The organism is Nocardia brasiliensis (assembly GCF_042691675.1).
Lineage (GTDB): Bacteria > Actinomycetota > Actinomycetes > Mycobacteriales > Mycobacteriaceae > Nocardia > Nocardia brasiliensis_D.
On record NZ_CP170507.1, the window covers coordinates 2,956,371 to 3,408,397 of the forward strand.

At 66.3% G+C, this 452,027-nt stretch carries 435 protein-coding genes, 11 pseudogenes and 1 riboswitch (2 of these 447 cut by a window edge); of the genes and pseudogenes, 240 read left to right on the top strand and 206 right to left on the bottom strand.

Annotated features, from left to right (window positions below):
* On the top strand, positions 1–728 hold the 3' portion of the coding sequence (locus ACFK0J_RS13795; protein ID WP_378740055.1) for a hypothetical protein. It extends 157 nt beyond the left edge of the window; 728 of the gene's 885 nt are visible here — the last part of the coding sequence; its start codon lies beyond the left edge, outside the window; it ends in the stop codon at positions 726–728.
* Between the two features lie 27 nt (positions 729–755).
* On the opposite strand, the gene ACFK0J_RS13800 is transcribed toward ACFK0J_RS13795, so the two are convergent.
* Positions 756–1,853, bottom strand: coding sequence for a response regulator transcription factor (locus tag ACFK0J_RS13800; RefSeq protein WP_378740057.1), 1,098 nt, complete (start codon positions 1,851–1,853; stop codon positions 756–758).
* Positions 1,854–2,175: 322 nt separating this feature from the next.
* Here ACFK0J_RS13800 and ACFK0J_RS13805 point away from each other — a divergent pair, with 322 nt between their 5' ends.
* Entirely contained in the window at positions 2,176–2,379 is a 204-nt protein-coding gene (locus tag ACFK0J_RS13805) for a cold-shock protein (RefSeq protein WP_107655522.1), read from the top strand.
* A gap of 161 nt (positions 2,380–2,540) precedes the next feature.
* Positions 2,541–2,741, top strand: coding sequence for a hypothetical protein (locus tag ACFK0J_RS13810; RefSeq protein WP_378740059.1), 201 nt, complete (start codon positions 2,541–2,543; stop codon positions 2,739–2,741).
* A gap of 40 nt (positions 2,742–2,781) precedes the next feature.
* Here ACFK0J_RS13810 and ACFK0J_RS13815 read toward each other — a convergent pair whose 3' ends face one another.
* From ACFK0J_RS13815 to ACFK0J_RS13835, 5 genes are all read right to left on the bottom strand, one after another.
* Positions 2,782–4,836: a phosphocholine-specific phospholipase C gene (locus tag ACFK0J_RS13815; RefSeq protein ID WP_378740062.1), complete on the bottom strand. Its 2,055-nt coding sequence runs from the start codon at positions 4,834–4,836 to the stop codon at positions 2,782–2,784.
* 259 nt (positions 4,837–5,095) lie between these two features.
* Positions 5,096–6,949 carry a glycosyltransferase gene (locus ACFK0J_RS13820; RefSeq protein WP_378740064.1) on the bottom strand — a complete coding sequence of 618 codons (1,854 nt, stop codon included), beginning with the start codon at positions 6,947–6,949 and terminating at the stop codon, positions 5,096–5,098.
* Positions 6,949–7,710: a hypothetical protein gene (locus tag ACFK0J_RS13825; protein ID WP_378740066.1), complete on the bottom strand. Its 762-nt coding sequence runs from the start codon at positions 7,708–7,710 to the stop codon at positions 6,949–6,951. Before ACFK0J_RS13825 ends, ACFK0J_RS13820 begins: the two co-directional genes overlap by 1 nt.
* Complete coding sequence (locus tag ACFK0J_RS13830; protein WP_378740068.1) at positions 7,707–8,549, bottom strand: DUF692 family multinuclear iron-containing protein; 843 nt, start codon at positions 8,547–8,549, stop codon at positions 7,707–7,709. Before ACFK0J_RS13830 ends, ACFK0J_RS13825 begins: the two co-directional genes overlap by 4 nt.
* A complete protein-coding gene (locus tag ACFK0J_RS13835; protein ID WP_378740070.1) occupies positions 8,542–8,682 on the bottom strand; it encodes a hypothetical protein in 141 nt (46 codons plus the stop codon). Before ACFK0J_RS13835 ends, ACFK0J_RS13830 begins: the two co-directional genes overlap by 8 nt.
* A 294-nt stretch (positions 8,683–8,976) precedes the next feature.
* Here ACFK0J_RS13835 and ACFK0J_RS13840 point away from each other — a divergent pair, with 294 nt between their 5' ends.
* A complete protein-coding gene (locus tag ACFK0J_RS13840) occupies positions 8,977–9,702 on the top strand; it encodes a LuxR C-terminal-related transcriptional regulator (RefSeq protein ID WP_378740073.1) in 726 nt (241 codons plus the stop codon).
* Positions 9,703–10,136: 434 nt separating this feature from the next.
* A complete protein-coding gene (locus ACFK0J_RS13845) occupies positions 10,137–10,316 on the top strand; it encodes a three-helix bundle dimerization domain-containing protein (RefSeq protein ID WP_378740076.1) in 180 nt (59 codons plus the stop codon).
* Positions 10,317–10,330: 14 nt separating this feature from the next.
* Here the strand turns inward: ACFK0J_RS13845 and ACFK0J_RS13850 are convergent, their stop codons facing one another.
* Positions 10,331–10,666, bottom strand: coding sequence for an Lsr2 family protein (locus tag ACFK0J_RS13850; RefSeq protein ID WP_378740079.1), 336 nt, complete (start codon positions 10,664–10,666; stop codon positions 10,331–10,333).
* 295 nt (positions 10,667–10,961) lie between these two features.
* Between ACFK0J_RS13850 and ACFK0J_RS13855 the strand changes: the two genes are divergently transcribed.
* Positions 10,962–12,680 (top strand): hypothetical protein, encoded by a 1,719-nt coding sequence (locus ACFK0J_RS13855; RefSeq protein WP_378740082.1) that lies wholly within the window; start codon positions 10,962–10,964, stop codon positions 12,678–12,680.
* A gap of 759 nt (positions 12,681–13,439) precedes the next feature.
* Here ACFK0J_RS13855 and ACFK0J_RS13860 read toward each other — a convergent pair.
* Both ACFK0J_RS13860 and ACFK0J_RS13865 read right to left on the bottom strand, forming a co-directional pair.
* A complete protein-coding gene (locus ACFK0J_RS13860; protein WP_378740085.1) occupies positions 13,440–13,784 on the bottom strand; it encodes a hypothetical protein in 345 nt (114 codons plus the stop codon).
* Positions 13,785–13,883: 99 nt separating this feature from the next.
* Positions 13,884–14,282, bottom strand: a complete 399-nt coding sequence (locus tag ACFK0J_RS13865) for a hypothetical protein (RefSeq protein ID WP_378740087.1) — start codon at positions 14,280–14,282, stop codon at positions 13,884–13,886.
* 933 nt (positions 14,283–15,215) lie between these two features.
* Here ACFK0J_RS13865 and ACFK0J_RS13870 point away from each other — a divergent pair.
* Complete coding sequence (locus ACFK0J_RS13870) at positions 15,216–16,070, top strand: ParB/RepB/Spo0J family partition protein (protein ID WP_378740089.1); 855 nt, start codon at positions 15,216–15,218, stop codon at positions 16,068–16,070.
* Between the two features lie 615 nt (positions 16,071–16,685).
* Here ACFK0J_RS13870 and ACFK0J_RS13875 read toward each other — a convergent pair.
* Positions 16,686–16,925, bottom strand: a complete 240-nt coding sequence (locus ACFK0J_RS13875; RefSeq protein WP_378740092.1) for a hypothetical protein — start codon at positions 16,923–16,925, stop codon at positions 16,686–16,688.
* Here ACFK0J_RS13875 and ACFK0J_RS13880 point away from each other — a divergent pair.
* From ACFK0J_RS13880 to ACFK0J_RS13890, 3 genes are all read left to right on the top strand, one after another.
* A complete protein-coding gene (locus tag ACFK0J_RS13880) occupies positions 16,906–17,646 on the top strand; it encodes a hypothetical protein (RefSeq protein ID WP_378740094.1) in 741 nt (246 codons plus the stop codon). The two genes, ACFK0J_RS13875 and ACFK0J_RS13880, sit on opposite strands and share 20 nt — an antisense overlap.
* A 68-nt stretch (positions 17,647–17,714) precedes the next feature.
* A complete protein-coding gene (locus ACFK0J_RS13885) occupies positions 17,715–19,283 on the top strand; it encodes a M1 family metallopeptidase (RefSeq protein WP_378740096.1) in 1,569 nt (522 codons plus the stop codon).
* 150 nt (positions 19,284–19,433) lie between these two features.
* Entirely contained in the window at positions 19,434–20,246 is an 813-nt protein-coding gene (locus tag ACFK0J_RS13890; RefSeq protein ID WP_378740098.1) for a DUF1460 domain-containing protein, read from the top strand.
* 68 nt (positions 20,247–20,314) lie between these two features.
* On the opposite strand, the gene ACFK0J_RS13895 is transcribed toward ACFK0J_RS13890, so the two are convergent.
* Complete coding sequence (locus ACFK0J_RS13895; protein ID WP_378740100.1) at positions 20,315–20,926, bottom strand: hypothetical protein; 612 nt, start codon at positions 20,924–20,926, stop codon at positions 20,315–20,317.
* A gap of 193 nt (positions 20,927–21,119) precedes the next feature.
* The gene (locus ACFK0J_RS13900) at positions 21,120–22,766 is read right to left on the bottom strand and encodes a lytic transglycosylase domain-containing protein (protein ID WP_378740103.1); all 1,647 of its coding nucleotides are present in this window, start codon (positions 22,764–22,766) and stop codon (positions 21,120–21,122) included.
* Positions 22,767–23,212: 446 nt separating this feature from the next.
* Between ACFK0J_RS13900 and ACFK0J_RS13905 the strand changes: the two genes are divergently transcribed.
* Both ACFK0J_RS13905 and ACFK0J_RS13910 read left to right on the top strand, forming a co-directional pair.
* Positions 23,213–24,760, top strand: a complete 1,548-nt coding sequence (locus ACFK0J_RS13905; protein ID WP_378740106.1) for a beta-N-acetylhexosaminidase — start codon at positions 23,213–23,215, stop codon at positions 24,758–24,760.
* 36 nt (positions 24,761–24,796) lie between these two features.
* On the top strand, positions 24,797–25,945 hold the full coding sequence (locus ACFK0J_RS13910) for a hypothetical protein (protein ID WP_378740108.1): 1,149 nt from the start codon (positions 24,797–24,799) through the stop codon (positions 25,943–25,945).
* 71 nt (positions 25,946–26,016) lie between these two features.
* On the opposite strand, the gene ACFK0J_RS13915 is transcribed toward ACFK0J_RS13910, so the two are convergent.
* The 11 genes from ACFK0J_RS13915 to ACFK0J_RS13965 all read right to left on the bottom strand — a co-directional run bounded on the left by ACFK0J_RS13915 (position 26,017) and on the right by ACFK0J_RS13965 (position 37,625).
* Positions 26,017–26,244: a hypothetical protein gene (locus ACFK0J_RS13915; protein ID WP_378740110.1), complete on the bottom strand. Its 228-nt coding sequence runs from the start codon at positions 26,242–26,244 to the stop codon at positions 26,017–26,019.
* 70 nt (positions 26,245–26,314) lie between these two features.
* Positions 26,315–27,307, bottom strand: a complete 993-nt coding sequence (locus tag ACFK0J_RS13920) for an LGFP repeat-containing protein (RefSeq protein WP_378740112.1) — start codon at positions 27,305–27,307, stop codon at positions 26,315–26,317.
* Positions 27,308–27,642: 335 nt separating this feature from the next.
* Entirely contained in the window at positions 27,643–28,521 is an 879-nt protein-coding gene (locus tag ACFK0J_RS13925) for a glycosyltransferase family 2 protein (RefSeq protein WP_378740114.1), read from the bottom strand.
* On the bottom strand, positions 28,518–29,519 hold the full coding sequence (locus tag ACFK0J_RS13930; RefSeq protein ID WP_378740116.1) for a glycosyltransferase: 1,002 nt from the start codon (positions 29,517–29,519) through the stop codon (positions 28,518–28,520). The genes ACFK0J_RS13925 and ACFK0J_RS13930 overlap by 4 nt, the downstream gene beginning before the upstream one ends.
* The gene (locus ACFK0J_RS13935; protein ID WP_378740118.1) at positions 29,516–30,652 is read right to left on the bottom strand and encodes a glycosyltransferase; all 1,137 of its coding nucleotides are present in this window, start codon (positions 30,650–30,652) and stop codon (positions 29,516–29,518) included. Before ACFK0J_RS13935 ends, ACFK0J_RS13930 begins: the two co-directional genes overlap by 4 nt.
* Positions 30,649–31,752 carry a glycosyltransferase family 1 protein gene (locus ACFK0J_RS13940; protein ID WP_378740120.1) on the bottom strand — a complete coding sequence of 368 codons (1,104 nt, stop codon included), beginning with the start codon at positions 31,750–31,752 and terminating at the stop codon, positions 30,649–30,651. Before ACFK0J_RS13940 ends, ACFK0J_RS13935 begins: the two co-directional genes overlap by 4 nt.
* Positions 31,749–31,961 carry a hypothetical protein gene (locus ACFK0J_RS13945; RefSeq protein ID WP_378740122.1) on the bottom strand — a complete coding sequence of 71 codons (213 nt, stop codon included), beginning with the start codon at positions 31,959–31,961 and terminating at the stop codon, positions 31,749–31,751. Before ACFK0J_RS13945 ends, ACFK0J_RS13940 begins: the two co-directional genes overlap by 4 nt.
* Positions 31,962–32,231: 270 nt before the next feature.
* Positions 32,232–34,400, bottom strand: a complete 2,169-nt coding sequence (locus ACFK0J_RS13950; protein ID WP_378740124.1) for a catalase — start codon at positions 34,398–34,400, stop codon at positions 32,232–32,234.
* Positions 34,401–34,594: 194 nt separating this feature from the next.
* Complete coding sequence (locus ACFK0J_RS13955) at positions 34,595–35,992, bottom strand: MFS transporter (RefSeq protein WP_378740126.1); 1,398 nt, start codon at positions 35,990–35,992, stop codon at positions 34,595–34,597.
* Positions 35,989–36,189 (bottom strand): hypothetical protein, encoded by a 201-nt coding sequence (locus ACFK0J_RS13960; RefSeq protein ID WP_378740129.1) that lies wholly within the window; start codon positions 36,187–36,189, stop codon positions 35,989–35,991. Before ACFK0J_RS13960 ends, ACFK0J_RS13955 begins: the two co-directional genes overlap by 4 nt.
* A complete protein-coding gene (locus ACFK0J_RS13965; RefSeq protein WP_378740132.1) occupies positions 36,186–37,625 on the bottom strand; it encodes an amidase in 1,440 nt (479 codons plus the stop codon). Before ACFK0J_RS13965 ends, ACFK0J_RS13960 begins: the two co-directional genes overlap by 4 nt.
* 72 nt (positions 37,626–37,697) lie before the next feature.
* Here ACFK0J_RS13965 and ACFK0J_RS13970 point away from each other — a divergent pair, with 72 nt between their 5' ends.
* Both ACFK0J_RS13970 and ACFK0J_RS13975 read left to right on the top strand, forming a co-directional pair.
* Positions 37,698–38,123, top strand: a complete 426-nt coding sequence (locus tag ACFK0J_RS13970; RefSeq protein ID WP_378740134.1) for a MerR family transcriptional regulator — start codon at positions 37,698–37,700, stop codon at positions 38,121–38,123.
* Between the two features lie 157 nt (positions 38,124–38,280).
* On the top strand, positions 38,281–39,501 hold the full coding sequence (locus ACFK0J_RS13975; protein WP_378740136.1) for an MFS transporter: 1,221 nt from the start codon (positions 38,281–38,283) through the stop codon (positions 39,499–39,501).
* A gap of 160 nt (positions 39,502–39,661) precedes the next feature.
* Here ACFK0J_RS13975 and ACFK0J_RS13980 read toward each other — a convergent pair whose 3' ends face one another.
* Positions 39,662–40,513 carry a LysR family transcriptional regulator gene (locus ACFK0J_RS13980; RefSeq protein ID WP_378740138.1) on the bottom strand — a complete coding sequence of 284 codons (852 nt, stop codon included), beginning with the start codon at positions 40,511–40,513 and terminating at the stop codon, positions 39,662–39,664.
* 83 nt (positions 40,514–40,596) lie between these two features.
* On the opposite strand from ACFK0J_RS13980, the pseudogene ACFK0J_RS13985 reads away from it, so the two are divergent.
* Together ACFK0J_RS13985 and ACFK0J_RS13990 are read left to right on the top strand one after the other, a co-directional pair.
* Positions 40,597–41,559, top strand: a pseudogene (locus ACFK0J_RS13985) (bile acid:sodium symporter family protein); the annotation flags it as partial.
* 152 nt (positions 41,560–41,711) lie between these two features.
* Entirely contained in the window at positions 41,712–42,260 is a 549-nt protein-coding gene (locus ACFK0J_RS13990; RefSeq protein WP_378740140.1) for a cupin domain-containing protein, read from the top strand.
* Between the two features lie 39 nt (positions 42,261–42,299).
* On the opposite strand, the gene ACFK0J_RS13995 is transcribed toward ACFK0J_RS13990, so the two are convergent.
* The 6 genes from ACFK0J_RS13995 to ACFK0J_RS14020 all read right to left on the bottom strand — a co-directional run bounded on the left by ACFK0J_RS13995 (position 42,300) and on the right by ACFK0J_RS14020 (position 47,990).
* Positions 42,300–42,653, bottom strand: a complete 354-nt coding sequence (locus ACFK0J_RS13995; RefSeq protein ID WP_378740142.1) for an MmcQ/YjbR family DNA-binding protein — start codon at positions 42,651–42,653, stop codon at positions 42,300–42,302.
* Between the two features lie 65 nt (positions 42,654–42,718).
* Positions 42,719–44,158, bottom strand: a complete 1,440-nt coding sequence (locus tag ACFK0J_RS14000; protein ID WP_378740144.1) for an MFS transporter — start codon at positions 44,156–44,158, stop codon at positions 42,719–42,721.
* The gene (locus ACFK0J_RS14005) at positions 44,155–44,877 is read right to left on the bottom strand and encodes a tRNA-dependent cyclodipeptide synthase (RefSeq protein WP_378740146.1); all 723 of its coding nucleotides are present in this window, start codon (positions 44,875–44,877) and stop codon (positions 44,155–44,157) included. The genes ACFK0J_RS14000 and ACFK0J_RS14005 overlap by 4 nt, the downstream gene beginning before the upstream one ends.
* Positions 44,877–45,683 carry a 2OG-Fe(II) oxygenase gene (locus ACFK0J_RS14010; RefSeq protein ID WP_378740148.1) on the bottom strand — a complete coding sequence of 269 codons (807 nt, stop codon included), beginning with the start codon at positions 45,681–45,683 and terminating at the stop codon, positions 44,877–44,879. Before ACFK0J_RS14010 ends, ACFK0J_RS14005 begins: the two co-directional genes overlap by 1 nt.
* A 120-nt stretch (positions 45,684–45,803) precedes the next feature.
* A riboswitch (SAM riboswitch) is annotated at positions 45,804–45,923 on the bottom strand.
* 84 nt (positions 45,924–46,007) lie between these two features.
* Positions 46,008–46,595 carry a hypothetical protein gene (locus ACFK0J_RS14015; RefSeq protein ID WP_378740150.1) on the bottom strand — a complete coding sequence of 196 codons (588 nt, stop codon included), beginning with the start codon at positions 46,593–46,595 and terminating at the stop codon, positions 46,008–46,010.
* 183 nt (positions 46,596–46,778) lie between these two features.
* Positions 46,779–47,990 carry an MFS transporter gene (locus tag ACFK0J_RS14020; protein ID WP_378740152.1) on the bottom strand — a complete coding sequence of 404 codons (1,212 nt, stop codon included), beginning with the start codon at positions 47,988–47,990 and terminating at the stop codon, positions 46,779–46,781.
* 84 nt (positions 47,991–48,074) lie between these two features.
* On the opposite strand from ACFK0J_RS14020, the gene ACFK0J_RS14025 reads away from it, so the two are divergent.
* Both ACFK0J_RS14025 and ACFK0J_RS14030 read left to right on the top strand, forming a co-directional pair.
* Entirely contained in the window at positions 48,075–48,533 is a 459-nt protein-coding gene (locus ACFK0J_RS14025) for a winged helix-turn-helix transcriptional regulator (RefSeq protein ID WP_378740154.1), read from the top strand.
* Complete coding sequence (locus ACFK0J_RS14030; RefSeq protein ID WP_378740156.1) at positions 48,530–49,447, top strand: NAD-dependent epimerase/dehydratase family protein; 918 nt, start codon at positions 48,530–48,532, stop codon at positions 49,445–49,447. The genes ACFK0J_RS14025 and ACFK0J_RS14030 overlap by 4 nt, the downstream gene beginning before the upstream one ends.
* Before the next feature lie 59 nt (positions 49,448–49,506).
* On the opposite strand, the gene ACFK0J_RS14035 is transcribed toward ACFK0J_RS14030, so the two are convergent.
* Positions 49,507–50,205, bottom strand: a complete 699-nt coding sequence (locus ACFK0J_RS14035; protein ID WP_378740159.1) for a TetR/AcrR family transcriptional regulator — start codon at positions 50,203–50,205, stop codon at positions 49,507–49,509.
* A gap of 104 nt (positions 50,206–50,309) precedes the next feature.
* On the opposite strand from ACFK0J_RS14035, the gene ACFK0J_RS14040 reads away from it, so the two are divergent.
* A complete protein-coding gene (locus tag ACFK0J_RS14040) occupies positions 50,310–51,332 on the top strand; it encodes an oxygenase MpaB family protein (RefSeq protein WP_378740162.1) in 1,023 nt (340 codons plus the stop codon).
* 194 nt (positions 51,333–51,526) lie between these two features.
* On the top strand, positions 51,527–51,964 hold the full coding sequence (locus ACFK0J_RS14045; protein WP_378742831.1) for a hypothetical protein: 438 nt from the start codon (positions 51,527–51,529) through the stop codon (positions 51,962–51,964).
* Here the strand turns inward: ACFK0J_RS14045 and ACFK0J_RS14050 are convergent.
* Positions 51,918–52,130: pseudogene (locus ACFK0J_RS14050) on the bottom strand (SDR family oxidoreductase); the annotation flags it as partial. The gene ACFK0J_RS14045 and the pseudogene ACFK0J_RS14050 overlap by 47 nt on opposite strands.
* A 133-nt stretch (positions 52,131–52,263) precedes the next feature.
* Positions 52,264–52,572: pseudogene (locus tag ACFK0J_RS14055) on the bottom strand (LysR family transcriptional regulator); the annotation flags it as partial.
* A gap of 144 nt (positions 52,573–52,716) precedes the next feature.
* Here ACFK0J_RS14055 and ACFK0J_RS14060 point away from each other — a divergent pair.
* From ACFK0J_RS14060 to ACFK0J_RS14075, 4 genes are all read left to right on the top strand, one after another.
* Positions 52,717–53,004, top strand: a complete 288-nt coding sequence (locus ACFK0J_RS14060) for a hypothetical protein (protein WP_378740165.1) — start codon at positions 52,717–52,719, stop codon at positions 53,002–53,004.
* 73 nt (positions 53,005–53,077) lie between these two features.
* Positions 53,078–54,385 (top strand): low temperature requirement protein A, encoded by a 1,308-nt coding sequence (locus ACFK0J_RS14065; RefSeq protein WP_378740167.1) that lies wholly within the window; start codon positions 53,078–53,080, stop codon positions 54,383–54,385.
* 147 nt (positions 54,386–54,532) lie between these two features.
* The gene (locus ACFK0J_RS14070; RefSeq protein ID WP_378740169.1) at positions 54,533–55,243 is read left to right on the top strand and encodes a hypothetical protein; all 711 of its coding nucleotides are present in this window, start codon (positions 54,533–54,535) and stop codon (positions 55,241–55,243) included.
* Positions 55,244–55,416: 173 nt separating this feature from the next.
* Complete coding sequence (locus ACFK0J_RS14075; protein WP_378740172.1) at positions 55,417–56,790, top strand: serine hydrolase domain-containing protein; 1,374 nt, start codon at positions 55,417–55,419, stop codon at positions 56,788–56,790.
* A gap of 3 nt (positions 56,791–56,793) precedes the next feature.
* On the opposite strand, the gene ACFK0J_RS14080 is transcribed toward ACFK0J_RS14075, so the two are convergent.
* A complete protein-coding gene (locus ACFK0J_RS14080; protein ID WP_378740175.1) occupies positions 56,794–57,810 on the bottom strand; it encodes a hypothetical protein in 1,017 nt (338 codons plus the stop codon).
* A gap of 147 nt (positions 57,811–57,957) precedes the next feature.
* Here ACFK0J_RS14080 and ACFK0J_RS14085 point away from each other — a divergent pair, with 147 nt between their 5' ends.
* Positions 57,958–58,587 (top strand): TetR family transcriptional regulator, encoded by a 630-nt coding sequence (locus tag ACFK0J_RS14085; RefSeq protein WP_378740178.1) that lies wholly within the window; start codon positions 57,958–57,960, stop codon positions 58,585–58,587.
* Between the two features lie 14 nt (positions 58,588–58,601).
* Positions 58,602–59,267, top strand: coding sequence for a VC0807 family protein (locus ACFK0J_RS14090; protein WP_378740180.1), 666 nt, complete (start codon positions 58,602–58,604; stop codon positions 59,265–59,267).
* A gap of 301 nt (positions 59,268–59,568) precedes the next feature.
* Here ACFK0J_RS14090 and ACFK0J_RS14095 read toward each other — a convergent pair whose 3' ends face one another.
* Positions 59,569–60,114 carry a hypothetical protein gene (locus ACFK0J_RS14095; protein WP_378740182.1) on the bottom strand — a complete coding sequence of 182 codons (546 nt, stop codon included), beginning with the start codon at positions 60,112–60,114 and terminating at the stop codon, positions 59,569–59,571.
* A 254-nt stretch (positions 60,115–60,368) separates the two neighbouring features.
* Here ACFK0J_RS14095 and ACFK0J_RS14100 point away from each other — a divergent pair, with 254 nt between their 5' ends.
* Positions 60,369–60,578: a hypothetical protein gene (locus tag ACFK0J_RS14100; protein WP_378740184.1), complete on the top strand. Its 210-nt coding sequence runs from the start codon at positions 60,369–60,371 to the stop codon at positions 60,576–60,578.
* Positions 60,579–60,601: 23 nt separating this feature from the next.
* Here the strand turns inward: ACFK0J_RS14100 and ACFK0J_RS14105 are convergent, their stop codons facing one another.
* Positions 60,602–60,979: a hypothetical protein gene (locus ACFK0J_RS14105; RefSeq protein ID WP_378740187.1), complete on the bottom strand. Its 378-nt coding sequence runs from the start codon at positions 60,977–60,979 to the stop codon at positions 60,602–60,604.
* 353 nt (positions 60,980–61,332) lie between these two features.
* Here ACFK0J_RS14105 and ACFK0J_RS14110 point away from each other — a divergent pair, with 353 nt between their 5' ends.
* From ACFK0J_RS14110 to ACFK0J_RS14125, 4 genes are all read left to right on the top strand, one after another.
* Complete coding sequence (locus tag ACFK0J_RS14110) at positions 61,333–63,027, top strand: ABC-F family ATP-binding cassette domain-containing protein (RefSeq protein WP_378742833.1); 1,695 nt, start codon at positions 61,333–61,335, stop codon at positions 63,025–63,027.
* An 81-nt stretch (positions 63,028–63,108) separates the two neighbouring features.
* The gene (locus ACFK0J_RS14115; protein WP_378740190.1) at positions 63,109–64,425 is read left to right on the top strand and encodes a lipase family protein; all 1,317 of its coding nucleotides are present in this window, start codon (positions 63,109–63,111) and stop codon (positions 64,423–64,425) included.
* 60 nt (positions 64,426–64,485) lie between these two features.
* On the top strand, positions 64,486–64,803 hold the full coding sequence (locus tag ACFK0J_RS14120) for an ArsR/SmtB family transcription factor (protein WP_378742835.1): 318 nt from the start codon (positions 64,486–64,488) through the stop codon (positions 64,801–64,803).
* On the top strand, positions 64,800–65,501 hold the full coding sequence (locus ACFK0J_RS14125; RefSeq protein ID WP_378742837.1) for a cation transporter: 702 nt from the start codon (positions 64,800–64,802) through the stop codon (positions 65,499–65,501). The genes ACFK0J_RS14120 and ACFK0J_RS14125 overlap by 4 nt, the downstream gene beginning before the upstream one ends.
* Before the next feature lie 52 nt (positions 65,502–65,553).
* On the opposite strand, the gene ACFK0J_RS14130 is transcribed toward ACFK0J_RS14125, so the two are convergent.
* Both ACFK0J_RS14130 and ACFK0J_RS14135 read right to left on the bottom strand, forming a co-directional pair.
* On the bottom strand, positions 65,554–71,010 hold the full coding sequence (locus ACFK0J_RS14130) for a carboxyl transferase domain-containing protein (RefSeq protein ID WP_378740191.1): 5,457 nt from the start codon (positions 71,008–71,010) through the stop codon (positions 65,554–65,556).
* A 27-nt stretch (positions 71,011–71,037) separates the two neighbouring features.
* On the bottom strand, positions 71,038–71,196 hold the full coding sequence (locus ACFK0J_RS14135) for a hypothetical protein (protein WP_378740194.1): 159 nt from the start codon (positions 71,194–71,196) through the stop codon (positions 71,038–71,040).
* A 75-nt stretch (positions 71,197–71,271) separates the two neighbouring features.
* On the opposite strand from ACFK0J_RS14135, the gene ACFK0J_RS14140 reads away from it, so the two are divergent.
* Positions 71,272–72,075 carry a methyltransferase domain-containing protein gene (locus ACFK0J_RS14140; protein ID WP_378740197.1) on the top strand — a complete coding sequence of 268 codons (804 nt, stop codon included), beginning with the start codon at positions 71,272–71,274 and terminating at the stop codon, positions 72,073–72,075.
* Between the two features lie 35 nt (positions 72,076–72,110).
* On the opposite strand, the gene ACFK0J_RS14145 is transcribed toward ACFK0J_RS14140, so the two are convergent.
* The 4 genes from ACFK0J_RS14145 to ACFK0J_RS14160 form a co-directional block, all read right to left on the bottom strand.
* Entirely contained in the window at positions 72,111–72,242 is a 132-nt protein-coding gene (locus tag ACFK0J_RS14145) for a hypothetical protein (RefSeq protein ID WP_378740200.1), read from the bottom strand.
* 33 nt (positions 72,243–72,275) lie between these two features.
* On the bottom strand, positions 72,276–75,005 hold the full coding sequence (lanL, locus tag ACFK0J_RS14150) for a class IV lanthionine synthetase LanL (RefSeq protein WP_378740203.1): 2,730 nt from the start codon (positions 75,003–75,005) through the stop codon (positions 72,276–72,278).
* Positions 75,006–75,098: 93 nt separating this feature from the next.
* Positions 75,099–76,874 (bottom strand): GMC oxidoreductase, encoded by a 1,776-nt coding sequence (locus ACFK0J_RS14155; RefSeq protein WP_378740205.1) that lies wholly within the window; start codon positions 76,872–76,874, stop codon positions 75,099–75,101.
* Positions 76,867–77,754, bottom strand: coding sequence for a twin-arginine translocation signal domain-containing protein (locus ACFK0J_RS14160; RefSeq protein WP_378740207.1), 888 nt, complete (start codon positions 77,752–77,754; stop codon positions 76,867–76,869). Before ACFK0J_RS14160 ends, ACFK0J_RS14155 begins: the two co-directional genes overlap by 8 nt.
* 325 nt (positions 77,755–78,079) lie before the next feature.
* Here ACFK0J_RS14160 and ACFK0J_RS14165 point away from each other — a divergent pair, with 325 nt between their 5' ends.
* Genes ACFK0J_RS14165 through ACFK0J_RS14175 form a run of 3 tightly spaced genes read left to right on the top strand, consistent with a single transcriptional unit; the run spans position 78,080 to position 81,444 of the window.
* Positions 78,080–78,775 carry a TetR/AcrR family transcriptional regulator gene (locus ACFK0J_RS14165; RefSeq protein WP_378740209.1) on the top strand — a complete coding sequence of 232 codons (696 nt, stop codon included), beginning with the start codon at positions 78,080–78,082 and terminating at the stop codon, positions 78,773–78,775.
* Positions 78,772–79,626 carry a 3-hydroxyacyl-CoA dehydrogenase gene (locus ACFK0J_RS14170; RefSeq protein WP_378740212.1) on the top strand — a complete coding sequence of 285 codons (855 nt, stop codon included), beginning with the start codon at positions 78,772–78,774 and terminating at the stop codon, positions 79,624–79,626. Before ACFK0J_RS14165 ends, ACFK0J_RS14170 begins: the two co-directional genes overlap by 4 nt.
* Positions 79,627–79,674: 48 nt before the next feature.
* Positions 79,675–81,444, top strand: a complete 1,770-nt coding sequence (locus ACFK0J_RS14175; protein ID WP_378740214.1) for an oleate hydratase — start codon at positions 79,675–79,677, stop codon at positions 81,442–81,444.
* A 79-nt stretch (positions 81,445–81,523) separates the two neighbouring features.
* Here the strand turns inward: ACFK0J_RS14175 and ACFK0J_RS14180 are convergent, their stop codons facing one another.
* Both ACFK0J_RS14180 and ACFK0J_RS14185 read right to left on the bottom strand, forming a co-directional pair.
* Positions 81,524–82,882 (bottom strand): MFS transporter, encoded by a 1,359-nt coding sequence (locus tag ACFK0J_RS14180; RefSeq protein ID WP_378740216.1) that lies wholly within the window; start codon positions 82,880–82,882, stop codon positions 81,524–81,526.
* Positions 82,883–82,980: 98 nt separating this feature from the next.
* Positions 82,981–83,247, bottom strand: coding sequence for a F0F1 ATP synthase subunit C (locus tag ACFK0J_RS14185; protein ID WP_378740218.1), 267 nt, complete (start codon positions 83,245–83,247; stop codon positions 82,981–82,983).
* A 135-nt stretch (positions 83,248–83,382) separates the two neighbouring features.
* Between ACFK0J_RS14185 and ACFK0J_RS14190 the strand changes: the two genes are divergently transcribed.
* Entirely contained in the window at positions 83,383–83,994 is a 612-nt protein-coding gene (locus ACFK0J_RS14190; RefSeq protein ID WP_378740220.1) for a TetR/AcrR family transcriptional regulator, read from the top strand.
* Here the strand turns inward: ACFK0J_RS14190 and ACFK0J_RS14195 are convergent.
* A pseudogene (locus ACFK0J_RS14195) lies at positions 83,991–85,375 on the bottom strand (SulP family inorganic anion transporter). The gene ACFK0J_RS14190 and the pseudogene ACFK0J_RS14195 overlap by 4 nt on opposite strands.
* Before the next feature lie 220 nt (positions 85,376–85,595).
* Positions 85,596–86,051, bottom strand: a complete 456-nt coding sequence (locus ACFK0J_RS14200; RefSeq protein WP_378742839.1) for a DoxX family protein — start codon at positions 86,049–86,051, stop codon at positions 85,596–85,598.
* Between the two features lie 544 nt (positions 86,052–86,595).
* Here ACFK0J_RS14200 and ACFK0J_RS14205 point away from each other — a divergent pair.
* Positions 86,596–88,422: a BTAD domain-containing putative transcriptional regulator gene (locus ACFK0J_RS14205; protein ID WP_378740222.1), complete on the top strand. Its 1,827-nt coding sequence runs from the start codon at positions 86,596–86,598 to the stop codon at positions 88,420–88,422.
* Here the strand turns inward: ACFK0J_RS14205 and ACFK0J_RS14210 are convergent.
* Genes ACFK0J_RS14210 through ACFK0J_RS14225 form a run of 4 tightly spaced genes read right to left on the bottom strand, consistent with a single transcriptional unit; the run spans position 88,419 to position 95,449 of the window.
* Complete coding sequence (locus tag ACFK0J_RS14210) at positions 88,419–92,051, bottom strand: SDR family NAD(P)-dependent oxidoreductase (protein WP_378740224.1); 3,633 nt, start codon at positions 92,049–92,051, stop codon at positions 88,419–88,421. The genes ACFK0J_RS14205 and ACFK0J_RS14210 overlap by 4 nt on opposite strands.
* Positions 92,048–92,953 carry an arylamine N-acetyltransferase gene (locus ACFK0J_RS14215; protein ID WP_378740226.1) on the bottom strand — a complete coding sequence of 302 codons (906 nt, stop codon included), beginning with the start codon at positions 92,951–92,953 and terminating at the stop codon, positions 92,048–92,050. Before ACFK0J_RS14215 ends, ACFK0J_RS14210 begins: the two co-directional genes overlap by 4 nt.
* Positions 92,937–94,238, bottom strand: a complete 1,302-nt coding sequence (locus ACFK0J_RS14220) for a condensation domain-containing protein (protein WP_378740228.1) — start codon at positions 94,236–94,238, stop codon at positions 92,937–92,939. The genes ACFK0J_RS14215 and ACFK0J_RS14220 overlap by 17 nt, the downstream gene beginning before the upstream one ends.
* A complete protein-coding gene (locus tag ACFK0J_RS14225) occupies positions 94,238–95,449 on the bottom strand; it encodes a nucleotide disphospho-sugar-binding domain-containing protein (RefSeq protein WP_378740230.1) in 1,212 nt (403 codons plus the stop codon). The genes ACFK0J_RS14220 and ACFK0J_RS14225 overlap by 1 nt, the downstream gene beginning before the upstream one ends.
* A gap of 238 nt (positions 95,450–95,687) precedes the next feature.
* Here ACFK0J_RS14225 and ACFK0J_RS14230 point away from each other — a divergent pair, with 238 nt between their 5' ends.
* The 6 genes from ACFK0J_RS14230 to ACFK0J_RS14255 all read left to right on the top strand — a co-directional run bounded on the left by ACFK0J_RS14230 (position 95,688) and on the right by ACFK0J_RS14255 (position 101,354).
* Entirely contained in the window at positions 95,688–96,719 is a 1,032-nt protein-coding gene (locus ACFK0J_RS14230; protein WP_378740233.1) for an LLM class flavin-dependent oxidoreductase, read from the top strand.
* The gene (locus ACFK0J_RS14235; protein ID WP_378740236.1) at positions 96,716–98,806 is read left to right on the top strand and encodes an AMP-binding protein; all 2,091 of its coding nucleotides are present in this window, start codon (positions 96,716–96,718) and stop codon (positions 98,804–98,806) included. The genes ACFK0J_RS14230 and ACFK0J_RS14235 overlap by 4 nt, the downstream gene beginning before the upstream one ends.
* Entirely contained in the window at positions 98,799–99,977 is a 1,179-nt protein-coding gene (locus ACFK0J_RS14240; RefSeq protein ID WP_378740238.1) for a cytochrome P450, read from the top strand. The genes ACFK0J_RS14235 and ACFK0J_RS14240 overlap by 8 nt, the downstream gene beginning before the upstream one ends.
* A 102-nt stretch (positions 99,978–100,079) precedes the next feature.
* Complete coding sequence (locus tag ACFK0J_RS14245) at positions 100,080–100,376, top strand: hypothetical protein (protein ID WP_378740239.1); 297 nt, start codon at positions 100,080–100,082, stop codon at positions 100,374–100,376.
* A 256-nt stretch (positions 100,377–100,632) separates the two neighbouring features.
* The gene (locus ACFK0J_RS14250; RefSeq protein WP_378740242.1) at positions 100,633–101,016 is read left to right on the top strand and encodes a type II toxin-antitoxin system RelE/ParE family toxin; all 384 of its coding nucleotides are present in this window, start codon (positions 100,633–100,635) and stop codon (positions 101,014–101,016) included.
* A complete protein-coding gene (locus ACFK0J_RS14255) occupies positions 101,013–101,354 on the top strand; it encodes a helix-turn-helix domain-containing protein (RefSeq protein WP_378740244.1) in 342 nt (113 codons plus the stop codon). The genes ACFK0J_RS14250 and ACFK0J_RS14255 overlap by 4 nt, the downstream gene beginning before the upstream one ends.
* A 1,038-nt stretch (positions 101,355–102,392) precedes the next feature.
* On the opposite strand, the gene ACFK0J_RS14260 is transcribed toward ACFK0J_RS14255, so the two are convergent.
* From ACFK0J_RS14260 to ACFK0J_RS14285, 6 genes are all read right to left on the bottom strand, one after another.
* Positions 102,393–103,094: a VC0807 family protein gene (locus tag ACFK0J_RS14260; RefSeq protein WP_378740246.1), complete on the bottom strand. Its 702-nt coding sequence runs from the start codon at positions 103,092–103,094 to the stop codon at positions 102,393–102,395.
* A 113-nt stretch (positions 103,095–103,207) separates the two neighbouring features.
* Positions 103,208–103,648 (bottom strand): pyridoxamine 5'-phosphate oxidase family protein, encoded by a 441-nt coding sequence (locus tag ACFK0J_RS14265; protein ID WP_378740248.1) that lies wholly within the window; start codon positions 103,646–103,648, stop codon positions 103,208–103,210.
* Positions 103,645–104,802, bottom strand: coding sequence for a glycosyltransferase (locus ACFK0J_RS14270; RefSeq protein ID WP_378740250.1), 1,158 nt, complete (start codon positions 104,800–104,802; stop codon positions 103,645–103,647). The genes ACFK0J_RS14265 and ACFK0J_RS14270 overlap by 4 nt, the downstream gene beginning before the upstream one ends.
* 1 nt (position 104,803) lies before the next feature.
* Positions 104,804–106,000: a cytochrome P450 gene (locus ACFK0J_RS14275; protein ID WP_378740252.1), complete on the bottom strand. Its 1,197-nt coding sequence runs from the start codon at positions 105,998–106,000 to the stop codon at positions 104,804–104,806.
* A 17-nt stretch (positions 106,001–106,017) separates the two neighbouring features.
* A complete protein-coding gene (locus tag ACFK0J_RS14280; RefSeq protein ID WP_378740254.1) occupies positions 106,018–107,160 on the bottom strand; it encodes a cytochrome P450 in 1,143 nt (380 codons plus the stop codon).
* Positions 107,157–108,197 (bottom strand): methyltransferase, encoded by a 1,041-nt coding sequence (locus ACFK0J_RS14285; RefSeq protein WP_378740256.1) that lies wholly within the window; start codon positions 108,195–108,197, stop codon positions 107,157–107,159. The genes ACFK0J_RS14280 and ACFK0J_RS14285 overlap by 4 nt, the downstream gene beginning before the upstream one ends.
* A gap of 150 nt (positions 108,198–108,347) precedes the next feature.
* Between ACFK0J_RS14285 and ACFK0J_RS14290 the strand changes: the two genes are divergently transcribed.
* The 17 genes from ACFK0J_RS14290 to ACFK0J_RS14370 are packed head-to-tail and all read left to right on the top strand — an operon-like array spanning position 108,348 to position 123,346.
* Positions 108,348–108,671 carry a TcmI family type II polyketide cyclase gene (locus tag ACFK0J_RS14290; RefSeq protein ID WP_378740258.1) on the top strand — a complete coding sequence of 108 codons (324 nt, stop codon included), beginning with the start codon at positions 108,348–108,350 and terminating at the stop codon, positions 108,669–108,671.
* Positions 108,668–109,078 (top strand): cupin domain-containing protein, encoded by a 411-nt coding sequence (locus tag ACFK0J_RS14295; RefSeq protein WP_378740260.1) that lies wholly within the window; start codon positions 108,668–108,670, stop codon positions 109,076–109,078. Before ACFK0J_RS14290 ends, ACFK0J_RS14295 begins: the two co-directional genes overlap by 4 nt.
* Before the next feature lie 2 nt (positions 109,079–109,080).
* Positions 109,081–110,346, top strand: coding sequence for a beta-ketoacyl-[acyl-carrier-protein] synthase family protein (locus tag ACFK0J_RS14300; RefSeq protein ID WP_378740262.1), 1,266 nt, complete (start codon positions 109,081–109,083; stop codon positions 110,344–110,346).
* A complete protein-coding gene (locus tag ACFK0J_RS14305; protein ID WP_378740265.1) occupies positions 110,343–111,572 on the top strand; it encodes a beta-ketoacyl synthase N-terminal-like domain-containing protein in 1,230 nt (409 codons plus the stop codon). The genes ACFK0J_RS14300 and ACFK0J_RS14305 overlap by 4 nt, the downstream gene beginning before the upstream one ends.
* A 48-nt stretch (positions 111,573–111,620) precedes the next feature.
* Positions 111,621–111,947 carry an acyl carrier protein gene (locus ACFK0J_RS14310; protein ID WP_378740268.1) on the top strand — a complete coding sequence of 109 codons (327 nt, stop codon included), beginning with the start codon at positions 111,621–111,623 and terminating at the stop codon, positions 111,945–111,947.
* Complete coding sequence (locus ACFK0J_RS14315) at positions 111,944–112,459, top strand: SRPBCC family protein (RefSeq protein ID WP_378740270.1); 516 nt, start codon at positions 111,944–111,946, stop codon at positions 112,457–112,459. The genes ACFK0J_RS14310 and ACFK0J_RS14315 overlap by 4 nt, the downstream gene beginning before the upstream one ends.
* Positions 112,459–112,938 carry a DUF1772 domain-containing protein gene (locus ACFK0J_RS14320; RefSeq protein ID WP_378740272.1) on the top strand — a complete coding sequence of 160 codons (480 nt, stop codon included), beginning with the start codon at positions 112,459–112,461 and terminating at the stop codon, positions 112,936–112,938. The genes ACFK0J_RS14315 and ACFK0J_RS14320 overlap by 1 nt, the downstream gene beginning before the upstream one ends.
* A gap of 31 nt (positions 112,939–112,969) precedes the next feature.
* Positions 112,970–113,698: an SDR family NAD(P)-dependent oxidoreductase gene (locus ACFK0J_RS14325; protein ID WP_378740274.1), complete on the top strand. Its 729-nt coding sequence runs from the start codon at positions 112,970–112,972 to the stop codon at positions 113,696–113,698.
* Positions 113,698–114,069: an antibiotic biosynthesis monooxygenase family protein gene (locus tag ACFK0J_RS14330; protein ID WP_378740276.1), complete on the top strand. Its 372-nt coding sequence runs from the start codon at positions 113,698–113,700 to the stop codon at positions 114,067–114,069. Before ACFK0J_RS14325 ends, ACFK0J_RS14330 begins: the two co-directional genes overlap by 1 nt.
* Positions 114,066–114,386, top strand: coding sequence for an antibiotic biosynthesis monooxygenase (locus tag ACFK0J_RS14335; RefSeq protein ID WP_218476540.1), 321 nt, complete (start codon positions 114,066–114,068; stop codon positions 114,384–114,386). Before ACFK0J_RS14330 ends, ACFK0J_RS14335 begins: the two co-directional genes overlap by 4 nt.
* A gap of 2 nt (positions 114,387–114,388) precedes the next feature.
* A complete protein-coding gene (locus ACFK0J_RS14340) occupies positions 114,389–116,833 on the top strand; it encodes a PEP/pyruvate-binding domain-containing protein (protein ID WP_378740279.1) in 2,445 nt (814 codons plus the stop codon).
* Positions 116,830–117,789, top strand: coding sequence for an amidohydrolase family protein (locus ACFK0J_RS14345; RefSeq protein WP_378740281.1), 960 nt, complete (start codon positions 116,830–116,832; stop codon positions 117,787–117,789). The genes ACFK0J_RS14340 and ACFK0J_RS14345 overlap by 4 nt, the downstream gene beginning before the upstream one ends.
* 45 nt (positions 117,790–117,834) lie before the next feature.
* Complete coding sequence (locus tag ACFK0J_RS14350) at positions 117,835–119,040, top strand: FAD-dependent oxidoreductase (protein ID WP_378740283.1); 1,206 nt, start codon at positions 117,835–117,837, stop codon at positions 119,038–119,040.
* The gene (locus ACFK0J_RS14355; RefSeq protein WP_378740286.1) at positions 119,037–119,789 is read left to right on the top strand and encodes a VC0807 family protein; all 753 of its coding nucleotides are present in this window, start codon (positions 119,037–119,039) and stop codon (positions 119,787–119,789) included. Before ACFK0J_RS14350 ends, ACFK0J_RS14355 begins: the two co-directional genes overlap by 4 nt.
* A gap of 16 nt (positions 119,790–119,805) precedes the next feature.
* The gene (locus ACFK0J_RS14360) at positions 119,806–120,966 is read left to right on the top strand and encodes a nucleotide disphospho-sugar-binding domain-containing protein (RefSeq protein ID WP_378740288.1); all 1,161 of its coding nucleotides are present in this window, start codon (positions 119,806–119,808) and stop codon (positions 120,964–120,966) included.
* Positions 120,966–122,147, top strand: a complete 1,182-nt coding sequence (locus tag ACFK0J_RS14365) for a glycosyltransferase (RefSeq protein ID WP_378740291.1) — start codon at positions 120,966–120,968, stop codon at positions 122,145–122,147. Before ACFK0J_RS14360 ends, ACFK0J_RS14365 begins: the two co-directional genes overlap by 1 nt.
* A complete protein-coding gene (locus ACFK0J_RS14370) occupies positions 122,144–123,346 on the top strand; it encodes a DegT/DnrJ/EryC1/StrS family aminotransferase (protein ID WP_378740293.1) in 1,203 nt (400 codons plus the stop codon). The genes ACFK0J_RS14365 and ACFK0J_RS14370 overlap by 4 nt, the downstream gene beginning before the upstream one ends.
* A gap of 9 nt (positions 123,347–123,355) precedes the next feature.
* On the opposite strand, the gene ACFK0J_RS14375 is transcribed toward ACFK0J_RS14370, so the two are convergent.
* The 3 genes from ACFK0J_RS14375 to ACFK0J_RS14385 are packed head-to-tail and all read right to left on the bottom strand — an operon-like array spanning position 123,356 to position 125,639.
* Positions 123,356–124,150, bottom strand: coding sequence for a tyrosine-protein phosphatase (locus tag ACFK0J_RS14375; RefSeq protein WP_378740295.1), 795 nt, complete (start codon positions 124,148–124,150; stop codon positions 123,356–123,358).
* Positions 124,147–125,187 carry a methyltransferase gene (locus ACFK0J_RS14380; protein WP_378740297.1) on the bottom strand — a complete coding sequence of 347 codons (1,041 nt, stop codon included), beginning with the start codon at positions 125,185–125,187 and terminating at the stop codon, positions 124,147–124,149. The genes ACFK0J_RS14375 and ACFK0J_RS14380 overlap by 4 nt, the downstream gene beginning before the upstream one ends.
* Positions 125,187–125,639 carry an anthrone oxygenase family protein gene (locus tag ACFK0J_RS14385; protein ID WP_378740299.1) on the bottom strand — a complete coding sequence of 151 codons (453 nt, stop codon included), beginning with the start codon at positions 125,637–125,639 and terminating at the stop codon, positions 125,187–125,189. The genes ACFK0J_RS14380 and ACFK0J_RS14385 overlap by 1 nt, the downstream gene beginning before the upstream one ends.
* Positions 125,640–125,759: 120 nt before the next feature.
* Between ACFK0J_RS14385 and ACFK0J_RS14390 the strand changes: the two genes are divergently transcribed.
* The 4 genes from ACFK0J_RS14390 (at position 125,760) to ACFK0J_RS14405 (ending at position 130,023) form a co-directional block, all read left to right on the top strand.
* Positions 125,760–126,680, top strand: coding sequence for an NAD-dependent epimerase/dehydratase family protein (locus tag ACFK0J_RS14390; protein WP_378740301.1), 921 nt, complete (start codon positions 125,760–125,762; stop codon positions 126,678–126,680).
* Between the two features lie 18 nt (positions 126,681–126,698).
* Positions 126,699–128,009: a lipopolysaccharide biosynthesis protein RfbH gene (rfbH, locus tag ACFK0J_RS14395; RefSeq protein ID WP_378740303.1), complete on the top strand. Its 1,311-nt coding sequence runs from the start codon at positions 126,699–126,701 to the stop codon at positions 128,007–128,009.
* 257 nt (positions 128,010–128,266) lie between these two features.
* Positions 128,267–129,421, top strand: coding sequence for a sensor histidine kinase (locus ACFK0J_RS14400; RefSeq protein ID WP_378740305.1), 1,155 nt, complete (start codon positions 128,267–128,269; stop codon positions 129,419–129,421).
* Entirely contained in the window at positions 129,418–130,023 is a 606-nt protein-coding gene (locus tag ACFK0J_RS14405) for a DNA-binding response regulator (protein WP_378740307.1), read from the top strand. The genes ACFK0J_RS14400 and ACFK0J_RS14405 overlap by 4 nt, the downstream gene beginning before the upstream one ends.
* A gap of 2 nt (positions 130,024–130,025) precedes the next feature.
* On the opposite strand, the gene ACFK0J_RS14410 is transcribed toward ACFK0J_RS14405, so the two are convergent.
* Genes ACFK0J_RS14410 through ACFK0J_RS14420 form a run of 3 tightly spaced genes read right to left on the bottom strand, consistent with a single transcriptional unit; the run spans position 130,026 to position 133,401 of the window.
* Positions 130,026–130,976, bottom strand: a complete 951-nt coding sequence (locus ACFK0J_RS14410; protein WP_378740309.1) for an NAD-dependent epimerase/dehydratase family protein — start codon at positions 130,974–130,976, stop codon at positions 130,026–130,028.
* Complete coding sequence (locus tag ACFK0J_RS14415) at positions 130,973–131,956, bottom strand: Gfo/Idh/MocA family protein (RefSeq protein WP_378740311.1); 984 nt, start codon at positions 131,954–131,956, stop codon at positions 130,973–130,975. The genes ACFK0J_RS14410 and ACFK0J_RS14415 overlap by 4 nt, the downstream gene beginning before the upstream one ends.
* 5 nt (positions 131,957–131,961) lie before the next feature.
* Positions 131,962–133,401: an NDP-hexose 2,3-dehydratase family protein gene (locus ACFK0J_RS14420; RefSeq protein WP_378740313.1), complete on the bottom strand. Its 1,440-nt coding sequence runs from the start codon at positions 133,399–133,401 to the stop codon at positions 131,962–131,964.
* Between the two features lie 115 nt (positions 133,402–133,516).
* On the opposite strand from ACFK0J_RS14420, the gene ACFK0J_RS14425 reads away from it, so the two are divergent.
* The gene (locus ACFK0J_RS14425) at positions 133,517–134,161 is read left to right on the top strand and encodes a dTDP-4-dehydrorhamnose 3,5-epimerase family protein (RefSeq protein ID WP_378740316.1); all 645 of its coding nucleotides are present in this window, start codon (positions 133,517–133,519) and stop codon (positions 134,159–134,161) included.
* Entirely contained in the window at positions 134,161–135,174 is a 1,014-nt protein-coding gene (locus ACFK0J_RS14430; protein WP_378740318.1) for a zinc-binding alcohol dehydrogenase family protein, read from the top strand. Before ACFK0J_RS14425 ends, ACFK0J_RS14430 begins: the two co-directional genes overlap by 1 nt.
* A gap of 1 nt (position 135,175) precedes the next feature.
* Here the strand turns inward: ACFK0J_RS14430 and ACFK0J_RS14435 are convergent, their stop codons facing one another.
* From ACFK0J_RS14435 to ACFK0J_RS14450, 4 genes are all read right to left on the bottom strand, one after another.
* Positions 135,176–136,069: an esterase/lipase family protein gene (locus tag ACFK0J_RS14435; protein ID WP_378740320.1), complete on the bottom strand. Its 894-nt coding sequence runs from the start codon at positions 136,067–136,069 to the stop codon at positions 135,176–135,178.
* A 246-nt stretch (positions 136,070–136,315) separates the two neighbouring features.
* Positions 136,316–138,544: a catalase/peroxidase HPI gene (gene katG / locus ACFK0J_RS14440; protein WP_378740321.1), complete on the bottom strand. Its 2,229-nt coding sequence runs from the start codon at positions 138,542–138,544 to the stop codon at positions 136,316–136,318.
* An 11-nt stretch (positions 138,545–138,555) separates the two neighbouring features.
* Positions 138,556–138,993 carry a Fur family transcriptional regulator gene (locus ACFK0J_RS14445; protein ID WP_378740323.1) on the bottom strand — a complete coding sequence of 146 codons (438 nt, stop codon included), beginning with the start codon at positions 138,991–138,993 and terminating at the stop codon, positions 138,556–138,558.
* A gap of 157 nt (positions 138,994–139,150) precedes the next feature.
* Complete coding sequence (locus ACFK0J_RS14450) at positions 139,151–139,783, bottom strand: hypothetical protein (protein WP_378740325.1); 633 nt, start codon at positions 139,781–139,783, stop codon at positions 139,151–139,153.
* 215 nt (positions 139,784–139,998) lie between these two features.
* On the opposite strand from ACFK0J_RS14450, the gene ACFK0J_RS14455 reads away from it, so the two are divergent.
* Together ACFK0J_RS14455 and ACFK0J_RS14460 are read left to right on the top strand one after the other, a co-directional pair.
* Entirely contained in the window at positions 139,999–140,958 is a 960-nt protein-coding gene (locus ACFK0J_RS14455) for a M64 family metallopeptidase (RefSeq protein ID WP_218476564.1), read from the top strand.
* 117 nt (positions 140,959–141,075) lie between these two features.
* Positions 141,076–142,989, top strand: a complete 1,914-nt coding sequence (locus ACFK0J_RS14460; RefSeq protein ID WP_378740329.1) for a Xaa-Pro dipeptidyl-peptidase — start codon at positions 141,076–141,078, stop codon at positions 142,987–142,989.
* 164 nt (positions 142,990–143,153) lie between these two features.
* Here the strand turns inward: ACFK0J_RS14460 and ACFK0J_RS14465 are convergent, their stop codons facing one another.
* Both ACFK0J_RS14465 and ACFK0J_RS14470 read right to left on the bottom strand, forming a co-directional pair.
* A complete protein-coding gene (locus tag ACFK0J_RS14465; protein WP_378740331.1) occupies positions 143,154–143,708 on the bottom strand; it encodes a cysteine dioxygenase in 555 nt (184 codons plus the stop codon).
* A gap of 114 nt (positions 143,709–143,822) precedes the next feature.
* On the bottom strand, positions 143,823–144,731 hold the full coding sequence (locus ACFK0J_RS14470; RefSeq protein WP_378740334.1) for a LysR family transcriptional regulator: 909 nt from the start codon (positions 144,729–144,731) through the stop codon (positions 143,823–143,825).
* Positions 144,732–144,858: 127 nt separating this feature from the next.
* Here ACFK0J_RS14470 and ACFK0J_RS14475 point away from each other — a divergent pair, with 127 nt between their 5' ends.
* Positions 144,859–145,461 (top strand): DUF6506 family protein, encoded by a 603-nt coding sequence (locus ACFK0J_RS14475; protein ID WP_378740336.1) that lies wholly within the window; start codon positions 144,859–144,861, stop codon positions 145,459–145,461.
* Positions 145,462–145,473: 12 nt separating this feature from the next.
* On the opposite strand, the gene ACFK0J_RS14480 is transcribed toward ACFK0J_RS14475, so the two are convergent.
* Entirely contained in the window at positions 145,474–145,971 is a 498-nt protein-coding gene (locus ACFK0J_RS14480) for a MarR family winged helix-turn-helix transcriptional regulator (RefSeq protein WP_378740338.1), read from the bottom strand.
* Between the two features lie 190 nt (positions 145,972–146,161).
* On the opposite strand from ACFK0J_RS14480, the gene ACFK0J_RS14485 reads away from it, so the two are divergent.
* Complete coding sequence (locus tag ACFK0J_RS14485) at positions 146,162–147,580, top strand: hypothetical protein (protein ID WP_378740340.1); 1,419 nt, start codon at positions 146,162–146,164, stop codon at positions 147,578–147,580.
* Positions 147,581–147,641: 61 nt separating this feature from the next.
* Here the strand turns inward: ACFK0J_RS14485 and ACFK0J_RS14490 are convergent, their stop codons facing one another.
* From ACFK0J_RS14490 to ACFK0J_RS14520, 7 genes are read right to left on the bottom strand one after another with little or no spacing between them, the layout of a single operon-like run.
* A complete protein-coding gene (locus ACFK0J_RS14490; RefSeq protein ID WP_378740342.1) occupies positions 147,642–148,064 on the bottom strand; it encodes a RidA family protein in 423 nt (140 codons plus the stop codon).
* On the bottom strand, positions 148,061–149,704 hold the full coding sequence (locus tag ACFK0J_RS14495; RefSeq protein ID WP_378740345.1) for an AMP-binding protein: 1,644 nt from the start codon (positions 149,702–149,704) through the stop codon (positions 148,061–148,063). Before ACFK0J_RS14495 ends, ACFK0J_RS14490 begins: the two co-directional genes overlap by 4 nt.
* 34 nt (positions 149,705–149,738) lie before the next feature.
* A complete protein-coding gene (locus tag ACFK0J_RS14500; protein ID WP_378740347.1) occupies positions 149,739–150,914 on the bottom strand; it encodes an acyl-CoA dehydrogenase family protein in 1,176 nt (391 codons plus the stop codon).
* A gap of 5 nt (positions 150,915–150,919) precedes the next feature.
* The gene (locus ACFK0J_RS14505; RefSeq protein ID WP_378740349.1) at positions 150,920–151,771 is read right to left on the bottom strand and encodes an enoyl-CoA hydratase family protein; all 852 of its coding nucleotides are present in this window, start codon (positions 151,769–151,771) and stop codon (positions 150,920–150,922) included.
* The gene (locus tag ACFK0J_RS14510) at positions 151,768–152,379 is read right to left on the bottom strand and encodes a MarR family winged helix-turn-helix transcriptional regulator (protein WP_378740352.1); all 612 of its coding nucleotides are present in this window, start codon (positions 152,377–152,379) and stop codon (positions 151,768–151,770) included. The genes ACFK0J_RS14505 and ACFK0J_RS14510 overlap by 4 nt, the downstream gene beginning before the upstream one ends.
* A 1-nt stretch (position 152,380) precedes the next feature.
* Positions 152,381–153,166: an SDR family NAD(P)-dependent oxidoreductase gene (locus ACFK0J_RS14515; RefSeq protein ID WP_378740355.1), complete on the bottom strand. Its 786-nt coding sequence runs from the start codon at positions 153,164–153,166 to the stop codon at positions 152,381–152,383.
* Positions 153,167–153,171: 5 nt separating this feature from the next.
* Positions 153,172–155,511 (bottom strand): bifunctional salicylyl-CoA 5-hydroxylase/oxidoreductase, encoded by a 2,340-nt coding sequence (locus ACFK0J_RS14520; protein ID WP_378740357.1) that lies wholly within the window; start codon positions 155,509–155,511, stop codon positions 153,172–153,174.
* A gap of 214 nt (positions 155,512–155,725) precedes the next feature.
* Here ACFK0J_RS14520 and ACFK0J_RS14525 point away from each other — a divergent pair, with 214 nt between their 5' ends.
* Positions 155,726–156,664, top strand: a complete 939-nt coding sequence (locus ACFK0J_RS14525) for a helix-turn-helix domain-containing protein (RefSeq protein ID WP_378740359.1) — start codon at positions 155,726–155,728, stop codon at positions 156,662–156,664.
* A 66-nt stretch (positions 156,665–156,730) separates the two neighbouring features.
* On the opposite strand, the gene merB is transcribed toward ACFK0J_RS14525, so the two are convergent.
* The 3 genes from merB to ACFK0J_RS14540 form a co-directional block, all read right to left on the bottom strand.
* Positions 156,731–157,672, bottom strand: coding sequence for an organomercurial lyase MerB (merB, locus tag ACFK0J_RS14530; RefSeq protein WP_378740361.1), 942 nt, complete (start codon positions 157,670–157,672; stop codon positions 156,731–156,733).
* Entirely contained in the window at positions 157,669–158,073 is a 405-nt protein-coding gene (locus ACFK0J_RS14535; protein WP_378740363.1) for a MerR family transcriptional regulator, read from the bottom strand. Before ACFK0J_RS14535 ends, merB begins: the two co-directional genes overlap by 4 nt.
* Positions 158,074–158,173: 100 nt before the next feature.
* Positions 158,174–158,437, bottom strand: a complete 264-nt coding sequence (locus tag ACFK0J_RS14540; RefSeq protein ID WP_378740365.1) for an ATP-grasp domain-containing protein — start codon at positions 158,435–158,437, stop codon at positions 158,174–158,176.
* A gap of 100 nt (positions 158,438–158,537) precedes the next feature.
* On the opposite strand from ACFK0J_RS14540, the gene ACFK0J_RS14545 reads away from it, so the two are divergent.
* Complete coding sequence (locus ACFK0J_RS14545; RefSeq protein ID WP_378740368.1) at positions 158,538–158,879, top strand: hypothetical protein; 342 nt, start codon at positions 158,538–158,540, stop codon at positions 158,877–158,879.
* A 15-nt stretch (positions 158,880–158,894) separates the two neighbouring features.
* Here ACFK0J_RS14545 and ACFK0J_RS14550 read toward each other — a convergent pair whose 3' ends face one another.
* Positions 158,895–159,281 carry a VOC family protein gene (locus ACFK0J_RS14550; protein ID WP_378742841.1) on the bottom strand — a complete coding sequence of 129 codons (387 nt, stop codon included), beginning with the start codon at positions 159,279–159,281 and terminating at the stop codon, positions 158,895–158,897.
* On the bottom strand, positions 159,281–159,577 hold the full coding sequence (locus tag ACFK0J_RS14555) for an ArsR/SmtB family transcription factor (RefSeq protein ID WP_378740370.1): 297 nt from the start codon (positions 159,575–159,577) through the stop codon (positions 159,281–159,283). The genes ACFK0J_RS14550 and ACFK0J_RS14555 overlap by 1 nt, the downstream gene beginning before the upstream one ends.
* Positions 159,578–159,738: 161 nt before the next feature.
* On the opposite strand from ACFK0J_RS14555, the gene ACFK0J_RS14560 reads away from it, so the two are divergent.
* Entirely contained in the window at positions 159,739–160,209 is a 471-nt protein-coding gene (locus ACFK0J_RS14560; protein ID WP_378740372.1) for a DIP1984 family protein, read from the top strand.
* A gap of 326 nt (positions 160,210–160,535) precedes the next feature.
* Here ACFK0J_RS14560 and ACFK0J_RS14565 read toward each other — a convergent pair whose 3' ends face one another.
* Positions 160,536–160,826, bottom strand: coding sequence for a hypothetical protein (locus ACFK0J_RS14565; RefSeq protein ID WP_378740375.1), 291 nt, complete (start codon positions 160,824–160,826; stop codon positions 160,536–160,538).
* Between the two features lie 193 nt (positions 160,827–161,019).
* Between ACFK0J_RS14565 and ACFK0J_RS14570 the strand changes: the two genes are divergently transcribed.
* From ACFK0J_RS14570 to ACFK0J_RS14580, 3 genes are read left to right on the top strand one after another with little or no spacing between them, the layout of a single operon-like run.
* Positions 161,020–161,964 (top strand): metal ABC transporter substrate-binding protein, encoded by a 945-nt coding sequence (locus ACFK0J_RS14570; RefSeq protein WP_378740378.1) that lies wholly within the window; start codon positions 161,020–161,022, stop codon positions 161,962–161,964.
* Entirely contained in the window at positions 161,961–162,719 is a 759-nt protein-coding gene (locus tag ACFK0J_RS14575; protein WP_378740381.1) for a metal ABC transporter ATP-binding protein, read from the top strand. The genes ACFK0J_RS14570 and ACFK0J_RS14575 overlap by 4 nt, the downstream gene beginning before the upstream one ends.
* A complete protein-coding gene (locus ACFK0J_RS14580) occupies positions 162,716–163,627 on the top strand; it encodes a metal ABC transporter permease (protein WP_378740383.1) in 912 nt (303 codons plus the stop codon). The genes ACFK0J_RS14575 and ACFK0J_RS14580 overlap by 4 nt, the downstream gene beginning before the upstream one ends.
* A 42-nt stretch (positions 163,628–163,669) precedes the next feature.
* Here the strand turns inward: ACFK0J_RS14580 and ACFK0J_RS14585 are convergent, their stop codons facing one another.
* From ACFK0J_RS14585 to ACFK0J_RS14595, 3 genes are all read right to left on the bottom strand, one after another.
* A complete protein-coding gene (locus ACFK0J_RS14585; RefSeq protein ID WP_378740385.1) occupies positions 163,670–164,212 on the bottom strand; it encodes a DUF4142 domain-containing protein in 543 nt (180 codons plus the stop codon).
* Positions 164,213–164,396: 184 nt separating this feature from the next.
* On the bottom strand, positions 164,397–165,791 hold the full coding sequence (locus ACFK0J_RS14590) for a PQQ-binding-like beta-propeller repeat protein (protein ID WP_378740387.1): 1,395 nt from the start codon (positions 165,789–165,791) through the stop codon (positions 164,397–164,399).
* 73 nt (positions 165,792–165,864) lie between these two features.
* Positions 165,865–166,752, bottom strand: coding sequence for a hypothetical protein (locus ACFK0J_RS14595; protein ID WP_378740389.1), 888 nt, complete (start codon positions 166,750–166,752; stop codon positions 165,865–165,867).
* Positions 166,753–167,215: 463 nt separating this feature from the next.
* Here ACFK0J_RS14595 and ACFK0J_RS14600 point away from each other — a divergent pair, with 463 nt between their 5' ends.
* The 3 genes from ACFK0J_RS14600 (at position 167,216) to ACFK0J_RS14610 (ending at position 170,136) form a co-directional block, all read left to right on the top strand.
* Entirely contained in the window at positions 167,216–167,650 is a 435-nt protein-coding gene (locus ACFK0J_RS14600) for a hypothetical protein (RefSeq protein ID WP_378740391.1), read from the top strand.
* 105 nt (positions 167,651–167,755) lie between these two features.
* Complete coding sequence (locus ACFK0J_RS14605; protein ID WP_378740393.1) at positions 167,756–168,883, top strand: PLP-dependent cysteine synthase family protein; 1,128 nt, start codon at positions 167,756–167,758, stop codon at positions 168,881–168,883.
* Positions 168,880–170,136: an MFS transporter gene (locus ACFK0J_RS14610; RefSeq protein ID WP_378740396.1), complete on the top strand. Its 1,257-nt coding sequence runs from the start codon at positions 168,880–168,882 to the stop codon at positions 170,134–170,136. The genes ACFK0J_RS14605 and ACFK0J_RS14610 overlap by 4 nt, the downstream gene beginning before the upstream one ends.
* A 42-nt stretch (positions 170,137–170,178) precedes the next feature.
* Here the strand turns inward: ACFK0J_RS14610 and ACFK0J_RS14615 are convergent, their stop codons facing one another.
* Together ACFK0J_RS14615 and ACFK0J_RS14620 are read right to left on the bottom strand one after the other, a co-directional pair.
* Positions 170,179–171,924 (bottom strand): GAF domain-containing protein, encoded by a 1,746-nt coding sequence (locus ACFK0J_RS14615; RefSeq protein ID WP_378740398.1) that lies wholly within the window; start codon positions 171,922–171,924, stop codon positions 170,179–170,181.
* Positions 171,925–171,988: 64 nt separating this feature from the next.
* Positions 171,989–172,636 (bottom strand): response regulator, encoded by a 648-nt coding sequence (locus ACFK0J_RS14620; protein WP_378740400.1) that lies wholly within the window; start codon positions 172,634–172,636, stop codon positions 171,989–171,991.
* A 922-nt stretch (positions 172,637–173,558) separates the two neighbouring features.
* On the opposite strand from ACFK0J_RS14620, the gene ACFK0J_RS14625 reads away from it, so the two are divergent.
* The 4 genes from ACFK0J_RS14625 to ACFK0J_RS14640 all read left to right on the top strand — a co-directional run bounded on the left by ACFK0J_RS14625 (position 173,559) and on the right by ACFK0J_RS14640 (position 180,444).
* Positions 173,559–176,126 (top strand): serine/threonine-protein kinase, encoded by a 2,568-nt coding sequence (locus ACFK0J_RS14625; RefSeq protein ID WP_378740403.1) that lies wholly within the window; start codon positions 173,559–173,561, stop codon positions 176,124–176,126.
* Positions 176,127–176,898: 772 nt separating this feature from the next.
* Positions 176,899–178,479 carry a hypothetical protein gene (locus tag ACFK0J_RS14630; protein ID WP_378740405.1) on the top strand — a complete coding sequence of 527 codons (1,581 nt, stop codon included), beginning with the start codon at positions 176,899–176,901 and terminating at the stop codon, positions 178,477–178,479.
* 788 nt (positions 178,480–179,267) lie between these two features.
* Positions 179,268–179,783, top strand: coding sequence for a hypothetical protein (locus ACFK0J_RS14635; RefSeq protein WP_378740407.1), 516 nt, complete (start codon positions 179,268–179,270; stop codon positions 179,781–179,783).
* A gap of 109 nt (positions 179,784–179,892) precedes the next feature.
* The gene (locus ACFK0J_RS14640) at positions 179,893–180,444 is read left to right on the top strand and encodes a dihydrofolate reductase family protein (RefSeq protein WP_378740409.1); all 552 of its coding nucleotides are present in this window, start codon (positions 179,893–179,895) and stop codon (positions 180,442–180,444) included.
* 185 nt (positions 180,445–180,629) lie between these two features.
* On the opposite strand, the gene ACFK0J_RS14645 is transcribed toward ACFK0J_RS14640, so the two are convergent.
* Positions 180,630–181,649, bottom strand: coding sequence for an ABC transporter substrate-binding protein (locus ACFK0J_RS14645; RefSeq protein ID WP_378740411.1), 1,020 nt, complete (start codon positions 181,647–181,649; stop codon positions 180,630–180,632).
* 132 nt (positions 181,650–181,781) lie between these two features.
* On the opposite strand from ACFK0J_RS14645, the gene ACFK0J_RS14650 reads away from it, so the two are divergent.
* Both ACFK0J_RS14650 and ACFK0J_RS14655 read left to right on the top strand, forming a co-directional pair.
* The gene (locus ACFK0J_RS14650) at positions 181,782–182,822 is read left to right on the top strand and encodes a methyltransferase (protein WP_378740413.1); all 1,041 of its coding nucleotides are present in this window, start codon (positions 181,782–181,784) and stop codon (positions 182,820–182,822) included.
* Position 182,823: 1 nt separating this feature from the next.
* Positions 182,824–183,744: a hypothetical protein gene (locus ACFK0J_RS14655; protein WP_378740415.1), complete on the top strand. Its 921-nt coding sequence runs from the start codon at positions 182,824–182,826 to the stop codon at positions 183,742–183,744.
* A 13-nt stretch (positions 183,745–183,757) separates the two neighbouring features.
* On the opposite strand, the gene aztA is transcribed toward ACFK0J_RS14655, so the two are convergent.
* Positions 183,758–184,486: a zinc ABC transporter ATP-binding protein AztA gene (gene aztA, locus ACFK0J_RS14660; protein WP_378740417.1), complete on the bottom strand. Its 729-nt coding sequence runs from the start codon at positions 184,484–184,486 to the stop codon at positions 183,758–183,760.
* Positions 184,487–184,534: 48 nt separating this feature from the next.
* Between aztA and aztB the strand changes: the two genes are divergently transcribed.
* The 9 genes from aztB to ACFK0J_RS14705 all read left to right on the top strand — a co-directional run bounded on the left by aztB (position 184,535) and on the right by ACFK0J_RS14705 (position 193,690).
* Positions 184,535–186,523 carry a zinc ABC transporter permease AztB gene (gene aztB, locus ACFK0J_RS14665; protein WP_378740419.1) on the top strand — a complete coding sequence of 663 codons (1,989 nt, stop codon included), beginning with the start codon at positions 184,535–184,537 and terminating at the stop codon, positions 186,521–186,523.
* Positions 186,520–187,437, top strand: a complete 918-nt coding sequence (gene aztC, locus ACFK0J_RS14670) for a zinc ABC transporter substrate-binding protein AztC (RefSeq protein ID WP_378740421.1) — start codon at positions 186,520–186,522, stop codon at positions 187,435–187,437. Before aztB ends, aztC begins: the two co-directional genes overlap by 4 nt.
* A gap of 35 nt (positions 187,438–187,472) precedes the next feature.
* Complete coding sequence (gene aztD, locus ACFK0J_RS14675; RefSeq protein WP_378740423.1) at positions 187,473–188,633, top strand: zinc metallochaperone AztD; 1,161 nt, start codon at positions 187,473–187,475, stop codon at positions 188,631–188,633.
* Positions 188,634–188,826: 193 nt separating this feature from the next.
* Positions 188,827–189,624 (top strand): SAM-dependent methyltransferase, encoded by a 798-nt coding sequence (locus ACFK0J_RS14680; RefSeq protein WP_378740425.1) that lies wholly within the window; start codon positions 188,827–188,829, stop codon positions 189,622–189,624.
* A 216-nt stretch (positions 189,625–189,840) separates the two neighbouring features.
* Positions 189,841–190,701, top strand: a complete 861-nt coding sequence (locus ACFK0J_RS14685; protein WP_378740428.1) for a helix-turn-helix domain-containing protein — start codon at positions 189,841–189,843, stop codon at positions 190,699–190,701.
* Positions 190,698–190,904, top strand: coding sequence for a hypothetical protein (locus ACFK0J_RS14690; RefSeq protein WP_378740430.1), 207 nt, complete (start codon positions 190,698–190,700; stop codon positions 190,902–190,904). Before ACFK0J_RS14685 ends, ACFK0J_RS14690 begins: the two co-directional genes overlap by 4 nt.
* A gap of 98 nt (positions 190,905–191,002) precedes the next feature.
* Positions 191,003–191,872, top strand: a complete 870-nt coding sequence (locus tag ACFK0J_RS14695) for an alpha/beta fold hydrolase (protein ID WP_378740432.1) — start codon at positions 191,003–191,005, stop codon at positions 191,870–191,872.
* 366 nt (positions 191,873–192,238) lie between these two features.
* On the top strand, positions 192,239–193,156 hold the full coding sequence (locus ACFK0J_RS14700) for a thrombospondin type 3 repeat-containing protein (RefSeq protein WP_378740434.1): 918 nt from the start codon (positions 192,239–192,241) through the stop codon (positions 193,154–193,156).
* 102 nt (positions 193,157–193,258) lie between these two features.
* Positions 193,259–193,690, top strand: a complete 432-nt coding sequence (locus ACFK0J_RS14705; RefSeq protein ID WP_378740436.1) for a hypothetical protein — start codon at positions 193,259–193,261, stop codon at positions 193,688–193,690.
* A 1-nt stretch (position 193,691) separates the two neighbouring features.
* On the opposite strand, the gene ACFK0J_RS14710 is transcribed toward ACFK0J_RS14705, so the two are convergent.
* Both ACFK0J_RS14710 and ACFK0J_RS14715 read right to left on the bottom strand, forming a co-directional pair.
* The gene (locus tag ACFK0J_RS14710) at positions 193,692–194,084 is read right to left on the bottom strand and encodes a VOC family protein (protein WP_378740438.1); all 393 of its coding nucleotides are present in this window, start codon (positions 194,082–194,084) and stop codon (positions 193,692–193,694) included.
* 14 nt (positions 194,085–194,098) lie between these two features.
* A complete protein-coding gene (locus ACFK0J_RS14715) occupies positions 194,099–194,518 on the bottom strand; it encodes a VOC family protein (protein WP_378740441.1) in 420 nt (139 codons plus the stop codon).
* A gap of 292 nt (positions 194,519–194,810) precedes the next feature.
* Here ACFK0J_RS14715 and ACFK0J_RS14720 point away from each other — a divergent pair, with 292 nt between their 5' ends.
* The 6 genes from ACFK0J_RS14720 (at position 194,811) to ACFK0J_RS14745 (ending at position 198,798) form a co-directional block, all read left to right on the top strand.
* Positions 194,811–195,236: a hypothetical protein gene (locus tag ACFK0J_RS14720; protein WP_378740443.1), complete on the top strand. Its 426-nt coding sequence runs from the start codon at positions 194,811–194,813 to the stop codon at positions 195,234–195,236.
* A 153-nt stretch (positions 195,237–195,389) separates the two neighbouring features.
* Positions 195,390–196,127 (top strand): ANTAR domain-containing protein, encoded by a 738-nt coding sequence (locus ACFK0J_RS14725; protein WP_378740445.1) that lies wholly within the window; start codon positions 195,390–195,392, stop codon positions 196,125–196,127.
* A 3-nt stretch (positions 196,128–196,130) separates the two neighbouring features.
* Positions 196,131–196,481: a hypothetical protein gene (locus ACFK0J_RS14730; RefSeq protein ID WP_378740447.1), complete on the top strand. Its 351-nt coding sequence runs from the start codon at positions 196,131–196,133 to the stop codon at positions 196,479–196,481.
* Between the two features lie 146 nt (positions 196,482–196,627).
* Entirely contained in the window at positions 196,628–197,143 is a 516-nt protein-coding gene (locus ACFK0J_RS14735) for a hypothetical protein (protein ID WP_378740450.1), read from the top strand.
* A gap of 15 nt (positions 197,144–197,158) precedes the next feature.
* A complete protein-coding gene (locus ACFK0J_RS14740) occupies positions 197,159–198,328 on the top strand; it encodes a zinc-dependent alcohol dehydrogenase (protein WP_378740452.1) in 1,170 nt (389 codons plus the stop codon).
* Positions 198,325–198,798 (top strand): DUF1360 domain-containing protein, encoded by a 474-nt coding sequence (locus ACFK0J_RS14745; protein WP_378740454.1) that lies wholly within the window; start codon positions 198,325–198,327, stop codon positions 198,796–198,798. The genes ACFK0J_RS14740 and ACFK0J_RS14745 overlap by 4 nt, the downstream gene beginning before the upstream one ends.
* Here the strand turns inward: ACFK0J_RS14745 and ACFK0J_RS14750 are convergent.
* Positions 198,795–199,856: an NAD-dependent epimerase/dehydratase family protein gene (locus ACFK0J_RS14750; protein ID WP_378740456.1), complete on the bottom strand. Its 1,062-nt coding sequence runs from the start codon at positions 199,854–199,856 to the stop codon at positions 198,795–198,797. The two genes, ACFK0J_RS14745 and ACFK0J_RS14750, sit on opposite strands and share 4 nt — an antisense overlap.
* A 254-nt stretch (positions 199,857–200,110) precedes the next feature.
* Between ACFK0J_RS14750 and ACFK0J_RS14755 the strand changes: the two genes are divergently transcribed.
* Positions 200,111–200,674 (top strand): hemerythrin domain-containing protein, encoded by a 564-nt coding sequence (locus ACFK0J_RS14755; RefSeq protein ID WP_378740459.1) that lies wholly within the window; start codon positions 200,111–200,113, stop codon positions 200,672–200,674.
* A 21-nt stretch (positions 200,675–200,695) separates the two neighbouring features.
* Here ACFK0J_RS14755 and ACFK0J_RS14760 read toward each other — a convergent pair whose 3' ends face one another.
* From ACFK0J_RS14760 to ACFK0J_RS14800, 9 genes are all read right to left on the bottom strand, one after another.
* Positions 200,696–201,169, bottom strand: coding sequence for an iron chaperone (locus ACFK0J_RS14760; protein ID WP_378740461.1), 474 nt, complete (start codon positions 201,167–201,169; stop codon positions 200,696–200,698).
* Positions 201,170–201,277: 108 nt separating this feature from the next.
* Positions 201,278–202,102 carry a S1/P1 nuclease gene (locus ACFK0J_RS14765; RefSeq protein WP_378740464.1) on the bottom strand — a complete coding sequence of 275 codons (825 nt, stop codon included), beginning with the start codon at positions 202,100–202,102 and terminating at the stop codon, positions 201,278–201,280.
* A gap of 191 nt (positions 202,103–202,293) precedes the next feature.
* Positions 202,294–202,446 (bottom strand): hypothetical protein, encoded by a 153-nt coding sequence (locus ACFK0J_RS14770; protein WP_218476635.1) that lies wholly within the window; start codon positions 202,444–202,446, stop codon positions 202,294–202,296.
* Positions 202,447–202,474: 28 nt separating this feature from the next.
* On the bottom strand, positions 202,475–202,984 hold the full coding sequence (locus ACFK0J_RS14775) for a hypothetical protein (RefSeq protein ID WP_378740467.1): 510 nt from the start codon (positions 202,982–202,984) through the stop codon (positions 202,475–202,477).
* A complete protein-coding gene (locus ACFK0J_RS14780) occupies positions 202,971–203,606 on the bottom strand; it encodes a hypothetical protein (RefSeq protein ID WP_378740470.1) in 636 nt (211 codons plus the stop codon). The genes ACFK0J_RS14775 and ACFK0J_RS14780 overlap by 14 nt, the downstream gene beginning before the upstream one ends.
* 29 nt (positions 203,607–203,635) lie before the next feature.
* Complete coding sequence (locus ACFK0J_RS14785) at positions 203,636–204,157, bottom strand: hypothetical protein (protein WP_378740473.1); 522 nt, start codon at positions 204,155–204,157, stop codon at positions 203,636–203,638.
* On the bottom strand, positions 204,144–208,814 hold the full coding sequence (locus ACFK0J_RS14790; protein ID WP_378740475.1) for a glycosyltransferase: 4,671 nt from the start codon (positions 208,812–208,814) through the stop codon (positions 204,144–204,146). The genes ACFK0J_RS14785 and ACFK0J_RS14790 overlap by 14 nt, the downstream gene beginning before the upstream one ends.
* A gap of 37 nt (positions 208,815–208,851) precedes the next feature.
* A complete protein-coding gene (locus tag ACFK0J_RS14795) occupies positions 208,852–209,367 on the bottom strand; it encodes a YbaB/EbfC family nucleoid-associated protein (protein WP_378740477.1) in 516 nt (171 codons plus the stop codon).
* A 35-nt stretch (positions 209,368–209,402) separates the two neighbouring features.
* Entirely contained in the window at positions 209,403–209,729 is a 327-nt protein-coding gene (locus ACFK0J_RS14800; protein WP_378740479.1) for a WXG100 family type VII secretion target, read from the bottom strand.
* 151 nt (positions 209,730–209,880) lie between these two features.
* Between ACFK0J_RS14800 and ACFK0J_RS14805 the strand changes: the two genes are divergently transcribed.
* A complete protein-coding gene (locus tag ACFK0J_RS14805; RefSeq protein ID WP_378740481.1) occupies positions 209,881–211,788 on the top strand; it encodes a BTAD domain-containing putative transcriptional regulator in 1,908 nt (635 codons plus the stop codon).
* Here ACFK0J_RS14805 and ACFK0J_RS14810 read toward each other — a convergent pair.
* Entirely contained in the window at positions 211,785–212,390 is a 606-nt protein-coding gene (locus tag ACFK0J_RS14810) for a GNAT family N-acetyltransferase (RefSeq protein ID WP_378740484.1), read from the bottom strand. The genes ACFK0J_RS14805 and ACFK0J_RS14810 overlap by 4 nt on opposite strands.
* Before the next feature lie 83 nt (positions 212,391–212,473).
* Between ACFK0J_RS14810 and ACFK0J_RS14815 the strand changes: the two genes are divergently transcribed.
* Both ACFK0J_RS14815 and ACFK0J_RS14820 read left to right on the top strand, forming a co-directional pair.
* Positions 212,474–212,881: a heme-binding protein gene (locus ACFK0J_RS14815; protein WP_378740486.1), complete on the top strand. Its 408-nt coding sequence runs from the start codon at positions 212,474–212,476 to the stop codon at positions 212,879–212,881.
* Positions 212,882–213,365: 484 nt separating this feature from the next.
* The gene (locus tag ACFK0J_RS14820; protein WP_378740488.1) at positions 213,366–214,820 is read left to right on the top strand and encodes an MDR family MFS transporter; all 1,455 of its coding nucleotides are present in this window, start codon (positions 213,366–213,368) and stop codon (positions 214,818–214,820) included.
* 51 nt (positions 214,821–214,871) lie between these two features.
* Here ACFK0J_RS14820 and ACFK0J_RS14825 read toward each other — a convergent pair whose 3' ends face one another.
* The gene (locus ACFK0J_RS14825; protein WP_378740490.1) at positions 214,872–216,347 is read right to left on the bottom strand and encodes an ABC transporter substrate-binding protein; all 1,476 of its coding nucleotides are present in this window, start codon (positions 216,345–216,347) and stop codon (positions 214,872–214,874) included.
* A 311-nt stretch (positions 216,348–216,658) separates the two neighbouring features.
* On the opposite strand from ACFK0J_RS14825, the gene ACFK0J_RS14830 reads away from it, so the two are divergent.
* Positions 216,659–217,966 carry an LVIVD repeat-containing protein gene (locus ACFK0J_RS14830; protein ID WP_378742843.1) on the top strand — a complete coding sequence of 436 codons (1,308 nt, stop codon included), beginning with the start codon at positions 216,659–216,661 and terminating at the stop codon, positions 217,964–217,966.
* A gap of 28 nt (positions 217,967–217,994) precedes the next feature.
* On the opposite strand, the gene ACFK0J_RS14835 is transcribed toward ACFK0J_RS14830, so the two are convergent.
* The 3 genes from ACFK0J_RS14835 to ACFK0J_RS14845 form a co-directional block, all read right to left on the bottom strand.
* Positions 217,995–218,459: a hypothetical protein gene (locus ACFK0J_RS14835; protein WP_378740492.1), complete on the bottom strand. Its 465-nt coding sequence runs from the start codon at positions 218,457–218,459 to the stop codon at positions 217,995–217,997.
* A 149-nt stretch (positions 218,460–218,608) separates the two neighbouring features.
* On the bottom strand, positions 218,609–219,583 hold the full coding sequence (locus tag ACFK0J_RS14840; protein ID WP_378740495.1) for a Ppx/GppA phosphatase family protein: 975 nt from the start codon (positions 219,581–219,583) through the stop codon (positions 218,609–218,611).
* Positions 219,584–219,632: 49 nt separating this feature from the next.
* Positions 219,633–220,511 carry a helix-turn-helix domain-containing protein gene (locus tag ACFK0J_RS14845; protein ID WP_378742844.1) on the bottom strand — a complete coding sequence of 293 codons (879 nt, stop codon included), beginning with the start codon at positions 220,509–220,511 and terminating at the stop codon, positions 219,633–219,635.
* 278 nt (positions 220,512–220,789) lie between these two features.
* Here ACFK0J_RS14845 and ACFK0J_RS14850 point away from each other — a divergent pair, with 278 nt between their 5' ends.
* From ACFK0J_RS14850 to ACFK0J_RS14910, 13 genes are all read left to right on the top strand, one after another.
* Positions 220,790–221,623, top strand: a complete 834-nt coding sequence (locus ACFK0J_RS14850; protein ID WP_378740497.1) for an SAM-dependent methyltransferase — start codon at positions 220,790–220,792, stop codon at positions 221,621–221,623.
* Positions 221,624–221,652: 29 nt separating this feature from the next.
* Positions 221,653–222,114, top strand: coding sequence for a hypothetical protein (locus ACFK0J_RS14855; protein ID WP_378740500.1), 462 nt, complete (start codon positions 221,653–221,655; stop codon positions 222,112–222,114).
* Between the two features lie 61 nt (positions 222,115–222,175).
* Entirely contained in the window at positions 222,176–223,060 is an 885-nt protein-coding gene (locus tag ACFK0J_RS14860; protein ID WP_378740503.1) for an SAM-dependent methyltransferase, read from the top strand.
* Positions 223,061–223,372: 312 nt separating this feature from the next.
* Positions 223,373–224,209 (top strand): SDR family oxidoreductase, encoded by an 837-nt coding sequence (locus ACFK0J_RS14865; RefSeq protein ID WP_378740505.1) that lies wholly within the window; start codon positions 223,373–223,375, stop codon positions 224,207–224,209.
* Positions 224,210–224,300: 91 nt separating this feature from the next.
* Positions 224,301–225,350, top strand: a complete 1,050-nt coding sequence (locus ACFK0J_RS14870; RefSeq protein WP_378740507.1) for a 3-oxoacyl-ACP synthase III family protein — start codon at positions 224,301–224,303, stop codon at positions 225,348–225,350.
* Positions 225,351–225,353: 3 nt separating this feature from the next.
* Positions 225,354–226,295, top strand: coding sequence for a hypothetical protein (locus ACFK0J_RS14875; protein WP_378740509.1), 942 nt, complete (start codon positions 225,354–225,356; stop codon positions 226,293–226,295).
* 229 nt (positions 226,296–226,524) lie between these two features.
* Positions 226,525–228,561: a LuxR C-terminal-related transcriptional regulator gene (locus ACFK0J_RS14880; RefSeq protein ID WP_378740510.1), complete on the top strand. Its 2,037-nt coding sequence runs from the start codon at positions 226,525–226,527 to the stop codon at positions 228,559–228,561.
* Between the two features lie 126 nt (positions 228,562–228,687).
* Positions 228,688–229,314 carry a glyoxalase gene (locus ACFK0J_RS14885; protein WP_378740511.1) on the top strand — a complete coding sequence of 209 codons (627 nt, stop codon included), beginning with the start codon at positions 228,688–228,690 and terminating at the stop codon, positions 229,312–229,314.
* A 60-nt stretch (positions 229,315–229,374) separates the two neighbouring features.
* Complete coding sequence (locus tag ACFK0J_RS14890) at positions 229,375–229,806, top strand: pyridoxamine 5'-phosphate oxidase family protein (RefSeq protein ID WP_378740512.1); 432 nt, start codon at positions 229,375–229,377, stop codon at positions 229,804–229,806.
* 401 nt (positions 229,807–230,207) lie between these two features.
* Positions 230,208–231,914 (top strand): hypothetical protein, encoded by a 1,707-nt coding sequence (locus ACFK0J_RS14895; protein ID WP_378740513.1) that lies wholly within the window; start codon positions 230,208–230,210, stop codon positions 231,912–231,914.
* A gap of 19 nt (positions 231,915–231,933) precedes the next feature.
* Positions 231,934–232,419 carry a GNAT family N-acetyltransferase gene (locus tag ACFK0J_RS14900; protein WP_378740515.1) on the top strand — a complete coding sequence of 162 codons (486 nt, stop codon included), beginning with the start codon at positions 231,934–231,936 and terminating at the stop codon, positions 232,417–232,419.
* A gap of 83 nt (positions 232,420–232,502) precedes the next feature.
* Entirely contained in the window at positions 232,503–232,865 is a 363-nt protein-coding gene (locus ACFK0J_RS14905; protein ID WP_378740517.1) for a PadR family transcriptional regulator, read from the top strand.
* Positions 232,865–234,211 carry a permease prefix domain 1-containing protein gene (locus tag ACFK0J_RS14910; protein ID WP_378740519.1) on the top strand — a complete coding sequence of 449 codons (1,347 nt, stop codon included), beginning with the start codon at positions 232,865–232,867 and terminating at the stop codon, positions 234,209–234,211. Before ACFK0J_RS14905 ends, ACFK0J_RS14910 begins: the two co-directional genes overlap by 1 nt.
* A gap of 100 nt (positions 234,212–234,311) precedes the next feature.
* Here ACFK0J_RS14910 and ACFK0J_RS14915 read toward each other — a convergent pair whose 3' ends face one another.
* Positions 234,312–234,728 carry a hypothetical protein gene (locus tag ACFK0J_RS14915; protein WP_378740521.1) on the bottom strand — a complete coding sequence of 139 codons (417 nt, stop codon included), beginning with the start codon at positions 234,726–234,728 and terminating at the stop codon, positions 234,312–234,314.
* A gap of 158 nt (positions 234,729–234,886) precedes the next feature.
* Here ACFK0J_RS14915 and ACFK0J_RS14920 point away from each other — a divergent pair.
* A pseudogene (locus tag ACFK0J_RS14920) lies at positions 234,887–235,168 on the top strand (polyketide cyclase); the annotation flags it as partial.
* A 371-nt stretch (positions 235,169–235,539) separates the two neighbouring features.
* Here the strand turns inward: ACFK0J_RS14920 and ACFK0J_RS14925 are convergent.
* The gene (locus ACFK0J_RS14925; RefSeq protein ID WP_378740523.1) at positions 235,540–235,938 is read right to left on the bottom strand and encodes a hypothetical protein; all 399 of its coding nucleotides are present in this window, start codon (positions 235,936–235,938) and stop codon (positions 235,540–235,542) included.
* A gap of 344 nt (positions 235,939–236,282) precedes the next feature.
* Between ACFK0J_RS14925 and ACFK0J_RS14930 the strand changes: the two genes are divergently transcribed.
* From ACFK0J_RS14930 to ACFK0J_RS14945, 4 genes and pseudogenes are all read left to right on the top strand, one after another.
* Positions 236,283–236,852: a hemerythrin domain-containing protein gene (locus ACFK0J_RS14930; protein WP_378740525.1), complete on the top strand. Its 570-nt coding sequence runs from the start codon at positions 236,283–236,285 to the stop codon at positions 236,850–236,852.
* Positions 236,853–237,283: 431 nt separating this feature from the next.
* Positions 237,284–237,442, top strand: a pseudogene (locus ACFK0J_RS14935) (MvdC/MvdD family ATP grasp protein); the annotation flags it as partial.
* 30 nt (positions 237,443–237,472) lie between these two features.
* On the top strand, positions 237,473–238,129 hold the full coding sequence (locus ACFK0J_RS14940; RefSeq protein WP_378742845.1) for a hypothetical protein: 657 nt from the start codon (positions 237,473–237,475) through the stop codon (positions 238,127–238,129).
* Between the two features lie 251 nt (positions 238,130–238,380).
* Positions 238,381–238,941: a superoxide dismutase family protein gene (locus ACFK0J_RS14945; protein ID WP_378740527.1), complete on the top strand. Its 561-nt coding sequence runs from the start codon at positions 238,381–238,383 to the stop codon at positions 238,939–238,941.
* Between the two features lie 168 nt (positions 238,942–239,109).
* Here the strand turns inward: ACFK0J_RS14945 and ACFK0J_RS14950 are convergent, their stop codons facing one another.
* On the bottom strand, positions 239,110–239,547 hold the full coding sequence (locus tag ACFK0J_RS14950) for a hypothetical protein (RefSeq protein WP_378740529.1): 438 nt from the start codon (positions 239,545–239,547) through the stop codon (positions 239,110–239,112).
* 369 nt (positions 239,548–239,916) lie between these two features.
* On the opposite strand from ACFK0J_RS14950, the gene ACFK0J_RS14955 reads away from it, so the two are divergent.
* Positions 239,917–240,750 (top strand): alpha/beta fold hydrolase, encoded by an 834-nt coding sequence (locus tag ACFK0J_RS14955; RefSeq protein ID WP_378740531.1) that lies wholly within the window; start codon positions 239,917–239,919, stop codon positions 240,748–240,750.
* An 82-nt stretch (positions 240,751–240,832) separates the two neighbouring features.
* Here the strand turns inward: ACFK0J_RS14955 and ACFK0J_RS14960 are convergent, their stop codons facing one another.
* Complete coding sequence (locus tag ACFK0J_RS14960; protein ID WP_378740533.1) at positions 240,833–241,813, bottom strand: aldo/keto reductase; 981 nt, start codon at positions 241,811–241,813, stop codon at positions 240,833–240,835.
* On the bottom strand, positions 241,813–242,703 hold the full coding sequence (locus tag ACFK0J_RS14965; protein ID WP_378740535.1) for a DMT family transporter: 891 nt from the start codon (positions 242,701–242,703) through the stop codon (positions 241,813–241,815). The genes ACFK0J_RS14960 and ACFK0J_RS14965 overlap by 1 nt, the downstream gene beginning before the upstream one ends.
* Positions 242,704–242,832: 129 nt before the next feature.
* On the opposite strand from ACFK0J_RS14965, the gene ACFK0J_RS14970 reads away from it, so the two are divergent.
* Positions 242,833–243,273 carry an Lrp/AsnC family transcriptional regulator gene (locus ACFK0J_RS14970; RefSeq protein ID WP_378742846.1) on the top strand — a complete coding sequence of 147 codons (441 nt, stop codon included), beginning with the start codon at positions 242,833–242,835 and terminating at the stop codon, positions 243,271–243,273.
* Positions 243,274–243,278: 5 nt separating this feature from the next.
* Here ACFK0J_RS14970 and ACFK0J_RS14975 read toward each other — a convergent pair whose 3' ends face one another.
* Positions 243,279–244,058, bottom strand: coding sequence for a MerR family transcriptional regulator (locus tag ACFK0J_RS14975; protein WP_378740538.1), 780 nt, complete (start codon positions 244,056–244,058; stop codon positions 243,279–243,281).
* Between the two features lie 29 nt (positions 244,059–244,087).
* Positions 244,088–244,933, bottom strand: coding sequence for an alpha/beta fold hydrolase (locus ACFK0J_RS14980; RefSeq protein WP_378740540.1), 846 nt, complete (start codon positions 244,931–244,933; stop codon positions 244,088–244,090).
* A gap of 153 nt (positions 244,934–245,086) precedes the next feature.
* Between ACFK0J_RS14980 and ACFK0J_RS14985 the strand changes: the two genes are divergently transcribed.
* On the top strand, positions 245,087–245,704 hold the full coding sequence (locus tag ACFK0J_RS14985; RefSeq protein WP_378740542.1) for a lipase family protein: 618 nt from the start codon (positions 245,087–245,089) through the stop codon (positions 245,702–245,704).
* A 40-nt stretch (positions 245,705–245,744) separates the two neighbouring features.
* Here ACFK0J_RS14985 and ACFK0J_RS14990 read toward each other — a convergent pair whose 3' ends face one another.
* Positions 245,745–247,139: an MFS transporter gene (locus ACFK0J_RS14990; protein WP_378740544.1), complete on the bottom strand. Its 1,395-nt coding sequence runs from the start codon at positions 247,137–247,139 to the stop codon at positions 245,745–245,747.
* 113 nt (positions 247,140–247,252) lie between these two features.
* Positions 247,253–248,050: a hypothetical protein gene (locus ACFK0J_RS14995; RefSeq protein WP_378740546.1), complete on the bottom strand. Its 798-nt coding sequence runs from the start codon at positions 248,048–248,050 to the stop codon at positions 247,253–247,255.
* A 239-nt stretch (positions 248,051–248,289) separates the two neighbouring features.
* Between ACFK0J_RS14995 and ACFK0J_RS15000 the strand changes: the two genes are divergently transcribed.
* On the top strand, positions 248,290–249,615 hold the full coding sequence (locus ACFK0J_RS15000; RefSeq protein WP_378740548.1) for an alpha/beta fold hydrolase: 1,326 nt from the start codon (positions 248,290–248,292) through the stop codon (positions 249,613–249,615).
* A 19-nt stretch (positions 249,616–249,634) separates the two neighbouring features.
* Here ACFK0J_RS15000 and ACFK0J_RS15005 read toward each other — a convergent pair whose 3' ends face one another.
* The 5 genes from ACFK0J_RS15005 to ACFK0J_RS15025 all read right to left on the bottom strand — a co-directional run bounded on the left by ACFK0J_RS15005 (position 249,635) and on the right by ACFK0J_RS15025 (position 255,077).
* A complete protein-coding gene (locus ACFK0J_RS15005) occupies positions 249,635–250,792 on the bottom strand; it encodes an LLM class flavin-dependent oxidoreductase (protein WP_378740550.1) in 1,158 nt (385 codons plus the stop codon).
* 233 nt (positions 250,793–251,025) lie between these two features.
* A complete protein-coding gene (locus ACFK0J_RS15010) occupies positions 251,026–252,579 on the bottom strand; it encodes an FAD-dependent monooxygenase (RefSeq protein WP_378740552.1) in 1,554 nt (517 codons plus the stop codon).
* Positions 252,580–252,876: 297 nt separating this feature from the next.
* Positions 252,877–253,884, bottom strand: coding sequence for an alpha/beta fold hydrolase (locus ACFK0J_RS15015; RefSeq protein WP_378740554.1), 1,008 nt, complete (start codon positions 253,882–253,884; stop codon positions 252,877–252,879).
* A gap of 49 nt (positions 253,885–253,933) precedes the next feature.
* On the bottom strand, positions 253,934–254,425 hold the full coding sequence (locus tag ACFK0J_RS15020; RefSeq protein WP_378740556.1) for a DinB family protein: 492 nt from the start codon (positions 254,423–254,425) through the stop codon (positions 253,934–253,936).
* Positions 254,426–254,450: 25 nt separating this feature from the next.
* On the bottom strand, positions 254,451–255,077 hold the full coding sequence (locus ACFK0J_RS15025; RefSeq protein ID WP_378740558.1) for an SAM-dependent methyltransferase: 627 nt from the start codon (positions 255,075–255,077) through the stop codon (positions 254,451–254,453).
* Between the two features lie 87 nt (positions 255,078–255,164).
* On the opposite strand from ACFK0J_RS15025, the gene ACFK0J_RS15030 reads away from it, so the two are divergent.
* A complete protein-coding gene (locus ACFK0J_RS15030; protein WP_378740560.1) occupies positions 255,165–255,749 on the top strand; it encodes a helix-turn-helix domain-containing protein in 585 nt (194 codons plus the stop codon).
* 241 nt (positions 255,750–255,990) lie between these two features.
* Here ACFK0J_RS15030 and ACFK0J_RS15035 read toward each other — a convergent pair.
* A pseudogene (locus tag ACFK0J_RS15035) lies at positions 255,991–256,285 on the bottom strand (deaminase); the annotation flags it as partial.
* A 53-nt stretch (positions 256,286–256,338) separates the two neighbouring features.
* Here ACFK0J_RS15035 and ACFK0J_RS15040 point away from each other — a divergent pair.
* On the top strand, positions 256,339–256,962 hold the full coding sequence (locus tag ACFK0J_RS15040; RefSeq protein WP_378740562.1) for a TetR/AcrR family transcriptional regulator: 624 nt from the start codon (positions 256,339–256,341) through the stop codon (positions 256,960–256,962).
* A gap of 53 nt (positions 256,963–257,015) precedes the next feature.
* Positions 257,016–257,885: an SDR family oxidoreductase gene (locus ACFK0J_RS15045; protein WP_378740564.1), complete on the top strand. Its 870-nt coding sequence runs from the start codon at positions 257,016–257,018 to the stop codon at positions 257,883–257,885.
* A 6-nt stretch (positions 257,886–257,891) separates the two neighbouring features.
* On the opposite strand, the gene ACFK0J_RS15050 is transcribed toward ACFK0J_RS15045, so the two are convergent.
* Positions 257,892–258,140: a hypothetical protein gene (locus tag ACFK0J_RS15050; protein WP_378740566.1), complete on the bottom strand. Its 249-nt coding sequence runs from the start codon at positions 258,138–258,140 to the stop codon at positions 257,892–257,894.
* Between the two features lie 299 nt (positions 258,141–258,439).
* On the opposite strand from ACFK0J_RS15050, the gene ACFK0J_RS15055 reads away from it, so the two are divergent.
* Positions 258,440–258,817 (top strand): VOC family protein, encoded by a 378-nt coding sequence (locus ACFK0J_RS15055; RefSeq protein WP_378740568.1) that lies wholly within the window; start codon positions 258,440–258,442, stop codon positions 258,815–258,817.
* Between the two features lie 43 nt (positions 258,818–258,860).
* Positions 258,861–259,373, top strand: coding sequence for a DinB family protein (locus ACFK0J_RS15060; protein WP_378740570.1), 513 nt, complete (start codon positions 258,861–258,863; stop codon positions 259,371–259,373).
* 64 nt (positions 259,374–259,437) lie between these two features.
* On the opposite strand, the gene ACFK0J_RS15065 is transcribed toward ACFK0J_RS15060, so the two are convergent.
* Together ACFK0J_RS15065 and ACFK0J_RS15070 are read right to left on the bottom strand one after the other, a co-directional pair.
* Entirely contained in the window at positions 259,438–260,100 is a 663-nt protein-coding gene (locus ACFK0J_RS15065) for a TetR/AcrR family transcriptional regulator (protein ID WP_378740573.1), read from the bottom strand.
* A gap of 467 nt (positions 260,101–260,567) precedes the next feature.
* Positions 260,568–261,596, bottom strand: a complete 1,029-nt coding sequence (locus ACFK0J_RS15070) for a phosphotransferase (protein ID WP_378740575.1) — start codon at positions 261,594–261,596, stop codon at positions 260,568–260,570.
* A gap of 232 nt (positions 261,597–261,828) precedes the next feature.
* Between ACFK0J_RS15070 and ACFK0J_RS15075 the strand changes: the two genes are divergently transcribed.
* Positions 261,829–262,311: an SRPBCC family protein gene (locus tag ACFK0J_RS15075; protein WP_378740577.1), complete on the top strand. Its 483-nt coding sequence runs from the start codon at positions 261,829–261,831 to the stop codon at positions 262,309–262,311.
* Between the two features lie 20 nt (positions 262,312–262,331).
* Positions 262,332–262,568, top strand: a complete 237-nt coding sequence (locus ACFK0J_RS15080) for a hypothetical protein (protein ID WP_378740579.1) — start codon at positions 262,332–262,334, stop codon at positions 262,566–262,568.
* A 64-nt stretch (positions 262,569–262,632) separates the two neighbouring features.
* On the opposite strand, the gene ACFK0J_RS15085 is transcribed toward ACFK0J_RS15080, so the two are convergent.
* Positions 262,633–263,808 (bottom strand): serine hydrolase domain-containing protein, encoded by a 1,176-nt coding sequence (locus tag ACFK0J_RS15085; RefSeq protein WP_378740582.1) that lies wholly within the window; start codon positions 263,806–263,808, stop codon positions 262,633–262,635.
* Between the two features lie 413 nt (positions 263,809–264,221).
* On the opposite strand from ACFK0J_RS15085, the gene ACFK0J_RS15090 reads away from it, so the two are divergent.
* Complete coding sequence (locus tag ACFK0J_RS15090; RefSeq protein WP_378740584.1) at positions 264,222–264,647, top strand: hypothetical protein; 426 nt, start codon at positions 264,222–264,224, stop codon at positions 264,645–264,647.
* 70 nt (positions 264,648–264,717) lie between these two features.
* On the opposite strand, the gene ACFK0J_RS15095 is transcribed toward ACFK0J_RS15090, so the two are convergent.
* The 4 genes and pseudogenes from ACFK0J_RS15095 to ACFK0J_RS15110 form a co-directional block, all read right to left on the bottom strand.
* A complete protein-coding gene (locus ACFK0J_RS15095; protein WP_378740586.1) occupies positions 264,718–265,536 on the bottom strand; it encodes an alpha/beta fold hydrolase in 819 nt (272 codons plus the stop codon).
* 249 nt (positions 265,537–265,785) lie between these two features.
* Positions 265,786–266,136: pseudogene (locus tag ACFK0J_RS15100) on the bottom strand (alanine:cation symporter family protein); the annotation flags it as partial.
* A 13-nt stretch (positions 266,137–266,149) separates the two neighbouring features.
* Positions 266,150–266,560: a SulP family inorganic anion transporter gene (locus tag ACFK0J_RS15105; protein ID WP_378740588.1), complete on the bottom strand. Its 411-nt coding sequence runs from the start codon at positions 266,558–266,560 to the stop codon at positions 266,150–266,152.
* 153 nt (positions 266,561–266,713) lie between these two features.
* Complete coding sequence (locus ACFK0J_RS15110) at positions 266,714–267,682, bottom strand: Lrp/AsnC family transcriptional regulator (RefSeq protein WP_378740590.1); 969 nt, start codon at positions 267,680–267,682, stop codon at positions 266,714–266,716.
* A 117-nt stretch (positions 267,683–267,799) separates the two neighbouring features.
* On the opposite strand from ACFK0J_RS15110, the gene ACFK0J_RS15115 reads away from it, so the two are divergent.
* From ACFK0J_RS15115 to ACFK0J_RS15125, 3 genes are all read left to right on the top strand, one after another.
* Positions 267,800–269,239, top strand: coding sequence for an MFS transporter (locus tag ACFK0J_RS15115; protein ID WP_378740593.1), 1,440 nt, complete (start codon positions 267,800–267,802; stop codon positions 269,237–269,239).
* Positions 269,240–269,475: 236 nt separating this feature from the next.
* On the top strand, positions 269,476–269,991 hold the full coding sequence (locus tag ACFK0J_RS15120) for a hypothetical protein (protein ID WP_378740595.1): 516 nt from the start codon (positions 269,476–269,478) through the stop codon (positions 269,989–269,991).
* 255 nt (positions 269,992–270,246) lie between these two features.
* Positions 270,247–271,044, top strand: coding sequence for an SAM-dependent methyltransferase (locus ACFK0J_RS15125; RefSeq protein WP_378740597.1), 798 nt, complete (start codon positions 270,247–270,249; stop codon positions 271,042–271,044).
* 19 nt (positions 271,045–271,063) lie between these two features.
* Here the strand turns inward: ACFK0J_RS15125 and ACFK0J_RS15130 are convergent, their stop codons facing one another.
* The 4 genes from ACFK0J_RS15130 to ACFK0J_RS15145 form a co-directional block, all read right to left on the bottom strand.
* Positions 271,064–271,705, bottom strand: coding sequence for a response regulator (locus ACFK0J_RS15130; protein WP_378740599.1), 642 nt, complete (start codon positions 271,703–271,705; stop codon positions 271,064–271,066).
* Between the two features lies 1 nt (position 271,706).
* Entirely contained in the window at positions 271,707–272,867 is a 1,161-nt protein-coding gene (locus tag ACFK0J_RS15135) for a sensor histidine kinase (protein ID WP_378740601.1), read from the bottom strand.
* Positions 272,868–272,872: 5 nt separating this feature from the next.
* Positions 272,873–275,041: an MMPL family transporter gene (locus ACFK0J_RS15140; protein WP_378740603.1), complete on the bottom strand. Its 2,169-nt coding sequence runs from the start codon at positions 275,039–275,041 to the stop codon at positions 272,873–272,875.
* 92 nt (positions 275,042–275,133) lie between these two features.
* Entirely contained in the window at positions 275,134–275,382 is a 249-nt protein-coding gene (locus ACFK0J_RS15145) for a hypothetical protein (RefSeq protein ID WP_378740605.1), read from the bottom strand.
* 623 nt (positions 275,383–276,005) lie between these two features.
* On the opposite strand from ACFK0J_RS15145, the gene ACFK0J_RS15150 reads away from it, so the two are divergent.
* From ACFK0J_RS15150 to ACFK0J_RS15180, 7 genes are all read left to right on the top strand, one after another.
* The gene (locus ACFK0J_RS15150; protein WP_378740607.1) at positions 276,006–276,974 is read left to right on the top strand and encodes a hypothetical protein; all 969 of its coding nucleotides are present in this window, start codon (positions 276,006–276,008) and stop codon (positions 276,972–276,974) included.
* 89 nt (positions 276,975–277,063) lie between these two features.
* Positions 277,064–277,747, top strand: a complete 684-nt coding sequence (locus ACFK0J_RS15155) for a type 1 glutamine amidotransferase domain-containing protein (protein ID WP_378740609.1) — start codon at positions 277,064–277,066, stop codon at positions 277,745–277,747.
* Complete coding sequence (locus tag ACFK0J_RS15160; RefSeq protein ID WP_378740611.1) at positions 277,744–278,496, top strand: cupin domain-containing protein; 753 nt, start codon at positions 277,744–277,746, stop codon at positions 278,494–278,496. Before ACFK0J_RS15155 ends, ACFK0J_RS15160 begins: the two co-directional genes overlap by 4 nt.
* A 42-nt stretch (positions 278,497–278,538) precedes the next feature.
* Positions 278,539–279,078 (top strand): DJ-1/PfpI family protein, encoded by a 540-nt coding sequence (locus ACFK0J_RS15165; RefSeq protein ID WP_378740613.1) that lies wholly within the window; start codon positions 278,539–278,541, stop codon positions 279,076–279,078.
* On the top strand, positions 279,075–279,806 hold the full coding sequence (locus ACFK0J_RS15170) for an HAD family hydrolase (RefSeq protein ID WP_378740615.1): 732 nt from the start codon (positions 279,075–279,077) through the stop codon (positions 279,804–279,806). The genes ACFK0J_RS15165 and ACFK0J_RS15170 overlap by 4 nt, the downstream gene beginning before the upstream one ends.
* A 63-nt stretch (positions 279,807–279,869) precedes the next feature.
* A complete protein-coding gene (locus ACFK0J_RS15175) occupies positions 279,870–280,823 on the top strand; it encodes a LysR family transcriptional regulator (RefSeq protein ID WP_378740617.1) in 954 nt (317 codons plus the stop codon).
* 103 nt (positions 280,824–280,926) lie between these two features.
* Positions 280,927–281,604 carry a type 1 glutamine amidotransferase domain-containing protein gene (locus tag ACFK0J_RS15180; RefSeq protein WP_378740619.1) on the top strand — a complete coding sequence of 226 codons (678 nt, stop codon included), beginning with the start codon at positions 280,927–280,929 and terminating at the stop codon, positions 281,602–281,604.
* 17 nt (positions 281,605–281,621) lie between these two features.
* Here ACFK0J_RS15180 and ACFK0J_RS15185 read toward each other — a convergent pair whose 3' ends face one another.
* From ACFK0J_RS15185 to ACFK0J_RS15220, 8 genes are all read right to left on the bottom strand, one after another.
* A complete protein-coding gene (locus tag ACFK0J_RS15185) occupies positions 281,622–282,608 on the bottom strand; it encodes a glycine betaine ABC transporter substrate-binding protein (RefSeq protein WP_378740621.1) in 987 nt (328 codons plus the stop codon).
* Positions 282,605–283,342 carry an ABC transporter permease gene (locus ACFK0J_RS15190; protein WP_378740623.1) on the bottom strand — a complete coding sequence of 246 codons (738 nt, stop codon included), beginning with the start codon at positions 283,340–283,342 and terminating at the stop codon, positions 282,605–282,607. The genes ACFK0J_RS15185 and ACFK0J_RS15190 overlap by 4 nt, the downstream gene beginning before the upstream one ends.
* On the bottom strand, positions 283,339–284,613 hold the full coding sequence (locus ACFK0J_RS15195; protein WP_378740625.1) for an ATP-binding cassette domain-containing protein: 1,275 nt from the start codon (positions 284,611–284,613) through the stop codon (positions 283,339–283,341). Before ACFK0J_RS15195 ends, ACFK0J_RS15190 begins: the two co-directional genes overlap by 4 nt.
* Entirely contained in the window at positions 284,610–285,254 is a 645-nt protein-coding gene (locus ACFK0J_RS15200; RefSeq protein ID WP_378740627.1) for an ABC transporter permease, read from the bottom strand. The genes ACFK0J_RS15195 and ACFK0J_RS15200 overlap by 4 nt, the downstream gene beginning before the upstream one ends.
* A 145-nt stretch (positions 285,255–285,399) precedes the next feature.
* Complete coding sequence (locus ACFK0J_RS15205) at positions 285,400–286,338, bottom strand: TauD/TfdA dioxygenase family protein (RefSeq protein ID WP_378740629.1); 939 nt, start codon at positions 286,336–286,338, stop codon at positions 285,400–285,402.
* Positions 286,339–286,589: 251 nt separating this feature from the next.
* Entirely contained in the window at positions 286,590–287,783 is a 1,194-nt protein-coding gene (locus ACFK0J_RS15210) for a DUF6545 domain-containing protein (protein ID WP_378740631.1), read from the bottom strand.
* A gap of 1 nt (position 287,784) precedes the next feature.
* The gene (locus ACFK0J_RS15215) at positions 287,785–288,324 is read right to left on the bottom strand and encodes a hypothetical protein (protein WP_378740633.1); all 540 of its coding nucleotides are present in this window, start codon (positions 288,322–288,324) and stop codon (positions 287,785–287,787) included.
* A gap of 142 nt (positions 288,325–288,466) precedes the next feature.
* Entirely contained in the window at positions 288,467–289,030 is a 564-nt protein-coding gene (locus ACFK0J_RS15220) for a hypothetical protein (RefSeq protein ID WP_378740635.1), read from the bottom strand.
* Positions 289,031–289,518: 488 nt separating this feature from the next.
* Between ACFK0J_RS15220 and ACFK0J_RS15225 the strand changes: the two genes are divergently transcribed.
* From ACFK0J_RS15225 to ACFK0J_RS15240, 4 genes are read left to right on the top strand one after another with little or no spacing between them, the layout of a single operon-like run.
* Positions 289,519–289,971, top strand: coding sequence for a hypothetical protein (locus ACFK0J_RS15225; protein WP_378740637.1), 453 nt, complete (start codon positions 289,519–289,521; stop codon positions 289,969–289,971).
* A 12-nt stretch (positions 289,972–289,983) separates the two neighbouring features.
* Positions 289,984–290,295 carry a hypothetical protein gene (locus tag ACFK0J_RS15230; protein ID WP_378740639.1) on the top strand — a complete coding sequence of 104 codons (312 nt, stop codon included), beginning with the start codon at positions 289,984–289,986 and terminating at the stop codon, positions 290,293–290,295.
* Positions 290,292–290,609 carry a type VII secretion target gene (locus ACFK0J_RS15235; protein ID WP_378740641.1) on the top strand — a complete coding sequence of 106 codons (318 nt, stop codon included), beginning with the start codon at positions 290,292–290,294 and terminating at the stop codon, positions 290,607–290,609. Before ACFK0J_RS15230 ends, ACFK0J_RS15235 begins: the two co-directional genes overlap by 4 nt.
* Positions 290,610–290,612: 3 nt before the next feature.
* Complete coding sequence (locus ACFK0J_RS15240; RefSeq protein WP_378740643.1) at positions 290,613–291,569, top strand: hypothetical protein; 957 nt, start codon at positions 290,613–290,615, stop codon at positions 291,567–291,569.
* Here ACFK0J_RS15240 and ACFK0J_RS15245 read toward each other — a convergent pair.
* Positions 291,542–292,471 (bottom strand): cation diffusion facilitator family transporter, encoded by a 930-nt coding sequence (locus ACFK0J_RS15245; RefSeq protein WP_378740645.1) that lies wholly within the window; start codon positions 292,469–292,471, stop codon positions 291,542–291,544. The genes ACFK0J_RS15240 and ACFK0J_RS15245 overlap by 28 nt on opposite strands.
* A 106-nt stretch (positions 292,472–292,577) precedes the next feature.
* On the opposite strand from ACFK0J_RS15245, the gene ACFK0J_RS15250 reads away from it, so the two are divergent.
* From ACFK0J_RS15250 to narI, 5 genes are all read left to right on the top strand, one after another.
* Positions 292,578–293,570, top strand: coding sequence for an NAD(P)H-dependent flavin oxidoreductase (locus ACFK0J_RS15250; RefSeq protein WP_378740647.1), 993 nt, complete (start codon positions 292,578–292,580; stop codon positions 293,568–293,570).
* A 333-nt stretch (positions 293,571–293,903) separates the two neighbouring features.
* Positions 293,904–297,641, top strand: a complete 3,738-nt coding sequence (locus ACFK0J_RS15255) for a nitrate reductase subunit alpha (protein WP_378740649.1) — start codon at positions 293,904–293,906, stop codon at positions 297,639–297,641.
* 1 nt (position 297,642) lies between these two features.
* Complete coding sequence (gene narH, locus ACFK0J_RS15260; RefSeq protein WP_378740652.1) at positions 297,643–299,382, top strand: nitrate reductase subunit beta; 1,740 nt, start codon at positions 297,643–297,645, stop codon at positions 299,380–299,382.
* Between the two features lie 73 nt (positions 299,383–299,455).
* Positions 299,456–300,136 (top strand): nitrate reductase molybdenum cofactor assembly chaperone, encoded by a 681-nt coding sequence (gene narJ, locus ACFK0J_RS15265; RefSeq protein ID WP_378740655.1) that lies wholly within the window; start codon positions 299,456–299,458, stop codon positions 300,134–300,136.
* Entirely contained in the window at positions 300,133–300,873 is a 741-nt protein-coding gene (gene narI, locus ACFK0J_RS15270; protein ID WP_378740657.1) for a respiratory nitrate reductase subunit gamma, read from the top strand. The genes narJ and narI overlap by 4 nt, the downstream gene beginning before the upstream one ends.
* Before the next feature lie 431 nt (positions 300,874–301,304).
* Here narI and ACFK0J_RS15275 read toward each other — a convergent pair whose 3' ends face one another.
* The 6 genes from ACFK0J_RS15275 to ACFK0J_RS15300 all read right to left on the bottom strand — a co-directional run bounded on the left by ACFK0J_RS15275 (position 301,305) and on the right by ACFK0J_RS15300 (position 306,396).
* The gene (locus tag ACFK0J_RS15275) at positions 301,305–302,756 is read right to left on the bottom strand and encodes a nitrate/nitrite transporter (RefSeq protein WP_378742847.1); all 1,452 of its coding nucleotides are present in this window, start codon (positions 302,754–302,756) and stop codon (positions 301,305–301,307) included.
* A 232-nt stretch (positions 302,757–302,988) separates the two neighbouring features.
* The gene (locus ACFK0J_RS15280; RefSeq protein ID WP_378740659.1) at positions 302,989–303,171 is read right to left on the bottom strand and encodes a hypothetical protein; all 183 of its coding nucleotides are present in this window, start codon (positions 303,169–303,171) and stop codon (positions 302,989–302,991) included.
* Between the two features lie 21 nt (positions 303,172–303,192).
* Positions 303,193–304,128: a Vms1/Ankzf1 family peptidyl-tRNA hydrolase gene (locus ACFK0J_RS15285; protein WP_378740661.1), complete on the bottom strand. Its 936-nt coding sequence runs from the start codon at positions 304,126–304,128 to the stop codon at positions 303,193–303,195.
* A gap of 2 nt (positions 304,129–304,130) precedes the next feature.
* Positions 304,131–304,475 (bottom strand): DUF3140 domain-containing protein, encoded by a 345-nt coding sequence (locus ACFK0J_RS15290; protein WP_378740664.1) that lies wholly within the window; start codon positions 304,473–304,475, stop codon positions 304,131–304,133.
* A 92-nt stretch (positions 304,476–304,567) separates the two neighbouring features.
* Complete coding sequence (locus ACFK0J_RS15295; RefSeq protein ID WP_378740666.1) at positions 304,568–305,524, bottom strand: serine hydrolase; 957 nt, start codon at positions 305,522–305,524, stop codon at positions 304,568–304,570.
* On the bottom strand, positions 305,521–306,396 hold the full coding sequence (locus ACFK0J_RS15300; protein ID WP_378740668.1) for a LysR family transcriptional regulator: 876 nt from the start codon (positions 306,394–306,396) through the stop codon (positions 305,521–305,523). The genes ACFK0J_RS15295 and ACFK0J_RS15300 overlap by 4 nt, the downstream gene beginning before the upstream one ends.
* Before the next feature lie 165 nt (positions 306,397–306,561).
* On the opposite strand from ACFK0J_RS15300, the gene bla (ACFK0J_RS15305) reads away from it, so the two are divergent.
* The 4 genes from bla (ACFK0J_RS15305) (at position 306,562) to ACFK0J_RS15320 (ending at position 310,073) form a co-directional block, all read left to right on the top strand.
* Entirely contained in the window at positions 306,562–307,512 is a 951-nt protein-coding gene (gene bla, locus ACFK0J_RS15305) for a class A beta-lactamase (RefSeq protein WP_378740670.1), read from the top strand.
* A complete protein-coding gene (gene bla / locus ACFK0J_RS15310) occupies positions 307,509–308,450 on the top strand; it encodes a class A beta-lactamase (RefSeq protein ID WP_378740672.1) in 942 nt (313 codons plus the stop codon). Before bla (ACFK0J_RS15305) ends, bla (ACFK0J_RS15310) begins: the two co-directional genes overlap by 4 nt.
* A gap of 149 nt (positions 308,451–308,599) precedes the next feature.
* Positions 308,600–309,127: an RICIN domain-containing protein gene (locus tag ACFK0J_RS15315; RefSeq protein WP_378740674.1), complete on the top strand. Its 528-nt coding sequence runs from the start codon at positions 308,600–308,602 to the stop codon at positions 309,125–309,127.
* Positions 309,128–309,236: 109 nt separating this feature from the next.
* Positions 309,237–310,073 carry a sulfite exporter TauE/SafE family protein gene (locus ACFK0J_RS15320; RefSeq protein WP_378740676.1) on the top strand — a complete coding sequence of 279 codons (837 nt, stop codon included), beginning with the start codon at positions 309,237–309,239 and terminating at the stop codon, positions 310,071–310,073.
* 4 nt (positions 310,074–310,077) lie between these two features.
* Here the strand turns inward: ACFK0J_RS15320 and sigJ are convergent, their stop codons facing one another.
* Positions 310,078–311,022: an RNA polymerase sigma factor SigJ gene (sigJ, locus tag ACFK0J_RS15325; RefSeq protein WP_378740679.1), complete on the bottom strand. Its 945-nt coding sequence runs from the start codon at positions 311,020–311,022 to the stop codon at positions 310,078–310,080.
* 174 nt (positions 311,023–311,196) lie between these two features.
* Here sigJ and ACFK0J_RS15330 point away from each other — a divergent pair, with 174 nt between their 5' ends.
* Positions 311,197–311,637 carry a YybH family protein gene (locus ACFK0J_RS15330; RefSeq protein ID WP_378740682.1) on the top strand — a complete coding sequence of 147 codons (441 nt, stop codon included), beginning with the start codon at positions 311,197–311,199 and terminating at the stop codon, positions 311,635–311,637.
* 66 nt (positions 311,638–311,703) lie between these two features.
* Here the strand turns inward: ACFK0J_RS15330 and ACFK0J_RS15335 are convergent, their stop codons facing one another.
* On the bottom strand, positions 311,704–312,291 hold the full coding sequence (locus ACFK0J_RS15335) for a TetR/AcrR family transcriptional regulator (protein ID WP_378740685.1): 588 nt from the start codon (positions 312,289–312,291) through the stop codon (positions 311,704–311,706).
* 161 nt (positions 312,292–312,452) lie between these two features.
* Here ACFK0J_RS15335 and ACFK0J_RS15340 point away from each other — a divergent pair, with 161 nt between their 5' ends.
* The 6 genes from ACFK0J_RS15340 (at position 312,453) to ACFK0J_RS15365 (ending at position 319,252) form a co-directional block, all read left to right on the top strand.
* A complete protein-coding gene (locus tag ACFK0J_RS15340) occupies positions 312,453–313,397 on the top strand; it encodes an alpha/beta hydrolase family protein (RefSeq protein ID WP_378740687.1) in 945 nt (314 codons plus the stop codon).
* A 308-nt stretch (positions 313,398–313,705) separates the two neighbouring features.
* A complete protein-coding gene (gene argF, locus ACFK0J_RS15345; protein WP_378740689.1) occupies positions 313,706–314,725 on the top strand; it encodes an ornithine carbamoyltransferase in 1,020 nt (339 codons plus the stop codon).
* 232 nt (positions 314,726–314,957) lie between these two features.
* Entirely contained in the window at positions 314,958–315,410 is a 453-nt protein-coding gene (locus ACFK0J_RS15350; RefSeq protein ID WP_378742849.1) for a GtrA family protein, read from the top strand.
* Positions 315,411–315,448: 38 nt separating this feature from the next.
* Positions 315,449–318,304 carry an ATP-binding protein gene (locus tag ACFK0J_RS15355; protein WP_378740691.1) on the top strand — a complete coding sequence of 952 codons (2,856 nt, stop codon included), beginning with the start codon at positions 315,449–315,451 and terminating at the stop codon, positions 318,302–318,304.
* A gap of 109 nt (positions 318,305–318,413) precedes the next feature.
* Positions 318,414–318,809, top strand: coding sequence for a nuclear transport factor 2 family protein (locus ACFK0J_RS15360; protein ID WP_378740693.1), 396 nt, complete (start codon positions 318,414–318,416; stop codon positions 318,807–318,809).
* A complete protein-coding gene (locus tag ACFK0J_RS15365; RefSeq protein ID WP_378740696.1) occupies positions 318,806–319,252 on the top strand; it encodes an SRPBCC family protein in 447 nt (148 codons plus the stop codon). Before ACFK0J_RS15360 ends, ACFK0J_RS15365 begins: the two co-directional genes overlap by 4 nt.
* A 120-nt stretch (positions 319,253–319,372) precedes the next feature.
* Here ACFK0J_RS15365 and ACFK0J_RS15370 read toward each other — a convergent pair whose 3' ends face one another.
* Together ACFK0J_RS15370 and ACFK0J_RS15375 are read right to left on the bottom strand one after the other, a co-directional pair.
* A complete protein-coding gene (locus ACFK0J_RS15370; RefSeq protein ID WP_218476778.1) occupies positions 319,373–319,540 on the bottom strand; it encodes a DUF4236 domain-containing protein in 168 nt (55 codons plus the stop codon).
* A gap of 58 nt (positions 319,541–319,598) precedes the next feature.
* The gene (locus ACFK0J_RS15375; RefSeq protein ID WP_378740698.1) at positions 319,599–320,420 is read right to left on the bottom strand and encodes a DUF4189 domain-containing protein; all 822 of its coding nucleotides are present in this window, start codon (positions 320,418–320,420) and stop codon (positions 319,599–319,601) included.
* A gap of 415 nt (positions 320,421–320,835) precedes the next feature.
* Between ACFK0J_RS15375 and ACFK0J_RS15380 the strand changes: the two genes are divergently transcribed.
* Together ACFK0J_RS15380 and katG (ACFK0J_RS15385) are read left to right on the top strand one after the other, a co-directional pair.
* On the top strand, positions 320,836–321,240 hold the full coding sequence (locus tag ACFK0J_RS15380; protein WP_378742851.1) for a Fur family transcriptional regulator: 405 nt from the start codon (positions 320,836–320,838) through the stop codon (positions 321,238–321,240).
* A 35-nt stretch (positions 321,241–321,275) separates the two neighbouring features.
* Complete coding sequence (katG, locus tag ACFK0J_RS15385) at positions 321,276–323,501, top strand: catalase/peroxidase HPI (protein ID WP_378740701.1); 2,226 nt, start codon at positions 321,276–321,278, stop codon at positions 323,499–323,501.
* 83 nt (positions 323,502–323,584) lie between these two features.
* Here the strand turns inward: katG (ACFK0J_RS15385) and ACFK0J_RS15390 are convergent, their stop codons facing one another.
* The 5 genes from ACFK0J_RS15390 to ACFK0J_RS15410 all read right to left on the bottom strand — a co-directional run bounded on the left by ACFK0J_RS15390 (position 323,585) and on the right by ACFK0J_RS15410 (position 325,825).
* A complete protein-coding gene (locus tag ACFK0J_RS15390) occupies positions 323,585–324,064 on the bottom strand; it encodes a hypothetical protein (protein ID WP_378740703.1) in 480 nt (159 codons plus the stop codon).
* 84 nt (positions 324,065–324,148) lie between these two features.
* Positions 324,149–324,544 carry a PPOX class F420-dependent oxidoreductase gene (locus ACFK0J_RS15395; RefSeq protein WP_378740706.1) on the bottom strand — a complete coding sequence of 132 codons (396 nt, stop codon included), beginning with the start codon at positions 324,542–324,544 and terminating at the stop codon, positions 324,149–324,151.
* A gap of 47 nt (positions 324,545–324,591) precedes the next feature.
* Entirely contained in the window at positions 324,592–324,918 is a 327-nt protein-coding gene (locus ACFK0J_RS15400) for a hypothetical protein (protein WP_378740708.1), read from the bottom strand.
* A 257-nt stretch (positions 324,919–325,175) separates the two neighbouring features.
* Positions 325,176–325,373, bottom strand: coding sequence for a hypothetical protein (locus tag ACFK0J_RS15405; protein WP_378740710.1), 198 nt, complete (start codon positions 325,371–325,373; stop codon positions 325,176–325,178).
* Between the two features lie 77 nt (positions 325,374–325,450).
* Positions 325,451–325,825 carry a DUF1801 domain-containing protein gene (locus tag ACFK0J_RS15410; protein ID WP_378740712.1) on the bottom strand — a complete coding sequence of 125 codons (375 nt, stop codon included), beginning with the start codon at positions 325,823–325,825 and terminating at the stop codon, positions 325,451–325,453.
* Positions 325,826–325,962: 137 nt separating this feature from the next.
* Here ACFK0J_RS15410 and ACFK0J_RS15415 point away from each other — a divergent pair, with 137 nt between their 5' ends.
* The 5 genes from ACFK0J_RS15415 to ACFK0J_RS15435 all read left to right on the top strand — a co-directional run bounded on the left by ACFK0J_RS15415 (position 325,963) and on the right by ACFK0J_RS15435 (position 331,465).
* Positions 325,963–326,760, top strand: coding sequence for an alpha/beta hydrolase (locus ACFK0J_RS15415; RefSeq protein WP_378740715.1), 798 nt, complete (start codon positions 325,963–325,965; stop codon positions 326,758–326,760).
* A gap of 80 nt (positions 326,761–326,840) precedes the next feature.
* Complete coding sequence (locus tag ACFK0J_RS15420; protein WP_378740718.1) at positions 326,841–327,218, top strand: hypothetical protein; 378 nt, start codon at positions 326,841–326,843, stop codon at positions 327,216–327,218.
* A gap of 341 nt (positions 327,219–327,559) precedes the next feature.
* Positions 327,560–328,948, top strand: a complete 1,389-nt coding sequence (locus tag ACFK0J_RS15425) for a hypothetical protein (protein WP_378740721.1) — start codon at positions 327,560–327,562, stop codon at positions 328,946–328,948.
* A gap of 58 nt (positions 328,949–329,006) precedes the next feature.
* Positions 329,007–330,230, top strand: a complete 1,224-nt coding sequence (locus ACFK0J_RS15430; RefSeq protein WP_378740724.1) for an AAA family ATPase — start codon at positions 329,007–329,009, stop codon at positions 330,228–330,230.
* The gene (locus ACFK0J_RS15435) at positions 330,227–331,465 is read left to right on the top strand and encodes a VWA-like domain-containing protein (RefSeq protein ID WP_378740726.1); all 1,239 of its coding nucleotides are present in this window, start codon (positions 330,227–330,229) and stop codon (positions 331,463–331,465) included. Before ACFK0J_RS15430 ends, ACFK0J_RS15435 begins: the two co-directional genes overlap by 4 nt.
* Before the next feature lie 37 nt (positions 331,466–331,502).
* On the opposite strand, the gene ACFK0J_RS15440 is transcribed toward ACFK0J_RS15435, so the two are convergent.
* Positions 331,503–332,102: a TetR/AcrR family transcriptional regulator gene (locus ACFK0J_RS15440; protein ID WP_378740728.1), complete on the bottom strand. Its 600-nt coding sequence runs from the start codon at positions 332,100–332,102 to the stop codon at positions 331,503–331,505.
* A gap of 30 nt (positions 332,103–332,132) precedes the next feature.
* Here ACFK0J_RS15440 and ACFK0J_RS15445 point away from each other — a divergent pair, with 30 nt between their 5' ends.
* Genes ACFK0J_RS15445 through ACFK0J_RS15455 form a run of 3 tightly spaced genes read left to right on the top strand, consistent with a single transcriptional unit; the run spans position 332,133 to position 333,146 of the window.
* Entirely contained in the window at positions 332,133–332,483 is a 351-nt protein-coding gene (locus ACFK0J_RS15445) for a DUF6463 family protein (protein ID WP_378740731.1), read from the top strand.
* Positions 332,484–332,526: 43 nt separating this feature from the next.
* Positions 332,527–332,769 carry a type II toxin-antitoxin system ParD family antitoxin gene (locus ACFK0J_RS15450; protein WP_378740733.1) on the top strand — a complete coding sequence of 81 codons (243 nt, stop codon included), beginning with the start codon at positions 332,527–332,529 and terminating at the stop codon, positions 332,767–332,769.
* An 8-nt stretch (positions 332,770–332,777) separates the two neighbouring features.
* A complete protein-coding gene (locus tag ACFK0J_RS15455; RefSeq protein ID WP_378740735.1) occupies positions 332,778–333,146 on the top strand; it encodes a hypothetical protein in 369 nt (122 codons plus the stop codon).
* A 42-nt stretch (positions 333,147–333,188) separates the two neighbouring features.
* Here the strand turns inward: ACFK0J_RS15455 and ACFK0J_RS15460 are convergent, their stop codons facing one another.
* The 3 genes from ACFK0J_RS15460 to ACFK0J_RS15470 form a co-directional block, all read right to left on the bottom strand.
* Positions 333,189–333,683, bottom strand: a complete 495-nt coding sequence (locus ACFK0J_RS15460; RefSeq protein WP_378740737.1) for a hypothetical protein — start codon at positions 333,681–333,683, stop codon at positions 333,189–333,191.
* Positions 333,684–333,722: 39 nt separating this feature from the next.
* Positions 333,723–334,412: a glycoside hydrolase family 5 protein gene (locus tag ACFK0J_RS15465; RefSeq protein WP_378740739.1), complete on the bottom strand. Its 690-nt coding sequence runs from the start codon at positions 334,410–334,412 to the stop codon at positions 333,723–333,725.
* A gap of 135 nt (positions 334,413–334,547) precedes the next feature.
* Positions 334,548–335,417, bottom strand: coding sequence for a LysR family transcriptional regulator (locus ACFK0J_RS15470; RefSeq protein WP_378740741.1), 870 nt, complete (start codon positions 335,415–335,417; stop codon positions 334,548–334,550).
* A 104-nt stretch (positions 335,418–335,521) separates the two neighbouring features.
* Between ACFK0J_RS15470 and ACFK0J_RS15475 the strand changes: the two genes are divergently transcribed.
* From ACFK0J_RS15475 to ACFK0J_RS15495, 5 genes are all read left to right on the top strand, one after another.
* Positions 335,522–336,751, top strand: coding sequence for an NAD(P)/FAD-dependent oxidoreductase (locus tag ACFK0J_RS15475; RefSeq protein ID WP_378740744.1), 1,230 nt, complete (start codon positions 335,522–335,524; stop codon positions 336,749–336,751).
* A 91-nt stretch (positions 336,752–336,842) separates the two neighbouring features.
* Positions 336,843–337,316, top strand: a complete 474-nt coding sequence (locus ACFK0J_RS15480) for a carboxymuconolactone decarboxylase family protein (protein ID WP_378740746.1) — start codon at positions 336,843–336,845, stop codon at positions 337,314–337,316.
* Between the two features lie 13 nt (positions 337,317–337,329).
* Positions 337,330–338,157 (top strand): endonuclease/exonuclease/phosphatase family protein, encoded by an 828-nt coding sequence (locus ACFK0J_RS15485; RefSeq protein WP_378740748.1) that lies wholly within the window; start codon positions 337,330–337,332, stop codon positions 338,155–338,157.
* Positions 338,158–338,254: 97 nt separating this feature from the next.
* Positions 338,255–339,058 carry an aminoglycoside adenylyltransferase domain-containing protein gene (locus tag ACFK0J_RS15490; RefSeq protein WP_378740750.1) on the top strand — a complete coding sequence of 268 codons (804 nt, stop codon included), beginning with the start codon at positions 338,255–338,257 and terminating at the stop codon, positions 339,056–339,058.
* A 186-nt stretch (positions 339,059–339,244) separates the two neighbouring features.
* Positions 339,245–340,909: a hypothetical protein gene (locus tag ACFK0J_RS15495; protein WP_378740752.1), complete on the top strand. Its 1,665-nt coding sequence runs from the start codon at positions 339,245–339,247 to the stop codon at positions 340,907–340,909.
* Positions 340,910–340,939: 30 nt separating this feature from the next.
* Here the strand turns inward: ACFK0J_RS15495 and ACFK0J_RS15500 are convergent, their stop codons facing one another.
* Entirely contained in the window at positions 340,940–341,644 is a 705-nt protein-coding gene (locus ACFK0J_RS15500) for a DoxX family protein (protein WP_378742853.1), read from the bottom strand.
* Positions 341,645–341,937: 293 nt separating this feature from the next.
* Between ACFK0J_RS15500 and ACFK0J_RS15505 the strand changes: the two genes are divergently transcribed.
* On the top strand, positions 341,938–342,960 hold the full coding sequence (locus ACFK0J_RS15505) for an alpha/beta hydrolase (RefSeq protein WP_378740754.1): 1,023 nt from the start codon (positions 341,938–341,940) through the stop codon (positions 342,958–342,960).
* Between the two features lie 175 nt (positions 342,961–343,135).
* Positions 343,136–344,557, top strand: coding sequence for an MFS transporter (locus tag ACFK0J_RS15510; RefSeq protein ID WP_378740756.1), 1,422 nt, complete (start codon positions 343,136–343,138; stop codon positions 344,555–344,557).
* On the opposite strand, the gene ACFK0J_RS15515 is transcribed toward ACFK0J_RS15510, so the two are convergent.
* The gene (locus ACFK0J_RS15515) at positions 344,550–346,655 is read right to left on the bottom strand and encodes an AMP-binding protein (protein WP_378742855.1); all 2,106 of its coding nucleotides are present in this window, start codon (positions 346,653–346,655) and stop codon (positions 344,550–344,552) included. The genes ACFK0J_RS15510 and ACFK0J_RS15515 overlap by 8 nt on opposite strands.
* 286 nt (positions 346,656–346,941) lie before the next feature.
* On the opposite strand from ACFK0J_RS15515, the gene ACFK0J_RS15520 reads away from it, so the two are divergent.
* Both ACFK0J_RS15520 and ACFK0J_RS15525 read left to right on the top strand, forming a co-directional pair.
* Complete coding sequence (locus ACFK0J_RS15520; protein WP_378740759.1) at positions 346,942–348,018, top strand: alpha/beta hydrolase; 1,077 nt, start codon at positions 346,942–346,944, stop codon at positions 348,016–348,018.
* Between the two features lie 155 nt (positions 348,019–348,173).
* Positions 348,174–348,854, top strand: a complete 681-nt coding sequence (locus ACFK0J_RS15525; protein WP_378740761.1) for a hypothetical protein — start codon at positions 348,174–348,176, stop codon at positions 348,852–348,854.
* Here the strand turns inward: ACFK0J_RS15525 and ACFK0J_RS15530 are convergent.
* Entirely contained in the window at positions 348,851–350,245 is a 1,395-nt protein-coding gene (locus ACFK0J_RS15530; protein ID WP_378740763.1) for a condensation domain-containing protein, read from the bottom strand. The genes ACFK0J_RS15525 and ACFK0J_RS15530 overlap by 4 nt on opposite strands.
* Positions 350,242–356,595, bottom strand: a complete 6,354-nt coding sequence (locus ACFK0J_RS15535; RefSeq protein ID WP_378740765.1) for a type I polyketide synthase — start codon at positions 356,593–356,595, stop codon at positions 350,242–350,244. The genes ACFK0J_RS15530 and ACFK0J_RS15535 overlap by 4 nt, the downstream gene beginning before the upstream one ends.
* Positions 356,596–356,976: 381 nt before the next feature.
* Here ACFK0J_RS15535 and ACFK0J_RS15540 point away from each other — a divergent pair, with 381 nt between their 5' ends.
* The 5 genes from ACFK0J_RS15540 to ACFK0J_RS15560 all read left to right on the top strand — a co-directional run bounded on the left by ACFK0J_RS15540 (position 356,977) and on the right by ACFK0J_RS15560 (position 361,848).
* On the top strand, positions 356,977–359,208 hold the full coding sequence (locus tag ACFK0J_RS15540; RefSeq protein WP_378740767.1) for an MMPL family transporter: 2,232 nt from the start codon (positions 356,977–356,979) through the stop codon (positions 359,206–359,208).
* Between the two features lie 280 nt (positions 359,209–359,488).
* A complete protein-coding gene (locus ACFK0J_RS15545) occupies positions 359,489–360,622 on the top strand; it encodes an esterase/lipase family protein (protein WP_378740770.1) in 1,134 nt (377 codons plus the stop codon).
* A 351-nt stretch (positions 360,623–360,973) separates the two neighbouring features.
* Positions 360,974–361,126 carry a hypothetical protein gene (locus ACFK0J_RS15550; RefSeq protein ID WP_246634557.1) on the top strand — a complete coding sequence of 51 codons (153 nt, stop codon included), beginning with the start codon at positions 360,974–360,976 and terminating at the stop codon, positions 361,124–361,126.
* Between the two features lie 159 nt (positions 361,127–361,285).
* Entirely contained in the window at positions 361,286–361,639 is a 354-nt protein-coding gene (locus tag ACFK0J_RS15555) for a hypothetical protein (RefSeq protein ID WP_378740773.1), read from the top strand.
* Positions 361,612–361,848 carry a hypothetical protein gene (locus ACFK0J_RS15560; protein ID WP_378740775.1) on the top strand — a complete coding sequence of 79 codons (237 nt, stop codon included), beginning with the start codon at positions 361,612–361,614 and terminating at the stop codon, positions 361,846–361,848. Before ACFK0J_RS15555 ends, ACFK0J_RS15560 begins: the two co-directional genes overlap by 28 nt.
* Here ACFK0J_RS15560 and ACFK0J_RS15565 read toward each other — a convergent pair.
* From ACFK0J_RS15565 to ACFK0J_RS15580, 4 genes are all read right to left on the bottom strand, one after another.
* The gene (locus tag ACFK0J_RS15565) at positions 361,845–362,258 is read right to left on the bottom strand and encodes a hypothetical protein (protein WP_378740777.1); all 414 of its coding nucleotides are present in this window, start codon (positions 362,256–362,258) and stop codon (positions 361,845–361,847) included. The two genes, ACFK0J_RS15560 and ACFK0J_RS15565, sit on opposite strands and share 4 nt — an antisense overlap.
* Before the next feature lie 201 nt (positions 362,259–362,459).
* Positions 362,460–363,254, bottom strand: a complete 795-nt coding sequence (locus ACFK0J_RS15570; protein WP_378740779.1) for an SDR family NAD(P)-dependent oxidoreductase — start codon at positions 363,252–363,254, stop codon at positions 362,460–362,462.
* Positions 363,251–363,667 (bottom strand): hypothetical protein, encoded by a 417-nt coding sequence (locus ACFK0J_RS15575; RefSeq protein ID WP_378740781.1) that lies wholly within the window; start codon positions 363,665–363,667, stop codon positions 363,251–363,253. The genes ACFK0J_RS15570 and ACFK0J_RS15575 overlap by 4 nt, the downstream gene beginning before the upstream one ends.
* Positions 363,668–363,869: 202 nt before the next feature.
* Positions 363,870–365,069 (bottom strand): PucR family transcriptional regulator, encoded by a 1,200-nt coding sequence (locus tag ACFK0J_RS15580; protein WP_378740783.1) that lies wholly within the window; start codon positions 365,067–365,069, stop codon positions 363,870–363,872.
* Between the two features lie 437 nt (positions 365,070–365,506).
* On the opposite strand from ACFK0J_RS15580, the gene ACFK0J_RS15585 reads away from it, so the two are divergent.
* The gene (locus tag ACFK0J_RS15585; protein WP_378740785.1) at positions 365,507–366,913 is read left to right on the top strand and encodes a carotenoid oxygenase family protein; all 1,407 of its coding nucleotides are present in this window, start codon (positions 365,507–365,509) and stop codon (positions 366,911–366,913) included.
* Positions 366,914–366,982: 69 nt separating this feature from the next.
* Here the strand turns inward: ACFK0J_RS15585 and ACFK0J_RS15590 are convergent, their stop codons facing one another.
* From ACFK0J_RS15590 to ACFK0J_RS15605, 4 genes are all read right to left on the bottom strand, one after another.
* Positions 366,983–367,957, bottom strand: a complete 975-nt coding sequence (locus tag ACFK0J_RS15590; protein WP_378740787.1) for an alpha/beta hydrolase — start codon at positions 367,955–367,957, stop codon at positions 366,983–366,985.
* 220 nt (positions 367,958–368,177) lie between these two features.
* Positions 368,178–368,642 carry a nuclear transport factor 2 family protein gene (locus ACFK0J_RS15595; protein ID WP_378740789.1) on the bottom strand — a complete coding sequence of 155 codons (465 nt, stop codon included), beginning with the start codon at positions 368,640–368,642 and terminating at the stop codon, positions 368,178–368,180.
* Positions 368,643–368,736: 94 nt separating this feature from the next.
* A complete protein-coding gene (locus ACFK0J_RS15600; RefSeq protein ID WP_218476825.1) occupies positions 368,737–369,153 on the bottom strand; it encodes a CBS domain-containing protein in 417 nt (138 codons plus the stop codon).
* A 146-nt stretch (positions 369,154–369,299) separates the two neighbouring features.
* Positions 369,300–369,965, bottom strand: coding sequence for a TetR/AcrR family transcriptional regulator (locus ACFK0J_RS15605; RefSeq protein ID WP_378740791.1), 666 nt, complete (start codon positions 369,963–369,965; stop codon positions 369,300–369,302).
* On the opposite strand from ACFK0J_RS15605, the gene ACFK0J_RS15610 reads away from it, so the two are divergent.
* The 5 genes and pseudogenes from ACFK0J_RS15610 to ACFK0J_RS15630 all read left to right on the top strand — a co-directional run bounded on the left by ACFK0J_RS15610 (position 369,964) and on the right by ACFK0J_RS15630 (position 374,327).
* Positions 369,964–370,482, top strand: coding sequence for a hypothetical protein (locus ACFK0J_RS15610; protein WP_378740793.1), 519 nt, complete (start codon positions 369,964–369,966; stop codon positions 370,480–370,482). The genes ACFK0J_RS15605 and ACFK0J_RS15610 overlap by 2 nt on opposite strands.
* A 621-nt stretch (positions 370,483–371,103) precedes the next feature.
* Positions 371,104–373,071, top strand: a complete 1,968-nt coding sequence (locus ACFK0J_RS15615; protein WP_378740795.1) for a hypothetical protein — start codon at positions 371,104–371,106, stop codon at positions 373,069–373,071.
* Positions 373,068–373,859, top strand: a complete 792-nt coding sequence (locus tag ACFK0J_RS15620) for an ESX secretion-associated protein EspG (protein ID WP_378740797.1) — start codon at positions 373,068–373,070, stop codon at positions 373,857–373,859. Before ACFK0J_RS15615 ends, ACFK0J_RS15620 begins: the two co-directional genes overlap by 4 nt.
* 65 nt (positions 373,860–373,924) lie before the next feature.
* Positions 373,925–374,143, top strand: a pseudogene (locus tag ACFK0J_RS15625) (SAM-dependent methyltransferase); the annotation flags it as partial.
* Between the two features lie 28 nt (positions 374,144–374,171).
* Positions 374,172–374,327: a hypothetical protein gene (locus tag ACFK0J_RS15630; RefSeq protein ID WP_378743417.1), complete on the top strand. Its 156-nt coding sequence runs from the start codon at positions 374,172–374,174 to the stop codon at positions 374,325–374,327.
* Positions 374,328–374,408: 81 nt separating this feature from the next.
* Here the strand turns inward: ACFK0J_RS15630 and ACFK0J_RS15635 are convergent.
* A pseudogene (locus tag ACFK0J_RS15635) lies at positions 374,409–374,980 on the bottom strand (class I SAM-dependent methyltransferase).
* Between the two features lie 122 nt (positions 374,981–375,102).
* Here ACFK0J_RS15635 and ACFK0J_RS15640 point away from each other — a divergent pair.
* Positions 375,103–375,360: a hypothetical protein gene (locus tag ACFK0J_RS15640; RefSeq protein ID WP_378740799.1), complete on the top strand. Its 258-nt coding sequence runs from the start codon at positions 375,103–375,105 to the stop codon at positions 375,358–375,360.
* 188 nt (positions 375,361–375,548) lie between these two features.
* On the opposite strand, the gene ACFK0J_RS15645 is transcribed toward ACFK0J_RS15640, so the two are convergent.
* The 4 genes from ACFK0J_RS15645 to ACFK0J_RS15660 all read right to left on the bottom strand — a co-directional run bounded on the left by ACFK0J_RS15645 (position 375,549) and on the right by ACFK0J_RS15660 (position 379,577).
* Positions 375,549–376,217, bottom strand: coding sequence for a dioxygenase (locus tag ACFK0J_RS15645; protein WP_378740800.1), 669 nt, complete (start codon positions 376,215–376,217; stop codon positions 375,549–375,551).
* Positions 376,218–377,002: 785 nt separating this feature from the next.
* The gene (locus ACFK0J_RS15650; RefSeq protein WP_378740802.1) at positions 377,003–377,707 is read right to left on the bottom strand and encodes a hypothetical protein; all 705 of its coding nucleotides are present in this window, start codon (positions 377,705–377,707) and stop codon (positions 377,003–377,005) included.
* Between the two features lie 178 nt (positions 377,708–377,885).
* Positions 377,886–378,317, bottom strand: a complete 432-nt coding sequence (locus tag ACFK0J_RS15655; RefSeq protein ID WP_378740804.1) for a PPOX class F420-dependent oxidoreductase — start codon at positions 378,315–378,317, stop codon at positions 377,886–377,888.
* Positions 378,318–378,359: 42 nt separating this feature from the next.
* Positions 378,360–379,577 carry an MFS transporter gene (locus tag ACFK0J_RS15660; RefSeq protein ID WP_378740807.1) on the bottom strand — a complete coding sequence of 406 codons (1,218 nt, stop codon included), beginning with the start codon at positions 379,575–379,577 and terminating at the stop codon, positions 378,360–378,362.
* 58 nt (positions 379,578–379,635) lie between these two features.
* Between ACFK0J_RS15660 and ACFK0J_RS15665 the strand changes: the two genes are divergently transcribed.
* Positions 379,636–380,622, top strand: a complete 987-nt coding sequence (locus ACFK0J_RS15665; RefSeq protein WP_378740810.1) for a LysR family transcriptional regulator — start codon at positions 379,636–379,638, stop codon at positions 380,620–380,622.
* 137 nt (positions 380,623–380,759) lie between these two features.
* Here ACFK0J_RS15665 and ACFK0J_RS15670 read toward each other — a convergent pair whose 3' ends face one another.
* The 3 genes from ACFK0J_RS15670 to ACFK0J_RS15680 form a co-directional block, all read right to left on the bottom strand.
* The gene (locus ACFK0J_RS15670; RefSeq protein ID WP_378740813.1) at positions 380,760–381,497 is read right to left on the bottom strand and encodes an Ig-like domain-containing protein; all 738 of its coding nucleotides are present in this window, start codon (positions 381,495–381,497) and stop codon (positions 380,760–380,762) included.
* Between the two features lie 395 nt (positions 381,498–381,892).
* Complete coding sequence (locus tag ACFK0J_RS15675) at positions 381,893–382,624, bottom strand: alpha/beta hydrolase (RefSeq protein WP_378740815.1); 732 nt, start codon at positions 382,622–382,624, stop codon at positions 381,893–381,895.
* Positions 382,625–382,890: 266 nt separating this feature from the next.
* Complete coding sequence (locus tag ACFK0J_RS15680) at positions 382,891–383,697, bottom strand: AraC family transcriptional regulator (protein ID WP_378740818.1); 807 nt, start codon at positions 383,695–383,697, stop codon at positions 382,891–382,893.
* Positions 383,698–383,747: 50 nt separating this feature from the next.
* On the opposite strand from ACFK0J_RS15680, the gene ACFK0J_RS15685 reads away from it, so the two are divergent.
* Complete coding sequence (locus ACFK0J_RS15685) at positions 383,748–384,167, top strand: DUF2000 family protein (protein ID WP_378740820.1); 420 nt, start codon at positions 383,748–383,750, stop codon at positions 384,165–384,167.
* Here the strand turns inward: ACFK0J_RS15685 and ACFK0J_RS15690 are convergent.
* On the bottom strand, positions 384,150–384,734 hold the full coding sequence (locus ACFK0J_RS15690; RefSeq protein WP_378740822.1) for a GNAT family N-acetyltransferase: 585 nt from the start codon (positions 384,732–384,734) through the stop codon (positions 384,150–384,152). The two genes, ACFK0J_RS15685 and ACFK0J_RS15690, sit on opposite strands and share 18 nt — an antisense overlap.
* A 180-nt stretch (positions 384,735–384,914) precedes the next feature.
* Between ACFK0J_RS15690 and ACFK0J_RS15695 the strand changes: the two genes are divergently transcribed.
* From ACFK0J_RS15695 to ACFK0J_RS15710, 4 genes are all read left to right on the top strand, one after another.
* Positions 384,915–385,094: a hypothetical protein gene (locus tag ACFK0J_RS15695; RefSeq protein ID WP_378740824.1), complete on the top strand. Its 180-nt coding sequence runs from the start codon at positions 384,915–384,917 to the stop codon at positions 385,092–385,094.
* 328 nt (positions 385,095–385,422) lie between these two features.
* A complete protein-coding gene (locus ACFK0J_RS15700) occupies positions 385,423–385,827 on the top strand; it encodes a hypothetical protein (protein WP_378740825.1) in 405 nt (134 codons plus the stop codon).
* Positions 385,828–386,097: 270 nt separating this feature from the next.
* Positions 386,098–386,280, top strand: a complete 183-nt coding sequence (locus ACFK0J_RS15705) for a hypothetical protein (RefSeq protein WP_378740827.1) — start codon at positions 386,098–386,100, stop codon at positions 386,278–386,280.
* Positions 386,281–386,331: 51 nt separating this feature from the next.
* Complete coding sequence (locus tag ACFK0J_RS15710; protein WP_378740830.1) at positions 386,332–386,880, top strand: GNAT family N-acetyltransferase; 549 nt, start codon at positions 386,332–386,334, stop codon at positions 386,878–386,880.
* A gap of 119 nt (positions 386,881–386,999) precedes the next feature.
* Here the strand turns inward: ACFK0J_RS15710 and ACFK0J_RS15715 are convergent, their stop codons facing one another.
* The gene (locus ACFK0J_RS15715; RefSeq protein ID WP_378740833.1) at positions 387,000–387,152 is read right to left on the bottom strand and encodes a DUF2599 domain-containing protein; all 153 of its coding nucleotides are present in this window, start codon (positions 387,150–387,152) and stop codon (positions 387,000–387,002) included.
* Between the two features lie 640 nt (positions 387,153–387,792).
* On the opposite strand from ACFK0J_RS15715, the gene ACFK0J_RS15720 reads away from it, so the two are divergent.
* Positions 387,793–388,587 (top strand): acetylxylan esterase, encoded by a 795-nt coding sequence (locus ACFK0J_RS15720; protein WP_378740835.1) that lies wholly within the window; start codon positions 387,793–387,795, stop codon positions 388,585–388,587.
* Positions 388,588–388,770: 183 nt separating this feature from the next.
* On the opposite strand, the gene ACFK0J_RS15725 is transcribed toward ACFK0J_RS15720, so the two are convergent.
* The gene (locus ACFK0J_RS15725; RefSeq protein WP_378740836.1) at positions 388,771–389,274 is read right to left on the bottom strand and encodes a DinB family protein; all 504 of its coding nucleotides are present in this window, start codon (positions 389,272–389,274) and stop codon (positions 388,771–388,773) included.
* Positions 389,275–389,630: 356 nt separating this feature from the next.
* Positions 389,631–390,380 carry a methyltransferase domain-containing protein gene (locus ACFK0J_RS15730; RefSeq protein WP_378740839.1) on the bottom strand — a complete coding sequence of 250 codons (750 nt, stop codon included), beginning with the start codon at positions 390,378–390,380 and terminating at the stop codon, positions 389,631–389,633.
* Between the two features lie 110 nt (positions 390,381–390,490).
* Here ACFK0J_RS15730 and ACFK0J_RS15735 point away from each other — a divergent pair, with 110 nt between their 5' ends.
* Positions 390,491–390,958: a GNAT family N-acetyltransferase gene (locus tag ACFK0J_RS15735; RefSeq protein ID WP_378742857.1), complete on the top strand. Its 468-nt coding sequence runs from the start codon at positions 390,491–390,493 to the stop codon at positions 390,956–390,958.
* A 183-nt stretch (positions 390,959–391,141) separates the two neighbouring features.
* Positions 391,142–392,767: a PQQ-binding-like beta-propeller repeat protein gene (locus ACFK0J_RS15740; RefSeq protein WP_378740841.1), complete on the top strand. Its 1,626-nt coding sequence runs from the start codon at positions 391,142–391,144 to the stop codon at positions 392,765–392,767.
* A 20-nt stretch (positions 392,768–392,787) separates the two neighbouring features.
* On the opposite strand, the gene ACFK0J_RS15745 is transcribed toward ACFK0J_RS15740, so the two are convergent.
* Positions 392,788–393,609 carry a class I SAM-dependent methyltransferase gene (locus tag ACFK0J_RS15745; RefSeq protein ID WP_378740843.1) on the bottom strand — a complete coding sequence of 274 codons (822 nt, stop codon included), beginning with the start codon at positions 393,607–393,609 and terminating at the stop codon, positions 392,788–392,790.
* 211 nt (positions 393,610–393,820) lie between these two features.
* On the opposite strand from ACFK0J_RS15745, the gene ACFK0J_RS15750 reads away from it, so the two are divergent.
* Positions 393,821–395,140 carry an erythromycin esterase family protein gene (locus ACFK0J_RS15750; protein WP_378740846.1) on the top strand — a complete coding sequence of 440 codons (1,320 nt, stop codon included), beginning with the start codon at positions 393,821–393,823 and terminating at the stop codon, positions 395,138–395,140.
* A gap of 55 nt (positions 395,141–395,195) precedes the next feature.
* Here ACFK0J_RS15750 and ACFK0J_RS15755 read toward each other — a convergent pair whose 3' ends face one another.
* Complete coding sequence (locus tag ACFK0J_RS15755; RefSeq protein WP_378740848.1) at positions 395,196–396,272, bottom strand: fatty acid desaturase family protein; 1,077 nt, start codon at positions 396,270–396,272, stop codon at positions 395,196–395,198.
* Between the two features lie 303 nt (positions 396,273–396,575).
* Here ACFK0J_RS15755 and ACFK0J_RS15760 point away from each other — a divergent pair, with 303 nt between their 5' ends.
* Positions 396,576–397,352, top strand: a complete 777-nt coding sequence (locus tag ACFK0J_RS15760; protein ID WP_378740850.1) for an arylamine N-acetyltransferase — start codon at positions 396,576–396,578, stop codon at positions 397,350–397,352.
* Positions 397,353–397,502: 150 nt separating this feature from the next.
* Here the strand turns inward: ACFK0J_RS15760 and ACFK0J_RS15765 are convergent, their stop codons facing one another.
* Positions 397,503–398,507 carry an alpha/beta hydrolase gene (locus ACFK0J_RS15765; protein ID WP_378740852.1) on the bottom strand — a complete coding sequence of 335 codons (1,005 nt, stop codon included), beginning with the start codon at positions 398,505–398,507 and terminating at the stop codon, positions 397,503–397,505.
* 344 nt (positions 398,508–398,851) lie between these two features.
* On the opposite strand from ACFK0J_RS15765, the gene ACFK0J_RS15770 reads away from it, so the two are divergent.
* Entirely contained in the window at positions 398,852–399,667 is an 816-nt protein-coding gene (locus ACFK0J_RS15770) for an alpha/beta hydrolase (RefSeq protein ID WP_378740854.1), read from the top strand.
* A 105-nt stretch (positions 399,668–399,772) separates the two neighbouring features.
* On the opposite strand, the gene ACFK0J_RS15775 is transcribed toward ACFK0J_RS15770, so the two are convergent.
* The 3 genes from ACFK0J_RS15775 to ACFK0J_RS15785 are packed head-to-tail and all read right to left on the bottom strand — an operon-like array spanning position 399,773 to position 402,608.
* Entirely contained in the window at positions 399,773–400,378 is a 606-nt protein-coding gene (locus ACFK0J_RS15775) for a response regulator transcription factor (protein WP_218476883.1), read from the bottom strand.
* Positions 400,375–401,520, bottom strand: a complete 1,146-nt coding sequence (locus tag ACFK0J_RS15780) for a sensor histidine kinase (RefSeq protein WP_378740858.1) — start codon at positions 401,518–401,520, stop codon at positions 400,375–400,377. Before ACFK0J_RS15780 ends, ACFK0J_RS15775 begins: the two co-directional genes overlap by 4 nt.
* Positions 401,517–402,608, bottom strand: coding sequence for a hypothetical protein (locus ACFK0J_RS15785; protein ID WP_378740860.1), 1,092 nt, complete (start codon positions 402,606–402,608; stop codon positions 401,517–401,519). Before ACFK0J_RS15785 ends, ACFK0J_RS15780 begins: the two co-directional genes overlap by 4 nt.
* 441 nt (positions 402,609–403,049) lie before the next feature.
* On the opposite strand from ACFK0J_RS15785, the gene dpgA reads away from it, so the two are divergent.
* The 8 genes from dpgA to ACFK0J_RS15825 all read left to right on the top strand — a co-directional run bounded on the left by dpgA (position 403,050) and on the right by ACFK0J_RS15825 (position 415,240).
* Complete coding sequence (gene dpgA, locus ACFK0J_RS15790; protein WP_378740863.1) at positions 403,050–404,180, top strand: 3,5-dihydroxyphenylacetyl-CoA synthase DpgA; 1,131 nt, start codon at positions 403,050–403,052, stop codon at positions 404,178–404,180.
* A gap of 38 nt (positions 404,181–404,218) precedes the next feature.
* Positions 404,219–404,920, top strand: coding sequence for an enoyl-CoA-hydratase DpgB (gene dpgB, locus ACFK0J_RS15795; protein WP_378740865.1), 702 nt, complete (start codon positions 404,219–404,221; stop codon positions 404,918–404,920).
* The gene (gene dpgC / locus ACFK0J_RS15800) at positions 404,917–406,230 is read left to right on the top strand and encodes a (3,5-dihydroxyphenyl)acetyl-CoA 1,2-dioxygenase DpgC (RefSeq protein ID WP_378740867.1); all 1,314 of its coding nucleotides are present in this window, start codon (positions 404,917–404,919) and stop codon (positions 406,228–406,230) included. The genes dpgB and dpgC overlap by 4 nt, the downstream gene beginning before the upstream one ends.
* On the top strand, positions 406,227–407,090 hold the full coding sequence (dpgD, locus tag ACFK0J_RS15805) for an enoyl-CoA-hydratase DpgD (protein WP_378740869.1): 864 nt from the start codon (positions 406,227–406,229) through the stop codon (positions 407,088–407,090). Before dpgC ends, dpgD begins: the two co-directional genes overlap by 4 nt.
* A gap of 7 nt (positions 407,091–407,097) precedes the next feature.
* Positions 407,098–408,933, top strand: a complete 1,836-nt coding sequence (locus ACFK0J_RS15810) for a thiamine pyrophosphate-binding protein (RefSeq protein WP_378740871.1) — start codon at positions 407,098–407,100, stop codon at positions 408,931–408,933.
* A gap of 22 nt (positions 408,934–408,955) precedes the next feature.
* Positions 408,956–410,002: a ketoacyl-ACP synthase III family protein gene (locus ACFK0J_RS15815; protein ID WP_378740873.1), complete on the top strand. Its 1,047-nt coding sequence runs from the start codon at positions 408,956–408,958 to the stop codon at positions 410,000–410,002.
* Positions 410,003–410,019: 17 nt separating this feature from the next.
* On the top strand, positions 410,020–413,847 hold the full coding sequence (locus ACFK0J_RS15820; protein ID WP_378740875.1) for a type I polyketide synthase: 3,828 nt from the start codon (positions 410,020–410,022) through the stop codon (positions 413,845–413,847).
* A gap of 124 nt (positions 413,848–413,971) precedes the next feature.
* On the top strand, positions 413,972–415,240 hold the full coding sequence (locus tag ACFK0J_RS15825) for a multidrug effflux MFS transporter (protein ID WP_378740877.1): 1,269 nt from the start codon (positions 413,972–413,974) through the stop codon (positions 415,238–415,240).
* 149 nt (positions 415,241–415,389) lie between these two features.
* On the opposite strand, the gene ACFK0J_RS15830 is transcribed toward ACFK0J_RS15825, so the two are convergent.
* Positions 415,390–415,521: a hypothetical protein gene (locus ACFK0J_RS15830; RefSeq protein ID WP_378740880.1), complete on the bottom strand. Its 132-nt coding sequence runs from the start codon at positions 415,519–415,521 to the stop codon at positions 415,390–415,392.
* Positions 415,522–415,678: 157 nt separating this feature from the next.
* Here ACFK0J_RS15830 and ACFK0J_RS15835 point away from each other — a divergent pair, with 157 nt between their 5' ends.
* The 7 genes from ACFK0J_RS15835 (at position 415,679) to ACFK0J_RS15865 (ending at position 421,124) form a co-directional block, all read left to right on the top strand.
* Positions 415,679–416,722 carry a hypothetical protein gene (locus ACFK0J_RS15835; protein ID WP_378743419.1) on the top strand — a complete coding sequence of 348 codons (1,044 nt, stop codon included), beginning with the start codon at positions 415,679–415,681 and terminating at the stop codon, positions 416,720–416,722.
* A gap of 22 nt (positions 416,723–416,744) precedes the next feature.
* Positions 416,745–416,936: a GNAT family N-acetyltransferase gene (locus ACFK0J_RS15840; RefSeq protein ID WP_378742859.1), complete on the top strand. Its 192-nt coding sequence runs from the start codon at positions 416,745–416,747 to the stop codon at positions 416,934–416,936.
* 203 nt (positions 416,937–417,139) lie between these two features.
* Positions 417,140–417,730, top strand: coding sequence for a hypothetical protein (locus tag ACFK0J_RS15845; RefSeq protein WP_378740883.1), 591 nt, complete (start codon positions 417,140–417,142; stop codon positions 417,728–417,730).
* A gap of 338 nt (positions 417,731–418,068) precedes the next feature.
* Positions 418,069–418,635, top strand: a complete 567-nt coding sequence (locus ACFK0J_RS15850) for an FcoT family thioesterase (RefSeq protein WP_378740886.1) — start codon at positions 418,069–418,071, stop codon at positions 418,633–418,635.
* 26 nt (positions 418,636–418,661) lie between these two features.
* The gene (locus ACFK0J_RS15855) at positions 418,662–419,558 is read left to right on the top strand and encodes an SAM-dependent methyltransferase (protein ID WP_378740889.1); all 897 of its coding nucleotides are present in this window, start codon (positions 418,662–418,664) and stop codon (positions 419,556–419,558) included.
* Between the two features lie 123 nt (positions 419,559–419,681).
* On the top strand, positions 419,682–420,377 hold the full coding sequence (locus ACFK0J_RS15860) for a class I SAM-dependent methyltransferase (RefSeq protein ID WP_378740891.1): 696 nt from the start codon (positions 419,682–419,684) through the stop codon (positions 420,375–420,377).
* 57 nt (positions 420,378–420,434) lie between these two features.
* Positions 420,435–421,124: a hypothetical protein gene (locus ACFK0J_RS15865; protein WP_378740894.1), complete on the top strand. Its 690-nt coding sequence runs from the start codon at positions 420,435–420,437 to the stop codon at positions 421,122–421,124.
* Between the two features lie 68 nt (positions 421,125–421,192).
* Here ACFK0J_RS15865 and ACFK0J_RS15870 read toward each other — a convergent pair whose 3' ends face one another.
* Entirely contained in the window at positions 421,193–421,630 is a 438-nt protein-coding gene (locus ACFK0J_RS15870) for a MerR family transcriptional regulator (RefSeq protein ID WP_378740897.1), read from the bottom strand.
* A gap of 120 nt (positions 421,631–421,750) precedes the next feature.
* Between ACFK0J_RS15870 and ACFK0J_RS15875 the strand changes: the two genes are divergently transcribed.
* Positions 421,751–423,076 (top strand): flavin-containing monooxygenase, encoded by a 1,326-nt coding sequence (locus ACFK0J_RS15875; protein ID WP_378740899.1) that lies wholly within the window; start codon positions 421,751–421,753, stop codon positions 423,074–423,076.
* Between the two features lie 4 nt (positions 423,077–423,080).
* Here the strand turns inward: ACFK0J_RS15875 and ACFK0J_RS15880 are convergent, their stop codons facing one another.
* Positions 423,081–423,521 (bottom strand): pyridoxamine 5'-phosphate oxidase family protein, encoded by a 441-nt coding sequence (locus tag ACFK0J_RS15880; RefSeq protein WP_378740902.1) that lies wholly within the window; start codon positions 423,519–423,521, stop codon positions 423,081–423,083.
* Between the two features lie 35 nt (positions 423,522–423,556).
* Entirely contained in the window at positions 423,557–424,540 is a 984-nt protein-coding gene (locus ACFK0J_RS15885) for a helix-turn-helix transcriptional regulator (RefSeq protein WP_378740904.1), read from the bottom strand.
* A gap of 94 nt (positions 424,541–424,634) precedes the next feature.
* Between ACFK0J_RS15885 and ACFK0J_RS15890 the strand changes: the two genes are divergently transcribed.
* Together ACFK0J_RS15890 and ACFK0J_RS15895 are read left to right on the top strand one after the other, a co-directional pair.
* Positions 424,635–425,573 carry an alpha/beta fold hydrolase gene (locus tag ACFK0J_RS15890; protein WP_378740906.1) on the top strand — a complete coding sequence of 313 codons (939 nt, stop codon included), beginning with the start codon at positions 424,635–424,637 and terminating at the stop codon, positions 425,571–425,573.
* Positions 425,574–425,612: 39 nt separating this feature from the next.
* Positions 425,613–426,941 (top strand): MFS transporter, encoded by a 1,329-nt coding sequence (locus ACFK0J_RS15895; RefSeq protein WP_378740908.1) that lies wholly within the window; start codon positions 425,613–425,615, stop codon positions 426,939–426,941.
* Here the strand turns inward: ACFK0J_RS15895 and ACFK0J_RS15900 are convergent.
* Positions 426,827–428,116, bottom strand: a complete 1,290-nt coding sequence (locus tag ACFK0J_RS15900) for a serine/threonine-protein kinase (protein ID WP_378740910.1) — start codon at positions 428,114–428,116, stop codon at positions 426,827–426,829. The two genes, ACFK0J_RS15895 and ACFK0J_RS15900, sit on opposite strands and share 115 nt — an antisense overlap.
* 150 nt (positions 428,117–428,266) lie before the next feature.
* Between ACFK0J_RS15900 and ACFK0J_RS15905 the strand changes: the two genes are divergently transcribed.
* A complete protein-coding gene (locus ACFK0J_RS15905; protein ID WP_378740912.1) occupies positions 428,267–429,382 on the top strand; it encodes a BTAD domain-containing putative transcriptional regulator in 1,116 nt (371 codons plus the stop codon).
* Between the two features lie 84 nt (positions 429,383–429,466).
* On the opposite strand, the gene ACFK0J_RS15910 is transcribed toward ACFK0J_RS15905, so the two are convergent.
* The 3 genes from ACFK0J_RS15910 to ACFK0J_RS15920 are packed head-to-tail and all read right to left on the bottom strand — an operon-like array spanning position 429,467 to position 432,446.
* A complete protein-coding gene (locus ACFK0J_RS15910) occupies positions 429,467–429,829 on the bottom strand; it encodes a hypothetical protein (RefSeq protein WP_378740914.1) in 363 nt (120 codons plus the stop codon).
* Complete coding sequence (locus ACFK0J_RS15915; protein WP_378740916.1) at positions 429,826–430,740, bottom strand: GNAT family N-acetyltransferase; 915 nt, start codon at positions 430,738–430,740, stop codon at positions 429,826–429,828. Before ACFK0J_RS15915 ends, ACFK0J_RS15910 begins: the two co-directional genes overlap by 4 nt.
* A complete protein-coding gene (locus ACFK0J_RS15920; protein WP_378740918.1) occupies positions 430,737–432,446 on the bottom strand; it encodes an AMP-binding protein in 1,710 nt (569 codons plus the stop codon). The genes ACFK0J_RS15915 and ACFK0J_RS15920 overlap by 4 nt, the downstream gene beginning before the upstream one ends.
* A gap of 398 nt (positions 432,447–432,844) precedes the next feature.
* Between ACFK0J_RS15920 and ACFK0J_RS15925 the strand changes: the two genes are divergently transcribed.
* The 8 genes from ACFK0J_RS15925 to ACFK0J_RS15960 all read left to right on the top strand — a co-directional run bounded on the left by ACFK0J_RS15925 (position 432,845) and on the right by ACFK0J_RS15960 (position 440,782).
* Positions 432,845–433,168, top strand: a complete 324-nt coding sequence (locus tag ACFK0J_RS15925) for a hypothetical protein (protein ID WP_378740920.1) — start codon at positions 432,845–432,847, stop codon at positions 433,166–433,168.
* The gene (locus tag ACFK0J_RS15930; RefSeq protein WP_378740922.1) at positions 433,165–435,522 is read left to right on the top strand and encodes a hypothetical protein; all 2,358 of its coding nucleotides are present in this window, start codon (positions 433,165–433,167) and stop codon (positions 435,520–435,522) included. The genes ACFK0J_RS15925 and ACFK0J_RS15930 overlap by 4 nt, the downstream gene beginning before the upstream one ends.
* Before the next feature lie 129 nt (positions 435,523–435,651).
* Positions 435,652–436,236: a dihydrofolate reductase family protein gene (locus ACFK0J_RS15935; RefSeq protein WP_378740924.1), complete on the top strand. Its 585-nt coding sequence runs from the start codon at positions 435,652–435,654 to the stop codon at positions 436,234–436,236.
* Between the two features lie 61 nt (positions 436,237–436,297).
* Complete coding sequence (locus ACFK0J_RS15940) at positions 436,298–436,777, top strand: hypothetical protein (protein ID WP_378740926.1); 480 nt, start codon at positions 436,298–436,300, stop codon at positions 436,775–436,777.
* 76 nt (positions 436,778–436,853) lie between these two features.
* Complete coding sequence (locus ACFK0J_RS15945) at positions 436,854–437,012, top strand: hypothetical protein (RefSeq protein WP_378740928.1); 159 nt, start codon at positions 436,854–436,856, stop codon at positions 437,010–437,012.
* A gap of 576 nt (positions 437,013–437,588) precedes the next feature.
* Positions 437,589–439,502, top strand: coding sequence for a M61 family metallopeptidase (locus ACFK0J_RS15950; protein WP_378740930.1), 1,914 nt, complete (start codon positions 437,589–437,591; stop codon positions 439,500–439,502).
* Positions 439,503–439,922: 420 nt separating this feature from the next.
* The gene (locus ACFK0J_RS15955; protein WP_378740932.1) at positions 439,923–440,360 is read left to right on the top strand and encodes a DoxX family protein; all 438 of its coding nucleotides are present in this window, start codon (positions 439,923–439,925) and stop codon (positions 440,358–440,360) included.
* Positions 440,361–440,578: 218 nt separating this feature from the next.
* Positions 440,579–440,782, top strand: a complete 204-nt coding sequence (locus tag ACFK0J_RS15960) for a hypothetical protein (protein WP_378740934.1) — start codon at positions 440,579–440,581, stop codon at positions 440,780–440,782.
* On the opposite strand, the gene ACFK0J_RS15965 is transcribed toward ACFK0J_RS15960, so the two are convergent.
* Positions 440,760–442,469 carry a M14 family zinc carboxypeptidase gene (locus ACFK0J_RS15965; protein ID WP_378740936.1) on the bottom strand — a complete coding sequence of 570 codons (1,710 nt, stop codon included), beginning with the start codon at positions 442,467–442,469 and terminating at the stop codon, positions 440,760–440,762. The genes ACFK0J_RS15960 and ACFK0J_RS15965 overlap by 23 nt on opposite strands.
* Before the next feature lie 322 nt (positions 442,470–442,791).
* Here ACFK0J_RS15965 and ACFK0J_RS15970 point away from each other — a divergent pair, with 322 nt between their 5' ends.
* Both ACFK0J_RS15970 and ACFK0J_RS15975 read left to right on the top strand, forming a co-directional pair.
* Entirely contained in the window at positions 442,792–443,967 is a 1,176-nt protein-coding gene (locus ACFK0J_RS15970) for an FAD-dependent monooxygenase (RefSeq protein WP_378740938.1), read from the top strand.
* 170 nt (positions 443,968–444,137) lie between these two features.
* Positions 444,138–444,545 (top strand): hypothetical protein, encoded by a 408-nt coding sequence (locus ACFK0J_RS15975; RefSeq protein WP_378740940.1) that lies wholly within the window; start codon positions 444,138–444,140, stop codon positions 444,543–444,545.
* Between the two features lie 164 nt (positions 444,546–444,709).
* Here the strand turns inward: ACFK0J_RS15975 and ACFK0J_RS15980 are convergent, their stop codons facing one another.
* The 4 genes from ACFK0J_RS15980 to vanR-Sc all read right to left on the bottom strand — a co-directional run bounded on the left by ACFK0J_RS15980 (position 444,710) and on the right by vanR-Sc (position 447,630).
* Positions 444,710–445,015 carry a hypothetical protein gene (locus ACFK0J_RS15980; RefSeq protein WP_378740943.1) on the bottom strand — a complete coding sequence of 102 codons (306 nt, stop codon included), beginning with the start codon at positions 445,013–445,015 and terminating at the stop codon, positions 444,710–444,712.
* Between the two features lie 154 nt (positions 445,016–445,169).
* Entirely contained in the window at positions 445,170–445,787 is a 618-nt protein-coding gene (locus ACFK0J_RS15985; protein ID WP_378740945.1) for a class I SAM-dependent methyltransferase, read from the bottom strand.
* Positions 445,788–445,871: 84 nt separating this feature from the next.
* Positions 445,872–446,954, bottom strand: a complete 1,083-nt coding sequence (locus tag ACFK0J_RS15990) for a sensor histidine kinase (protein WP_378740947.1) — start codon at positions 446,952–446,954, stop codon at positions 445,872–445,874.
* A complete protein-coding gene (vanR-Sc, locus tag ACFK0J_RS15995) occupies positions 446,947–447,630 on the bottom strand; it encodes a VanSc-type vancomycin resistance response regulator transcription factor VanR (protein WP_378740949.1) in 684 nt (227 codons plus the stop codon). Before vanR-Sc ends, ACFK0J_RS15990 begins: the two co-directional genes overlap by 8 nt.
* A 146-nt stretch (positions 447,631–447,776) precedes the next feature.
* On the opposite strand from vanR-Sc, the gene ACFK0J_RS16000 reads away from it, so the two are divergent.
* Entirely contained in the window at positions 447,777–448,328 is a 552-nt protein-coding gene (locus ACFK0J_RS16000; protein WP_378740951.1) for a M15 family metallopeptidase, read from the top strand.
* A 14-nt stretch (positions 448,329–448,342) separates the two neighbouring features.
* Positions 448,343–449,692: a DoxX family protein gene (locus ACFK0J_RS16005; protein WP_378742861.1), complete on the top strand. Its 1,350-nt coding sequence runs from the start codon at positions 448,343–448,345 to the stop codon at positions 449,690–449,692.
* Positions 449,693–449,800: 108 nt separating this feature from the next.
* Here the strand turns inward: ACFK0J_RS16005 and ACFK0J_RS16010 are convergent, their stop codons facing one another.
* Positions 449,801–450,316, bottom strand: a complete 516-nt coding sequence (locus tag ACFK0J_RS16010; protein WP_378740953.1) for a hypothetical protein — start codon at positions 450,314–450,316, stop codon at positions 449,801–449,803.
* Between the two features lie 593 nt (positions 450,317–450,909).
* Here ACFK0J_RS16010 and ACFK0J_RS16015 point away from each other — a divergent pair.
* Positions 450,910–451,383 (top strand): annotated as a pseudogene (locus ACFK0J_RS16015) (phosphatase PAP2 family protein); the annotation flags it as partial.
* A 45-nt stretch (positions 451,384–451,428) separates the two neighbouring features.
* On the opposite strand, the gene ACFK0J_RS16020 reads toward ACFK0J_RS16015, so the two are convergent.
* Positions 451,429–452,027, bottom strand: partial view of a response regulator gene (locus tag ACFK0J_RS16020; RefSeq protein ID WP_378740955.1) — the 3' portion only. Its footprint extends 79 nt past the window's final position; only the last 599 of its 678 coding nucleotides appear in the window; the start codon falls outside the window, past its right edge; the stop codon is at positions 451,429–451,431.

A 452,027-nucleotide genomic window follows, 5' to 3' on the forward strand; every position in this document is an offset into this window, starting at 1 on the left:
AGCGGCGCTGGCCGAGCGGGCAGCAGTTGGCGATCGCCCAGGCCAAGGACCCGTACTGGAACCAGTTCGTGGAGACGAGCAGTTTCGAGGCGTTCGCCGAGTCGATGATGGTGGCGATCCACGAGGAAACCCACATGTGGGATCTCGACGGGTCGCGGACCGAATGGGACAAGTACACCGCGTCGTGGATCACTGCGACGCAACAGATCACGCGCATACCGCTGCATGGTGGCTTCCCGCGCAAGGAAATCCTGCCACTGATCAAGGACCGACTCAGTGAGGACATGGACAACATCTACCTGCGCGACCGGCAGCAGGGCGACTACCGCCTGCAGGGCGTGCTCGCCGAGCTGAACGCGGGCCTGATGGGACTCCCCGCGGTCACCGTGGTGCAGGAGTACATCAAGGGGATCGGCGCCAGCAACTCCCGTGATATCGCCGCCACCAACCTCAGGTACCTGTTGCTGTACTTGCGCGTGGCCAAGGACCGGCACCCCGACTACTGGGCCAAGATCAAGAACGAGCCCAAGGTGCGCGAGCTGGTCCTCATCCAGTTCCTGCGCACCGCCTACTGGCTGGAAAAGTCCGCTCCCTACAGCGGCAAACTCGGCAGCCCGAACGCCGACAAGATCACCGAAAAGAACTACGCCCCGGAGAACATCGCCATTGTCGAGGAGTTCACCGGCCGCAAGGTCCGTGTCGACGCCCAGAAGAACTGCACCACTTGACATTCCGCCGAGCCGAGCTGACCGCGATCAGCGCAGGAACCAGCCGGTGCCGCCGATCGGCACCTCGTTCTCGATGCGGGGCAGGTGCTGGTCGAAGAAGAGTTTGGCGGTCAGTTCGGCCCGGCTGCGGACTTCGAGTTTGCCGAAGACCCGCTTGATGTGGTCGTCGACGGTGTAGGCGGAAACCGTTAGCAGCCGGGCGATCTCGGTGCGGGCGAAGCCTCTGGCGAGTAGCCCGACGACATCGCGTTCCCTGCTGGTGAGGCGGTAGGTGTCGGCGATCAGAGCCGCGATTTCGACGGGTCGGGCGGCTTCGATGATGATCGACACCTGGTCGGCGGCGCCGGGGAGTTGCTCGGCGTGCAGGGTGAGCCAGCGGCCGGTGCGGGAGCGGATCCGATTGCGGGCGGGGCCTGGACGTGACCACGCCCGGTGGGCCAGCGTCAGTACGCAGAAGGGCAGTTCGCGGTGCGGGTCGATACCGTCATCGACCTGGGTGAGCCACCGCGCGGCGGCCGAGGACATGGTGGTCGGGTGCAGGTCGCGGTCCAGCAGAACCAGGCCGGGACCGGTGGCGGCGTCGTCGGCGGTGATCTCGGTGAGGACCATCTCCCTGCGGATCGCGGTTGCCACCGAAATGGTGGCATCGCCGATCAGTTGGGCGTCGGCGTCGGCGAAATCCGGTGCGTCCGCGCTGCGAAACAGCACCAACGCACCCCACACACTGGCATTGTCACCGAACAGCACGCGCATCTCCCGTGTCATGCCCGCGGGCACCAGGATCTCCCGATAATGCCTGCTTCGCTCCGGATGTCCGCCGGTGGCCGCGGTCAAGGTCATCGCTCGCCGACAGCTGCGGGCCAGAGTGGGCAGTGCGAGGGCGTCCTGCCCACCTGCCTCGATCTCGAGCATCGGATTCATGTACTCGAGCGGCAACCCCTCGCGATGCCAGCCGCCGGTCGGCAGGACCGAACCCGGATCGACGGTCAGTGCGCACCACGCGTCGAAGGGCACGGCCTCGCGCAAGCTCGCGCAGACGGCACGTTCGAGTTCGACGACACCGGAGACGGTGCGACAGGCACGCTCGACGCCCGCGGTCACCTGGTCCAGCGTTTTGGCCCGCATGCACCAAGTATTGTCCGCGGCGGCCCCGTCGTCGGCCGATTCGGCTGGCTGGCCAACCTCGCTGGGGCACAACGAGGTCGGGCTCGCATGATGTGGCAAGCGTTGCGGCCCTGGCGCATTGGTGCGGCCCGAACGATCATCGCTGGATCGAGGGGTCCGGGGGTCGCTCGGCGGCTCGGCGTCGGACCGTGGAGTGTCGGTTAGCTCACATACGGCGGTATTCGATAGGGAATCCGGCCGATCCGTGACATGGTTGTCCAGTGAGATCGGGCTTATCGAAGTGATTTGCCTGGCTCATCTACAGAAAAGATGAAGTAAAAACATGGCTCAAGGCAGTGTGAAGTGGTTCAACAGCGAAAAGGGCTTCGGCTTTATCGCACAAGACGGTGGCGGCGCTGACGTGTTCGTGCATTACTCCGCCGTGTCCGGCTCGGGATTCAAGTCCCTTGAAGAAGGACAGCGTGTGGAGTTCGAGGTCGGCCAAGGACAGAAGGGCCCGCAGGCCCAGGACGTCCGCGCCATCTGATCGACGCAGCTTGGTAAGGCCCCGCACCCTCTGGGTGCGGGGCTTTTGCGTTTTTTCGGGTAGTCGTACCGATTCGCGTCCGCGCCCCGCAGTGCGCCGGTATCGTCCGTGACCTGAGGCAACGCCTCTGCGGAACCACCGTCACTGCCGAGGAGGTCGCGATGCGGCGACACATCTCACTTCGCCCGCTGTGGCGTCACCTGTTGCGTGGCCTGATCCTGTGCGGCGCGTGCGCGGGCGGGTCGGCCAGCTCCTACCTCGAGTGGTCTCGGGCCAACCCCGCCGAACCTGCCGACCCGCAGGACGATTGCTGGGACTGGTCTGTGCCATACCAGTGGTACGACATGGCGCACCGCCGCTGAGTTACTCCGGTCGGCTGCGCGTGGCTCAGTTCGACCGGCGTCAACCGGTGACGCTCGGGTGGCCGTTCTCGATGTGCCCCCGGAAGTGCCGCTCATAGCTCGGGTCGACGTCCACCGTCAGGGAGAGGTCGTACCAGCCTTTGCCGTAGCGGAGCGCGTTCCAGGTATCGGTGGTGGTCTGTCCGGGCGCGATCGTGAAGGTCCACGGCCCGTCGGTGCGGTAGCTGTTGGCCCGCACGGTGACAGTGGCCTGCGCCTTGCCCTTGTTCGTCATCGACAGGTGCAGTTTGAGGTCGGGGGTGTAGGAAGCGGTCACCTCCAGCGGCGACGTCGAAGTTCCGGCGAGCCGCCACAGGAACCGATTGGGTCCGTGTATCGCGATGCCGTACTTCTTGTCGGCGTAGTTCTGGACGCTCCAGGTATCGGTGACCGTGGCTCCCGATTTCACGTCGTAGCGCCACGGCCCGTCGGTGCGCCCGTCGGCCCGATACGCCGCCAACTGCACATCGGCCGCGCCGGTGTTGCGGAACGTCGTGGTCAGTGCGCCATCCGGGCCGAGGATTCCGTTCACCACCGGGGCGTAGGGCAGCGGCCGGGCCGGCCTGGTCCCTGATTCCTGCTCCGGCGGCCGCTGGCTGCCCGCGGCGGGGGGAGCGGGTTTCGGCAGCGAACTCTGCGTCGCGTCAGCTTGTGCCCGAAGGGCATTGGCATCGGGCAGCAGCGGGATGGTGGTGTCGGCGGCGCTGAAATCGAAACACCCGGTGAGGTCGCCGCAGATGGAGCGGCGCCAAGCCGAGATGTTGGGTTCGTCGACGCCGGTCCACTTTTCCAGGAAGCGGATCACCGAGGTGTGGTCGTGCACTTGCGAATTCACCCAGCCGCCACGACTCCACGGTGAGATCACCAGCATGGGCACCCGGGGTCCGAGACCGATGGGCTGCCCGTTGACGTATTCGCCGGGCGTACCCGCCGGTGCCATCGGCGGCGGCACATGATCGAAGAACCCGTCGTTCTCGTCGAAGTTGATCAGCAGGGCTGTCGAGTTCCATAGATTCTGATTCCCCCACAACGCTTTCAGTACGGCGTGGGTGTAAGCGGCACCGTCGGCGGGACGGGCGGCGGGATGTTCGGAGTACCCGTAGGGAGCCACCACCCAGGAGACCTGGGGTAGCCGCCCGGCGGCGCAGTCGGCGATGAAATCCGACAGCACGTGCGCGACATTCTTGCCCTGCCCGGAATCGGGCTTCCAGTTCTGTGCGCCGAATACCTTTGCCCGCGAGGCGAGTTCGGTGTTCTTCGGATCGTGGTATGCGTCGAACAGCCACAGCGGGTTGTCGCCGTAGTCGCCGACGAAGGGGTGGCGGCCGGAGTCGTCGCCTACCTCGTCGTTGGCGTATACCTTCCAGGTGATCCCCTTGTCCTGCAGCCGTTCCGGATAGGTGGTCCAGCGATATACGGGGTTGTAGTTGGCCGGATTGCTGATCGCGGGGCCGCCGTATTGCCCTGCGGGATCTATGGTTCCGGTCCACTGATAGAGCCGGTTGGGTGTGGTGGGCCCGAGGACCGAGCAGAAGTAGTGGTCGCAGACGGTGAACGTGTCGGCCAGTGCGCGATGAAAGGGTATGTCGGCGGCGCTGAAGTAGCTCATTGTCATCTCGCCTTTGGCCGCGGTCCAGTCGTCATTCCAGCCGCCGCGCACCGCTCGATGCTGATCGGCCCAGCCGTGCGGCAGATCCCCGATGTCCTGGCCGTCGACGACGCCGGTGTCGAGATGAAAGGGCAGCAGGTAGCCGCCGTCGGACCGACCCGAATCCGGTTGAAAGTAGACATTGCGGCCGTCCGGCTTGACTACGGCGGTCGCGTCGCCGAGCCCGCGCACCCCACGCATCGTGCCGAAATAGTGGTCGAACGAACGGTTCTCCTGCATCAGGATCACCACATGCTCGACGTCACCCAAGGTCCCCTTCCGGCTCGGGGCCGCGAGCGCCTCGGCCATACCCGACGGCAGTGCCTGCAGCCCGCCGGTCAACGCGGCCGCGCCGAGCGCGCTCCCGATGAATCGCCTTCTGGGGAAACCCGAACCTACCTGGGGCACAGCATTCCTCTCGATCCGACATGGGATTGGCGTGCAGAGCAGAGAATGTGCGGAACTCTTCCGCGATGGTCTCGGTTGAAAATAGATTCGCGGTGAACGCCCTGTGGCGCGAAACAGAACGAGCGGGGGATAAGCCAGTTAGGGCAAAGTTCTGGTTAATTGTTGACGGATAGAGATGGAACTCTTCCGCCGATTCTGCCGCACCCAGCAGGTACGGTGGCGTTCTTTGGGGCTGGCCGCCCGGGCGAGTGCCTGGCGGTTAGCGCAGCTGCACGACCTGCTCGACGGCGAAGCGCCGGAGCAGTTCCGCTACGGCGGTCGGTGGCGCGTCGTGCGCACGCACGGCCATATCGGCGATTTCCTCGACGCTTCGTGTCCCGTCGCACAGCCCGAGCAGGTCACGGGTCGCCGGTGTCAGCCGGAATATGCGTCCCCGGAGACTTGGGCGCTTGTGGAACGCGCATACCCACGGCTCGCTGTCGACGATCTCACCGCGAGCCGTCAACGCATCCACGTCCACAGCGAACTCGGCTATTCGGAGCAGCGCGCTGCAAACCGGCCGCAACTGGCCGAAGTCTGGCTGTCGCGCAGCAACTGCCGAGCGGGGAAAGGCAGGTTCGACCGCGGCATGGTCCGTATCGACGGCGAGCCAGAGGCGATGCTGCTCGAAGCGGACAACTTCGCGAATGGTGTCGAGGGGATATTCCAGCTCGGCGTCGTCATCGATTGATTCGGCCAGCATTGCCGCGAAATCCTGCACACCGACGGGAGCGACCTGGCTCAGTAGCCGCTCGGCTCGCCCGTTCAGCAGGGCCATGGTCATCGGCATGTGCCGATGCAGCAACGGCAGCACGGCGTCGGCGGCGGACTGGGCGGGACCACCGTGCACGACGGCGTCGAACATCGCCGCATACGCGGCACCCAGTTCGTCATCGGCCGCCACCGGAAGCTGCTTGCCCGCCTGCCGCCCGAATTCGACCGCCGCCGCAGGATCCTCGATCACCTCGGCGAGCACCTTCGCCAATCCGTCGATATCGCGCGGATCTTCGACGACCCGCGCTCTGTCGCGCAACTCCGGCCAATGGGGTTGGGTACGAACCACTTCCGCGGACAGCACCGCGCAGGTGCCGCAGCTGAGCAGTTCCATCGGAAGCCCCGGCCGGTGCACCTCTACCGGAAAATTCCGCTCCAAACCGCACACCGCCGTGCACGCCCGCAACACCTCGGGCACCCGCCAGGGCGGCAGAAACGGAAGTGTCCACGTCACCTCGGTGAGCCCCAGTTCGTCTACCGCGGTGAGGAACTTCTCGCGCTCGGTACCGCCCGCCATGACGAGGAAGTTGAACCGCAGCCCGCGCCCGCGCAGCCGCGCGAGCGCTTCGATCAGGTCATACGATCCTTTGACGACGCCCAGTTTGCCGTAGACACCGATGGTGGCGACAGCAGGGTCGAGCGGGGAAGTGTTGCGCACCCATGGCGATTCACCCAACCGTGCGACGAGGGCGGTCAGGTCGGCCGCCGGACCATCCGGCGTGAACTCCGGCGGCAGCGCGGCCTTCGGTATGGGTGCGATCCGGTGCGGCGGAATGCCGAGGCCGGTCAGATTCCGGTCGCCGACGACGAGATCCGCGCGCCGCAACACTTCCCGGTAGGCCTGACCCAGCTCCGGGTGATCGAGTAGCCGGGTCCGGTCGCTGCCCGCGTGTTGGACGACGTGCGGCACCCCGGTCCACGACGCGGCCAGATGTGCGCTCAGCCCATAGGGTTCCAGATAGGCGGAGAACACCAGATCCGCGCCATGCAGCCGAATTTCCTCGGTGGCCAGTGCGGCGAGTTTGGTGGCGAACGGATTCGCGGCGGGAATGTACGCGCGTGCGCGCTCCCACTGTCCGGACGCGATCACCCGCACCGCACCGCCATTGGGAAAGGTCGCTGCGAGGCGCTGAAAGTCGCTGTCGTCGAACCAGATCCGATAGTCGTCCTCGACCTCGTCGGCGTTGGTCACGACATCCACCTGGTGGCCGCGTTCGGCGAGCGCCCGAGCCATCCGGTAGCAGTGCGCGCTCACCCCGCCCTGGATCGGCGGATACTTCATCACCGCGCAGATTCGCATCAGCCCGTCCCTTCGAACAGCCGTTCCTGCCGGGCAAACCGCACCACCGCCGCGGCCTCGGGCGGAAATGGCGCGCCCGTTCGCAGCACCCGAAAAGCCGTGTCGCCCAGGCGATAGCACGCCAGTGCCGACCGCCCGGCAACCTTCACCAAGGCGATGCGAATCGGATCTCCCCGCATGCCCTCGGGCACCACACCACTGCGCAGCCACTCGTTGTGCTGGGCAACCACATCACTGTCGAACTCGGCGAGCCGCACATGCGCCCCCAACACCGACGCGCCCGGCACCGACGCGCCCGGCGTGACGTTCGCCTGTTCGGCCGCGACGGTGGCCGCCGGGTCGAACAACAACTCCAGCCGCAGCACCTCGTACCTCGCGAGGTCGGCCATATCGTCCCGGCCACTGGTCACGAGATAGTCCAGAAACCTTGTCCCCTCGGCCAGAACTCGCTTGTGGTTCTGCTGGCCATCGGCGTGGGCCGGTGGATATCGACGGATGAACTCGTCGAGGAAGCCGTGCTCATGCGCCGCCGCCGACAGGGTCGCGGGCAGACACCGCGCCAGCATGTCCAGCCGCTTGTTGGTCACCGAGCGGACGTTGATGTCCAGCTGTGTTCGGTCGGCCGCGGCGAGCAAGTCCAGCTCGGCGCTGGAGAGCGCGAACCGCGCGGCGAGCTCAGCGGGCCGCTCAGCCAACATGGCCCGCGCGCTTCCGGTCGTCAGCAGCTCGGCCAACGCTCGCTGGAAACCGCTGCCGTTCACCGGCCCACCGCCACCGCACCGATCGCCGCCCTGGCCCGGCGCAGGTCGGCGGTGAGTTCATCGAAGTCGTCCGGAAACTCCTGGTCGCGTTCGAGAATGACGCAGCGCACCGCGGGCGCGCGCCCGGCCAGATAATCCAGCAGCTCCCACACTTCGCCGGGTACGGGCGCGGAATGCGAGTCGAGCAGCGTGCCGTCCGACCAGTACCCGCCCGCGAGGTGCAGCTGCACAACCCGTTCCAGCGGAATCGAATTCAGGAACTCGACCGGGTCGTACCGGTGATTGACCGAATTGATGAAAACGTTCGTGAGATCGAGAAGTAGTCCGCAGCCCGCCGTTTCGACCACGCGCGTGATGAACTCGGCCTCGGACAACTCGGCCGGGAAGTCCAGATGGTAGGTGATGTTCTCCAGCAGGAACGGCGTGCCGACGCGCTCCTGCACCTGGCGCGCTTTGCCCGCGATCTCCTCGGCCATCTCCCGCGTGCGCAGCAGCGGTGTCAGCTGTCCGATCGACACACCACCGGCCCGCGTGAACGACAGGTGGTCGCTGCACCACGGTGCGTCTACCCGGGCCACCAGGTCCGCGAGATCGTCCAGATAGCCGGTATCGAGCGGCCCTTCGGTGCCGATCGACATCTCGACCCCGTGTGGGGTCAACGGGAACCGGTCCCGCAGCAGTTCCAGTGGACCGCCTACCGGCGTCTCGAGGAAGTTCTCGGTAATGATCTCGAGGCAGTCGATCGACTCCTGGTTCGCCATGATCGCGGCGTCCAGTTCCCTGCGATATCCGAGACCGACTCCGAGCGCCGGCAGGCTGCCGAGGTCGAACTCACGCATAGCAGCGGCAGCAGGCGCCGCAACTGCAGCACGGCAGTACGCCCATGACGCGGTCCGCGGTTGCGCCCTCGTCCTCCACCAGCGCGACCCGCTCGAAGAGGTATGGATCGTTGATTTCCATTGTGACCGACACTGTTCTCACCTTTCGTCAGGTTTGCAGTAGTCAGCATGTGCCGGTCACCGACGGCCGACCAGGGAGTACGGCCCCGAGTGACCGGGAACTTTTCCCGACCGGCCGGGAAGGAGCTATTCGTACCGAATGGTCTGTCGAGAACCGCTGGGGGGCAGTCGATTTCGGGTTCGGTCAGCGGTCCGAAAGCTTCCCGTTCGCGTCTTGCCCAGGGCATTCTCAGGCAGCTGACCGGTCCGATCATTCGGTGCACGGAACCGGATCCACCAGTAGGCCTGTGCCAGGGGGTGATGAACTGTGCTGTCCGAGTCCACTTGCCGACAGCGAACCTTGGGGTCCGATCTTTCGGTACTCGACGATATCGGCTCGCCGCTGTCCGGCATATGCCGGTTGACCGTGGTGCTCGCCGATGACCACGCGGTCCTCCGGGCGGGGTTACGGTCACTGCTCAGCTCCGCCGACTGGATCACCGTCGTCGCCGAGACCGGCATTGACGGTGCGGTGCGGGAGGCGGTGCTGCACCGGCCGGACGTGCTGATTCTCGGTCTGTGGCGGCAGCCCGAAAGCGGTTCCGTCATCGGCGAATTGGTGCGGTCCGCGCCGGGCGTCGCGATACTCGTGTTCGGCATGGCCGAGGACGACGAGTCGGTATTCGCCGCTATCCGCGCCGGCGCGGGCGGCTACCTCCGCAACGCCGCGGAGCGTGACGACATCCTGCGCGCGATCTGCGCGGTGTCGGCCGGGTGGGTGGTATTCAGTCCGCAGATCGGCAGCAGGCTCGCCACCATGCTGTCCGGCTCCACTGGCCGGGCCCGCCCCTTTCCGGAGTTGACCGCACGGGAATTCGACGTGCTGGCCCTGGTCGCCGCGGGACTGCCGAACGCCTCGATCGCCGCCGAGCTGAACCTGGCACCGAAAACGATCAGCAACTACCTTTCCCGCATCTTCGCCAAGCTCGGCGTGGCGGACCGGGCGAACGCGATCGTCCGGGCCAGAGACGCGGGCCTCGGCAGCTCGCCTTGAACAATGCGGCACGCTCCTTACCGAATCCGCCTGCGCAATTCGACTTTTGTCCCGAGTAGCCGAGCACTGGTGACGGTAGTGGCCAAAGTATCAGGCAATCGTCCAGTTCGAACGAGTGGGAAGTTTCGGTCGAGCGGTCGGTGCTAGCTGTGACCTGTGGGAACGTCAAATAACGCCCCCTGCGGGTGATACCGGTTGCCGGGCACGAGATTCCATCAGCAAATTCGGAAATCGATCTTTGCTCGTCGCCATTGGCGAGGTAGAGTCCAACTACTTTCCTCGAGTCCCGAAGCGTGGCTCGCTCCGTATGGATGCTGACTCTGGAGGAATACATGCCTCTTTCCGACCGTCGTGCAGCGATCCACCTCTTGGCGCCGCCGACGAGCAGGTCAGATAAAAGCGCACCAGATCTGGCGTGGCAATGGGCGAAAACGATGACCGCCGGTCGCATGACCGCGCAACGGCTCAGTGCGGAATTCCCGACGGTGCCGCAGTCGGTGATCCACGCGGCCGTCGCGCAGGCGCACGCCGAACTGCACCCACTCTTGGCCGACTCGCTGACCGAAATGACCGAATTGCTTGCGCGCGAACGAATCCGGCGGATCGTAGGCTGAACCTCGCCGGGGACTTACCGGCTCGCCTTCTGATACGCCTCGACGACCTCGGCCGAAATCCGTCCCCGGCTCGACACATCGATACCCTTATCGCGCGCCCACTGCCGGATGACTCCGGTCTGCTCCCGACCGGCCGTCGAGCGCACGCGGCTGCTCGTACCCCGTGGTGCCCGCCCGACTTTGCGGGCGGCCGCTGTCCACTCCGCGAAGATGCCACGGAGCCGCTCGGCATTGCGTGCCGACAGATCCATCTCATAGGCGAGCCCATCCAAGGTGAAGCGCACCGTCTCTTCGGCCGGTGACTTGCCGTCGAAATCATCGACCAGTGTCACGACAACCTTGCGTGCCATCGAATTTCCCCTTCGTAAACGCTCGTATGTGTGGAAGCGATAATCGTAGACCGTCGCCTCGATTGCGCTAATTCAGGTAGTGCTCTACTCAGGTGAGAAAACCGGGCGTGCGGTCTGATGATGTCGAGAGTGTGTGTTCGCCGAAAGGCGGGGGAAATGTGGATGGCGAAATCGGTTGTGGGAGAACTCGCCACCGGAGCGGTCGGCGGCCAGCCCGCGGACGGCGCTGTAGCGGATCCGCACCGACTACGCGATATCGACGCGCCCGGCCACGCCGCGGCCGCATGGTGGAACCATGCGGGCCGACTTCACCAACGCGCCACCTCCGACACAGGTCGGCGGGCTTCGCGCGGTGCCGATGCACATTCAGAACCTGCGCGCGGTCCTCACCCTGGACGCCGCGACCGCCACCGGATCCGTCGAGGCGACGATGACCTATCTGGTCGGCCCGCACGCCGGGTCGCCGATCTTCGATCTGCGCCAAACCGTGCGGAGCTGTCTGCTCGACGGCGCGGTGATCGATCCGGCGAAGATCGCCGCGCGCGAGGTCGGCGCCGGGCCGCACAGCACGGTGCGGGTCGTCGGCGTCACGCAGGCCGCGAATTCGGTGCACCGGCTCACCGTGACCTACCAGTTGGCAACCCCGAACGCCGACCTCGGCGGTGCCTATCCGCCGGTACTGGACTGGTCGAACGGACGGCTCCGCTGGTCATTCGGCATGTCCGATCGCTACGCGGGCCGGTATCTCGAGGCGTGGTTTCCGTCGAATCTGCCCTTCGACCAATTTCCGTGGACGTTGGAACTGCGGCTCACCGGGACGACGATCGCGCACTCGCTCATCACCAATGGCGCGGCGACAGTGGTCGGCGTCAATGCGTGGTCGGTGCAATTCCCGGCCTGGTTCACCACGATGTCGTCGCTGCTCGAATTGCATCCGTCCGACGCGCTGGCGTTCCGGTCTTCGACCGTCGTGCTGCCGGTGTCGCGCCGCTCGGTGGTGGTGGAGACCTGGAAACTCGTCGGCGGTCCGGAGAACCTGCCCGCGATGAATGCTCGGATCCGTGCGCTGCTCGCGGACTTCGAGAACACCTATGGCGAATTTCTCGGCCCCAGATTCGTGTGCTACTTCCATGGTGCCGACGGCGGCATGGAATATGCCACCGCCGCGACAACTTCGGTGGACGCGCTCGATCACGAGGTGCTTCACTCGTGGTTCGCCCGCGGCATCAGTCCGGCGGCGCAGGCCGACGGGTGGTGGGATGAGGCGTACACCAGCTTCCACGACGACGGCGACAGTCGCACCGAGCCCGTGGATTTCACTCGGCCACCGGTAGCGCTCTGCTCGCGGCGGCCGTTCCAGCGCACCACCCCGACTTTGTCCGATGGCGAGGGCGGCCGTTTCTTCCGCGGTGTCGCCGAACGGATCGGCGCGGATCGGCTCCGTACCCTGATGGCGGAGCTGTACCGCGCCCGCCGTGGAACGCCGGTCAGTACAGCGGAGTTGGCGGCGCACCTCGTTACCCGGTCCGGGGCAACAGATCTCGTCGATGTCTTTCATAGGTTCGTGTACGGTTTCGCCGAGTCGACACCGGACGCCCGCGTCGAATTCGTTACCGCACAGGGACTATGGACCCGTCGCTCCGATGACCATGTCGGCACACATATCCCACCGGAAGCCGGACAGGACAACTGGTTTCACGCCCGAATACGCAATCTCGAGACAGCGGGGCCGTGCCGCCACTTCGTCGTCACGTTCGCCGTCCGGGCCACGACGGGGACACCGTCCATCTATCCCGCCGACTTCTTTCCCGCCCACACCGCCACACTAGGTTTCGATCTCGCACCGGGCCGGTGGCGGACCGTGTCGGCCCGCTGGCCCGCCGGTCAGGTGCCCGCCCGCGGCACCAGGGTGTCGCTACTGGCGTCCGTGCATGCGCGCCGCTCGCATCCGGCGTCAGGCACTCATGTGTGGGAGCAGGCGTCGATTGCCCAGCGCGACACGGCTATCGACTGATCGCGGAGCGTGCGGCGGCAGGGCCACCATACCGACCCGGCCGAACAGTCCCGGCGAGGGCGGGATGCCCAGCTCGGTCTAGAGCAGATCGGCGAACATGCGCAATTGCTTGCGTGCGCGGTGTTCGGCCTGCCCGGGAATTCGCGGGTCCTTCGAAGAGGAAGCGTCACCGGTTAACGCTCGGCGAATGCTCGGCACGTGCGAACCGGTTCAGGACGATCTGAAGTCGGCGGCGGCGTGGGGTGGGATGCAGCAGCGGTTCGGCAAACGGTGCAGTCTGACCAGTCATCGCCTCGACGCCAAGTCGGCCATCGACTGCGCGTTCGGCGATCCCCGCGATTCGGGATACCGGTCCTGGGCGCGCAACGTGGCGGTCTACCGATCTCGTAAACAGCGGCGGACGCTCAGCAGGCACTGCGGGCAGGCCGCCGACATCACCATCGCCGGACTCACCGGGCCGCAGATCGCCGAACTCGCGATCGACGCCTGCGGCAACGACATTGCCCTCGGGATCGGGAGCAACTTCGCCCACACCGATGTGCGGGGCGACCCCACACCTGGGCCTATTCGAGCGGTAAGGCCAACACCGACGTGTTGGGCGAGGGCCGATCGGTCGACCTGTACGCGAACGCGTCTGATCCCGGGCAGTGCGGTCAGGCGGAGGCCTACACCGATCACATCCACGTCGATCTCAGCTGGGAAGGCGCTCGTACGCCGAGCCCGTTGTTCGAGGGCCGGTCCCCGGCTGCGGGTGAACGGCTAACCGCCGGTGTTGATTCCGGTAGCGAACTTGACTACGACCTTGTCGCTGGTGACCTCTTGCACCGTGACGTTCACGCCGTCGGCGGGCTGCGTCTCACCTACCGGGACGCTTACCTCCTGGCCGGCCACCTTGAGGGTTACCGTATTGCCGTTCACGGCAAGCAGTTCGGCGTCCACCCCGAGAATGCTGGCCTTGGCGTCGACTCCGCGCGCGAAGTTGACTGTGCAGCCGCCGACGTTGCATTCGGTCTTGGTACCCGGGCCCTCGGTGGTGCAGGCGGCTACGCCGAAGGTGGCCGATAGGGCTAACACGAACACAGCCGTCAGCTGTCGAAGAGGCACGCGACCAGTGTAGAGCGAACCGAGGCGACTGTGCGGCACCTGACATATGTACATCGGACTACTAAGGTCCTTCGGTTCCGCACGCGACGGCAGGACTGTTCATTCCGCGGTGGGAACGGCGGTTTCGTGGACCGAGCGCCACTGGTAGCCGTGGTCGGCCCTGATCAGCACGGCGGTCACCAGTCGGCGGGTTCGTATGTCGCCCAGCTGATTTTCCGCCGCGAAGCGGACGGTGACGTTGGTGTCGCTGTGCGCGAGTTCTTCGATATCCGCGACCTCGATCTCCAGTCCCGGCTGGGTGTTGCGGGCCGGCCACAGCCCGGCCAGCAGGGTGTCCCGGTCGATGACCTGTCCGACCGTGGTCACCGACGAGAACTCCTCGTGCAGTGCGTTGGCGAACCGGTCGAACACTTTCGGGGGCGCGTTCGAGCCCATCCACTCGGCGAGGTCCCAGTGCAGGGCCGCGATCACGTCGGCCAGGTGGGGGTGTGCGGGCATAGCGGCAATCTCGGTCTCGGTAGGCGCGGTCGGCCGTGCCGGAGATCATATCCAGCGCAGCCGGCGGCACCGGTTTCCGGATTCCCCATAACCCTCTCTATGAAATATTCGTCGCGCGGACGCCGACCGGGTCGCGCGCACCGGCATTCCCGGGATGGGCGCGCGGCAAAATTCGCCAGCGGGCGTCGGAATCGCTTCCGGCGCAGGGACTCTCGTCGGGTGAGCGAACCAAGAGCGCTCCGTTCGTCGCATGGCTGACCGGTTGGTCCGATGATAGGATGGATCGGTGCTGAGCGTTGTTCGAATAGGTGAACTCTTCGGACGAAATGGTTTCGAGATCGGCGGAACGAGCCTCGTTGTTCGTGTGTGAGAGGGGACTTGAACGCGCAGACCGGATTCTCGTACCCGGGCCGCCTCCAGTGGGTAAACTGAGGTATTCCTTCGGGCGTACGGAATCCGCCGATTTGTTGTGACCTTGTCCCGGCTGGGTCAGGGTTTCTATTGTGTTGCCACCGCAGCGGCGACGCGCTTCAACCGCCGGATCCGGTGGCGGACAGTCGGTCGCGATCGATGGGGGAAGTGGTGCGATTCGAACCTCACCTGCGCCGATGCCTGTTACTCGGCCGCGCTGGAACCGGGAGTTTCCGAAATCGGAGTTCTGCTCTCCAAGTTAACACCAGTCACTAATAATGTGCGGGTCTTTCGGGGGCGATCCCCAGATTGCGAATGCACGACCATCTGACACCGTATTGTTGCCGCACCTCTGCCAATGTGAAATATTGCTGTCCGCGCTAGTTAGTCACCGCCGACCCGGCACAGCGGCGTGTCTACTGCACCGATTCGTTCCCCGCCAGTCGCGGTGCCTCGGATCGGCAGTGGCGGTGCGAATGTGCTACGGAATGTGATCTCGGCTTCGAACGCAGGAGTACCGCCGTGAATGAACACAGCAGGTTGAACGTGGACGACGATGCGAGTGTGGGGGTTGCCGACGTAGTCGTCGAAATCCCTATCGAGTCGATAGACATCGGTGGTGCGCTGCGGGTGCGCGCTGAGGACGCCGCGCACACCCAGGTGCTGGCGAATACCGAAGCGGAGCTCCCGCCGATCCTGGTACATCGCTCGACCATGCGGCTCATCGACGGCGCCCACCGTCTGAAGGCAGCGAAACTGAAGGGGGCCAGGTTGATTCGAGCACGATTCTTCGACGGCACGGACGAGGAGGCGTTCGTCCTGGCGGTGCAGGCCAATATCGCGCACGGCCTGCCGCTGTCGATCCTCGATCGCAAAGCCGCATCGCTGCGCATCATGCGGATGTACCCGCTGTGGTCGGACCGTAAGGTCGCCGAAGTGGCGGGACTGGACCACAAGACGGTCGGGGCGGTGCGCAGGCAGTCGTCTGGGGAGGTTCCCCAGACGAGACATCGATTAGGCCGGGACGGCCGGATGCGCCGGGTGCGCAGACCGGAGGTGGATCGCAAACGCCGCCCGAAAACCTGTGACGGCCCGGAGGGCGGGCCCGCCACGCCAGAGCCCGCGCCCGCGGATCGGGTGTGCCATGCCTCGGTGCTGCAGAGCCTGCGCCGCGATCCCTCGTTGCGGCTCACCGAAACCGGGCGCACGGTGCTGCGCTGGCTCGACGCCAGTCCGCGCACGCCGACCCAGTCCGCTGATCTGGCCGACCGGATCCCGGAGCACTGCCTGAATCTCGTGCTCGACATGGCACGGCAGAACGCGGCCAACTGGCAGGATTTCGCGACGCGAATCGGTGATCGTCTGCAATGCCGATGAGCGCGGATTTTACCTCGTAATACGGTGTGTAACTTGTGAATCGAATTATTGGATGCAGGCTACGCGCCGACGGCGGTTCTTCGGCGCCGTGATCCACATCGGTACGCCCTCCCTCCGGCATCGGTGCTTTTCGCCCGTGGCACAGACTTCGCGCACGGGCGCCGAGCAGGCTTTGCTCGCGGGTACCGCGTCGATTGCGGCACCGAAGGTCCCCCGGCAAGGGCGTCACGTAGTGGTATCGTCTTCGCACCAAACCTGCTGATTGCCTTCATATTCAGACGCATCTGCGGTGAAATGGATTGGTAAAGAGCGCAAGTGGGGAACACTGCGCCGGATTTCCGCCTTCCTGAACAGTCGATTCGCTCGCGGCGTGAGATCCCCAGTCTCTCCCCACTCGTAAGTACGGCCCCGTACGTGGTTCTACTTGGATATGAACCCCCTACAACGAAGAGCGGCTCGTTGCTCCGCTACAGCGGTGTTCGTTTTGGCGGCAACGGTTTTCGCCACCAGTTCCGGTGCGATGGCCCAGACGCCCGATACTCCATCCACGTCGCCGACCACCACGTCGCCGTCATCGACCACTCAGTCGCCGACCACCTCCTCGTCGCCGACAATTCAGTCGACCACCACCGAGTCGTCGACCACCCGATCGCCCTCGTCCACGACCCAGTCGCCGACCACCGAGCCGTCTACGACCACCCCGTCGCCGACGACCACGGCGACCACCTCGTCACCGACGACTACCCCGTCACCGACCACCACCCAGTCGCCGTCGCCGACAACGACCTCGACGCCGACCACTTCGCCCGCACCGGGCCGTTTCGAACTGCCCGCCGTGCCGAAGAATGTGTTCACCGATCCCGAGGGAACCGTCCGGCTGGTGATCCCGAACAACCCGCTGCCGGCTCCGCCGGGCATACCGTCCGGGGCCCCCGCCGCGGCGGAGGCACAAGCCGACTGGGTACAGGAGGTCTTCGGTGCCCGTTCGGTCGGCGACCTCGTTGTCGACTCGGTATCGCCGACCGACGCCGGGTCCACGGTTCGCCTGCGTCAGGAGATCGACTCGATACCGGTCTACGGCGCGACGGTGGCACAGACGCTCGCGGCCGATGGCTCGCTCGTCTCGGCGAGCGGCGAACTGTCCCAGCAGACGCAGGGCAAATATCCGGCCGGGGCGACGACACCGCCTGCCGAGGTATCGGCCACCGCAGTGCGGACGCTGGCCGAGCAAACCAAGACGCCGACCGACCAGTTTGCTGTTTTCGCGACGGTCGCCATGTGGTACGACCCGAAGCTCGCCGACCGAGACGCTCGCGCCGACCGGGATGCCGCTGCCAGTGTCGCGGTCCCGGGATTCAAGGTCGAACTCAGGCGCGGCGGCACGGCAGGCCAAGAGCCGGGAACATGGGTCGTCTTCGTCGACGCCAACAACACCGGCCGCGTGTTGGACACCTGGAGTGACGCCGAGCGCCGCGACCGTGTCGCATGCGACGCCAACCGGACGCGCGCCGACATCGACAGCCCGCGGGATCCGGCTGTGTGTGGCACGCCTCCCGGTGTCCGGCCCACCGGCTAGTCCCCGAGAGCTCATCGGTCTCCGCCGCCTGGTCGCCTGTCCTTCCACTAGCAAAAAGGTTGTTTCCCATGCGAATTCAAAAATGGTCGGGCAGGCGGGGCGCGGTACCCGCCGCGCTGCGCTCGCGGCCGGTCGCCGTGTCCGCGTTGGCGCTGGCGTTCAGCCTGACGGCCGGCGTTGCCGCGGTGGCCGATCCGCCGCCGCCACCGGATGCGGCCGGCGGATCGGCCACGGGCTCGGTGGATCCGACGCCGGGTGCCGACGGTCTCGGCGACCCCTACTACCCGAAGGACGGCAACGGCGGCTACGACGCGCTGCACTACGACGTCGCCATCGACTACAACCCGCCGACCCATCACCTCACCGGCAAGGCCACCATCACGGCGAAGGCCACCCAGAACCTGTCGGCGTTCAACCTCGACTTCGCTGGTCCGCCAGTCGGTTCCGTCGCCGTCAACGGTCTACCCGCTCGTTTCCAGAAGACCGGCGAGCACGAACTGGTGGTGACTCCGGGCGCGCCACTGCCGTTGGGGCAACCGTTCACGGTCATCGTCGACTACGCCGGAACCGCCCGCGACACCAAAGGCGACGGCTGGACCTATTCCCCGTCCGGTGGCGCCTTCGCCGCCGGTGAACCCCATTCGGCGACAACGTGGTACCCGCTCAACGACACGCCACTGGACAAGGTCACCTTCACCGTGCGGGCCACCGTGCCGACGGGCTGGGATGTGGCATCGAACGGACTCCGGGCGTCGGATGTGCCTGCCGGAGTGGGCAAGCACACCGTCACCTGGGAGGCGAAAGACCCGATCATCGGTTATCTGACGACCATCGCGATCGACAAGTTCACCCGACTGAGCCAGAAGTCCGGGAACACCCCCTTGGAAAGCTTCTTCGCCCCCGGCGCGGCCCAGCAGAAGCGGGAACTGGAGAAGAAACTCCCCGGCGTGCTCGCTTTCGGACAGCAACTGTACGGCGCGTATCCGTTCGAATCCGGCGGCGGCATCTATGTGGACACCGATCTGAGCTTCTCGCTCGAGACCCAGACTCGGCCGATCTACGCACCGTGGACGGACCTGAACACGGTGGTCCACGAGAACGCCCACCAGTGGTGGGGCAATTCGGTATCGATCAAACAGTGGCGCGATATCTGCTTGAACGAGTGCTTCGCCAGCTACACCGCCGACATCCTGTATCCGGAACGGGTCGAGAAGCGCAATGCCGACCGGATCTATCACCGGGCGCTCGCCGCGGCCGATCGGGCCGGTGTCTGGTCGACACCGCTGTACGACCCCGGTAAGGGCAAGGAGTTCAGCACCGTGTACTCCCGCGGCCCGCTGTTCCTGCACGCATTGCGCCGCACCATCGGCGACGACGTATTCTTCACCGCCCTGCTGGATTTCGCGCAGCAGCACAAGCACGGCAACGCATCGATCCCGGAGTTCCGCCAGTTCGTCCAGTCGCGCGCCAAGGAGAACTTGGACGGCTTCTTCAACGCCTGGCTCAACGGACGGCAGCGGCCCGCCGACAAATACCTTTACCCGGGCAGCCTGGGCGGGCAGAACAGGCAGGCTCCGCAAGCACCGGAGTCCGGGGACGCGCCGGACTGGCCGTTCGGCCGGGGCGATCGGAAATGACGCAGTCGCGAGGAATCCATAGGTAGTAGCACGTCGTGACCGGTGGGTCGCCGCAGGCTCCAGCGGCAACCCACCGTAGCGCGCACAGGTGTGACGGGTCGGGCTACCGTGTGGTGTATCGCCCGATCGTTCCCCTCTACTGGAGGCTTCTTGCGCACCATCGCTCGCGTAGTGCTCGTCATGCTGGTTCTCGTCGGTGGCGTGGCATCGACGCTGCCCGCGGCACTCGCTACGCCGAGCGCGGCGAACATCGACGCCGTCACCGCGGCGAAGATCGATGAGCTGCTGGCATTGCGCGCGGCCACGCCGGACGCGCGGAGCAAGGGCGAACTGGTCGAGCTGCTGTCCAGGCAGTTCCTCGGCACGCCCTACGGCGCCGACATGCTCGTCGGCTCGGCCACTCGGCCCGAACAGCTCGTCATCGACTTCCGCCGGGTGGATTGCTTCACCTATCTCGACTATGTCGAAGCGCTCAGCAGGTCTAACGACCGGGACCAGTTCGTGGCGAACCTGATCGAGACGCGCTATGCCGGGGGCCGGGTCGATTTCTCGCAGCGCAAGCACTTCTTCACCGATTGGGCGCACACCGCTCGCGTCGCTGCCACCGATGTCACCGCCGCGGTGAGCACCGATGCGGTCACCGTCACCAAGCACCTCAATGCGAAGGCCGACGGCGGTAATCACCTCCCCGGGCTGCCGGTGGTCGATCGCAACATCACCTACATCCCCAGCGCCGCTGTGAACGACACTGTGCTCGGCGCACTCCGTACCGGCGACTACATCGGCGCCTACACCGACCTACCGGGCCTGGACGTCACCCATGTCGGCATCGTCGTCACCACCCCCGCGGGCCCGCTCTTCCGCAACGCCTCTTCCCTCGCTACCGACAACAAGGTGGTCGACTCGCGCCTGGCCGACTACGTCCGTTCGGTCCCGGGCATAGTGGTGCTGCGGGCCCAGTAGCCGCCGGGAGCCGCCACCGGTCGGCCGGTGCCGACGGGAATGCGGATCGTCATGGGCCCGCGCAGGTCCTATTCCGCTGGAACCTGTTCGGCCGCAGGGGACTGTGGCACATCCTCGACGGCGGGCTTTTCCGTCTTGTCGAGCGATTCGAGCTCGGTACGCAGCTGCGCGACCTCGGCGGCGAGTTCGTCGCGCAGCTGTTCTCGTTCCAGCAGGCTGGTGCGCAGGCTGTCGATGGTGTCGTTCATGGCGGCCAGCTTCTGGTCGGCGCCGTCCAGGCGCCATTCGACGACCGCGCGGCGATCCACGTCGTCGCTGGCGTTGCGGACCCAGTTCACGACGTAGTCGAGCCAGTCGGGCTGTTTGGGCATCTCCTCGGCGCCATCCCAGCCGCGCCGGACGGCAGTCTTCGTGGCGAGAACCCGCTCGCCACCTTGCCCGGCCGCCGGTGCGGTCATCTGCACCAGGTTGAGCTTCCCGGCGCTCGTCACCACCGCGGTGAGGCGATAGCGCCCGGCCAGGTGCATCTTCAATTCCGCCGCGCCCTTCCCGTCGGCGTCCATCGCACCGAGCCACGGGCCGTCCGCCGCGTTGATGATCGACTCGAGCACCCCGAGCTGCCCGGCGGCACGGCGAACGCGGTTCGCGCGCTGGCGTAGCTCGTCAGGTGTGGCGGTCATCTGATCCCAGTGCATCGCACCTCCGCTTTCTCGTCGACCGGCTCCAGGGATGGGGAGTACCTACGAACGTACAGTTCGGGGGTTGCTCGTCCTGGCAACTCTCCCTCGTGGGGGAGCAGGGCCGAGAATCGACTGCTGCGAAAAGGGCGTAGCCGCGGATCAGGTTGGTTGGGGCTGAGCGTTCGTCGGACGTTCAGCGTGGCGGAGTGGGTGTGGGCGGCGGGGTGGTCTTGGGCGGCTGTGCGGGAGCGGGTGCTGCTGTGGTGGCGGGTGTTTGCGGCTTCTGCTCGGGGGCGGGGGTAGCCGGAGCGGGTGCGGGTGCCTGCTGGTTGGTCGGTTGTCCTGCCGTGGGCTTGCCGGGTGCGGGCGGCGCGGGCGCCGCTGGTGTCGGCGCTACCGACGGAGCGGGTGCGGGTGGCTTCGGCGGGGCGGGTTGTGTTGGCGTGGTCGGTGTTCGGGGTGCTTGTTGAGCGGGAGTCGGGGTGGTCGGGGCTGGTGCGATCTGCGGCTGGTTGCTCGATCCGGGGGCGGCCCGGCCGGAGGTGGACTGGGGAGGTGCCGCCGGTGTGGGTGTCGTAGATGGCTTCGGGGGTGGCGGTGTCGTCGGTGGGGCGGTCGTGGTCGGCTTGGCGGGTTCTGGTGTGGTGGTGGGTGTTCGGGGCGGTGGGGTCGTGGTCGGTGTCGCCGGCGCGGTGGTGGTGGGCCGCTGCGTGCTGGGCTGTGGCTGCTTCGGCAACCGCGGCGGACAGAAGATGCCGCACGGGATCGGCGCCCTACCCGGGACATTGATCGTCACGCGGATCGACAGCTGCAGCGTGGCGGTGGGGTGCGATCCCGTGGCCGTGGCGTCCGGTGCCGGTGTCGTGCTCGGCGGCTCCGTGGTCGAGTTGAGCGGCTCGGTACTGGAATTCGGCGGGTCGGCCGCGGGGTCCGCTGGGTCGGTGGCAGCGGCGAGCACGGTCGTTTCGCCGACGCTCATGCTCGACCCCGCCCCCTCCGGCATGTCGCCTTCCGGCGTGCTGCCCGGCGGGATGATTTCGTCGGCGACCTCGACCTGGACGGGTGTGCCGCCGGTCTTGTAGGCGTTGGACCAGCTCAACACCTGCGAGGCATAGTCGAGCGAATTGTTGTAGCGCAGCACGGCGCGCGTCTCCTGCGCCGGATCGCGCAGATCCAGCCCGCCCGAGCACAGGTACTTGCCCGCGGCCACCGTGGCGTCGAAAACGTTGTTCGGGTCGGAGGCGTTGTCGCCGTTACCGTCGGAGGCATAGATCGACCAGGTGCCGGGCAGGAATTGCATCGGCCCGACGGCGCGCACGTAGCTGCCGTCGGCGGCCTGGATTACCTCGTTGTCGGGCAGTGTGCCGTCCAGTGCCGGACCGTAGATGACGCCCGTGGTGGTGCCGTTGGCGTCGGTACGGCCGTTCCCGGCGTGGTCGGACTCCACCTTCCCGATGCCGGCCAGCAGGTGCCACGGCAGCCCGCAATCGGGTGTCGACGCCTGCAAGGTCAACTCGGCGTTGCGATAGGCGGCGAGCACGATTTCCGGAATGCCGCGGGTCCCATCGCCCGGCACCGAGATCTCCTGCAGCGGAATCGTGCCGTCCGGCAGCAGTTCCACCTCCGGGGGTGTAAGGGCCTGGAGCTGTTCCGACGGATCGCCGGTGGCAGAAGGGAGGTAAATCGATTGATCGGCGGCCGAATCCGCCCGATCACCGGGGCCGATCGCGGCCGTCAGTACGCCGTCGGCGGTGCCTGTGGTGGTATGCGCCGCCGACCCCGAGAGCAGCAGTCCGATCAATACCAGCGCGGATACGGAAGTGGGACCAGATATTCGCATCGGCACGCCAATCTCTCGTGGATGTCGAGCGCGGCGGCGACCGCTGTGCTGCCGCAACGACTCCCGAAATTCCGTCACCGACAGACATTGCCTGGCGAGACAATCCACACCGCGAGCTCACGCCGAATGACGCGGCCGAGCAAGGCCGAGAACTGTTGTACGAGCAGATGTCTCAGTCGCCGATCATGCTGCCGCCTTTTCCTGAACAACCGCGCTGAATCATGACATGAAAGACCTGCGCGGAGCTCCCCAGTAGAAGTGGGGAATAGGTAATGCGCGCAACGGCAGGTTGATCGGTGGCCAACAGCAGGTAACCAGTCGGTATCCCCAGTTGGTTTTGTCCCCAGTCAGAACTCGCGCTCTGCTCCATACTTCTCAGTGCCCTCTCGTTGTACCGGAGGTACACTATGCGGAAGTTTCTATCCCCCTTTGCATTCGGCGCAGCAGTGGCTCTGGCCACCGTGGTTATCCCCGGCCTGGCCGGTCCCGCTGTCGCCGATAACCCACAGACAACTGAACGCGCTGTCACCGAGATCGTGCCCGTGCCCGTCGAGGCCAAGCCCGACCCCGGCGCGAATTTCCGGCTCACCGCCGACAGCGTGATTCGCGCCGAGCACCAGGCCCAGGATGTCGCCAAATACCTCGGCAGCCTGCTGCGGCCCGCCACCGGCTTTCCCTTACCGGTGGTGGAACGGCACGACAAGGGCAAGCGCGGAATCACGCTGGATCTGGGCGATGCCGGTCCGCGCATCGGTGACGAGGGTTACCGGCTCACCGTGGCCAAGGACGGAATCACCCTGCGGGCGAACACCACGGCGGGGTTGTTCGGCGGCGTGCAGTCGCTGCGCCAGCTGTTCCCGGCGGATATCAACAAAACGACGGTGCAGAAACGGGATTGGACGGTCTCGGGCGGCAAGGTACTCGATTATCCGCGCTTCAAACAGCGCGGCGCGATGCTCGACGTGGCCCGGCACTTCTTCACCCCCGACCAGGTCAAGCGCTACATCGACCAGATCGCCCAGTACAAGATCAACACACTGCACCTGCACCTGACCGACGATCAGGGTTGGCGCATCGAGATCAAGAGCTGGCCGAAGCTCGCCGAGATCGGCGGCAAGACCGCGGTGGGCGGCGATCCGGGCGGCTACTACACCCAGGAGCAGTACAAAGACATCGTCAAGTACGCGGCTTCGCGGCACATCACCGTGGTGCCCGAGGTGGACATGCCCGGCCACACCAATGCCGCGCAGGCCTCCTACGGGGAGTTGAACTGCGACGGAAAGCCCGTGCCGCCGCGCACCGATATCGAGGTGGGCTACAGCTCGCTGTGCATCGCCAAGCCGATCACGTACAAGTTCGTCGAAGATGTCATCCGCGAGCTGGCGGCGATGACCCCCGGCCCGTACCTGCACATCGGCGGCGACGAGGCGCACGCCACCACGCCGGCCGACTACAAGACCTTCTTCGACAAGGTGACGCCGATGCTCGCCACCTACGACAAGAAGATGCAGGGCTGGCACAACGTCGTCGTCACCAACCCGCCGACCTCGGCGATACCGCAGTACTGGGATCCGAAGAACAGCAACGCCGACGTCGCCGCGGCGGCCGCGCGCGGCAACAAGATCCTGATGTCGCCGGCCAACAAGGCGTACCTGGATATGAAGTACCACAAGGATTCTCCGCTCGGCCTGCACTGGGCCGGCTACGTCGAGGTGAAGGACTCCTACAACTGGGATCCGGCCACCTATCTGCAGGGCGTTACGGAGAAGCAGCTCGCGGGCGTCGAGGCTCCGCTCTGGTCGGAAACCATTCGCACCAGTGCGGACATCGAGTTCATGGCGTTCCCGCGGTTGCCCGGTATCGCCGAGATCGGCTGGTCACCGGCCTCGACCCACAACTGGGACAACTATCGGACCCGACTCGCCAAACAAAGCCCGATCTGGACGGTGCAGGGGATCAACTTCTACCGCTCGCCGCAGGTGGATTGGAAATAACAGGATCGTGCCGACACGATCCGGAAGGAGTCAAAGATGTCGCCTTACCGAAGAACAATTATCGCCTGCGTCGCGCTACTGGCCGGTTTGGGAACCGTACTCACCCCCGTCACGGCGGCGGCCCAACCCGAGGTCGCCGCGGTCGACACCGATGGTGACGCGTTGCCCGACGAGTGGGAGAAGAACGGCTACGACGCCAATGGCGACGGGAAGATAGACGTCGATCTGCCCAAGATGGGCGCGAATCCGAACCACAAGGACATCTTCGTCGAGATGGACTATATGAACGGCCGCCTGGCGACGGGTGCGGCGCTCGATCGGATCGTCAAGGTATTCGCCGACGCGCCGGTGAACAACCCGGACAACCGTCCCGGCATCACCCTTCATCTGGACGCCGGGAACGCGCGGGGTGCTACTTATGACCTCGGTGGCGGAAACCAGGTTCCCTACGACAACGACCTGTCACCGGTGGACGACCAGGTCGCGGCGATCAAACGGACCCACTTCAACTCCGTGCGCTCGCGCGTCTTCCATTACATGATCTGGGCAGACGCCTACAACAACGGTTGCAGTAGCGGTATTTCGCTGGGCATTCCGGCGGACACGTTCGTTGTCTCGCTCGGCCCCAAGTGTGGCTGGAACCCCGGCGACGACGGGAATGTCGGCACGTTCATCCACGAATTGGGCCACAATCTCGGCCTGAAACACGGTGGCGTGGACCACGTCAACTACAAGCCGAACTACCTGAGCGTGATGAACTACAGTTTCCAGTTCTCCGGCGTGCCCAAGACCGACAGTAGTTCGTACTTCGGTTACTCCAGCGTGAATCCCCCCGCGCTGGACGAGAATGCGCTGCAGGAGCGCCAGGGCCTCGGCCCGGTGGCGGCCGGATGGCGGACGGTGTACTTCTGCCCGGACAACACGCGCAAGCGGACCCAATCAGCGGACCAGCCGATCGACTGGAACTGCAATGGGTCCATCCAGAGCAGTGCCGTGCGGACCAGTGTCAACAACGACCGGAATTACACCTCGCTGCGAGCTCAGAACAATTGGGCGTCAGTGGTATACGACGGTGGAAACGTCGGCCCGGTCAGCCGGGAATCCCGGCAGTTGCCGGAACAGTCCCCGGAGGAGATGACCAAGGAGGAGTTCGATCGGTTGCAGCACAGCCTGCACGACGAATAACGGTATCGCCTGAACGATTCCCGGCGGTGCGGCCTCGAGCGAGGCCGCACCGCCGGGAATTCTGCTGTCGGCTACCTGTCGACCGTCTGGCGGTTCTTGGTGGCCATCGCCATCACCGCGGTCAGTACCGCGCCGACGACACCGCCACCCGCGACCTGACCGATGACCTGCCCGAGATCGAGGCCGGAGCCGGTCGCCGCCTGGATGATCGCACCGGTGATACCGCCACCGACCGCGCCTGCCGCGCTATTTCCGGCGACGCCGAAACCCTTGCCCGCGCCGGCAATGTTTCCGCCCACGAGCCCACCTAGTACACCCAACAACCATTCCATTGTCGTTCCTTTCTAGTGGACCGATGAACCGTGCCGGTCAGCCGCGAGCACGCGGTGCGTCGCGATGCATTTCGTGCGCTCCAGCGACATTCGTCGCCCTGGACTGCGCGGCGCCGGTGGCATCGGATCGCGTGGTGGTGGCCGAGGTGTAGCCGCGGTTCGTGACGGGTGTCGTGCGGGTCGGCTGTGCCCGGCGGCCCATCAGGCCGAGCAGTCCGGCGACCACGGCCACGATGGCCAGCCCGATGGGGATGCCCCACCACCTGTTGATCCCGGAGCTCTCGGTGCCGGTGCCCTCGGTGTCGGCGGGGGCGTTGGCATCGGGGTTCGGCGCCGGGACCGGCTGCGCTTGATCAACCGAGCCGGTGCGGAAGCCGGGTAGGGCCGCGGCTAGTTCCGGCGGCATGGTCGTGGTGCCGTCGTTCTCGGACCATCGGATTTCGGTGCCCGCGGGGCCCTCGAAGGCCGCCTTCTCGACGCCGTTCTCGACCGTCATGTCCGATCGGGGGTAACCGAAAGGACCGTTCACCCCGCCGCTTTCGCGCCAGGCGGCGAGCACTTTGCCCTTGAGGACCGACGCTCCCGTTTCCGGCTTCCAGTAGATCGCGGCACCGCCGGGCTCGGCGAAATCGTTGAATCGGCCGATACCGTCGCCCGCGTCGGTCTCGTCATTGATGGGGAAACCCAGTGAGCTCGCCGGCCCACCGAGGGACTTGTATTTGTCAAGGATCACGCCGTACATCGCCTTTGCGCCGGTGTCGGGCGAGTAATAGATGACGCCGCCTTGATAGGCGCGCTCGGCTCCGCCCGCAATGTCGGTGGCCGGGCCGAGCGGGGCGCCGAGAAATGACCCTTCTCCGCCGAATTGGGTGTGGTGCGCGTCGATCGCGCTGATCGCCTCCGAAGATGGCTCGGCTACCGCAGTTGGTGCCGCGGCCAGCAAGCCGGCAGCGAGTAGCGCAAGGACATTGATTATGCGGGAAGTCCGTCGCGGCGTCTTCCCGCGCGGGGTATCCAACAATTCAGGCATGATCTCCTCGATTCGTCAGCGCGGTGTGCGGGCCGGCAAGCGCGGCCAGTCCACCGCTGGTGGTGAAGCGATTCGGTCCTCGGTGCCTTCGGCCTGGACGAGATCAATGGGGGAGCGGTCGCTTGCCTGCCCCGTACGGCTGAGATCTGGCAGTCAACCCGTCCTGGTCGAACTCGGACTGTTTGTCGGCGATATCAGCGTGCTTGGTGCGATCGAGCAGCTACAGCCGGGCAATTCCCCGGTTGCTTCGAGACCAAACATGGATTCTCCTGGAAATGGGCAGTCGGCGCCAGGGGGTACGACAAATCCCCGGGTAATTGCACGCGCGCTAGTTATCAGACGCAGCCGTTCCGGCCATTCGCGCCGCCGACGATAGGCGAGCAGAGTTCATCGGGACTACTCGACGAGGTGCGGTCCCAGGTGTCGGTGGCCGGGTTGTAGGCGATGTGTCCCGCGGCGGCGAAGCTGTCGAGCCATCCGCGCATCGGCCATCTACCCCACCGGCGATGGAAGATCGTGGCATTGGTCAGGATGTCGGCCAGGTGCTCGATCGGCGGGTCGGAGACCGGGTGATGCTGGTGGTAGGCGTCGGCGCCGCCGACCCAGCGCAGGCGCGCGCCGACGGCGGCGGCCTTGTGCGCGAAATCGGTGTCTTCGCCGCCGTAGCCGCGGTAGCGGGTGCAAAAGCCGCCGATGCGGCGCCAGGTATCGGTGGTGACGGCGAACGAGAGGGACCAGAAGAGGTCGAAATCGGTGCTGTCGGTGTGGGTGTGCGCGGGCGGGTCGGGTCGCGCCGGGTGCGGGTCGCGGTGGTCGGGCAGGCGCGTGAGGTCGTATCCGCTCGCGGGCGCCGGTGGCAGATAGGTGACGGGGCCGCACAGCAGCAGTGGTTCGGCGGACGCGGCGGCGCGGTAGCGGGCGATCAGGTGGGGATCGGGGATGCAGTCGACGTCGAGGAACACCAGCAACTCGGCGCCACGGTCGATGGCCGCGCGGGCACCGAGATTGCGGGCGGCGGCCAACGGAAACGGGTTTTCGGCGTCCATCCAGATGCCGTGCGCGGGTGCACGATGGGCAAGTGCGAGCACGGCGGGATCGCCCATGGCTACCACGATGTGGTCGCGGGGCCGTTGGGTGCTACGGGACAGGCCACGTATCTGGTTGCGTAAGTGCGCGATTCGATTGGCGGCCAGGGTGATGACGGCGGTTCTCACGCGGCGGGCCGAGAGGCGGTCCCGGCGACCCGGTCGATGACGCTCGCGGCGCGAGCGGCGGCACCGTTGGTTCCCCACAGCCGCCACCGGTCGGTGTCGAGGGTGCGGGCCGTTTCGATCAGCGCGGGCCAGTCGTCCACGGCGGGCCACCGGTCGACGGCTACCGCGAGACCGGCTTCGGCAAGGGCGGTGGCGGTGGCGTGTTGTTCACCGAACGGACGGTCCGCGGGAATGAGTACCGCGGGTTTGGCGGCGGCGGCTATATCGGCGACAGCACCTTGTCCCGCGTGCGAGACGATGATGTCGGCCGCACACAGATCCGGCCAGAGATCGTCGACCCAATCGTCCAATCCAGCGGTGCGCCAATGGTATTGCGAATGCCGCTGGGCGCATTCGCGAATCATCGCGGCGGTGAAGCTGCTGCCACCCGCGCCCGAAACCACCAGCACGGTGGGTCGGCCCCGCGCACCGTCGCGGGGCAGCGGCCTTCGTGCCGCGAATCGGCTGATACCGCCGATGTAGTGAGTCTTGTTCGCGTAGGCGCGCAACCACATCGGGTCGTACACCGCACGCGGCCATGCGGCGATGAGGGCGTCGGCGATGCGGTGCACCAGCTCGTGCGGGGTGTCGGTGCGCACGCCGGGCAGCACCATCGCGACGACCGGGATACCGTGCAGTCTGGCCAGCATCGCGACTTCGACCGAGACGTCGACGACCAGTGCGTCGGGCCGTTCGGCGGCGATCCACTGCCCAATGGTGGCCATCCGATCACGCAGGCCGTCATCGCCTTTGGGTACCCAGTGCAGAACTCCGTGGGCGGTAGGGTCGGTGACGGCGGGCGCCAGATTGTCCGCGGCGAGCGCGAGGGTGTGCTCGAAGCCCGTGTCGTCGACCGGCAACGAGGTCAGGACGGTGACCGGGGTGTCGAGCTGGGCGCAGATGCTTCGGGCGCGGAGCAGATGTCCGGCGCCCTGGTGATGGATGTAGTAGCCGATCACGCTGCCCCCCTTCGGGGTTCAGCCGATGTGCGGCCGGGTCGGGCCGACTTCCAGGCGTCGATGAGGCGTCGGTAGCGGTCGAGGTACGCATCGACCATCGCGTGGTGACCACACACCTCGGTCGCTCGGCCGCGGGCATGCGCACGCGACAGGGTGGCCGCCTGGGCCGCCCCGAGGGCCAGCGCTTCGACATCGCCCGGCGCGACGAGCCGACCACACTCCGAATCCAGGATCTCCGGAATGCCGCCCCGGTCGAACGCCGCGACCGGGGTGCCGCAGGCGAGTGCCTCGGCGACCACCAAGCCGTACGGCTCGTCCCACAGCGGGGTGACCAGCGCGGCCGCGCACGACCCGACCAGCCTGGCCAGCGCGGTCTGGTCCAAATGACCGTGATACTCCACCTCCGGGCCGAGCTGAGGTTCGATGGTGTCGTGGAAGTACCGGACATCGCTGATCGGACCGGCTAGGTGCAGCCGCCGGCGCGCGCGGTGCGCGGCCGCGATCGCGAGGTGCGCGCCCTTTTCCGGGGTCAGCCGCCCGAACCACACCAGGTCGCGGCCACCGGGCCCGACCGGCCAGGCGCGCAAGTCGATGCCGTTGGGGACGACGTCGACCCCGCGCACGACGTGGCGCCACGACCGGGCGGTGAACCTGCTGACGGCGACAAAGGCGGAGCCGATCCCCTTGCTGATATCGAGCGCCGATTCCAACCATGGCGTCGGGGGCGTGTGCAGGGTGGTCAGCATCGGGACGGGCAACGCGGGGGCCATGGCGAGCGGCAGGTAATGCAGGCTGTGATTGTGGATGATGTCGAACGACGTCGGCCCGGTCGCGCTGAGATCGGTCATCACTGTGAGGTAGGCGTGATGGTCGGCGAGGAATTGCCGTTCGGGCATCGAAGAATCGGTGCTGGCGGTGGCGCTCGGGCTGAAGGTCCGCACCCGCAATGTCGCGTCCGCCGCCGCGTGATCGCTGCCGTCGGCGGCGAACAGGGTCACCCGGTGCCCGCGCGACTGGAGGGCGCGCGCGAGATGCCACACGTGCGCTTCGAGCCCGCCCGCGAACGGTTGCTTGATCGGATGCCGGTTGGAGGCCAGCAACGCGATGGACAGGCCACTGCCTCCCGTGCTCATCGCGCAAGCACCTGTTCGTAGATGTTGCGGTGTGCCGCAGCGAGTTCCGTGCGTTCGGCACGACGCGAAGGCCAGTCGGCGCGACCGGCCCGACCTTCGTACACCGCGCGGACCGCCCGGTCCAGCGACTCGGCATCGAAATGTGTCTCGTCGAAATCGAAGACTTCGCAACGCCGTTGCTGACCGTAATAGCCGCAGCTCGGGACGATCACCGCCGTGCCGAGGTCGTAACAGGCTTCCAGCCAACCCGAATGGGTACCGAACCGGTACGGTAGCAATGACGCCGTCAGCGACGAGAGATACTGCCACAGTTGGCTATCGGTGAAGTACTCGTGCACTCGAACGTCGACGCCGTCGCGGCGGCCGAAGTCGACCAGTGCCGCACCGGTATCCGGGTCGTACCAGTGGTTTCCCGGTTCGAACAACTCGTCGTGCAGGTCGATGCGCAATACCGCGTCCGGTAGGGAACGGATCGTCTCGGCGAGGACGTCCAGGACCGGCAGGGGATCCATGTTGGCGCGCAGGCTCTTGGCATGTACACCTAGTACGAAGCGCTGGTCATTCGAACGCGGCGCTTCGATCAGTCCCCGTTTCACGACATGCGGGTGGCTCAGTACCCGAGGCGTACGGCTCCAATGCTTTTCGATTTCCGCCGCAGCACCGGGCGTCAGCGTGATCAGCTCGTCGGCGGCGGGAATCAAGACGTCCAGCTGTGCCCGATGTCCGCGCGGATCGGGCTGGTGCGGGTTGCGCAGATCGTGCACGGTGTAGACCAGTGGCTTGCCGTGGTCGCGCAATTCGCCGACGATGTCGGCCAGCACTTCGGTCTCGACCGAGTCGAAACCGAAGTGGATATGGAAGACATCGAACCGCTGATGATTGCGGCGGATCCACCGCGGGTCCAACATGACCGGTGGCCACCAGCCACCCGGGACCGTGCGGCCGTCGGCCGGGCGCGGGTCGGGCAACCGGACGACCTGGTCGTCGCGACCGACCGGAGCCAGATGGCGGACGTAGACGTGCGAGGCGGGGACCGACGCGACCCGCAGCGTCGCGCTCGGCGGCCGGGTCGGCGTCCGGTCCGGGATGGTCCGAGTCATCTCGGCGACAATTCCACTGGGACGGTGTCGGATTCGGGCTGGAAATCCCGTTCCAACTCGGTCAGCAGGACCGCGCTGCGCTGCCCGCCGCCGGTCGGCTCGACCTCGGCGTAGGGGACTGGGCTGTACCGGACCGCCTTGATCTGTACCACCTGGCGGTTGCCGTCCTCGTCGCGGCGGACCAGTCGACTACCTCGCGCGATCTGCATGGGATCCACCCTTTCCGGATGATCATGGTTCACGTCTTCCGGACCTACCCGGCGCGTCGCCGGTCAAACCAGCACGTGATCGGTCGTCGGCCATCTCACGCAGCATCGTGCGGTCCGCGATCGGCAGGTCTGGGTAACCCGTAAGTCGTCTGAATATTGTTCTGGCGCAAGACCACTCGCCGCACCCGCGGGTCGGCCGCGGGTGCGGTTGGTGCTGTCGTGGTCATCTGCGTCCCCGCCGGTGTTCGGGTCGCCCGGCGGGGTTACTGCTCAGTGGGCGTACTCGGCGGCCCTGGCCCAGACTCGGTGTTCGGGCAGCAGCGTCGCGATCCCGTCGAATGCCCTGGCGATAGTGTCCGCGCCCGCGACGCCCGCGGAGTTGTCGGTGACCCCGGCGGCGCGCACCGCGTCCGCTCCGTCGGGTGTGTAGGCGATGCCTTTGAGGTGGCGATGCGCCTCCTGCACGAGCGTGGTCAGCCGCAGGTCGCCGACGGTGGCCGCGACCAGGAGGGCGTCGAATTCGATGGAGCGGGCGGTGTCGAGCGTGCGCGAGACAACCACCTGCTGGGCACCGTTGCCGAGTTCGCCGCCGTGCGGCGCGATAACCAAGGGCGTCATCGACTGCTCGGCGATCGTGGCGACGGTGGCGGCCAGGTCCGCGAGGTCGGTCTTGTCGTCGGCGACGATGCCGATGATCCGGCCGTCGCAGGGCCACCGGCCACCGACCTGCGAGAGGGCGGGCGAGGCCAGCACTTTGACGTTCTTGCTGGGCTTTCCAGGCAGCGGCAGTCCCAGCCCGGTCGCAACGGTCTGGGCAAGCTGCTCATCGATCTGCCGCAGCACCGTCACGGCTCGCTGTTTGATCGCCTTCTCGTAGCACTTGCCCAATTCGAAGGTGTACGCCTTGGCGACGTGTGCTTGTTCGACCGGCGTCAGGCTCGCGTAGAAGATCCGCGCCGAGCTGAAGTGATCGTCGAAACTCTTCGGCGCTTCCCGGACCTTCCGCCCCGCAACCGCCTCCGGATACTCGATCAGCGCGGCGTCCTTGTTCCCCGCCAGGAACGGACAGCCGCCGTCGAGGCTGTTGGGACGGTAGGGCGCGACCCCGGCATGCCCCGCGGTCTGATGCATGCCGTCGCGGAACATGTCGTTGACCCCGACGTGCGGCCGGTTGATCGGAAGTTGCGCGAAGTTGGGGCCGCCGAGCCGGGAGATCTGGGTATCGAGGTAGGAGAACAGCCTGCCTTGCAGCAGCGGGTCATCGGTGTGGTCGATGCCGCGAACGAGGTGGCCGGGGTGGAACGCGACCTGCTCGGTCTGCTCGAAATAGTTCGTCGGGTTGGCGTTGAGCGTCATCGTGCCGATCACCTGGACCGGCGCCAACTCCTCCGGCACGAGCTTGGTGGGGTCGAGCAGATCGATGCCCTCGAAGGTCTGCTCCTCGGTGTCGGGAAACACCTGGACGCCCAGGTCCCACTGCGGGAACGCGCCGGATTCGATGGCGTCGGCGAGATCGCGACGGTGCATGTCCGGATCGACGCCCGCGGCAATCTGTGCCTCTTCCCAGAGCATGGAATGCACACCGAGTTTCGGCTTCCAGTGGAACTTCACCAAGACGGTCTTGCCGCGCGCGTTGATCAGGCGGAAGGTGTGGACGCCGAAACCTTCCATCATTCGGTAGGAACGCGGCAGTCCACGGTCGGACATGTTCCAGAGGGTGTGCGCGGTGGCCTCGGTGTGCAGCGTCACGAAATCCCAGAAGGTGTCGTGCGCGCTCTGCGCCTGCGGGATCTCCCGGTCCGGGTGCGGCTTCGCCGCGTGGATGATGTCGGGGAATTTGATGCCGTCCTGGATGAAGAACACCGGGATGTTGTTGCCGACGAGATCGAAGACGCCCTCATCGGTATAGAACTTCGTCGCGAATCCGCGGGTGTCGCGCACGGTATCGGCCGAGCCGCGCGAACCGAGCACCGTGGAAAAACGCACGAAAACCGGTGTTTCCTTGCCCTTTTCGAACAGCGAGGCACAGCAGATCTGCTCAGCGGCGCCATTGGCGGCGAACACGCCGTGCGCGGCCGCGCCACGTGCGTGGACCACCCGCTCGGGGATGCGCTCATGGTCGAAGTGGGTGATCTTCTCCCGGAGATGGTGATCCTGGAGCAGAACCGGCCCGCGCGGCCCGGCCTTCAGCGAGTGGTCGGTGTCGGTCAGTCGGGCACCCTGTGCCGTCGTCAGGTAGGCGCCCTGCTGGGCCATCGCATCGATGGGTGCGTCGACCGGCGTCCCGGTCGCGGTGCTCGGGCGCGGCGCGGCCTGATCCGGCTTCGGCGGAAGCGGTTCCCGGGGCTGGGTCGGCTCCTCCACCGGCACTGCCGCACTGGATGGCACGCCAGGGGCGATGGGCTGGGCTTTCGACTTCGGGCGTGAGGTTCGGGGCATTGGACAGCACCTCCTGTAATCGAACGAACACGAGGACGCCTTCGCGAGTGCATTCGCGAGAGCCGACCGGCGGCTCCGGCCCGCGGCTTCCACCAGGTCACATGACCGGCTATGCCCATCCGTTCGCACCGCAAACCGGTTCGCTGGAGCGGCACGGTTCGGAACGCCACCGTTACCGGCCCGCGTCCGCAGGATTACCGCGACCCGACCGGCCGACCGGGCATGCTGGCTGCCGCGACCAGGCACGCGACTACGAGGCAGCCGGTGCAGGCGCTGAAGGCGGCGGCGTAGCCGGACGCCAGCGCGATGGCGCTCAGTGCGGCGAGGCCAACCGCGCCGCTGGTCTGGCGCACCGTGTTCAGGACGCCCGCGGCGAGGCCGCTGCGTTCGGTGGGTACGCCGTCGGTGGCGGCCACGGTCAGTGGGGTGAACGCGGCGGCGGTGCCGAAGCCGAAGACCGCGCCCGAAACCAGCACGGACCAGAAGTAGGCGGCATCGACCGCGAGGCCGATGCTGATGCCCGCCAGGCCGGTCGCACCGATGGCGCAGCACAGCATGGTCGCGCGGCGTGCCCCGAATCGGACGGTGAACCCACCGGCCGAGCGGGCTCCCGCGACCATAGCCACGCCGACCGGCAGATATCCCACGCCGGCCAGCAGCGGTGAATAGCCGTGCACGTCTTGCAGATACAGCGAAAGCAGCACCGGACTCGCCAGGAAACCCGCACCGAGCAGGAACATCACCACATTGGCGCTGCGCACCGAGCGCAACCGGAAAATGTCGAGCGGCATCAGCGGATCGGCGGCCACGGCGTGCTGATGCACCGCGAACAAGGCGATCAGCACGAACCCGGCCAGTAGCGGCCCGAGCACCGACGCGGCCGACCAGCCCACGGCGGCCGAGCGCATGATCGCCTCCACCACACCCGAGATGCCCGCAGTGACCAGCACCGCGCCGACTACGTCCAGGCGTGGCCGATCAGCCGCCTTCGGCTGCCGCGGCAGCACGCGGACCGCTCCGACCATGCCGACCAACCCGAGCGGTGCCAAGACGAAGAACACCCATCGCCACCCCGCCAGCTCGGTGAGCATGCCACCGAGCACCGGCCCTGCCGCGGCACCCGCCGCGCCCACGGCACTCCAGGTCGCGAGCGCGCGAGCACGCGCGGACGGTGCGGTGAAGGTGGCGGTCAACGTCGCCAATGTCACCGGCATCAACAGCGCGCCACCGACTCCCTGCACGGCCCGCGCCGCCAACAACAGACCGGGAGATCCGGTACAGCCCACCGCGACTCGCGCGACCGTGAACACTCCGAGCCCGAGCAGCATGATCGCGCGGCGGCCGAAGACGTCCACACAGCGTCCGCCGAGCAGGAGAAATCCGGCGAAGGTGAGCGTGTAGGCGTTCACCGCCCACGGCAGTGCGGCGGGGGAGAAGCCGAGATCGGCGCGCAGGTCGGGCAGCGTGACCGAGACGATCGTCGCGTCCATGATCACGCAGAACGACCCGACGCAGGCCAACGCCAGCACAAGTCCCTCGTGCCGCGGGCGGCCGCCGCTCACCCGCTCCGCACCGCGCGTCGTCGTGCTCATCGGTCCCACTCCGCGGACCGCGTCGCCGCGCGGAACCGCAACGCGGGGTCGGCATATCGCGCGGCCTCGACGGTGTAGAGCGCGTTGATCGACGCCCGATAAGCCACGAAACCGGTTGCCAGCGCGCGGATCTCGGCCTCGGTCGCGGGCAGGCAGGCCGCGTCGAGGAGCGCGCGGACCGTATCCACCGAACTCATCCCGCCACCGCCGTCCGAGAAAGGGACGGTCGAGCTCGGTGCCAGTCCGTGTGCCGCTGATACGCCTCGCCGACCCGCAGGATGACGGGTTCGCCGAAGGCAGGACCCGCAATCTGCAGGGACAGCGGTAGTCCCGCTTCGGCTACGCCCATCGGCAGGGCCAGCACCGGGTTTCCGAGCCCGTTCCAGTACGGGGTGTGGATCAGCCGGAACAGGCGCTCGTCGTCCTGATGGCCTGCGTCGTCACCGAGTTCGTCGAGCCGTGGCGCACCGCGCGCGGCCGTGGGGCAGACCACCACGTCGACGCGCTGGAACAACTCGGCGATCGCGAGCTGGGCGATGCGCCGGACCCGTTGCGCCTGAACATAATCCGCCCCCGACACCAGCGCACCCTTGGCGAGCAAGCCGCGCGACGCCACGAAGTAGTCGGTCCACCGCCGGGACAGGTCCGTCCGGTGATAGGCGAGCCCCTCACAGGTAGCGGTGAGCAAGGTCGCCGTGATCGTTTCGTGCCAGTACGGCAGGACGACCTCTGCCAGGTCGGCACCGCGGGCGGCGAGCACCGCCAACGCCTGATCGAACACCGCTGCCAGCCTCGGATCGGCGTTCTCCGGGAAGTGTGCCTGCCGCACCACGCCCACCCGCACGCCGGTCAGGTCGGACGGGTCCCGCGCCGGATCGCCGCGGCGGGAATCGAAGTCGGGCGCGGCGACACTGTCCGGGTCGCTCGGGTGCGCCCCGGCGATGACCCGCAGCAGCTCCGCGCAGTCGCGCGCGGTGCGTGCCATCGGGCCGACCCGGTCCAGGCTGTAACCCAGTGGTACGCAGCCGGATTTCGGCACCAGGCCGAAGGTCGGCAGCAGGCCGGTGATGCCGCAGAACGCGGCGGGCATCCGAATGCTGCCCGCCGTATCCGAGCCGAGACCGGCCAGAAAGCAGCCTGTCGCGATGCCGCTGGCGGTACCGGAGCTGGAACCACCCGCCCAGCGGGTCGGGTCCCACGGATTGCGCGGCGCGGGGAACGGCCGGTTCGGATCCGGTATCCCGCACGCGAATTCCATCGTCGTGGTCTTGCCGGTGATGATCGCACCCGCGCGCTTCAGCCGGGCCACCACCGGTGCGTCGCGGCCCGCACCCCAGGCACGGTCGTGCACGGAACTCTGGGCGGTGGTCGGACCGTCGGCGTCGGCGATGGTGTCCTTCACCGCGACCGGGATGCCGTGCAGCATTCCCCGATCGACGCCGCGCGCCAGTTCCTCGTCGGCGCACCGAGCCCGGTCTCGGGCCTGGTCATCGAATCGGGTCAGGTAGATACCGAGTTCGGGGTCGTGCCGGTCGGCCAGCGCGATCGCGGTCTCGACGAGTGCGGTGCTCGTCGTGTCGCCGTCGCGCAAAGCGCGGGCTACCTCGGTGATGGGATACGGCTCTTGCGGCACTGTTCGCCTCCACGTGCTGAGTAGGTAAGGCAAACCTTGCCCGTTCAACCCGGGTTGAGGTCAACTAGTGCTATGCCAACACTGACGCCGATCGCCACCGTCGTACAGCACTTCGGCATTCCGCTGTCGACGTTGCACTATTGGGAACGCCGCGGGCTGATCATCGCGCAGCGCCGCGGCGGGCGGCGCTGCTACGACACCGACCAGCTCTATCGGATCGACTTGATCCGGCAATGGCAGAGCACCGGGTTGATGAGCCTGGACGAGATCGCCGTGCTGCTCAGCGCGCCCTCCGCCGCGTCGCCGGACGCGCGGTGGCGTGCGCTGGTGCACGCGCAACTGACCGCGCTCGAACACCGGATGGCCGAGCTCGACCGGGCCCGCGACTACCTGCACGTGTTGCTTACCTGCCCACACCGCGGCGAACTGGAACGGTGCCCGAACTACCGTGCGACGGTGTCACTTCCGGGCGGCCTCGGGAACGACGAGCTCGCCTAGGGAGCTGATTCGCGCCACGCGCGTCGACGGGACCAACCGTTCGCCTACTCGGTTGCGTAGATGAATTCCGTTGCGGCTCCGAGGGTTACGCCGTACCCATGGATGCTACGGAGTAGCGTGGTGGCAGTCGCAGCTGGTTACAGAATCGGACTCCGTCATGAAGAAGTTGCTGTCGTGGTCGGCCGTGCTCTGCTGGCTCACCGTCCTGCTCGAGGGCTACGACCTCGTCGTGCTGGGGGCCGTCATTCCCACGCTGGTCGACCAGCGCCACATCGGATTCACCGTCACCAGTGCGACATTCGCGGCCACCATGTCGCTGGTCGGGGTGGCCATCGGCGCGACGGGGTCGGGGCCGATTACCGATCGCTACGGTCGGCGTTGGATGCTGCTCGGCTCGATAGCGGTGTTCTCGGTGTTCACCGCCGCCATTCCGCTGGCCGGGTCGGTCGGTGTCTTCGCCGCGTTCCGGCTGATCGCCGGGTTGGGGCTCGGTGCGTGCATGCCGACCGCGCTGACCTTGATGGCCGAGCACATGCCGCCGGTCCGCCGGGCGTTCGCGAGCACGGTCACCATGACCGGCTATCACGTCGGTGCCGTGCTCTCGGCGCTGATCGCCCTTCGGTTCGTCCCGCACTGGGAGCCGATGTTCTACCTGGGCGGCGTGGCCGGACTGCTGTTGCTGCCGGTGGTCTGGGCCAAGCTTCCCGAGTCCGACGCCTACCTGGCGGTCAAGGCCGTACCGAGCAGAAGGCAACCCACCGTACTGCTCCAGCCGGTGTATCTGCGTGCGACGCTGGGGGTTTGGGTCGGTTCGTTCATGGGATTGCTGCTCGTCTACGGCTTGAATACCTGGCTGCCGAAATTGATGCGCGACGCCGGCTACAACATGTCCACCTCGCTGACCATGCTGCTGGCGCTGAACGTCGGAGCGATCATCGGCCTGCTCACGGCCGGGATGCTCGCCGACCGGCGGGGCATCAAGCCGACGGTGCTGGTGTGGTTCGGTGCGGCAGCGGTCTTTCTCGCGCTGCTGAGCGTCGAGGCGTCCAGCAGTCTGCTGCTCAACGCGGTGGTACTCGTCACCGGCATCTTCGTCTTCTCCGCCCAGGTGCTCATCTATGCCTATGTGACTCAGGCGTACCCGGCCGAAATACGAGCCACTGCACTGGGTTTCGCTTCCGGCGTCGGTCGTCTCGGGGCGATCTCCGGTCCGACGATCACCGGCTGGCTCATCGTCGTCGGCGCGGCGAACCCCTGGGGCTTCTATCTGTTCGCCGCCGTCGCGGTCATCGGGCTGCTCGCCATGTCCGCCGTCCCCCGTACCACCGTCGACGGCCTGGCCTCGGTCGAACCCGTCGCGTCGAGTCGCCCGAGATGAGGGGGCCCAGCACTTCCGCCGCTGGCTGACCACGATGCCGCACTCGGTCGCCGGTGCGTCCCCCTTCGATGTCGAGCGGCAACGCGGGGAGCTTCGATTGATCAGCGGATCGCGTTACGGCGCAGCGTAGTTCGCGGAGGACTGCGCCGGTTGGCGGCAATCAAAGTCCGTGTAGCCGATGCGCGTTGGCGGTGATGGCGTCGCGCAGCGCCTGTTCCGGGCCGGACAGGCGGGTGCGGCGGTGCAGGAGGACGAATTCGAGGTCACCGAGTGCGGGCAGGGTGGGATCGTCGATCGTGACCAGGCCATCGGGTAGCAGCGTCTCGGAATGCACGATGTAGCCGAGTCCGGCGAGCGCGGCGGCACGCAGTCCGAGCAGGCTGTCGCTGACGCAGGTGATGCGCCAGACGCGGCCATCGCGCTCCAGGGCTTGCAGCGCGATGCGGCGGGTGAGGCTCGGTGGCGGGTAGGTCACCAGCGGGACCGGGTCGCCCTGGGTAGTGCCGCCGGGCGGGCCCGCCCACACCAGCCGGTCGCGCCAGATCAACTCACCATGGCTTTCGCCGGGGAGCCGCTTTCCGAAGACCATGTCCAGGTCACCGGCGGCCATGCGGGTCTTCAGGGTCTCGCTCAGGCCGACGGTCAGCTCGAGGTCGATGCCGGGATGGTTGCGTCGGAATTCCAGCAGTACCTCGGGCAGGTCGCTGGCCACCAGGTCGTCGGAGGCGCCGAACCGGAGCAGGCCGGTCAGGGTGGAGTCGGAGAAGAACTGCTCGGCCCGGCCGTTCGCGGCGAGGATGGCGCGGGCGAAGCCGACCATCGCGACGCCGTCGGCGGTGAGGGCGAGGTTGCGGGTGTCGCGGCGCAGCAGGCTGCGGCCCGCAGCCTTCTCGAGTCGGGCGATGTGGCCGCTGACGGTGGATTGGCGTAGGCCGAGGATCTTGCCCGCGGCGGTGAATCCGCCCGCCCGTTCGACGGCGAGAAAGGTGCGCAGCAGCTCTGGGTCGAACACGCCTTAATCTATCACGATATCGGTTTACAGATATTCGATTGAGCGCCTTTCGCGATCGAATGGGTGCTCGTAGCGTCGGCGTCATGAAGTACCTCAACAAGTTCTACATCGACGGTTTCATGCTCGGCATCGTCGCGAGCGCCGTGCTGGCCAGCGTCTTTCCGGCGCAGGGCGGGGTGGCGGAGGTAGTCGACCGAGGTACGAAGGTGGCGATCGCGCTGCTGTTCCTGCTCTACGGTGCGCGGCTGGAACCACGGGAAGCGATTGCGGGGCTGCGGCATTGGCGGCTGCACACGGCGGTGCTGGGAGTGACCTTCGTGGTGTTCCCGCTCATCGGGCTCGCCCTGCGCGTGCTGGTGCCCTCGGTGCTGACCGAGGACCTGTACATCGGTGTGCTCTTCCTGTGCCTGGTGCCGTCCACCGTGCAATCGTCGATCGCGTTCACCGCGATCGCGCGCGGCAATGTCGCGGGCGCTGTCGTCAGTGCCTCGCTGTCGAATCTCGTCGGGGTGTTCGCGACCCCGCTGCTGGTGGTGTTGCTGATGAACACCACGGGCAAGGCCGAGGTGAAGGCGTCGACGGTGCTGGTCATCATGGTGCAGCTATTGCTGCCGTTCCTGCTCGGACAGTTGCTGCGGCCGCGGCTCGGCTGGCTGTTGCGGCGGTCGACGCCGTTGAAGGCGGTCGATCGGGGTTCGGTTTTCCTGGTCGTGTACTCCGCATTCAGTGCCGGTATGGCCGAACACATTTGGCGTGGACTGTCACCGCTGCGGGTGCTCGCGACCGCACTGGTGTGTGCCGGGCTGCTCGCGGCGGTACTCGGCGTGACCGCCGGAGTCGGCAAGCTGCTCGGGTTCGCCATGCCGGACCGCATCGTGCTGGTCTTCTGCGGATCGAAGAAGAGCCTCGCGACCGGGCTGCCGATGGCGTCGGTGCTGTTCGTCGGTCAACCGGTGGGCCTGATCGTCTTGCCGCTCATGATTTTTCATCAGATCCAATTGATCACCTGTGCCGTCCTGGCACAGCGTTACGCCCGCAGATCGGAGGTAACCGTGTGGAGCAAGAAACGAGAGGTGGAGAAGGGCGAATCACCAGGCGCAAAGCAATCGGTACCGGGGTGGCTGCGCTCGGCGGCGCAGCGGTCGCTGGTCTGGGGGTCGCGGCGATGAGCGGGCCGTCGGCCGCATCGGATCGACCGATGACGGATCTGGATACGAAGCTGGACAAGGACTCTCATCTGTTCCGGCTGAGCGCGGCCGAGCCGCTGCGCTTCGAGGGCGGGACCTTGCAGGGCGCGCACGAAGGAAACTTTCCGGTGCTGCTCGGTCAGGAGGCATCGGTCTACATCGCCCGGCTCGAGGTGGGTGGCATCCGGGAACCACACTGGCATCCGACCGCGTGGGAGCTGAACTTCATCATCTCCGGCCGGGCCGAATGGACCATTCTGGGGACCCATCCCGACGGCGACTACCGCAACGACAAGTTCGAGGCCGGGCCGGGCGATCTCGTGTTCGTGCCGCAGGGCTTCTTCCACTACTTCGGCAACGCCGATCCGGAGCAGATGCTGGAAGTGTTGGTGGTGTTCAACACCAGCGCCACCGAGCCCGCCGACGATATCGGTATCGTCGCCACGCTGAATTCCCTTCCGCGCGAGGTGCTTGCGGCCTCGTTCGGCATTCCGGTATCGGCATTCGATCAGGTGCCCACTGAGATCGAGCCGGTGGTGATCACCAGACGGCAACGGTGAGAGGGGTGGGCCGCCGATTAATTGGTCGGCGGCCCACCCTTATCGCATGGCTGCTGACGTACTGGGGTGATCGTGCAGAAACTTCGGCACGACCATCCGCCACGCATCCACGATCAACTCGCGCATCTCGTCCTTGTCGATCGCGGCCATCGAGCAGTCGACCCAGTTGTATCGCAGGTCCGACGCCCTGGGCAGGAAAAATTTGTCCGGCTCAGCGGCGACCAGCGCGGCCCGTTCGGCTTTGGGAAATGCGAACCCCATCACCGTTTCGTCCCGCGAGAACGCGATATACACGATCCGGCCCACCCGAAACTTGATGCGATCCGCCACGATCGCCTCGTACGAACGGGGGAGGGTGAGTGCCAGCGCACGCACGTCCGCGACGGTGATCATGCACCGATGATGCCACCGGGGACCGACAGGTTCGGGTAAAGCTCCCTGCGCACCGTCTACGACGGCTAGGTGGTCCCGGCATCGACGGAAACGGGTACAGCTGGGGCTCGGTCTGTTTCGGGGAGAGTGGTTTTGGACCGAATGGCTGTCAGGGCTACAACGACGACGGCGGCCACCAGGCTGGTTGTTGCGATGATGGCGGCCACTCTGCCGGTCGAGGCGCCGACCTCGTCGGCGAGGTCGAGGTCGGTATGCCCGAAGACCACGGTGGCCAGTGCCGCGCCGATGGCCCCACCCAGGTTGTGGAACGTCCACGACGCCCCCACCGCGAAGCCGGACCGGGTAGGCGGCACAGTCGAAATCGCCAGCACCGTAGCGGGTCCCAGCACCAAGGCCCAGCCCGCACCGAACAGGACGAGAGCGACCAACAGGACCGGCAGGTGGCTCCCGACCGCGGACCAGGCGATCCCAGCTCCCGCCAAGGCCAGCAGTCCGAAACCCCAGGGCAGCAACGAATGCGCGCCGAGGCGATCGACGAAACGGCCCGCCACCGGCGATGCGAGCGCGAGGGTGCCGCTGACGAGCAACAGCACGAATCCCGCCTGCCGTACGTCGAAGTCTCGGCCCTGGGTCAGGTACGTCGGAATCACCAGCAGCGCAGCGGCATAGAACAAGCCGAGGGAGAAGTCCGAGACGATCGCGGCGACGAACCTGCGATTGCCGAACAGCGCGGGATCGATCAACGGGTTCGCCGCGCGACGCTCCGCGACGATGCCGACCGCGACGGCGACGACCAGGACGACCGCGGCGAGCAGCACCCAGGGCGACAGCCACCCGCGTAGGTCGCCGAGCACGAAGATACCCACCGCCGAAACCACCGCGAGGGCGACAACGACCTGGCCGGGCCAATCGGTGCCGCCGGTGCGGTCGGGCAGCACCCGCGGGACCGCGAGGGCGATGGCGACGAGCGCCGCGATGCCGAGCGGAATGTTGATCCAGAAGATCGACTGCCAGCCGAGGCTGGGCACCAGCAGGCCGCCGAGCACCGGTCCGATGGCCAACCCCAACCCGTTCACCGAGTACAACCAGCCGATCGCCTTTCCTCGATCACCCTGCGGGAACAGCGATTCCACCAGTGTCGAGGTGCTCGTATACAGCACGGCGCAGGCGGCGCCCTGGACGAAGCGGGCGATGAGCAGCGTGCCGATCGACCATGATGCGGCCGCGCCCGCGGAGGCGATCACGAACAGGGCCAAGCCGAACAGCAACACTCGCCGACGCCCGAGTCGATCCGCGACGCGTCCCGCAGTGACCATGAACATCGACAGCGCCATGAGGAAGACGCCGAGGGTGAGCTCGGTGTTCGACGCACCCGCGTGTAAATCGTCGCCGATGGCGGGTAGTGCGGTGGTGACGATGGTCAGGTCGATGCACCCGAGGAACGACGCTACCGCGAGTCCGGCGAACCCGGCGATGCGCCGCTGGATGGGGATCTCGGTCGTCATTGCTCCGCGCCTTCCGCGTTGTGCAGCGCGGACTTTCGCTTCTTGAACCGCAGCGGGAGCCACGCGACCCGGTCCGGGTGCTCCGGTTCGACGAACAGTTCCCGGGTGCGCCCCATCGCCGCGGAGATCCGCTGCGGGTAGATCACATAATCGAAACCCTCGTGCGCCCACAATGGCATGATGATCGGGCATTCCTCCAAAAGGTATGCGCGGCAGGACTTCCGGACCGCGTTCTGATCGACATCCGGTTCCCGGGTCAGTCGGCGCTCGATGAAGCGGTCGATGGTGCTGTCGACGGCGTTTCGATAGAGGTCGTCGGTTTCGTAGGCGTGCTCGACCGCGTCGTACAGGTCGCCGTAGCGGGGATGGGAAAGCGCGAAGTCCCATCGCAAAATGTTGGTGGGGCAGTCGATCTGGTTCAGGTAGCCGATATTGCGCGCGATCCATTCGTCGCCCGCGATGCGGGCGCGTGCGTGCCGGTCGATATCGGTTCCGCCGCTGAGGTTGTGCCGTTGCAGGGTGTCCGCGACGGCGATCGCGCAGCGGCCGAAGTTCGAGCGGTTGATCAGATCGATTGTCGCCGCTAGCTTTTCGCCCTCATGGTAGTCCGCGCCGACGCTGACCAGCAGCACCGTGGAGCGACCTTCGGTGGTGATGGTGTCCGACCGTAGGTCGTATGCGGCTTTGTGCGACGCCGAGAGCAGCGTAGTTGTCGTCATCAGCTCCACACCTTCAACGACTCGGCCGGGTCGGTCACCCCGATGAACAAGCCGATGGTGATGCGGGGTCGGTCCTGCGACGGAGCGACGGCATGGACGCGTCGCGGGTCGATAAAGATCGCGTCGCCGACCTGCGGTGTGATCACCACGGCCGGGTCGCCGACGGATGCGCGGTCGATGCCGTACACCCGGTCACCGGACCGATCCCGATACTCGCGTTCGTCCGGGTAGTCGTCCCAGATCTCCAACTCCCCGCCCCGGTCCGGCACGTCCAGGTAGACATTGACCGACAGTTGGCGGCTGATACGAATATCGAAATCTTCCGGCAGGTTTCGGCCGATATTGTCCGTGTGCGGCTCCAGATCCACCCCCGCCAGCTGGTAGCGCGCGACGCCCGCGAAGAAGGCTTGCCCGGCGCGGCGGAGCAGACTTGCTCCGGACGGCCAGATTTCATCGAGCAGCAGCCGAAGGTCGTCCGCGGGATAGGAATACGGCGCGGCGATAGCGCGCAGCCGCTCGATATTGCGGTGCGCCTCGTCGAAGTACCGCTTGCGTCCGGCCTCGGTGTTCGTCTCCGAGAACGCGTGGCCGATGCGGCGGAACTGCGGGTCGGTGCCAAGCGGGCCGTGATCCTGCCTGCCGACGAACGCTTTTCGCAGGTGCGCGAGCGCGTCGGGCCGAACGAACCCGGCCAGTCGAACCGCGTGAACGTCGCCGTTCAACAGCGCCGTCAACGAGTCGTGATCGAATCCCTGCCTGGTGGTGTCCAACACGCGTTCTCCGAGAGATGGCGTGGCCGTAGTCATGTCGTTCCCCTCTGGTTGTCGCTCGATGGACCGGGCACAGGCCCGGGCATGAGAAATGAGGTGGTCCCAGCGGACATGGTTTCGACCCCCATCCCTCCAGAGGGCCCCACAACAGGAGGGGGCCCGCGCTTGCCCGGGCCGCATTACTGCGGCTCGGCCTGGTCTTGACCCGGGGCACCCCGCCGCGGTTGGAGGGTTGCCGGCCAGCTAGCCGGGGACTTGACGCTGGCACTCTTGACCTGAACTAAGAATCGCGCACGTCAGAAGCGCTGTCACGCTTTAGAATCGCGCTGAGTTTCTTCCCGAGGGGACTGGACTACCCGCTCAGCTCTGGGGCCAGATCACCTGGTCCGGCAAACACAGGCTCGCTGAGCGGGTGGTCGGTACGGGTCCGGTGCCGGGGGCGAAGGCCCATTGGGAGATCGGGCCCGCGGCCTTCCACTGCAGGACGCCCGCGGCGTCGGACACCACCTGGTACACCTGCTCGCTGCCGTCGATGAGCTGGGTGCCCACGCAGTAGTCGTTGTACTCAGTGCCCGGTTGCTGCGCTCCGGCACTGAAATTGCCTGCCGGATGGGTGCGAGAGCCCGGATTCGCCACGGAGCTCGGTGCGTCGACGGCCGCGCCACGGCGCCACAGCGGTGCGCCGCGCTGATCGGTGCCGCAGGTGAATTCCCGGCCACCGGCCACCACTGTCGCGCCCTGCGCATGACCTGTCCCGGCCCAGAGACAGTCGGCAGCGGGCGCCGCGGTTGCCCGGCCGGTGGCCACACCCAGCAGTCCCAACGCGGCCATCGCGGCGACCGAGACGGCTACGCCTCGGCGTAAACCTGTGGCGCGCTGCGGGGTGACGTCCGACCGGGGCGTTCGCGGTGCGTCCTGAGCGAGCGAATCGGTATCAACAAGGAGCATGTCCCGACGATAAAAATTCGCGACCTGCCACAACATCCCGCCGGAGCGCCATTCTCCGGCAATACCGTGGTGCTAGGGGTGTGCTCCCAGAGCTGGGGGCAACCCCTTACCCGAATCCTCCTGCGCCCCTAGGGAGGTAGCCGCGGTGTCGGGGGCCGGATCCGGTGGACCCGACCGCGCGGCTCATTGACGAGAGCCGACGGTCGGTTCCGCCGACTCGAGCTGCCGGGTAGTGCCGCGCAGCTGCGTCAGCCCCCACAAAGCCGATGCGCACAGCGAGTAAGCCGCGCCGAGCCAGCAGGATGCTGCCCATCCCCAGGCGGTGTACACCCAGGTCGTCGTGAATGCTCCGACGGCGGAGCCGAGGGAATAGAAGGTCATGTAGGCGCCGATGACGCTGCTGGCGCGGTCCGGATGCGCGGTGGTGAGCAGATGCTGGCTGCTGACGTGCACAACTTGGACGGCGAAGTCGAGCAGGATGATGCCGACGATCAGCAACCACAGGGTTGCTTCGATTCGGGCGATGAGCAGCCAGGAGATGGTGAGCAGCGCCAGTGACCAGCCGGTGATCGGCTGCGCGTGACCGGTATCGGCCCAGCGTCCGGCGCGGGCCGCCCCGAGGGCTCCGGCCAAGCCCGCCGAGCCGAGCAGGCCGATTTGGGTGGTGCTGAGGTTCCAGGGCTCGGCGCCGAGGGGAAGCGCGAGACCGCTCCAGAGGGTTCCGAAGGATGCGAAGAGAAACAGCGCGATCAGGCCTCGGCTCAGGAACAGTCCATCGGTGCGCGCGAGCCGCCCCATCGACGCCAGCACCTGGGAGTATCGCGCGCCCGAAGTCCTGATGTCGGGGGCGAGTTTCGTGCCGACTGTAAGAGCGAGCGCCATGCACAACATGGCGAGCAGCGCGTACACCGCTCGCCAGCCGAGCGCATCACCCAGCACACCCGCAAGGACGCGAACACCGAGAATGCCGATCACCACACCCGAGGTGACCGCGCCGATATTGCGGCCCCGCTCGCTCGGCGTGGAGACGGCGGCGACATAGGCGACGGTCACCTGCACGACGACCGCGAACACCCCCGCGACCACCAAACCCACCACCGCGACGACGCCGTTCGGTGCGCCGGCCACGATCGCCGCACCCACACCGGTGAGGACCAGATGTCCGGTGATCAGCCGTCGGCGGTTCACGACGTCGCCGAGGGGAACCAGCAGGACCAGTCCGATGAGGTAGCCGATCTGTCCGGCGGCGACCAGCCCGCCGAGCAGCCCGGATGCCAGTCCCAGGTCATCGCCTGCCGCTGCCGAGATCGGTTGAATCGCATAGATCGTCGCCACCGCTACCGCGGCCACCAGCGCTAGGACGAATCGCTGCGACGTTTTGATTCCGGTCGACACAATATCCTCCATTAGTAGCAAAATGCAACCAATTCAACCTAGGGCATAATGGTTTCAGATTGCAACTGAAACGGAGGAGAGTTCATGTCCACGACCCTCGGCGCTGACCGCGAGTGGACTGATCCCACCTGCCCCGTCGCGCGGACCGTCGACCTGGTGGGCGACCGGTGGAGCCTGTTGATCGTGCGTGACGCCATGGACGGCGCGGCGGCGTTCACCGAGTTCCAGCAGCGGCTCGGCATCGCCCGCAACATCCTCGCCGACCGCCTCCGCAAGCTCGTCGACCACGGCATTCTGACGACGACCACCGCCCCCGGCGGCAAACGGCACACCTACGAACTCACCGACGCCGGGCGGGATCTCTTCACCACCATCGTGGCCATGCGGCAATGGGGCGAGCGCCATGCTTTCACCGGCAACGAAGCTCACTCGACGCTCGTGGACTCCGTCGGTAATCCGGTCGCCGAACTGCGCCCCGAAACTCGGGAGGGAAAGCCCGCCACCGCGCTCACCACCCGGGTTCGCAAGGTGGGGGAGGCGTGACCGCTGTGGCTCCGGCCCATGCCGGGTCCGGACTCGCGCAGGTAGTGTCGGAGTGCGTGGCGTCCGCAGTGGTACTGGTAACTGGTTCTTCGGGTGTGGTCGGAGCTGCGGTCGCGCGTGAAATACACGCGGCGGGTTGGCAAGTGCGCGGCTGGGACGTCCGGCCCGGCCCGTGGACCACCCACCTTGGCGACTTACGCGATTCGCAGCTTCGGACGCAGGCCGTGCAGGATGTGGAGACTGTCGTACACACGGCCGCGCTGCACGCTCCGCATGTCGGCCACGTTTCCGATGACGAGTTTCGCGCCGTCAACGTGGACGCCACCGCCGCTCTGCTCGAGCAGGTGGCCGAATGTGGCGTCCGGCGAGTGGTTTACACCAGCAGCACCTCGGTGTACGGGCACGCACTGGTGCCGGACGACCGCGCGGTGTGGGTCGACGAATCACTGGAACCGCAGCCCCGCGACATCTACGACGAAACCAAGCTCGATGCGGAAGCGCTTCTCACGAAGGGTGATCACCCGTCGACGACGATCGTTTTGCGTATCGCCCGCTGTTTCCCTGAAACGCCCGCCATCCAGGCTGCACACCGGCTCTACCGTGGGGTCGACGTTCGCGATGTTGCCCGCGCGCACCGGCTGGCCGCGGAACACTCTCAGGTAACCGGGGTGTTCAACATCGCTGGCCCAATGCTGTTCCGCCGCAACGACACACGGGAGTTGTGGCGCGATGCGCCGCCACTGCTCGAACGACGGACGCCCGAGATCGTCACCTTGTTCCGGCGACAAGGCTGGCCACTGCCACCCACCATCGACCGCGTCTACGATTCCGGCAAAGCCCACCGACAGCTCGGCTACTCGGCCGCCTACGACGCCACAGCGCTCGCGACGGAGCACCCTTCCGGCCCTTGGTGAGCCTGCGAACAAGCGATTTGATCGCTGTGGTTCAGCGGAACTATCAGCAGTTCATGGGATTACGGGCTGAGTACCGGAACGATCACTTCGCTCAGTACCTGCCGTAGGTCACCTACGGGCGGTAGCGCGATGGAGCTGGTGAGCATGCGGAATATCCATTCGGCTATCGCCTCGGGATCACGCTGGGCGAGGAGCCCGATCTGCATGCCGAGCCTGAGTGGTGGGGCGAATCCGGCGATGAACTGGTCGCGTGCCGATGCCAGGCTGGTGGCGAGTTCGACTGTGGTGGAGTCCATCTCATCAGCCAATAGTTTCGCTACAACAGGGTGCGCTCGAACATATTCGATGGTGCCAGCCATCAGTTCCACGATCAATCCCGGCCACGGTGGTTCCCATTCGCGCTGCGTGAGGGTTGCCAGGAATCGATCGACCTCTCGTGCGAATAGTAAGCGCGAGATCGCATCGACGGTGCCGATCTTGCGGTAGACCGTGGCCCGGTTGTAACCCATCTCATTGGCGACGTCTTGAACGCTGGTGCGCGACAACCCATATCGAGCGAAGCATCGAGCCGCCGCGTCGAGGTACGGGTCCAGCTCAGGTGGCGGCGGTGGCGGCATCCCCTCGAAAATCGCGGTCAGGATCGGCGCGCGGTACCGCGATTTCAGCTCCTCCGTCGACAGCGAAGGCTTGTTGTTCGACATCGCACCAGCATAGAGCGCTGATGCGACAGAACGACAAAAGTGTCGCCAGTTGTGCATTGTCTCTGGTGTGCTTACTCTCGGAGATCCGGAGGCTCGGCAGGCCCGCCAGGCGGACCTGCCGATCGCTGATCCGGATCGCCCACTGGGACAAGGGAGTTCGTATGGACGCGATAGTGCGCGCCCTCGGCGGCAAAGGTGTCGTGGCGCTCGATCTGGCCAACGCGCCACGGAAGGACGACGGCTATTTCGGGCCGGGGTCGATCAGTTGGCGGGTCTACCAGAATCCGATGGTCATCGGTCTCGCCGGACTCCTCGGGTCGGTCATCGCGATGTTGGATCCGATCGGCGCGGCCGGTGTGGCGCAGAACAGCAGCTATATGAGCGATCCGCTGGGCCGGATTCGGCGCAGCAACGCCTATTTCATCGCCGCGGTATTCGGTGACACCGCGACGGCGGAGAAGGCGGGCCGGGATCTGTTCCGTCGCCATGCCCACGTCGACGGAGTTGTGCCCAGTACGGGGGAGTCGTACCGCGCCAACGATATCGAGGCGCTGAAGTACACCTACATCACCGGGTTTCCCTGTCTGTGGGATTGCTACACGGCCTTCAGTGGCGACAAGCCGACCACTGCCGACGAGCGTCGATTCTGGGACGAACACGTTGTTGTCGGCGAACTGCTGGGAATTCCGCGTGGCGTACTGCCCCGGACGCCGGAACTCGTGCACGCCTGGGTGCGCGACGCCGAGAAAAACATCATGGCCTACACCGAACCGGCGCAGGAACTGGTGGATTACTTCCTTCATCCACCTCTGACGCCCGCATGGCCGATGGCAATGGTGAATCCGTTCCTCCGTGCGGTGACCTGGGTGGCGCTATCGCGGATGCGGCCCGGCGCCCGCGAAGTCACCGGCATACCCGAGATGCGAGTCCGCACCGCGGCAGTGACACCGCTCGTGCGCAGAGCCGCCGCGCTGGCCGGACTGCCCGTGATCGACGACCTGGTGGCGATCGGCGGGTACGAGGCATGGGGCATACGGCACAACGCAAAGCGCCGACATCCCGGCACCGGACGAATTCCGTACGACCGCGACCTCGGATTGGCGCTACAGCAGGGCAAGGGCGGCACCCTCACCGCCGCATCTCCCGCCATCAGCGAGCCGGGACCCCGACAGGCGACCCGATGACCCCAACAGACGTGATCGCTCACGAACCTCTGCTGGACGACCGCCACTACCGCCACACACTCAGCGAGTTCTGGACGGAATCCCTTGCGCTGTTGGTGTTCCTACGCCACTTCGGCAGTACCTTCGCCTACGACCAAGCCGACGTGCTGAATCAGGCATTGGTGGAAATACAAGCGGCAAATATTCGCCCCGTCATGATCGGAGCCGGAACACCCCGCGCCGCAGCGTACTTCCGACGGGTATCCAACACGCGAGTACCGGTGTTGGCCGACCCCACCCTGACCGTTTACCGCCGACTCGGCCTGCGTCAATCCTCGCTCGCCTCGACCACGCCACGGTCCTCAGGCGATGGTTGGGCAGCAAGCACACTCGAATCTCTTTCGCAGACAAGGATCACGCCCGACAACTCGGCGGCTCGTTCCTCATCGACACCACGGGCACAGTCCTCGCCGAACATCGATCGATCCGCCCCAGCGAAGTCGCCGACCTTGCCGATATCCACCGGTACCTGGCTATCTCCCGAACACGACCCGAAAGCGCCTGACACCCAGCGGTTTTGGACCGCCGGGCGCCGCGGGCATCGAGTCAGCGGGTGGTGTAGCCGCCGTTGGCGAAGATCGTCTGGCCGGTGATCCAGCCGCCGTCGGTGGCGAGGAATCCCACCAGCGGCGCGATGTCCTGGATACTGGTGAGGCGACCGCCCATGGCCTGGGACTTGTGGAACTCCACCCGCTCCGGAGTTTCCTGCGGGTAGAAGAACGGGGTGTCCATCGGCCCGGGGGCGACATTGTTGACGGCGGTGTCGAACATCCGCCGCACATTCGCGGGCACGGTCAGGTCGGCCTGAAACTTGACCGCCTCGGCGCCCGCGGCTTCGATCGCGTGAGGAGGTCGCGGATGGCCGATCGAGTATGTGGCAGCCACACGGCCTCCGCCGTTGCGCGGCCGCTGCGTCACGGACCTGCCGGGCCAGCACGTGCCCGGCCGCCAGCAAGACCGACGCACCCTCGCGCAGCGCCTCTCCAGCCGTCGTGAGACGGATCTGCCGACCGGTGCGGTCGAACAGCGTCACGCCCAACTGGGCCTCCAGCTTGGCGACCGAACTGCTGACGGCCTGCTGGCTCAGATGCCACTGCTCGGCGGCCCGGCTGAATCCGGAGTATTCGGCGACACACAGGAATTGCTGCAGCCGCCGTGAGTCCAACGGCTCGTCGCTGGGCGACACGGCAGGATTGAGCATGCGCGGCATGCTACCGGTACCTACAAGCAGCAATTGTGGATAGCTAGGTATTTACTGTTTCCGATAGCTGGGCCGGAGATCTACCTTCGAAGAACGGCGTACAACCAAGGAAGGCGCCGCCCCGGCGCCGGAAGTGGAGACCGCATGAGCCGCACTACCGTCATCATCATTGTCGGATTCGTCGTCCTCGCCGTGTTCCTGCTCGTCGGCGCGGGGTTCGGGCGCCGCGGTATCCGCCGTGCCACCGAGGATTTCCTTCTTGTCTGGCTTGCCCTGGTCAGCGGCAACATGGCTGTCGGCGTGATCGATGAGGGCTACGGCGTGGTCGAGGAAATCCCGTTCTGGATCCTGAACTTCGTACCCGCCGCCGCCGTCGCGGTCTTCGTCCGCTACCTGGTGCGCGACCAGCGCCCCGCAGTGACAGCGGGATAAGCGGACCCGGACGTTGGTTCGCCGAAGCGTGTCCGGGCGGGCGGTGCGGGGTGTTTGCGGCATGCTTTCCCGGGTGAATGAGACTGAGCGTTCTGATGGCGTGGCCAATGCGGTCGCGCACCGTATTGCGCCGATGGTCGGGCGTGATCCGCAGGAACGAGGTAGGGCTTCCTCGCCGCTGGAGTTGTTGCTCGACCTGACGTTCGTGGTCGCGGTGGGTACTGCGGCGTCACAGTTCGCGGAGATGCTGGCGGAGGGGCGGGTCGGCCCGGCGATTGCCGCATTCGTCTTGGCGATGTTCGCGATCGTGGTGGCGTGGTTGAGTTTCAGCTGGTTCGCGTCGGCCTTCGACACCGACGATTGGCTCTACCGGGTGCTGACGATGCTGCAGATGGTCGGTGTGGTCGTCTTCGCCCTCGGGTTGCCCGCGATGTTCCATTCGATCGGGCACGGAGGGCGGCTGGAACTGCGCCTGATGGTGATCGGGTACGTGGTGATGCGGGTGGCGATGGTTCTGCAGTGGGCACGGGTGGCCCGGCAGTCTGCCGCGTTCCGTGGAGTTGGGATAGCGAACATCCGATGGATCGTTGTCGTCCAAATCGGTTGGGTGATAGTCGGATTCGCGCATCTGCCGATCGGTGCGGTCGTTGTCGGGGTGGTCGTGCTCGGGTTGTTGGAACTGTGCCTGCCGCTACTTACCCAAGGGGGCGCGGGCGGGACGCCATGGCATCCGCATCACATGGCCGAGCGATATGGCCTCTTCGCGATCATCACCCTCGGCGAGGGCGTGGTCGGCACGGTGGCCTCGTCGTCGGGGTTGCTCGGGGGCGAGGACGGGATGCAGTGGTCGGCCAACGCTGTCGCTGTCGTCGTGGCCGGTGTCGGATTGACCTTCGGTATGTGGTGGGTGTACTTCGCGACGCCGTTCGGTGAGGTGCTTGCGCGTCGTCGGCGCCGCGGATACCTCTTCGGGTATGGGCACATTCCCCTGTTCATCGGCATCGCCGGTGCTGGCGCGGGTCTGCATGTCGCGGGTCTGTACCTCGAACATCACGCCGAACTCGGCGAACTCGCGGTAGTCCTTTCGCTGTCGATCCCCGTCGGTCTCTACCTGCTGATGGTGTACCTGCTGCACACGGTCCTGCTGTCCGCCGTCGATCGATTCCATCTGCTGTTGATCGGCCTCACACTGGGCCTGCTGATCGCGGCGGGAGTGCTATCCGCGCTCGGAGCCGGGATCGCGATATGCCTGATCGTGGTGATGCTCGCGCCCTACGTCACGGTAATCGGCTACGAAACAGTCGGACACCGGCACCAGCAGCAGATGCTCTCCGCCCTCGGCGACGGCGACGAGTCGGACTCCGTCGTCGAGGATCGGTGAGGTACCAGGAGGCGTTGAGCGGCAAAGGGTTCCGCTCGCCCGCCAGACGGTATGAGGTGGAAGGTCGTTCTGGACCTGGATGGCGAGGGTGTCTAGGCTCGCTGGGTGCGATCGCCGGAACAGTTGAAACAGCGTTGGCTGACAGAGGTGGACCTTCTGTTCACCCGTCCCGAGATGTATGCCCGTGACGGTCGCGAGATGGAATCGGTAGCCGATCGGCGGCTGGGGGATCTGTGTTATCTGGATGGCCGGGACGACGAACGTGAACAGATCAAGGGAGTGTCGAGAGGTTTCGGAAAGCTCGGAGTAAACGGACCGTTCGCCGCGATCTTCGGCCAGGAACGTAGGTTCACGGCCGAGGTGGCGTCGGTGTACGCCGAGTTCTATCACCGCCTCGGATACTTGGCGGTGGATCGATTGCTCGGTCCGGCCGAGTGGCTGCCGATGACCCGGTTGCGCGAGTGGGCGGCGGATCGCGACGTACGTCGCAGCGAGGTCGAGGCCGCCTTCGGCGAACCGAGTCTGCGGGTGGCAAGGCGGGTGTTGTGTTATGCCCCGGCCGACGCTGGACAGTGGGTGTTCTTCGACTGCTGGGACGAGCCGGTATCGCGGTATGTACCCGGCAAGGGCCGCTTCGACGCGGAGGTCGAGGCCGATCCCTTGGTGCGTGATATCCGCACTCCCGCAGCTGGTTTCGAGGACGGGCTCATCCTGACCTTGTATGGCAAGGTGTTGCGCCGGGGACCTGGGTGGTGGATTCGGCATCCGACGGAGACGATGTCGGACGACCAGAAGGCAATCGCCGCACAGCTCAGACAGATCGAATCCGCGGACCCCGGACAGGGCCATCGCCGCTAGCGTCGGTCCTGGCTGCGGGGACTTGCGGAACGCGGTAGTTTCGTGCACGGCTTGACCGGATCTCGCCTCCGGACCCGGCGCTACCCCGACCACATACCGGGGCGCTGCCGAGATCGCGGATCGCAAGAGTCGGCACAGCTCCGATTATCGAGTGTGAGAAGGGAAGTCGCGGGATGCTGTTGCCATCGACCGAGCGGGCATTGTTGCATCGGGTCGCCGTCGAGCAGGCGAAGTATCGGGTGCCCTCGCTGATCGCCGCGGTGGTGCGGGATGGGCAGCTGGCTTGGTCGGGGGCCAGGGGGCGGGTCGGTGAGAGCCGACCGACCATCGACACGCAGTACCGCATCGGGTCGATCACCAAGTCGATGGTGGCCACCGTGGTGCTGCGGTTGCGCGACGAGGGCAAGCTCGATCTGGCCGACCCGCTGGCCAAGCACGTGCCGGGCGCGCCGCTGGGGGACCGGACGGTCGCCCAACTGCTCTCGCACACCGCCGGCCTGCGCGCGGAATCCCCCGGCGACTGGTGGGAGCGCACCGAGGGTGGGGATTGGGCGGAACTCGCCGACAGCCTGGACCGCGATGCGGGCAGCCAGGCCCTGTTGCATCGGGCAGGTCGACGGTTCCACTATTCCAACGTCGGCTTCGCCGCGCTGGGCGAGTTGGTCGCCCGGCTGCGCGGCCAAAGCTGGTTCGAGGCACTGCGCGCCGAGGTGCTCGCTCCGCTGGGCATGGCTCGCACCACTGTGTCGCCCGCCGCCCCGCACGCCACCGGCTGGGCGGTGCACCCCTGGGCGGACGTGGCACTACCGGAGCCATCGCACGACAACGGAGCGATGGGAGCGGCCGGTCAGCTGTGGTCGACGGTCCACGACCTGGCCCGGTGGGCAGCCTTCGTCGGCGGCGACGCCGGCGATGTGCTCGCGGCCGACACGCTGGCGGAAATGCGTGAGCCGGCCGCCGTCGAGGACGGCGACGAGTGGGCGTCCGGGTACGGACTGGGCCTGCAGTTGCAGCGCCGCAAGGGCCGCAGACTGGCCGGTCACACCGGGGCGATGCCCGGGTTCATCGCCACCGTCTGGGCCGACCCCAAGGACCAGACCGGTGTGCTGTTCCTGTCCAACACCACCTACGGCGGCATCCGGGGCAAGCTGGCCGACGGAATGCTGGACATCCTCGCCGAGCACGAACCAACCATGCCCGAAGAATGGCTGCCCGCACCCACCGTGGACCCGCAGCTGTTGGCGCTCACCGGAACCTGGTACTGGGGCACCGCCTCGATCGCGCTGCACCTGCGTGCCGATGGCCTGCTGGAGCTCAAGGCTCTCGCGCACGGCGGCCGGGAGTCCCGGTTCCGTCCGGAGGCCGACGGCTCCTGGACCGGGCTGGACGGCTACTACGCCGGTGAGCGCATGGAGGTTGTGCGTGACTCCGACGGCACGCCACAGCGGCTGGAACTCGTGAGCTACGTGTTCACCCGCGCGCCCTACGAACCGGCCGAGCCGATCCCCGGTGGGGTCGACCCGGCGGGCTGGCAGGCTCGGAGTTAGCCACTACTTCGGTGCGGGCGGGTTCCATCGCCGCGCGAGCTCGTCGAGTCGGTCGCGGATTCGCCGAATCCGTTTAGTGGGTGACGTTTTCGGGGAGAACAGCGAAACCGACAGCGGATTCAGTGGTGTTTGCGTGGGTGGTGGGACATGACCGGATTGCAGGACGCCGCCGAGCTCCGGCCCGTACCCCAAGTCGACCGCGATTCGGTCGGTCCGGTACTCGGCGCGGGCGACCAGCGGCCGCGATGCCAGTGCCACGACCTCGGGAACGAATCGCAGCAGCAACGCCGGCGCGAGGCCCACGATCACGGTGGCCGCCGCGACTGCCGGACATGCGACGAGGATTCTGGTGAGCACGGTCCAGCCGACGGAGAAGATCCGGGAGCTCCGGGCGGGCAAGCGTTGCGCGATCGTGTCGCCGACGGCGATCAGATCCAGACTCGACATGAGCGTCCGCTCGATCCCGACCACCGGGCAGTTGTAGTTGCGAAACACCAACTGCCAGAACGCTACTCGTCCCTGGACGCGTTGCGCGAGTTGATGAGCGAGCACGGCTTCCAACTCCCGTGGCGTGAGTCGCCGCAGTGCTTCGGGAGGTGTCGTGATCATTCGCCCGGGCGTCACCAATTGCCGGTCCGTCTTCTGTACCCACAGCGTGTAGGACGAGGCGGGCACGTCGGCCTGGCGCGCGACGTTCTTCCATGCGGCGATCAGTGTGCGCTGTTCGTCGGACGTGGGCTCCCGCAGACCGAAGATTCGCACCATCCAGCGGTGTTCCGCGCCTCGGAAACACACCGCGCTCCAGGCGGTGCACAGCAGAAACCAGGTCGCCGCGAGCACGCCCCGAACGCCGATTCCGAGCGCGAGGCCGAGTCCGTAGAGCAACACCGTCATCAACGCCGCGGAGGGTATCGCGGCCAGCAGCAGCACGATCCACGCCCGCACGCGGTCCGCGACCGACCGACGGGCAACCGCAGTTCCGCCTGGGTAATTCGCCTTCGCGATCACTTCGGAGGTCATGCCCGACGGTACAGCGGATGCCGGCCACGCCGCTGAACCGGGAGTGATCGCGCGATGGCCAACTACTTGCGGCTCGGGGGCGGGACGCCGGTTGCTCGGCTGCGTCAAATCTTGCTCGTGTAAGCAAAACGCGATACGGTCTTGCTCATGCAAGCAAGAAGTGGCTCGGGCAAGCAAGCCGGGCGGACATTCACCGAGGCGGCCCGGCGCGCGCAAATCGTCGACGCCGCGATCGAAGTGATCGCCGAGCACGGCCTTCCCAATACCTCGTTCGCGAAGATCGCGCAGCAAGCCGGGCTGAGCAGCACCGGCATGATCTCCTATCACTTTCGGGGCAAAAATGAGCTGATCCGCGAGGTGGCGGCCGAAATCGTGCGCGTGAACACCGAATTCGTCGTCGCCAAGCTCGAGCCCGAGGCCGGGTACACGGCCAGGCTGCGCGCCTACTTCACGGCCAACATGGCATTGCTCGACGAGTACCCCCAGCACCAGCGGGCGCTCGCCAGCATTGTCGCCAACGCCCGGACCGACGACCCGCGGCTGTTCGGCCTGATCGAGCAGGTCACCGAAATCGCCCGCGGTCAGGAGGAGTGGATCCGAGAAGCGCAGCGGGCCGGGGAATTTCGGGCCTTCGACCCCACGGTTATGGCGTTGGCCATTCGGGCCGCACGAGACGCGGCCGTTGCCCGCGCGGCGGACGATCCCGACTTCGACGCCGTGGCATGTGCCCGCGAATTGGGCGATCTCTTCGAACGCGCTACCCGCGAGCAGTCGTGATGACCGGAGCTCCGATGAACGCACCGCACACGCTTTCCACCGACCGCACGCCGGAGCAGAAACGTGCCGCAGTCCGCCGTCACCTGCTACGCCAGCTGACCTTGGAGTTGGTGATCCCACTCGGCGGTTACTACGCCCTGCGCGCAGCCGGAGTGAACCCGTGGCTGGCGCTGATCGCCCCCGCACTGCTCATCGGGGGGTTACTCGCTTATCACGCGATACGGCAGCGTCGCCTCGACACGATCGCGCTGTTCACCCTCACCATGATCGTGATCGGCACCGTGCTGACCCTGGTCACCGGAGACCCCCGCACGCTGCTGGTGCGCGACAGCTGGATCTTCGGCGTCATCGGACTGTGGATTCTGGCCACCCTGCTGACCCAGCGCCCGTTCATGCGCACTGCCTCCCGCGCGATCGTCACAGCCAAGGTCGGTGAAGAAGGCTACCGGCAGTGGGATGCGCGCTGGGACAACGATTCCCGGTTCCGCAACCACCTGCGCGTGTTGACCGCCGTGTGGGGCACGGCCTTCGCGGCGGACGCGCTGGTGCGGGTACTGCTCGCCTACACCCTCCCGATCGATTCGATACCTCTGGTGAGCACCCTGCAATGGTTGGCCGTCCTCGTCGCAGTCCTGATCTTCCACAACATCTACGTCACCAAACACGGACTGAAGGTCTGAGTAACCGCGGATGCGGCCTCTCGACATCCATGGCCGGGCCCGCCCAAGACCGTCGTCTAGTAGCGACGACCACTCCGGCGGACAAGCCGGTTCCACGCGGGCTGTTGCGGGACTCGATAGAAGTCCAAGGTCCGGAAATGCCGCGTGGCGCGCGTTGGTCAGCTATCTAAAATGGTTGCCCTGCAAAGCCTTTCAACGTGCGCTCATGATCTCACCGGCCGCGTCGACATCGACGGAGAAGACTCCGCCGATGTCGTCTACGGCTGGCTCGCAGCGAGGAGCTGGTCGAGTAGCGGAGCTGTTAGAGGGCGCAGCCGATCGCACGGGCATCCTCGAGCGGAACGCCGTGCCTGTTCACGCAGTCGATTGCGTCGTCGACCCCCATCAGGCGCCACCCCGCCGGTGCGGAGTACTTGAACATGTACACGACCGGGTGCAGGGTGCCCTCCGGTTGGCTCAGCGCCGTCGCGTAGTTCCCGCTGCACCGCGCATTCTGGAGATCGGCCAAGGGATACTCGGGTGATGCCGTCATTCGCAGCGTGGTGATGAGGTATTCGCGGGTAACCACGGCGCAAGGTTTGGCCGTCGTCGGCGCGGCCGTGGTCTTCGGCGTCGCCGAGGTAGCGGGCTCCGGCTCCTCGGCGGCAGGTGAGGTGGTCTCGACGGCGGGCGCCGTGGTCTCGGCCGTGGGCGCGACGGTTCCGGGGGTGGGGGCTGTGCCCCGAGCGGATGTGGAAACGGTGCTCGATGCCGAAAGAGCGGCATCGGAGGCGCCCTCGCCACCGCACGCCGTGAGAGCCACCGCGAGGGTGGCCGCCGCAGTCGCGAGCAGAACAGATCGGGTCATATTTCCTCCGCGCTAGAGGCCGCCCAACTGGCAGCCACTTCCAGATCATCTGAGTGCGTGGAGATTTCATTACAACCGCGAACTATGGTGGAACTCACAGGACGAATCCGAGGGGGACATCTTCGTGCACGCTCTGGGCGAGGCCGCTTCGACATCCGCACATGCCGCGTCAGTCAGCGCGCGCGTTCAGGACGCCATCGCGTTGACAAGAGGGATTGAGAGCCGAAGTTGCCGACGTGGATTACTGTGGCGGCGTGGGGTTTACCGAATATGGTCCAGGCGATGTCGTGTACTTTCCGGAGGGGCCGTTCAGCGGCGTCTGCGGGGTCGTGCGGGAGGTCTACCCCCGAAGGGCGAAGTTGCGCATCGACTTCGGTGAGGGGCTCGTCCACCGCGAAGGCGGGGTACTGCGGGAGCGGCGGCACACCCTGACCGTCGACTTCGACGAGGTCGAGCTGGTCTAGCAAGCGGCACGGTCCCGGCCGTCTCAGCGATGACGGAGACGGCGAAACTCGAGCGCGGAGCGGAGCAGCCACGGTGCGGCGAGCCCGGCAGCCAGCGCGGTCAGCGGCACGACGACCTGGCCCCAAATATCGCGGATCGGGTGGTAGCGCACGCCGCCGTGACTGATTTCGAGGTAGCCGAGTGGGCGTACGTCAGTGCCGCCGCCCACGCCGCCGCCCGCACCACCGAATCCGACGCCCGCACGCGCAACGGGGATGACGGTGATGCCGTCGACCGTGATCGGTTCGCCGAAAACTCTTGCAGCGCAAGCTTGTCGGCCGATAATGTCCAGGACTGCCGCAGCGGCATCGTCCGCATCGGGCCCAGCCGACAAGGAAGCGGGATCCGGTGATGCCTGCATGGTCGGGACCTCCGTAGCCGTCGAAAATGTTCGAGCTGAAGGCTAGCCGGAATCAACCAGATCCGGACACGCGGAGAGCTCTTCAGGTCAACGCGGTACTCGAGGCCCGCTGGGCGAGGGTTAGCGGCAGTGCTCGATAAATCGGTGGCAACGTTTTGGCGTGTCGGTTAGGGTTCCGCCCATGTGTATAGGCCCTGCGATGATCATGAAGCCCTGGTCGCTCCGCTGACGGCGGCGACCTGAAATCCAACTGAAGCCGCCGTCCGGGTAATCGCGCCGGGCGGTTTCGTGCTGTCCCGGCTCCATCCTCGAGCTGCGGAGAATCAGTGTCTATTTTCCATGTGGGCCGAAGTCTGTCCACACCTTCACACCAGAATTTCTCGTCCAGGGACCATCTGCCCGCGGGTGCGCATGCGCACATACGAGCGACCTCGATCCAGGTGACGCTCGGGTCGCGACCGGTGCTGGCGGACGTCTCCGTCACGGTGTCGGCCCGCTCGCGTCTTGCCATCGTCGGGGAGAACGGACGTGGCAAGACCACGCTGTTGCACGTGCTCGCCGGGCTACTGCCACCCGACAGCGGAACCGTCAGCCGAGTCGGCACGATCGGTGTTGCTCAGCAGGCCATACCTTTTCGGGAAGCCGAGACCGTCGGCACACTCGTCGCCGAGACCATCGAGCCCGCCGTGCGGGCATTGCGAGAACTCGACACCGCGACGATCTTGCTCGCCGACGGAGCACCGGGAGCCGACGACGCCTACGCGGCCGCCTTGGCGGCCGCGACCCGGCTCGATGCCTGGGATGCCGAACGCCGCGTCGACATCGCGCTGGCGGCGCTGCACGCGTGCACGGACCGAGAGCGCCCCTTGGCGACCCTCTCGGTAGGGCAACGCTATCGAGTTCGGCTGGCGTGCCTGCTCGGAGCCGCACACGACATCCTGCTGTTGGACGAGCCGACGAACCACCTCGACCGCGGCGGATTGGACTTCCTCACCGAACGTCTGCGGACCCACCCCGGCGGACTGGCCATCGTCAGCCACGACCGCGCACTCCTGCGCGATGTCGCCGACGAGTTCCTGGATCTGGATCCGAGCCAGGACGGACGTCCGCAACTGTTCGCCGGCGGCTATCCGGGTTGGCAAGAGGGCCGTCACCGCGCTCGCGACCGGTGGGAACAGGAGTACGAGGACCAACTCGCCGAGCGCGCGCGGCTGCGGGAAGCTGTCGCGGGCGCCCGCGACCGGCTCAGCACCGGGTGGCGACCCGACAAAGGACATGGCAAACATCAGCGTCAGTCCCGAGCGCCGGGCCTGGTTCAAGCGCTCAAACGACGCCGAGCCGACCTCGAGGCGCACACCGTCACCGTGCCCGAACCACCCCTGCGCCTGCGATTTCCCGACCTGACCGTCCGACCCGGAACGCCGCTGCTTCGCTGCGACAACGTCACCGTGCCAGGACGGTTGGATTCTCCCGTCACGCTTTGCCTGGAGGCGGGGGAACGTCTGCTGGTCACCGGGCCCAACGGTGCGGGCAAATCCACGCTGCTCGCGGTGCTCGCCGGTGAGCTGGAACCGTCCACCGGCAGCATCCACCAGCACGGAGCTGCCCGAGTCGCCCTGATCGGTCAAGAAGTTCCGGCCTGGGAGCCCGAGCTGACCGCACAGGAGCTCTATGACCGCCACATCCGGAGCCTCGCCCTGCACAACAACATCGAACCCTTACCACTGACATCGACAGGTCTGCTGGAGAAGCAATCGCAACGCACCCCTGTCGGCAGACTGTCCCAAGGGCAACAGCGCAGACTCCACCTCGCCATGCAACTCGCCGCCCGCCCGATGGTGCTGCTCTGCGATGAACCCACGAACCACCTTTCGGTATCGCTGGTCGACGAACTCACCGCCGCATTATCGGAAACTCCGGCCGCCGTTGTCGTGGCCACCCACGACCGGCAGATGCTCACCGATCTCGCACAGTGGCCCCATCTTTCGCTCGGAAACCCATTTAGGTATGTGCACAACGACCGACCGACAAAGCTGGGCGAATGTTGATAGCGGAACGATCTCACACCGGTGTCTACTGTCACCTGTCCGGGTACCGATGGGCTGGGTCACACGTGGAGATGAGGGTGCATGTTCGGGGTTCGTGAAAAATTCAGCTGGGCGGCGGTGCCATTGGCGGTGCTATGCCTGGTGGCGTCCAGTGCCGGTGTGGCCACGAGTGATCCATACCCGACATTTCCGCCCGATCAGAATCAGTTGCCGCAATTGCCGGCCGAACCGCAGCTTTACGATCTGCTGCCGATTCCGGTGCCTGCCGAGGATCCGTGGTACAACGATCCGGCGGACCTGGCCTCGTACGCGCCGGGGCAGATCATTCGTTCGCGGACCGTGCAGACCCGGATACTCGGCATTCCCTTCCCGGTGCACACCAAACAATTGTTGTTCCGCAGCAACGACATTCGCGACAATCCGATCGCGACTGCCACCTCGGTGATCACGCCGGGCATTCCCTGGTCGGGCAGCCCGCGCCCGGTTGTTTCGTTCCAGGAGGCGATCGACTCGACCAACTCGGCATGCAACCCGTCGTACACGCTGCAGGTCGGCACCATGAAAGAAGCCGCGCTGGCGCAATTCTGGCTGGCGCAGGGTTTCGCGATCAACGTCCCGGACTTCGACGGCAAATTCAATACCTTCAATACCTTCGACGAGGGCAAGATGGTGTTGGACAGCCTCCGCGCCATGAAAAATGATGCGGCGCTGGGTCTTACGGATTCCGGAATCGCGCTGTACGGCTACTCCGGTGGTGGCTCGGGTTCGATCCGCGCCGCCGAATTGCGCGAAAGCTACGCGCCCGACGTACGACTGCTCGGTACCGCGATCGGCGGCACCCCCGGTGACCTCCAGTTGCAGGCACGGTATGCGACCGAACAGCAACCCGGGCTCGCCGGAATCAGCAACTTCACCATGTGGCTCGGCTTCGCCGGGCTGTCCAAGGAGTTCCCCGAGGAATTCGATGCGACAAAGCTGCTGAACAAGGAAGGTCAAGCGATTCTGCGGGATATGCAGAGTCGTTGCGTGTACACGATCGCGCTGTCCGGCATGTATCGGCCCATCAGCGACTACTACCAGCCCGGCATGACGCTGGAATCCGTTCCCGGGGTGATGCGGGTGCTGCGGGAACAGAGTCTGGGCCAGCATATTCCGGACAGCCCGATCTTCTGGTGGCACGGGATCTGGGATGAGCTGATCCCCGCGTCGGTGGTGCTGCCGGTGGTGAACGACTACTGGAACCGCGGCGCCGACCTGCGGTTCTACACCATGCCGTTGCCCGAGCACATCGTCAACGCCGGTGCGGGCTGGCCGCCCGCGGTGGCCTGGATCAGTGCGGTGCTGCGCGGTCTGCCGCCGGGCCCGCGGTTCAAGGCGGACTTCCAGCTGCCCGGCTAGACGAGTACAGACTTTCCTGAATACAGAAATGGCTGTATCGTCCGGGGTGTGGACCTCTTGATGCATCGTGACGCGCTGTCCCGCTTCGGGTACGCGCTGTCGGACTCGACGCGGACGCAGATTCTGCTGAGCCTGCGCACCGCGCCGGGCTATCCATCGGAGTTGGCGGATCAGATCGGGGTGTCGCGCCAGATCCTGTCCAATCACCTTGCCTGCCTGCGTGGTTGCGGCTTGGTCGTCGCGGTCCCGGAGGGTCGCCGTAGTCGGTATGAGCTGGCCGATCCGCGGATCGGTCGTGCGCTGGACGACCTGGTCGGGCTGGTGCTCGCGGTCGACCCGGCCTGCTGCCCGGCCGCCGAGGCCGAGGAGTGCTGCTGATGTCGGAGCTCGGGATGCCGCTGGTCACGCTGGGGCCGAGTCCGGCCAGGAAGGCGGTGCTGGCGAAGCGGATCCGCTGGTTCGTCGCCGCGACGATCAGCTACAACGTGGTCGAGGCGATCATCGCCCTGGTCGAGGGCACTCGGGTGTCCTCGACGGCGTTGATCGGCTTCGGTCTCGACTCGGTGATCGAGGTGTCGTCGGCGGCCGCGGTGGCGTGGCAATTCGCCGGTCGGGATCCCGAAGCCCGGGAGAAGGTCGCGCTGCGGATCATCGCGTTCTCGTTCTTCGGCCTCGCCGCGTATGTCACGGTCGATGCGATCCGGGCCTTGCTGGGGATAGCGGAGGCCCGGCACAGTCCGGTCGGAATCGGTTTGGCCGCAGTCAGTTTGGCTGTCATGCCGGTGCTGTCATGGGCCCAGCGCCGCGCCGGGCGCGAACTCGGCTCGCTGTCGGCCGTCGCGGATTCCAAGCAGACCTTGTTGTGCACCTATTTGTCGGCGGTGCTGCTGGTGGGGTTGTTGCTCAACAGCTTGTTCGGCTGGTCGTGGGCCGATCCGATCGCCGCGCTGGTGATCGCGGTGATCGCGGTCAAAGAGGGCATCAACGCCTGGAAGGGCGATACCTGCTGCCCCAGCCCTATCGGCCGGGTGCCGGGCACTGACAGCAAGACCGACGCCTGCGATTGCTGCGATTGAGCGATACCGGTCGGGGTCGTCGAATTCGACGACCCCGACCGGGTATTCGGAACTACCGCAGCCGAGACTCGATGGCCTCGATGATGCGCGGGCGGAGTTCGGCGACGCTGATGACGGCGTCGACCGAGCCGACCTCGACGGCGCGCTGGATGTTGTGCACCCGGTCGAACTCCGCCGCTACCTCGCCGAGCTTCTCCGCGCGGACCGAGGAGCGGAGCTCATCGAGTTCGGCGGTCAACGTGCCGCGCTCGGCACCGGCGGCAGCCGCCGCCCGGGCCTCCAGGCTTCGCACGCGCGGGTCGGCCGCGGTGCGAGCGTTGACGTCACCGGAGAACACCACCGCCGCGGCGGGGGCGCCGCCGAGCACCGAGGCGAACGAACCCTCCAGTGCGAGAACGGTCATGTTCGGGTTGAGCGCCTTCGAGAACACCACGAACGCGCCACCGTGGTACCGCGAGATCACGCAGAACACAATGGGCCCACGGAAATTCACGATCGCCCGGCCGATCTCGGCGCCGTACTCCAACTGCAGCTTGCGCATCGACTCCGGTGAGCCGTCGAAGCCGGACAGGTTCGCGAGCACCACCAGCGGCCGGTTGCCGCTGGCCGCGTTGATCGCCCGCGCCGCCTTCTTCGCCGACCGCGGGAACAGCGTGCCCGCGGTGTAGGTGTCCGGGCCGTCGGTGGGCGGGAAGCCGCGCCGCGGCACCGACTGCGACTCGATGCCGAGCAGGCACACCGGCATGCCGCCGAGGTGGATGTCTTGCACCACCGCGGTTTCCGCGTCGGCCATCCCGGCCCAGCGTTCCAGTGCCGGATGGTCCTGATCGGACAGCGCCCGCATGATGGTCCGGATGTCGAACGGCTTCTTGCGGTCCGGATTCGCCGAGGCGGAGAAGACTTCGCCGACGGTGCTGAAATCGGTGCCGACGATATGCGGGAAATCGGAGACGTCACGGTCGATCGGGTCGGTCGTGGTCGCCCGCCGTGGCGAACTCTCGCCGGGTGCGACGTAGGTGTGGTCGTAGTACGACATCAGCACGCCCCGGGCGGCGCCCAGGCTCGGCGCCCAGTACTGCGCCTGCCCGTTCGGGCCCATCACCCGGTCGTAGCCGCCGATGCCGAAGTTGTCCTCGGCCGAGACGCCACCGGAGAAGTCGAGCGCGTCCTTGCCGGTGAGCACCATCGCCGAATCCGGCGTCATCACCAGGATGCCCTTGGTGTGCATGAGCATCGTCGCCTCGGCGTTCCAGTACGGCTGCGCGCCGACGTTGATGCCCGCGACCACGATATTGATCTCACCGCCGTCCTGGGTGAACTCGACGATCCGCTTGAGCGCCGCGGCCACCCAGTCCATGTTCTCGGTGCCCGAGTCCATCGAGATCCGGGCGCCCGCGGACAGCGCGTACCACTCCAGGGGCACCTGCATCCGCTCGGCCAGGTCGAGGGCGGCGATGACGCGGCGGCACTCCGGCTCCGACAGCGCGCCCAGCGACTTGGTCGGGTCGCCGAGCAGCACGACCCGGGTGACGCCCTGCGGGTGCCGCGGGGTCGGCGTGCTTACCACACCCGCGACGATCGCCGCGGTATTGCGGCCCTTCGGCCGGTCGACCGGCACCAGCGTGTTGGACGCGTCGAGGTCGTGCTCGACGAAATCGCCGAGCAACGCCGTGAGCTCGTACGGGTAGACGGTGTTGCGGCTGCTCGCGCGCAACACCTTCTGCCGGTAGTCGTCGACGGGTTCGACCGGCGCGAGCGACGGCTCGCCGATGGTCAGCTCGGTACCGCCGGTGGCGTCGAAGGAGATGCGCACGGTGACCTTGGTCAGCTCGCCGGTCTCCGGTTCGCGCTGCCGTGCGATGAACAGGATCTCCTCCAGTCCGACGCCCGCGGTCGTCGGCAGCACGCGCTCGGCGATCATCTCCAGCTCCGCGCGCGTGATCTCGCTCGGCGGCCAGACGTAGACCACGATCCGGTTGGTGTTGAAGCGCTTGCGCGACGGCCGCAGCGCGTGCGCGCGGCGGATGGAGTCGACGCAGGTGGCGATGGTGTTCTCGGCGGTCGGCAGGGCGAGCAGCCTGCCCTCGTGGTCGCGCAGCGCGGTCAGGTCGCGGACCTGTGCGAACACGATGAGTCGGTCGTCGGAGGGGTTCTCCCGCGCTACGCACTGGAAGAGGTAGACCTCCTCGTCCGAGGACGGCAGCCGGGTGAGGTCGAACTTGCTCAGCCGCTCCATCTGCATCCGCTGCGCGATATACGGGTGCAGGCCGCGGATCAACCGCTCCTCGATCATCCCGGTGGTCGACGGACGGAAGGTGAAGTGGTGGTGCATCACCGCGGCGCCGCTGCCCGCGACGGTGGCGGTGATCCGGCGGACCCGGCTCGGCAGCGGCTGCGCGTTGAGCACCTCGTGCAGCGCGGCGACCATCGCGTCGAAGCTCTCCGGCTGCTTCTCCCAGGCGAGGTAGATGTCGGCGTCGATGTCGTCCTCACCACTGGCCAGCTCCGCGAGCCCACGCAGCGCGCTGCCGAGTTCGTCGAAGCTCACCGCGGCCGAGACCACGCTCGAGCCGGTGCGCTCGGCGACCACGAAGGTGCAGCCCGCGACCTCGCGGGTGCGGACGGCGGTGAGTTCCTTGTTGCCGTAGTACCGCCTGGTCAGCACCTCCAGCATGATCGCGTTGTCCAGGTGGTCGCGGATCAACCGCTGACCGAGCAGCCGCACCAACGGCTCGGTGCTGCGCACCATTTCGGCGATGCGCTGGGCGCGGTCCGGCGAGTCCGGGTGTGCGTCCAGGTGGCGCAGGTGCTTGCGCACGTCGGCGTAGACCCGGGCGCGGTTGCGGCGCAACAGCGGCTGACCGAACCAGGCGAATACCACGCCGCGCGCGAGGTCGGCGACCACCGGGAAGCGGACCTGTGTCGCGGCCACCAGGCGCTCCAGCGCGAAACCGGCGGGCTCGCGCAGTACCTCGTCCGGCGGTGGTTGCCGCAGCCAGGTGTTCAACAAGGTCGTGACGACGGTGGCAGCGGCCGCCGCGCGCTGCTGGGCCAGGAAGATCCGGAACACCGCGGCTTCGAGCTCGGGGGAGCGCTCCAACTCGGTGACACCGTAATGCCCGAGCGCCTTGGCCAGCTTGGCCTGGAATGCCTCCGGCAGCCCGGCCCGCTCGACGTCGAGGCTCTGCAGGTAGGTGTGGAAGTACTCGCGGGCGCTGCGCACATGGCCGTCACCGCCGTCCTCACCGGCGGGCCGGTTGCGGCTCAGCTCGGCGAGGTCGGCGAACACGTCGATGAGTTCGAGTTCCTCGGACAGCGGCCGGTGGCCTTCGTCGGTGGCGGCGCGACGTGCGGCCAGGTAGTCGTCGAGCACCCGGTTGTCGTCGTGCGGATCGACGTCGAAACCGAGCAGCAGGCTGCGCAGGTCCTCCCGGCCGCGTGCGGTGCGCTCCCACGCCGGGATCGGCCCCGGCGCGGCGGGCAGGTCGAGCTCGACGGACTGGTAGGCCGAGGTGTCCTCGGCTTCGGCGCCGTCGGCGAGCGGCTCCAACCGCAGCAGCGGCGCACCGGTCTCCACCTGAGTGCCCACGGAGACCACGCACTCCTTCAGGCGCGCCCGGAACGGCGCCCGCAGCACCGTCTCCATCTTCATGCTCTCCAGTACCAGCACCGGCGCGCCCGCCTCGACCTCGTCGCCCACCTCCAGCGGCGTGGCCACGACCAGTGCGGGCGCGGGCGAGCGGACGACGCCGCCCTCGTCGCGGCTGACCCGGTGCGTCACCCCATCCACCTCGACCAGGTGGATCGGGCCGTGCGTGCCGGTGAGCAGGCGGTATCGGGTGCCGTTGACGACGATCTGCCCGGTGTGCCGGTCGAAGCGGTCGAGCTCGACGTCGGCGGTGCGCACGTCGTCACCCGCTTCGACGCCGACCCGGAACCGATCCGCGCCGACCCGCGCGACGCGCACCCGGTAACCGACGCCGCGCAGCTTGACGTCCAACGGCCGGCCGCTCTGGTGCTGCACCTGCGGGCGTCCGCCGAACGCCGTCGACAGCAGCCGCTGCCGTTCGACGCGTTCTTCTTCCTCGTACGCCTCGATGGCGGCGGCCGCCAGCGCGACGGCGGAGTGCCGGTGCGAGACCAGCCTGCCCTCGCCGCGGACGCGGTCGATCCAGCCGGTGTCGGCGCTGGCGTCGATCACCTCGGGCTGATCGAGCAGGTCGAGCACGAAGCTCTTGTTGGTCGCGCCGCCCTCGATGATCACCGTGGTCTGTGCCATCGCCCGGCGCAGCCGGCCGAGCGCTTCGTCGCGGTCGTGGCCATAGGCGATGATCTTCGCGATCATCGAGTCGAAGTCGGCGGGGATGGTGTCGCCCTCGCTGACACCGGTGTCCACCCGGATGCCGGGCCCGGCGGGCAGATCCAGCCGGGCGATGCGGCCGGGGGAGGGTGCGAAGTCGCGGTCGGGGTCTTCGGCGTTGAGCCGTGCCTCGATGGCGTGCCCGCGCTCCACCGGCGGCTCGCCTTCGAGCCTGCTGCCGGAAGCTACCCGCAACTGCGCCTTGACCAGGTCGAATCCGGTGGTGGACTCGGTGATCGGGTGCTCGACCTGCAGGCGGGTGTTGACCTCGAGGAACGCGAACTGCTTGTCGCCGGGGTGGTAGAGGAACTCGACGGTCGCCGCGCCGCGGTAATCGACCGCGATGGCCAGCCGTTCCGCCGACGCCTTGAGTTCGGCCGCCTGCGCCGGACTGAGCACGGGTGACGCCGACTCCTCGATGACCTTCTGGTTGCGCCGCTGCACCGAGCAGTCGCGGACGCCGAGCGCCCACGCGGTGCCCTGGCCGTCGGCGATCACCTGGACCTCGACGTGCCGGGCGCCGGTGACCAGCCGCTCCAGGAACACGATGCCGCTGCCGAATGCGCGCGCGGCCTCCTGGCTGGTGCGCTCGTAGGCGTCGGCGAGGTCGGCCTCGTTGGTGACCACGCGGATGCCGCGCCCGCCGCCGCCGGCGGTCGCCTTCAGCATCAGCGGGTAGCCGATCTCGGCCGCCGCGGCCAGCGCGGTGTCCAGGTCCTCGACCGCGCCGCGGCTCCACGGTGCGACCGGGACGCCGACCTGCTCGGCGATCAGCTTCGCGCCGATCTTGTCGCCGAGTTTGCGCATGGCGTCCGCGCTCGGCCCGACGAAGGTGACGCCGACCTTGTCACACAGTTCCGCGAACGCCGGGTCCTCGGCGACGAAGCCCCAGCCGACCCATGCGGCGTCGGCATTGGTCTCCAGTAGCGCGCGCTCGAGCACCTTCAGATCGAGGTACGGGCGCGCGGAGGCGGGACCGAGGTCGTAGGCGATGTCGGCCTCGCGCACAAAGGTGGCGGTGCGGTCGACGTCGGTGTGCAGTGCGACGGTTTCGATCGGCGTCGCGGTCTCGGCGGCAAGCTCCCGGACGGCGTGGATGAGCCGCATCGCGGCCTCACCACGGTTGACGATGGCGATACGGCTGAACAACTCGACAGCCCTTCCTCTCAAAGGCATTTAGCCCGCGTGGTGTGCGGCTTTAGCGTGCGTGTCGACCCGGTCCGAAACCACGCCGATGCGGCGGTGGCTCGATCCAGCACGGTAGGACACTACGGATACCGACTCGAGCGTAAGGGTTTTCGCCGCGAACACCCTGCCCGCAACGACGATACTCATCGGTAGCAGCGCAAATTCGATGCCCGGCGACCGAAAGTGGCCCGGAATCCGTGCTCGGCCGCGACAGGAGATGACATGAGCGAAGCCGATTCCTACATCATTCGCGGCGGGCGGCCGGGCCGGGAACGACTGCGCGTGCTGGCCGGAGTGCTGGCGCCGACGACGCGGGCGCTGCTCGAGCGACTGCCGGTCCGGCCGGGCGACCGATGCTGGGACGTCGGATCCGGCGGCGGGGACGTGACGGTGATGATCGCGGACATGGTCGGTCCGGCGGGCCGCGTCCTCGGCACCGACGTCGATCCGGCCAAGGTCGCGTTGGCTCGCGCCGAAGCGACCGCGTATCCGCAGGTGGAGTATCGAGTCGGCAACATCATGGGCGAGGGCCCGAACGAAACTTTCGATATCGCGCACGCCCGCTTTCTGCTCTCGCACCTGACCGACCCCGGCGCGGCGGTCGCCGCGATCGGCCGGACTCTTCGGCCGGGCGGCATCCTGGCCGTCGAGGACGTCGACTTCAGCGCACCCGTGTGCTGTCCGGACCTGCCCGCGTTCCGTGCCTACCACGATCTCTACATTCGCACCGGCCGCCACCGAGGGGCCGACCCGCTGATCGGCCCTAGATTGCCGCTGCTCCTGCACGAGGCGGGCTGCACCGACATTCATATCCGGATCAACCAGCTCGCCGAACCGGACCCGGCGATCAAGTCCATCCACGTGCTCACCCTGGAGAACATCGCCGACGCCGCACTTCAGGCCGGACTCACCAGCCCCGCCGAACTCGCCGCGATGCTCACCGACCTCCGTGCGGCAGTGGACGACTCGTCGATGGTGCTGGCCGCTCCTCGAATGGTCCAGACCTGGGGGCGAAAACCGGGATGAATGCCGCCAGGTCGCACCGTCCCGGCATGGCCGCACTATTCGGGGACAGCGGTGTAGTTGTCAGCCCATTCGAAACTGCGATAGTGGCTGCGGCAGCACATCTGCGGCTCCATCGACTGCTCTTCGGTTTCCGGCAGGTCCTGCAATTCCAAGACGTCGGTCTCCATGGTTCTCCTCTTCCTTTTCCGGTGTTCTTCCGATCATGGTGGCCCGTCGATGGATCGGCCGTGGTCGATCAGCCAGGAACGGGGACCGCCATGTCCGAGGCGCAGCAAGAAGTCCAGTACGCCGGCCAGCCCGACGTTGTAACTCGCGCAGACCTCACGCATCGTGTCGTCGGGAACCAGTAACCTGCCGTCCCGTTCGGCCGCACGGACATACAGGCAAGTAGCGATTTCCGCCGCCCACTGCCGATAGCGGTCCTGCCCGGTTGCCTCGGCGAGATCCAGCAGCAGTTCGGCGTTGCCCGATATGCCGTGGCAGGCACCGGTCCCGAGGCGCCACCGGTCCCGGTACACCCGGTGTCCCGCGCGTTCGGCGAACTCGCGGAACCGCGGTTCGCCGGTCGCCTGCCAGAGCCGGACGAGAAACGTGCCGACACCGGAGGTGCCGTTGCACCAGAAGTTCACATCGAGGCTGCCGGCCGTACTCGGACCTTTCGGCCAGCGTGCGCTGTCGCCCTGACATTCGGCCACCGCGCAGAGCGCGTGCCCGGCACCGAGCGCGATCTCGACCAGGTCGGGCTGATCCAGGACGGACCCTGCGGCGAGCAGAAAGGTCGCGTTCCCGGCGAGGCCGTGGCCGAAGCCGTAGGATTCCGAGCCCGCGAGTTCGTCGCGGAACTGCGGCCCGGCCAGCCAGTCCACTCCGGTTTCAGCGGTCTTGGTCACCTGGATCAGCCGCTCGGCGCACTCCATGGCTCGGTCGGCGAATCGCTGGTCACCGCTGGCCCGCCACAGCTGGAGCTGTGCCGAACCGGCACCGGCCAGGCCGTGACAGATATCCGGATTCGTCCAGTCCAGCGGAATGCGCAGCGCGTAGCCCAACGCACGCTCGGCCAAGGCTTCATCGCCCAGCGTCTGGGCAGCGGCGTGCAGCGCCCACACGGTTCCCGAGCGACCGAAATACAACCCGGGCAAGATCCGGCTCGGCAAGGTCAGTCGGTGGTCCAGCCAGCGTGCCGCGGTGGCCAATGCCGGTCTCACCCACTGCTCCCCGCAGCGCACCGCACGGTCGAGCACCGCGAGCACCCCGGCCCCGCCCAGCTGCACGTTGCACGGGTCGCCGGGCGGCAGCGCTTGCGGGCGCGGCCACAGGTACTCCCGATTCGGGGTCATCGTGTCGACCAGGTGAGCGAGTCCGTCCCGCAGCAGCCGGTCGCGATTCTCCTCGGACAGCGCTGGCCCCGGACGAGCCTGCGCCACAACGGGTTCGGTGTCGAGGAACGCCGCGGCTCGCGGCAGTGTCCACCGGTCCGGCACGTCGGCGGTGAGGCCGAGGATGACCGGGGCGAGTGCGTGCAGCGCGGGGGAGGTCGGCGCGGCCGCCTCGACGATCGCCGCGATCCGCGCGCCGGTCGGCCGAGCGACCGGTGCGTCGGCAGCCAGCACCGGGTTGATGCCACCGGCGATATACAGCAGGGTGGCGCCCAGGCTGAAGCAATCCACCTCCGGGCCGGGGGCGGGCAGTGGGATCGCGCTGTTGCGGCGGGGCTCGTCGAAGTATTCCGGCGCACCGAATCCCGGTGTGCCCGCGACATATGCCAGTTGATCGGCGTGGATCGTGCATTCCATATCGACGAGCACCGGGATGTTCTCGGGTGTCACCATGACATTGCCCGGCGTGAAATCGCGTAGTACGAAGCCCATTTCGTGTACCGCGCCGATCAGCCGGGTGAGCTCGCGCGCCAGCCGCCACACCTCGGTCACCGGCACCTGACCGTCACTCGGCCGAGCATGCACCGCGGGCCATCGTTGCAGGTTTGTGCCCGCGATCAGATCCTCGACGAGGAATATGTGCTCGGCAACCGCCACCACGTCGCGCACCGCCGGGGTGATCCGGGCGGGGCCGAGTTGGTCCAGGATGGCTGCCTCGTGCCGCAGCCGGTCCCGGACATCCTTGCCATCCGGATCCGTCGCGATATGCGGGCGTGCCTCCTTGAGCAGCACATGTTCGCCGGTGTGCTGGTCGTGGGCGCGATAGACGCCGCCGCGATTGGCGTGCTGGATGGCGTGGGTGACCAGGTAGCGGCCCGCGATCAGCACCGGATCGCCCCGCTTACGTCCGTGGGTCCGCGGCGGCTGGTCGAACGGTGGGCTGGCCCAGGCGGGCGGGGAGAACCAAGGGTTGCGCTCGTCGGCTACCGAGGTGCCGTCCGGCGCGGACAACTGCCCCTCATAGAACCCGGTGTCGTCGAGTCGGCTCGGTGCGACGAAACAGCCGAATCGGTAGTGCACCAGGCTGTCCGGCCGATAGCGCCGATCGGACAGAATCGCCGGACCGGCGAGCCCGAGGGTGGCCTCGTGCAACAGCTCGGCAAGCGCGCGCAGCTGATCGTCATCGATCGGGTACACCGTGAGGAACTTGCCCGACTGCGCCCGGTCGGCCCGACTCGCGTTGAGCTCGGCGACGATTCGCGGCGTCGCGGCGAACTTGAACGCGCACTCGTGCGCCACCAGCACCGGAACCGCGTTCGTCAACACCTGCGGCGCGGACACCGGAGTAGCGGACACATGCAACTTCCAGCCCTGCGCCCTGGACCGGTGCTCCGGCGGCGTCACCGTGCACCACGTGTCGCCTTCACGCAGCCGCCAGCGCGGGCCGATAGCCGATTCCGCCAGCACAGCCATGGCGATCGACCGATAACCCGATGTCACCGCCGAGCGCGGCGAGTCGGTCAGCACCTCGGTCATCGAACGGATGCCCCCCATCCAGTGCTCCAGAGCAAGATGATCCAGGAGACATTCGATGCTAGCGGCCGCCGGAGTGCCTGTCGCGACCATATTTCTGGTGTACGTGCGGGGTTAGAGCCCGAGTTCGGCCAGGCGGACGGTGATGCGCGGATCGGTCGTGACGATCGGCGCTTCCTTGTCCACCCAGGAGTCGCCGCCGAAATACCTGTGGAATATCCGCTCCGCCGTCCGGGTCGCCAGCGCCTGGGTGGACAGCGTCGGGTTGGGTCCGCCCAGGGAATTGGGTAACGCGGAGTTGTCGGCGATGAACAGCCGTTTGACCCAGCGGGCCTCCCCGTTGGCGTCCAGTACCGAGTTCGCTGCCGAGGTACCCATCCGCATGGATGAGTGCACGTGCAACAGCAGTGGCGCCCAGTCCATCCGGTATACCTTTTTCGCACCGGCCGCGCGCATGATCTCCGCGGCCCGCCACGCCATGAACTCCCGGTTCGCCAGGGTCTGCGACTTGCGTTGGCGCCGTGCGACATCGATCTTCGCGGGGGCGCCGTTCTCATCGGCGGGGAACAGAGACGGGGTGATCCGGTTGCGGGGTTCGACATGGTCGTCGGTGATGACCAGGAAGTTGAGCAGGTTGTCGATCCCGCCCGCCAGCAGATCCATCAGTTCGTGACCTACTAATCGGCCCGCCGGTCCGTCCCATGGGCCGTACGGGCCCCGGCCGTTGTCGTATACACCCCGAACCCCGCTGTCGGACAGACACATCGAGAATGCCTGGATCGCCGGGGTCAAGCCGACGTTCTCGATCCCGCCGCGACCGGGGAAATCGACGCGGGCAGCGGAGTTGGCGCCCTTGGAGTTTCCGGTGTATTCGTCGAAGCTGCCGACAACCCAGTCGAGGAAGTGATCGGTGTGCCCGCGGCCTACCCAGTCATTGGGGTTGGGCAGCCCGCTGTTGAACCACAGCCGCGGGCTTTCGGTCGCGCCGCCGGCCAGCGCCACCACCCGGGCGTCCTCGGTGAACTGCGCACCGGTGGTGTTGTTGCGCCAGCTCACCCCGGTCGCCACCACCTCGTTGCCGCGCTGTTCCGAATTGATCGAGGTGGCAAAGGAATCCGCGATCAACTCGACCGGTTTGCCGCTCGGCCGCACCGCGTCCGCCGCCAGTCCGAGCGGCACATAGCTGTTGTCCGTCGAGCGCTTGGCGGCCAGGTTGCGCGGCGCTCGCACCGGCTCATAACAGCCTTGAAAGCAGTGCCCGCAGAACGTGCAGCCGGTCGCGGCCGGATAGGTCAGCAGGTCGGCGCGGTCGGTGCGCCCGGCGTTGCCACCCGGCTGCAGGATCGCGTTCTGTTGCGGCCGAAAGGAAATGCCGGTCGTGGTCCGGGATGTCTGTACCGACAGGCCCACGTTTTCGCAGCCGCGGAAGGTGATGGCCTCCTTGGTGCCCATCGCCGCTGTTTGTACCGGCAAGGTTGCCTCGACCCACTCCAGGTAGGGCACGAATTCGTCATAGCTGAAGGGGAATTCGTGTTCTCGATCGTAGGCTGCCGCGTCCGGGCCCGAATAGCCCTGGAACACACCGGGATACGGTCGGGGACAGTTGCCGAAATAGTGCGCGGTGGTCCCGCCGACGCCGGCGAGCTGCCAGGCATAAAGGTTGGACGCCCATTCCCGAAACCAGCCGGGCTTCCGGCGATCCTGCGGTCCGAAGCGCAGATAGCCGTCGGTGGGATTGTTCGCGTCGTTCTCCGCGTGCGACCACTGCGACCGCGGATCGGCATGGCGCGGACCCGCCTCCAGCAGCAGCACATCCAGGCCACGCCCGGCCAGCTCCGCCGCGACGACCGGACCGCCCCCGCCCGCACCGATCACGATGACATCACGCATCCGCCCGCACCTCCGTCCGCCCCTGGTAGTAGCCGATCAACTCGGGATGACCCTCGACCAGCCCGTCCGGGCGGTAGCCGGTGAGCTCCCAGGACGGCGGTCGTCCGGTAACGGTGCGCGTCCTCGGGTCGAACATCTCCATCTCGGAATGCGCACTGAAGGCAGCACTTTCGAGGATGAGCCCGCCGGCGAACCGGAGGAAGCCGGTGCCCGAGCCGCGAAGAGGACCAGGCAGACCGCGGTCGACTATGGAGACCAGTTCCGGGATCGGGCGCTCCAGCAACTCCAGGACGCGACATTTGTCGCGCAGGCTCAATCGAGCGAACGGTGACCCCAGCGGTCCGACGAGGGTGCCGGGCGCGACGAGCACAGCCCCGAAGTTCAGGGCGAGCATGACCAGTACCGACAGCGGCAGTACCCGATCCGAAAACGTGTACCCGAGCGCCTGATCGATCCGCCTGCCTTGGTCCGGGGAAAGCCCGAGCAGCGGCGCCGGTATGCCGAGTTCGTCCAAGGCCTGCCCGAAAGCCAACGCCAACGGCCTGGACAACTGATCTCCGGTGGCCAAATAGTTGTCGAACAGCCCCATCATGAACTCGCCGCCGCCGACCTCGATCACCCCAGGCCCCGCCCGAGGCGTGCCCTGCACCCGCGACCACTCGTCCGGCCCCGGAAACACCATCACGCACACGCCGCGCAAGGTATCCAGCACCACGGCGTCGACAGCGGCAAGGGGACCGACCGGCTGAGCGTCCGCGATGCTTGGCGAAATGACCCCCGCCCCCAGCGATCCGGCCCCGGCACAGGCCACGAACCAGGCCACCCGTGTCAGGAAATCTCGCCGATCCAAAGCCGCAGCGGCATTGTTCTCGTCCGACATCGTAGGCTCCCACCGGAGTCCGAAATGACCTGAATCAACCGTATCGGCGTCCGGCCGCCGCCCCGGGCCGTTTGCCCGAAAATGTTCTCGTGCACAGCTGAAATGCTCGCCAATTGTGAACTGCACCAAAGCCTCTCGCGCGACCGTACCGGCCAGGGTCTGCCCGCCTTTTCGAGTGATCTCACAGCCCTCCGTACGGCTCACAGGGGTAGAGGCGCTGTGGAGTGTGTGGAGTTTCTGTGAAATCAGGGTCGGGGTTGCCCTTTGGGTAACTAGGAGTACGCTCAGAAATGAGTCCACTCATTATTGGGAGGTGCCGCAGTAGATGACCACGCCCGAAGTGACGCAAGTCGGCCGTCGGCTGCGCAATATGCGAGACAAGCAGTCCCGCATCTTCGCGGCCGCGGCGGCACTGTTCGCGGAACGTGGCTTCGACAGCGTCACCACGCAGGAAATCTCCGAGCGGGCGGACGTGGCCGCCGGGACGCTGTTCCGGTACGCCGCATCCAAGGGCGAGCTGCTGCTGATGGTCTACAACGAGGATTTCCGGGCGGCACTCGAGCTGGGTGATCAGGCATCGCGCGCCGAGGACGATCCGGTCCAGGCGGTACTTGCCATGGTCCGGCCGATTCTCGAAGCCGCCGACCGGCGTGTCGAGAACACCGTGGCCTACCAGCGTGAGCTGTTGTTCGGCGCACCCACCGAGCAGTACCGCGCGGAAGGTCTCGCTTTGGTCGCACGGCTGGAGGCGATGATCGCCGAGCGGCTCACCGCGGCCGCGGCCGGCCGCGCTGTCGACACGAAACACCTGTTCGCCCGCGCATTGCTGGCGGGTCGCAGTGTGTTCGCTGTGCTGCACCTCATCCTCGCCCGGCCGTCGACCGGGGCCCATCCCGGGCGGGACGCGACCGGCGACCTGCGAGATCAGATCGCCCAGATCGTCGCGGGTTTCCTCGCCTCGATCGGTGAAGTGGACGTCGAGGGGCGAACCTCGCCTCCGGCAGGAAGGAGTACGTCATGACCATCCGCAAGGTGACCGTCCTCGGAACCGGGGTCCTCGGTTCCCAAATCGCGTTCCAGACCGCATTCAGTGGATTCGACGTCACCGCCTACGACATCAACGACGATGCCCTGTCCGCGGCGCGCGATCGCTTCACCAAACTGGTGGCGATCTACCGGGACGAGGTGGACGGCGCGGGCGACGGCAAGGCCGAAAAGGCCGCCGAAGCCATCACCCTGACCACCGATCTCGCCGCGGCGGCGAAGGATGCCGACCTCGTCATCGAGGCGGTGCCCGAGGTGCTGAAGATCAAGCAGGAGACCTACCAGAAGCTGGGCGAACTGGCGCCGGAGCGAACGATCTTCGCCACCAACTCGTCCACCCTGTTGCCCAGCGACATCAAGGATTCCACCGGACGCCCCGACCGGTTCCTCGCGCTGCACTTCGCCAACGACGTATGGCGGTACAACACCGCCGAAGTGATGGGGACGAAGGAGACGGACCCGAAGGTATTCCGGGCGGTCGCCGAGTTCGCCGATGCCATCGGCATGGTGCCGATCGAGTTGCACAAGGAGAAGGCAGGCTATGTGGTCAACTCGCTGCTCGTGCCGCTGTTGAACTCCGCAATGGCCCTCAGCGCGGGCGGCTACGCCGACCCGGAGGCGGTGGACAAGACCTGGCGGATCGCCACGGGCGCCCCGTTCGGGCCGTTCCAGATGATCGACGTCATCGGCCTCACCACCCCGTACAACATCCTCGTCAACAGCAACGACGAGAACGGGAAGAAGCTCGCGGCGTGGCTGAAGGAGAACTACATCGACCAGGGCAAGCTCGGCGCAGCCAGCGGTGAGGGCTTCTACAAGTACTCGTAATCGCAAGCGCGGCAAGTCATTCCGAACCAGTTCGAGGAGAGGAGTCACATGTACTACAGCAGCGGCAACTACGAGGCCTTCGCCCGTCCACGCAAGCCGGCGGGGGTGGAAGACAAGACGGCGTGGTTCGTCGGCGCGGGGCTCGCCTCGCTGTCGGGTGCGGCGTTTCTCATCCGCGACGGTCAGATGTCCGGTGACAAGATCACCATTTTCGAGCAATTGAAGCTGCCCGGCGGCGCGCTCGACGGCATCAAGGAGCCGAAGAAGGGCTTCGTGATCCGCGGTGGCCGGGAGATGGAAAACCACTTCGAATGCCTCTGGGACCTGTTCCGGTCGGTCCCATCGATGGAGATCGACGGGGCGAGTGTCCTCGACGAGTTCTATTGGCTGAACAAGGACGACCCCAACTCGTCATTGCAGCGGGCCACCGAGAAGCGCGGCCAGGACGCCCACACCGACGGTCTGTTCACGCTGAGCAACAAGGCCCAGAAGGACATGATCAAGGTGTTCCTCGCCGCGCCCGAGGAGATGGAGAACAAGCGGATCAACGAGGTCTTCGGTGAGGACTTCCTGAAGAGCAACTTCTGGCTGTACTGGCGCACCATGTTCGCCTTCGAGGAGTGGCACAGCGCGCTGGAGATGAAGTTGTATCTGCACCGCTTCATTCACCACATCGGTGGGCTGCCCGACTTCTCGGCACTGAAGTTCACCAAGTACAACCAATACGAATCGCTCGTGCTGCCGCTGTACCGATGGCTGCTCGATCAGGGCGTGACCTTCCGGTTCGACACCGAGATCACCGACATCGACTTCCACCTCACCCGGGAACGCAAGCAGGCCACCAAGATCCACTGGGTATCCGAAGGTACCGAGGGCAGTGTCGATCTGGGGGAGAACGATCTGGTCTTCGCCACCATCGGCTCGCTCACCGAGAACTCCAACGAAGGCGATCACCACACCCCGGCGAAGCTGCTCGACGGTCCCGCACCTGCCTGGGACCTGTGGCGGCGCGTCGCGGCAAAGGACCCCGCGTTCGGGCATCCCGAGGTGTTCGGCGGACACATTCCGGAGACCAAATGGGAGTCGGCCACCGTCACCACGCTCGACGAACGCATCCCGAGCTACATCCAAAAGATCTGCAAGCGTGATCCTTTCAGCGGCAAGGTGGTCACCGGCGGCATTGTCACCGTGAAGGACTCCAGCTGGTTGATGAGCTGGACGGTCAACCGGCAGCCGCACTTCAAGCAGCAGCCGAAGGACCAGATCGTGGTCTGGATCTACTCGCTGTTCGTCGACGTGCCGGGCGACTATGTCAAGAAGCCGATGAGCGCGTGCACCGGCGAGGAGATCACCCAGGAATGGCTGTACCACATGGGTGTGCCGGAGGACGAAATCGCCGACCTCGCCGCGAATTCGGCAAAATGCGTGCCGGTGATGATGCCGTACATCACGGCGTTCTTCATGCCGCGCCAAGCCGGAGACCGCCCAGATGTGGTGCCGGCCGGCGCGGTGAATTTCGCCTTCATCGGTCAGTTCGCCGAGACCACCCGTGACTGTATCTTCACCACGGAGTACTCGGTGCGCACCGCGATGGAGGCGACCTACCAACTGCTCGGCATCGAAAGGGGAGTGCCGGAGGTCTACAACTCGACCTACGACATCCGCAAGCTGCTGGCGGCGACGAGCCGACTACGCGACGGCGACGAGCTGCACATCCCCGGACCCGACCTGCTGCGCAAGAAATTGATGAAGAAGCTCGATTCCACCGAGATCGGTGTGATGCTCGAAGAGTATGGGCTGGTTGCCGACAAGAAGTAGATTTCCCATCCCATGGCTGGCGGCTCGGCCCCTTCGAGCCGAGCCGCCGTATTCGGATGGCCCACCGGCAGTGCGGGATTCAGGTCGCGGGCGTCGATCGGCTCTTATCGGTCGGCACGCGGTCCGCCGTGTCTCGTGCGATATCGCGCAGATCGCGCCCACGAGTCTCGCCCGCCCACAGGAACGCACTCGCCGTACCGGCCAGTGTCAGGCACAGCAGCAGCGTGATCGGCACAGTCGACGGATAGCGGTGCAGCAGAGCGACTCCGATGATCGGGGTCAGCGAACCACCGACGATGGTGGCGAGCTGATAACCCAATGACGCTCCGGTGTAGCGCACTTCGCTGGGAAACAGTTCGGCGAAGAACGGCGCCTGCACACCGGTCAGCAAACCGTGCAGGGTGAGCCCGACGGTGATCACCACAGTGATCCGGGCCGGACTCCCACTGTCCACCATGGGTAATGCCGCCACTGCCCACGCCGCGATCAGCCCGGCGAGAAACACGCTGGACACCCGTCGTCCGTACCGGTCGCCGACCGCGCCACCGAGCACGATCGCGGTCGCCTGAAAGACCGAAGCGATGGTAATCGCGGTCAGCGCGGTGGATTTCGGCACATGTACCACCTGGGTGAGGTACGCGAGCAAGAAGATGCTGAACGTGTAGTACGTCGCCTTCTCGCCGACATCGGCGAGCGCGGCCATCAGCACCTGCTTGCGATAGCGGCTGAGGACGATCCGCAGCGGCGCGTGCCCGGTATGGGTCGCGGCGCTGCGCTGTGCCTCCAGGAAGATCGGCGATTCCTCCACCGCGTGCCGCAGCCACATCCCCACCAGGACAAGCACTATCGACAGCAGGAACGGAATCCGCCAGCTCCAGTCCTCGAATTCGGCGTTGGTGATGGCGAGGCCGAGGGCGGCGAGCACGCCGGTGGCCATCAGATTTCCCAGTGGCCCGCCGGTTTGCGGCCAACTGCTCCAGAACCCGCGGTGCGCCGCGGATCCGTGCTCGGCGACCAGCAAGACCGCGCCGCCCCACTCGCCACCGAGCGCCAGCCCCTGCACCAGCCGCAGCAGCACCAGCAGGATCGGCGCCGCGACCCCGATGCTGGCGTAGGAGGGGAGCAGGCCGATCGCGACGGTCGCGCCACCCATCAGCATCAGGGTGATCGACAGCGTGCGGCGGCGGCCGAGCCGATCACCGAGATGACCGAACAGCACCCCGCCCAGCGGACGCGCGAGGAACCCGACGGCGTAGGTGCCCATCGCCAGTAGGACGCCGGTCAGCGGATCACCGGCCGGGAAGAAGACCTTGTTGAAGACCAGCGCCGCGGCGAGGCCGTAGAGGAAGAAGTCGTAGAACTCGATCGTCGTCCCGGCCACGCTGGCGGCGACGATCCTGGCGAAGCGTGCGCCGGTGGCTGGGCTCGGGTTGCGCATAGTCGTGGTCCATCGCTGTCGTGCCGAAAGGTCTTGTACGACTATGACTTAGCGACCGACCGGGGATCGCTGATTTCGGCGACGGACGCGGTCGTGCCCTATTTGCCCGGCGTGGCGAACACGATCAGCGCCATGAAGGCCAGGTTGATGAAGTACGTACCCTCGACCAGGCCGACGGTGATGAGAAACGGGGTCATCAGGCGCTTTTCGGCCTCGGGTTGCCGGGTGATCCCGGCGAGCAGTTGACCGCCGGCGAACCCGTCGCCGAGGCAGGCGCCCGCGGCGGCGCCGCCCATCATCAGTCCACCACCGATGAACGCGCCCGCGGTGATGACCGCCCGCACCATTTCCGGATCGGCTGCCATGGCGGTTCCTCCCGTCGATGACCGCGCCGAGACGGCCGGTCCTATACTTTCTGCCACGATGCAATGCACTCGCATCGTAACCGGACCGGTTGGGCTATGGCAATGCGATCGCATTGCATAAGTGGAGAGGTGGACGTGCCGAAACAGGTGGACCATCACGAACGCCGTCAGCAGATCGCCGCGGCGGTATGCCGGTTGGCGGCGACCCGTGGGCTCGAGGGGGTCAGCCTGCGCCACGTCGCGGCCGAAGCGGGTGTGTCGATGGGCCGGATCCAGCACTACTTCAAGACCAAGGACGAGATGCTGCTGTTCGCCTTCGGGACGATCAGCGAACGCGTCGAACATCGCGTCGCCCAGGCGGTCGCGACCCTGCCGCAGCCGCCGGACGCGCGGTCGCTGGTGCGTGCGCTATTGGTCGAGATGATGCCGGTCGGCGAGCACGCCAGGGCCGAAATGCCCATGTGGATCGCCTTTTTCGCCCGTGCGGTGGTGGAACCGCGGATGGCAAAGCCGCTGCGCGAAGGCACCCGTTCCCTGCACGCGTTCGTCGACGAGCAGGTCGGCAACGCCCGCTCGGACGGCCAGTCCACGGACGCGTTCGATCCCGCTCGGGAAGCCGAAATACTGCTCGCCCTCGCCGACGGATTGATGATGCGCCTGATGGTCGGTGGGATCGAAGCCGATGCCGCGCTGGCGGCGCTGGATCATCAGCTGGACCGGGCGTTCGGATCCCCTGACCGCGGCTAGGCGGTGAGGTGCCCGCTCGAGCGATCGTGGCGTTCTTCGGATGCGTCGTTGAGTCCGACGATTTCCACGGTCTTGCCCTTGGACTCGTATTTGCCGGTGATCGCGTCCAGCGTGGCAACGGTGGAGGCGTCCCAGATGTGGGCTTCGGTGTCGGCTTCGCCCACCTTCACCACCTCGGTGAAATGCGCGACCCGGTTGGCGAACAGCACCATCGCGGTGAGTACCCCGGCGATCACGCCGTAGGCGAGGTTGTGGGTGGCCACGGTGACCGCGACGGTCACCAGCATGACGCTCGTTTCGGCGAGGGGCATGCGGCGCAACGTCTTCGGGGCGATCGAGTGCCAGTCGAAGGTGCCGACCGAGACCATGATCATGACCGCGACCAGGGCCGCCATCGGGATCAGCGCGACGATATCGCCGAGGCCGACGACGAGGATCAACAGGAACACCCCGGCCAGGAAGGTGGAGATCCGGGTGCGTGCTCCGGACACTTGACGTTGATCATGGTCTGGCCGATCATCGCGCAGCCACCCATGCCGCCGAAGAATCCGGTGACAATGTTGGCCACACCCTGGCCCCAGCCCTCCCGGGTCTTGTCGGAGTGGCTATCGGTGATGTCATCGACCAGTTTGGCGGTCATCAGCGATTCCAGCAGCCCGACCAGCGCCATGGCCAGCGCGTACGGTGCGATGATCCCGAGCGTTTCGACGGTGAACGGAACGTGGGGGAGCAGCAGTGTCGGCAGACTGGACGGCAACTCGCCTTCGTCGCCGACATTGGGCACATCGACGGCGAACGCCGCGGTGACGGCGGTCAGCACTACGATCGCCACCAGGGGAGCCGGGATCACGGTGCTGAGCTTGGGTAGCAGCACGATGATCAGTAGGCCGATCGCGACCATCGGATACACCAGCCAGGACACGCCGACCAGGTACGGCAGTTGTGCGGTGAAGATCAGGATGGCCAGCGCGTTGACGAAGCCGACCATCACGCTGCGCGGAATGAACCGCATCAGCTTCGCCACTCCGACCACACTCAACACGATCTGGATCACCCCGGCCAGAATGACAGTCGCGATCAGGTAGTCCAGCCCGTGCGCACGCACCAGCGGGGCAATGACCAGGGCGACCGCACCCGTTGCCGCGGAGATCATGGCCCGGCGACCGCCGGTGACCGCGATCGTCACCGCCATCGTGAACGAGGCGAACAGTCCGACCCGCGGATCGACACCGGCGATGATGGAGAACGAAATCGCCTCGGGGATCAACGCCAGCGCTACCACCAAGCCGCCCAGTACCTCGGTCCTGAGCAGGCGGGGGCTACGTAGCGCCGACAGGACCGACCCTTCGGTATTTCTGGTGACGGGTACGGGTGTCCCCATCGGCGGCTCCAATCATCGGGCGGCACCTGCGGTCGAGCTGCGACCGCAGGTGCACGAGTGAAATCGGGAGGCTGAGCAGCCGACGACGCGGCGAGATCGATGCTGGATATCACCGGCCACGCTGCCCGGTGACGAACTTCAGCTAACGCTCAGCGAGAAAACCCTACTCCCCTGCGCGGAGGTGGGTGCAAGTCCGCGGCGGCCTGAGGTGTCCCAGATCTCACCGAGGTGACGTAGTCGTCCGGCGCGCGATCACCGCGTCCAGCGACCATCGGCCCGGGCCGGTTGCGAGCAGGAAGGTCGAGCAGAGCAGGAGTGTCCAGTCGAGGCGGGCCTCGTGCATCATGTCCCAGAAGCCGTCGGCTTTCGGTTTGTCGGCCGACCGGCCCCACAGGATCGGGACTTTGGTCAGTGCGAGCGCCAGCACCATATCGATCAGCAAGGGGACTGCCGCGATTCTCGTCAGCAGGCCGACGAGAATTAGTGCGCCGCAGAGTGTTTCGGTCACTCCGGCCAGGGGGCCGAAGAACTCCGGCGCCGGAATGCCGATGGTGGTGAACCGTCCGGCCGCCTGCTCGGACGGTCGCAGGAACTTGAGGATTCCTTCGGACAGGAAGACCACGCCCACCGCCGCTCTGATCAGGATCGCAGCCGACGCGGAGCCGGGCTCGAACATCGTGCTCCGCGGGTTCACCGGGGATTCACCTCCTGAGTAGCTGGCTCGGTGGTGTAAGTGCCTCGCGCACAGCGTAAATCGCCGAGGGGCACCGTGGTGGTAAGACGGTGCGATCTGTGCGGCTTCGGTCCCGGCCGACGTCGGTCACATCCGACTGCGGCATTGTCGAAATCATTGCGATGCAAAGGATTGGCTTACCTTTCTCCATTGCACCGGGCTGGGTAATTCATCGGACACGATGGAATTGAAGGGGATTCGCCTATGTCACGGTTGTTTGAAATGTCGGAATTGACGTATTCGACGACATTCGCGGCTGCTGTAGCGATATGCCTGAAACTGCTGATAAGAACTTCTAATTCTGTTATAAGCAAGTCTGATTCGGCGAGTGTCCGATTTGCAACGGCTGCGGCGAGGTTAGGGACTGTAATTTGCATCACATTGTCCGATTTGCTGGTAGTCGTCCGTTTGAAGCCGTGTTCGAATGTGTTGAGCGGGGCTAACTATCAGGATTCAGTGGGGATTGCCAGAAGATCCAGGAGTTTGGATGTTCGTGTCAACGCTCGGCAGGCTGCAAGTCAACGTGGATGACGATGAGATTACGCCGACGGCGCCGAAGTTGCGCAGTCTGCTGGCCGTGCTCGCGGTCCGGCGAAATCGCATCGTGCCCACCGGCGTGCTGCTCGAAGAACTGTGGGACGAGGAGGCGCCGATCAGTGCGCTCGCCACCCTGCAGACCTACGTCTATCAGCTGCGAAAGCTGCTGCAGGCGCACGGTGCCAATGGCCGGGACGTGCTGCGGACGCATCCGCTCGGCTACGAAATACGGTTGGCCGACCACGAACTCGATATCGCGGTATTCGAGCAGCTCGCCCAGCGCGCACGTGACCAACTGGCCGACGGCGCGGTGGCCGAGGCGCTGTTGTCGGCGTCGAAGGCTTCGGCATTGTGCACCGGCACCCCGTTGTACGACATCTGCGCCGGTCCGATCCTGGAACCGGAGATCAACCGATTGCGTGAGTCGTTGTTGCAGGTCACGCAGTTGCGGGTGGAAGCGCGCATGCGGCTCGGCCATGATCGCGACCTGATCGCCGAACTGAAGTTGCTGTGCGGCGAGCATCCGTATCACGAGGGACTGCACGCCAATCTGATGACCTGCCTGCACCGATGTGGCCGCCGGTCGGAGGCGCTCGAGGTCTATCACCTGCTGCGCTCCAACCTGAGTGCGGAGCTCGGCATCGAACCGTCATCGGCGATTCAGGAATTGCAACGCGGATTGCTCGATGGCGCGATCGAGTCGCCGGGCGCCGACGATGTCCGCAATACCGTGGCACCGGCCCAACTTCCGCGCGATTTGTCTGATTTCTCCGGACGGGCCGAGGAAACCGAACGTCTCATCGAACTGTTCACCAATGAGGGCGCTGCCACGGCGGTCGTGGTCACGGTTACCGGTGGGCCGGGAGTCGGTAAGTCGGCGTTGGCGATACATGCCGGGCACAAGGCGCGCAGTTGCTTTCCCGATGGGCAGTTCTACGCCGATCTCCGGGAAAACGGGGGCGGGCCCAGCGGAATACTCGGCCGTTTTCTCAGGGCGGTGGGATTTTCGGCGGATCGACTACCGGATGATCTCGACGAACGCGCGGAATTGTTCCGCAGTTGGGCGGCCGGGCGCCGGGTTCTGATCGTACTCGACAATGTCACCGCCCGTGCCCAGATTCGACAACTACTAGCGGGTGGTCCCGGAAGCGCGGTGCTGATCACCGGCTCCTTTCATGCCGTCGCGGGTCTGGAAGGCGCGGTCCCGTTCGAACTCGACGCACCCGACGCGCAGCAGAGTCGCGAGATCCTGTCGTCGATCATCGGCGCGCAGCGCGTCGCTGTCGAAAGTGACGCCGCGGAACGGGTCATCGCGTATTGCGATCGAATTCCATTGGCGTTGCGCATCGTCGGTGCGAAACTGCTCACCCATCGATTGCTCTCGCTGTCCACGCTCGCGGACCGCTTGTCCGATCCACGGCGACGGTTGCAGCAATTGCAGTTCCTCGACTGGAACATGGGGCAGTCGGTCGCGGCGAGCTACCGGGAGCTGGACCCGCCCGCCCGTGCGCTGCTCGACGCCGCGGTCGCCGCCGGACTGAGCAGCCTGACCATGCCGCGGGCCGAGCAACTGTGCGCGGCCGAACAAGTGTGTGCCGACACGGCGGTCGAGCAGCTGATCCAGGTCGGGCTCGTCCGATGCGACTGGGGCGTGGGCGGGGTGGACAGCGTCGACATTCCCGAACTCGTTGCCTGTCATGTGAGCTCGCTGCTCAGCCCGAACATCGAGGCCCGCTACGTGGGCGCGCTGTCCGGCCCTACCATCGAAGCCTGCTAGCGGGCGGCGTGTAGTGCGCCCGCCAGGGCGCCGAGTGTCGGTGCGGCGAAGAACATCTCATGCGGTATCGCGGTATCGAGCGCGGCTTCCAAGCGGGCGTGCACCTGCACCAGCTGCACCGAGGTGCGGCCTAGATAGGTGATGGGGGTGTGGGTGGACAACCGCTGGCCGGTGAATCCGTCCAGGGCACCGATCATGCGGCCGAGGATTGCCGTGGCCTCCGGGGGGAGGTCCGGTGTGCGGGTCGTGTCGTCCGGTTCGGTGCGGGCGAGATCGCGGGTGTCGTCGATGAGTGCGCGAACGTCGGTGCCGCGGCGGTCGATACCGATCTGGTAGTCACCCGCGGGGCGGCGCAATGTCTCGATGGTCAGTTCGGTGGCCTGGCTCGGACTCAGTGCGAGGAAGCCACGCGCGGCGGCGGCGGTTTCGTAGCGGTTTCCGATGTTGACGCCGGTATCCCGCCACAGACTCCAGGCCACCCTGGTGACCGAGAGTCCTTCTCGCCGCAGTGCTTCGGCCAGCGCTCTGGACAGTGCGTTCGTGGCGGCATACGCCGCACAACCGGCGGCGGGGAAGTCGCCCATCAGCGAGGAACCGATGATCAGGTGCGCGCCGTGACGTCGCCGGATCAGCTCGGCGGCCACCCGGACACCACGAATATGGCTGGTGGCAGTGAGCTCCCAGTCGGTTGGCAGTTCCTCAGCGAGTGGGCGCATGCGGTATTCGCCCGCCAGATGGATCACGCCGTCGAGCGGTGCGGCCCATTGTGTTTCCGCCGCCGCGACGGCTGCTGCCACCGCCGCGTGGTCACCGATATCGATGGCGGCGTAGTCCGCCTGCTCGGCAGCGTCCCGCAGTCGACGCCAATTATCTTGCCTGGCGGCACTGTTCGGCCCATCGAGTGGTGTCCGGCCGAGCACGAGCAGCCGGGCCCGCAGCGTGGCGGCGAGGCGGCTCAGCAATTCAGTGCCGATGCCGCCCGCTCCACCGAAGACGACATAGCGGCCACCGGTCCGTAGTGGCCCGAGATCGGTGACCGGAGTTTCGACCCGTCGCAACGCGGGCAGGTATGGATGTCCTTGCCGCCACGCGATTTCGGGGTAGGCGGTGCGGTGGTCGGCGAGCGCGTCGGCGAGGTCGGTCGCGCAGGTGGCGGCGTTTTCCTCGGCCAGGTCGATATGCACCGCCCTGCTGCGGGGGTGTTCCCGGCGATAGACGGCGGTGATCGCCGCCGTTGCCGCGGCCGAGACCGCACCGGATTCGGCACCGGTGATCACGTGAGCGCCCCGGCTGACCGAGATCAGTCGAGGTTCGCCTGCTGTGCAGCTGCGGATGGCGCTCACCAGATGTCGTGCACAAGAGTCTGTTCCGGGCACCGAGCTCCACAGGTACAACACGGTCTCCGGCGCGCTGAGCTCGGAGCTCAAGGCGTGCCAATGCTCGTCACGATCCGGGTCGATGACGTAGCCGTCGTCGGTGCGCCGGAATGTCGAACCCTTTCGGACGAGGGTGTACTGCCCCGGTACCCGCCGGACGAAGTGTTCGGCGACGCCGAATTCGTCGGCGAACAGCACAGCGGTCCCTCGCAGGCCGGTGTCGGGGCGCGGGGCGGGCGGCACCGGCGCCCACCGGGTGACGTAGACGCAATTCGGTGTCGCGCCAGGCGCATTCCCCATTCCAGGGGCGGTGCGGCCGATCAATTCTCCGGCCGCCAGCCGCCGTGCCACCACCGCGCGCTGCACCTTTCCGCCTGTCGTGCGCGGGAATTCGGACTCGGTGACGGCGGCGATCATGGCAACCGGTAGACCGAGCCGGTCGGTGACCGCCGCCGCGATCCGGTCCGCGATCCGATCCTGGTCCGCGGAGTTGGTCGGCACGTAGCAGATCGCGAGCAGTTCGGTGCCCACCTCGGGATCGGGGATGCCGACCGCAGCGGCGAAACCACGTCGGACGCCATCGATGTCGTGCACCACCTCCTCGATGGTGTGGCTGTGATGCTTGGCGCCGTTGATCACGACCACCTCCTTGGCCCGGCCGGTGATCACCAGCTTGCCGTCGGCCAGAAACGCGAGGTCGCCGGTGTCGAACCAGCCGTCGGCGGTGAAGGCGGCGGCATTGGCCTCGGCGCTGTCCAGGTAGCCGGGCGTCACCCGCCGGCCGCGCACCTGTAGGCGGCCGACCGTGTACTCCCGCACAGTGTTTTCCGACGTCGGCACCGCATCGTCGACGATCCGTAACTGGCTGCCCGGCGCGGGCGCGCCCATGCTGACGTACTGGATCCCGTTGTGCGTCACGATGTTGTCGGCGGCGCAGAAATACGCGCACGACGCGGCCGTCGCCGTCTCGGCCATACCCCACATGTGTACGACATTCGCCGCGGTGATGCCGAATCGCGCCATCTGCCCGAGGAATTCGGTGACCACCGCCGGAATGCACTGTTCACCGGCATTGAGCAAAGTGCGCAGCGCGGACAGGTCCCAGTGCCGTTCCGGGGACTGCTCGAGCGCCGCGGTCAACATGCGATAGCCGAAGTTGGCCGACCAGGTGTGGGCGACCTGGTGTCGCTGCAGTACGTCGAGCCAGCGCAACGGATCCGCGGTGATGTAGTCGGTCGGCGCGTGCACGCCGGTGCAGCCGAGCACGGCATCGCGCAACAGGTACATCACCAGGGCGGGCGCGTGGTCGAAGGGAAGCCAGTTGAAGCTCGTCTCGCCACCACGGATCAGGTCGAGCTGGCGGGCGGCCAGGGCATTCTGGACGATCGCGCGATGGGTGAGCTGGATCAGCTTGGGGCGGCCGGTGCTGCCGGAGGAGAGCACCAGCAAGGCGACGTCGTTCGGGTCCGGGTCATGTACCGCTATATCCGCTGTTGCCGTTGACAGTTCGGCAATGGTGAACGCGACAACCGTACTGAGACTTTCGGCGACAAGGGACGAGGTGAGAACGGGAGCGCCGGACAGCCGTGCGGACAGTGCGGACAACGCGTCCGAATCGTCCGGCTTCGGTTCGGGCATGGTGACCGGAATCAGCCCGCCGAGCAGGCAAGCCCACACCGCGACCACATAGTCGTTCAGATCGCGTAGGGCCAGCACGATATTGGTGCCGGGGCCGAAACCGTGGCCGTGTAATCCCGCCGCGACCCGGAGTCCGTGCTCGAGCAGGTGCGCATACGACCGGTGGGTGTCCCCGTCGGGTCCGGCGACCACCACGCTGTGCGCAGTGGTGGCCGCTGCGCACAAGGCTTCCGGAAGAGTTAGGGGATCGGTCGGGGCCACAACGAGTTCCGGGCCTGTTGCCTGAGCGGGCGGGCGATTCTCGGGCACATCGGGATCCCGCGTCGGCCGAAAGCCGCTGATACGCCGGTATTCGAGCGGGTATCGCACCGGGACCCAGTTGTCGGCTGAGCCGGGCGCGGGCAGCGCGGCCGGATCTGGGTTCCCGTTCGGCAGCCGCGGAATTCGGCGCAGCACACGGACCGTGACGCCCGGCATCCGACTCAGCTCGCGCTGCACATGCACCGCATCGGCGTCGGCGGTCGTGACCACGTAGAGCTGGGAGGTACCGGGAATCGTGAGGCAGTCCAGCACATCCGGACGCGCGAGGACACTGCGGACGAGTTCGACGCTCATCGCGGTGCGGCGAGATCGTCGCGTGCCCGCGCCGGTGCCCAGTCGTCCCGAAATCGCTGTGCCGACCATTCCGAGACGACCCGCTGCCACAGCTGCGCTCGCTCATCGGGCGAGTCGGTGACCGCGAGGTGAAAAACCGTGGCCAGTGTCGTGAAGTAGTCGTCCTGGTTCTCGATCGTGCGAATGGTGCGGCCCGCGGCGGTGACCCGGGACAGCTGGCAGCCGATCAGCTCGTCGAAGCCGGATTCGTCATGGCATTTCACCCATCCGTAGCGGAAGAAGATCGCCATATCGGTTTCCGCCATGCGGGTGTACGTGTCGGCGACCTCGTCCAGTGCCAGTGCGGTCTCCGCGAAATCGACACCGCGGCAGGATTCACGGCGGTCGTAGTCGAATCGCCACCAGCGCGGGTCCAGGTCGGAGCGGCGCAGCCGGTAGCGGAAGTCCCCACGCTGGTACTCGCCTGCGACGAGGGGGAGTGGTCGACCGAATCCCTCGCCCGCCCCGACATCGAGCAGCCAGCGGCCCTCCGGATTGTCCGGTGTCGGCAGTTGATCGACGGTCAGCACGACATGCGTTCCGGTGGGTGGTTGGGCGGTCGCGGCGAAGCGGCTCTGCGTGGCGGCCGGATGTAGACGCGCACGGTATCCGAGGCGGTCGAGCAGCCAGCCGAAGGCGCCGTTGAGGTGGTAGCAGGTGCCGCCGAGGCCGTGGTCGACTATCCGAGTGACGGCGTCGTCCACCGCGATGGACGGTGTGTGCCACAGGGTTTCGAACGGGATGTGCGCGGCGTGTGCGGCGTGCAACTCGGCCAGCCCGGTCGCGGAGCACGGTGGGGCGGCATCGAATCCGAGTCGCCGGAGATACGCACCGACGCGTGCGTCATCAGTGGGCGCGGGCATGCTCGGCCTCCTTCGTCGCGACTGTGCACCGGTCCAATTCGGCCAGCCAGTGATCGCGCAACTGCTCGACGCGATCGCGGGTGAGAATGTCGGTGCGGTACCAGAGCCGTCCGCTCGGCCCTTCACCCGACCACACCTCGAGGGTCAGTTCGTAGGAGGATTCCCGCTTCGGCCGGTGCAGGTACTCGACCTGCGCACCGGCCAGCGCGAGTTCGACGCTGGCACCGCTCTGGGCGACGAAGCCGACCTGGCAGAACGGCATTCGCCGTGGATCGCGGTCGGGGTCGAGCCGAATGATCTGTTCCAGCGGCATGAACTGAGAATCCATCGCCCGCATCAGCCCGGTCGCCGCGGTGGCGAGGTCGGTGTGCGGATCGTCGTGCCCTTCGCGCTGGAACCGCAGGGCGATCGCCGAGGCGAAACAGCCGATGGTGTCCATACTCGACGCGACACCGCGGCCGGATACCGGCACACCGATCGCGAAATCGTCAGCGCCGGTTAATGTTCGCACTGCTCGCGCCCAGGCGGCCAGCATGATGATGCTCGGGGTCGTGCTGCCGACATTGCGGAAGGCGTTGTCGGGCAAGTCGAACCAGAGTTCGTCGACGGTGCCGACAGTGAGTTCGGCGGTGGCCGTGTCCGGATGCGGCAGCGGCAGATCCGGCACACCGACCAATTGCCGTCCCCATTGCATGAGTTCGTCCTGGTCCGTTGGCCCGGCCAACTGTTCCTGCTCGGCCCAGCAGGCGCGGAAGCTGGTCGGCGTGCGGGTGGGGATCGGTTCGCCGGTGCGTTCGCGCGTGTAGGCCGCACCCAGTTCGGTGCAGAGCACTATCGCCGACCAGCCGTCGAACGCGGTGTGATGCACGCTCACCACCAACAGGTGGCGATCGGCCTCATCGGTGCACAGCAGTGCGCGCATCGGCAACTCGGTAGCCAGCGCGAACGGTGTGGCAACGAAGTCGCGGACGACCGCGGCGTCCTCGTCGGGGGCCCCGACGAGTACGGCAAGCACTGATGGTGTCGACTCCGGCGCGGTCACCTCGATTCGGGTGCCGCGCTCCCCGACACGGATTATCTTGCTGCGCAGGGCTTCATGGCCCGCGATCACCCACTGCAACGCCCGGTCCAGTGCGTCGGGCGACAGCTCGCCGGTGATCCGGAAGACGAATGTGTCGATGCCGTCCCGGTAACCGGGTTGCTTCTGCTCCCGATACCAGAACCGCCACTGCGGCACCGGGAGTCCGGCCAGCCAACGAATGCCCGAAGTGTCGGCCTCGCTCATCACACGGCCTCTACCCGGTGGCCCGGTACGCCGTCGCGTGCGAGCTGTTCCAGTTGTTCGACCACGGCGAGCGGAGTCGGCCGCGCCAGCATATCCGCGCGCAAATCACTTGCGGCGAGGCGGAATTCGTCCTCGAACAGGCGCTGCACGGCGGCGTCGATATCGGTGTCGGCGATGTCGGCGCCGGGCAGGTTCAACCCGGCGCCGCTGTCGCGCACCTGGTGGCCGTGGAAGACCTCATCCGGCATCTGCGAGATGACCAGCTGCGGCACACCATTGATCAGCGCGGTCATCACCCCGCCCGCGCCGCCCTGGTCCACCAGCACCGAGCAGGTCGAGGCGAGGGCGTCCAGCGGAACCGGCCCGAGGTGGACCACGTTGTCCGGCACGTGCTCGAACAGCTTGCGCTGATCGTCGGTGACGGCGACCGCGAGTTCGACATCGCGGCGGGCGAGCGCGGCCACCACCCGTGGCGCGAGCACCATGTGATCGAAGCCGAGGCGGCTCTGGGATGTCCCCCAGGTGATGCCGATCCGGGGCCGCTCGGGTGGCGTCAACAGCCACGGCTCCAGCACCGCGGGGCCGTTGTAGGGGATGTAGCGGATCGGGCTTCGCGCCTGGCCGTCGGCGATCTGTAACCGGGTGGGTGCCGGATCGAGAGTGATATCGCCGTTCACCCCGATCCGCGTCAGACCGTACGGCGCCGCGAGGTCGCCGATGATGTCCTGTTCGAATTCCGCGATGGGCGCGGTGAAATCGATGCTCCACAGATGTCGGACGGTGGGTACGCCGAGCAGCGTTCCGATCAGGGGGCCGACGAACCCGGCCGGTTCGAAGACGACCAGGTCGGGACGCCAGCGCTCGGCGAACGCCACCGCGTCGGGTGCCTGCGCCTTGGCCGCGGCGGCCGCGAGCCGGAATCCGTTGAGCCGTCGTCGCCTGGCTCGTTCCGCGGCGACGGTCGGATCGGCGCTCGGTGCGGGCGGCGTGGGTTTCCAGGCGCGTTCGGCCAGTTCCTGGCGCAGCTTCGCGTAGGAATCGAAATCCGGGCCCGCGCCGAGCGCGGGCAGCCCGGCGCCGACGATCGTCGGCACCAGATCCGGATTGCTCACCACCACGACGTCATGGCCGCTCGCGCGCAACGCCCAGCCGAGCGGCACCATGGGGTGCAGATGGCCGGGCATGTTCCACGTCGCCAACAGGACGCGCATCTTCGCCTCCATCGGAGAGATTCGCGGCCGAATACCCGGCCCGCGAGAGTCCGTGCGCACAGGGTCCGTCGGTGCGCTCGAAGATCGCTCCAGCAGCGCTGTGTGTCCCGGCGCGCGGCGCGCGGGTCCGGCTGTCCTGAGATCCGATGCGCCGGTGTCGAGTACGGCACGGCCGATCCTCTAGTGCGACGGCGAATCGTTCGAGCGCGGCAGTGCCCGGCGCGAGGAGGAGGTTTGGATGCGGCTTGCGGTGTTTCTGTCCCCGCGGCACGCTCTGCGCATCGCCTCGGCCGCCGAACAGCTCGGCTTCGAGTACGCACTCGCGCCCGAGGGCTTCCGTGGTGATGCGGCGAGCGTGCTCGGGGCGGCGGCAGCGGTCACCACCCGGATCACCCTGGCTTCCGGCTTGATGCAGGCGCCGCCGCGCAGCCCGGTGCTCACCGCGTTGACCGCCGCCACCCTCGACGAACTCTCCGGCGGACGCTTCCACCTAGGACTCGGCGTGTCCGCCGCCGAGGTATCGCGCGGCTGGTATGGGGTGCGGATCGAACGCCCGCTGTCCTGGCTGCGGGAGTACGTGGAGGTGGTGCGGGCGGCGCTGTCCGGTGCACCGGTGCGATACGCGGGCGACCATTGGCGGCTGCCGCCGGACTCGGACGATGACGCGGCCGTCGCGCACTTGCGCGCGATCGAGCCACGTCCACAGCTGCCCATCCTGCTCGGCGGCGTGGGTCCTCGCGCCATCGAACTGGCCGGGGCCATCGCGGACGGCTGGATCGGCGCGTTCTGCTCACCCGAACGCATCGCGTGGGCGATGGACCACGTACGCGCGGGCCGCCGGAGTGCGGGGCTGGATCTCGACGGATTCCGGGTGCTGCCCTCGGTCCCCATCGGTCTTGGTCCCGACCCCGAAGCCGCTGCCATCGGATTGCGGCCCTACTACGCGAACTTTCTCGCGCTCGGCCGTGGTGCGGGCGCCTACGCGACCGTGGCGACCATCATGGGGTACGGCGAATACGTTCAGCAGGTCCACCACCTGGTGTCGATCGGGGATCGGGCCGCCGCGGCGGAGGCGGTTCCGCTCGAGTTGATCCAACGCACTGCTCTGCTCGGCGACGAAACCACCATCGCTGCCCGCATGGGGGATTACGCGGCAGCGGGTGTGACCACCTTGGGCCTGACCGTGCTCGCCCCCGGCTTCGATGATCAGCTGTGCACGCTGCGGGTTGCGGCGCGCGCACGCGTTCTTGCGCAAGGGGTTCGCTCGTGAAAGGGGCAATTGCCGATCAGGCGCTGTTGACCGGTGCCGACGCCGCGCCGCCCGAAGACTGGCCGCGCACGCTGCCTGCCGCGCTGGAACGGGCCGCGGGCACGGTGAGCCGGGGGATCACCTATGTCGATGAGGAAGGGCGGGAACGGTTTCAGAACTATCGGCATCTTCTTCGCGCGGCGAGATCGTCGGCGCGGCGACTTGCCGAGCGGGTAGCGCCTGGCACGCCCGTGTTGATCGCCGCCGGTGACGCCCGGGTGCAGCTGACCGCGTTCTGGGGATGTGTGATCGCGGGGGCGGTGCCCGTTCCGATGGGGGCCACCGGGGCGCTCGGTGACGCGGCGGCGGGCGGCGAGCGTATTCGTGCCGCGCATGAATTGCTCGGTGGCCCATTGGTTCTGGTCGACGAGGTGGTTGCCGCCGTTGCTGTCGCGTATCAGGTGTCGGTCGATGGGGACGGGGATGCGTGGAATGCCGATGGGCGGTCGTGGCATGGCGCGCCCGAACTGCCTGCCGCGCCCCGAGTAGCGCAGGATGTCGCGATCGGACTGCTCACCTCCGGGAGTACGGGCAAACCCAAATGCGTCTTGTTGACCCACGCGGCCTTGGCTCATCGGGCTTGGGCCGCAGCCGAATTCAATGACTTGCGGGCCGACGATGTGGCCTTGAACTGGATGCCGCTCGACCATGTCGGTGGCATCGTGATGTGGGTTGTGCAGGCGGCGTTTCTCGGGTGTTCGCTCGTTCAGGTGGATACCGCGCGCGTGCTCGGTGATCCGCTGACCTGGCTGGATCTGCTGGAAGCGCATCGGGCGAACACGACCTGGGCGCCGAATTTCGGTTTCGCGCTCGTCTGTTCGGCGCTGCGCCAGCATCCGGATCGGCGGTGGGATCTGCATCGGCTACGCCATGTGCTCGATGGTGGTGAGGCCGTGGTTGCGGCGGTGGCCGACGAGTTCCTTGGTCGGCTTGCGCCGTACGGGCTGTCGGTTGATGCGTTCTGTCCGGCTTGGGGGATGTCGGAAACCGGTTCCGGCGTGGTGTATTCGCGTTTGTCACGTGATGCCGAGAAGATCGCCGCGGTGCGGGTGCGGATGGATGGGCCGGACCAGCGGGTGTGGCGCGACCCGGATGTCGCGGCGTCGGACGTTCGCTCGGAATCCGCTGCGCCGCGAGTCCGGTCGGCTGCGGATGCCAAGAGCCAGGACGGGTGGCTGGAGCTGGCGGTGACCGGTGTGCCGGTGCCGGGGGTGCGGATTCGGGTCGTCGGACCCGACGGTTCGGTGCTGCCCGAGGATCGGCTCGGCACTGTGCAGGTGGGTGGCGCGACGCTGTTCGCAGGCTATTACGGCAGGGCACCGGTCGAGGGCTGGTTCACCACCGGTGACCAGGGGTTCGTCACGGGCGGAGCGCTTGTCGTCACGGGGCGAAACGATGATGTGGTCGTCATCAACGGCGTCAATATTCCGTGCCAGGAAATCGAAGCGGTGGTGGAGCGCGTCGACGGCGTGCTGGCGGGGTATGCGGCCTTCGGGGTGATCGAGGTGCCCGATGGCCCGCCGCGCCGGGTTGTGTTCGTCTGCGTGCGTGGCGGTTTCGAAGTTGCCTCGCGGATTCGCGAGAGTGTCGCGCGGCGCTTCGGGTTCGCGGTGGACGAGGTGCGGGTCCTACCCGAGGCCGAATTTCCGCGCACCAGCTCCGGCAAAGTGCAGCGTGCACGACTACGCGCGGATCACCGTGCGAGCCCGGCGGACGTATCGCCGCGGCCTGCCGCCCTGCCCGACTCTCGGCGAGATCCCTTGGCCGCGACGGTATCCGAGGTATGGGCGGGGCTGCTCGGTCTCACGGCCGCGCCGCGACCGACCACATCGTTCTTCGCCTCGGGCGGTACCTCGATGTCGGCGGTGCGCTGTGTGGCGTTGCTCGGTGCCGAACTCGACCGGCGGGTTCCGGTGGGCCTGCTCTACGAGCATCCGACCTTCGCGGAATTCGTTGCCGCACTGGGCGACAGTGCACGGCTGCCGCGCTACCTCATCGGCACCACCGCGGACAGGTCGCTCGTCGAACAAGGGGACCGACATGACTGAGGCAGTTCCGGCGTTCCCGCTCCGCCGTCCGAACCCGTTCGACCTGCCCGCCGAGTACCGGGAGATGCGCGAGGCGCAGCCGGTGCGCTGCGCCCGGCTGCGCAACGGCAAGCCGGTGTGGTTGGTGTCCCGCTATGCCGATGTCCGGGCCATCCTCACCGATCCCGGTATCAGCGCCGATCGGGCCGCACCGGGTTTTCCATTCTTGACCGAGGAATCCGAATACCTGCGCCATATAAAGGTTTTCGTCGGCATGGACGCGCCGGAGCACGGACCGAACCGGCGCATGTTCGCGCCCGAGTTCACCGCGCGCAATGTCGCCGCGCTGCGCCCCTACATTCAGCGCTGCGTCGACGAGCGCATCGATCGGCTCGTCGACACGGGCCCACCCGCGGATCTGGTCGCCGCGCTGGCGCTGCCGGTGCCCGCGCTGGCCATCGGCCGCATACTCGGCGTGCCCTCGTCCGATTCGGCTCTTTTCGAAGAGCTGACGGTGCGGGTGATCACCCACGGCGGCGCCGAACCCTTCGAGGCGCTGGTCGACTACGTCAAACAGTTGGTGCGCGCCAAGCAGGGCTCAACCGACGCCGATCTGATCGCCAGAGTCCTGCGCGAGCATGTGGATTCAGGCGAGCTGGAACTCCGCTCGATGACGATCGTGCTCATCCTCATCCTCCTGGCCGGTTACGAGACTACGGCCAACACCATCTCCCTCGGCGTCCTTGCGCTACTGCGTCATCCGGAGCAGTTGGCGGCCTTGCGCCGCAAGCCCGCCGCGATGCCCGCCGCCATCGCCGAACTACTCCGATACACCTCGGTCGCCGAACTCGCCACCTGCCGGACCGCCACCAGGGATATCGAGCTCGCCGGAACCACCATCAAAGCCGGAGACGGCGTCATTCCCTTGGCAGCCTCCGCCAACCGGGACGCCTCGATATTCCCGAACCCCGACGTCCTCGACATCCACCGCGACGCCCGCCGCCACCTGGCCTTCGGACACGGCCCCCACGCCTGCATGGGCGCGGCCCTGGCCCAACTCGAACTGGACATCGTCTTCACCACCCTCCTGACCCGACTCCCCGAACTGCGCTCGGCCGGCGAACTACCCGACACCGCAGTCAAATACGACTCGGTCCTATTCGGCCTGCACACCCTACCGATCACCTGGTGACCCGAAGCCCTGATTACTTGTGTCGTGAACGTCCACCCGTGCACTGGCACCATTGTTTTGTGGATCTGCCGCCTACCGGCAGACCATGCTATGGAGGGCAGCATGGCCGACAACCGCCAAATCGAGGCCGACGAACTCGACGCCATCGAGGCGAGATGCCGGGCGGCGAGCACACCCCCGTGGGAACCCTTCATCGAAGGGCGCGACCACGACAGCGGTGACACCTTCATCCGAATCGGCGGCCTCGACGACACCGAAGCGGACATGTACGTGTCACGCGCAATCGACCAACGACTCGTGCCCGCCTCTGCCGCAGACCACGACTTCATCGCACACGCCCGCACCGACATCCCGCGACTCATCGCTGAAATACGCCGTCTCCGCAGCGAACTCGCGTAGCCGGGTCCCGTGCCAGCCAGACATGGCCACGACAGCGGCCGCCGCTCGACCGGCCTCCGTTCGGGGACTCACAAGGCGTTTGCATGCCTCACAGGGCCTCCACCATCTGTAGGTCGTGCGGACGGTCTGTGAGATCCACGACGAGACCTGTGTTGGGGGCTGGGGTTGGGGCGCGCCTGATCAGGGGGTGTGGCCTCGTCGGGGGCGAGCGGCTGGCAACTTGCTGCATGTCGTTGACGACATATACCATGTCGTTATGGGCGAGCTGTTCACCGTCGAGATCGAGCCCGAGGTGCGGGACTGGCTGCAGGCGCTGCCGGCCAAGCATTTCCTCAAAATCGATGAATATGTCGGCCTACTCGCCGAACAGGCGGAGTCACTCAGCGAGCCCTACGCCCGATATCTCGGCGACGGGGTTCGGGAATTGCGTCCGACGATGGATGGTGCTGCCATTCGCATTACCTATTGGCTTGCACCCGGACGGCGAGCAATCCTCCTGACAGTGTTCCGCAAGACCCGGACCCGGGAAGACGCTGAAGTCAAGCGCGCAAAACTTGCCCAACAGGTCTGTCAAGTCGAACATGAACCTGCTCATCAAGAATTCACCCGCACAATCGAGAAAGGGGAACTGGACCGATGAGCCACACACGCTGGAAGACCCTCCGGGAACGCAAACTCGCCGAGGCCTACACCGAACCTGACAATGTTACCGATGCGCGCCGCGAAATCCGGCTCTCTATGGCACTGGCCCAAGCCGTCTACAGCCGACGGACCGAACTCGGACTCACCCAAGCCGAACTCGCCGAACGGGCTGGCCTGACACAAGCCAAGATCTCGCGTATCGAGGGCTCCGACACGGTGCCAACGCTGCCCCTGCTCGCCAAACTCGCCGACGCGCTCGACGCCACTCTCAACATCGCCCTCGATGCCGAAGACACCCGAGTGAATTTCACCAGCCACCACACCGACGCAGCCTGAACCCGAGCAATCGCTGTGAAACTCGCCTGCGCTGAACCGCTCCCGAGGTGAATCAGTGGACGCGAGTAACGGCAGGGGGATCACGAAGCCTCACCACGTGACTGAGAATGCGCTCAGCTCTCTCGCTACTCAGGTCTACGGAATTCATCCAGTGCTAATGACACCACATCGGTGAGAAAGGGGTCGGTCCTGTCCACTAGCGGTCAGCCACACAGACAGTTCCCAGCGATGTCGGGCAGGATGTCGCATGCGTGGCATCGCTCCCGTGGCGGCAAGCTTGGTGTCGGCGTCGTCGTCTCCACCAGCTGTTCCTGCACATATGGCTTGTAACGTGTCGGCTGAACCGCCACAGCCTGGTATGGAGGGGGTTCGTGGTGTCGACGTATCTCGGCGATCTTGTCGGCAGTTACTCCTTGGAAGTACTGCTGTGCCGCCGCTGCGCACTCCTCGTCGCTAGCGTGCGGCCGATCCTTGGTCCAAGTTGCAACGTACCGGTGGAAGACCCGGCCTTCAGAGCGGCGCATCCCGCTGCTCTGCTTACGCTCAACATCGAATCCCAAGTCTAAGTCGCCTCCTCGTATGCGGCTGCTCCCTCAGGGAGACATCCGACGGCCACCGCACAGCCTGGCAACCTCCCGACCGTCCCAGTCTAGAGCCGAAAGTGTGGTCTGGACACCTCCTTTCAGGGGCATGCTCAGGCCTCGTTCTTGCACTGGCAGCAGGTTCATAGCGGGGACGGTCGGCATCCGCACCGTCGCGGCCCCTTCCGATCGCTCCAACGTTCCTCGTCGCGCTCAACCTTTTTCAGGGTGGGGAGTCAGGTGAGCTCCGTCCTTAGACCAGGGTCCAGGGCACCGCCGCAGGAAGTCCGAGATCTGGAAGGGATCCGTGGGCGTGGGCCCTGGACTGGTGCGAATAGACAAGCCGGGCGTCAAGCGAAGCTGGCAGGCGCAGACTCGCATGATAGAACGAAGGCCCGGTCCGTCTGGGCAAGCCTTTCTGGTGGAGCTAAGCGGAATCGAACCCCGGCCTGCCTGATCAGGGGGTGTGGGCCTCGTCGGGGGCGAGGTCGGTGGGGAGTCGTTGTTGGACTTGGTCGACGATTTTCGACAGGCGGGGGATGCAGGTGAACATGATTGCGACTACTAGGACGACCATGACGATTGCGGCGCCGTTGGAGACCAGGAAGGAGCGGTCCAAGTCGGTGGCGGGGGAGCTGTAGACGATGGCTACTCGTAGGCCGGAGTCGAGGAACATGGTCAGTCCGACGCCTGCGGTCATCACGCGCTCGAGGCGGCGGAATCGTGGCTCCTCGTCCCAGGCGCGGTGGTAGGCGGCGGTTCGGCGGGGTTCGCCGCCGTTGGTGGCCATGGGGGTGGCGAGCAGGTACATGACCGGCTTGCCGACTACGCAGGTGAACAGGAAGAACGCGCCGGTGGTGAGCATGTACAGGGCGGGGCGGATGGCGGCGATGCGGGGGTCGTCGGTGACGAACGCCAAGCCGAGTGACACCGCCAGTTCCACGATGACCAGCGCGCCGATGACGTCCAGCGAGCGCCGCCGGATACTGCCCACGGTAGTGGTGATCGCGACGATGATGCCGGGGATGGCCAGTGACCAGATCTCGCTGAAGCCGACCGCACGCAGGGCGAAGTACAGCACGGTCGACACGATCACATTGCCGAACAATGGCAACAGTGCCTTGAACCTGCTCGTCTTCTTCGGCGTCGCGACCGTCATCGATGCTCCTGATCGGTTGTGGTGGTGGCAATTTCAGGCTATTGGGCGAGGTCGGCGCGGCGAAGTGACGAAACCGCCGACTTCGATGGGAGTTATCTCCTGTCCGGTCGAGCTCAGACCAGCCACCGGCCGCCCGACATCAACGTGCGATCGCCGATCTCGGCCATCGACTGCCATGCCTGAATGCGGTCGGGTCGCAGCCTGATCCCGACGCTGCCGGGCACCCGACGCCCCATCGGCAGCGCGTCGAGCAGTTCACCGATGGACGCGTCGGCTGCGCGTGGATCGAACAGGGTCGCCTCGCCGTCGATGAGCACGACGTCCCGGGTATCGCCGAGCGCGGCCCGGACCCGGCCGGACCCGTCGAGGCTGCGCGCGGTCCTGGTATCGGGTTTGGTCACCATCAGCAGGTCCCCGGCGCCGTAGACGAAGGCCAGCGGCACCAGATGCGGCAGCGAATCGGCCGCGGTGGCCAGCCACAGATGACCACCGCCGAGCAGTTCGAGAACATGATCTTTGCGGTCGGACAGTGCGCGCGGAGCCGCTGGCTTCACGGTGTCCCCTTTCCGAGGTTCAGTAGCTCCGGCGCGACCTGGGCGGGCGTCGGCTGTGCGCGCAGTTCGGCGCGGAGTTCCGCGGTGGCGATGCGCTCGGGACAGTCGCCGACCAGCCGCAGCACCAGCTCCCGTACCACCTCGCGATCGAAATCGGCGACCGGAAGCACCGCCGCCGCACCGGTGCCGCGCAGTTGTTCGGCGGGCAGCATGTGATGCGGAAACTGCGGCAGCAACAGCTGCGGAACCCCGGCATCGACCGAGGTGAGCATGGTGCCGAAACCACCTTGATGGATCACCAGCGCGCAGGAGGGCACCAGCAGGTGCAGGGCAAGTCCGGAGACGGCGCGCACATTGCTCGGCAACGGCCCGAGGTGCTCGATCTCCGCGGCCCGCACCGTCACCACCACATCGAGCTCGAGCCCGTCGAGTGCGGCCAGCACCTCCGGCAGCAGGAATTCCCCGCCCTGCGCGGTGACCGTGGTACCCCAGGTCAGACAGATCCGGGGCACGGTCGGCGGCTCCGCGAGCCACGCCGGAATGACCGCGGGGCCGTTGTACGGGATGTAGCGCACGGTGGTCGACGTGGTCTCGGTGGGGATCTGGAGTGAAGGCGGGCACGGATCGACCGTGCGGGTACCGAGTAGATCCGGCAAGGGGATGCCGAGTTGCGCGGCCAACGGCGCGACCAATTCCGGCGTGGCTTCCCTGGCCCGATAGGTCATATCGACGCCGTGGATATGCCGGATCGCGGGCACACCGAGCAGTCCGGCAACGAGCGGACCCGCGAAACTGGTCGGCTCGTAGAACACCAGATCGGGTTGCCAGCGCTGCGCGTAGTCGACGGTGTCGTCGAGCATCAGCCGCGCACGTTCGGCGAAAACCGCGAAAACCTGTGTCATCCTTGTGCGTTCGTCGACCTGCCAGATCTCGGCCGCGCGCGGCGCCGCCTCGGCTGTGCGGGCCCGGAGCGCCGAGTGATCGACGTCGTCACCGGCGGGGACGAAGACGAGGCCCGCGTCGGTGACGACGCGTTGCAGCATCGGCTGACTGGCCACCCGCACATCCGCGCCCGCCGCGCGCAGCGCCGACAAGACCGGAACCAGCGGCATGAAGTGTGAGGGCCACGCCCAGTTGACGACCAGAACGCGCATCTCACCACTCCACCGGGATGCCGAGGAAACCTTCCAGCAGCGCCCCCTCTTGCCGACGCAGCTCGGCCGCCGGAACCGCCAGCCGCAGCGTCGGGAAGCGGGTGAGCAGTCGGCCGACCGCCATAGTCAGTTCGGCGCGAGCCAGGCCCGCGCCGATGCAGAAGTGCGGCCCTCGGCTGAGGGTGAGGTGGTCGTTGTCCGGGCGGGTGATGTCGAATTCCTCGGGACGTTCGAACACCGCGGGATCGAAGTTCCCGGCGTCCACCGCCGGAATGACGCTGGTCCCCGCCGGAATGGTGTAACCATCCATGGCGATGTCGGCGGTGACGTAGCGCAGCATCGACACCGACGAGCCGACCAGCTTCCACCGCAACGCCTCCTCGACCGCGTCGGGGACCAGGCTGGGATCCGCGCGCAGCAGCGCGAGCTGATCCGGCCGCGACAGCAGCAGCGCCACGGTGCCCGCGAGCTGACTCGCGGTCGTCTCGTAGCCGACCAGCAGCAGCAGACGGCACCACCAGTGCAGCTCGTAGCCGGTCAGGCGGCCGTCGTCGGCGTCGTGCGCGGCGATCATCGCGCTGATCAAGTCGTCGCCGGGTTCGGCGCGCTTGGTCTCGATCAATGTCGCGATGTACTCGTTCATCTCCCGCATCGCCGCCCCGATCTCGGGACCGCTGAACTGGCTGACCGAGAGGAAGTGCTCGGTCCAGCCACGGAAGCGCGCCTCGTCCTGCGCGGGGACGCCGAGCAGTCGGCAGAGCACCCGGATCGGCAGCGGAAACGCCAAGGCCTGATTCAGATCCACCGGTCCGCCGTGCGCTGCCATCGCGTCAAGCAGTTCGTCGACGACCGTGCCGATGAACGGTTCCAGCGCCGCCACCCTGGCGGGGCTGAACGCCTGCATGACCAGCCGCCGCACCCGGGTGTGCTCCGGCGGGTCGGGGTCCATCCTCGAGTCCTGGAACATGCTGTTGTGCTTGCTGATTCGCGCGGCGTCCGGCCGGTTCAGATTGCGGCTCACCGCCGGATGCACCAGCAGCGCGCGGATATCGGCGTGCCGGGTGACCAGCACCGCGTCGTCCCCGCTCGGCAGCCGGACCGGAACCATCGGGCATTCGGACAATCCGAACAGCTCGCGCGGCGGTTCCAGCGCGGCAGGCCGGGTGAAGGGATAGTGGACGGGGTCTGCGGCGGTCATGTTCGCCTTCCTGCTGTTCACCACCGCACGGGAACCGTGCGGAAGCCCTGGAAGAAATGGTCGTCGACCCGGCCCAGTCGCTCGGCGGGCACCGCGAGCTCCAGCGTGGGGAAGCGTTCGATCAGCGCGCCGATGCCGAGTTGCAGCTGGGCGCGCGCCAGCGGTGCACCGGGGCAGAAGTGCCGGCCGACGCTGAAGGTCAGCTGTTGGCCGTCGCGGCGGGTGAGGTCGATGCGATCGGGTTCGGCGAATACCCCCGGATCGTGGTTGGCGCATTCGAGTGCGGGAATGATGCTGGTGCCTTTGGGGATAACGCGATCGTCGACGGTGACGTCCTCGGTGACGTAGCGCAGCATCGACAGCGAGGTACCGACCACCTGGCAGCGCAGCAACTCCTCGACGGCACCGGTGATGAGGGTCGGCTCGGCGCGCAGCAGCGTCAGTTGGTCGGGGTGGTTCAGCAAGAGCACGACCGCGCCCGCGATCTGGTTCGCCGTCGTCTCGTAGCCCGCGAGCAGCAGCAACGTGGACCAGAAATGCAGCTCGTCCGGGGTGAGGCGACCATCGTCGGCGTCGGTCACCGCGATCAGCGCACTGATCAGATCTGAGCCGGGATCCTGCCGTTTGCGTTCGATGAGCTCGCGCATGTAGTCCCAGGGCGGCCTGCTGGTGTCGCCGAAGTAGTGGCGTTCCCGCGCGGGAACACCGAGCAATTCGCAGATGACCTGGATCGACAGCGGAAACGCGAACGCGGTATTCAGATCGACCGGCCCGCCCGATCCGGTCGTCGCCATCCGATCGAGCAGTTCGTCGGCAATGGCCGCGATGCGCGGTCGCATCGTCTCGACTCGGGCGGCGGTGAACTCACGGGCGATCAGCCGCCGCATTCGGGCGTGCGCGGGCGGCGACATGTCGATCGGCCGCTGGAACACCTTCTGCGGCCGGGCGGTCATCTTGGCCACGCCGGTTCGGTTGCGGTCCTTGCTGATTCGCGGGTCGGCGAGCAGCGTGCGGATGGTCTGGTAGCGGGTGGCCAGCACCGCCTGATCCCCGCTGGGCAGGGTCACCACCGGAAACGGGTCGCGGTGCGCCAGCCGCAGCGCCTCGGGCTGGGTCAGGTCGGCGGGCCAGGCGAACGGGTAGGGGCAACTATCGGTCATTGCCGCTGCCTCGCTACCGGTTCGGCCTCGATCAGCCAGTGCGGCGGTGCGGTGCGGGTGGCACCGACGAGGTGGAAGTCGGCCTGCGCGAACAGTTCTCGCCATTCGTCGAGGTCGCGCTCCTTACCCCCGAGACTGACCGCCATGGCGATATCCATCGCCTTGCTGAAATGCCATTCGCCCGGCCCGGGCACCACGGCCTCGATTACGAAGACCCGTGCGTTCTCGTCGATTACGGCGCGAATACTGCGCAGGATGCGCAGCGCGTCGGCATCGTTCCAGTCGTGCAGGATCGCTTTCAGCAGATAGGCATCCGCCCCCGGCGGCACACTCTCGAAGAAGTCGCCGACCACGCAGTCCACCCGGTCGCGCACCCCGAATTCGGTCAGCACGGGTTCGGCGCCACCGATCGCGGATTCGGTATCGAAGAGCAGACCACGCTGCTGCGGATTGGCCGCCAGGATCGCCGACAGCAGCCTGCCCTGCCCGCCGCCGATATCGGCGATTGTCGCGAACCTGCTGAAGTCGTAGCCCGCGGCCACTTCCGGCGCGCGATTGCTCACCCCGGTCATCGCCCGATGGAAGACCTCCGCGTATTCCGGACTGTCCGCCATGTAGTCGAACCAGCCGCGGCCGCCGCGCAGGGCGGGTCCGGCGGGTTTGCCGGTGCGCAGCGTATCGGCCGCGTAGGCGAAGCAGTTCCAGACACTTTCCTCGCCGTAGAGGTAGGCCAGGTACCGCAGCGAGCCGTCCACGTCCGAACGCAGCAGCGTACCGGTTTCGGTGAGTTCGAACGACTTGTCCGGATGCTCGGTGAACACGCCGACCGCCGCCGCGGTGCGCAGGAAGCGGTAGAGCATGTCCGGGTCGGTCCCGGTGGCCGTGGCCAGCGCGCTCACCGGCTGCGGGCCATCGACAAGGTGATCGGCGATGCCGATTCGTGCCAGCGTGCAGATGGTCGCGGAGATCATCTTTCCGGCCAGCAATCCGAGTAGCTGTTGCTGGGCCTGCCCACCCGTGGTGGTCTCGGTCGACATGCGAGCGATCGTCGGTTCGCGCGCTCCACGATCGCTGGAGCAGCTCTCGACCTGCTGTCTTCGATCGGGTCCACAGTGCGGCTCGATCAGGAAGTGACAGAGTCCGGCGAATCTCATTGGGGGCGTTGAGCAACGTGAGGAGAAGCGAAGATGTCGGAGCTCAGTCTGATCGTGGCGCGGATGCGGCCAGGGGACAGCGAGCGGGTCGCCGAGCTGTTCGCGCGTTCGGACGAGACCGAACTGCCGCATCTGGTCGGGGTGCGGCGGCGCACGTTGTTCGCTTTTCACGACCTGTATTTCCATCTGATCGAGGCCGACGCGGCGGTGGCGGGCCGGGTCGCCGAGGTGCGGGACCATCCGCTGTTCCGGGAGATCAACGAGGGTCTGCTGCCGTTCATCGAGCCCTATTCGCCGAGCTGGCGCAGTCCGGCCGACGCGATGGCCCGGCCGTTCTATCAGTGGACGCGGCCATGACGCGGGTGGTGGCGGCGGCCGCCGTCGAGCCGAATCGGCGGCGTGGCGGCGACCTGCGCGTGCTGCTCAGCCCGCGCACGGTCGAGTCGACATCCGGATTTCTGGGTGTACTGCGGCTGGCGCCCGACGAGTTCGTCAGCGAGCACTACCACCCGTATTCGGAGGAGTTCCTCTACGTCGTCTCCGGTTCGCTGACGGTGCTGTTGGACGGCGAACCGCTCGAAGTTGCCACGGGCAGTGCGGTTTTCGTGCCGATCGGGGTGCGGCATCGGGTGGAGAACCGGGGTACGGTGCCCGCCGAAGCGGTATTCCAGCTCGGGCCGCTGGCGCCGGAGCCCGCGCTCGGCCACGTCGACACCGAGCCGCTACCCGATCCGGACGCCGCGCAGCCGCAGGTGACCGGATAACCATGGACGCGCGCACGCCGGTGATCACCGGAGTCGGGGTGGTGGCGCCCGGCGGTGTCGGCAGCAAAGACTTCTGGCAGCTACTGGTCGACGGACGCACCGCGACCCGGCCGATCACCCTCTTCGATGCGTCGGCCTTCCGGTCGCGGATCGCGGCGGAGGTCGATTTCGATCCCGCCGCCAACGGCCTGGACCGGCGCCAGGTCGACGAACTGGACCGGATGACCCAGTTCGCGCTGGTCAGTGCCGCGGAGGCGATCGCGGACAGTGGCATCGAGCTGTCCGAATGCGCTGCGGAAACCGCGGTGGTGATCGGCAGCGCGGTGGGTGCGACCACCAGCCTGGAGCACGAGTTCGTGAACATCAGTGGGTCCGGCGCGCGCTGGCTGGTCGACGCCGCGGCGCTGTCCGCGCAGGCCTACAGCTATCTCGTGCCGTCCGCCACGGTCGCCGAGGTGGCGCGGACCCTCGGCGCGGGCGGGCCGTGCGCGATGATCTCCACCGGCTGCACCGCGGGCATCGACGCGGTGGCGCACGCGGCCGAACTGCTCAGAGAGGGGTCGGCCGAGGTGGCCGTGGTCGGGGCGACCGAGGCGCCGATTTCGCCGATCTCCTCGGCCTCCTTCGACGCCATTCTGGCGACCACCGCCGACGATTCCGATCCCGCCGGCGCCTCGCGCCCGTTCGATCGCAGGCGCAGCGGTTTCGTCCTCGCCGAGGGGGCGGCGATGTTCGTCCTGGAGACCGCCGAACGGGCACGACGGCGCGGTGCGGATATCTACTGTGCCGTGGCCGGTGAAGGCCGTCAGGCCAACGCATTTCACATGACCGGGTTGCGTCCGGACGGGCTCGAGCTGTCCGGCGCCATCCGCGTCGCCCTGGACCGGGCTCGGCTCGACCCGACTGCCATCGACTACGTCAGTGCACACGGATCTGGTACCCAGCAGAACGATCGGCACGAAACCATGGCGTTGAAGCGAGCGCTCGGCCCGCACGCGTATCGGGTGCCGGTGAGTTCGATCAAATCGATGGTCGGGCATTCGCTCGGGGCGATCGGCTCGATCGAAATCGCCGCGTGTGCTTTGGCTTTGCGTCATCAGGTGGTGCCGCCGACCGCGAATCTGTACGAGCCGGATCCCTTCTGTGATCTCGATTATGTGCCGCGGACGGCGCGCGATGCGTCGCTGCGGACGGTGCTGACGGTCGGCAGCGGTTTCGGCGGATTCCAGTCCGCGATGGTGTTGGCCGAAGTGGGGGCCGTGCGATGAGTGTCGATGTGCGCTCGAAAACCGTTGCGGCGGTGGTGACCGGGATCGGTATCGTCGCCCCGACCGGTGTCGGTACGGACGCGCACTGGCGGGCGTGTCTATCCGGCGTGAGCGGAATTCGGATGAACGAGCAGTACCGCGACAGCGGGTACCTCAGCATTCTCCACGCTCCGGTTCCCGATTTCGTTGCTGCCGAACATATCCCGCGCCGGTTGACGGTACAGACCGATCGGTGGACCTGGTTCGGTCTCGCCGCGACGGCAGCGGCCATCGCCGACGCCGGTCTGGACCTGGCGGGCCTGCCCGCCGAATCAATCGGTGTGGTGACCGGAAGTTCCTCCGGCGGTAACGAATTCGGCCAGCGCGAGATCGCGAACTTGTGGGCCTCGGGCCCGGTAGAGGTCAGTGCGTACCAATCGATCGCCTGGTTCTACGCGGCGACGACCGGGCAGGTGTCGATCCGCAACGGCGCGAAGGGGCCGTGTTCGGTCGTGCTGACCGAGCAGGCGGCGGGGCTGGACGCGCTGGCGCAGGCGCGTCGGGAGGTGCGCCGCGGCGCTGGTTTGATGCTCGCGGGCGGAACCGAGGCTCCGCTGTCGCCCTACGCGTATTCCTGCCAGATGGCGGGCGGGTTACTCAGCGCGGCAACCGATCCCGCTCGCGGCTATCTGCCTTTCGACGCTGGCGCAATGGGTTTCGTACCCGGCGAGGGTGGCGCGATGTTCACCGTGGAGCCCGCCGACGACGTCACCGCCCGCGGCGGCGTCGGCTACGGCAGGATCGCCGGGTACGCGGCGGGTTTCGATGCGACTCCGGCGACCGGGACGGGTCTGCGCCGTGTTCTGGTGCGGGCCGTGGCCGATGCGGGCTGCGCCCCGGACGAGGTGGGTGTCGTCTTCGCCGACGCGATGGCGGTTCCGGAGCTGGACGCCGCCGAGGCGGCGGCCATCACCGCGGTATTCGGGCCGCGCGCGGTGCCGGTGACCGCACCGAAGGCGCTGACCGGACGGCTGTACGCGGGTGGTTCGGCCCTCGACGTCGCCACCGCCCTGCTGGCATTGCGCCATCAGACGATCCCGCCGACACCGGGCGAGATCACCTCGGCCTATCCGGAATTGGATCTGGTCATCGGCAGCCCACGGTCGCGACCGCTGCGGTACGCGGTGGTGCTCGCGCGCGGGCACGGCGGATTCAACTCCGCGATGGTATTGGCCGCGACGTCATGAACGCCTCGGCCGCAACGTATCGAATTTCGCGCAATAGGAGGGACAGCGATGGCTGAGTTCACGATCGAGGATCTGCGACCGATTCTGGTCCAAGCCTTCGGCGAACCGGACGAGGAACTCGGTGTCTCCGGTGACATCACCGCCATCGAATTCGAGGAGCTGGGCCTGGATTCGCTGGCGTTGATCGAGACGCAGGCGCTCATCCGGCGGCAGTTCGGCGTTCGATTGGCGGACGGGCAGATCACCGGGACCAGCACACCGGCCGAGCTGATCGCCGCGGTCAACGCCCTGCTCGCGGACGCTCCACCGGCGGCACTGACCAGTACGCCGACGGCACTGGTTCAGCGCGGCAACAACCCGGTGCCGCAGTCATGACCGGCGTCGACGCCGAGATCGGCACGGTTTTCCCGGACGCGGCCAGCGGTGGCCTGGTGACCGAGAACGCGGTGGTGATCAACGCCCCGCTCGATCGGGTCTGGGTCGATACCAACGACGTGTCCGCGTGGCCCGGGTTGTTCAGCGAGTACGCCGCCGTCGAAATACTCGATGAGCGACCGGATTACGTGCGCTTCCGGCTGACCATGCACCCCGACGCGAATGGCGCCGTCTGGAGCTGGGTGTCCGAGCGGCGCCTCGATCCCGACGCCCGGGTGGTGCATGCCCGGCGAGTGGAGACCGGCCCGTTCGAATTCATGTACCTGCGCTGGGAATACACGCCCGAGGCGGATGGTGTGCGGTTGCGCTGGCAGCAGCGCTTCCGGCTGAAGCCGACCGCCCCGATCACCGACGAGCAGATGGCCGAGCGGATCAACACCAACACGCCGCGGGAAATGAGCCGGATCAAGCAGATCCTGGAGGCGCGCCATGCCGCGGACGGAGCGGGCTGATGCCGACGGGTGCCGCGGGGCCGGTGCTTTCGGCGGTCGGGATCGCCGCCAACGGGCTGGCGACCGGGATCATGCTGGCCACGGTGATCGGCGTCGCGCCCTACCAGGGCGTGCAGTCTTACCGGGAATACGTTGCGGGAGTGCGGTTCATGTGGCCGCGCTTCGATCCGATCATGCCCGCGCTGAATCTCACCGCCTTGCTGGTGTACCTGGTGCTCGCGATCCTGGTCGCCGATTCCGCCCCGGTCCGGATCGGCTTCGGGCTCGCGGCGGCGCTGCTGGCCGGGACCGTGCTCATCTCGGTGACCAAGAACCTGCCGGTGAATCGTTATGTGGCGAGCCTGGATCCGGATCATCCGCCCGCCGACTGGTCCGACCGGGACCCGCGCGGGCACTGGCGGCGCTGGAATGTCGTGCGCACCGGGTCGGCATCGACCGCTTTCGTCATCGCGGTGCTCACCACCGCCTTCGCTGGGTGAATCCAGCTCGAAATCAAGAGGAGTCGAGATCATGAATGCGCTGGCGAACAAGACGGCACTGGTGACCGGCGGGGTACGCGGCATCGGCGCGTCGATCACCCGGACGCTGGCCGAGGCCGGTGCGCAGGTGATCGCCTGCTATCACACCCCCGGCGACCACGTCGAGGTGCTGGCGAAGGAACTCGCCACGATCGGCGGCGACCACCACCTGGTGCTGACCGACGTGACCGACCCGGATCAGGTGATCGCCTTGGCTCAGACCTGCCGGGAACGCTTCGGCACGCTCGACGTGGTGGTGAACAACGCGGGCGCGATCAGCCATGTGCCGTTCGCGGAATTGCCACTGGCCGAATGGCATCGGGTCATCGATACCGGATTGACCGCCGCGTTCCACGTCACCCAGCAAGTGCTGCCGTTGCTGGACCGCGGTGCGTCGGTGATCAATATCGGTTCCCGGGTCGCCACGGTCGGCATTCCGCTGCGCGCGCACTACACCGCGGCCAAGGCCGGACTGATCGGACTCACCCGGTCATTGGCGAAAGAGCTCGGCCCCCAGGGCATTCGGGTGAATCTGGTCGCCCCCGGAGTCACCGCGACCGAGGTGGAACTGCCCGCCGAGGTGATCGCTCGATACGAGGGGATGACCTCGCTGCGCAGGCTGGGCACGACCGCCGATATCGCCGCCGTCGTCGCTTTCCTGGCCGGTGACTGGGCCGCGTACGTCACCGGCGAGACCATTCATGTCGACGGAGGTATCTGATGACCGAGAGCACGGTTTTCCGGGTGATGCTGCGGATGGAGGTGAACCCCGGGCAGGAGGCCGAATTCGAGCGCGCATGGCTCGACGGCGCGTCGATCATCACCGGCCAGCCCGCCAATCTGGGGCAGTGGCTTTCCCGCAGCACCGAGGAGCAGGCGGTGTACTACATCGTCAGCGATTGGGTGGACGAGGCGTCGTTCCGAACTTACGAGCGCAGCGAGGAGCATCTGCACCACCGTTCCCGGCTGCACCCGTATCGGAGCAAGGGGTCGATGGCGGTGGCCACCGTGCTGCACTACCTGACCGGTGCCGCGTCGGCCGAAACGGACTCGGCCGGTGCGCCGTTCACCCGACAGCAGGCTCCAGCGTGACCGGACGCGTCCGGGTCCTGGTCTATCTGTCCATCACCGACGCCGACGCCGCGGCGGTCGAGGACGCCTACCACCGCATCAGCGCGGACCTCGCGGGCACGGCCGGGCTACTCGGCAACGAACTGTTGCGCGGTGCGGGCGACAGCGGTGCGGTGCTGAGCGAATGGGAATCGCTGCCCGCTTTCCGCGCCTGGGAGAGTGGTCAGGCACATCGCGGCGCCACCTCACCGCTGCGGCCGTATCAAGACGACTCCCGCGGCAAGGTGTTCGAAGTCTTCGAGGTGGCGGCCGCCCACCGAGCCCGACGATCGGAGTGAGCGTGGTCCACGTCATCGCGTTGTCGCAACTGGATATCGAGGACACCGGACGGGTCGGCCGAAAGGCCGCGGTGCTTGCCCGATTGCGGCGGGCCGGATTCCCGGTGCCGGACGGATTCGCGATCGACTGGCAGGCGGCCGAGGCGGGGGAGACCGCGGAATCCGTGCCCGATCTGGTCGCGGAAGTGGCGACGGCATTGGCCGAGCTGGACGCGGAAACGGTGGGCGTCGCGGTGCGCTCCTCCGGCATCGAGGAGGACTTGGCCGGGAAATCGTTTGCGGGGCAGTACGAATCGGTGCTCAACGTGCACGGTATCGATGCGGTGCTGGCCGCAGTGGACACCTGCTGGCGCTCGGCGCGCTCGCAACGGGTCGCGGTGTATCGCGGGGCCGACGATCGGGCGGGCGCGGCAGCGCCGCGGATGGCGGTGCTGGTGCAGCGGATGGTCGAGGCCCGCGCCGCCGGGGCGGCGTTCAGTGTGAATCCGGTGACCGGTGATCCGGCCGAGGCCGTGGTCAGTGCGGTGTCCGGCCTGGCCGAACAATTGATGGACGGCTCCGCGGTCGCCGACGAATGGTCCGTGCGGGACGGGCAGGCGGTGCTGCGTTCCGCGGCGGGCTCGGCGGGTCTCTCCGCTGCCGAGGCGGCTCAGGTAGCCGAGCTTGCCGTCCAGGTGGCGGCGGAATTCGGCACACCCCAGGATATCGAGTGGGCCTTCGACGAGACGGGGCTGTGGTTGGTGCAGGCCCGCCCGATCACCACACTGGCCGAGGCGGTCGAGCCGATTCCGATCCCGATTGTCGTGCCCGACGGGTTCTCGGTGAAGGATGCGCGCGTGTCCGCGCCGTGGACGCCCATTCAGGAATCGATCTTCCTGCCCGTCTTCGACGCCGCCGCACCTGGCGTTTTCGCCTTCACCACCGGAAATCGGTTGTCGGTGCACGCGATCGGCGGCTGGATCTACACCACGACACCGCCCGACACCATGCCCGCGTTGATCGAGCGCTTGGAGAAGATCGCCGTCGAGCTGGCCGAAGGGGCGCCGGAAAAGCTCGTCGCACAGTGGCATTCGGTGCAGCGCCGGGAGTTCACCGAACGGATCGATGCGTTGCGTCCGGTGTCGTTGTCGCTCGCCGAACTCGACGACGCGGCGTTCGGCACGTATTTCGCCGATCTGCTGGACCTGTTCAGCGAGCTGCACCTGGCGTACTTCCGGCTCACCGGCGCGGGAGTCTGCCTCAACGGTGAGCTGGGTGTGCTCACGAAAGAACTGCTCGGCTGGCCCGCCGCCGAAACACTGGGCCTGCGTGGCGGATTGACCGGCGAACACATGGCCGCGGCGGTCGGGCTCGGCGCGCTCGCTCGCCTGGCATCCGCCAGACCGGCGGTCCGGGAGGCCCTGGCCGCCGGAACTCGCGACGCCGCGGCCCGACTGCCGGAGATCGACGCCGAATTCGCGGCCGCGTTCGCCGACTACGTCCGCGACCACGGTCATCGCACCCTCGGATTCGATCTCACCGAGCCGACTTTCGCCGAGCAGCCGGAGATCCTGCTGAATCTGGTTTTCGCACAAATCGATTCGCCGTTCGACCTGGACGTCGAACGCGCGGCGCTGCGCACCAGGGTCGAGCAATCCCTGGCCGCCGCACAGGAGGGTCTGGCCGACCAGCCACCCGAGCGGCGCGAACAGTTCTTCCGCGCCGTAGCCGCGGCGGAAGCAGCCGCGCCGGTGCGCGATGAAAAGGTTTATCTCGCCGTGTCGGTATGGGCATTGGTGCGCTACGCGGTCCTGGATCTGGGACGACGGCTGGTCGCTCGCGAGGTGATCGGGCAGGTGGAGGATGTGTTCTATCTGGACCACCGGGATGCGCTCGCCGCACTTTCCGACGGCGTCGACCGGACCGGTGCGGTGCGAACGGGGCGCGGCAGACGCCTTTGGGCCGCTACCCATCCCGGGCCACCCACCTACGGGACACCGCCGCAGCCGATGACGCTGGAGCCCCAGATGACGCCGCCCTCCGCCGCGGCATCGCATGTCATGGACATCGCGACCTGGTCGATGAGCTTGTTCGGCGGGCAGCGTGACGGCGCGAGCGCTGCCGAGGGGACGTTGACCGGGGTCGCCGCGGCATCGGGCCGATACCGCGGCCCGGCCAGAATCGTGTTGGGGGCAGCCGATTTCGGCAAGATCCGGGCCGGTGACGTGCTGGTCTGTCCCGAGACGACCGCGCAGTGGTCGGTGGTGTTCCCCAGCCTCGGCGCGTTGATCGCCGACAACGGAAGTCTGCTCTCCCATCCGGCGATCATCGCCCGCGAGTACGGCATTCCGGCCGTCGTGGCGGTGACGGGTGCGACCGAGCTGCTGCGCGACGGGCAACTGGTCGAGGTCGACGGCACCGCCGGTGTGGTGCGGGTGCTCGATACCGAGGGCGGAGTACTGCGATGACCGCACCCGGCCGGATCGACGTGCACCACCACGCGATCGTGCCGCGAATCGCCGACCTGATGCGGCGGATGGGGGCGCCGTTCAAGATTCCGTGGACGCTGTCGGAGACCTTCGACGTGCTGGCCGAACAGCGCATCGACTATGCCGTGATCTCCAATCCCATTCCGGTCGAATACCTTCCGGACGCCGCCACCGCGAAATTCTTCTGCCGCGAGGCCAACGAAGCCGTCGCCGAATTCGCCGGTGCGCATCCGGGGAGATTCGGCTTGCTCGCCGCGCTACCGATCCCGCATATCGATGACGCGCTGGCCGAGATCGAATATTCGCAGGACATACTCGGCGCCGACGGGTTCGTGCTGATCCCGCATTCCGGCTCCGACTATCTCGGCGATCCGCTGTTCGAGCCGGTGCTCGCCGAACTGGACCGACGCCGCGCCGTCGTCCTGGTGCATCCGATGATGCCGCCGGATTCCGCGGGTTCCTCGGTCCCCGCGGTGCTGGCCGACTTCCTGCTCGACACCACCCGGGGCGCCATCGGTCTCGTGCTGTCCGACGCGCTGGACCGCTATCCGAACATCTCCTTCGTCCTCGCGCATGCCGGTGGCTTCCTGCCGTACGCGGCGTTCCGGGTGGAGGCGCTGGCGCACGGCTTCTTCGGCGCGGACCCGGTGCGGGTCCGCGATCAGCTCGGGCGCTTCTACTACGACACCGCGCTGGCCGGGCCGTCGGCGCTGCCGGGCCTGTTCGCCACCGTCGCGCCCGAGCGGATCCTGTTCGGCACCGACTGGTGCGCCGCGCCGCACGCCGCGGTCACTGCCGCGGGTGCGGCACTCGAGCAGCAGTACGCGCGGCTTCCCGGCGCGGCGGAGGCCGGTGCGCGCACGGCCCGCAGGCTGTTCACCGGCTGGTCCACTGGTGCGGCTCCCAGCCCGATTCCAGCGATGTTCGAACAGTAGCGGGCAGCGTTGGCCACGGCTCACTGCGAAAGGATCTGGTTGCGGATGCATGTGGTGATTGCGGGCGCGGGTGTCGGCGGACTGTGCCTGGCTCAGGGGTTGCGCAAGAACGGGATCGAGACCACCGTGCTGGAGCGGGACTCGTCGGCGCGCTCGCGGTTTCAGGGGCTGCGGCTGCGGATCGACGCGCACGGCCGCGCCGCGCTGTCGGCCTGCCTGCCCGAGAACCTGTACGAGCTGGCGATGGCCACCGCGAACCCGTTGTACATGTCGCGCGGCGTCGGACTGGACGAACAGCTGCGGGAGATCTTCTCGGTGGAAGCTGCCGGGACCGCCGTCGATCCGGCGCGGGCGAGCACCGTGGTCAATCGCCGGACACTGCGCCAGATCCTGTTGACCGGTTTGGCGAACAGTGTGCATTTCGACACCGCGGTCGTCGGGTACGAGGTCGGTGAGCGGGTCCGGGTGCACACCACCGACGGGACCACCTGGATGGCGGATGTGCTGGTCGGCGCCGACGGTATCGGCTCGGCGGTGCGCGGTCAGCTGTTGCCCGACGTCGCCCTGCTCGACACCGGCCTGCGGGCCGTCTACGGCCAGATGAACCTGGACGCGGCGGCCCTGTCGTGGGTGCCTGCCGTCTTGTTCGGCGGTTCCCGGCCGGTACTCGCGCCCGGACCGAAAACGATGGCGTGCGGCATCTTTCAGCCGCAGACCGAGGTCGACGAGGCGGTGCGGCGGTATGCCCCCGGCAGTGCGATCGATCCGGTGCAGAGCTACCTGAAGTGGACGCTGGTCGCGCCGAAAGAGGTGCTCGGCGTCGATGACGCGCGCTTCTTCGCGCTCTCGCCCGCTCAGCTGCACCGACTGGCGCTTCAGCACATCGAGGACTGGAGTCCGCTGCTGCGCCGCATCATGTCGGAATCGTTGGTGGACGACGTTTTTCCGCTCTCGATCCGGGTTACCGAGCCGGGAGCGGACTGGTCGCCGAGCCGGGTGACCTTGCTCGGCGACGCCATCCACGCCACCGCACCGGTCGGCGGCATCGGCGCCAACACCGCGCTGCGCGACGCGGCCCTGTTGACCGAACAATTGACGGACGCGGCGGTCGAGGGTGCGGATCCGGTCGCGGCGGTCGGCCGCTACGAGACGGCGATGCGGGAGTACGGCTATGCGGCCGTGCGCAATTCGCTGCACGGGTCCGAACAGCTGTTCCGGACCGGACCTCTGGTGAAAGGCGGTGCCCGATGAGCTCGACCGCGCTGACGCGCTATCCCGCGGTCGCCGCGGCGGCGCCGATGGCCCTCGATATGGCCGCGCCGGTGATCAGTTTCGTGGTGCTGCACTTGGTGTTCGGTGTCTCGCCGGTAATCGCGCTGTCGGTCGGCGCGGTGGTGGCCGGGTTGCGCACCGTGTGGCGAGTAGCCACCGAACGCAGAGTGAACGCGTTTTCGGTGATGATCCTGGTGATGTTGCTGGCCACGTTGCTGCTGGTGTTCATCACCGGCGACCCGCGGCTGGTGCTCGCCAAATCGGCGGTGATGCCGTTCGTCGGCGGCGTGTACGGGTTGATCACCAATTATGTCGGTCGCGCGGTGGTCTTCGATGTCGTCGCGCCGTTCGTCACCAAGGGCGATCCGCGGTTGATCGCCGCATGGGAGGGCGGGTGGAACCATGACGCGCACTTCCGGCGTCGCCTGCGGTTGATCAATCTGCTGTGGGGGCTCGGGTTCATTGCCTCGGCGGTGACCAGGGTGGTCATCATCTACAGCATGCCGCTGGATATCGCGGTATTCGCCGGGCAGCTGCCCACCCTGGTCACGCTGCCGGTGCTGATCTTCACGACCGTGCGGTTGGCCGGGCCGCTGCGGGCGGCGCTACGCCGCGACATCGACCACAAGGCCACCGAACGACTGCTTGTGCTCGAAACACCGGTCCGGCCACTAGGTTTCGAGCGGACTTCGATCGCGGCGGAGCGGGACTCCGCTGTCGACGCCTGAACGGGGAGGGCCGCATATGCGCGTCATCGTCTGCACCTGGGCGTGGCAGTCCCACCTGACCCCGCTGGTGCAACTCTGCTGGGGTCTGCGCACGAGCGGTCACGAGGTAGTGGTGGCCAGTTCGGCCGGATTGGTGCCCGCGATCCGGGCGACCGGGCTGACCGCTGTCGCCGTCGGCGAGGATGTGGATCTTCGCGCACAGGCCGGTAAGTACTTCACCTGGCTGGTGGATCGACCGGAACCGGTGCGCTGGAGCGATATCCGGCACTGGGGCGCGGGCAATGTCGCGACCTACCGGGTGATCGCGCAGCGATCGGTCGGCCCGCTGCTCGACTTCGCGCGCGGTTGGCGACCGGATCTGATCGTGTTCGACCCGACCACCTACGCGGGTCCACTCGTCGCGGCGGTGCTCGGCATTCCAGCGGTCCGCCACCTCTGGGGTATCGACTACACCCATCGGACAAGGGAATTCGAGCCGCTCGCACTGCGCGAACTGTGCGCGGAACTCGGCTTGGACAGCGTCGAGACGCTGGGCACGGTCACCGTCGACCCGTGCCCGGCCTCCTTGCAGTTCGACACCGGGGTGGACACCCTGCCGATCCGCTTCGCCCCCTACAACGGTCCGGCGGCGGCCGCCGATGTCGGACTGCCGCCGCCGCGACGGCCACGAGTCTGTGTGTTGGGCAGCAGTGCGGTCGAACAGCTTGCCGGACGCACCATCCCGTTCGCGGAGCACGTGCTGGCCGGACTGGCGGGACTCGACGTGGAGGTGGTGGCGCTGATGGATCCGGGCGCCGCCCCGAGCTTCGCCGAGGGCGAGTCGGTGACCTTCCTCGGGCCGACGCCGCTACATCTGCTGCTCGCGGACTGCGCGCTGGTCATCCACCAGGGTGGCGGCGGAGCGCTGATGACGGCGCTGTTCTACGGTCTGCCGCAATTGCTCACGCCGCTGTTCACCGATCACGTGGCCAATGCCGAACAGCTCGCCGAGGCGGGCGCGTGCCGCTGGTTGTTCGGCGGCACCCTCGAACCGGACGCGGTACGTACGGAGGTACGGCAGTTGCTGGCGGACACCGAGTTTCGCGGTCAGGCGCACCGGCTGCGCGACGAGATGCGGGCACAGCCGCCGGTCGGTGCGGTGGTCGGCGCGTTGGCGGACCTGGCCGGAGCGCGGTGATGGCCCGCATCGTCTTCACCACCCAGCCCGCCAGCGGACACCTGCGTCCGCTGGTGCCGATCGCCAGGGCCGCGCGCGTCCGCGGCCACGAGGTCGCCGTGCTCGCACCCCGGCCGCAAGCAGCGGAGATCGCCGCGTACGGGCTGCCGCATCTGGTCGGTGGTTACGACTGGCGCGCCGAGGTGGCGAATTGGCTGCCCGCGAACCTGCGCGAATTGGACTTCCTCGCCGCCGCCGAGGTGTTCCGGGTGCTCGGGCGCAGAATGTCGAAGGGCTTCGCCGGTCACATGGGGCAGGCCACTTGTGCGGATCTGCTGGCGATCGCCGAGGACTGGCGGCCGGACCTGGTCATTCGCGAACTGGATGAACTCGGCGGCTACCTGGCCGCGGAAGTACTCGGCATACCGCACGTCTCGATCGCGTCGTTCGGTGGTGTCGAGGCGATGGCAGGCGCCGAAATCGCGGTACGGCTGGATGAAGGCCGGGCGCGGTTCGGCCTGCCGCCCGACCCGTCCGGTGCGCGGCTCTACCACTATCTGCATGCCAATTTCCTGCCACCGCAGTACTCGGCGGCGGAGATGATCCTGCCGAACACCCGCTGCTACCGCCACCCGAACGCCGGTTTCCAGAGCGACCGGCTGCCGGACTGGCTGGCCGAACTCGACTCGACGCAGCCGTTCGTCTTCGCCGGTTTCGGCACTGTCGTCTATGGGTTGCCCGGCGCGGATACTTTCGTGCGCACGGTGATCGAGGCGTTGGGCCGGGTCGACTGCACCGCGGTGCTCGCGGTCGGCGCGGGCGGCAGCACCGATGCCTACGGCGAACTGCCGCCGAACGTCCGGCTGGTCGACTTCGTGGACCAGCCGCTGATGTTGGAGGGCGCCGACCTGTTCGTCACCCACGGCGGATTGAACAGCATGAAGGAAGCCATGCGGCTCGGCGTGCCGATGGTCAATATCCCGGTGCTCGATGACCATCGGCACAATGCCGCACAGGCCGAGGCGACCGGGACCACGGCCGTCGTTCCGTTGGAACAGTTTTCGGCCGACACCGTGGCGCAGGCCTGCGCTCGAACACTGACCGACCCGAACTTCCGCCGCTCGGCACGCAGGCTGCAACGCCGGATCCATGCCCTGCCCGGGGTGGATGTGCTGCTCGACGATCTGGAGGCACTGCTGTGACGAGTAAGTGGAGCGGGTCCGAACTCGCGATCTTCGGCGGCACACCCGCATTCGACACCCCGGTGCTCTTCGGCAGGCCCAATATCGGCAATCGGGCCGTGCTGTTCGACCGGCTCGACCGGATGCTGGACGCGAAATGGCTGTCCAACGGCGGCGAATTGAGCCGGGAGTTCGAACGCCGGGTCGCCGAGGCGGCGGGCACCCGCTACTGCGTGGCGACCTGCAACGCCACCTCCGCCCTCCAACTGGCCCTGCGGGCAGCCGGGCTGCGCGGCGAAATCATCGTTCCCGCCTTCACTTTCGCCGCGACCGCACACGCGGCGGCCTGGCTCGGGCTGAAACCGGTGTTCTGTGATGTCGATCCGCTGACCGGCAGCGCCGACCCGCGCAGTGTCGAACAGGCCATCACCGCCCGCACGACCGGCATTCTCGGCGTACACATCTGGGGTAGGCCGCGTGCGCTGGAGACCATGCAGGAGTTGGCCGACCGGTTCGGCCTCGCCCTGATCTACGACTCGGCGCACGCGTTCGGCTGCGGCTACGCGGGTCGGCCGATCGGCGGGTTCGGCACGGCCGAGGTGTTCAGCTTCCACTCCACCAAATTCGTGAACACCTTCGAGGGCGGCGCCCTGGTCACCAATGATCGGGAGATCGCCGAAACCGCCGCGCGGCTACGAAATTTCGGGATTTCCGGCGGCGATGACATCGCGGAGGTCGGCACCAACGCGAAGATGAGCGAGGCCGCCGCCGCCATGGGACTGACCTCGCTGGACTCGATGGACTACTTCGTGGCGCGCAATCGGGAGAACTATCACCGGTATCGGCAGGGCATGAGCGGCATCGCGGGGCTCTCCCTGCTCGACATCGACGAATCCGAACGTAGCAACTACCAGTACGCGGTCGTGGATTGCGATATCGATCGGATCGGATTGTCCCGCGATGATCTGCTCGCCGTGCTCACCGCCGAAAATGTTTACACCAGAAGATATTTCTATCCGGGCTGCCATCGGATGGAGCCCTATCAAACCGACCGGGCCTTCCCCGGCACCGATCGGGTCGCCCGCGACACCTTCGTCCTGCCGACCGGAGTGGATCTCGAACCCGGCCAGATCGACCGCATCTGCGGTCTACTCGGCGTGATCGCCGAGCACGGCTACGCCATCCGTGACGCTCTCGCGCGGACCGGACGAGCGGCGTGACGAGAACAGTCAGCGGGTCAGCAGAATGTCATGCAAACGGTGGAGCGTCGACTGAGTGACGCGTAGTCCGTCGCTGAGGTAGTTCTCGAAGCTCTGGTACGAGACGCGGATCTGGTCGAAGGCCGCGTCCAGGTATTCGGTGCGCGCGACCGTGCTGCCGTAGGCCTGGTTGGACAGCAGGAATTCGGCGTCCACATCCTGGCGGGCGACGCCGAGCAGCGTCATCAGGGTGGCCGTTGTCCAGCCGGTGACATAGGTGCCGGAGTTGCAGTGGTAGAGATAACCCGCTCGCCCGCTGTCCGACAGCGTGTTCAGCACCTGACCGAAGGCCGCTCGGTTCGACGGGGAGGTCACGTAACTGCGGAACTCGGCGATGGTGTCGGAATTCGGTTGGCTGAGTGGGGATCTCAACGGCGCTGGATCCGGATCGCCGACGGGGGCGATGATCGGTGTGGCGCCGGGCGGCAACCGGTCGGGGCCGTGGATGGCGCGCGACTGGGTCGAACGCAGGTCGGCGACGTGGTGCGGGCGTAGCCGGGTCAATACCGCGAACTGTTGGTCGGACAGTTGCGACAATGCGGCACAGCGATATACCGCTCCGGTGACGATGCGACTACCGCTATCGGTCGGATAGCCGCCGATATCACGCATGTTCAGCGAGATGTCGATGAACGAACCAGGCTGGGCGACGGCCGCGGGGGTGCGCGCGGCCGAACCGAGCGCAGCGGCGAGTCCCGCGGTTGCCGCCAGGCGCAATAACTTTCGCCGATCCAGCGGCGCTCGGTGTGGGGCGTACGCGGTCATCGGTTCGTTCCTGCTCCGGTAGCTGGTTTGTGGGCGATCAGTAAGGTGTCGGCGGAGCCGAGCGGCACGGTTTCGTGGCTGGTGCAGCCCGCGGCGGCCAGCCAGTCGACGGCCTCGGCCACCGGATATTCCGATCCGCCCTCGGTGACCAGCAGCATGTTGATGCTCACCAGCACTCGTGCCAGATCATCGGTACTTCCGGTGTACATCGCGTCGTAGATGAGCAGCGCACCGCCCGGTCGCACCGCCTGAAACGCTTTGGCCACCAACTTCGCTCGTTCGGCGCTCGACCAGTTGTGCAGGACGTGGCCGAGGATGAGCACGTCGGCGCTCGGCAGGGTGTCGGTGAAGAAATCACCCGCTACGAACTCGGCCCGGTCGGCGACGCCCTGCGCGGACAGGTGGGCGGTCAGCTCCGGTCCCATCGGGGCGAGATCGAAAACCGTTGCGCGCAGGCCGGAATGGTGGCGGAGCAGGATGCCCGCCAGGTTGCCGCGGCAGCCGCCGATATCGGCGACGGTGCGATACCGGGACCAGTCGAACACCTCGGCCAGCCGATGCGCGACCGGGGTAGAGGCCGAATCCATCATCCTCAGGTATTGCGCCCGCTGCCCCGGATCCGCCAGCATCCGCCGGAACGCGTCGGCTCCGGCCCCGGTCGCCTGCGGTCGACCCGTGCGCAGCGCCTCGGCGAGCGATCCCCAGGTCGGATACAACATGTGATCGGCGCGGCGCAGGAACCCGCCGAGGTATTCGGGTGCGCCGGGTACCAAGGTTTGCCTGACGATCGGCGAATTACGATATCCCGCTTCGTCTTCCACGAGCAGGTCGAGCAGCGCCAAGCCGCGCAGCAGGTCGCCGACGCCGCGCGGATGCAGGCCGGTGCCCGCCGCGATCCGGTCCGCATCGGCGGGCCCGTTGGCCGCGAGCCAGCCGAAGACACCGACTTCGTGCGCGGTCAACAGCAGCTTGGCATGACAGAAGGCATTGGCCAGTTGTTTGATGTCGGCGGCGTCGCGGAGCGTGGGCACGGTCATCACACGGCCACCGCGATCGCATTGGCGAACAGTCCGACCAGGGCGAACACCGTCCTTAAGGTGTGCAGGGCGCGCCAGCGCGTCCGCGGATCGTCCCATCTCGGCGGGATGTCCGCCGGATCGGTGGCGCGCGTCTGCTGATTGAGCGGCACATTGCCGAACTGCGAAACCAGGGAAACACCGAGTTGCGCCAGCGCCGCCAAGGCGAACAGTGGCCGGGTAGCCGCCGAATCGGTGTCGACCACGAGCACGACGTCCGCGCCGATACTGCACAGCACCAGCGGCGGCATGATCCGGTCGAAGTAGCGCCCGGCCAGCGTGTGCACCCGAATGTAATCCGGCGCGGGCAACGCGGTGAACACCGGGACCAACCCGATCGCCACCGCCACCAGCACACCGGCCAGTACACCGTTGCCGATCAGCACTACCACTGTCGCCACAACCCCGACCACGGATTCTCCCTTCCGGGTCTCACCCTGACAGGGCCGCATCGAGCGGCGCTGGATTCGCGCTCCGATCGTTCTCGATCCGCGGTCGCGACGATCAGCGCACCCAGGGAGCGGAGGACAGCGGTGGCGCGGACGGCAGTACTCATCGGCGGCACCGGGTATCTCGGCGGCGGGATCGGCCGGATACTCACAGCGCACGGTGTCGCGGTGATTTCGGTGGGCCGCGCCGAATTCGACGTCCTGACCCGGCCGGTCGCGGCACTGACCAGACTGCTGGCGGGTGCCGATCTCGTGGTCAACGCGGCCGGTGCGCTGTGGCAGGCCACGGATCAGGAGATGGAGATCGCCAATATCGTTCTGGTGCAACGACTCCTGGACGCCATCGACGCGATGGACCGACCGGTGCCGATCGTGCAGCTCGGCTCGGTGTACGAGTACGGGGCCGTGCCGCGCGGCCGGAGTGTGGACGAAGCCGCGACGCCGCGCCCGCAATCGGCCTACGGTCGCGGCAAGCTCGCCGCTACCGAATGCCTGACCCGGTGGCGCGGTCGCGGCGTGGTGCTGCGCTGCTCGACGGTGGTCGGGCCGCGCGCCCCGCGCGCGAGTCTGCTCGGCTCGGTGGCGCATCGGCTGGCCGAACCGGTCACGAGCCCGGCCGCGCCGAGCATCCTGGAGCTGCCGCCGTTACGTGGCACGGTCGACGTGCTCGACCTGCGTGATCTGGGTGCGGCGGTGCTCGCGGCCGATCACTGGCTGGCTCGGGGTGCCGGGGGCGCCGTCGACATCGTCAATGTCGCCTCGGGCGTTCGGGTGCCGGTCGAGTACGCCGTGCAGCGGTTGGTCGAGCTCAGTGCCCTGCCGGTGCGAGTGGTCAGCGCCGAAGGCCCGGGTTCGCCGCGGGCGACCCCCAACGGTGCGCCGTCGATCTCGATCGAGAAGGCGTATCGCCAGTGGGGGTGGTCACCGCGCTTCGATCTCGACGACGCGTTGCGCGAGCTATGGCGCTACACCAGCGAGGCTCGAACCGGTACGGGTAACAACTGATTCGTGCATGGTGAGCGGATGCCGGCGGATGACGCCGTTCTGGAATTGGTGCGTGAACTGCATCAGCGTCGGCGGCCCGCGACGTTCGAGCCGGGCGTGACGCCCATCTTCAGCTCGGGGGCGGTGCTGGACGCCGAGGACCGGGTCGCCCTGGTGGAGCAGGCAATGGAGTTGCGCATCGCCTCCGGTGCCACCGCGTTGCGGTTCGAGCGGTTGTTCGCGCAGGCCATCGGGGTGCGCCGGGCGCATCTGACCAACTCGGGTTCCTCGGCGAATCTGCTGGCCGTCGCGACGCTGACCGCCCCCGAATTCGAGGAGCGGGCGCTACGGCCGGGCGACGAGGTGATCACCGTCGCGACCAGCTTCCCGACCACGGTCACCCCGATCCTGCAGCACGGCCTGGTGCCGGTGTTCGTCGATATCGAACTGGGCACCTACAACACCACGGTGGACCGGGTACGCGCCGCCATCGGCCCGCGCACCAGGGCGATCATGATGGCGCATACGCTCGGCAACCCGTTCCCGGTGGCCGAGATCGCCGAACTCGCCGCCGCGCACGATCTGTTCCTGATCGAGGACAACTGCGACGCGGTGCTGTCCACCTATCAGGGGCAGACCACCGGCACCTTCGGCGATTTCGCGACGGTCAGCTTCTATCCCGCGCATCACCTGACCATGGGTGAGGGCGGCTGCCTGCTCACCGACAATCTGGCGCTGGCGAAAGTCGCCGAATCGATGCGCGATTGGGGCAGGGACTGCTGGTGCGAGCCGGGGGAGGACAACCGGTGCCACAAACGATTCGATCAGAATTTCGGCACGCTGCCGCCGGGCTACGACCACAAATACGTGTTCTCGCATATCGGATACAACTTGAAGACCACCGATATCCAGGCCGGGCTCGGCCTGAGTCAACTGCGCAAATTACCGGAGTTCGTCGCCGCCCGGCGGCGCAACTGGACTCGACTGCGCGAGGGACTGGCCGACGTGCCATGGCTGTTGCTGCCGCGGGCGACGCCGGGCAGCGACCCCAGCTGGTTCGGCTTCGTGCTGACCGTGGCCGAGGACGCACCGTTCGACCGGCGGGAAATCGTGCAGTTCCTGCTCGCGCGCAACATCCAGACCAGATTCCTGTTCGCCGGAAACTTGTTGCGCCAGCCCGCTTTCCGGCGGATCCCGCATCGGATCGCCGACCCGCTGACCAATAGCGACATTGTGACCGAACGGACCTTCTGGGTGGGCGTGTATCCCGGATTGACCGACGAGATGATCGATTACGTCGTCAGTGTCATCCGGGAATTCGCGCTCCGGCCGGTCGATCGGATCAGTTGACGCTCAGTCCTTGCGGTCCCGCTTACGACGCCGCTGAATGATCTGGGAAATGATGAACAGGGTGATCAGGATAATGGCGAGGATAAGCCCTTGCATCGGTCCACTCATATTCGTACCTTCCGCTGGACAATGTCGGCTACCTCGGAAAGTATCGGTGTGGCGCCCGGTCCTGGACAACAGAGGAAGGTCTGCAATCGGATCGGAGTTTTCTCCTACCGGTCGCCTGGGGCGGCGCTCGATCCCGGTAGATTCGGCGCATGCGACCGATTGATCGCGCGAAGGTGGTGATCGTCCGGGTACGCCGCCGGATCTGGAATCTGGGTGTCGGCGTCGGTGACACCGGGCCGGGCGGGCTGTATGTGTTGCTGGTCGCGCTGGCCCTGCCGTTGTGGAATGCCACCACGTTGCCGGTCGGCCGTCTGGTGCCGGCGGTTTGCGTCGTCGCGGTGTTCGGGGCGCTGTTCGTCTGGAGCCAGTCGGATATGGCAGACCGTCCGATGGGCTTCCGCATCGGACTGCTGGCGGCCATGACCGTGGTCGCGGGCGCGGGATCCGCTGCTTTCGGCACCTCGTGGGCGGTCACGCTGATGCTGACCGCGGTGGCGTGCGTCAATCTGCTGCCGCTGGTGCTCGGTTCGATACTGGGTGTGGTGTTCGTCTGTGCGACGGCATGGGTGATTTTCGGGCAGGGCGATGTCGCGATCGCGGTGCTCGGGGCTGGCATGATCGCCGTGCTGCGTGGTCGGCTGCTGCTGGAGATCGTCCAATCGCGCACCACCCGGCAGGCGATGGCCGCCGCCGCGGTCGGCGACGAACGTCTGCGGATTGCCCGCGATCTGCATGATCTGCTGGGCAACAGCCTGGCCACGATGCTGGTGAAAGCGGAAGTGGCGCAACGGCTCGCGCATACCGATCCGGATACCGCCGCCGCGGCCGCCGCCGATGTGCAGCAGGTGGGACGCCAGGCCATGCTCGAGGTGCAGGAGGCGGTGCGCGGGTATCGGACCACCACCCTCGCCGACGAGCTGGAGCGAGCCAGGCACAGTCTCGGTCTGCTGCGCGGCGGGCTGACGGTGACCGTGCCGGAACGGGTGTGGGATCAGCGGGTGGACACACTGCTCGGCTGGGCGGTGCGCGAAGCGGTGACCAATGTGCTGCGGCATGCCGACGCGAGCCGGTGCGCCATCACCGTCCGGGTGTCCACCACGCCGCCCGCGGTCGAGTTGACCGTGGACAACGACGAACAGTTCGGGCGCGCGTCCACCGGTGGCGGGCACGGGCTGACCGGTTTGGCGGAGCGGGCCGCGGAACTGGGCGGCACAGTGACCGCGGGGCCGACCGCCGACGGCAGCTACCGGCTGGCGGTATCGGTGCCGCTGCCCGCCGCGCGACCGGCAGAATCATCGGCATGATCCGTGTGGCGCTCGTCGAGGACCAGGCAACGTTGCGTGACGCCATTCGCACGCTGCTCGAACTGGAGCCCGATCTCACCGTGGTCGCCGACCTCGGCTCCGGGGACGGCGCGACCGAGGTATTCGAACAGACCCGTCCCGATGTCGTGCTGCTGGACATCGAAATGGGTGGCGAGAGCGGGCTCGCCTTGGCGGAAGAACTGGCCGAGCAGGCCGAGCCGCCATTGGTCATGATCCTGACCACCTTCGAACGCCCCGGCTACGTGCGGCGCGCACTGGAGGCCGGAGTGCGCGCCTACCTCACCAAGAACACGCCGGTCGGCGATATCGCGCAGGCGATCCGGGAAGTGATGGCCGGGCGCATGCTGATCGACGACCAGCAATTGCGGGCCGCGATGTCGGTGGGACACAACCCGCTGACCGAGCGGGAACGCGATGTCCTGGTCGCCGCCCGTTCCCACGACACCGTCGCCGAGATCGCCGCGCACCTGCACCTGTCGGTCAGCACGGTCAGCAACTACATCACCGCCGCGATCGCAAAGACCGGTTCCCGCAACCGCATCGAGGCCATCCGCTTCGCCGAAGACAACGGGTGGCTGTGAGATCAGCGGGCGACGCTGCCGGGTCGGCGGGAGAGGGTTCGCCAGTAGTCGTGTAGCGCTTGGTCGATGGTGCGGGTGACTTGCCAGCCGAGGGTTCGCTCGGCGGTTTCGGTGGCGACTTCGAGCCAGATGGAGCTGGTGCCGGGGGCGGTGGGGGCGGCGGGGGATTCGATGATGTCGGCGGGTACCTCGCTGATGGCGACCAGGCGGTCGACCAGCTCGCGTACCGAGAAGGCCTGGCCCCGGCCGATATTCACCACATCGGCGGTGGTTTGTGAGCGCGCCGCCGCGAGTACTGCGTCGGCCAGGTCGCGTACGTCGATGTAGTCGCGGTACGCGGCAAGGGGTGACAGTTCGATACGTGCGCGGCCGGTGCGGTTTTCGGCGAGAGCCGAGCCGACCTTCCCGATCAGGCTGCCGGTGTGCACGCCGGGGCCGATACTGTTGGTCGCCCGCAGGACGATGCCGTCTACCGCACCGCGGGCGCGCGCCGCCTGGACCAGCCTCGTCGCAGCTAATTTCGTTCGGCCGTAGGGGGATTCGGGTTCGGTCGGCACGGACTCATCGACCCGTCCCGCCGGCGGCAGCGGGCCGTACTCCATCACGCTGCCCAGGTGTACGTACCGTGGGCGCTGGTCGGGGAGTGCCGCCAGTGCGGTGAGGATGGTGGCGGTGGCGGTGACGAACGATCGGTAAAGCTGCGGTTCGTCCAGACCCCAGTACGAACCGGCCGCGTTCACCACCAGCGTCGGATGGTGGTGGCGCAGTAGCGCGGTCAGCGGTCGAGCATCCTCGGTGTCGAGGTCGAGCGAACTGTGATCCGCCTCGGTCGCGGCTCGGCTCGACACCGTGATGACCCGATATCCGTTGTCCCGCAACGCGGTGACGATATGCCTACCGACGAAGCCGGTGCCGCCGAACACGATGGCGATGTCCGGTACGGAATCGGTCATCGCGACCCCACACCCAGCACGGCCGCGGCCAAGGCCATGGTTTGCAATGTCGCTTCGGCGCTGAGCTTTCCGAGGTCTCCGCTTTCGTGCGCGTCGGTGAACTCCGTCAGGGTATTGCCGAACTGATCGTCGGGAGCCAGGTCGAGCTGTCGTATCTCGCCCGCGCGATCGAGGTGTACCCGCGGCGCGTGATCGTGCGGCAGGGTGAACGCCCGCTCCACCGACAGGCTGCCCTCGGTGCCGGTGAGGTGGTACTCGCACCGGTAGGGCGCGCCGATCGCGAATTCCAGATCCGCTTGCGCGCCATCGGGATTGCTCAGTCGCACCGAGTCCGCGGAATCGACACCGGGAAAGCGTGCGCTACGGCGCAACCGCGAATGCTCGACCCGCAGCTCAGGACCCAGGTAGAACAGTGCGGCCCGGAGCGCGTAGCAACCGAGGTCGGCGAGTGCGCCACCACCCAGATCCGCGCGGTAGCGGATATCGTCGGGGGCCAGCTCCGGGATGGTGAAACGCACGGTTAGCTGGCGGATTCGCCCGATCGCGCCGGATTCGACCAGCTCGCGCACCGCGGCGTGCTGCCGGTGCCGGGGAAAGGTCATGCATTCCATGAGTGTGCGTCCTTGCTGCGCGGCGAGGTCGAAAAGGCCGTGCGCCGTGGCTATTTCGGAACCGTCGGAGCAGGGCGACAGCATCGGCTTCTCGACGAGCACGTCCTTGCCCGCGAGCAGCGCCTGCTCGATCCAGGTGGCGTGCAAGGCGTTCGGCAGCGGCAGATAGACCGCGTCCACCGTGTCGTCCGCGAGCACCTGCTGGTATCCGCCGGAATTGGGCAACCCGTGCCGGTCCGCCCAGTGCGCCGCGCGCACCGGATCGCGGCTGCCGATCGCCACCGGTTCGGCGGCCGGATGGCGCAGCAACGCGGGCAGCATCCGCCGCTCGGCGATCCGCGCGGTCCCCAGAATGCCCCACCGCAGCATCGGCCTCACCAACTCGCCAGCAGACAGGCCATCAGGCTTCTGGCCTGCACATTCGCGTAGTTGCTGTGGATGAGCAGATTGGTGATCTGGGCCGGTGTCATCCACCGGAACCCGGGTGGCTCGGCAATCGGGAAATCCGCGGTGAGCAGGCGGATCTGGTAGAGATTGTCGGCGTGCTGGAACCGCCCGCCCTCCTCTGATTGCAACCCGCTGTAGCGCACCACGCCGAGGGCGCCGCCGATCACCTCGCGCAGGAACGTCGGTTGCCGATGCGCGGGCAGATCATGATGATTCGCCGGTTGACACTGCACCGAGGGCGCCAGTTCCGCGACATCGAGCACCCCGGCCTCCAATTTGGCGTTGACCAACAGATGCAGCACGCCATCGATCACCATGGCCAGGAAGACGGCTACGCCCTGGCCGACCGGAGCGAGCAGCGGCTGGGTCCACGAGTCGACCTCCCGCTGCCCCGCGCTCACCCGGGCGGCGACCACCCGGAAGTACTTGCCGCCGACATGGGTGATCTCGTTCGGTCCACGTCGCCAGTCGGCCACCTCGGCCAGCGGCATGAGTCGTTGGCGCAGTTCGTGCCGGGACTTGAGATCGGTGAGCCAGTGCAGGATTTCGGCCGTGCCGTGCCGGGCCGCCGCGCTGGGATCGAGCCCGCGGGCCAGCGCGCGGGTGAACTCGTCGCCCCGTTCGGCCCGCGCCGCATCGATCCGCCACGGCACACACGCCAGCACGGTGCGGGCGTCCATGTTGACGGTGTTGTCCTGCCGCAGCAATTCTCGGATGACCCCGAGGGTGAGCCAGCAGAAGCCGGGCATCGTCGGGACCGGGCCGGTGGCCTCCACGACCATGTTCCGATTGCGTTTGCGCAGAAACCACGCGCCCTGCTCGGATTGCAGCACATCGACCAGGACCGCATCGGGTTTCGCGTCGAGGAAGTGTTCCAGGTAGGGCACCGGCCGCCCCTGGTGCACGCGCAGGTAATTGCTGCGGGTCGCCTGCACGGTCGGCGACAACTGGACGCCGCCGATATTGCCCGGTTCGGCCTTGGCCTGCATCAGGAAATGCAGCACCCCGTCGAATTCCTTGACGACAATGCCCAGCACGCCGATCTCCGGCTGATTGATGATCGGCTGCTGCCAGTGTTCGACGAACCCGAAATCGGTACGCACGTCCAGCCCCTCGATGGTGAAGAACCGGCCGCTGTGATGGCGCAGATTGCCGTCGTCGTCGAACTCCCACCCGACGAGCTCGGTGAACGGTATCCGGTCTACCGTGAGCTGTTCGGTGCGGCGGCACGCGGCGAACCAGTCCCGGAACCCGGCGACCGAACACAGCGACGTCGCGGTGACCGCGGCCGAGCGAGCGAACCGCCAGGCCAGCTCGTCATTGATCGTCGCAACCGACTGATGCTCGATCTGTGCCGCTTTCCCCATGGGCACAGGGTCGGCTGGGGTCTTCGAGAACCACTGGGACGCGGATGGGACCACCGCCGCCGCGAGTGGAGCGGGACCGGACAGATCCTCTAGTGCGCCACCCTAACCTCGCCGCATGCACCACGCAGACAGTGACACGGTGCGGCGACCGGGCGCCGAACCGCCGAGCGCACCGCGCCCGGCGACCATCGTCGCGACCGAGCTCGGCATGCCGGACGTCTACCTGCTGCGGTCCCGGCGGTTCGCGGACCCGCGCGGTCGGTTCCAGGAGCTCACGCGGACAGACGTTCTCGAAGAGATCACCGGTTACCCGGTGCGCCTCGAGCAGGTGAACGTCTCGGTCTCGCACCGCGGTGTGATCCGTGGCATCCACGTGGTGGCGCGGGCGCCGGGGCAATCGAAGATCGTGACCTGCGTGCGCGGCTCGATGATCGATATCGCCGTCGATCTGCGGGTCGGCTCACCGACCTTCGGGCGTTTCGAGATGGTCGCACTCGATGACGAGACGTCGGCGAGCGTCTATCTCGGCCCCGGTGTCGGCCACGCGTTCGTGGCCACCGCCGAGCACACTTGTGTGCTCTATCAGTGTTCGACGCTGTACACGCCCGGCAGCGAGCTCGCGGTCAACGTGCTCGATCCGCACCTGGGCATACCGCTGACCACCGGCTTCGACCCGATCCTTTCCGAGAACGACCGCGCCGCACCGACGCTGGCCGAACTGCTGGCTCAGGACATGCTGCCGCGCTACAGGCCGCAATGATGCCGGAGGACACCGCCGCGATGGACGCCGTCTACTGCCAGCGCCCCGACCCCGCCGACCCACTCGCCGCGCTGCGGTTCGGTGAACGGCCGCATCCGGAACCGCCACCGGGCTGGACGACGGTGCGAATGCGCGCCGCGTCGCTGAATATGCGCGATATCGCGACCCTGCGCGGTGTCGGCGTCCCGTCGCAGGCCTATCCGCTGATTCTCGGCAACGACGGCGCGGGCACTCTCGCCGACGGTTCCGAGGTGGTGGTGCACGCGTCGGTCGGTTCGGCCGACTGGGCCGGACCGGAAGCCCGCGACCCGGATCGCGGGGTGCTCGGTGCCAACCATCAGGGCACATTCGCGGGCTACGCGACGATCCCGCTCCGCAACGCGGTGCCAAAGCCGCCCGAACTGTCCTTCGCCGAGGCCGCGTGCCTGCCGACGGCATGGCTGACGGCCTATCGAATGCTGTTCACCACGGCCGATATTCGACCGAGCCAGACCATCGTGGTGCGCGGGCGGCGTGGCCTCGGCAGCATCGCGACGGCGCTGATCGCGTTGGCCGCCGCGGCGGGCATCGAGGTCTGCGTGCGTGCCGATGCCGCCGATCACGCGTTGGCGTTGCGCAGCGGCGCGACCGTGGTCACGACTGCCGACGAGCCCCTGCCGCCCGACCTGGACGCCGCGTTCGACGCCGGTATCGACATCGCGGACTGGTGGTGGCCGATCGAGGCATTGCGGCCCGGCGCACCCATCGTCTGCTCGGGTTACCGCGCGGGCGCCATCACGGCGTTCGACTCCGTGGCGGCCGCGCGGGCACTGCACACCCTGGTCTTCGCCGAGCATCGCCTGGTCGGCTCCGGCATGGGCACCGCAGAAGACCTGTCCGCGCTGCTGGCCTTCCTGGTCCGCACGGGCCTGCGCCCGACCATCGCGCACGAATTCGCCTTGCGGGACGCGATAGTCGGCGTGCGCGCGATGCTCAGCGCGAGTACCACCGGCAAGATCGTCTTCGCGATCTGAACTAGCTGATCTGCGCCGATCCGGTACCGAAACCGCACGGGATCGGGGCCTGGTGCGCAGGGTCGAGGGCGTTGAGCACCAGCTGGATCGTGACGGGGTCGGCGGGCATCGTCATGTGCTCGGAAAAGTTGCCGGGGCAGAGATCTTGCAGCGTGATGTTGTCGACGTCGGGGCCGTCGAGGAACGCGGTGGTGTATGGCGTCGCGAACTCGTCGAACTTGGAGGCGATCACCGTATATCTGACACCGGGCAGCGTTTCGCCACCGCTATTGAGCTGTTGGATGAAATCCGACGAGGGCAGTTGTTCCGTGCATGCCGGGCACACCGCGTTGGTTACCGGTGGCGCCAAGGTTATCGGCAAGCCGATCAAACCCCAAGTGGTGCCGTGATTGTCCGGGGCGAGACCGACAAGTGTATGGACTTTGCTCGCTCCGCCGAGGTTCTTCATATAATAACGAGGCAGCATGCCACCCTGGGAATGGCCGACGATATCGACCTGTTGCGCTCCGGTTGCCGCGAGCACCCGGTCGACGAAATCCGAGATCTCTTGCGCCGAAACGCGCAACGGCCCCACACCCGAAATCGTGCCGCCGAGGCTGCGGCCGAAATCGAGGGCGTAGACGCAGTAGCCCGCCTCCGCCAGTCTCGGCGACAGGGCGAACCAGTTGTCCCAGCGATTCTCGAAAGTGCCGTGTGCCAACACAACTGGCCGAGGATGCGCGGCACTGGGCTTGCAGGACCAGTTGTTGGCGCCCGGCGGCGGTGGGACGACATCGGCATCGGAGGACGCCTCGACCGCCGTGGGGCTATCGGCAAAGGCGATGGTCGCCGACCCGAAAGCGAGCGCCAACGCGCACAGGCCGATTACTTGAATTTTGAAAAGAGATACACGCACTGGCCCTCATCTCCGATTCGACGGTACTGCTGCCGCGATATCGGCGGTCCATGTTCCGCGCTGAATCCTGGAACGCTGATGCTGCAAGGCAAGCAAAAATCGCTGGACTCTGTCAATGGCCAGTTGGGCGAATATCGGGTAAACGTAACTGCCGATAATGCCACGACACCCCGCGAGCTGCGTGAGCTCGCGGGGTGCCGTGGAAGGGTGGCTGACCAGCCGGACCGGCCGGTCACCGCGTCGTGATCAGACCAGCTCGAACCGGTCGAGGTTCATCACCTTGTGCCACGCGGAGATGAAGTCCCGGACGAACTTCTCCTTCGAATCGTCGGTCGCGTAGACCTCCGCCACCGCGCGCAGCTGCGAGTTGGATCCGAAGACCAGGTCGACGCGACTGCCCGTCCACTTGACCGCACCGGTGCCGCGATCGGTGCCGACGTAGGTCCCGTCGTCGGCCGCCGACGGCTCCCACTTCGTGCCCATATCGAGCAGGTTCACGAAGAAGTCGTTGGTCAGCGACTCGGGCGCCGAGGTGAACACACCGTGCGGTGACTGCTTGTGGTTCACGCCGAGCACGCGCAGACCACCGACCAGCACCGTCATCTCGGGAGTGCTGAGGGTCAGCAGATTCGCTTTGTCGATCAGCAGGTACTCGGCGGAGAGCCGGTTGCCCTTCGCGAGGTAGTTGCGGAAGCCGTCGGCACTCGGCTCGAGCGCGGCGAAGGACTCGACATCGGTCTGTTCCTGCGTGGCGTCCGTGCGGCCGGGCGTGAACGGCACCTCGACGTCGTACCCGGCGTTTGCGGCGGCCTGCTCGACCGCCGCGACACCACCCAGCACCACCAGATCGGCGAACGAGACCCGCGTGTTCCCGGTCTGGGCCGAATTGAACGACTCCTGGATCCGCTCCAGCGTCGGCAGCACCAGCGTGAGCTGGTCGGGCTCGTTGACCTCCCAGCCGCGCTGCGGCTCGAGGCGAATCCGCCCGCCGTTGGCGCCGCCGCGCTTGTCGCTGCCCCGGAACGACGACGCCGCCGCCCACGCGGTCGAAACCAGCTGCGCGACAGTCAGACCCGACGACAGGATCTGGCTCTTGAGGGCGGCGATATCATCGGCCCCGATGAGGTCGTGCGTCACCGCGGGGACGGGGTCCTGCCACAGCAGGGTCTCCTGCGGGACCAGCGGGCCGAGGTAGCGGACCTTGGGACCCATATCGCGGTGGGTCAGCTTGAACCAGGCCTTGGCGAACTCCTCCGCCAGCTCCTCGGGATGGTCGAGCCAGCGCCGGGTGATCCGCTCGTAGATCGGATCGACCCGCATGGACAGGTCCGTCGTCAGCATCACCGGCGTGCGGGTCTTCGACGGGTCGTGCGCGTCGGGCACGGTGCCCGCCCCGCCGCCGTCCTTCGGAATCCACTGCCACGCACCGGCGGGGCTCTTCGTCTTCTCCCACTCGTAGCCGTAGAGCGTTTCGACGAAGGTGTTGTCCCAGGTGATCGGGGTCGGCGTCCAGGTGCCCTCGAGGCCGCTGGTGATCGCGTCCTTGCCGACACCGGTGCCGAAGGCGCTCTGCCAGCCCAGACCCTGCTGCTCCAGCGGAGCGGCCTCGGGCTCGGGACCGACGAGGTCGGCCGGGCCCGCGCCGTGCGTCTTGCCGAAGGTGTGCCCGCCGACGATCAGTGCCGCGGTCTCGATGTCGTTCATCGCCATCCGGCGGAACGTCTCCCGGATGTCGTTGGCCGCGGCGAGCGGATCCGGATTGCCGTTGGGCCCTTCCGGATTCACGTAGATCAGACCCATTTGCACTGCGGCAAGGGGATTTTCGAGACTCCGGCTGCCGGTGTAGCGCTCGTCGCCGAGCCAGGTCTGCTCCGGACCCCAGTAGACGTCCTCCTCGGGTTCCCACTGGTCGACCCGGCCACCGCCGAAGCCGAACGTGCTGAAGCCCATCGACTCCAGCGCGCAGTTGCCCGCGAAGACGATGAGGTCGGCCCACGACAGCTTCTTGCCGTACTTCTGCTTGACCGGCCACAGCAGGCGGCGCGCCTTGTCCAGGCTCGCGTTGTCCGGCCAGCTGTTGAGTGGTGCGAACCGCTGCATGCCCGCACCGGCGCCGCCGCGGCCGTCGTTGATCCGGTAGGTGCCCGCGGCATGCCAGGCCATCCGGATGAAGAACGGGCCGTAGTGGCCGAAGTCGGCGGGCCACCAGTCCTGCGAGGTGGTCATCACTTCTTCGACATCGCGCCGGACCGCGTCCAGGTCGAGGGTCTTGAATTCCGCGGCGTAGTCGAAGTCCTCGTCCATCGGATCGGCCACGGCGGGGTTCTTCTGCAGGATCTTCAGGTTGAGCTGGTTCGGCCACCAGTCGCGGTTGCTGCCGCCCTCGGTCGGGTACTTGAGGCGACCGGTTACGGGGCAACCACTTTGAGCGGGCTCCGTGTTCGCCTCCGCGATGGGCGGGTGTTCCTGAGGCACAGCAGTTCCTTTCACGGTTGTGGCGCGGGTAGCGCCGTGCAGTCGGGGCAAAGGCCCCAGTAGATGACCTCCGCCTCATCGAGGACGAAGCCGTTGTCGTCGGCCGCGGTCAGGCAGGGTGCCCGGCCGCCGGCGCATTCGACATCGACGATGACGCCGCACGAGCGGCAGACGAGGTGGTGGTGGTTGTCTCCGACGCGTGTTTCGTATCGCGCCACGGTGCCCATCGGCTGGATGCGCCGGAGCAGACCCGCACCGGTCAGTGCCCGCAACACGTCGTATACGGCCTGATGGGACACCGTGCCGAGGGTCTTGCGCACGAGACCGAGGATCGAGTCCGTATCGGAGTGGGGATGCTCGTGCACGGCGGCGAGCACCGCGAGCCGCGGTGCCGTCACCCGCAGGTCAGCGCCGCGCAACAGGCGCTCGAGCTCCGAAATATTGGACACATTCAGAAGTATGATCGATTCAAGTCTTTTTGGTGCCCGATTCGGATATTTTGCTCGCCAGCCGGTTGCCGGTACTGCGTGCTCGATGGAAGAAGACCACGAAAGCGGTTGGTGCGGGCGGAGTTCGGGACAGATCGGTGCGGGGTCGGCCGGGTGGTCAGTCGCCGTGGAGGCCGAGGCCGTGTAGTTCCAGGGCGGCCAGTCGGCGGATTGTCGTGTTGTCGCCGCGGCGCCAGGCGTCTACCGCGTGCGGGTCGAGACGGTTGAGAGTGCGGAGGGGTTGGTTGGCGAGGGCGCGCAGCGCGAGGAGGTCCTGGCCGGACGGGTCGGTTCGGAGGCGGGCCGCTACCGCGGCTCGGCGGATCCAGCGCAGGCGCAGCGGAAGCCAGACGAAGAGTACGAGGCCGATCGGGACGATCAACGAACCGATGGCGAGCGCCATGGCTAGGTCGCCGATGAGGTCCTGCTGATCGCGTCCGGCCTCGGAGATCGTCCGGGCGGCCGCGGCGGTCCGTTCGAAGGGTGCGGTCAGCTCGTCGCCCACCATCGGCACCCGGCCCACCTTGTCGCCGACGGAATCGAGATTGTCGGCCATGCCATTGCCCGCGCCCTCCAGTTTCTGCCCAGGAACGGCGAGTTTGTGCACCAGATCGTGCAGCCACAGGGCGACCCGGACGGCGGCGTACACCCACGCCACCACGAGCAGATCCGTGACCAGTTGGCGGACGGCGACGGGGGCGCGATCGGCGTACATCTTCACCCGATCGGAATTCCCCGGTCGCTCGGTCAAAAACCGCGCCGGGAATTCCCCGCGCCCAGTACACATTTCGAGGACCAGGGGAGTGGCCGCGGGCTCCGGACGTCCATCACCTCCCCAGTTGTTCTCCAGTCGAGCGGACCGCCCGCGTCGGGTTCTACTTGTCATGAATTCGATACATCGAAGTGCGGCACGCTACATCGCCGCCGTCCGGATCAAATTCGCGAAACCACTCCAGGAGCTTCGCCATGCCATTGTTACGACGCCTGTCCGCAATCACGTTCGGCGCGTTGATGATCGCCGGACTCTCCGTGGCCACCGGATCGGCCACCCCGACCGAAGAGCGAGAAGTGTTCTCGCCGGACGGCACCATCAGCCGCGTTGTCGTTCCGGTTCCCGACCAACCGCCCGCGCCGCGATCCGCCCTACAGGCCGATGTCGTGCCGATCCAGCAGACCGGGCCGTCCAGCCAACGGTTCGATCTGGTGTTCGTCGGTGACGGGTACACGTCGAGTCAACTCGGCACCTACAAAGACCACGCGGTCAACCGGTGGAACGAGATCGTTCAGGTCGAACCGTTCAAGTCGTACAAGAACTCGTTCAACGTCTGGGCCGTCAACGTGGTGTCCCAGCAGTCCGGTGTGGACAACGATCCGCGCGGCACGTACCGAAACACCGCCCTGGACATGACGTTCTGGTGCGGTGGCACCGAGCGCCTGCTCTGTGTCAACGAGACCAAGGCGATCCAGTACGCCCGGCTCGCTCCTGAGGCCGACCAGGTGATCGCGCTGGCCAACACCACGAAGTACGGCGGCGCGGGCGGCCGGGTCGCGACCTCGTCCGGTGGGAATGCCGCGGCCGGACAAATCGTGCTGCACGAGCTCGGGCACTCGATGGCCGGGCTGGCCGACGAGTACGACTATCCCAACGACCGCTATACCGGGCGCGAGCCACGCGAGGTCAACGCGTCGACCTACACCAGCGCGCAGATGCAGCAGAACCGGACCAAGTGGTACCAGTACCTGGGCAAGCAGTCTCCCGACGGTGGTGTGGTCGGCACCTACGAGGGCGCGGTCTACCACAAGCGCGGGGTGTACCGGCCGACGCAGAACTCGTTGATGCGGTCGCTCGGCCGTGAGTTCAACCTGATCGGGCTGGACGCGATGAAGGCCGCGATCGAGCGGAAGAGCCCGCCGACCCAGCACTGACCCAGCACCGGGCGCCCGGCCGAATCGGCGGGGCGCCCGGGCAATTCCCTTGAGCCAGTAAGTATTTCGAGTCTCACACGGGAGCGTCTCGTGCTGAGGGGTGACAAGGAGAAGATTATGGCATCCAGTCGACAACACCGCAGGCGCGACCGGCGGCGCACCCGCGTGCGCTGGGCTGCCGCCAGCCGGACGGTGCTGATCATGCGGCGACTACCCCGACTCGCGCTGTTGGCCGTGGCCGCGGCGCTGCTGCTGTCCGGCGCGCCCGCGCTGGCGGACCCGACGGTCGAACCGGACGCCACGAGCGGCGAGGCTCAGCCGACGTTCAACCCGGCCGCGCCCATCCGCCAGGACCTCTGGGTGCGCGCGCCGATCGACAGCGACGGGGACCGCAAGGATGACGAGGTGCACGTCCAGGTCGTCCGCCCGGCCGGAGCCACCGGCAAGCTGCCGGTGGTGTACCAGGCGAGTCCGTACTACGCCGGCGGCAACGAGGTGCCCAACCACAATGTGGACGTCGAGCTCTACGTGCCCGACGGCCCCGACGCGCGGATGGCCAAAGCGCCCGGACCGCTGCGCGCGCGGGTTGCCGAGGATCTGAAGGCGGCGGGCATTACCGTCTCCGAAGGCCGGATCAGCTGGCAGTACGAGGAATTCTTCCTGGCCCGCGGCTACGCCGTGATGTACGGCGAGTCGCTGGGCACCGGTAAGTCCACCGGCTGCCCGACCTCGGGCGGGCGCAACGAGACCATCGGCGCGCGGGCACCCATCGACTGGCTCAACGGCCGGGCCAAGGCCCGCGACGGGCAAGGCAAAGCCGTCGTGGCCGATTGGGCCAGCGGCAAAGTCGGCATGATGGGCGTGTCCTACAACGGGACCCTGCCCAACGCTGTCGCCGCCACCGGCGTGCCCGGCCTGGAGGCCATCGTGCCCATCGCCGCCATCAGCAATTGGTACGACTACTACCGCGCGGCGGGCGCGGTGGTGGCACCGGGCACCTACCAGGGTGAGGACACCGACGTACTCGCCAAGTACGTCTACACCAGGGCTGATCGGCAGATCTGCCAGCCCGTCATCGCCGGGCTCGAGCGGGACCAGGACCGGGTCACCGGCGACTACAGCGCCTTCTGGAACGAGCGCAACTACCTCAACGATGTCGGCAAGGTGCGGGCCGCCGTGCTGGCCGTGCACGGTCTCAACGACTTCAACGTCAAGACCAAGCATGTCGCCCAGTGGTATGAGGCGATCAAGAAAGCCGGTGTGCCGCACAAGATCTGGCTGCACCAGTCCGGCCACACCGACCCGATCAGCCTGCGCAGGGACGAGTGGTTGCGCACCGTCAACCGCTGGTTCAGCAAGTACCTGCTCGGCAAGAACAACGGGATCGACCGGGAGCCCAAGGCAACCATCCAGCGGGAGAACAAGTCCTGGGTGAACGAGGCCGACTGGCCCGCCCCCGGCACCGCCGCCGCGACCGCGGTGTTCAAGCCTGGCGGCAGGGCCATCGGCGGACTCGCCACGGGTGGCGCCGAACTCGTCACCGAGTCCCTCGACGACGATGCGACCAAACTCGCCTCCGCCCTCGTCGCCGCGCCGAACTCGCCGAACCGGCTGGCCTATTTCTCCAAGGCCGCCACGACGCCCCTGCGGGTCAGTGGCACGGTCGGGGTCACCTTCCAGATGTCCTTCAAACGTCCGGCGGCCAATGTCACCGCGCTGCTGGTGGATCGGGCTCCGGACGGCAGCTCCCGGATAGTCACCAGGGGCTGGGTGGACCCGCAGAACCGCGGCTCGGAAAGCGACACCGAGCCGATCACCCCGGGTAAGGAGTACACGGTGAATCTGTCCATGCAACCGCACGACTACGTGCTGATGCGCGGACACAAGCTGGGCGTGGTGGTGTTGTCCAGCGACAACGAGTACACCCTTCGGCCCAAGCCCGGGCCCGGCTTCTCGGTGAACCTCGGCACCACCAAGGTCACCTTCCCCGTGGTCGGCGGCCAAGCAGCCCTCACTGCCGCGATCGGCTAGGCACAATCGGCCCGGTCGCACCCGATGCCGTCGGGTGCGACCGGGTCCAACTGTGGTCCGGTTGGGCCGCCGCGGGTTTCAAGCGGACGGGATTGCCATCAGGGTTGCCTGCATGCGCGCGATGGGGCGGCGCGGAAGGGGAGCTCGAGGACGACGTGCGGGGCTCAGTTCTCCGCGATGGGGAGTTGGTATTCGCGGCGCACGCTGGTCCCGAGTTTGCCGATGTGGGCGCCGTATATGTGGATCGAGAGCACGGGGGTGGCGCCGGTGTTGCGGACCAGGTGGATGTCGCCGGGCGGGGCGAAACCGCAGGCGGTTCCGGCGTGGTTGATCGCGTCGGCCGCCACGACGAGCCGGGCGTCGGGGCCCGCGCCGCGCAACTCGTAGCGGCGTTCGGTCTCGGCGCCCTCGTACACCCCGGCCACGCACCAGGCCACGTGGTCGTGGATCGGTGTCGCCTGCCCCGGCTGCCACACCAGCGCGACCACCGAAAAGCTTCCGTCGCTTTCGGTGTGCACAAGGTGCTGGCGATACCGATCCGGGTCGCCCTCGCGGTATTCGTCGGGCAGCAGGTCCGGCTGCGCCAGAAAGCCTTCGAGCCGGTCGGCGACGAGGCGCGCGGACTCGGCGGGCGGGCGTTCGAGCCGGACGACTTCCCGCACCGCGCAGACGAGATCGTCCAGGGCCTGGGTGGTGGGTGCGGCGGTACTGATGGACATGTTTCCGCTCATACCGACCAGCATGCGACTGGTCCAGCACTGCGGTCTATTCAGACAATGTTGCCGTTACCCAAGAATCGCTTATGGGTCGAACCGGGCGTGCCGCAATAGATTTCACTCACCGCGCATCTTGTCGGCGGCGAGCCGGAGTGCCTCCATCATCAGCCGGGTGACCGGAATCTTCTGGTGGCCGGACAGCGTGTACGCGGCCACCGTCCGTGAATCAGCGGGCAGCACAGGCCGACTGACGACCTTGGGGTGGCTGATGAACGATCGGACCATGCTCGGCATCACCGCGATGCCGGTGCCCGCGGCCACCAGGCTCTGCACGGCGAGATTGTCGTCGGTGGTGAAATCGATGTGCGGTTCGAAACCGGCGGTCGCGCAGGACTCGATGAAATGGCTACGGCAGCGCACACATCCGGCGATCCACCGCTCCTCGGCGAGCTGCGCGAGCTCGACCGACCGGCGCCTGGCCAGCGGATGCCCCTTCGGCAGCAGCACGATCAACGGGTCGTCGAGCAGTGAAATCGTGTACAGGTCATCGGCTTCCGGCTGTTCGCTCGGCGCGTCGTAGGTGAAGGCCAGCGTGATGTCGCAGTCCCCGCGGCGCAGCGCCTCCACCGAGTCCGGTGGCTCCGCGTCGATCAACTCGATCCGGATGCCGGGATGTCGGGACTTGATCGATGCCACGGCCGTCGGGATGAGCGTCGCGCTGGCACTGGGGAACGCGTAGACCCGGACGCGGCCGGACTTCAAGCGCGTGATGGCCGTCATCTGCTGCTGTGCCGCGGAGATAGCGCCGAGGATGCTGGAAGCGTGCCGTGCGAGCACCTCGCCCGCATCGGTCAGCCGCAGCCGCCTGCCCACCCGCATGAACAGCGGTGTGCCGACGGAACGTTCGAGTGCCTTCATCTGCTGGCTGATCGCGGGCTGGGTGTAGCCGAGGTTGCGGGCCGCCGCGGCGAACGAACCGGTCCGCACGACCTCATCGAAAACCCGAACGTACCGCGAGTCGAACATCGGTTCAGGATAAGCATTTCTTTTGCCTCCCATAGCAAGTCGCTCCCCGGTGGGAATATCCCCGAACCGCCCCCGGTTAAGCTTGGTATCAAGTAGTTTGATGACAAGCTAAATGGAGGAGATCGAGATGAGCGAGATCGTCGAGTTGTTCCTGTTCCTGGAGCCCGGCGCGAACCCGGACGAGGACCGGGTGGTCCAGAACTTCGGCGAGAGCGAGTCGCTGCTGGTCTGGGTACCGGACGGGGCCGCCGCCGCCAAGGTGGCCGCCGAAGAGGTCGCCCGCGGGGTGCGGCTGATGGAGCTGTACCGCGGCTTCGACCTCGAATCGGCCGCGCAGGTCATCGACGCGGTCGATGGTAGGGCCGCGGTCGGCGTGGCGGGTTTCGGGTTCGGCACCGCTACCGCCCGGCCCATTCGCGACTCCGCAACCATTTTCGTGGGTCACCCCAGTGCGGATCCGACGGTGCACCGGGTTACCCGAGCGCACGCTGGCGGCGGGCGCACCACGGCGGTCGCGGCACCGGATTCCGCCGCTGCCGCCGCGGTCGCGCGCGAACTGGCCGACCAGGGCGCCGAGCTGATCGAGATCTGCGGTGGCGCGTCCCTGCTCGCGGCGCGGGACGTGCGGGCGGCGGTGGGCGACCGGGTCGCGGTGAGTCTGGTGAGTTGGCCGGTCGATTCGATCGAACGCGCCGCCGCTTTCAAGGCCGAATTCGATGCGGCGCACTGAGTTCCGAAGCGGCTAGCCGTCTGCTTCGCTGTGCAACAGCAGGACTTTGAGGGAAGCCGCCAGCGCGTCGCGTTGCTTCGGGCTGAGCGGCTCCAGAAAGGCCTCGTCGGCGGCGAGCACGGCGTCGAGTGCCTCAGCCGCGATCTCTTCACCGGCGGGGGTGAGATGGATGTGCACGGCCCGGCGGTCCTTTGGGTCCGGCCGTCGCTCGATCAGTCCCGTTCGTTCGAGCCGGTCCAGCCGGGTGGTCATCGCACCCGACGTGATCAGGGCGGTCCGCGCGAGGTCGCGTGGGTTCGTGCCGTCGGGGTCGTTGCGCCGCCGCAAGGTGTTCAGTACATCGAAGTCGCCATAGCTCAGACCGAGTTGCTGGAGCGCGGCCACGATGACTCGCTGTCCGTGCGCGGCACACCGGAAGAGGCGGCCGACGACCTGTAGGGCGCTGACGTCGAGCCGCGGGTCCCGCGCGGCCCACTCGTCGACCATCCGGTCGATGGAATCCTCTGGCACAGCCCGACAGTAGCCGCTTCGGCCGGTGCGCCCGCCCACCGGCTGGGCGGCCGCCGCGGCGCCGATCAGCTTCGCACCGACAACTCGATAGCGAACCGCACGATGCCCCGACCATTTCGGGCTATGCCCTGACCTGGCCTCATGCTGAACTGGTATGAGCCTCAATGGGCCTCGATGGGAGGGGGAAACCATGGATTCGATCTTGTATTGGAATGGTGTCGCGCTGGAAGCGAACCGGGTCAGCCACAGCAACGGCGCCGGCGAACAGACCGGGCCGCCGCTCAGTGCCCGAGCGCTCGGGATCGTGCACCTGGGGATGTACGACGGGTATATCGGCGTGCTGGGTGACAGCGCGCAATACGGTCCGTACTTGCCGGATCTGCCGCCCGCGCCGCCGGGGGCGAACGCGGATGCCGCGGTAGCGGGCGCGGCGCACCTGACGCTGACCGCGTTGTTCCCGAGTCAGACGGCGGCGTTCGACAAAGCGCTGGCCGACGCGGGACTGAGCGGTCCCGGAGTCGAGGAAGGATTGGCGTTCGGCAGGCTGGTGGCCGAGCGAATCCTGGCCGACCGTGCGGGCGACCCGGGCGTGGGCGACGCCGGTTACCGTCCTTCGCTCGGGCGCTACCGGCATCGGCCGGACCCGTTCAATCCCGATCAGGGCTTCCACGGCCCGTTCTACGGGGCACGATCCAAGCTGTTCTCGGCGACGGAACGGCATGAGAACAGACCGCCGCCCGTGGGCAACGACGCGTATCTCGAAGTGCTACGCACCGTTCGGGTCACCGGAATCGCGCCGGAACTGCTGGGCAGTGTGCCCCAGTTCGTCATCGACAGCCTGCCGCCCGACCGTCGGCGCCGTACCGAGGAGCGAACGCTGATCGGCCTGTTCTGGGCTTACGACGGGGCGAACGGCATCGGTACACCACCGCGTCTCTACAACCAGATCGTGCGTAGGGTCGCCGAAGACCGCAACAACTCGACCCAGGAGAACGCGCGGCTGTTCGCGCTGATCAACGTCGCGATGGCGGACGCGGGAATTCTCGCTTGGGAGCAGAAATACGTCCACGACCTGTGGCGACCCGTGGTTGGTATCCGGGAACACGACCTGTCGATGGGACCGGCCGCCGACGACGCCGCCAATGACATCACTACCGATTGCCAGATCGACTGGCTGCCCCTGGGCGCGCCCGCTTCGAATTCGACCAACCGGAACTTCACGCCGAACTTTCCCGCCTATCCGTCCGGGCACGCGACATTCGGTGCGGCCGCGTTCCACATCGCGCGGCGGTTCTACGGCATCGCGGATGACGACATGAATCCGGACTCGCTGGCAGCGGGCCTCACCTTTGTCTCCGACGAATTGAACGGCATCACCAGGGACAACTCCGGCACCGTGCGGCCGCGGCACGTCCGCAGCTTCCCCGAGGGACTCTGGCAGATGATCGTCGAGAACGGGCGCAGCCGGGTCTGGCTGGGCGTCCACTGGGAATACGATTTCGCGCCGAGGCCGATCGAAATCGGTGGTCTACCCCTGGGACTCGCCATCGCCAACGACATCTTCGACACCGGGATGATGAAGTCACCGATAGGCCCCGCTAGCCGATAGGCCAACTCGCACGCCCGCTGGCATCGTCGGTCGTTCGACTTCGACGGGGGAGGCGAAACGATCAGCCAGCGGGCGCGCCGCCGGTGTCCGGCGGGTCCGGGATCACGGCGGTGACCTCGATCTCGATCTTGGCCTCCGTTTCGACGAGGCGGCTTACCTCCACGGCGGTCATCGCGGCGTGGAAGCCGCCGATGATCTCGCGGAAGGCCACCCCGATTTCCGGATACGCGCGCACGTACGCATCGACATCGGTGACATACCAGGTCATTCGCACGATGTGCGCGGGCTCGGCGCCTGCTTCGGCGAGCACCGCCACGATATTGTGCAGTGCTCGGCGTACCTGGCCCGCGATGTCGTGGGACCGGAAGACGCCGTCGGCGTCCCAGCCCACCATGCCCGCCACGAACACCAGTTCGCCGCGCGCGGCGACGCCATTCGCGTAGCCGCGTGGGCGCGGCCATCCCGGCGGCTGTAGCACCCTCATGGTGTCGCCGCCGAATCGCCTTGCCCCGCATCGGATTCGCGCAGCCGGAACCGCTGTAGCTTGCCGGTCGGGGTGCGCGGTAGCGCGTCGACGAAGGCGATGGCCCGCGGATACTTGTACGGCGCCACTGTCTGTTTCACGAAATCCTGCAATTCCTCGACCATCCTGTCGGTTGCCTCGAACTCCGGCCGCAGCACAACGTACGCCTTGACGATCTGACCGCGGTCTTCGTCGGGCACACCGATCACGGCGCAATCGGCGACGGCGGCGTGTCCGGCGAGGGCGTCCTCGACTTCGGGCGCGGCGATGTTGTAGCCGGCGGACACGATCATGTCGTCGGAACGTGCCTGATAGTGGAAGTAGCCGTCGGTGTCGACCGAATAGGCGTCGCCGGTGTAGTTCCAGCCATCGCGCACATAAACGGTCTGCCGCTCATCGGCGAGGTAGCGGCAGCCGGTCGGCCCACGCACCGCGAGCAGGCCGACCGCACCGGGCGGCAGCGGTTGCCCGTTCTCATCCACGACGCGCGCCTCGTACCCGGGTACCGGCAGGCCCGTCGCGCCGGGCCGGGCGTGCTCTTCGTCGGCGGAGATGAAGATGTGCAGCATTTCGGTGGCGCCGATGCCATCGATCAGCTCGATGCCGGTGGCCTCGCGCCATCGGGTGCGCGTGGTCGGTGGCAGCGGTTCCCCGGCCGACACGCATTTGCGCAGCGCGGTGCCGCGAAGTTCGGCGCCGTGCCGGGCGAGCATCCGGTAAGAGGTGGGAGCGGTGAAAAGCACTGTCGCACCGTAGTTTTTGATCGCCTCGAGCAGCAGCGCCGGGCTGGCCTGTTCGAGCAGCACCGCCGAGGCGCCGACCGCCATGGGGAACAGCAGCAGCCCGCCGAGGCCGAAGGTGAAAGCCAGTGGCGGGCTGCCGATGAACACGTCATCGGGCCGCGGCCGCAGGATGTGCCGCGGGAAGCAGTGGCAGATCGCCATGACATCGCGATGGAAGTGCGCGGTCGCCTTCGGCACGCCGGTGGTGCCGGAGGTGAAGGCAATGAGGCAGACATCGTCGGCGGCGGTGGCCACCGTCTCGAACCGGCCGCTCTGGCGCGTCATCAGCGCTTCGAGGCCGTCGTCGGCCTCGCTGTGGAAGTAGCGGACCCGGTCCAGGGTTGGGCAGGCCGCGACCACCTGCTCGAGCTGCCCGGCCACGGCTATGTCGCACAGTGCGTGCGTGATTCGCGCCTTGTCGACGATCTGGGTGAGTTCCTTGACGCGCAGCATCGGCATGGCCGTCACGGCGATGCCGCCTACCTTCATCACCGCGAACCAGCACGCCGCGAGCATGGGGTTGTTCGGAGCGTCGAGCAGCACCCGGTTGCCTGGCACCAGCCCCATCTCGTGCACCAGCACCGCCGCGATCCGGTTGGCCCGCTCGTACAGGTCGGCATAGGTCCACTGCGGTCCGCCGGGCGCGCGTACGCATGGGCGGTCGCCGTTGCCGTTGCTCAGCTGGCCGTCGAGTAGTTCACCGGCGCAATTGAGTTGGGCCGGGAAACGCAGTTCCGGCCGGTCGAAGACGAGGTCGGGCCACTGCTCGGGCGGGGGCAGGTTGTCGCGGGCGAAGGTATCGATGTGCGCGCTTGTCATGGTGGAACCTTGTGGGGGAGAAGGAGATCGGAAGTCACGACGCCGTATCGCGAGCAGCGTCACGCAGGAGCTCGCGGGCGATGATCAGTTGCTGCACTTCGGTGGCGCCCTCGTAGATGCGCAGCGCCCGGATGTCGCGATACAGCCGCTCGACCGGGCGGTCGCGGACCACCCCGAGCGCGCCCCACATCTGGACGGCCGCGTCGATGACCCGCTGGGCGCCTTCGGTCGCGGCCATCTTGGCCATGGCGGCCTCGCGGGTGACGGGTCGTCCTTGATCGCGCTGCCAGGCCGCGCGGTAGGTGAGCAGGGCCGAGGCGTCGATCGTTGTCGCCATCTGGGCGAGTTCGGCACGGGTCAGCTGGAAGTCGGCGAGCACCCCGCCGAACATGTGCCGCGAGGTGGCCCTGGCCAGTGCCTCCGCCATGGCCCGGCGGGCGAAGCCGACGGCGGCGGCCGCTACCGAGGTACGGAAAACGTCGAGTGTGCGCATCGCGATCGCGAATCCCCCGCCCGCGCTGCCGAGCCGCCGCGTCGCGGGCACCCGGCAGCCTTCGAAGGACAGCCGGGCGAGCGGGTGCGGGGCGATCACCTCGATGCGTTCGGCGATGTGCAGGCCTGGGGTGTCCGCGTCGACGATAAAGGCTGAAACGCCCCGTGCGCCTTCGGCTTCCCCGGTGCGGGCGAACACCACGTAGAAGTCGGCGATGCCGCCGTTGGAGATCCAGGTCTTCTCGCCGTCGATGACGAATCCGTCGCCGTCGGCGCGCGCGGCACAGGACAGCGCGGCGGCATCGGAGCCCGCGTCGGTTTCCGAGAGTGCGAACGCCGCGATCGCCGCACCGGTGGCCACCCGCGGCAGGTACCGGCGCTTCTGCTCGTCGGTGCCCGCCAGGCTGATCGCACCGGAGCCGAGCCCCTGCATCGCGAACGCGAAGTCCGCCAGCGCGTCGTGCCGGGCCAGGATTTCGCGGGCGAGACACAGTGCGCGGGTGTCGATTCGGTCGTGGCTGCCGCCGAATGTGGTGCCCGCGACGGTGTGCCGCAGCCAGCCCGCGTCACCGAGCGCGCGGACCAAGCGACGACAGCGGTCGTCGATATCGACGCCGGTGTCGTGGTGCAAGTGATCGGCGGCCCAAACATCCAGCGACGCAGCGAGTTTGCGGTGCGCGTCGTCGAAGAAGGGCCAGTCCCAGTGATCGCTGGACATGGCGGCTAGTTCCCTTCGAACTCGGGACGTTGCTTGGCGACGAACGCGTGATAGGCGCGCGCGAAGTCCTCGGTGAGCATGCACAGCGCTTGGGCCTGCGCCTCCGCCTCGATGGCTTGGTCCACGGACATCGACCACTCCTGGTGCAGCATGGTTTTGGTGATCCCTTGCGCGAAGGTCGGGCCCTCGGCCAACTGGCGCGCCAGCTGTCCGGCGGCGTCGAGCAGCTGCTCCGGTTCGGCCAGCTGGTTGAAGAACCCCCACGCGAACGCCTCGTCGCCGGTCATCGCGCGACCGGTGTACAGCAACTCCGACGCGCGGCCCTGCCCGATGATGCGCGGCAAGATCGCGCAGGCGCCCATATCGCACCCGGCGAGGCCGACCCGGGTGAACAAGAACGCCGTCTTGCTGCGGGCAGTGCCGACGCGCAGATCGGACGCCATCGCGAGGATCGCACCGGCGCCCGCGCAGGCCCCGTCGACGGCGGCCACGATCGGTTGCGGGCACGCCCGCATCGCCTTGACGAGATCACCGGTCATCCGGGTGAACAGCAACAGGTCCGGTGCCCGCAGCGCGATCAGCGGGCCGATGATGTCGTGCACGTCGCCACCGGAGCAGAAGTTGTCGCCCGCGCCGTGCAGGACGACGACGGTGACGTCGTCGGCATAGGCCAAGCGGCGGAACAGATCTCGCAGCTCGGCGTAGGAGTCGAAGGTCAGCGGATTCTTGCGCTGCGGGCGATCGAGCACGATCGTGCCGACGCCCTGGTGGACGTGCCAGCGGAAGTGCGTGCTCGCGTAGTCGGCGAGCGTCGTGCGGTTGGCCGCGCGTAGCGCGGGATCCAGATCCTGGGTCATGAGCGTCCCCGATGTGTCGATGAGCGAGCGTTCTTGCCGTCTTGGGCGGCGGTGTAATCAGTTCCGCCGAGATGGTCTGCTGTTCCGGCGGATCGGTCCGCCGTTCCGGCGAGGTGGACGCGGAGCCTGCCGAGCAGATCGAACAGCGCCTGCTCGTCGGTGCGGCCGAAACCGGCGAATATTTCGGTGAGCCACCGCTCGTGTTCGGCGGCCATCTCGTCGAACCGGGCGCGGCCGAGCTCGGTCAGCCGCACCAGTGTCGCGCGTTTGTCGACCGGGTCCGGGATCCGATCGACCCAGCCCTCGGCAACCAGCTGATCGGTCAAGCCTGTGACATTGCCGCCGGTCACCATCAGGTAGCGCGACAGCGCGCTCATCCGGAGGCCGTCGTGGTGCCGGTCGAGCTGGGCCAGATAGTCGAAGCGGGGCAGGGTGGTCGCGAAGCGTACTCGCAGCCGGGTGCGGATCTCCTGCTCTATCTCGTTGGTAGTGGCCAGCAGTCGCAGCCACAGCCGTACGTCGAGGTGATCGCCGGATACGGTGCGGGCCTCCATGCCGATGCGCTCGTCGCCGAGCACGCGTCCGGTGTCCGGGCGGCGGGTGTTCACCTCACATCACCTCCCCGCCGCTGAGCGAAATCGCTTGGCCGGTCAGCGAAGCGGCCGCAGCCGAGCAGAGCCAGGCGACGGTGGCCGCGACTTCCGCAGGCTCGATCAGCCGCCCCTGCGGGTTGTGCCGGATGAAGGCCGCCCGCGCTTCGTCGGCGCTACGGCCGGTCGTGTCGATCACGTGTGCCACGCTCTCCTGCAACAGGTCGGTGTCGGTGAAGCCGGGACAGACCGCGTTCACCGTGATCGGCGTGCCCGCGAGTTCCAGTGCCAGGGCACGGGTCAACCCGATCACGCCGTGCTTGGCCGCGGTGTAGGCGGTGACGTAGGGGTAACCGCGCAGGCCTGCCGTGCTGGCGATGTTGATCACTCGGCCGTGGCCCGTCGCGAGCATGTCGGTCACCGCGCTCCGGCTACACAGGAACGTGCCGGTGAGATTGACAGCCAGCATGCGATGCCACAGATCGTCACTGGTGCGTTGCAATGGCGCGCTCGCCGCTTGCCCGGCGTTGTTGATCAGGATGTCGACCGCGCCGTGGCGCTGGTGCGCGCAGACGAACGCGGTCGCGACGGCCGCCGGGTCGGTGACATCGCAGGCGACGGCGTGCGCCTGTGCCGACTTCGGCAGTCGCGCAACGGTTTCGGTGGCGCGATCCAGGTCGCGCGCCACCAGGGTGAGGCGAGCGCCCGCGCGCGCGAGACGGTCGGCGATGGCGGCGCCGATGCCGCGTGAGCCGCCGGTGACCAGGGCGTGCCGACCGGCCAGTGTGGTGTCGACCTCGGGCATGCCGGTCAGCCTTTCGCCGCCGCGGCGGCTTGCTCGCGTTGGATGTTCGCCTCGAATTGCCGCTTGGCGGCGCGGTATTGCTTGGGCCAGGTGAGTTCGGTGTAGCCGATCTTGGCCGCCTCGGTGAGCGTCCAGGCCGGGTTCGCCAGATGCGGGCGGGCGATCGCGCACAGGTCGGCTCGCCCGGCGGCCACGATGCTGTTCACGTGGTCGGCCTCGGAGATCGCCCCGACGGCGATCGTGGCGATTCCCGCCTCCTGGCGCACCCGGTCGGCGAACGGGGTCTGCCACATTCGCCCGAAGATCGGGCTTTCCTGCTTGGTCACCTGGCCCGAGGAACAGTCGATCAGATCGGCACCCGCCTGTTTGAACCATTGCGCGATCTCCACGGCGTCGGCCGGGGTGATGCCACCCTCGGCCCAGTCGTGTGCCGAAATCCGCACCGACATAGGCAGTTCGGCGGGCCACTCGGCGCGCACCGCCGCGAACACCTCCAGTGGATAGCGCAGCCGGTTCGGCAGTGACCCGCCGTAGGCGTCGGTGCGCCGGTTGGTCAGCGGTGAGATGAAACTCGACAGCAGATAGCCGTGCGCGCAATGCAATTCCAGCCAGTCGAAGCCTGCCTGGGCCGCCCGACGGGTGGCCGCGGCGAACTGCGCGGTCACCTCGTCCATGTCGGCCCGGGTCATCGCCCGCGACCACTGGCTCACCCCCGGCAGGTACTGCTGCGGCGAGGCCGAGATCAACGGCCAGTTCGGTTCGTCGTCCGCCGGGGTGAGCGGTTGGTCGATGCCGTCCCACATGCGCCGGGTGGAGCCCTTGGCCCCGGAGTGGCCGAGCTGCATGCCGATCTTCGCGTCGGAGTTGTCGTGCACCCAGTCGGCGATGCGCTGCCATGCCTGCCGCTGTTCGTCGGTGTACAGGCCTGGGCAACCGGGGGTGATCCGGCCCGTCGGACTCACGCAGGTCATCTCGGCGAACACCAGTCCGGCGCCGCCCACCGCACGCGCGCCGAGGTGTACCAGGTGGAAATCGCCGGGAACTCCGTCGACGGCCGAATATTGGGCCATCGGTGAGACGACGACCCGATTCTTCAGCGTCACCGAACGCGTCGTGTATGGCGTGAACATCGGGGGGACGGACGGCTCGTCGGCGGATCGGGCCACCCCGGCTCGCGCGTCGAACCAGCGCTCGTAGTCCTCCAGCCAGCCCTTGTCACGCAAACGCAGATTCTCGTGACTGATGCGCTGGCTGCGGGTGAGCATCGAGTACATGAACTGCTCGGGTTCGAGTTGGTCGCAATAGCGTTCGCCGCAGACCTCGAACCACTCCATGGCATTCCATGCGGCGTTTTGTAACCGCAGCACGTCGATCGACCGGGCTTCCTGGTAATGGGTGAGCACCGCGGGCAGTGCCGAGGGGGAGTCACCGTGCTCGCCGAATTGGCGCACCAGCTCGATGGCGTCCTCGAGCGCCAGCTTGGTGCCCGAGCCGATGGCGAAGTGCGCGGTGTGCACGGCGTCGCCCATCAGCACGACGTGGCTGTTGCCGTTGTGCAGCCACCAGCGCTCGCATGTGACCCGTTGGAAGTTCAGCCACGGGGACTCCGGGCGGTGGCGGGAGTTCGTCATCAGTTTCTCGCCCTGCAGATTGTCGGCGAACAACTCTTCGCAGAACGCCACCGACTCGTCCGGTCCGGCCTTGTCGAGTCCGTGCGCCAGCCACGCGTGTTCCGGGCACTCGACGATGAAGGTGCTGGTGTTCTCGTCGAACTTGTAGATGTGTGCCTGAATCCAGCCGTGCTCGGTCCGGACGAAGTCGAAAGTGAAAGCGTCGTAGAGCTTTTCGGTGCCCAGCCAGATGTAGCGGTTCGGGCGCTGCACGATGTCAGGTGCGAAGACGCCTTGGTGCCTGCCGCGGATCTTGGAGGAGATGCCGTCGGCGGCGACGATCAGGTCCGCATCGGAAAATTCGGTGTCGGAGTGGACCTCACGGTCGAACTCGAGCGTTACCCCGACCTCCTCGCACCGTGCCTGCAGGATGTTCAGCAGTTTCTTGCGGCCGATGCCGACGAAGCCGTGTCCGCCGGAGCGCAGGACGCGGCCCTTGAACCGCAGCTCGATGTCGTCCCAGTGATTGAAGGCCGTCTGGATCCGGTCCGCGGTGGGGCGATCCCACGCGCGCATGGTCTCCATCGTCGCGTCGGAGAAGACGACACCCCAGCCGAAGGTGTCGTAGGGGCGGTTGCGCTCGACCACGGTGACATCGTGTTCGGTGTTGAGTTGCTTCATCAGCAACCCGAAGTACAGTCCGGCGGGTCCGCCGCCGATGCACACGATCTTCATGTGCTCTCCTCAGGGAGTCGCGTTGGAAGTACTTTATCCCTAAAGCTTTAGATATAAAGCACTTTTGCCGGACTCCGGCCAAGTGATCCATGGTTAGGTGAAAGTTCGATTGATCTGGCGCAATTGAGCGATACCATCGTGATAGACGCGGTGTGGTTCGCCCAGGAACGGACAAGGCCCCGCCGAGGGTCTTCAAGCATCGGAGTAGCAGCTCATGGTCGCAGAACCGGTCCGGATCGGCGTCGTCGACTCACGTGTCGCCGAACGCGGTCCGACAGCGCTGCGGATCGCCGTCGGCGGTCAATTGCGCAAACTGCGCGAACAATGCGGCATCACCCGTGAAGCCGCCGGTGAGCACATCCGTGGCTCACACGCCAAGATCAGTCGGCTCGAACTCGGCCGGACCGGCTTCAAGGAACGCGACATCGCGGATCTGCTGAGCCTGTACGGCGTCACCGAGCCGGATCAGCGCGAAATGTTCCTCGGGCTGGCCCGCAAGGCCAATGAACCCGGATGGTGGCATCGGTACAACGACCTGCTGCCGCAATGGTTCGAGACGTATATCGGCCTGGAGGGCGCCGCGCAGACGATCAGAACGTTTGAGGGCCAGTTGGTTCCGGGCTTGCTGCAAATCGAGGACTACACCCGCGCGGTGGTCGCGGTCGGCCACGAGAACGCCGAGGCGGCGCGGCGAACAGAACAGCGCACCATGCGCCAGGAGTTCGACGCCCAGGCGGCACGGCGCGTGGAGCTGCGCGGTAAGCGCCAGGAGATCCTGGATGTGCAGGGCGGGCCCGCGCTGTGGGCGGTGCTGGACGAGGCCGTGCTGCATCGGCCGATCGGCGGCCGGAAGGTGCTGCGCGCGCAGATCGAGCACCTGGTGGAGATGACGAACAAGCGCAGTGTGACCATCCAGGTGCTGCCGTACCGGGCCGGTGGTCATGCGGCGGCGGGCAGCTCGTTCACGATGCTCCGGTTCGCCGAGCGCGAACTTCCCGACATCATCTATCTGGAGCAACTGACCAGTGCGCTCTATCTGGACCGTCCGGAGGACGTTCATCTGTACCGCGAAGTGATGGACCAACTGGCCGTGCAGGCCGAGCCGCCGGACCGGTCGCGCGAGTTGCTGATCGCCGCTGCCAAGGAGCTGTAATCGGTCTGGTCGCCGGACGCGCGAGTTCTCGCCTCCCGCTAGGTATTCGCCGGTGGCAAGCCGACGTCAGCGGCCGTCGGGCGTGCTGGTTGCGGTGAGCACGCGTTCAGCGATCGGTTGGAGCTGGCGGTAAGCGTCGGCCACGGTGAGCACGAGGCCGGTGGGGTGCTGAGCTTGCCAGGTAGTCGCGGCGCTGGCATCGGCGAAGTAGCGGCCGGGGTTGCACGTGGTGGTGCGGACCTTGGTGCGGTCCAGTTCGTCGGGGCCGGGCAGCGATATGACCGCGGCGGCGGGGTGTAGATCGGTGACTCCTGTCTCGGGGTGGACTGTCAGACGGATGGTGGTTCCGGTTGCCGCACAGGGAGATTCGACGGCAGCGGACCGATCGAGAATCGCCGGGAAGAGCAGCGTGTCGGCGGCGCACCAGGCGTAGAGCAGTCGGCCGTCGACGGTGAGCCGGTGCGGTGTCTCGTTGAGTGTCAGTCCCCATCCGGTGATGCGATGGTTCTCGTCGTATTCGATGTCGGCGGCGGCGGGTGCGGCCGCCAACTCGGTGGGGTCCACGCCCGCGGCCGCGGCGAGTTGTTCGACGGTGATGGGTGCGCCGAGCGCGAGCAGCCGTATCGCGGTGCGCAGGAGGGTGGTGCTGGTCGGTGTGTCGTCGGCGAACAATGTGTCGATGATCTGGGCGGTGAAGGGGGTGGCCAGCGAGCCGAGGACCGCGTGCAAGGCGGCGACCGATGGCGCCCCCTCGAACCCGCCGTCGTCGGACGGATGCAACCGGCACGACAGACTTCCGCTCCGGTCGCGCGCCGGGAATGGGTCTCGGCCATCGATGAGCAGGGTAGGGGAGCCGGTCATTCCGGCGGCGGCTGCTTCTGCCGGGTCATCGATCACCCGATGGGTGAACTCGACAGGCATCGAAAGTTCTTGTGCTGCTTGCTGAATTCGTCGTTCGAGCACGGGAACGTTGGGGCAGTCCGGGATCTGCAAGATCTCCAGCTTCATTGTCGGGCACCTTCGTCGTGGAGGGATTCGAGGATCGGGCAGTGTCGGTCGCGGCGGGGACGTTCGCAGGTAGCGGCCAACTCCGACAGCGACCGCAGCATGCGTTGCAGGTCGCTGATCCGGTTGGCCAGCAGTGCTATTCGCGCTTCGGCCAGTTGCCGGGCCGCGTCGCAATCGCCGAGGCCGCCGTCGGCGAGATGCAGCAGATCCGTGATCTCGTCGAGCGTGAATCCGAGCTCCTGGGCTCGCTTGACGAACCTGACGACGGTCACGGCGTCGGCGGGATACTCCCGATACCCCGACGGTGCGCGCGGCGGCTCCGCGAGCAGTCCACGGCGCTCGTAGTACCGCAGCGTCTGCGCGTTCACCCCGGCGCGGCTTGCCAGTTCACCGCTTCGCATACGCACATTCTCGACCCGGTACCCCGGTACAAGGTCAAGCGCGAGGTTCTGGCCGTGTTCGGCCGAGATCAGTACGGCAGGAGCGACTATCGGGGACGAGTCAGTTCGGGGTGCCCGTCGACCGGTCCGGGGTGTCGAGCAGCGCTTCGACGATCAGCTCCGGCCCAATGCTCGAGGGCAGGTCGGATACCTGGCCGTCACCGACTTCCACCACCCGCCGGACATTGTCCTCGCGCAACGCGAGATCCGTGGTCACCAAGCGGGCACCCAGTTGCGCGACGCACGCGGCGGCGCGATCCCACGGCGGCGCCGGACGCTCGCCCGGCGTGTCGGGATGCGCGCCGACCAGCAGCGGCGAGCGCATCTGCCAACGCCGAGTACGCGGACGAGGGGATCATCCTCAAACCGGCCCGCGCGCACGGGTTTTGGTTCGGGTGTCCAGTTCGGTCTGGCAGGGTTGAGGGGTGAGCGAGTTCAGCGATAGGGGCAAGCTGCTGACGTACCTGGTCGAGATTTCCGAGGCGGATCGCTTCAGTCCGCTGTGGTGGCAGGTGACCAATTCTGGTGGTGCGGCGCAGGTGGCGGCGGCGTTGATCGAGATGGCGGTGCGGCTGGAACTCGAACTTCCTTATGATCCCACCGATTTCCGGTGCTGGTATCGCTACGAAGTGCGCTGGCCGGATGGTGCGATCCTGGAAGGCTTCGAGGGTGCGGTGGAACCGCGGCTCATTCCCGATGATCTCCGTGCACTGGCTCGATCGGTGATCTCGGTGACCGTTCGTGATCTGCGTAGGCGTAACGGGTAACAGTGCTCAGGGCGACTACTTCATGGTGGCGAGTTGGATCAGGTTGCCGCAGGTGTCGTCGAGCACGGCGGTGACCACCGGCCCCATGTCGGTCGCGTCCTGGGTGAACTCGACACCGAGTCCCTCGAGCCGCTCAACCTCGGCGTACACGTCGTCCACGGCGAACTGGGTGAACGGGATGCCGTCGGCAGCGAGGGCCTTCTTGAACGGGCCGGCCGCCGGGTGGCCGTCCGGCTCCAGCAGCAACTCGACGCCGTCGGGGTCGGCCGGGGAGACCACGGTGAGCCAGCGGGCCGCGCCGGTGGGCACGTCGGTCTTCTTGATGAACCCCAGCTTCTCGGTGTAGAAGGCAAGCGCTTTGGCCTGGTCGTCGACGAAGACGCTGGTGATGTTGATGCGGATCACGGGTTCGGTTCCTCTCGGTCGATGGGCCACCGCTCGACGATGGAGCGCAGCGGGCTCGTGTCGATGTGGTGGAACTTGTAGCGGCCCTGCCGCCGGGTACGCACCAGACCGGCCTGTTCGAGGACCGCGAGGTGCTGCGAGATGGCTTGGCGCGAGGAGGCAAGGCCGTGCTTCATGGTCAGGCGGCCGCAGATCTCGAAGAGCGTCTGGCCGTCCTTGTCGGTCAGCTCGTCCAGGATGATGCGTCGGGTCGCGTCGCCGATCGCCTTGAACAGGTCGGGGTCTGCGTCCACAGCCCAACAATAGGCAAGTCTCTACTTGCCTGTCAAGGGAAGGGCGCATGGACTTGTTCGTCGTGCTGCTACGAAGTACGAGATCAGGTTTAATTCGCGTGACTCGGCCCCGGGAGATGACGCATACTCGACCATCGCGGTCGATATGGGAGGGCAGGGGTTTGAAGCTGGCAGAGGCGTTGTCGTTGCGCGCGGATTCGGTACGCCGGATCGAGCAGTTGCGCGCTCGGATCGTGAGCAGTGCCCGCTATCAGGAAGGCGAGGAGCCCGCCGAGGACGCGACCGCTCTGCTCGTCGAGGCCGGTGCGGTACTCGGTGAATACGAAACGCTGATCCGGCGGATCAACCGCACCAATGCCGCCGCGCGAATCGACGCGGGCGGCACGCTGACGGATGCGCTGGCTCGCCGAGATGCGTTGCGGCTGCGGCACTCCGTGCTCACCGCCGCGGCGGATGCGGCCGCGGGCCAGAACCAGTCCGGGTACACGCGTCAGCTGCGGTCCGAGCTGAAGATGCTGTCCGCCTTGCCGGTCGCCGAGCTGCGTGGGCAGGCCGATGAGCTCGCCAGGGAACTGCGCGAACTCGACGTGCGAATCCAACGCGCCAACTGGGAGGTCGATCTGCTGGACTGACCCGAAGAGGTGGAGCAGGTAGTCGTTGCGGAGGCGTGCACAACCCGCTGGGCCGACGGGCAATCGGCACCTTCTCGGCGCACGATGGGCAGTGCGGGGGGTTCGATTCCCCATTTCACATCGCAGCCCAGCATTGCGTACAAGTGACCGGGTACAGCACACAGCACACCACCAGGTGCAGATTCGTGACGACGAGGGCGGGTAAGGGGCACTCCACCTCTACTTTCGGCGATCAGCGCCCAGCAGGCTTCGCGGTCGGCGATCGCCGCGAGCAGGTCGACGAAAGGGAGGAGCGCTCGAACGGTCGAGCGCTCCTCTTTCATCGGTTACCGGTTCTTCTCGAGCACCGCACCCTCGGGGACGGGCTGCACTTCGCCGTTCTTCAAGACCAGCACGCCGGGACTACCGGCGGGCAGGGTGTAGCCGGGCAGATCGCGAGACAGGTCCTCGCGCAGGATCACGCGGTCGATGTCGTGACGCTGTTCGCCGTTGATGATGATCACCTTCTCCCCGGGCCCCGGATCGGCCGCCGCGGTGCCCGCGCCGGCCAGGGCCGCGCCTACTAACGCGGCGCCGCACAGGGTGGCGCCCAGCAACTGTGTCCTCGACTTCAGCATGTGTGAATCTCCTTGCCGTCGTTCGGAATTGCACTCGCGTGCATCGACTGCGGTGCAGTCGGTCCAGACCGTAAGACGGCAAGCTGGGCTGCGACTGGGCAAGGAGCTGTGAGTCGGCTGGGAGTACCGACAGGCACTGTTTCACATTATCGAACTTGTAAGTTAGGTGACCCGAAGATTATCATCTCCGTGTATGAGGGTTTGGCTCCACCGTTCGTCCGTTCCATCCGCACACCGATTTCTCGTGGCAATCATTGTGGGCGCCTTGGCTTTTGCGCTGACAGCTTGCGGCGGCGGCGATACCGAGCGGGCGGGCAAGCCGGTGGTGTTGACCACGTTCACCGTGTTGGCCGATATCGCGAAGAATGTGGCCGGTGAGCATCTGACCGTGGAGTCGATCACCAAGGTCGGCGCGGAGATCCACGGCTACGAGCCGACGCCCGGCGACATCAAGAAGGCGGCGAAAGCCGATCTGATCTTGGACAACGGGATGAACCTGGAGGCGTGGTTCGCCCAGTTCGTCGCCGATGTGAAAGTGCCGCACGTGGTGGTCAGCGCGGGTGTCGAACCGATGAGCATCGGCGAGGACGCCTACGCGGGCAAGGTGAATCCGCACGCGTGGATGTCGCCGCTGAACGTGCAGATCTACGTCGACAACATGGTCCGCGCGTTCGGCGAACTCGACCCCGATCACGCGACGGATTTCCAGGCCAACGGCGCGGCGTACAAGGCCGAACTCGGCAAGGTGCACGCCGAGCTGGTCCGGACACTCGAAGCGTTGCCGGTCAACGAGCGCGCCCTGGTGACCTGTGAAGGCGCGTTCTCCTACCTGGCCCGCGACACCGGGCTGACCGAGAAGTACATCTGGGCGGTCAACGCCGAACAACAGGCGACCCCGCAGCAGATCGCCTCCGCGATCGACTTCGTCAGGCAGCGCAAGGTGCCCGCCGTGTTCTGCGAATCCACGGTGTCCGACGCGCCGATGCAGCGGGTGGTGGAAGCCACCGGTGCCGCGTTCGGCGGTGTGCTCTATGTCGATTCCCTCTCGGCGGCCGACGGCCCGGTGCCCAGCTATCTCGCGCTGATCCGGCACGACGCGAAGACGATCGGCTCCGCACTGACCGGTGCCCGACCATGAACGCGCCCGCGGTCGAAATCCAGGACGTCACTGTCCATTACGGCGACGTGCTCGCGTTGGATCGCGTCGAGCTGACGTTGAAGGCCGGGCGGATCTGCGGTCTGATCGGAATGAACGGATCGGGCAAGTCGACCCTGCTCAAAACCATGATGGGCCTGGTGAAACCGGACCGGGGTACGGTGCTCATCAACGGCGGACCGCCCGCGGCGGCGCGGCGCGCCGGACTGCTCGGCTATGTACCGCAGGCCGAGGACGTCGACTGGAGTTTCCCGCTGTCGGTCCGCGACATCGTGATGGCCGGGCGGTACGGGCAGATGGGTTTCACCCGTCGCCCGCGCCGGGCCGATCGTGCGGCGGTCGCTACGGCGCTGGAGCGGGTGGAATTGACCGAGCTGGCCGACCGTCAGATCGGGCAGTTGTCCGGCGGACAGAAGAAGCGAGCGTTCGTCGCGCGCGGTATCGCGCAGGGCGCGACGATCCTGCTGCTGGACGAGCCGTTCGCCGGTGTCGACAAGCGTACGGAAGCGACCATCACCACGCTGCTCGGTGAGCTCGCCGCCGCCGGTGCGACGATCCTGGTGTCCACCCACGACCTGCACTCCCTGCCCAACCTGGCCGACGAAGCGGTGCTGCTGATGCGCAGTGTGCTCGAGCACGGTGACCCCGAAGTAGTACTGCGGCCGGAGAATCTGGCCAGGGCCTTCGGCTTGGATGTCATGAACCGACCGGCACCGGATCGAGCGTGCGACGAATGAGCTTCACCGAATTCTTCATCGACCCACTGGGTTACGAGTTCATGGTGCGCGCGCTGGCGACCACCGTGACCGCCGCCGCCGTCTGCGCGGTGCTGTCCTGCTGGCTGGTGCTCATCGGCTGGTCGCTGATGGGTGATGCCGTGTCACACGCGGTGCTGCCCGGCGTGGTGCTGGCCTACATTCTCGGGTGGCCGTTCGCGGTGGGCGCGGTGGTCTTCGGATTTCTCGCGGTCGGACTGATCGGCGTGATCCGAGATACCAGCCGAATCAAGGAGGATGCCGCGATCGGCATCGTGTTCACCACGTTGTTCGCGTTCGGGCTGGTGCTGGTGTCGGTGACGCCGAGCCAGACCGATCTCAACCACATCGTGTTCGGGAACCTGCTCGGCATCAGCCGCGGTGAAATGATCCAGATCATGATCCTGGCGGTGATCATCCTCGCCGCGCTCGGGCTCAAGCGCCGCGACTTCACCCTGTATGCCTTCGATCCCATCCACGCGCACGCCATCGGTCTCAACCCGCGGTTGCTCGGCACCGCTTTACTCGGCCTGCTGGCACTGACCGCGGTGGTGGCGTTGCAAGCGGTCGGCGTGGTCCTGGTCGTCGCGATGTTGATCATTCCGGGCGCGACCGCGTACCTGCTCACCGACCGCTTCGGTCGCATGCTGGTCATCGCGCCCGCCGTCTCGGTGTCGTGCGCGGTGACGGGGCTGTATCTGAGCTATCACCTGGACACGGCGTCGGGCGGAATGGTCGTGGTGACGCAGGGTGTGGCGTTCACCCTGGTCTATCTTTTCGCGCCACGGCACGGAATTATCGGTCGCCGCATTCTCGCTGCCCGACGGCGTCGGATCGATCGTCGGGAGGTCGGCAAGGAGACGGTGGCTCGACCTGTCGCGGCGACATAGCTATCGGGCGACTCGGCGTCGGCGCTGACGCCGAGTCGAGGGTCAGCAGCGGGTGAGTGCGTCGCGGACCATCATCAGGTGGTGTTCGACGATCGGCTTGGCGCTCCGGGCCAGCACGGTCACCTGTTCGTTGGAGCCGAACTGCATTTGCCGGGCGCCGGCTTGCAGCGACTGGATGTGGAACCCTTCCTGCATGCGCAGCCAGGACAGGTCGAAATCGCGGCCCATCTTCATGCCGGTGTTCAACAGTTGCTGGGTCTGGTCTTGATTCGGCGCCAGCGGCAACATGACCCCGTTCGGAATGGCGACCGCGGCGCCCATCGCGTCCAGGCGAGCGTGATCGGTCACCAGCATCGCGCCGATCTGGCGCACCTGCGGACAGGTGCCCATTGCCGCGGCACGGGTACCTGCCAGCATCTCGGTCAGATGTGCCTGGTGTGAGACCACCAGATAGGTGCTGTCCTGTGTCGGGAGCGCGACCGGCTCTGCCGTACCGACCGGCTCTGCCGTGCCGATTCCGCTGGTACCGAAGCCGAGCGCGACAGCCGAGGCCGCTGCCACCAACAGCCGGTGTAGTGATCGCATTTCGTTCTCCTGTCGTCGGGACTTTCGGTCCGTATGCCCATTCCCGCGCGTTGTACGCAACCGATTGAATTGCCGAATTCATTAGCGGCACTAGAGAAGTCAGACCTCGAAAGGCTGGTCCGTTAGTAATCAGCGCGCTGATCGGATCGGCGACTTCCGCGATTGGTAGCGATCGAAATGATTGCTAGGCGAGTGGACGCAGACCGATCATCGTGCGTGGGGCGGCGTAGACGTAGCGGGCATTGTTCTTCGCGACGAGCTCACCGCCGCCGGTGAGGGCGTCGGGGTCGGCGTTCACGGCGCGGAAGGGGATGTCCCATACGGTTTCGCCGGTTCGTGAGTCGATCGCCCACAGGCCGGTGCTGTCGGAGACAAGGACGACACGGTCGTCCGAGGCGTGGACGGTACCGAAGCGTTCGGGAGTGGTGCGCCAGAGCCGTTGGCCGGTGCGGAGATCCAGGCCCGTGAGGGTGCCCGTGGTGGTATCGCGGAGGAGGGCGATGTCGCCGAGCACAGCGGTCGCGGTACCCGCCGCGGCGGCGCCTTCGGCGTCGGCGGCAGTGTGGACGAGGTCGGGGCTGGTCCACCGCACGGTGCCGTCGCGGCGGTCATAGGCGGTGTCGGCCAGCAGGACCGGGATGGTGTCGTCGGTGGGACGGTCGAGGGTCAGATCGTGCACGCCCGCGCGATCGGTGCTGACGAGGATGCGCCCGGTGCGGTCCAGGATGTCGGTGCCGGTGACCCGGTAGCCGGGGCACTCGGTGTTGACGCGCAGCACGAGGGCAGCGAAAGTCACGACGGTGCGGGAACATCCACTCAGCTCGGTGGTCCAGGTCGGCGCGCCGGTGCCGAGGTCGAAACCGGCGAAGTCGGCGCCGAGGGTGAGCACGCCCTGCCCGTGCGAAACGTCCAAGGCATCGTAGGGGAGGTCTTCCCACGACGTGCCCATGGCGAAGGCTCGGGACCAGTACGCGTCCGGGTCCGCGAGCGTTCCCGCGTGCACGCGCACGTCATCGGACTCGACGTCACCTTCGGCGACATAGACGCGATCGTCGACGGTCGCGAGGGCGAAAACGTTCCAGGTCACCGGCGTTCGGGTGATCGCGCCGCCGGCAATGTCGTACCCGACTATCGCGGGAGTGTCGGCCGAAGGGGAAGTGAAGCACACGAGTTCGCCGTCGACCGGAGCGGCCGCGCAACCACCCAGTTCGGCGGCGGGAGAGTTCCAGCGCACCTTGCCGGTCGCGGCATCGATGCCGTACATCATCGGGTCACGCAACGACATGTCGTCGTCCGAGACGCCGATCACGGTCAGTAGTGTGTCCCCCGCGTCGACGAAACCCGCATTGCCGTAGTCGTATTCGGTGCCGCCGACGGGGTTGCGGAACTCGGCGGACGCCCGGCCATAGGTGGCCGCGGCGTCGACCGACCACGCGAGACCCGGTGCGGCGTCGGTGGTTCCGGTGATCTTGCGAGTGGTGTCTTCCGGGTGTAATAGCACCGCGACCGCGCCCGCGCTGGTGACGAGGGCGGCCACGGCGGCGAGTACCAGGTTTCGAACACCGGGCGGCCACGCCATCACAGCACCTCCAGTCGAACAGGCGGTGCGATCGAGTCCAATCGGGCGGCGGCCGGATTCACTGCGGCGGTGGTCATTTCGGCACGTCCGGTGTTCCGGGCGGGACCGGCGCCGTGACCCGTACGCCGGGTGCGGTCACCAGGGCAACGAGTTCGTCGATGGTCATCGGCACGGTTCCGCTGGAATCGTTTCCATCCAGTGTGTGGGCGACGTACGCCGTCACCGCACTGCCGTCGGGCACGTAGGCGGTGGCGCTGCGGGAGAGCGTACGGACGCCGTTGCTCTCCGACCAGGTTTCATGCGTGTCGACCGTCGTACCGTCGGCGAGTAGCCGTCGTTCATCGAGGTCGCCCGCGACACAGGGGGGAATCGGCGCCGTGGATTGCCGGACCGACACCGACAGCCAGCCCGTCTGATCGCCGCGCCGCAGCGTGGCGTGAGCGGTGGTGGAACCGCCGAATTCCGCGGATTTGTCGGAGTCACCGGAGGGGACGAAGATCGGCTCGAAGAACAGGGACTCGCCTTCGGGGGCGGCTTCGAGGATGATCCCACCGGGCAGCGCCTCGTGCAGTGCCCTCGACATCGCGACGGCCTTCGGTCCGGAAAACCACGGGTACGCCGGGTTGTCGTAACCGAATTCGTCCACTCCGAGAAAGCCGAACAACCCACCCGGCCGAGGCGGTTCGACGGTGGTGCAGCCGGGGATCTGCGTCGGATACGTGGCCGTCGGCGTGACGTAGGAGTACTCCGCCGGTTGTGGTAGCTCAGAGCTGGTCGGGGAGACCGGCGTGGTCGTCAGTTCCGGCTCGGGGTCGTGCAGGAGCCCGCCGACGATCACACCGCCCGCCACAATCGCCACGCACAGCAAACCTTGCGTCCACCCGGTGACCGCGCGCGACGGCTCGGTCGATCCGCCGTCGTCCTTCGTATCCGGCACGTGTTCCCCTCCGATCTCGCTCATCAGAGTAGCGGTGGTGTGCTGAACGGCGGCTTCGTCCTGTCGGTCGGCGGACGATCGCGCAGTTGATCACCGTGTCTGACCAGTTGGTGCGCCAAGGAACTGGGGATTCCGTCGTTGAATACCCGTACCCTGTAGCCGTATAATCAACCTAGCTATTGGGAATATCCTCTGAGCTGGTCTTATTCATGGAGGTTGCGGTCGAAATCGCGAACTATGCAGCCGGTAGGGTGTCGCGCCGTGAGCCCGGCGTCGGCCCGGCTTCCTTCTGGCTACGTACGCGGGGACAGTAGGTGGTGGTCGTGCAGGGAGTGTCACTCGCTCATCGTCGAACCTTTTCCAGGCGAAGCTGAACATGGTTGCGCACACCGAGTTCCGAGGAAGGAGCGCCGTCGATGCCGTGGCCGTCAGCGTCGTTACGACCATCGGAGTCTCCGGTGCGACTCGTCGGTATAGTCGGTGCGCAGTGAACCTCATCGGCCGGTTGGGATCTGCTCGCTCGGTGTTCGCGCTGCTCATGGCAGTGCTGCTGGCCGTGCCCATGGTCGACTGTGTGCTGCACGACGAGCAATCGCACACCTACGCTCAGCTGCCGCAGAGCTCGACTGCCGCACCCGCGTTCACCTCCCACGCCTCGGATCGTCACCACCACGGCGCCATCGGCGACAGCGGCGAAGATTGCGGCCAACACCTGACCCGCTGCATCGTCCAATCGGTGTTGCCCGGCGCAGCCACCATCGGTCTGCTGTTCCAGCTACTGATCGCATTCCTGGCCGCGATCGCCGGTGCCGCTTCGGCCACGCGGGTGGCGGCCAACGGCGTTCGCGGCCCACCGGCGACCGTCCCGCTCGCCGTCGAGGGGCGAGACATTCTCACCAAGTTCTGTATCTCCCGACGCTGATCGGTCAGCGCCACGCCGACATCTGTGGTTGTCGGCCGGTGTTCGCTGCCCGCTCGACGTCTGTGCCGTCGCCTCGCGGCGGTCTCGATACAGAAAGCGATACGCATGAACAAGATCGTGTTCGACAAGCCGAGGGAAATAGCGGCGGCACTCGCTGCCGCGCCGGGGGCCGCCCGGCACCTGCGCGCGCTGGTCGGAAATACCCCGGTGCTCTGGGTCGGCGCGCCGTTGGCCGCCGCGGGCCGCGGTTTCTGGGCCAAGCTCGAAGGCTTCAATCCCGGTGGCATGAAGGATCGGCCCGCCCTGCACATGGTGCGCCGCGCCGAGGAACGCGGGGAACTGGCTCCCGGCGCACCTATCGTCGAATCCACCAGTGGCACACTCGGGTTGGGTTTGGCGCTGGCAGGCATTGTGTACGGTCACCCGGTCACGGTGGTCACCGATCCGGGGCTCGAGCCGATCGTGGCTCGGATGCTGGCCGCCTATGGGGCACAGGTGGACCTGGTCGCACAGGCGCATCCGACCGGCGGCTGGCAGCAGGCACGCCGGGAGCGGGTGATCGAACTACTCGACCGCGAACCCGGCGCGTGGTGCCCGGACCAATACAGCAATCCCGACAATGTCGAGGGCTACCAATCCTTGGCGCTCGAACTAGTGGAACAACTGGGCGATATCGATGTCCTGGTGTGCGCGGTGGGCACCGGCGGCCACTCGGCCGGGGTGGCGCGGGTACTGCGCCGGTTCAACCCGGACCTGACGCTGATCGGGGTGGACACGGTGGCTTCGACGATCTTCGGTCAACCGGCCGGTCCCCGGCTGATGCGCGGCCTCGGCTCGAGCATCTACCCGGCCAATGTCGACTACGCCGCGTTCGACGAGGTGCATTGGGTCGCGCCCGCCGAGGCGGTGTGGGCCTGCCGCACCCTGGCCGCGACCCATCACGCCAGCGGCGGCTGGAGTGTGGGGGCGGTGGCGCTGGTAGCGGGCTGGGTCGCCCGCACCTACGACGCCGACGCCCGGATCGCCGCCGTGTTCCCGGACGGGCCGCAACGCTACTTCGACACCGTCTACAACGATGCCTACTGTGCCGAGCATTCGCTGCTCGACAGCGATCCGCCGCAGGCACCCGCTCTTGTCGCGCGACCAGACGAGCAGGTGATCCGTTCTTGGACTCGGTGCCGCACCGTCATCAATCCACGGGAAGCGGCCGCAGTGCGCGAGGTGGCGTTGTGACGGCTTTCAAACAGTTCCGCAGCTTCGATCTCGCCGCGCGACTGCTGATGATCAATCAGTTCGGCATCAATCTGGGTTTCTACATGCTGATGCCGTACCTGGCCGGTTACCTGGCGGGTCCACTGGGTTTGGCGGCGTGGGCGGTCGGCCTGGTGCTCGGCGTCCGGAATTTCTCCCAGCAGGGCATGTTCCTGATCGGTGGCACGCTGGCCGATCGGCTCGGCTACAAACCGCTGATCGTCGCGGGCTGTCTGTTCCGCACCGGTGGTTTCGCGCTGCTGATATTCGCGACGTCGCTGCCGTGGTTGCTGGTCGCTTCGGCGGCAACGGGTTTCGCCGGGGCGCTGTTCAATCCGGCGGTGCGTGCCTATCTTGCCGCCGATACCGGCGACCGCCGAGTGGAGGCGTTCGCCATGTTCAACATCTTCTACCAGGCGGGCATCTTGGCGGGGCCGCTGGTCGGGCTGGCACTGATGACCGTCGATTTCCAGGTGACCGCGGGCACGGCGGCGGTGGTCTTCGCGGGACTGACGGTGGCACAACTGTGTGCACTGCCCGCCCGGCGCGCCGAGGTTCCGGCCGAGCGGACTTCGGTGCTCGACGACTGGCGCACGGTGGTGGCGAACCGGCGGTTCGTCTGGTTCGCGCTGGCCATGATCGGCTCGTATGTGCTGTCGTTCCAGGTGTACCTCGCGCTACCGCTGCACGCGGAATTTCTTGCGGGCCAACACTCGCAGCTGCTCGTGTCGGCGCTGTTCGTGGTGTCCGGAGTGGTGGCCGTCGCGGGGCAGTTGCGCATCACCGGATGGTTCGAAGCGAGGTGGGGCACCGGGCGCAGCCTGGTGGTCGGCATGGGCGTCCTGGGCGCATCGTTTCTGCCGTTGATGCTGATCCCGGTGCCGGATCGGTTCGGTGCCGGTGCCGCGATCGGTGCGCTGCTGGTGTCGGCGGCGTTGCTCGCGGTGGGCACCGCGGCGGTCTTTCCGTTCGAGATGGACACCGTGGTGTCGTTGTCCGGTGGAAAACTGGTGGCCACCCACTACGGGTTCTACAACACGGTGGTGGGTGTCGGCATCCTGGCGGGCAACCTCGCCACCGGCGCGGTCGTCGGGGCGGCCCGGCAATTCGGCGCCGACTGGGCGGTGTGGTTCGGCCTCAGCCTGATCGGCGCGCTCGCGGCCTTCGCGTTGCACCGGCTCGACCGGGCGCAGCAGTCCGATGACGTAGTTCGGTCGACCGCGGTCCAGGTGTGAACACCGAGGCGGGCGCCCATTGCCGGGCGCCCGCCTCAGCGGTCAAGGTAGCGGTGCGGTCCATCGCAGGACGGAACCGCCGGAAGCACTGGGCTCGATGCTGAAGCTACCGCCCGCTTGTTCGGCCCGCGCGGCCAGATTCGCGAGTCCGCTACGGCGCGTGATGTTTTCGGGGACGCCGACGCCGTCGTCGGTCACCTCGATGCTGACCTCGTCCCGAACTCTGAGCTCGACCGAGACCGTGCTGGCCGACGCGTGCCGCACGACATTGCTCACCGCCTCGCGCAGCACGGCTTCGACGTCATCGGACAGCGGCGGGGCGAGCACGGTGACCGGACCGGCCAACCGCACGGTGGTGCGCAATCCGGTATCGGCGGTCATCTCGGCGATGATGCTGTGCAGGTGCTGGCGGTACTTCGAGGAATCGGCGGAGGTGTTGCTTTGCAGGTCGAAGATCGAATGGCGGATATCCTGCACGATCGCCTGGATGTCGTCGATGGTCTCGGTGAGCCGGGATTTGATCTCCGGTGTCTGGGTCCGCTGCGCGGTGCCCTGCAGCGATAGCCCCACCGCGAACAGCCGCTGGATGACGTGATCGTGCAGACCGCGGGCGATCCGATCGCGATCGGACAGCACGTCGAGCTCGCGCATCCGTTGCTGGGTGGCCGCCAATTGCAGGGCCAGCGCGGCCTGGTCGGCGATCGCGGCCATCATCGACTGCGCCGCGGCGTCCAATGGCGGGGCCGCGGTGGACCGCAAGGTGGTGAGGACGCCGATGACGGACTGGCCCGCGCGCAGCGGAAGGATCAGTGCCGGACCGAATTCCGGGACGGCATCGAGGAACTGGCCGTGGGTGAACTCGTCGAGGGCGACCGTGCGCCCCTGCCGGTACGCCTCTTGGTAATCGGTGCGCTCCAGCGAGACCCGTTGTCCGATCAGTGCCTCGGCGTCGGTTCCGGCTGCCGCGACGACCACCAACTCGGTGGCCTCCTCGGGCGGCATCTCGGGGTCTTCGGGTAGCGCGAGGAAGGTGCATGCGGAGTCGGTGAGTGTCAGCGCCCGATTGACCACGAGGGTGAGGACCTCGCTCGGTTCGCCGCCGGACAGGAGTTCGGTGGCCACGTTCCTGGTCGCCTCCAGCCACCGCATCCGCAGCTGGGATTGTTCATAGAGTCGCGCATTCTCGATCGCGATGCCCGCGGCGGCGGCCAAAGCCTGCACGACGACCTCGTCGTCCTCGGTGAATTCCAGCCCACCGGCCTTCTCGGTCAGGTAGAGATTGCCGAACACCTCGTCGCGGACCTTGACCGGAACGCCGAGGAAGGTGCTCATCGGCGGATGGTGGGCGGGGAAGCCGACCGACGACGGATGATCCGAAAGATTGGTCAGCCGAATGGGTTTGGGCTTTTGGATCAACAGCCCCAGGACGCCGTGGCCGCGCGGCAGGTCACCGATCAGGACGCGGGTGCGGTCGTCGATGCCCTCGTAGACGAACTCGGCGAGCCGCAGACTGGTCCGGTCGGTTTCGCGGACGCCGAGCGCACCGTAGCCCGCGTCGACCAGTTCGATGGCGGTGTGCACGATCGTGCGCAGAGTGTTGTCGAGGTCGAGGCCAGCGGTGATCACCAGCATGGCCTCCATCAGCCGGTCCATCCGGTCGCGGACGGTGACGATCTGCCCGATCCGGTCCTGGACCTCGTTCAATAGCTCCCGCAACCGCAGCTGCGAGAGCGTTTCGGTCACCTGCACGTGCCCGCTGGACGCCGTGTCGGACGGTCGGTGGTCCATGATCAGCATTCTTCCACGACCGGATCCGCGCCTTCCGGCCACGGAAAAGCCGCAGCTGAGCCGCCTAATCCTGGCTGTGCGGCGGCTGCAGCTTCGAGGCGATCACGGCGGCCTGGGTGCGGCGCTCGACGCCGAGTTTGGTCAGCAACCGGGACACATAGTTCTTCACCGTCTTTTCGGCCAGGAACATCCGGCCGGCGATCTGGCGGTTGGTCAGCCCCTCACCGAGCAAGGCGAGCAGCGTGCGCTCCTGGTCGGTCAGGGCGGCCAGTGGCCCGGTCTTGGCCTCGGTCTCCGACCGGAGCTTGGCCATCAGCGCGGCGGCGGCCCGGTTGTCGAGCAGCGACTTACCGGCACCGACGTCGCGGATGGCATCGATGAGTTCGAGACTCTTGATGTCCTTGACGACGTATCCGCTGGCCCCGGCCAGGATGGCGTTGAGCATGGCCTGTTCGTCGGTGAACGATGTCAAGATCAGGCAGCGCAGTGCCGGGTTCGCCGAGAGCAGCTCGCGGCACAGTTCGATGCCGTTGCCGTCGGGCAGCCGCACGTCCAGGACGACGACGTCGGGTCGCAACGCCGGAATCCGGGCGATCGCCTGCGCGTAACTGCCCGCTTCGCCGACCACCTCGAGGTCGGGTTCGAGCCCGATGAGGTCGCCCACCCCGCGGCGGACGATTTCGTGGTCGTCGACCAAGAACACCTTGATCATGGGCACCTCCCTCGCGTCATCCCATCAGCCTACGGAGCCGCCGGGCCCGCATTGCCCGAGTAGGACCTCGATTCGGTGACCGAAGTCCCTCGCGCGCTGATTCCAACCGGGGACTTCGGTCCCGAGCCGGGAGGGCCTTCGACCCTGTGCGCTCAAAAGTTGCGGTGATGGCATGGGCAGGACATCGAGAAAGATAGGCACCACCATTGACGCGTGACCTGACACAACGCGAAATACTCACCGACCTGGAGCGGGTGCGGATCCCGCGCTTCGAAGAGCAGCGAGACCGCGCCCTCGCCCGCGAGCGCGCCCGCCGGTAGTCCGGGCCGGGTTTCCAGCGGTGGGCCCTGGCCGCTCGGCGCTTCGTATGCGGCGACTGTATTGCTGAAAAGGTAGCGGAGCCTAACCATAAAATGGCGTTTGGAATTCGAAATGGTCATTTGTTCTGGACATTTGGAACGTTCCAATGGCCGGATGGGTGTCCAACTGATCATTTCGGTGCGGGCTGCTTCCGAGGTGAACGCGCCAGTACAGAGCGGTTTTTGGACGGCTGGGCGGGGGACTTGGACACCAATCTGGTTTCCCGGTAATGGGTTTGGGTCAATAGGGCTGGATATGGAGTGGTCGGGCGTGGAAGAATTGGCGAGCTTTCTGAGTTGATCTCGACCGCATCCGTGAACCACAGCGTGGAGTCCGCGAAGCACGAGGATCGCCACGCTCGACCGGTGCATCGGAGCCCCAGCAGTGGCCCGCCACCGGCCCCGGTGATCTCGCCGCCACCCGTGGAACTCCTTGCCCCACTAGAGGAGTGACCCGTGACTGTCGACGGCCTGCTACCAGTGGATGGCCCGCGCTTCGGCGTGCCGGTCGGGCAGCAGTGCGCCGTGGTGCCCGCCGCCCCGGATCATCGGTACCGCAGCCGGTGAGCGCGACGGCGGTCCGGGAAACGGTCGACGCGCTCGTGCTGAAGGCCGACACCGTCGAGGACTTCCTCGCGGTGATGCGCGCCGCGCAGGCGGCGTCCGGGCTCGCGCCGGGGCAGATCGCCAAGTTCACCAACATCTCCCGCAGCAGCATCTACAACTGGCTCCGGCCGGGCTACCCGTCGCTGCCGCGCAATCGTGCGCAGATGGAGTCGTTCTTCCGGGTCTGCAAGTTGTCCGATGGCGGGCTTCGGCGGGTGCTGGAGCTGTGGGATCGCCTGGACGAGGCGCGTACCGAATCCGCGCCGTGCACGTCGGCGAAGGCGGTGAAAGCGCAAGCCGCGCAAACGAACACCGGTGCGGGTGAGGCGCCTGCCGTAGTCGCGGCCCCGGTGCAGGTGGACAACCGGTTGTCGAACAACGACGTGGAACCGGTTGTCCCGGTGGTGGCGCAGCCGAAGCGGGCGTGGCAGTTGAGCTCGATCATCACCGCGGTCGCGACCGTCGCGGTCATCGTCGTCATGCTGGACGTGATCACTACGCCGCACCCCGACCCGGCGCTGTCGACCGCCGGACCGGAGCCGTTGCGCGGCGGGGCCTATGCGGCGGCGCTGGTCTGTGCGCTGCTGATCGTGGGACTCGGTGCGGGAGAGCGCAACCGGCGGATGGCGTGGGCGCGGCTGCGGAATCGGCCCGCCGTGATCGCGATGCTCGGCATGTCGTCGACCGCGGTTGCCGCGGTCGTGCCCTATGCCGCCAACCCGATGGTCGCCGCACCGGTCACCGCGGTGGTTGGCTCGGCCTGCACCGCGTGGTGGTTCGCGTCGCTGAGTATGCGCGGGGTTCGGCTGCTGATCACCGAGGTGCCGGTGGTGTCCGCGGTCTGTGCGCTGGTGGGCGCGATACCGGGCCTATGCCTGGGCGCCTCCGGGCTCCCGGTGGCGAGTGCTGTGCTGGCCGGTGTACTCGCCTCGGCGTCGGTCGTGCATTTGTTCGGTAACGCGGCTGCCGCGCTGGCCGAGCCGGTGGGCCGGGCCGAATTCTCGCGTACCGCACCGGTTGTGGAGCCGCCCGGTGTCGAGGACCTGACCCCGCCGAGCCTGGTGGGCCCGCCGTCGGTGGAGCGAATGTCCGCCGACTCGTCCGACGGCGTCGCCCATCGGGACGCGCGTCCGACACGAGCGGCATGTCGCCGACGGCGGCACCACACGGCGCACGAGTGCGGTGCCGACTGGCTGCACCGGCAACGGTTCTGTCCCGCGGTCGCGTCGAGGTCCGCCTACCGGGCGATACGGAAAGCCGTCGCCGCCGTCCTCGTGCCTCGTGCCGACACCACGGCCGGCCCCGCCGTAGTGCCGCGGACCGCGCGGGATCTGATCGAGACCTCGACTCAGCCGCTGCCGATGCTGCCGCGCCGCAAGCCACGGTCACGCGATATGCACGAACTGCTCGTCGGCGTGACCACCGCGCCCAAACTGGGTGCGCGGCGGGTTGATCCGGTGGAGTTCGTCGACGAGTCGGTCGAATCTCCGGTGCCCGCCTACGAAATCATCGAACGGATCAAACAGGAGCGCGAGCAAGCAGCCGATGCCGAAGCCGAGCATCCCTTCGTTTCCCGGCCGAAGGGTCTCGGGCGCCGGACCGGCACCCGGTTCGGGCCCTACGAGTTGCGGTCGCTGGTGGGCAAAGGCCGGATGGGCGAGGTGTACGAGGCCTACGACACGGTGAAGGACCGGCTGGTGGCGGTCAAGCTGCTGTCCGAAGCGGTCGCGCTGGATCCGGTGTACCAGTTGCGGTTCCGTCGCGAAACGCTGGCCGCTGCCCGGCTGACCGAGCCGCACGTCATCCCGATCCACGACTGGGGCGTGATCAATGGCGTGCTGTTCACCGACACCCGATTGGTCGACGGCACCGATGTGCGCACCGTGTTGCGCCACCACGGCCCGTTGAACGCCGAGGACGCGGTGGCCATCATCGAGCAGATCGCTGCCGCGTTGGACGCCGCGCACGCCGCGGGCCTGGTGCACCGCGATGTGAAGCCCGCCGACATCGTGCTCACCAATACCGGTGTCGCCTACCTCACGGACTTCGGCATCGCGCACATGGAAAACGACCGCGCGGTGGCTACCGGCGGGATGCCGGTCGACTCGTGCGATTACCTGGCGCCCGAGCGCTTCGGTTTCGGCCCGGTGCACGGCAGTTCCGATATCTATGCGCTCACCTGCGTCCTCTATGAAGCGCTCACCGGCTTGCCGCCGTTCCCCGCGGGCACCACGGCCGAGGTGATCCAGGGGCATCTCGCTGATCCGCCGCCGCGCCCGAGCCGTCGCGTGCCGAAGGTGCCCGCGGCGATGGACGAGGTGATCCAACGCGGTATGGCCAAGGACCCCGCCGAACGGTTCCCGTCTGCGACCGCGATGGCCCGTGCCGCCCGGATCGCCCTCGGCACGCCGATCCGCCCGCGGACCGTGCCGCCGCGCGAGAAGATCGTGCTCCCTCGGCGCGAATCCGGTACCGACGTCGAGTATTTCGACCCGCCACGGTCAGCGATCGCCGGACATCGTTGATCGCCACGGCCTTTCGCGTGACGAGTGGGGGCTGACCGTGCTCGGCACGGGCGAGCGAGTCCGATAGTTCGCTACAGATGTGCTGTGGTGTTGTGGTGCAGCGACCATTTCAGTTGAGGAAAAGGTTGCGTGCACCCTGGGTGGTGCGACGTCGGTTAGGGGGCGAGCGGCAGCGCCCGGTGCGGAATGCTCGTGCGACCGGTCGGCATTTGTCTTGTCGCACAATGGCTTTTGTCCAACTGGACTATGTTTGAGAATTCAATCGATGTTCAGAGGGCTTACGTCGCGTTCCAAATCGCTGGTCGGCGGGTTTCGGGTGGTCAGCGCGCCCGGTGGCGCGCGGCGTAGTTACACGTTTGTGATTTTTCGCCGATCGGGCTGGCCGTGGGCGGTAACGAGGTGGAAGACTGATTGTCACCCCCGTGCAGCGGGGGCCGCGCTCAGCGTAACCAGCTTGTAGCGCGAAGTGCCGCGATGGTCCCCCGAATAGGGCTGCACCCACAATGCTTTGGGAGTTCGCGAGGCACGCGAGGCTCATCCCGGGCTGGTACCCACATCACAGTGGATCCGGACCCGACGGTGCCGATCGGGGTGATCGGCAGGCAGCGTCGCGGCCCGTGGGCTCCTCCGTTACACAGGTTGAGGAGTTCGATGTGATCGGTCCTGCCGTGTCGGCCGCTGTGCCAGGGCACATGCGTCAGAGTGGACGTGGCGCAGGGCTCGGTCGCGAGCTACCTCGGATTCCGGATGGCGCCTACCGCTGTTCACCGCGGTGAGGGCCGAGGGGTCGGCGGCCGAGATGGTCGGCGCCGGACTGAAGCTCACGCTCGACCTCGACGTGGCCTCCTACGACGAGCTGCGCGCCGAGTTCCTCGCGATGACCGCCGAGGCGCAGCGGGCGTCAGGGCGCTCCAGGGCCGCTCTCGCCAAACTCTGCGCAGGCAGGCCGGGACGGCAAACCGTTTACAACTACGCCGGGGATCCGGCCTACACCAGCTTCCCCAAGCCCGCGCTTCTCGAAAAGTATTTGGCGTGCTGCGACTTCACCCCGGAGCAGGTGCGGTTCGCGGTGGCCCGGTGTGCGGAGATCAGGCGCCGCTACCCCGAGGCGGGCAAGTCGTCGCCGCGCAAGAAGGAGTCGCCCCGCGTCAGCGTTGAGCACCTGGGCGGCGGTTCCGGCCCGGCCCGGCCAGGCGGCTCACCCGCGGCGGGCGGGCAGAACGAAAACGCAAGACTGCCCGTCCGCGATGACGGGCCGCTGTTGTCGCAACCAGCGGGCTGGTCGACGCCGTGGCGCGGTTTGGCGCGCTTTCTGTCGTCGAAGAAGGTCACCGCATTCAGCTACCGCTATCTGGCCGACCCGCGGGTCATCAGGTCGTTGTCGGCCGCGACGTACGAGCCGCTCGCGTCCGAGGTGTGGCGGCCGAGCCACCTCGTCCCGCCGGTTGTCGAGAACACCGGTCCCACAGCGCCTTCGGATGCACCGCTGTCCCCGGTCGAAGATGCGAGTGAGCCCGCATCGACCGAGACGGTCATGGTGCAGTACGAGCGGCTGATGCGTGAGGTGACCGCGCAGGTCGAGGCCTGTGGACATGCCGCGGACCCGGGGCTGGCCGCGCTGCGGGCGATCGAGGGACTGGTCTTCCCGTTCCCGCACGAGGGCTCACAAACCTGGCTTGTCCGTGCGGCATTCAAGGCGATCGACCTGCCGCTGCCGCCGGAGATCCGGTTCGAATTGCCGGTGATGGCGGTCGCGGTGCGGCACGTGCACCTCCGGCCCGGCGACATCGTCTTCACCGAATCCGGTGTGCTCGGCATCTACGGCGGCAACAACGAATTGGTCTACCTGGGCCCTGGGGGTGCGCGGACCACCAGCGTGCTGCAGCCCGCGTTGTATGTGGCGGCGTGGCGGGTTACCGCCGTGCCCGCCCGGGACGGTCATGGGTTGGTGAGCAAGGTGGAGATGGTCGAGCACGACGGTGCGGGACGTCTCGCGCGGATCTATCGTCCGGGGGAACGACGTAGCGGTCGGCATCGCCGGTGCCCGGAGACCGCGGAGGTCGTCGCGATGGTGATCGAGGTCATCGAGGAGGCGAAGCGGCACGGGGTGGAGATGCCGCTGGCGGGGCGGGAGTTGTTCACGGCAGCGCTCACTCGGGGCATCGAATTCTCGTCGGTGACTACCGCGTGGAATCCGGAGCACGAACCGGTGTACCCGCGCGATGCGCGGTTGCGTGCGGTTCAGGTGGTGCCGACCGGCGGCCCGTCGACCGCTGCGGAACTGCTCAAGAGAAGGTTGTCGACGGTGCCTTCGGCGCGCTGGTCGGCGCGAAATCGCCCCGGTGTCGCATAGGCGGGACAGTCACGCGGAATCCTACTGCCGGGTGAATGTGGATCCTGAATGAATTTTCAATTATTCGTACCTTTGTGAAGCTGATGACTTATATCGTTCTGCGATTCAGAGCGGCGGACTGATTGCTGGGGGTGGACCTCCGCTTGCGGACGGGGGTCCACCGGTACACCCCGTTGCTCGGTCACATTCCCTTTGCGTGAGTCCGGGGGAGCGGGCGGGTGAGGATGTCATGGTGCCCGACTCGGACACAGTGAACCACGGACCCGGGAGTGGAACAACCCTGACATTCGTCCCCAACGCTGACTCGCCTGTGTCCTCTCGGTGTCCAAATTTCCAAATATGCTGGTAAACAACCATTTTGGCAGATTCCAAACGATTCCGTTTGGAATCGTCGACCGGGGTAGCGGTTGCTGGTTGGAATCATTTGGAATCGGATTTGGAATTCCAATAACTCGGCGAATCATGCGGGTTGGAAAGCGGAGTTCGGACTTGCGTGGACGGGTCCGGCGGGGTGCCGGAGTGTTTCTCTGTCGGCTGAACGACTTCCGGTATTCGGCTCAACAGGAACGTTGAAAAATGGCCTGAAGTAGTTATGATCGTGTCGTCGTCCCCGGTGGGGAAGGCCATGGGAGCACGAAACCTTGCGGATCGGGGCTCGCCAGGAATTCGAGAGAAGAAATGCACTTCATGTGCGTCGGTTACATTCCTGAAAGTGCGTGAGTCCGGTGTTCCGGCGTGGCGGTTCAACGCTCGAACACGGGCTCCTCGACGAGGAGTTCGAAACTCAGATGTTGAATTCTCACCGCGATCCCCTGAACACCACCGCGCAGCAGGCCGCGGGCGCGGAGGACGTCCAGGATCAAGTGCTCGCCGCCGCGACCATGTCGATCGTGCACATGCCGCAGCACCCGCAGTCGGCCACGTCCTCGATCTCGCCGGACCCGTTGGGCGAGGCCGCCGTCGGGTCGACCGAGTGCGACCGAGCAGAGCGGCCGCCTGGCCAGTCGTTGGTTGCGCCGTCCCCGGCGGCGCCGGCGACCGGCGACCGGCGGTCCGTGCCGACAAGGCCGATCTGGCGCAGGGTCAAAGTAGACATCCGGCTGGTGTCGGGCGGGGTGATGACCATCGTGGTGTTCGCCCAGATGGTCGCCGGTGGGTGGTGGCCCGACGACACCGCGGACTGGACCTTGGCGGGCGGTGCCACCGCGTTCGCCGTCCCGACCGGGTGGCGAATGCTCAAGGCCGTGTGGCGGCACTACGGCCCCGCCCGCTTCTGGATCTACTACGAGAAGAGCGGGCAATAAGCCTCCCCGGCCGCTCACCGGGGGTGACGAACCGACCGTAAACAAACCGTAAGGTGCTGGCTGCAGAGTCGTTCTCGACAACGCGCAAGAAACCGAAAGGAAAGCCGCCATGGGCACCATCGCAGTTCACGAGTTCATCGCACTCGACGGGGTGTACGAGGATCCGTCCTGGACCTTCGAGTACGGATTCGACCCGAAGATGGGGGAGACCCTCAGCGCCATCACCGCCAAGGCCGAAGCGATCCTGCTCGGCCGCAACACCTTCGAGATGTTCGCCCCGGCCTGGTCGACCCGCACGGTGGCGGACGACCCGGGTGCGCCGTTCTTCAACGACACGATGAAGTACGTGGTCGGCGCGCGGGAGCCCGAGGTCGAATGGGCCAACAGCACCCGCCTCGGCGCCTACGACCCGGACGTCATCCGCAAGCTCAAGGACGAGATCGACGGCACGATCTACATCAGCGGCAGCGGCACCCTGGTGCGCGCGCTGCTCGCCGCCGGACTGGTCGACGACCTGCACCTGTTCGTGTACCCGATCGCGCTCGGCAAGGGCGAGCGGCTGTGGAGCGACGGTGTCGACGCGACCAAACTCGCGCTCACCGAGTGCGAGACCTATGACAACGGCGTCGTTCACCTGCACTACGGCCCGGCCGCGGCCTGACGCCCCGGCAGCCGAGCCACCTCTCGTGCACACCGGCATCGGTGACAGTTCCCTGCTGTCGGTGCCGGTGTCTTCGTGCCGCACCAGCCAGGTGATCGCGGCCTCCGCCTTCGTGCGCCCAACTCCCGGCGATCGGCTACGTGCGGAACCTGTCCGCCGCTGGCGAAGCCCACAGTGTTTCCTCGTCAGGTCAGTTTGCCGGAGCGGCGAATGGCAGCGGCCAGGTCGTCGAGCAGCGGTGCGGTACCGGCGTGCGAGAACCGGTACACCGGCTGCCAGCCGGTGACCTGGTTGCCGCGCACCGCGGGCAGGCCGCGCCAGACCGGGTTGGCGGCAAGCGCTTCCGGTGTCAACGCGGCGGACCTACGGTCGAGCAGAATCAAATCGGCCGCATACCTATCGGTGTTCTCCCAGCTCAGTTCCTCGAAGAAACCGTCGCCGACGACGTGATCCGGGGTGACCATGCCCACCCCCAAGTGCGCGAAATAGCTCAGATCGGCGGACGCTTTCGGATCGGAGACGTAAAAGATGCCCGGCGTCGCCGACGCCGCCATGACCCGCAGTCCCGGCCGCTGCGCCACCGCGTCGCGAACCGCCTGCGCGGCCGCATCGAATCGCGTCTTGGCCTGAATGGCTTTGGGCGCGTTGAGATCTGCACCCAGCGCCTGAGCGAGCTCGGCGTAGCGCGCGATGGTCTCCGGCAGTGTCCGGCGCGCGACGCGCACCGCCGCCACGTTCGGATTGATCGCCAGAATCTTGGCCCTGCTCTCGTTCGGGATGTACCAGAGCTCGTCGGGCGCATACATATCGGTGACGAGGAGATCGGGTTCGAGTGCCGCGTACTTCTCGACATTGAACTCGCCCCAGTTGTTGCCGAGCACCGTCACCTTGCCGAGGTCGAGATCGCCCACCAGTGGGGCCGGTTCACCTGTCGCTGTACGTGTTTCGCCGAAGATCCCGACGATGCGATCCTGTAGACCGTAGTCCGCCAGCATCCCGGCGGCGCCGACGAAGGCGACGATCCGAGACGGGACCGCCGCGGTCCGGACGGTACTGTTGCGATCGTCGGTGAACGACCAACCGCCCGGCCCGGTGAACGGTTCGTCCACGGGGGACCGGCCGGTGCACGCCGTGACGGCGGCACCGAGCCCGACCGCGCAGGTGGTCGCGAGCAGGCGGCGGCGGGATAGCTGGATTGTGTCCATGGCGGCCATTAGAACCACCCGCCACAACTTAGGCAAGCCTCACCTGGATGAGGTTTCTCACGCCACCCTGGTCACATCGGCCGAAATTAGGGTAGCCTAACTAAGATCGACTACGGGGAATGGGGTGGCCCAATGAGCGAGACCATACAGCCGGAAATTCAGCCGGACATAGTGCTGCGGCGGCTGACGACAGGCTTCATGACAACCTTCGTGGTGCGTGCGGCGGCGGAACTCCGGCTGCTCGACGCATTCGGCGCAACACCTCGACCGGTCGGCGCGGTCGCCGAGGACTTGGCTGTTCCGCGAGTGACGCTGGTCCGGCTGCTGCGAGCACTCACCGCGCTGGGGCTGTTCACCGAACCGACGGTGGACTGCTTCGCGCCGACCCCGGCGGGCGAACTGCTGCGCAGCGACCATCCGCAGTCGTTGCACGCCTTCGTGGAAATGTTCACCGACCCGGTGATGACCAACGCCTGGCAGGATCTCGCGTCGAGCGTCCGCACGGGGAAGACGTCCTTCGACGAACGCTTCGGTGCGCCGTTCTTCGAGCATCTGAAGACCAAACCGGCCATATCCGCCTTGTTCAACGCCTCCATGAGTCAGGCGTCGCGGGTGGTTGCCGAGGCGCTGCCGAAAGCGTACGACTTCGGCCGTTTCAGCACGGTGCTCGATATCGGCGGTGGCGACGGCACACTGCTCGCGGGCATCCTGCGGACGAGCCCGCAGCTGCGCGGGGTCCTCTTCGACACGGAAGAAGGCAGCGCACAAGCACCGGAGCGGCTGGCCGAAGCGGGCGTGACCGAGCGGGTGTCGGTCGTCACGGGCGACTTCTTCACCAGCATTCCCGGTGGCGCCGACCTCTATCTGATCAAGAGCATCCTGCACGACTGGGACGACGACCGGTGCGTGCGGATCCTTCGGCAGTGCCGAGCGGTCTGCCCGCCGACGGGGACCCTGCTCATCATCGAACCGGTTCTGCCGGAACGGGTTACCGAGACGGTGCCGGCGGGTCTGTACCTGAGCGACCTCAACATGCTGGTGAACGTCGGTGGCCGGGAACGCACCTGTGCCGAATTCGCCGAGCTGTGTGAGCAAGCCGGATTCGTCCTCACCACCACGTCTCCGTTGTCAGCGGACGTCGGCTTCTGGTATCTCGAGGCGAAGGCCGCATGAGGTGCTGATCGGCCTGTTCACCGCCTTGCTGGCGTGCCTGGGATACGGCGTGGGCTCGGTCTTGCAGGCCTACGCCGCGCGTCGGTCGGCTGCCGCCGCGGCGGCGCGCGGTGCGGGCGGGCAGTTGACCGCAAACGGAGCGCCCACCGTGGCTGCCACGGTGGCGGCGGCGTTGACGGTGTGGTTCATCGTCGGCGCCGTCCTCGATGTGGTCGGCTTCGCCGGAAACGCCGTGTCCGCGCGCTTGATCCCGCTGTTTCTCTCGCAGACGATCATGAGCGCGAACCTGATCGTCACCGCGGTGCTCGGCGTCTTCGTGCTCGGCATCCGGTTGCACCCGCGCGACTGGATCGCGATCTGCGCGGTGATCGTCGCCCTCGCCGCCCTCGGCGCCGCCGCCGGACACGAGGGTGGGGGCAGCGACGATCCCGTGCTGCACTGGGGGGTGCTGATCGTTTCCGTGGCCGTGTTCGTGGTCAGTCAGCTGGTCGTGCGGCGTCTCGGCGCCAAGGGTGCGGTGGCGGCCGGGCTCGCCTCGGGTCTGCTGTTCGGCGCCCTGGCGATCGCGGTCCGCATCGTGCTCGGTGTCGATCCGCCGCATTTGTCCACGTTGCTCGCCGATCCGGCCGGATGGACGATCGCCGTTGCCGGGGTCGGCGGGTTCTACCTGCATACCGTCGCACTGCAACTGGGATCGGTGAACGGTGCCACCGCGGCGCTGGTGGTCGGCGAGACGGTGCTCCCGGGCATCGCGGGGGTGCTCCTGCTCGGTGACACCTCCCGGCCCGGACTCGGGTGGCTGGCGATTCTGGGCTTCCTCCTCGCTATCGGTGGTGCGGTCGCGGTCGCGGTATTCGGCAATGCGTCGCCGCCGCAGCACGCGGACACCGAAGACTCGGATCCGCAGCTGGCTCGTAGGTGAAGTCGGCGAACACCTACGCCGCTGGTCCCGCCCGGTCGACCGATGCGGCGTAAGCCACGGAATTGTGCTCGGCGAGGACGGTTTGCGGTCGACCGTCGGCGAGTACCCGGCCATCGCGCAGTAGCAGACAATGGTCGGCACGCATGGCCTCGTCGAGGTCGTGGGTGGCCTGCACGACCGTGACACCGTTGCCGCTGATCTCGGTCAACGCACGCGAGATCTCTTGCTGCGTCGCCGAATCCAGTCCGGCGGCCGGCTCGTCGAGGAGCAGCAGTTCCGATTCCTGAGCCAGTGCCTGGGCGAGCAGCGCGCGCTGGCGCTGGCCGCCGGAGAGGCTGTCGAGGCGGCGGCGCGCGAGGTCGCCGATATCCATTCGCGCCATACAGGTTTCGACGACGCTGTGGTCGTGGCGGGACAGCCGCCGCCACGGTCCGCGGTGCGCCCAGCGGCCCATGCCCACCGCCTCCCGGACGGTGAGGGGCAGCGTCGTGGGAACGGCGCTGTGTTGCACCACGAACGCGGGCCGACCCGGGGTCTGGTGTCGCACTGTCCCTTCCCGCGGTGGGACGACTCCGGCCAGCACCCCGAGCAGCGTCGACTTCCCTGACCCGTTGGCGCCGACCACGGCCGTGACCTGCCCGCGCGGGATCGTCGCGGTCACTTCGTGCAGTACGAGGTGGTCTGCGTAGCCGGCGGACAGTCCACTGATGTGGATCGCGGCCGGGTGGTCGATGTGTCCCATGTCACCTCACTTGTAATGATAATCATTATCATCATAGTGTGGCCCATCATGGAGTGGCTGTTCGACCCGTTCGAGGTGGCGTTCGTGCAAAGAGCGGTGTGGGGTGGGTTGCTGGTCTCCTGCGTATGCGCCCTGGCCGGAACGTGGGTTGTGGTGCGCGGCATGGCTTTTCTCGGTGACGCGATGGCGCACGGGATGCTGCCCGGTGTCGCGGTGGCGTCGCTGCTCGGCGGCAACCTGCTGCTCGGCGCCGCGGTGAGTTGTGCGGCAATGGCGTTCGGGGTGTCGGTCCTCGGCCGTAACCGGCGCTTCGCCGCGGATACCGGGATCGGCTTGTTGTTCGTGGGCATGCTGGCGCTGGGGGTGATCATCGTTTCCCGCTCCCAATCCTTCGCGGTGGACTTGACCGGTTTCCTGTTCGGTGACGTATTGGCCGTTGGCGAACGAGATCTCGGTTATCTGGCCGCCGCGTTGCTGGTCGCATTGGTGGTGGCGGTGCTCGGGCATCGAGCGTTCGTGGCGCTCACCTTCGACCCGCGCAAAGCGCACACCCTCGGTCTGCGGCCGAAGCTCGCGCACGTGGCATTGGTCGGCCTGGTGACGCTGGCGATCGTCGCGTCGTTCCACATAGTCGGGACGCTGCTGGTGTTCGGGTTGCTCATCGCGCCACCGGCAGCCGCCACCTACTGGGCCGACCGGATTCCGATGATCATGGTGATCGCGGCGTTGCTCGGTGCGCTGTCGACCGTTGTCGGCCTGCTGATCTCGTGGCATGCCGGTACCGCTGCGGGGGCCACCATCGCGTTGGTCGCGGTGGGCTTGTTCTTCGTCTCGGCCGTGGCCGCGACGTTGCGCGATCGGATCCGGCGTTCCGCCAAACCCATTGCGCTGCTGTCGGTCATCGCGGCCGCCGGGCCACTGGCGGGCTGCGGTTCCGGCGCCGACACGCCCGCTGTCGAGCCGACGCCGCACGGCTACGTCGCCGGAGCCGAGGAAGCGTCCGACGCGCAATCACGACTGATCCTGGGAGACAAGGGTTCCGGGGCAATTCGGGTGCTCGACCTGATCACCGAACAAACTACCGAGGCAGGCCGCGTGGACGGGCTGGCGGGCATCGTCACCGACGGCAGGTTCGCCTATGCGAGTTCGGCTGGGTCGGTGCGGATCGTGGACGGCGGTGCGTGGACCGTCGACCACGGTGACCACGTCCACTACTACCGCGCACCGGTCCGCGAGGTCGGCTCGATCGCCGGTGGCCGAGTAACGGCCGCGCACAGTGACACCGCCGTAATCGCACTGGCTGTCGACGGCGGCACGGTGCTGCTGGATCGGCCCGCACTCGACGGTGGGGCAGTCACCGAACGCGGTCGGATCAGCGCGGGGACCGCCGTGCCCTACGCCGAACATCTGCTGGTAGCGGGGGAGCGGGTCGAGGTCAGGACCCGCGATGGTGCGCCGGTGACGACTGTCGCCGAGCCCTGCCCGAGCGCGCGAGGTCAGGCGGTGACTCGCCGGGGCGTCGTCTTCGGTTGTGCCGATGGCGCATTGGTGGTGACCCGGCAGGACGGCGTCTTCTCCGGCGCGAAGATCCCTTATCCGCAACAGGTTCCGGAGTCCGATCGGGCGGTCGAATTCACCCACCGTCCCGGCAGCACCACGCTGACCGCCGTGGCCGGACAGCAGGGTCTGTGGTCGCTCGACGTCAGGAAGAAGGCATGGACCCTGGCGCCGATCGGTCCGGTGCGGGCCGTGAACACCGCGGGTGAGGGTTCGCCACTGCTCGCCCTCACCCGCGACGGTGTGCTGCACGGTATCGATCCCGAAACAGGCGCTGAGACACAGCGGATCCCGCTGCTCGCCGACCCGCTCGCAGACGACGCCGCAGCGCCGGTGATCGTCGTCGATACGAATCGCGCCTACGTCAGCGACGCACGGGCGCGCCGGGTGTACGAGGTCGATTACAACGACAACCTGCGCGTCGCAAGAACATTCACCCTCGATATCGCGCCGACCGACCTGGTGGAGACGGGCTCATGAGAACTGTGATCCGCGTACTGGCCGCGATGGCCGTCCTGCTGCCGGCGCTCACCGCGTGCACGAGCGACGGGCGCGACGGCACCGGAATCGTCGTCACCACCAACATTCTCGGTGATCTCACCCGCGCCATCGTCGGCGATGCCACCGAGGTAACCGTCCTGATGGCGCCGAATGCCGACCCGCACGCCTTCGCGATCTCGGCTCAGCAGGCGGCACAGCTCGAACGCGCCGGACTGATCGTGCACAACGGTCTCGGCCTGGAGGAGGGCGTCGCGCGCAATGTCGAGGCGGCCGAGCGAGCCGGTGTGCCGACGCTGTCCGTCGCCGACCGGGTCGATCCCATCAGTTACGTCTCGGACGAATCGGCCGGTCGGCCGGACCCGCATTTCTGGACCGATCCGAAGCGGGTGCGCCGGGCGGTCGAGGTGATCAGTGCCGGAATCGCCGACCACGTCGACGGCATCGATACCGGGAAGATCCGGGCGAATACCGACCGATACCTCGCGGAGCTCGACCAGCTCGATCAGTGGATGACCGAACAGTTCGCCACCATCCCCGCGGAACGTCGGAAGTTGGTGACCAATCACCACGTATTCGGTTATCTGGCACAGCGTTTCGGCTTCCAGGTGGTCGGCGCGGTGATACCCAGCGGAACGACCCTCGCCTCACCGAGCGCGTCCGACCTCAGCGCCCTCGCCGGCGCCATCCGCGCCGCCGGTGTCGGCGCGATCTTCGTCGACTCCGCCCAGCCCGACCGGCTCGCCAAGGTTCTCGTCGAACAGGCCGGTGTGCGCGTGCAGGTCATCGGCCTGCACACCGAATCGCTCACCGAACCCGGCGCGGGCGCCGGCACCTACCTGGAAATGATGCGCGCCAACACCGCGGCGATCGTCCGCGGCCTCACCGCGCCATGAGCACAGCACACCGCACGAGAAAAATGGAGCAGCACATGCATATTCGGTCACGAGCCACGAAAGCAGTGGCCCTGTCCGGGCTGATCGCCTCCGCCGTCGCTCTCAGTAGCTGCGGCGCAAAGGATTCCGATCACGCACACGAACCGGGCGCCGAGCCGATCGGGGTCACCTACGACGGCGGAATCTACCTGCTGGACGGAAAGTCGCTGGAGCAGTCCGGCGAGCTGAAACTCGATGGCTTCAACCGGCTCAACCCCGCGGGCGACGACCGCCACCTGATGGTGTCGACCAAGGACGGCTTCCAGGTCCTCGACGCCTTCGACGCGAAATTCACCGGTATCGAGTTCCCCGGCGAGAAGCCGGGTCACGTCGTTCAACATGCCGGGCGCACAGTGCTTTTCGCCGATGGCACCGGCGAAGTGACGATCTTCGACCCGGCGAAGCTCGACGGGGGCAAACCGGCCACCGAGGTCTATCGGGCCGCCGCACCGCATCACGGGGTGGCGATCGAACTGGCGAACGACGAACTCGTCGTCACCCTCGGGACCGAGGAAAAGCGGGTCGGCATCGCGGTATTGGACAAGGACCGCAAGGAGATCACCCGCAGCGAGGACTGCCCCGGCGTGCACGGCGAGTCGACCGCACAGGGCGAGGCCGTGGTGATCGGCTGCCAGAACGGCGTTCTCGTCTACCGCAACGGTGTCATCACCAAGGTGACCAGCCCGACCCCGTACGGCCGCATCGGCAACCAGTCCGGCAGCGCGGCCTCGCCGATCGTGCTCGGCGACTACAAGCAGGACAAGGACGCCGAACTCGAACGCCCGCACCAGATCTCGCTGATCGACACGGCAACGAACACCATGCGCTTGGTCGACATCGGCACCAGCTACACCTTCCGCTCACTGGCCCGCGGCCCGCAGGGCGAGGCACTGGTGCTCGGCACCGACGGCCGCATCCACGTGATCGACCCGGTCACCGCCACCGTCACCCGCACCATCCCGGTCATCGACCCGTGGCAGGAACCGCTGAAGTGGCAGCAGCCCCGCCCCGCCCTGTTCGTCCGCGGCGACACCGCCTACGTCTCCGACCCCACCAGCAAGAAGGTCTTCCGCATCGATCTGCCCACCGGCACCACCACAGCCACCGCAACCCTGCCCGCCACCCCCAACGAACTCAGCGGCGTCACCGGCCACTGACCTCTTCCGCCCCACGTTCCCGCCCCGGCTCGCCGCTCGCGAGCCGGGGCGGTCTCGACACTGGTTACATCTCCGCCAACCTGCGTGTATGCGACGTGTCAATCTTGTACTGTCGCAGTGCAGGTCGGATGCAACAACCCGCCGCGACACTGCTCTGTGTGCCGCCGTACGTGTGCTGAGGAGTCGAAACCCCATGTCAGATGAAGGTACGCCGACGATCCGAACGGATATTCCGCATTCGGCGCGCATTTGGAATTACTGGATGGGCGGTAAGGACAACTACGAAATCGATCAGATCGCCGGGGACGCGGGCAAGGAGATCGACCCCGATATCAGCACCATGGCGGTGCAGTCCCGCCAGTTCCTGATCCGTGCGGTCCGCTTCCTCGCCGGCGAGGTCGGCATCAAGCAGTTCCTCGACGTCGGTACCGGGCTGCCGACGATGCAGAACACCCACGAGGTCGCCCAGAGTATCGTGCCATCGGCCAAGATCGTCTACGTGGACAACGACCCGTTGGTGCTCGCGCACGCCAGGGCGCTGCTCAACAGCACGACAAATGAAGGTGTCACCACCTACGTCGACTCCGATTTCAACAACCCTGAGCAGATCATCGCCGACGCGCGCAATGTGCTCAATTTCGACGAGCCGATCGCCGTCATGTTCATGGGCGTGCTCGGCCACGCCGAAACCTACGATGACCTGCGGCGCATCGTGAGCACGGTGCTGGACGCCGTACCGTCGGGCAGCTACCTGGTGATGTGGGACGGCACCGACGACAGCGATGCCTACGTCAGGTTGTGCGCGGAGTACGCCAAGACCGGTGGCGCGCCGTACACCCCCCGGCCGCAAGCCGAGATCCGCGCGGTATTCGACGGTTTGGAGATGGTGGAGCCCGGTTTCGTGCCGATCACGCAGTGGCGTGTGCCGGAATCCGAAGTGGGCGACACCCGACCGATCTCGGCCTACGGCGCGGTGGCGCGTAAGCCCTAGTAGATCTTGAAGTCGCCGCCACGGTCTCCAGGAGACAGCTGATCGCCTGCGGACCGTGGCGGTTTTTTCACCTAGGTACCCGAATGTGCGTGCATTTGCGTGTACATCTGCAAGTACAAACACAGTTCCCGGTGCCAGACTGGACCCGTGAACGCAGATCGAAGCTTGCGATGCGCTGAGCCCACCAGCATCCGAGCCAGCACCACCATCGCGGATGTGCCCACGGTTCTTCGGCGGATGCTCGGCTCGCGGCTTCAGCAGCTACGCAAGGAACGAGGGCTGACCCAACAGGATGTCGGCGACGGCATGTGGGCCTCGGTATCGAAGATCAGTCGCATCGAATCCGGCATGGTCGGGCTCGATCGTCGCGGCGTGGTCGAGCTGCTGAAGTTCTACGGCGTCACCGATATCGAGGAGCACGACAAGTACCTGTCGCTGGTGCAGCTCGGTAATCAGCCCGGTTGGTGGCACCGCGACAGTGACTCGCTCCCCAAAGGATTCGAGCTGCTGAACTTGGAGTCGGCGGCCCGGACGATTCGCTGTTACGAACCCGCGGTCGCCCCGGAACTGCTGCAAACCGCTGAATACGCCAGGGCGGCACTCCGATTGAGGTATCCGGATCGCCCGGACACCGAGATCGATCGGTTGCTCACCGTGCGATTACGGCGGCAGGCGATCCTGGACCGCGCCGACCCGCCGTATGTGTGGCTCGTGGTCGAGGAGAGCGCACTGCGTCGTCGGATCGGCGGCGCCACGGTGTGGCGCGATCAGCTCCGCCATCTCCGGCAGGTGATACAGGCGGAGAACATCGTCATGCAGATCGTCGGCGATGCTGCCTTCGGTCCCGCGGTGATCGGGAGCGCTTTCCTGTACCTGCGCTTCATCGAACGGCAGCTACCGGACGTCGTGTGCGTATCGCAACCGACGAGCACGCTGTATCTGGAGAGCAGCGAAGACATCGAGCGTTATCTGCAAATCGTCGACCTGCTCGCCGCCCAGGCCGCACGACCGGGCGAAACCGCGAAACGGCTCGACGCGCTCATGACCGGATCGGAAGACAGGACGAAGCTCGCATGAGTCTGACGCCACCCGCGGGCGATCCCAGCCCGCAGCCGTCGGCGCCGCGCCCGACCGGCCCGCCGTTGCAAGAGTTGGCGGCGGCGGTGGTTGTTTCGGCGCCGGTAGGTTTCCTGATCGATTGGCCCACGGCGGTGCAGACGCTGATCACCGTGTTCGCCGCCATGCTCAGTGTGCGTCGAGTATCGGACCGCAGGTCGTAGACCGCCACGGGGCTGTGATCGCCAAATCATCGGCGCGAGTGCTTGGTTCGACGATTCGGGCCCGATGATTTCTCGGCGCGAAAGCCGTCCTTATCGATATGACGACACATACTCTCGCGACCCCCGAGTTCGACATCGCCTACGACGTGCACGGGCCGCTGCCCACCGCCGACGGACGCCCACCGTTGCTCCTGATCGGCCTGCCCATGGATGCCAGCGGCTTTCGCGCGCTGAGGTCGTATTTCCCCGATCGCACCGTGGTCACCTACGACCCGCGTGGCCTCGGCCGCAGCATTCGCAAAGACGGTCGGGTCGACCATGTGCCCACCGTGCACGCCGACGATCTGCATGCCTTGATCGAGGCGCTCGGCGCCGGTCCGGTCGAGATATTCGCCAGCAGTGGTGGCGGGATCGTCGCGTTCGCGCTCGTGACGGCCTACCCCGCCGATGTGACCACGCTGGTGGCCCATGAGCCGCCGCTCATTTCGGTACTTCCGGATGCGGCGGCTGTCGAGCGCGCCCGTGCCGGCTATCGCGACGTGTACGAGGCCAAGGGTTTCGGTGCGGGCATGGCGGCCTTCATCGCGATGACATCGTGGCAGGGCGAGATCACCGAGGAGTACTTTGCCCAGCCTGCCCCGGACCCAGCTGCGTTCGGGCTGCCGAACGAGGACGACGGCAGCCGTGACGACCCGCTGCTGTCGGACCGGTCGTGGGCGGTCAGCAGCTATCGCCCCGACTTCGCCGCGCTCGCCGCGGCGCCGACTCGTGTCGTGATAGCCGTGGGCGAGGAGTCACTGGGCACGTTCACCGGACGTACGTCGGTGGCCGCCGCCGAGCGGCTCGGTCAGCAGGCGATCGTGTTTCCCAGCCACCACGGCGGGTTCATCGACGAGGAATTCGGCTACGCCGGGCAGCCCGAGGCGTTTGCTCGCACACTGCGTGAGGTTCTCGACGGAAAGAAGTGATGCCGAGCAGCTGCTTCGAAATTTGCGCAACCGCCGTATCGATAGCGCAATTATCACGCACGAATCGGGGCAGTAGAGCTTTGATTCCGGCGCGCATTGGGTAAGTGGTATTTTCAGTTGTCTCACGAGAGTGCTGGCTTGTCCAATGCGCCTCTGAACTGCGGCGTTGCGCGCTGAAGGCTGCTTGCTCAGCTCATCTCAGTGCGCGGAGCATTGCATCCACTAGCGCCTGGAGCTCGATCATAAAACCTTCTCCATCTGTCTGAGACAGTGTATCGTTCTGCTCATCCCGACGCAATGGCGGAAACTCCGCTGCTTGCGCCCGGAATACGCACCATGTGCTGAGCAGATGAAGAAGGGCGCACCGTGGCAAGAGGTCGAAATACGAACTGGAAAGAGCCTGTTCTCCGGAGGCAGCGGCAACTCGTGGTCGCCGCCGTGGCGATCGCGGCCGGGGTGGGAATGGCTCCGGCGGTCACCGCCGCACCGAGCGTCCAGCCGGAGCCGTACCCCGACCCACCGGTGTGCGGAATGTGGGGATGCACCACCGAGGCGCCGGTCTTGCCGGTCGCGTACCCGGATCCCCGGCCATTGCCGGACGTGCCTGCCGACGGATGGACCATGGCGAACTCGCCACCGGCCACCGAACCGTTGTACTGGGCGGACTTCGACGGGGACGGCGCCGTCAACTGGTCCGACAACTGCGTACTCGTCCCCAATGCCGATCAATCACCTGCCGTCCGGCCCGAAGGTGCTCCGGCGCCGGTCAATCCGAGTTCTCATCGGCTTGCGACGGAGTGGAAAGACGCCAATCCGGGGGCGATGTACCGGACTTCGGACGAACTCGGTGCCGCGTGTTCGAACTACAACGACAACTGGCGGCGGACGGTCATGGCCTTCCGCGTCTCCAGCAACGATCGCAAGCGTCAGATCTTCGAGTTCCTCGGTCGAGGTGGGCCGCTGTTCGGCGAGGACACGCTCACCCTCGCGGTCCCTACCTGCTCGCGGCTGGATATCATCGGCAACATTCTCGAATGGGGATTCCGGCTGCCCGAAGGGCTGATCACCGAGCCGCTGAAGCGGATCCTCACGCCGCTGCTCACCGACCCATTCAGTTGCAGCACCGGGGTTTTGGCCCGGCTCGGCGAGGAACTCGGCCAAATGGTCTGGGCGGGCAAGCATTTGTACACACCGACCAACGAGGGCGGGGCGATCACCAACCGCTTCTTCGCCCCCGTCACCGAGGTGGGGGTGTTCGATCCACTGATCAAGATGATGCCGTGACTGTTTCCCGGTGGCACGGGGCAGACCGTCCAAGGGCGGGTCCGCACGGACGCTCGGTCTCCGTGGGATGGGCGGCAAGCCACCGCGATCGACTGGCGACAGGTGTCCGACACCGGCATCGGTCTGCAGGGGAACCGATGGACCATCACGGACGGACGGGCGACCGATCTGCTCGACGCCTTCGTCCGACTCGGCCAGGTCGCTGGGCCCGGGCTCGAAGGCCAGATCCTGCGCGCGCTACCGCTCGCGCTGGGTGAAGTCTGGCGATCCATCCCCATCTTGGCTCAGCTCGATGTGAACTACCTGATCTACGACTCGTGTCGGGCACTCCAAGAAGGCTTCACCGCCTGTACTGCCGAGATCGCCCTGCGGCGAATCAACGACGGCGAAACTCGCTGGTACCAAGAAGGATGGATGCCATTCGTCACCATCGATCCCAACATGCTCAACCAAACCGCTTGGGAAGCAACACATTTCAACGAGATCATGCCGGAGTTCTACAACCTGCCGCCGAATAACGGCGTCGACAACTAGCTCAGCGTTGGCTGATGCAGAAGGGCTGGCCGGACGGGTCGAGCAGGACCGTCCACTGTTCGCCGCCGGGTTGGAAATCCGGTTTGGTGGCACCGAGGTCCACCAGCCGTCGCTCGGCGTCGGCGACATCGTCGAAGCTCAGATCCAGATGGAAAGGCAGTTCATCGGCGGGCCAGTTCGGGGCACGGAATTGCTCGGCGGTGTAGAACACGTAGGTCGTCGTGCCGTCGGTGACCAAAAAGGCGACAGGAATGCCGTTCTCGTCCGGAAATTCCTGGGCGATCTGCCAACCCAGTGCCGCCGCGTAGAACTCGGCCAGCGCACGGCCATCAGCGGCCCAGAAGGCATAGGAGGCGACGGTCGCCGAAAGTGTCGAGCTGGAGTTACCTGACATGGCGAAACCTTCCTTCAGGCCTGGTTGTTGTACTGGCCGACCAGGTCGCTGTCGGCTCGGGAGTCGGCGTCGTTGATGCCGATGACGTATCCGTCGGGGTCGGCGATGTAGAACATCCGGGTGCCGGTGTGGTCGGTCATCGGCCCCTTGACGATTTCTGTTGCCGCGGTGCATTTTTCGAGCATCTCTTCGAAGTTCCGCACTTCGAGATAAAACATCCCGGTGAACCCCACCGGCTGCTCCTTCAGGGAAGGCAGCCAGGACTCGAGGTGTGCGTACCGGTACAACATGCCGCAAAACTGTCCATCGAACAGGACCATGTGAATGTCGTCGTCATCGGTCGCGGTCTGGCTGTCGACGACGAAGCCGAGCTGTTCGTAGAACGCCTTGCTGGTCGCTGTGTCCTTGACGCCTAAACATGGAGCGAACGGCATGGTCTTCTCCTTGTCGCTGATCGCCGCCGTTGGCGGCAGGGGTGTGAACGATATAAGTACATTTGTACCTTATGGAGGTTGCTGATGGTGTGCTGTGTGCCCTAGGTCGCATTGGGTACATAACTAGGCGCCATTGATGCTGCGGTTTCGCCGCAGGACTCGCGGGTACTCCGCGCCCGTTGGATTGCGACCGGTCGAGGAAGCGCCGTGGTGGAAGTACCGGGGATGGCCCGCCCGTCACCGGTTGAACAGCACCGTGGCGGGAAGTCAGGTACTGGCAGAGGAGGTATCAATGACGGAACAGGGCGAAAACACCTACGATCCGCCACAGGACGCCGGTACGCCGGACTCGGTGGAAACCGACCCGGCCGCGCTCAACAGTGCAGAGGACCTCGACGAAGACCGGTTGCGGGTCGATCCGCAAGAACGCGGGATGGATCCCCCTGAGCACTGGTCGGGTGTCACCAAGTACGGCATGACGCCGTGGGAAGAAGCCCACCCGCGACCATTGGATGAACGGTTGGCCGAAGAACAGCCCGACGTCACGGTGGAAACCGCGCCAGTGGAACCGGACTCGGCGCTATCCGATCCCGTCGGTCTCCGGAACAGCGACGATGACCTCACCATCAGCAGTTACGAAGAGGATCTCGGCATCGCCGCCGACATAGCGGGCGGGTCCGTACCTCAGGAGATCCGAGAACCCGCTGCCCCGGAATGACGTGCTCCCGGATCCGGCCCCGAGGATGATCGGTGGGCGCGGCAAGACAGCGACGCGCACCGTTTGCCGCGCCCGCGTATGGGCATTCCGCTAATGCTCGCGAGCTCGGTCGTGGTGCACGAGCCCGTCCCGTCGCTGGATCGAGGTGCCGAGATGTCCGGGGATTCGCCACCGAGTAATGCCGCCGACGAACTGGCGGCCGCCTACGCACACGCATCGGGACTGTTGCTGTCCGAGCAGACCGTGTCTACGGCGCTCGCCCAGATCACCTCGCTGGCCGCTGACGTGATCCCGGCCAGCTCCGGCTCCGGGATCAGTTTGCTGGACAACCAGGGTCGGCGGATCACCTCCGCGGCCACCGACCCGATCGTGGAATCCGCCGACACACTGCAGTACGGACTAGACCAAGGGCCGTGCCTGACGGCATGGAATGACCATGTGCTCGTCCGCGTCGACAACCTGGTCCGAGACGAGCGCTGGCCGGAATGGTCTTCGCGCGCAGTCGAATTGGGCATTGCTTCGGTGTTGTCGGCACCGCTGCTCACCGCGGGTGAGGCGTTGGGCGCGGTCAAGGTGTACTCCCGTAGACCGCACGCCTACACCGACGTCAGCGAAGATCTGCTGCGCAGGTTCGCCGAACTGATCACGATGCTGCTGGTCCAGTTGCACACCGCGCACTCCGCACAGCGGTTCAGCGCCGACCTCAAAGACGCACTCCAGTCGCGCGAGACGATCTCCTTCGCCCGCGGCGTGCTGATGGCTCGCGAGCACCTGGACCCCGATAACGCCTACCGGCGGCTGATCGAGCTGGCTCAGCACAGTCGTACCTCGGTACGGCAGGCTGCGGAAGCGATCGTCGCGTCGACCACGCAGCCAGCGGAAAGCGGCTGAGCCGTGCACGCCTCGCGCGAGGACGACTACCGAGACCGGCTGGCCGCGGCGTACAAGGCCAGTCAGCTGACGATGGACGAGTTGTGGCTGCGCTACTTCGCCCTCGGCGGCAACGTCGGCCGCATGGAAATCGAGGCCTACCTCAACGGACTGATGGCCCTGCCGACTCTGCAGCACGACGTTCTCGCGCACGCCATCAACGAACGTCTCGACGAAATCGCCCCCGCCCGCGCCCCCTACCTGCTCATGCGCCCGCCCAGTGTCGACATCGACCGGCACCCGGCCGACACCGAGCGGGCGGCGAACCCCTTCGCCGCGCCGCACCGGCAATCCGAGTCCGATAGCGAGGATTAGCGGTCGGTATGGACACGCCGGGGGACGTGCCGGTGCTGTTTGGCGGCTCAACCGCCGGGTAGGCCGTCGGGGAGTCGAACACGGTGAGCACCCACCGCGCCCGCACTTGACATGTGCCATAGAGCAAACCGTTCGAAGGAGCACTCGTGAACTACCTCGATAAGGCGAAGGAGCAGTTGACCGATCTGGTGGGCAAGGTGATCGACTCCGGCAGCAGCGGTGGCGGCACTCAGACGGTGACCATCAGTCGGCCGCGCGATCAGGTCGAGCAATTCTGGCGCGACCCCGAAAAGTTGTCCGTAGTGCTCGGCGATCTCGCCGAGGTCCGGTCGACCGGACCCACCAGCTACGAATGGATTCTGCGCCGGGGTGACGAATCCGTCACGTGGGACACCACCTTGGTAGCGGAGGAGGGCAGTCTGCGTTTCGTCCGCGCTGGGGGCAATGGTTCGTCCACCGAGGGTGTGGAGATCAAGCTGACATTCCGGGACGCACCCCACGACCTCGGTACCGAGGTGACCTTGCAGGTGAAGTCACCGGTTCCCGACTTGCTCACCGGCGCAGCCGCATTCAAGGTGCTCTACCGAGCGCGCGCACTGCTGCAGACCGGTGAAGTACCTACCCTCGCCCACAACCCGAGCGCGCGTGCGGCCGCTCACTGAACTGGGAGACGATCAATGCGTGCACTCTGCTGGAACGGCGTCAACGAACTCGCCGTCGAGACTGTCGACGACCCGTCGCTGCTCAACCCGCACGATGTCGTCGTACAGGTTCGATTGACCACCACGTGCGGTTCCGACCTGCACTTCATCGACGGCTACCTGCCCGGCATGCGCGAAGGCGACGTGATCGGGCACGAGTTCATGGGCGAGATCGTCGAAGTGGGCAACGAGGTCACCGCGCGCAAAGTCGGTGACCGCGTTGTCGTTCCGTCGTTCATCGGCTGCGGATCGTGCTGGTATTGCGATCACGAACTCTGGTCGTCGTGTGACACGACGAATCCGAACGCCGAACTGCAACAGCCGGTGCTCGGCTACCCGACCGGTGGGATCTACGGATACACCCACCCCTTCGGCGGTTATCAGGGCTCCCACGCGCAATACGTTCGGGTGCCGTTCGGCGACGTCAACTGTTTCGCCATTCCCGACGGCCTCACCGACGAGCAGGCGGTGTTCCTGTCCGATGCCGTGCCGACCGGTCTGATGGGTGCCGAGTTCTGCGACATCTCACCCGGCGACACGATCGCGGTATGGGGCAGTGGCGGTGTCGGGTTGATGGCCGGGCACACCGCCCGGCTGCTCGGCGCGGACCGGGTCATCGTCATCGATCGGTTTCCGGAACGGCTTGCCTTGGCGCGCAAGCAATTCGGTGCCGAGACCGTCGACTACACCGCGGTCGACAGTGTGCCGGAGGCGTTGCGGGAGATGACCGGTGGCCGCGGCCCGGACGCCTGTATCGACGCGGTCGGTATGGAAGGACACGGCACCGGACTACAGCAGATCTACGATCGCGCCAAGCAACTGCTGCGGCTGGAGACCGACCGCGCGACGCCGTTGCGCGAGGCGATCCTCGCCTGCCGCAAGGGCGGCATCGTTTCGGTGCTCGGCGTCTATGGGCTGACCGACAAATTCCCGATGGGTGTGGTGACCAACAAGGGTCTGACCATTCGGTCGTCGCAACAGTACGGGCAGCGCTACGTGCCGCGGATGTTCGATTACATCCAGCAGCGCGACCTCGATCCGTCGTATCTCATCACCCACGACATGCCACTAGAGGACGCGGTCCGCGGCTACGACATCTTCAAGAACAAGCAGGAGGGTTGTGTCCGGGCGGTTTTCCGCCCATGACCGAGAACAAGCGCAGCCTTGGCGGCTATGTGGCGACGATGACCCTGTACGCGATCGTCGTCGCCGCGGTCGCCCTGTTGGGAAATCTGACCAATCGGCAACTGCCCCGCGCCATGACGGTGCGCGAACTCGTCATCACCGCGTTCGCCGCACACAAACTTTCCCGCACCGTCACCAAGGCCGCGGTCACCGAACCCGTCCGGGCCCCGTTCACCCGACCGACCGACGACGACAGCGGTCCCGGCGAGGTGATGGAACAACCCAAGGAAGCCAACGGTATCCAGCGCAGTCTCGGTGAATTGCTCAGCTGCCCCTTCTGTTTCGACGTCTGGGCGATCACCGGCTTCACCGTCGGCCAGATATTCGCCCCACGGGCAACTCGCATGGTCGCGGACTCGATGGCGGCCCTCGCCGGCGCCGACTTCCTCCACCTCGCCTACGCGAAGGCCCAACAACTGGCCGAAGGTTAGCGCCTGCGGTGCTGGCTCTGGTGGGTCGGGAATCCGAGGCGAAACGGAGCTCGCCGGGGCGCGAGAGCCGGGCTGTTTCCGCACCGGCCCGTGCGCAAGCTGGAGGCGAGTTCCGTAGCCACGGCGATCGCGTCGTGTTTCGGTGACCAGCCGAGATCTCGACGCGCCTTGCCGGTATCGACCAAGCAGGCGCGGTCGGCCAACTGAAGCCAGCCTGAGTGCAATGGTTGTAGGCCGAGACGCCAACTGGTCCATGCCGTCGCGGTCAGCAACGGCCGCGGCACCGGCAGCCGGAAACCGCCGAACGTCGCGGCCAATATCGGGGCCGAAATGACCGGCTCGGCAGCGAGATTGAACGCTCCGGTCGCTTGTTCGAGCACAATCAGCCGGATCGCGGCGGCCACATCCTCGGCATGCACCAGCTGTAGCCGCAGGTCCTTCCACAGGGGTACCGGCAGCCAGCGGTGACCGATGAGGGATCGTGGCAGCCACGGGCTCAGCGCCCAGTCGGCCAACTCGGCGGCCGCAGCGCCTTGCGCAATACCGCACGGCCGCACCCTGGCGATTCGGATCGATGGGTGCGCGTGGACGAATGCGTCGAGCTGTGCCTCCAGTGTCGCCTTGCCGCCGCTGTAGGCGCTATGCGCTACCCCGGCCAGCGGCCATTGCTCGTCGACTCGTTGCCAGGGGTCCGCGGGCGTATACGCCGCCACCGAGGAAGCACACGTCAAGTGGGCCACCCCGCAAGCCGCCGCCGCGGCCAGCACATTCGCGGTGCCGATCAGGTTCGTCCGTTCCATGGGCGGGTCCGCGGTGTGCGGATGAATCGCCCACGCCAGGTGGACGACCGCATCCGCTCCAGCGAACGTCTCGGACAGAATCGGTATCGCCCGCGGGCCGCCGATGTCGCAACCGATCCAGCGGACCCCGGCGTACGGTGCGAGCTCGAGCTGCGGCGGGCGGCGGGCGACGCCCACCACCTCCCAGTTCTCGGCACGCAGCGAGCGCAACAGCGCGGTCCCCACATTCCCGCTCGCGCCGGTAACGACAACCTTCACCTGCCCGCGGGCCTTGCGGCTGCGCTTGCCGCGATCGCATCACGTCGACCGTGCCCGGTGCTCGCGGATCGTGTCACGTTCATTCGGGCGGCGTACCCGTTCCTCGTGACATGACGCGGGCACGGCCGAGTGCGCCGAGTGTCCTGGAGAACCTGGCCATTGCATGGTGTGCGGCGCGACGGTGGGGGTATGGCGGAAAGGACCGCGGGCAGCGCGGCGCGCGGGAGGTGTTCGGACGGACAAGGAGCGACGAGATGTCGACGGGTCAGGACCAGAGTGTGATCGAGCTGTTGGTGGATCAGCATCGGCAGGTGAAGGAATGCTTCGACCGGCTGAAGTCGGGCCAGGGGGCCAAGGAGGACCAGTTCCATGAGCTGGTGCGATTGCTGGCGGTGCACGAGAGTGCCGAGGAACAGATTGTTCATCCCGCTGCCCGCCGGGCCGAGGCCGGTGATGATGTGGTGCGGCAGCGGCTGGTGGAGGAGAGCGAGGCCAAAAAGACGCTCTCCGAGCTCTACGATCTGGGTGTCGAGCATCCCGACTTCGACAAGAAGCTGGCCGAATTCGCCGACGCGGTGCTCGAGCACGCCCGCCACGAAGAATCGGAGGAGTTCAGCGCGATGGCCGCGCACCTGTCTCCGGAAGAATTGCGGCGCATGGCCGGTGCGGTGCGTGCGGCCGAGGCGATCGCACCCACCCGCCCACACCCGGCCGCGGGCGAATCACCCCTGGCCAACCTGATCGCCGGACCGCCACTGGCGGTGTTCGACCGGGTCCGCGACGCCGTTCGCGACTGGCGCTCCGCTAATGACAAGTAGCACGGTCTTCGCTGTCCGGATTCAGCTGACCGCTTTCTTCACGAGCTCGCCGATTCGCGCCTCGTCGTCGGCGGTCAGTGCGGTCAATGCGAAAGCGGTTGGCCAGAGGGTGCCGTCGTCGAGATTCGCGATGTCGTTGAAGCCGAAGGTCGCGTACCTCGCTTTGAACTTCTCCGCGCTTTGGAAGAAACAGAGGACCTTGCCGTCCTTGGCGTAGGCGGGCATGCCGTACCAGAGTTTCGGCGAAAGCTCTGGTGCGTTGGCTTTGATGATGGCATGGAGGCGTTCGGCCATCGTGCGATCGGAGTCCGACATCTCCGCGATCTTCGCGAGCACGTCGCGTTCCCCATCCGCCTTCGCCGCGCGTGGCCCGCGGCGCGCCGCCGTCTTCAGTTCCTGTGCGTGTTCCTTCATCGCGGCTAGTTCCTCGGCGGTGAATCCCACCGAGGACTTGTTCTTCGCGGTGGCGTCCTTGTCGGACTTCTGAGCGCTCATTGCCGGTTTCCTCTCGGCCAACTTTCTTGGGGACGATCTCCATGCTATGGAGCGGAGGCTACAACCGGCTTCTTCAAAACTGATCAATTAATTGCTGTTGCGGGCCGCTCACAAACTGTTCGGCGCGGCGAGCACGGCGTTGAGTAGCTGGCCGAGGCGTTCTCCGGCGAGGCGGAGCTGGGCTTCGGCTATCGGGAGGAATTGGCGGGTGTAGTCGTCGCCGATGGTGGACGACGCCGGATAGAAGCCGGGGGTGTCGACGATCCGGCAGCTGTCCTGCGCCCAGCGGACGGGATCGGTGTCCGGTTGTGCCGCGGGCAGGTCGGGTGCGGGGAGCGCGAGCAGCCGCTGCGACTCTTCTTGGTCACTGGCATGGCGGGTGTCGAGCATTCGGCTGTCCCACACCGAGTGCAGGTTGGTGCTGTGACCGAGGTACTGGACCCGGAATTCGTTTCCGCCGCGATCGCGGGCGTACCCGGCGTGCAGCGGCTGATGGATGTCACCGACGAAGTGCACGACGAACTTCAGCGCCTGGCGCCGGTCGGCATCCGAACGGGTGCTGTCGGCCAGCGTCGCGGTCTGCGTTCGAAGAGCCTCGACGACGTTCTGCCCACCGTTGCCGTTCACTGCGGGATCGTATACGCAGCCGTTCTCGCCAATGTTGACGTAATGCCAAGGTGCCGAACGTTTCCCGAGTTCGGGGTCGTTGCGGCGCACGTCGTCGGCCCAGTTGGACACACCGGCGAGGGTGGGGTCGGGCTCACCGGACAGCAGCCGGGTGACCTCCTCCCGCGCCCCCGCGGTCAGCCGCAGGTCGGCAATAGCGCCGGTGGTGTTGTGACCCTGAACGCCCCACGCATTGGCCGAGGGTGGGACTGTCAACACCATTGCGGCAAACGCACACACGCTCACCAACACGGCTCTACCTCGCATCGAGAAATCCCTCCACGGCGCTTCGTGCGGCCTGGCGGCCGCCTCGGTGACGCTGATCCGCAGAACCCGCATCGCGGCATGCCGAAGCCCGAGTTCTGGTGCGTCTGTTGCGCACCCGAGTGTCCGGGATAACTTCTATTCAGAAGCAAACGCCAGGCGAAATCTTCGCGGCGAGGCCGTCCAGGAACGGGTCAGAAGCCGTGGAACTCCGCGAGTTCGATCGCCTCGTCGTCCCATTCCCGTTCGATCGCGAGGCGCTGCTCTTCCGGCAGGTCCGGGCGCCAACCGCGGCGGCGCCAGAATTCCTCGCGCTGTTCCCTGGTGAGTTCGGGGGTATCGCTCATGGTGTGTCTGCTCCTTCGGTCGGCGTGCTCAGCTGCGGCCGACAAAGGTCTGGTCGAGGAGTTCCCAGGCCAGGTCGGTGGCCACGGCGGCGAGCTCCGCACCATTGTTACTCGGGCCGAAGGCATCTCCCGGTAGCAGGCGGGCCGCGAGTTCTTGCAGCAGGCCACCGATGATCATGGCTTCCAGCCCGGTGAAGTGGACGTTTCGCTCCGGGCCGCCCGGACTGTGGTCGTCGCGTCCCCGGTCTTCGGCCAATTCCCGCCGCAGCTCGGCCGCCTCCTCGACGAGCGGCACCGGATGGGCCGTGCTGTCCACGTAGTTGAACCTGCTGCGCAGGTGACGTTCCGGATCGAGGGTCGGGTGCGGCAGTTCCGCCGGGGTGGTGATGGGTGCGTCGCCCGCGACGGTGAGATGCATGTCCACCAAGGCGTTTCGCAGCGTCTCCGGTTCCTCCTGAGCGTTGCCGATCGCGTCGAGGACCCGGATGGCAGTCTCGCGCAACAGTTCATACCGCGCGGTGCGGTCACCGTCTGCCATCGCCGTCGCCTCCCTGTGCCGAGTATCGAATGAGCGTCTTGTTCGCGGCGGCCAGCGCCGCGCGATCGATCGCGGCCAGCGATTCCGTGGCGCCGTCGCGCGTTCGATTCTGTTCGCGGAGATGGTGTTTCAGGGCGCGGGCGCGTTCACGGCTGCGCGGCAGGTCGGTGAGTAGCGCGTGCAGCTTGCCGACCCAGCGGTCGAGCGGGACCGGCTCGTCGAAGTCCTGCTCGACCAGGACATGTTCGACAAGCTCTGCCGGATAGCGGCTGGGGTCGGCCAGGAAGATGCCGATGCCACTGGTCGTGGGCACCAGGAGGGGGACACCCTCGAGTGCGGCGTCCAGGCCGACGGCCCCGAATCCCGTGGGGCGGACCGGCATGATGACCGCATCGGCCTGGGTCAGATCGGCCACGATGTCGGCTCGATCCACCACATAGGGTCGGACGTCCACCGCCCGGCCTGCTTCGCTGGACAGCAGTCGCCGCGCGCGGCCGACGATCTCCGGCGGCGCACCGCGCACGATCAACTCGACATCGAGCCCTTTACCGTTGACCCGCTGGATGATTCGCGCCGCCGCCAGCGCGCAGTCGCCGGATTGCTCGACGCGGCTGAAGGTCACGACGGTATGGCGCCGGTGCTCGGGCGCGGTCATCGGCGCCCGACAAAGGTTCGATCGAGCACGGCCGCGGCCAGTTCGGCGACTGCCGCGGCGAGTTGTTCGCCGTCACGGCTCGGGCCGAAGGCCGCTCCCGGCCGCAGCCGCGCGGCCAGTTCTCGCAGCAGGCCGCCGACGATCATGGCGCGCAGCTCGGTCAGCCGGACGTCGCGATCGGGATCACGGGGACCCGCATCGGGCAACTGGGGCGCGCCGAGGAGTCGATCGCGCAGATGGCCTGCTTGCTCGTCGAGCGGTATCGGATGTGCGATTTTGCCTGTATACGAGAGTCGGCTGAGCAAGTGCATCGCCGGATCCGGCGCGGACAGTGGATGGTCGGTGGGGACGGAACTGGGCTCGCCACGCACCGCCCGATGCAGTTCGGACAACGCACCGCGCAAGGTTTCCGGATTACTTTCCGGGTCATCCAGAACGGCGAGAACCCGGGCGGCCGCGTCCCGCAGTCGGTTATATCGTTCGGCCTGCGGCTCGGAGTCACTTTCAGTGATCGCCATCGCTGTCCCCGGAATCCTTTCGAGCTGCCTTGAATCGCGCCACGAAGGCTTTCTTATCCGCTTCGGTCGGCCCGGCCTCAGCATACGCGGACCACACTTCGAGAGCCTGTGCGCGCGTCAGCCCGGCGTTGGAGATGGCGGCGGCGAGCTCGCGAACATGCGGCTGGGTCGAGCGCTGGATGAACCAGTCCACTGCGGTGGGCAAATCCGGTTCGGTTTCCGGACCGCGGGTGGGGTGCGTCGGTTTGTCCTGATCGGGGAGGGGACGGTAGTCGGGTATCGGTCTTTCCGCCGGCGAGATAGCTGTTTCGCGGATGGTAGCCGCCAAGCGTTCCGCCGCCTCTTTCCAGGTGAGGTTCTGGTTACGCATCAACTCCTGGAGTTCGCGGGCGTACGCGTGCGCTTCGTCCGGGTCGGTGAGAACGGTCTGGAGTTTGTCCACCCACCGATCGACCGGTATGACTTCATCGAAGCCCTGCTCGACAAGAATGCGTTCCCCGACTTCGGCGGGGAACCGGCTGGTGTCACCGAAGAATCTGCCTGCTCCGCTCCCGCTGGAGATCAAGATAGGCGTGCCCGCGCCCGCCGCTTCGATCGCGACGAGACCGAATCCCTCGGCGCGTGAATTCATGATCACGACATTCGCGTTCTGTATGTCGGCAAGCAGCTGCCTGCGGTCGGTCGAGAACGGCTTGACCTCGACTTCGCGAGCCGCGATGCTCGACAAGAAATCTCGCGTGTCTTTCAGCTCTTTCGGGTCCACGCCGCGCACGATCAGCTCGACGTCGATTCCTCGAGCGTTCAATTCTCGGATCATTTGCGCGGCTTCGTTCGCACCCTTCTGCACGTCGTTGCGACCGAACATCAAGACCTTGAGCGGCCCCTCACCTTGCGGGCGCGGCACCTGCTCTGCGAAGGGAACACCGGGAATCAACTCGTGGACAACCGGATCGCTGCCGGACCTGCCTGCCAGATTGTGCACCTCTTCGACCAGCTTCGGGCCGACACCGACACTGATATCCGAAGTGGACACCAGATCGGTTTCCGCCCACTGGCGCGCGGGCCATTGGGGTCTGTCTTGTACGCGACCGAGGGCTTCGGTGGCCATATGTACGACGTGCACGAGCTTGGCGTCGGGGTAGAGCGCATCGCGTATTTCGCGCGCCGCATAGCCGGAGAACCGACTGTGGCCGATCACCGCGTCTACATTCGACGGCAGATCCTCGGGATCCGAGGTGAGGTGGAATTGGTTCCGCAGCTGTGGGTCATGGGTCCGAGGACCGATCACCGTGGCCTGACTGCCGTCGTTTTCCGGAACCGGATGCCCGACTCGGACGTATACCTCGTGGCCCGCTTCGGCAAGACCTTCCGCCAGGTTCTTGTTGACCGCGGGTATTCCGCCTTTGTCGAGTCCCCAGTCATCGCAGACCAACAGGATCCGCAGGCGCGCGTCCGACGTATCCACCTGCCGCGCCGGGTCCTCGTCGCCGACGCGTGGCACCGCCGGGTCGGACACGTCCCGCCCGATCGGTGACTCGGGCCGATCCCCGACGAATGCCTCGTGTGTCGCGACCGGACCGTCCTTGTTCAAGAAGACCGCCCAGGTGCCGTGCAGTTCCCTCGGCAGCCGCGGCGGGTGGCCGTGGAACAGTTCGGCGCCGGGGTCGACCACCCGAATCTCGTTGCCTTCCTTGGTCAACAGGTAGGCGTGCGCGCCGTAACGCTGGCCGGGACTGTCACCGCGATACTCGTCGATGACCAGCGCGGCCGCCTTGGGTTCCGCCATGGCGAGCAGCCGGGCGGCGATCGCATCGTGGTCGGGGTGCGGTACGAATCGCTCACCGACCGCCGCTTCCACGTCATCGATGTGGACACCGCGCGGCCCCACGGCGGCGTCGTCCACGTCACCGACGACGCGCCTGCCGAAGAATTCGTTGGCGGCGTCGATCGACTCCACGATGCATCTGTTGTGCGGTCGCTCCGAGTCGGCCGGTGCCGGAAGGTCTTGCGTCAGATGGGCGCGAGCCGCTTCCACGCCTTCGTCATAGGTGTCGACACGGCGTCCGGCGCCCGGCTCGTAGGTGCCGCCGAGCTTGTCCGGGTCGTGGGCCATGAACACCACGTCGGGGCGTCCGTCGTTATAGCGGCCGAAGGTCTCGTAGCTCCATCCGTCGGGGGCGTAGCGGTCGTCCCACGCGAGCCGCGCCACCGGCTCGAAACCGCACTCCGCGTACAGTTTCGGCAGCACGGTGTCGAAGCAGTCCAGCCGCCTGCCGCCCAGCATCACCGCGGTCTCGACCAGTGCGTGGGCCGCCTTGGGATAGTTCGTCACGTCCCGATGCGAGTACACCGACACGATTTCGTCGCCCTTGATGGCGATGCCCGCGGTGCCGTCGTCGCTGACCAGCATCCGCATTCCCTGGTATTCGCCCACCTCGTAGACGTGCACGGACGCGGCGAACTTGTTGTTCTCCTTCAGCTTCATCATCTGTTCGTGGAAAACGTTCGCGTCCGAGGGGCGCAGTTCGTACAGCTCGGGGACGCTGTTGCCCAACTGCCGCAGCTGCTCGGCGCGCTGCTCGGGCAGCGAATGGACGGCCACCGGGTCGACGGTGTGCTCACCGATCCGCAGCTGCGGGAGCGGCGCTGAATCGCCTTGCCGCCCAGCGTTTTCCGGCCCGCTAGCGGGATCGTCGGGGCGTGCCCCGATCGGTGAAAGGGGCCGGTCGTTCGTGATCACCCGCGGGCTGTCCGGCCCGGGCAGCACCGTGATCAGCTCGGGTCGGGAGGAGCTGCGCGGCGGGCTCGCTGTGGTGCCATCCGGTTGTGCGGCAATGGGTTTCGGTACCGCTTCGCCAGCTCGTGCTTCCAGGGGAACGCGTGGTCCGGCGTGCGGAGCCGTACCTGCTCGGTCCGCACCCCGGTGTCCTTCGGCGCCGGAGCCCGCGCGGTCGGCGCCCCGGCCGCCTTCCACACCGGCACCCGGGCGCGGGGACTCGGGCCGTGCCGCGGTAGATCTGTCGCCGGTGCCCTCCGCTGCGCCGGGGCGGGGACTTTCCGGTCGCGCATCGGGCTGGACCGGACGAGGCTCGGCTTGCGCCGGGCGCGGTTCAGCTTGCGCGGGACGGGGTTCGGCTTGCGCGGGACGGGGTTCGGCGTGCGCCTGCGATACCGGTCCCTTGCCATCGCCCGCGGCGTGCGGCGCGACCGGGGCTGCGTCGGTCGCCCGTGGCGCGGCGACATCGTGGCCGGGATCGCCTGACCGTGACACCGGTGCGGCGTCGTGCCCGGCGTCTCCCGCACGCGCAGGCGCGACATCGTGGCCGCCGTCGTCCGCCGCCCGTTGCGGTGCCGCCTCAGCTCGCGATACCGGTGCCTCCTCCGCGCTCTCGGCACGGACCGGGACAGGATTGTCGGCCGGTGCCTGCCGCGCTCCGTCATCCACCACTGGACGGGCTTCGGGAGCGGCGTCGTGGGTCGGCCTGGCCTGCACCTCCGCGCCGGGTGGCGGAGCCGCGCTGCCGTCCTGTGCGCCCGCCCGGCCGTTCCCGCCGGTACCGGCCGGCTCGTCGGCCGCGCCCGCGCGCGGCGGCGGATCGCCGTGCGCGACACCGTTTCCGCCGTGGTCGGCCCCTGGGACGCTGGACGATTCGCCGGTCTGCGCCGGGTGCACCCCGGGCTGGATCCCGAGCATCTTCGCGGCGCCGACATCTCCGGCCGCGGCGCGCATGCTCAGCTGTTGTCCGCGGACACCATGGATGCCACCGGCCAGCGCACCGCCGAGTGCGCCGGAGAGCATGCGCGGGTCGAATTCCCAATGGTTGGTAGCCAATCCGACCGCCGCGTACCCGCCCGCGACGCCGCCGATTCCGGCGACCGTGCCCGCGACGGCGGTCTTGCCCAGCGCACCACGCACCGTGGCGGACGGCCCGAGCATCTTGCCGACGCCGAGGCCGAGGGGGAAGGCGACCGCCGCGCTGGCTCCCGCCGCCAGCGTCGCGACACCCACTCTGTTCCAATCGATGTCGCTCGTCATGCGACCATCGGCGGTCATTCTGCGATGACCCTGGCCCGCCTGGTAGGCCTGGATGCCCAGTTCCTGAGCGAAGCCGAGCGCCACCTGGATCGCCACATTCACGCCGAGCGCTTTCAGGAACGACAGCGAAGCGATCTTCGCTCCCGCCTGGATCAGCGCCTGAAGCAGCTTCGAGACGATCATCCGGATGGCGATCTGGGTGGTCACCTGCATCGCCGGAATCGCCAGCGCACCCCACAGTGACGCGAGCGCCCAGGCGATCTGGATGGCGAGGATGACCAGCGTGGTGATGATCTGCAGCTTGGTGTATTCGATTTGAGTTCCGCCGTTTTCGGCGTAGTTGCCGAGTTTGACGAGCTGCTCAGCCAGTTTCTCGATCGAATCATCGCCGGAGATAAGCTTTTTCAGCTGCGCGACCGCCTCGTCGGCGCCATTGCCGTCGTAGTACTTCAGCGTCGCGTTCGCGGCGTTGCGCACATCGGGGACGATGGCCTGCAAGTCGGTGGCCGCGCGCTGCCAGTACTGCGCGAGCCGAAACAGCGCGTCCTCGTCGCCCTGCGGCCACTCGGAACCCGCGACCCAGCTGAGCCATTGGAGCCCGGACGGGATATTGATCGTCATCGGTCAGCGCTCCGCGTCGTCCCCGGTCTGTCGAGGCTCACCAGCTGGTATCCGTGGTCGCCGACGTCGGCCCCGACCGGGTGTGGTCGTATTCCTCCACATTGCGGAACTGCATGCCGTGCGCTTCGTCGGCCCCTTCGCGGGCCCGCGCCGCGGGCGGGGCGGTCGACACCTCAGGTGGCTCCGGAAGCAGCTCTGCCAGGTCGGGCAGGCCGGGAACGATCTCCGACAAGCTCGGCAACCTGGCCAGTTCCCGCTGCAGCGGCGCCATCAGCTCCGTCGCTTTGCGTTGCACGGTCGCGGCGGCCTCCTGCGCCGCGGCCGTGAAGGCTTGCGCGATCTGCTGATGGCCCATTTCCTCGATGCCCGAGGCGAATACCGTTTCGATCACCTTGCCCTCGGCGTCGACGGTGACGGTCACGCGTCCGCGCGCGGTGGACGCGGTGGCGGTCAGCTCCGCGCGCTGCCGCTGTGCCTCGGCGAGCTTCGCCATGTGCGTCTCGGCGGTATCGAGCAGCTCGGCCAGCCGAGCCTTCGCCGCCTCATTCGACATCCCCTACCCCCGTTGTGGTCAACCAGGAATCCGGCTCACTTGTAGCCACGGGCGGAGTGAGTGTCCTGCTGCTCCATGGCCTTGGCGGCATCGCGCAGACCGGTGGAGAACTGTTCCAGCACCTTCACTTTGGAATCCACGACCTCGTAGAGCTTGTCCCGCGCCCCCACGTAGCCCGGGCTATCGCCGCCGCTGCCGTTGGCGAACTGGTTTCCGATCTTGTCATTGCCCCACGGCGCGCCTTCCCCGTCGGCGGCGGAGCGCAGTCCCGACAGCACCTGCCGCACCCGTCCCGACACTGCTGTCAGATCACCGGCGACACCCCGCAACTCCCCGGGCTGTACCCGCACCTTGTCGGTCATCCAGATCCTCCTCACCCTGCTGCCATGACCATGAGTAGTTCCATACTGGAAGCCACCGCTTACGATCGACTTTCGATCGGCCTACGGTTCGACCGCGATAGCAAGATTTTGGGGGCAGGCCGGGCCGGTGCTGACGGCTTACCGTGACAAGATGCGGTTTTGCCTGCTCGGGCCGTTGGTGGTGGCGACCGCCGATGGCCGCCCGATCCGGATAACCGAGCTGAAAGTCCGTGCGCTGCTCGTCGATCTGCTGCTGCATGTAGGTCAGACGGTGACCACCGACCGGCTCATCGAAGATCTCTGGCACGACCGGTCCGGGCGACGGCTCGGCACCCTCCAGGTCAAGATCTCGCAGCTGCGCCGGGCATTGGAGGAGGCGCAACCCGGCGGTAAGAACCTGGTGACCTATCAGGGGCAGGGCTACGTTCTCGATATCGATCCGGAGGCGCTGGATACCCACCGGTTTCGGACGTTGACCCAACGGGCCCGGGTCGCGCCGAATCCCCGAGCCAGAGCGGCCCTGTTGACCGAAGCGCTCGCGCTGTGGCGTGGACCCGCGCTGGCCGACTTCGCCGACGAAGCGTTCGCCCAGTCCAGCATCGCGACCCTCACCGAGCAACGGCTGACCGCCTGGGAAGACCAGGCGCAGGCGCGGCTCGAACTCGGTGAACATCACCTGCTCGCCGATGAACTCGGTGAGCTCGTCGCCGCGTATCCACTGCGCGAACGCTTTCGTGAAGTGCACATCCGCGCGCTGTACCGCGCGGGTCGCCAAACCGAGGCGCTCGCCAGCTATCACGAGCTGCGTGAGCTACTGCGAGACGAACTCGGGCTGGAGCCGGGACCCGGACTGCTGACACTGCATCAAGCCGTCCTCGAGCATGATCCATTGTTGGTTACGGCATCGGCGGAATCCGCCGGATCCACCGCCGCACCGGCGCGAGTGCCCGCGCGGTCCGCGATCCCGGCCGAATTGCCCGCGGACACAGTCGCTTTCACCGGGCGGGACGAGGAAGTCGCCAGGCTGTACAACACGCTGAAGCCGCAGGGAGACGCCCCGCGAATCGCCGTACTGATCGGTGGGGGCGGCGTGGGTAAATCGGCGCTGGCGGTGCGCGCGGCGCGCCTGCTCGCCCCCGAGTTTCCGGACGGCCAGCTCTACCTCGACCTGCATGGACACACCCCCGGCAGCGAGCCCGTGTCCGCGAGCCAAGCGCTACCGCGGCTGCTGCGATCGCTGGGTGCGGAGCCGCCGCCCTCGGTGCGCGAGATCGATGAAATGGCGGGGCGATTGCGCTCGGCGGTGGCCGGACGGCGCCTTTTGTTCCTGTTGGACAATGCCAGGGACACCGGCCAGGTGCGACCCTTCCTGCCGGGCACACCGCACTGCTCGGTGCTGGTCACCAGCCGTCGTGCGCTCGCCATCAGCGATGCCTGGACTTGCCCCGTCGACACCCTCGGCGCGGCCGACGGACTGTCCTTGCTCCGCAAGCTCGCTCGACCCACCGGCGACGACGAGGGCGCCGAGGAAGTGGTGCGGCTGTGCCAGGGACTGCCCCTTGCCTTGCGGATCGCGGCGATCAGGCTCGAGTCCCACCCCACCTGGACCTACCGCACCCTCGCCCGACGCCTCCGCCCGGAACATCGCCGCCTGGACGAACTGAGCATCGACACCTTCAGTGTCCGAGCCAGTTTCGCCGCCAGCTACCACGAGCTGGCCGACGATCCGGGCCACGCCGCCGCACGCCTGTTCCGGCTGCTCGGCCTGCTCGAGGGTCCCGACATCGCGGCACCGGCCGCCGCGGCACTGGCCGGGGTATCCGAGCAAGAGGCGGCAACACTGCTCGACACCCTCGTAGATGCGCATCTGCTCCGCGAATCACCGCCCGGTCGATTCCACATGCACGACCTGATGCGCCTTTTCGCCAGGGAGCTCGCCGAAACGATCGAGCCACCCCAGAGCCGCCAGGACGCCTCGCTGCGAATCCTGCGCCACTACCGCGCCCGCACGGCCCACTCCCCACCAAAGCCCTCCCCACCCGAGATCCCCCAAACCTAGATCGCGCGGTCGTATTCGCGCGATGACGGGCCCTCCGCGTGCATCGAGTTCAGCCAATCATCGTGTCGCAGTTCGTATTCGACCTCGCCGTGTTCGGTTCCGGGCAGGGGGTCGTCGAAGTGGAGGTGGAAGGTTCGGAGGTGGGTCAATCCGGCCTTCTCCATTACGCGCCGCGAGGCGATGTTGACGGCCATGGTCTGGGCCCACACTCGGTGGACACCGAGTTCGGTGAATCCCTTTCGGATCAGCGCTCGCGCTCCCTCGGTCGCGTATCCGCGGCCCCAGACCGTGGCCGCGAGCCGATATCCGAGTTCCACTTCGCCGACGCTGCCGTCGTCCGGCGGCTGAAGAGCCAACCAGCCGACAAACTTTCCGGTGGATCGTTCGATGGCGGCCCAGCGGCCCGCTGGTCCCAGGCGATAGGTGCGCAGGATCGCGGGCAGCACCTCGTGCTCGATCTCGTCGCGTGGGGTGGGTTCGCCGGTCAGGAAACGCATGACCGCGGGATCGCTGTCCAACCACACCAGGTTGTCGACGTCGGACTCGCTGAATCTGCGCAGTACGAGTCGATCGGTCTCCAGAAACACGTCCACCAGCTGCATCCTGTACAGGATCGACCGTGCCGTCCACAGCATTTCCTGTCATGTGCGGCAGGCCGGTGCTCGTGGTTTGGGAGGATGTGTCCATGGCTATTTCGCTGGACCAGGCCGAGTCGGTACTCGGGGCCGCTCGGAAGACGGCGGTCGAGCTGGGGGAGACGGTGTCGCTGGCCGTCGTGGAAGTCGGTGGCAACCTGGTGGCCTTCGCACGGATGGACGGTGCCGCCGTGCATACCGCGGATATCGCGAAACGCAAGGCGGACACGGCCATTGCGCTGGGATTCGACACCGTGCACATGTCCGCTGCCGCACCCCGAGGGCAGTCACTGTTCGGTGGACCGCCTCAGTCGGGTTCGCACGCACTGGTACCGAACGGCGGTGGCGTGATCATCCGGGTCGGCGGCACGGTCATCGGCGCGCTGGGTGTATCCGGGGCGGACTCATCGATCACCGACCACCGGATCGGCACAGCCGCCGTCGCTCAATTGGACTGAACGTTCACCGCGCCACCGACTTCGACCCGGCCGCTCCCTATGTGCCGGGTCGGTCGTGCTGGAGGCGGGCAACCGCTTCGATCAGGACCCGGCGCGAGTTACGTGGACCCGCCCAGTGTCGCGAAACACGGCACTGGGCGGGTCGCTTCCCCGTACGCCGTGCGAACGCCGCCACGTCGCTCGGCGGATGTCAGCATAGAACAGTCGCCGTGCGGCTGTGCGCGGCCACGCCGTTGCGCGGATGCGTGACCAGGCTCACGATCCGCGTTCGCTGTCCTGCAGAAATGGCGTTGACCAGTGGATCTGCTCGAGATAGAGGCTGGATGGACAAGAAAATCGGGTGATCTTTGTCGGTGCCCACCGGAATACTGACGCGCGTCCGATGAGTTCGAGCAACCGATTCCGTCTCAACCACTGTGGCGCCGGGACCTCGAAGCTGTGGACCGCGCCCGTTCCTGTCAACGTTTCCTGCCGGAGGTACCCGATGCTCGCCGACCGTTCCGCTCCCGCCTCGGGAGGGCGGACCCCGACAGTCATCCGGGTGCTGGTGCTCGCGACCTTCGTGGTGATCCTGAACGAGACCATCATGATCAACGCGATCCCGCGCCTGATGGCCGACCTCGAGGTCACCGAGCGGGCGGCGCAGTGGGTGTCCACCGCGTTCATGCTCACCATGGCGGCCGTCATTCCGGCCACCGGATGGTTCCTGCAGCGAGTTTCGACCCGGCAGGCGTATTCCGTGGCGATGGGGGTCTTCCTGGCCGGTACCACGCTGTCGGCGGTGGCGCCGTCGTTCGCGGTGCTGCTGCTCGGGCGGATCATTCAGGCAGGCGGCACCGCGGTGATGATGCCGCTGCTGATGACCACGCTGATGACCGTTGTGCCCGAACAGGACCGGGGCCGGGTGATGGGTCAAGTCACCCTCGCCATTTCGGTGGCGCCCGCGATGGGTCCGGTGATTTCCGGGTTGGTGCTGCAGGTCGGTTCGTGGCGCTGGCTTTTCGTGCTGGTGCTGCCGATCACGGGCGTGATCACCTGGCTCGGTCTGCGCCAGCTGGAGAACGTCGGTGAACCGCAGGCCGGGGCGATCGACGCGGTCAGTGTGGTGCTCGCCGCGCTCGGGTTCGGTGGTCTGGTGTTCGGCCTCAGCCGGTTCGAAAGCGACAACCTCGCCGGTCCGGCGCTGATCGTCGCCGCGGGCCTGGCCCTCATCGCCGCGTTCGCCTTCCGTCAGCTGCGTTTGCAGCGCACCGGCACCCCGCTGCTCGACCTACGGGTTCTGCTGTCCGGCACCTACACCAAGGCGCTGGTGCTGATGTCGGTCGCGTTCATGGCGATGCTCGGTTCGATGATCCTGCTGCCGTTGTACCTGCAGAACCTCCGTGGTCTGAGCCCCTTGCAGACCGGCCTGCTGGTGATGCCGGGCGGGTTGGCGATGGGTCTGCTCGGACCGACCGTCGGTCGGCTGTTCGACCGGTTCGGCGGACGCTCGCTGGTGATCCCCGGGTCGATCGGTATCGCCGCGTCGCTGGCCGGGTTCACCCAGATCTCGATGACCATGCCGTACTGGCAGCTGCTCGCCCTGCACATCCTGCTGATGGTGGCGCTGGCCGCGACCTTCACCCCGGTCTTCACCCTCGGCCTCGGCGCGCTCCCGCAGCACCTGTACTCGCACGGCAGCTCCATGCTCGGCACCCTGCAACAGGTCGCCGCGGCCTTCGGGACCGCCCTCGTGGTGACGATCATGTCGGCCCGCAGCACCGAACTCATCGCCGACGGCACCGACCTCGTCACCGCCCACCTGGACGGCATGCGCCTCGCCTTCCTCGTATCCGCCGCCTTGGCCCTCATCGTCATCGTCATGGCGATTCTCCTCCCCAGCCGAGCAGCCGCCCCGGAAGAGTCCGAATCCGCAACCCCCGAATTGGTCAAGGGCTGAACGCAATTCAGCACACTGAAACCCCCGGCGCCTTCGCGTGCCGGGGGTTTTTCATCCGAGCGAAATCGAGGCGAGGTCTACACCCCGCAACGGCATTGCCGATACGTCACCCACCCGCTCTGCCCACACCGCATGCCCGTGCCCGGACCACAGCGGCGCTACCGGAAGATCGCGGAGCAGCTGATTCTCGGCGAGCCGGTACAGCTGGCCGTTTTCCGCTGACCCGCCTGCGGAATCGGCGGCAGCCAGCAGCTGGGCGAAGCCCTCGTCGGTGTACCCGGTGGCCTTCGCGAGCGCGGCGAGCAGTTCGTGCGGACTCGACGTGCTGTGCGATCGCGTCAGCAGGAGGGGCCCGTCCACCTGTTCGGCCTCGTCACCGCGCGGTCTCGCGGTCGCCTCCACCGCGAGCGCGGTGCGGAGCTGGTCGGTGAGTGGCCGTGCCCATCGCTCCTGCCCGGCACCGAAATACACCGTGACCGGACCGGTGAAGCTGACCTGGCCGAGCAGTGACTTCGCGGCAGCCTGGTCGTGTGTGCACGGTCGGCAGGTGGCGGAGCGCTCGCCCGGTGCCACGCCGGGCGGCAGTATCGCGCGGGCCGGATCGACCTGGTGCGCAAGGGGACCCGCCGCCAATGCCGCGCGGTCTACTGCCATGGCGAACGCGTAACGCACCGCCGCATCCTCGAAACGCTTGTCGGACAACGGAAACGCGAGATAACTGGCCTCCGGGAGCGGCCACATCGCGTGCCGGTCGCCGAAATCGTGGTGCATGGCCTCGTGCCGCTCGCCGGGAACCTCGGTGGCCAGATCGAGCGAACCCGCCCGCACTCGGTCGTACTGCGCGGCGGAATCACCCACCTCGAACTGGATCTCGCGTGCTTTACCGGTAGCTTCTCCGATCCGCACCAACCGGCCGCCCGAACCCGGCTGCCATGGTTCCGCCATCCGGAACGGCCCATTACCCACGGGCTTGGCGGCAAAGCCGACCCAATCACGGGAGGCCAGCACCGATGCGGGCAGGGGGAGGAGCGCCTGCGCGGCCAATATCGCAGGCACCTGGCCGAACGCTCGATCTAGCACGATCCGAAGGGTGCGTTCGTCGGGCGCGCTGATCTCCTTGGCGCGCAACACTTCGGTGAGCGCACCGGACCCGGCCCACCGCTCGTCCGCGACCGCGCGCCAGGTATCCACATAGGACTTAGCGGTGACCGGCGTCCCGTCGTGGAACCGGCCATCGGCACGTAGTTTGATTTCCCAAGTCACCTGGTCCGTGCTGGTAACCGAGTCCGCGGCCCGCGGGGTGCTCTGCCCGGTTGCCGCGTCGTAGTCGACCAGTGGCGTCCACAACGCGCCGACGAGCATTCGGCCCGCCTGATCGCGCAGATCAGCGGGAAGCAGACTGGCCGGTTCGCGGACGCCGACCGTGAGCACGCCCGGCTCGGGCGGTTCTGCTGATTCGGAGCAGGCGGTGCCACCGAGCAGGAGCACGGCCAACACGGCGATAAGCCGCAGCGCACGTTCAGCCATTCGGTCCCACCGCGCCGGTAGGTGTGCGCCGCATGGCCGATTCGCATGTCGAACGTGGAACACCAGGCATACCAACCTCATTCACCTCGCACCGCGCGAATCACACAGTTATACCCGGCGTCACGCGGACCACTACCCCAAAGTTGTTCCCCAGTTAGCGGTATCGCGATGTGGGTATCGCAGTTCACCCGCGCCGACATTTACAGTGAGGCATCTCGGCGACCAGGAATCCCTGGTCATCATCGGTTACGCCTCGCTGGGAGGTAGTTGTGCGCCGCTGGTTTGTTAGGTCGTCCCTGCTGTTGGTCACCGTGGCGGCCGCTCTCGCCGCCAGCACGTTGCCCGCCGTCGCCTGCGGGGAGGAAGACCGTCCATCTGCCACCGCTCCCCGAGTGACCGGCGCGCCCGGCGCGGAGAAGAACGTCAAGGCGGTCGGCAACGTCCCGGACGCACAGGGCGCGATCGCGCTGCAATTTCTCCAGTACGGCAACCGGGACGTCATGGTGGTCTCCGGCGAGTTCGGGGTGAAGACCTACGACCTCACCGCCAACCCGAAGGCGCCGAAGCTGATCGGGCAACTCAACATGCCAGGGATGTGGGAAACCGAGGACACCGAGGTCGACCCGGTGCGCAAGCGGGTCTTCCTGGCTCGCGACCCACGTGCCTTCGGCGGCAATGTCCGCACCGGCGAGTCCGGCATCTACATCGTGGACCTGGCCAATCCGGAGAAGCCGTCGATAATGAGCTACGTCAAGGTGCCCGCAGGCCATACCACCACGTGCATCAACGACTGCCAGTACCTGTGGACGGGCGGCCCGGCCAAGGCGGACAGCATGCCTGCCGAATGGGGCGGTCGCCCGATCTGGGTCACCGACATCAGGAACCCCCGCAAGCCGAAGGTCTTCCCCAACCCGATCGAGTTGGCGCGCAACGACGGCAAGACCGACTACGTACATGACGTCCAGGTGGACGAGACGGGTGTCGCCTGGGCGTCCGGCCGCGGCGGCGTGCGCGGCTACTGGACATCCGGCATGCACAAGGACCCGGTGACCGGCAAGCACCGGGTGGCGTCGCCGAGCGACCCGGTTCCCTACGCGGGTGGCGGGATCAAGGAGACGGCCGCGCCGTCCAAGTTCATGCACAACAGCTTCCGCCCTGTCGGCAACCGCGCGAAGGACGGCGGCGGCACCGGGAACTGGGGCAACGGGAATCTGATCTACGCCACCGAGGAGAGCTTCCTCGACGGCTGCGCGGGCGACGGCGTGCTGGTCATCGCATCGTTGGAAGGTTCTTACGGCGGAGCGGGCTGGCGCTCCACGCCACAGCAGCCATACCGGCTCAATACCGTCGGCACCTGGAGCGTGGCCGGGCAGGAGGGCAGCGACCCGGCGTCCGGTGACTGCTCGGCGCACTACTTCGACGTGCGGGAAAAGATCCTGGTGCAATCGTTCTACGCGCAGGGGACCAGGTTCCTGGATGTCAGTGACCCGACCAATCCCAAGCAGATCGCCTACTACCGGCCCGCCGACGCGGCCGCCTGGGCGCCGTACTGGCACCGGGGTCTCGTCTACGTCGCCGACAACAACCGCGGCATCGACATCCTCGAGCTCACCGCCTGACCGCGCGACGAAGGCTCGGGTTCGTAGCTCACGTGCTGCGCTGGCTCCCGGTGGAGACTATGTGATCCACGAGGTCCCGCTCCATATCGGCCAGCCACTGGAAGCCCTGCTTGGTGCCCGAGATCCAGGCCGCCGCCGCGGCGCCGACTATGTCGCGGTGGACCGGGGCATCGGGACGGCCGGGCGGCGGCGCCGGATCACTGCGCCGCGTGGTTTCCGGGCCGCGGCTCCCGGCGTCGGGCACGGCAGGCGTTTCGTCGCTGCCGATGTCGGGCTCGTGATCCGTCACGTCCGGTACCGCTCCCGGCGGGCTGACCGGCGGTGAGCTGAACGGACCGGTGGATTGTCCCAAGGCGTTGTGATCCCGGTTCGGCGTCGGCCCGCTCGGTCCGTCCTGGTCGGTGGCGACCAGGGCGGTGATCAACGCGGCTGTCGACACCACCGCCAATCGCAACGAGACGTCGGACTTTCGTGGTGCGCGGTGCTTACCCATCGGCTACTTTCCGTCGAGTTCCGTTGGGTGTGAAAGTTTAAGGTGCTCAGCCAATTCCGGCTAGAATTGTTAGTTGTTCTTCACGGAAGTTAAGTCCGGCGCTGATTGTGATCCGGCCTCGGCGCGAAATCACTTTATTGTTGCCACGGTCAGGGTCGATATAAACGTCGGCGAGCGGGTAGGACAATGGGGTCGATGGGCGCGGAGGCGGACAGGTGCTCGAGCATGACGCCTTCGCGCAGCGCCCACGGGCTCAGCTCGGCCGTGGTGATGCCCAACGACCGCATCGTCTCGTAGGCCACCACGGCGCCGCCGAGAATCTGGCCCGCCCGTGCCGTGTCCACCCCGCGGAACCGGGCTCGTTGCTCGGCGGTGGTGGCGGCCAGGCGCGGAATCCATTGCCGGACAGACTTTATCGCGATGACATCGGGCACCGGATCGCCTTTGCGCCCGCGGGCAGGCCGGCCCATCCGGGCGAGTTGTTTGAATACCTTCGACGTGACCACCGTATGCGGGTGCTCGTCATCGCACCGCAACGACGGCGCGACATAGCTGGTCTGCTGCCGGACATGCGTCTGGAGCCGGCGGAGCTGGTCGGGCGTCGGCGGGTCGCTGGTCAGAAACGACCGGCTCAGTTCACGTGCGCCCAGTGGCAGGGAGACCGCGATCTGGGGTGCGGCGCCGTCGCCGAGTACCAGCTCCGTCGAACCGCCGCCGATGTCGATGTTCAGCACCGTCCCGGCGCGCCACCCGCACCACGCGCGCACCGCCGCATAGGTCAACAGTGCTTCTTGTTCGCCGGTCATGAATCCCAGCACCAGCCCGGTCCGCGCCTGGATCCGGGCCAGCACAACATCCCGATTGCTCGCATCCCGGATCGCCGCGGTCACGTAGGGATACAGCAACTCCGCACCGGATCGCCGCGCCGCCGCTCCGGTCCGCGCGACGGCGCGCACGACTCGCTGGATACCGGCCTCGCCGATGGCGCCGTCCGCGCCGATCTCTTCGGCCAACCGGGTCGGCACCTTCACCGTGCGCACGTGGCGCGGCGCAGCGCCCGCCACCACATCCGCGACCTGCAATTGCGCCGAATAGGCCCCGACATCCAGCACGCCAAGCCTCATGGGCCCCGTATACCCCCGTTCGCGGACCAGTACCGTCCGGGCCCCGGGCCTATCCGGTCTCGCCCTCGGCTTGCAGGTCCGCCAGCAGGTCGACGAGGAAGTGCACGCTCTCCGGGGGTGTCAATGCTTCGACGCTGAGGGTGTTCATGACGGCCATGTACAGCTCGACGTCCTCGCGTTTGTCCAGGTAGAGCGAGCTGGTGAGTTGCTCGGTATAAACGATGTCCGGCAATTCGGGTTCGGGGAAGCGAAGGATGGTGAATGAATTACCGGCGGCCGAATATGCCAGTGCCGAATGCGGCAATACTTGGATCCGCACATTGGGCAGGCTGGAAACTTCGACGATGTGCTCGAGCTGCTCTCGGAAAACGTCCGGCCCGCCCACCTGCCTGCGCAGGGCGCTCTCGTCGATCACCGCCCACACCGTGGGCGCCGCAGCACGCGTCAGAATCTGCTGTCTGCGCATCCGGACCGCTACCCGGCGCTCGGTCTCGCTGTCGTTGCCGAGCGCGATGACCGTGCGCGCGTAGTCCGCTGTTTGCAGCAGACCAGGAACGAACATGGCTTCATAAGTACGTATCGTCGTCGCGGCGTGTTCGAGACCGAGGTACGTTTCGAACCACGCGGGCAGCAGATCGTTGTAGCGGTACCACCAACCCGGGTCGCTCGCACGGCGGGCCAGTTCCAAATACCTCTCACGCTCAGCGGGATCGTCTACTCCGTAGAGGGTGAGCAAGTCGCGAATATCGCGCTCTTTGAAGCCCGTTCGCCCGAGCTCGAGGCGACTGATCTTGGCGTGCGACCCGCGGATGGCATCGCCTGCCGCTTCTCGGGTGATACCGCAGCCCTGCCGGAGCTGACGCAGCTGGCTGCCGAGCGCTATCCGCAGAACTGTCGGACCACGTTCTGCCGCGACAGCCAATTCCATATCGCCGGTGTGGTTCTCGTCGGTCAAGACCGCCTCCGGTCGGTAGGAAATTTTACTGCCGCCTCGAACCTCCGCGGCGGCTGCTCGATCTTACTCAGCCACCTGCGGAAATCCGCCAGGCCCGCGGGCGATCGGTTCCATGGTGTCGAGGGCCTCCCTTGCCAGCGTGGAACTTTCACACCGACAACGCAATCATTCGTTCGCATTCCCGGGCGGGTCGCATAGGCGATGCGTAAAGTCACCCAACACGGCAGCCGACTGAGAAGGGACCAGCAGCCATGTCGTCACCGGACGATCGGACGCGGCTCGGCACGGTGGACCCGGCAACGCCCAGTATCGCCCGCGTGTACGACTACGCCCTCGGCGGAAATGACTGGTTCGAGATCGATCGCCAGGTGTACGAGCACATGAAAACCGTCGTTCCACACCAGGACGACGTGGGCGCGGCCAATCGGCGCTGGCTCGAGCGGGTGGTGCGCTATCTCACCCGCGTTGCGGGCATCGATCAGATACTCGACCTGGGCAGCGGCTTGCCGACCCGGAAGAACACGCACGAGGTAGCGCAGGAACTCGGCGCCGAGGTCGTCGTGGTGTACGTGGACAACGACCCGGTGTGCGTGGCACGCGGCCGCGAGCTGTTGGAAGCGAATGACTGCACCCATTTCCTCGACCTCGATCTGACCCAGCCGGATGCGGTGCTGGACGATCCGGCTGTCAACCGGTACCTGGATCTGGATCGTCCCTTGCTGCTGATGCAGTGCGGCACACTGCATCACGTCGACGACGACGGCGACCCGGCGGGAATCATGCGCCGGTACATCGACCGCCTCGCGTCCGGCTCGTACGTGATGATCAGCCACTTCTTCGACCCCGGAGCGGCGGACGAGCAACTGCACACCCTGGCCAGACGGGCCGAGCGAGCCTTGAACGAGGAGGGCCTCGGCACCGGACGGTGGCGCACCCGCGGCGAAATCGAGGCGTTCTTCGACGGCCTGGAGATGATTCCGCCCGGACTGGTGCAACTCGACGATTGGTGGCCGGGGGGACCCGCACTTCGCACCCGTTGGCCCGAGGAACAGCTCATCATCGGCGGCGTCGGCCGCAAACCATAATCCACTTCTCGAACACAACGGAGTTCGACATGGCAGCAGACCAGCAGATCACCGACGAAACTGTTCGCGACAAGCTCACCGACATTCTCACCTACACCAGCATCGATCTGGCGACGTCGAAAGACGGAATCAACTGGTGTTCGAACGCGTTTTTCGCCGAGTTGGACGGTGACCCTTTCCGTCTCACGCTGATCCTGGAGTCCGGCGGTCGAACGCTGGACCACCTGAGAGCGAATCCGAACGTGGGAGTGAAGGTTGTTCCCGCGGGCTTCATCAATCCGTTCGCGCAGGGGCTGGGGACGGTGGCCGTCCGGGATCCGGTGGATCGGGACGAGACTTTCCAGGCGTTGCTGCGCAAGGAACCACAGATCGAGCCGTTTCTCGCCACTCCCGTCGAGGCACTGGTCATCGACATCGAGTGGTGGCGGGTCACCCACGTGGGTGGCGGTCTTCTACCGGGACGAGTACTGCAACGAATCAGCTCGTCATAAGCGCCTGCCCCGGCTAATCCGCTCAGCGAGGCGGGTCACAATCAACTCCAGAGAGGTCGCCATGTCCGATTCCGCTCCCCAAACCGGCGTCCGCGCACCGGTCGGCGTGGACATTACGCGCGCCAGTATCGCCCGGGTATACGACGCCACGCTGGGTGGTAAAGACAACTACCCGGTCGATCGTTACGTCGTCGACAAAGTCGCCGAAGTCGCGCCGCGACAGAGCGATGTGGCGCGGATGAACCGGCGGTGGTTGCACCGTGCGGTGCGATATCTGGCGGGAACCGTTGGCATCGACCAGTTTCTCGATGTCGGCGCCGGGCTGCCGACGGTGGGCAATACCCACGAGATCGTGCAGCAGCAGAATCCCGAGGCGCAGGTGGTGTACGTCGACAACGATCCGGTGTGCAACGTGCACGGGCGTGTGTTGCTCGAACGCAACGAATACACCCATTTCGTGCCCGCCGACCTCACCGAGCCGAACACCCTGCTGACCCACCCCGAGGTCACCCCGCACCTCGACCTCACCCGTCCGTTGGCGCTGATTCTGTGTGGAATCCTGCACCATGTCGACGATGACCTCGATCCCGCGGGAATCATGCGCCAGTACATCGATGCGCTCCCGGTCGGTTCGTACGTCGCGATCACCCATTTCTGGGACCCGGCCGACGGCTCCGAAGCACACGAGATGGCGATAGAACTCCAACGTCGTTTCACCACACTGGGTTTGGGCTCCGGCTGGTACCGCACCCGCGAAGAGATCGCCTCCTTCTTCGGCGATCTCGAGCTGATCGAACCCGGACTGGTCGAACTCGACGACTGGTGGCCGATGGGGCCCGCACTGCGGCCCCGACTGACCGAAGAACGCCTCCTGCTCGGCGGCGTCGGCCACAAGACGACCAATTCCGTCGTCACCCCCTTGCGGCCGCGGGCCACGAACAACTGACCTGACCGCCGGGTACGAGGGTGGCCGGCTCGGCTGCCCGCGTGGGCAGAATCGAATGGCTTACGGGTAGCAACGTCCTCGACTCGGCGGCTTCGCCGAGCGCGCCGGTACCAGAGCGAACCCCTATAACCCCCTACCCGTAGCCACGCGACGGCGCCCACGGCAGCGCCGACGGCTCTCGGACGAGTGGAGTCGACCAGGCCCGACCTGCGCAATTGCGCAAATGTTTTCCCGTGCAGCATCTTTCGGCCCGGCTGCGCCGCTTGTTCGGTGCGGCGGACCAGCCGAAAACGTATGGCATGGTGGTCGGCTATGAAGACCATCCTGATCACGGGCGCGACATCGGGTATCGGCCTCGCGGCCGCACAGCAGTGCGCCGCGGCAGGCGATCGGCTGGTCCTCGTCGGACGGAATCCGCGGAAGCTGGCCGAGGCGGCGAGCCTCGTTCGGGCCGCGGGTGCCGGCGGCGTCGACACCCTCGAATGTGACTTCGCTGCACAGGCGTCCGTCCGTCAGCTCGCCAAAAGCGTGCTGGCGCAATATGACCGGCTGGATGTGCTGGCCAACAATGCGGGCGCCTATCACAAGGAGCGCGTCGAGACCGCGGACGGCATCGAGGCCACGTTCGCGGTCAATTATCTCGGCGGCTACCTGCTCACCGAACTGCTCACCGATCTGATGGTGCACAGTGCTCCCTCGCGCATCCTGTTCACCTCGTCGGTACTACATTTCGGCGCCACCCTGGATTTCGATGATCTCGGCTTCCAGCGAAAGTATTCGGGGGAGCAGGCTTATAGCCGATCGAAGCTGGCCAGCATCCTGTACGCCAGGGCGCTGGCGCGCCGCCTCGCGGGGACCGGAGTGACGGTCAACGCCTTTCATCCCGGCGCGGTGGCCACCGGGATCTGGGATTCGCTGCCCTGGTTCGGGCAGCCCTTGGTCACGGTGGCCAAGCGACTGTTCATGATCACCGTCGAAGAGGGTGGTCGTGCGCTGAGCTATCTCGCGACCGATCCCGAGGTCGCCGAGGTCACCGGCGCCTACTTCCAGAAGAACCGCATCAAGACTCCGTCGCGTCGTGCGCAGGACGACGCGCTCGGACAGCAGCTGTGTGAGGTGAGCGCGACCCTGGTCGAGCCTGCCGGTTAGGCGCAGCGGCTATGCAGTCCACGACAACGTTGTCGGAAGTCCAAGCGACATAACTTGTTTGTCATCGACTGATCTGCAGAAAGCAGGGGCAATGCAGCGTACGCGTTTCGAGTCGATCGGCTCGTACACTCCGGAAACCGTTCGTTCCACCGAGGAATTGATCGACAGTTTGGCAGTGCCGAGGTCACTGGATCTGGAGCGGATCACCGGAATCAAGAATCGGCGGGTATACAACTCGCATCCGGATCACTATGAATCGTCTTTCGAATTGGCGTTACAGGCCATCGACGATTGTCTGCGACATTCGGAATACAACGCGGACGAGCTCGACATCATCATCTCGGCCTCCATCACTCGCACGCGTGGTAAGGAAATCTTCTGCTACGCACCGGCATTCGCGCTGATGCTGGGCAACGCGATCGGCGCGACGGCGGCCGAACATTTCGACGTCTCGAACGCGTGCGCGGGCATGATGACCGGGGTGCTGGTGCTGGACCGGATGATCAAAGCCGGGGTGGTGCGCAACGGTTTGGTGGTCAGCGGCGAACAGATCACCCCGGCCGCGGAAACGGCGGTGCGAGAGATCAGTGAGCCCTACGATCCGCAATTCGCGGCACTGACCGTCGGCGACGCGGCGGTGGCCGTCGTGCTCGACGATCGCGGCGACGACCACGACGAAATCCACTACGTCGAACTGATGACCACCGCCGACGGGGCCGAGCACTGCCTCGGTATGCCCAGCGACCGGTCCAACGGCATCGCGCTCTATACCGACAACCGCGCCATGCAGAACGAGGGCAGGTACATGCAGGCAATCAACCGCATGGACACCTTCCTGAAGGAGACCGGGCGAACCTGGGAGAGCGAGAAATACGACTACTGGATCCATCACCAGTTCAGCGGCCCGGTCATCGATTACATCGGGCACCTGACCGAGCAGCATTTCGGCACCCCGATGCCGCAGACCCTGAATGTGCTGCACGACTACGGCAATACCGCGTCGACCTCGCATTTCCTGGTACTGCACGAGTATCTCGCGCAGCAGAAGATTCCCAAGGGGTCCAAGATCCTGATGATTCCCGAGGCGTCCGGGATCGTCTCCGGCCATCTCGCCGCGACCATTTCGCGTCTGGAGGCCTGAGCCATGGCTACCACGATCGTCGCGGCCGCGACCAACACCGACCTCGACACCGGCAGCTACTTCGAGCTGGCTGCTCGCGCGGCCCGCAGCTGCCTGGCGGACTCGGATGTCTCCGTCGACGAGGTCGGCATGCTGATCAACGCCGGAGTCTTCCGGGACGACAACATCTCCGAGCCCGCGGTGTCGGCGCTCATCCAGAAACGGATCGGCCTCGGTCTGGAATACCAGCCGGGCCGGGTACCGGCCTTCTCCTTCGACCTGATGCACGGCTCCACCGGTCTGCTGCACGCCATCACCACCGCCGAATGCTTCTTGGCCACCGGCGAAGTGGAGTACGCGCTGCTCGTGGCGGGGGATACCCATCCGTCGACCCAGCGTTATGTCGCCGGGTTCCCGTACACGACCGGGGCGGCGGCACTACTGCTCGGAAGCTCGCCCGCGGCAGGCGGATTCGGCCGTCTGTACACCAGGGAGACGACCGGAGAAGCCGACCCGTCGGCTTGGGTCGCGCTAGGCGAGGCCGGCGCGAACGGCCGCTCGGCCATGTGTGTGCGGCACGGTGCGGAGGATCCGATCGAGCTCGCGGCCGCGGCCGTGCGCGACTGTGTAACCGATGAAGACATCGACGGCGACGATTTCGCGGCGGGACGCGCGGTGCTGCTCGCTCCGGCTCCCGCACTGGGATTTCGTGCCCGCCTTGCCGAAACGCTGGGGCTGCGACCGGAATCGGTCGTCGGCGTCGACCCGGCGATCGGCGATCCGTACACGGCGGCACCGGTTCACGCGTATCTGAACGCGCGGGAATCCGGTGTGCTCGGCACGGTCGACACCGTGCTGTTCTTGGCGGCCGATGACGCGGCGGCAGCCTGTCTGGCCTACCATCCGCAGCCGAGAGCTGTTGCCACGGTGAGCGCGATCGGTGCCGCGGGGATCGAAAAGCGTTGATGTTACTCGAGTTCCGTCATATCGCCCGCTGTGGTCGTTGCGGCGATCTTGTTGCCGGGATCCGATGACAGGTCGCTGTCGGCGACCTACGCTAATGGCACCGGCTGGATCAATGGGGCGTCCGGATACGCCTCTGCTGCGACGATGCCGCATTTTCAGTGCACCCGAGCTCTCTTCGATGGTGCCCTTCCACAGTCGGGCACACCTCATCGACGAAGGGGGCTCGGATATGCACCCGCAGTTCTCGCTCCAGGGCGAAAAGTGTTCGACACTCACCCGATCCGGGGTCGGTCAGGCCATGGCCGTGCTGGGCAGCGCCAGCACGGTCGGCCTGGTCGCCGAACTGCTCGCCGCCGACGAGGCGGCGGTCCGTACGGCCGTCCGGCAGCTCGCCGCCGGGTCGTCCGCGCGGGCGCTCTTCGACGATCTCGACATCGGGGATCGGATCCTGCGCGACACTCCGGCGGAGGTCCGCCGGGAACTGCACTGCCGGGCCGCGAAGCTGTTGCACGACAGAGAGTTTCCGGCGGCCAGGGTGGCCGAGCATTTGGTCGCGGCCACTGCCGCCGATTACCCGTGGGCGGCCTCGGTGTTGCTCACCGCCGCCGAGGAGGCATTGGCGAACGACCAGATCGACCGCGCGGTGGATCGGCTGGAGTTGGCCTATCGCGCGACTCGTGACCCGGCCGAACGTGCCGAGATCGCGATCCGGCTGGTGCGCGCCGAATGGCGGCTCAGCCCGTCGAATCGGACGCGGAACTACAGCCGGGTGCGCGCGGCCATTCGCGCGAGCCGGGTACCGACGGCGCAGTTGCCCGCCGCCGTCATGTTCATGCTCTGGCACGGTCAGACGCAGCACGCCGACCAGGCGCTGGGCCAACTGGATTGCGGTCGGCTCGACGAGGCGGCACCGACGGTCGATTTTCTGTGCGCGTGGCTGCGGACCTCGCATCCGCCGCATGCGCACCGGCACCGGCGGCTTCTCGCGGCGCAGGCGCGGCGACGTCCGGCGCCCACGGAGCGTCCGTCACCGCACTTACTCGGCGCGGAGTTGCTGACGGGCTTGTTCACCGGGCGCCCGCTCGACGAAACCGTTACTCTCGCCCAGCGTTTGCTCACCCGTCATCGGCTCGCCGCCAGCACCGTGGAAACCCTCGCGGCAGCGGTACATTGCCTGATCTACGCCAATCGGCTGGATACCGCGGCAGCCTGGTGCGACTCGCTGCTGGCCGAAGCCGAGGCGCGTCAGGCACCGACTTGGCAGTCGATCTTCGCGGGCCTGCGCGCGGAAACCATGCTGCGCAAAGGGAATGCGCGGGCCGCGATCGATGACGCGGTGCTCGCGCTGAACTATGTGCCCGCCGCACACCTCGGTGTCTGGATCGGCACCCCGATCGCGGCGCTCGTGCGCGCCCTCACCATGGCGGGCCGGCACGCCGACGCCGAGGCGCAATTGCGAAGGCCTGTTCCCCGAGCCCTGTTCGAGTCCCGCTTCGGGCTGCCCTACCTGCACGCACGCGGCCACCACCAGCTCGCCGTCGCCCGCGCCGACGAGGCGCAGCGCACCTTTCGCCGCTGCGGCCACCTGATGCGTCGCTGGCAGATGGACTTCCCATGGCTGGTTCCGTGGCGCAACGACCTCGCGGCGGCCCACCTGGCGCTGGGGGAGCACCGGCACGCGCGCGCCTTCGCGACCCGTCATCTCGACCTGCTCGGCGCCGCCACCCAGCACCGCACCGGCGGTGTATCCCTGCGCTTGGTCGCCGCGACCGGCGACCGCTACCAACGGGTCCGGCTGCTCCGCGAGGCCGCCGCGATCGCCCGCTCCGGCGGCTGCGACCTCGAATTGGCCACCGCCCTGGGCGAACTCGGTGTCGCGCACCGCGCCGTCGGCGATCATGACAAGTCACGGGTGCTGATCCGCGAGGCGACCAGGCTCGCCGATTCGTGCGGCGCCGACCCGCTGCTGCACGACCTGGTCGGCGACCGCCCGCGCCGGACCGCACCGCACGTCCCCCACCTACGCAGGCCCGGCAACGGCCTGGACGCCCTCAGCCCCGCCGAACGCCGGGTCGCCGAACTCGCCGCCCACGGCAAACGCAACCGCGATATCGCCGCCGCCCTCGACATCACCACCAGCACCGTCGAACAACACCTCACCCGCGTCTACCGCAAGCTGGAGATCGCCCGCCGCACCGAACTGACCTTCGTCTTCGGCGCCGCCCGCCCCAGCAAGGCGGGCTCGTCCGTCTCCGCCACCGGCTAGCCCGGCCGGGAGCGGCACCGCTGACGCGAGATGCGCCGACCCGAGCCGGTTCGCGACGGAACGGGTGAACAGACCGGTCAGGAATCGAGAAGCGCCGGTCACCGAGCAGCGCTTAGCGTTACCGCCATGAACATCACCACTGATCAGACCACTATCGACGCCGTCATCCTGGAGGCGCCCGACCCCACCGCCGCCGCGGCGTTCTATGACGCCGCATTCGGCCTCGGCGACAAGGTGCGGGTCCGCCCGGCCGACGCGCCGACCACCGGCTTCCGTGGCTTCATCCTCTCGCTCGTGGTCTCGCAGCCGCGCACCGTCGACAGTCTCATCGGCACCGCGCTCGACGCGGGCGCGACGACGCTGAAACCGGCAGGCAAGAGCTTCTGGGGCTATGGCGGCGTCGTCCAGGCTCCGGACGGGGCGATCTGGAAGATCGCGACATCGTCGAAGAAGGACACCGGCCCGGCCACCCGGCAGATCGACGATTTCGTGGTGCTCCTCGGCGTCGACAATGTCAAGGCCACCAAGCAGTTCTACGTCGACCGCGGTCTGGTCGTGGCGAAGAGTTTCGGCAGCAAGTACGTCGAGTTCGACACGTCGTCGGTCAAGCTGGCGCTCTACGGGCGCCGCGCCGCCGCCAAGGACGCCGGCGTCCCCCAGGAAGGCACCGGGTCGCATCGGATCGTCATCGGCAGCGCTATCGGTCCCTTCGCCGACCCCGACGGGTTCACCTGGGAGGCCGCCGCGGCCTGAGGCGAGCGGGTGTCGGCGCGGTGCGGGAATAACGCCACCGGTCGGCATGTTCGAACGCACATGCCGAAACCGTTCACGGAGGCCGAACGTCAGGAATTCCTCGCGGGCAAGCACATTGCCGTGCTGTCGGTCGCGGCGACCGACGGGCGACCGCCCGCGACCGTCCCGATCTGGTACGACTACACCCCCGGCGGTGATATCAGGATCAATACCGGTGCCGAGCGCCGCAAGGCCAGGCTCATCCGGGAGGCCGGCGTCGTAACTCTTACCGTCCAGCGCGAAGAACTGCCGTACCAGTACGTCATTGTCGAGGGCACGGTCATCGACGCGACCACGCCCTCGCCGCGGGAAGTGCGGGAGGCCATCGCGATCCGCTACCTCGGCCCGGAAGACGGTCGCGCCTTCGCCGATCGCATGGACGGCACCAAGTCCGTCCTGTTCACTATCCGTCCCGACCGCTGGATCACCCAGAACTACTCGGGCGACCTCTGAAACCTGCGCGGGTGCGCGGAATTGCGCTTTAGGTCACACTGGACCCCTCTGAAATCGGTTGACATTCAACGTGTCCGAACACAACTTGTCGACGGCCGGAATGTGGTGACCCCAGCGGCATCGGAGTCCTCGGAAAACCGGTGGGCACAAAGGGATTCGCTCTGAGTGCTGGCGGTTGCCTGCGATCGTCAGCACCGGCAGACCGAAAACCGGCCGACCACGCGGTGTGTCGGTGTTCGGACAGTGCGATGAGCGGATGCTCGCACCGTGTGATCGAATGTGACCGGTAATGATGAGGATGCCGACGCATCAGGAGGACCGCGGCGGTGGGTCAGGTCGGTGCTCTTGTCGATCTATGCCCCGCGCGACTGGGATCTGATGGAAGGTATTGAGGTGTTGAGGTGTTGACAGCGCGGCTGCGGGCTTCGGCCGAGCCGTTGGCGGGAGTCTGGCAGCGGCACGGACGGTCGTGGTTTGCTCCGCTGGCGGCGCTGCTGGGCAGTGCGTTGCTGCTGGGCTGGCAGGCGAGCGAGTACGGCAACTGGATAGTCGACGACGCGGGCATCACCTTCGCGTACGCGCGCAGTGGCGCCGAGGGGCTGGGCCCGGTGCTCCAGCCCGGCGCGGCGCCGGTGGAGGGGTTCTCCAATCCCACTTGGCTTTTCGTGCTGGCAGTGGGCAAATGGTGTGGTCTTTTCGACCGAGGCTCCATTTTCGGCATCCCCGATTACGTCCTTTATCCGAAGGCGATCGCGCTGCTCTGCTGCGTGGGGATCCTCGCCGCCTGCTATGTCGCCGCACGGCGGATATCGCGCTGGCCCGCACTGGCCACGTTCGTGACCGGCGCGCTGTTGGCCGCGATCCCGTCCTTCGTGATCTGGTGCTTCTCCGGCCTGGAGAACGCGTTGTTCGCGCTCGCGGTCTGCGTTTTGGCGGTCCACCTGTTTCTGGCGGTGCTGGACGAGCGGCTGTGGACGCCGAAAGTGGCGGTGATAGCCGGTGCGCTAGCGGCGTTTGCGGCGTTGACCCGTCCCGACGGGCTGATCTACCTAGCCGCGTATCCCGTGGTTTCGGTGATTCTGGTTCGGCGCGCAACGCTGCCCGCCGCTCTTCGGTGTGGGTTGTATTCGGCGCTCGCGTTCGCGATCCCCTTCGGGGCCTATCTACTGTGGCGGATCGTCGAGTTCGGCAGGCTCGTGCCGAATACCGCGGTCGCCAAACATCAGGCGACACCGACCGTGCACGACCTGACCAGGGCAGGCGAACTGGTGCAGTATGCGGGCGCACCCGCGGTGATCGCGGGTATCGGAGTGGTCGGCCTTGCCCTGGGGTCATCGAGGAGGTGGCGTGACGGCGCTGTCGCGTTGTTGGCGCCGCTGGCGTTGGCGATGGTCGCCTACTGTGTCCTGCAACCGGACTGGATGGCGCAATTCCGGTTCGCCACCCCGGTGTGGGCGCTCGGCGCGTTCGTTGTCGTGATCTCGGCCGGGCAGTTGCTGGCGAAGCTGCACAAACGTGGTCGGGTTCTGGTCGTGCTGGTACTGATCGGTGCTCTGGTCCCGTCCGGCGTCGCGTTCGCCAACGCATCCGACTCGTTTCGCAGCAACGAGGATGTGCCGCTGTGCTGGATCGCTCTGCGGTTCGGCCGCCTCTTCAACGGCTACGCGGACATCGCCGGCGTACAGCAAGGCACATTGTTCGCTCCCGATATGGGCGGGAGTTCGCTGACATCGCGTTTGCAACTGATCGACATGGCCGGGCTCGCGGAAGCACGGATCGCGGACATCTATGCGGGCAAGGACCGCACCGACCTCAGCGACTACGTGTTCGAGGAGCGCAAACCCACGTTCGTGCACTCGCACGGACTTTGGTTGCACAATCAGGTGACCATCGACCCCCGGATCACCCGCGACTATTACCTGATACACCAATCCCCAGATCCTGCCCTGCCGGACGAGGACTGGATCCGTAAAGATGTGGTGCGCGACGAACAGCAGCTCCAAGAACTGCGCCAGTACGCCGGGAAGATGCTCCCACCGCTGTGGGGCGAGTATCGGAGGTCGGGTTGTGGGCCGACACTGCGTCCGGGCCAAACCCTGTCGAGCTGACGTAAGGTCGAGATCGCCCATGCAGGTTCGTGCATACCTTCCAGCCGACTGGCCGCAGGTCTGGCCGATTATCCGGGAAATAGTAAGGGCCGGTGACGCTTTCGTTTACGACCCGGCGATGACCGAGGAGCAGGCACACAACATCTGGGTGATGGGACCGCCTGCGATCACCCTCGTGGCCGTGGTCGACGATCGAGTGCTGGGTACCGCCAACGCGTACGCCAATCGGCCGGGGCCGGGCGCACACGTGTCGACCGCCAGCTTCATGGTCGCCGCCGATGCCCGCGGCAAGGGCGTCGGTACGGCCCTGTGCCGGTCCGTGCTGGCGTGGGCGAAGGAGCGCGGCTTTCTCGGCATGCAGTTCAACGCCGTCGCCGAAGCCAACCACCGGGCCGTCGATCTCTACCAGCGTCTGGGGTTCGAGATCGTGGGCACCGTGCCCGGAGCGTTTCGCCACCCCACGCTCGGCCGGGTCGGTCTGCACGTCATGTATTGCGAGTTCTGAGCCGTCGATCCGGCATCGATCCAGGTCCACCGCGCTGACGTCTGCTACCGTTGATACCTAGTAGATCTAGGTATCGGAGTCCGATGCATATCGACAAAGACTTGGTGGCGGCCTCGGCAACGCCGCTGGTGCTCGGGATACTCGCCGACGGCGAGTCGTATGGTTACGCGATTCTCAAGCGCGTCAACGAGCTGTCCGGCGGGCGTATGCAATGGACCGACGGGATGCTCTACCCACTGCTGCACCGGCTGGAACGGCTGGGCCATGTGACGTCGACTTGGCAGTCGTCGGACAGCGGGCGGCGGCGCAAGCACTATGCGATCACCGATTCGGGACGGGCCGCACTCGCGGAACGACGCACCCAGTGGGAGGTCGTGGCCGACGCACTCGGGCAGGTCTGGCGCAGCGTCGAACTGCCGCCGACGGTGGCGAAGGGATGGGCGTGATGGATACCGATGCGGAGCTGGAATCGCAGATCGGTCAGTGGCGCGGATATGTCCAGCGGCATGCCGCGATATCGACTGCTGACGTCGATGAGATGGAAGACCATCTGCGCGACCAGGTTTCGGACCTGGCCGCCGCCGGACTCGCGTCCGACGAGGCATTCCTGGTCGCGGTCAAACGCATGGGCAACGTGGACTCGATCTCCCGCGAGTTCGCGCGTGAACATTCCGATCGTCTGTGGAAACAATTGGTGTTGCTGCCCGCCGACCCGAAAGATACGGACGTTCGGCCCAAGCGTGAGTTGATCGTCGTGCTCGCCCTCGCCGTCGTCGCGGCGCTGGCCTTGAAGCTGGGCCTCGCGGTACTCGAGGATCTGACCTTCGCCCGCAATCTCAGCCTGCTCGTATTGCCGTTCCTCGCTGGATATTTCGCGTGGAAGAGACAGGTGACCTGGCGCGTCGCCGCCGCGTTGCTGGTGCCGTTCGCGCTGGCCGCCGTCATCCTGAACGTCTTTCCCTTCGACCCCGATGGAGCGACCGAGATCATTGCCGCGATCCACGCGCCGATCGCGTTGTGGTTCGTCGTCGGCCTCGCCTACGTCGGCGGCGAGTGGCGGTCCGACCGGCGCCGAATGGATTTCATCCGATTCACCGGCGAATGGGTGGTCTATCTCACGCTGCTCGCCTTCGGTGGCGGTGTGCTGATCGGCCTGACGGTCGGTGCGTTCGACACACTGAACGTGGACATCGAATGGGTCATCGAAGACTGGGTGCTGCCGTTCGGCGTCGCTGGTGCGGTGATCGTCGCGGCCTGGCTGGTCGAGGCCAAACAGAACGTCGTGGAAAACATCGCTCCCGTGCTCACCCGCGTGTTCACCCCGCTCACCGTCGTCATGCTGCTGGCCCTGCTCGCGGCGTTCGCGACCAACCGCAGCGTCATCGACGTCGACCGCAATCTGTTGATCCTGATGGACCTGATTCTCGTTCTGGTTCTCGGACTATTGCTGTACGCGATATCCGCGCGCGATCCGCGGCTCCCACCCGACACCTTCGACCGGCTGCAACTGATCCTCGTAATCAGTGCCCTAGCAGTCGATGTAGTGATGCTCGCCGCCATGCTCTCGCGTATCGCGGAGTTCGGTTTCACCCCGAACAAGGTGGTGGCGCTCGGTATGAACCTGGTGCTGCTGGTCAATCTGGTGTGGTCGGTGCGACTCGGTTTCGGGTTCATCCGTGGGCGGCGTGGTTTCGCCGACGTCGAACGCTGGCAGACCCGGTATTTACCGGTGTACGGCGCGTGGGCGACGGCGGTCATCGTCGTACTGCCGCCGATCTTCGACTTCGCCTGAAATCTCGGCCGTCCCACCATGTTTCGGGCCGCTGCGGACCCGGTACGCCGACTCCGGCCGGCGCACCGTCGTCGACTGCGATCGATCCCGCGCCTACCGGTTAGTGCGGGAACCCTACGGCCAGCAGGCTGCGCCCATCGGGCAGGCCGTACGGGTCTGCCGGGTTGACGATGGAGAGCAGGACGATCCCGTCTTCCGAGGCGGCGGTCTCGGCGATCACATCGGACAAGTCAGCACGAACGTCCGTGGTCGCGCCTTCGTCCTCGTCCTCGAAGTACGTCGAGAACGGGATGACGAAGGCCGTCCCGTGGTCGCGCCATACCGGATTCAGCATGCCGGGCAGCGGTGAGTCGCGCAGCGCGACCGTCTCCGAGTGGTTGAGTGCCACAGAATATGAACCGTTGTCCGTGTCGATCATCGCGGTGAACGCGGCGGCTTGACCCGCCCCGAAAGATGCCGTTACGGTGGCCAGCCCCGTCGCGATCCCCAACGTCGCGACGGTAGCGCGGATACGCATGAATAAACTCCAAAGTTATTACACGCCAACAGTAGTGGCGTTGGTCCCAATTGCGCCGAGACTCGACGCAAGCACAACGTAGCAAGATCGGCACAGGTCCGCGAAGTACGTCGGCTCCGCGACTGGGGCACGGCTGGGGCTCAGTGCGGTTACGTGGCGGTGACTATCGTGTGGTCAATAAGGTTGCGGTGCTCGACCCGCCGCGCGCCATTGCCTGGCTGACGGGGGAGGAGAAGGACGATGGTCACCTGGAGTTCGGCGGTTGGTTCTGGCGTTACGACCTGGTGCCGCTCGGTCCGTCCGAGACCGAGGTCACGCTCACCTATGACTGGTCGGCGGTGCCGCAGTACATCCGGGCGTACCTCCAGTTCCCGCCGTTCGGCTCTGAACATCTCACCAACTCGCTACACCACCTCGCTGAACTGACCTCCCGGACTTGAATGCCCGGCGGCTAGGCGCCTAGCGGGCGGCGTAGCGAATTACGGCGGGATCACACTCCCGCACCGATAGCCGCCAACCATCCCCCGAACGGTTTCGCTCGCCGCACAAAGCCAACGGCCCGACTACCTCGCCCCCCGCCCGTCCGCGCGGGTGCCGCAGCCTCATCGGCCTCCCGCGGAGGGACGCTTTCCGCCACGTGTCCAGGATACGACCGGTCTCGGTGTGCATCGGCGTATCACTCTCACACCGCGGCCTTCTCCGCAGTTCGGGCTGTCTGCTACGCGGTCGTATCTCGGGTTCGGCGGGTGGTGGCTGTGTCGCGGGGTCCGGGGAGGACCCCGCGATCAGTTGTGCTGCGCCCCGGCGTTGGTCAGGCGTTGAGGGCTGCGGTGATCTTGTGGGCCATCGCGGTCACGGCGGGGTTGGGCTGGGGCCTGGCGGTTCCGGCGGCGGCTTGGATCGCGACCAGGACGGTGGCGCGGAAGTTGTCGGCCTCGACCGGATGCTGCTGGCCGAGCAGACGCATGGCGGCGGTCAGGGCGGGCAGGACGTGGTCGGCGAGTTCGGGTACGGATTTGCCGGGCAGGTGGATGTCTTTGGTCTTGGCGGCCAGTACGTGCCCGACCAGTCCGGTTGCCGAGGTCAAGGCGATGGAGCCGTGGGTGGTGGCTTTGTGTGGGGCACCGGCGGCGCTCATCAGCGAGACTGCGCCGTAGGCGGCGGTGCGCAGGGTGGCCTTGTCCTGGTCGGTCAGGGTGATGGTGGACATGTCGTGTACTCCTCGAAATCGGTTGTGGCAGTGACTGGCTCCGTTGTCGGTGCCGGTCGCTGTGTTCGATGTACACACTCTCGCCGGACCGACTGACACCGCGCTGACACACACCTGGCGCTGCCCCTGACACCGCGCACGGCCACCGACGCACCGACAAGCCCCCTGGCAATTGATCGAATCGCAGCCCACGATTCCCGACAAAGCGACACCCCTGGACGGTGCAGCGGACTCGGGCAGCAGGGCGGTGCGTTATCGTCGATCCAAGGGACATGCCAGTTGCCCGACGGGCAGTCTGTCTTGGCGTCCAGCACTGACCTGAAGTGCGGTATCAGGGAGGAATTGTGGACATAACCGAGCTGATCCTCGACGACCACCGTGAGCAGCGGCGGCTGTTCGCGATCCTGGAGCAGATCGATCGCGCGGACACCGCCGTGCTTTCCGCGATCTGGGACAGGCTGGCCGCCTTCCTCGAGCTACACGCGCAGGCGGAGGAGGAAATCTTCTACCCCGTGCTGCTGCAGGCGGGTATCGAGGCCCGCCGCGCGGCCCGGGTGGAGGACGAGACACTCGACGCTATCCACGACCACAACGAGATCAGGGACGCGATCGCCGAGGTGGCGCGTCACAAGGTCGGCACCGACGACTGGTACGCGGCGGTCGCCGCAGCGAACTTGGCCAACAGCGACCACATGGCCGAAGAAGAACGCGAGGGCCTGACCGACTTCCGCCGCCTGGCCGGACTCTCGCAACGCCACCAACTTGCCGTAGCCTTCGCCGCCTACGAGGCCCGAAACTACGCCGGGGTAGAGCCGGTGGACAAGGATCCTGTCGACTACGTCCGCGCGGCAGAAAAAAACCTGGGAACCGCCACCACCGGATCACTCAGCGTCGGCAGCCTGAAGCGGAACTGACCCGGCAGCAGCAACCGGTAGGTGCGGAAAAGCGCCGTCGCGCAGCGCCTCTCGCCCGTGGGCCATGTCGACCGCCGGGCCGTAACTTTCGGTTCGTTGAGCGGAACGCTGTCTGGTCGAGGGCCTGGCTACCGGTGCCGTTCGAAGAGCTGCTGCACACAGTTCGAGAATGGGTCGCGACGCCGAAAGAAGATAGAGGTGAGCCGGACCGGAAACTCATGGCCTGCGCCACTTATTACCAGACTTACGTTTGGACCGGCACGACCTTGGACCCATGGGGTGCCGACTGTGACTGATTCATAATTGCCGCGGAGAGGCGCTGAGATGATTTTGATCATCAGTGATCGAAGGGACATCCACGCGTATTTCGTCGTCGTTGAACTGAAGGTGCAGATCTTTGCACCTTCTCCTGCGAAGACGGCTCCGTTGCGCAGAGCTCCGAGGTGCACGCGGTCTGGTACCGCAAGCCTGGCCTGCCTCGCCTCCATCCTGATACCGGACCCCACGAACGAGAGTTCGCTTTCGGTGAATCTCGCAAGGGTATGCGGGGGCTCTATGATGCACTTCGGCACGCGTATTGGATCAGTCCGCTGGACAACATCAACAAGGCATCGAACAAGCTGCGTCAGTTGCGCACGGCCGCTCGCTTGGGCTTCAACGTTCCCAAGACTGTTTACACAAATGATCCGACAACCGCGCGTGCATTCATAGCCAATAATGAAGGGGGTGTCATCTATAAGCCGGTAGGGGATGGGGCGCTGTTCGAGCGTGCGGGCAGGTGGGATCCGGGGACAGTCGTCGGCGAGATCTACGCATCATTGCTCGATAAGTCGACCGTTGAAGCAGGTATTTCCCGGTTTTCGGCGTGCCCGGTACTTTTTCAAGAGTACATCGAGAAAGATGTCGAGCTTCGCGTCACTGTTGTAGGCCGATCGGTCTTCGCGGCCGAGTTGCATTCCCAATCACATCAGGAAGCATCCGTCGACTGGAGACGAGGAGATGTGCTCACCATAGAACATCGCGTACACGAACTTCCCATCGCGGTGCGTCAAAAGTGCGTGAGCTTGGTCGAAGAGCTCGATCTGGAGTTCGGCGCCATCGATATGATCAAATGCAGAGATGGCCGCTATGTATTTCTGGAAATCAATCCCAACGGCCAGTACCTGTGGATCGAAGATATGACCGGGCTCAAAATCAGCAGAGCGATTGCTGAGCAACTCCAGCGCGGCCACGAGGAGGCAATTCGCCGCAGTCGTGCCTGTCAGATTCCGTGCTAGCTGCTGGTCGGCGGGGGAACCTCGCGTCGGCGGCGGGATGGTGTTGGTGATCTGCCAACATCGTCCCGTCGGTTCCGGCGCGGCCTCGCTGCGAGCAGGCCGGGTACCGGCCGCGAGCGGGTTCGCGACCAAATCCCCACTCACGCAACGCTATCGCTGAACCCGCTCGAACAGGGGCTGGAGGTTTCCGGCGCTGAGATTCCCCACATGACGCATTGACGTGGTTTGTTACCTCGGCGGAGCCTGGTCGCATGAATCACAAGCCATTCGTCCTCGGCGCCATTGCCGCCGTTCTCTTGATTCCCGCGACACCGGCGAGCGCCGGCGGACCCATCATTTCCGCGGGGACCTTCGCGCCGTGGCGGGACGGCGCCGTCGCCGTCACCTACGACGAGACGCTCGCCCCCGCCGGCAGCCGCGCCATGATTGTCGTCGTCAATGACGACAAGAAGTCCACAGCCATCCTGACCGTCAGCGGGCTCCTGCCGAACCGCGTCTACGGCTCACACGCGCACCTGAAGTCCTGTGGCCCGAAACCAGCTGACTCCGGCTTCCACTACCAGAACGTGGAGGACCCGAACGCCAAGGACAAGATGTCCATGGACGCGAGATATGCCAACCCGCAAAACGAGCTCTGGCTCGACTTCACCACCGACGAGCACGGCAGGGCCGCCCAGGTCTCCACCGTCGAGTGGACCTTCCGGAAGGGCCAACCCGGTTCAATCGTCTTGCACGAGAAGAAGACCGACACCACAGACGGCAACGCCGGCATGGCCGGCGCGAGGGTAGCCTGCCTGAGCGTCCCGCACTAGTTCCTCTCCGCCCGGTCACCACGCCGACCTCCAGTCGAACCCACACATCCACGACGGCAGCGATATCCGGCTCGGCAACGGCCGATACCCGATCACCGCCTGACCGATCCACTCGAGTCCGGCGCATGAACGTTATTGTGCAGTAGACGTTTTCGATGTTCCGATCGCTCAGCCGAGAGTGAATGTCGCGCGGCCCGCGATGTGCTCCAACTCTTGGGGCTGTGGATGGCTCATGTCGAGCGTGACGATCCAAGCTTCCACCCGCCCGGTGCCTGGCGCTGTGCCGAAACCGGTGATCACGCCGTCCGGCGCGTCGATGACGCCGTTCCCGTCGACGCGGTGCATCTGTCCGTCGCTGTAGCCGGAATCCAGGTTCCGAAAGCGCACCGCGACTCGATAAGGCTCGCACGACTGCCCGGTCTGGGTGATCTTCACTCGAACACCGAACGAACCGGACTGTGGCTGCGGCACGGTCTCGCCGTTGATGATCGCCGCGCAGTTACCGCCCGGGACTCGCGTGAGGGTCGGGGTGAACCGCACGACGGGGTCGGAGGGGATGGCGCTGGCGGATCCGGCGAACCCGACCACCGCGGCCGCGATCGTCACGGCGATCGCACCGGCCCGAACCGGGAACTGTTGTACGGAACCACGTTCAGACTCATGGCCGGTGTATCGGACTGAACCCGAGAGCCGTTACCGATCGCGGCGAAGCCGAAAGCGAGTCGGGATACCGGGTTTCACCGGAGGTCCGTCGGTAGGCACCGAACGTGGTTCCCAGGTGCGCCCGAAAGTGGCGGCGGCAGTTGACCGCCGAGGCGAGACCAACGCGAGCAACGATGGCTTTCGCCGAAAAGTCGGTCTGCTCCAACAGTGGTGCCAGTGATGCCGACACCCGAGGCGGCGATGGCAGAAATGTACCCAAGGATGTCTTTCCGGACTCTCGGCGCGGAGGTCGGCTTTCGGAACAGTGGTCGCATGAGTGAAACTCCGGAAGTGCTGAGGACTGCGGTTCAGGTCGACGATGAAACGGCCAGCTACCTGACCGTGGAACAGGATGGCCCCACCGTTTTGCTGCTGCACGGCACCTATTGGAGCCGGGTGTGGCTCCCGGTGCTCGACCGCCTCGCGGCGGCGGGTCTACGACCGGTAGCGGTCGATTTCCCCGGCCTGGGGCGCTCGGGCGGCGAGCTCACCCCGGAGACGGCCACGGTCCCGGCTCTCGCGGAATGGGTGCGGCGATTCGCCTCGGCGTTGCGGATCTCCGGGCCGATCGCCGTGGCAGGTCATGACATCGGCGGCGCCGTCGCCCAGCATCTGCTGGTCCACGATCGGTTCGACGTGTCCCGGCTGGCCTTGGTCAACTCCGTCGCCTACGACTCCTGGCCGTCGCCGCACGTGGCCCAGTTCCGGGACCCGGACCGCATCGCGGCGACCACCCCCGACGACCTACTCGCCGCCCGGCGGCAGGCGGTGACAACGGATCTGGCCGGTGCCGCTACCGAACAGCGAATCGCCGACTATCTGGATCCGTGGACCGATCCGCGGGTCCGCCGCTCCTGGCTGGCCATGGTGCGGGCGGCCGACAGTCGCTACACCCTTGATCTCGTTCCCGCGCTGCGACGGTCCACGGCGCCCAAATTGCTGATCTGGGGTGAGGACGACGCCTTCGAGAAGGTGGAGTACGCCGAGAAGTTCGTTACCGAGATCCCGCACGCCAGCCTGCACCGTATCCATCAAGCGGCGCACATCCCTACCGAGAACGCCCCTGGCCAGGTCGCCCGCGCCCTCATCGATTTCTGCACGACGTAAACCCCAGCACGACCGAAGGTTTGGGGCGACTGGAGGATTAGGTGGACCGAATCGCCTACGCGGGTGGTGTTCTGCCCCGGAACTATTGATGCCCGAGCACGACGTGCGGCCGGTACGGAGCCTGTAGCGTGGCGATCTCCTTCTCACTCAGCCGTATTCGCACTGCGGCAACTGCGTCCTCGAGATGTTTTGTCCTGGTCGCTCCGATGATCGGTGCGGTTACCCCCGGGCGACTGAGTAGCCAGGCGAGCGCGATCTGAGCCGACGGCAGGTCGCGCTCGGCGGCGACTGTGCGCACCGCGTCGACCACGTCGAAGTCGTCGTCGGTGTACATGGCGTCCGCGATGGGGTCGGAACCTGAACGCACGGTCGTCTGTTCGCCGCCACGTTCGCGGGAACCGGTCAGCAATCCACGTGCCAGTGGGCTCCACGGAATGATGCCGACACCCTGGTCTAGGCAGAGCGGGATCATCTCCCGTTCCTCCTCGCGGTAGGCCAGGTTGTAGTGATTCTGCATCGAGACGAACTTGGCCCAGCCGTGTGTCTCGGCGACGTGCTGTGCCTTGGCGAACTGCCAGGCGAACATGCTCGACGCGCCGATGTATCTGGCTTTTCCGGCAGAGACCACGTCGTTGAGCGCGTTCATCGTCTCCTCGATCGGAGTTTCGTAGTCCCAGCGGTGGATCTGGTAGAGGTCGACGTGGTCGACGCCCAGTCGGTCGAGCGAGGCGTCGATGGCGGCCATGATGTGCTTGCGGGACAAGCCCTTGTCGTTCGGGCCGGACCCCGTCGGGAAGTAGACCTTGGTGGCCAGCACGTAGTCGTCGCGGCGGGGAAACAGCTCGGCGAGCAACCGCCCGGTGATCAGCTCGCTGACGCCATCGGAGTACATGTCCGCGGTGTCGAAGAATGTCACCCCCGACTCGACGGCCTGCCGGACGATCGGCTCTGCGGCCTCCTCGCCGAGCATCCACGCCCACGAGTCGGGACTGCCATAGCTCATCATGCCGAGGCAGATCCGGGACACGGTGAGACCGGACGTGCCCAACCGGATGTATTCCATCAGTTCTCCTTGCTTTCCGGTATTTCCTGGTGAACCAAGACACCTCCGGCAATCAGCGCGATGCCGAGCAGCTCCTGGATGGTGGGGACCTGGGTGAGCACCACGATCCCGATCACCGTCGCGACCGCGGGCAGGATGCTCAGCATCAGTGCGAAGGTGTCCCGGCGTAACCGGGCCATGGCGAGTTGGTCGGTCACGTAGGGGATGACCGACGAGCAGATGGCCACGCCCACTCCGGCCAGCAGCGCCGCCGGGCTGGTGAAGGCGGGGACCGCGGCACCGAGGCAGAACGGTGTCGCGACCGCCGCGGCGATCAGCATCGCGGCACCGAGTTGGTCGATTCCGGCGAGCCCGCCGCCGGTGTTGGCGATCCGGTGGCCGAGGACCACATAGAGCATGAAAAAGGCGCAGTTGACGAACGCGAAGATGAACCCGAGCGGCTCACCGGCCAGCCGAATATCGACCAACGCGACCACCCCACTCACGGCGAGAACGAGGGCGATCACGTTGCGGCGGTTCCGCACTCCGATCGCGGCGAGCACGATCGTGCCGAGGAATTCGATCGCCCCGACGGTTGCCAGCGGCAGTCGCGCGATGGCCAGGTAGAACGTCGCGTTCATGGCCGCGAGCACCACCCCCAGCCCGAGCAGTACCCGCCGCTGCTCCGGTGCGAGGCGCCGGAACTGCCGCCATGGTCTGCGCCACACCGCGAATATTACTGCGGCACAGGCAATCCGCAGCCAGGCGACGCCGAGCACGTCCACCCGGGCGAACAGCAACACGGCGAAGGCGGGCCCCAGGTAGTGGAAGATCGCGCTGATGCCGAAGTACGCCGGCGCGGGCACCCGCGACGCCGTTCGCCGCGCGGCGATCTCGGGCGGTGTAGTCATGCGGAGTATCTTCCAAAGAAATACGCGCAGCCGGAATGGCACTATCCAGGAAGATGGCGTGAGTTGTCTGGAAAATTAAGGTCGAACGGCCGAGATGCCTTCACTGATCGATCTCGGCTGTTGGATGAGGTGAACGTGCGGTTGCTCAACGAGCTGCACGACAATCCGCGGCTGTCCATGTCCGAACTCGCTCGCCGAGTCGGCATGTCGGCGCCGGCGGTCACCGAGCGGGTGCAGCGGCTGGAACAGAGCGGCGTGATCACCGGCTTCCGGATGGAGGTCGACCCGGCCGCCCTCGGCATGCCCGTGACCGCGCTGGTCCGCATCCGCCCCGGCCCCGGCCAGCTGCCCAAAATCATTGCAGCGGCGCAGGATACCCCGCAGGTGGTCGAGTGCTTCCGCATCACCGGCGAGGACTGCTTCCTACTCAAGGTGCACGGTCCATCGATCGCTGAGCTCGAGGAGGTGCTCGACGCATTCCTCATGTTCGGCCAGACGACTACCTCGATCGTCGTGTCCGAACCGGTGCCGCGACGACCCCTGCCGATTCCCGTCCAGGACAGGCGATAGCGCCCTCAGCCGAGCGGTGGCGGGTCGACGCGCTCGAGGTGGGTCCAGCCGCGCCAGCCGCGGTGGGTCAGGAGCTCGATCAGTCGGCGGGTTGGTGGGGCGGTGTCGAGTGCGAGTGTGTCGAGTAGTGCGACCAATGTCGGTTCGATGTTGCCGCTGACGTAGTCCTCGCCCCGCTCGTCGGCGAGCTGAGTGAGGTAGGTGGCTAGTTTGTCGACCAGCTCGGTGAGGATTGGGTCGTTGTCGGTCTGGTCGAGGGCTTGGCTGAGGGTGAGGTAGAAGTCGATGAGTTGGGGGTGGGTGATTTGGTGCCGCTTGCGGGCGATCAACTCTGGGACTCGTTCGGGGGTGTGTGCGGCCAGTGGGATCCAGCCGTCGCGTTCGACCTGGACGATTCGCTCGTCGACGCCGAGTGCGCGTAATTGGTCGAGAAACTCGACTACCTCCGGTGGCAATGCCAGATTGTCGCCTGCGGCGAGGCGGGCGATTTGCCGGCGGTGCCGCTGTCGCTGCCGGATTTCCGCCCGCAGCCGTTCATCGATTTCCGCGACTGCTGTGGCGAACTCCTCCGTGTCGGCTCGGAGTAGCTCGCGCACGCGCGCCAGCGGGACCCCGGCCTCGGCGAGGGTCCGGATCTTTATCAGCTCGACCACGGCACCGGCGTCGTACCTGCGATAGCCGGAGTGGTCCCGCTCCGGCTCCGGCAGCAGGCCTTTGGCGTGATAGTGCCGCACCGCGCGCACGGTCACTCCGGCGTACGACGCCAGCTCGCCGATGGTCAGCATCGGTCCAGTCTCCCGGAGCTGGCAGCGGTTCAAGAACTCGCCTGGTCGACCGGAGTTCGCGCAGTCCGGATGAGCTGGGCGATTTCCGGTGCGTGGGTGACGACCAGTGCGTGCGTGGCATCGAGCCAGGAGGTGGCGATGTGTGGCCGCTCGCGGACGAGCCGTTCGATGCCGGCCCGCCAGAGCCGATTGTGCCGCGGTGCACGCCCTTCGGCGCTGTCACCGGCCATCGTGGTCGCCATGATCATGCGGATCGGACAGTCGATCTTGCGGTACCGCTCGATGATTCCGGATCCGACCACATCGATCTCGAGATCGATTCCGGACCGGATCACATCCAGCTCGAGATTGAGGTCGAGGATTTGCTGTGGGGTGAGCAGCACCTGATGCGAGGTGCCCCGCATGGTCTCCTGCCACGTCGCCAGGTTCTCCCACATTGCGCGGAACTCCGGCAGGTCGGCCTCGGTGATGAACGGTGCGGGCACCGGGACCGCGCCGTCGATGACAATGAGCTCGGCGACGCCGTGGGGATACTCGGCGGCGTAGTGCACGATCAGGTCCGCGCCGTACGAGTGGCCAGCGAGTATCGGTGCCGAGGGCAGGCCGCGGCGGGCCAGCTCCGCCAGCACGGCGACGAGATCGCCGAAGAAGGCATCGAAGGTGTACCGGTCCGCCGCCGAGGAAAAGCCGTGGCCGCGCAAGTCGAAGGTCACCACGTCGAAGTCGCGCCGCAACAGCTCGATGAGTTCGCGCAGTTCGGCTTGTGTGGAAGTCAGACCGGGGCACAGGACCAGCGTTCGCCCTGTGCCGCCGCGAGACACCGGGATCGTGACGCCAGCGTGGCGGACCGTGAAGTGCTCGGCTTTCGTAGTCATGCCAATCATGTTGAAGGGTTGACCCTGCGTCAGGGTCAACTGCCGGTTTCCGCGATCGCCGCCGAGCCGCGGGACTGGACTCGATCCTGCGGTCGGTCACCTCCTTTCGGGCGCGAGCGAGCCCACGACGTAATGGCCCCAGGTCTTGGGGCTTTGCGACGGGCAGCCCCACTGGCATCGTCCTCGGCCACCCTGCCGGTGGACGTGCCGTACTTCCGCCGACTCAATGCCCTCGGCTACGCGGTCGTTTCCACCGACTACCTCGGGATGAGCCCGGTCACCGATCAGGTGCACCCGTACCTGAACTCGCGCACCGAGGCCACCGCCACCATTGATATCGTCCGCGCCGCAAGGCAATTCACCGACACGGTGTCGAACAGCTGGGCGGTGTTCGGAGTGTCACAGGGCGGCCATGCCGCGCTGGCCACGGCCCGTCTGGCATCGACGTACGCGCCCGAACTCGACTTCCGCGGCGCGGCGGCATCGGCGCCGGGGTCTCAGCTCGAGTACCTTTTCCCGCTCGCCGGACCGCATATCCCACGTTCACCGCTGCTGGACAATTCGATAGCGGGCGCGGCGGTCCTCGTCAGTGCCTTCCTGGCCGGAATGTGGGCCACCGATCCGAGTTTCGACCTGACCCCATACCAATTCGACCTCGCCGGAACGGAATACGAGTACCGCACCTTCGACACCGATCACCAGGGGATCATGGGCCCAGGATTCGACGCCGGAGTGGAATTCTTACGCCGTGTCCTGCCGACCGGGTGGTAGTGGTCGGCAGGACCGGTTGTGGCACTGCGGCATCGGCTCGCTAGGCTGCGGCGGCGGTTTCCCGTTGCCGCTCCGCCCGGGTCGGCCAGCGCTGGTGTTCGGCGTCGATGACGTAGACGTGAGTGTGTCGGTAGTGGCGCTCGTCCACGCGGTCGGCGTCGGCCAGGCGGGCGGGCTCGATAGTGCCGACTAGATGCAGGTGGGTCAGCCGCTCGGGGTCGTGGCGTGGCCACATCCGCAGTACCACAATCATTCCCGCGCCTGCCAACACTGTCAGCGTTACCCAGGTGGTGGTTAGACCGGCGGCGGTGGTCAGCCATCCGGCGATCGGATAGGTGATCAACCAGGCCAGGTGCGACAGCGAGAACTGAGCGGCGAAGAGCGCGGGACGGTCGGCGGGTTGCGAGGAGCGGCGCAACACCTGACCGGTCGGCGTCAGCACTGCCGCGGTGCCCGAACCGATGATGGCCCACACCGCGATCGCGGCGCCCCATCGCCAGTCGCCACCATCGGCAACCGAGAGCGCGATGCCCGAGCCGAGTCCGATGATCAGTGTGCTAGCACCCGCGACCATCACCGGTCGGGCACCGACGCGATCGAGGACCCGGGGGAGCGCGAGCGCGCTGATCATGGTGCCGAAACCGTTGGCGGCCAGCAGCATTGCCACCCCGGGCTGGGTGCCGCCGAGGGTGTCGCGCACGTAGTTGACCGTATTGACCATGATCACCGATCCGGCGGCGGCGACCACCAGATTCAATCCGAGCAGGCCGCGCAGCCGCGGTGTGGCGGCGAAGATCCGCATGCCCACCGTGATCCGCTCCCGGAAGGATCCTCGAGTGGCAGCATCCGCGTTCGGGATGCGGGTGGTGATCACCAAGGCGGCCGAGACGGCGAATCCGATTGCGGTGCCGACGAAAAGCCAATGGAAGCTGATCACCGCCAGTGCCGCCGCGGCGAGCATCGGGCTGAGCAGGGTTTCCATCGTGGCGGCCAATTGCGCCGCCGAGAGCGCTCGGGTGTACTCGCGCTCGTCGGGCAGGATGTCGGGGATGATCGCCTGGTAGGTGGGAGTGAAAGCGGCCGAGGCGGTTTGCAGCACCGCGATCAGAATGTAGATCTGCCACACCTGGTCGATGAAGGGCAGTGCCAGCACTACCGCGGCGCGAATCATGTTGAGCGTCACTAGAAATGGCCTGCGGGGGAGCCGGTCGGCATAGGCCCCCACCATCGGCGCGACCGTCACGTAGACGAGCATCTTGATGGTCAGCGCGGTGCCGAGGACCGCGGCCGCCGCGCCTCCGGCGAGTTCGTAGGCGAGCAGCCCGAGCGCGACGGTGGTCAGTCCGGTGCCGAACAGGGCCGACACCTGGGCGGTGAACAGTCGGAGGTAGTCACGGTGGTGGAAGAGGGTGGCGAACATGGGCATGGAGCGCATCGGAAACACTTCCTAGGTACAGGTGGTGGCGGGTCACGGGCGCTGGGACAGTGGCACGCGCACATAGGGACTCCTCTCCGGAACGGATGCGCCCGCTCAACAGGTTTCGCTGATCAGGCGTCGACGGTCGGCAGGGTGAAGGCGGCCGTGCGGACGACGTCACCGTGCTTGAAATCCAAGAACAGCCGGTACATTCCGGGCCCGGGCACGGCCGTATGGAAAGTGACGTCTGGACCGGGTGCGGTCACCCCGTCGCCGGGTTCGCCGTTCGGGTGGACGTGCGCGTAGGCCAGATCGCCCGCGCGCAGGATCACCAAGTGGCCGTAGGCCGCCAGGTAGGGCTGCAGATCGGTGACCGGTGCCCCGTCCTTGCTCACGGTGAGCGTGAGCAGTCGACCCGCACCCGGGACCAATTCGCCGTCGAGGGTCACCTCGTATCCGTCCACGAGCGCGGTGCGCGCGGCCTGCGGGGCGGGGCGCGGCGCGTATCGGCCCGCTACGGCGAGATCCGCGCCGAGGGTGATGGTCTTGCCGAGCGCGCGCGGGGCGATATCGGTGAAGACGCGATAGGCGCCCGCGGCGGGGAGATTCAAGCGCACGACCCAGGTACCGTCCGCGTCGAGCTGCGGATGCACGTGCCAGAAGCCGGTCAGCTCGCGCTGCACCACGATCAGATGTAGCGCGCGATCGTGGATGGCGGTGTAGTCGGTGACCGGCTTGCCGTCCGGCCCGAGGATCCGGAACCGGAAGTCGATCTCCCCGGTCTCGGTGATCGGCTCCGTGAGCTGCAAGGTGTAACCGTCCTGGGTGATCAGGAGCCCGCCCGGCAGTCCACCGCCGTGCCCGGCATGGGCAGCGGGAGCCGGGTGGGCGGTGTGGTCGTGGTGATTGGTATGGGTCTGCGTGGTCATTGTCGTGGCCTTTCCGATCATGTTCTTTCTACGCTCAGAAACATATACCCCCATGGGGTATATGCCAAGCCGGTGTGTTGCGCCTCACTTGCCGCCTGAATGAAGACTGTTGTTGCCGGGTTACCGACATCTCGTGGCCGACCTGCGGGCAGCGGGACCAAGGCGAAAATGTGTGCGGCTGAGTGTTATTGCTCGCCGGTGAGCGGCAGTATGGAAGGCGGGCTACACCTGGGGGTGCCATGAACCACAAGTCGCCGGGACGTAACAAGCTGGTTCGGTATGCGCTGAGCATGCTGACGGCAGTCGTGGCGATACTTCTCGGCTGGGGCGCTGCGGTTGCCGCATTCTTCGGAGTGGGCTTCGTGACTGCCGCGATACCGGTTCTCTTGGGGGCGGCGATGTTCGGCGGTTTCCTCGTCTCGTGGGCGGCCGTCCGGATGATCGCGGGGTTCATGCGCCTTCCGCGCGCACGGTGGGTGGCCACCGGCGGCGCGGCCGCTGGTACCGCGGCGTTGCTGCTTGTCGCGTCGTTCATCGTTCTTCGTCCGCTGCCCAGTACGCCGGAGGCGCGGCAGGCGATGGAGCCGCCTGCCCGGGTTCAATATTGGACGCTGGCAACGGGATCGACAGTTGCGGTGCTCGAGATTCCGGCCGGAGGCCCGCCGCGCTCGGCCCCGATCGTCGTCGTCGGGGGCGGACCGGGGGAGGGGAATGTCGCGGACCGGTCCCTGACCGGATTCTTCGAGCGGTTCGCGGCGCTCGGCTACGACGTCTATTTCTACGATCAAATCGGCAGCGGCTTGTCCGAACGATTGAGCAACCCAGCGGAATACACGGTCGCTCGACATGTCGCCGACCTCGACGCACTTCGGCAACGCATCGCCGCCGACCGCATGATCCTGCTGGGTTCGTCATGGGGTGGCAGCCTGGTGGCGAGTTATCTGGCGCGCCATCCTGGTCGAGTCGATTGTGCGATCTTCACCTCACCGGCGCCGATCGACTATGCGCAGTGGCGCGATACCGATACCGGGTCGCCATCGTCACGGCTACCACCGCGACAGCGACAGGAAGCCGACGCACTGCTGCCCGGTTCGCCGCGGTTCATCCTCTGGTATCTACTCGGCGGCATCAATCCACGAGCCGCCCACAATCTCATCTCGGATCAAGAGGCCGACAGCTACTTCTCCACCTATCTGCACCTGGTTGCCCCCGCCATGGTCTGCGATCCGGCGAATCTGCCGACCGACCCGATGACCGGGTACGGCCTCTACGACAACGTCTTCACCGTCCGCGACGCCCGATCCGGCGGACAAAACCAAGTCCGCGACGCCCTCGCCGACGACCCGACACCGTCGTTGATCCTCACCGGACCATGCAATTACGTGCCATGGGAGGTGACCCGCCAATATCGGACCACCTTGCCCAACTCGGCTCTGGTGTGCCTGCCGAATTCGGGCCACGTCATCTATCTCGACCAGCCGAAGCCCTACTTCGACACCATCCGCTCATTCTTGCTGGACCAACCGCTCCCCGTCCCACCCTGGACCTCCACCCAGCCCTGCTGAACAAGGCGGCCTGGAGGTATCAGCTGTCGGCGACGGCTGTTCGGCGCCGCAATCGTGCCGCGAGCCACAGCACGACGCCGTAACCGAATGCCGCGTCGGCGGCGGATACGAGAGCAGCCGTGGGGAATACGATGGCGTGCCGCAATCCCGCGTCGGCGAGGGTGCGAATGCGAGCCAAAATCTCTGGGAGAGTGCCGATTACGAGCCAGTCGTGCAGCACTTCGTCGGGGACTTCCGCGATTGCCTCCTGCACCTCGGCCTTGGTGAGCTGGTGCGGCATCAGATCGATCAGGCCGCGGAAGCCCTCTCCGAAAGGGTGTTTCGTGCCGTAGCGCGCCCAAACCGCATCCGGTGCGAGCAAACCCAGGTAGCGCACGGCCGGGGCGCGCAGCAGTCGCCGGATCCCGGCATGGGTGCGCGCGGTGAGCATTTGGATCATCTGGGCGGGGACGATCACCTCGGGGTCGCGTCCGGCCGCGCGGGCGGCTGCGTGGACCAGCTTCAGTCGACGCTCGTACTCCTGCGGCGACATCGTTTCCCACGGATACCAGCCGTCGGCGTATCGCCCCGTCAGTTCGAGCATCCGAGGCCCGTGCGCGCCTATCCACAGCTGCGGCATCCGGTCCGCCGGAGCCGTCAAATCCATTGGTGCCCGGTCGATTCGGTAATAGCGTCCGGAGTAATCGAGGTATTCCGCCGCGGACAGTGACGCGCGAATGACCTGTAGTGCCTCCTCGAGGCGATCGACCGGCCGATTCCAGGTGAACCCGTACGGGTCGAGATTCTCCCGTTCGCCGGACCCGATCCCCAGTATGGGCGGCACCTTCGTCATATGCGCCAGCGTGAGAAACGTCTGCGCCAGCAGCACCGGATGCCTGCGGTGCGGATCGGTCACCCCGACCCCCAACTGCACCCGCCCCGCCCCGGCGGCCAGATGCGCCAGCAGCGGCGCATAGTCGAACTGCTCGTCCGGACTGCGAACCGTCTTCGCCTGCGGGGTGAAATCGGTGTCCCAGATGGCCCGCGGAAACACACTGATCAAATGATCCGGCGCCAGCACCGAATCCAGCCGGCCCAGCCGAGCCATCCGCACCACGAAGCGCGCAGCGCCCAGCGGCGGATTGACGCCGGTGAGCGTGCCCACTGCGAACGATCGCGAATCCTGCGAGTGCGACACCGTGGTCTCCTTTCGACCGGCATGCCCGCATCAGGCACCCCACCGATTATCCCGTCGGCCCCCGCGTGCGTCCGGTGATTCCACCGGCTCGATCACAGGAGCGGAACCTGCTGCGCGCGACTACGAGCCGTGCGCGGTCGAGTGGCGACGCTGGGGCGCATCTATCGAGGACTAGTGCACTGAACGTGTCGATCGCGGGTTGCGGCAGGATCGCGTTCGCTCGATGAGACGAGTCAATCCATCGGCGGCACTGTCGTTTCCAGCGGTGCGCCGAACCAGCGGGAGAGTGCTTCGCGCAGCGCGGGCGCGGCGATGTCGGTGGGTTGGTCGAGGGGTGCGGCCCAGGCGATGTGGGCGTCCGGGCGGATCAGGAGGGCGTCGGCTGGTCGGTGATCGGTTTTGGCCGGGTGGATCTCGATGCGGTGCTGCCAATGTCGGGCGATCTCGCGCAGGTCCGGGCGGTCGGCGAGGTCGAGGAGGATGGGCCGGGCGGTGTGCATGAGTTCCGCGACGCTGGTGATGCCCTGGTCGGTGTGCAGGGGGAGGTCGGGTGCGAAGGTGCCCGCCAAGGGGTGGTCGGACCCGGGCATCGGGTAGCGGATGTCGGTGGCGCCGACCAGGGCTCCCATGCGACGCAAGGCCGGTTCGTCTACGAGCAGTTCCTGGAAGACTTCCCGAAGTGCTTCGGCGGCCGGGTCCTGTCCGCGCCGCAGTGCCGCCTGGGCTCGGGTCTGCAGCCGTGCGCGTGCGCCGGCGAAGTGGCGTTCCTCGTGATAGGTGTCCAGCAAACCCGCCGGGGCCCAGCCGTGGATGTCGGCGCCGAGTTTCCAGGCTAGGTTGACCGTGTCGGTCATGCCGACGTTGAGCGCGGTGCCGGTGGCGGGGAAGAGATGGGCCGCGTCGCCGGCCAGCATGATTCGTCCGTCGCGGTAGCGTTCGGCCTGCCGGTCCTTGAAGGTGTAGCGGGTCAGCCGAGTGGGTTCTCCCAAGGGCAGATCCGAGCCGAGCACGCGGCGGGCACTGTCCGCGAGCTCGGTCAGGGTCAGCGGCTCGTCGTCGTCGTATTCGGTGGACTCGTCTTCGGTGGTTTGCAGGAACATCACCCCGGCGTTGACCGCGAACGCGAACACACCGCGGTCTGTTCGGGTGAAACCCGCATGGATCGTTCCCAGGCCGGGGACGTCGATATCCCCGTTGTCGAGCACGGTCACCGAATCATGCACGGTGACTTGCGCAAGCCTGTTGACCTCTGGATATGTGGTGCCGGAGAACGCGATTCCGGCCATGTCGCGGATTCGGCTGCGCCCGCCGTCGCAACCGACCAGGTATCGGGCGGTCACCCGGTACGGTCCAGCCGGGCCGCGCACGTCCGCGGTCACCGTGGCATCGTCCTGGCTCAGTCCGGTCACTTCGTGTCCGCGGCGGATGTCGGCGTCGAGTTCGCGCGCGTGTTCGTCTAGCAGTCGTTCGATTTCCAGCTGGGGGATCGGCAACGCCCGCATCGGCGGATCTTCGAGGTGCTTGAAGTCCAGATAGATATTGCCGAACGGGAATCGAGGAGCCAGATGGGGGTCGCTGCTGGCCGCTTCGAATCGGTCGAGCAAGCCTCGATAACGCAGCAAGTCGAGTATTCGCCCGCCGAGACCGCTGGCCTTCGGGGTGTCGCGGGGCTGTGGCCGGCGCTCGAGTACCAGCGTCCGCACTCCGGTCAGGCGCAGCTCACCGGCCAGCATCAGGCCGGACGGGCCCGCGCCCACGATGATCACGTCGGTGTCCGTTACTCGCAATTCGGTACTCCCATTTCCACAGGTTCTGGCGTCAGCCGGGCAATTCTGCGGCACGGCCCGGGTCTTGCCGCAAGCCCCCCGGTGCGCTATAAGTTGAGAATGGAGAGGAGTAAAGTGCTCTCCTTTCACTTTGCGCTCCGCTGTGGACCGGCAACTCCTCCAGCACCAACCAGGCCGCCGAGCACGGTGTCGCATGATCAACGGGACATGGCTGCGCCATTTCGCGAGTGCGGCCTCGGTGATGTCCCGTTGATCAGGCGGCCCAGACTGGTCTGGGCCGTACCCCTGGGGTCCGGGTCATCCATCGAGGAAACGCAGCAGCTCCGTAGTGACGAACTGGGGGTTCTCCTCGACGAGCCAGTGCCCCGCATTCGGCACATCCACCGCGCGCACGATGTTGGTTATGCGCGGGGCTGCGGTGGCTCGGACCGGGTCGAGCTGGCCCTGGGCGGCCATGAGCAAGGTCGGGACAGCTGTCGGTGCTGCCGCGATGGTGTCGCCGACGTCCTTGTCGAGGGCGCGGTAGAGCTCGAAGCCGCCCGACAGTGCCTCTGGTCGTCGGTAGGTCCGGGCGTACTCGTCGATTTCGGCGTCGGTGAACGGAGATCGATCCGAGGTGCCACCAAAAGCGGTCCCGCCGAACGAGACTTGGGGATAGAACAGCGCCAGGTACTCGCGGACGTCGTCGCTGACCACCGTCTCCGGGACTCGGCGTTGGGAGTGGAAAGCGATGTGCCAGCTCATTGACCGGTAGGTGGACGCGTCGATCGCGGGCCCTGGTAATGGCAGGTCGAGGTAGCCGAGGCGCGCGGTATCGGCGGGGAACTGGCTGGCGTACTGGAATGCCACCGCGGCGCCGAAGTCGTGCCCGATGACGCGGGCGTCGCGCACGCCGAGCCGGTCGGCGATCAGGGTGTGCACATACCGCGCCAGCGTGGCTTTGTCGTAGCCGGTCGGCGAGCCGGTGCTGTCGCCGAGGCCGGGAAGATCGATGGCGTAGACGGTGTGGTTTCGGGCGAGCGCCGGCATGATCGGCCACCAGCCGAACCAGGTCTGCGGCCAGCCGTGGAGCAGTACCACGGGCGGGCCGCTGCCGCCGGTCACGTAATGCATACGGACGCCGTCGACATCGGCGAACTCGTGCCGGAAGGTGCTCTCGAACTGCGGGTCGCCCTGGGTGGCGACCGCGTACGGGGGAACGTCGTCGGCCGCCGGGGTGGCGCAAGCCGCGGTGCCGATGGTGAGTAGGACGGTGAGCGCGGCGGTTGCCAGCGTCCGCGCGGATGGGCGGGAGCGCCGCGACAACGGCCGTGGTGCGGTGATCGTTCGTTCCTGTCCTGGAAGGTGATTGGAGTCAGCGCCCGGTCGCGCCGTCGATCAGTTCGCGGAGGATGTCCGCGTGACCGGCATGGCGGCCGGTCTCCTCGATCATGTGGGTGAGCGCCCAGCGAACGCTGGGAGCGGGGCGGTCCGGCCGCGGGCGGGGGATCGGTGCGCCGAGGTCGGTGCACCCGTCGATGACCTGGTTCGCGCGCTCGACCGTCGTGCGATAGCGGGCGACAACGTCGGCCACGCTGTCCGCCGGTGCGGCCTGGAATGTCGCCTGCCAGTTGGTGACTCGGTCCCCGAGGAAGGTCGAGCGCTCGACGAAAGTCAGGTGGTTGAGCAGGCCGAGCAGGTTCGTGCCCGACGGCACTCCGGCTGTTCGGACTTGTGGTTCGGGCGCATCGTCGACCTTCGCGACAATCGAGTTCCGGAGGTAGTCGAGAAATCCGCGCAGGATTTCGATTTCGCTGCTTCCGAGCCGGGGCGGTGGGATGTCGCGGCGGCGGGCGGCGGTGGGCATGGGGGTCTCCTTCGTCGGGAGCGGCTCAGGCGGTGCGGCGGATGAGCAGGACGTGATCGGTGACTTCGGCGGTGTGCCCGCCTGGGCCGGTCGCAATCCGGCGGGGCGCGTCGGCCCGTTCGACCTGCCACGTCGCCGGGTCCAGATCGATACCGGCGGCGACGTCCCGCGGGGTCGGGTACCGGACGTTCGGAACTTGGTCCCACCACCACGGTGCGGTGGAGCCGTGGTCGACGACCAGCAGCCGTCCGCCCGCGCGCAGCGCGTGCGCGGCCGCGCGCAGGACGGTTGCCCGGTCCAGGTCGAAAGCGGTGTGCAGGTAGTGGGCGCAGATCAGGTCGAATTGGCTCTGCGGGAAGGATTTACGCAGGTCATGCTGCTCGGCGACGACCCGGTCAGCTACGCCGCGCGAGTGGGCCAGGTCGGCGAGTCGCTCGACCGCCACGGCCGAGATGTCGACGGCCGTGACGTGCCATCCCCGGCGGGCGAGCCACAGGGCGTCGCCGCCATCGCCGCATCCGAGGTCCAACACCCGGCCGGGCGGCAGGTCCGTAACCGCTTCGGGGAGACGGTAGTTCGGCTGCGGGTCGGTGGCTGCCGGGCGGGTCGCGTAGACCTCGTCCCAGAACGTGACCGCGTCGGTGGTACCCATCGAGGCTCCTTCTGTCGAGACACGTTCAGTCTCGCCAGGCTCGCCACGGTTTGGCACGAAAACTTGCGGTTCTGGCAAGATCGTCGCGTGGACCGCGAAACGGAAGACGTGCTCGACGTCGTAGGGCCGCGGCTGCGTGCGCTGCGCCGCGACCGCGGCATCACCCTCGCCGACCTCGCGGCGACGACCGGAGTATCGGAGAGCACCCTGTCCCGGTTGGAAAGTGGTCAGCGCCGGGCGACCCTCGAGTTGCTGCTGCCGCTGGCCCGCACCTACGACGTCCCCCTGGACGACCTCGTCGGTGCCCCGCGCACCGGCGACCCTCGGATTCATCTGAAGCCGATCCGGCGGTTCGGCATGATCTTCGTTCCGCTGTCCCGGCGACCGGGTGGGGTGCAGGCGTTCAAAATGATCATCCCGGCTCGGCCGGAACCGCTGGAACCGACTCCGCAGACGCACGAAGGCTTCGAATGGTTGTACGTCCTCAACGGTCGCCTGCGGCTGGTGGTCGGCGAGCGCGACCTGACGTTGCCACCCGGGGAGGCAGCCGAATTCGACACTTCCCTGCCGCATTGGCTGGGTAGCGCCGACGGTGGAGCGGTCGAACTTCTCATCCTGTTCGGCCTGCAAGGGGTGCGTTCGCACGTGCGCCCCGGCGCAGCGCCCCGCTGACGGCGCGGGTTCAGAACCGGGCGCCGCCTAGCAACCAAGCGCCTCGTCGCCAGCGTTCCCGTCCCGGCGGGCGAACGCCATCCCCGCGGGCGACTAGCCCACAGAGAACTGATCTCCGCGCGCCGGGCTTCGAGATCTGGTCTCGGTCAACGATTTTCGGGCCGTACCCCCATCCGCGCGGCGGCCTTCGTTGGGGCTCCTTCACAATCTTTCGCCGTGGCCGTGGCCGTGGCCGTGCGCCGACCGGCGCGAAGGCGATATGCATCGTGTCGATCAGTTCGGCGTCGAGGAACTCCCGGACCGTGGCGACCCCGCCGCCGATTCGCACGTCCTTGCCGGTCGTAGTTCTTCCCTGGCCCTCGCTGCGGGCTGAATTTGTTGCGCCCCACGATTTCTGCGCCGATGTTGTTGGTGAGGTAGCGAGTGCAGTAGTCGTCGAGGCCGTAGGTTCCGCCGGGGTCGGTGCGGTTAAGCCAGTGGGCGGTGGCGCCCGCCCACGAGAAGAGCGCACCTGGATCGGCATGGCCGATGGTACGTCCCGCCGGGGACGCAGTTGCACGGCCTTACTTGAGTGAGTAAATTGTTACTTGTGCGAGTAATAGAGGAATCCGCACCGCTGTCTCCGGCGGCCGCGGAGCGGCGCAGGCAGATCGTGGCCGCGACGATCGAGGTGTTGGCCGAGTCCGGTTACGCGCAGACGTCATTCGCGAAGATCGCGAAGCAGGCCGGTCTCAGCAGTACGAGGCTGATCTCCTACCACTTCAGTGGCAAGGAAGAGTTGATGCGGGCCGTCGTGCTTGCGGCGAAAGACGCTGCGATGGAGTTCATTCGGCCGCGCGTTCTGGCCGCGCCGGGGCGGCGGGCATGGCTCGCGGCGTATATCACTGCCAATATGGACTTCATGCGAGAGCGGACCGCCGTCCTGCGAGCCCTGATCGAGCTCAACAGCAACGCGCGAGCCGCCATCGGGGAACCGTTCCTCGACGATACCGGCCTCGACTCGCCGCTGCCCCCGCTCGAGGAAGCCCTGCGTGACGGTCAGCGTGCCGGCGAGTTCGGCGATTTCGATCCCCACGTGATGGCAGTGGCGCTGCGTGCCGCCATCGACACCATCGCGATCCGGTACGCCGAACAACCGGCGATCGATGTCGAGTTCTACGCGACCCAGCTGGCAACGCTGTTCGATCGCGCGACCGCTGCCGAAAGCTCTTGAAAAGCTGATCTATTCGGGAAATGCTCGAACTATCGTCAACCGAAGGAATGGAAATGGAACTGCACTCCGGACAGGTCGCAGTGGTGACCGGTGCCGCCAGCGGGATCGGCCGAGCGGTGGCGCAGGCACTGTGTACGCGCGGATTACGAGTAGTGCTCGCCGACATCGACAGTGACGCGATAGCGAAAGTCGCCGACGAGCTCGGCCCCGATACCATCGCGGTGCCAACGGATGTCGCCGATCCGGCCCAAGTGCAGCGGCTGGCCGACACCACTCTGGAGCGCTTCGGCAGGGTCGACCTGGTGTTCAACAACGCCGGAATCGGTGTGGGCGGACCGATCTGGCTGGTGGAACCTGAAGACTGGCAACGAATCTGGTCGGTCAATGTGCAGGGTGTCGTGAACGGGATGCGCGCCTTCGTCCCGCACCTGATCGCGGCAGGGCGGGGACACGTCATCAATACTTCGTCGCTGGCGGGCGTCACGACCGGACTGTTCAACGCGCCGTACACCGCGAGCAAGCACGCGGTGGTCTCGTTGACGGAGGCACTCCACGGCGAACTGAGCGTGTTGGCGCCCGGGATCGGCGTCACCGTGGTGTGTCCGGGGCCGGTCGATACGCCGATGTTGCGCGGCGCAATCGACGGCATCGGATCACTGGTCGGCGAAGCCGATTCCGTTCCGCCGCAGCCCAGCGAGGGGTGGTTCGGCTCGCTCACCGCCGAACAATGGGAACGGTTCGTCCCCGCGCTCGGCGCGATCACCCAGTTGGCGGACGAGGTCATGCCCGCTGCCCGTGCCGCGGAGATCATTCTGGCCGCGGTCGAGGCGGACCGCCTCTACGTCACTACCCATCCGCACTGGGCGACACATGCCAGCGATCGAGTCGCGAAGATCGTTGCCGACATGCAGGCGTCCGGTTAGCCGCGGTTATTGCGCATCCACGGCGAGTGTCCCGAACCGGGTGACATTGGCGTGGTTGTGCCCGTCGGCGCTGGTGATCACGACCTCGGATGGGTTGGTGAGGGCGATGGCACAGTAGTTGTCACGATCTTGCTGAACACTGATGGACAGCAGGCGTCGATCAGTGGCCTGCTGCCACTCTTCCATGCAGTCGTACAACCCGCGCATGGAGGGATTTTCGAAGTAGACGAGATTGCGCTTGTTCATGTCCGACATGAGACCGGTCTCCATTCGTGTGTTAGGGGAGGCCGCGACGCCAACCCTTACATCCATCGTAGACGACCCGAAAAGTATTCTAACGCAATATGTTTCGGACTCTTGGTCGGATGACGCACTCGCGTGTGACCCGCCTCGGACCAAGTTCGGCCCGATGCACACAGAGGACGTCGACCCGTTCCCCGGACCCGGTGTGGCCGTGTGATCGAGCGTGTCTGGTGCTGCCAGAATCAATGGGCTGTGGTAATGGTTGAGGAAGAAACGGCCCTCGATGTGCGGGCCATGAGTTCGGGGGAGCTATGACAGCGATAGCCAAGTTCGGTGCGATTTCGCTCGACAGCAAGGATCCGCACCACCTCAGCCAGTTCTACCGTGCGTTGCTGGATTTCGAGGTTCGGTACGAATCCGAGGAGCTGGTTGTGCTTCAGGGTTCGGGGGTGATGCTGACGGTCGAGCGAGTGGTGGACCACCGACCCCCGGACTGGCCCGGCAACGAGGTGCCCAAGCAGATGCATCTCGATCTCTTCGTCGACGATCTGGATATCGCCGAGCGAGCGGCGATCGAGTGCGGCGCGAGCAAGGCTGGATTTCAGCCTTCCCCCGATCGCTGGCGGGTGCTCCTCGACCCTTCGGGACATCCCTTCTGCCTGACTCACGCACCTGACTCAGGCGAGTGAGTCACTGTGCTGTGTGTCGGCACCGGCCCGGCATGATGGCCGCATGGAGTCCAGCCAGCGAAGCGAGCCACCCCAAGTGGCCGGCGAGCGCGAGACGCTCACCGGCTTTCTGCAATTCCAGCGAGACACGTTGGCCTGGAAGTGTTCCGGGCTCACTCCGGAGCAGCTGCGGCGGCAGGCCGTACCGCCTTCGAAGCTCTCGCTCCTCGGGCTGGTCCGCCATCTGACCGACGTAGAACGAACATGGTTCACCCGTGTTCTCGCAGGCGTGGAGGCGCCGGCGCTGTACTGGCGCGAGGACCCCGCCGAAGACACCGACTTCGTTGTCGAAGACGCCGACCCCGACGAGTCGATGCGGTTGTGGCGCAACGAATGTGCTCGCTCCGATGAAATCGTGGCCGCTGGCAAGCCGCTCGACAGCGTCGGCGTCCGGCAACCGAGTGGCGAGACCTACACCCTTCGGTGGATCCTCACGCACATGATCGAGGAGTACGCCCGCCACAACGGACACGCGGATCTGCTTCGCGAAAGCATCGACGGCCGAACCGGCGAATAGCGGCGAGGCGACCGGTCTTGACCTCGAGTGCCTGGCGCGGACCAGGCGAGGTGCCGGGCGTGGGTCACCGAGCATCGGGCTCGGCGTTCCGGGGTCGGCTGTTCGATTGTGGTCGACGGGGGTTCTGTTGTGCCGGGTCGATTTCGAGTGCGAGTTGGAGTTGCCGGGCCCACCAATGCACGTGCGTGGTCGAGTCGTTTGCTGCGGAACCGGTGAGCCCGGCGCTGCGGCGGAAGTCGCTGCCGTAGAGGGCTTCTGTTGCCATGGCTTGGTGGAGGGCGGCGACTGCGTGGCGCGTGTCGTCGATGGAGCTTTCCGGTGGCCGAAGGCGATGGAGGGCGTCGACGACCGGGTCGAGCATGCCGCTGCCCGGGTCGTGCCATCCCGCAGCTCGCAACGCCACCGCTAGTTCGCCGTAGCCGCGCCGGTACAAGGTTTCGAGGGACTCGACGAGCTCGAGGAGGTCGGCGCCGTGGTCCAGCCACGCTGCGAGGACGTCCTGCAGCGCGGTGCGAAGCTGGCGTCCGCCGTGTCGAAGGAGCTCGGCGAGCAGCTTCTCGCGATTGCCGAAATGGTGCGTGACGCCGGCGTCGGTCATGCCGACCCGCGCGGCTACCGCGCGGACCTGCACGGCGGCAACGCCGCCCTCGGCGAGCAGCGAAGCGGCAGCGTCGAGGATCAACCGCCGAGCCTCGTCCGGCGGCCTTCGCACTCTCGAGGTGGTCACCGTCGGTATCCTACCTTGACACACCAAGGTCACTCTCCGTAATCTACCTTGGCAGGCCAAGGTAGAGCGAAGGCGAACGTCCCGGGTCGAAATCACAGTGTCGTGGGGGACGTTGGCCGAGTGGGAGTTGGAGCGCCTTGCCGCCTAGTAGTCCAACATCCTGCATTGCCGCTGCCGTTAACAGGAAAGACCGCTGCCTGCTGTATGGGAGGTGGGTGACCGGCTCACTGGAGGGGAGAGCCGGTCATCCGCCGCCATACGAAACTCCCGAATTGACCTGTCTGCCAAAGGTATTCGGAGGTGCCGCCTGCGTCACGGGCTGGCGGCGAGATGCGCCACTGTCGACCGGTACCGCGGAGTGGTTCGGCTCGGCTTCGATGGCAAGCCACCGGTCCCGGCCTGCGGCTGAATCTCTAGCGAGAAGCGTTGCGGTGCAGTGGATCCCGAGAAACCCACCGGGCGGCCCGCTATGGCCGTTGTGCGGGCAGTGGTAGCAGCTCCGGCCAACGAGCGAGCATGCCCTCGCGTATACCCTCGACAAGCCGCCCGAAGTCCTTCAGTTCGCCGCTTCCAGCGACCATCTGGCCGACAACCCGGAGACGGTGGAGCAGCCGCTGCCGGGCGGTCGCGGTACCCCATTCCCAATCTCGGTGCGGGACTTCGGCCAGGTGATCGATGGTCATCCGCTGAGCCCGCTCGACCAGGGCGTCGCCGCGTAGCAGCCAACCGGCGCACGCGTCGGTGAGATCGCCGGAAACCTCGATGCCGGTGGCGTTACGCCAGGCCGTTCGGTAGGCGCTCTCGGCCGCGTCCAGTAGTGCCGGAGCCGGTGCGGTGGCACACCAGCAGGTCGGGAAACCGATGCGAAGGTAGGCCAGTTCCACGAGTCCATTGCCCAACGTGGCCTGTTCGAAGTCGATGAACCGCACACCTGCGCTGGTGTGCATGTCATTGCCGGGGCAGGGGTCGCCGTGCAGCAGAGCATTGCTCGGCATTCGAATCAGGCGGTCCACCAGGCTGTTCAGCTCGGCTCGCACTCCGGACGGCATCGTCACACCGAGCGTTCGGGCCAGTCCGAGAAACGAGTCGATGTCATGGCGAGACGGACCCGCCCAGGTCGGCAGACCGACCGCGGCGTGGGTGCCGGGAGCCGCATGCAGCCGGGCCAGCGCCGTCGCGTAGTCGACCATCCAATCCTCGCGCGGCTCTTGGTGTTCCAAGTGCTCCAAGACCAGCACGCGCTCGTCCGGATCGGTACCGAGAAGCATCGGCACCACGGGCGGATCGACCCTGCCCGCGAGCTGCAACGCAGCCACCTCGCGGTCATACCCATCGCCGGCTTCCGGCCCGCCGACGAGCTGCTTGACCACCACAGGTGTGCCGGACAGCTCGGCCCGCCATACTCGTGACCGCGGACTGCTGCCCAATCTGCGAACCCGTCGGGGCGTACCCAGTTCAGCCCTGAGCTTGTCCCCGAACGGCAATGGTGACCACACGAGCCGATCCTTCCACGCGCGTGAACGCTATTGCAGCCAGAGGCACGGTGCGCTGGGCGCCTCGTTCGTCCAGTGGATGCACGAACCCGACGTGCTCCGCCGCCTGGTCGACTCCGCTGTCGTCATGAGATTCATTGCCCCGCAAGACGTCCGCCCATCATGGCCACTGCCGCAACTCGCCGCCTTGGTCCCGCACGGCACGTGTCGAGCACACCCGTGAACAGCGCCGCCAGTGCGTCAGAAGGGCGTTCAGTTCGTCGGCGAACACACCGAAGCGTTGATCAAGGCGCTGCTGCGCACTATCTGGGAATTGCAGACCGATGTGGAGCGCTGGCCCGCGTGGCAGCAACCCGTCACCAGCATCAAGCGGCTGGATCAGGGGCCGCTGCGGGAAGGCTCGCGTTTTCAGTGGGCGACGCCCGCCACCGCCACGACCCCCGCCACCACCCTGGTGATCACGTCCTCTGTGCAGCAAGTGCACCCCGACAGCTGGATTCGCTGGAGCGGACCCGCGGTCGGCGACGGACTGGGCATCGACAACGGCGTCCACGTGTGGACCTTCACCGAGTTCGACGGCGGCGTGCTGGTGCGCACCGAAGAGAACTGGTCCGGCGCACAGGTCGAAGCCGACGTACCCACCTCCACCGCATTCCTCGGAGCGGGCCTAGAAGCCTGGCTGAAGGACCTGAAGGCCGCCGCCGAAGCCCGCCGCTGAAGCCCTGCGACAACGTTGCGGTGGTCATCACGCTGATCGGCACCCTGCGCGACACCCGTCGGCGCGCACTGCGCTGGTGGGCTGCCGCCCTTGCCGCGGCCTACGCGATTCCACTCATTCTCTGGGCGATCGGACCCGAGCGCGCTCCCAGTCTCTCGAAGGACATGCACCCGCTCCTCGCCGCGCTCATCGTCGCCGTCGCCACCGGCTATCACGTCGTGCGCCTGCGCTCCCGAGCCCTGCGGCCCTCTGGATAGTCCACCAGCACAGCGGTATTCGCGCCACGACGACCGCTGCCGTGCCGCCACCACCAACTGATCTTCAGGTAGCAGTGCAGAGGGCAACGTCGACGACTCGCATGACATCGTCCGCGGCCCTGTCGGTCTCGGGGACCTGGTTGACGCTCACCGTGACCGAGCGGCCGTCGCTGGTGACGTCGCCGCGAGTCTCGAAACCGTCGATGTCACCACCGTGGCCCCAACTGTCTTTGCCGCACGGCAGTCGGCGATGTATCAGGCCGAGCCCGTAGCCGACCGGCGGTCCCGGATCCGTTGTGGGGACAGTGCGTTTCATCTCGGCCAGCTGCGCGGGTGGCAGCAGTATTCCGTCCAGGAGCGCGATGAAGAAGCGGTTGAGGTCCGCGCCGGTCCCGATCATCGCTCCCGCCGCACCTGCCGAGGACACGTTCTGGCTGGTGTAGTCGACCCGTTTGCCGCCGATTTCGCTGTAGCCGAGGGGATGTGGACCGCGGATGTCGGTTTCGTCAGGGTCCGGATAGTAGGTGTCGCGTAAGCCGAGCGGTTCGATGATGCGGCGGGTGATCTCCGCGCCGACCGAGCGTGCGGTGATCCTCTCGATCACCATTCCGGCGAGAACATAGTTGGTGTTGGAATATGCCCACTGTGTTCCGGGTTCGAAATCGGCAGGTGCGGTCAGGGCATTGCGCACCACTTCGGTCATATCCACGGTCTGCCACCGCGCCTGTTCGCTCGTGTAGTCGATTTGGCCCGGCTGAGGCGGCGCCCCGAGCTCTGCCGCGTAGTCCGGTAGTCCGCTGGTGTGCTGCAACAGGTTTCGGATAGTGATCCGGTTCCCGTCGATGCCCGGCCCACGAACGACACTTGGCAGGTACCGTTCTACCGGCGCATCCAGTTCGACCTTGCCCTCGGCGGTCAACTGCAGCATGACCGTCGCCACGAATGTCTTGGTATTGCTGGCGATTCGGACTCGGGCGTTGTCCTGGAAGGGTGTGCCACGTTCGAGATCGCCTAGTCCCGCGGAAGCGGTCCAGACTCGGCCGTGATCGGTGACAACGACTCGAGCGCCAGGCAAGTGGTGCTCTGAGATCAACTGGTGCAGGGCCGCAGTGACTTTCGCACGTCCGGCTTCGGCGGTCGGCTCGGTCCGATCGGTTGCTGTGGAACAAGACGCCGCCATGACGGCCACCAATGCTCCCACCACGGTGGCCGACAATCGATCGAAGTGTGGCAACGCCATATCGGTCCTTCCGGTCAGTGAGTGTGTCGTTCACAGCGCCTGCGCGCCTGCCCGGTTCGACTGAAGGTCGATAGGCGGTGGGTCCGCATAGCCAGGATCGTCTGTGCGGCAAGCGGGTTGGCCCGCCGACCTCGAGGCCAGGGGGGAGTTGCAAGCCTGGCGAGCAAGAACCGAGACCGGGGGGCTATTCGGCGATCAACCGATCCCACCTGCGGCGGGGTGCCCGTCCCGTCGGGGATAATCGCCTGTCCTCGACGGTAGGGGCAGTCGAGAATCAGGTATATCCCCCAACTAGCTGAGCTTTTCAGCTGATCGGCTGGACTCGAAGCCGCCAGTATGCCTGTGCGGGCTCCCGCGCGACGAGGAGAACGCGGTCGGCCAACTGGCGAAACACACTGCGCGGACTCGGTGTCTTGGGTGCGGGCGGAGCCGGTGGCACCGGTGGGGTCGGCGGACCGGTCGGTGGCTCTGGCGGAGCCGGTGGCGCGGGCGGTAACGGCGGTAACGGCGGTACCAACGGCTCAGGCACTGCGGGCGCTCCCGGCGGGGCAGGCGGCCTCGGCGGTAACGCCATCGCCGTCGATACCGGCGGTGCGGGCGGGCGTGCGGGCAACGGCGGCAACGCCTCCGGCGCTCACAACAACGGCGGCGCGGGCGCACGTGGCGGCAACGGCGGCAGCGGATCCGTCGGGACCGGCGGCGCGGGCGGTAACGGCGGCAACGGCGGAGCCAAGACCGGTAACGGCGTTATCGGTGCTTGCGGTCCTGCCGGCATCGGCGGCCCCGGCCTGGTCGCAGGCGCTCCCGGCAGCGGCGGCACCGGCACCGGCACCTGCTGAGAAAGGTTCCCGTAACTGAATACACCGAGCCACACCGCGCGATTGCGCCGTGTGGCTCGCTCAGCGGCGTTCAGGCCTTGATGAACTCGAGCAGGTCGGCGTTCAACTGGGCCGCATGAGTGATCATGATGCCGTGCCCCGTGGCCGGATACTCCTTGTAGACGCAATCCGCGAGCAGCTCTTTGGTGACGCGTCCGCAGAGCTCGATGGGTGCCGAGGCGTCGGCGTCGCCGTGAATCACCAGTGCGGGCAGCGTGATCGCGCGTAGCTCATCGCGCAGATCGGCGGTGTAGACGGTATTCATGATCTCGTCGGCCGCCAACAGCGAACAGTCCATGCATTTCTGGACCATCCACGCGATGCGCGCCGAGGACACCTGATTGCCGAGGTGGGTGGCGAAGAATGCCTGTGCGTTCTGTTCCATCCATAACGGTCTATCGGCTGCCCTCGCCGCATTCACGGCCTCGAAGACCGGCTGCGGAATGCCATTCGGATTGTCCGCGGCGTGGGCGAGATACGGCGCGGTCGCCGAGACCAGAGCAATGCGCGCGATCCGATCATTGCCGTGGCGAGTCAGATAGCGAATGAGTTCACCACCGGCCATCGAATGCGCGACCACGGTTACCCCGCGCAAGTCGAGGTGGGTCAGGAACGCGGCCAAGTCGTCGGCCAGCGAATCGTAGTCGTAGCCATGCCCCACCCAGTCCGATTTGCCATGCCCGCGCCGGTCGTAGGACAGGCAGCGCAGTCCGGCGCGGGTCAGCGGGAGCATCTGCAGTTCCCACGAGGTACTGCTCAGCCATCCCCCGGCCAGGAACAGCACCGGGTTCCCGCTACCCCAATCCTGATAGTGCAGCGTGGTGCCGTCGTGCGAGCTGAAGTATGGCATCTGGGTCTCTCCAATCATCCTGTGCCTGAACATCATCGACGACGCGCGATCATCAAGTCGATTACCTGATAGGTAATGAGATCTCGCGGCTTCCGGTAGCGGGTCCAGCCAGCGAGAACTACTGCGGCTCGAGTCCTGGTCGGCGAGCGAGACCCGGGCTGGTGGGCAACCCTGGTATCGGTCAGAGCTGCCCACCGCGGCCGCGAGAGGAACAATGGATTCACCGCTGTCGCAGCGGTTTTGGTCGGACTAGGCGGTTGTCCGCACCGGATCCTTGTCGGCCCTCGGTTCGTAGGTCTCCCAGAACGTCGCGCCGGGGATGTCCAAGGCTTTCGGATCGAACACGGGATCCAGGCCGGCCTTCTGTTGCCGCTCGTAGTCGCGCAGCGCCTTGTATGCCGGTTGCTGCAGGACGATGATGCCGATGATGTTGAGCCAGGCCATCAGTCCCACGCCGATATCGCCGAGGGTCCATGCCTCGGTCGCGGTCGAGACCGCGCCCGCTGCCACCGACGCCAGGATCAGCGCTTGCAGTACCAGGGTGGCGTTGGACCCGACGGTGCCGCGAATGAGCGGAACCGAGATCGGCGCGGCCTTGCCGCGTGCGATCGGGTCATGGCGATTCGGTCGCAGCGGTCAACTTGCCCTGCTGGTCGTTGTTGGCCAGTGCGGACAGTCTGTTTTCGACATGCGGCGGCAGGTCGGTGATGTTGAGCTGGGCGCCGTCTCTTTTTGAGTGGTCGATGAAGGTCAGCAATGCCTTCGCGCCCGACATATCCACGTATCCGACGTTGGCCAAGGACAGCGACAGTTCGGGATGGTCCGCGCGCAGCGTGGTGAAGCGGCCGTCGGCCGTTCTCCCACCGCTTCTGACGTTCACCACCGACCGGACGGTCGCACCGGCGCTGGCCAGACCGCCGAACAATCCGCTGGCGATATTGCCGAGTCCCTGGCCGATGAGTTCTTTGTTGCTGCGGTGCTGCGTGCCCGGGATGAACCGGATGAACGATCCGAGCCTGCACACATGCCGAGATTCATTGGGGCACTACGACTCCGGTCTCATCGTCGGCGCTGCACGCTGCGGTACCGACGTGACTGCGTGCCCTATATTGCCGAGCTGGGCGGCATGGGGCCGGGCATCGATTCGTATCGGAGTGCCGGGCGATTGTTACCTGATTCAGCGGAGGAGGTGGCCTAGGCGTTTGAACGTGCGTAGGACGGGGGTCGTTTCCAGGTGGGTGATGGCGGGCAGGGCGGCGACCTGGTTGGTGAGGTAGCGGTAGATCTCGTGGGAGTCCTTGCAGACCAAGGTCGCTGTCAGGTTGGTGGTGCCGGAGGTGGCGGCGACGAAGACGATGCCGGGGTGGGCTGCCAGTGCTGTTCCCGTCGCCTCGAGTTGGGCGGGCGGGACGGCGGCCCACAGGCGGGTTTCGGCGGTGTAGCCGAGGTAGGCGAGGTCGAACTCGGTGTAGAAGTGCAGGGCGCCGGTGGCGCGCAACTGGTCGATCCGGCGGCGGACCGTCGACACCGACCACCCGGTGGCGGTCGCCAGGTCGGCGAGGCCGATGCGGCCGTCCGCGGCGAGTACGTCGAGCAGGCGCTGGTCGTCGGGGTCGCAGTGCGGGAGGTCGGAGCCGGTGATGTTCGGGTCCGGGCCGAGTAGTTGTGCGTTGTCCGAGGGGAGCGTGTCGAGGATGCGGATCCGCCCGGGCGAACCGTAGAAGGTGTGCAGCAGGGAGTAGGCGGCGACGTCGAGCACCCGGCCGGTGCGTGGCAGGCGATCCAGGAGTAGTTCGGTGCTTTCCTCGGCCGCGCGTGCGCGGGTAATGCATTGCACCTCGGTGCCATTGGAGACGATCTGCACCCAGGCGGTGTCGGGGCGGCGCGCGAGTGCGGTGGCGACGGTAGGTGCGGCACCGGGGGCACAGCGCAGCCGCAGCATCCAACGGCCGTGACCGTAGTGGTTGGCGGGCGGCACGCCGACAACGCGTACCCGATCGGTCGAACGGAGCTTTCGATAACGACGCGCCACTGTCTGATCCGAGACGCCGAGTATCTCGGCGAGCCGACTGAACGGGGCACGGCCCTCCCATTGCAGCGCCTGTATCAGCTGCCGGTCGAGCTCATCGGCGACGTCGATTTCCACTCAGAGAAACCTAGTCCACGTCGAATATGCGTCAGAGATCGCTTGCTGACATGCCTGATCGCCTCGATCACCCGGAAAGTCGTCGAGAACTGATCACTGACGTCGGAAGGAATCTCGATGATGGGACGATGGCGACCGCTCACCGCGGTCTGCCTGGGCACGTTCATGCTGCTCGTGGACGTGAACATTGTGACGGTCGCGCTACCGGATATGGCCCGCGATCTCGACGCGTCGTTCGGCGGACTGCAGTGGGTGATGAACGTCTACGCCCTGGCGCTGGCGTCGTTGCTGATGGGTGCCGGAGCGGTCGCCGATCGAATCGGTCGGCGTCGGCTTTACCTCATCGGCACGGCGGTGTTCGCGCTGGCGTCGCTGGCTTGCGCGCTTGCCGGAAATACGGGGCTGCTCATCACCGCGCGCGCCGTGCAGGGGAGTGGCGCGGCGGCGATGTTCGCCACCACGGTGGCGCTGGTGAACTCTTCCTATCAAGGCCGGGATCGGAGCGTGGCGTTGGGTGTGTGGGCCGCGGTCAGTGGCGCCGCGTCCGGGATCGGACCGATCCTGGGCGGTTTGATCACCGAGCAGGCCGGATGGCGGTGGATTTTTCTGGTCAACCTGCCTGTCAGTGCGGTCGCGATAGTGATGACACTGCGCTCGGTGCACGATTCGCGCGACACCTCGGCACGTCCGGTAGACCTCCCGGGAGTGGCGCTGTTCGCTGTCGCCGCGGCGGCGCTGACTTATGGTCTCACCCGGGGCGCCGAGGACGGCTGGACAGACGCGGTGACGATGGGCGCTTTCGCGGCGGCTGTTGCGGCACTTGCCGCTTTCGCCGTTGTTCAGCTCCGCAGTGCCCACCCGCTGTTGGATGTCGAACTGCTCCGGCAGCGAGCGTTTGTCGGTGTGCTCATCGCATCACTGACGCTATCCGGGGCGGCGTTCGCTTCCCTGCTGTTCACATCCCTGTGGTTGCAGACCGTTCTCGACCTCTCCGCGATGGCGGCCGGACTGGCGATCCTGCCATTGCCCGCAGCGGTATTCATCACGTCGCTACTGGGCGGACGGCTGCTGCACCGAGTGCCCGCGCGATGGTCGATCGGAATCGGCCTGGCGCTGATCGGTATCGGCGGCCTGGCGCAAACAACCCTCGACACCGACTCGGACTGGACCGTCCTGCTACCGGGGTTGATGATCACCGGGATCGGTGCCGGGTTGGCCATGCCAGCCGTGACCGGCGCCGCGCTCGAGGCGGTGCCCGCCGAACGCGGCGGAATGGCCTCGGGAACGGTCAACGCACTACGCCAACTCGGTTACGCCCTCACCGTGGCAGTGCTAGGCGCGGTATTTCACGCCACCTCCACAGCCATCCCCACGCGCCCAGGTTTTGCCGCCGGATTGGACGCGGCTTACACCACTGCCGCGAGCATCGCGTTGGTCGGAGCCGCCGCTGTTATCGTCATGACCCGCCCCCGACGCGCCCCGGCGGTCCCGGCCGGTCTAATCGCGCCAGTCGATGAACCGGGAACTGGATTATCGATTGCTCCCGCCCGGAAATAGCAGAATGGTCAACCACCGCGCTCTTGCCAACCTGCCTCACTTCGCGGTGCCAGGTGGTCATCTGTCTGCACCGATCGGATCGCCGCTTGCGTGGCAACGCGTTTCGCCGCCGTACCTGGCGGCGGCACCCGAGCCGATCTAGTGGGACGGCTATGTAATACATTGTGGTGCAGCCCATCTCGGGGCCCCAATCGCCAACGACGGAGTAGGCGCAGGCGCATACTGTAGTAGTGTCAGTGGTTCTCGCGGCCGCCGCGATCGTAGTTTCACTCATTACGGTCGCTTACCAAGTGCGAAGCAATCGCAAGCAGGCACGGGAAAGTCATCGCGCGGAGCTGATCGCTTCGGCGTTTTTCGACCTGCTCGGCGGTTGGGCGCTCAATCGGAGGGCCCAGATCGAGCCTGCCGATCTCGAGCTACTACGAACCAGTGCGGCCCAGTTCTACACGGCGGCGTTTCGGTTGAGCGCGCTGGTAGAAGGCGAAACCCTGGAAGCACTCAAACGTTTCATGCGTGGTGGTGTGGACGAAAAATCGGAAGGTGAGGACTCGATGCAGGCCTTGTGGTCGCTGCACTGCACGGTCACCGAGTGTTTGGGCTACCGATCGGTGTCTCAGCGCGACGAGCTCGTCCAGATGTTCTGGCGCAGCGGCCGCAACGTTCCTTCGACGCTGCTCGGTTCGATCGAACCGACCTCCTTCGCAGATCTGTTGGCCGCCAGACCGGCACCGGTTGCCGACTCGGAATCGTGAGGCATCGGTCTGAGCCCCGCGAATTCCGGTCTGCGCCGGGTTCGCCGCAGGACGTCCCGGTGACGGATTCGACCCGACTCACCGTGGTGAGGTGAGGAAATGGCCGCGGTCGGGTTAATTCCTCGAAATCCCGCCCTCCTGCAAGTGTTGAACCTTGTACGGTCAGGGCATAGACACATGGCTGGACGCAGTGCGGCGTTGTCGGTGTGTGCTGCGGACGCCATGGAACCGATCACTGTCGGAGGAGTTCCCATCATGTCCGAGAAGCACAACCCGGAGATTCGCACCGATATCCCTGCCTCGGCGCGCATCTGGAACTACTGGATGGGAGGCACGGACAATTTCGAGATCGACCGGGTTATCGGCGATCAGAGCGCGGAGATCTATCCCGACATTCGCACAATGGCGGTGCAGTCCCGCCAGTTCCTCATCCGGGCCGTGAGCTGGGCCGCGCGCGAGGCGGGCATACGCCAATTCCTCGACATCGGTACCGGTTTGCCCACCATGCAAAATACCCACCAGGTCGCTCAGAGCATCGCGCCGGAGTCCAAGGTCGTCTACGTCGACCACGACCCGCTCGTGCTCACCCACGCCCGCGCCATGCTGACCGACACCACCAGCGAAGGCGTCACCTCCTATATCGATGCCGATTTCCGCACACCCGAGATCATCATCGCCGACGCCCAGAACATCTTGAACTTCGAATTACCGATCAGCGTCATGTTCATGGGCGTGCTCGGCCACATCGAATCGCACGATGAAATGCATCGCATCGTGCGGACGGTGATGGATGCGGTGCCTTCCGGCAGCTACCTCACCCTGTGGGATACCTCGGACGAGAACAAAGAGTTCGTGCACCTCTGCGACGAATACGCGAAAACTGGTGCGCTGCCGTACAATCCGCGCCCAGCCGAGCAGATCAAAGCCGCATTCGACGGCCTGGAGATGGTGGAGCCCGGTTTCGTGGAAATCACCGAGTGGCGCCCCGACAAGCCCGACACCGAGACCGGCCCCTCGGTGTACGCGTACGGAGCGGTCGCACGCAAACCATGATCTCTCCGTTGGCCGGGCACTACCCGTCGGTGGAACGGAACAGCAGGCCACGGTTCATGGCGACGACGACGGCATGAGTGCGGTCGCTGACATCGAGTTTGGCGAAGATGCGCAGGAGGTGGGTTTTCACCGTGGCCTCGGCGATGGTGAGGCGTTTGCCGATTTCGGGATTCGAGAGGCCGTCGGCTACCGCGTGCAGTACGTCGATTTCCCTGGCGGTCAGAGCGATCGGTTCGGGGCGGCGGATGCGGGCGACCAGGCGCTCGGCGATTCGGGGAGCCAAGACGGTGCGGCCGAGGGCCGCGGCCTGAACGGCTTCGACGAGTTGCTCGCGGGTGGTGTCTTTGAGCAGGTAGCCGATGGCGCCCGCTTCTACCGCGCGTTCGATGTCGGAATCGGTGTCGTAGGTGGTGAGGATCAGTACGCGGGTGGTGCTGCGACCGACGATCTCTCGGGTGGCGGCCACCCCGTCCAGCACCGGCATCCGCAGATCGAGCAGCGCCACGTCCGGTGCCAGCCGCTCGACGAGTTCGATCGCCGCGCTGCCATCCGCCGCTTCGCCGACGATCTCGATGGTCGGTTCGGCGGCCAGCAGGGCGACAATGCCCGCCCGCATCACCACGTGGTCGTCGGCGAGGATCAAGCGCAGCGGTACGGCCATGTCAGATCCCATCGTTCGCGGGTAGGAGGGCGAAGATTCGGGTGCCCTCGCCGGGCGAGCTGGTCACGGCGAGGTCACCACCGAGCTCGGCGATGCGGTTGCGCATGCCGTTCAGGCCGAATCCGCGTGCCGCATGCGGGGTGAACCCGTCTCCGTCATCGGTGATTTCGAGTTCGAGTCCGGCGAGGCCGCGGGCAAGGACAACGCTCACTGTGCTCGCCCCCGCGTGTTTGCGCACATTGGCCAGCGATTCCTGGGTGCAGCGCAACAGTGCGATCCGGGTGAGCTGGTCACATTCGACGTCCTGCAGTTCCGCGTGCACGATCAGCCCGGTGTCCTCGACGAACCGATCCAGCACGCGCCGCAGCGACTGCGCGATCGCACCGCCCGCCGCCGCGGTGCCGACGAGAACGCGTGCCTCCGTGAGGTTTTCGCGGGCGGTGCGCTCGATCGAGAGCAACTGTTTGGCACTCGTCCCCGGATCGGTGTCGATACCGCGCCGGGCCGCCTCCGCCAGCACGATGATGGAGGCGAAACCCTGGGCGAGCGTGTCGTGGATTTCGCGGGCGAGCCGTTCGCGTTCCTCCGCCGCGCCTTGGCGCTGGTGCGCCGCGGCCAACTCCGACTGGGTGCGTTCCAGTTCCGCGCTCAGCGCGCGGGCGCGTTCCCCGCCCTGCCTGACCACCCGGTCCATCCACAGTCCGAGCAGGGTGCCGCCGGCTAAGCCGAGCAGGGTGAACACGGCATTGCCTGGTGAAAAATGTGGCCCCGTGATGTTGCCGATCAGTGTCGCCGCCGCACCCGCGCCGGTCCAGCCGATCGCGCGCTGCGGGCTGGCGGTGTATATCCAGAACAGCGGCAGCGACACGATGAAGAATGCCGCGCCGCCGTCCAGCAGGATGGCCGACCCGCCGAGTACCAGGATCAGCAGAGCGAGGAAGCCGCTCGGCCGCACGACGGGATTGCGGGGGTACGCCAGCATGAGCAGATAGCCCGCGGCGAGCGCGGCCACCAGCACCCACGTCCCGTACTTCGTGGCGTCGGTCCGGTCGTGCACCGCGATCACCGGCGGACACAGGCCGAACAGCACCCAGCAGCCGATATACCACCGGCGCAGGGCCCGTATTCGGAACCGGTCGTCGGTACGCGGCGGCTGATCCATTCCGGTCAGCCTACTTTCACCGGCACGCGGCCCGCGCTGGTGACGGCAGGCCGGGCGGGCCACCAGGTTCGATCACCGAGCAGGAGCAGCAGCGCGGGCAGCAGCACGATCCTGATGACGAAGGCGTCGAGCAGCACGGCGGCCGCGAGCACGAACCCCATCTGCTTCATCTCCATGATGTGCAGCGGCACGAAGCTGGCGAAGACGGTGACCATGACGAACGCGGCACTGGTCACCACACCCGCCGAGCCGCCGACACCGGTGAGCACAGCCTGGCGGGTCGGCACACCGGCCAGCGCGATCTCCCGGATCCGGCTGATCACGAAGACCTGGTAGTCCATCGACAACCCGAACAGGATCACGAACAGCAGCAGCGGTATCCGGGAACCGATCGTGCCCGTCGAATCGAAATCGAGCAGACCTTCGGCCCACGTCTGCTGGAAGACCAGGGTCAGTAAGCCGAGCGACGCACCCGCCGAGAGCAGGTTCAGCACGACACCGACCAGGCCGAGGACAACGGAGCGGAAGGCCGCGACGGTCAGGGCGAAGGTCACCAGCAGCAGTGTCGCGATGATCAGCGGCAGCTTCCGCTTCTGGTGCTCCGGGTAGTCGGCGTGGCGGGCTACATCACCGGTCACCGCGAATTCCACCTCGGGCAGCGCGCCGACCGTGGCGGGCAGGTAGTCCGCGCGCAGTCGTGTGAGCGACTGCTGGGCGGCTCGGTCGCTGACGTGGTGTGGCACCGCCAATTCCAGCAGGCTGACTCGTCCGTCGGCTGAGGTGCGCAGTTCGGCGGTGCCCGCGAACGCTGGGTCGGTCGTCGCCCGTTCGGCCACCGCGCGCAGCGCCCCGGCCACCTCGTCGGCCCGTGCCGGGTCGGCAGCGACGACCACCTGATGCATCGACTTCAGTTCGGGGAAGGCGGCATTCAGCCGATCGAAGGTTTGCATGGCCGCGACGATGCGCGGGTGCGTCTCCCGCCCCATGTCGGTGAGCTGCAGGCCGAGCAGCGGAGCCGTGAGCGCGAGCAGGGCGAACACCGAGATAACCAGTGCGGCAACTGGATTCGCCGCCGTCCGGCGCAGCAGGAAACCGGTGATGCGGCCACCCTTCGTTTGCTCGCGGTGCGTAGCCGCGGGCCGCCCGGCGGCTTTGCGCGCTGCTCGTCGCTCGGCCCGATCGGTGAGCACCGTCAGCAGTGCGGGCAGCGCGGTGAGCGAGCTGACCACCGAGACCAGGGTGACGAGGATGGCGGCGGTCGCGATCGACGAGAAGATCACATCATCGGCGAGGTACATCGTCGCGGTCGAGACGGCGACGGCGAGCCCCGACACCACGACGGCCCGGCCGGAAGTCGCCGCGGCCAGTTCGACCAGCGCCCGCGAACCGAGCAACCCGCCGCCACGAGCCCGCTCCTCGCGCGCACGCTTCAGATAGAACAGGGTGTAGTCGACGCCGACCGCCAACCCGATCAGCAGGATGATATTGGTACCGATCCCGTTGTCGGGGAACACATGTGAGGCGGGCATCGACAACCCGATGGCCGCGACTATCGACGAGATGGCCAGCAGCAGCGGCACCAGCGCCATCGCCACCGAGCGGAAGACCACCAGCAGCGTGATCAGTGTTACCGGCAGCGCGATCATTTCGGTACGGGCCAGGTCGCGCCCGCGGAGCTCGTCGACACCGCTGCTGATGGACGGACTGCCGGTCTGCTCGATCCGCAGGCCCGGGTTGGCCCGCTGCACCTCGTCGGTCTGCGCGCGCAGCGGCGCGACATGTTTCTTGCCGTCGAGTTCCGCACCCGCCATGGTCACATCGACCCGGAGCGCCGTGCCGTCGACCGAATACACCGGTGCGGCTACCGATGCCACCTCGGGCAACGCCCGCATCCGGTTCATGATGTCTTGTGCGGCACTGTCGGCGGCGGCATCCAACCGCCCGGCACCGCTGATCAGTACCCGTTCCATCGGCCGCTGCGGTAGGCCACCGGCCGCGGCGATCGCCTCACCGCGGCCGGCCTCGCCGATCCAGAAATCCTCGGTGGCAGCGGGCTTCCCACCGATTCCGATCCCGGCTCCGAGGCACAGCGCCACGAACAAGAACCACCCGATAATGGCCCGCCACGGATGGTGAGCGCTCCAACCAGCTATGGCGACCAAACGATTTCGCATGTCGAGAATGCTGCTCGGTGACCTGGCACCGGCAACAGCCTCGACCGGTCGAACTTCGTGTCCACCGATCGGTGGACACGAGCGCTGGTCTATCAGCCGCCGGTCTTGGCGCCCGAGATCGATGCCGACAGACTCGCCAAGCAGGCTGCGAGGTTGATGCCCGGGTTCATGGGGTTGGTGTCGAGGCAATACTGCGGCCCCGCGACGGGCGCCGGCTCCGCGGCAGCGTGGGCCTCGAGCGGGATCTGCGCGCTCGCGGGCCCGAGTCCGGCCACGATCGCCGCGGCGACCACAGCGGTGCCGGTGCCGACGCGCAAGGTTGTTCGGAGGGTGTGTCGCATCTGTTCCTTTCGGCTTCGGAGCTTCCGAAGGCTGACAGAAATCTAGAACCACGATCGGCTGCCCGGTAACCCCGAAACTTCGGGGTGAGAGTCGTTGTGCCACTGCAAATATGGGCTTCGGAGTCGGTCCGGACACACTGGCTTCGCACTGCGCTGGGCCGGGACCGTCGGCGGAGCGCTCAGCTGGTGCACCGTCGGCTGCGATCCGGGTTGACCCCTCACCTGTGGTGCTACCGAGCGAGTTTCATCGAAGACACCACTCCCATCCGATGCCATCGCAGCCAGAACTCCGTAACTTCTTGGATGTCCAGTAAGGGCGGCGCACGGTATGTCCGGGAAAAGAGGTTCGGAAACGGTGTACGACTGTCGGGCAAGCCAAATGCATACCGCACGGTCGATAGTTTTACACCGACCGAGTGTCGGTAACAACAACAACTACTATGGCCCGGCCGTATTTCAGATTTGCCGCATTCTGCTGGGCCGCACCCCCGAAAGATCGGGGCTCGACGGCGAGCACCCGCGCCGCCTAGCATTACCGAGGGGGAATAGAAGGCCGTACCGCGGACGGTCTTGTTGCGGTGCGTCTACCATTGATCGATAGATTACTCCCGGGGGGAGAACCTATGACGACCAATCGTATCGATTTGTCGGCATTACCACCAGCAACTTTCGGTCCGGCGATGGGCATTCAGGGATTTGCCCTCGTCACCTACTTCGCATCCGATGCCTTGCATGGGATCGCCACGGCGATGTCGCTGTTTTCGCTGATACTGCTTCTCGCGGTTTCCCTGCTGCACGGCATCAAGTATGCGCGATATCCACGGCATGCGTTGCAGGATCTGCGAACGCCCGCGCTGATGTCGTTCTACGCTCAACCGGCGGTCACGATTTTGTTGGCGGCAGAGGTCTTTCACACATCCGCGGCGCGATTCGCCGCGGCGCTGACGCTCGTGGGTACCGGCCTCGCGGTGCTCACCGCGGCCGGACTGACGGTGGCGCGGACTCGAGCGCCGGATACACAAGTGACGCCGCCGCAGCTGATCCCGTGGATCGCCGTCTTGATGGTCCCCATTACCGCGCACGCCTATGTGGACGCGCGGTTGTGTTGGCTGGTAGTCGGTCTCGCCGTGGCGGGCATGGCCCAGGCGCACCTGGTTTCACCTGCAACTGGTTCAGTGCTTCCGCCGCAGTTGGCGCCGACAACCACGATCGACCTCGCGGTCCCCGCGGTGCTGTGTATCGACATAGTCGTGCTCACCCCCGGCAACCCGCTCGCCGTCATCATTCTCGGTGGCGCCTGCTATGTGCTGGTGCGGCAGCTGGCCCGGATCGACCGGTTGGTGTCGACCCCCTTCGGATTGTCCTGGTGGGCTTTCACTATGCCGTTCTCGGCACTGGTCCTGGCGCTGGCCGCGGTGCTCCGGCCGGGCGGGCCGTGGTGGTTCATCGTGTATTTCGGGGCGGTGGTGAACGGACTCATCGTTGCCTGGGTGAGTTTCCGGACCGTCGCCGGTCTATTTGCCGGACAGCTGATTCCGATGAAACAGGAACCGCTGCTGCTGCCTCGGAAACAAGCCGACGCTGCCGCATAACAACACCCACGGGTGTCCATCCAGAAATGCTTTAGAGCAATGCCTTCAGCGCGCCCTGTGCCGCTGAGTTTATTCGAGAAGGAAACATCGTGCGTAGTGCACTATTCGTCGTCACCAATGTGGAGCGGGTTCCCGGCTTCCCCAAACCCACGGGATTCGATATCCGTGAAGCGGCGGCCGTGTGGTCCGTCCTGCAAGACTTCGACTATCAGGTCTCGTTCGCCTCGCTACTCGGCGGCACCGCCAACGGTGTCCTGAAGGGCGAAATCACCGATCCCATCAATTCTTTCATCCATAGTTTCAGCGAAAACCTCGCCGTCCCGACGTCGACCGTGCGGTCGCACTTCGAACACCATTACGACCTGGTGTATTTCGTCGGCGGGCTCGGCTGCATGTGGGACTTTCCGTATAAGACCGACTTGCACACGCTGATTCACTACTCCCTGGTCCGGGGCGCCAGGATCGCCTCGATCTGCCACGGACCCGCGGCGTTCCTCGGCCTGACCGACACGCTGGGCACCGCGTTCACCGCCCGCCGACACCTCACCGCGTTCTCCGACGCCGAGGAAATCAGCCGCGGCGTGCTGGACCTGCTGCCCTTTTCGCTGCAGCAAGCGTTGATCGCCACCGGTGCCTACTACTCCCGCGCGGGGGACGGGCAGTCCCACGTCGTAGTGGACGGCCCGTTGATCTCCGCCCAGAATCCCGCCTCCCTCCCTGAATTCAGTGCCATTTTGGCCACGAACGCCGCCCTGGAAAGGACCATGCAATGACCACCGCCCTGGCACCACAACCGATGCAGGCCAGACGAATCGTCGTCGGCGCCAAGGCCGCCGATTTCGCGGCCATCCGCGATCTGGTCACCAGCGAGACCCCGATCCTGCACGAGTCGCACAGCGACGACCTGTCGCAGGTCGTCGTGAAGCCGTGGGGTCATGAGTCCCGCGTCTACGCCGATCCGGTCTACGACCTGTGGCACCTGTGCATCGTCGACGGCGCCGAAACGTCCATGCACGCGCACCTGCGCAAGACCACCGAGCTGTTGTGCCTGTCCGGTAGCGGGGTGTTCGACACCTTGGGTGGGTCCTACGAGGTCACGGCGGGGACAGTGATGACGATCGGCCCGGGAGCGTTTCACCGAACCCGTTCCACCTCTGCGGAATTGCATCTGATCGAGGTGGAGCACCCGCGCAACAAATTCGATCTGCTCCGGCTCGGCGACCGATACGACCGATCGAAGACCACCTACGAGTCCAAGGTCACCACCGCCGGGGAATCGAAACTGAAAGAGCTCCGCCAAGTTCCGCACACCCAGCTGCGTCGGATCAGTACCGCGGGGAAGTTCGAGTTCACCCTGCGCACCGGCATGGACATCTTCTACACCCCACGACCGAACGAATTGTTCTACGTGCCTACCGGATTCGAGGCATTCATTTCCCGCCATCCGGTGCTGCCATCGGTGCCCGGAGTCAAGACACCGGTGCTCACCGACCAAACGTACCTGGCGATCTCCGCCAGGTAATCCCTTCTGTTCCAACGAAATACGAAAGTAGGACCGATAACGATGCCACGCGCAGTCATCATCACCGCCCAGGGGTTCCAGGACCACGACGTCATCTACACCTGGTATCGCTGCAAAGAAGAGAACTGGGACGTAGACATTGCCACCAAGGACGGCCGGCCCGTCATCGGCAAGTACGGCACACCGCTGCCGATGGACAAGACCGCCGGACCGCTGGTGTCCTTCGACGACCTCGACGTCGACGAATACGACGCGGTGCTGCTCACCGGCGGACACGAAGCCCCCGACCGGGTGCGGCAGGACAAGCGCGCGACCGGCTTCGTCGCCGACATGGCCGCGACGGGCAAGGTGGTCGCCGGGCTGTGCCACGGGCCGTGGATCATGGTGAGTGCGGGAGTCCTGCACGGCCGCCGGGCCTGCGCCTACATCGGACTGCGTGATGACGTGATCAATGCGGGCGCCGATGTCGTCGATGCCGACGTCATCGTCGACGGCAACATCATCACCTGCTCGTACTACGCCTACGTCGGCAGGTTCATGCAGGCGGTGTTCGAGACCACCAAGAAATTGGCGGCGGCGTGAACCCCGCGCCGCGCCTATTGCTGCTGGACTTCGACGGAGTCATCGCCGACTCGGTCGACGAATGCGCCGCCGTCACCTGGTTCGCGGATCAGGAGCCGTCACAGCTGTCGCTGCGGCAGCAATTCGAGGCCATCCCGCCGACGTTCATCGACCGGTTCCACCAGCTACGCCCGTTCAGCCGGACCTTGGATGACTTCTTCGTCGCCAAGGCCGCTCCGGACGAACCGGTCACCAGCCAGGCGGAGTTCGACCGATTGAAGACCGCTATTTCGGATGCCGAGCGCAGTGACTTCGTCGCCGCGGCCACCGCGGTGCGGCACCGTTGGCGAGCTACCCGCCGTGGCGAGTGGCTCGGCGCGCACACCGTCTTCGACGGCGTCGCGAGGACATTGCGGCGCTACTCCGGCAACGTGTACGTCATCACGGCCAAGGACGCGGAATCGAGCATCGAGATCCTCGAGTATTTCGGCTTGGACAAACATGTCGCAGGCGTCATCGGCGACGTCAGCGACAAGGCGCTGGCGGCGCGGTGCCTGTGCCTGGGCCGTGGTGTGTCGACGGAGGAGGCGTTGTTCATCGATGACAACCTGACCAATGTCGCTCGGGTCCAGTCGGCGGGTGTGCCGAGCCGGTGGGCCCGGTGGGGCTGGACCACCGCCGAGCACGAATCCGCCGCGGTAGCACAGGGACTCGTTGCGATGGAGCTGTCGGAATTGGCCGCGCTATGAGGTGAAGCCGAGCTATGAGGTGAAGTGGTGAGTCGGGCGCCGTCGGTCGGCGAGACTGGGGGCATGACAGTGGACAAGCCCCCGGCCTTGGATGTGCTGCGGACGTTCCTCGCGGTCTATCGGACCGGAACGTTCACCGGCGCCGCCAAACTCCTTGCGGTTACCCAGCCCACCGTCACCAACCACATCGGTGCGCTCGAACGGCAGCTGGGTCGGGAGCTGTTCGAGCGCACTGCCGTCGGCGTGACACCCACCGCCTACGCGCACGAGATGGCCGCCGCGTTCGGTGACCAGCTCGACCAGATCGACCGTTTCTTCCTCGACGAGATCGCCGAGGCCGGGATCGTGCGGACGATTCATCTCGGCGGACCCGCCGAGTTCACCACCAGTTGCCTGATCCCGGCGCTGGCGCCGTACGGTGACCAGCTGCCGCGCATCGAGATGGAATTCGGCGACTTCGCCGATCTCATCGCCGCGCTTACCAGCGGTCGGCTCGACCTGGTCGTGTCGACGCTTCGTCCGCGCGACGAGGCGGTGCTGGCCTGGCCGATCGCCGACGAGGAATTCTGGCTGGTGTGCGCCCCGCAACTGGCGCCGACCACCCTGGAGCTGGACAGTATTCGGCAGCTTCCGGTGGTGACCTACCATCGCAGTCTGCCGATCGTGCGCCGCTATTGGACGACCATTTTCGGTGAGCTGCCGGATCTGCGGTTGCGGGCTGTCCTGCCGAACCTGTTCGCGTTGCAGGCCGCGGTCGTGCACGGCCTCGGGATGAGTGTGCTGCCGAGCTACCTGGTGCACGATCAGGTGGCAGCCGGAAATCTGGTCCGGCTCGACACCACCGATATCGCCCCGTTGAACACGTTGTATCTCGCCGCGCGGACCGCCGATCTCAATCGGAGATCCGGACTGCGCCGCGCGGCGGCGCTGATTGTCGAGGCCGTGAAGAAACATCAGAACGCCATCACCCCGAAGTCGGTTGGTTACGGCGACCGGGGTAATCGAGGTGGTCGATGAGGGCCATAAACAATCTGATCGGCCGCCCCGCCCACTCGTCGCTACAGTCGGATTTTGCGGGCTAGAGCCGCATTCCACCAACTCCATCCGGGGGCCATCAGCAATGAGCACCAAACGCGTTCTGTTCTTCCTGACCAGCCACGACGATCTCGGCGGAATTCGCAAGACCGGCTTCTACGTCCACGAGGCAGCGCGCCCGTGGAAGATACTGACCGAAGCCGGCTATACCGTCGACCTCGCCTCGGTGCAGGGCGGTGTGCCGCCGCAGGACGGCCGCGATCCCGACGATCCGGGCCAGGAGGAATTCTTCGCCGACCCGCGCATCGCGGCACAGCTCGCCGACACCAAGACCCCCGCCGACTACGACCCGGCCGATTACGAGGCCGTCGTCTACGTCGGCGGCCACGGCACCATGTTCGACTTCCCGGGCAACACGGCGCTGGCCGAATTCTCGGCCAAGGTCTATGAAAACGGTGGTGTCGTCGCCGCGGTGTGTCACGGTCCCGCCGGACTGCTCGACATCAAGCTCTCCGAAGGCGACTATCTCGTCTCGGGTAAGAAGCTGACCTGCTTCACCAACGAGGAGGAAGCCGCCGTCGGCCTGACCGATGTCGTTCCGCTCCTGTTGGAAACCGCACTCACCGAGCGCGGCGCCATCCACCAGCCGGCCGCCAACTTCACCGACAACGTCGTCGTGGACGGCCGCCTGGTAACCGGTCAGAATCCGGCCTCCGCCAATAGTTTCGGTGAGGCGATCGTCAAGGCGCTGGCCAATCGCTGACCGGTCGCGAAAACCGCCTACTCGATGAGCTTTTCGCTCTTCAGCCAGTCGTAGGCGACATCGGCGGGGTCCTCGCCATCGATGTCGACACGACCGTTGAGGTCCTGCATCAGCTCATCGGTGAGGTGGTCGGAGATTGTCCCGAGCAGCGGCCGTAACGAGGGGTGGCGGTCGATGACGGCGCCGCGCACGACCGCCGTGCCGCTGTAGGGCAGGAAGAATTTCTTGTCGTCATCGAGGACGACGAGGTTCAGGTTTTTGACTCGACCGTCGGTGGTGTAGATCATGCCGAAATTACAGGGGGCGCCCTTGGCCGTCGCGGTATAGACGACCCCGGCATCCATTCGAGTGACGTTACCGGAGGGGACGCCATTCGGATCGTTGTAGGGGATCCCATATTTCAGCAGCATCGGAATGAAACCATCGGAGCGGCTGAAGAATTCGTCGTCGACGCAGAACGTCCGGTCGGGGACCGGCAGCGCCGCCACGTCGGAGAGTGACTGCACCCGTAGGCGTTCGGCATTCGGCGTCGACGCGCCGAATGCGTACGTGTCGTTGAAGTTGGCGGGCGGCAGCCACTCCAGATTGTGGTCGCGCCGCTCGAGGTCGTGGACGCGCTGCCAGAGTTCGGTCGGGTCCGTGATCGTCTCGGTCTGGTTGTGGTAGTTGACCCAGCCGGTACCGGTGTACTCCCAGAGCACGTCGGCGTCGCCGTTGAGTTGGGCCTGTCGAGACGATGCGGAACCCGGCGCGCCGGTCATGTCTTTCACCTCGGCGCCCGCCGCGGCCAGGTAGGTCGCGGTGATCTTGCCGAGCAGTATGCCCTCGGTGAAGCTTTTCGAGGTGACGACCAGCTTCGCGCCGTCCAGTGGCTGTGCGCCGTCCGGCAGACGCGCATCGTGAAATGTTCCGGATGAACTGACCAGACCGCACCCGGCGAGCATCGGCATCGTCACGACGAGGGCGCACAGCAGTGTGACCAGTTGGGCGCGTGGCGATTTCATGAGATACCTCGTGGCGTCGCGGCGAGTTCGACGAGCCGGCCGAGCCAGTCGATGATCAATGCGAGCAGCCCGACGAGGACCGCGCCGGAGATGAGCAACTTGGGCAGGAAGAGGGTGACACCGGTGGTGATCAGCGTGCCGAGGCTGGTCGCGCCGATGAAAGTGCTCAGCGTCGCGGTACCCACCAGAATGACCAGCGCGGTGCGCACACCGTTCAGGATCACCGGCACCGCGAGCGGCAGCTCCACCTGAAACAACGTCCTGGCACCGGAGAAGCCGATGCCGCGCGACGCCTCGATCGTGCGCTGATCCACCTGGCGCAGCCCGACGATAGTGTTCTGCAGGATCGGCAGGATCGCGTACACGACGAGACCGACTATCGCCGTACGGAACCCGGTACCCAACCAAAAAGTGAACAACACGAGCAAGCCGACGGCAGGTGCAGCCTGGCCGATATTGGCGAAGTTGACGGCGACCGGTTCGAGCCGCTGCAACGCGGGACGGGTGAGCGCGATGCCGAGCGGAATCGCGACGACGACCACGATCAGCGTGGCCACCACGGTCAGCTTGACGTGTTCGAGGATCGTGGTCTGCAAGTTGGCCCAACCCAACGACGCCTGCTCGGTGGGCGTGAACGTCGCCGACCGATACCAGACGGCGTATCCGACCCCGAGGACACCGATGATGATCGGCTCGAACCACACGTCGATCGGGATGCGGCGCAACCGATTCACGACTGCCCGGCCGATCCGGGTTCGTCGTCGGCGGCGACCACCGGGGTCGGCGCCGGGTCGGTGCCGTCGACGTACGTCTCGTACGACAGCTCCGCCTCCTCCGAGCGCACGTCGGCGAGCTTGGCCTGGATCGTCTCGGTCACCGACCCGATGCTGAGCGAGCCGACGACCGCGCCGCGGCCATCGGTGACGAGCGCGGCGCCCTGGCTGGCCGCGAGCATGGCGTCGAGTGCGTCGTTGAGGGTGGAGGACCGGGCGACGACGGGCAATCGCCGATCGAGGAAGTCCGAGACCTCCGGTTTGGTCGCCACTTCCGCGAGGGAGGGCCACGACCGCGGCCGCCCGGCCTCGTCTACGACGACGACCCAGGTGTGTCCGGCGGCCTTCGCGCGTTCGATCACGGCCCGCGCCGGTTCGCCGATCCGAGCGGTGATCACCTTGTCGTAGGCGACATCACGCACCCGTGACACGGTCAGATACGCCAGCTTCGCGCCGGAACCGACGAACTCTTCCACGAACGGCGTTGCCGGATCGGTGAGGATTTCCTCCGGGCGCGCGTACTGCTCGACGTGGCCGCCCTCGGACAGGATGAGCACCTTGTCGCCGAGCTTGGTGGCCTCCTCGAAGTCGTGCGTGACGATGACGATGGTCTTGCCGAGTTCGTGCTGGATCGCGATCAGGCTGTCCTGCAACCGAACCCGGGTGATCGGATCGACCGCGCCGAAGGGCTCGTCCATCAGCAGCACCGGCGGGTCCGCCGCGAGCGCGCGGGCGACGCCGACTCGCTGCTGTTGTCCACCGGACATGTCCTTCGGCAGCCGGTCGGCGAAGGTCGCCGGGTCGAGGCCGACGAGATCGAGCAGGTACTCGGTGCGGTCGGCGATCCGCTTCTTGTCCCAGCCGAGCACCCGGGGGATGGCACCGACGTTCTTGGCCACCGACCAGTGCGGGAAGAGGCCGCCGGATTGAATGACGTACCCGATCGACTGCCGGAGTTTGTCGGGGTCCTCCCTGGTGACGTCGCGGCCGCCGATGAAGATTCGGCCTTCGGTCGGTTCGATCAGCCGGTTGATCATCTTCAGGGTGGTCGTCTTGCCGCAGCCGGACGGGCCGACGAACGCGACGATATCGCCTGCTTCGATCTCCAGGTCGAGACGCTCGACCGCGGGCTTGTCCTGGCCCCGATAGCGTTTGACGACCGACTCGAGGTGGATGGGCGCACCGGTCACGTTGCGCTCCGGAGCGGGCTGACTGGTCACCGCATCGGTCATGACAGTCCCTTCGCGATCGTGAGCCGGCCGAGCAGCACGAGCAGCGCGTCGAACACCAACGCGATGAGGACGATGAGAACGGTGCCGGTCAGCGCCATCTCGAGGGCGTTCGCGCCGCCGAGCCGGGAAAGGCCGTTGAAGATCAGCGATCCGAGGCCGGGGCCGAGCACATAGGCGACGATGGCGCCGACGCCGACAATCATTTGAGTGGACACCCGGATGCCGGTGAGAATCACGGGCCAAGCAATCGGCAATTCGACGGTGAGCAGAATGCGCCATCGCGAAAAGCCGATGCCGCGTGCGGATTCGACAATCGAGGCGGGCACCGACCGCAACCCGACGATCGCGTTGCCGATCACCGGCAATGCCGCGAAGAACGCCAGCATGATGAAGGACGGGACCACGCCGAGTCCGAAGGGGACCAGCAGCAACGCCAGCAGCGCCAGCGAGGGAATCGTCAGCGCGACCCGGCTCGAGGTCAGCGAGAGTGCGGCCAGCAGCGGGAGCCTATAAACCGCGACGGCGATCAGAACAGCGGCGACAGTCCCGACCAAGACCGTCTGAAACGCCAGGGAGGCATGCTGATACGTGAGAAACGCCAGAAATTCTCCCCGTCCACGGATATAGCTCCATAAGTTCACGCGATTCCCATCGTCAGGCGTACCTGTATGCGCGTAGTAACCGGGCGCGAGCCGTCAAAGATTAATCGATACAGCGCGTTCGGCTGCGTATGGCGCGCGGCGGGCGAATCGTCGGATTGTCGCGCTCGTTTCGCGCGGCGGAAAGTTATGCCGCCCGTGTCCGGGTGTCGACCGGCGAGTAGTACTCGGCGTTGCCCGCGATCACGGTGCTCGACGTGCCGTCGACGCCGACGGGAACGTGGCCGGCCAGCGTGATGCGGGTCAGCCTGCGGTGCTCGCTGCCGTCGTAGTCGTCGATGGCGTAGTGCTGCGTGGCGTGGTTGTCCCAGATGGCGACGTCACCGAGGGACCAATTCCAGCGAGTGGTGTGCTCCAAGCGCGTCACCCGGTCCTGGAACAGCCGGAACAGCGCCTGCGACTCGTTGCTCGGCAGGCCGACGATCTGCTTCACGAAGCACCCCAGCAGCAAGGCACGTTCGCCCGTCTCCGGGTGCACATGGACCACGGGGTGTTCGGTTTCGAAATACGTGGATTCGAACTCCCGCCGGTAGGCCCTGCTGTTCTCGTCCGGGTGGTCCTCCGCGTCGGCGGCGTAGTCGTACTGGTTGGTGTGCCGCGCGCGCAGGCTCTCGGCCAGCCGCCGCAGCGGTTCGGGCAGCGAGTTGTACGCGGCGACGGTCGAGGCCCAGGTGGTCGAGCCGCCGTAGCTGGGCAGCGAGACCGCGCGCAGGATCGATGCCTTCGGAACCCGATCGACGAAGGTGACATCGGTGTGCCACGCGTTGGCCCGACTGTGGCGGGAATCGATCGCCAAGCTCTTCACACCCGCCGAGGTCACAGTCGGGTGCGGGGTAGTCGGACTGCCGAGCAGCTGCGCGAATTCATACTGCCCGTCCTCCGTCAACTGACGCTGCCCGCGAAAGAAGATCACCTTGTGCTCGTGCAGTGCCGCCCGGATAGCGGCAACAGTCTCCCCATCCAACTCCCCACCCAGCCGGACCCCCTCCACCCGCGCACCAATGTGAGCCCCCAGCTTGACCACCCGCACACCGGTCCCGCCCTCACCTCTGTAATCGACAGACATACAAGGCCTTTCGCTCCACCCTGACAGTTGCCTCAGACGAAACCACCCCGGCCCCGGCACGACCAGCATTACGGTCACCCAGATCCGAACGGGCACGGTGGCCGGCCGAACTCGACATAGCCGATCGGCCACAGGCTTGGGCGTTCCGCCGCGTTCGCTCGATCGGCGTCACATCACCCGTGTCAGATCAGCCGAATATGAAGCCGCCAGGACAACTCGCGCCCGCTCGCGATGTGAGTGCCGCTGTCGCGTTAGGAGGCAGATGCTTGCGAGGTCTTGTTCGCCACGAGCAGAAGGACCTTCGCAGGCTCCCAGTAACGGAGCAGTGTTTGCTCGTCGGGTACATCGGCTTCGTGCGGTGTTGGCTCGCCAGCTGTTTCGTTGTCCTTGGGGCGGGCGAGTCGCTGGGTTGCCATGACCAGTTCGGCGACGAGGCGCATGTGTTCTTGGTCGTTCTCGGGGACGGTGGTCTCGATCAAGTCGTCGACGGCAACCGGAAGTGGTGCAACGAATCTGGCGATGATCTGTGCGGCATCGTGAATCTCCACCCGTCGGCGGTGTGCGCGCTCCTTTGGGGAGATGTGTCTGCGGTCCGCGGGTTTGAGTGGGAACACGACTTGCGGTGCGGCGGCGGTCAGATCGCGCCACAGCGGATTCAGGCGATGCGCGATGCGCGATTGGTGGTCCAGCCGCAGCAATTGCGCCACTGCCCGCGCCGACGAGGGCACGAACACCAGGGTCACAATTGCGGTGAGCACCAACCCGGGTTCCCGGGTGTCGAGCCCGTCGGTGGCGAGGCTGTAGGCATGGCGGGTGAAGTCGTTGCCGGCTCCGACCGCCCGCAGCGCCGCGAGGAACACGAACCAAGCGGTGGGGAGCGCGTAGATGGCGGCGAAGACGCACAGGATCGCCACCAGGATCCGGTCCCGCAGGGTCGTCGTGCGCGGCCACATCCTGAAGCCCATGCGCAGGACGGAAAACGAGATGACCACCGTCATCGCCGCATACAGTCCGACATAGACGCCGTATCGCCAGCCTCCGTAGTCCGCGATCGGGACTCCTTGCGCCTGCGCCGGACTGCTCACCAGTTGGAGTACTACAGTGAGAACCGTCGAGAGCCCGACCACGACCTGGAAGCGGATTCGATAATGGACGGGCCCGTATTCATGGAGTAAGACAAAACCCAGCCCGCACCCCCACGCCATCACAGAGCACCAGTGCCACACCGCGAACAGCGTCGCCGAGCCACCGGGTACGAACGCGGCCATGTGCGGAGCAATGGTCGGCAGCAACGACGTTGCTGTGTAGAAGCCCACCGTGGCGTTGATCATTCGATTGAGCGCGGACGAGCGCCGGACCAACGCAAGCCGGGTGACCGCGATGACAACAACGAACACCAGCACCGGGATGGTGACCCAGGCTGGGAATCGATCCGGCGCCCACATCTCAAAGCTCCTTGAGCAACCAGTCGCGGCGCGGTCCGCTGGTCCGAGTCTGGATCCCGATCAGCGTCGCGAGCAGTTCGGCCTCGTACTCTTCGGTTGTGGCGTAGCTGGATACCCCGCGGGCGGCCTGGACCTGAGAGATGTCGATGGCGCTCAGTTCGATTCCGGTGAGCACGGCCGCCAGCTCCGACCCTGATAACGACCTGTCCCCACCGTGATCGAGCAGCATATGACCGACCTCATGCAGACCGACATGCACCTGCACCGCGGGATCGGGAGAGCCGCGAAGAAAGATCACATCGTGGTCCTGGCACGCCAACCAAAGCCCGCACAACCCAACAGGCGCCGCCGAGGGCAGCGGTAATCGCATGATCCGCCGCCCTCGAAGACGCTCGACTGATGCGAAGAATTCCTCGGCTGTCCAGTCAGCGGGCAACTCGAGACGGTCGACCAGCGATTGCAGGCGAGCTCGCGTGGAAACCCCGCCTTGTCGAAATCCTGTCGCGAGCGTGGAAACCTTGCGCCATACAGGCTTCCGCATGTCCCCCCTAGCGCCTACCCGAGGCCGGTCAGTATCACCCGGCATGAATGCTACTCCGCGACAGCATGATTCGGATTCGTACGGGCGTGGTTCGGCGAACACGCAGCTGTCCGGCCGATCCCGGGCGGCTGTCAGAGCAGTGCTATCTCGATGGTGGATCTGGATCGGATTCGTGTGCGGCTTTGGTGGCGTTCTGCAACGTCTGCAGCAGTCGGTCGATCGCGACTTTCGGGAAGGTGAGCTGATAGCCGTCTGCGTGACTGCGGGCGCGCTTCAACTCGATACCGAGCCGGTCGAGCTCGGTCACCAGATCCACGACGGGTTTGTGCTCACGGTTGAGCTTTTGCAGAGCGTTCACACCGCTCTCGACGTCGTCGGGTTCGCCCGCTCCAGTGGGCTTTTCGCCGACGGCTGACACAAGCGTGCCGCCGTGGTACAGGACTGCGGTCGCGCTTCCGGCCGGTAGGCCGAAAGCTTCGAGCGCGCGGTTGTACTTTGCCTCGGTGGTAGCGCTGATCGTGTCGATCTGGCCGCCCTCGATGCGGGACTGCACATTGCGGGTAGGGCCACCGGCGTCATGGATGTGCTGGTGTGTGATGAGCTCGTCGGGCAGGTTTCGCTGCCGAAACGCTTTCATCTGCCGTCCGAATCGCTGACCGCTCGACTCGGCTTTCTCGGCACGCTCCAGACCGAACTCCGCGTTCATAGATGGCATCGTATCGCCTGGCCGGGCGGGGTTGGGCGCCATGCACACGCACTCCCTTTCGCACTCGCTCGGCCTAGCTCGTTGGTCCGCAGGGAGAGGCCACGCCGCCGCTCACGTCAAGCTACTACACCCGACGACCAAAGCGGTGCAGACCTTACGGTCGTCATGCACACGGATGCACATCAACGTATTGACATGAGAACACTCGCCACTTAAATTCAACGCGTGGGTGCGGACCTGAGCGGTGGGCACGAGGGGTGCCGCACCATCGCGTCTACCCAAGAAGGGTGGAACACGGGCGTTTCGATCCTGCGTATAAGGCGAGTGGGAGGCTCGTCGACGCGAAAGAACTGGCATCGACCCAACGGCGAGGCATCGAATGAGGCCAAACGTTCGTGTCCTGGCATTTCGGCCAGACCCTGATTTCAAGGATGTGACGCCACCTGCGCCTAATTGTCTACGTCTGATCTATGGGAGGAATTTCTCTAGTGGAACGAATTGAGGGGGAGCGCGATCGAGGAGGAATTGTATCTGTCGCCCAACTCGAAGCCGAAGGACAGGCACAAATCGCAGCCGCTCGCGCACGACTAGCAGAAGCGATACGCGCCGTCGGGACCGATTTTCGTGCACAGTCCGAGGACAGGCGCGCGACAGTGATCTGCGACGCCTTCGGCCGGGTCACCGACATCGCTCTGCCGAACGGATTCTCCGATCCACGCCGGAGTTCGTGGACGATCGAGGAGCACATCGACGCGACTTGCCGCGCGATCGCCGAAGCTGTAAACGATGCGCGCCACGGTGCCAGAGAAGCGGGCCTCGAACAATGCAAAGCGGCATTCCCCGGGTGGTTCGACCCGATGACCGATCTAGAACTGGAACCGAACCAACCGCAGGACGCCGAGTACGAGGACGACGACTACGGTTCGTCGCCACGCTGGTGAGGAGGAAGCACCATGAACAGCTATGACCAGATCTACCTGCAAGTGCGGGAAATGAACCGCCAGTGGCAGAGTCGGGTCGCAGAAATCCGCGCCGGAACGCCGTCGTCGCCTGCGGAACACATCGTCGTCATCACCGAAGAACCCGGCGGCGCGGTGTTGGGCCGAGTCGTGGTGGGTGGGCAAGGCGAGGTGTATTCGATTGACCTCTACGCCCACGAGGTGCAGGACATGCACTGCGAGCGGGTGGTCGCCGCGCTCTTGCCGACCATCAACGAAGCGTTGGAGCGGGCCTTCCGATCTCGGATGTCGGTGGGCGTGCGATGACAAGCTTCCGTGTTGTCACAGCGGCTTTGCGTAACCAAGCACAAACGGTCGAATCAGCGGCGCAGCGCTGGGAGATCGCGAAGAAATCTATTGAAAACCACCGGATGGCCGACGATGCCCTCGGGCTGTGGGCCGGCGATATTCCCAAATTGTTCAACGACACCCGTCAGGCCGTGGTTGACAGGCTCGCAGAGAGCGCCGAGACCATCAAGAGCGCCGCGACAGGCCTGACCAATGCGGCAAAACACTATGAGGAAGTCGACGCGAAATTCTACCGGCGTTTCGGCTATATCCAGGATGGGATCGGGAAATAGAGTATGGGCGAGATCGGCCAGTTAACCCAGTTGGTTGCGTCTGCTATCTACATGGAGGGGCGCGATCCCAATCATGCGGGCACTGGTGACACAGCGTTCCCGTGGGACGAAGCTGCCACCGTATGGGGGGCGGCTAAAAGGGCGGGAATCGACGCAGTCTGTACCTTGATCGACTGGGTTCGCGATCTGCTCGGCCACCCCGAGGCGATACCGCCGTTGACCAATGCCTGGCTGACCAGCAAAAAACAGATCAACGACTCTGCCAACGGTGCCACCGGGTTAGGTACCGCCAAGGACGACCTGCATGCCCGCTGGGAGGGCGAGGCAAGCAAGGCTGCGGGCCTGTACGTCACCAAGCTGATAGACGTGGCGGGGAAGACCGAAGAGATTCTCGGGAAAATGGCGACCACCATACATGAATTCAGCGGCATCATCACCAAAATCTATTTGGCCGCCCTTCGATTCATCTCTGAATGCGCAGGTGCAGTACTGAATTTCGCCAGCGGAATGCTAGAGAATTTTCCGAACCCGTTCGGTATGGCGTCCGAAGCGGTCGATGCGCTCAACCACTTTCGGGAGGCCGTCACGAAACTTGTCGAAGAGTTCACCAAACAGCGGCAGGAGACGCGTAACGTGATATTCCAACTGCAGTTGCAAGCGTCCGGGCTGGACGTCCCGGATAAGATCGCCGACGTCGCGATCAGTACCGCAGACGGCGATTGGAGACCCAAGCCGGCGCCCGCCCCGATGATCGCCGCGTCCACGTTGCTTATCGTTGCAATTCCGCATGCTTCGCGTAGGTCAACCCCGTTTGCCGAGACCACCCGAGGACAGGGGTCGGCGCTGTCGGAACGTGCTGCGGCAGCGCAATTGGGCTGCATCGTCATGCCGCAGTTCGCGTGGGGTTCGGAACCGGCTGTGCCGCAGTGTGTTCAGGCCGGTTCGGGGTGGGGGCGGTAGAGGTCGGGCTCGAGGTAGATGACGTTTGCGGTGGGGACGGCGGCGCGGACGCGGGCTTCGGCGGCGTCGATGGCGGTAGCGAGGTTGTTGATGGTGAGGTCGGGGCGGATGGCGACCTTGGCGGCGATGAGCAGTTCGTCGGGGGCGAGATATTCGGTGCGCAGGTGGATTACGCGGTCGATGTGGGTGCCGTCTACGAGGTTGGCGCGGATGGCGCGGTCTTCGTCGGGAGTGGCGCCTTCGCCGATGAGCAGGCTTTTCATCTCCACGATGAGGACCACGGCGATGGCGCCGAGCAGGATGCCGATCGCCAGGGTGCCGACGCCGTCCCAGCGCGGGTCCCCGGTCAGCACGGTCAATCCGACACCGGTGAAGGCGAAGGCGAGACCGACCAGCGCCCCGCTGTCCTCCAGCAGCACCACCGGCAGTTCGGGATTGCGCGAGGTGCGGATGAACTGCCACCAGCTCCCGCGTCCCTTGAGCGGCTGGGATTCGCGCCGCGCGGTGAGCAGACTGAAGGTCTCCAACACCATCGCGATGAGCAGGATGGCGATGGCGACCACCGGTGAGCTGAGCTCCTCGGGGCGGCGGATCTTGGTGATGCCCTCATCGATCGCGAACAGCGAGCCCATGGTGAACAGCACCAACGCGACCACGAACGAGTAGAAGTAGCGGTTGCGGCCGTAACCGAACTGGTGCACCGCGTCCGGCGGATGTGCGGCACGGCGCTTACCCAGCAGCAACAGACCTTCGTTCGCGGTGTCGGCCAGCGAGTGCATGGCCTCGGCCAGCATCGACGACGACCCCGTCAGCGCCGCGCCGACGAACTTCGCCAGCGTGATCCCGGCGTTGGCCGCCAATGCGGCGAGGATTGCTGTAGTACTGCTGCCACCCGTGGACATGGACGCCAACGCTACCGCCGGCAGCCCGCCATCCCGCGCCGACACGGACCGGCGCCACCAGTTCGCCACTGGCGGTGGCCCGGCGCGCTGTGTTGCCATAGTCGGCATGACGTCGACTGGAGTGGAATCGCTCGGCGGGCTCGCCACTGCCTGGTCGAGGAGCATGGGACTGCGGGCGCCGTTGGTGAACGCCCCGATGGGCGGAGTTGCCGGTGGCCGGTTCGCCGCCGCGGTGACGGCCGCGGGCGGGTTGGGGATGATCGGCATGGGCAGCGCCGGGTCGGCGCGGGCATTGGAACGGGAGCTCCATCATCTGCGCGGTGTGCGTGGTCCATTCGGGATCGGGCTGGTGGATTGGGTGGTCGCTGCCGAACCGGAACTGTTCGAGCTCGCCATGGCTGCCGCCCCGGCGTTGATCTCGGTGAGCTTCGGCACCGACCTGTCCTGGGTGGATCGCGTGCGGGATGCCGGAATTCGCACGGCCACACAGGTATACAACGTCGACGAGGCGCGGCGGGCCGAGGACGCGGGCATCGATGTCGTCGTCGCACGCGGCGCCGAGGGCGGTGGGCACGGCGCGGCGGAGATGGCGACCTTACCGTTGCTGGATGCGGTCATCGGCGCCGTGTCGATTCCGGTACTGGCTGCGGGCGGTATCGCGTCTCCGGCGAGCCTGGCCGGGGTACTCGTCGCGGGTGCCAGTGGGGTGTGGCTCGGTACCAGTCTGGCCGCGTGTTCGGAGTCGTTGCTCTCCGATGACGCCCGCCGGGCTCTGCTCGCGGCCGAGGGGACCGAAACGATCGTGACGCGCGCCTTCGACGTCGGCATGGAGTTGCCATGGCCGGCCAGGTTCCCCGCCCGCGTGCTGCGCAATGAGTTCGCCGACCGATGGACCGGCCGGGAACGGCGTCTGTCCGGCGACCGGCAGGCGAAACAAGCTTTGGCCACCGCGCTGGCCGCGGCGGATCCGAAGGTCGTTCCGGTCGACGCCGGAGAAGGGGTGGGGCTGGTTACCCGGGTGCAACCGGTGGGGGAGGCGATCGAAGAGTTGTGTATCGGTGCCGCACGATTGCTCGACGACCGGAAAGAACCGCGCTGACCGATCACCGCTGACGTGACGCGCGATCCGCGAAGCCGAGCGCCACCGTGTTAACAAATGTAAATCACCCGAGAACCCGTGGTTTCCAAGCGATCACAGGCAATGCGTCGAAAACTGTATACCGGCCGGTATTTCGGCTGGTCCGCGGCCTTTCGTGCAGGTCGGGCCGCTGCGCGAGATCATTCGTGATCGGCGCGCGATGACCGGCATATTGCCGCGGCCTCACAGCGCACAACGGGGCGTCGCGGGGTGTGAGGGAATAGTTTGGCGGCAGGTCCCAACCTCTTTACAGTCGGAGCACCAGCCCGATTTTCACAGCTCGAAGGGGGCGTCGTGGCGCATTCACGGACCGACCGACCATCCGCCGACGCCGGTGACGCACTCCTGCGATTGGGCAAGTATTTCCACCGGGGCGAGGTTTCGGCCGACCAGCGCACCTTGCACAAGACCGGCGGACGCGGCGCCGATGAGTTCTACCGGGACCGCTGGTCGCACGACAAGGTCGTGCGGTCCACGCACGGGGTGAACTGCACCGGCTCGTGTTCCTGGAAGATTTATGTCAAAGACGGTGTGATCACCTGGGAGTCGCAGCAGACCGACTATCCCTCGGTGGGCGCGGACAAGCCCGAGTACGAGCCGCGGGGTTGCCCGCGCGGTGCTTCGTTCTCCTGGTACACCTACTCGCCCGCCCGAGTTCGCTATCCCTACGTCCGTGGCGTGCTGCTGGAGATGTACCGGGAGGCCAAGTCTCGGCTCAAGGATCCGGTACTGGCCTGGGGTGAGATCGTCGAGGACGCCGCGAAGGCCAAGCGCTACAAGTCCGCTCGGGGCAAAGGCGGATTCGTCCGCGCCGAGTGGTGGGAAGCGGCCGAGATCGCGGCCGCGGCGCACGTCTATACGATCAAGCAGTACGGCCCGGACCGGGTGGCCGGCTTCTCACCGATCCCCGCCATGTCCATGGTCAGCCACGCCGTCGGCGCGCGCTTCATCTCGCTGCTCGGCGGCTCGATGCTGTCGTTCTACGACTGGTACGCCGACTTGCCGGTGGCTTCGCCGCAGGTGTTCGGCGATCAGACCGACGTCCCGGAGTCCGCGGACTGGTTCGACGCGGGCTACCTCATCATGTGGGGTTCGAATGTGCCGGTGACCAGGACCCCGGACGCGCACTACATGACCGAGGCCAGGTATCGCGGCCAGAAGGTGGTGGTGGTTTCCCCCGACTACGCCGACAACACCAAGTTCGCCGACGAGTGGGTGGCGGCGCGGCCGGGAACCGATGCGGCCCTTGCCATGTCGATGGGGCACGTGCTGCTCAAGGAGTTCTTCGTCGACAAGACGACCGCTCGCTTCACCGACTACGTCAAGCGCTACACCGATCTACCGTTCTTGATCACCCTCGACGAGCGCGACGGTGCCCATGTGCCCGGGAAGTTCCTCACCGCAGCCGATCTCGCGGCGGCCGGTTCGGTTGCGCAGGGGGCAGCCGAACCACGAACCCAGGGGGCCGAGGGTGACGAGTTCCGTACGGTGTTACTCGATTCGGACGGGAATCCGGTGGTGCCCAACGGGTCCCTGGGCGACCGGTTCGGCGCATCAGGTACCGGACGGTGGAATCTCGATCTGGCCGACGTCGACCCGCTGCTGACGCTGCACGGCCGTACCGAAGCCACTGCGGCCGTTCAGGTTCCACGCTTCGACACCGATGTGCCGGGCGTGCTCACCCGCGGCGTGCCGACGATCACCGTTGCGGGCAAACGGGTTACCACCGTGTTCGACCTGCTGCTCGCGCAATACGGTGTGGCGCGCGACGGGCTACCCGGCAACTGGCCGACGGGCTACGACGACGCCGCCGAGCCGTATACCCCGGCCTGGCAGGAGACCATCACCGGTGTCCCGGCCGCGCAGGCGACGCGGATCGCCCGCGAATTCGCCGACAATGCCGATCGTTCCGGCGGCCGCTCGATGATCCTGATGGGGGCGGGCACCAACCACTGGTTCCACTCCGACCAGATCTACCGCGCGTTCTTCACGCTGACCCTGCTCACCGGCTGTCAGGGCGTCAACGGCGGCGGCTGGGCCCACTACGTCGGTCAGGAGAAGTGCCGCCCGGTAACCGGTTGGTCCACGCTGGCTTTCGGCCTGGACTGGCAGCGGCCGCCGCGGCAGATGCAGGGCACCGTCTTCTGGTACCTCACCAATGACCAGTGGCGCTACGATCCGTTCACCGCCCAGACCTTTGCCTCGCCGTTGGGGGAGGGCCGGTTCGCGGGCCGCACCGCCGCCGACAATATCGCGCTGGCGAGCAGACTCGGCTGGATGCCCAGCTACCCGACATTCGACCGCAACCCATTGGATCTGGCGGACGAGGCCGAACGGGCGGGCAAGTCGGCGCCGGAGCACGTCGTGGACGAGTTGAAATCCGGCGACCTGCGATTCGCCTGCGAAGATCCGGACGCGCCCGAGAACTTCCCGCGCTGCCTGACGGTGTGGCGCGCGAACCTGCTCGGCTCCTCGGGCAAGGGCAACGAGTACTTCCACAAGCACCTGCTCGGCGCGGACTCCAATGTGCAGACCACCGATGTCACCGGCGTCCGGCCACAGGAGCTGGTCTGGCGCGAGCAGGCGCCGACCGGAAAGCTGGATCTGCTGCTGTCCCTGGATTTCCGGATGACCAGCACCACGCTGTTCTCCGATATCGTGCTGCCCGCTGCTACCTGGTACGAGAAGCATGATCTGTCCTCCACCGACATGCATCCGTTCGTGCACGCCTTCTCCCCGGCGATCTCACCACCGTGGGAGGCCAAGACCGATTTCGATGCCTTCCATCGGATCGCGCGCGGCTTCTCCTGGATGGCGGAAAAGCACCTCGGTGTCCGCAAAGACATTGTGGCGGTGCCGTTGCAACACGATTCGCCCGATGCCATGGCGCAGGCGGGCGGCCGGGTCCTGGACTGGAAAGCCGGTGAATGCGAACCGATTCCGGGCCGGACGATGCCCAAATTGGTAATGGTGGAACGGGATTACCCGAAGATCGCGGAGAAGATGGCAGCCCTCGGGCCGCTGATCGATACCCTCGGACTGACCACCAAGGGCGTCACGACCTATCCCGACGAGGAAGTGAAGTACCTCGCGGGCGTCAATGGCACCGTCGTTTCCGGTGTCGCCCAAGGGCGTCCGTCACTGGCCAAGGACACCCACGCCGCGGAGACGATCCTCGCGCTGTCCGGCACCACCAACGGCAGGCTCGCGGTACAGGGCTTCGAGGCGCTGGAGCGGCGTACCGGCACCGAGCTGGCCGACCTGGCCGCCGAACACGAAGGCAAACGAATCACCTTCGCCGACACCCAGGCTCGCCCGGTGCCGGTGATCACCTCGCCGGAGTGGTCCGGCAGCGAGACCGGCGGGCGACGGTACTCGCCGTTCACCATCAACACCGAACGGTTGAAGCCGTGGCACACCCTCACGGGGCGCCAGCACTTCTACCTGGACCACGACTGGATGCTCGAACTAGGTGAGCAGTTGCCGATCTTCCGTCCGCCGCTGGACATGACCGCGCTGTTCAGCGAACCCGATGTCGGTGCCGTGACCGACAAGGGCGTGACCGTCCGCTACCTGACCCCGCACTCGAAGTGGTCGATTCACTCGGCGTACCAAGACAACCTGCACATGCTCACGTTGTCCCGCGGCGGGCAGTCGATCTGGATGTCGGAAAAGGATGCGGCGAAAATCGGTGTCGCCGACAATGATTGGATCGAGGCGGTCAACCGCAACGGTGTCGTCGTGGCCCGCGCCATCGTGTCGCACCGGATGCCCGAGGGCACCGTGTTCATGTATCACGCACAGGACCGGGCGGTGGACGTGCCGCGCATCGAGGATCGGCCCGAGGTCAACGACGCGCGCGGTAAACGCGGCGGCATCCACAACGCTCTGACTCGAATCATGATCAAACCCTCGCACCTCATCGGCGGCTACGCGCAACAGTCCTTCGCGCTGAACTACCACGGCCCCACCGGAAACCAGCGCGACGAAGTCACCACGATTCGCCGTCGCTCGCAGGAAGTGGAGTACTGACATGCGTGTCATGGCACAGCTCGCCATGGTGATGAACCTGGACAAGTGCATCGGCTGTCACACCTGCAGCGTCACCTGCAAGCAAGCGTGGACCAACCGCGGTGGCACCGAGTACATGTGGTTCAACAACGTGGAAACCCGTCCCGGCCAAGGATATCCGCGCCAGTATCAGGACCAGGAGAAGTGGAAGGGTGGCTGGCAGCTCAACCGCAGGGGCAAACTGACCCTGAAATCCGGGTCCCGGCTCGAGCGCCTGCTCAACATCTTCGCCAATCCGGACCTGCCCACGGTGTCGGACTACTACGAACCGTGGAGCTACGACTACGACAACCTGCTGTCCTCGCCCGCGATGGACACCACCCCGGTCGCCCGCCCGAAATCGCTGATCACCGGCGAGAATACGAAGATCACCTGGGGTGCCAACTGGGACGACGACCTCGGCTCCGGTCCGGAGCAGGTCGGCAAGGATCCCCTGCTGTCGCGGCTGTCCGAACAGGTGAAGCTCGAGTTCGAGCAGACCTTCATGTTCTACCTGCCGCGGATCTGCGAGCACTGCCTGAACCCGTCGTGCGCGGCAGCGTGCCCGTCCGGCGCGATCTACAAGCGCGCCGAGGACGGCATCGTGCTCGTCGACCAGGACAAGTGCCGCGGCTGGCGGCAATGCGTCACCGGCTGCCCGTACAAGAAGATCTACTTCAACCATAAAACGGGCAAGGCGGAGAAGTGCACATTCTGCTACCCGCGGGTGGAAGTCGGCATCCCCACCGTCTGTTCGGAGACCTGCGTCGGACGGCTGCGCTACATCGGCGTCATGCTCTACGACGCCGACAAGGTCCTCGAAGCGGCGTCGGTGACCGACGACAAGGACCTGTACCCCGCACAGTTGGGCGTCTTCCTCAACCCGCACGATCCGCGCGTCGTTGCCGAGGCCGAACGAGCTGGTATCTCGCCGGAATGGATTCAGGCAGCGCAGGATTCGCCGATCTACAAACTGATCGTCGACTATCAGATCGCGCTGCCGTTGCATCCGGAATACCGCACCATGCCGATGGTCTGGTACGTGCCGCCGCTGTCGCCGGTGGTGGATGTGCTGTCGGAGACCGGCCACGACGGCGAGGACGCCAGGAACCTGTTCGGCGCGATCGACGCACTCCGGATCCCGGTGGAGTACCTTGCCGAGCTGTTCACCGCGGGGGACGTCGGGCCGGTGCGCGCCGCGTTGCAGCGGTTGGCCGGGATGCGAGCGTTCATGCGGTCGGTGAACCTGGGCGAGGAACCCGATCCGGCGATCGCCGCCTCGGTGCGGCTGGAGCCCGAGGAGATCGAATCGCTGTACCGCCTGCTGGCGATCGCGAAATACGAACACCGGTACGTGATTCCGTCCGGTGCGGGTTCCGAAGCGCACCAGTTGGACGCCCTGGCCACCGGCTGCAGCCTGGACAACGATGGCGGGCCGGGCATGACGGCGTTCGACACGATGGTGGAGAAGTTCCATCTGACCGACACCAATGGCGCTGCCCCGGCGGAGAAGTCGAACCGCGTCAACCTGCTCAACTGGGACGGCAAGAGCACCAATGGATTACTGCCATCGGCGGCTGACAGCACGGCCGGGAACGGCACCAACGGCGCGTCGGTAAACGGGACCAATGGCGCGAGCAAGAACGGGGAACGAACAACCGCTGGTAACGGAGTCGCACCCGACAGCACACCGACCCCGACCCCGACCGGAGCGCCCCAATGATCCGCAACGCCCCATCCGGCCGCCGACCGGACCGCGCGAATGGTTCCCCGCGGCTGTCGAGCGGCGAGTTGTCATGGCTCTGCTGAAGGTACGGCGCAGGCCGGAACCCGCGGTGCCGATCGCCGAGCGCGACCGGCGCCTGGTGTGGCGCATGGCCGCGTTGCTGCTCGACTACCCGCACCCGGAAACCCTCGCGATGGTGGACGAAATGGTCGCCGCCGCAGCGGAATTGCCGGAATCGGTGCGAAACGACCTGGTGGAATTCCTGGCCTACCTGCGGGCCGCCGCACCGCTGGACCTGGCGCGGCAATATGTCGAAACCTTCGATATGCGTCGGCGTTCGAGCATGCACCTGACCTTCTACGCCTACGGCGACACCCGCAAGCGCGGAATGGCGTTGCTCCGGTTCAAACACGCCTACCGGCATGCGGGCGTCGAGCTGGGTGATGAGGAACTGCCCGATCACCTGCCTGTGCTGTTGGAGTTCGCCGCGACAGTCGATCCGATCGGCGGTGAACGGCTACTCGGCGAACACCTCCCGGTTATCGAGCTACTCCGACTTTCACTGTCCGACAATGGTTCTCCCTACGCGGCTGTGCTGGCAGCGGTAGTCGCCACGCTGCCGCCGCTGACCACGGCGGACCGGCGGCGCGTCGCCGAGCTGGCCGCACAGGGGCCGCCGGAGGAAGAAGTGGGACTCGAACCGTTCGCCATGGACCCCACCATGTTCGCGCAAGGAGAAGGCCGCCGATGACCAGCACACTGTGGTTGACCCTGCCGTACGTGGCGTTCACCTCGTTCGTCCTCGGCCACCTCTGGCGCTATCGGAACGACCAATTCGGTTGGACCACACGCTCTTCCCAGATCTATGAGAGCCGTCTGCTGCGCCTGGGCAGCCCGCTGTTCCACTTCGGCATGCTCGGTGTCATCGGCGGTCATGTGATGGGCATCCTGATCCCCGAATCGTGGACCGCCGCCGTCGGCATCTCGGAGCACACCTATCACCTGGTCGCGGTCTCCGCGGGTTCCGTGGCAGGTGCGGCCGTGCTGGTCGGCGTCGCCATCCTGCTCTATCGCCGAATCACCGTGCCCGCGGTGCGGAAGGCGACGAGTGCGAGCGACAAACTGATGTACGTGTTGCTGGCCGCGGCGTTGATCACCGGCCTGCTCAATACCTGGGGCAGCAACCTCTTGTGGGGCACCTACAACTATCGCGAAACCGTTTCGCCTTGGTTCCGAAGCCTTTTCACCTTGAATCCGGAACCCGGCCTGATGGTCGGCACACCGTGGACCTTCCAAGCGCACGGCTTGGTCGTGCTCATCCTGATCGGGATCTGGCCCTACACCCGCCTGGTCCACATGTTCAGCGCCCCCATCGGCTATCTCACCCGCCCTTACGTCGTGTATCGCCGCAAGGAAACCAACGCCCCCGACACCCGCCGCTACGCGCGTGCCTGGGACGCTCCTGTCACGCCGGAGCACTGGCGCTGATCGCCACCGTCCCGGCCCGGCCGTTTCTGATCGGCGCGGTCGGGATCACAGCGTGACGGCCCGGCCTATCTGTTCAGCAGGCCCTGGTCCTGCAGATGCGTGAAGATCAGCTGATCGACCGGCGGCACGGAACCGCGATCGGCCCCGTCAACCAATCGATCTCGGCGATCTCACTTGCCGGTGCCGGACCGCCCTCGAAATCCGCTGTGTAGCAGGTCATTCGCACAACAGCACCGTCAGGATGGTCGCGCGCTTGCGCCTCGAAGGTGCCGATAGGTCGTAACCATATGATCGAAGGCTCGCTCAGCAGGCGGCGCGGGTAGGCCGACGACTCCTGTGGAATTGGAGTGGTACGGGCGATGAACGCGATACTGCCCGACGGCGGATAGCGTGCCGTCGGGCAGTAGTTGCGGGGTCGGTCGGTTCGTGCGTCAGGCCCGAGCGCGGGCGTTGTCCTCGACACTCGCCGCCACTTCGGCTTCCAGGACGAATGCCTCCGCCTCGACCACCACGTCGGCGTCCCGATGCGAGCTCGGCCGCCGCAGGAAGACCGACCAGACAACGAGGGCGCACACCACGTAGAAGACCATGAAAACCCAGAACGCGGTGGTCGCCGAGTTGGTCGACGCGTACGAGGAACGCAACACCAGGTTGATGCCGACACCGCCGAGCGCACCGATCGCGCCGACGAAACCGATCAGCGCACCGGACGTGTTGCGCGCCCAGGCGGCCTGCTCGTGGCGGGGGCGGGCCAGACTCTTGGACTTGGCCTCGAACACCGACGGGATGATCTTGGTGACCGAGCCGTTGCCGATCCCGGACAGGATGAACAACGTGATGAACCCGCCGATCAGCGTGGCCATGGCCGCACCGCTCGGCACGCCGCCATTGCGATCACCCAGGGTGCTCGCCGCCGCGACAACAACCGCGGCCACCATCATCGCGCCGAAGACGTACATGGTGACCTTGCCGCCGCCGATCCGGTCGGCCCATTTACCGCCGTAGGGGCGGGCCAGCGAACCGAGCAACGGTCCGATGAACGCGATCTGCGCGGCATGTAGCGCGGCCTGCGCGGCACTGTCACCGCCTGCTTTGAAGCTGATCTGCAGCACCTGGCCGAAGGCGAAGCTGTAGCCGATGAACGAACCGAACGTGCCGATGTACAGGAATGCGATCGCCCACGACTGCGGCACCTTCAGCGCCGCGACCATGTCGGACAGGTCGGCCTTCTGGTTGCGCAGGTTGTCCATGTACAGGGCGGCGCCGAGTGCGGCAAGACCCACCAGAACCAGATAGACCGCGCAGATCAGCGAGGCGTAGTCGTTGCCCAGGGTGGCGATGATCAGCAAGCCGAGCAGCTGGATGGCCGGTACGCCGATGTTTCCGCCGCCCGCGTTGAGCCCGAGCGCCCAGCCCTTGAGGCGCTGCGGGTAGAAGGCGTTGATATTGGTCATCGAGGAGGCGAAGTTGCCACCACCGAAGCCCGCGAAGGCGGCCACCACCAGGAACGTCGTGTACGAAGTACCGGGTTGATTGATGAAATACAACGTGAGCAGCGTCGGGATCAGCAACAGGACCGCGCTGAAAATGGTCCAGTTGCGTCCGCCGAACTTGGCGGTGGCCACCGTGTACGGAATCCGCAGGATCGCACCGACCAGGGTCGGCACGGCGACGAGGAAGAATTTGCCCGCCGGATCGATGCCGTAGGTCTCGGTCGGCATGAACAGCACCATGACCGACCAGATCGACCACACCGAGAAGCCGACATGCTCGGCGAAGACCGACCAGATCAGATTCCGCTTGGCGACGTCCTTACCACCGGCTTCCCAGGCCGTGACATCCTCGGCATCCCAGTTCTCGATGTCACGGTTACGCGTCAGCATGCTCAACTCAGGCCTCCCACAATCGGTTGTCTTCGACGGTAGGGAGCGGGTATTGCCGACATGATGCGCGAAATGACCGGGAGATCAACGGTTGCTCACGAGTCCGAATTGCGCCGCGTGAATCCGCCGCTAAGTTTCCGGCATGTGACGCACCGGTTTCCGGGCGTCACAAACCCCCGATCTCGAAAAGTATCGACCGGTGCGGGATTCCTCGGACCGAGCGGCCGCGCTGCTAACCTCCGGAATTCTGTTCCCGCACGCCGCGATCGCCCGTGATCTCGTCATCGTCGGCGGGCGGTTCCGGATCGCGCCATTCCTCGGCCCGGCTGGATCGGTTGCCGCGCAAGGTGCCTTGGAGTTCGTGCGCGAGTTGGTCGTCGCGTTTGGGTCCGTGCTTGCTGTTTCCTCGTTCCATCACTGCCTCCTCGGATTCGTCCTATCGGTGCCGAAGCAGCGCGCCCACGCCTTCCGGTATCGCACCTGCCTCATCGACGGGTGTGATCGCGGCCCCGCAGTTCAGGGCGGCGACGGGTAGCGCTTCGTCGGCCCGGCAGATGCTCGCGGCGCGGGTATCGCCGGTGGCCACCTGCGCTTCGTCTACCGGATGGATCGGCGCGGGCTCGGTTCGGACCAGACGATCACCGAGCGCGACCTCGTTGATCAGCAGTTGGTCCACATTCGCCTCGGCCAGCGCTGCCGTCGTCGCAGCCAACCCGGCGACTGCCAGCCCATCGGGCCGACCGCTCTCGGTGGCGAACTTCTCCAGCACACTGTGCTGTTCCTGTTCGGCCTTCGCGCTGACGATCGCGCGCACCTGTTCGTCGAATTCGGCCTGATCCGCGCCCGCGGCCCTGGCGCCGGCCTCGACCTGGACCACCTCGGCGCCGTGCGCGGGCAGCGCGTCGGCGAGCGCCGCACGGGAGGTGACTTCACCGCCGATGACGATGACGCGTGCGCGCACCTGCTCGGCGAGTCTGGTGACCTCGCGCGCCACCTCATCGATATTGCGGCGAATCTTCTCATCGACCCGATGCTGGATCGACCAGGCCGACCAGCCGCCACCATGACGGATCTTGTGCAGCGGATGGCCTTCACCCTGCACGGTTTCACCGACGACCGCGCCGGAAGAGTCGACCGCGTAGATATCGGAGCCTCGCCGATCGACCACCGCCACCACATGAGCGACCTGTCGGGCAGCCTGCTCCAACAGTGGCAGCACGTAGGGCAGCCGGGCAACGCGCACGATATCGCGCGGCGGCAGTTCCGGCAGCACCTCGTCGGCGAGCAACGTCTCGCGGTCGGCGATCAGGACGCGGCCGTATCGGCCCGGTACCGGCGGGGTGGCGAGCATCGCATCCTCGAGACTGTTCATGGTCACGGCCCCTTCAGTGGATCGTGGCCGACCGACATCAGCCGGTGCCGCCAATGCGCTTGTCCGGCAACCGGTTCCAAATCCGATCGGCGAGCGGCGGACACTTCGTCCACCACCGCTCGCATCGCGTCGATGTCCTCGGCGACCAGGTCGGTCCGGCGTTTACCGAGAATGGCCAGTACCCGCTGGCCGAGCTGCGGTCCCGAGCGGTCCGGCAATGCTTCCGCATCCGGACCGGCGCTCTCGGTGCGTAGCCAATCCCGCAACTCACGGGAGGACATGTTCACGACGCGATGGAACTCATCCCACAAATCGTCGTCGACGTGGGTTTCCGCCAACGTGCTCACCCCGTTTCGAATAGCGTTCGGAGATCATCCGGGCGCCTGTCGACTACCCGGAAGACGCACAGCAAAACCTGAGGCTCCGGTGGGGAATCCGGCTACCCGCCGGGAGAATTCAGCAGCGGGCGGCGCAGCTCGGTGACGGCGATGCGGGCGGCTTCGGCGATCGCGGCGTCGACGACGGGCAGGTGCGGGTTGGCGCGGGCGGCGCGGGTGAATACCGCTACCGCGACGGGGTGCTCCTCAGGAAACTCGACTACCGCGACCTCGTTGCGAATCGCGCCGATGGTGCCGGTCTTGCCCGCGACGGACACGCTGCGGTGCGGAAACGCGGCGGCGATGCGATGCGGCCAGATTTGCTGGCGCATAACCGATTTGACGAAGTCGGTCTGCGCCGTGGACAGCACGGACCCGGCCCAGACGGCACACAGGAAGCGGGTCATTTCCTCGGGTGTTGTCGCGCTCGCGTACGCCGGATCGTAGGCCGATACCGACCATGCCGCGTCATTGTCGGCCAGTGCCGCGAAGGCTTCGGCGGTGGTGTGGGTGTCGGTGTCCCGAACCAGGCTGTGGTGCACGTCGGCGGTGCCGCCGACCACCCGGGTCTCGGTGAGTCCGACCTCGGTGAGCAGGTCGTCGACAGCGGCCAAGCCGACCTCGCCGAGCAGCACATCGGCCGCGGCATTGTCGGACACCGTCATCATCGACTTCGCCAGGTCGCGTCGGCTGAGGGTGACCGGGTCGAGCAGTGCGGCGATTCCGGTCGGCCCCGGCGTGCAGTCGGCGGGATCCACCGTGAGCTGCGCGAGGGGATCGATCAGCCCGGTATCGACGAACCGGCAGAACGCGACGAACAGGGGCAGCTTATAGACCGATGCCGTGACCACGCGGGCTCGACCGTCGACACTGATCTCGGCGGCGGAGTCGTCACACCGGCGGGCGTGTAGCCAGCCGGTGCATCCGGCGTCGGCGAAGACCGCGCGGATGCGGTCCACCGCCGTGCGCTCCCACATCGCGGCATCCTTCGTCGAGTCGGTGCGTGCTGTTCCGCTCATCGCAGCCGCTCCCGGTACAGCACTCGATCGACCGCATCGGCGTGGACATCGGCCCCGGCTCTGCGGATGACGCGCAGCCGCAAGGCAATCGCCTGCGGAGCCATGCGCAACCAGGTAACACCCGGGGTGGGGGAGGGCGGGGTCGCGGTGAGCCCGAAGCTCGTACCGGCGGCGACCGCGGCGAGCGTGGCGCGGTCGTCGCGGGCTACCACGGTGGGCGCGTCCAGGCCGCGTTCCCGCAGCAGGTCCAGCACGGTGTCGAAGGCGGGCGGATTCGCGGCGCGCGGTGGGTGGGCGAAGCTCAGGCCCGCCAGCATTGGGAAGGTGGGGCGTTCGGCGACGGCGATGCGGTGATCCGACGGTACGACCAGCCAGCGCGGCACCTTCACGACGGGCCCGGTCGCGATGCCGTCGACCAGGGCCGGGTGCTCGATCACCGCCACATCGTGCAGTCCCGCGCGGACGTCGCCGACGAGGTCGACGGTCGCGCCGACCGTGGTGGACACCGCCGCGCCCGCACCGACCGTCGACCGCAATGCGGTCACGCAGGCCGTGATCACCCGGTCCGGCAGGGCGGCGGTCGCGCCCCAGTGCACCGCGCCACGGGCATTCGCGATGCGCTGCGACTCGGCGAGCAACTGCTCGGCGTCGTCGACGAGCAGGCGGGCCCGGGGCAGCAGTTGCAGGCCCGCCGAGGTGAGTACCGCGCCCTGGCGGGTCCGATGGATGAGCTCGACGCCCAGCTGCCGTTCGAGGCGGCGTAGTCCCTGCGAAAGCGGTGGTTGGGTCATCTCCAGCGCGGCCGCTGCCCTGCCGAAATGTCCCTCGTCGGCGATGGCGACGAAGAAGCGAAGGTGGCGGACCAGATCCATGCGGTCATTGAACCAGCAGGTTTCGGCGAAGCGGCGTCGCCGCCGGGACGCGGTCGGTGTCTCTGCCGTCCCATTCCCGGTGACCTGCGACGATAGTCGGATCGACTCGCCCGCGGCAGGGTCGGGTATTGGTCTGCGACGCGGTGGCGCTGCTGTGCTGTGGCGGTGATTTTCTCAGCACCTGCCCACCGTGCCCCGCTCATCCGCCGACGATGCCTCGCCGCGATCCTGGCGGTCTCCGCACTGTCGTTCACCACGGCGTGCGATTCCCGATCCGACCCGACGGTCACCCCGACCAGCGCAACCGCACCCGCCGCCACTCAGCCCTTCGCCGACATGGAGACGAAAGCCGGTGCGCGGCTCGGCGTGTACGCGATCGATACCGGCACCGGCCGCAGCGTCGCCTATCGGGACGGCGAGCGGTTCCCGATGGCCTCCACCTTCAAGGGCCTCGCCTGTGGCGCCCTGCTGCGTGACCACTCACTCGCTTCGGGCTACTTCGATCAGGTGATCCGCTATTCCCGCACCGAACTAGTCGAGTTCTCACCGGTGACCGAGAAGCACGTCGACACCGGAATGACCGTCGCCGAGTTGTGCCACGCCACCATTACCATCTCCGACAACACCGCGGGCAATCAGATTCTGAAACTCCTCGGCGGCCCCGCCGGCTTCACCGCGTTCCTCCGTTCGATCGGTGACGACGTCTCGCGACTGGACCGCTGGGAAACCGAGCTGAACACCGCGATCCCCGGCGACGTCCGCGACACCACCACACCCGCCGCACTGGCCGCTGACTACCGCACCCTCGTCCTCGGTGACACCCTCGCCGAACCCGAACGCGAGCAACTGAAGCAGTGGCTCATCGCCAACACCACCGGTGGCAAACGCATCCGCGCCGGTCTGCCCACGGACTGGACCATCGGCGACAAGACAGGTAGTCCCGCTTACGGCTCCGCCCTCGACGTCGCCATCGCCTGGCCGCCCGGCCGCGCACCGCTGGTCATTGCCGTTCTCACCACCAAATTCGAGCAGGATGCCGAACCCGACAATGCTCTCGTCGCCGAGGCCGCCCGGGCCGCGGTCGCGGAACTCGGGGTCACCTCGGGGGCTCGATGAGCCGTATCTCGACCGAACCGCCGGTCATTACTCGACGCGCGCTACTGGGGGCGATGGCGCTGTGGTCGTTGGCCGGTTGCACCGGGGGCGCGACGACGACCGCACCGTCATCGGATCGCTCCGATACCCTGGCTCCGCCCACTTCCTCGGATGATCGCCATGTTCGTCTGGTCGAATTGGAGGGACGGTACGGCGCGCGCCTGGGGGTGTTCGCGCTGGCCACCGGTACCGGCGCGACCGTCGCGCACCGTGCGGACGAACGATTCGCGTTCTGCTCGACTTTCAAAGCGCTGGCGGCAGCGGCCGTCCTGCATCGTAATCCGCTGTCGCACTTGGACACTCTCGTCAGCTACACCGAAGCCGATCTGATGAAGAGCGCCGTCATCACCCGGCAGCACGTTGCCACGGGTATGACGATTCGCCAGCTGTGCGACGCGGCGGTTCGCTACAGCGACGGCACGGCGGGCAATCTGCTGCTGCGCGATCTCGGTGGTCCGGCCGAGCTGACCGAATACGCGCGCAGCCTCGGCGACACGGTCACCCGGATGGACCGGATCGAACCGACAATCGCCGAGGCCGTGCCCGGCGACCCGCGGGACACCACGTCTCCGCGCGCCTTCGGCAGCGACTATCAGAAGATTCTGCTGGGGGAGACGTTGCCGCCCGAGCAGCGTGCTTTCCTGCGCGATTTGATGGAACGCAATGCGACTCCCGCAGGGGCCCAACGCATTCGGGCCGGTGTACCGCAGGGGTGGACGGTCGCGGACAAGACCGGCACCGGTGATTACGGCACGCTGAACGACATAGCGATCGTCTGGCCGCCGCAATCCGCGCTGCTCGTCATCGCGATCATGTCCAACAAGGCCGACCGGGACGCCAAGTATGAACAGTCGCTCCTCGCCGAGGCCGCCGCGTACGTCGTAGCCGCGCTCACCTGAAGACGGGGGTCGGTGGCCACCCTCTGGGGTGATTTCCGCACCCCCGGCGGCCGAGCCACCTCCCGAGGGTGTCTTTCGGATCGGTGGTGGTTGCTCGAACATTAGTTCGGACAAGCAAAGCAACCACTTCCACCAGAGGGATCGTCACTTTGACACACTTCATCAGCCGCGCGGCCGCAGCATTGTTCTTCGGGACCTTGACCGCCGTCGCCATCGTCGCAACTCCCGCGACCGCGAACGCCGCGCAGCCGGACGACATCGTCACGATCCAGCAGGTGTCCAGTGGGCGCTATCTCGACGCGTGGAACGACGGCACCCACGATTACAACGTCGTCACCCGACCGAAGCAGGGCGACACCAGCCAGCAGTGGCGCATCCGCTGGGACGACAGCGGCACCGGGACCGGCACGGTGCAGCAGGTGAGCAGCCAACGCTACCTCGACGCGCATGAGATCGAGTCGCTGGACTACCGCCTGGTCACCCGCCCCGTCCAGAACAACCCCACCCAGGTGTGGCACATCCGATCCATCGGCGGCGGGAAATACACGATGCAGCAGGCGTCCAACAATCGCTATGTGGACGCCCACGAGTACGCCGAGAAGGACTTCGGCGTCGTGAGCCGTCCGGCACAGCACAACCCGACCCAGCAATTCCTGCTGGTGGTGGTCGGCCACTGAGCCTGAGACCGCCACTGTTCCGCCGCACGTCTTCGGATGCGGCGGAACAGCGGCGTTCGTATGTTTCGCCGAGTTCGATCACGTGGCCGAATCGGTACTGTCCAGCAGCGTGGGTGCAACTGTTCCGGATATGGCACCGACGGCCCCTGGAACAGCGGTCCGTCGGCGGTCGTCGTTGGTCCATGTTTTCAGCGCGGGTGCGCTGATCGGGGTGTTGGGTGGGCTGATCGGGCTGGGCGGGGCGGAGTTCCGGCTGCCACTGTTGATCGGGATGTTCGGGTTCGCGGCGCTGCACGCGGTCGTCCTCAATAAGGCCATGAGTCTGGTCGTGGTCAGCACCGCACTCCCGGCTCGACTGTTCGCGCTGCCGTTCGGCGACCTCGCCGAGCACTGGAGCATTGCCGCCAACCTGCTCGCGGGCAGCCTGCTCGGTGCCTGGCTGGGGGCGGGTTGGGCCACCCGCATGCACTCCCGCACGCTCTACCGCGTGCTGGGCGCTCTGCTGGTCGTCGTCGCGGCGGCATTGGCCGCCAGCCACCTCACCGATCTCGGGCATCTCGACCTCACCCCGTGGGTACGCGTGATCGTCGCTGTCGCGGCTGGAATCGGCATCGGTGTCGTGGCCGCGCTCATGGGTGTCGCGGGCGGCGAACTGCTGATACCGACCATCGTGCTGCTCTTCGGCGTGGACATCAAACTCGCCGGAAGCCTTTCACTGTTGGTCTCGCTGCCGACGATGCTGGTCGCCTTCGCCCGCTACCGCCGCGACCGGAGCTTCGACGTCCTGCGGGCCAACACCCGATTCGTCCTCACCATGGTGGCAGCATCGATCGTCGGCACGGTCATCGGCGGCCTGCTGCTCGGGGTAATCCCCGGTGCCGCACTCATTCCGGCTTTGACCGCCTTGCTGCTGATCTCCGCCGTCAAGGTCTGGCGACACCGATAAGGCACTACAAGATGTCCGGGCTGGTGGTCCACTGGCGGAGTTTGTCGGGGTTGCGGACGGCCCAGACGCGGATGATTCGGTTGTCTGCGATGTCGAACGCAAATACCGACGATGTGGTCTGGTTCTGCTGGACTACCAGGCCGGGTTGGCCGTTGACCATGCGCTCCAGGACCGTCAAACCGGATATTCTGCTGGTGAATTCGACGAGGTAGCGGGCGATCTGCTCGCCGCCCTCGATCGGGTGCAGCGCGGCATCGACCAGACCGCCACCGTCGGCGATTCCCGTGGCGGCAGGGTCGAGGAGCCCGATCAGCGCGTGAATGTCCTTGGCTTCCCAGGCGAGCTTGAAGTTCCGGACGACGCGAGCTTGCTCGGCGGTCGGCGTCGCGGGCGGCCGCGAGGCGTCGATGCGACGGCGGGCGGAGGTGGCGAGCTGGCGGCAGGCCGCCGGGCTGCGGCCGACGACCTCGGCAATGTCGGCGAACGGGTAGCGAAAGATGTCGTGCAGGATGAATGCGACGCGCTCGGCCGGGGTCATCGATTCGAGCACGACGAGAAACGCCATGTTGACCGACTCGTCGAGGGTGACCCGATCGGCTGGGTCGGCCCCGCTATCGGGCGGTCCCGCGCGCCATTCGCGGCGATCGGGCAGCGGTTCGGGAACCCATTCGCCCACATAGCGTTCCCGTCGGACGCGCGCCGAGCGGAGCAGATCGAGGCAAATGCGGCCCGCGACCTTCGTCAGCCATCCGCCCGGAGATTCGATGGCCTGCTGCTGCTTTCGCGACATGGCGTACCAGCGGGCGTAGGTGTCCTGCACGACGTCCTCGGCATCGGCCAGGGAACCGAGCAGCCGATACGCGAGATTGATCAGCTGGCGGCGCTCGCTCAGGATCGCGTCGAGGCTCGGCTCGAGTCGGCCGTCCGTCGGCCCGGGTTCGATGGTCATGTCTCGCCGATCCTCCTCTGTCGCATCCGTACACCGATACGACGAAACAGCCGCTCGGAATGTGATGTTCGCGCCGCGCCTCACATTCCGGCGGGCGGCTTCGTCGGAATACCGAACAACAGCGACCGTCGCCGGCAGAGCTGGTTGCGGTCGGAATCTCGAACGGAGGATGCGATGACTACCAACGATTCCGAACTCACGGCGTTCTTGAAAACCCGCGCCGAGGCCCAGCAGTCGAAGGACATCGATCGACTCATGCAGCACTACGATCCCGACATCGTTTACTACGATGTCGTCCCCCCGCTCCGGTTCACGGGGACCGACGAGGTACGCCGCAACTTTCTGCGGTGGTTCGACGGCTACGAGGGTCCGATCAGCCTCGAAACGCACGACCGGACCATTGTGACCAGCGGCGATGTCGCGTTCGCGAACATGCTGCACCTGGATTCGGGCACCCGCAAGGGCGGGCTCCAGGCGTCGATATGGGTACGCGAGACCGTGTGCCTGCGGCGATCGAACGGCGGGTGGTTGATCACCCACGAACACATCTCGATTCCGATCAACCCGGAGAACCTGCAGGTCTGGTTCGCGTCCGAGAAGGACCAGCCCGCCTGACCCTGATGACCGCAGACCGGCCCGGGACGCCGAGCCGGTCAGCTCGGGATTTGTGGTGACCCGGTGCTACCGGCATCCGTCGAGTAGCAGACGAATGGTGAGGCGCGCGTCGTACTGTGGATCGACCATTTCCGCGCCGGCGCAGATGTCGCCGATCGCTCGGAGTAGCTGGTAGGCGGGGATGTCGGCAGTAATTTCGCCCGCTTTCCTTGCGGCGGAGAGGATGTCGTCGAGCACTGGCACGAGGCGGTCGAGGAACAATGCGTGCAGGGCAGTGAAGGTGTCGGGGTCGTTGCGCATCGCGGCGGCGAGACCGTGCTTGGTGACCAGGAAGTCCGCGAAAAGCTCCACCCATTGACGCAGCGCGGTGAACGGTGACGCCGCTGCCGCGAGCAGGGTGGGCCCGGCGTCGGCACAGGCGTCGACCTGGTGTCGATAGACGGCTACGACCAGGTCCGCGCGGGTGGGGAAGTGCCGATAGATCGTGCCCATGCCGACGCCCGCCGCGGCGGCGATCCGGCGTACCGGTGCGTCGACCCCGTCGGTGACGAAGACCGACGCTGCGGCATCGAGCAGGGCCTTCTCGTTTCGCCGGGCGTCCGCGCGCTTGGCGGGGTGCGCGGTCGTCGGCGGCGGCTCGTCGGCTGCACTCATGCGGCGCACCTCTCGTAGGTCGTCTCTTGCGAACCGGAGCGCTGCTCCGTATATTCGGAGCGGTGCTCCGATTGAGAGTCTATCCGGTGGATCACGCCGTCGGAGCCTGCGCCGCGTATCCCTGCACGGACGCGGCGTTCATCGCATCGAAGGGAAATCCCATGCCCGCACCCGTCACGGTCGCCGCGACCGCCGTGCCCGCCCTGACCACTCCGATCATCAGCATCAAGCCGGTCGTCCTGCCCGCACCAGAGCGCGGCGACGACCTACAGGTGCGTGTCTCGGCGCCCGCCTTCGGCACCGACCTCCCCGTCGTCGTCTTCGCGCACGGCTTCGGCGAGTCGATGTCCGCCTATGACCCGCTGGTCGATTTCTGGTCCGGCAACGGCTTCGTCGTCATACAGCCCACATTCCTCGATTCACGGACGCTCGGCATCGCCCCTACGGACCCGCGGTATTCGGATATCTGGCGCATCCGCGTTCAGGACGTCGAGCGTGTACTCGACGAACTCGACCATGTCGTCGCCGCTGTTCCGGGCCTCGATGACCGCATCAATCGCGAACGCATCGCCGTCGCCGGACACTCCTGGGGCGGACAGACCGTCAGCATGCTGCTCGGCGCACGCGTTGTCGGCGCGGACGGGCAACCCGGCCCCGACCTGACCGATTCCCGCGTGAAAGCCGGTGTGCTGCTAGCCACGACCGGCATCGGTGGCGACGACTTGACCCCGTTCGCCGCGGCGAACTTCGCCTTCATGCACCCCGACTTCGACGCTCTGACCACGCCGACCCTCGTGATCGCCGGTGACAACGACCAGTCCCACCTCTCCACTCGCGGCCCCGATTGGTTCACCGACGTATACACCTACAGCCCCGGCGCCCAGAGCCTGCTCACCGTGTTCGGCGGTGAACACTCGCTCGGCGGAATCCACGCCTACAACGCCAAGGACACCACCGACGAAAGCCCCGAGCGCGTCGCACTGATTCGCAAGGCGTCCTGGGCCTATCTACGTAGCGCCTTGGGTGTCGACGACACGGCATGGAAGCAGGTGCAAGCCGAACTCGCGGAGTCCGCCGACCCGATCGGCGTCATCGACAGCAAGTAAGTGCTTACCCAAACGACTCGGATTCGTGCGCCCCAGATGGCGCAACACTGCGGGCAGCCCATCGCGGCCCGATGATCAACCAGCACGCCGCGGCGGCCGATGTGTCGCGCACGTCGATATCTGGCGACTCGAGAGTGTCGTTCTCGCAGTGACATTCACCTCCCGGATGGGCACGGGGAACTGGACACGGTGGATGTACCTCGTGCAGTATCAATGTGGAAATCGGCCCTCGAGGGTGTTCTACACGGAGCCGAACCGAATACGGTTGGCTAGCGCCGACGAGGGGAGCCCGGGTGCGTGGGCAAGGCGTGTTGAGAGACTCGGACCTAACGTCTTCGCAAGTAGCTCAACTGGTTTCGCGCGCGATCGAGCTCAAGGCGCGCCGTCGAGCAGGCACAGCGCGGCCGGAGCTGGCGGGGCACAATCTCGCTTTGATCTTCGAAAAGCCTTCGACGCGTACCCGATCCGCGTTCGAGATCGCAGCCGCCCACCAGGGCGCACGCGTGACCTACCTGGACTCCGCGACGCTACACATCGGCGAGCTGGAATCGGTCTGCGATACGGGGCAGGTTCTCGGGCGACTCTACGACGGGGTGGCCTACCGGGCACGCCGCCAGGAAACCTTGGAGGAGTTCGCGCGCCGTGCCGGTGTTCCGGTATGGAATGCGCTCACCGATCGCTGGCATCCCACGCAGGCGCTGGCGGACATGCTCACGGTGCGCGAGCACACCGCCAAACCGTGGGACGAGATTTCGCTGGCGTTCCTCGGCGACGGTGCCAGCAATATTGCCAACTCCCTACGGGTCACCGGCGCACTGCTCGGAATGACGGTACGCATCGTCGCGCCCGCGGCGTTGGCCGGCGAGTGTTCCGTCACCGACACTGCGGCAGACATCTGCCGCACCACGGGTGGGACGGTCATCGAGACCGACGACGTCGACGAGGGCGTACGTGATGCTGACTTCGTCTATACCGACACCTGGGTACGCATCAACGAGCCTGTCGAGCAGTGGCGCGACCGGGTACGAAGGCTGCTGCCCTACCGGGTGGACCGGAACCTGTTGGCCCGCACCAAGAATCCCGACGTGAAGTACCTGCACTGCCTGCCCGCAGTGCACAACACAACGACCCTCGTCGGCCGACAAATCCACCAGGAGACCGGTCTGGAAGGCGCCGAAGTCAGTGACGAGGTGTTCGGATCCGCAGCCTCGGTGGTGTTCGACCAAGCCGAGAACCGCGTGCACGCGATCACAGCGATGCTGGTCACCAGCTTGACCCAGAGAGAAGCACCGCACGACGCGGTGACCGCGACACCTGGCGGCGGTTGAGGCCAGCAGAGCGGGTATGGCCGAGAAGTGCACGCCTCGGCCGGTTTCGGCTCACCCTCGCGACGAGATCTGCTGCACGCCCCAGCTGTTGCCGTCGGGGTCCTCGAAGAAAATGTCAGTCGGTGTGTCAGGTCGTTGTCAGGCCGGTGTCAGCCAGGTTGGCGACCGTATTCCCGTGAACAGCACAGCAATCGCGGCGTCCGCGGCACAGCCGGTGTATGGGGACACGGCGATCCTCGATGGCATCGATCTCACGGAATGGGTCGACCAGCTCGCTCGGGTGCGGCACTGCCTGCGCGGTGATCATGCTTTCGCCCAGCTGATCCGGTTCGCACTGGTCGGCGGCGCCAGCAACATTGCTTACGTCCTGCTGTTCCTGGCCGTGAACGGGATCGGCCCGCTGCTCGCCAATATCACCGGCTCGATCGTCAGCACCGTGATCGCGAACGAACTGCACCGCCGGCTCACCTTCCACGCGGCCGGACGGGTCGGCTGGTTCACCGCGCAGTGGGAAGGCGGCGGCCTGGCGTTGATCGGTCTGTTGATCAGCACGGCGGCGCTGGCCGGTGTCGAGTCCTTGGCGCCCGGCCTCGGCGCGACCGCGCAGGCAGGTGCCGTGCTCGCCATCATGGCGCTGGTCGGCGGTATGCGGTTCCTGGCATTGCGCGCACTCGTCGCCGCATAGCTGCCGGGCCGTCGGGACATTCCGGTTACGCTCTGGACGTGCTGTTTGTTCGGGTGCTGGGCCCGATCGTGGTCGAGGTGGACGGCCGTACTGTTGATCTCGGTGGCCAGGTACCCCGGCGATTCCTGGCGGCACTCGCCACGACTGCCGGTACAGCCGTACCGGACGCTGTGCTCGCAGAGCTGGTGTGGGGCGAAGATCAGCCGCAGCAGGCCGTCGCGACGATGCGGGTGCTCGCGTCGCGGCTGCGGTCGGCGGTCGGGCCCGCCGACCGGGATTGCCTCCAGCGCAGCGAGTTCGGGTATCGACTCGCAGTGCGGCCGGAGTGCACCGACCTCAACCGCTTCACGGATCTGATCGCGCACGGGGCGCGTCTGCTCAGCGCCGCGGACGCCGAGGGCGCGGTGCGATGCTTCGATGCGGCACTTGCGCTGTGGCGGGGCCTACCGTGGCTGGATTTGGATGACGCCCAATCGCTTTCGGCCGAGCGAGCACGTTTGACGGAACTGCGTGATGTCGCGGTCGAGGAGTTGCAGGCGGCGCGATTGGCGTGCGGCCAGACCACGGTGGCGGTGGCCGATCTGATCGAGGCGGTGACCGCCACGCCATTTCGGGAACGGCGCTGGGAGTTGCTCGCGCTGGGCCTGTATCGCAGCGGTCGGCAGGCTCAGGCGCTGGCCGAGCTTCGACGGGTGCGGACGTTGCTGGTCGAAGAACTCGGCGTCGAACCCGGACCGGCGCTGCGTGCCCTGGAACAGCGCATGCTCGACCACGACCCACAGCTGCTGCTCAGCGAATCGCGTGGGCCGCAAGCGATTCCGGCGAGTGCCGCGATCCGCCCGGAGCGGCAAGTCATCGCGCGCCCACTGTCGTCGTTCGTCGGGCGCCAGGGTGAGTTGCGGCAGATCGGCGAGCTGGTGGCGGCGGGACGGCTGGTCAGCCTGGTCGGGTCGGCGGGGATCGGCAAGACACGGCTGGCCGTCGAATATTGTGCGGCGGACGAGAACATGGCGGACCGGTGGCTGGTGCGACTGGGCGATGTGCACGATCCGGACGATGTGGTGGTCGCGATCGCCACCGCACTCGGCCTGGTCCACCTCACCGGAGATCCGGCCACCCTGGTGCGGCGCGCGCTGACGATGCAACCGGGCCTGCTGGTGCTCGACAATTGCGAGCATATGATCCGGCCGGTCACCGAATTGGCCATCATGTTGCTCGGCAGTTGTCCGGAGCTGCGTATTCTGGCCACCAGCAGACAGCCACTCGGCATCGACGGCGAGCATGTGCTGATACTCGAGCCGTTGCCGGTGCTCGCCGCGGACGGCACGGACGGTGCGGCGGTGCAATTGTTGCTGGACCGAGTTCGCGCCGCCCGGCCGGGTTGGCTACCCGATGATGCGGATTCGGCAGCCGCGCGGGAGGTCTGCGAGACGGTCGACGGGTTGCCGCTGGCGATCGAACTCGCGGCCGCCCGGGAACGGGCGTTGGGGCTGAAGGAGATCGCCGCACACATCCATGACCGGATGGATGTACTCGGGCAAACCCCGCGGGGGTCGCTGTCGCGGCATGCCAGCCTGCAGGCGGCGATCGGCTGGAGCGTCGATCATCTCGCCGCCGCCGACCGGCAGATGTTGCTTCGACTGTGGCCGTTCGAGGGCGGATTCACCTGGCAGGCCGCCGAAGCCGTCCGTCCCGACGACGCCGACACCGGAGTCCTCGCCACGCTGGCGTCACTGCTCGACCGATCCGTCGTCACCGCCGATATCGGCACCGACGGGCCGAGATACCGGCTGCTGGAGACCATGCGACGGTACTGCCGGGACATCGATCCCGATCCGAAGGCGACCCGGGCCGCGCACGCGGGCTGGGTGCGCGCATTCGTTGCCGACCAGTCCGCATTGCTCACCGGGCATCGCGCAGGCGCGGCATATCGGGCCCTCGCCGCGGAACTGCCCAACATCAAGGCCGGTATCGACCACGATCTCGCGCATCAGCCGGTCGCAGCGTTGCGAACCACCGCGGCGTTGCAGTTCGCGTGGGTAACTCTCGGCGTTCTGGTCGATGGGCGCAATCTCATCCGGAAATCGCTCACCGCCGCCGCGGATGCGGCCATCGCGGATCAGGTGCGCGGCCTGCTCGCATTGTCGATCGTCTCCTTCCACGCGGGCGACCCTCGGGAATCGCTTGCTCAGGCCGACGCCGCCTTGACTCTGCTCGGCAGCGCCGACGACGAGCGGGAGCTGTGGCTGCACGGGTTGATGTATCGGGCTCTTGCCGCGAGCGCGCTTGGTGATCCGGTGGCGACCCGGGCCGCGGCCGACCGACTCCTCACCGAGGTCGACCGCCTGCCGACACCGGATTGGATCCGCGGTTGCGCCCAGTTCGGGCAGGGCATCGCGATGTTGTTGGAAGGCAATCGCATCGGTGCGCTCGGCTGGTTGCGTACCGCTCGGCAGCTCAGTGCGGAATGCGGTCATCTGTGGTGTCAGGGCATGGCCGACGTCGTGCTGGCCTGGTCGGTGCTGGCATCCGCGGACGACATCGACGCTGCTCGGGAGGCGATCGCCGCCATCGACCGAGCGCTGTCCGTCTTCGCCGAACAGTCGAACATCTCCGACGCGCTCGGCGCCGTCCACGCCGGTGCCTACGCACTGATGGTGCTGGCGTCACCGCAGGTGGCCGTCCAGCTGCGCGCGGCCGCCCTGCACCACTCGGCGCGAGTCGGCGCCGACCCGCGTCGCTACCTACAATTCGCCCATCCCGACCTGATCGAACGAATGGATCGGTCCCTGCCCGAGGAACAACGCCGCGTCGCCGAGGAGACGGGGCGGCAGCTGACGTGGACCCAGATGGTGTCCCTCATCCACACCGCCGACCACATCCCGAGCTGCTGAACACCTGCCGCGCAGCGTCTTGTAGCGGGATTGAAACGCCTTGGCGCGACAGTGGGTTGGAGCGGCACCTACTGTGCCACTCGATCCATCGCAACCAAGGAACTCAGCCATGCCGCATTCCAGCCTCGACATCGTCGCGCGGGTGTATCAGGCCTTCGACACCCGCGACTTCGGCGTGATCCCACGCTTGTTCGACCCCGATATCGCCATCAACCAGACCGCGGAACTGCCATGGGGCGGTCATTACCGCGGTCATGCCGGAGCAGCGAAGTTCTTCACCACCTTGCTCGCGCATATCGACAGCACGGTGACCGCCGAGCAGCTGTTCGCCGCCGGTGACGACGTCGTGCAGATCGGCCGCACCGTTGGGACGACCATTCCGGGCGGTATCGAGTTCGACATTCCGGAGGTACACCTCTGGCATCTGCGCGACGGCCGGATCATCGGCTATGACGCCTACATCGATACCCCCGCGATGCTGACGGCGCTGGCGGTGCGGCGATGACAACCTTCGACCTGACCGCCGAGACGATGATCGACCGACCGGCCTCGACAGTCTGGGAGCTGCTCGCCGACTACGCCAACGACACCGCGTGGCGCACCGGCGTGATCGCCATGACCGCGGAACCATCGGGCATCGCCACGCCCGGAACGCGAACCGCCGAGAAACTTCGGTTCGCAGGCCGAACTTGGCACAACAACGGCGAGGTCGTCACGGTCGATCCCGGTGTTCGGATGACCTGGCGCACCACCTCCGGTGCAGACGCCGAGGGCGCACGCACGGTTCGATCACTGACATCCGGCCGATGCCTGGTCCGGCTCGAATTACGCGTCACGCCACATGGTCTGCAGCGATCGATCGGTCCGTTGCTGGCACATATGTTGCGGCGCAACCTTTATCGTGACGTCACGGCGCTACGCGAGTGGGTCGAGTCGACTCGCGGATGACCGAAGGGTGGCGTTGCGCCTGTCGCCGAGAACGATGAGTCCGCCGCTTGCGACGACCAAATAGTCGACGGACCGCCTACACCGACGTCGCAACGGGAGACCCGCGGAACCCCCGCGTACTCAGCGCTGGCGCCAGCTCAGCGGGCCCGGCAGGTCGACACTGTTCTTCTTGCTGCGGGAATTCCACGACCAGGGGCCGATTTTGATACCCCACGAGGACAGGCCCGATTGGGTGAAGTTGAGTTTCAGCGGCCCGAAGGATTTGCGCTGGCGGAATTTGATGGGCATGAGGAGCCTCCCTGATCTCCCCCAGGGTAACCGATCAGGTTGTCCCCCATGGTTTTCGTCACTCCTCGGCGCACTTCGACCAGTATTCGAAGGGCCCGCGCACGTCCCAATTGTTCTCGGCGGTAGCTCTTGCCTTGTTCTGGGCCTCGGTGACGTTGGTGCCCCAGGCCGAACCCCAGCCGCCATCCTGGCCGAATGCCATGGCGACGCAGCCATTATTCGACCAGACGGGCTCCTGACAGTCCGGGCCGCAGCTGGCCAGTGCTTGTCCGGCGGCGAGTTCCTGACTGAGTGAGCTACGCGCCCAATGGACTTCCTTGGTCGCCTCGTTGTAGGTGGCCGCGATCCACACCGTGGCAGGTTGCACCGGCGGCGCCGATGTCGGCGACGGCCGGATGGTGGTGCTCGGCAGCGTGGTCGGCGCGCTGGACGGGCTGATCATGCTGGTGGTGCCGAGTCCTCGGGCGTTGTCGTCGGTGTTCTTGGACATGTTCTTGTACACGCGCAAACCGATGATCCCGCCGATCACCAGCAAGGTAACCAGGATCGAACCGATTACGGCCAGGACTTTTCCGCCGCCACCGCCACCCGAGCCGGGCCCGTACTGCGGCGGATAGGGATGGCCTGGACCTGGGGGGAACGCGCTGCCCGGCGGGTACGGCCCGCCCGGCGGGGGATACTGCGTCGGCCCCTGCGGGTATTGCTGGGCCTGCGGATCGTACGGATACTGCGTCGGTGCCTGCGGATACTGCTGGAGCTGCGGGTCATACGGATAGTGCCGCGTCTGCGCGTCGTGCGGATACTGTGTCTGCGCATCGGATTGCCCCTGCGGGCTCAGTGGATTCAGTTGAGTCGCGTCCAACCGTGCCTGCTGAGCCATGGGATTCAGTTGAGTCGGATCCGACTGTCCTTGCTGTGCCATGGGATTCAACTGAGTCGGGTCCGAGCGCCCGGCGCCCTGGGCGGCCGAACTCTGCTGACCGTATGGATCGTTCGGTTGCCCCGGATACGGCCCGGATGGATAAGACATGCGCCCCGCTGACAATCGTGTGGAAAATTGGCCGAATCAGCCTAGCTGTTCAGGGGCCCTGTGGACTGCCCCCATCAATGGGGGAGTAGCCCCGCGGTCGGCGCGGTAGCGCACCTGACCCGGGACGCGCTGGCCGACAACGGATCAGTGGCAGCCGCGGACGCGCCGATGGTCGCGGCGCAAAGTGGATACACATCAATGCTTGACTCATTCCAGAGAACGGACAAGACTTTCGTTCGTGCCTACGGCCACGGAATTCCAGCAGATGCTGCGGGGAGTTTCACTGCGCGTGACCGCACCCCGCGTCGCGGTGCTGAGCGCGGTGCACGATCATCCGCACGCCGACACCGATTCGATCATCCGCGCCGTGCGTTCTCGCCTGTCGGCAGTGTCGCACCAGGCGGTATACGACTCGTTGCACGCGCTCACCGCCGCGGGCCTGATCCGATGTATCCAGCCATCCGGCTCGGTAGCGCGTTACGAGTCGCGCGTCGGCGACAACCACCACCACGTCGTCTGCCGGGCGTGCGGGTTGATCGCCGATGTCGACTGTGCGATCGGCGAGGCCCCATGTTTGACCGCGTCCGACGACAGTGGCTTCGCCATCGATGAGGCCGAGGTCATCTACTGGGGACTGTGTCCCGACTGCGCGGCATCACAACGTCCCTGACCGCAGCCCGCACCATATATTCAGGAAGGAATGTCGTGACATCCGATAGCCGCCCACCCGTTCCCGACACCGGGACTCTGAGCGCAAGCGAAAGTGAGAACCCGGCGATCCCGTCGCCGACTCCCAAGACCGACCGACGCCCCAGCACCAATAAAGACTGGTGGCCGGAGCAGATCGATGTCTCGGTGCTGCATGCCCATTCGCCCAAGGGCAACCCGCTCGGCGACGACTTCAACTACGCCGAAGAATTCAAGAAGCTCGACGTCGAAGCTCTCAAAGCCGATGTCGCGGCCGTGCTGACCGATTCGCAGGACTGGTGGCCCGCCGACTACGGCAACTACGGTGGCCTGTTCATCCGGATGAGCTGGCACGCGGCGGGCACCTACCGGATCGCCGACGGACGCGGCGGCGGCGGGCAGGGCGCCCAGCGCTTCGCCCCGCTCAACAGCTGGCCGGACAACGCGAACTTGGACAAGGCGCGCCGACTGCTGTGGCCGGTCAAGCAGAAGTACGGCAACAAGATCTCCTGGGCCGACCTGCTGGTGTTCGCCGGCAACGTGGCCCTCGAGTCGATGGGGTTCCAAACCTTCGGCTTCGGCTTCGGCCGCCCGGATATCTGGGAGCCGGAAGAGATCTTCTGGGGCCCGGAGGACACCTGGCTCGGCGACGAGCGCTACAGCGGTGAGCGTGAGCTGGCGGGGCCGCTCGGCGCCGTCCAGATGGGTCTGATCTACGTGAACCCGGAAGGGCCCAACGGTCGACCGGATCCGGTTGCCGCCGCGCGGGACATCCGAGAGACGTTCGGCCGCATGGCAATGAACGACGAGGAGACCGCCGCACTGATCGTCGGCGGCCACAGCTTCGGCAAGACCCACGGTGCGGGCGACCCCGAACTGGTCGGCCCCGAACCCGAAGCCGCCCCGCTCGAGCAGCAGGGCCTGGGTTGGAAGAGTGCCCACGGCACGGGCAAGGGCAAAGACGCCATCACGAGCGGCCTGGAAGTGGTCTGGACGTCCACTCCGACCAAGTGGGGCAATGGTTTCCTGCAGAACCTGTACGGCTACGAGTGGGAGCTCACCAAGAGCCCCGCCGGTGCGTGGCAGTGGACGGCGAAGGACGCTGAGGCGACCATCCCGGATCCGTTCGATGGCCCCGGGCGGCGTCCCACCATGCTGACGACGGACCTGGCCCTGCGGGAAGATCCGATCTATCGGGAGATCACCCGCCGCTGGCTGGACCACCCGGAGGAGCTGTCCGAGGCGTTCGCGAAGGCCTGGTACAAGCTGCTGCACCGCGACATGGGACCGATCAGCCGCTATCTCGGTCCGTGGGTTCCCGAACCGCAGCTCTGGCAGGATCCGGTGCCCGCCGTCGACCACGAACTGATCGACCAGGCTGACATCGCGGCCCTGAAGAGCAAGGTTCTCGAATCCGGCCTGTCGGTTGCGCAGCTCGTCAAAACCGCCTGGGCGTCCGCGGCGAGCTTCCGCAGCACCGACAAGCGCGGCGGTGCGAACGGCGCCCGGATTCGCCTCGAGCCCCAACGGAACTGGGAGGTCAACGAACCGGCCGAGCTCGCCAAGGTGCTGCCGGTGCTCGAGCAGATCCAGCAGGACTTCAACAGCTCGGCCACCGGCGGCAAGAAGGTTTCGCTGGCCGACGTAATCATCCTCGCCGGTTCCGCGGCGGTCGAGCAGGCGGCCAAGGACGCGGGCCACGATGTCACGGTGCCGTTCGCGCCCGGCCGCACGGACGCGACGCAGGAGAACACCGATGTGGAGTCGTTCGCGGTGCTGGAACCGCGGGCCGACGGGTTCCGCAACTATGTGCGGGCCGACGAGAAGGCTCCGCTCGAACGCCTGCTGCTCGAACGCGCGTACATGCTCGACGTGACGGCTCCGGAGCTGACGGTACTGATCGGCGGTCTGCGTGCGCTCGGTGCCAACTACGGCGGTACCGAGCACGGTGTCTTCACCGACCGTCCGGGTACGTTGACGAACGACTTCTTCGTCAACCTTCTGGACCAGTCCACGGAGTGGAAGGCGTCCGAGTCGGCGGAGAATGTCTACGAAGGTTTCGACCGGCGCACCGGTCAGACCAGATGGACGGCCACCGCCAATGATCTTGTCTTCGGGTCGCATTCGGTGCTGCGTGCCATTGCCGAGGTGTATGCGCAGCAGGACGCCGGGGCGAGGTTCGTCAACGACTTCGTCGCGGCGTGGGTCAAGGTGGTCAACAACGACCGGTTCGACCTCGCCTGATCTCTAGCGACGAATCCAGGCCGTCCCCTCGGGGCGGCCTGGATTCGTTTGCGCACTTGGGAAGTAGATCTAATTCTGCCGGGCTAGCGGATATCAATTGTCCCGTCGAACATCAGCGGGGTAGCGCCCGGGTAGCAGTCTCGGAACATGTTCGTCGGCATGGGCACGCCGTAGCCGATCATGTTCGGCTGACCGCCCTGGCCCTTGGTGACGGTGATTTGGATTGCCATCGCGTCGGGTGCGAACAGCATCACCGGTTGGGCGGTGGTGATCGGATAGACCAGCGACACAGTGTTGCCGATGACTCTGAGACAGGTGACGGGGCCGGTGACTCGCACGGGGAGCGCCATGTTCCCCAATTTGCCGTTGGCCACATAGGTTCCGGTGGCCGGACCGTCGCCTTGTCCGCGTGCGTCGACGTGCAAAATATTCACGCCGAGCACCTGCATATTGCCATTGATCGTCACGCTGGCCGGTTCCGCCGCAGCTGGCCCGGCAGCCGCGGCCACTGCCGCCCCGGCCGCAACTACGGATACAGCGCAGCGAGTAATCCAATTAGTCATGGAAGAAACCTCCTGAGGTGGGGTACGCCCGCCGAATACCCGGTGTGCGAACGCCCATGCGGCCCGGTTTATACCGAGCGTGGGTCAGCCCACGAAGTTCGTGATCTTGTGCGGAGTTACGCGAACAATCACCCGCACCACCTCAGCCGGCTCCGGCGGCGGGTCCTGACCAAGGTACTTCTGGCACAGTTGGCGAGGCAAAGTCTTCTCCGGGTCCGCGATCAGTTCCGCGGTGCCCCGAATATCGACTGTGTAATAGGGGTTTTCGGGATCGAAGGCGGTGATACTGACCCGGGCATCGCGAGCCAAATTCCGCCCTTTGAGGCGACCCGTCGTCGTGGAAAACAGCACCGTGTCACCGTCGCGGGCAATCCACACCACCGAGGTTTGCGGACTACCGTCCCGGTTCAGCGTCGCGACCGTGGCGAACGCCTTGCCGTCGAGCAGTTTGCGGGTTTCCTCATCGAAAGACACCGTCACGATGTCACTCCTGCGCTGTAGAACCCGGCCCATGGTGATGGACCCTGTCACCGGTAACGACCTGGCGCCGATACTACGTCGTCACCAGCACCAAAGCCCGTGCACGAGTAGTTCTGGGTCGATGACCTGCACAACTGAGATCTGCGCAGTGACGGCCCCGCCACCGCGGGTTCGGTAGCCGCCACCCGTGGCGCGAACTTGCCGCCCACGCTGTGCCCGACCACGAAGACCCGCTCACCGTCGACGGTCGGCAAATCACGCAAGGTCTCGATTCCCGCGACGGCGTGCGGGACGTACTCGTCGCTCGGCGCGAAACCGGCCGTGGCCGCGAGATACTCGGGGTGGGCGTAGGTGACCTTGTCGAACCGCAGCACCGCGACACCGCGACTGGCCAGACCCCAGGCGATGTCCTTCGGTTCTTGTTCGGACCCGCGGTGCCGTCCCGGTCGAACGGTGCGCCACCACCGGCGAGCAGCACCGCCGCCGGATGCGCCCCTTGCCGCGGGGGAGGGTCACGGTTTACGGAGCCCGATCCTGTTTCCGGCCGGCGGGCAGCTCGACACCGAGCCGACGAAGAGTGCGGGGTCCACGTAGCCGCGCCGTCTGCAAATCCTCTGCCGCCCGAGCGAATTCAGCTCGGCGGTGCGGGACGCAGCTCGCCAGGGTGACTGTCGACGTGTAACTCCTGCCAGTGGCCCGGTGCGTAGTACCGGACGCCGTTGGTCTTGCTGTCCACCACCAGGACACCGCCGTGGAACCAGAATCGGTCTTCGTCGCCGTACTCGAGGCCAGTGTGTTCGGTGTCGTGGGTGTAGACAGTAAAAGCCATGCGCGCCAGGCTATCGGTCTGAGCCGGACCGGGTGGTCTGGAATGGTTTTCGCGGATGCTGGCCACTCCCACAGAGTTCAGTCGAGCAGGTCGGTCTGATGGGTGAGAGCACTGCGGATCAGGGCATGGACCGCTTCGGGGCACCCGATGGCCCGCTCCGCGGTGAGCTCGCGGACGTAGCGTGCCGAGCCAGTAAGGAGCCCGTTGGGATCGTCCAGGAGCGCGCCTTTGTGAAAGACGAGCCGCACTCCCTTCTTGGCAGCGGCGATCGCGAATAGCCAGTCGTGCCAGCGACTCTCGACGGTGAAGGTGATACGCCCCCACTTCACGGCCTGTTGAAGCCGAGAATCCGCGGCGCTGACCAGTCTGATGAGCTCGCCAGCCTGGCCCCGTTGCGCCTCGTCGAGTTGAGCGAGCCATGCCTGGATATCCGATCCTGGTTCATCGGTCATGACCCCACCTCCTTTCGGACAGTGCCATGATCTCGCTGAGGTACGACAAAGAAGGTCTTGGTCACCCCGGCCACGCGAAATTTCGCTGGTGGCTTAACCGATTCCCGGCAGTCGGCGGTAGAGCTAGCGTGGCCCGCATGCACTCACCGCTCACGGGCACGGCCGCCGGCGTGCCGTTCACCGCGCTGCCACCGGCCCACGACGGCCCCGCGCCGCTGATCGTCACCTGGCACATGCTGGACGCGCCGCGGTCGGACGCGGCATTCGCTGCCGCCTTGCCGATGAACGACGTGCCCGCGTGGCGGGTGCACCTCGGCATGCCGATGTGCGGGGCGCGCATGGTCGACGGCAGCATGGACGCCGGGCTGGAATTGATGCGCGAAGACGTCCTGATGTCGTTTCTGTATGCGTTCGTCCGACAGGCGACCGAAGAATTCCCAGCAGCACTGGCGTCGATCCGCGCACAGCTGCCGGTCGATGACGGCCCGATCGGCATACTGGGCGGGTCGCTGGGCGGCGCCGTCGCGCTGCGAATCCTTGCCGACACCGAGATTCCGGTCTTCGCCGCCGCCATCGTGAACGGCGCCATTCGAATGCGCTCCGTCGTGGACCTTTTCCCAGGCGACTACCCATATGACGCCGAGTCCGAAAAGGCCGTCGAAAGCCTGGATTTCGTCGCCAAGGCGGGCATCATCGCCGGTCGCGCGCCGCTGCTGGTCATCAGCGGCGAACTGGATCACCCTGCGCTACGAGCCGACGCCTTCGACCTCGTCAAGACCGTAGGGGAAGGCGCCGAACTACAGTCGATCCCCGGCTTGGCACACCCACTCGCCGACGAACCCGGCATCGAGCCCGCGCCCCAACTGCCACCCGCCCGCGAGGTGGACGCCGCCCTGACCACGTGGTTCCGAGGCCACCTCATGGCCACACGCTAGGCGACACTCCGCGCGGTGAAGCTTGCCGACATGAGGGGTTCTTCGGTGTCGGAGACCGGTGGTGCTCATAAGCTTCATGTGTGCCTGATACTTCCTCGACCGGCGAAAACGCGGTTGCCTCGAAGGCGGCGATCGGGGGTGCGGTCGGCGCTGTGGTGCTGGTGCCGTTGGCTGCGGCGATCGTTGCGGTGGTGTACCGGTTTCCGGTGCCGCTGGCGGGCTACGCCCGTGGGTTCGGGGGAGCGGGCTCGGCTGCGTTGGGCAGTCTGTTCTATCTCGTGCTCGGGGGTGCCCCGGTGGTGGCAATCCTCGGGGCCGCAGGTGGTTTCGTCGTGGCTCGGTCCGCGGGGCACGATACCGGTCGCGTTCGGGGCCGCGTTCTTGTCGTCGCGGCGGCGGTGGCACTCCTCGCCGCGGTCACGTTGGCCGTGCTCGAATTCTTCATCGGCCCTTGGTAAGTCTTCTGGCGCGTCCCCGCCTGAGAGCTCGGCGAAGCTAGGTTTCTTGATCTCCCAGAGTCTTCGCGCGCTGCGGCTGGCGGCTCCGGAGCCACCTGGTCGAGTCGATCTCGCCGCACCTGGGGTCACTGCGAGGTGCCTTCGGATGCCGACCCAATCACTAACTGCGCCAACATCTCTGGGGCCGTCCGTTCGGACGGTGGGAGCGGTTGGGCGTTTCGACCCCCGCTGCCGCGAGGATCCCTCCGCTGGCCGGTGTGGCCGCGGGACGATATGATCAACCCGATGACGACTCATTCTGTTCAAAGATTGGGGGTTCCATTCGTGCAAGGTGAGTGCTGATGCGCACTGACATCACGAATGGGGACTACTCCCGCCCGTCCTTCTGGCTGCGTGTGCGTGAATTCGCCGTGCCGCCCTCCATGATCGAAACTGCCACCACCCGCCGTCGCGCGGGGGACTGGGCGGGCGCGTGCGCCGCGGCCGGCTTCGATATCGATTTCAATATGCGGTCCGTGGCGCGCCGCCACGGGCACGAACTCGCGGCCCGAATCCGGGCCGACCTCCGCCATCTGGCCCCTGATCTGTTGCGCTGGCATCTGCCTAGGGTCGCTCCGGACGGACTGTTGCGACCAGGTCTGACCATCGCCCTGGCGCGGTACGACACGGCACCGGACCAATACAGCGCACATCCCATGCACCTCGTGGTCCGGACCGCGCCGACTTGGGCCGATGCGGGCCAGCGGATCAGCCTCGCACTGTGGGACGGATCCGCCGGTATCAGCCCGCATCCGCATCCTCGTCCCAATCGGCGATTCCGCTTGGATCTGCACCGCCACCTGTGGGACGTGCGCAGGGCCGATGAGCTGCGGATACGGTCCGGAGCCGAGCGGTCCGCCGATAACCACCCGACGCTGGACCCCGAACTGCTCGCGACGGTGCCGCAGCTCCGCCGCTGCGCCGTCGACCGATGGGCGGACGAAGCGGAGATTCTCCGCCGAGCCGAGGGACGACGTACCAGTACTTTCGTCGTGCGATTCGGGGCCAAACAACGTTTGGTTCTGGAAGTGGACGGCGGTGTCGGACCACCCATAGTGCGGATCGCGTCGGATTACCCGGTTGGTGATGTCTCCGCGCTGCCGGTCCTACCCGACGCGGCGACTTGGGTACTGCCAGATCTGGAACTCATCCGCACCGGTGCGATAACGGCCGACCGGCTGCATCCGCTGGTCGCCTCGGCCTTGGTTCCCAATCATTCGCCCGCCGATGCGCCCCGGGTCCCTGACCGGGCCGGGCAACCGCGCATCGTGGAATGCCGGGGAGAACTGCATCGAATCGGACTGGCCAACGGGGTCCTGATCGCATTGGACCACGACCAGGCCGAGATCCGGCGGGAGGAATTGCTGGTAGCACTGACCGGCACTCCGCTGCCTTGTCTGCGGGCCATCGATGAGGCGCACCGTCATCCGGACTGTCTCGTCGGCGTCCGCGAACGTCTGGACCATGGCGACACCGCGGGCGCGCTGGCTGTCGTCGGGGGACTGCTCGGCTCGGACGCGTCGCTGCGTGACGGCGCTCTGCGCGACGAACTCGAGGCGTCCGCCCGGCGGCGAATCATCTACGGCCTTTTCAGGGCAGGCCTGACCGAACCCGAATTCGACCGCATGCCACCGGGTCGTCGCCGTCACCGCAACCACCGCGCGCACCCGCGTAACGCGGCCTCTTACTGATCCGGCGACTTTCGTCCCGCATCCCACTCAAATCTGCTGACTCACAAGGTGATCACACATGTTTGCTGCTACCCGCCCGCCCGCCCAACTCGACGTCGCAGCCGAGTTGCTGACCCTGCTGCGCGACGTAACCACCGAACCACGCCCCGACACCCAACTGGCGGCCCTGGCGCTGGCCGTCGCCGCCGACCTGCCGGTCCTCCTATGGGGTGAGCCGGGGATCGGGAAGACCGCGGCCCTGACTCAACTCGCCGCCGACCTCGACCTGCCACTGACCACAGTGATAGCGAGTGTCCATGAGCCGTCGGACTTTTCGGGCCTGCCCATCATCGGCGACGATCCCGCGGAACACGGAGTCCCGATGGCTCCGCCGGACTGGGCCGTCCGACTCGTCCGGGCCGGCCGCGGTCTGCTGTTCTTGGACGAACTATCCACTGCGCCGCCCGCGGTGCAGGCCGCCCTGCTCCGTCTGGTGCTGGAGCGGCGGATCGGCAACCTCCGACTGCCGCCCGGTGTCCGAATCGTGGCTGCGGCCAACCCGCGATCGTCGGCGGCCGATGGCTGGGAGCTGAGCCCGCCGCTGGCCAATCGGTTCGTGCACCTGCAGTGGACCCACGACCACGATGTCGTGGTTCGCGGCCTCGGCGGGACCTGGCCACACGCGACGCTGCCGCGGCTGGCTCCGGAGAAGTTGACCGAGGCGGTGGCCTTCGCCCGGCGCGCGGTGTGTGTGCTCCTCGCGGCCCGCCCCGCGCTGGTGCATCAACTCCCCACCAGTGAAACGCGCCGGGGCGGTCCTTGGCCGTCGCCGCGCAGTTGGGAGATGACGCTGTGGCTGATCGCCTTCGCCACCGCGGCCGGCTCGTCTCGGGATGTGCTTTCGCTGCTGGTCCGGGGCACCGTTGGCGATGGGCCGGGCTTCGAACTGCTGGCCAGCTTGGATCGGATGGACCTCCCGGACCCGGAAGCGCTGTTGGCTGATCCGGCGGGCGCCGTCTTGCCCGAGCGAGGGGATCTGCGCCAGGCCGTGCTCGACGGTGTCGTGGCGGCAGTTCGTAAGCGCCCGGAGAAGTCTCGATGGGACGCGGCGTGGACGCTGCTGGTCAAGGCTCTGGAAACCGGAGCCCCGGACCTGATCGTCGTTCCCGCAACGACTCTCGCCGCGCTGCGCCAGGACGACTGGGATGTTCCGGCGGCGATCGAGGAGCTTGCCGGAGTGGTATCGATGTCCCAGGAAGCGGATCAGGCCGCAGCCCGTGTCGCCGCGAAGGCAGGGCGATGAGCGCGAAAGCTGTTGGGACGCTGGACCGCGACAAGCTCTTCGCCGCTCGATTGAACGCTGTGAGGGCCCGGCCCTATCTGGCGACCGCGCTATACGCACTGTGCGTTGTCGAGTCGCGCCGAGTGCCGACGATGGGCGTCGACCGGTACTGGCGGTGCTACGTTTCGCCGGCGTTCGTGGACCGGACTCCGGTGGAGGAACTGGCCGCGGTGTGGGTGCACGAGGTGTCGCACCTGCTGCGCGACCATCACGGTCGCAGTGACCGATTCGCCCGGCAACACGAACTGACCGGCCCCGCCGAACGACTGCGGATGAACATCGCGGCGGACTGCGAAATCAATGACGACGCGTTCGGCCACGGGCTGATCCAGCCCGACAGGGCTGTCGTGCCTGCGACGTTGGGGTTACCCCGGGGCCAGCTCATGGAGGACTATTTGCGTGAGTTCCGGCTCGGGCCACGTACCGACGGCATAGCTTGGCTCGACTGCGGCAGCGGCGCCGACGGGCTGGAACGCGAGTGGGATCTGGGACCGGACGGTGCGGACGGGCTCAGCGAGCAGGAACGAGACGCGGTCCGGTTTCGGGTAGCGCAAGGCATTATCGGTCGGCCGGGGAACGCGCCCGACGGGTGGCAGCGTTGGGCTGAGGAGGCGTTGCACCCGCCACAGCCGTGGCGCGACCTGCTGGGAGCGGCCATCCGCTCGGCAGCCAGCGGCGGCGGTGGCTGCGACGACTACACCTATGGCCGACCGTCCCGGCGCTCGGCGGGGGTGCCCGGCGTCGTGCTGCCGAGCCTGCGGCGAACGCCGCCGCGAGTCTCGGTGGTCATCGATACGTCAGGATCGGTCAGTGATATCGAATTGGGCAGCGCGCTTCTCGAAGTGGCCGCCATCGCCCGTGCCGTCGGCGGCCGCCGCGACCTGGTCACCGTGCTGCCGTGTGATGCGGCGGCAAGGATCGTGCACCCGCTGTGTCGGGCCGAGCGAATACCGCTGGTGGGCGGCGGGGGCACGGATCTGCGCACGGGCGTCGCCAAGGCGCTGCGCGCGCACCCTCACCCCGATGTCCTGGTGGTCCTGACCGACGGCCAGACACCCTGGCCGGCCCGACGGCCACCGTGCCGGACCGTGGTCGGCCTGTTCCGTCGGCAGCACGTCGATTCGTGGAGCGAACACGATCCCGATTACGTGCCGGACGCGCCGCCAGCATGGGCCCGCGTGGTCGATATCGGTTAGCAGCGTATCGCACAGTGTGGCAACGACATTGGCGGATTCAACGGCCGGTGTGCGTCGGTCGCAACTTGTGGACGACGGCGGCTGTCGCGGTGGCGGTGACGTCGTCGACCCAGTCCGGAATGGGTTCCGCGGCGGCGATGTACTCGCGGACGAGCCCGTAGGGAATGGCCTTGACGGCGGCCACCGCGATCGCCATGCGGTGCTCGTCGGCGTCGCCGAACTCCGCGACGACGGCGGCGCGCAGCGTGTCGTTCATTCGGTCGTTGACCGTGGCGATATCGGCACGCAGTTCCTCGGGTCCGACGTCCAGCAGTTCGTCGCGCCGGAACATCTTCATCGCACGGGCTTCGGTGGGGTGCTCACGGCAGTACCGCGTCAGGTACATCGCCGCCGTGAGCAGCGGCTCGGGCCCCGCGAGAGCGGCGATGAACCCGATGTGGAAGCGCCGGATCGAGCGCAGCCACAGCCGGGCGAGCAGCTCTTCGCGGGAGGCGAAGCGCACGTAGATCGACCCGGCGTGGATACCGGAGGCGGCGCTGATCGCGGCGATGCTCGGGCGGGTCGTCGCCGGATCGGCGAGCACATCGCGCGCCGCGTCGAGGACCTGATCATCGGTGAATCGCCGCGGTCTTGCCACGCGGGACAGCTTAGGGCAAGGTTTCGGAATGTGGATTCAAAAACTAGGTTACCGCTCACCGGCGCCCTGCTCACCTTCATCGGATCGGCTCATACCGTGCTCGGCGTTGTCATCTGGATTGCCGGTGTCGAGCAGGCCGAGCTCTCGTTCTGGTTCACCGCGTTCGGCGTTGCCGCCGTCTGCTTCGGGATCGCCGTGATCGATGTGGAGCGAACCCGCGGCTATGTGCCGGCGCCGATCCTCGCCGCAATCGCCGTGCTCACTGTGTTCGGTCTCGTATTCGAGCCTGTGTCCGGGTTCCTCACCGTCCTGGTGCCTCTGGCCCTCGGCGTCCGTGGATGGATGCGCCACCGCCGCGTCGCCGCGGTCCCGGCGGCATAACTGTGAGTGCCCGTCGTCGGTAATACCGCGCTATCATTCTGGTATGACTGGCGTGGAGAAGTTCACCATCAGCCTGCCGACCGAACTGGCTGCTTACATCCAGAGCAAGGTGGAATCGGGCAACGCCGCAACCCGATCAGCGTTCATCGCGGACACCCTGCGCCGAGCAGCCGCCCGAGACCACGACCTGGAAGTGCTGGCCAACCACTACGGTCCTGAACCCGAGGGTTGGGCCGACGCCGTCGCGGCGGCGGAGAAGTCGTTCAGCGCTGACCAGAAGCGGTGACCGGCAGGGTGCTCGACACGAGCGCGATCATCGATGTGGCCAACCGGGGCAGCATCTACGTTCGCGCGACCCTGCATGTCGCCGCCCGGGAGGGTTACAGCATTGTCGTGCCCGCCGCCGCGCTCGTCGCAGCGTCCTCGGTCCTGTCGGTGCAACATCGTGACGACTTGGCAGTCCTGCTGAACCTGAGCGTCGTCACCATCAGTGAGCTACCCGCCGCGGAAGCGGTCGGAATCGGCCTGCTCACCGCACAGGGGCGAGTCGATACCGGCCATGTGCTGTGGTGCGCCCGCCACACCACCTATCCGATCCTGACCAGCGACGCACCCTGGATCCGCTCCTTGGACGGCACCGTAGAGCTCGACATCATCCCCTGACCGGGCCGCGCAGCCCTCGGGCCAGTTGGCAGATTCACCGACTCAGTAGTTGATCCGGCGTTGGGCGGCAGTCCTTTTGAGTGCAGAGGTGGACGCCGCCGATATTGCCCAGCACAACACCAGCACCAGGATATCCGCCAAGTAGGTCAAGCCGAGCGGAACATTGAAGTACCCCAGGCGCCAGCGCGCGTGCTCCGGAATTACGAGGATATGACCCTCGAACACAAGGTCGGTGTGGCCCATATGTGCGAAGTAGAGCATTGCGAATTGCAGTGCGCAGGACAATATTGCGAGGATCGCGACGAAGGTCGACCTTACACGCGCGGTCCGGGAACGACGGGCAAGCAATATCGACAATGTCACGATGGTGATCGAACCGGCAATCACCGCGGCCACCGCGACATTGTATGCGGCCAGCGATTTCCAAAAGGTCAACGACGAGAATTTTATCGCCAGGACACCGGCGAGCGTTAGCCAGCAAATCAATGATCGCGCCCCGCTCAGTCGCGAAATAGGAAGCAAGGCAGCGTCATTCACGCTTGCCATCCTAATCCAGTGTCCGGCAAACGCCCCGACCTAGCGGGGCAACAAGAGGTCCACCCAGGGGAGCCAGCGGTCGTTGTTGGTCGGATCGATCATGCTGAAGGAACCGTTGTCCTTGTATTCCCACCAGCTGTAGCCGAGGCCCTTCGACTTGAACAGTGCGACGTAGTCCTTGATGAACTGGTCGTGGCCGGGTTTGTTTGCGGCGATGCCGAATTCGCCGATCCATAGTGGCAAGCCGACTTCTCGGGTCAGGTCGAGTTGCACTTGGAGGTGGGTGGCAAGGTCGGGTTTGTTCGCCGGGTTGTAGCCGGGGAAATCGGCCTCGTCGGAGGAGGCGTTCGGCGTGGTCGCACTGCCGTTGGGGTTGTATCCGGCGCCGACGCCGCCGGGGTAGTAGTCGCGGATGGACCAGATCAGGTTCTCCTTGCTACCCGGGGTCAATGCGGCGAACGCCGAGGCGGGCACCTTCGCGTCACCATAGGACGGTTCGAGCATGATGCTGGTATCCGGGTCCTCGGCGCGGATGGCGTCGATGATCTTCGTATAGCCCGATAGCAAGCCGTTCGGGTCGCGCGGATCGTGGTACGGCTCGTTGATCGGGTCATAGGCCGCGACTGCCGGATCGTCGGCGTAGCGCGTCGCGAGAGTTCGCAGGAAGCCGAGCCCATCCGCGATGGCTTGCTCGAAGGCTTCGAGCCGCTGTGGCGAGGCCGATGGCAAGGACCGCTGCCCGTATGCGCATTTTCTTCTGAGCGACAGGTGGATTCGGTGCCCGACTCGGCGGAGCCGCCGGTCATGAAGCTGTCGGAGCCGTCGATGGCGGCCACGATGCCGGAAGGGTCGCGTGGGTAGGACCTAGCTGAATACGGGCGCACGGTCGCGCAGTTTTCGGGCCGCCGCCGACAGATAGGTGTCCGTCCGCCACACCAGACTCAGCACGCGCTCGCACCCAGGGTCGTCCACCCCCAACCAGGCCACCGGGTAGCGCGGCGCCGCCTGTCGCGAACCCGCTGGGACGAACCCGATTCCGAGCCCGGCACTGATCAGATCGCCGGTCGCGCCCGGCTCGTCACCCTCACAGGAGATCAGCGGACGCAATCCGGCCTCGGCGAACAACCGATCGAGCAGCGTCCGTGGCCAGTAGCCGGGGCGGCAGGTTACGAAGTGCTCGTCGGCCAACTCCGCGACCGTGATTCGGTCGCGCGCCGCCAACGGGTGGGCGAGCGGGACGGCCAAAAGCACGTCCTCGCGCCACAATTCGACGGACCGCAGCGCCGGGCCCGCCAGCGGTTGCGAAGCGAAGCACAGATCGACCTCGCGATCCGCGAGCTGTCGCAGCATCGTTTCGGCATTCGACTGGAACAGCCGGACATCGACACCCGGATGCTCGACGCGGAACCGGGCGAGCAATCCGGTGATCGTCAACAGCGTCTCGGCGGCGACCGTGACGCGGCCGTGCTCGAGCCCGGCCGCATCGGCCAATTCAGTACGCGCGTCGTCGAGTTCGGCCAGCGCACGATCTACTCGGCGCAGGAATGTCACGCCGAACGCATTGAGCCGCACCTGCCTACCCACGCGGTCGAACAGCGGGACGCCGAGCTCCTTCTCCAACCGCGCGATCGTCCGGCTCACCGATGGCTGCGCCACCCGCAATTCCTCAGCTGCCTGACTGATGTGCTCGCGCCGGGCGACTGCCTGGAAATAGCGCAGTTGCAGTAGATCCATCCCGGTTCCTCCGAACGCTGACCTCGCTGATGCCTCTCGGTGCATGAGTTTATGGCAGAACTGGTCTTGGCAGGCATGAGCCGTCCAGGCTTAGCGTTCGAGCTATGAACTCCACGGATCCCATCGTCATTGTCGGAGCTGGTCTGGCCGGTGCCACCGCGGCGCGGACGCTGCGCGCCGAAGGCTACGCGGGCTCGCTCGTCGTGCTCGGCGACGAGCCGCATCAACCGTATTGGCGGCCACCACTGTCCAAGGGCCTGCTGGCCGGGTATGCGGAACCGGAGCACATTGCTGTGGCGCCACCGCGGAGCTGGGCCGACAGCGACATCGACCTGCGGACCGGAATCAGTGTGCGGGAGCTGGATCCCGCCGCACGGACGCTGACTCTGGACCACGGGTCGCACTTGCGCTACAGCCAGCTCCTGTTGGCCACCGGCGGGCGGGCCCGGCAGGTCGCGGGGATGGACGGGGCACGCACGTTGCGGACGCTGTCCGATGCGCTCGCACTGCGCGACGAACTGACGAAGAAGTCCGCCCTGCTGGTCATCGGCGCGGGACTGATCGGTTTGGAGACGGCGGCCACGGCCCGCTCGCTCGGTTGCGAGGTCAACGTCCTGGAGGCGGCCGGAGCGCCGCTGAGCCGCGTGGCGCCGCCGTGGCTCGGTGGTCTCTTCGCCGCGCTGCACCGCGGCAAGGGTGTGCGGCTCGAGCTGGGTATGCGGTTGGACCGGGTGACCGAGACGGCGGACGGTGTCGTCGCGGTCGCGGCGGACGGGCGCACCAACTGGTCGGCGGACATCGCGGTCGCGGCGCTCGGGATGGTTTCCGAAACCGGGCTGGCCGAGCGTGCCGGGCTGACGGTCAGCGGTGGCATTGTCGTCGACGAATGGTGCCGTACGTCAGCGCCGGGAGTTTTCGCGGCCGGTGACGTCACTGTCCGGACCCACCCGCTGCTCGGCGGGCTGTACCGGATCGAGCACTACAGCAATGCCCTGGCGCAGGCGGCCGCCGCGGCGCGAAACATGCTGGGCAACAGGACTTCCTATGCGCCCGTCCCGTCGGCGACGTCCGAGCAGTTCGGCACGCGCTTGGAGATCTGCGGCTGGCCCGATGCCGCCGACGTCTATGGCGAACGCGGCTGCTCGGTCCGCGGTGAACCGGAGGACCTCGACTTCTCCGCCCTGTTCTGGAAGGACGACCGCCTCGTGGCGGCGGCGTGCGTCGGTCGTAGCGGCGAATTCGAGCAGTTGCACCGGATCATTCGCGACCATCCCTACACCGATGTCGACCGCCTCACCGATCCCGCGGTCGACCTGGCCACGATCGTCGGCTGACCGCCGGTAGCACCGAATCCGAGCAGGTCCTCACATCCGCACGGGCTGTCTCGTCGGACACGTATATCCACCAAAAAGCAAGGAGCGCATCATGGAAGCCCGGTTGAACCTCTTCGCCAACCCCGTCGGAGCCAAGTCCCTGAAGCACCTCGTGTCGATGGGCAAGGCGCTCGCGGACTCGACGCTGCCCGTAGCGACTCAGGAGCTGGTGCGGCTGCGCGCCAGCCAGATCAACGGGTGTGGCCTCTGCGTCGACATTCACACCAAAGAGGCCGCACACGCCGGGGAAACCGCGGTGCGCCTGCACCTGGTCGCGGCGTGGCGTGAAGCCACGGTATTCACCGAAGCTGAGCGCGCGGCGTTGGAATTGGTGGAGGAAGGCACCCGCATTGCCGACGCTGCCGCAGGGGTTTCGGACGAGGTCTGGACGAATGCCGTCAAGCATTACGACGAGGATCAGCTCGCCGCTCTGGTGTTGCTCATCGCCAATATCAACGCTTTCAACCGGGTCAACGTCATCACCAGGCAGCTCGGCGGCGAGTACCAGCCCGGCCAGTTCGGATAGGAAGGGTAGCCACATGCGTCTGCGGATCGTCACGATCAACGTCCAGAACAACGAGGGCGACCGTCGCCGACTCGGCCTGCTCAACCGGGAGTTGCGTCGTCTGGCGCCCGATCTCGTTGCGCTGCAGGAAGTCGTCGACAATGAACAGCTCGACGCGCTGTTGGACGGAACTGAGCTGCACGGCACCCATCAGGCCGACGCGATGGCCTACACGCCGCCGTTCGCCGACCGGTACGGCGGCAACGCGGTGGCCAGCCGCTGGCCGCACCAGGTCGTGGAAGTTCTCGATCTGCGCCTCGCGGGGGCCGGGGATGTCCCCTGGTGCACGGTGGCGGTCAAGGTGCCGTTGCCCGGCGAAGGCGACGTGCTGTTCGTTTCCACCACTGCCGCTTGGCGTTTGGATGCCGAAGCCGTGCGCGAGCAACAGGCCCTGGCGCTCAGCGATCTCGACGCCCGGCACCGCACCGACCTGCCCACGATCATCGCGGGGGATTTCAACGCCGGTCCCGACGCGGCCAGTATCCGCTATCTCACTGGCCGTCAATCGTTTTCCGGACGAAGCGTGCACTACCACGATGCGTGGGAGGTCGCTGGTGACGGACCCGGTCACACCTGGAGCGTCGACAACGCCGCTGCCGCGGCCTTGTTCGATCAAATCGTGCGTCAGCCGGGGCACCGACGTCGGCTGGACTACGTCTTCACCGGCTCCTGGCACGCACATCCGAAGGCGCGCTGCGAGATTCGCGCCGCGAAACTCGCCTTCGACCAGCCCACCGATGGAGTCTGGCCGAGTGATCACTACGGCGTCGTCGTCGACGTCGAGATCGGCAAGGACGAATGATCAGGAGTAACGCGAGCCGATACCCGTGTTCCGGCTTCGGCCATCTGGACCGCGGTGCACCGCCGCTGGGCAGTGGCGAAGGCGTGATACTGGCCGCATGACCTGTCTCCTCGTGGATCCGCGATCCCTGCCCGCCGAGTTGCGTCCTTACTTGGAAGACCTCGTGCAGCGCGCATGCACCAGGTGCGGTTCTCATCTGGTCAGTGTGTTCGCGGTCGGGTCCATCGCCCTCGGGGACTATCGGCATGGGCGCAGCGATGTCGACGTGACGGTCGTCGTCGATCCGGCTGTTCCCGCGCAGGTCGTGCGCGAGTTGGCTGGGTCGCTTGCCCATCCCGCCCTACCCTGTCCGGCGGCCGGGCTGGAACTGGTGGTCTACGACGCGGACTTCGTGGCCCGCCCGTCCGACCAGGCCGGGTATCTGCTGGATCTCAATACCGGCCCGCTGCTGTCGAACCGCGCGAGCTTCGATCCGACGCAGTCACAAGCCTTTTGGTATGTCATCGATCGCTCCATCGCTCATCAGACCGGGCGCTTGCTGTACGGCGCGCCAGTGCGGCAGGTGATCTCGCCGCCGACGCGGCGCGACCTGCTCGCCGCGATTCTGACGTCGGTGCGTGAGCACACCGACGGGGCAGGCCACCTGGCCGACAACCAGGTGCTCAACGGTTGCCGCTCGGTGGCGTACTGCCGCACGGGTAGGTGGCTGGCCAAACGCCGTGCCGCACAACTGATCGCGACGTCCGAAGCGGCTTTTCAGCCGCTCATCGATAGCGCACTCCGCAGCTTCGAGCGCCCCCGTTCGGCAGCGCTCGCCCTGCCGACCGCCGACGTGCGGTCCTTCATGACGTGGGTCCGCGAACGTGTCGAAGCAGCCGCCGAAACGAACCCCGATCACTGATCCGATTCGTTTGGTTCGAGTTTGACCGTTATCGGTCCGCACTCAATCGATGACGGCGAATTGCGGCGTGCATGGGATCGTATTGCGACCGTTGTGCGTTGGGCACAGAACCATCACTGGATGTGCAATGGGGTAGCGGTATCCTGCTGTTAACTCGTCGACTGGAGCGAGCAACAGGGGCAAGTGTTGGGCATCAATGCGATACGGAATTTCGCGTCATATCGCGGTCAATATCTGATCGGGGTCTGCCTGGCGCGGGTTCGATGCCGAATCGACATTTCCGGTTCCGCCGACGACCGGCAGCGCGCCCATGACGCGCTCGTCGAGAGTGGCTGGTCCGCCCTGTCCCACACGGAGACCGACACCTATGTGCGTGACATTCGAGGTTCGTTGTCCAGCAGCACGATTGAGGAAGTGGTGCGCCACGTCCACACCCACATTGTCGATACGCATTCACGGGCCGCCATCGACAGGGCCTCGCTAGAGCGCATCCGTTATGCCGGGCTACGCTTCACCCACAGACCGGCGCCGCTCGAGCACGACGGTCGGCGGGTCGATGCCCTTGCTGAGATCTCGATTACGCCTAATGCTCGCTCGGTTCGGGAGCAACAGGCTGAATCCGGCCCGGCGGATACCGCAGGAACTTTGAGCCTTTTTCGTGAACGGCTGACACGTGTGCCGGAGTTCTTGTACGGATGTCTCGAACAGGTTGCGAAAGCTACTGCTCGGTTATATAGCCGAACAACACCACAATGGTTCCGACAGTTGGTTATCCGACTCATTGCCGACGAATCGGCGCACTATGTCTCGACTCGAATCGCGCTACTCGTCGCCAGTGGGGGTCTCGGAGTTGCTGCCGCGGCGGTCGTCGCTGCCCGGTTCCCCGACCGTCCGACGGGTGCTGAGCCCGCGTTGGGGCTTATCGGCGTTTCGGCTGTCCTGCTACTTATCCTCGGTGCGCTGAACTTGTTCACCCGGGTGGCCGTGCATCGAGCGGATTCGGCATTGCCGCAAGGTTATTCGCGTTGGCAAGCCGAGCGATGGGCGAATGCCAACCGAACCGATGTCGCGCGCTTGATCGGCGCAGCGCGCCATAACGCGATCCGAATGTGCTGGAAGACAGGCACTCTCGTGCTCCGCATGATCGCGATGGCCGGGGCGGGGGCCCTCCTTTTCCTTTCGGGGCAGACGATATGGTCCAACTCGCGGCTGATCGCCGCGACGCTCCTCACCATCGGCCTGCTGCTGGGCTGGATCCTGGTCATCGATTCGGTGCGCCCACGACAGCGTGCGGGTTCCCGCCTGATCATCCGCCGGACGGCGGCCTCGGTGCTGCTGGCGGGTGTCGGAGGAGCGATGGTGCGGTTGCCTTCCTACTTCTTCTACCAACCGCTCGGCTATCCGGCGTTCGCGTTCGAAATCGGTTGGCACGATGTCGTTGTCAATGCACGCGGGTTCATCATGGCGGCGCTCGGGTCCGGGGCGCTGATCGCGGTCTACTGGCTGTTCTCGCCGCGGATCACCCCGGTGTGGCGATCGGCCTTTGCTCTGCTGCTACTCATGTGCGCAACCGTCGGCATGTTGAGCGCACTGGTCGAAGCGGGGCGACCGGCCGAGGACATCATCCGGAAGCAATCCATTGTCGCGGGCGGCACGCGGTACGCCGCATGCTTCGACATCGACGGCCAGCAGCAACCGATCTGGATCATCGGCCAATCCGCCAATCGCTTCCTCATCGGGGATAGAGAGTTCTCGACGGCCTCCGGGGAGGTGTCTCGGATTACCAACGTCCGGATGACCCCCAGCGGCACCGTGTACCGGATCGTGGCGAGCTCCAGTACATGCCGATGACGTCTGGACGTGACCAGATCTTCCACGCCACTACTCGTCGATCCAGCCGAGCTCAACTGCCCATTCATGGGTGGCGGTTTCGACCGCTGGCAACGTAAGGAACGAAACGGCGTACAGCACAACGAGGAGCCCGATCGGAACGGCCCAAGCTCGAAGACGGGATTCCCAAGGGCGAGGACGAGTTTCCGTCGGACGGGCTTCAGCCTGTCCAGCGTCGGCCCGATGGTGCCGCGTGTCCGGGAGCCGACGTTCGGCTGGTCTCAGCATCCACGACGCGATGGCGCACATCGCGAATATCAGCGGCACTCGCCACGACTCGAAACCGTCACCGACCCACAGATGCGACGCCACGGCGCCCGCCCACAGGACGAAGGCACCGGCGTACGCCCACTCCTTGATCAGCGGGAGCCCGGGCGCGATGATCACGACGGCCGCGGCAGCCTGACACGCGCCCAGGATGTAGGCGAAGAAGTGCGGGTATCCCAGGTGACGTAGCTGAATTTCGATCCATTCGATCGTCAGAAGGTTCCAGACCGATCCGGCAGTCAACTCGAAGACGATGACCAACGTGGTGGCCCAAAAGGCGATGGGACGGAGCCGGTTCCAGAACGTGTCGCTACCTGCGATGGTGGCCGACTTCGCGTCGGATGCTGCTGTCGTCGTGGTCGAGAGAGGTCCGGATGCCGGTCGCGGCGATCGCGGACCCAAGGAATGTGAGGGGACCGAACGGGACATCACGGAGCGCGCACCGGCGTGTCGCCGCAGCCATGTCCCGCTCGGCGGAGGGTCTCGGGTCTGGTGGGGGAATGGGGTGTGGTGGTGGTCGTTTTGATGGCGGGGCGGCCGGGGCCAGGTCGGAACGACGCCGCTCAGTGCGGCGTCCGGCGGCGGTTGTGACCGGCACCAGGTGGGCCGGGGTCGGGTCGGTCAGGTATCCCAAGGAATTCGGGAATGCTGGTTCGGGTCGGTGGCCGCGGGCTAGCGTCGGCGCTCATCGGAGGAGTGCACGAAGGGGCCGGAGGTGCCGCGTGGGCGATCACATTACCCGTGGTGCGGCGGTTACTGCCGCGCGGTTCGCTACAGCGGTTCTGGTGGGTGCGATGCTGACGGGCACCGCGCGGGCCGAACCGGCGACGCCGGAGCAGGTGTCGGCCCCGGACGGCTCGCATGTGCTGACCGTCACCGAGGGGCGGTCGGGCATCGATATGAGCGTCTACTCCGCGCTGATGCGGAAACCCGTCGCTGTCAAGGTGCTTCGCGCACCGGACGATTCGATACCCGCGCCGACGCTGTATCTGCTCAACGGCGCGGACGGCGGCGCCGATCGCAACTGGGCCGACGCGACCGATGTCGCCGAGTTCTTCGCCGACAAGCAGGTCAACGTCGTCATTCCGTTCGGCGGCGAGGGCAGCTACTTCACCGATTGGCGCACCGATGACCCGGCGCTCGGCAGGCAGCGCTGGGCCACCTTCCTCACCCGCGAGTTGCCCCCGATCATCGATGCCACGCTGAAGACGACGGGCGCCAATGCGATCGCGGGAATCTCGATGGCGGGAACCGCGGTTTTCCAGCTGGCGTTGACCGCGCCCGGGGTCTATCGCGCGATCGGTTCGTACAGCGGCTGTGTGCGCACCAGCGACGTGCGCGGTCAGGCCGTGGTCAACGCCGTCGTCGCCAGCCAGCAGGGCAACCCGGCGAACATGTGGGGCCCGCCGAGCGATCCGGCATGGGCCGCCAACGATCCGTATCTGCACGCCGAGAAGCTCCGTGGCACGGCCATATACGTGGCCAGCGGCAGTGGACGACCGGGACCGCTCGATACCCCCGAGGGTGTCCGCGGTGATCTGCTGCAGCTGACCTACCAGTTGTTGTTCGGCGCCCCGCTCGAGGCCATCGCGAACGTGTGTACGCGGCAGCTACGGGATCGGTTGCGGGAGTTGAATATTCCCGCGACGGTCGACTTGCGGGCGACCGGCACCCATTCGTGGGGATATTGGCAGCAGGATCTGCACAACTCCTGGCCGATCTTCAGCGCCGCACTGAATCGGTGAATGTACTCGGTGCGTGCACGAGCCACGCGACAGCCCGCTGTGTTGTTGGGAGAATTCAGATGTCGGATAGTGCCATCGTCGGCTACCCATGCGCTGCCGATCTACCGGACTCGGGCCAGGAATTCGAGGTCGACCGCCGCGACGGCGCGCACGACGTGCCGGGGGAGGTGCGCGCGTGACGGAGATCGGCGCCCGCCTGCCAGGTGTGCGGACCGAAGACGGATTCGGCCCTTGGCTCGCGTTCACCGGATGTCTCATTGCGGTATTCATGCAGATGATCGATGTGACCATCGTGAATACCGCGCTGCCGAATCTCACCGCCGACCTGGCAGCCTCGCCGTCCCAGCAGCTGCTGGTGGTGTCCGGCTACTCACTGGCCTTCGCGTGCACCCTGCTCACCGCGGCTAGGATCGGTGCGATCCTGGGTCGTCGCGTCGTATTCCTGGTGTCGGTGGTCGCCTTCACCGCGGTGTCGGTATGGTGCGGAATCTCCACCAGTGCAACAGAACTGGTGATAGCCCGGATCTTCCAGGGGGCGGCGGGCGCGGGCATGGCCGCGCAGACCATTGCCATCCTCATCGCGAGTTTCCCACCCAGCCGCCATCAGCTGGTGTTCGCGCTGTACGGGGCGACCGCGGGATTCGCCGGAATGCTCGGGCCGATAGTCGGCGGGGCGCTCGTCACGGCCGATATCGCCGGGCTCGGTTGGCATTCGGTCTTCCTGATGAACCTGCCGATCGGCATCCTTGCCTTCGCCCTCGGCTTCCGATACCTGCGCCTGGGCAAGCCGCCGGAACGCGACCGACTCGACCTCGGCGGCGTGGCGCTGTCCACCGTGAGCCTGTTCGCGCTGCTCGCCGCGCTCGCGGATATCCAGCAGAACGGTTGGCGGCCAGGGCCTTTCGGGGTGATCGTCGCGGCGCTCGCGCTAGGTGCGGTTTTCATCGGATACGAGCGCAGATTGACACGGCGTGGTGGCAGCCCGCTGGCGCGCTTGGACCTGTTCGCCAATCGCGGCTTCGCCATCGGCGCCGCACTGGTGGCGAGCTTCTTCGGCCTCTTCACCGCGTTCGTCTTCACCGTATCGATCACCCTGCAGGACGAACTGCACTTCACCCCGCTGCGCACCGGGGTGGCGATGACACCGTTCGCGCTCGGTGCGGGTGCGGGTGCGCTCGCCTCGCCATTCCTGGTAAAGCGTTGGGGGGTAAAGGTACTCGCGCTCGGCATCGCAATGTACGGCGGCTGGGTGGCCGTGGGCGCGGTCTATCTGCAGCTGACGAACGGGCAGGTTGATCTCGCACTGGCCCTCGGGCCGGTCTTCCTCGCGGGCCTCGGGGTCGGCCTGTTCGGCGTGCAATTACAACCGCTGATGCTAGCGGGGCTGCGCGAGCGCCAGATGGCCGAGGCGTCCGGCCAATTGCCCACCATCGAGCAGATCGGCAATGCGGTCGGCCTTGCGCTGTTGAGTGTGGTGTTCTTCCGCGCCCACACCCTGGGCGGCAGCGTCGTCATGCTGCTCGCCATCGCGATCGGCGCCATTGCCATGGCGCTGCCGACGCTCGCGCTGCCGGACCCGGCGAAGAAGCTCACGTGATCACATGCGGACCGCCCAGCGCGGACGGCATCGGCGATTCGCCCGGCTCCGATCCGATGAGCAGCCGCTTGATGATCTTGCCGGTTTCGCCGCGCGGCAACCTGGGGAGGAAGGTGACGTCGCGCGGAACCGAGAAGCGGCTCAACCGGTTGCGAATGTAGGCCCGGATCATGTCCGAATCCAGGCCCGCGCCTTCGCGTTTCACCACGAACGCGGCGAGGCGCTGGCCGAATTCCTGATCCGGGACGCCGACCACGGCAACCTCGCTGACCTGCGGCAGGTGAGCGAGGGCCTCTTCGACCGGGCGTGGAAAGACGTTTTCGCCTCCGGAGATGATCATCTCGTCATCGCGCCCCGCAATGAACAGTCGCCCTGCGACATCGAGATACCCGAGGTCGCCGGTGTCGAGCATCCCGTCGGCTTCCGCGGGCGGCGCCCAGTTCACGTAGCCGTCGAACAGCATGTGGTTGCCGACGAAGATGCGCCCGGTGACACCGATCGGAACCGGGCGCTGCTCCGGTCCGAGCACCGCGACTCTAGTGCCCAGCGGTGGTCTGCCCGCGGTGGTCGGTGCGGTCCGCAGATCGTCGGGGGTGGCGATGGTGGCCCAGGAGACCTCGGTGGAACCGTAGACGTTGTAGAGGATATCGCCGTAGACATCCATGAATCGCAGCACCGTCGCCGCGGCCAGCGGGGCGCCGCAGCTGACCACGGCGCGCAGGCTCGACGTGTCGTAGCGAGCACGTACCGCGGTGGGCAGATCGAGGATCCTGTGCACCATCGTCGGCACGACGATCATGCTGGCGACCCGGTGTTCGGCGACGAGCCGCAGACAGTCCTCGGCGTCGAAACGCTCCGGCAGGACCACCGTCGCGCGGAGCGGCGTACTGATCTGGAGACCGGCCAGGCCCCAGGTGTGAAAGAGCGGCGCCGGGATGAGCATCGGCTCCGCCATCGAGAGCGGGATCCGCGACAGCAGGGCCGCGATGGTGCCGAAGCCCTTGGGCTCCGGGCGCCGGGCGCCCTTCGGTGTGCCGCTGGTACCGGAGGTCAGCACGATCAGCCTGCCCGCCCGGTTCGGCAGGCGAAAGGGCCGCTCTCCCTTCGCGATCAGATCGTCGATAGTGATCCGGTGCGGCACCGGCGGGCGGCCGTCGGTGTTGAAGCGTGGCAGGTCGGTGTGCAGATACCGGACCAGTTGCTCGAGGTCGCCGTCGACGAACAGCGCGGCGAGCCGGTGGCGCTGCACGATGTCCTCGATCTGCCGACCGGACAGCCCCACATTCAACAGCGCCACGTCGACGCCGAGTTTCCCCGCAGCGACCATGCATTCGACCATTCCGGCGTGGTTGCGGGAGAGCAGACCCACCGTATCGCCGAAGCCGAGGTCGAGCCCGGCCAGCGCACCGGCCAGCGCGTTCGTCCGCGCGTGCATCTCGGCGAAGGTGCGGGTGCCGGCCTCGTCGATGATGGCGATCCGATCCGGTGCGTGCGCGGCCGCCGCCGCGTAGCCGCCCGCCAGATTGAATCCCCATTTCGCAAGGGAGCGCGCCTGTTTGACGCCGGTCGCAAGGTTCGTGGTGCGCCCGACGCCGACGGTGATCATCTGTTTGGCCACGCTGACCTGCCGCCGCAGTGGGGAATTCTCGGCATTGATCACCGTGGAGGTCCGTGCGCCACGGATGACATCGACCGCGCGCCGCAATCCACTGTTTACCCACGACACCACGGCGGCGTTGGACTGGTCGACGATCAGCGGATGCAACCGACCCGGCGCGAACACGGTGACGACGATCTTGGTGCAATCCTCGTCGCCACGCAGGCGGACCGAGACGAAGCTACCGGTACCCGGGCACTGCACCTCGAAGCTTTCATACCAGCGCCGCACGGTGAGCCGAAGCTGATACGTGCGAATCCCGGATTCGGCGGTGCCGATGCGCACCTGCACAATTCGGGTGTCCGCGCGGGAATCCACGTGCTCGCAGGCGCCGATTCCGGCGAACAATCGTGGGTAGGTCTGCGGTTCGAGCAGCAGATCCCACAGTGCTTTACGGGCAACCGCGAAATTCGCGCCCACATCGATGACGTCGGTAACCAATTCATGCACTTCTCGTCGGCCGGTTCGAACAGCTCGGGGCCGGCGGGTGCCCCCGATCCACCGGTCACCCATCTGGCCGATACTTCAGCGGACCGGCAACCTGCAATCGATCCCAGTATGAGACGGAACGGCGGTGTTGCTCACCTGCACTCCTACATTGTGTGCGCTGCCCAATTCCGGACCTGACCGGGATGTGAATCCACCCAAATCACAACGGGATTCCGATATGGAGCGTTGGTCACGACCTACGGTCGGCGGATACCCGTGGTTGTGCTCGGAGGTGTGTATGGGCGTCGCGGACCGACAGGGAAGCGGTCGCGGTGTGCGGGTGGCCGCGCTGATCGGTGCCGCGGTTCTGATGTGCTCGGGCGGGGTCGCCTTCGCCGACTCGGACGCCCCGATCGCGGAGCGGGTGTCCGCGTCGGCACGCCAGTCACCGAACGGGTCGCGGCTGATCGGCGCGGCGCAAGGGCCGGGACGGGTACTCGACCTGACGGTGTACTCCGCCGCGATGGGACGCAGCGTGTCGGTGGCAGTTCTTCCGGCAGCCGATGTTTCGAAGCCGGCGCCGACCCTGTACCTGCTCAACGGGATCGACGGCGGCACCGACACCGGAAATTGGCGGGACGGCGGAAATTGGTTCACCAAGACCGACGCCGAGCGCTTCTTCGCTGATCAGCAAGTCACGGTGGTGATGCCGGTCGGCGGTGGCGGCACTCTTTTCGCCGATTGGCGGTCCGACGATCCGGTGCTCGGCAGACAGCAGTGGACCACTTTTCTCACTGCCGAACTGTCTGTCGTCATCGACTCCGCGTTTCGCGGTACCGGGGCGAATGCCATTGCGGGGCCGTCGATGGCGAGCTCCGCGGTGTTTCGGCTCGCCCTGGCCGCGCCCGGGCGCTATCGCGCGATCGGTTCCTATAGCGGCTGCGTGCGCACCAGTGACCCGTCCGGACAAGCGATGGTCGACGCCATGGTGATCGCTCAGCACGGCAACCCGGTGAACATGTGGGGCCCGCCCACCGATCCGGCGTGGGCCGCCAACGATCCCTATCTGCACGCGGGTCGCCTGCGCGGCACGACCATCTATGTATCGAGCGGCACCGGGCAGCCCGGTCCGCTCGATACCTTGGACGGTCCCGGGATCAACGCGAATCCGGTGAAGCTCCTGGACCAGCTGACCATCGGCGGAATGCTGGACGCCATTACCGCGGCGTGTACGGCGCAGCTACGAGACCGGTTGCGGGAGTTGGATATTCCCGCAACGTTCGACTCGCGGCCAACCGGCACGCATTCCTGGGGGTATTGGCAGCAAGACCTGCACAACTCCTGGCCGTTGCTGCGCGCGGCGCTCGGCGACTGAGGTCGCGAGGCGTTGTCTTGTGCCGTGACCATCTTCGCGTAATGAGATTTTGTGAGTAGTAGTAGAGATCGTGATTTCACGCGTACCGCCGCACCGTGAGCGATTTGAATAACTTTCACCAACGGGCAATCGGTCACCGGCCAACAGGAGGAAATGTGCGCACTGCGTTCCGAGATCCCGGGATTCCCGACGGCGAGAAGTCCATTTACGCCGTCGGCGTCGCGGATCAGCCGCAGGCGTTCGAAGTGACAAGTGTGGTGACCCGCGCGGAGCACGACTACCACTCGACGGTCGAACTGCGGGCGAGCGACGGGAATCCGACGATCACGATCGAGCAGCGATTCAGCCGGGTCGGTGGCTGGCTACGCGCGGCGGATTATCTGGCCGAAACGCGTTCACAGCACACTGTGGTATCGCGCGAGGAAGCGCATTTTCTCGACACCACGCATCTGCAATTCGGCAGCGGTGTCGGACCGTTCCCGTCGAACGTGGTGCCGTTCATCGGGGGTCTGACATTGCTGCGTGGGCTGGATTTCTTCGAAGGAGCCGAGACCTCCCTCGATCTGTGGCTGGCCTTCTCGGTGCACTGGCCGGTGGCGGCGCGGGTGCAGAAGCAGACGAGCGTCGACGTACCCGCGGGGCGGGTGACCAGCTGGCCGGTGCAGCTGCGGCCGGGCTTCGCGCATGTGAACACGTTGCTGGACAAGATGATCGGCGGCTTCATTCCGTCCTCCATCGCGCACTTCGAGGCGGAGCCGCCACATCGGCTGTTGCGGTTCAGCTTTCCGACCGAGCCGGGCGCCGCACCGCGCGGGCTGATGGAGTTGGTCGCCTAGCCCGGCTGAGCGGCCACCGCTTCGAACATCCGCCGCAGCGCGTGGATATAGCGCTGAACGGATTCGTGCGCCACCGGTGTATCGGGGAAGATGACGCTCAGCGACGTTTCCGACGGCATGCGGTTGATCCACACGAGGACTTCCTCGGACGCAGCGCGATTGGCGAAGATGCCGCCGTGCACCAGGTCGAAGAACTCGTGCCCGGCGAAGTCGCGCGCGTCCACATACGAGATCATCGGCGTCGCCCAACCCGGCTGGATGTGGATGTCGGTATCGGCAGGCAACAGCTCCAGCACGCGATGAAATGACGTGGGCGCGAGCCGGATACCGTTCTCGTAGGCCCGCTGCGCGATTGTCACGGCGCGGGCGAAGGTGGTTGCCGCGATCGGGAAGGCCACTGGGACGAGGGTGACATACCAACCCACCGAGGCTCGTTCCGCGGCCGAGGTACGGGTGCTGAGCGGTGTCATGCCGAAGTAGTAGTCGCTGCCGGTGAGTTCGGCTTCGGCCAGCGCCGCCGCGGCGAAGATGCCGCCGACGAATTCGGCGCCGTTGGCCCGGCACACTTGTTCGAATCGGCGAGCGTCGGCCTCGGCGAGCAACGTGATGCTGCGGTGTGCGCTGCGATTGTATCCATCCGTGCGTTTGCCGAGATCCAAAGGAAAGCGCGGTAATTCGCCATCGTTGCCGCGGATCAACTCCAGCCATTTCCGGACTCCCGGCGAGGCGAGGGTCAACCGCGCGGTGTATTCGCGTTCCGCGGTGCAGTAGTCGAGGTAGCTGGCAGCGGGTTCCAGCATGTCGCCGACGTTCCAGGCTTCGCGCGCATACAGGTAGGCCAGGTCGGAACAGGACAGGTATTGCCCGAGCCCGTCGGTGTGCAGATGGTCCACCGCGAGGTAGACCGTGGTCGCGTCACCGTGCTCGATCGCACCGAAGGAGAAGCAATCCCATTGGAAGGGACCGGGAGTCGTCTTCTGCACGTGCTCCCGGATGGCTTCCGCGTCATCGAGCTCGCCGTAGTCGATCGGAACGAATTCGACTACCTCTTCGGGTACCAGGTGCCGCCGGATCGTCCCGCCGGGGCCGATGGCGAACCAGGTCCGGAAGGTGTCGTGGCGTAGCAGGAAGGCGTTGATGCTGCGCGTCATCGCGTCTCGATCGAGGTCGCCCATGGGTATCTCGACAGTTACCAGGCACAGACCCGAGTAACGGAAGTCGGCCCCGGCGTGCCGATCGGCGAGCCGGAGGTATTCCTCCTGCTGATGCGACGGTGGTGCGGGATGTACGGGTGCCTCGGCCGCGCGCGCAACCGATTCCGGTGCGGCCACCCAGGTCACCAGCCGACCGGGCGCCGGGTTCCATTCATCGATCAGCCCGAGGTCGATCACGGCGCCGCCGCCCCCGCCGGTTCGGGCAGCGGCTGCGGCCGCCCGGCTTCGGCGGCGAGCACGAGTTCGGCAACCTTCGGACCGGCCTGTTCCAGGCTGAATGATCGGCCCATCTGCAATGACATCAGATCGATGCCGAGAGTCTTGGTGACCCGGGCGCCGAGTTCCACTGCCATCAGGGAATCCAGTCCGAGTTCGGGCACCGGAACTGTCATATCGATCGAATCCACCGGGACGCCCATCACGACGGCCAGTTCCGCCGCCATTTTGCGAGCGATGAACGGCCCGCGCTTGGTGTCGTCGAGTTCGACCAGCTCAGCGCGCAGCCGGGCGAGCTCGGAGGTGTCCTTCGCGGCGGCCTTGGCCAGCTCGATCGTCCGGCCGGTGCGGGTCAGTTGCGGGAAGGTGCCGGTGAGTTTGGCCCAGTCGGTAGGGATGATCGCCGCCCGGGTGTCCGCCAAGCGCAGTGTTTGCTCCAGATACGCGGTGGCGTCGGCCATGTCGATCGGCCCGAAGCCGACCAGGTCGAGGTATTTGGTGGCCGTCGCGTCGGCGGCCATCCCGCCCGTCGCCCCGGACAGATGTCCCCACCCGATGCACAGCGCTCGCTCGCCCGCCCTGGCCCACTCCTCGGCCAGTGCCTCGACCGCGAGGTTGGCCGCGCAGTAGTTGTACTGGCCGTAGATGCCGTACATCGAGCCACCGGAGGAGTACAGCACGAACATGTCCAGCCGGATGCCAGCCTCGGTGATCGCGCGGTGCACTGCGCGTGCACCGTGGACCTTCGGCCGGTACACCTTCGCCAACTGTTCGTGCTCCATGAGCTCGATGCGGTTGTCGGCCACCGAGCCCGCCGCATGGAACACGCCGCGCAGCGGGTGTTCGGCGCGGTGTGCCCGGGCTACGACATCGGCGACCGCGTCGGCGTCGGTCACATCGACCAGCTCCTCGATCACCTCGACGCCGATGGTGCGCCATGCCTCGAGCTGGCGCCGTGCCTCCTCGGTGGTCGCACCGCTGCGGCCGAGTAGCACCAGTCGACGCGCGCCGCGCAGGACCAGCCAACGGCCGGTGGCCATGCCGAAACCGCCGAACCCGCCGGTGATGAGATAGGTTGCGCCGTCGCGAATCTCGATGTCGGGCAGATAGGGCCGGACGGGCGGCTCGGGTGCGTCGATGCGCAGCGCGATCCGGGCGAGCCCCGTGGAGCGGATGACCTCCTCGAAAGCGGTTCCTACGTCCTGGGTTTCGAACATCTTGTACGGCAGCGGCCGGTAGACCCCGGCCAGCACGTTCTCGTACACCCGTTGCAGCAGGCTGGCCAGCCGCTCCGGACGGATGGCGACCAACCGGTCCAGATCCATCGAGTAATAGGCCACGTTCTTGTCGAAATTGGCCAGCTCCAGCAGCCCGCCGGTGTAGATGTCGGCCTTGCCGACCTCGACGATGCGCCCGAATTCCGCGACCGCGTTGAAGTTTTGGCGCAGAATCTCGCCAGGGGCGCTGCTCAACACGACCTCGGCGCCGACACCATCGGTCAAGGCGAGCACGTCGTCGACGAAGTCGAGCGAACGCGAGTTGATCGCGTGGTCCGCGCCGAGCGCAAGGATGTGCTGTCGTCGCTCATCGGAACTGGCTGTGCCGATGATCCGCGCCCCCCGCGCCTTGGCCACCTGAATAGCGGCAGTGCCGACGCCGCCTGCGGCGCCGTGGATGAGCACGGTCTCGCCCGGGCCCAGCCGCGCCAGTTCCAGCAGCGCGTATTCGGCCGTGGCGAAAGCGATTGCGCTGGTGCAATAGCCGGGATCGGTGTCGGCGGGCAGCGGAATCACCAGCTGCCGGTCGATGATGGCGTAACGGCGCATCATGCCCTTGGCCGCGACCGCCACCAGGTCCCCGACTGCGACACCCTCGACTCCGGCACCGACCCGCACGACCGTACCCACGCCCTCCATGCCCGGTACGGTGCCGAAATAGGTTGGTGCCAACTCTCTTTCACCGAGTAGGCCGATCACCTTGAGTGGATCCTTGTAATTCAGCCCGATCACCTGCATGCGGACTTCGACCTGACCGTGGCCCGGTTCTCGGCGCGGGCACTGCCGCCAGGCCAGCGCCGACAGCAACCGCGTTCTGGGAAGTTCGAGTTCGAAGTTGGCCTCGGGGTCGGTCAGCGGCTCGGCGGTGTCGTGCACCGCAAGACGCTCAGGCAGCGGCTTGGTCACCTCGGGTGCCCAGCGCTGGCCGTCGCGCAGCAGCACTTCGTCGCAGTTGTCGTACGAAAACGCACCCGGCACAGCCAATTCCGTGACCAGATCGGCGATGTCGGTGTCGGCGTCCACATCGATCAGGCGCCACCGCAACGGTGTCTGCTCGTTCAACAGCACTCGCCGCGCCCCGGCCAGCGCGGACTGGCGGGAGTCCGGCGCGATCGTGCTGTCCGGCAAGGTGAATGCCCGCTCGGTGATCAGGGTGACGTGCACGGAGCCGTCGCCGAAGACCGTCTGCGGCGTCTGTTCGTCCGTGCGCGGGTTGGCGAATTCGTGTACCGCGACGGCGATCCGCTTCAGGGTCCACAGATCCGCGAGATCGTCGGAATCGGCACCGGCCACCACGCACACATGGAGCCGGGCGGTTTCCTCCGTTCGGGCCTGTCGCAGGGTTTCGACCAGCTCCGCTTCCAGGTTCGATGCCGAATCGGCGAGGTACTGCCGTGCGTTCGGGATCGCCGCCGCCAATTGTTCGGCGCGACTGCTCTTTCCGAGCGCGACGACGACCATGGCGGCCGAGCCGGTGTCGGGCAGGGCGGCCGGGTCGACCGGGTCGCGCTGCCGCATGGTTTCGCGGTAATAGAACTCGGCCATCCGATGCAGTGGATCGTCGCCGGGTTTCAGCGCGCCGATCTGCAGGCCGGTCAACCGCAGCACCAGGTTGTCCTCGGCGTCCAGCAGGTCGACGTCGGCGCGCAGCCGGGCCCTGGGATCGCGGCGAGCGACCACCGTGGCCTGCTCGGGAATCGGCGCGAGCAGTCGAACCGCCGCCACTCCGACGGGCACCATGATGCCTTCGTTGATCCGCTCGTCGGCGAACAGCAGTGCCGCGGTCTGCATGGCCGCGTCCACCACCGCGGGATGCGCGAGATGACCTGAGTCCGTGGCGATCGTGCCGTCGACCGTGGCCACCGCCGTATCCCTGCCGACCCGCATCGAGGTAACCCGCCGGAAGGCGGGGCCGTACTGCAGGCCGGCGGCGGTCAGGCCGGTGTAGAACATCTCCGGGTCGATATCGACGCCGACCTCGATGGTGGGCACCGTTGCCTTCGACGGCAGGTGGCTGCCGGTCAGGGTGCGCCCGAATGCGTGGACGGTCCACGCCGATCCGGTCGCATTGCGGGATCTGATCAGGAAGCGGCCGCTGGACTCCTCGATGCTCAGTGCCATGAGCGGCACATCCGGGGCGGCCATGATCAGTGGCGCGACGAAGCGAACCTGCTCCAGCGCAACGCGTTTGACACCGAGGCGAGTCGCCGTCGCGCTGAGGGCGGCGTCCAGATAGGCCGCACCCGGCATGATCCGGATTCCGTTGACCACGTGATCGGCCAACCAGGGCAGCAGTTCGGTACCGACTTGCAGTAGCCAGTCCGCTTTGCCCTCCACGTCCGGATCACCGAGCATGGCGTAGCTGTCCGGGGTGCCGAGCCGGGCCTGCTCGAACAGCGGCAGGGTCGCGTGCAATCGCGTCCGCTGCCACGGGTAGCGGGGGAGCGGCACATGTGCGCTGACCGGGCCGCCTGCCGGGAAGAGCTGTTCCGGCGCGAGCACACCGGCGCTGTAGAGACCGATCAGCGTGCGACGGATACTCGCGGAGTCGGGCTCTTTGCGGTCCAGCGTCGCCACCGTGGTGCCGTGCACGTCCGCGTCCACCAGCGCCTCGCGAATGTTGCCCGACAGCACCGGGTGTGGGCCGATTTCCAGGAACACCCGGCTGCCCGCACCGATGGCCTTCGTCACGGCATCGAAGAAGCGCACCGGCCGGCGAACATTCGCGCACCAGTATTCGGCATCCCAGTCGGCCTCGGTGACGAGTTCGCCGGTGACCGTGGAATACAACGGCACCGTCGGGGACCGGGGGGACAGGTCCGCCAGTTCGGCGCGCAGTTCGTCCAGGATCGGGTCCATCAACCGGCTGTGATACGGCACCTCCACCCGCAGCCTGCGAGCGAAGGCGGCGTCCTCGGTGAGCTTTTCGGCGATCTCGTCCAGCCGATCCGGATCGCCGGACAGAGTGAGGGAACTCGCGCTGTTGATCGCCGCGATATCGACACGCGGGTCGTCCGCGATGAGTTCGCGGGCCCGGTCGAGTGGCAACCCGACGGCGAGCATCCCGCCCGATCCGGCAGTGGTCGCCTGCAACCTGGCTCGATGGTAGGCGACCCGCACCGCCTCGCGCAGCGACAGCATCCCGCTGACATACGCCGCCGACACCTCGCCAACGCTGTGGCCGACGACCGCGGCGGGGGTGATCCCGTACTGGGCAAGCTCACTCACCAACGCCACCTGGACGAGGAAGTTGGCCGGTTGGGCCACCTCGGTGCTCGGCACGCGCGACTCCGCCTCGGACTGCAGGAGCGCGTCGATGATCGACCAGTCCGAGAGCTTGCTGAACTCGGCATCGATCTTTGCCGCGGTTTCGGCGAATACGCCCTCGGCACCGAGCAATTCGCGCGCCATACCCCACCACTGCGGCCCCATGCCGGAGAAGACGAAGACCGGCTCGTCGTTGCGGGCCGCGACCGTGCGCACCGCGTCACGACCCTCGCCCGCCGCGAAGTGCCGCAGATCCCGGAGCACGTCCTCGGTGTCGCCGACCAGTACGCCCGTGCGGTACTGGTGGTGTGCGAGCCGCGTCCACGCCGCCTCGGCCAGCTGGTCAGGGCTGGCGCCCGCGCTGATCAGATCGGCGAAGCGACCGGCGATAGCTCGGGCGGCGCCGGTGCTGCGCGCGGAAATGGGCAGGATCCCGAAGTGCCGCGCCGATTCGGTGGTCCGGCCCGTCGGTTGCGTGCGGTACTCCTGCAGGATCGCGTGGGCGTTGGTGCCGCCGTAGCCGAAGCCGTTGACCGCGATCGTCATCGGATCCGCGTGCGGGGGCAGCGGTTCGGCGTCCACCTGGATCCGCAGGCCGAGCTCGTCGAAGGGAATATCCGGATTGGGCTTGTCGAGCCAGCCCTGCGGCGGAATCACCCGGTGCCGAATTGCCAACGCCGCCTTGATCACGCTTGCGATTCCGGCCGCGGCCTCGGTATGACCGAGTGTCGCCTTGACCGAACCGACGCCGAGGGGGCGCGTGCGTCCGGCCGGTGCGCCGAAGGCGCGGCCGAGTGCGCGCAATTCGACCGGATCCCCGACGAGGGTGCCGGTGCCGTGCGCCTCCACGTAGGTGATCGCGTCCGGTGTCAAACCGGCGCGGGCGCACACGGTGCGGGCCAGTGCCTCTTGCGAATCGGCGTTCGGCACGGTGATCGCCGTGGTGCGCCCGTCCTGGTTGGCGCCGGTGGCCTTGACCACGGCGTAGACGCGGTCACCGTCGCGCACCGCGTCGTCGAGCTTCTTCAGCACCACCATGCCCGCACCCTCGCCACGGCCGTAGCCGTCGGCGGCGGCGTCGAAGGATTTGCATCGGCCGTCGGCGGCGAGGAAGCTGCCCTTGCACATCAGCACGAATGTCTCGGGCTGCAACATGACGTTCACTCCGCCGGCCAGCGCCACTCGGCAGTCGTCGTTGTCGAGTGCCTGGCAGGCCAGGTGGAAGGCGACCAGCGACGACGAGCACGCCGTGTCGACGGTGATCGCTGGGCCGGTCAGGTTGAGCGCGTAGGCGATTCGGTTGGACAGCATGGTGTAGGACGCGCTGGCCGGAGTGTGCATGTCGGTGTGGAACAGCGCCGGGCCCACCACGCCGATCACCGACTGGTCCACCACGAATCCGCCGACGTACACACCGACCGGCGCACCGGCGGTGCGGCCCGCTATGCCCGCGTCGTCGAGCGCCTCCCAGGTCACCTCGAGCAGCAGGCGTTGCTGTGGATCGAGCACGGTCGCCTCGCGAGCCGAGATGCCGAAGAAGTCCGGGTCGAACTCCCAGGGATCGATCGTCATGAACGCGCCGTGCTTGGTGTAGCTGCGGCCGGGGGTACGGGTGTCGGGATCGTAGTATCGGCGGTAATCCCACCGATCCGGCGGAATCTCGACCACGCCGTCCCGTTTGTCGAGGACGAATTCCCAGAACGTGTCGGGCGAATCGATTCCGCCCGCGTATCGACAACCGATACCAACAATAGCGATATCCGACACGTAGGTCCTTCCGAATACGGCCATCCGTCATCGCCGGGCAAAACGGCGAGACGTATAACAAAGTCCAGCACGGTAGACAAACCGGGCTCGAGTATATCGACGGCGAGACGCGGGCCAGGACATTCTGGAGATCGCTGAAAAATCGAGCCCGATCGTTTGTGAAATGACCTAATTCAGGGCGCTTTACGTCCCTTCGCGACGGTGATCCGGTATCTGCCCGGGCGATAGGTACAGGTCACAGTGAGGATGTCCATAGAATTGTGCACTGTCGGAATCGTCGAACTTCCTCGTGCGCATCGTGATATCCCTTGATACGTTCCAGGCAATTCGCCCGGCGCCACCGAGAGTCGAGCATTCACGCACGTATTAGGGAGGCGGCGGTTGTTCGCCGATTTCACGCAGTGGGCAGATGTTGTCGTCCGGCGGCGGTTCGCGGTGATCGGTGTGGTCGTGTTCGCAATGCTGGCACTGGGTGCGTATGGGCTCGGCCTCGGCGACGAATTGAGTTCTCGCGGCTGGGACGACCCGACGTCGGAATCGGCGCAGGCGGCGCGGTTGCGCGATGAGGTGTTCGGCCGGGACCACAGCGGAGACGTGATACTGCTGTTCCACGCGCCCCCCGGAAAAACGATCGACGATCCGGCGTTCGCCGACGTGGTCGTCGACAGCCTGAACGACCTGCCACGGCGCTTTCCGAACGAAATCGCGAAGATCAACGGCACCTACTGGCCGACCGAAACCGGCCTGACGCTACCGGATCTCTTCGGCTCCGCTGATCGTAAGCACGCGTTCGCGTCCGTCGCCGTGCAGGGTGGCGACGACACCGAGCTGATGCGCAACTTCGGCAAAGTCGCGGACCGCTTCGACATCCCGGGCATCGATATGGAGGTCGCCGGTGGGCAGGCGGTCGCCGGCGCGCTCAACGACACCATGGTGCACGATCAGCGGCGGATGGAACTGGTCGCCATCCCGGTCGTCGCTGTGCTGCTGTTCTTCCTCTTCGGCGGTGTCGTCGCCGCGGCTCTTCCGCTGATCGTGGGCGGACTGACCGTGCTCGCCGCGTGGGGGGTCATTCGCGGCATCACCACCGTCACGGAAGTGAATTCGTTTGTCTCACCGGTAGTTTCGATGATCGGACTGGGACTGGCCATCGACTACGGGCTGTTCATCGTGAGCCGATTCCGAGACGAACTCGCCGACGGCCACGAGGTCGCGGTGGCGGTCCGGCGGGCGGTGACGACCGCCGGACGGACAGTGGTGTTCTCGGCGACCATCGTGGTCGCCGCCGCGGGCGGCATTCTGCTGTTCCCACAGGGCTTCCTGAAGTCGTTCGCCTATGGCGCGATGGTCACCGTCACACTGGCGGCACTGACCGCGATCACGCTGTTGCCCGGGCTGCTCGCGGTACTCGGCCACCGGGTGGACGCATGGGGATTCGACTGGTTCCGAAAGACCAGGCCCGCCGACGATGTGCCGCACAACTTCTGGGGTCGCATCGCCGCGGCGGTGATGAAACGGCCACTCGCCGTGGCGATCCCGGTGTGCGCCGGGCTGCTGTTGCTCATCGCGCCGGTACAGCACTTGGTATTCGGCGGCATCACCGAGCGCTTCCTGCCCCCGGCGGACCCGACTCGATTGGCGCAGCAGCACTTCGATGAAATCTTCCCGTTGCGCCGGATCGATCCGATCCACCTGGTCATGGTCACCTACCGTAGCTCGGACATCGATACGGTGGTGACGCGCGCGAATCAGGCGCCAGGTCTGGCAGCACCGTTCCCCGCACCGATGCAGGGCCCGGCGGACCCCTTTGTCTACACCACCGACACCGTGCTGGCCGGCTCGGACAACGCGGACGCGGCCATCGACTACCTGCGCTCCATGGAGTTGCCCAACGGGACGACGCTGCTGGTCGGTGGTCAACCCGCCGCACAGCGCGACAGCATCGACGCGTTGCTCGACCGGCTACCGCTGATGCTCACGCTGGTGTTCATCGCAACGACCGCGCTGCTGGTGCTGACCTTCGGCTCGCTGGTGTTGCCGCTCAAAGCGGCGGCGTTGAACCTACTCGGGCTCGGGGCCACCATCGGCGTTCTGACCTGGATATTCGTCGAAGGACACGGCGCGGACCTACTGGGCTTCACACCCCAGCCGATCATGCCGTTGGTATTGATGCTCATCATTTCGGTGATCTACGGCCTGTCCACCGACTACGAGGTGTTCCTGCTCGCCCGCATCGTCGAGGCGCACCGGGCGGGGGTGTGCACCACCGACGCGGTCCGCATCGGTGTCGCCCGCACCGGCCGGATCATCACCGCCGCCGCCCTGATCTTGATCGTGGTAACCGGTGTATTCGCGCTCTCCGATCTGGTGATGATGCAATACATCGCCCTCGGGATGGTCACGGCACTGTTCATCGACGCGACGGTGCTGCGCCTACTGCTCGTCCCCGCGACGATGAAACTGCTCGGCGACGCGTGCTGGTGGGCACCCGCCTGGATGCGCCGCGTCCATCGGAAAGTCGTTGACCGCGAGCCGATTACCGGCGATGCGCGGGTAGTGCTACTCACCAAGGCGGGGAGTTCTTCGGTGTATACGGACAAGTGGGATTCCTGAGCTCCAGCTGGCTGCAATCTCCCCAACCGGGCGAAAAGCGCTTGCGCTGAAACGGCATGCTCGGGTGCGGTCGCCGCTGAGGGCGCCGCCACCGGCTGCGATCGTCGCTCGAAACTCTGGAGATCGTACCGATTCTTCCTAAACGAATTTCGAGAAAGTTGTGAATCGTTCAGTATCCACGCAGAGCAGAAGTCTTCTCGTACTCGTCGGCGTTAGCGTTTGCACGCTTCGGCGCTGAGCGCCGAGCACATTACCGAGAACACTTCTGTAATGAGGCAAAATGAAAATCACTACCCGGCTGTGTTCAGGGCTTTTCGCAGGCGCACTCGCGCTTGTCATCGGAATGACCGATGCCGGCGCGGATCCCACGACAACCCCTACTCCATCTACCTCAGCTCCAGCGTCCGGCGACCCGCAACAACAGCTCGCCAGCTCCATCACCTCTGGTCTGAAGAATCAGTCGGCGAAGCCGATCGTCGACACCGACTCTGGCAGCTACGCCTCCGACACCGTCGGGTCCGGCCCGCAGATGTCGGCGTTTCTAGCGGCATTCGGCTACAGCTTGGCCAACCCGGATGCGGCACCCCCCGGCACCAACGACTGGAGCTGCAAACCCACCGCGGACCAACCGCGCCCCGTCGTACTGGTGCACGGAACCTGGGCGAATGCCTACGACTCGTTCGCATTCATGAGCAAGCCCATCAAAGACGCCGGCTTCTGCGGGTTCACCTTCAATTACGGCCGATCCAACCTTCTACAGGGCGGGGGTGTTGGTTCAGCATTGCCGGGAGCCTATGGTACCGGCGACATTCCAACCTCGGCCAAGCAACTGGCTACCTTCATCGATCGGGTGCTCTCCGCCACCGGTGCTCAGCAGGTCGACATCATCGGCTGGTCACAAGGCGGATCGATGGCCAACTGGTACACCAAGTACGAAGGCGGCGCGGCGAAGGTCAAGAACTTGATCACCTATGGCGCCACCCACCACGGTACAACCCTCCTCGGGATCGCAACGCTCGGCCGGGCGATCAACAACTTCGGGATCGATGTCCTCGGGCCGATTTCCCTTATTGTCGGAAAATCGGGAATTCAACAAACCATCGGCTCGGATTTCGTGACCAAACTCAATGCCAACGGAGACACCGTGTCCGGCATTACCTACACTATCGTTGCCACCAGATATGACGAAGTAACCACCCCCCACGACTCGACCTTCCTGAAAGCCGGTCCCGGAGCGACGGTGAACAACATCACCCTGCAGGACGGCTGCGAGATCGACCTGTCCGACCACCTCACCATGATGTACTCGCCGCGGGCCCTGTCGATTGCGCTCAAAGCTCTTGACCCGGCGAAGAACCCGACCCTCGCCTGTCAACCCAACCCGTGGCTGATCGGCGGTGGCGGCCGCCTCTGATCATCCTCGACCCAGGGTCCCGCCTGACGGCTCCGAACAGCCGAGCCGTCAGGCGGGCTCCGTCCGCAGCCAGGTACGGTCAGCGGCGGTCCGGATCGGCACCCATGTTCGACACCCGGGGCGGCAGGGACTCAGGGGTGAACTAGCTATTTTGCTGCCGTTCCCGCAGCGGCATCCGATACTGTGCCGACACGACCTGACGGAAGGAGCCGCAGATTGGCCTCGAGCCGGTCACCACGGTGGGAGCCGCGCAACGGTGTCGGCGTTGTTGCGTTGGTGGCTGGGATTGTTTCCGTCGTTTTCGCGTTCGTTCCGATCGTTGGGGAGCTGGTCGCTGCCCCGACTGCCGTAGTGGCGCTGACTTGTGGATGGATCGGTTTTGTCCGTGCCGACAAGGGTTTGGCCACCAATCCCCGCGATGCGGTAGTCGGTGGCGCCCTCGGCATGCTGTCGATCTTCGTGATGTTCCTGGTGTTCGCCGCAACGAACAGCGCCCCGGCGTAGCCCATACGGCCGCGGATCGGGTGCGTGCACCGGCCCGTGCTTCGTGACGAGGCATGGGCGGACTGGGCAACCTTGTAGCACCGCCCCTGAAATCGGGGGCGGCCGGGCACCTGTGCTGAAGTGGGCAGTGCCACAAGGAATATCGGAGCGGAGAGTTGCATGATGATCGACCGCAGTGAAAGCGTCGTCGTTTTCGCGTTGGGTCCGAATCCCGACGACGGTTTCACCACGACGGTGCGGACGCGGGACGACTTCGCGGTGAAGCAGGCGTGGCGGGAACTGGTTGCGGACCACGACCTCCGGCCCGAGCAGGTGACCGAATTGTTCACCGAGTGGCAGCCGTCGCCGGCCGACGCCTTGTTCATCGAGCAGACCTTCGGCGAGATCGAAATGTCCCACATGTTCGAGCGCCCCGCGCCGGACGGGTGGGGTATCGCTTCCAGGGCGGCTCTGCCATCCTGCTCCCCGGCTTCCACGAATGGGTCGTGGACAACACCGGCTCGCAGGAGCTGATCGTCGCCGTCCACTGCCCCGACGAACTGTTCGTCACACCCGCGGATTCCGCCATGGCCGAAAAGATGTGTCGCGACGTCCACAACGCGGAACCCCGCTGCGCCGAACTGCGCCCCGCACTCTTCCGAATCGCCGGAAACGGCCTCGACAACATCGAATTCGTGCTCGAGCGCACCCTGGCCATGAAAGCCGTTGGGTTGCACGCTTAGGCGCGCATGACAGGCTCCGGCAGGGGACCGAGACGATCGATCACGCGCTCGCGCAACAGGAGATACTCACTCCACCGGTGGCGCGTCGGGCCCGGCGGGCGTTCGACAACGCGGGCCGCTGCCACTGTCTGGTTGAGCTGAAACTGCTCACGAGTCAAATCGAGTTCGATACCGCTCGACAACCGATTCCACCAGTGAAATCCATGTTGTTCCCCGCCGAGCCACACCTCACCGACCATCAGGTCACCGCCGAAGATGTCGTTGACGATAAAGGCGGTGATGTCGCAGTGACCATACGAAGGATTACCGGGCTGCCAGTCGGCACGAGCAAGGTCATCCGCTGAGCAGGTGTCAGCAGCCCAGCTCGCCCGCAGAGCGCCGTCGATGGCGAGTAGGTTCCAAAGGATCATTTCCGAAGCATCCCATCTCGGTCCGACAACCGAATGACGGCCGGAAATGCATCTGGACCAACGTCATTGGCAAGATGTCTTTGTATCGCCAGGCGAACCAGTAGCCCGGGAATGTGAAGATCACCCGATACGAACGCCCATGCCGACCAGCGAGAACAAGACCGTGGTGAGAACCGGTGCCCAGCCGCCCAATGCGGGCCTTCATCGGTGCAGGTCCAGGGAGCCCGGGTCGACGATGCTGACGCCGCCGTCTGCGACGAGAACCGACCCGGTGAGGTAGGTGGAGTCGGCGGAGGCGAGGAACAAGCACACGCCCGCGATCTCTTCCGGTTCGCCTTGACGGCCCAGGGGGATGTAGCGGGTGGCGAATTGCCTGGCAGCGCTGTCGTCGAGGTCGCGGCTGTGCATGAGATGGCTGATCATGTTGTCGGACATAGGTGTTCGGATCTGGCCGGGGCAGATGGCGTTGACTCGGATGCCCTGCGGCCCGTAGTCGACGGCCAGGGATCGGGTCAGCCCGATCAATGCGTGCTTGCCGGTGACGTATCCGGCACGGTCGGCCGGGGCACTGAGTCCCGCTATCGATCCCACGATGATCACCGAGCCGCGGGTTGCGCGCAAAGCGGGCAGAGCGGGGCGCACGGTGCTGTAGCAGGTGGTGACGTTGAGGCGCAGGGCTTCGTCCCAGTCGGCGCGGGACGTTTCGCCGACAGTGTCGCCGCCGCCGGTGCCCGCGTTGGCGACAACGATGTCGAGCCTGCCGAACTGTTGCGTCGCAGTGTCGACGGCCGCGGCCATGGCCGCATCGTCGGCTGCGTCGGCGGAGATGACCACAGCGTCGCCGGACAGCTCCGCGGCCACGGTCTCCAGTGGTTCGCGGCGTCGGCCCACCAGCAGTACCCGCGCACCCTCGGCGGCGAAGCGGCGGGCCGTCGCGGCCCCGATTCCGGTGCCCGCGCCGGTGATCAAGGCGACTTTGCTCGCCAGCCTGCTCATCCGTGCTCCGCAGCGAGCGACACCTCGACCGGACCCGCGCCTCGCTCGAGGGAGATACGACTGAATTTGCCGTCCCGGATGAGGTAGTGCGCGTCCAACGGCGCGATGCGGACGTCTCCGGCGTGCATCGGACCGGTCGCGAGTTTGTCGGTGTCGTGGACGCATTCCATCTTTTCGCGCGCCCGCACCCACAGGCTGTTGTCGCCCTCGTTGATCACTTCGTCGATGAGCAGGGTTTCGGTGACGCCGTCGTGGATTTCGGTCAGCCATCGGAGCGTGTCGGCGGCACCGTGGGTCACTGTCTTGCCGTAGATGACGAAACTGACATCGTCGGCGTAATAGGTGTCGACGACAGTGCGGTAGTCACCGGAGTTGTAGAGCGAGACGTATGTGTCGTAGGTCCTGCGATCCATGGCGGCCTCCTTTCGGGGATGACGGATCGGGTGAACTGGCTCATCGATCGGCGAGCACGTCGGCATGGCAAAGCGCGGGGACTGGGAGTTCGCATCCAGCATGTGTCCCTCTTGTCCCTGTTTCGATAGCCCTGGGGCGCAGGTTTCACCGATGGCTTTGGTCTCCGGCACAAAGGCGCAGTCGTGCCCCCGGTGGCGGCGATCATGACTGCGTGAAGTTTTCGAGTTGTTCGGGAAACAGTTCGACCGCGCGCAGCGCGACCAGTAGTTCCGCGGTTCCGGCCGGGGTGGTCAGAGTGATGCCGCTCAGTTCCTCGATGCGGTGCAGCCGGTAGCGGACCGTATTGCGGTGGCAGTGCAACGCGGTAGCGGCCCGCGGTGTCGATCCGCCCGCGTCCGACCAGGCGCGCAGCGTCTCCAGCAGCAGTGCGCGATCGTTGCTCGGCAGCGAGGTCAGCCCGCCGAAGGTGCGGCGCGCCATGGCCCCTGCCTCGTCCGGCCCGGACAGCATCAGCAGCAATGCGAGTGGGTCATCACCGTAATGTGCTATCCGGCAAGGAGTTCCGTTGAGGCAACCCAGTGCCAGTCGGGCTTGCCGCAACGCGGTAGCGGTGTCGCCGATGTCCCGGTAGGCGGCGCTTACTCCGATACGGTCGGCCTCGATGGTATCGAGCAGTTCGCGCAGTGGCCGTTCATCGGTGTCCAGCAGAGATAACACGCCGACGCTTTCTTCCGGCGAGTGCCGCCATAGCGCGCGTATCCGGGCGTTGGGGCGCTGCCGCATCTCGAAGCGCAGGGCGGGTTCCGGTTGTTTCGGCGTGGCGACGACCACCCGGAAGTTTCCGATGCTCGGCAGGCCGAGGGATTCGACCACCGACCCACGCTCGGCGGGATCCTTACCGCCACCACTGAGCAACGACTCGACAAGGACCGCGCTGAGGTGATGGTCGTGCTCGGCTCGGTCGACGGCTGCTTGTTGGTAGCCGTCGAGGATCCGTTGGGTGCCCGTACCGAGTGCGGTGAACAGCCGGTCGGCGAGGGTGACCGACAGTTCGTGGTCGGTCCGCGGGATCAGCTTCGCCGCCGCACGCAACATGGTTCGCGAGCAGATCATGATGAGGGCGGTGATGGCGCCGAAGGAAACTCCGGCTTCGGCGCGCTGGCGTCCGGTCAGGTCGAGGTAGTCCAACCGCAGTTCGGCACCGCAGAGATGGTCGGATATTCGGCTCATCGCGTCCGCGATCGAGCGTTCGATCCGGTCCAATTCGGCATCCGGCAGGGCCGCGATCTCGGGGATCTCGGCCCGCGCATCGGCCAACGCCGTGCGCGCGATGTCGGGCACCCGACTCGCCAGCGGGGCGAACACCGACTCGGGTTGCGAAGGTCGCGAGCGTAGCGACATCGATGAGCCCTTTCCGCCACAGGCATCGCGGTGAGCGCCGTGGAATGCGGGAGCGAGCCGCTCCGCCGGTGCGATGCCGACTCTCCGCCGTGCGAACCGGAGTTGTGCAGTCTGTCGACGAAACCGTGCGTAGGTCGTACCCAGTACCGTCGCGACAGCCGACGTCCTGGCAACACGGTAGCAACCCTTGCAATGGGCGCCGGGGTGACACGCCCGCGCACTATCGGGCGGCCACACCCGTAGTTGTTCGCCCGCACAATGCGAACAGTTCGAATCGCGGCGGGCGCACACAGTGATTTTTCGGAACCGGTGCCACGATAGATCGTGACGCCGGAAAGCCGAGCCGCGAGGTTCTTCCGACATCGTTGCTGAGCCCCGAGATCCGAACACCGGCCCGTACGGCCGCGTGCCTTCCGGAATCAGAAAAGGAGCAGTGTATGTCGCATAGTCTGGCTACCAGCCACAAAACCGCGTATGCCACCGGCATCATGGAGCCGATGCTCGACGAGATCACGCTGACCCACTTGCCGGTGGAAGGCGCGATACCTCCGGAACTCGCGGGACGATACTTCCGCAACGGCATCAACGCGGTCCCGGAAATGGACTCCGGACACGCGTTTCTCGCCCCGGGAATGATCCATGGGATCCGGATACGTGACGGCAAAGCCGAGTGGTACCGCAACCGGTACGTCCGCACGCCCGCGTTCGGTACCAAAGGCAAACTGGCCTTCGACGAAGCCGGGCGTCAATTGCAGGAGTTCGCCACCAACAACACCGACGTGAAAGTGCACGGGCAGCGGATTCTGTCGCTGTCCGAGCAATGCGTGCCCTACGAAATGAGTGCAGAGCTGGACACCCTCGGCCCGTGGACGTTCGACGGGAAACTGCGGGGCAATATGATCGCCCATCCCAAACACGACCCTGTGACCGGGGCGTTGCACGCATTCGGCTACGACATGGGGCGGCCGATCGTGGACTACTACGTCATCGACGCCGAGGGCACGCTGGTCACCGATCAGCGCTTCGAAGTCGACGCACCGATGTTCCTGCACGACATGGCTCTCACCGAGCACTATGTCGTCGTCTACGACACCCCCGCTACCTACGACCTGAACCTGCTCCCCCTCAATCCCTGCCCCATCGTGTGGGACGACGCGCGGCCCTCCCGGCTCGGGCTGTTGCCACGACACGGCACCGGTACCGATATCCGATGGATCACCACCACCGCGTGCTGGATCCCGCATACCGCCAACGCCTATGAGGATGCCGACGGCAATGTGGTGGTCGAGGCCACCCGCGTCGACGCGTCGGACTGGGACCGGGGCTGGGCCGGACTGGGCGGCCTCGTCGCCCATCAGCACTCCATCGGCCCCACTACCGAACTGGTGTTGGAGGCGTCGCTGTACCGATGGACCTTGAATCCGGCGACCGGAACGGTGTCCGAGGAATACCTGGACGACCGGGTTGTCGAGTTCCCCGCCATCAACCACGCCTTCGGCACCGGACAGCATCGCTACACCTACATCGTCGGCTACGCCGGGCGCGGCCGCACCGAAACGAGTCTGATCAAGTACGACCGAAACACCGGCCGGAACTGGACACGGGACTTCCCCCACGGCCAAGTCCCCGGCGAGCCCGAATTCGTCCCCGCACCCGACGCGCGCAACGAAGACGACGGCTGGATCATCTCGATGGTCACCGGCAAAGACGGGCAACCCTCGGAACTGATCATCCTCGATGCCGCCGACATCACCGGCCCCGCCACCGCCCGCATCGTGCTGCCGCACCGCCTCCCGTATGGCTTCCACGGCAGCTGGATCCCCGACACCGCTCTGCGAACGTGAACCGGATCGCCACCGCGGTCGGACAGACGGAATGAACTGCGGCGCTGAAGGTTGCTCAGGGCGGACGCGTCAGTGCACGCCGAGTGCGTCGAGGATCATCGGGCGTGCCGTCGCGATCGCCTGCTGCCAGTACGGCCAGGTGTGAGTTCCGTTGGCGATGTCGATGCGGGCGGTGATTCCGCCTGCCGCGATTCGATCACGGAACATCTGGGTAGCGGCTGCGGTCATCTGTTCGAGCACCATCGCGTTGACCGTGTTGCCTACACCGTTCGGTAGGTCGAGCGGGCCGGGCAGGCCATTTCCTGTCGAGACATACATCGGCAGACCACGGAGCAACTCTGCTTGCACGGTGGCGTCGTTGCGGCGCCAGGTCGGTCCGCCGGCCGGACCCCACATATCGTCGACATTGAAGTTGCCTTCATCCCACATGGCGGCGCGCATGGCTTCGTTCCAGAACGGGAATGTCGGGTGCACGAAACCGGAAAAGGATCCGGCGAACTTGAACTGGTCGCGATGGTGGCCGGCCAGCGTGAGGGCAGCGTTGCCGCCCATGGAGGCACCGACGATAGCGTTGTTGGTTCGTGACACGCCGTACCGTTCCAGGAAAGCGGGCAGCTCTCGGGTGAGGAACGTTTCCCATTTGTACGTCGTCGCTTGCTGATTGGTGCTACTCGGTCGATACCAGTCGGTGTAGAAGCTCGACCGACCACCGACCGGGAACACCAATGTGACGTTGTCGCCTGCGAATTGGCGCAGCGCATCGGTATCCGTCGTCCACTGACTGTGGTCGGCCGGCGCACGCAGACCGTCGAGCACGTAGAGGGCCGCGCTGCCGCCGCGGGCCGCCCACTGCACCTGGACTTTGATCGGCCCCATGCTGGACGGCACGAACAGATCCTGGTAACCGCCCACCGGCGCACGCAATACCGGTGCGTGGATCGGTGCTGCAGTGGCCGCTGCCGCACCGATCCACGGCACCAGCACAGCCGCCGCCAAGACCGCACCGGTCTTCTTCAGCCGACCACGGATTGCCCGCTCCGTCACAGATCGCGCTGCTGCGCCCACCCCGGTACCTCCTACAAACTTGTGCCGCAAACGCTTTAGCGCCGCCTGGTGCGTGCGACATACGGAGTGAACCCTAGCGAGCCCTGACGCGAGCGCAACAGTCGGACCCGGAAAGAACTTGCCACTTGTCGGTTCGCTACCCACGAGAGGGCCACGGGGGCAGCGTGATTGGCGATCTTGTGGGTCAAGCGATTGTGGATCAGCGGTCGTTGGTACCGCACTCCGGTGCTCGTGTGTCGAACGCACGAGCAACGGCGAGGCTGTCTTCGTAGACGTGGTGGCGGGTGATGAGGTCGTTCTCGACGGTGAGGTGCAGCGCGAAACGGGAACGGTAGGCGCGGCCGGTGGGCCGGGCAGTCTGGCGAATTTCCCCCAGGACCACCGCATCCGGGCCGTCGACCAGGACACGTTCGATCACGGTTCCGTTCTGCTCGGGCAGGTGGTACTCGGCGATTTCGCGGTAGTGCGCAGCCGCATCGGCGCGCGTGGCACGGTGCCGAATCCAGGGAGTCTCGGTGCGCCCGTGCTCGTTCTCGGGCCAATCCAACTTCCAATCGCTGACCGGGGCGTACAGCGCGGCGATGGCGTCCGGGTCACCCGATCCGATCCGACGGAGAAGTTCTTCGACGACGGTCCGGGTAGCGCTGGTCGCGACATTACTCATAACAGCCACCATGCCCAAGCCAACGGACTCCGTCGATTACCTCCGAGGTAATGCCGTACGCCACCACTACTCGTGCTCGGTCAGGCCCGCTCGATCATTCCTGTGATACGGCCTCGACGACGCTGCCCGCCTGCGGGTTGTCGAGTTCGCGTGCCACGTCGGCTTGCGCGACGATGCCGACCAACTGGTCGTTCTCCAGCACGGGAACTCGGCGGATCTGGTGCTGCGACATCACCTCGCACACCTTCGATACATCGTCGTCGGCCTGCACCATCACGGGAGTGCCTTGGGCCAGCTCCCCGGCCTTTACGCCGATCGGATCCATGCGCTGCGCAATCACCTTCACGACGATGTCGCGATCGGTGAGCATGCCCTTAAGTTGGTTGTCCTCGCCGCAGATCGGCAGGGAGCCGATGTCCAGGTCGGCCATCTTACGTGCCGCGTCGAGCACGGAATCGCTGGAACGAACACATTGGACACCGGGGGTCATGATGTCGCGTGCAGTAGTCATGGAGCGCCTCCTCGAATCGTCGGGTACGACAAGCCACCCACGATGGACGGCCTGTTCAGCGCCTACCCGTACAGCCGAGCGATACACGCGTGGCGCGCCGGGCATCGCGCATACGTGCGCTGCGAGTGTCGGTGCGTCCAGGCAAATCAGCGCGGAGAAGTCCGCACGCGTGCCGCTTCCTCGGTGACGTCGCTGCCCACCAGGCTCGCCAGGTGCAGCCGCAGTGTGGCGCGCATCCGATCCGGGTCGCGTCGGGCCGGATCGACCACCGCGGCGAGTGCCAAACCGTCCAGCAGGGCGGCGAGTCGATCGGTCTCCTGCTCGAGATCGCCGACCGTCCCGCGCAACACACCGGCATCGGACATCGTGGACAGCACGCGGCGCACCAGCGAACGCACTCCGGCCAATGGCTGCACCGCCAGGTCGGCCAGCTCCGGCCGCGCCCGCGCGGCCGTGGTGAAGGCCAGCCACACCGCCGACTCTTCGAATCGCTGCTCGTCCACGGGCAACAGCTCGGCCAGGATCCGTTCGGCGACACTGCCCGGCACCTGCTGCACGACCACGCCCTCGGGGAAGATCTCGGCCAGGTCGTGCAGCACCCGATCGGTCACCCGCCGATTCAGCTCGGCCAGGGTAAAGCTCAGCAACTCGGTATGGCTGTCGAAGTAGTGCCGCACCGAGCCGACGACCAGCCCCGCCTCCTCGGCTACCCGGCGCAGCGAGGCGTGCTCCACCCCTTCTCGTGCGACGACCCGAAATACGGCGTCGGCCACCGCTTTTCGGCGTTCGACCGGATCCACGATCTTGGGCATGAGTGGTGATCCTACGTTTCTTCCAGCTCGGCGAGCCGAGCACCGGTGCATCGTCGATATCGTCTGGATCGCAATCGGCCTACTCGTCGGATTCGCCTTCGGAGCCTGGCGTGGCACCACGATCACGCTGCTGACCCGCGACGGAGTGCTGTGGCAGCGCTACACGGGCGCCACCCTCGGGGTCTGGGCGTTCTCGCTGACGGTGAACGCGAGCATCGGTGTTCTCGGCGTCCACCTGGGCGTCCACGCGGATGCCCGGCCGGTGCAGTTGTCGATCGGTGTGAGCATGCTCGGCGAGGCGCTGACCCTCGCCCTGCGCGGATTGTCCACCGGCTATCCCTTCGCGCCCGAACGCGTCCGCAAAACCAGATCCGCCATCGAACCGATTCCCGTTGAGCGCCAGCGCCTTAGGGCGGCGGTGACATCGCTCCGCAGCCGATCGGCAGTCGCCGAATGGCAGCGGACCGGCAACCCGCGATCGGCGCTGAACAGTCTCCGAAGCCCCGATCGGGAGTGACCGGAGCTACATCGCCAGGGTCGGTGTGCCCACTTCGATGCCGGTTCGGCGCAGTGAGCGGATCATGCGCACCTATCCGGAGTTGTCGGATCGGGCCGTCGCAGGACGCTGCGGACTATCTCCGAAGACGGTGAGCGCCATCCGGCGACGATCCCGAGATTCGGATCTGCAAGTTGAGCGGCGAGGGGAGGACCCTGTTCCAGAACGGCTCCGCCTGGTCGACACCGAGGCTCAGCACGGAAAGACCGTCGATGCTCCCCGGCCAAACAAGAACGCCATCCTTCGGCAACTGGGCAGAGATCCGGCCGTGCGGATGAACGAATCGGGACGGCTGCTCGTTCGGTGGCTGGCCAGCCGTGCAACAGGGTGCCGTAGCCTTCCAGCCCGCATCGTAAAGCGACGAAAAGGGTCAACCCCGGTGGTACGCACCGGTGAGCCATCGGTGTACCACCGCAGTCTCAGCTCCTCACACCGGTTGACTCCGCCGTCTCCGCTACCGAATCGGTTTCGCCGAAAAGACCCTCTCCGTCGGATGATCCATCGCACCGAAGTCGGTAATTTCACATAAGTCCTGACCAGGTGAAGCGACCGCAACGGCTAGGAAGATCGGGGGCAGAGTCGATGGGTGCGAAACCGAAGCCTGCGCCGTCCAGCATCGAAGCCGTTCAGCGGCAGTGGTCCGGTTACCAGCGGCAGGTGGCCGGCGGCCGTCTGAAATTCAGTCCGCAGGCCGCGCTGAATGCGGTGCGGGCGACCAACACCGCGCTCGGCTGGGTTCTCGCGGTCCAGCAGCGACTCACGCACATCAAGGTGGCCGATATCAATGCGCTCATGTCGGGTATCGGCCTTGCGGGACAGTTCAATGCGGCGGCCGGGAACCTCGACATGGCCCTGCAGGCACACGGCAAGATACTGACTCAGATCGCGCAGACGATCAGCGCCGCGGGCAAAGCCTATCCCGGGGTCGACCAGTATTCCGCCGGCGCCTTCGACGGACTGAAGCCAGAGCTGCCGCATATCGGCAAGACCAAAACTTCTATCGCCGACCGACCCAACTCGGACAATCCGCTGAAGCCGTGGCACAACTTCCAGCGCCACAACTGGGCACCGGTCAATGCGAAGGACACCAGACCACTCGACACTCAGACAGTGTCGGCAGAGCCGCCCGCGAGCATGTCCTGGTCCGCGCTCCATGGACTGACCACGATGAACGCCGCCCCGATCCGCGACGCCGGTGGTGAATGGCGGGCAATGTCCGCGAACCTCCAGCAGGCCTTCGCCGACTTCGCCACTGGTATATCGAATGTCGGCGGTGATTGGGAAGGCCAGGGCCACACGAAGTTGTCGACGGTGGTGAACACCTACGTCGCGTGCACCCGGACCCTGACCGAGAGCATGACTTTGATGGGCGAGAACCTGTTGTATGCCGCGCAATGGGTGGACTGGACCCGAACCAGGATGCCACCGATCCCGGCGCCACCTACCCGGTCGATGAATTTGGGTCACGTCGATTCAACCGTGGGAATAACCCCCACGTACGGCGACTATCGCGAATTCGCACTCGGCGGCGACAAATCCATCCGTGTGATAGCCGACGGCGAGTTGTACGAAGGCAGTCCCTACAACGTTGCCGTCGCACTCGCCAATCATTACCGATGGAACTTCTGGAACTGGTACGTCAGGGGGCTGCACGAGACGACCCGCAACGTGCCGAAGATTCCGCTCCCCGCCAATCCTGGTGCGGGCCAACCGCCCGGCCATCGACAGCCCGGCACACCACCCGGCGATAAACCTCGTGCTGGCGGGCCAGGACCTCGCCCGGACAAGCCGCGTCTGCTCGGTCCGCATCCTGCCCCGCGACCGGACAAGCCGCGTCTGCTGGGCCCGCATCCTGCCCCGCGACCGGACAAGCCGCGTCTGCTGGGCCCGCATCCTGCCCCGCGACCGGACAAGCCGCGTCTGCTGGGCCCGCATCCTGCCCCGCGACCGGACAAGCCGCGTCTGCTGGGCCCGCATCCCGCCCCGCGACCGGACAAGCCGCGTCTACTCGGTCCGCACCCCGCCCCACAGCCGAAACCCACGGCCCCGCAACGCCCGAAGACTCCGCCGCCCCAGGCACCGCAACCCGGTGGACAGTTCCTGTCCGCGGCGCAGCAGGCATTGCAGGCGGCCCATCAGTTGGGTCAGCTACCTCCCGCCTCACCGGACTCGGTGCCGACTGGACACACCGCGGACCCGCCCAAGGCTGGGCTCGCCGACCCGAGCAAGGGCGGGCCCGGCCCCGGCCCAGGGAGCGCGAGCGGTGGCCCGACCGCCCAGCACCCGCTGCTCGACCGGGACGCTGCGCAAGCCAAGCTTTTTCCGCGGGCAAGTCTGGCCGGCGAGAGTGCGGCCGCACTCGGACGCGCGGGCGCGATGCCGGTCGCGGGTGCGCCCGGGGCCCCAGGTGCGGCGGGCGCCCCGGCCCACGGCGCAGGCGCCGGACAGGAGCGCGAACACAAGCGTGCGGAGTATCTCGACTCCACCGAGCATCTCGACGAAGCAATGGGTGTGGGGCCGGGGGTTGCCGTTCCCGTGATCGAACAATGAATCGCACCTGGTGTTTCAGTACTACGGAGTTCGTGGCGCTGTGGGAGGAGCTGAAAGAAGGTGCCCTCCCGGCCCCGTTCATCTACACCACCAATACTCAGTCCTATGACGACCACGAGCGCGAAAAACTCGACACGCGTCAGCGGGTGCTCGCGTCGCTCGATGGCACCTTCGAGGGAGTTCTCGAAACGCTCGCCCGGCCGGATATCCGGCTGGTAACCACTGGTTCGAGCGCCGACCCCGACGATGCCGCTGCGCTGATCCGACTGCTGGCGGCGCGGCAGGATGATCGGGGATATCTGGTCAAACAGCTCCCGGGTGAGACATTGTGGGACAGCGGCGGATTCGTTGTCACCGAATGTGATCCGGTCCGGCTGGCGGACGCCGTCATAGCCGAATTGCCCGAGGCGAAGGCCGGAAAGCAGGGTGAAATCGTGCTCGCCGAGCCGGCTTTCGACGATGAGGACGGTTTCGACTACTCATACGGCCGCTCATCGGTGGACGCCGACACCATCGAGAACTCGATCGCGCATCGGTCCGATCGGTTCCTCGGCGCTCCCGTCACCACGATCGGATCAATCGAAATCATCCAGGGCCGTTCTCGATTCGGCCCACGCGGCATCGCCCGATACCGTTTGGGCTGGCGGGATCTGGTCGACGACGGACGCTATGTCACCGTGTTCACCGCTCCACCGGTCGCGGTGCCCGCCGACACCAGCCGAATGACGGCGCTGCTCAATGCCGAAATAATCAAGGTCATTCAGACGATCAAGGACGAACGCGGATAAGTCGGCCCTCGCTACGGCATTCGGCACGGTAGCGCAGGAAGGCGGACGGTGGCAGGTTGATGACCATGGAACTCAGTGGACCCAGCCGGACGGCGCTGGCCACGGCGTACGCACGTGCCTACCATCAGGTCGCGAACGAACCACGGGTCTTCACCGACCCGCTCGCCGGTCGTATCCTCGGCGTCACCGACGGTGAACTGGCGGAATTGGATACGGCCGATACGGATCATCCCGGCCACGTCGGTGCGAGCAACGGCCCGCGCCGTCTGTATATCGCCGCGCGCGCCCGCTTCGCCGAAGACGCTGTGCACGATGCCGTCGCCGCGGGAATGCGACGAGAAGTTGCGTGGATTCGGCTTCACCCGGATCGACGATCGATCCGCCCGGGACCTGATCACCGGGTACGCCGACGTGCCGAGTTCGGCGGCGAGTTTCACTGGGCCGCACGTGGTGCGCGCCAGCCGCTGAGGACTGCCGGAAGATTTATGCCGCGCAGCCGATTTGAGGCGAAGCTGGAAGGCCAACCAACGCGCGGACCGTCGATGGCTCTCACAGCTGGCGGGCGCGCAGTACGCCGGTCAGCATCGGGAGGGTGAATTCGCCGCTGCTGGTCTCCGGTCTGCTCGCGAGGAAAGCGCGGATCCGGCCGAGCGTGGCCTCGCGTTCCCGTTCTGGCATGACCAGCATCCCCGCGCGCGTCGCGATCGTCGCGACGAGGGAGTCGGGTTGTCTATGACATTCCATAGACCGGCCAGGATGCCGCCGGGTGCGAGGACCCTGGCTATTTCGGGTCCCGCGACGGACATGTCGAACCAGTGCAGTGCGTTTCCGGCGAGCACGGCGTCGACAGACCCGTCCGGCAGGGGTATCGCCTCGGCACTGCCCGGCAGGACACGGACCTCCGGCAGCGCGCAGCGCAGCTGGCTCAGCATCGCGGGGTCGGGCTCTACCGCGATGACGTCGGCGCCCAGCGTGCCCAGCGTGCCAGTCAGCTTGCCGGTTCCGGCCCCGAGATCCAGTACTCGCGGGCCGGGCGCGGACTTCAGCGCCCAAGACACCGCGGCCGGGGCGTAGTCGGGACGGTGCACGGCATACGCGACGGCCGCCGTGCCGAACGACATGGCATGAAGTAGCCGCGCCGCAGGTACGTGCCCAGCGGATTGCGTCCGTCGTAACAACGCGATGTAGGAAACCGAAAGTCACAGGACCGCGTTCGGAGCGATTTCCACCGAGAGGGATTCGAATGAGAAGACCGATAGTCGCCGCCGTACGAGTTACGGCCGCCGCGGTGTTGGGTTTGGGCGTCGCGACGGTAGTCGGTTCCGGCACGGCTCAGGCTGCGCCGCAGGACTGCGTCATCACTCGGGACCTGACCAGTGCGACGGCGACATGCCATGATCACGATGCACCGGCCGGGCGGGAGTACGCCTTGATCGTGGAGTGTTTCGGCTTGCACGGCGTGCCGAATGCCTTTCCGCTGATGGGCATTCGGTCCTTATAGCGGCTCGTGGAGCGGTTCATTCAGCCCGTCGGGTCGTGGTACGGCCTCATGCTTGGGTCCCTTCAGTGTGGGGACCGCAACCGGCGCTCGCGTAGCGATATACCGCGACTGACGCGCGCCGATCAGCAAGTGCGCACTGGACGTTCAGGGCGCTCCGAGGCGAACGCCCTGAGCATGCACGGCCCTGGTCAGCGGAAGTTCAGGATGAAGTCGAAAGTCCCTTCCTTGCCCGTGGGCACGGTACGCACCGTCATCAGCAACCGCCGGTCGAAGATGGAATCGGTGTTGTTTCTCGGCTCATTGGGGAAATACAGCTGGGTGGTCAGCACCCGCTGGTTGGGCGCCTGCACTTTGACGTGGATATGCCGGGTCCGACCCGGGTACAAACCTGGCACGATGGTCGACAGGTTGAACCGGCCATTCGCGTCGGTGAACTGATGGCCCCGCCAGTTGTAGCCCGAATTGTCGTAGGCGCCAGCATTGTCGGCCTGCCAGAAATCCAGCAGTGCCTTGGCCACGGGGCGGCACGAACGAGTGAACACATAGCCGCTGACCGTCAGCCGAGTGCCCGGCGCGCCGGGAATCACCAGATCGCTCCGCAGCGGCGAGTTCGGCTTGAAGTAGGGTCCTTCGGTCTGCGAAATGGTGGGTGCGTCCCCGTCGTGGCAGGCCGGGGTCGGCTCGAGGTCGTCCGGCACGGCCTGCGGACTTTCGCTCGCGTTACCCCTGCCGGACGCGGCACCAGCGGTCACCGCCGCCGCGGCGGGTACCGCCAGTAAACCCAGTTGCAGGAGGCGCTTTCGGGTAATCGCCTGGGGGATGTCGGCGTCGTCATTCGGAGAGTGGTGAGTGGTCATGATGTTCATCTCCTCGCAGAAACAGGGGTTGGCCGGAGTGTGCGGGGTACCCATCGCTTACCTGCCCGACGGCGACGAAATGTATCCGTGCGCGCGCCAGCCGTTCTGGCCGGGAGCAGGGCTGCCAGGAAGGTGCTACCGCGCCCCGATTGCTATCAGCTTTTGTCCATCGGTCATTGCGCTCCTCGCAACCTGAGCAGCACGGGCCGTGCGCTGCTCAGTAATCAAACGCGTTGTCAGCGAATGCATTTCGAGCTCTGACGTGACCAAACGATATGTCGCTCACTGTGACCGGGCAAGGATTCGAGTCCTCGGTCCAGGCAACCGCCGCACACCCGACGTCGATTTGCGGCTGGGATATCCAGTGCCATAAGGAAACTGGTGATGACCGCGCGACTGCAGCGGCGGGTCCCCGGTGCTCCCCAGTTGTCGGGTATCACTGCGGTAGCCCACCGATGCCGATCTCGTACTGGACAACTCGTAGGACTTTGTCAGGTTCTCGTCGAATACGGCACCATGACGCTGGACCTCGGTGGGAAAGTGTGGTGGCACAGCGTGCAGGTAATGATCCACTTGATAAGTGCGCGTTGAATTTTGCCGAGGATGCTGTCAATCCGATGGCGCGGCGTGGCCCGAGTTGCGGCGGAATGAGGCGCGGCGGGCGCAAACTCGGTGCCCGGCCGCGGCGGTACTGCTGTTCAGTCGCTGTCGGATTCGTCGCTGGTGGCGAGTTGGGTCCTGCATGCCTGCTGGATCTCGCGTGCGAGTTGCGTCCGCGTGCGGCCTCAGCCTGCTTCCCACTCGTTGTCGAGATCGAAGATCTGGCCGAGCGCGCCAGCTCGGCTTCGTGCGTAGGCGATGACGTCTTCGGCATAGATGGACGCGTCTGGTTCTACGGAGCACTTTCGGAGTTGGTCGAACGCTTCGTCGAGGTGTGGTCCTGGCCCTCGATCGGCGAGCAGGACAACGATCGCTTCCAGGGTCCGGCTCTGCAGAGCGCGGTGGGTGAGCAGCTCGTCGAGATACCGTCCCGGCTCGACCAGCCGTAATGCACGGCGTGCGTAGGCGTGTACGCGCCGGGGTAGTTCGGCACGGATGGTGTCGATGTCGGTGTGCAGCACGTGCTGGCCCTGCTGCTCGGGGTCGAGCCGCAGGGACCACATCGCGGTCAGCTCGGCGGGCAGGGTGTGGTTGTCGATCAAGCCCGGGCCGGTAGCTTTCTCCAGCGGTGTGGACGGTAGCCCCAGCCGCACGTTGCGCCAGTTGCCGAATTCCCACCAGGGCGTCGGTGTTGCGTTCAGGTTCAAGCCGAAGCTGAGCACCTGTTGTCCGTCGGTCCAGGCGCGGGAAACGCGGGTGCGGCCGACGGATGCGACACCGCCGGGCTCGACCCTTACCCAGGCGGGTTCGGTGCCGTCAAACCCGTACTGTTGTAGCAACTTTCCGGTTTCACGCAGCAGGCGTCGCAATGCCGTGTCGAGTCTGACCATGACCGTAGACTAGTGATGTGCGCCGACAGAAAATCGGCACAGCTTGGGCGCGAACAGATTCACCTCGGCCGAGCCACTCGCCGGGTGAAGCTGCCGTGGGAGGGCGCGTCGGCGCCACCGCAGCGGGTTCGAGATCCGCTACGCGTATGTCGATTCCGTCGAGCAGGTGGCATCGGGGTCAGCGGATCTTCTCGCCGTACACGTGCTCGACCGTCAATGCCATCAGGACCCGGCGGTCGGACACCATGACCGCGCGATACTCGTCCCAGTCGGGGTGCTCGCCCGCAGCGTTGCGGTAGTAGTCCACCAGGGCCTCGACCTCGGGGCCGTGTGGGTCGGTTCCGGGGCCGGTGAGCGTTACGGTGCCCTCCGCGGTGGCCCAGGAATAGCCGTCCGAGCTGGTGACCTCGAGTGCGGCGCGTGGGTCGCGGCGCAGGTTCACCGTCTTGGCGCGGCCCTCGGTCATGGATACGTAGATGACGTCGGCTTCCTGGTCGTAATAGGGGGTGACCGGCGAGAGCTGCGGGCGGCCGTCGGATTTGATGGTGGCGAGCACGCCGAGCTGACTCTTCGCGAGCAGCGCGCGGGGATCGTAAGAAGTGGAGGTCATATCCGATGTCAAAGATTCCTGGCCGCCGACTATTCCCTGGGCTCATCGCAGCGCGGTGCTACGACAGTGGGGGATGGCCGCCGCTCGCAGGGCGATCGACGCCACGACCATGACGGCCGCGACGGCGCTGGACAGGCTCAAAGCGCCTGCCGCGCCGAATCTTTCGATGACGGCACCGTAGGCAATGGGTGCGGCAGCAGACAGCAGGAAGCTCGGCAGCAGTAATCGTCCGACACGTGCGCCGTAACCGTGGGGCTCGAACAGCGCCAGCGGCAACGTGCCGCGGGTGATGGTGGCCAGCCCGTTGCCCGCTCCGTAAAGGGCGGCGTACCCGGCCGCCAGTACGGCGACGTGACCGCCGAATCCCGCGGCGAACGACGCCGCGATCAGGCCGACGGATACGACATTGAGATCCAGCGCACGCAGCCTCCGGCCGAACAGAACTTCCACGAGCCTGGCGACGGACTGAGCGATGCCACGCAGTGTCGACACCCAGACGGCCGCACCGGTCGCCAAGCCGAGACCGGTCAGGATGCCGATCATGTGCGCCGACATGCCGGAGGCGAGGAAGCCGACTCCAGCCATGATCAGGGCGTAGAGACCGCCCGTGATACGACGCCCGGGCGGGTTGATGGGATCGACTGCGGGAGCGGAACTTTCCGTGATGTGAAGCGGTTTCCGGCTAGGGATCGCCCAGTGCAGCGGCACCGTCGACAGCGCGAACGCCGCGTACACCAGAACCGCCCCGCGCCAACCCATGAGTTCGGCCAGCCCGTGACCCACCGGCCAGAAGACGGTGGAGGCCAATCCGCCCAGCAGTGTGATCCGCGACATCGCCTGCTTGGCCCGAGTCCCGCCCAGCCCGGCCAACGTCGCGAACGCGGCGTCGTACAGGGTGCACCGCATCGCCGCCCCGAGTACGACCCACGAGAAGTAGTATCCCGCCACGGATCCGGTTGCCGCGAGGCCGATACAGCCCACCGCGGACAACACCGAACCGCTCACCATTACCGGTCGGCCGCCGAACCGATCGATGCATTCCCCGACGACCGGCGAGCACCCACCGGCCATCAGGAGCGCCACCGAAAAGCCGCCCTGCACAAGGGTTTCGCCCCACCCGCGAGCCGCGCCGATCGCGTCGCCGAAGATGCCGATCAGGTAATAGCTGACGCCCCAGCAGACGAGCTGCGAGACGCCGAGACAGGCGACGACCTTGCGGGGAATCTCGGCCACCGTCCTGCTGGTCACACCATTCGCCACCTGTCCGAGAATAAGTAGTGCTGATGGCGCTGATTCGAACCATAAGGCGGACTTTGTGATGAATGAACTCGATCTCGACCAGTTGCGCACCTTCGTCAAGGTCGCCGAGCGCGGCAGTTTCTCGGCGGCCGCGCAGCATCTCGGCATCACCCAGCCGGCCGTCAGCCTGCGGATTCGCCAGCTGGAGACGCGGCTCGGCCTGGTCCTGCTGGAACGGGTCGGCAAACGCGTGCGTCCCACCGCGGCCGGAGCCGAACTACTCGGGCACGCCGCACGTATCGAAGACGCGGTGGCGGGCGCGCTGGTGAGTATGGCCGGGTACACCGAGGGGACCACGGGCACTGTTCACGTGGGCACCGGCGAGACCGCCTGCGTATTCCTGCTGCCGCCGATCCTGCGCGATCTGCGCCGCCGCTTTCCCGCACTGGAACTCGTGGTCCACACCGGCAATACCGATCGGTTGCTGCAGTTGCTGGCCGACAACCGCATCGACCTGGGCTTCGTCACCTTGCCGGTGCCTGGCCGGGCGTTCGAGGTGACACCGGTGCTGCAGGATGAATTCGTGCTGGTCGCTGCCTGCGACGCCGAGGCCCCGCCGGCCCGGCCGACGCCCGCCGCACTCGCGGCGCGACCTCTGGTGCTGTTCGAATCCGGCGGCAGCACCAGGCGTTTGGTCGACCAGTGGTTCGCGCGGGCGGGCCGCACCGTGAAACCGGTGATGGAGCTCGGTAGCGTCGCCGCCATCAAAGAGCTGGTGGGCGCGGGACTCGGTTACGCGGTGCTGCCCGAAATGGCGATGCCCGCGAACGATCCCGGTTCGCGCCTCCGGGCCCGGCCGCTCGTGCCGCGACTGCATCGCACGATCGGCTTGGTCATCCGGCGGGACAAGCCACGCACCCGCGGCCTGCAGGCGGTGATCGATGCGCTGCGGGCGACGGGAACCTCGAGCATCGGTGCGCCGCAATCGAGCATGGCAACACCGGGGCCCTCGGCCGCCAGCACGTTCTCGAGCGAGTCGTCATCGGTTCCGGGCGATCGAGCCTGATCGCGGCCGCAGCACCGCCCGCATCTCCTTCGACCACTACGCACCGGCCATCGGGACTCCGCTCCGTCCCGACGGCTGGTTCTGCTGACCGCCCGTTGAGGCCCCGCATCGCGACGCGGGACCTCAACGGGCGTCGCTCACGGCGTAACCATGACCTCGAGACGGTTGGACCGGATTGCCTGCGGGTGTTCGGCTTTCACCTGTTGCATGCCGACGCTGGTGAATGTGACCGAGGCAAGACCGTTGGCGTCGGTGGTCGCTCCGTTCACCGTCGCACCTACGGCGGGGTTGCCGGTGATGGAGTCGGTGACGGTCACGGTGATGGGCTGGTTGACGCGGGCGGTGCGGGGACCTTCGAGCCGGAGAAACTGCGACTTGTTGAACGCGTCGAAGGCGAACAGCACCTCATCGAACTGGTTGACCTGCTGCTGGCAGCCACCGACCTCGGTGAACTGGCCGTTGCGCAAGATGCCCCAGAACTGGTCGGCAGTTTGGGCATCGTTGGCGATGCGGGTGATGAAGTAGTCGTCGAACTCCGTCGAGTAGGTTCCGTCCCAAGTGAATCCGTTCTGCCTGGCCCCGTCATCGAGTGCGCTGGTCGCCGTGGGTCCTGGCTTGGGGTTCGCGTTGTTGTTGGTGCCGTCGCAATGATGGGTTCCGCCCGAAGGCGTTGTGACGTCATGCCCGCGGGTGAAGACGGTGCCTTCGAAGATTGTCGCCGTCGCACCTTCCACCCGAAGCGTGACGAGTGCCCCGGGCGTGCCGGTGACATCTGGTTGCGCGGCAACGGATACGACGCTGCCGCCCAGTAGCGCGGCAACGGCGAAGAACAACCAGCTTGCTCGGGCGAATACTCGCCACCTGTGCATACTCACGTTCGCTCCTTGATCTCTTGCCGTGTCGGCTGAACGGAGGCTCCGACAGCCGATCGCTAGGTCTGTCCCACCAACCTCGGCAACACTGTCGACGTGGCAGTTCACGAGGGTCGGTCCGAAACCTCGACCGACGGTGCAGGGAGCTGTGGCTGAGTTCTGAACAGCCGCTGATCTCAGCCACTTTCATTGTTCGAACCACGTGTATGTATCGGACCACCCCCTGCTCGGTGACCGAATAGTCCGATACCTGATTGTCGCGCACAGCACGCGCGTATGAACTGGGTTCGGCGCAGTTTGCTCGCGAGAGATGTTGGAGCGCAGCTTGTTTGACATCCACGCTGCCGCAGCACGGCCTCGCCGACTCCTGTCCTCGATGAGCGGCACCCTGGCCGACCTCACTTCAGGTGCCGGGTGAAGAACCGGTCCGCCCCCTCCCCGGCGTATTGCGGGACGCCGGTGTGCCCGCCCATGTTGGCGTGCAGCGTCTTCTCCTTGGAGCCGAGGGCATCGAAAAGGTCCAGCGCCATCTGCCGGTCGTTTCCTTCGTCGTCCCACTGCAGCAGAACGTGTAGCGGAATGGTGACCTGCCGGGCTTCCTCGAAGATGGCGCGGGGTACGTAACTTCCGGCGAACAGAACGGCGGCCTCGATGCGCGGCTCGACCACCGCCAGTCGGACGCCGATGGAGATCACCCCGCCCGAGTAGCCGACCGGGCCACCGATTTCGGGCAGTGCGAGGACCGCGTCCAGGGTGGCACGCCATTCCGAGACCGCCGGGTCGAGCAGCGGGAGGATCAGCCGGTCGACGATGTCGTCGGTGACCGGCTCACCGGCCGCCAGCGCCCGGCGCAAGTCGGCGACCGCCTGTTCAACCACGGGGATTCGGGGCCGATCACCATTACCTGGGAGCTCGATGGTGATCGCGGAGCAGCCCGCCGCCATCGCTTGCCGGGCCCTGCCCACAAGGCGCGAGTACGCCTTGCGCAGGCCGAGCGGAGGTGGGCCGAGCAGGATCAGCGGGGTCGGCGCGGAGGTGGATGCGGGCGTCCACAGGATGCCGGGGATCTCGCCGAGGGTGAATTCGCGTTCGATGACGCCGTCGAAGCGCTGTTCGGAAGTGAATTGCATGGTCGTGCCTTTCGGGAGTGCTCTCGAGCGGCGCTCCCGGACGACCTATCGCCCGACCGCGACCCCAGCGGGGAGCACCCATGTCGATACTGCGTTCACGGGTACCACCTCCTCGTTCTCTCGCACGGCCGTCGGAAATTAGCAGTGGTAGCCGTGGTCCGGCAACAGGTTTTCACCGTGATGCGGTTGCGTATCGAACTGCGTATCGATGGCAATTTCCATCCCTGGTCGGGTCGACTCGCGACCTAGCGTCGGCGGACTGCAGATCACCCGTCAGCGCTGCGTGCGTATTGCCCCGGCGTCGTGCCCAGAATGCGTTTGAAGTGCCGGATCAGATGCGGCTGGTCATGAAAACCAGTGGCGGCGGCCACGTCTCGCGCAGGCGTGCCGCCCAGCAACAGCGGGCGGGCGAGATCGATCCGGCGGGAGATCAGATATTGGTGCGGTGGCATTCCGAACTCGCGGCTGAACGCGCGGATGAGGTGGGTGGGATCGGCGTGCAATATGGTCGCGGCCTCGGTGAGGGAAATGCCTTCGGGGGTGCGGGAATCGAGCAGTTCTCGGAGGCGGTGCGCCAACCCGGGATCGGCGCGCCGAGTCGGCGGATCGGTGCCGCGCAGCAGGTCGCGGAGCCGATCCTCGATGAGGGCGAGGCGACTGGCGGCCTCTAGTTCGTCACCGGGGTGGGTGAGTGCCGTGTGCAACTGGCGGATGCGGCGGTGCAGCAGTGGGTCGGTGAAGGTGGGAGTGTCTACGGCGCAACCGATCATCGCCTCGGAGAGATGGGCAGGGTCGAGGTACAGAACGCGCTTGCGGAACCCGTGCTCGGTCGCGGCCTGGCCGTTGTGCGGAACATGCGGTGGAAGCAGCGAGACCACGGAGCCGAGGACGCCGTGTTCGTGCCGGTCGAGGTCGTAGCGGACCGCGCCGTCGTCGACGATCAGCAGCGTCCAGGAATTGTGGGCGTGCATCGGGTAGACGTGCCCGATGAAGTGGGCGTGAAAGACTTCGACGATCCCCGGCACCCGCGGCTGCCAGGCCCTGACCTGCTCGACTGCGGCAGCGGCAACCATGCCAGGATCGTACAAGCCTCGGCGGGCCGGATGGCGCGAGAGTCATCGGCATGGAGAACGTGCGATTCGACACGAAGATTGCGGTACTGCTGCGTGCGGACCTACAGACCTGGCAGCGACTGAATGTGACGGCATTTCTGGTCAGTGGGCTGGGCACGGCACAACCGGAGGTGATCGGGGAACCCTACGTGGACGCGGACGCAACGATCTACCTGCCGATGTTCCGGCAGCCGGTGCTCGTCTTCGAGGGCAGCAAGGAGGTGCTACGCGGCGCGCATGGCAAGGCATCGGCGCGGGGGATGCGGACGGCGGTATTCACTTCCGATCTGTTCACCACTGGAAACGACCGAGACAATCGCGCCGCGGTGCGGGCGGTCGGCACCGACGACCTGGACCTCGTCGGCATTGCCGTGTACGGACCACGCAACGTGGTGGACAAGATACTCAAAGGTTCACGAATGCATCCGTGAACCGAACGGACCGCTGAGTTTCCAGTCGTGGCGGGTGATTTCGTAGCGGACCTCTCCGTGCTCGGCGCCCTCGATCAGGGGTGCCTCGGGAAAGCGCGTCTGTACATGGGTCATTCCGAGCTTTTCCATGACGTTGCGCGAAGAGCGATTGACGAACATCGTGTCGGCCCAGACCATCTGCACCCCGAGTTCGGTGAATGCTTTGCGTAGCAACGCTGTCGAGCCTTCGGTCGCGTAGCCGTTGCCCCAGGCAGTCTTGCGGAACCGGTAGCCGAGTTCGACCTCGTCGAGTGGGCCCTCGGCTTTGGGGCGCAGGATGAACCAGCCGATGAACGCGCCGCTGGTCTTCTCCTGTGCGGCGAAGGTGCCGTAGGCGTCATCCCACTTCTCGTATTGGCTCAGCAGCCGGGGCATGGTCTCGTTGCGAATCTTCTCCGGCGGGGTCGGCACGCCGCCGGAGAGGTAGCGCATTACCTCGGGGTCGCTGTCGAGCTCGATGAGCAGCTCGGCGTCGTTGTCGGTGAAGTGACGCAGTATCAGTCGGTCGGTCTCGAGGTAGATATCCATACGCGATGGTCACACGCACCGGCCGTCTATCCGCTCTACACATATTCGTGCGAGGCCTCGAACACGACTTCGCCGCAGTCACCGGCGGGCTCACTCTGGCATGGAGCAACGGCCCAGTTGAGGGCACCGTCAACGACAGCTAGGTGAAACGTCGACCCGCGAAAAGCCGATTCGACCATCGTGGAGTCCAATTACGCACCGGCCGTAGCTTTGCTCGTCGGAATTCTCGTGCTCACCACCCTCGTCGTGGTGACACTTCGGTGGCGCGGCAAGTCCTGGCTTGTAGTGGCGCTCGGTGGTGTGGCCGCGGTGGTCATCGGCTACGTCGTGGGTCAAGCGGCGATCTTTCTGATGTGGTGAGTACCGTTGCGATGCAATGGTGTTCGAGCTTGGAGCAGAACACCGCCTACACCCTCTGCGCATCGCCGACCCGACTTAGGTCGTTCGACACCACCGCGCCCATGAGCACGTCAATGGGATGCCGAACCACGTCGGCGACGGTCAGAAGCAGCCGCCACGGAGTCGATCACGGTGTTTGCGACAGAAGCGTGCGTGGTGTCAGGGGAAGCGTCAGGTGTGTGTCAGCGCGGTGTCAGTCGGTCCGGCGAGAGTGTGTACATCGAACACAGCGACCGGCACCGGCAACGGAGCCGGTCACTGCCACAACCGATTTCGAGGAGTACACGACATGTCCAGCACCACCATCACCCTGACCGACCAGGACAAGGCCACCCTGCGCACCGCCGCCTACGGCGCGGTCTCGCTGATGAGCGCCGCCGGTGCCCCACACAAGGCAATCACCCACGGCTCGGTCGCCTTGACCTCGGCAACCGGACTGGTCGGACACGTACTGGCCGCCAAGACCAAAGACATCCACCTGCCCGGCAAATCCGTACCCGAACTCGCCGACCACGTCCTGCCCGCCCTGACCGCCGCCATGCGTCTGCTCGGCCAGCAGCATCCGGTCGAGGCCGACAACTACCGCGCCACCGTCCTGGTCGCGATCCAAGCCGCCACCTCAACCGCCAAGCCCCAGCCCAACCCCGCCGTGACCGCGATGGCCCACAAGATCACCGCGGCCCTCGACGCCTGACCAACGCCGGGGCGCAGCACAACTGATCGCGGGGTCCTCTTCGGACCCCGCGACACAGCCACCACCCGCCGAACCCGGGATACGACCGCGTAGCCGTTGAAAACCCGTGCCGTGGCGGAGCTCTGGAGTACGTCAGTTCGGCGGGCGGACCCGAAAAGTGGTGGCTTCGTGTCTGTGGCTGGCATAGATAGCGTTTCCGTGGGAGGAGGCATCGCCGGGCGCGCAACCGAGGGTAGGAGACTTATGCGGAGAACTCTGGCTGTGGTCGCCGTGGCGACCACGCTGTTCGTTCCGATCCAGTTCGCATCGGCCGGTGCAGCCGCGGCCCAGACGAGCACTGCCGTGGCTTCGACGGGTTCCGCGGAGATCCCGCCGTCCTGCGTCGGAAAAATCGATCCGATCCTGTTCTACATTCAGTCGCTGTTCGGCACTCAGCCTCGACACTGCCTCTGACCGGCCACCCGGACTCGGAATCGCCTGTCTGGCTGCGATAAGTTGCCCGCCATGACTGAGCTCGGACCCGTCGCCTGGCCACCTTCCCCGATCAGGACCGAGCGGCTGGTGCTCCGCGAATCCGAGGCCCGGGACCGTGCGGCGTTCATCGAACTGTTCGCCTCGCCCGAGGTGGGCACCTACATCGGTGGTCCTCGACCGCGTGCTGAGCTCGACCGCGAGATGCCTGAGGTGCCCGGGCGGCGCCCTGGCCTTTTCGTCATCGATCACGACGGGACGATGATCGGCATGATCACCCTCGATCGGCGCGACACGCAGCGTCCGGGTCACATCCGACCGCATGCGGGCGATGCCGAGCTCGGTTACCTGCTGTTGCCGGAGGCGTGGGGACACGGGTATGCCGCCGAGGCGTGCACAGCGGCACTCGACTGGTTCGCTGCCGCACTGCCCAGCGAGCCGCTGCTGCTCTGCACCCAGACCGCCAACGACCGCGCCATGCGCCTAGCAGCGAAGCTGGGGTTCACCGAGGTGGAGCGGTTCGAGGAGTACGGCGCCGAGCAGTGGCTCGGCCTGTGGTCCCCGGTCACACCCGCCAGTTGAGTTCGCGCAGTATCGCCGACAGTGGATCACGCAATCTTCGGCGATTGCCGATGTTTGCCGAGCGGTCCGGGCGACCGCTGATCATGGTCGTCCAGGGGCGCGGCCGGTGCCGCTCGGCGTCAGAGTTCGTGTTCGGGGGCTCCGGGATTGCACAATGCGGCGACGGTTGCTGGGTAGCCGACGGCGGGGCGCCACGGCTCGATGTTCCAGCTCGGCTTGTCCGGCATGGCGATTCGTGCCCAGTCCCAGTGACAGATGAATTGGTCGCGCATGCCGGGGTATCAGCAGTGCTGGCGTGGCGCAGTACTTCCTGCCAGGCGCGTTCCGCGGCGGGTGGAAGGGATCCTGGCGTCCGTAGTTGCCGCCGCACCAAGGCCAGCAATGAGCTGCGGTCGCTGCTACGCGAGTATTGCCGGTATTTCTGGTTGCCTTCGCCGCGAAATCGGCCACCAACCTAGCCAAGCCGGAAACTCGAACCGTTCTCGCGATCGCGCCGCCCCCGGCGCGGGGGATGAAACTGACCGAGACACGCGTCGCTGCGGCACTGCGGCACTGCATCGACAGTTACGTTGGAAATTGGTGACAGATGGCTTGGTCGATCCGAGGTGCTGACTCTGCTCGGCGACGGTTGCCGGTGATAGGTGTCGCGGTCGGCCACACGAGACCCGCACACCACCCCCCGGGTGGGGAATTGCGATTACAGCGAGGTTGGAAACCGTGATGGTCCAGGTGGGGGGAACTTCGTGACGAACAACCCCGGCAACCGGGGACGTGACGGCTGGCGATCGGTTGTGAGCGGACGTCGACCCGGCCACCATCGTGGTGAAGATGCTTCCTTCACTCACACGATGGGAGATTGCTTTGTCCCGCAACAATTTTGCACCGAAGCGACGCACACTGCTAACTCTGATTGTGACCGCCGCAGCCCTTCTCGTCACCCCCATCCTGCCTGCCGTCGCCGCGCCGCCCGCGGTCGAGTGGGACAAGCCTGGACCGCACCAAGTGCAGGTGCAGGCTATGACGGACCACACGCTGTATTTCCCGGCCAAGATGGATCGACACCCCGTGATCATTTGGGGCAACGGCTCTTTGGCTCGCCCGGCGATCTATGACGGGCTACTCCGGCACTGGGCCAGTCACGGTTTCATCGTCGCCGCGGCGAACACCGTTTGGGCCACCAGTGGTAGCGAGATGCTCCAGGGCATCGATCTCCTCACCCGACTCAACCAGCAGTCGGACAGTCCCTTCCACCAGAAGGTGGATTTGGCGAACATCGGCGCCTCCGGCCATTCCCGGGGTGGCGGGGGCAGCCTCAATGCCGGCGCGGATCCTCGTGTCGACACCACCGTGCCGATCGAGCCAGGTCCACGCCCCAGTCCTGCCGCCCTACGCGGACCCACATTTCTCCTCGCCGGTGAGAACGACACCATCGTCACCCCAGCTGGGGTGAAGCAGTTCTACGAGAGCGCCGACCACATAGTCGCGATCTACGGGTCACTCGCTGGCGCAGGGCACTTCACCCCGTTGAACGACGGCGGCGGATTCCGCGGACCCAGCACGGCCTGGTTCGCCTTCCATCTGCAGGGCGACGAGCGAGCTAGGGGCGAATTCTTCGGCGCCAACTGTGGGATCTGTACGAGCAAGGCCTGGAACGAAGTTCAGCGCAATCGCCTGGCACAGCAGGTGCCCGGCCCGAACGCCGACTAGCCTCGATCACCCGACCGGCGGCGCGGCCAGTGCTCGCGCGAGCCTGGCCGCGTCACCGGAACCGGCTGCGGGCGAGAGCGGTTCGGTACCGGCTGCAACGCGCCGTGGACACCCGAGGAAGGGCCGCTACGCTGCGTCAGGCGACCGAGAGCATTTCACCGGCTTGACAATAGTTCCGAAGTGTCACGAGTTCGGCTGTCGCAGTATGGGTTTGTCGATTTGTTCGCGGAGGATGTCGCCATGACCGGCGTGCCTGGCGAACTCTTGGATCATGGCGAGCAATGTCCAGCGCATGCTGACCTTTCCCTCGCGGGGATTGTCCTTGGTGTCGTCGAGGGCGAAGCGGGATGCGATCTCACGTGATCGTTGGCTTGCGCGCTCGAACTCGGCAATGACGTCTGCCAGCGACTCCTCGTCAGCGACGGTGAAGGTGCCCTCGTCGCGGCGCGAGTATCCGTCGCATTCGGATTCATCGAGTCCCGCCCAGAACCGTTGAAACCAAATCCGTTCCGCGGCAGCGGCATGCTTGATCAATGAGATCGGTGTCGTCAGCGACGCGACGAGCCGTCGGCGGGCGTCGGCGTCGCCCAGGCCGCGTACGGTCTCGATGAGTGCTTCGCGGTTGCGGTCGAGCATGTCCTCGATGATCGCTCGCTCGGTGCCGTCGGTAATTGGATTGGTACTCATGGGGTTTCACTCCATTCTGTTGTTGGTTGAGATCCAAGTTTTGTGTTGATCGGGCTGGATGACGCAAGGCGGTGCGGCGATCGACATGGGAGAGGGCGAAACGTCCGGCGTCAGGGGACGACCGGGAACGGGGGATGCGATCTGCTTGCCGCGCGGATTGCGCAGGGAGAGTGGCGAGGCGGGCGACGTCAACACCGCGGCCCGGGCCTGTCAAGAGGCGCTGCTGCCGAGAGTCAGCATACCCCGAGTTTCGATCCGGGCTGCATGCCGATGACGGCAGCGTTGTCGGGTCGATGGGGTCGGAGGTCGAGTCGGCCGATGCCGGTCCGGCTCAGGCAAGGTTGCGTAGGTGGCGGTCAGCCGGACTGCAGGACGAAGAACAGGAAGCTCGGGCCGGTGGTGAGGGCTCGGTATTCCTCGGGGAACAGTTCGCGGGCGGCCGGGACGGGCTGCGGCTCGCTGATGAGGGAGATGCGAAAGCTGGCCGCGTTGAAGGCGTCGGTCATCGCATGCAGCGGCCGGGCCCAGAAGCTCATCGGGACGGTCTGGCCACCCATGGTCCAGTCAACGGTCCATTGGTAGGTCTCGAAGTAGTCGGGGCTGTGCCCGGCCAGGCGCTGAATGCCGTAGGCCACAAAGGGATGGTCAACGGAGACGAGCAGTCGACCGCCGGGGGTCAACACACGCCGCAGCTCGGCAAGCGTCGGCCCCCAGTCCGCCAGGTAGTGCAGCACCAGGGACGCGACGACGTCGTCGAACGCACCATCGGAGAAGGGCAGCGGGCTGGCCAGGTCGGCGAACCGCAGGTCCGCGTCGGTACCGAGGCGTCGTCGAGCCAGCTCCAGCATCCCGGTGCTCGCGTCGATGCCGGTCATGAGGGCCCCGCGATCGCGCAGTGCCGCGAACAGCGGGCCCGAGCCGCAGCCGGCATCGAGGATTCGTCGGCCGCTCACGTCTCCGGCGAGCTCCAGCATCGCGGGCCGTTCGTAGTAGGCGTTGTAGAGGCTGGTCTCGTTCTCGGCCGTGTAGATCTCGGCGAAGCTGTCATAGTCGTTGGCCCGGGCGGGATCAGCGGGAAGTGCGTGATTTTCTGGGACCGGAGTCATGCAGCCCATGCTGGCATGCCGAGCTTGTCGGAGTGTGCGGCGACAATGAAGTGTGTTCAACAGCGCGTCAGTGGGATCGCCACTATCGGTGATGCCAAGATCGTGAAGTGATGAAAGGTCGAGAACCTGCCGAGGTGATCGTGTCTGCGACCATGCGAGATTTCCGTGAGGTGGTCGCAAACCATGCTCGCTATTGGGGTGGACGTGACCTGCGGTCACTTCACCTCGCTGCATTGGTGCACGAGTTCCCTGAGACGAACTTGGTGGCAGTGGCCGACGATGGCATCCGCGGATATGTCTTCGGATTCGTCACACCCGCACGTGTGGCCTACGTCCATCTGATCGCCACCCGTGACGACACACGAGGCACTGGGCTCGGCCATCGCCTATACGAGGCGTTCACGGTGGCGGCACGGGCCCAGGACGCCACGCAACTCAAGGCCATCACCTCGCCGGATAACAAGGGCTCGATCGCCTTTCATCAGAGACTCGGCTTCGATGTCCATGTGGTTGAGGACTACAACGGACCAGGTGCGGATCGCGTCGTTCTGACAAAGGAATTGAACGGCTGCCTGTGAGCAGGACGACGGTTATCCGAAAGAGCGCCAAAGGGTATCGCTGCGTCCAGCCCGGTTACCGACTTTGTGTTCGATAACTGGGCGGGGCCTGATAAGTGGGGGATTCGTGGGTAACATTTCCCACGCTCCTGTGATTCCTATAGTGACGGCAAATTCTCAGATCTGGTGAGGAGCCACGAAGCCATGATCAGGAAAACTAGCGCAATAGCCCCCGGGTCCCGTAGCCGCGGGCGCTGGCGGTACCTGCGCCTACCTATTCTGGTCGTCGCCGCCCTCCTGTTGGTGTCAGGTACCAGCTTCGGGCAGTCCTCCCCGGTCAATGGCGACTGGCCGATGTGGCAATTCGATCCCACCGGTTCGCGGTTCAACTCGAACGAAACTACCCTCACGCCCGATACCGTCAGCAATTTGCAATTGAAGTGGGCATTCGCGTTCCCCGACACCATCGCCGCGTCCAGCCAACCGGCGGTCGTCGACGGCACTGTCTATGTCGGTGGGCGCAATGGGACGTTCTATGCACTGGACGCCGAAACCGGTTCGACCCGTTGGGCGTTCCAAGCCGAGACACCCCTCGGCGGAAATCTCCCGACGTACGGGCTGCGCAACGGTCCCGCGGTCGCGGACGGCCTGGTCTACTTCGGTGACAACTCGGCCAGGATGTGGGCTCTCGACGCGAAGACGGGAGCGTTACGCTGGGTCCGCCAGCTGGACGACCACGATTACGCGATCATCACCGGCTCGCCACTGGTGTTCGAGGGTCGCGTCTATGTCGGAGTGTCCAGTCAGGAGTTGGGCGCCGCTACCCACGATGCGTACCCGTGCTGCACCTTCCGGGGAAGTATGGTTGCGCTCGATGCCGCGACCGGCGACGTGCAGTGGAAGTACTACACGATCCCACAACCGCAGCCGACCGGTGGCAAGCCCGACTTCGCTCCCAGCGGTGCGCCGATCTGGTCCTCACCCACGATCGACGTGAATTCACGGACGCTGTACTACACCTCGGGCAACCCCTACTCGGGTTATCCCGAGGGCGCGGAAGCAATCGGCGCGCTGGATATCGACACGGGGACGGCCCGGTGGGTTCGACGGATGACTCCAGGGGATCCGCCCTGGAACGGTCGCTGTGCGGTGCCGCCGCCCGGCGGGAACTGTCCCGATCCCGGACACGATTTCGACTTCGGATCGCAGGCGAACATTTTCAGCATCGACGGTCGTATGGTTGTCGGTGCCGGCCAGAAGAGCGGGGTCTACCATCTGCTCGACGCCACAACCGGTGAAATCGTTTGGCAAACCAGGTTGTCCACGCCGGAACCGGTGCTGCCCATTCCCGGCTCGGAGTCGCTGCAGGGCATCCAGTGGGGTGCCAGCTATGACGGCCGCCACCTGTACGTAGCGACATATCAGGCCCAGCCGGGCACGCTGTACGCGTTGAACCCGGCCGATGGCGCGGTCGTCTGGAGCACCCCGAATCCGGCGACCGGCTGCCTGATCGACCCGCCTCCGATACCGAATCTTCCGCTGTGTCAGCTCGCTATGCCCAATGCCGTCTCGTCCACGCCCGGCATGGTTTACGAGGGCAGCCTCGACGGCAAGATGCGTGTCTTCTCGGCCGATACCGGCGCGATTCTGTGGGAGTACAACACGGCGCGCACGTTCAAGACGGTGAACGGGGTGCCGGGTGTCGGCGGCGGTATCAACGGTCACGGTGCCGTCGTCGCGAACGGGATGTTGTTCACCAATTCCGGTTACGGCCGCCAGATCACCACCGGCATGCCGGGCAATGTGCTGCTGGCCTTCGGACTTCCGTAAATCGACTGTGCGGGTAGCTATCAGAACTCGAAGCGGTTCAGTACGTCGTAGTTCCCGACCGGGGTCGCGTGGATCAGTCGGTATATCAGTCGTGTCGGAGTGGAGTTGATCCGTTCGTAGCCCGACAGCGCGGAGGTCTGTTCGAGGAAGTGCAGGCGTGGATTCCACCGTTCCAGCTCGCGGGCGTCGCTGGTTCCCCATTTGACGATGCCTTTGCTGAAGACCTTCGACAGGCGTGGTCCTAATGGTGACAGCGTGTCGAAGAGCAGTTCGCCGGAGGGGAATCGGTCCGTCAGGCGCTGCAGCAGCGTGCGCACCTCCGACTGAGGGAGATACATGAGCAGGCCCTCGGCGACAATCAATGTGGGCCGATCCGTGGGGGTTTCGTCCAGCCAGCTTGCTTCCGTCACCGACGAGCCGAGCATGCGATAGCCCTCGCGGTCGGAGTACAGCTTGCGGCGCAACTCGATGACGTTCGGCTGGTCCACGTCGAACCACTGGACGTCTCGAGGCGGACGCAGCCGGAAGGCGCGGGTGTCCATCCCACAGCCCAGGTGTAGCACGACGGCGTCGGGGTGGCGGCCGAGAAAGGCCGCGCTCCAGTCGTCCAGGCGGGCGGCCCGTAGGGCGACCAACCACTGGTTCGCAGGCGGCAGCATATAGCGGCGCATCCTGGCCCAGTCGTAATCGATCCGGTCCACTGCCGCTGCCGCCGCGTCGTCGCCGAGAATCGGGTTCGGCGAACGACTTTCGCAGGCGCGCAGGTACAGCGTGCCCAGGTTCGTCCACTCCACCGATCCCCACCGCACGCCGCTGAAATCGACCTTCCTCGTCTGCGTCATGACCGCCTCCCGGATGCGTGATTGTCCTGCTTACAGAAACAAGCGCGAGGTGCCCGCCACCATTGTCACGCATCTACAGCCACGCCGCCCTGTCGAATCCGCCAGTGGCCGTTGGGGTACGTCGAGCGGCGTAGCCGAGAAGCCGTTTCCGGGGGGACGCGTACCGGACGGGCAGCCGCGATCGTGGAGATGCAGAGGAAAGGAGAATTCGATGCATGGACAGGAACGCGGTTGGGGGCGACGATTAGGGCTGTTCGCCGTCGGTGTCGGAACCATAGTGCTCGCGGGCACGCCGACGACGGCCGCGGGCGATCCGCCACAGTCTGTGCCCGACTGGATCAGCCACCACGCGGTCGCACTGGACCACGTGGATCCCGCTGGCCCGGACGACGACCTGATGCCCCTTCGCCGGTCGATCGGCGAAGCGCAGATCGTGGGACTGGGCGAGTCGACTCATGGTGCAGCGGAGGAGCTCACACTCAAACACCGCTTGGTGCGCCTGCTCGTCGAACAGCTGGGGTTCCGTTCCATCGCCTTTGAAGACCAGTGGACAACAGGACTGCGGGTCGACGAGTACATCCGCACGGGCACAGGCGATTTGGACACGATCACGAACCAGCTGGGCGGGCAGTGGCAGACACAGGAGGTGGCCGACCTGCTGCGATGGCTGCGCGACTTCAACACCGGGCGCGCCGACAAGGTGCAGTTCGTCGGGGTCGAGTACTACTCGACGGGCCCATCGGCCTATGACGTGGTCTACTCCTATGTCGCCGGTGCCGCTCCGGAGAAGCTTGCCGAGCTCCGCGGTCACCTGCATGCGATCCGGCCCGCCACGCCGAACATGTCCGACCACGTCAGCTGGTACCAGGGTGTGCCGGACAAGAGACCGTATCTCGAACATGCCCGTCGCGTCCACGATCTGATCGCCGACGTGCCGCACCACCCCGGCGCCAGAGCTCACGAACTGGCGCTACAGCACGCGCGGCAGATCGTCTCGTTCTACGAGCATTACACCCTGTCCCTCGCCGAGGGCCTTGTGTACCGAGACGCCCAAGCGGCCCAAAACCTCAGGTGGTGGCGCGAATTCACCGGCGACAAGATCGCGTACTGGGCGGCGAGCGCGCACACCGCCAACGCCACGCAACTCCGTATCGCTGTCCCACCCGGTCCGGACTTCCGATTCCCGAGCGTGGGGTCGTATCTGCGCCAGTGGTACGGCCAGCAGTACTTGTCGATCGGCTTCACCTTCGACCACGGCGCCGTCAGCCTCGGACCCGGGAAAACCGTTGCCATGCCGCAACCCGCCTCGGACTGGTTCGAACAGCCCTTCGGCAAGGTGCACCTCGACCAGTTCGTCCTGGATCTGCGTCGGCCCGCTCCCACCCCGGTGCGGCGCTGGCTTGCGGCCCCCGTCAAGACACGCGGCCTGGCGCATGGCGGCCCTGACTCATTCATGGACGGCGGCAGCCTAGGTCAATGGTTCGACGTGATCGTTCACCGCCAGGAGGTGAGGCCCGCAGTACCGATCTGAGATCTGGGTCGCGCACGGACAGAATGGGTTCGGCTCCTTCGGACCCGCCTCATTTTCAATTGCGTTGTGGCACTCCCGAGTTGCGATCGGGGGTGCGCAGCGGGGCACCGACGTGGTGCAGGTGTCGCAGCGCCTCGCGGTAAGAGGAGATCAGCCCGGTTTCATGGTAGGAAACGCCGATTTCGGTGCAGTAGTCGCGGACGATCACCTGGGCGTGCCGCAGATTCGGCGTCGGCATGCTCGGGAACAAATGGTGCTCGATCTGATAGTTGAGACCGCCGAGCGCGAGGTCGATCAACGCGCCGCCCCGCACGTTGCGGGAGGTGAGCACTTGGCGACGCAGGTAGTCGGGGCGGTCGTCGCCGGTCAAGGTGGGCATGCCTTTATGGTTCGGGGCGAAGATGCAGCCCATGTACAGGCCGAAGAGGCCCTGGTGGACAGCGAGGAACACGAGGGCTTTGTCGGCGGGCAGAACCGCGAACAGTGCTGCCAGGTAGACGGCGAAGTGGCCGAACAGCAGCGCGCCCTCCAATTTGCGGTGTTTCACCGAGCGATTTCTGAGCGCACGTACACCGGCCACATGGAGGTTCAGGCCCTCCAGCAACAGGAGAGGGAAGAACAGGAACGCCTGCGCTCGCCCGATGAGCCGAGGCAGACCGCGGCTGGACCGTGCCTGCTGTTGTGACCAGACCAGAATGTCGGGCGCGACATCGGGGTCGAGTTCCTCATGGTTCGGGTTGGCGTGATGCCGGGTGTGCTTGTCCTGCCACCAGCCGTAGCCCAGGCCGATGCCGGCGTTGCCGACGAGTCGTCCGACGAGCTCCGTCGGCTGCCGTAGCCGGAAGACTTGGCGGTGTGCGACATCGTGCATGACGAGTGCGATCTGAGCGAACGTCACGGCCATGAACCCGGCGACCAGCAGCGTCCACCACGAATCGCCGACGATGAAGAACGCTACCCAACCGGCTACGAACGCGGCCCCGACGAGGCTGAGCCGGACGGCGTAGTAGACGGGACGCCGGTTCATCAGCCCCGCTTCGGAGATCCGGCGTAACAGACGGGCGTAATCACCGTCAGCGCCGCCCCGCGGTGACCGCGAGGATGACTGGGGGACCAAGGCAGGTGTGGTCATAGATCTTCCTGAGAGCTGAGTCGGAGACGCCACCTCCGTCCGTCGGCGATGCCAGGCCGGTGGATGTTCGGAGCGGTGCGGCGATTTCAAGACCCGACGCTATAGGCCGGATTCTCGTTACCGGTAATCCCTTGGTATGACATCGAATCGGTCCACGGTGTGATATGTCCACCGCGGACCCAGGCGGCTGACCGGTTGTCGGACAACATATCCGGGTCGACGGATCCGACGCGCTGAACCTTCGATCGCGGCAACATTTTCGGGCGTGACCTCGAGTGCACTCGAGGGTTTAGTGTTCGGTGTATGGATCATGACCTCGTAGTCGATTACCTGCGGCGGATCGGAGTCGAGGCACCCGTTCGTCCCGACATCGACACCCTGCGCGACCTGCACCGGCGGCATCTCGAGGCGGTGCCGTTCGAGAATCTCAGCATTCACCTCGGCGAACGCATCGTGCTCGACGAGAAGCTGTTGGTGGACAAGATCGTGCGACGACGGCGCGGCGGGTTCTGTTACGAGTTGAACGGGGCGTTCGGCGCCCTGCTGTCGGCCCTGGGGTTCCCGGTGACGCTGCTTGCCTCCGGGGTGTTCGACGACGGGCACGTCCGGCCGCCGTTCGACCATCTCGTGCTGCGCGTCGACCTGGACCTTCCGTGGTTGGTGGACGTGGGATTCGGCCAAAACGCCCGGTATCCGCTGCGTTTGGACAGCACCGACGATCAGCCCGATCCGGACGGCGTGTACCGGGTCGTCCCGGTCGAGGACGGCACCGGCGACCTCGACCTGCTCTGCGACGACGAGCGGCTATACCGGATCGAGGCCCGGCCCCGCCGACTGATCGATTTCGAACCGTTCTGCTGGTATCACCAGACCTCGCCGGATTCGCCCTTCACCGGCAAGCTGGTGTGCTCGCGACCCACTCCCACCGACCGCATCACCCTCAGCGACCACAAACTCACCCGCACCGAGAACGGCGAGCGCACCGAGCAGACCCTGACCGACGATGAGGCCATGGCCGCCTACCGCGAACTGTTCGGCATCGAGTTGGACCGCCTGCCCGTCGCCGCGAAGCGGAGGTAGCAAGGCTAGGTGTCCGCACACGATCAGGTTGAATTCGCGAGCGTCGAACTCGCTGTCGGCGTGCTCCGGCCGAAGGGATCTCAGCGCGGCAATTCCGTGTTCGTGCGGCCGCTCCAGGATGTTGTCCAGCGTCAGTAGCACCCAGTGCGGTTACTCCGAACCGGTCAGGATCTTGGCTTCGGGTGCGGCCGAAACCGCTTCTGTGACAGCCGACTGCGCGGTGGCGGCGTCGGTGGCGGGGGCGTGGGCGGGGTAGTAGTCGGCGGTCCTGGTACCGGTGAAATAGTCGGTGGTCCAGCCGACCGCGAGGGTTTGCAGGGTCGAGATGTTCACCGATTTCGGGTTGCCGCACAACAGGTTTCCGAGCGTGTCGCCGCTGGCACCTTCGGCGTCGGTATGCACGCCGGTGCCGATGCGGACGCCTAGGTATCGACGGTGCAGCAGTCGCTGGACGGCCGCGGTGCCGATGCCGAAGAGATTGCACTGTGAGGGTTTCGCGGCGACGTCGAGAATCGGTAGATCGGTGTGGTCGAGGTCGCTGAGGGCTTGGTCGGTGTTGTCGCCGAGGAATGATTTCACGGGGTCGAGCAGGACGAGTCCGCGTAAGTCGGCGAAGGCGGCAGGGTGGTCGACGTGCAGCCGGTGTGCGACATATTCGACGGCTTCGGCTCCCGCGGAGTGCCCGACGAACACGGTCTCCTGCGGCAACCGCAGATCCGGTCGGTGCGCCGCCGCGGTAGCCGCGGCGAAGCTGCGTGCCAGGGGACTGGTGGGTTCGGCGGCGGTGGCGAACAGTCCGGCGATGTTGTCGAGAAAGCCGGTGTTGTCGCCGAGATTCTGCAGGGTGCAACCCGCCGGATCGAGGAACGGCAACGCGGGTGCGAAGACGACGTATCCGGCAGCGGCGAAATGCTCGGCGAGGCTGGCCACATTCGCGTTGCTTCGCGCGAAACCGTGTTGCAGCCAGACGAGACCATGGGCGGACCCATCTGGCAGGTACCAGTCGGCGTTCCGGTGCCGGATGGCACCCGCACAGGCGATATCGACCGTGTCCGGCACCCGCTCGGGCTCGGCGTGCGCGATGGGTGTCGCGGTGGTCGCCGCGGCGCAGGCGGCGGCAAACATGGCAGTGAGCACGAGGCTCCGTAGGTTCATCGTCACTCCTGTGCGGAAACGCGCTGCTCCGGTGCGGGAGCGCGAGCTAACTGGTCATATGACCAATTGAGACTCGCTGGCCGAAGGCTGTCAAACGGTAGGCAACAGATCACACGAGCGGACGATCGTGGTTACGGCTTCGTGGGATGACGCCGTCGCGGCAGCAGTGACATTCGTCATCGCCCACCGCACACATCGGTATCTACCACGCCAGCGGCCCGGCTGCGACAGTCGGCAGTGTCATCGATCATCGGGCGCTCGCGGGTTTTCGACAGCACAGGGAAGGCACCAACCTCACCGGCCCAGTGAAACCGGGCAGCCCTCATACATGAGATTGGAACGCCATGCAGATGCTCGTCCGACTCCGAAACGTCGCCACGGCTCTCGTCGCGACAGCCGTGCTGGCAACCGCCGGGTGCGGTAGCGACACCAAGTCCACCTCGGAACCAGCCGAGCCCACCGCAGCCGCGAAGCCCGCGATCGTACTGGTGCACGGCTCGTTCGCGGACAGCTCCAGCTGGGACGCCGTCGCGAAAAGCCTGCGCGCTCAGGGCTATCAGGTGGTGCAGCCCGACAATCCGCTGCGCGGCCCCGCAGCCGATGCGGCCGCCGTCACCAAAGCTATCGAGGGGATAACCGGGCCGGTCGTCCTCGTCGGGCACTCCTACGGTGGGGCGGTGATCAGCAATATCCACCGGCCGAACGTCAAGGCGGAGGTATTCGTCGCGGCCTTCGCACCGGAAAAGGGGGAATCGGTGCTGGCCCTCAGCGATCCCGGGCGTTATCCGGGCAGCAAGATCGAAACGGCGCTGCGGATCCAGCCCACCGAGAAGGGGGCGGAGGTGACGATGGCACCGGAACGGTTCGGCGAGGTCTTCGCGCAGGACGTCAGCGCCGATGTCGCGGCCCGGCTCGCGGCCAGCCAGCGCCCCACCTCCGCGGCCGCGAATGCCGAGCCGAGCGGCGACCCGTCGTGGGCCAAGGTGCCGTGCTGGTACCTGATTTCGACCGACGACCTGACCTTTCCCCCCGCATCGCAACGGTTCCAGGCCGACCGCATGCGGGCACAGATCAGCGAAGTGAAATCCTCACATGCTTCGCCGGTGTCCCACCCGGATGAGGTTGTCGCGACCATCACCGCAGCGGCAAGCAGCTCCTGACCGGAAGGCGGTTCGGAAACCTCGGCGGCGGCCGGGAACGAGTGGCGACGAGAGCCGAATGTCGTTACTCGGTCCCGGCTTTCGCCGTGATGACCGGTCTCGCTGTTACAGCCAACCGGCGTGGCGGGCAATGCGGATCGCGTCGATACGATTGCGGCCGCCGATTTTGATGATCGCGTTCGACAGGTAGTTGCGCACGGTCGCGGCCGAGAGGAACAGTGTTCGCGCGATTTCGTCGGTGCTGATACCGGTCTCGGCGGCCCGAAGCACGTCGGCCTCGCGGTGGGTGAGGGGACTGGTGCCGGTTTCGAGCGCCGCGGCGACCAGGTCCGCATCGATCACCCGCTCACCGGCGACGACCCGGCGGATGCTGTCGGCGAGTGTCTGTGCGGGTGCGTCTTTGACGACGAAGCCGCGCACATGCGCCTGCAAGGCGCGCAGTAGATATCCCGGTTGGCTGAGCCCGGTCAAGATCAGCACCTGGCACTGGGGAACCTGTTCGTGGACGCGTTCGGCGGCACTGATGCCATCGAGGCCCGGCATGTCGATGTCCAGCAGTGCGACATCGGGTCGCGTGCGCACGATTTCGTCGACGACGAGGTCACCGCGATCGAGTTCGGCGATCACGTCGATATCGTCCTCGCGGGAGAGCAATGCCACCAGTGCGCCGCGGATCATGTGCATGTCTTCGGCAACCAGCACACGAATCATCGTGTCACCTCCGGTATTTCGATGCGCAGCCGGAATGTGCCGTCCCTGCTCTGCCGCGCGGACAAGGTACCCGACAGCGCGGCGGCCCGCTCCGCGAGACCGGACAGGCCGTTGCCCGCACCCGTTTTCTTGTGCGCGCCGTCGTTGACGATTTCCAGAAATACCGTGCCGTCGTGACATCCGGCGACTATCGAGCAGGTGCGCGCGGCACTGTGCCGCAGCACATTGGTGACGCCTTCACGGGTCACCCAAGCCAGCACATCATCGATTTCGGCCGCCAGCGGTGGCAGGTCGATGCGATGGTGAGTGTCGATCCCGGCGGCGGAGAGGAGCGCAGTGGCCCCCGCCGCCTCGGCTTTCAGCGAAACAGTGTGTTCGCCGAGGGTAACCCTGCGCATGGCCTGAAGGGTGTCGCGAGCGAGCATGGCGACGCCTCGAATCTCTGATCTCGCCGCGTCGGGGTCGCTCGCCAGCAACGCGGCGGCCAGGTCACCTTTCAACGACACCGCCGAAAGGCTTTGCCCCAGTAGGTCGTGCAGATCTCGGGAGACCCGGAGCCGCTCGCGTTCGGCCGCCTGTTCGGCCAGATCGGTCCGCGTTCGGTCGAGCTGGTCCACGGCGCGCACCAGCACGGCCACGCCGACGAGGCACGCGGCGAGCACCGTGAACACGACCACCACCTCGATGGCATCCGCGGTCATCAGCCAGGGGTCGACCCGGTCGGAGTCGGCCAGTGTGCCCACCGCGGATCCGATGATCGGCAGTGTCACCAGGATGAGCCGGACCCACCCACGGAACAGCAGTGCGGCCGACGCGATGAAGAACACCTGGGTGATGGCCCAAGCGACCGGAAACCAGAGCGTCGGAAGGTATACGAGCGTGGTCAGCAGCAGGAATGTCAGCGGCCAGTAGCGCGGGCGTCCGTTCGGGATCGTGCCGAACACATGGTGCAGGTGAACCAGGACCACAGCGGCAGCGAGCACCCACAACAGCATCGCGAGCCCGAGCTGGTCGGGTCCCTGGGCCGGCGCTCGCGACGGCGCCAAAGCGCCCGTCGCACAGGTGGTTCCGACCAGGAGCACGCGCGCGTGCCGGACCGTCACCAGCCATGGTCCGATGAGGGGCCGCGATGCCTCGTTCATGCGCTGCTCCCTGAACTCGTTACGAGCGTATCGATGTGGCACTCGAGCACCCAGTCGTCGTCGACCCTCCGAACGGCGAGCACCACTGGTCCGTCCGCCCCGTCGCGGAGCAGCCGTGCCAGTACGGCGCGCAGGGTGGCGCGCAGCGATTCGTCTGCCTTCTCCGGCAGCCCAGTCGAGGGAAGCTCGACCCGGGCTGCTATCCCCGCCGCGGCGAGAAGTGCCGACGCGGAGGTGATTTCGTGATGGAACGCCGGATGCTGGAAACCGCGGATCAGTTGGCGGGCCTCGGCCAGCCCGCGACGTGAAACATCGACCAGGGCTTCGAGTTCGGTGCGAGCCGATGCGCGATCTCCGCGTGCGGTCAACTCTTCCGCACGACTCGCGCAAACGGTGATCTCCACCAGCGCTCGCTGCACCGTCCGCGTCAGTTCACCATCGATGCGCAATCGTTCCCTGGCGACCGCTCGTTCGGAGAGGGCCGCCCCGGCATCGAGCAGCCTGCGCAAGGCGACGACCATCCACACCAGCGTGTACACGGCGATGACTCGCATACCGGTCGTCACCGCCAACCACAGCGCGTGCTCCTCGGTAGCGCCGAGCAGTAGCGCCCACGGCGCCGTGGCAGCGACCAGGATCAGCGAAATCGGCACGGCGAGGATCGGCCGCAGCGTCAGGGCGACGACCACGGCGACGATGTGCACGGTGTTCAACCAGGACGCGCCGAGCACCGGTGTCGCGCCGAGGACCAGCGCGGCCAGCACCGCCGCCGTCAACGACGCGCCAGGCGGAATGGTGTCACGCATGGCAAAGACTATGTGCCGCAGATAGATCGGCAGGCACACGGCCAGCAGAACGGCGGTCGCGCCGACATCGGCCCTCGGGTCGGCGCCACTGCTGGTCACCGTCGCGAGCAAGGCCAACAACGCGAGTGACAGGGCGGCCACGACAGTACCTGCCGCGGCAACATCCACGATGTCGCGCGGCAGGCACGCGGACAGGCGCCGCAATGCCCCCGGTGTGGCTCCGGTCCGCTCGGGTCGGGCCGCGCTCGGTGCGGGCGCACGCTCCATCGTGATCGTCACCACCCCCCTCAGTGTTCCCCTGTCACGGATACTCCACGAGTGACAAATGCGGACGTTTATCAATGATATTTATAATCGAAAGCTGTCGACAACCACTCTAGTGACATTTCGGGCCGGATGTGATTGCCGATCTTGCGAGGTCGAACCGGCATGCGGGATGCAGTTTGCCCCCGGCACTGGGGGCTCGCGCAAACATCTGCCGCGACGTAGCTTGAAATTGGTTTCAGGTCTTCGCGTGTACCGAATCTCTCGGTGTGGAGACCGACGGGGGTATCAGGCGACAACAGCCATTCTGGGCGCACGTTCAGTTGTGCGCACCGCTCGACTTTGCTCTAGGGAGGGAGCAGGCATGATACGAAGACTCAGCTCTTCGCCCGATCGGACCGCAGCAAACCGTGACCGGTGCCGCGTGCGGTGCCTACCGCAATACCTCGGATTTCGACGATGACCACCATCGAGCAAGTCAACTTCCCTCGCACTCTCGATGTGGACCCCGAATCCGTTGCGGGACAGCCGACACCGATGCTGCTCGGGGTGGCGACCGCGAACCCGCCGACCAAGTACAGCCAGCGTGAACTGGTCGAGTTGCTGGCAATCGAGGACCCGAAGATCCGAGGTGTATTCCTCAACGGCGGTATCGAAAGCCGTTATCTCACATTGCCTTCCGTTGACAACGAAGGAAACTTCAGGTCCGAGACGCAGGGTGAGTTGCTGGCGAAGCACCGCCGTTACGGCGTGACCACCGGAGCAGCGGCAATTCGCAAGTGCCTCAGTAGAATCGGCCGGAACTTGGACGAGGTCGACTACCTCGTCGCGGTGACGACCACGGGGTTTCTCACGCCCGGATTCAGTGCGCTGTTGATCAACGAACTCGGGTTGTCACCGGGTACCGCACGGCTGGATGTCGTCGGCATGGGATGCAATGCCGGGCTGAACGGGTTGACCGCCGCAGCCGCGTGGTCGACCGCGAACCCGGGCAAGCTCGCAGTCCTGGTATGTACGGAATCATGTTCTGCCGCATACGTATACGACGGGACGATGCGGACCGCGGTGGTCAACAGTCTGTTCGGCGACGGCGCGGCCGCGATGGCGGTGAGCACCGGCGAGGCACACATCCGTCCCGCGGCGTATCCGACGCCGCGACTGTTGGGCATGCGGAGCTACATGATCATCCATGCGATGGATGCCATGCGCTACGACTGGGACGACGAAGCCGGAAAGTTCAGCTTCTACCTCGACAAAGAGGTGCCCTACGAGGTGGGTGCGCACGTGGAGACGGTCGTCGACCAGCTGCTCGGCGAAGCCGGGCTGCGGCGCAAGGAGATCACCCACTGGATCGTGCACTCCGGCGGCAAGAAGGTGATCGACGCCGTGAAAATCAATCTCGGACTGACGAATCACGATCTGCGGCACACGGTGAGCGTGATGCGTGATTACGGAAATCTGTCGAGTGGGTCGTTCCTGTTCTCGTATCAACGACTTCTCGCCGAGGGGCGGGTGGCGCGCGGAGATTACGGCGTCTTCATGACGATGGGTCCCGGATCGCAGATCGAAACCGCACTCTTTCAGTACTGAGCAGCTATCGCGAAACGTCCACAAATGAAAGGCAATTCGTGACTGTCAATCCGCGCGAACAGGAATTGGAAACAATTACCACCGCAGTTGCGGCGAATACCGGATTGTCGCCGGATCTCACCATGTCGGTGGCGGCAGCGGCGATGGCGGCCGAGGATGCCTCGGCCGCGCCCGGGACCTGCGTCGTCCTGCATATCGCCGGGCCACCGGCCGGTCACCGGTTCGACTGGCCCGGCCGTGTCACCGTCGGCGATGTGAACAAGTGGGAAGGCGTGTTGCGCCGTCTCGAGCAAGTGCCCGCGCCCATCGTCGCCATCGTCGACGGCGACGCGTACGGGCCCGCCGCGGAGCTGCTGCTCGTCGCCGACTACCGGATCATGCGGGCGCGCACCACCTTCTCGTTCGCGTCGTCGACCGCCGGAGTTTGGCCCGCGATGGCGGTCTATCGGCTTGCGGTGCAGGTAGGTGTCGGCCGGGCACGCGAGCTGGCGGTGCAGGGCGGAGCGCTATCGGCCGAGTTGGCCCGAGCCTGCGGCGTGATCGACGCGGTGGCCGAACCCGGGACCGAGGCCGACGCGGTCGCCACCGGCCTCGCGATTTTCGAATCCTCCATCGGATCCGAGATCGCGATTCGCCGACGCCTCGTGCTGGACGCGGCGACCACCCGGTTCGAAGATGCGCTCGGCGCGCATCTGGCCGCCTCCGATCGAACGCTGCGACGCGAGCGAACCGCATCATGACCGCCATCGCCGACCTCAGCTCCAGCACCGCTGATCTCGACCTGGATCGGGTCGAGTTGCACACGGCCGCACGTGAACTCGCCGCACTGCTGCGCACGCTCGGCCCGGTTCGAACCCGCGACCACAGCGCCGCGGCCCGCGCCGCCACGGCGCACCGGGATCTTCGCCGACTGCGCCGGAAATTCTTGCGCCAGCACCTGAGCACTGTGTACCGCGTGGCGACCGACGACTTCCGGCGTGGACTACGACTGTCCGAGCTCGCTGCCGCCGCGGCCGAACTGTTTCCCGGTCTGCTACCGGATCCGGCGCAGTTGGGTGCCGATGCCGAAGTGGCGCAGCCGGACAAGGAGGGCTGGGAGATCGATCAGGGAATCTTCTTCCACGCCGTGTTCGCGGACCCGGTGGCAGGCAACCATCTCCTCGATCAGATGCGCGCGCCGACTACCCGTGCCACCGACCTGCTCGCCGAGTTCCAGTCCACCGGTGCGATCACGCTTCCGGCCGTACACCTGGTGCGCAGTGGCGCCACCTCGACGATCACCATCACCAATACGGCTTGCCTCAACGCCGAGGACAACCAGCTCGTCGCCGACATGGAAACCGCGGTCGACCTGGTGCTGCTGGATCCCATGTCGCACGTCGGCGTCGTCCGCGGCGGGGAGATGGAGCATCCGCGTTACCGCGGCAAACGAGTCTTCAGCGCCGGAATCAACCTCGCGCACCTGCATCAGGGCAAGATCTCCTTCATCGATTTCCTGCTGCGCCGGGAGACCGGTTACCTCGCGAAGATCCTGCGCGGACTCGCCGAAGACGACGCCGGGTGGCCTGTCGTCCCGACCTGCAAGCCCTGGATAGCGGCTGTCGACTCCTTCGCGATCGGTGGCGGGGCTCAGCTGCTCCTGGTCTTCGATCGGGTTATCGCCAGCACCGACAGCTATATCAGTCTGCCCGCCGCACAGGAGGGCATCATTCCGGGCGCGGCGAACCTGCGTCTGGGGCGCGCGTCGAACTTCCGGTTGTCCCGGGACGTCATCCTGTGGGGCCGCAAGCTCTGGGCGACCGACCCGGACGCCCGTTTCGTCCTCGACACGGTGGTCGAGCCGGCCGCCATGGACCACGAGATCGCCGAGGCCGCAACGAGACTCGCGTCGCCCGCGGTCGTCGCGAATAAGCACATGCTGGTCGGTGCCGAAGAGCCGCAGGACGTTTTCCGCCGCTACCTGTCGGAGTTCTCGCTGCACCAGGCCATGCGTCTGTACTCCGCCGATGTGCTGGCCAAGACCGAGCGATTCCAGTCGGCGGGCCGATGACTACGGCATCGCGTCTTGATTCGGTGCGCGGCGGTGGTCCGGCGACAAATGAGCCGACCGCCATGGAGCTGTCCACGGTCGACTACCGCAAGCACGGACGTATCGCCACCGTGCAGCTGAATCGACCGCACGTGCTCAACGCGATGAATCTCGCCATGCACGCCGAGCTGGCGTGCGTCTGGGACGACATCGAAGCCGACGACGACATCTGGTTGGTCATCCTGAGCGGAGCGGGGAAGAAAGCCTTCTCGGTCGGCCAGGATCTCAAGGAACTGGCCGGACGGATCGAGAACGGCTCGGCCCGCTCTTCCTTCGGGAGCGCGGGAAAGCCGGGATTCCCGCGCATCACCGAGCGGTTCTCGTTCGCCAAACCGATCATCGCGAAGGTGTCCGGGTACGCGCTCGGTGGCGGCTTCGAGCTCGCGCTGGCCTGCGACATCATCGTCGCCGCCACGGACGCCCAATTCGGTCTCCCCGAAGCCACATTGGGCCTCATACCGGGCGCGGGTGGCGTCTTTCGGTTGCCCCGCCAGGCGCCGTATCGGATCGCGATGGGGCACCTGCTGACCGGACGCACCATGTCCGCCGCGCGTGCCTTCGAACTCGGTCTGGTCAACGAAGTGGTTTCCGACACCGAGCTCGATGCGTGTGTGGAACGCTGGGCCGCCGACGTTCTCGCCTGCGCGCCGCTGTCGATTCGCGCGATCAAGGAAGCGGCCGCGGCGTCGATCGCCATGGCGTTACCCGATGCCTTCGCCGCCGAATACCGGTGGGAGCGCATCAGGGCCGACTCGGCCGACGCCGAGGAGGGCCCACGAGCCTTCGCCGAAAAACGAGCACCGAACTGGACCGGACGATAGGAGCAGAATGAATTCACCCAAGCTCGGCCGCGATGTGGTATTCGACTACATTCATGAAGCCGGCGTCGAATATGTCTTCGGCGTGCCCGGCACGCAAGAGATCCCGTTGATCGATGCAACGACGATTCCGGAAAACGAAGTCGACTATATTCCGTGCCTGCACGAGAATATCGCCATGGGTGCTGCGATGGGGTACGCCCGCGCGTCCGGGCGGCCCGGTGTCGCGCTGGTACACGTCACACCGGGGGCGGCCAATATCATCGGCAACCTTTTCAACGCGTACACGTCGAATATTCCGGTACTCGTCCTGTGCGGTCAGCAGCACAGCGACCTATTGCTCCAGGAGCCGCTGCTCGGCTCCGATCTGGTACGGACTGCGGGGCAATACGCGAAGTGGGCGCACGAAATCCGGTGTGCCGACGAGATACCCATCGCGATGCAGCGCGCCTTCAAGGAACTGCTCACCCCGCCGTTCCGTCCCGTCTTCATTTCCATTCCGTGGGACTACCTGCTCGAGCAGCCCAACTGGCAGGAGCACGGCCGCACGACTCGTATCGCGCACGCCGTCACCGGCGATCCCGCCGGCATTGCCGCGGCGGTCGACACGCTCGCGGACGCGAAGAAGCCGGTCCTGCTGGTCGGCGACGGCGTCGGCGAGGCCGGTGCCTGGCCGGAAATCGAACAGCTCGCGAACCTGCTCGGTGCTGCCGTGTACTCCGAGTTCCAAGCGAGCCGGATGAACTATCCGAACGACCTCCCGCATTGGCAGGGCGAGTTGCTGCCCATCCAGGAGGGCATCCACATGCAGCTCGAGGGATTCGACACCATATTTCTCATCGGTGTGAATTCGCACGCGCAGATCTCGATCTTCCACTGGAAGAACGGCCCGATCATTCCGGGGGAGTTGATTCAGGTTGCGCTGCACAACGATTCGTGGCAGCTCGGCAAGAACTACTTCTCCGAGGTCGGTGTCCTCGGCGACATCAAGAAGACACTGCCGCTGATCATCTCCGGCATCGCCGATCACAAGCGCTTCGACAGGACCTCGGCGGAATCCCGGAACGACAACATCCTGCGACTCGGCGCCCAACGCGAAAGATCATTCGATTCCGAAACCGAAAAATTGCGGCGCATCGATAGTGACAAACGCCGGATCGATAGCGTGGTGCCGATAGCCGGTCATCAGGTCGCCATCGCCCTCGCGGAAGTACAGAAGACCCTGGACTATCGACTCACGGTTCTGAACGAGGCATTCTCGATCGGCAGCGTCATCCAGAAAGCGCTGAACTACGATTCGCCGGACGCCTACTTCTGCACCTCGGGCGGTTCGCTGGGATTCTCCATTCCGGCCTCGATCGGAATCTCGCTGGCGCTGAAGAAGCAGAAGCGGTTCGTCGTCAACATCGTCGGCGACGGCTCGGCCCTGTTCCACACCAACTCCTGGTGGACCACCAGCAAGTTCAACCTGCCGGTGCTGTACCTCGTCGTGAACGATTCCCAATACACGTCGCTGATGATCGGTCTGGGGCTGATCGAAAAGATCTACGGTTGGCGGCCGACGAATCCGCCCACATACCTGAGCCTCGGCAGTCCCGCACAGGATTTCTCGGCGATCGCCGAGACGTTCGGTATCGGCAGCGAGGTGGTCACCGACGCGCGCAACCTGCGCGGAGCCATCGAAAACGGATTCAAGGTGATCGCGAGCGGCAAGCCGTACATCCTCGATATCCGCGCCGATCCCGACGCTCCCGGCAAGCCGCCGCTCATCGACGTACTGCTGGCCGAAAAGCCCGGTGTAGACCTCGATTTCATCGAAAAACTGCGCCAGATCGGCCCTCCGTGAGAGTGAACCCGAGGAGACATTGATGCGTACACCCAACACCTATATCGCCGCGCTCGGCTCGTTTCTGCCCGCGACGGTCACCGCCGAGCAGGCGGTGGCGCAAGGCCTGTACCCGGCCGAAACCGCCGAGATACACGAGCTCGGCGGTGCGGCGGTGGCCGGCCCGATACCCGCACCGGAAATGGCGCTGCGGGCCGCGGAGATCGCGGTCAAGCGGTCGGGGCTGGTCGCGGAAGAATTCGATTTGCTGCTCTACGCGAGCACCTGGCTGCAAGGGCCGGAAGGCTGGCTACCGCACCCGTATCTCCAGCGGCATCTCGTCGGCCCGATACCGGCCTTGGAGATCCGGCAGGGCTGTAACGGAATGTTCTCCGCACTGTCGATGGCCGTCGAGTATCTCCGTGCGGATCCGGACCGCCACAGTGCACTGCTGGTCGCCGCGGATAATTTCGGCACGCCCCTGATGGATCGCTGGAAGATGTCGGCGCTGTTCATCGCGGGCGATGCCGCCTCGGCGGTGGTGCTCACCAAGACGGACGGGTTCGCTCAGCTGTTGTCGGTGTGCCACACCTCGATTCCCGAGGCGGAGGAGATACACCGGGCCAGCGAGCCACTGTTCCCGCCGGGTGTTTCGCTCGGTAAGTCCCCCGATTTCTTTGCGCGCCTGCAGGAAATCACCGCCAAGGTAGCGGCCGCTCCCGACTCGCCACTCGGGGCGGCCATGGCCAGAGTGCGCGAGGAAATCCCGGTGGTGGTCGGCCAGGCACTCGACGAGGCCGGTATCGGCCTCGACGACATCGCTCGGGTGGCGTTCTTGAACTGCTCGCGCGAAGCCACCGAGCAGCGCTGCATGGTGCCGCTGGGGCTGCCCATGGAGAAGTCGACCTGGGACTTCGGCCGGATGATCGGCCATTGCTCGGCCAGTGACCAAATTCTTTCCTTCGAGCACCTGATCACCACCGGACAACTGCGCGCGGGGCAGTACCTGCTGTTGTTCGGCTCGGCGCCCGGGGTGCTGTTGTCGGCCGCCGTCATCAAGGTGCTGCGCGAGCCGGAGTGGACCGAATGATCAGGAGTGAGAACGACATGTCGCATCGACCGAACACCGACGATTTCCAGCCCGCCGAGCCCGTGGCGGTGATCGGCATCGGCTGCCGCTTCCCCGGCGATGTCGGGTCACCGGAGGACTTCTGGCGCCTGCTCGCCGCGGGCGGGGACACCTACGGTGAGATACCCGACGAGCGCTGGGCTTGGTACCGTCGGCGCACCCCGGAGTTCGCGAACGCCTTGCGGCACACCGTCACCCGCGGCAGCTTCTTGGGCGACATCGGCCGATTCGACGCGGAGTTCTTCGGCATCTCGCCCCGCGAGGCCGCGCTGATGGACCCGCAGCAGCGGCTGCTGCTCGAGGTGACGTGGGAGGCCCTGGAACAGGCCGGGCTCCCGCCGCGGGAACTGGCCGGCACCGACGCCGGGGTGTTCGTCGGTGTCTGCACCGGCGACTACGGCGCACTGATGCTGGAGGATCTGGCGAGCATCGAGGCCTGGACCGGCATCGGAGCGGCGACTTGCGCGGTGGCCAACCGCATCTCGCACTCGTTCGATCTGCGTGGCCCGAGCATGACGGTGGACACCGCGTGCTCGGCGTCGCTGGTCGCGCTGCACCTGGCCACGCAGAGTCTGCGCAATGGGGAGTGCGAGGTGGCCATCGTCGGCGGGGTCAACCTGGTCGTGACCCCGGGACAGACGCTCACGCTCGACGCTGCGGGAGCCCTCGCGCCGGACGGGCGGAGCAAGGCGTTCGACGCCGCCGCCGACGGTTACGGGCGCGGTGAGGGATGCGGCGTCGTGGTGCTGCGCCGGCTGGCCGACGCGCAACGCGATGGCGAGCAGGTGCTCGCGGTGGTTCGAGGCAGTTCGGTCAACCAGGACGGCCGGACCAACGGCATCATGGCGCCGTCCGGCGAGGCCCAGGCCCATGTCATGCAGCGGGCCTGCGCGCAAGCGGGCATCGATCCGGCCAGCGTCGATTTCGTCGAGGCACACGGTACCGGCACCCGGCTGGGTGACCCGATGGAGGCACAGGCACTCGCCGCGGTGTACGGATCGGGCCGCCCGGCCGGCGAGCCCTGCCTGATCGGTTCGGTCAAGTCGAACATCGGCCATCTCGAAGGGGCCGCCGGAGTGGCGAGCGTCATCAAGACGGTGCTGGCCTTGCACCGGGCCGAAATTCCGCGCTCCCCGCTGGTGTCCGAACTCAACCCGGAAATCCCTTGGGACAGAGGAGAAATCCGGCTGGTCACCGAGCACACGCCGTGGCCGGCGGGCAGTGGTCCGCGCCGGGCCGGGGTATCCGGCTTCGGTTACGGCGGCACCGTTGCGCATGTGGTGCTGGAGCAAGCACCCGAAACGGCCGATGAGTCTGCCGCCGAGCCCGATGGCGAGATCGACCGGCTCTTCCCGATTTCCGCGGCATCCGATGCCGCCCTGCGGGCATACGCCGACCGGCTCGCGGACTGGCTGACCGACAATGCGGGCCAGGTGCCACTCGCGTCGGTCGGGCACACGCTGGCCATGCGCCGGTCGCGCCTCGACCGGAACGCGGCCATCGTGGCCGGTAACAAGCACGAGCTGGCCGCGCGATTGCGCGAGCTGGCGGCCGACCGGCCGGATCCTGGCGTGGCAACCGGCGTTGCCGCCACACCCGGCACGGGCCTGGTGTGGGTCTTTTCCGGGCACGGCTCGCAGTGGCGGGGCATGGGCCGAGACCTGTTGGCCGTGCCGGAATTCGCGGCTGTAGTCGACGCGATCGAGCCTATCTTTGCCGAGGAGATCGGGTTCTCGCCACGGCAGGTGCTGATCGACGACGAAGTCGAGGGCGTGGACCGGATCCAGACGATGATCTTCGTGATGCAGGTCGGTCTGGCCGAACTGTGGCGGTCCCACGGCGTGACGCCCGCTGCCATCATCGGTCACTCGGTCGGCGAGATCGCCGCCGCGGTCGTCAGCGGAGCGCTGTTACTCACGGATGGCGCCCGGCTGATCTGCCGCCGCTCGAGTCTGCTGCGGCGGGTGGCGGGCCAGGGTGCCATGGTGATGGCGACGATGCCGCTGGACGAGGCGGCCGAACGACTTGCCGGCCGAACGGATCTGGTCGCGGCGATCGCGTCCTCGCCGCTGCAGTGCGTCATTTCCGGGGATCCTGAGGCAATCGAGGAAGTGCTCGAGCGCTGGCCCGCCGAGGGCATCGGGGTCCGCCGGGTCGCGTCCGATGTCGCGTTCCACAGCCCGCATATGGACCCACTGCTCACCGAGCTGGCCGCGGCCGGCGCCACGCTGACCTATCGGCCGCATTCCGTTCGGATGTACTCGACGGCCCTGCCCGACGCTCGATCCGAACCGGCGACGGACGGACACTACTGGGTCGCGAACCTGCGCAATCCGGTTCGGTTGGCCGGAGCGGTCGAAGCCGCGCTGGCGGACGGTTTCCGCGACTTCCTGGAGGTCTCGCCGCACCCGGTTGTGGCGCATTCGATCCGCGAGACGGTTGGCGAAAGTGATGTCGAGGATGTGTTCGTGGGGACGACGCTGCGTCGGGACCTGCCCGAGCGGCAGACCTTCCTGGCCGCCCTCGGCGCCGTGCACTGTCGTGGGATTCCAGTCGACTGGACGAAATTGCAGCCATCCGGCGGGCTGGTCGGCCTACCCGGATACGCCTGGCAGGGCCGCAGGCTGTGGCATGAGCCCTCGCTGACCGGGCGGGTGCCGGGCCCCGGCCACGACGTCGACTCGCACACTCTGCTCGGCACGCCGACCAGCATCGCGGGCAGCGAACTACGGATCTGGCGCTCGGTGCTGGAGGACGACAACCGGCCATACCCCGGCAGCCACGCGCTCAACGGCGCCGAAATCGTCCCTGCCGCAGTGCTTGTCGAGACCTTCCGGCAGGCAGGCAGCCCGAGCGGCGAACCGATCGAACTCATCGGCGTCGAGATGCGGCACCCGCTGCTCACCGACGGCAGGCGCGAGATCCAGGTCGTCGGGGACCCGGGTCGGCGGGAACTGCGGATCGCCTCGCGAACACCCGCTGAGGATCCCGCGGACGATCCGTCGTGGCTGATCCACGCACAGGCGGCGACGGTGCCGGACGTTGCGCGGACTCCACTGCCCGCGAGTCTGGGCGACCCTGTGGCGCAGCGACTCCTGGCTGTCGATCCGCGGCTCGTCCACCAGCGGCTGGCTGCTGTCGGAGTGCCGGAAACCGGGTTCGATTGGGCGGTCGAGGAATTGCAGTACGGGATTGATGTGGTGCGGGCGCGGGTGACCGTGACGGCTGGCGGAGCAGCCACTTGGGCACCGCTGCTCGACGCCGTAATGTCCATCGCGCCTGCGGTTTTCGCCGGTAATCCGGTCTTGCGCATGGTCGTGCGTATCGACAACGTGACGATCGCGGGCACACCGCCCGCGCAGGCGGTCATCGAAGTCGCGTTGGACAAGGACCGTGTCGACGTCGTCGACGGGCTGATCGCCGACACCGACGGCACGGTGGTGGCTCGGGTGACCGGCATGGAGTACCCGGTCATCGATCGTCCGGTGGAGGACGATCCGGCGTCCGGCGTTGCCGCCGGGCCCGGGCTGTCGCTCACCGGTCTGACCCCGGAACGGTTGCGGGAGGTGATCTCGGCGGAAGTGACCGGTACGATCGCGGCCGAAATGCGGTTGCCCGCGGCGAGCGACCTGCATCCTCGTCGACCGCTGCTGGAACAGGGCCTCGACTCGGTCATGACCGTGACGATCCGCAAGAAGCTGGAAAAGCGGTTCGGTCACAAGCTGCAGGCCACCGTTTTCTGGCAGCAGCCGACCGTCGTCGCGATCGCCGACCACCTGACGGAAATGCTGACCGTCCAGGCGTAGGAGTTGCCCGTCCAGCGGGTGTCAGAACACCCGCGGGCGGGCACGGCGAGCCGATCACCGTCGAGCGTGCTGTGGTGGGCCCGGCGGATAGTCCGGATTCGTTGTCGTACAAGGGAGTTGACCGATGTCGTCTTCGCCGGTAACGATCGGTGCGGCCACTACCCCGCGGCCCACGATCGCTTTTCTGATCATGCTCGGCGGACTGGCCGCGATCGGTCCGTTCGCGATCGACCTCTACCTGCCGGCGATGCCGACCATGACCGCCGATCTGCACACGAGCGCCAGCGGTGTCCAGGCCACGCTCACCGCGTCGATCGCGGGAATGGCACTCGGACAGCTGGTTCTGGGTCCGCTGTCGGACTCCTATGGTCGGCGCACTCCATTACTGATCTGTCTCACCGTCTATACGATCACCTCGGTCGTGTGCATTGTCGCCCCGAATCTGACGGTCCTCATTGCGCTTCGAGCGGTGCAGGCTATCGCGGCCGCCGGCGGGATCGTCATCGGTCGCGCGGCTGTTCGCGACATTGCCGCCGGACCGGCCATGGCGCGCATCTTGTCGATGCTATTGCTGGTGATCGGCATATCTCCGGCCCTTGCCCCGATTGTCGGAGCCGAACTGCTGCCATTTACTAACTGGCGCGGGCTCTTCGGGGTAATCGCCTGTCTCGGTTTCGTTCTGCTGTGCGCCTGCCTGCGGTGGCTTCCCGAAACCTTGCCTCGAGAGCGTCGCCGGTCCGGCAGCATCCCTGGCAGTCTCAGGCAATACCGTCGCCTGTTGACCGACCTCGACTTCATCGGCTATGCCGTCACCGCTGGTTTCACCTTCGGGGCGATGTTCGCGTACATCTCCGGTAGCGCGTTCGCGCTCGAACAGGGTTACCAGCTCAGCCCACGGCTGTTCGGCGTGGTGTTGGGTGTCAACGCACTGGGAATGCTGCTGGCCGGGCAGATCAGTGTGCGCCTGACGCACCGTGTGCAACTTCGGCCGCTGCTCACGACCGCCACGCTGATCGGCCTCGCCGGGGCGGTGGTGAGCACTCTTGCGGTTATGGCCGACGCAGGACTCCCCGCCCTGCTCGTCGGACTGTTCCTGCTCATCTCCAGCGTCGGCGCGATACTGCCGAACAGCATGGCCCTGGCGATGACTCGCTACCCCGAGGTCGCCGGCAGTGCCGCCGCGCTCATGGGGGCCGGGCAATTCGTCATCGGTGGAATCCTCGCCCCCGTCACCGGGATCGGTGCGCATAGTCATCCTGGGGTCGCCATGATGCTCACCATCCTCGTCTGTATGGCAGTCGCATGCGTCAGCGTCGTCGTGGTCACCCGGACAACACCGCCCGCCGATCGCGCCGCACCATCGCCCTCCACCGCGGTCGCGCCGATCCGATGAGCCGTCGAGTCGATCGAACCCAGCTCCCCCGGGAGCGGGCCGATCGACTTAGACGGCTCTTCGAACGATGAAATCTGGCTCGGCACAGCGGAAGCAGCATGTCGTCCCGATCGACACGAACTCTCGGGGGAGAGGGATTGCAAAAATTGTCACCCGGTTGGGCGCCGGGTGACCATGTCGATGGCGTCGATGATGTCGTTCCATAGTTCGCGGGGAAGGTCGTGGCCCATTCCGGGGAAGGTCTGGTAGGTGGCTTTCGGGGGAGCCGAAGTCCGCGACACCTCTTGTCGTGATTATCGGACGAACCTGTGGGCATGCGCAGCGATCGATCTGCCTCCAGCTATCGGCAGCGTTGTCGAGTTCGGTGTGATCAGGTAGTGATCGATTCATGATGGATCGCATCGGGTGAATATGACGGAGCTCTGTAGCATCCGCCCGGTGAGGAAAGTGATCGTCGCTACCGCGATACTGATGTGTGGTGCAGTCGCCGCATCGTCGTGTGCATCCACACGGACGGATTCGGGGACAGCGTCGCCGACCGAACAGCCCGCATTTTCGCAGTTGCTATCGACGCAGGATCAGGCGATGATCGCCTACCGCGACACTGTCCGCCCGCTCGACCCGTGCGGCTACGTCGACGATGCAGCGATACAGCGGATCGGGACGCCGGACTACTTCGGCGCCTGGAGCGCATTCAGCAACTGCCGTGTGTCGTTCAGCCCGCCTGGTGGTGACCGAGCCACCATGATCACCGCCAGTATGTACCCCGTCATCGGTGGCGCACAATTCGAGGGCGAGATCACCCCGCACCCAGATGATGAGGGCGTGTCCTGCACTGCTGATGTGCCGGTCAGTGATCGCCTGCAAATCAACTTCATAGTGTATGCCGACGGCGATTTCATCGGAGATCACCCGAAGGGCGATGCGTGCGCGCCCGTACGAGACATCGCCGCAGCAGCCGTCGCGCACCGGCTCGAACGCCCTCTGCGAGCGACATCGCAACGCGCACATATGAACTCTCGGCTGGCCACTCTCGACCCGTGCGCCGTGCTCGGCAAAGTCGGGCAGGGACACCGTCCCGCGCTGGCGGACAACGGAACCAACTGGAATCCCTGGGACTGCTCCTTCCACCTCGACCGTGGCGACGAGTCGACACTCCAGCAGATCAACTACGAGTTCAGCTCTGACCGCTGGTCTTTGGACAGCGCGAGAGCCCGTGGCCGTACCGCGAAGGAAATCACGATCGGCGGCCTCCGCGCCGTGGAGAGTGAGAGTTCTCGCGACGAACCTGTGTTTGCCGGTGCCTGTTGGATCCATCTCGCGACCCCTGCACAGCCACCTGAGGCCAAACCCGGCACCGACGATCAGTCCGACGACCACGGGAAGTCCGAGATCATCGCGATCAGAGCCCATAACGGTTGCGCTGCGGCCCGCAGCACCGCCGAGGAACTCGCGCGGCTCTACCACCAGCTTCCTCGCTAACCAGCGAAAACGCTACTGCGGACTGGTTGTCGGCCAGGGATCGTACGACGAACCGGAGCTCGCCTACGAGCTGGCTCAGCGGGCCCATGGTTATGGGTACGCCACCGAGGCGGCCCGGGTTGTCGTGGAGGCGGCGGCCGGCACGGGGCGACGGCGGTTGTGGGCGACGGTGCGGGAATGGAACGCTGCCTCAGCGGCTCGTCCGGTGCGGTAACGCATACGCACAGCCGCTGGGCGCGCGTGCCGGACAAATTAGGGTCTCGCGGGGAACGGCGTCGGTGCGCGAGTATTGCGCTCATCTCGATTCGCTCGTGGCGGCTGTCGCGGGCGAAACCGCCTCGACACCAAGACATCCCGCCAGGAGCGCCCGTTGCGAATCGTTGGGTCGATCCCACGTCCGTACCTCGGCTTGTGCCAATGACCCAGCGTCCGCGCTCGTTCGAGGATTTCCTGCCCACGGGTCCCGTAATGAGTGCGGAGATCGTGTCTCGACGCTCGCGTTTTCGGTGGTTCTGGTCCGTCCTGGCGCTCGTGACGTGTGGGGCACTCTTGTGGGGATGCGCTTCTGCCTTCGTCATCCGGACACTGGACACGGACCTGTCCGCCGAGGAGGCGCAACGGGTCATGGAAAAACATGAAATCCGGATACCAGACTCATTCGAATTGGTCAGGATGCGGCGATTCGGCTGTCCGGTGCTGGCAGGTATGTGTGGTTACGTAGGTAGCTATATCGCGGCAGCGGAACGATTCCCGGACTATCGGTCGATTTTCACTGATCCGACGTATCACCAACCGCTGCGCAAAGTGACCTGCGCCGAGCTGAAGAAACAGGTAGGCATCGAGCTGGCACCCACGAGAGGCGACAACAACTGGAACTTCGATTGTACGAACGCAATCGAATTGTTCGCCAGCGAGCCCTATGGCAACCTCGCTAACGACTACCCCGAGCTCACGATCGCCCGTGACTCGCAGTTCGCCACAATTTATCTGTATCAACGTCCATCCTGACACCAGCCCGCGTCGGCGTTGCCATATTGGGTGCCGGTCCATTCGACCGCGCCTGCCGCCTGGGAGCATCTCGTTTCGCTGATTGCGCCGCACCCGTGCGGGACGGCTGCGGAGAATCCGCAGTCGAACAAAGTTATCGCGGTTGTCCGGAATGCGCGAGTGGTGGCCGTCCGCACGGTAGCCCGGACGGCGCACCGGTCGGCAATCCCTGGTCCGGTCCGGACGGCGGTGCTACGTTTCCCTCGGGAGCATCGTTGGCAATTCGCTTGTCGCACAGGGGGATTGCGCTACACCGGCGCTGCCCTGGCTCCCGCAACGATCGAAAGGTTTGGGAATACATGACCGTGAAAATTCCGCCCTATCGAGCTGCTACGGACGTGACGTTGTTGACGCATGCCCTGCGCCCCTACCGGGAGAACTGCCGATACCTGGTGTCGAGCGAGGTAACGGCGCCCGATGACTCCGAAGCGCTGGTCGTGGCCGCTGGAGACTTCGAGATCCCAGAATCGTGCTATATCGATGATACCGGCCACTTCAACTCCGTTGAGTTCAATATCTGTTTCAACCAGCTGAGTTACTACATGGTAGCCAAGGTAATACAGGACGATCTGGCTGAGGAACTGAGCCACTGGTCGCTGGCCGATTATTGGCGAACGCAGTTGACCAATATGCTGATATGCGATTTTCAGAGCAGCTTCCGGCAGCCCATGTCCGGGCGCAATTTCTCGGGTGAGGTGCGCCTGCTGAAGATCTCCAAGCGGGAGAGCAAGCGCCTGGGGGTGCCGTTGATCTTCCTGGATACCGAGTGCAGGTTCAGTGACTCGAATGGCGGAAACTGCAGCGGCGCAGTCAAGCTCGCCATTGTGGATACGATAGCTGCCCAATCTTCGGCTGCTGATCGGTGACGGACAGCCGGGATAGGGAGGGACGAATGCGACGCACGGGTGACAGCTGGGGAGTGACCGAGAGCGTGGGTGCGACCGCTCTGGCGGTGGCCGGGGCGAGAGCGCTCGAACATTGCCGAGACGACCGATTGTTCGAGGATCCATTAGCGGAATTGTTCCTCGTCGCCACGGGGGACCCGATGTGGATCGCGGTCGCGCAGGGTGACCTGAGCCTGATGGATACCGCGGCGGCCATCGAGTACGAGCCTTCGATTGCGGCGATCGCCGCGCGCACCAGGTACTTCGACGATGTCATCGAGGAAGCGGCCGGGGCCGGGATCGGCCAGTTCGTCCTGTTGGCCGCAGGCTTGGACGCACGCGCCTACCGGTTGAAAGCGCTGGCCGCAGCCACGGTGTACGAGGTCGACCTGCCCAGGGTGTTGGAATTCAAGGCCGAAGCGTTGGACGGCCAGCAACCGGTCGGCGAACGACGAACCGTCGCGGTCGATCTGCGCGACGCCTGGCCCGCCGCTTTGCGGCAAGCCGGATTCGATCCGTCGGCGCCGACGCTGTGGTTGATCGAGGGACTGCTTCGGTACTTGCCGTTGCACGACCAGAAGGCGTTGCTGCACGAGGTTACGGCGCTCAGCGCTCCCGGCAGCTGGGTCACGTTGAACGATTGGCCGGTGAACACGGACCCGACCGATCGAATGTTGCAGATCTGGGACAAGATCGGGGCCGGTGACGTGCGCGCGCTGACGTTCACCGAAGAGAGCGATCCGGGCCACCTGCTAGCCGACCAGGGGTGGGAGATATCTCTCGGCAACCTGCTTGGCATCTTGGATCGGCACACGCGTGCGATCACCGATAAGACTCGGCGAATACTGGAACAACACGTCCTGCTGACTGCCGTACGCCCGCAGCCTGGCGACCAGAGTTCATGAGACAGGCGCGACTCACCATCGGATGATCCGATGGTGAGTCGCGCCAGCCTGGGCAGCGCCGCATCGAGGACACCTCGAGCGGTGTGTGCGGCTGAAGCGGTCGGGTTCCCCGATACTGGCGGGGTGGCGACCGAACGCGACTATGACACCGATCCGGAGCGGTTCCGCCGCGGCAGCAGGGGTACGGCCATGCACCTGCGGCCGGGAATCAGCCTGTACGAGAAAATCGTCAACCTGCTCGCTGAGCGCCGGGCCCGGCGCGTGCTCGACCTGGGTTGCGGCGAGGGCGCACTGCGCGCCGCCGCGAATGGCCTGTCGACACCGCTATGGGTGGTCGGTCTGGACGCCTCGGCGACCATGCTCTCGGCGGTCCCGCCGCCGGTGGTCCGTGCTGACGCCGCGGCGATTCCGTTCGCGGACAACGTGTTAGATGCGGTCGTCGCGGTCAACGTGTTGGACCACCTGCCGGATCCGCTGCCCGCGCTGGGTGCCGCCCACCGGGTGCTGCGACCCGGCGGAGTGCTGGTGGCCGGCGCGATCAGCAGACGCGACTCGCCGGAACTCGCGTCGGTGTGGCGGCCGGATCCGACACCGTTCGACGCCGAGGAAGCCCCCGACATCGTGGCATCGGTCTTCGGTGAGGTGTCGGTGGACTGTTGGGATGCCACGCTGCTCACCTTGCCGGACACGGCGGCGATCACCGACTATCTCACCGCCAGGTTCGTACCGGCGGACCGGGCCGCCGCGGGTGCGCGCACGTTGCCCGCGCCGCTCGGGGTTACCAAGCGCGGCGCGCTGGTGATCGGCTACAAGAGCTGACCGTGGACGAGCAGCCACCGCCCGGCCGGACGGGTTCGAATCGGGAGGAAATCACGGATGAGCACGGCGCGGCGGTACTGGATCGAATTCGACCTGGGGGAGTGCTCGGATACACGGCTCTGGCAGGGCGTCGGTGTGACTGGATTCGACGTGCCGGATTGCTTGTCGATGGTGGCGGATATGGTCCCTGACGGACTGTTGCCACCCGTGCGCCGAATCACGGTCGATATCTCACTGGCCGAACCACTTCCGGTGAATCCGCCCATGCTCGGCGTCCCGGTGTGGCGAGGCGTGTGGTATCCACCCGTGAATCTTGGCACCGGGCCGATTCGCCGCATCGACCGAAGGGGAGCGCCTTCCGACCACCCGGCACCTGTCACAGAATCACCCCGCCGAGTGCGGGCGAGTGAGACGCTGGGCGCGGAGGCGAAGTGGTGGGACGAAATCCCGCACATCCACGGTCTGCTGTGGCCTCTGGTGCATATGCACCGCGCCGAGAACGCCGACGGAATGAGGCATCATGCGTCAGCGCTCCGCGACGCCTGTGCCAGGGATGTGACCTATGGGGGCATGGTGCGCGAAGCCCTCGACTTCATGATCGCGTGGGGCCCGACACCGAACGAATGGTTCGACCCGACCAGAACCAGGTTCGCCGATCAACGCGAACTGGACGAGTATCTGCGAACCTTTCGCGACTACTTGTTCGGAACTCGCCCAGAGCCGATCTGTCCTCGACGAATGTGGTGAGCGGCCCACAATCGAGTCATGATCCAGGATGACGAGCCCGAGTCCTGTTCCGGCGCACGGCCTTTCAGCTAGCGCGCTACGGCTGTCGCTCGGGTGTCGGTCATTGCGCGCAGGTACGGGCACTCGTCGGCGGGGTTGGCGTCCGGGCAGGTCAGCAAGTGTTCCAGGTGCGCTTTCGCGGTCGCCAATCGTTGTTGCTGTTGGTTGATCTCGTCGAGCCGTCCGAGGACCGCTTGCCGCCATTCGTGGTTGCGGGCAGCGAGGACCGCGGCGATTTCGTCGAGGTTCATCAGCCCGGTTTCGCGCCACATCTGAATCAGGCCGATGCGATGCAGTTCGTCGCGGCCGTAGAGGCGCCAGCGAGACCGGCGCTGCGCCGGGCGGAGCAGCCCGCGCTGTTCCCAGTAGCGCAGCGCCGATTCAGCGAGGCCGAATCGCCTTGCGGCCGCGCCGATCCCGACCAAGCCGTCGCCTGACCGTCCGTCTACCGCTGGGGTGTCGCTCATCTAAGCCGCCGTCCTGTCGCCGTAGGTCTTGATCTCGAGCCGACTTCAAATGTTTTGGTAAGGCAAGCCTAACGGAGAACGCGGACGGCGACCGCCGCTCGCAACAGAGAGGTTGATCTGGTGAACATCGAATATTCCGAGACCGTCATCGTCGGGGCAGGCCAACAAGGGTGCGGGGTGGCCGCCTCCCTGCGGGAAATCGGCCACGCCGCGGTGATCGTGGAGCGGGCCGAGATCGGTCATGCTTGGGCGCACGAGCGTTGGGACAGTTTGCTGGTCGGCAGTGGGAACCGAACAATTCAGCTTCCGGGGTGGGAGTATGACGGCACCGACCCCGACGGCACCATGTCGGGCCGCGAGTTGGCCAGGCATGTGCGTCGCTACGCGGAGGAGCGACAGCTTCGGGTGTTGCAGCACACCGAAGTTCGAGCGGTCGAGTGCCCACCGGAGGCGGCGGACCACGATGACGTCAGATTCCGGACGTATCTGTCGACCGGCGCCGTCTTCGAATCCCGCAACCTTGTGGCGGCAGTGGGCGGCTACGCAAAACCCCGGCTGCCTGCCTTCGCGTCCGATATCGACCCGGCCATCGTGCAGGTGCATTCGCGCGACTACCGCAATCCCGCGGCACTGCCGGATGGTGCCGTCCTCGTGGTCGGCGCGGGCATCAGTGGACAACAAATCGCGGACGAGCTCGCTGATGTCGGACGTAACGTATTCCTGTCGGTCGGTCGCCACCGTGTCTTTCCGCGCCGCTATCGTGGTCGAGGCATCCAGGAATGGATGTACATCTTTTCGCTGTACGACGATTTCGTGACGGCCGAGGCCGGACACTTCGCGAGCGGCGACCCGACCAAGCTACCGGGTCTACCGGTGACCGCCGTGACGAACCGAGGTGCGGACCTCAACCTTGGCACCCTGGCCGAAAAGGGCGTAATCCTTGTCGGTTCCGTGCGCGCGGCGCAAAACAGCATCTTGTCGGTTGACGACAATGTCGTCGCCGTCGCGGAGGCTTCTGCTCGCTCGCTCCGCGCGGTACTGCATAAGATCGATTCCGGAATTCGTCAGCGCGGGTTTGTGGCGCCGGAGCAAAACCCGCCGCTCGACGTGAACATGGAGCACATCGCGAACTTCGGAAACAAGCTCGATCTGGCGCACCATGACATCACGGCGATTATCTGGTGCACCGGCTTCGGACCGGACTACCGCTTCCTGCCGAAGCAGGCGCTCGACAACAACGGGGTGCCGATCCAGCAGAAAGCCATGCTCGGCGCGCTGCCGGGGCTCTACTACGCCGGGCTCCCGTACGGGAACTCACTTCACCTGTCAGGCATCCCGGCAACCGTCGAGTGCGGACGCTTCATCGCGAGCCAAATTCACATCGACTCCGTCATGCGATCCGGTTCGCCGGACCCCGTCTTCGAAATCGGCCGCAGGTATAGCTGATTGATCAGCGTCTCCGGGTGACCGTCACACCGCTACCGGGACGCCAGTGCTGGATAACGAGCAACTCCGCGGCCGCGTCGACGGAGGTGAGCACCGCATCGGTGAGGTCGAGCCGGAAGTCGTGGACACCCGGTGGCGATCCGAAGGCCGCCTTCGCCGGTCCGGTGATCTCGACTGCGACGCCCATGACCTTGGCGTCACCGTCGCCGGGGTGGGCGTGGATAGCGCACCGCCCGTCACGCCGCAGGTCGGCTGCCTTCACGGCGGCAGGCATGGAACCGAACATCAGGTCTGGCCCGATGAACTCCACCTCCGATCCACTCACTCGCGGGGCGCCATCCCGGCGCAGGGTGGCCAGCACATGTGTCTTGTGGGCCTCGAACCGGGACCTCACCTGTGCGGCCAATTCGGGTGCCTCGCTTGCGAACTGCTGCCATGTCGCCATGGGAACAGGATGCCAGCGCCCTGCGACAGCTCTTGTCAGGTTATCCAGACGCAATAGCGGCGCGCCATGGCCGCCACGGTGTTGGTGATGCGTTCGCGAAGTTCTGCGGGGCCGAGGATTTCGGCTTCGGCGCCCAGTTTGAGAAGTTCGGGCAGGGTGTGCTCGGGGGATTCGATGGGGATGGTGACCTGGGTCCAGCCGTCGGGACCAGGTTCGCTCGCGGTCAGCCGGGCGGCGCTGACCAGGGCCGGTTCGAGCAGCTGTGACAGGCGAGCGAAGGCGTTGGGGGAGAGCCGGAGGGTCGCCTGGCCGCGGTATCGGCGGGCATCGAAGTGTTCCAGGTAGTCCTGCCAGTGACGGACGAGGTCGAATTCCGGTGCGCGGTCGAATCTTTCCGCGTCGACCTCGAGGTCGAGGATGCGGGAGACCCGGTAGGTGCGCATCTGGTCGGCGCTGCGGGCGACGAGGTACCAGTGCCCCGCCTTGAGGACCAGGCCGTACGGCTGCACGGTCCTGGTCACTTCTCGGGGTTCGGCCCAGCGCTCGTAACGCATCCGCACGGTGTGCTGGTTCCACACCGCGTCCGCGACGGCCGTCAGGTGGGCTGTTCGGTCGCCGTTGCGGTACCACGACGGGGCGTCGAGGTGAAACCGTTCGGAGATCCGCCCGGCACGATCGCGCAGTTCGGGGGGCAACGCTGCCATGAGTTTCAGCTGGGCGGCGGTCACCACAGCCCCGAGGCCGAGATCGGCGGCCGCGGTGGGCAGCCCGGCCAGGAACAGCGACTCCGCTTCGCCGGTGGTCAACCCGGTCAGCCGGGTGCGGTAGCCGTCGAGGAGCTGGTAGCCGCCGTCGTGCCCCGGCTCACCGTAGAGCGGGATACCGGCGGCGCTGAGTGATTCCATGTCGCGGTACACCGTGCGGACCGACACTTCGAGGGTGTCCGCGAGTTCCCGCGCGGTCATCCGCCCGCGGCTTTGCAGCAGCAACAGGATGGAAACCAGTCGGCTTGCGCGCATGCCGCAAGTCTGCCGCACTCCACTGACAGCAGATGTCAGGAAACTGCGCCTAGGTTCCCTTCGAGCGATCAACTCGAAGGGAAGAAGGACAACGATGATTCCTGGTGACGAGACTTTTGGTGGCACTTGGCCATACCCGGCCCGATACATCGAGGCCGCCGGTTTCCGGCAGCACTACGTCGACGAGGGTCCACGCGACCGCGGGCACGCGGTCGTGCTGGTGCATGGTGAGCCGACGTGGGGCTACCTGTGGCGGCACCTGATCGGACCGTTATCGCGCACGTACCGGGTGGTGGTGCCCGATCACATGGGGTTCGGCAAGAGCGCCACGCCCGCCGATCGCAGCTATCTGGCCGACGAGCACATCCGCAATCTGGAGACGCTTTTGGTGGACGTGCTGGACTTGGACCAGATCACGCTGGTGCTGCATGACTGGGGCGGCCCGATCGGTGTCGGGTTCGCACTGCGGCACCCCGAGCGGATCGCGCGGATCGTGGCGACCAATACCGTGCTCCCGCTCGGCCTTTCGGGCTACGACGAGTTGATGGCGGCCAACTTGGCCGACAGCGCGTGGTTCCGGTGGGCCCGCGCCGCGCACGCCGAGGGCAGTCTGGAAGAGGTGCTCGGCAACGCCGGAAACACCGTCGCGCACCTGATGCTCGCGTTGCAAGGCATCACGCGCCCAGAGGTCATCACGCCGACCTGGATACGAGCGTATTCCGGCCACTTCACCAGCCGCGGTGAATGTCTCGGAGTGATCCGGTTCCCACAGCAACTCGTCGCCCCCGACCCGGATGCACCGGCATCCGTGGCAGCGGACCCGATCGCAGTCGCGGCGCTTCGGGCTATACCCGCGATGCTGGTTGAAGGGATGTGCGACACCGCGCTGCTGCCCCGTTACGTCATCCCCGCGTTCCAAGCCGCCTTCCCGGACGCGCCGGTCATCGAGCTCCCCGGCGCCGGTCATTTCCCGCAAGAGGACGCCCCCGACACGCTCCTCGCGCTGATCGACTTGTTCTTGAAGACCACCTGACATCAGCTCCTCACCTTCCCCTTCGGAGACTTTCGCATCGTGTCCACCCACGCCCGGCTGTTGTTGCTGGCGCTCGGCATGTTCGCCCTGGGTATCGACGGTTACGTCATCGCCGGGCTACTCCCGCAGATCGGCCGCGACTTGGCGGTAACCGACAGCGCCGCCGGTCAGCTGATTACCGTGTTCGCCCTCGCCTACGCCGTTTGCGCCCCGCTGCTCGGCATCCTGACCGCCCGGCTGCCACCTCGGCTCGTCCTGATCCTCAGCCTTTCGTTGTTCGCGGTGGCGAACGTCGTTACCAGCCTTGCCGATTCGTACCCGGTGATACTCGCGGCTCGGGTCTCGTCCGCGCTGGCCGCCGCGGCGTTCACCCCGATCGCCGCGGCGACGGCCACGGCACTGGTTCCCGAGGAGCGGCGCGGCCGGGCGCTGGCGACCGTCGCCAGTGGCATCACAGTCGCTACCGCAGTCGGGGTCCCGCTGGGCACCCTGATCGGCGACGCCTTCGGGTGGCGGACCACGTTCGGAATCATCGCCGTGCTCGGCGTGGGGGCCGCAGCCGGGCTCGCCCTGCTGATGCCACCCGTGCAGGCACCGCCGACCGCCGGAATAGATTCACGCCTCGCGGTGGCCCGCGCCCGCGGCGTACCGGCCGCGCTCGGGCTCACCACGCTGTGGATCGCCGGAGCGTTCACCGTGCTGACCTTCCTCAGCCCCATCCTCGACACGGTGGGCGGCATACATGATGCGGCACTTAGCATTTGGCTACTGATTTTCGGCCTCGCCGCCGTGGTGGGCAACGCGCTCGGCGGCCGAGCCGCCGACCGCTATCCCACGACCCGGCTGGTCGTGGTCAGCACCGGGGGATTGACCCTCGCACTTGCGACCTTCGGCGCACTCGCCGCATCAGGTTCGCACGGCGGCGCAGGCGCCGCGATCGCTGCCGTCGCGCTCGCGGTCTGGGGCATCTTCGGCTGGTCCTTTTCCCCCGCGCAGCAACACCGTCTCGTCGAACTCGCCCCCAACGCCGCCGGAATCGTACTCTCGCTCAACGCAAGCGCCATCTATGTCGGCATCTCCCTCGGAAGTCTGCTCGGCTCCCTCGCGCTCGAGCACGCCGGCGCCGCCGGGGTCGGCTGGACCGCCACCCTCATCGAAGTACTCGCCGTCACCACCGCGATCTTCATCGCCCGACAGCACCGTCCCCACCCGAAAGCATCCGCTTCGGAGCGACCACTGCCCCGCAGTGCGGGTCAGCAGTCCGCGATGGTGCGGCATACCGGTAGCGATTCGAAGGCGGACAGGAATGGGAGCAGGCCGCCGAATGTGTCACGGGCGAAGGCGCCGTGTTCACGGTCGGCGTCGTAGCGGTGGCCGACGTTGACCGCGCCTACGAACGACGATTTCACGGTAGGACCGCTCAGATAGGTGGTGCCGTCCTTTTGCTTTTTGACGGGTTCGCTCAGGCTCTCGATCGAGAAGGGTCCTTCCCGGTATTCCCGTTCGTTGGTGTGCGGGTAATAGAAGTAGAAGGTCGCCTCGTTCTTGGCGGCATCTACCGCGGTGCACAGTCCTTTGGGGCCGCGGTCGGACTTCAAGTAGGGCGTGGGGCATTGCAGTGGGAACGGTGGGCCGGGTATCTCCACCATGGCCGGTGCGGGCCACGGGTCGCCGTCAACGAGGCCGGGGCGCGGGAGGTCCCAGACTGTGAACGCCGCCGCCACGATCGCGGTCGTGCCCAACGCCGATGCGATGTGGCGACGATGGTTCGTCGACAGCGCGGCGGTCGCGGCGGCAGCCAGGTCGCCGCAGGTCTGGTAGCGGTCGGCCGGGTCGGCGGCGGAAGCCTTGGCGATGACGGCCGCTAGGCGCGGTGGGAGCGATTGGGGGACGCCGGTGCCCGGGAGCCGTCCAGTGAGCAGTTCGTACAACGTGACACCGAGGGCGTAGACGTCCGTACGCGGGTCCGTTACGCCGCCCGCCCACTGTTCCGGTGCGGCGTAGGCCCGGGTGAGCATGGGCGGGCCGACGGTCTCGGTGGCGTCCGCGTCGGTGGTGCGGGCGATACCGAAATCCCCGATCAGGACCCGGCCTTCGCTGCCGAGAAAGATGTTGGCGGGCTTCACATCCCGGTGCACGATGCCACGCCGGTGCGCGTGGTCGAGGCCCTTGGCGACTTCGGTCACGATGTGCACCGCGCGGTGCGGGTCCAGTCCGCGCCGATGCCGGCGGATCAGGCGGGCGAGGTCACCACCGGGGACATAATGCATGGAGATCCACAGCAGCCCGCTTTCGATGCCGCGGTCGTGGATGCCGACGATATTCGGATGATCGAGCTGCGCAACCACTTCGGCTTCCCGCTCGAACCTGACCCGGAAACGACGATCGGCACCCAACTCGGGATCCAACACCTTCAACGCCACCGACCGGGGTAGGCGCGGGTGCTGTGCCAGGTACACCGTGCCCATACCCCCGGAGCCGAGACGTTCCACGATCAAGTGGTCGGCGAAAACGCTGCCCCGTAGCAATGACGGGGCGCCCATTCTGCACCCCCTCTCCTGTGCGAGAACGGGTTCCAGGATACCCGCTGTGCTCTGGTGCCTATGCCGAACAACCTCGTGACATCGTGGCTGCCGCCCTCCCCTCCCGTCCTGCTGCTGAAACGTCAAGACAGCCAGCGGTATCCTTGGCAGATGCCCGACGAGAGTGTGCCGTCGGTGGATGTGCGCTTGCTAGGACCCGTACAGCTGATGGTCAATGGCTCCGCACTGAATATCGGTGGCACCAAGACTCGGGCGGTGCTGGCGATGCTCGCCGTCAATCGGCGCCGGGTGGTGTCATCTCATACGCTGGCCAACGGTATCTGGGACGGCCGTCCGCCCGGCCGCTTCGTCCCGACGCTGCATGTGTTCATCGCCGACATCCGCAAAGCCCTGCGGACGGCTGGGGCCGACGCAGCCGCGATCCTTCGGACCATCGCACCCGGCTACCAGCTCGACATCTCCGACAACTGTTGCGACGCAGCGCGGTTCGAATCGAAGCGGGCAGCCGCCACCGCGGCGGCCGCGGCCGGCGATCACGCGGGCGCGCTCGTGCACTTCGATACGGCACTGGCGCAGTGGAGCGGCGACCCGCTCGCCGACCTGCGTGGCCTCGGATTCGCCGACAACTTCGCGGCCGATCTGGCCGACCGTCGCCTGAACACGGTGCTGAGCCGCGTCGACGCCGAGATCGCCCTGGGGCGGGCGGCCGAGACGGTCGGTGGAATGACCGCACTGGCAGCCGACCATCCGGTCAACGAGGCCGTGTGGCGCAGGCTGGTCACCGCCCTGTACCTTGCCGGAAGGCAAGCCGAGGCACTTGACGCGTGCAGGCGGCTACGGACGAATTTGGCGGACCTGGAGGGGCTCGATCCCGATCCGGTCACCCTTGCCCTCGAGCAGCAGGTCCGACACCAGCAGCCGCTGCTGCCGATCGAGGTACCGCGCGGCAAAACCACCATGGAGACAACGCAACCCGCACCGCGTGCGGCGCTGCGGTTGTCGGATGGGCGGACTGTTGAGATCAACAATGGGGTTCGGATCGGCCGGCTACCGGACAACGATCTGGTTCTCGACGACGCGCGCGTCAGCCGGCATCACGCGAGGCTTGTCGTTCGCGAAACCGGGATGCTGCTCGTCGATCTCGGCTCGGCGAACGGAACTTATGTCAACGGAACACAAATCGTGGCCGCCACCCTGCTCGCCGACGGCGATACGATCCGAATCGGTTCGACGGCAATGCGAGTCGAAGTCCTCGCCGATGAGTAGCCGGTCGGTAGGCGAACGCCGATTGCCTCGTGGGTAAGGCGAATCCCGGTGCAAGCACCGGGATCCGCCCGCTCGCGCACTCGCTCAGCACTTGTACGTGCCGTGGTATGCGTCTTGAATACCCCAGGTGACGCGGTCTCGGCCGCCTGCCGGGGTGTGGCGGCAATCCAGGTTGGGTCCTTCCTTGTCGACGAACCAATTGACCCCGTAGTTGCAATTGTTCTTGACGTCGAGCTTGTTCTGGCGCCAGTCGGTCGAGTGCCGTACGTCGACGCACGGGGGCAGCGGAGTTCGGTCCTGGGCGGCCACGAACTTTGCCGCGGCCAATGGTTCCGGCGCTACCGGTGCCAAGGGCTGGGCATGCGCGGCAGACGGTGCGAGCGCTACGGCGGCGACACCGAGGCTCGATGCGCCGACGAGCATCCCGCGGCGAACAGTTGACTTCATGACGGTTTCCCTTCATTACGATCCGAGGTCGGTTCCTCGGACGACTGATCTGCGTAGATCGCGCAGAGGTATTGGTCCCAGTAGCGCCCGGCGTAGTAGACGTGGTCGCGCAGTCGACCCTCGACCTGGAAGTACCGTCCCTCGCCGCTGCTCATTTGCGGCCAGTTGAATCCGGGGACCTCCAGATACAGTTTGCGAAAGGGGAAGGTACGGAACAGGTATCGGACGAACAGGGTGATCACCTCGGCAGCCAGTCCGGTGCCGGCGTACGTCGGCTCGAACACGGCGCCGACGTAGGCGTGACCGACGTCGCGGTCGGCGTTGTAGGCGACGACGTGCCCGGCGGGCTGGTTGTCGTCGATGCGCCGCACGACGTACTGCGTCACCACCTGCGTCCACAGTTCTTCTACGAAGCGTTCGGGTGCTGGCGGTACCCCGCGGTATCGCCAGCGGAAGCAGTTCTCCGGACGAACCGCGAGTGCATAGAGGTACTCGGCGTCGACCGGTTGCAGGGCATCGAGCCGAAACACCGAGCTCTGCAGGACAGGAGCGAGCGCATCGGGTCGCGACGGTGGCAGTTCCGGCACCAGATGCGGGCCTGGCGACGACCCGTCCGTAGCCCGGATGGTGAGTTGAACTGATTTGCCCGCAACGGTTTCCGCGAGCGACAGGACGTCGCCAACGGTGCCGCGGCGCGCCTGATCGGTCTGCGTGCGGACGCCGTGCGAGCTCAGCCACGCGGCCAGGGTCATCATGGCGAGGCTGTCCATACCGAGGTCCTCGACCAGCCGCGCGGTATCCGGAAGGGTTGCCAGGTCGTGGTGCAACAGGTCCGCCAGCTCGGCGCGTAGCTTTTCTCGGTTCGCTGCCGACGCGGCCGTGCGGAGGTTGATGCGGTCGATCGTTGTCACTGGAATGTCCTTTCCCGGGTACCGGTCAGTGCTTCCGCCGCATAGCGGTGGCGAGCCTCGGCGCGTCGCAACTTCCCCGACGAGGTCCGCGGCAGCCCGCCGGGCGGCAGAACAATGACGGCATGCGGACGCAAACCCACTCCGTCGAGAACCGCGGCGGAAATTCCGCGGCGAAGCTCGGCTGTGTCGTCGCCGTTCGCCTCGACAGCGATCACGAGGTTGTCGCCGAGGTCGCCAGGTATGCCGAACGCAGCGACCCGACCGGGACGCATTCCTGGAGCACGAGCCGCCGCCGCTTCGATGTCTTGGGGAAAGATGTTGCGGCCGCAGGCGATCAGCATGTCCTTCGCCCGCCCGCACACGACCAACTGTCGATCGTCGGTCAGGTAGCCGATGTCGCCCGTGCGCAGCCAGCCGCGGCCGACAACAGAGGGACCGCGGACCTCGATGTGGCCGACGGTCCGTTCGCCGAGCGGCTCGCCCGTACGCTGGTCGACGATTCGTATCGAGGTGTCGCGAACCGCGGGACCGAGCTGTACCAGTTGCCGGACACGAGCGCCCGGAGCTGCCGGTATCGCACGCCCGGTCGATTCCAAGACGCGCGAATCGACGCTGTCCACGACGACCCCGGCACCGAGTGGCGCGATGGTCACGGCGACGGTGGCCTCGGCGAGGCCGTAGGCGGGCACGACCACCGACGGGTCCATACCGCATCGCCGCGCAGCGGCGGTGAAGCGCGCCATAGTGTCCGCATTCACCGGTTCGCCGCCGCTGATGAGCAGTCGAAGCGAGCTCAGATCGAGCTGCGAGCCGCGTGCGAGGACGCGAGTCATCAACTCATAGGCGAAGTTCGGCGCGCCCGATGCCGTGATCCGGTACTTCGAGATCGCCTCCAGCCAGGACGCCGGGCGCCGCGCGAACGCCATCGGAGATTGCAGCACGAGTTCGCCACCACACGACATCGGCAGCGTCAGGAAGCAGATCAACCCCAAGTCGTGATAGAGCGGCAGCCAGCTCAGCACGCGGTCGCGCTGACCGCCGTCATACTCGACAGCCGCGCTGATCGCCGCGATGTTGGCGGCCAAATGTGCGTGCGACACGGGGACGCCGCGGGGCGCACAGGTGGATCCGCTGGTGTATTGCAGCACCGCCAGGCTGTCCGGGTCGGTGCGGCGCGGTTCGCTCGGATCGACGGTCTGGGCCGCGGTGACAAGATCGGCGAGCGCCATCGCCCGCGCTAGCCCGAATTGCGCGGCCGGTGCGGTCGGCGGGTCCACGATGACGAGGTCGAGCCGAGCGTCGGCAGCTATCGCGGCGACGTTTCGGGCGTGCTCATCGGGGGAGCCGGGAGTGAAGGCAGGCAGCATCGTGACCGCCGCCCCGCACAGCCACACCGCCTGCAGCGCCGAGAGGAGCTCGGTGCTCGTGTCACCGAGTAAACCCACCCGTCGGTTCGGACCGATCCCGTTTGCGCTCAACACGGTTGCCAACCGGCGAGCCCGCTGATGCACGGTAGCCCAGGAGACGGCGGTCCCAAGATTGTCCTCGTCGAGTACGGTCACGGTGGCGTCGCCCGCGTTCCGCGCGATAGCGTCGACCACCGTTTCGTGCACCTCGTTGTCCACTAACGGTCGCCCGAACGCGCCGCCGAAACTCGTGGTTCGCGCACGCCGGTGCGGAGCGTAATCCGTGTCGGCACTTGTCATTTCCCACCCTTTTCGGTCGATTCCGAATGGACGAGACAACGGTAGAACCCGACACTTAGTGGAATCTTCGGAGACGATTAGCGGGTTCTCGGGATGGGTGGCTGCGGCCCGTGGTGAGTGGCGGGCGGGGGCTCGTGGACGTGCAGAAGCTTGCGCGAACAGCGCTCCTTTTCGCTGATGGGTCGAAACAGCCTCGGGCCGTGACCGTTTGGCGTATGGTCGAGTGCTCGTGGGGTATTTCAGGAGGCCGGATCGGCTACGGGGCAGGTGATTCGCCAGAGCAGACCGGGAACCGGTGATGTCGGCGAATGAGAACTGCGCCGTGCGGGTCAGGACACAAGGCGGTCGTGACCGGGTGGCCATTCTGATGAATAGATCGGATCGGGGAGGAGATCTCGATGTCTGTCAAGGTCGATTTGGATGTGCTCACCACCTTGAGCGGGGTGTTGCAAGGCCTGGCGGCAGAGGCGGCTGGGCTGTCCTCCGGGCAGTTCGTTGCCCGGTGCGCACCCGGCGATATGGAGTCCGTCGTGGTTGCTCGTGAGATCGACTTTCGCCTGGTGAATCGCAGTCTCATGCCTGCGGTCAAGGAACGGCTCGGCGAGACCGGCGAGATCATGGCCAACGCCGCCAAGCACTTCGCGACCATGGATGGAGCCAACGCGGAAATCGTCGCTGCCGCCTACACCGCCGCGACCGGTGAATGGAGCGCACGGGAATGACGATCTCCCGCAGGCAGATCGAGACTTGGGATCCCTCGGGTCTCACCGACATCGGCGAGGGTTGGCTACGCCTGGGTGCTGAGGTGGAAAAGTTGTTCACCCGGTACGCGGAGTCGGTCGGCAAAGTGAACGGACTCCACTGGCAAGGTGCGGCGGCCGATGCGGCCCAGCGCAGAGCCGACGCAGACAAGAAAACCGCGATCGAGATCGTGGACGCGCTCGAGCGCGTCGCGAACCGCGCCAAGCAGGGGTTCCACGACGTCAATGTGCCGTTGCAGAAGGCGCGGACCGAGCTCAGCGGCGCAGTCCGCGCTTGCTTCGGCGTGTCCGATGACTTGGTTGTCTCCGCTGGCGCGAACGCGACGCCCGAACGGGTAACTGCCGCCGCGCAGTGGCAGCATCGGATCCGGACCGAGGCCGCAGCGGCGGAAGCTGCCGACAAGGCGGTCGCGGAGGCATTGCGCACAGCACAGACCGAATTACGGGCCGTGTTCACGGCGGTCGGTGCCCTCGGTGCCGAACAAGGCAAACAGGACGCCGCGCTTCTCGCAACCGATCCGTCCAAACTGAATCCCGAACAGCTGCGCCGGCTCATCGAAGCCGGCCGGCTCACTCCCGAGCAACTACGGGCCCTTCAGCTCGGCGACCCGAACGTGCTGGCAACCATTCCCGCGTCTCAGATGGAATACCTCAACCAGCTCGCACGCGCGCTCGATGGCAAGAACCCGCAAGAAATCAAATCCATCATGGACAGGCTGCCGCCAGAAGCACGGACGGCGATCGCGAACTCGATGCAGATCATCTCGAACAAGCGCGTCACCGTGTCCGTCGCGGGTGATCCGGAGGTGCCGACGCAAGGGGGTTTGGGCTTGCTGCCGAACAAGATCAGAGAGTCGTTGACGCGTGGCGATCTGGCGAAGATCGAAACACTCCCCGGCACCGGTGGTGGGGGTCGAGCGTCCAGCCCGCCGCACGACCAACTCAGATTGAACGGTGTGCGCGACAACCAGGCGATAGCCGGTATCGTCGGCGCCGCCGACAGCCAGTACAAGGCCGGTAGCGATCTGGACCGGGGACTGCTGGAGGTAGGCAGGAAATATCTGAATGCGCAAGTCCAGTTCGAGCAGAGCCCACATCGGGCCGGCGATGCCGCCACCTACGTCGACGGTCGGATGTCCCAGGACAAGAACATTACGGAGTCTATATTCCACGCGGTCGGCGACGACAAAATCGCGGTGCGCGATGCGGTAGCCGATCCGAATACGGGACAGGATCTCGTGAAAGACGTGCTGGTGCACAACTGGACCGATGACGGCAAGGCCGCATCGCGGATGTTTCAGTTCGCTCCCGAGGACGCCACAGTCGAAGACCGGGGTAACGACCTCGACCGGGCGACGGCACAACGAACGGGCAACATCATGCAAGCCGTTGCTCAGGCAACGAGTTCCGATGATGCATGGAATTACATGAAGAATGTTCCGGGCACCAATGGGGCCTCGGTCGGACAGCTCAACCCGGTTCTCCTTCAGGAGGTTGCCCGAGGAATGAGTCCTTACGCCGGCGACCTCGCTGGAATAGACGGCGGGGAGGACTACAAGCCAGGTTTCAACAATCCAGCCGATAACACGGCGTGGATCAAGCACAGTCCGGACGGCAGGGTGAACTACGATGGCGCGGCAAATATTGTTGCGTTGATGTCGACCGATCAAGTAGCGGGCGATATCTTCGCACAAGGCGCCATCAGGGAAATGGTGGCCAATGAAGCAAATTATGCGGCGAACCCGCAACGCTCGAATGCGGACCAGTATCTCGCCAATGCGAGTCGCATCGAAGGGCTGCTCGACCGGGGCGGGACCATGGCGCTGCAGGATCAGAACAACGACAATGCCGGCCACGCGAAAGAAAATTACGAACGTAAACAGCGCGCATTCAATGCGGTATCCGCAATAGGAAAAGGTCTCATTTCGGAGATCCCGGGCGCGAAGCATCTCAATACTTTGCTCGACTCCGTAAGCTTCAAAGAGTCGTATATGGGAGGCGCCCCGGCGCCGGCCGTAGAGGCCTTGCCGCTCGGCTACAATGAGGCGGGGCGAAACTATAATGCACTCAAAGCGGTTGAAGTTGTGCACGGAGAAATACCTCCGCATATAAGGAATAATGCAGCCTATCAAAGCTTCTTCGAAAACGATAGGCTGCGACCGCTGTCTCAGATAATGAGCGAAAGCCGGCAGAGCTCAGGCCAGCTGCATGCCCTGGGCAGAATGCTGAATGAGATCGGCAATTTTGCGGACGGTACCGACACGGAAGCGGCTCGGGAAGGCTACCGATCCGGGGCGAATCAATTCCGTCGATGACGGCCTCGCAGCAGATCGACCTCGAACTCGGCGGAGGGGGTGAATCGGCCCTCGGTGTGGCCTGACCGATGATTTTTGCGGGCCGTGCCCGTCTGTACATCGAGTATCGACTCACGGGAGGCTGACACGGTGCGGAGACTGACGTTCGGCATGAATGTGACCCTGGATGGCTACATCGCCGCGCCCGGCGACGACCTCGGCTGGAGTGGGGGTGAGGGACCGGACTCGTCGCCGAGCGACGAGCTGTTCCAGTGGTGGTCCGACCGGGTGGCGGCGACGGGCCTGGCGCTGTATGGGCGCAAGCTGTGGGAGACGATGAGTTCCCACTGGCCGACCGCCGACCAGCAGCCGGGTGCCACCCCGGCGGAGATCGAGTACGCCCGCCGCTGGCGGGACATGCGGAAAGTGGTGTTCTCCTCGACGACCAGCACGGTCGACTGGAACACCCGCCTGGTCACCGGCGACGCGGCCACCGAGATCACCCGGCTCGTGGCCGAGGACGGCGGCCCCATGGATATCGGCGGCGCCACACTCGCCGCGGTGGCCATGCGGGCCGGGCTGATCGACGAGTACGCGATCGTGACCCATCCGGTCCTGGTAGGTGGCGGCACGCCGTTCTTTGCGGCGCTCGACAACTGGGTGAACCTGTCCCTGGTGGAGACCCGGGCGTTTCCCGGCGGCGTGGTCCTGACCAGGTACGAGACCAGGCGCTGACGGGGCTCTAATATTGGTCGGTCTCATCAACTGGGGACGGGTTGCTGGACACCCTCTGAATATGAGTGTCACCATTTTCGGCATCACGCGTTCAGGGGGAATCATGAAGGCCTTCAAGCAATTTCTGATGATTGCGGTCGCTGTAATGGTCGCCGGATCCGTCGGCGGCGTCGTCGGCTCGGCGGGCGCTGCCCCAGCGACAGCGGTGCCTGTCGGGTCCACGTACCACGTCAAGATGACGGTCACCGGACCTAATGTGGTGGGGCAGGTGACCACCATTACCATTACGGGCGATTGCGTTGGCTACCCACCGTCCCAACGCATCGGTCTCCTGATCGATGGAGAGTATTGGGCATCGTTTACCAACCCGACTTGTTCTCCTGGCGATTCCCACTGGGGACAAGTCGGATGGACGCCGACCAACTCGGGAAACCACACGCTCACGGCCTATATGACGATCTACGGTGAGATGGTCGAGTCTGTGTCGGAGACCGTGACGATCGGCACCGCGGTGCCGCCTACGACCACGACGGTGTCCTGACTTTTACTCCTCCTTCCTCCACACTTGCCGTCCTCGGTGAAGCTCAGAACAACCGATCACCTGAAGACTCCGGCACATGCGTAGTCCGCATATGGACGCGCTCCTCGTCGCGGACGACTTCCTGGATCGCGTCGATCTGGTCCTGAACCACCTCGGCGCGCGCCACCAACTCGACCCGGTCGGGCTCGGTGAGGCTTTCGGCACCGAGCTTCTCGAAAACGCACGAGAGCGCTGACCGTAAGTCCTCGAGTTTGCTGTCTGACTCCACGAGCCCTCACCCTACGTCCGAACCCGACGAACATCGCTCCTGCAGCGTTCTGGTTGCTCGGCCGCACCGTAGTCGTTGGCCGCCAGCCGGTCTCGCGAAGATCCGATAGTGCGCCTCAGCGCGCTGCGCAACCGGCCGTCCTGACGAGCACTGCCTTCGAGCACCAAATCCAGTGCCTACCAGCGGGCTACGCCATATCCGCCCGACATTCGACCAGTCGGCGACCACACCGCGCGATAGGTGACGCAGCCCACACTCGCTCCTCGCACACTGCGATACCAACCCTCGTAGTATCGACCATTAGTTCAGCAACCAAGGGACGCTCGCCGACCCGAACAAGCTATTCGAAGCGTTGACGCCGGAGGAGGGGATGGGGCAGGCGGTCGCGGCGACCGCACCGTACGCGAACTTGTTGCCGCTATGAGCTGCATTGTTTATGACGGCAATCGGTAGGTCCTATCCTTGGCCGATGAGCACCAGCCGCCGAGGCGGGCATTGCGTCTATTTCATAGTGTCGACAAGATCGTCCGTGTGACTCGGGGAGTGTCGTTGTCTAAGATTCGTATTATTGGCGCTGTTGGCGTCGTCGTTCTCCTTCTCCTGGCAGGCTCGCTTTACTTCGGCTTGCGCAGCGAGCCTGATGAAGCTCCGGTGAACCAGAAAGCGATCTCGGTGGCGGTCGACGTGACCAATCTGCCGCAGCGCGTGATTCAGGTGAAACAGACGATCCCCGTCCAGTCGGGCGAGGTAGATTTACTTTTTCCGCAGTGGCTGCCCGGCAACCACTCTCCGTCCGGTCCGATCGACAAGATCGCGGGCATCACCTTCACCAGCGCCAAGGACAAGCTGGAGTGGAAGCGTGATCCGCTGAACGTGTATGCGTTCAAGGTTACTGTGCCCGACGGCGTGGACTCAATTGACGCGAGCTTCCAGTACTTCACCCCCACCGATTCCACTCAAGGGCGCGTGGTGATGACGCCGAATATGCTGAATTTGCAGTGGAATGCCGTGGTCCTCTATCCAGCTGGTGCTCCCGTCAGCGAAATTCCCTTCATCGCGAGCGTTACCTACCCGCCAGGATTCGAGGCCGGAACCGCCCTGGAGGTCGCTGGCAAGGACGGCGACACCGTGAATTACAAGCCTGTTCCGTTGGACATCCTCGTCGACTCGCCCGTGTACGCGGGGCGTTATCACAGGGAGTTCGACCTGGCTCCTGGCGCGAAAACCCCTGTGCGGCTGCAAGCATTCGCAGACGCACCGGAGCAACTTGAAGCTAAGCCCGAGCACATCGAGCTGCACAAGGCTCTCGTGCAACAGGCTGTGAAACTGTACGACTCACAACACTATGACCACTACGACTTCCTGCTGTCGTTGTCGAACCAGCTCAGCTCCAACGGATTGGAACACCAACGATCCAGCGAGAACGGCCAACCCACGGACTATTTCACCGGGTGGGACCCCGCGGTTGGCAGCGCCGATCTGCTCGGGCACGAGTTCACCCATTCCTGGAACGGCAAGTTTCGACGTCCGGCAGACCTGTGGACACCCAACTACAACGTCCCGATGCAAGACAGCTTGTTGTGGGTCTACGAGGGACAGACGCAGTATTGGGGCAACGTGCTCACCGGCCGGTCCGGCTTGCGACCTGCGGAAGTCTCGCGTGATGCGTTGGCTTCGGTAGTCGCCGCATACACCGACAACCGGCCAGGACTCACCTGGCGCAATCTGCAGGACACCACCAACGATCCCATCATCGCTCAGCGGCGCACGAAGCCGTATCGGTCGTGGCAGCTCAGCGAGGATTACTACCAGGGCGGGCAACTGGTGTGGCTGGGGGTGGACGCGCGTATCCGCGAACTGTCGGGGAACACGAAGTCACTCGATGATTTCGCTCGCGCGTTCTTCGGTGTCGACGATGGTAAGTGGATGTCACAGAACACCTACGACTTCAACGACGTCGTCTCGACGCTGAATGGCGTGGTCTCCGACGATTGGGCGAAGTACCTGCGCGATCGCCTCGACGGAAAAGAACCGTTCGCCACAAGTGTCGAGAAGACGGGGTGGAAGTTGGTCTACGACAACAACCCAGGTGCCTTCCTCACGGCTCAGATGAAAAAGGCTGAGGGCGCCGTCAACTACACCTACTCGATCGGCCTCAACGTGTCCGGTGAAGGCAAGGTCACCGACGTGCGATGGGACGGACCCGCATTCAAGGCAAAAGTCGGCTCCGGGATGACGGTGGTTTCGGTCAACGACGCCCCCTATTCCCAAGCCACGATGGAAGCCGCGATCGAGGCGGCCAAGACAGACCCCGCACCGATCCGATTGCAGGTGAAAGACTTCGATCAGACACGGACCGTTGAACTGGACTATCACGACGGCCTCCGTTACCCGCATCTGCAACGCATCGACGGCACCCCGGACTACCTCACCCAGATCCTGGCCGCGCGGAACTAGCGCCGCACGGTCTAGCAGCGGGACGTCGCGGGCGCGCAGTTGGTCCAGCAAGGTGCCTGGCCCTCGAACTGATCGACCAGTGCACGAACATGCGTGCCGCGACGAACCGGAACCCCCGCTGGCTGTTTCCCGGCCGCCGCCCCGGCCGAGGGAGGCCTCGAACTCGGCAGTAGCCACAGTAGTGCGGGTGTCTTGCGTCAACCCGGTAGCAGGCTGCCACGGGTAGTACGGCTTGCTGCCGGGCTCGGCGACCGCGCGCTCGTGCCGAATTCGGTATGTCTGCGTGCCGGTACGACCAAACCGGTGGTCTAGCAGCGGTTCCGAAGAATTTTCGCGGACAGCGATGAGTTCTCGGACGGTGCTCCGTCCTATCTGTTGAACGCGCTACCAACCCGGCGCGACCGACGAGAAGGACCGGAAATGACCACCGCAAACCCCTCCGCCAGCTTCGCCAACAACGTCACCTACCGTCCCGGCAAGGTCCGCAACCGCATCCTGTGGAGCCTGCAGATCTTCCTCGGCTTGTTCTTCATCATCGCCTCCGGCGGGCCGAAGCTCGTGATGCCGAACGCCCTGATGGACAACGCCCCCGAGAATCTGACCATCCCCCTCGGACTGCTCATCTTCATCGGAGTTGTGGAGGTCGCTGGCGGTATCGGACTGATGGTGCCGCGGCTCAGTGCCCTGGCCGCCGCGGGCCTGTCCGTTCTCACCGTGCTCGCCGCCGGGACGCAGGCTTTCATCGCCGACAAGCCCGTGATGGGGATCTTCCCGCTGGTGCTCGCCGCGATCTTCGCCTGGATCGCTTACGAGCGCCGCGCCACCATCACCGATCTGCGAAACTCGCTCTCGCGATGACAAACACATAAGCACGACCGGCGATCGGTGGCCCACCACCGATCGCCGGTCGTGCGTTCTCGGATCGATCGCCGTCGGGTTGGCGGCGATCGATCCAGCGGCCATCCGGTCCGCGGCGCTGCGGCCCGAGGCAACCGGAGACCGTGGCCTTCCCACACGGATGAGGCCAGGTCAGTGGCGGTTGTTCACATTGAGGCCGATCATCCGGCGGCCATAGTGTGCAGCACAGCCCCGTCCGACTGCTCGACATGTACGGCTCTTCGGTACCGATCGCGATCTACCTGGCCGCAGCCGCCACCGTCACGGTGATCGCCGTGCTTTGCGCCCGCGAAACCAAAGGGATCGATGTGGCCGAGGTCGATCGCGCCGACGAACTCACCCGCAACAAAATCGGCCGCACTAGCTCTCGAGGGCTCGGCTGAGCGGGCGGCCGACGGTTTGTTCCGCCAGGGTGATCAGGGCGGTCAGCGGTGGTTGTGCTTCAGGCACGGCCTGGGCGAGGAAGTTCGCGACCGGCGTGAGTTCGGCGATCGACTTCTCGTCCAGGACGGGGTCGTAGTCGTGCGTCGGCTGGTCGGCGAGACGTGCCAGGGCCTTGGCGGCCCGGGCGCGCATGTCCGGCTCAGCTGCCAGCGCTGCCAGGATTCGGGGAGCCAGGTCCATGAGCTGGTCGTGGGCTTCGCGAGCCGCACCGGTTTCGGGCAGGTGGCGGCCGAGAGCGGTGCGCATCGTGGCAGCGCCGCGGCCAGGACACAAGACGTTGAGGCAGAACTCGATCAGCGCCGGGCCGTTCTCGACCATCACCTCATGGGCTTCGTCGTACGGCGGCTGGAAACCTGTGAGTTCCTCGCCCGGCGGCACCTTCCTGGAGGTCTCGATGGTGATGGCCCGCACCTTGCGTTTGGCAGGGTCGACGAAGTTGCGGGAGAAGGCGTAGTCGTCGACCGTCGCCGAGACGGGGTAGAGCAGTGGGGGAGAGACGCTCTGCTGGACGGTGTAGACACGGCCTCGCACCTTGGCGATGGCCTCGCGCATCAGGCCGGCGGTGCGTATGTACCAGTCCAGGTCCGCGGCGGGTATGTATTCGCGGTACAGGTTGTCGCCCGGGGTTCCCCGGTCGGGGTTGGGTACCCGGAAGTTCATTCCGGGGTCGGTGGTTTGGTTGTCGTCGTCGCCCCATGGGTAGGCGATGATCTCGCTGAAGGAGTGCACGTCGACCAGCCCGGTGATGTGCGGGAAGACGTCGAGCAGCCAGCGGATGTTCTGGGTCTCCGGTTCGGAGAACGCGTGCGGCCCGCGGTAGGTCTGATAGTCACAGGGGAATGCGGTGGTGCCGATCCCGCTGTCGAACAGGAAGTCGTAGTTGCGGTTCACGTCGACGCCCCGGCAGTCGGAGCCGGGGTTGTACGAGCGATTCTTGCGCCACATGCGGTCGCTGGACATCACGAATTCGCGCCCATCCGGGTTGACCAGCGGAATGATGAAAATGTCCAATGACTCCAGCAGTAGCCCCACGGTGCTGTTGCTGTAGGTGACCGGCCCGAAGGAGAGATCGGTTCCGGACCGGTAGGCGTAAGTCAGCTTGTACATCCAGTGGCACAGCAGGTCGGGATTGATGAGCTCGCGGGCGTGCGCGCCGCCGAGGAGCAGCACCCCCTCCCGGTCGACCCGGTCGCCGGCGCGGATGCGCAGCGCGCGGATCGGCCGCCCCTCCACCGAGGTCAGCGGCAACTGCACGATCGTGCAGAAGGACGGGCCGAGCCGCGCCATGCTGGAGATCCACCCGTCGATTTCCACGGAGGTCAGGTAACCGGACGGGACGGCAAGCGTCGCACTGTCTTCCGTGAATGCCGTCCAGTCCATCGGCGGGGCGATTTCCAGCGGCGGTGGCTCGGTCACTGGGTGGACCGTGACGGTGTAGCCGTCCTCGGCAAGACCGGCGATCTCCTCGGCGGACAGGTACCCGCCGATGGTCACCGCGTCCTCGGTGGCGGCCACGGTCGCCCGGAAAAGGTCGAGCCCGCGCCCGGACAGCACGCGCATGGCGTCTGGGCTGGCCGCGGAAACCTGGACGAAGTAGCGCTGGATGCGCGGTTCTGGAGTAGTCATCGTTCCCCCTGGACTCGTGTGGCGGTAACGCTCACTCTGTCCGGTGAGTTCGTGCCGCGCCAATGCTCCGGTTCGCCCAGCGGTCCCAGCTGATCACGAAAGGTGTGTCAGAGCCTGAACGTTCGCCCACCTGCTCCGGATCAGCTGTGACCCACCTCGGCGCCGAACCGGCAGCGAGTTCAGGGTGTTCGCGTGAGCGTGGGCACGATCTCGGCTGCACCGATGAATTCTGTGGGGATCCGACGTCGATACCTCTGGATACACCGACAAGCGGTGGGTCAGAGCAAGAGCAAACGATCCGGACGGGTGAGTGGGAGGCGCAGTGAGCGGTACCAGGGTGTTGGTGGCGGGGGCGAGCATCGCGGGGCCCGCGCTGGCCCACTGGCTGCACCGGCGAGGGGCCGAGGTGACCGTGGTCGAGCGGGCACTGGAGCTGCGTCCCGGCGGGCAGGCGGTGGACGCGCGCGGGGTGACCAAGGAGGTCATCCGGCGCATGGGGCTGGACGCGGCGGTGCGCGCGGCGCGCACCGAGACCGCTGGCGCACACACGGTGGACGCGGACGGGAACGTGCTGGCGACCTATCGCGCAGATGACGACGGCGGCGACGGGTTCATCGCGGAGATCGAGATCCTGCGCGGGGACCTGTCCCGGGTGCTCTACGACGACACCCGCGACGATGTCGAGTACGTCTTCGGCGACCGGATCGCCGAGCTCAGCCAGGACGCGAACGGGGTCGACGTGGTCTTCGCTAGCGGTGACCGGCGGCGCTTCGACCTGGTGATCGGGGCGGATGGGCTGCACTCGGCGCTGCGCACGATGGTCTTCGGGCCGCGCGAGCGGTTTATCCGCCATCTGGGGCTCGTGCTGGCCTTCTACAGTGTGCCCAACGAGTTCGGGCTGGACAGCTGGCTGATCGACTACCAGGACTCCGGGCGCTCCGCCGCCCTGCGGCCGATCCAGGACGCCACCCGGGCGATGGCCATATTCTCCTTCCCCTCAGAGGATTTCGACGTCGACTACCGCGACGTCGCGGCCCAGAAGCGCCTGCTGCGCGAGCGGATGGCCGGTCTGGGCTGGTTGACCCCGCGCATCCTCGCGCACCTGGACGACACCCCGGACTTCTACCTCGACCAGGTCGCCCAAGTGGTGATGGACCGCTGGTCGAACGGACGAGTCGGGCTGCTCGGGGACGCGGCGTTCAGCTCGTCGCCGATGTCCGGGCAGGGCACCGGGCTCGCCCTGATCGGCGCCTACCTGCTGGCCGGAGAGCTGGCCGCCGCCGAGTGGGACCCCGAAGTGGCGTTCGCCGCCTACGAGCGGCGGATGCGACCGTTCGTCGAGGCCAACCAGGAGATCGGCCGGTTGCACGCGCGCAGCCTCACCCTTCCCGCGCCGGAGGGCGACGTCGAATGGGACCGCGAGCTGATCGAGCGCGCGCTCAACGGCATCGAGCTGCCCGACTACGCCGGGGTGCCGGACTCCGGGGTCGCGGCCTGACCACCGGGTACCGTGCGGGGCCGAATCGACTTCGGCCCCAGAGCCTTTCGATCCGCTCCACGGCGGTGGTTGAATGCTGTGGGCGAAGGAGAGCACGCCGGTGCGTCGCGCTACGAACGACAGGACGTCCGAAATAGCTTGGTCGACAACGGGAACCGAAGGAGCTGGCGATGGGTATGACGCGAAATGTGATCGGTGCGGCGCTGTTGGTCGCAGGTGCGGCCACGATGCCGCTGGTCGCGGCCGGGCCGGCAGCGGCAGAACCGCGGGACTGCACGCTGAATCGCTCGCCGACCGGTGCGGCGGCGCACTGCGGTGGTGACGGCACCTACATTCTCGAAGTCGATTGCGTCGGGCTGAATTTGTCCGGCGGGCCGATCTTGGGGCCCTACAACAAGTCGGTCACCGGCTTCGCCGATCCCACGCCAGCGCGGGAGCTGTACACCCATCCCGCACGGGACTGCATGATGCCGCTGACATTGGGGCAGATCGGCTTCGCGATCGACGCGCACATCACCCAGAACCCGACTCGGCCGGGGCTGCCGTCGAACGCCTACGAGTACGACCCCGGTCGATAACGTCGCCGGTGGGTCCGCTGTGCCCCCGATCACGGTGCCCAGCGCCAGTGTTGTCCTCGACGGCGAAACGAATCCCGTAGCGGTGACGACTCCCCCTCGTACGAGTCGAGCCCGATCCGACATTGACGGACCGGGCTCGGCTGCGCCACACCGTGGATGGGCTGTCAGAGACCGGAGTCGGGGGCAATGCAGCTGCCGCCGAACCAGGTGCTGCCACGCTGCTCACATTCTTTCTGTTCGGGACTCTTGGCGGCCTCCTGTTCGGCGGCCTCTTCCTTTGCGGCCTTGTCCTTGGCTTCTGCGTCGGACTCGGCCGCCTTGTCGTCGGCTTCTGCTTCGTTCTTCACACAATCTGCGAACTCGGCGTAGCTGGCTTCCTTGGCACACTTGACCAACGTTTCGTCAGCTGCGGAAGCGGGGCCAGCGAGCACAGTCCCGGCCATACTCAGCGCGGCCGCGATAGCGACCACAAGAGGGATCTTTCGCACACGCGCTCCAATCGGTTCAGAGAATCCCCCGAGAACCACCGCGCGGGAGGGGATTCCGATCAAATCCGCTCGGCACAACGCCAGTCATTCGGTGCGAACGTACGAACGGATGGGAGGCGGGCGCCGAGTGAGAGATTCAACTGTTCACCCATCGCCATTGGATAGTCGACCATGGCTGCGCCTGCGGGAGTAGTTCGTCTACCGCGGCGACGACACCCGGCCATGCCGATGGAATGTAATCGTCGCCGGAAAGCCAGCCGCCGGGCATCACTTTCGGCCGCCAAGCGGTGATGTCCGCCGCCACGCTGTCGTAGTCGTGACGGGCATCGATGTGCACCCACGCGCACGAGGCATCGGCGAACAGGGCGGCGGTGGACTGCGAATCGCCGACCACGATCAAAACCTGGTCGGCGAACCCGCAGGCGATGAGATTGCGATGGAGCAATCCGGCGAACGTGCCGCCACCGGCGGCAACCGCGGTGCCGTGAGCGTTGATGCCGCGCACTCCCTCGGGTCCACTACCGCGACAAGTGTCGACTCCCACGACGGTGAGGGGCTTACCGCTGTCGGCGACAACTTCGGCCAGGGAGCACAGACTGCGGCCGAGATAGTTACCGACTTCGACGAAAGTACTGCCCCCAGGAAAATGAGCGACCGCTTCTTCCTGAGCATCTCGCCATGTGAACCAGCCGGGTATGTCCTGCCAACGCTGCACGGGGACATCGACATCAGGTTTGCGCGAATTCGACAGCATGTCCCGAAGTTACGGTGCGCCCGGGGTCCGGCGCGGCACTTCGAGCAGGCCGACCGTCCGCCTGTGCCGCTGCGCGGGTGATCGTCAACGAAAACACCCGGCCGTTAGTTGCACCGTGACGCGGAGCCCACCGGCGGGGCGGGGGGTGAGGGTGAGGGTTCCGTCGTGCGCGTGGACGATGCTCTTGACGATGGCCAGGCCGAGGCCGACACCCGCATGATCGCCGCGGATGCGTTCGGTGCCGCGCCGAAACGGCTCGACAAGCGTGGAAACCAATTGGGGGGTGAGCTTCTCGCCGGTGTTCTCGACAGTGAGCACCACGGTCCTGGGGTGCACGCTGGTCGTCACCCACACGGTGCCGTGGTCGGGCAGATTGTGGACGATCGCGTTGTGCACGAGGTTGGTTGTCATCTGCTGCAGGAGCGTGCGTGAGCCGATGGTGGGTGCCATGTCGCCGGAGGTCTCGATGGTGAGGCCGCGTTTTTCGGCGAGGGGGAGCAGCGTTTCAGTAGCTTCTTCCGCGGTGAGCGACAAGTCGACATGTTCTCGGGTGAAGGACCGCTGGTCGGCGCGGCTGAGCAGAAGCAATGCTTCGGTGAGGTTGATCGCTCGGGTATTGACGGTGTGCAGGAGGGCGAGCAGTTCGCCGGTGTCGCGGTTCGGATCGTTGCGGGCCACGTCGAGAAGTGTCTGCGTGATCGCCAGTGGGGTGCGCAGTTCGTGGGAGGCATTGGCGGCGAATCTCTGCTGTTCGGCATTGTGTGCTTCCAGTCGTGCGAGCATGGTGTCGAAGGCGTCGGCGAGTTCGCGGAACTCGTCGGTGCGGCCCTCCAACAGGATTCGGTGGGAGAGCGACCCGTTCGCGGCCATCCGGGTGGCGTTCGTGATGCGGGTCAGCGGGGCCAGCATCCGTCCGGCGAGAATCCATCCGCCCGCGAGGCCGAACACCAGCAGGAAAGCCAGCGCCCAGGCCGCTTTCGGGCCGAAGGCGCTGACAAGTTCGTTGCGGTTGGGTCCGCTACCCGGTGCCCCGCGAGCACCCTCGGGCACGTAGCGCAGGAGGAATACCCATACGACCGCAAGCAGTAAGGCGCCTGCGAGCATGAGGAATCCGGCGTAGCTGAGGGTGAGTTTGAGGCGAACGCTCAACCCAGGTGCCCTATCCACGCTCGCCTCTCTCGCATCCTGTGTCGATCCGGTAGCCGACGCCGGGCACCGTGGCGATGATCCAGGGTTCGCCTAGGCGTTTGCGCAAAGCTGAGACGGTGATGCGGACGGCGTTGGTGAACGGGTCGGCGTTCTCATCCCATGCTCGTTCCAAGAGTTCTTCGGCGCTGACGACACCGCCTTCGGCAGCGACGAGAACGTCGAGCACGGCGAACTGTTTCCGGGTGAGCGCGACGTAGCGGCCGTCGCGGTAGACCTCGCGACGGAACGGATTCAGCCGCAGGCCCGCGATTTCGCGCACGGGTGGTCTGTTGTGGGCGCGTCTGCGGTCGAGTGCTCTGAGTCTGAGCACGAGTTCTCGGAGTGCGAAGGGTTTGGTGAGGTAGTCGTCGGCACCGAGTTCGAATCCGGAGGCCTTGTCGTCGAGCCGGTCGGCGGCGGTGAGCATCAGGATCGGCATGCCACTGCCGGAGGCGACGATGTGTTCGGCGATCTCGTCGCCGGAGGGACCTGGGATGTCGCGGTCGAGGACGGCGATGTCGTAGGCGTTGATGCTCAATAGCTCCAGAGCGGTGTCGCCGTCACCGGCGATGTCGGCGGCGATCGCGTCCAGGCGCAGGCCATCGCGGATCGCTGCTGCCAGATAGGGTTCGTCCTCGACGATCAACACGCGCATAGACTCTCGATTCTCCCAGCCGGGGGATATCGTCGGCGTATCGAAAATCGCATACGTGCCGGCAACACCACGCTGCCTTCACTGAAGGCATGAACCACCACAAACCAGCACGAACAGCGACTCACCGGATCCGATCGACCGCCCTCGTGGCCCTCGTGGTCGTCAGCGCGCCGCTGATCGGTGTCCTCGTTTACCAGTCGCTCGCCTCCCTATCCGCCTCCGGCGCATGGTCTATCCCTATTCCGCACGGCGACCACCATGGTCCACCTGACGGCGTGCCGGTCTTCGATGACGAAGCTCCGTCCGTGGCCAACCTCGACCCTGATTTGCTCGGTGCCCTGCGCCGAGCTGCCACGGATGCCGCGGACGAGGGGGTCGAGTTCGTCGTCAATAGTGGCTGGCGTTCCCCGGAGTATCAGAAACAACTTCTGCGTGAGGCGGTCTCGAAGTACGGCTCGGAAACCGAAGCTGCCCGATGGGTGGCCCGCCCCGACACGTCTGCTCACGTGTCGGGGGAGGCGGTCGACATCGGGCCCGCCGAGGCCGCGGCGTGGCTGTCCGCGCACGGCGCCGACTATGGGTTGTGCCAGATCTACCGCAACGAACCCTGGCACTACGAACTGCGGCCCGATGCCACCGATTACGGCTGCCCGCCGCCGTTTGCCGACCCCACCCAGGACCCGAGGACGCAGCAGTGAGCAGCACGCTCGGCATGTTCCAGCCCAGATCCGTCGCCGCCGAAAGCGTTCCCACCCGGGCCGGGTGGCATCCGCTGACGCAGATCGCGTTCCGCTGCTGCGTCGTCTATTTCGGCCTGTATTGCCTGCTCCACACCACGATCCCCTTCGCGCTACTGGGTTTGCTCGGCCGCTGGATCCGCAGAAGCGGCGGGCCGTGGGAGGTTCAGTTCCTGACGGATCCCATCACCGGTTGGGTGGGCAGCATGGTCTTCGGGGTCGACGCGGTGGTACACGAGGACTCCGGAGCCGGCGACCAGACAGCCATCTGGGTGCTGGTGTTCTGCATCCTGGTTGTCGCCGTGGTCGCCGCCGCGGTGTGGACGGCCTTCGACCGTCGTAGCTCCCATCCCCGTCTGCTGGCGTGGTTCACGCTGTTCCTGCGGCTGTGTTTGGGCGGGCAGATGGTGGGGTTCGGGTTCGCCAAGCTGATCCCCACTCAGATGCCAGGTCCCACACTGGCACAGTTGTTGCAGCCGTACGGCGAGCTGAGCCCGGCCTCGGTGCTGTGGTTGCAGGTCGGTAGCTCTTATCCATATGAGATGGCTCTCGGCGCGGTGGAAGTCGTGGCCGGGCTGCTGCTGTTCGTGTCCCGGACCGCGGTACTGGGCGCCGTATTGAGCTTGACGAGCACGGCTCAAATTCTGCTGCTCAACATGACCTTCGATATACCGGAAAAGCTGCTCTCCGCGCACCTGCTGCTACTCAGCCTGGTCCTGCTCGCCCCGTACCTGCGGCGACTGGTCGATGTGCTGGTGCTGCAACGCACGTGCGAGCCACTTACCCAACCGGCTCTGTTCACCGACGACCGGAAGAACCGCATCGCGATGTGGGTCACGGTGGCCATCGGCATCTGGGTCGCGATCAGTAGCGGCTATGACCGATGGGTGGTCTGGCAAGATCAGTACGGTGCCAGCAGCCCCAAGTCCGAGTTGTACGGAATCTGGGAAGTCCGGGACTTCGTCCTCGACGGGCAGCCGGTGCCGCCGCTGACGACCGACGAAAATCGGTGGCAGCGGCTTGTTTTCGACGACCCGGCGGCAGCAACCTACCAACGGATGAACGGTGAACTGGTACCGGCGCGCGCCGACTTCCGCGCCAACGGACAGTTGGAGCTCACCACGGCGACGGACACGACCGGCGAGAACTCCGAGCCACCATTCGCGACGCTGTCTAGTGAGCGACCCACCCCAGATTTTCTGTTGCTACGCGGGAAACTGCATGACCGCCCGGTTGTGATCACCCTGGAACGCGTGGATCTGAACAGCTTCACCTTGCGCAGTCGCGGATTCCACTGGGTGCAGGACTATCCGTACTTCCGCTAGCGGTCACGCCACATCGTTTCCCCGAGTATGAGCAGGGGCGCGTAGGTGCCTTTTCCGACACCGCACAGCTTCGCCGCGAACCCGATCTCTCGGCAGCGGGGCCCGGTGTCACCGCGGCAGTATGGGGATCGGGCTCGGCTCGGCTACGGTCACGAGAACAACGACATCGGCATAGGGTGCGTCGCCGTGGCCGAGGCGATGAGCGAACCGCGCCACGGGAATTCGCCACCGGTACTTCGCGGCGATCTCCGCCTCCACATAGGGCAGGAGCGTGCCCGCGGTCACCAACTGGGCTTGGCCTTGCCATTGATGGGAGCCGAGCGCAGGGGTGCCCCGCCGGTCGCCGGGCTGGACGAGCACCCGGCCGTCGCGCGCCAGCTGTTCGGCTTCGGCGGACTGGGACGACACGCGGAAGGCGAGCTGAGTGTCGCCGACCGGGATGACCAGTCGCGGCACGGTCGTCAACTGGCGCGGGCCGGTAACCCGGGTCACCAGAACTGTTTTGGCGTCACGCCAGACCTTCGCGGTGTCCGAGCGTCCACCGTTCCACGCCGGCCGCGGGCGGACATCCGGGCGTGCGACCTGCTGGCTGTCGACCGTTAGGTCGACGAGGGTATCTGTCATCGCGTTCGATCCTTTCCCCTGAGGAATCCACTGCTCGATCGGGTTCGGGCTCCGGCGAATCCGGCGGGCCCGCCTTCGACGGCCGTACCCCGGCAGCCGTCGCCCAACCATGTTCGATCATTTCCGATTGTCCGGCTGATGCGTCAGCGCGCAACAATCGGCACGAGCAGCCGACCGCTGTGCCGAGCGACGAGATATGTTGCGGCTCAGGGCATCTGCCCAGATCGATTACCCGAGCGGCTCGGTATGAACGTGATCTACGGAACTCGGCTGAGTTCCAGATCACTTTGTACCGGGACTCAGCCGTGCCTGGTTCCGGCGCAGAGTCGGGATCGCTGAGCTGTGTTCTTGTCAACCCCGACGTTGGTCATATTCACACCCTGCCGTTCGACCAATGTGTTCGGCTGCTGCGGTCCCTAGCGTCGGCCGACATGAGAAGAACCGATTCGCTGTACAAGATTGGTTGCTACTTGCTCGGCTCGATGGCTTTGTCCTTGGCTGGAGCGGGAGCCGTGGCGTGGTTGTCGCCGGGCGGACTGGGTGACCCGGCTCCGGTGTATGTGACAGACGGCTCTTCGGCGTCCTGGTACCGCATGGTGATCGAGCTGGTGGACGAGCTGCCGTCCTGGATACCGTCGATCCTGGGCGCTGCGACCAGTGCGGCCCTGGTGGTGCTGGGCCTGTTCCTGATATGGGTAGGGTGGTCGGACGTACGGCTGCGGGACACACGCGGGGTCGTCGGCGCAGCGGCCACCGCCGTCGGAACCATTGTGGCCTATGCCATTAGCGAGGGGCTGAAGCTGGTGGTAGACCAGGAGCGGCCGTGCCGCGCGGTCGCGGATCCGGCTGCCGCCGCCGCGCACTGCCCTCCGACTGGTGACTGGTCCTTTCCGAGCAACCACGCGACCATCGCCGCGGCTCTAGCGGTCGGCCTGGCGCTGACCCGGCCGCGCTCGGCCGGAGCGACCGTGCCGCTGGCGGTAGCGGTAGCGGTGCTCCGAGTGGCGTCGGGGGTGCACTATCCGCACGACGTACTCGCAGGTGTGATCATCGGCGCTGTGGTTGTCGCCAGCGCCGTACTGGCGACGACGCCGTTGGCAACCTGGGTCGGGTCAGTGCGGTCGAGACGGCGAAACGATCCCGGCCTCGTGCGCCATCACGGCGGCCGCCGCTCGGTTGTCCACGCCCAGCCGCGCCAGAATCGAGCTGACATGGGCTTTGACCGTCCCCTCCACCACCGCCAAGCGCCGGGCGATCTGGCCGTTGGACAACCCACTTCCCAACAAGGTCAACACTTCCCGCTCCCGCGCGGTGAGCGTGCCGACGTGCCGTTGCGCGACGGCACGCCGCCTGGCCAGGCCGCCCACTCCCTCGGCCGCGAGATGGGCGACGACCCGAGCCGCCACCTTCGGTGAGAGATAGGCGGCGCCCTCGGCCACCGCGCGCACCCCGGTGATCAACTCCTCCGGATCGCCGGCCTTGAGCAGGAAACCGGCGGCTCCGCCGCCCAGCGCTCGCAAGATGTACTCGTCCTCGCCGAATGTGGTCAGCATGACGATCCCGGTGGCAGGTAGCGTCCGCCGGATCTCCGCCGCCGCCTGGATGCCGTCTGAACCGGGCATTCGAATGTCCAGCACGGCGACATCAGGGCGATGACGTTGAACGAGCTCCACTGCTTGGTGGCCGTCGCAGGCTTCGGCAACAACAGCTA

Bases quoted from the DNA above. Each gene is read 5' to 3' on its own strand.
- ACFK0J_RS13850 (WP_378740079.1), bottom strand. From the start codon at position 10,666: ATGGCACGCAAGGTTGTCGTGACACTGGTCGATGATTTCGACGGCAAG.
- ACFK0J_RS15195 (WP_378740625.1), bottom strand. From the start codon at position 284,613: ATGACCGATGCGGTGACCAGTCAGCCCGCTCCGGAGCGCAACGTGACC.
- ACFK0J_RS15975 (WP_378740940.1), top strand. From the start codon at position 444,138: ATGGGTATGACGCGAAATGTGATCGGTGCGGCGCTGTTGGTCGCAGGT.
- ACFK0J_RS14470 (WP_378740334.1), bottom strand. From the start codon at position 144,731: ATGTTCGACTCGCGGTACGTTCGGGTTTTCGATGAGGTCGTGCGGACC.
- ACFK0J_RS15470 (WP_378740741.1), bottom strand. From the start codon at position 335,417: ATGGATCTACTGCAACTGCGCTATTTCCAGGCAGTCGCCCGGCGCGAG.
- ACFK0J_RS14015 (WP_378740150.1), bottom strand. From the start codon at position 46,595: ATGCTCCTTGTTGATACCGATTCGCTCGCTCAGGACGCACCGCGAACG.
- ACFK0J_RS14720 (WP_378740443.1), top strand. From the start codon at position 194,811: ATGACGGAACAGGGCGAAAACACCTACGATCCGCCACAGGACGCCGGT.
- ACFK0J_RS14155 (WP_378740205.1), bottom strand. From the start codon at position 76,874: ATGCGTGATGTCATCGTGATCGGTGCGGGCGGGGGCGGTCCGGTCGTC.
- ACFK0J_RS13955 (WP_378740126.1), bottom strand. From the start codon at position 35,992: ATGAGCACGACGACGCGCGGTGCGGAGCGGGTGAGCGGCGGCCGCCCG.
- ACFK0J_RS14205 (WP_378740222.1), top strand. From the start codon at position 86,596: ATGTTCGTGTCAACGCTCGGCAGGCTGCAAGTCAACGTGGATGACGAT.
- ACFK0J_RS14490 (WP_378740342.1), bottom strand. From the start codon at position 148,064: ATGAGGGTGCTACAGCCGCCGGGATGGCCGCGCCCACGCGGCTACGCG.
- ACFK0J_RS16005 (WP_378742861.1), top strand. From the start codon at position 448,343: ATGTTCCAGCCCAGATCCGTCGCCGCCGAAAGCGTTCCCACCCGGGCC.
- ACFK0J_RS15140 (WP_378740603.1), bottom strand. From the start codon at position 275,041: ATGCGAAATCGTTTGGTCGCCATAGCTGGTTGGAGCGCTCACCATCCG.
- ACFK0J_RS15985 (WP_378740945.1), bottom strand. From the start codon at position 445,787: ATGCTGTCGAATTCGCGCAAACCTGATGTCGATGTCCCCGTGCAGCGT.
- narI (WP_378740657.1), top strand. From the start codon at position 300,133: ATGACCAGCACACTGTGGTTGACCCTGCCGTACGTGGCGTTCACCTCG.
- ACFK0J_RS14115 (WP_378740190.1), top strand. From the start codon at position 63,109: ATGTTCGGGGTTCGTGAAAAATTCAGCTGGGCGGCGGTGCCATTGGCG.
- aztA (WP_378740417.1), bottom strand. From the start codon at position 184,486: ATGGGACACATCGACCACCCGGCCGCGATCCACATCAGTGGACTGTCC.
- ACFK0J_RS15025 (WP_378740558.1), bottom strand. From the start codon at position 255,077: ATGGGTACCACCGACGCGGTCACGTTCTGGGACGAGGTCTACGCGACC.
- ACFK0J_RS15955 (WP_378740932.1), top strand. From the start codon at position 439,923: ATGACCACCGCAAACCCCTCCGCCAGCTTCGCCAACAACGTCACCTAC.
- aztB (WP_378740419.1), top strand. From the start codon at position 184,535: ATGGAGTGGCTGTTCGACCCGTTCGAGGTGGCGTTCGTGCAAAGAGCG.
- ACFK0J_RS15135 (WP_378740601.1), bottom strand. From the start codon at position 272,867: ATGGATCAGCCGCCGCGTACCGACGACCGGTTCCGAATACGGGCCCTG.
- ACFK0J_RS16010 (WP_378740953.1), bottom strand. From the start codon at position 450,316: ATGACAGATACCCTCGTCGACCTAACGGTCGACAGCCAGCAGGTCGCA.
- ACFK0J_RS15485 (WP_378740748.1), top strand. From the start codon at position 337,330: ATGCGTCTGCGGATCGTCACGATCAACGTCCAGAACAACGAGGGCGAC.
- ACFK0J_RS15165 (WP_378740613.1), top strand. From the start codon at position 278,539: ATGCCACGCGCAGTCATCATCACCGCCCAGGGGTTCCAGGACCACGAC.
- ACFK0J_RS14180 (WP_378740216.1), bottom strand. From the start codon at position 82,882: ATGCGCAACCCGAGCCCAGCCACCGGCGCACGCTTCGCCAGGATCGTC.
- ACFK0J_RS14570 (WP_378740378.1), top strand. From the start codon at position 161,020: ATGAGGGTTTGGCTCCACCGTTCGTCCGTTCCATCCGCACACCGATTT.
- ACFK0J_RS15150 (WP_378740607.1), top strand. From the start codon at position 276,006: ATGACGACCAATCGTATCGATTTGTCGGCATTACCACCAGCAACTTTC.
- ACFK0J_RS14285 (WP_378740256.1), bottom strand. From the start codon at position 108,197: ATGTCGACCGAGACCACCACGGGTGGGCAGGCCCAGCAACAGCTACTC.
- ACFK0J_RS15425 (WP_378740721.1), top strand. From the start codon at position 327,560: ATGCGCACTGACATCACGAATGGGGACTACTCCCGCCCGTCCTTCTGG.
- ACFK0J_RS14910 (WP_378740519.1), top strand. From the start codon at position 232,865: ATGGATACCGATGCGGAGCTGGAATCGCAGATCGGTCAGTGGCGCGGA.
- ACFK0J_RS15055 (WP_378740568.1), top strand. From the start codon at position 258,440: ATGACAGCGATAGCCAAGTTCGGTGCGATTTCGCTCGACAGCAAGGAT.
- ACFK0J_RS15595 (WP_378740789.1), bottom strand. From the start codon at position 368,642: ATGAGTAATGTCGCGACCAGCGCTACCCGGACCGTCGTCGAAGAACTT.
- ACFK0J_RS14680 (WP_378740425.1), top strand. From the start codon at position 188,827: ATGTCAGATGAAGGTACGCCGACGATCCGAACGGATATTCCGCATTCG.
- ACFK0J_RS14005 (WP_378740146.1), bottom strand. From the start codon at position 44,877: ATGACGACAACTACGCTGCTCTCGGCGTCGCACAAAGCCGCATACGAC.
- ACFK0J_RS14475 (WP_378740336.1), top strand. From the start codon at position 144,859: ATGAGCGAGATCGTCGAGTTGTTCCTGTTCCTGGAGCCCGGCGCGAAC.
- ACFK0J_RS15750 (WP_378740846.1), top strand. From the start codon at position 393,821: ATGCATGGACAGGAACGCGGTTGGGGGCGACGATTAGGGCTGTTCGCC.
- ACFK0J_RS14785 (WP_378740473.1), bottom strand. From the start codon at position 204,157: ATGGCGATCACTGAAAGTGACTCCGAGCCGCAGGCCGAACGATATAAC.
- ACFK0J_RS14160 (WP_378740207.1), bottom strand. From the start codon at position 77,754: ATGTCGGACGAGAACAATGCCGCTGCGGCTTTGGATCGGCGAGATTTC.
- dpgA (WP_378740863.1), top strand. From the start codon at position 403,050: ATGACCACCATCGAGCAAGTCAACTTCCCTCGCACTCTCGATGTGGAC.
- ACFK0J_RS15175 (WP_378740617.1), top strand. From the start codon at position 279,870: ATGACAGTGGACAAGCCCCCGGCCTTGGATGTGCTGCGGACGTTCCTC.
- ACFK0J_RS15575 (WP_378740781.1), bottom strand. From the start codon at position 363,667: ATGGATCGCAGGACCTACGACACATACGTCTCGCTCTACAACTCCGGT.
- ACFK0J_RS14580 (WP_378740383.1), top strand. From the start codon at position 162,716: ATGAGCTTCACCGAATTCTTCATCGACCCACTGGGTTACGAGTTCATG.
- ACFK0J_RS15725 (WP_378740836.1), bottom strand. From the start codon at position 389,274: ATGAGTACCAATCCAATTACCGACGGCACCGAGCGAGCGATCATCGAG.
- ACFK0J_RS14990 (WP_378740544.1), bottom strand. From the start codon at position 247,139: ATGCGCTCCATGCCCATGTTCGCCACCCTCTTCCACCACCGTGACTAC.
- ACFK0J_RS14870 (WP_378740507.1), top strand. From the start codon at position 224,301: ATGCAGCGTACGCGTTTCGAGTCGATCGGCTCGTACACTCCGGAAACC.
- ACFK0J_RS14740 (WP_378740452.1), top strand. From the start codon at position 197,159: ATGCGTGCACTCTGCTGGAACGGCGTCAACGAACTCGCCGTCGAGACT.
- ACFK0J_RS14085 (WP_378740178.1), top strand. From the start codon at position 57,958: ATGCAAGCAAGAAGTGGCTCGGGCAAGCAAGCCGGGCGGACATTCACC.
- ACFK0J_RS15250 (WP_378740647.1), top strand. From the start codon at position 292,578: ATGACGTCGACTGGAGTGGAATCGCTCGGCGGGCTCGCCACTGCCTGG.
- rfbH (WP_378740303.1), top strand. From the start codon at position 126,699: ATGCCGGCGGATGACGCCGTTCTGGAATTGGTGCGTGAACTGCATCAG.
- ACFK0J_RS14295 (WP_378740260.1), top strand. From the start codon at position 108,668: ATGACGCGGGTGGTGGCGGCGGCCGCCGTCGAGCCGAATCGGCGGCGT.
- ACFK0J_RS13830 (WP_378740068.1), bottom strand. From the start codon at position 8,549: ATGCGTGAGTTCGACCTCGGCAGCCTGCCGGCGCTCGGAGTCGGTCTC.
- ACFK0J_RS14520 (WP_378740357.1), bottom strand. From the start codon at position 155,511: ATGAAGATCGTGTGCATCGGCGGCGGACCCGCCGGACTGTACTTCGGG.
- ACFK0J_RS15765 (WP_378740852.1), bottom strand. From the start codon at position 398,507: ATGAACCTACGGAGCCTCGTGCTCACTGCCATGTTTGCCGCCGCCTGC.
- ACFK0J_RS14815 (WP_378740486.1), top strand. From the start codon at position 212,474: ATGGCTATTTCGCTGGACCAGGCCGAGTCGGTACTCGGGGCCGCTCGG.
- ACFK0J_RS14540 (WP_378740365.1), bottom strand. From the start codon at position 158,437: ATGCGCTCGCCGCTGCTGGTCGGCGCGCATCCCGACACGCCGGGCGAG.
- ACFK0J_RS15115 (WP_378740593.1), top strand. From the start codon at position 267,800: ATGATGGGACGATGGCGACCGCTCACCGCGGTCTGCCTGGGCACGTTC.
- ACFK0J_RS15450 (WP_378740733.1), top strand. From the start codon at position 332,527: ATGACTGGCGTGGAGAAGTTCACCATCAGCCTGCCGACCGAACTGGCT.
- ACFK0J_RS14845 (WP_378742844.1), bottom strand. From the start codon at position 220,511: ATGGAATTGGCTGTCGCGGCAGAACGTGGTCCGACAGTTCTGCGGATA.
- ACFK0J_RS14425 (WP_378740316.1), top strand. From the start codon at position 133,517: ATGCACCACGCAGACAGTGACACGGTGCGGCGACCGGGCGCCGAACCG.
- ACFK0J_RS14225 (WP_378740230.1), bottom strand. From the start codon at position 95,449: ATGCGCGTCCTGTTGGCGACGTGGAACATGCCCGGCCATCTGCACCCC.
- ACFK0J_RS14585 (WP_378740385.1), bottom strand. From the start codon at position 164,212: ATGCGATCACTACACCGGCTGTTGGTGGCAGCGGCCTCGGCTGTCGCG.
- ACFK0J_RS13920 (WP_378740112.1), bottom strand. From the start codon at position 27,307: ATGCCTGAATTGTTGGATACCCCGCGCGGGAAGACGCCGCGACGGACT.
- ACFK0J_RS14165 (WP_378740209.1), top strand. From the start codon at position 78,080: ATGACCACGCCCGAAGTGACGCAAGTCGGCCGTCGGCTGCGCAATATG.
- ACFK0J_RS14025 (WP_378740154.1), top strand. From the start codon at position 48,075: ATGTCCACGACCCTCGGCGCTGACCGCGAGTGGACTGATCCCACCTGC.
- ACFK0J_RS15920 (WP_378740918.1), bottom strand. From the start codon at position 432,446: ATGACAAGTGCCGACACGGATTACGCTCCGCACCGGCGTGCGCGAACC.
- ACFK0J_RS14485 (WP_378740340.1), top strand. From the start codon at position 146,162: ATGGATTCGATCTTGTATTGGAATGGTGTCGCGCTGGAAGCGAACCGG.
- ACFK0J_RS14695 (WP_378740432.1), top strand. From the start codon at position 191,003: ATGACGACACATACTCTCGCGACCCCCGAGTTCGACATCGCCTACGAC.
- ACFK0J_RS15645 (WP_378740800.1), bottom strand. From the start codon at position 376,217: ATGACCACTCACCACTCTCCGAATGACGACGCCGACATCCCCCAGGCG.
- ACFK0J_RS14715 (WP_378740441.1), bottom strand. From the start codon at position 194,518: ATGCCGTTCGCTCCATGTTTAGGCGTCAAGGACACAGCGACCAGCAAG.
- ACFK0J_RS13820 (WP_378740064.1), bottom strand. From the start codon at position 6,949: ATGCGAATCTGCGCGGTGATGAAGTATCCGCCGATCCAGGGCGGGGTG.
- ACFK0J_RS14300 (WP_378740262.1), top strand. From the start codon at position 109,081: ATGGACGCGCGCACGCCGGTGATCACCGGAGTCGGGGTGGTGGCGCCC.
- ACFK0J_RS14350 (WP_378740283.1), top strand. From the start codon at position 117,835: ATGCATGTGGTGATTGCGGGCGCGGGTGTCGGCGGACTGTGCCTGGCT.
- ACFK0J_RS15570 (WP_378740779.1), bottom strand. From the start codon at position 363,254: ATGAGCAGGCTGGCGAGCAAAGTCGCCTTGATCACCGGCGCGGGCACC.
- ACFK0J_RS14120 (WP_378742835.1), top strand. From the start codon at position 64,486: ATGCATCGTGACGCGCTGTCCCGCTTCGGGTACGCGCTGTCGGACTCG.
- ACFK0J_RS14365 (WP_378740291.1), top strand. From the start codon at position 120,966: ATGGCCCGCATCGTCTTCACCACCCAGCCCGCCAGCGGACACCTGCGT.
- ACFK0J_RS15940 (WP_378740926.1), top strand. From the start codon at position 436,298: ATGAGTGTCACCATTTTCGGCATCACGCGTTCAGGGGGAATCATGAAG.
- ACFK0J_RS15130 (WP_378740599.1), bottom strand. From the start codon at position 271,705: ATGGCCGTACCGCTGCGCTTGATCCTCGCCGACGACCACGTGGTGATG.
- ACFK0J_RS15630 (WP_378743417.1), top strand. From the start codon at position 374,172: ATGCCGTCGCCGCGGGAATGCGACGAGAAGTTGCGTGGATTCGGCTTC.
- ACFK0J_RS13805 (WP_107655522.1), top strand. From the start codon at position 2,176: ATGGCTCAAGGCAGTGTGAAGTGGTTCAACAGCGAAAAGGGCTTCGGC.
- ACFK0J_RS14090 (WP_378740180.1), top strand. From the start codon at position 58,602: ATGAACGCACCGCACACGCTTTCCACCGACCGCACGCCGGAGCAGAAA.
- ACFK0J_RS15715 (WP_378740833.1), bottom strand. From the start codon at position 387,152: ATGCGCGACCAATTCATCTGTCACTGGGACTGGGCACGAATCGCCATG.
- ACFK0J_RS15650 (WP_378740802.1), bottom strand. From the start codon at position 377,707: ATGGTCAGACTCGACACGGCATTGCGACGCCTGCTGCGTGAAACCGGA.
- ACFK0J_RS15600 (WP_218476825.1), bottom strand. From the start codon at position 369,153: ATGACTACTGCACGCGACATCATGACCCCCGGTGTCCAATGTGTTCGT.
- ACFK0J_RS15045 (WP_378740564.1), top strand. From the start codon at position 257,016: ATGGAACTGCACTCCGGACAGGTCGCAGTGGTGACCGGTGCCGCCAGC.
- ACFK0J_RS14790 (WP_378740475.1), bottom strand. From the start codon at position 208,814: ATGACGATCAATATCCCGTCCGGGCTCCAATGGCTCAGCTGGGTCGCG.
- ACFK0J_RS15735 (WP_378742857.1), top strand. From the start codon at position 390,491: ATGAAAGGTCGAGAACCTGCCGAGGTGATCGTGTCTGCGACCATGCGA.
- aztD (WP_378740423.1), top strand. From the start codon at position 187,473: ATGCATATTCGGTCACGAGCCACGAAAGCAGTGGCCCTGTCCGGGCTG.
- ACFK0J_RS13900 (WP_378740103.1), bottom strand. From the start codon at position 22,766: ATGCGAATATCTGGTCCCACTTCCGTATCCGCGCTGGTATTGATCGGA.
- ACFK0J_RS15745 (WP_378740843.1), bottom strand. From the start codon at position 393,609: ATGACGCAGACGAGGAAGGTCGATTTCAGCGGCGTGCGGTGGGGATCG.
- ACFK0J_RS14315 (WP_378740270.1), top strand. From the start codon at position 111,944: ATGACCGGCGTCGACGCCGAGATCGGCACGGTTTTCCCGGACGCGGCC.
- ACFK0J_RS15865 (WP_378740894.1), top strand. From the start codon at position 420,435: ATGAGCACGGCGCGGCGGTACTGGATCGAATTCGACCTGGGGGAGTGC.
- ACFK0J_RS13855 (WP_378740082.1), top strand. From the start codon at position 10,962: ATGCGGGCCGACTTCACCAACGCGCCACCTCCGACACAGGTCGGCGGG.
- ACFK0J_RS14230 (WP_378740233.1), top strand. From the start codon at position 95,688: ATGCGGCTTGCGGTGTTTCTGTCCCCGCGGCACGCTCTGCGCATCGCC.
- ACFK0J_RS14200 (WP_378742839.1), bottom strand. From the start codon at position 86,051: ATGTTCGAGCCCGGCTCCGCGTCGGCTGCGATCCTGATCAGAGCGGCG.
- ACFK0J_RS15615 (WP_378740795.1), top strand. From the start codon at position 371,104: ATGGGTGCGAAACCGAAGCCTGCGCCGTCCAGCATCGAAGCCGTTCAG.
- ACFK0J_RS14855 (WP_378740500.1), top strand. From the start codon at position 221,653: ATGGCAGCAGACCAGCAGATCACCGACGAAACTGTTCGCGACAAGCTC.
- ACFK0J_RS14240 (WP_378740238.1), top strand. From the start codon at position 98,799: ATGACTGAGGCAGTTCCGGCGTTCCCGCTCCGCCGTCCGAACCCGTTC.
- dpgD (WP_378740869.1), top strand. From the start codon at position 406,227: ATGACTACGGCATCGCGTCTTGATTCGGTGCGCGGCGGTGGTCCGGCG.
- ACFK0J_RS15555 (WP_378740773.1), top strand. From the start codon at position 361,286: ATGATGATCGACCGCAGTGAAAGCGTCGTCGTTTTCGCGTTGGGTCCG.
- ACFK0J_RS14035 (WP_378740159.1), bottom strand. From the start codon at position 50,205: ATGCACAACTGGCGACACTTTTGTCGTTCTGTCGCATCAGCGCTCTAT.
- ACFK0J_RS13975 (WP_378740136.1), top strand. From the start codon at position 38,281: ATGAAGAAGTTGCTGTCGTGGTCGGCCGTGCTCTGCTGGCTCACCGTC.
- ACFK0J_RS15335 (WP_378740685.1), bottom strand. From the start codon at position 312,291: ATGAGTGCAGCCGACGAGCCGCCGCCGACGACCGCGCACCCCGCCAAG.
- ACFK0J_RS15870 (WP_378740897.1), bottom strand. From the start codon at position 421,630: ATGAGCGACACCCCAGCGGTAGACGGACGGTCAGGCGACGGCTTGGTC.
- ACFK0J_RS13885 (WP_378740096.1), top strand. From the start codon at position 17,715: ATGCGAATTCAAAAATGGTCGGGCAGGCGGGGCGCGGTACCCGCCGCG.
- ACFK0J_RS15205 (WP_378740629.1), bottom strand. From the start codon at position 286,338: ATGTCTGTCGATTACAGAGGTGAGGGCGGGACCGGTGTGCGGGTGGTC.
- ACFK0J_RS15740 (WP_378740841.1), top strand. From the start codon at position 391,142: ATGATCAGGAAAACTAGCGCAATAGCCCCCGGGTCCCGTAGCCGCGGG.
- ACFK0J_RS14000 (WP_378740144.1), bottom strand. From the start codon at position 44,158: ATGACGACCGAGATCCCCATCCAGCGGCGCATCGCCGGGTTCGCCGGA.
- ACFK0J_RS15365 (WP_378740696.1), top strand. From the start codon at position 318,806: ATGACAACCTTCGACCTGACCGCCGAGACGATGATCGACCGACCGGCC.
- ACFK0J_RS14245 (WP_378740239.1), top strand. From the start codon at position 100,080: ATGGCCGACAACCGCCAAATCGAGGCCGACGAACTCGACGCCATCGAG.
- ACFK0J_RS14075 (WP_378740172.1), top strand. From the start codon at position 55,417: ATGCTGTTGCCATCGACCGAGCGGGCATTGTTGCATCGGGTCGCCGTC.
- ACFK0J_RS14880 (WP_378740510.1), top strand. From the start codon at position 226,525: ATGCACCCGCAGTTCTCGCTCCAGGGCGAAAAGTGTTCGACACTCACC.
- ACFK0J_RS14095 (WP_378740182.1), bottom strand. From the start codon at position 60,114: ATGACCCGATCTGTTCTGCTCGCGACTGCGGCGGCCACCCTCGCGGTG.
- ACFK0J_RS14745 (WP_378740454.1), top strand. From the start codon at position 198,325: ATGACCGAGAACAAGCGCAGCCTTGGCGGCTATGTGGCGACGATGACC.
- ACFK0J_RS14500 (WP_378740347.1), bottom strand. From the start codon at position 150,914: ATGTCCAGCGATCACTGGGACTGGCCCTTCTTCGACGACGCGCACCGC.
- ACFK0J_RS15060 (WP_378740570.1), top strand. From the start codon at position 258,861: ATGGAGTCCAGCCAGCGAAGCGAGCCACCCCAAGTGGCCGGCGAGCGC.
- ACFK0J_RS14400 (WP_378740305.1), top strand. From the start codon at position 128,267: ATGCGACCGATTGATCGCGCGAAGGTGGTGATCGTCCGGGTACGCCGC.
- ACFK0J_RS14875 (WP_378740509.1), top strand. From the start codon at position 225,354: ATGGCTACCACGATCGTCGCGGCCGCGACCAACACCGACCTCGACACC.
- ACFK0J_RS14280 (WP_378740254.1), bottom strand. From the start codon at position 107,160: ATGACCGATAGTTGCCCCTACCCGTTCGCCTGGCCCGCCGACCTGACC.
- ACFK0J_RS14620 (WP_378740400.1), bottom strand. From the start codon at position 172,636: ATGATCAAGGTGTTCTTGGTCGACGACCACGAAATCGTCCGCCGCGGG.
- ACFK0J_RS14995 (WP_378740546.1), bottom strand. From the start codon at position 248,050: ATGACCACGCAGACCCATACCAATCACCACGACCACACCGCCCACCCG.
- ACFK0J_RS14010 (WP_378740148.1), bottom strand. From the start codon at position 45,683: ATGACTACGGCCACGCCATCTCTCGGAGAACGCGTGTTGGACACCACC.
- ACFK0J_RS14650 (WP_378740413.1), top strand. From the start codon at position 181,782: ATGAGCGAGACCATACAGCCGGAAATTCAGCCGGACATAGTGCTGCGG.
- ACFK0J_RS14410 (WP_378740309.1), bottom strand. From the start codon at position 130,976: ATGACCGATTCCGTACCGGACATCGCCATCGTGTTCGGCGGCACCGGC.
- ACFK0J_RS15095 (WP_378740586.1), bottom strand. From the start codon at position 265,536: ATGCCATACTTCAGCTCGCACGACGGCACCACGCTGCACTATCAGGAT.
- ACFK0J_RS15125 (WP_378740597.1), top strand. From the start codon at position 270,247: ATGTCCGAGAAGCACAACCCGGAGATTCGCACCGATATCCCTGCCTCG.
- ACFK0J_RS14805 (WP_378740481.1), top strand. From the start codon at position 209,881: ATGCGGTTTTGCCTGCTCGGGCCGTTGGTGGTGGCGACCGCCGATGGC.
- ACFK0J_RS15285 (WP_378740661.1), bottom strand. From the start codon at position 304,128: ATGAACAGTCTCGAGGATGCGATGCTCGCCACCCCGCCGGTACCGGGC.
- ACFK0J_RS14820 (WP_378740488.1), top strand. From the start codon at position 213,366: ATGCTCGCCGACCGTTCCGCTCCCGCCTCGGGAGGGCGGACCCCGACA.
- ACFK0J_RS14765 (WP_378740464.1), bottom strand. From the start codon at position 202,102: ATGCGAGGTAGAGCCGTGTTGGTGAGCGTGTGTGCGTTTGCCGCAATG.
- ACFK0J_RS15480 (WP_378740746.1), top strand. From the start codon at position 336,843: ATGGAAGCCCGGTTGAACCTCTTCGCCAACCCCGTCGGAGCCAAGTCC.
- ACFK0J_RS14975 (WP_378740538.1), bottom strand. From the start codon at position 244,058: ATGCTGACCATCGGCGAGCTGGCGTCGTACGCCGGAGTGACCGTGCGC.
- narH (WP_378740652.1), top strand. From the start codon at position 297,643: ATGCGTGTCATGGCACAGCTCGCCATGGTGATGAACCTGGACAAGTGC.
- ACFK0J_RS15340 (WP_378740687.1), top strand. From the start codon at position 312,453: ATGCCCGCACCCGTCACGGTCGCCGCGACCGCCGTGCCCGCCCTGACC.
- ACFK0J_RS14215 (WP_378740226.1), bottom strand. From the start codon at position 92,953: ATGCCCGCGCCCACTGATGACGCACGCGTCGGTGCGTATCTCCGGCGA.
- ACFK0J_RS14725 (WP_378740445.1), top strand. From the start codon at position 195,390: ATGTCCGGGGATTCGCCACCGAGTAATGCCGCCGACGAACTGGCGGCC.
- ACFK0J_RS15405 (WP_378740710.1), bottom strand. From the start codon at position 325,373: ATGGCTTTTACTGTCTACACCCACGACACCGAACACACTGGCCTCGAG.
- ACFK0J_RS15850 (WP_378740886.1), top strand. From the start codon at position 418,069: ATGACCGTGAAAATTCCGCCCTATCGAGCTGCTACGGACGTGACGTTG.
- ACFK0J_RS15435 (WP_378740726.1), top strand. From the start codon at position 330,227: ATGAGCGCGAAAGCTGTTGGGACGCTGGACCGCGACAAGCTCTTCGCC.
- ACFK0J_RS15770 (WP_378740854.1), top strand. From the start codon at position 398,852: ATGCAGATGCTCGTCCGACTCCGAAACGTCGCCACGGCTCTCGTCGCG.
- ACFK0J_RS15655 (WP_378740804.1), bottom strand. From the start codon at position 378,317: ATGACCTCCACTTCTTACGATCCCCGCGCGCTGCTCGCGAAGAGTCAG.
- ACFK0J_RS15760 (WP_378740850.1), top strand. From the start codon at position 396,576: ATGGATCATGACCTCGTAGTCGATTACCTGCGGCGGATCGGAGTCGAG.
- ACFK0J_RS14505 (WP_378740349.1), bottom strand. From the start codon at position 151,771: ATGACCCAGGATCTGGATCCCGCGCTACGCGCGGCCAACCGCACGACG.
- ACFK0J_RS14135 (WP_378740194.1), bottom strand. From the start codon at position 71,196: ATGAGTATCGTCGTTGCGGGCAGGGTGTTCGCGGCGAAAACCCTTACG.
- ACFK0J_RS14840 (WP_378740495.1), bottom strand. From the start codon at position 219,583: ATGAGGCTTGGCGTGCTGGATGTCGGGGCCTATTCGGCGCAATTGCAG.
- ACFK0J_RS14860 (WP_378740503.1), top strand. From the start codon at position 222,176: ATGTCCGATTCCGCTCCCCAAACCGGCGTCCGCGCACCGGTCGGCGTG.
- ACFK0J_RS14060 (WP_378740165.1), top strand. From the start codon at position 52,717: ATGAGCCGCACTACCGTCATCATCATTGTCGGATTCGTCGTCCTCGCC.
- ACFK0J_RS13845 (WP_378740076.1), top strand. From the start codon at position 10,137: ATGACCGCCGGTCGCATGACCGCGCAACGGCTCAGTGCGGAATTCCCG.
- ACFK0J_RS15810 (WP_378740871.1), top strand. From the start codon at position 407,098: ATGAATTCACCCAAGCTCGGCCGCGATGTGGTATTCGACTACATTCAT.
- ACFK0J_RS14955 (WP_378740531.1), top strand. From the start codon at position 239,917: ATGAGTGAAACTCCGGAAGTGCTGAGGACTGCGGTTCAGGTCGACGAT.
- ACFK0J_RS13960 (WP_378740129.1), bottom strand. From the start codon at position 36,189: ATGAGTTCGGTGGATACGGTCCGCGCGCTCCTCGACGCGGCCTGCCTG.
- ACFK0J_RS15330 (WP_378740682.1), top strand. From the start codon at position 311,197: ATGACTACCAACGATTCCGAACTCACGGCGTTCTTGAAAACCCGCGCC.
- ACFK0J_RS15685 (WP_378740820.1), top strand. From the start codon at position 383,748: ATGGAGAACGTGCGATTCGACACGAAGATTGCGGTACTGCTGCGTGCG.
- ACFK0J_RS15605 (WP_378740791.1), bottom strand. From the start codon at position 369,965: ATGCCCAAGATCGTGGATCCGGTCGAACGCCGAAAAGCGGTGGCCGAC.
- ACFK0J_RS14140 (WP_378740197.1), top strand. From the start codon at position 71,272: ATGAGCGAAGCCGATTCCTACATCATTCGCGGCGGGCGGCCGGGCCGG.
- ACFK0J_RS15235 (WP_378740641.1), top strand. From the start codon at position 290,292: ATGACAAGCTTCCGTGTTGTCACAGCGGCTTTGCGTAACCAAGCACAA.
- ACFK0J_RS14170 (WP_378740212.1), top strand. From the start codon at position 78,772: ATGACCATCCGCAAGGTGACCGTCCTCGGAACCGGGGTCCTCGGTTCC.
- ACFK0J_RS14945 (WP_378740527.1), top strand. From the start codon at position 238,381: ATGAATCACAAGCCATTCGTCCTCGGCGCCATTGCCGCCGTTCTCTTG.
- ACFK0J_RS15000 (WP_378740548.1), top strand. From the start codon at position 248,290: ATGAACCACAAGTCGCCGGGACGTAACAAGCTGGTTCGGTATGCGCTG.
- ACFK0J_RS15300 (WP_378740668.1), bottom strand. From the start codon at position 306,396: ATGGATCTGGTCCGCCACCTTCGCTTCTTCGTCGCCATCGCCGACGAG.
- ACFK0J_RS14210 (WP_378740224.1), bottom strand. From the start codon at position 92,051: ATGAGCGTCGAACTCGTCCGCAGTGTCCTCGCGCGTCCGGATGTGCTG.
- ACFK0J_RS14310 (WP_378740268.1), top strand. From the start codon at position 111,621: ATGGCTGAGTTCACGATCGAGGATCTGCGACCGATTCTGGTCCAAGCC.
- ACFK0J_RS15475 (WP_378740744.1), top strand. From the start codon at position 335,522: ATGAACTCCACGGATCCCATCGTCATTGTCGGAGCTGGTCTGGCCGGT.
- lanL (WP_378740203.1), bottom strand. From the start codon at position 75,005: ATGGGGGGCATCCGTTCGATGACCGAGGTGCTGACCGACTCGCCGCGC.
- ACFK0J_RS14640 (WP_378740409.1), top strand. From the start codon at position 179,893: ATGGGCACCATCGCAGTTCACGAGTTCATCGCACTCGACGGGGTGTAC.
- ACFK0J_RS15620 (WP_378740797.1), top strand. From the start codon at position 373,068: ATGAATCGCACCTGGTGTTTCAGTACTACGGAGTTCGTGGCGCTGTGG.
- ACFK0J_RS15925 (WP_378740920.1), top strand. From the start codon at position 432,845: ATGTCTGTCAAGGTCGATTTGGATGTGCTCACCACCTTGAGCGGGGTG.
- ACFK0J_RS14495 (WP_378740345.1), bottom strand. From the start codon at position 149,704: ATGACAAGCGCGCACATCGATACCTTCGCCCGCGACAACCTGCCCCCG.
- ACFK0J_RS14905 (WP_378740517.1), top strand. From the start codon at position 232,503: ATGCATATCGACAAAGACTTGGTGGCGGCCTCGGCAACGCCGCTGGTG.
- ACFK0J_RS14865 (WP_378740505.1), top strand. From the start codon at position 223,373: ATGAAGACCATCCTGATCACGGGCGCGACATCGGGTATCGGCCTCGCG.
- ACFK0J_RS14835 (WP_378740492.1), bottom strand. From the start codon at position 218,459: ATGGGTAAGCACCGCGCACCACGAAAGTCCGACGTCTCGTTGCGATTG.
- ACFK0J_RS14775 (WP_378740467.1), bottom strand. From the start codon at position 202,984: ATGGCAGACGGTGACCGCACCGCGCGGTATGAACTGTTGCGCGAGACT.
- ACFK0J_RS15890 (WP_378740906.1), top strand. From the start codon at position 424,635: ATGATTCCTGGTGACGAGACTTTTGGTGGCACTTGGCCATACCCGGCC.
- ACFK0J_RS15910 (WP_378740914.1), bottom strand. From the start codon at position 429,829: ATGAAGTCAACTGTTCGCCGCGGGATGCTCGTCGGCGCATCGAGCCTC.
- ACFK0J_RS13940 (WP_378740120.1), bottom strand. From the start codon at position 31,752: ATGACTCGGACCATCCCGGACCGGACGCCGACCCGGCCGCCGAGCGCG.
- ACFK0J_RS15640 (WP_378740799.1), top strand. From the start codon at position 375,103: ATGAGAAGACCGATAGTCGCCGCCGTACGAGTTACGGCCGCCGCGGTG.
- ACFK0J_RS15665 (WP_378740810.1), top strand. From the start codon at position 379,636: ATGAATGAACTCGATCTCGACCAGTTGCGCACCTTCGTCAAGGTCGCC.
- ACFK0J_RS14105 (WP_378740187.1), bottom strand. From the start codon at position 60,979: ATGCAGGCATCACCGGATCCCGCTTCCTTGTCGGCTGGGCCCGATGCG.
- ACFK0J_RS15775 (WP_218476883.1), bottom strand. From the start codon at position 400,378: ATGATTCGTGTGCTGGTTGCCGAAGACATGCACATGATCCGCGGCGCA.
- ACFK0J_RS14595 (WP_378740389.1), bottom strand. From the start codon at position 166,752: ATGAGCGAGATCGGAGGGGAACACGTGCCGGATACGAAGGACGACGGC.
- ACFK0J_RS15050 (WP_378740566.1), bottom strand. From the start codon at position 258,140: ATGTCGGACATGAACAAGCGCAATCTCGTCTACTTCGAAAATCCCTCC.
- ACFK0J_RS15815 (WP_378740873.1), top strand. From the start codon at position 408,956: ATGCGTACACCCAACACCTATATCGCCGCGCTCGGCTCGTTTCTGCCC.
- ACFK0J_RS15855 (WP_378740889.1), top strand. From the start codon at position 418,662: ATGCGACGCACGGGTGACAGCTGGGGAGTGACCGAGAGCGTGGGTGCG.
- ACFK0J_RS15490 (WP_378740750.1), top strand. From the start codon at position 338,255: ATGACCTGTCTCCTCGTGGATCCGCGATCCCTGCCCGCCGAGTTGCGT.
- ACFK0J_RS14455 (WP_218476564.1), top strand. From the start codon at position 139,999: ATGCCATTGTTACGACGCCTGTCCGCAATCACGTTCGGCGCGTTGATG.
- ACFK0J_RS13895 (WP_378740100.1), bottom strand. From the start codon at position 20,926: ATGACCGCCACACCTGACGAGCTACGCCAGCGCGCGAACCGCGTTCGC.
- ACFK0J_RS14800 (WP_378740479.1), bottom strand. From the start codon at position 209,729: ATGACCGACAAGGTGCGGGTACAGCCCGGGGAGTTGCGGGGTGTCGCC.
- ACFK0J_RS14045 (WP_378742831.1), top strand. From the start codon at position 51,527: ATGATCGGAGCCGGAACACCCCGCGCCGCAGCGTACTTCCGACGGGTA.
- ACFK0J_RS14915 (WP_378740521.1), bottom strand. From the start codon at position 234,728: ATGCGTATCCGCGCTACCGTCGCGACGTTGGGGATCGCGACGGGGCTG.
- ACFK0J_RS15020 (WP_378740556.1), bottom strand. From the start codon at position 254,425: ATGCCCACCGCCGCCCGCCGCCGCGACATCCCACCGCCCCGGCTCGGA.
- ACFK0J_RS15885 (WP_378740904.1), bottom strand. From the start codon at position 424,540: ATGCGCGCAAGCCGACTGGTTTCCATCCTGTTGCTGCTGCAAAGCCGC.
- ACFK0J_RS14925 (WP_378740523.1), bottom strand. From the start codon at position 235,938: ATGTCCACCATCACCCTGACCGACCAGGACAAGGCCACCCTGCGCACC.
- ACFK0J_RS14590 (WP_378740387.1), bottom strand. From the start codon at position 165,791: ATGGCGTGGCCGCCCGGTGTTCGAAACCTGGTACTCGCCGCCGTGGCC.
- ACFK0J_RS14290 (WP_378740258.1), top strand. From the start codon at position 108,348: ATGTCGGAGCTCAGTCTGATCGTGGCGCGGATGCGGCCAGGGGACAGC.
- ACFK0J_RS15085 (WP_378740582.1), bottom strand. From the start codon at position 263,808: ATGGCGTTGCCACACTTCGATCGATTGTCGGCCACCGTGGTGGGAGCA.
- ACFK0J_RS14760 (WP_378740461.1), bottom strand. From the start codon at position 201,169: ATGAGCGCTCAGAAGTCCGACAAGGACGCCACCGCGAAGAACAAGTCC.
- ACFK0J_RS15730 (WP_378740839.1), bottom strand. From the start codon at position 390,380: ATGACTCCGGTCCCAGAAAATCACGCACTTCCCGCTGATCCCGCCCGG.
- ACFK0J_RS15675 (WP_378740815.1), bottom strand. From the start codon at position 382,624: ATGCAATTCACTTCCGAACAGCGCTTCGACGGCGTCATCGAACGCGAA.
- ACFK0J_RS14890 (WP_378740512.1), top strand. From the start codon at position 229,375: ATGCCGAAACCGTTCACGGAGGCCGAACGTCAGGAATTCCTCGCGGGC.
- ACFK0J_RS14900 (WP_378740515.1), top strand. From the start codon at position 231,934: ATGCAGGTTCGTGCATACCTTCCAGCCGACTGGCCGCAGGTCTGGCCG.
- ACFK0J_RS14885 (WP_378740511.1), top strand. From the start codon at position 228,688: ATGAACATCACCACTGATCAGACCACTATCGACGCCGTCATCCTGGAG.
- ACFK0J_RS15220 (WP_378740635.1), bottom strand. From the start codon at position 289,030: ATGAACGCGGAGTTCGGTCTGGAGCGTGCCGAGAAAGCCGAGTCGAGC.
- ACFK0J_RS14375 (WP_378740295.1), bottom strand. From the start codon at position 124,150: ATGACCGCGTACGCCCCACACCGAGCGCCGCTGGATCGGCGAAAGTTA.
- ACFK0J_RS13970 (WP_378740134.1), top strand. From the start codon at position 37,698: ATGCCAACACTGACGCCGATCGCCACCGTCGTACAGCACTTCGGCATT.
- ACFK0J_RS13935 (WP_378740118.1), bottom strand. From the start codon at position 30,652: ATGAGCACGGGAGGCAGTGGCCTGTCCATCGCGTTGCTGGCCTCCAAC.
- ACFK0J_RS13950 (WP_378740124.1), bottom strand. From the start codon at position 34,400: ATGCCCCGAACCTCACGCCCGAAGTCGAAAGCCCAGCCCATCGCCCCT.
- ACFK0J_RS14420 (WP_378740313.1), bottom strand. From the start codon at position 133,401: ATGGGGAAAGCGGCACAGATCGAGCATCAGTCGGTTGCGACGATCAAT.
- ACFK0J_RS14430 (WP_378740318.1), top strand. From the start codon at position 134,161: ATGCCGGAGGACACCGCCGCGATGGACGCCGTCTACTGCCAGCGCCCC.
- ACFK0J_RS15370 (WP_218476778.1), bottom strand. From the start codon at position 319,540: ATGCCCATCAAATTCCGCCAGCGCAAATCCTTCGGGCCGCTGAAACTC.
- ACFK0J_RS15430 (WP_378740724.1), top strand. From the start codon at position 329,007: ATGTTTGCTGCTACCCGCCCGCCCGCCCAACTCGACGTCGCAGCCGAG.
- ACFK0J_RS13990 (WP_378740140.1), top strand. From the start codon at position 41,712: ATGACGGATCTGGATACGAAGCTGGACAAGGACTCTCATCTGTTCCGG.
- ACFK0J_RS15585 (WP_378740785.1), top strand. From the start codon at position 365,507: ATGTCGCATAGTCTGGCTACCAGCCACAAAACCGCGTATGCCACCGGC.
- ACFK0J_RS14405 (WP_378740307.1), top strand. From the start codon at position 129,418: ATGATCCGTGTGGCGCTCGTCGAGGACCAGGCAACGTTGCGTGACGCC.
- ACFK0J_RS14615 (WP_378740398.1), bottom strand. From the start codon at position 171,924: ATGGACCACCGACCGTCCGACACGGCGTCCAGCGGGCACGTGCAGGTG.
- ACFK0J_RS15180 (WP_378740619.1), top strand. From the start codon at position 280,927: ATGAGCACCAAACGCGTTCTGTTCTTCCTGACCAGCCACGACGATCTC.
- ACFK0J_RS14175 (WP_378740214.1), top strand. From the start codon at position 79,675: ATGTACTACAGCAGCGGCAACTACGAGGCCTTCGCCCGTCCACGCAAG.
- ACFK0J_RS15500 (WP_378742853.1), bottom strand. From the start codon at position 341,644: ATGTCCCGTTCGGTCCCCTCACATTCCTTGGGTCCGCGATCGCCGCGA.
- ACFK0J_RS15245 (WP_378740645.1), bottom strand. From the start codon at position 292,471: ATGTCCACGGGTGGCAGCAGTACTACAGCAATCCTCGCCGCATTGGCG.
- sigJ (WP_378740679.1), bottom strand. From the start codon at position 311,022: ATGACCATCGAACCCGGGCCGACGGACGGCCGACTCGAGCCGAGCCTC.
- bla (WP_378740672.1), top strand. From the start codon at position 307,509: ATGAGCCGTATCTCGACCGAACCGCCGGTCATTACTCGACGCGCGCTA.
- ACFK0J_RS15965 (WP_378740936.1), bottom strand. From the start codon at position 442,469: ATGACTACTCCAGAACCGCGCATCCAGCGCTACTTCGTCCAGGTTTCC.
- ACFK0J_RS14330 (WP_378740276.1), top strand. From the start codon at position 113,698: ATGACCGAGAGCACGGTTTTCCGGGTGATGCTGCGGATGGAGGTGAAC.
- ACFK0J_RS13995 (WP_378740142.1), bottom strand. From the start codon at position 42,653: ATGATCACCGTCGCGGACGTGCGTGCGCTGGCACTCACCCTCCCCCGT.
- vanR-Sc (WP_378740949.1), bottom strand. From the start codon at position 447,630: ATGCGCGTGTTGATCGTCGAGGACGAACCCTATCTGGCAGCAGCGATC.
- ACFK0J_RS15280 (WP_378740659.1), bottom strand. From the start codon at position 303,171: ATGGAACGAGGAAACAGCAAGCACGGACCCAAACGCGACGACCAACTC.
- ACFK0J_RS14850 (WP_378740497.1), top strand. From the start codon at position 220,790: ATGTCGTCACCGGACGATCGGACGCGGCTCGGCACGGTGGACCCGGCA.
- ACFK0J_RS14460 (WP_378740329.1), top strand. From the start codon at position 141,076: ATGGCATCCAGTCGACAACACCGCAGGCGCGACCGGCGGCGCACCCGC.
- ACFK0J_RS15680 (WP_378740818.1), bottom strand. From the start codon at position 383,697: ATGGTTGCCGCTGCCGCAGTCGAGCAGGTCAGGGCCTGGCAGCCGCGG.
- ACFK0J_RS15375 (WP_378740698.1), bottom strand. From the start codon at position 320,420: ATGGCTCAGCAGGCACGGTTGGACGCGACTCAACTGAATCCACTGAGC.
- ACFK0J_RS14645 (WP_378740411.1), bottom strand. From the start codon at position 181,649: ATGGACACAATCCAGCTATCCCGCCGCCGCCTGCTCGCGACCACCTGC.
- ACFK0J_RS14380 (WP_378740297.1), bottom strand. From the start codon at position 125,187: ATGACCGTGCCCACGCTCCGCGACGCCGCCGACATCAAACAACTGGCC.
- ACFK0J_RS15610 (WP_378740793.1), top strand. From the start codon at position 369,964: ATGAGTGGTGATCCTACGTTTCTTCCAGCTCGGCGAGCCGAGCACCGG.
- ACFK0J_RS14320 (WP_378740272.1), top strand. From the start codon at position 112,459: ATGCCGACGGGTGCCGCGGGGCCGGTGCTTTCGGCGGTCGGGATCGCC.
- ACFK0J_RS15390 (WP_378740703.1), bottom strand. From the start codon at position 324,064: ATGACTAATTGGATTACTCGCTGCGCTGTATCCGTAGTTGCGGCCGGG.
- ACFK0J_RS15700 (WP_378740825.1), top strand. From the start codon at position 385,423: ATGTCCAGCACCACCATCACCCTGACCGACCAGGACAAGGCCACCCTG.
- ACFK0J_RS15545 (WP_378740770.1), top strand. From the start codon at position 359,489: ATGAAAATCACTACCCGGCTGTGTTCAGGGCTTTTCGCAGGCGCACTC.
- ACFK0J_RS15900 (WP_378740910.1), bottom strand. From the start codon at position 428,116: ATGGGCGCCCCGTCATTGCTACGGGGCAGCGTTTTCGCCGACCACTTG.
- ACFK0J_RS14080 (WP_378740175.1), bottom strand. From the start codon at position 57,810: ATGACCTCCGAAGTGATCGCGAAGGCGAATTACCCAGGCGGAACTGCG.
- ACFK0J_RS14525 (WP_378740359.1), top strand. From the start codon at position 155,726: ATGGTCGCAGAACCGGTCCGGATCGGCGTCGTCGACTCACGTGTCGCC.
- ACFK0J_RS14690 (WP_378740430.1), top strand. From the start codon at position 190,698: ATGAGTCTGACGCCACCCGCGGGCGATCCCAGCCCGCAGCCGTCGGCG.
- ACFK0J_RS14305 (WP_378740265.1), top strand. From the start codon at position 110,343: ATGAGTGTCGATGTGCGCTCGAAAACCGTTGCGGCGGTGGTGACCGGG.
- ACFK0J_RS14755 (WP_378740459.1), top strand. From the start codon at position 200,111: ATGTCGACGGGTCAGGACCAGAGTGTGATCGAGCTGTTGGTGGATCAG.
- ACFK0J_RS14960 (WP_378740533.1), bottom strand. From the start codon at position 241,813: ATGGAATACATCCGGTTGGGCACGTCCGGTCTCACCGTGTCCCGGATC.
- ACFK0J_RS13945 (WP_378740122.1), bottom strand. From the start codon at position 31,961: ATGCAGATCGCGCGAGGTAGTCGACTGGTCCGCCGCGACGAGGACGGC.
- ACFK0J_RS15880 (WP_378740902.1), bottom strand. From the start codon at position 423,521: ATGGCGACATGGCAGCAGTTCGCAAGCGAGGCACCCGAATTGGCCGCA.
- ACFK0J_RS14565 (WP_378740375.1), bottom strand. From the start codon at position 160,826: ATGCTGAAGTCGAGGACACAGTTGCTGGGCGCCACCCTGTGCGGCGCC.
- ACFK0J_RS15825 (WP_378740877.1), top strand. From the start codon at position 413,972: ATGTCGTCTTCGCCGGTAACGATCGGTGCGGCCACTACCCCGCGGCCC.
- ACFK0J_RS15710 (WP_378740830.1), top strand. From the start codon at position 386,332: ATGACTGAGCTCGGACCCGTCGCCTGGCCACCTTCCCCGATCAGGACC.
- ACFK0J_RS14220 (WP_378740228.1), bottom strand. From the start codon at position 94,238: ATGAGCGAGGCCGACACTTCGGGCATTCGTTGGCTGGCCGGACTCCCG.
- ACFK0J_RS14260 (WP_378740246.1), bottom strand. From the start codon at position 103,094: ATGACGGTCGCGACGCCGAAGAAGACGAGCAGGTTCAAGGCACTGTTG.
- ACFK0J_RS15360 (WP_378740693.1), top strand. From the start codon at position 318,414: ATGCCGCATTCCAGCCTCGACATCGTCGCGCGGGTGTATCAGGCCTTC.
- ACFK0J_RS14795 (WP_378740477.1), bottom strand. From the start codon at position 209,367: ATGTCGAATGAGGCGGCGAAGGCTCGGCTGGCCGAGCTGCTCGATACC.
- ACFK0J_RS15380 (WP_378742851.1), top strand. From the start codon at position 320,836: ATGCTGCGGGGAGTTTCACTGCGCGTGACCGCACCCCGCGTCGCGGTG.
- ACFK0J_RS14360 (WP_378740288.1), top strand. From the start codon at position 119,806: ATGCGCGTCATCGTCTGCACCTGGGCGTGGCAGTCCCACCTGACCCCG.
- ACFK0J_RS15690 (WP_378740822.1), bottom strand. From the start codon at position 384,734: ATGGATATCTACCTCGAGACCGACCGACTGATACTGCGTCACTTCACC.
- ACFK0J_RS15215 (WP_378740633.1), bottom strand. From the start codon at position 288,324: ATGCGGAAGCCTGTATGGCGCAAGGTTTCCACGCTCGCGACAGGATTT.
- narJ (WP_378740655.1), top strand. From the start codon at position 299,456: ATGGCTCTGCTGAAGGTACGGCGCAGGCCGGAACCCGCGGTGCCGATC.
- ACFK0J_RS15410 (WP_378740712.1), bottom strand. From the start codon at position 325,825: ATGACCGATGAACCAGGATCGGATATCCAGGCATGGCTCGCTCAACTC.
- ACFK0J_RS14635 (WP_378740407.1), top strand. From the start codon at position 179,268: ATGTTGAATTCTCACCGCGATCCCCTGAACACCACCGCGCAGCAGGCC.
- ACFK0J_RS15230 (WP_378740639.1), top strand. From the start codon at position 289,984: ATGAACAGCTATGACCAGATCTACCTGCAAGTGCGGGAAATGAACCGC.
- ACFK0J_RS13910 (WP_378740108.1), top strand. From the start codon at position 24,797: ATGTCGCCTTACCGAAGAACAATTATCGCCTGCGTCGCGCTACTGGCC.
- ACFK0J_RS15160 (WP_378740611.1), top strand. From the start codon at position 277,744: ATGACCACCGCCCTGGCACCACAACCGATGCAGGCCAGACGAATCGTC.
- ACFK0J_RS14270 (WP_378740250.1), bottom strand. From the start codon at position 104,802: ATGCGCGTTCTGGTCGTCAACTGGGCGTGGCCCTCACACTTCATGCCG.
- ACFK0J_RS15905 (WP_378740912.1), top strand. From the start codon at position 428,267: ATGCCCGACGAGAGTGTGCCGTCGGTGGATGTGCGCTTGCTAGGACCC.
- ACFK0J_RS15580 (WP_378740783.1), bottom strand. From the start codon at position 365,069: ATGTCGCTACGCTCGCGACCTTCGCAACCCGAGTCGGTGTTCGCCCCG.
- merB (WP_378740361.1), bottom strand. From the start codon at position 157,672: ATGAAGCTGGAGATCTTGCAGATCCCGGACTGCCCCAACGTTCCCGTG.
- ACFK0J_RS14465 (WP_378740331.1), bottom strand. From the start codon at position 143,708: ATGTCCATCAGTACCGCCGCACCCACCACCCAGGCCCTGGACGATCTC.
- ACFK0J_RS15275 (WP_378742847.1), bottom strand. From the start codon at position 302,756: ATGCTGACGCGTAACCGTGACATCGAGAACTGGGATGCCGAGGATGTC.
- ACFK0J_RS15240 (WP_378740643.1), top strand. From the start codon at position 290,613: ATGGGCGAGATCGGCCAGTTAACCCAGTTGGTTGCGTCTGCTATCTAC.
- ACFK0J_RS14250 (WP_378740242.1), top strand. From the start codon at position 100,633: ATGGGCGAGCTGTTCACCGTCGAGATCGAGCCCGAGGTGCGGGACTGG.
- ACFK0J_RS15520 (WP_378740759.1), top strand. From the start codon at position 346,942: ATGGGCGTCGCGGACCGACAGGGAAGCGGTCGCGGTGTGCGGGTGGCC.
- ACFK0J_RS14965 (WP_378740535.1), bottom strand. From the start codon at position 242,703: ATGACTACACCGCCCGAGATCGCCGCGCGGCGAACGGCGTCGCGGGTG.
- ACFK0J_RS15845 (WP_378740883.1), top strand. From the start codon at position 417,140: ATGACCCAGCGTCCGCGCTCGTTCGAGGATTTCCTGCCCACGGGTCCC.
- ACFK0J_RS14325 (WP_378740274.1), top strand. From the start codon at position 112,970: ATGAATGCGCTGGCGAACAAGACGGCACTGGTGACCGGCGGGGTACGC.
- ACFK0J_RS14415 (WP_378740311.1), bottom strand. From the start codon at position 131,956: ATGCTGCGGTGGGGCATTCTGGGGACCGCGCGGATCGCCGAGCGGCGG.
- ACFK0J_RS15930 (WP_378740922.1), top strand. From the start codon at position 433,165: ATGACGATCTCCCGCAGGCAGATCGAGACTTGGGATCCCTCGGGTCTC.
- ACFK0J_RS15945 (WP_378740928.1), top strand. From the start codon at position 436,854: ATGCGTAGTCCGCATATGGACGCGCTCCTCGTCGCGGACGACTTCCTG.
- ACFK0J_RS15185 (WP_378740621.1), bottom strand. From the start codon at position 282,608: ATGAAATCGCCACGCGCCCAACTGGTCACACTGCTGTGCGCCCTCGTC.
- ACFK0J_RS13865 (WP_378740087.1), bottom strand. From the start codon at position 14,282: ATGCCCGCACACCCCCACCTGGCCGACGTGATCGCGGCCCTGCACTGG.
- ACFK0J_RS15210 (WP_378740631.1), bottom strand. From the start codon at position 287,783: ATGTGGGCGCCGGATCGATTCCCAGCCTGGGTCACCATCCCGGTGCTG.
- ACFK0J_RS14345 (WP_378740281.1), top strand. From the start codon at position 116,830: ATGACCGCACCCGGCCGGATCGACGTGCACCACCACGCGATCGTGCCG.
- ACFK0J_RS14535 (WP_378740363.1), bottom strand. From the start codon at position 158,073: ATGCGAAGCGGTGAACTGGCAAGCCGCGCCGGGGTGAACGCGCAGACG.
- ACFK0J_RS15295 (WP_378740666.1), bottom strand. From the start codon at position 305,524: ATGAGCGGAACAGCACGCACCGACTCGACGAAGGATGCCGCGATGTGG.
- aztC (WP_378740421.1), top strand. From the start codon at position 186,520: ATGAGAACTGTGATCCGCGTACTGGCCGCGATGGCCGTCCTGCTGCCG.
- ACFK0J_RS14770 (WP_218476635.1), bottom strand. From the start codon at position 202,446: ATGAGCGATACCCCCGAACTCACCAGGGAACAGCGCGAGGAATTCTGG.
- ACFK0J_RS15780 (WP_378740858.1), bottom strand. From the start codon at position 401,520: ATGAACGAGGCATCGCGGCCCCTCATCGGACCATGGCTGGTGACGGTC.
- ACFK0J_RS15145 (WP_378740605.1), bottom strand. From the start codon at position 275,382: ATGCGACACACCCTCCGAACAACCTTGCGCGTCGGCACCGGCACCGCT.
- ACFK0J_RS13800 (WP_378740057.1), bottom strand. From the start codon at position 1,853: ATGCGGGCCAAAACGCTGGACCAGGTGACCGCGGGCGTCGAGCGTGCC.
- ACFK0J_RS14825 (WP_378740490.1), bottom strand. From the start codon at position 216,347: ATGGCTGAACGTGCGCTGCGGCTTATCGCCGTGTTGGCCGTGCTCCTG.
- ACFK0J_RS14515 (WP_378740355.1), bottom strand. From the start codon at position 153,166: ATGCCCGAGGTCGACACCACACTGGCCGGTCGGCACGCCCTGGTCACC.
- ACFK0J_RS14185 (WP_378740218.1), bottom strand. From the start codon at position 83,247: ATGGCAGCCGATCCGGAAATGGTGCGGGCGGTCATCACCGCGGGCGCG.
- ACFK0J_RS15820 (WP_378740875.1), top strand. From the start codon at position 410,020: ATGTCGCATCGACCGAACACCGACGATTTCCAGCCCGCCGAGCCCGTG.
- ACFK0J_RS15565 (WP_378740777.1), bottom strand. From the start codon at position 362,258: ATGATCCTTTGGAACCTACTCGCCATCGACGGCGCTCTGCGGGCGAGC.
- ACFK0J_RS14980 (WP_378740540.1), bottom strand. From the start codon at position 244,933: ATGACTACGAAAGCCGAGCACTTCACGGTCCGCCACGCTGGCGTCACG.
- ACFK0J_RS14710 (WP_378740438.1), bottom strand. From the start codon at position 194,084: ATGTCAGGTAACTCCAGCTCGACACTTTCGGCGACCGTCGCCTCCTAT.
- ACFK0J_RS14275 (WP_378740252.1), bottom strand. From the start codon at position 106,000: ATGACCGCCGCAGACCCCGTCCACTATCCCTTCACCCGGCCTGCCGCG.
- dpgC (WP_378740867.1), top strand. From the start codon at position 404,917: ATGACCGCCATCGCCGACCTCAGCTCCAGCACCGCTGATCTCGACCTG.
- ACFK0J_RS14810 (WP_378740484.1), bottom strand. From the start codon at position 212,390: ATGCAGCTGGTGGACGTGTTTCTGGAGACCGATCGACTCGTACTGCGC.
- ACFK0J_RS14605 (WP_378740393.1), top strand. From the start codon at position 167,756: ATGAACAAGATCGTGTTCGACAAGCCGAGGGAAATAGCGGCGGCACTC.
- ACFK0J_RS14355 (WP_378740286.1), top strand. From the start codon at position 119,037: ATGAGCTCGACCGCGCTGACGCGCTATCCCGCGGTCGCCGCGGCGGCG.
- ACFK0J_RS14145 (WP_378740200.1), bottom strand. From the start codon at position 72,242: ATGGAGACCGACGTCTTGGAATTGCAGGACCTGCCGGAAACCGAAGAG.
- ACFK0J_RS14040 (WP_378740162.1), top strand. From the start codon at position 50,310: ATGGACGCGATAGTGCGCGCCCTCGGCGGCAAAGGTGTCGTGGCGCTC.
- ACFK0J_RS13810 (WP_378740059.1), top strand. From the start codon at position 2,541: ATGCGGCGACACATCTCACTTCGCCCGCTGTGGCGTCACCTGTTGCGT.
- ACFK0J_RS15755 (WP_378740848.1), bottom strand. From the start codon at position 396,272: ATGACCACACCTGCCTTGGTCCCCCAGTCATCCTCGCGGTCACCGCGG.
- ACFK0J_RS14575 (WP_378740381.1), top strand. From the start codon at position 161,961: ATGAACGCGCCCGCGGTCGAAATCCAGGACGTCACTGTCCATTACGGC.
- ACFK0J_RS15415 (WP_378740715.1), top strand. From the start codon at position 325,963: ATGCACTCACCGCTCACGGGCACGGCCGCCGGCGTGCCGTTCACCGCG.
- ACFK0J_RS14255 (WP_378740244.1), top strand. From the start codon at position 101,013: ATGAGCCACACACGCTGGAAGACCCTCCGGGAACGCAAACTCGCCGAG.